The sequence below is a fragment of the Gimesia aquarii genome, assembly GCF_007748195.1.
In the GTDB taxonomy this organism is placed as follows: domain Bacteria; phylum Planctomycetota; class Planctomycetia; order Planctomycetales; family Planctomycetaceae; genus Gimesia; species Gimesia aquarii.
On record NZ_CP037920.1, the window covers coordinates 6,387,300 to 6,815,961 of the forward strand.

A 428,662-nucleotide genomic window follows, 5' to 3' on the forward strand; every position below is an offset into this window, starting at 1 on the left:
TGCCGGATATCGGTATAAACGACGCATCATCGATCGCCTCACAAAAAAAGGATATCAAGTTGAAGATCTGGGGACTGATTCCACAGAGTCGGTTGATTATCCAGACTTTATCTTTCCAGCAGCAAAAGCCGTTGCTGAAGGGAAGTTCGAACGAGGGATTGTGCTGGGCGGTTCGGGGAATGGTGAAGCCATGGCCGCAAATCGAATCAAGGGAATTCGCTGTGCCGTCTGCTGGAATGAAAAATCTGCCCGTTTAGCCCGCATGCATAATAATGCGAATATGATTTCGTTAGGCGAGCGCATGATTTCCATTGAGGATGTTTACGAAATCATTGACATCTGGCTGAGCACTCCCTTCGAAGAAGGTCGGCATAACACTCGTATTCAGAAGCTTGACCAATAAGCCAATCAATCACAGAAATACTAAAAAGCAATATAGCGCACTGATGCGACATTCAGGATACGTACTCTCTACAAAATTTTCTGTTTCTAGAACGCCTTCTGTCCCTCACAAAAACAAAACGGCTTTTCTCAGTTCACCTCTACCCGTCAACCTCTCTCGGTTTGTTCAGATCCTAATACACGGAGTGATAACAACGGGACATCAGGCCTCATAATAAACACATTGGTCGAACATTCGTTCGATTTCTAGTAAGCAAAAGATAAACAAGAAAACGGTTTCCATTCAACGTAGTCATCAGAAATCAACCTTGTTTTGTAAACGGCGTTGACAAAATAAAATTGTCGTGTAGACTGAATAGATTCAACAGAAAATCCGTGTTTTTGAATCAACCGAAAGTACACACGATGCATTCGCGATTCGCTTCACTGCTGCTCTTTATGAGTCTGCTCGTTTTATGCCCAGCTACCCTAACAAAAGCCGCTGAGGGACCACCTGATTTTGAAACAAAGATTGCTCCCTTATTGATTAAACGTTGTGTCGAGTGTCACCAGGGGCACAATCCCTCCGGGAACTTGTCCCTCATCTCTCGGTCAGGTTTGCTCAAAGGGGGAGACTCCGGGGCAGTCGTTGATTTTGACACAGCGGAAACGAGTTCCCTGCTCCAAAGAGTTCATGATGGAGAAATGCCTCCCGAAAAACAGGGACGTCCGCAAAAATTGCCGGCAGAGGAAATCAAACTACTCGAAAGCTGGATTGCATCAGGCGCGCCTTGGCCTCAAGGGCGAACATTAGATTTGTTCGAACGAACGACAGAAATACGCGCCGGGCGAGACTGGTGGTCTCTACAACCGGTTGAACGTCCTAAAATTCCAAGATTGAAATCACAACAGCAACCAACGAATCCTATTGATGCCTTCATTCTCGCACGGTTGGAAAAAAGACAGATGTCGCCGGCTCCCCTGGCGGACAAACGAACTCTGATAAGACGCTTGTACTACAATTTGATTGGTCTTCCACCAACGAATGCACAGATCAAGCATTTTGTAAATGATAGCTCACCTCAAGCCTGGGAAAAGGTCATCGACAAATTACTTGATTCTCCACAATACGGAGAACGCTGGGCTCGTTATTGGCTTGATCTCGTCCGCTATGCAGATACGAGTGGTTATGAACGTGATCAGGAAAAACCGTTCGCGTGGAAATACCGTGACTGGGTCGTACAGGCATTCAATTCAGATTTGCCCTACCACCAGTTTATCGTTGAACAACTTGCAGGAGATGAAATTCCCAATCGCAGCAAACGTTCGGTCATCGCAACAGGTTTCCTTCGTTTGGGAACCTGGAATGATGAACCCAACGATCCTCTCGACTATCAATATGATCGGCTGGAAGATCTGGTGCATACTACCTCGTCGGCGTTTCTTGGTATGACTGTCAAATGCGCACGCTGTCACGCACACAAATTTGATCCCATCACTCAGGAAGATTACTATCGAATGGCCTCCGCATTTTGGGCGGGTCCCATTGCACCGCGCGCCCGCAAGCTGCTGGGAGGCCCCAATACAGATGAGCTGGGTTTTTCAGATGTTCTCGGATGGACTGATCTGAATGCAGAAACTCCACCACTTTATGTACTGAAAAATGGAGAACGAGAACATCCTCTACAAGAAGTAATACCGGCTTCGTTGTCGATGATTCCAAAACTGGAACACCCCTTCGCCACTCCCCCAGAGGAAGCAAAAACGACTCACCGACGATTACAACTCGCACACTGGATTACCAACTCAAATCATCCGCTGACTGCGAGAGTCTTAGTGAATCGGTTGTGGCTGCATCATTTTGGAGAAGGCATTGTTCGCTCCCCAAACAACTTTGGTTTTCTGGCAGATCCGCCTACTCACCCAGACCTCCTGGATTGGCTGTCCGCAGAATTCACCAGTGGTGGCTGGACCATAAAACGAATGCATAAATTAATCCTGACATCAAGAACCTGGCGACAATCCTCTTTGCATCCCAGATTCGCAGAGTATCAAGATCAGGATGCGGGAAACCGTCTCTGGTGGCGGGCAGAACGAAGGCGTCTTGACGCGGAAGCCTTACGAGATTCAATGTTAGCAACAACGGGTGAACTTGATTTGCAACTAGGAGGCCCCGGCTTTCACCCCACAATCAGCCCTGAAGCGCTTGAAGGACTTTCAAAAAAGTCAGCCGACTGGCAAGCATCGCCGGCTGAACAACAAAAAAGACGCAGTCTTTATATGTATGCTAAGCGCGGGTTGCTTCCACCGATGATGACCACTTTTGATTTTTGCAACCCAACACAACCTTGTGGGAAACGCGATGTGACAACCGTTCCCACACAATCGTTGGCACTTTTGAATAATCAATTCACTCATCTTCGAAGTGAGGCACTGGCGCAGAAAATTTCGGCTGAGAATATCGAACCCCGGATCCAAGTTCGGCAATTGTGGAGAAAAGTTTACGGGAGAGAGCCATCGCTCGATGAAACAGGCTTAGCAATGCAGCACCTTTCGATTCAACGTCAGCGATTTGAGAAAAATCACCTCCATCCACAATCTCAAAATAACAAAGGACTTGCTCCGCAATTAGAGAAGATGCAAAAAGCGCTGGTTCTACTCCTTCGTGCAGACGAAGGGATTACCGCCGATTCATCTGGTCGAGTTTCCGAATGGCGGGATCAATCGGGGCATCACCATCACGCCTGGCAGACAACAACTCACAGCCAACCACTTTTGGATCTTGAAGGATTTGGCAACAGACATCCGGCCATTCTATTTGACGGAAAACGGCGTTTTCTGCATTTACAAGGTGCATTGCTTAAAAAACAGGAGCATACCATCATCGCTGTTGTCAACGATCAAGGGGCTCCCGGGCATCGGGAAATTCTCTCCAATTGGAATGGCGCAGCAGGTAATGCAGGAACATCTCTGTTCCTGGGGCTGACTGCAAAGCAGACTGTCCGATTCAGCGATTACTTCCCAAACGCAGGAACAATCCAGAACCGGAAGAAGCCGTTTCTCATCACTGCAATCAACGGAGCGGAAAAGTCAGCCGTATATCAAAACGGACATCAGTTAGCATCCCGTGCACACTCTCTTGCTCCTCGAAATCTCTCGACAGACTGGGTGATCGGACAACAGGGAAATATCAACGGTGAATTTTGGAATGGTGGAATCGCAGAGCTTCGCGTTTATTCCCGCGCCCTTTCGGACGTCGAGCGAATGTTAGTCGAATTTGAAATTTGCCGACGTCATGGTATCCCTTTTCAAAAACCCAAAGTCACACCACAGCTGACACCAAAAGTCCTCGCACTGGCTTCGCTCTGTCATGTCTTGTTGAACTCGAATGAATTTCTATACGTAGATTGAGAATTGCCATGCCGAATCATGTTTTATTTCCCTGCCGCCGATCACGACGTGAGTTTGTCTGGGAAATGGGTGCCGGTTTCGCAGGACTTGCACTGACAAGTTTACTCAGCAAAGATGGCTTCTTCGAACGATATGCCTTAGCTGAGAGCCCACAAAGAACATTAAATCCAGCCGCTGCGAAAAGACCACAACTCAAGCCACGGGCCAAAGCATGCATCTTTCTGATGATGAACGGTGCGCCCTCACAAGTCGATACATTTGATTATAAGCCAGAGCTGCAAAAGTTTGCCGGAAAGCAACTCCCAGCAGACAAAAAATTCACTAATTCTGGTGGTCGAAAAGTGGGATACTTGACGCCAGCCTGGAGGAAATTTCAGCCTGGTGGTGAAAGTGGTTTACTGATCTCAGACTATTTCCCCAATGTCCGCAAGCATGCTGATAAACTTTGTGTGCTCAACTCCTGCCATACTGACAGCCATGCTCATGGGTCAGCACTTGTTGCAATGAATACTGGAAAAACTCTCATTGGAAGACCATCACTGGGAAGCTGGTGTGTTTATGGACTGGGAACAGAAAATGAAAGTCTTCCCGGATATGTCGTGATTCTGGACAAGCGAGGTGGTCCCATTAGTGGGCAACCAAACTGGTCGAGTGGATTCATGCCCGCCACTCATACGGGTACGCTGTTTCGACCTCAGGGTGATCCTATTCTCGACTTGAAAGGTCCCGGCCATATTACCCAGGCTGTCCAACGCGAACAGCTTGACCTCCTGGCACAAATCAACCAACGTCATCTCGACGCCAGACCTGGTGGACAGGAACTCGCAGCGCGGATCAATAGCTACGAACTCGCCTATCGCATGCAGACGGCGACACCTGACGCTGTCGACTTATCACAGGAAACCGAAAGTACCCTCAAGATGTATGGTATAGGTAAGCAGCCAACCGACGAATATGGCCGCAATTGTCTCATTGCACGCCGTCTCGTGGAAAAAGGCGTTCGATTCATTCAACTCTATTCCGGTGGAGGGCATCTCGAAGAAACCTGGGACGCACATGAAAGCATCGAAAAGAACCACGGTCGACATGGAGCAGAAGTTGATCAACCGATCGCCGCACTCTTGACCGACCTCGAACAGCGTGGGATGTTAGAAGACACATTGATTGTCTGGGGAGGAGAATTTGGCCGCATGCCATTCAGTGAAGGGAAAGACGCTCCGGGACGAAATCATAATCCCTATGGGTTCAGTATGTGGCTGGCCGGAGGTGGAGTCAAACCTGGAACAACCTATGGCAAAACAGATGAGTTCGGTTTTGAGGCTGCTGAAAATAAGGTCCATCTTCATGATCTCCACGCTACAATTCTACAAATTATGGGGCTAGACCATGAACGACTGACCTATTTTCATCAGGGGAGAGATGAAAGCTTGACGGATGTCGGAGGGAAGGTTATTCATGATATTCTTGCCTGAAACGGTTTGTTATCATCACGGTTGAAAATCGTGAGCCTCTTTGAGTAGTAATAAATCGATTATCCAAATTTGTTTCAATTGGTAACGGTAGTAGTTTTTTTCTCAAGGAATTTTATGACCACTTTCGTATCTTCTCAGCCACAAATACTCAGCCAGATGAATGAGCGTATGGTGTTGCGCATCTTGCGCGATAACGGCCCCAGTTCTCGAGCTGAAGTCAAGCGGCTTTCAGGAGTCACAGCTCCCACAGTTTCCAAAGCAGTCTCTTCACTCTTGAAGTCAGGAATGCTTGAGGAATTTGATACACCGGTGAATATGCGTGGTCGGCCGGCCAAAAGACTTCGTCTGGCAGAAAAAACGGCACAGGTGGTAGGGCTGGTTGTCGATTCTCCACACTGCCGTATTGTTACGACTGGCCTTGATGGTACGATTCGAGATGGATCGCATCAAGAATTTCCTATCCCTGGTACTTACGAAGAGTTATTGGAAACGGTAATCAATCGCATCACGACATTGAAATCGATCGATGGAGTCAAAACATTGGGGGTTGGTATCAGTTTGCCTGGCCTCTTTGATTATCGAGAGGGTCGTTCCATTCTTTCACCCAATGTCCCGATTACAAACACTCAATGCATTGGGAAGGATCTATCGGAACGACTGGGACTAACGTGTGTTGTGCTACAGGAAACCGATGCACTCTGCCTTGCTGAAAGCAATTCTGGCCTGGCGCGAGGAATTGACGACTTCGCGATGCTCGATGTCAGCACAGGTATTGGTTTAGGCGTGTTGATTGAAGGCCGCTTGCTCAAAGGAAGAAGCGGGTTTGCAGGTGAAATCGGTCATTTGCCGATGGTTCCTGACGGAATCTTGTGCGGCTGTGGACGCGTTGGTTGCCTGGAAACGATAGCCAGCGACACCGCACTTGCCAGGCTCGTCTCAAATCGCATCGGTCGACAACTCGACATTGAAGAGATCATCGAACTCGTTCGGGCAGACGAACTCAATGTCGCTACCGAATTAGACCAGGTCGCACAACAGCTCTCCTTTGCACTTGTCACTACAATTAATCTCTTTAACCCTCAGACGCTCTTTATTTACAGCCGTATGTTCGATATTGATCCCTCGCTCTTCGAGCGTCTCATTGAACGTACGGAAACAGCGGCACTGACATCTTCATTTCGTGACTGCCGCATTGAGCGTGCCAAAGGTAGCAAACGGGAAGGTGCCATTGCAGCCATTATTGAACACTTAACCGACTCGCGTATCTCCGAATCGAATCCACACTTCTTGAAAGTATTATAACAAAATCATAAACCATTAAGGTTTGCTTTTCAGGTCAATATTAAATGGAGTGTGATCAACATCTACATTTATTTTGAGGGTGGATTTTTTGTTATACTACTCAGGAATTTTAATCATCCCTCAATGAATGGCATCACAAAGTCGGCGATTATCATTTGATTATAGGCCTTTTAAATCCAAAATTGAGGCGATCTACCAACTATTTATTGTTCAAAACGAGAATTTGTCTGCGACATTAATCGTCTACATCGAACATCCCTAACATAGGGAGTGTAAAAAAATTCACGCAACGCGGGTCGCCATTCACTCTCAAATTCTTGCTGGGCAATCTCATCATCGCTCTCAATTCTCCATGCGGCTATCTGGATGAATATCATTGCAGGCACCCTCTTGCATTCCGAATTTCGATTCGCATTCATATTAAGGTGCGTGTTGGAGTGATAAGGATTCAAGCTGATACAATAACAGAACGATCCCAACCGTCAGACCTTCTCATTCAGAGTTCATCGATGGTATTTGTGGACTAAGATTATAAGCTTTTCGGTACCCCCATTTCGCGAAGCGAAATATTCTCCAAATCAAAGAAAATTTTCACATATTCGCATATCTTTTTCGAACACTACGAACAAAAAATGCCTCTTTAAAAGATAAACAAAAGAGAAAAGGCCCACAGATGTCTTCGGGGTTTAATATATGAAAAGCAGCCGGAAAGAGACTCAATGGGTATTGAGAGCACAATCCGGAGACACTGATGCATTGGATTCGTTGCTTAATGCGATTCAGGAGCCCATTTATCGTTACATCGTCAATTTAGTGAACAATGAGCATTTGGCAGATGACATTCTTCAAGAAGTGTTCCTACTGGTTGTTCGAAAGATTTACTGGATCAAAGATGCACGTGCGTTCCGACCGTGGGTCTACCGTATCGCAAGCCGGGAAACTTTTCGTAGTCTTCGACGGGAACGTCACAAGCCTGAACAGCCCCAAGACCCACACTTATTAGAATCTGTGGAAGAGATGTCCCATTTTGTATTAACTGATCAAGAAATAGCAGAAGCTCTGATGAAATTGTTGGATCAAGTTTCGCCGGCAAGTAGTGCCGTCTTGAACCTGCACTACTTACACGAGATGAGCTTACAGGAAGTAGCCGACATTCTCGAGATTTCGATTGGCACAGCAAAATCTCGTCTTTCGTACGGTCTTTCAACACTGCGCGAAAAACTAGGCCCGAGTTTTCGAGACGGCCAACACAGTACTGAATGAAATCAACATAACTAGATTCTGATTTGGGAGTGAATACATGAATAATTCATCAAAATTTGACAGGATCCGTCGATCAGCCCTAGACAGTGTCGAACAATCGGAACGTCATTTTCGAAAGGCAATCGTTGGATTTGCCTTTATTGAAGGGACGTGTTGGATTGGATATATCACACTGGCAGCGTTTTCCTTTTCGCTGCCCGTATTGATTGGGGTAGCTGCAGTCGCAGTGTATGTCATGGTGACCGGTGCCCTAATGGGGCTGAAACTTCACATGGACGCCTGCACGCAAAGAACACTTACCGCTATTGAACTGCTGGCGGAGGATGAACCGGATGATAACAACAGCGATACTGGTCTAAGCGATAAAAAGACATAAAACGTCTTGAGAGAGTTTTAACCATCCTTCGATGAATGACATTACAAAGCCGGCAATCATTATTTGGTTGCTGGCTTTTTTACTGCGAATTCAGGAAATAGCCCGCTGGATCAGATTATGAGTGATCTGTTGAACGCGTTCATCCGGGCCATGCGGTCGGGACCAGTGCGACCAGGGCAACATATGACCGGGTGGACTGGCAAGGTCCTGACACCAGAAGATTGTAGAAGCATTAAACACAAAGTTCCCTTTGGGTCCCGGGTAGATCGTGGCCGTCCATTGCTGTGGATTCACGCCTCCCTGGAGAGCCGTACCTCGCGCGACGACTTCTAATCCTGGAATATCAGATGGTGGATCGCCATGATATTCCCAACCGATGAGGCCAGGAATGGAATCACCTTTTTTCATCCCGGTGTTTTTAAACATCCAATGGTCGGGTAATTCACATACCCAGTCTCCGCCCCCGTTCACAGGATCCACATTCCGGGAGCCCATTAAGTAACCTTCATCCGGGCCACGATGGGGAAACGGTCCATTATCTCGTTCACGTGCTTCGGCATACTTATACTTTCCGCCGTAAGGACCACCGCGAAACATAATCCGCTGTGGCCGTCCATCGGTACTCTCTAATAGTGGCGTTACCCAACATACCGAGTTACCGGAAAAGAAGAGCAGGTTCACACCGGAATCACGCATCTTGACGACAGATTCGTACTGCTTAATGTCCCAGTACTCATCGTGCCCCACTGACAAAAACGACTTGCACTTTAAGCCATGATCTGGGGTGACCATATCACTATTCGAGCAGTAGGTCACATCATAACCGTGCTTTTCCAGCCAGTAGGCAAACGGGAATTCAAAACAGAGCCACTCACCCGAACCGAGAGATTGCGGGTTATCATAAATCTGTGCGTACTTGGCATAGGGACGATCAAAACTGACATCAGCCCAGGGACCTTGATTTCCTTTGGGATGCGTATAAACAGAATAGTTACTTGGCCATTTGTTATAAGCCTGCCAGGTGTTGTCAGAACATTGAAAGAGAATGTCGGCAGGACGATCATCTTTGACAATAAAGACGACATAATTTTGCCAATAGCCATATCCTGTTTTATCTTTAAGTGTTGAAAGCCGACCCAGATAAACACCGCTTGGCCAGTCGTCAGGAATGGTTAAAGAAACAGCGGCGTCCCAATGACACTCATGTAAATTCTTTTTGCCCGGTTTTGGTACAGGCTGAGGTTTACCTTGAAAGGGACCCAAATTTTGCATCAATCTTGCGCCACGTCCACCATAATAACCGGTACGAAAAATTTCGATTTTGAATTCCTGGGCTGGACGTGTCGAAACCATAATCTCAATTTCGTCCCCGGCAGCAACGCTTTGCTTCGAACAATACCCTTCGATCTTAGATGAGCGGAATCCCCCCCGTTTATCGAGCTGAACCCGTGTGAGTTGCCAATCCGAGGCCCCTGCTTTCAAGTTTTCACGATGGATCAAATCGGGATCAGCACCTGCTGACTGAGATGCGTTCAAAGAAACAGTCCCCGCCAGCGACGCCAATGAAGTTGCTACGGCTCCTTTGAGGAGATTGCGGCGATCTGGGTTCACATCTTTCATCTATCGAATTCCTTATGCTCAAAGCGGTCAATCATTACAAAGCAATTCAGTCTACTAACCCACTTATTATTTTTTTTAGAATTTCATAGTTTTTCAATTCTGACTTTATGATAACCGCAACATGACTAAAATAAGAGCATAATCAAATTTATTTTAAAGTCAGTTTGAGATTAATAGACCTTATCGATGATAGCCGCTATTGATCGTGACTCACACATTGGGAGCTGTCAGTGGCATCATTTTCTCTGGATCAAGCCGAAATCAGAGCCTTCTATCAAGCGTTTTCCAAACAGCTTGAAATAGAACTGAAAGAACTGGAACCGACACTCGTCGATATTCGACGCACACTTCACAAATTTCCCGAAGTCAGTGGTGAAGAGAAAAGAACATCCCAGTTGATCTCGGAAAAATTAAACGCAATTGGGCTGCAACCTCAAATTATGCGCAAAGACGTAGGCGTCACCGCAGACTTGACTCTGGGTACAATTGCTCCCAATGCGCCTCTGATTGCCATTCGTGCCGACATTGATGCCTTACGAATTACAGATCAGAAAGAAGTTGATTATTGCTCTCATAACCCGGGTATCGGGCATCTCTGTGGACATGACGCCCATACAGCGATCACTTTAGGAGTGGCACTTGGAGTCAATCGACTCGCCGAATATTTCAAAAACCAATGGAAGGGATTCGGACTCCGCTTGCGGTTTATTTTTCAGCCTGCTGAAGAAATTTGCTTAGGCGCACGCTGGCTGGTCAAACAAGGGGTCATGGAAGACGTCGATGCCATTATTGGCCTGCATATGGACCCGGAAATTGAAGCGGGCGCTGCCAATATTCGCTATGGTGTCATGACAGCTTTCTGCGATGAAGTCCAATTTAAAATCCACGGAACGGGAGGTCATGCAGCGCGACCGCATCATGTTGATGATCCAATTACCACAGCCGCTCAACTCATCTCGAGTCTCTATCAGAATCTCCCCCGATCCATCGATTCGCGCACGCCAGCTGTATTTACGATTGGGCAAATCGCTGCTGGACAGGCCCCGAATGTCGTTCCTGAAACTGCAGAATTGAGAGGGTCCTTGCGTTCCACCAATGAGCATGCTCGTTCCGTTTTACACAAGACGATCGAAGACATCGCTCAGGGGATTGCACTCAGCACCGGCACAAGAATTGATGTTCTCTTTAAATCCCCCCTGCCGGCAGTCGTCAATGATTCGATTATAACCGCTGCTTTTGAACAATCGGCAAAAGATGTGCTGGGACATCAGCAAGTAGGCCAGATCGACATGCCCAGTATGGGGGGGGAAGATTTTTCGATTTATCTGGATTCGGCTCCTGGTTCGATGTTACGGCTGGGCTGTGCACGACCAGATCAGGAAGCGGTGTTTCTACATTCTCCTTATTTCGACATTGATGAACGCGTACTAGCCATCGGCAGCCGCATCATGCTGCAGACGGCACTTCTGCTTTCACTCAATCCACAAATTCTTCAAAAAGGTGGCTAATCACATGGGACCAATTTCTTTTGCAAGAAATGATTACCCGACTCTGGGAGTAGAACTCGAACTCCAGATGGTGGATGCGGAAACATTTGCCCTTTCAAGTTCAATTACAGAGCTATTGGCGCAGCTTCCCGAAGAAACAGCTCAATCTGTCAAACCGGAACTAATGCAAAGTTACCTCGAAATCAACACGGGAATCTGCCGTACGGTTTCGGATGTCCGTGACGATCTGACAGGAAAACTAAAAGATGTCACTCAAGCCGCAGACAAACTGGGGCTCAAACTGTTTTGGGCTGCCACGCATCCCTTTTCTTCCTGGCGGGATCAGGAAATTACTGTCAATGAACGCTACTACGAGCTGGTCGACCTGATGCAGGATGTGGCCCGCAGGCTGGTCACCTTTGGTTTGCATATTCATGTGGGAGTCGATTCAGGCGATAAGGCCGTCATGGTCTGCGACCGTATGATGAGGCACTTGCCTTTACTGCTCTCGCTCTCTTCCAATTCTCCCTTCTGGGAAAATCGGGATACGGGCCTGCATTCGAATCGTTCCAAAATCATGGAAGGCTTACCCACAGCCGGACTACCTCCCGCCATGCGTAACTGGAGTGAATATACGTGGCTGATCAACCACTTGATCAGTACTGGTTTCATCAATACGATTCGCGAAATCTGGTGGGATATCCGTCCGCATCATAACTTCGGTACTGTGGAAATTCGCGTTTGTGATATGCCCGCTAATCTGGAACAGGTTTTATCTCTGACCGCTTTAGTGCAATGTCTCGTCAAATCCATCTCCAATGAAATTGATGAAGGCGCTTATCAACTACAGCATCACCCCATGATGGTCCAGCAAAATAAATGGCGCGCCACGCGCTATGGGATTGACGCCAGCCTGGTAAATAGCGACAGTTATCGGCTCTATTCCGTACTGGATTCGACCACCCATTTGGTTGATCTTCTTTCCGATTCTTCAAAACAGCTGGAGTGTACAACTGAGTTACAAGGGATCTATGACTTGATCCAAAATTCTGGAGCCAAGCGACAATTGGAGATTATGAAAGAAACGGGGGATCGACGAGAAGTCGTCAAACAGATGATCGAAGAAAATAACACCTTCTGATTTCGTGTCGAATCTTCTATAATTCAGAAGCCCTTGCGAAATCAAAGAATACGTTTGACGTTTTTCAGGAATCTGATTCGGTGTCTGATACCGACAATCTCCCTAGCAATGAATCTCCAGCACCTGAGTCTGCAGACCAGAGTGCGCAGACACCTCAGGAAAAAGTGCGATCTTTCCCCACAACGGCCGGTATTTATCTGATGAAAGATGCGCAGGGGCGCGTGATTTATATCGGCAAAGCGGTCAACTTGAAAAGCCGCGCTTCAAGTTATTTTACGCAAGCTGCCGCCGTTGACCGCCGTACCGCAGAACTGGTGACAGAAATCGCTGACATTGATTTCCTGGAAACGGAAACGGAAGTCGATGCGCTGCTACTAGAAGCCCGACTGATCAAAGATATTAGGCCACGTTTCAATTCCGAACTCAAGGACGATAAAACGTTTCCGTATCTCGAAATTACGACGCGTGAAGATTTCCCGCGAGTCGAGTTCACACGCAAGCCACATACTAAGGGAACGAAGCTGTATGGCCCCTTTACCAACGCCAAACAACTCAGAGGCACAATCACCGTCTTACAGAAAATTTTCCGCTTCCGAAACTGCTCACTGGATATTGAAGAGGGAGACGAAAAATGGCGCTGGTTCCGCCCTTGCCTGCTGCACAGCATCAACCAATGCACGGCTCCCTGTAATTTGCGAATCAGTAAAGAAGATTATCGTAAAGACATCAACAAGCTAAAGCTGTTTCTGGATGGCAAAAAAGACCGTCTCTTGAATGAGATGAAAAAAGAGATGCAGGCTGCCTCAGAAAAAAAACTCTATGAGAAGGCGGCCCGCTTGCGGGATGAAATTCAATTGCTGGACAGCTTAAACCTGCGTGGTAATTTAGAAGATCATGCCCAGCCGGAAGTATTTTATATTGACCCGAAAAAAGGGATGCAGGGTTTAAAGAAAGTCTTCCAACTCCCTGAATTGCCTCGCCGTATCGAAGGCGTGGACATTGCCCACCTGCAGGGAGGTGAAACAGTCGCGAGCCTGGTACAGTTCATCGACGGGTTACCTTTCAAACACGGTTATAAGCGTTTTAAAATTCGCACCGTCAAAGGCATTGACGATTTCGCCTCGATTCGCGAAGTCGTCAGCCGTCGCATCAGTCGTCTGCATCAGGAAGGCGAAAGCTTTCCCGATATTCTGCTCATCGACGGCGGGAAAGGCCAACTGAGCGCGGCGATGTCCGCAATGCACGAACTGGGTGTGGAGCCCCCGTTTACGATTTCCCTCGCCAAACGCGAAGAAGAAGTCTTCGTCCCCGGCGAATCCGAACCCCGCCGCCTCAGCCGCCACTCGTACGGCTTAAGACTCCTGCAATACGTGCGCGACGAATCCCACCGCTTTGCCCAGCACTATCATCATCTGCTGCGGAAGAAATCGCACTTTGACGAGTGATTGTAAGAAGTTAGAGCCCTCCATATTATTTGAGATGGTCGATGACTTCCCGAATCCACCATGTGGTTACCCATTCCAAATCATTAAATGGCATCACACGTGAGTTTGTCCAGCCGGCATCATTGAGTACCATTTCCATTCCAGGTGCGGCAATTGAATTTGTCGTGTGGATGATAACATGGCAAACGGGAGACTGTGTCGCAATAAAATCAGCAACATCGCGCCCCGTTCCAGGGTCGGGTTCTGCTTCGGATTGTGGGAACAGATCATGATCAAGGCTGATGAGAGCAGCAGACGATATGCTATCTTGTAACCAGGCAATGATATCAGGCGCATTTTTAAACATCGCAATCTTGTATTGCGAGAGTTCTTCAGACAGGACAGCGTTCATTGCTTCCAGTCGATCAAGCTCGTCATCAAGAATCACAATTGTTGATGTCATAATGAAACTACCCAGGCGTCTCACTTAGTTAACCACTTTTTTCCATATTTACATCTTAATAGATGGGAAAGTCTCGTGTTAACATTAATCTAACTGTTTCAATACTGGATATGAGCCAATGATTGTAGCGACCATAATTTCCTGGCTATTTTAAATACCAATACTCATAATTAGAACAAGACATTCTTCGCGTTGATCAAGAGCTGTATTAAATGCTTAACTGACACCACTCTCATAAGGAAGGGGTGAATGGCTATAAATTCTGTACCCGAATTCAATCGAATATTCCTAGATCAATTGCCTGCTGAGACAATAAATGAAGCAGCAGAGCTCTTCGCCTGTGTTCTTCCCAACCGTAAAAAAACAACTGACAAGTTAACAAAACAAGGGCCGCACTTGTTAAATTTCATTCTCTATGAATTTGATATTCCTGCGAGCAACTTGAAAAAAGCAGCAAAGGCCTTGAGTATTGATGTTTCAGGTTTCACAAAAGACGAAATCATAGCTCACCTAAGGAAAATCTTACCTGAAATGGAAGAAGCCGTCAGGAAAGGTCGCTCACTTTCAAATGTCAACACGACTTCTGCTGAATCGCAAGATTCTTCAGCGGGGATGAGCCTGGATGGCCTTTGGGAGGAGGCAGAACGAGTCGCAAAATCAGTGTTGCTATTGAAAGCAAGAAAAAGTGGGAAAACGTCAAAAAAACCGATTGCCGTTTGGAATCCAAAACTGCCCTCGAAGATGGAAAACGGCCTATGGTTCAGAATCGATATGCGCAAACATCCTGATCCAAAGCTTTGTGCCGATGGCGTGCTGGACGTGGATGTAGCCCCTTATGGTCCTGAAAGTACAGCGACGTTGAATAAAGGTCAATCATTGAAAATTAACAAGGGTGAACGACCATTATATGCTGAAGAAGCATGGGACTTTCCTTGCCAGGAAATTCTCGAAACGAAGGCGAAAAAATCGATTCGGGAAGCACTGGCTAATGATAGTGAGCTTTTGTCTGAGTATGATTCTGCATGGTGGGTCGAAGCGAACCCACGTGATATATTTACCCACACCGCTGTTTATGCACAATTAGGTGGCTGGAATATTGGATGGCCCGATGAATCAATCGATGAACAACAAAATAAACGACTCATCGTAAGGACTTATCAGAACGCGGAACCATGGATCGAAGTGTTTCGTGTAGGACGGAAATACGAAGTGAGCGTTAGAATCACATAAAAACCTGAGCCGCGAGCCACATTGCGCATATACAAATCATTTCGCCCAATACTTATGACGAATCGCCAACTAAGTACTCCACCTGAGAAACGAAGCCGTACCACCTGGATTCTGACGACACTTGTTACAGGTTTTTCTCTACTACTGTTGCTATTCCAGACACTTTGTTATACACAACAATACGATGCGTGTGCTGCCGTCACAGTTTATCCGAGTTGGGTCTGGTTTTTATGTGGTTTGTGCTTCGCTCTCATTCTGATCAGAAACAAAAATAAGCGAACTGTGGTCGCTACACTCTGCTTGTGGCTTTTGTTTCTGGTTTTCTTTGCTGATACGCCTTTAAGTCTCTGGCGAGGCATTGGGAGTCCATCAGATCGCGAATGGATTGACGCCCGAGAGCAACAGCGCACCATGCGAGTGATTTCGCTAAACTGTAGCGGCAGGAAAACATCGGTTCTCGCCTTAAAGCAATGGGAACCGGAACTGATTCTACTACAGGAGACGCCAAACAAAAATCAACTGACAGAAATCACCAATGAACTCATGGGTGCTAACGGAGTCTTTCTGTCCGGCGTGGATACGTCCCTGATCACGCGAGGAGAGATTGAACTGATAGCCGCGACAGGGAATTATATCGCAGGTAAGATCACTCTCCCCTCGGGCCAGGAATTGGTGGTCGCTTCTCTGCGACTCTCTCCCCCTCCGTTCCGCTTTGATTTATGGAATCCGGAGTGCTGGCGCGCGTTTCGAGATCACCGCATGAAACAGCGGGCTGAAGTTAAAGACCTTTCCCAAGTATTAGCGGCCCTTCCTACAGGGCTTCCCGTCATTGTGGGAGGAGATTTCAACGCCAATCCTCGCGATCCGATTTTTGCGGAATTACCAGCGTCTCTACAAGATGCTTTTGTGAGTGCAGGCAGTGGATGGGGAAATACCATTATCAACGACATCCCGTTTTTACGAATCGACCAAATCTGGATCAACGATTCATTTCAGCCAGTACGAGTTATAGCAAACACCTCAGTCGACACTGACCATCGGACAGTGATCGCCGATCTGATTTTTAAATAAATATCACTCTTAAACTGAGCGGTACGGCGCTAGCCGCCGGTATTGCACAAGTAGTCATAAAAACTAATGTCTGAAAGGAGTTTAATTTGATAGATGAAATTATTAAAGAACTACCGAGGGCTAGCGCCCTTTCGCTCAGGTTCATATTCAAACTATAAAATAACGTCCGTTGATTGTTGTTTTATTTTGCCAATGGCAGGCGAAAAGAGGCGGCCTGTTCTGCATTGCGGACGAATAACTGGTCGCCACGCAAAACGGGATGATTCCAGGTTTTGCCGTCGATCGACTGAAACCTTGCCAGTTCTGTATGTGTTTTGGGATCGGCTTTCAGTAACACGACTTCACCTTGCTCGCTGATCACTAACAACTGCCCGGAATCATCAAGTAACAAAACCTGACCTTTTCCGTAACGGCCCCGCTTCCATTTGCGTTTCCCGTCTTTGAGATCGAAGCACAAGAAAATGCTGCCGTCAAATCCATAAGCGTAACCTTCATGGATCACAAAGTCACTAAAGTCTGGTTTCAAACCGAGGGCAATCCAGACTTGTTCCGCCTCCCATTTACCATCTGTGTTTGTGACGCGAACTCGTTGAACCCCCTTGCCCATTCCGGTCGCAATCAGGATGGAATCGTCTTCAATCACCTGAGGTTGTAATGCGCGAAAGCCATCAACGGCACATTCGTAATTGAGCAGCACAGTACCATCGGCTGGATTGAACAAGTTGAGTTCTTTGTTCGTCAACATCGCAATAACACTTTGTCCGGCAATAGTGAGCAACACAGGAGAGCTATAGGAGTGATCGCCAGACGGAGCCGACCACTTTAAATCACCGGTTTCGGTATCGAATGCCAGAACGCCTTTATCACCATTACCCCCCGCATGAACAATGACCAGTGAATCAACGACAAGAGGCGAAGAGCAGAACCCCCACATCGGTGGTTCTCGACCAGCAACTTCACGAACGTCTTGTTGCCAGACAATTTTCCCCGTTTTGGGATCGAGCCTTATTAAGTGCCCTTTTGCTCCCATGACGTAAAGTTGCCCATCGGCAAGTGTGGGAGTGGCACGAGGACCAGCGCCCCCCATCGGTTCATAAAATCGAGATTGAATCTGTTGCTTCCAGATTTCGTTTCCAGAACGAGCGTCATAACAAACGATCGCTTCGTAATCGCCGCGTTGCTCCTGAGTGAAAAGCAGGTTACCGGCAATGGCAAAGGAGGACCAACCAGGACCGATGGCGATCTTCCAGAGTGGGGTCGAAACTTCATTCGTCCATTTGTCAGCCAGAGTCACACCGCTGAGTACGCCATCTCGCTGATTGCCGCGGAATGCAGGCCACGCGGGATCAGTAAGTTGCTGGTCGAGTTCGGTGACTGTCAGTTGACTCAAATCACTCGGGGACTGTCCGTTATCTTTTGCCAGAAAACTGTCTTCCGCATTCGGGGTCCAGCGCCACGCTAAATCCATTTCGTAATGCCCCCACATTCCATCACTGCGCACCAGAGTAGAGAAGCCAAACCCAATGACAGAGCAGGCAGTGATAATCACTGTTCTCTTAAATGAGAGCATTTTCGAAACCAGAACCGCGGCAAGTCCAAACAGCCCCAGCCCCATGGGCACGGTGATTGACATCACAGCCGGTCCTTTCATCGAAGGGTCAATCAGGAACATCGTCGCGATCGCGGCCAAAACGACTACTGCGGTTCCCACGATTTTCTCTTTCACCGTGGCACGACTGGCAAACAGCCACCACAATAAAATCAAACCACCAAACACCATGGGACCAAAGATGACCACCATTAACATAAGAGTCGAGTTGACTTCGATCGCGCGGGTTAAAAACCGTGTCACCAGTATGCCGATCAGAAACAAAATCGGAGGCCAGCTGCGTAACGGTTGTAATTTAGTATCAGATGACACTGCATCATCTTCTTGTGGTTCGACTGGTTGACTTGTTTCTGATTTTTGATTTTCTGTCATGCTGAATTCCCGATTGAGCTGGTTCTCATGTCTGATCTGAATGCGGTCATTTTAGATTGCAGAACTGATCTTTCAACCGGTGATTTATCCCGCTCTACCAGACCATATGAAAGGCAGACTTTCAGAAGAATATGGATTAATACCCGACGATTCAGACACCTTTCATTCACTAGCTTTTCTCGATATCTAGCAACTCGGCCTGCTGACCGACTGCTGCATTTTAAGGCATAACCTGCCATAAACAGCAGCAACCATCACAAACATATAGTATCTTTGATCACACTTTAAGTTCCGGCATGGAAACAGCGACTCAAACTTCGCATACAAACAGTTTGATTGAGATACAGCGTTAATGATGGCTCAAACTCTGACAGATCCTGGAACAACAATGCTCAAACTCTCACAATTCATACTCTCTGTTGCTGGAGTCATCACTCTGTTCTGAGTAAAACGGGTAACAACAATCTGTTTGGCACACATTCTGCTTTGCTTAGTCTTATGGTTCATTTTTCAATGTGATCTCGTCAGTTTCGATACGTTCTGACAGACAAATGACCATGATCCCCAACCTGTTATTCAAACCGCTTGTAAAAATACCAATCGGATTTCACAGAAAAAAGTATGGCTCGTGTGAACCATACGACTGTGGTCCCTCCAATAATAATCGTAAGTTGTTCTTTCGCTCAAAGAAAAGGTAAAAAAGTGAACACGCAAATTCAAAGCTCAGACTCACCTACCACTTACCCTGGTGCCAACAATGGGAGTCAGAGCAAGCCCAGTTCCCCACGCTCTGCTGCTATCGCTGCAGTGACAGGTTACTCATCCAACCGGTCACCAATGAATTTTCGGGAAACCCCAACAGGTGATCTCTTTAACAACAACGTGTTTTCTAAAAAGGTAATGAAAAAACGTTTGCCAAAAGAAATCTACAAAAAACTGGTCCGGACGATTGAAGACGGCGAGAAGCTGGACTGCTCAACAGCCGATGTAGTGGCATCTGCCATTAAAGATTGGGCCATCGAAAAGGGGGCCACTCATTACGCCCACGTATTTTATCCCTTGACCGGATCAACGGCTGAAAAACACGACAGTTTCCTTTCACCTGATGGTGAAGGTAGCGCGATCGCGGAATTCAGCGGTTCTCAGCTCATTCAGGGTGAACCCGATGGTTCGAGCTTTCCCACTGGTGGAATTCGAGCCACGTTTGAAGCGCGGGGTTATACCATCTGGGATGTTACCAGTTCAGCTTATATTCTGGAAAATTCCAATGGAACGACACTCTGTATTCCTACGGCCTTTGTTTCATGGACGGGAGAAGCATTAGATAAAAAGACACCCGTGCTGCGTTCCATGCAGGCCTTGAATACTCAGGCTCAACGAATTTTGAAACTGTTTGGGCATGAGGATGGTGATCTGGTTTCATCGACCGCAGGTCCCGAACAGGAGTATTTTCTGATTGATCGTAACTTTTATTATGCAAGACCTGACCTGCTCACTGCAGGCCGCACTTTATTCGGAGCCAAACCACCGAAAGGTCAAGAGTTTGACGATCATTATTTTGGTGCGATTCCTGACCGCGTGCTGGCGTTTATGTTTGAAGCGGAACGAGAACTCTTCAAACTGGGAATTCCCGTTAAAACGCGACATAACGAAGTGGCACCAGGCCAATACGAAATCGCACCTCAATTTGAATCTGCGAATATCGCGACCGACCATCAACAATTGCTTATGACCACTTTGCGACGCACCGCAGAGAAACATGGCATGGTCTGTCTGACTCATGAAAAACCGTTCGCCGGTGTGAATGGTTCAGGAAAACATGTCAACTGGTCACTGGGGAGTGCCTCACAAGGTAACTTGCTTGATCCGGGAGATACTCCCCATGAAAACGCACAATTTCTGCTCTTCTGTGCCGCCGTGATCCGTGCCGTGCATAAATACCAGGGCTTGCTGCGTGCTGTCGTTGCTTCTGCCAGTAATGACCACCGTCTAGGCGCCAATGAAGCTCCTCCGGCGATCATTTCCATCTTCCTCGGTGATCAGCTTACGGATGTCTTTGAACAAATCAAAGCGGGTGGCGCGAACTCATCGATTCCCAAGGGAACCCTGACTGTGGGAGCGGACGTCTTGCCACCGCTGCCTAAAGATGCGGGAGACCGTAACCGTACCAGTCCCTTCGCGTTCACCGGAAACCGGTTTGAATTCCGTGCCGTTGGTGCAAACCAGTCGATTGCCGGCCCACTAGTAGCGATGAATACGATTGTCGCAGATTCACTTGAGTTTTGTGCCACCCGACTCGAAGAAGCAACCGGCGGTGATCCCGACAAACTCCATTCTGAGTTGCAAAAACTGTTGACAGAAATCATGAATGAACATGGTTCTATTGTCTTCAATGGAGATGGTTATAGCGAAGAATGGCATGCGGAAGCGGCCCGACGCGGTTTGCTCAATCTTAAAACCACCGTTGATGCTCTACCAATCTTAGAATCGGAAGATGTCAAAACGCTGTTTACCAAGCATAAAGTTCTTTCAGAACGAGAACTGGCTAGCCGTCTTGAAACATACCTGGAACAGTATTGCATGACGATTAGTGTAGAAGTCAATCTGACGATTAAGATGGCAAAAACTTTCATCTTCCCGGCCGTGATTCGCTACCAGAGCGAACTGGTTTCCAATTGTGCCAACTTGAAAATGCTGGGTTATGATTTTGATACTGTCACCCTGGATCATGTCACAGACCTGGTAAAAATTCTCCAAGATACAATCGGCGAACTGGAACTGGCTGTTTCAGAGTGTGAATCAGATGATATGCTTGCTGAAGCAAATCATAGTTGCAATGTTCTCTTGCCAATTATGAACAAGGTTCGGGCGATCGCAGATGAACTGGAAGGGATCGTTGCCGACGACCTTTGGCCTCTACCGACTTATCAGGAAATGCTGTTTATCAAATAACAGCCCCTAGTTAAGATTCGATTCTTCAAACGAAAAGCCGACCAGTAGTATTTATACTGGTCGGCTTTTTCTGCATTGTTCTCTGACCAAAGCAACAATCGGCCTATTTCTTTTTTTCCTTTGGTTCTAAATTGAACTGCAGTACGTTTGCTGTACCACTTTGAATCTCTGCAGTCAGGCCGGAAGTACTGGGGTTGTTGTATTTTTCCAGAATGAGAGAATTTCCCCCTCCCATGTAGTTGGGATCGAAGTCGGTGGTTTCTCCGGGATTCGCAACGACGGCACTTTTAGCTGTTTCCGTAGCAGTAATGGAAACTTGATGAGTACCTACAGGAGCACCGTCATTGGGTTCGTAAGTCATTACATTCAGAATTTCCCCATCTTTGATCACTCCCGAAGCAGGACGGCTACCGGTTGTTTCAAACGTAATTGTGCCCGAAGCAAGAGGCGCGCCATCGAGTGTCACCGTTCCGGAAACTGGTGCCGTTGATGAGCGATCAGGACCCCCACCGCAACCGATCACGGTGAGCAAGAACATACAAAAAAATAAACGTTTCACCTTGAACTCCACTAATATTCCGAAAGAAAAAGACAATGAGATAACTACCCGGTTCATTGCTTGTTGAACGGGCCAAGGAATAAAGCAACAATCAAACAGGAGCAGACAGACTCGGAACCGAACCTGTCTGTTTGCAAAGTATCTTTCTGTCAGACTTAGTATTCTCCGAGAACTTCTCCGCCTGCACGGGAAGCGAGTCCGCGATAAGTGGCACCATCGATATTCTCACTGACGAAACGCACTGCACCATCACCCATCAGAAAATGAGTGCCTCCGACGTGGAAGCTTCGAAATCCAATGGATTCATCCCAACGGGCATTGGATTGGCTTGGTAAATTACTCCTCAAATCTTCGTTCATAAAGTTAATCGGATGAGCCGTGGTTCCGAAACTCTGCACTCCCCAGTTTTGGGTAATACACATCGCACCAATACATTCACCGATTGCAAATGTATTGGAAAGGCCATCAGTGACATCTCTGATGCGCGCACTCCATGCCCAGCGACCGATCATGCCACGCACTGGTTGAAGACAGCCTACGTTTCCATAGGCGGGAGTCGCGCCGACGCCTGTACTGTTTACATAATCGCCGATCACAGCCGCATAGTCAGTCTGCGCAACAACCCAGGTTGGTGCTGCAAAAAACTCTTCATCACGGATTTCGTTTGCAAGCGGGTCTGAGGGACAAAGAAATGCGGGGTAAGGCTTCTGAAGATGCTGAAAATTGTTCCCTTGCCAGGAAGCCCGATCAAAATCAAAGGCATTATAAATATTGGCCTGATCCATATAGGGCAAAATCATTGGAATCCATCCGTACCGTTTGCTACCCACAGGTGCTCCCACATTGGGACAGCGCGGATTGGAAATTGGCAGCATAGAGAACGTACCATGATAATTATGAAGTGCTAAACCAATTTGTTTTAGATTATTTTTGCACTGAGAACGGCGTGCAGCTTCTCTCGCCTGCTGCACTGCCGGCAACAGTAACGCGATCAAGATGGCAATGATCGCAATCACGACTAATAACTCGATGAGCGTGAAACCTCGACGCAGCTTAAATGATGACATCGCAAAGCCCCTTTTCTTCGAAAATGAAATATATAAAATATCTACACAACTACTTCGCATATAAATCAGCGTGCGCGACGATACTCAAATGTGCCTGCCGAGTATCGATCTACGAACGTTTGATCAATTTTTATCGGGAAGTTCTCAGGATCAGATAACCACTGCGGTTGATCTGGTCTGACCTCGCCCAAGCCTCGCTCAAACCGGCTCGTACCGACAAACGAAATCAGGCCGCCGCCATCGTCGCGCGACTTCAAGTGCCGACGAGAGCCACTCACTCCATCATTTCCGTTTGGCTCTTTCTCTCCATAACCATATGCCACAATCGAGTAAGCCCCGGGTTCGAGTCGCAACGGAGATTTCAAAGGCTGAAATCGATTCGAGTCAATCAGTTCTGCATCATCACCGGGAGCAAAGGCCACCACTGCCAGCCGCTTGGTCCCTTTATCGTCTTTAAAATCATCAGGTGTTCCCAAATCGTCGCGCTGCCAAAGCTCACACACCAGCTGTTGTTTCAACCCATCGGAGCCGCTGTCAAATACACCCAAGCGTGTCACTTCGATCGGCTCGTTTACCACAAAATCGTGGCCCAGTTTACCGTGATATGCCTGTGTGCCTTTTGTATTCTTTCGAGTTCGGTAGGCAATCTTGAGTGAATCTTGATTCTGATCTGGCTCATCTCGCAAATCGACCGGTTCGATCTCGATGTAGCCCTCTTTTAAAGGATCAACACGAACAGCCTCTTTTGTTTTGAGCATTCGCCGCTCAGTAGCTCCCATCTCATCAGAGCGTTTCACTTCGACGAGTCCCTGGTGAACCTGAATATCGACAACTTCCGCATCGTAGACACGAACTGTAAACTCGGTTCCAAAGTCAACCACCTCCGCGGCGGTTGTTGACACTTTAAATCCGATTGCCTGCCGGGGTACTTTTAAGGACGCTGTCCCGGAAAACAAGCGCACGACATCCGGGGAAACGATTTTGATTGTAGTATCCCCTCTCAATGTCAACTCAACACCATTCATAAAACGCAGTACTGCTTTACCATCTTCTAAATGCAGCCAGCGATCAACCTGAATGGTTTCACCCAGCTCTGCTCCGAGACCTGGATGCTCCCACCAACCATCCTGTGATTTCAAGGTCGCCACGCCTTTGTTAGCTGAACTATTCTCAAGCGACTGATAAATAATGACGCCCATCAGAAGCATTGCTGCGACAACAGAAACACCAGTGACCTTTTGCCAGAATCGCGGTGTCTGGTTTTCGTCCCAGCGTTTGGTTTCAAACAACGAAGTTGGACCCTCAAAGAGTTCGGAACGCTTTGCGGTGACAGCTAAATGCCCCAGTAATCCCATGTGTTCAAGGTAAAATTTACGGGCATCCGCGTTTTCTTCGAGAAGCTTCGAAAGCAACTCCACTTGTTCGTTCGAAACAGTTCCGTCATCAATGGCAGCAAGCCATTCCTGCAGATTCGATTCCCAGTCATTCTGAATGCTCATGCTGACGGCCCCATTTCAAAACGACGCTGAATACAACTTTCAAGCCGCTTGAGAATTCTTCGAATCCATAGCCTGACAGTAACCTCGGATCGGCCCACCTGACGTGCCGTCTCCTTGAGCGTTCCCTTGGATCGAAACCGTAACAGGATCAATTCTCGATCCGACTTTGTCAGACTCGCGATGCATTCATCCAATGCCTGGGAACGATATTCCAATTCATACCATAAATTACCAGTATCCGTAACAAGTTGTTCAACAACTTGTTCGTTTAAACACCGCGAACGCCTGTTTTTCGTTCGCCGATATTCGAGCACTTTGAAATGCGCAATGCGACAGGCCCAGGCAGAGAAGTTCGTTCCCTTCTCAAATTCGTCTAACTTCTCCCACATCAACGTGACGACTTCCTGGACGATATCTTCCACGTCTTCGCAGCCGGGCAACAGCGCGCGCACGAGCCCAAACAAACGCCCTTCATTGGCCATAATCAGCCGGACGAATTCATCAGGTTGGAGCTGAGATGAGTTTTTAGACAACAGTAGAATCTACTTATTACTGAAATGTTTCCGATAAATTCTTTACTACTTAATAAATGACCTTAGACTGAAAAACCGAAAGAAAGTTTTTCGGACCTATCTTCAAAATGCTACGTATCCTTTTTTCATAGAAAGAGTTACGAATTTACTTATTTAGAGATTATTTTTGTGTGAGGAGAAGAATCAGTCGCTTATCAAAATCATTAAAGATTAGGGGGAGACTGTTATGGAGGGCTTAAGAGACCTGACATCCCATTACTATTTAATGAGGTGAATCAGTCTCTAATAACACTATTAATTGTTCTTGACTTCTCTAGATTGAGCTACTGCATTTTATGTTGTATTCAGAGGTAATTCACGGCTTTCAATTTCCAATAGTCGCTTCTTTCGCCAGAGCCCGCCGCCGTAACCTGTCAGCTTTCCGTCCGCACCGATCACACGGTGACAAGGAATCAGAATTGAAATGCGGTTATCGCCGTTGGCGCGGGCGACGGCACGTACTGCCGCTGGTTGGCCAATATTTTTAGCCTGCTCTGCATAGGAACGGGTTGTTCCGAACGGAATGGTTTGCAAAGCGGCCCAGACTTTTTGTTGAAACTCGGTTCCGGGCGTAATCAACGGGATATCAAAGTCAGTTCGCTTACCTGCAAAATAGGCCTGTAACTCCGCATCGAGTTGCGCAAAGAACGGACTATCTCCTGGCAGCGTTTTTGCATTCATGCGTTTGTGCAAACGATTGAGTTGGGTTTCCAGCATCGGACGGTCGGCGAATTCGAGCAAGCAGATCCCCTGCTCCGTCGCACCCGCTAACATCGGGCCAAGTGGCGTCAGTATCCTGGTGATGGCAATCACCTCTTGCCCGTTGGTCTTTGCTGGCGCGCTGCCGATGGTTTTCTTGAAGCCATCACCGAAGCCACTCAGCGATTCATAACCACTCTGAAAGGCGGCATCTGTGACTGATGTTTTGTGGCGAATTTGGCCAAAGGCCTGGTTGATCCGTCGCATTCTTAAGTAGGATGTGAAAGTCATGCCATGTAATTTCTGGAACCAACGACGAACACGTACGGGATCAAGTCCCCGTTGCCTCAAATCTTCAGCCTGCAAGCGAATAGTGGCATCCTGTTCGACTTCTTCCAGTAAAGGTTGCAGCCATTCGGGTGTGGCGCCTAAATCGATCATAGGATGACAGATCTTGCAGGCACGATAGCCGCTGGCGATTGCCGACTTCGCATCGGGAAAGTACTCGACGTTCTCCGGTTTGGGTTTGCGGGCCGTACAAGAGGGTCGACAAAAAATTCCCGTTGTACGAATCGCTGCAACGAAAACACCTTCGAAGCTGGTATCTCTGCGACTGAGCGCATCGTACATCGTTTCCCGGTCGGGAAGTGTGGCTGTGTCATTCATGTTTGTGTCTGTATTATCCATTTTATAGAACCCGAGTTTTTGAAGCCAAAATACCATCTCCAAAAATAATACCAGTTCCACAACCAGCGGCAACCGCGAAATGGACAAGGAATTTTCCGAGCACCCATTACCTGGAAAATTAGATTCCGGAGCCCTAAAATGAGCTACTAGAAATATCATACTAAAATGAGGAACTGAAATGGATACCACAGGCCAATTTATGTCATCGATACTCAACGTATTCGAAACCCACAAACGAATGACGGAGCGAGCCGTTGAACAAGTTCCCGATGAGAAACTCCATACCGCCCTCGATGAGAACACGAACTCTATTGCCGTGATCATGAAGCACGTTGCAGGAAACCTGATCTCACGCTGGACCGATTTTCTGACAACCGATGGCGAGAAGTCGTGGAGGAATCGAGACGATGAGTTTGTAGACTCGTTTAAGAGCCGCGCGGAACTCATGGCATACTGGGACCGTGGCTGGTCGTGTGTTTTGGAAGCCCTCAAGAGTTTGACGGCAGAAGATCTTGAAAAATCAGTCTCAATCCGCGGAGAAGCACACACCGTACCGCTGGCAATTGAGCGCTCACTCGGACACACCTGTTACCACGTAGGTCAAATCGTGCAAGTCGCCCGCATCCAGGCGGGGGATAAATGGAACACACTGACCATTCCAAGAGGTGAATCTGAACAATTCAATAAAGCGAACTGGGGAGAGATTGGGAAGTCGCATTCGTAAGTTATAGATTCTATAGTAATTGACTAGAAACATACGCGATTTTTAGCGGCACTCCTTTTGAAAAGAGCTAGAAATTAAAATCTATTCAGATCTGTTAATTGGGAATGATAATTGTAAAATTTAATTGGCTCCAGTCTGATCTTCATCAATTATATTAATCACATTGTCCAAAGGTCGACCAATTCAAGAAAAACTGTATACTAAAACATACATCTGTTAATTTCAGTTTCCAACTTCTAATCTCATTCTAATCTCAAAAACAGTATATGACTGTCAATCAATCAAATCACGTTGAATCGTTTCTTCGTTGGGCTGGCAGCAAACGGCAGTTAATCCCTCACTTAGCACAAGCTGCCCCTCCCCATTTCGAAAGATATGTCGAACCTTTCGCTGGTTCTGCTTGTTTCTTTTTCTATTTACGTCCTAAGAAAGCAGTACTCAGTGATTTCAATGAGCATTTGATTCAATCGTATTTAGCAGTCAAGAAGCATCCGATAAAGTTGGCCCGATCTCTTACATTGTTTGGCACTCAAGTAGAAGATTATTATGAAATTCGTAGAATCTTTGGAGATTCTTCTGTGATGTTAGAACGAGCAGCACAATTCATATATTTGAATTCATACTGCTTTAATGGTGTCTACAGAACAAATCTTCGCGGGAAGTTCAATGTACCGCGTGGCTCAAAGACCAGAGGAGTGCCAAATGAAACCAATCTTCGGCGCTGTTCGATAGTATTGAGAAATGCCAACGTCTATTGCCAAGATTACAAGAAGACCTTGCGTAGTTGCACAGACACTGATTTTATTTATCTTGATCCGCCATATACTAAGCTAGGAGCAAGGTACCGAGGGGAATACGGTGTAGGTAGCTTTACATCACAAGATGAGCAAGATCTAGTATCTGAACTACGAAAACTTGATCAAATCGGATCGCATTTCTTATTATCATATCGCGCCTCAGCTGCCTTTATTCGATTACTTGATCCAAACTGGCACATTCAACGTATTAGAGTTAGGCGAAATGTTGCAGGATTTTCAGATGCACGTCGAACTGCAATAGAGATCCTCGTGCGTAACTATGATAGTTGCGAATCGTTGAAGAGGACGAACTTGTGATTCGAATTGCAATAGTAAGTGATCTTCATGCATATGATTCAAAAAGCTGGACCAAAGATGGTGCTCCTAGTCATTTCGACATTACAGAGGGAAGAGCCGAACAACAATGCCCGATGAAGTCAATGTAGACGTTGATTTCAAACGAAAACCTAGCAGCAGACTTCCTAATGTGCCCCGGTGATCTCTGCAACAATGCCTGTAAAGTGTCACTCCCGGTAGCTTGGAAAGCAGTAAACCAAGTTGGAAACGCGTTGGGTGTACAACAAATTCTCGCAACAGTTGGAAATCACGATGTAGACTCAAGGAGGCAACATAATACTTATGATCCTATCGAAGAGTTGAAAAAACTTTCTCCTGAATTTCCTGTAGTTGATCGTCAGTTGAGAAATCAATTTTGGAGCGAACACTTTTTAGTTTATACAGATGAAATATTTAGGTGTTTGGTAATCAATAGCAGCGCATATCATTCGAGCACGGAAGAGATCCAACATGGTCGAATTGCTGAAAGCACTCTAAAATTAGTGAAAGAGTCGCTTGATCAAGATGATTTTCTTCTGAATATCATGCTTTGTCACCATAATCCACACAAACACAGTGAGATCCAGTTAGGTGAACATGACGAGATCAAGGGCGGACAACTACTATTGGATTTAATTGGAGAACCACAGCGACAGGATTGGCTTGTGATTCATGGACACAAACATCATCCCAAAATTACATATGCCTCAGGTGGAAACTCATCCCCTATCGTGTTTTCAGCAGGAAGTAGTGCTTCAACATTATATCCAGAATTGATAAATGCGACAGGTAACCAGTTTTACATTTTGGAGTTTGATGAAGAGTTAATCAAAAATCATGGCTTAATAGGCCGGTTTCGGTCTTGGGATTGGCATCCTGGATTTGGTTGGCAGGCAGCAGATAACATGAAGGGCTTACCTGCATTCGGAGGATTTGGTCATCGAGAAAACGCTGTACTATTAGCTCGTCGCATAGAAGAGAACTTGTCAAATTCGAATAACAAGCATCTCATGAGTGAGAAGGTTTACGATTCTTTTCCGGAACTCTACTATCTCACACCAAATGATCTTCTCTCACTAGAACGAGCCTTGGAAAGTCTATCGGTCGTTGTCGCGTTCTCTGATGAAGGCTTAATACATGAGGTTTGTAAAGTATGAGTCAGCAATTGGACAAATATTTATTGTATAGTTCATTCAATGCACGGGCATTGAACCCAGTCGAAGTCGCCAAAACGTTCATTCCACCGGAAGAGTTCCTTCGACTAGCGAATAATTCTCACACATTCGTCGTAGGACCACGTGGTAGCGGCAAAACAACTTTATTAAAGATGCTTCAACAACCTGCTCTTGAATCATGGAACCATGAAGATGCTGAAACTACTCGAAAAAATATTGGTTTCACAGGGGTATTTGTACCAACTGACGTCACTCTTACCAGTCAACTAGAGTCTGCAGTTCAAGGATTGGCAGAAGGACCAAGTATTATTCGGGCTGCGTATTCCATACATGTATTGCGTGCCGTCATGTCTGCGATTGAATATCGATGTGGTCGTTTTAATACTGAAATTATCCAACCATTCAATCGTATAGAGATGACTCAGAAAATGGAGCATGAGTTGATAGAAGAGGTTTCTTATGGATTGAAACGAAAACCTAGAACACCTTCATTTGCTTCATTAAAAACTGATCTAACTGCTTGGCTTTCAGAAGTATTTGAGTTTGCAGGACAGCAAAGACTCTTAGGACTTGAAAAACAAAGAGAGTCACTAGCGAATAGTGGACTCCTTCGATTGGACTTTACGAGATCTGCTTGCATAGCTATTGATGCATTTGAAAGCGTGACAGGCATTCAAGGGGAAAGATGGGCATTGTTGTGTGATGAACTAGAGTTAGCTCCTTCTATTATTGTAAATGACTTACTTAGGCTTGTGCGAAGCACAGATCAACGACTGTTATTTAAACTCTCATTAAGCCCCTATGTTGCAGGGGAATCGGAGTTAAGCAACGTGTTTGGCAGTGTCAAAAACACAAATCAACTCCACACTAATAAAGTAACTATTGAAAAATCAGCGCCACCCCAAGAACATGAAGATTATGATACAATTCGGCTATGGTATCCGAACAAACAAGATGGCAGCAGATTTGCACGACGTCTTGCAGAATCCGTTATTGCCAACAATGGTATTCAAGATCAGAGTGTAGATGATATTCTAGGACGATCAGTATTCGATCCACCTGAAACTTCCCATCGTAGATCGGCATCTGCGTATGCACCTGGATCACCCCGCAATAAACGTATGAAACGATTGGCTGAAATCGACGAGAGCTTCAGAGAATATTTGCTAAGAAAATCGATTAATCTGGATTCCCCAATCATAGATGACGATATGCGTGCGAAAACACTTCGAAAAATAAATGCGATTGTCATTGTTCGAGAGGCCTTTCGAAAGCAGGATAGTGCAAGAAGCCGAAAGAATCCAACAGTATATGCAGGAGCTTCAGCATTTTTTGCGATTTGCGAGTCAAATCCAAGGTTTCTTATTGGAATGTTGAATCAACTACTGGGAAGCAAAGTAAAAACTGGTTCTCTAGTACGAGTCGAGGCTAGCGAACAGGCTGCAGTATATTCATCTGCAACAGCCAGATTTCGAGCTTATCTACGAACGATTCCCTCTCCTTCCATAGGAACTAGGCCTTCCAGAGGATTGTTATCACTTATTGAACAGATCGGTAAATACTTTCATCAAGAAATTGTCGTTGGTGAATTCGACGATGATGCTGATGGAAGTTTTAAAGTAGACTCCAATGCTGATGCCGAACTGTGTAATGCTTTGCAGCGAGCTATTAATACTGGTGCAATCATCTGGGTTCCAGAGAAATCCGACGAAACTCTTTTGACTACAGTTCGTGGCAAAAGATTTAGAATGTCATATCTTCTCGCTCCATATTTTCAGTTACCACTTCACTTAGGACGGTCTGTCTCACTCGGTCGGATTCTTGGACTTACAAAATTGAACGAAACTCAAAGCGAACCTACTCTCTTTGATTCACTCGATGAGGAATCAATATGAAAGTTATCTCCTCAGTTACTTCATGGAACAAGGACATAAATCATCAGTATGATGTAATGTTATGTGCCCTTGGTTATGAAAGCCGTTCGACTAATGTGGCTGCGATGCTTGTCAATCAAACTAAACATCGACTAGCGATTGGTTTTGATTATCACCATACAGGATCTCTATCAGCGAATGCTGAGTGGTTCAGTAATAATGGTTTTTTTTCGTTCAATAATGAAGAACCATACTTTGCAACGGACCAAGAATTTAGCGACAAGCTAATTTCAATGATTGAGTCGAGAGTTAAAAAAGATGGAGAATCACGATTTGCTGTGGATATTTCTAGCTTCTCCACAATTCGGCTCGCATCGGTTTTGGACGTATTCTGGTCTTTGGCATCACGTGAAAATAATATAGTAGTTGATTTCTTATATTCTCCCGGCAAAGAGTACAAGGTTGAAAAAAATGTAGAACAGATTGAGTTCGCTGGGCCTGTCAATCGGAAATACGCTGGATGGTCATCCCAACCCGAAACCCCTGTTGTTGCTATTTTTGGACTAGGACTTGAATACGATTGTTCGATTGGTGCGTTTGAATACTTGAATCCTGGTCTTACATATACTTTCTCGACTCACGGTGCAAAAAGCAAATTGGATGAGAAGATTACATTTGTGAATTCTAAGAATGACTTTGATGTCAACACTGACAATGAGTTTGAGATGCAATTAATCGAAGCGAATAAGCAACTACTTCCATTAGTGCCACCAGAAATGAGATTCGATTTTGACGTCGCTCGCCCCCTTGACTGCTACACGAAAGTGCGATCAGTTGCTATCGGTGCAATGCGGTATGGCAGAACTGTTTTCGTACCTCTAGGACCGAAGATATTCGCACTCACTACACTTCTAGTCGCCAACGAATTTTGTCCTGAAATCGCAGTGTGGCGAATTAGTACTGGACGATCAGCAAAACCAACTGACGTTTTAGCCAGGGGTGATGTGGTAGGTCTTCGGGTTAAATGGAGATCAGTCTAAATTCGCTTACAAGCTTCTCTCGCAAGATCTTAAACCTTTCCTTGAAATGCTCTAGTTCTTCCTAGTTTGGAATATGATATTATTATTTCAATCTCCTAGGATTTTGCTTTAATTCATTTTCTGACTTTTTATAGGCGACAATCGACATGTTTCTCAAATTAGTGTTTCAAAATCGTTCACTTAGTTATACATAACATCCTATCCAAACACCGCACAAAAAAAAGAGAGAACGACGTTCGTTCTCCCTTTCCGCATTGAGCCGATCTAACCGAAGCTCTGTATTGTAATCAATCTCCAAAGGCGCCGTCGAAGGCGATGTCGGAGGGTGAAAAGTCGACGTTTTTAACGAACTGGCACGCTTCGCGGGCACCCTGATCGCGGTTCATGCCCATGTCTTCCCATTCGATGGAAAGCGGGCCGTTGTATTTGATGTCGTTTAACGCGCGGATAATTTCTTCGAAGCGAACGCCGCCACGTCCGACGCTACGGAAATCCCAGCCGCGGCGTTGATCGCCGAACGACAGGTGACTGGTCAGGATACCGGTGCGACCGTTGAGTGTCACCGAAGCATCTTTCATGTGTGCGTGATAAATACGATCGGGAAAGTAGCGAATGAATTCGACAGGGTCCACGCCTTGCCAGATCAAATGGCTGGGGTCGAAGTTGAAACCGAACTCTTCGCGGTTGTCGATGGCCTTCAGCGCCGTTTCTGCAGAATATATATCGAAGGCGATTTCCGTGGGATGCACTTCTAATGCAAACTTGACGCCGCACTCCTGGAAGACGTCCAGAATCGGATTCCAGCGATCCGCGAACAATTGAAATCCACCGTCGATCATTTCTCGCGGCGTGGGAGGGAAATCATACAGCAGATGCCAGATGCTGGATCCGGTGAAACCATTGACCACACTCACGCCCAGTTTTTGCGCGGCGCGAGCCGTGTTCTTCATTTCCTCAATCGCACGGTCATTCACACCAGAGGGATCGCCATCGCCCCAGACATATTCAGGCAGGATCGCTTTGTGGCGTTCGTCGATGTTGTCGAGTACGGCCTGTCCCACCAGGTGATTGGAAATGGAGAAGAGTTGCAAATCGTATTTTTCGAGCAACTCGCGTTTGCGATTACAATAAGTATCGTCGGACAGTGCTTTGTCGACTTCGAAATGGTCTCCCCAGCAGGCTAATTCCAAGCCATCATACCCGAAGTCTTGTGCTTTTTTACACATCTCTTCCAGTGGGAGGTCGGCCCATTGTCCGGTGAATAATGTTACAGGGCGTGCCATGAGAAGATCCTTTCATATTGTCACATCTGGGAATGAATAAATCGTCTCTAACACTAGACCAGAGTGCACAGAATGTCAAACGAACCCGCACTTGTCCTGGGCAGCCTGCAAAAAAAGGGGATCGCAGACTCCAATCAGGTAAAGAAATTGATTATTATGCACAGCCAAGTCCAACCGGAGTATCATAATTTTGCTTAGAAATTAGCGACTTTCGCTGATTTCATTCGTCTCAAAACATGAAAGTTCCATTATGTCAGAAAAGAGTCCCCCCCTGGTGGGTGTGATCATGGGTAGTCAATCCGATTGGGATACGATGAAAGAGGCGGCTGCCCTGCTGGAACAGTTCAATGTAGCTCATGAATGCCGCGTGGTCTCGGCACACCGGACTCCCGATTGGATGAACGAATACGCCAAGACTGCGGAAGAACGGGGGCTGGAAGTCATCATCGCAGGGGCCGGAGGTGCCGCCCATCTGCCGGGAATGGTCGCCGCACAAACAGTGTTGCCGGTTCTCGGCGTGCCTGTCAAAAGTCGGGCTTTAAAAGGGCTTGATTCGCTGCTCTCAATTGTACAGATGCCGGGTGGTGTGCCTGTCGGAACGTTGGCCATTGGAGAGTCGGGGGCAAAGAATGCGGCGCTATTGGCGATACGTATTCTGAGCAACTCCCGCCCCGAACTACGCCAACAGATGCACGAGTTCTGTAAAAATCAAACCGACAACGTACTGGATAATTCTGAACTATGAGTGATTTGATTCCTCCCGGTTCAACGCTGGGCATGCTGGGAAGCGGCCAACTAGGCCGTATGTTTACCATCGAAGCCCGCCGCCTGGGATATGGTGTGCATGTATTTTCCCCCGAAAGTCAGACGCCCACGGGTCAAGTGGCTGATGTCGAAATCTGCGCGGAGTATGACGATCTGGAAGCGGTCGCCAATTTCGCCAAGAACGTCGATGTGATCTCGTTCGAGTTTGAAAATGTGCTTTCGGAAACCACAGAGACCGCGTCAAAATACGCACCGGTAAGACCCGGCGCAAATGTGTTGCATATGGCACAAAATCGGATTCGTGAAAAGTCGCAACTGCGCGATGCGGGCATTCCGGTCACACCGTTTGCTGTTGTACGTTCGGTTGAGGAATTGAACGGCGCGTTGAATGAGTTGGGCTGTCCGGCTGTCCTGAAGTCGGCCACGTCCGGCTATGATGGCAAAGGACAGGTCAAAATTGATACTCCTGATGAGGCAGCTGCGGCCTGGAAAGAAGTTGGCGCGGATGAAACCGTTCTCGAAGCCTTCATCGATTACATGTGTGAGCTCTCGGTCGTGGGTGTGCGGGGGGTCGATGGAGACTTTGCCGTCTATGGTCCGATGAAAAATGACCATGTAAATCACATCCTCGATATTTCCGTTTTTCCGTCGGGCATCGGAGACACCATTGCAAAAGAGGCGATCGAAATCACGCGGGCCGTGTTTGAGCACCTGGACGTAGTCGGGGTGATGTGCGTCGAATTCTTTCTGACCGGAGACCAACGGTTGATGATCAACGAAATCGCACCGCGGCCGCACAATTCCGGGCACCTCACCATCGATGGCCATGTAACGTGTCAATTCGAACAACAGGTGCGAGCGATTTGTGGACTGCCTTTAGGCAGCACAGACTCTCTCGGACCAACGGCGATGGCGAATTTACTCGGCGATCATTTGGAAGCGGGACCGCCGAACTGGAATGTGCTGAAACAATTCAGCGATGTCAAACTGCATCTCTACGGCAAGCATGAATCAAGAATTGGTCGCAAAATGGGACACCTGACGGCGCTGGCGGAAACTCCTGAAGCGGCGGTCGAACGAGTCCAACAGGCACGCACAGCGATTTTTAACGGCTGAGTTATTTGCCGCGCACATTACCCCAGAGTTCGATGTGCATCCGCCGCGAGACCTGACAACCGGCTTGCTTTGCCGCTTCCTGCAACCATTCCATCCGTTCGTCGAGCATCTTTGCTGTTGTCCCTTGCGGCATCAAATAAACATGTGCCCGGTCAATTTCGGGATAGCGTTCCAGATACGCTTCGATTTCGTGCAGGTCTTCCCGTTGATCGACAACAAATTTGATCTGATAGGGATACTGCTTGATGAGCTCATGTATCACGTTCGGCTGATCGCGTCGCGCGTCATGTCGGTGTGCCCAAGCAGGGTCTTTGACGGGCGTGGAGTTTGATAGTTTGGGACTGATTGACATCAGGTCCACCTGCACTTCCTGCAAGATGGTCCCTGCCGTCTCGATGGTGATCACCTTACCTGCCGCACGCAGACGTTGTGTCAACGTTTCAACTTCGTGGGTCACCATGGGTTCTCCACCAGTCACCACCGCATGCTCACAATCGTATTGTGCGATGTGTTCCATGATGGCGTCGACCGACATTTTCTCTCCCTCGGGCTCCCACGACGTATAAGGAGTATCACAGAACCAGCACCGCAAATTGCAGCCACTGGTGCGAATGAAAATCGAGGGGACTCCGATCCACTTACCTTCACCCTGGGGTGAGTGAAAAATTTCTGAGATCAACAAAAGAAACGCATCCTGAAACGAGAGGAAAAAAGAATGATCCTCATCTTAATAGAAAGCGTTCCTTCTTGCATTGAAATGCGCGGTCAAAGCGTGGTAACTTTAGCGAAAAAACAATTCAACGTGGATAACTATTTGACTCTTCAGAATTTAGGACAATACCATGCGCCATGACTCTCGCCAGCCTGATCAACTTCGCCCCATCAAAGTCGAACGTGGATACACCAAAGCCACCCCCGGCAGTATTCTGATTTCGGCTGGTGATACCGTCGTGCTTTGCACAGCCAGTCTGGATGATAGTGTTCCCCCCTGGAAAAAGCATGAAGAAAATCCCGGTGGCTGGGTCACGGCAGAATACAATATGCTCCCTGGCAGTACATCGCCAAGGAAAAGAAGAAAAGCAGATGGACGCTCAAGCGAAATTCAACGGCTCATTGGTCGCAGTCTGCGGGCGGTTGTCGACTTTGATGCGTTAGGACCACGGACGATTACCGTTGACTGTGATGTCCTGCAGGCCGATGGCGGTACTCGTACGCTGAGTATTACCGGTGGCTTTCTGGCGCTATTGGATACGGTACTTTCAATTCCCGATACGTGCGAACTGGCCGAAGGGGAAATCTTCGATCCGAAAAAAGTATTCTCAAACAGCGTTGCCGCAGTAAGTGTGGGCGTGGTGAATAATCAACCTGTGCTCGACCTGGATTATATTGAAGACAGCACGGCAGGCGTGGATATGAATGTGGTAATGACCGGTAGCGGGGATTTCGTTGAGGTTCAGGGAACCGCCGAAGGACAAATTTTTGACCGCGGATTACTCGATGCACAACTCGAGCTGGCTACGTCTGGAATTCAGCAACTATCTGCAATTCAGAAAGAGTGTATTGGAGAGGCGTGGCCGATTTAAGGAAGAAAGGAAATACGATTCTGGTTTACTTGCCTCTGTTAAATTTCATTTCGACCAAACAAAAAAATCACTATGAGCAATCTCAATTTTCGAGGGTCATTTCGACCAGAGGATATTTCTCAATGGTTCTGGTCGATTATCGATTTGGCAAATAGTAGTCGAGATCGGCTTGAAACGCGATTGCGTGAAATGTCAAAAGATGAACTCATTCGTTTCCACAACGAATTTGATGAGGCAGCTACTCAATTAGTGGATGAACCGTTCTCGAAGTATCTACCAATTGATACTTCAGAAGACCATTTGCGAGATATTGCTGAGTGGATCGTTTCACAAGGACAATCATATTTTACTGAAGTCTGGAATAACCCACAAAAAATTAGCGAAGTAACCGATGTAACGGAAGGTGTTACCTATTCCAGCATCTCGGACAATGTTTACTGGGATCGATTCAACGATATCGTCCCAGATGCTGGTTTTTAGTATTTGGCTTTGGCAGGTTATATCGCTAAAAGCACAGTGATTGAAGGTTTAACCGGCAAAAAGAGATCAGAGTTCTCGATGTATTTTTGTTTGCGAAAAAACTGCAACTGGAGGAATGTCAATGCTCTTTACGCTTGGTAAGCTCATTGTGAAGGGTTATGGACTTTTGTTGGCGATGGCCGTCGGTGGTCTGGTTTTTGCCAACCTGTTTGGGTTGATTGCTTTTTTTGTGCTTGCACAGGAATGGGTCTCTGATCGTCTACAAGCCTCTGGTGGTACTGAATCAGTACTCTGGTGGATGCATTGCGGCTGGTTTGTGGGTGCGGGACTGGCTCTCTTCGGAACTGTGACACAAAATCAAAAAATAAAAAAACGATCTTTCCAGGTATCGGTAGATCATGAAGATGAGCCAGAGACGCCTGCCCCAAAGAAATGGAAGAAAAAACGACGTACCAAGCCGAGTGGTATTCTTTCCTCGATCGGAGTCTTCAGCCTCTTCGGCGGATTCCTGGGTCTGATGCTGGGTGGCTCGCTGTTGCTATTCTGGTTCTCGCTTACCTATAGTCCTTTTGCTCCCGCAGGCTGGGCGTCATCTGTCTCCGTTGAGCAACGACAAGAACCCGGTTCTGGTCAAACAAAAAGTATGATGACGACAAACCATCCCGTGGCCTTTTACCTCTTTGGCACTCCGATTGTCCTGGGCATCACAGCCGGAGCACTAGCGGGTGGCATTGGTGCTGCCATGGGGAAGGTGGAAGACATCGAATGAAAAGAAAACCTGATACAAAAGCGATCCATCAATATCGCTTGACCATATAGCTAATCACATATCCGAGAATGGTGCGCCAGGTATTTTCAACAGCTTCGCTCCACTCCTCATCAAACTCATGCACCGTTTCGATGACTGACTCCAACCAGACATCGTAATGTTGTGATTCAATATTGAGATGGTTTCGATCGTGCGTTCTGGCGCGTTCCCGTAATTCACGAAGGGACTCAGGATCGCCGGCTGTGGCACCGGCGGCTAATCTGAGTGATCGAAGCAACATCTTATTCTGCTGTTCGAAATCGGTATTGCGGAATTTATCGCGGATTTCATCGGACGTTGACAGAAAGCGATCATAAAAGGCTGGAATAAAGCCTTCATGTTCCATACAGCGGTCAAGGCTTTGTAGAAACTGATCTTTGGGCGTCAACGCTTCCATAGGTAATCCAATCCAGAGAGGATGTTTCTCTGCCAGCGAACTTGTAACTGTATTAGCACTTGTGTGGTTAGAAATCAATATGCAATCTGATTTGAGTGATCTGTCTGTGAAATAATCTCGCTCGCAAATCCTGTGCAAGGCATTCAGTAAACTGATTTGAAATCCTTCTGCGATTCAACCACATGGCAAAATACCAGGCCTGAATATTGTCATCCAAAGTATTAATTCGACTTAGTTTTGGCTTTTGTTTTCCCTGACAAAACTCGGATCACCGGCGTCAACAGGCATTGATTGATTCCACTTGAGTACTGCTGCGATGAGTCGACTGGTCAATTGGGGATGCTGATCAGCAAGATTTGTTGATTCGGAGGGGTCGCTTTCCAGATTGTATAATCGAGGTCGTTTACCTCCGTAGTCACAGAGCAACTTCCATTTGCCCTCACGGACCGCGAGGTCGGGCAGATTTTTAAAACTACGAAAATCTTTACGATCAGGAGGACGACGGAAAAAAAGTGGCGCCGACCGGGAGTTGTTAGATGTTCCGATGAGCGTCTCGGCAAGATTCTCGCCATCGAAGATCACCTTTTCGGGTGCTGAGACTCCGGCTAAATACAGCAATGAGGGAACCAGATCGATGGCGGCAAAGACAGATGATTTATTGAGCGTGCCCTGTTGTTCTTTTGGAATTAAACCCGGTCCCCAGACAATAAGAGGCGAACGGATACCCCCTTCAAACAGAGTCGCTTTCAGCCCGGAAAAGGGGGCGGCGGACCCCGCGTTTTCTTCAGGTCCATTGTCTGAACAGATTAGAATGAGCGTGTTCTCGCGCAAGATGGCGTCGTTTTGAATGCGTTGAAACAGGCGTGCGAACTGTTGATCCATTTCTTCCAACACCGACAGATAGAGGCCGCGTTGAGAATCAGCCCAACCTTCTAAAGAGGGGAAGAGCGGCGTATGAACATCATCCGGCCAGACATTAATGTAAAACGGTTGACCTTTTTTCTGTGCCTGATCAACAAATCCGATCGCGCTATCTGCAAAACCACCGGTGATTCTTGAACGTAGAATCCATTTGACGGGTTCCCCCAGGCGAGTCGCATCCTGCCAGATGCGTCCCAATTTCACACCACCATTCTTTGTGGGTGTCTCTGTGAGCGGCAAGAGCTTCGGCCCCATACCTTCAAAGTTCGTCAGGGAGGTATCGAAGCCATAAGACGTAATAGCTGGTGCCTGATCGACATCCCGTTGTCCACCCATGTGCCATTTGCCGAAATGCCCCGTCGCATAGCCAGACTGTTGCAGAAAGCGTGCCAGCATGGGAGCCGCGGGATCGAGCCAATCTGCGATTCCTCTTTTCCGGTTCGCTTTTCGGCTGGCGAGATAGGAGGTGATCCGGTGACGATGCGGATACTGGCCGGTGGAGATGGCCACACGGGAGGGCGAGCAGATCGGAGAATTGACATAGAACTGCTGAAAGCGAATGCCTTCTTTGGCAAGCGCGTCAATATTGGCTGTGGTCGCATCGGTATTGCCAAAGCACGAAAAATCACCCAACCCATATCGTCAATGAACACGAGAATGATGTTAGGACGTTCGGCAGCAGAGACGGGCTGCACCAGAAAGATTAAGCAGAGAAAAAGAACTGTTTTCATCGGTCTCATTCTCATCAGGTAGTCCTGTGACATTAGCAAAATATCGAATTTATTTTAGTCTCTCAAAAGACATTTGAAAGAAATGTATTAAGAAGTGATTATAGTCTTCGCTCTACTCGATTCCAATGCGCATTGAATCCAGAGATCCTGCCAGGTCGATACGTAGATATCAAACCGGGAAGTCTTGATTTCTGGCTGTATTCTTTAGAACATAGACGGACCACTTCAATCTTCGCTGAAAAACGACTCTGAAAAGGAACCCCGATCATGAAAGCCGTCGGCCTGACCCGTTATCTGCCCATTGAGGATCCTGAGTCTCTGATGGATGTCGAACTGGATCAACCGGAAGCGAACGGGAGGGACTTGCTCGTTTCGGTGAAAGCGATTGCCGTCAATCCGGTTGATACGAAGGTTCGCGCCCCCAAAGCTAATGTGGAGACCTCTCCCAAGGTTCTGGGTTGGGATGCGGCAGGCATTGTAGAAGCGGTGGGTCCTGATGTCGAGCTGTTCCAGCCTGGGGATGAAGTATTTTACGCCGGTGACATTACGAGGCCCGGATGTAATGCGGAATACCAACTGATCGACGAACGGATTGTTGGTGCGAAACCAAAATCACTCGGTTTTTCGGAAGCGGCCGCCATTCCGCTCACGGCAATCACAGCCTATGAAGCCTTTTTTGATCGACTGAACCTGGACGTGGAAGGTGCGAACTCAGGTGAGACGCTGTTGATTGTCGGAGGTGCCGGCGGTGTCGGTTCGATCGGAATTCAGTTGGCGAAACTTGCGGGACTGACCGTCATCGCAACAGCATCACGCCCCGAATCGACAGCGTGGGTGCAGAAGCAGGGTGCCGATCACGTCGTGAATCATTTCCAACCGTTGCGGCCTCAGATTGAGGCACTGGGTTTGAAGTACATTGATCAGATTGCGCTGTTCAACAACACCGACCAGCACTGGGAAACCGCTGTTGACCTGATTCGTCCGCAAGGGAAAATTGTCTCGATCGTGGAAAACCAGGAACCACTCGCACAATCCATGATGAAAACGAAATCAGCCACGTTTGTGTGGGAATTCATGTATACGCGTTCGATGTTCACAACACCGGACATGATCGAACAACATCATCTGCTGAACCGCGTGGCAAACTGGATCGACGCCGGCAAACTCAACTGTACTATCAACGAAATCCTTTCGCCCATTAACGCGGAGAATCTGCGAGCTGCTCATAAAACACTGGAATCAGGTCGTTCGATTGGCAAGATTGTGCTTCAAGGGTGGAAATAATTTTCTGGATTTCCAGATCCATACTCCTGCTAAACCAAATCGGACAATTAAAGACTGTTTCAATCGTTATTTTCTCATTGGAGTTTACGGTTCGGCGATGAAGCTCATATGCAATTCTGCATGTCGTCGATGCAGGCGATCCCACTCATCGCGCGTCATCTCACCAAAAATGGGGCTGGCATAACGCTGCTCTTCAGTTTGCATGCGTTGGACCGATTTTTGTAAATGCTCCAGCCCTACCTGATCATCAATTGGCTCCGGCTCTAAAGCGCGTTTGAACGGTCCCTTCAGTTTAAAACCAGGAGACATCCCATTCTTAAAAATGTGAGATTTATAATAATACGTCCCTACCATGCGAAAGAGCCAAGGCGCTTTAAACGGGAATCCATCCAACGACAAATCCATGGTCCGAGCCAGATGGTCGAAAATTTGGCCTTTCGTCCAACCCCCTGTTGTGGATGCGCCTGCGGCTGTCAGCCGGTTGGCGTCATCGACAATCTCCTGTAGAGAACCATAAGAGAGTGTTCTTCGATTGGCAGTTTGTGTAGACATGGAATACTCCCCAATTCAATGTTTGTCTGAGAAACGACAGTGACAGGATCAATAGTTTATTTTTGGAATTCGAACAAAGAATAACAAGCCCCTAATTTTGAGATTCAGCTCTGCTTAGTCCAGTTGCTCCCATTTTTTTTGAGATGAGTCACATCTCCCTGAAAATAGTATGCCTGAACGATTTGGTCGTCGAATGAACTGATTAATTCGATTGTGTCTCGAGAAAACCAGTTTTCGGCAACGCCTTCGACTTCATCGAGCAGTTGTACTCCCGATTCATCGACACTCCATAATTCTCCCTGAATGCCAATGCCTTCTGCCACATCGACAACGAGACCTGGATATTCACCGCAATCATACATGGTGTAGTGAGGGGCTGTCGTCGCCTTTGTGAGAAATATTTGATTTTCCAAAAATTGAGAACGGCAAAAACCACGCTTTAACGTTCCATAGACAAAAATCAGAGTTCTGGATTCCTGATTCATCTTCCTCATCTTTATTCATTCTGGACAGCAGTCCGCAGCCGTTGTTTCGTCTTTTCAGACAGCTTGTTCCAAGGCACACCAGTCAGCGCCCCCTCGAGGGCGTACAATAAATTCAGGCTGCATTGGGGCTCTTTGCGTTTCGCCATCAGATATGCGGCCACGGCACCTGTCTGTTTGAGATCGCCAAGGGTTCGAATTCCGACCTGTTCCAGCCAGCGAGCACTTTTCGGACCCAGATTTAATAATTCTTCACTGGGAACTGCATCATGTAAAGGATCAACCGACATTACATTTTCTCATTTGAAAGATTTGCAGGTGCAACCACACTTCGCAATCGCAGATGTTTCACTTAAAATCTGACGAGACGTTTTTCGTTTGTCTATATAGATAAATTATACACACTCCCTTCCCTGAAAGCCCGCCATGGAATGGTTTGCCTTTCTCATTTATTTTCTGATCGCTTTTTTCTGCACACTCGTTCTATGGTTCACAATCAAAGTCGGCTTCCGTGGTTCCGCATCTTCTGAGCCAATGTTACCCGAACCAAAAGAGATCGACACCTTTCCCCTGGTCGCCAAAGAACGGCTGTACTGGAATTTTAGCAGCGTGCTCATTGTGATTCTGACTTTACTGCTAGTACTGGGGATCAGTGTGCGTGACTTGCCGCTCTCTCATCCAGTGGTATTAACATTGGGAGGCGCGCTGATTTTGATCTGGATGATCAGCCTCTGGTCAAAAATGTTGTCGTTTTGGCCTCCTGTGATGGCACTCTTTTCAGATGCTCGTGAATTAGAAGAGTTAATACCGCAGTCTTTATTAGAAACGACAGACAAAAGCGAGAACGCATAATGGTTTCGATTTTGGTGTTTCTGGTTCTCTTACCGCTCTCACTGATTCTTACAGGGCTTCAGCACCCGTCTTCACAACATGGAATCGGCGACCATTTTCTTAATGCGTTGCACAATATATCGCGTGTGCAGAACCAGATCGAAAAATTTTCCGAACGATGTCTGCTCTTTCTTTCACTGCTCTGTTGTCTGGTTGCGATGATTCTACTTCCCCATTTTATCGAAAGTCTGACAGCACAATCCTACTCCATCATCCCGATGCCCCAACTGATCAAAGATGATGGATCATCGATCATTTTGCTGGGGCTACTATTGATTCTACACGCCACAGGTGAAATCTGCCTGGCGAAAGGGGAACGAGGTTACCAAAACCGATATGCAGTACTCTGTCTCAACAGTTTCTTCTGGTTACCCCTGCTCTTCGCGTGGAGCTCACTCGCGTATTATCTTCGACTTGGCGACAATCACAGCACATCGGCTGCGGTTTCTACAGTGTGGCTGGTGTTGCTGCAACCACTGGGAAGCCTGGCACTGATTCTGGCATTGCTCGGCCCCTATTTTATGGTCAACACGACACTTACCAGTAATAAAAAACAGGTATACTACTGGATTCGTGAATTGCGCATGCTGATCAGCCTGTTAATCATTACAATGACCGTCGTTGGCAGTCGCACCTGTTTTTCACCCGCGGAAATACAAAATACCCCCGGTGAAATAATACAGTTTCTCACTTTACCCGTGGTGTTTCTTATTTTGTTACTACTGGTGAAACGATTCCATGTCCATTTTGAAAAGTGGGGATGGTTATTTATGCCATCATTTTGGAAATCAACACTGTGGCTGGCATTGATCGCATTGACGGCCTCATTTCTGGCATTCCACGTTTTGGGGATGTCGGACCCCTGGATGCATGTGTTACTTAATTTTAGTTTGCTGGCGATCTGGAGTGGACTGATCGCTCCCAAATTTCACATTCCACCAGCGACATCACTCAGGAAGCACTCATAGAACTCCCTTCAGGAATCGATGTGAAATGGACGAACTTTTATTTTACCTGCCAGGTTCGGCAGACAATTTACCGTTTTTGACGCTGGCCGTACTCGTGCTGCTGATAATAACAGGCATTTACGGATACGTGAGTACGCAAACAAGTTCTGCTACGAAGCTCCGTTGGGGATGGCCTGCACTATCTATGCTTGCATTAGCGATTTTATTTTTCTGGTTCGGACAACCACTCTCAGAGGAACAAAGCACTCGCCCCAGCGAAATTGTCATTTTGGTCAGCCAGTTTTTAACGGGAATGATCGTGTTGGGTTCGGCTGCTGCTGCTGTGCTCTCTTCTGATTTGAAATGGTCGATGACAGCGGCGACGATTTCCTTTATGACAAGTGGACTCTTATTTCTCCAAACCGCTGTCTTACCTGTCGTGTTATTGTGCTGGTTGATTTCAGGTGGAAGTGTGATCCTGTTTTTGTGGCACGGTGTGACACATCAAGATATAGATTCTGAGAGTACAGAGCACCAGACCCCGTTTCGCGAACCGTTTCTGTCCTGTCTGGTCTGTGGATTGTTACTTTGCAGTTGTCTGTGGGTTGTTCATCGAGAATGGGGCTCCACATCAACACATTCCATCGAGGCAGCGGAAACAACAACTGTTCTTTCAACTGTTTTAATTCAACGATTCTTAACAGAACATTGGCCGACCTTCATCCTGATACTGATTTTTATCGCAGCTTCCTTTGTGGGAGTCTCCCATCTGCTGGCGCTTCAAACCGAAAGCACTCGCTCAAATCAGAATCACAACAGGGAGGCTCACTAAGATGGTCTTACTGCATGCGTTACCCATGCTGCATAATCACCTCTTCATCGCCATCACGCTGATTGTACTCGGCTTTCTGGGGATGCTGCTGCAGCGAAATGCACTTGCAACCGTGTTCTCACTCTTAATCTGGTTGCAGGGAGCGGGCCTGATTTTTACGAGCTATAGTCAGTACCAAAACTCACGAGAAGGAAATCTTTATTTTCTCATCATCCTGTTTCTCGTTTTGACGTTGCTCAGTACACTCGCCGCACTCATATTTCGACTACGCGAATCCGAGGAACAGGACAACCTGGTAAGAGGAACCGACGAACCACAGAGTGTTTCCCAGAGTCAGGAAGGAACGCGCGATCGTGGCTAAAACCATCACGTTGTTACTTCAACTGAGTTTGATTATCCCCTTTGTGATGGTGATTGTCTCAGCGCTGATTGGTCTTCGCGTGCTAAAAGGCAATCCGCGCTGGCCCGCCCTGATTGGCGTCTCACTCACAACCATAGTGGCGTTGACATCAACACTTTTTTTCCGATCCACAATTCACAGTCAATCATATTCTCAGACTTTATTACATTGGCTCACACTTTCAGATCACCCGGAAGTGGCTCTGCAGATTGGTGTCCTGTTTGACCCCCTCAGCCTTTCCTTTTTTATGCTGATCTCGTTAGTTTCACTCTTTTATCTAGTATTGAATAGTACATGGTCTGTTCCTTTCGCTTCAACTTCCCACTCCAGCAGTCGTTTTACTTCGCTCCTGTTTTTAATGTGCTTCTTCGCCACGAGTGGCATCGTGCTCTCGACGAATTTCCTCCAATTACTGTTTTTCTGGTTCTGTTTATCAATGAGCATGAACCTGCTGCATGAAGTCACTCTCAACTTTGACACTCTCTCAGAACAACCACGTCGACAATGGTGGGGCTGGAATGCGTTTTCGGACGGCATGTTGCTTCTGGCTGTGTTTTTGATTGCAGACAATTTCAAAACAGTGAGTTACCTGCAATGCCTGCATCCGAGTGCCATCCAGGCCGTCCACATCAAAAACTCTGCCGCACTGCCAGGAATCGGAGTCGTGCTCTTCTTTGCCGCCCTGCCTCGACTGGGATTGTTTCCCGCTTCCACACTTGTCCTCAGCAATGAACGTCCCTGGAGTTCTTCGTCTCTAGCTGTGTTAAACCTGTTGGCGCTACCAGCGGGCCTGTTTTTACTACTTCGCTGCTCACCAATATTGCAGGCAGACGAAGCTAATCAACGGCTGTTGATTCAGGTAGGAAGTGCCTCCGCATTTCTGACGATGTTTTCCGCGATGAGTCTCTCTCCCCGTCAATACGGAGATCGCTTCCTGTGCTGGATTTCTACTACTCTGGGGGGAATGGGGGTTGCGATTCTAGGAATAAATGCCCCTCATTCGCTATCTCTGGTCCTGACAATGATCTTACTTGACGGCTGTGTTTTCTCAGTCTTGATTCCGATGATCTGCCTGTTGCGAGCCAATGCCCTTTCTGCACATTCTTTGACTGCGTTTAAAATTTGTTATTTACTGCTCATGGTGGCTGAGCTCATTGGCCTTGGTTCACTGCTCGATCCATTAATTTTAGCTAGAAGCATGGCAAGTGACACGCGTGCCGAATTGATGGTCTGGTTGATGATCCTGAATATCGCTGGAACTACATTCGGATTCGCCCGGTTTTATTTTTCACTCAATTTCAAATGGACGTCTTCTACTTCTTCATGGAAGATGTCCCTGCTCCCACTCTGGGGAATCTCGCTTCTGATCAGCCTGACCGGTATATTCCTCTTATTGTCAGTCCCATTCTTCCAGCAAGTCTGGCCTGGGTTGACAAGGCAGGGAATGGAAAATCCGTTTGAACGTGACTGGTTCTTGTGCAGCGTGTTCTGTATGGCAATCATATTATCAATGGTTCTGGCCTGGATGTGCGCGCCAAAAACAGATGTCAGCACATCAACGGAAAAACCAAAGTCCGCGTTCATTAATCTGGGACAGTCCCATTTCTATTCTCTTCGAATTCTGAACCAGACATTGATCAATCCCCTGCATGTCATCGCAAAAATGATGTTCCTACTTGATGGCTGGATTCTCAATCGATTCAGTCGGGCTTCTCTCGAAAAGACTCCTCGTTACTGGGGACACATTTTACATCAGATGCAGAATGGCCAATTTGCATTCCAGACTCTGGTTTTGCTGTTTACCCTTTCCATTTTGATGATCGTGATACTGATATTGTAGATCTAAGCACCGTCGTTCGTTTCAAAATTCTTACTGCTTACGAAATCAAATTCGCTTCGAGCCATACATGAACTCATTCCTGAATCCCATCATTTCGCTGGCACCCGTTTTACTGGTCGCGATGCCAGTTGCCGGCGCCTGTTTTGGATGGGGGATTTCAAAATTAGGACTTGAATTCAATCGCTGGACTTCATTTTCTAATACGATTGTCACTGTTCTGATCCTGGGAACTGTGATATTTGCTCCCTTCAGAAAAGGCACGCAAGAGCAAATAGACTCACAACCGACGCGCCAAATCTCTGTTACTCTGAAACTTCCTGAAGTGACATCTGCTCAATCTGATGCTGTCTCTCCACGTACCTTCAAATGGTCTCTCGATTCCACGAGCGTCTGGTTTTTATTGCTGCCAACCTGCCTGTGGCCGATTCTGGTTCTCTTTTCGCACCAGATAATTGATGCTTCACGATTGCATTATTTTCTCCTGCTGCTTTTACAGTCAGTGCTCACAGGCGTCTTGGTCTCATATGATCTCATCAGTTTTCTTTCTTTTTTACTGCTCACCACGTTTTGTATGCTCTGCCTGATCCGTCTCTGGAGCGGTTCTCGTTTCCGTGATGAATTTGAAAGCACAATGTACTTGCAGTTTCTTGGTGATGGGCTCATTCTCGGCGGGCTGTTATTGGCGGCCGTTGGCTATCAGTGGATGCAGGGAGTCCTACTCGAAGCACCACAGCCGGTCACATTTCAAATGACTCAGCTTTTGCAGGGCACCGCCAGCGACTTGTCACTCTACCCACTGGCCAAGGCTTATTGGAGTACGATTTCGCCCTGGATATTCTTACTTCTGCTGACGGGCTTTACGATCAAAGGTATGTTCTTTCCCGTACATTACGGTGTGACACAGTGGTTGCATGTTGTCTCAGCGCAGCCCCTCTCTAAACCACTTCCGGTCGGCTGGTATCTGGTGCTGTTGGCACTGATAACAAAAATCTGCATTTACGGCATGATCCGCTTTATGATTCCCTTGAATTCTACAGTTGGTTCCCAGCTCTCTTCTGTTCTGGCGTTCTGGGGCGCTTGTGGTTTTCTACTGGCGGCACTCATTGCGTTTGTCCGCCGCGACCTGTTGCAAATCGTTGTCTGGTTTTTAATCGGACAGACTGCTTTAACATTGACTGTTTTATTTACAGCTGGATCAGCGTCCGTCTCGAACTTCATCTTGTTGAACGTGATTCAAGGCCTCGCCTGCTGTCTCCTCTTACTGACAACTCCGCTGATCTCCGATCAGAAATTCAGTCGAACCAACAAACTGCTCCTTATGGTTTCAGCACTCTCAGTCATGACACTCATCGGTGCACCTGGACTGGGAGGCTTCACTGCACTGATCGCTTTTCTCTGGAGTCTTGTCAATCAAAGTCTCGTTATTGGCTTTTGCTACCTGCTGGGCACGCTGTTGTTCAATCTCACTTTGATACGCGCGTTCTGGCAACTTGTAAAGCAGGAACACCAGGAGACATATGCTCTGAATGACGACAAAAAGACTGCTCTCAACGAAAAACTCGGACTTGCCTGTCTCGCGTTCAGTCCTGCGATGGCACTGATTCTCTTCATGGGAATTTCACCCACCACTCTGACAGAAACGAGTTCCTTCGCGCTGCACGAAAGTCACGTTCATTCTTCCGAAAGTCCCACCACCGAAAACTGATCAGTTATCGGCTGCTTCGTAGAGCACCACTTTCTGGGCATCACCCTCTGATTGAAATTCGTAATGTGAACCGGCCGATAACGTGTAAACTTCCCTGCGATTGTTGACCGAGCGCCGGTACGTGAGCGGCGTCGCTGTGTCGAACGCATGGGACTCCCCTGGTTTCAATTTATAAGGTCCACCCCAATCGCTGTAAGGACTTTTGAGTTCGTACTCGATTTCCTTTTTAGTCAGATTGGTAATCTTGAGTTCCGGTACTGAGAATGTCGCCAATAATTGTGGGGCAGCCCAGTTGACCTGATTCACTCGATATCTGCCAAAGCCTAATTCAATATCAGGAATGACGGTGGTGGAGGCGGGGCCTTGTTTGGTCCAGCCATCCCAGGCGGCTTGTACAAGTTCTTGCATTTTTTTCTGATTGATTTTTGCGTCCTGTGGTTGATACTTCGGAGCAAAGCGCGCATTCCCGCCGATTTGAGAGTCTCCTTCCCAATCCAGACGTAGTGTCCGCTTGGAATAAGTGGGTTCCTGAATATCCGGTTCGACATCCTGACTCACCGCCAGGGAATATTCGGCAAAGGGAATCCACTCTTTATCCGATGCTGACTTCTTGATCGCCAGGGAAATCGCAGCTTGAGGTACGACAAACCGGAACTGATTTCGGCCATCTTTTTTGGCTTTCCCTCCATCTTCTACCTGAATCGGTTTCGTTAAAATCAGCTCTGACCAGATTTGCACATTGTCACCGTATCGTTTTAAGTCAGGAAACACTTGTTGCAGCGTTTTCGGATCGGCCAGGGGATCAAAAGAATGACCGGGGATGTCCAAGACTGGAATCCGCGCGATATCTGCCTCGACCAGCATGTCTGTTAACGGTTTGAGCATGCTGGGGGCCACTCCGATTTGCAAATCGGACACTTTGGGAATGTCGCTTACGGGCCTGCCTAGCGATGTCAGTCGTTTGACTTTTGCCTGGGGTTTGGTGGAATCCAGGGCAGCGATTGTTAGTCCAAAGCTCAATGAAATCCCTTTTTTATCGGTGGAAACTTCACTGGGTGAGAGTCTCATGCGGGGATGATAGACGGGTAAAGGCCAAATGGCATCGACGATGTCACTCGCTTCGTCGAAGTTCAACTGCTTTTCCAACTCATCAACCAACCCCGGTACGATGGCTTTCACTTCTTGTTCAATTCGTCCTTTACTGCCATAAATCCCACTGACTAAACCACTAGAAACTCTGTCTGATGTCATGCCGATGCCCCGTGTGGAAACACCATAGGGTCCGGAAACATTCCAGTTATCCTGTGGAATATTAAAGCGGGTGCGCAATAGTCGAAGCCGAATCTGGTTGTTCTGAATATAAGGTCTCACATCAAAGCTCAACCAGACGGGGCGCTGATAGCCGATACTTACGGAAATCGGGCCGGCGACGGCAGAGTGACGGTTACCGGAAACATAAGTCGTATTGATCGAAAGGTTCACTTTCTGGATACCCAGTTGAATGTTGAGGGTGCCTGCCGCATAGGCTTCAATGGCCGCTCTGGCTAATTCACCTTGATACGAGATTCCGGAAAACTGGACAGAGAAGCTGCGCCCCTGGGCGACAGTCGAATCGTAAATGTCATTGATACGTCCGACCAACATATCTTTGGGAACCATACTGGGAACGGCGTCGGCTAACGACTTCAGAAACTGATTTCCCAGGCGTACCGAGACGGCATCGTCGATAATTAATGCTGGTGTGAAAGGACTCTTCGGGTCGACGTCCGCCGGTTGTTTTCGATCTGGCTTGACCAGCAATGGTGCATTGGAATCGGGAACGAGAGAAGGGTTTTGCATCCAGTCGAAGAGCGGCTTTGTGTAGGCCACTTTCCAGACATCATGTCCCACCTTCGGTTCGGTAAAACGTGGAGTGCCACCCGCCTCTTTGATCGCTTTAATCATCCGTTCTGACTCGACGGGAAGTACAACGCGATCGTCGGCACCGTGAAAGGCCCAAATCGGAACCTCTTTCAATTTTGAAGCCCATTCGGTTTTTCCACCACCTGACATGGGTACAACGGCTGACCAGCGTTTAGGAAATGCTGCCGCCATACTGAAGGCACCATAGCCTCCCATCGACCAGCCTGTTAAAATTTGTTGACGGGCGTCAATAGAATAGTCCTGCATTACCGCATCCAGAATTTTGAGCGCCCGTTTACCATCACTGGTCTCCGCTAACCAACCTCCCAATAAACGTTCTTTCATGTTCTCTGCTTGGGGAAACACAACGACGAACGGAAAATCATCCGCTTGCTGTTTCACGATCGGACCGAGCCCGACCTGTGTTTGCTTGAGACCATCGTTTCCACGTTCACCAGCGCCATGCAGAAACAGAATCACCGGATATTTTTTCTCCGGTGAGTAAGCCTTGGGAATAAACACGACATATCGGTGTTCACTTGCTTGGTCTTGATAGGTTGCGTTGACGAATCCCGTTTTGACCGGTTTTGTTTGGGCTTGAAGAACTGCCGAAGAATTCAGCAATAATATCAAAAGCAGCATTAATAAGCTTGGGAATGCAAACGTCCGATGTGTTGGTTTTGACAGCATGGGTCCAATCCGTTTCCAGATTCAGTAGAATCGGTTTGAGGGGTCGTTCAATCCTTGATTGAGAGAATTTAGCACCAGGCATTTATCAGGTGACTCATTACCTGATGTCTCGATTTTTGTTCCTCGAATGGTAACTGTCAACAGAACGCCCGTCTCGAGTCAGTATAATAGTACATTCCCGAAGTCGACACCTGGACCGCCCAAAAGCTTATCATAAGAAAACCCTAAAAAGGCAGTGGATTTTAGTCTCATTGGCCCGTTATTTCATAAGATAAAGAACTTATGATTTTCACAGCATGTATGATTCCCATGAAGAGGACAGCTAAATGATCCGATTGCTCGTATTCTGGTCCGCCATCGGTTTGCTTAACTCAGTGCCACTGTTTGGATTTCCGCCTCCCGGTTTTCTCCCTGATTTTGGAGGGAATCGAGCTACAAATCAGGTGAAGATCGTCACTAAAGGAAATTACCGCTATATCTATTCCAATGGGATACCTGATCACGAAACGGGGCGTTTTCCGAATCGCAACAATCCGAATACGATACGTCCACAACGTCAGGAATTGAGAATTCCTGCCAAGCCACAAGTGGCACGAAATATGACTCCTGCCGGGCATTCCGCATTTGGAGTTGCTCTCAATGGTGTTCTGTTCGACCCGGGCACTGCCGAGTATTGGAATCGAAATCGGCGATCTGGTTGGAATTATGAAGCATTGTCCGGAAAAATCAATCTGGGACTCGATCAGAGTAATGCACATGTTCAACCCACGGGTAGCTACCACTATCATGGTTTACCTCATGCTCTGATTTCAAAATTAGGCAAGCCGGGACAGGTTGTTGCTATTGGATACGCAGCAGATGGGTTCCCAATTTATTCCCAATATGGGTATACCGACGCGAATGATCCCGAGAGCAAAATCAAGAAAATGAAATCAAGCTATCAGATCAAACAGGGAAGAAGACCTAACGGTCCCCGCGGTCAATACGATGGAACATTTGTCGCAGATTATGTCTTTGTCGCCGACTCAGGAGATTTGGACGAATGTAATGGTCGCGTAGGAGTGACTCCCGAATACCCTGAGGGGATTTACCATTATTATTTAACGGAAGATTTTCCATTCATTCCCCGTCATTACCGGGGAACGCCAGATCCCAGCTTTCAAAAGCGTGGACCTGGTCCAGGGGGAAGGCCACCAGGGCCGCCGCCCGGCAGAAGACCTTTTTAGTAAAATTCCAAATCCTGGAATACGTATTAGATTATCACCTAGACAATGAAACCTGATAGAAAACACACTGAACCAGAATCGTCTGCTTTTTTAGAGCGTACGTGTCTTTGGTTTGGTGTCTCGCATCTGGCTCCGTGCGCGCGAGAGCGTAGGTCCAATCGAATTTTCAGGAATGTCCAGATCCGTGCTGATCTGGCGGTAGGACTTTCCCTGCAAATGGTATTGCTCCACGATCTGCGCATCTGCAGCAGGTAGTTGCTTGATCATGTTCTGAATTTCTTCCTGATCTTCCTGCAATTGTTGCTGACGAGATTGTTCATCAGGAATGCTCTCTAACTTCGATTGTGTGGCAACATGCCCCAAGGCTTCAGCCATGCGACGTTCCACCATTTTTTTCACAACCACACGACGAGAAACCACGGTCAGGTAGGTCGCCAGTGAACTGTTCCCGCGAAAGTTGCTCAGCACCCGATAGTCGTTTGCCAACAGAACTAGAAAGACTTCAGAAAGGAGGTCATCTACGTCGCTGTCAGTAACCCGAACACTGCGGGCGTGGGCGGTGTGATGAATCACATGCGTAAACAGACCAATGAACCGGTCTACAAAATCCTTCCATGCACCCGGCTCTTCCGCCAGACAGCGTTTGAGCAAATTCTTATCAATGTCAGTGAGTGCCACGAGTCGCCTCAATTCAGTTAAATTGCTACCATCTGGCAGCGAGCTGGTTTAGCCTGCACCCTATTATACGCGGGAACCGATCATTCGTGTTGCAAAAAAACAACCGAATTTTAGACGCATGAATTCAGTCAGATTGTTGAATCAATCTGATAATTTTGCCCGAGAACTTTACAATGATCTACGATTTAAGGCAATACGACCCCAAAGCATAAACATATAAACACATTCCAGCACCCAGACAAGTACTGAATGCCTGTTAAACTAGACGTTTGAGGCGGAGGGATCTAACTGCCAGACTTTTACCAACCCTCAAATCACAAGACATCATTTGCAACAAATCGAAGTCAGTTCCTGAAACTTCTTCCATTTCACTCTCTTATCTTCGGGTCAATCCAGGACAAAAACTCAACAGTTGTCGCCTCCTGGTGTTAGAGATAGACTGAATTGCATAAAAAGGATCCTGCTTATACAGCGACACATCGAACAGCAGGCAGGCTCAGGAAGAAATTAATCCGTTTCAATGGTTTATGAAGAGTTGAAGCGGATTGGTGCATCAGAACATAAGCATTAACGAATCAAGAAGGAAGATAGATGTATCAAGGTCGATTAAGCAAGATAGGCTGGACTTTGTTGGCAGGAGTGCTTCTTTCTAGTTATCCCGCTTCATTGAAGGCCTTTTCCGACCGTCCCCCCAATATCGTCTTTCTCTTGATTGATGATCAAGGCTACTACGATCTGGGTTGCTATGGAGCGACTGAGGTGAAGACACCACGGATCGATGCAATGGCAAAGGAGGGAACGCGCTTTACAGACTACTATGCGGCGGCTCCCATTTGCAGTCCGTCTCGCGCAGGATTGTTGACCGGCTGTTACTCACGTCGGGTTGGTAACGAAATCTGGGTGCATCGGGCAGATTCACGCTCCGGTATCCACCCCAACGAATTAACGCTTGCTGAACTGTTTAAGGGTAACGGCTACGCTACCGCCTGCATTGGTAAGTGGCACCTCGGTTTTCATGAATCGTTCCTGCCACGTAATCAGGGGTTTGACCACTACTTCGGACTACTTCACAATCTGGACCCGGTTGAGATCGTCTATTTCAAGGACAAAGGAGGGGTACCTCTGATACGCAACGGCAAGGTTGTCAAACGTCCGGCCGATCCGACAGAACTGACAAAGCTCTATACCGATGAAGCGATTCGCTTTATCGAACAGAACAAAAAGACTCCGTTCTTTCTCTATCTCCCACATACAATGCTCCACAATCCACTCGGAGTGAGCAAAAAATTCAAGGGCAGCTCAAACTGGGGAGTATATGGCGATGCCATTCAGGAACTCGACCACAATGTCGGCCGAATTTTTGACTCGCTGAAACAGTCAGGCATCGATGACAACACGATCGTGATTTACGCCTCTGACAACGGCCGCGGGCCGGGACGCACACCCGAACAAAAAATTCGCGGACGTAAGCTTTCGACTTATGAAGGTGGTATTCGCGTGCCGGCAATCGCCTGGGGACCCGGACTGGGGTTACAATCGAATGCAGAATCTTCCGAAGTCGTCCGCGCGATGGACTGGTATCCAACGCTTGCAACATTTGCGGGAATTACCATCCCCAAAGATCGTGTCATAGATGGACGCGATATCAGCCCGTTGTTGAAAGGTAAGACCAGGATCGTTCCCCCTCCGGGAATGAAAAAATCACTTAACGCGTCGGTCCCGCTTCGGCGTCGTTGGAATCCACCCCTCGAATGGGCATCCTTGATCCGCCGCAACGAATATAACAACGCGTTTTTTTATCATGGTAGTCAGGGCACGCTGTCCGCTGTGCGCTGGCATCAATGGAAACTCTATTTGAATCCGAGTCTTGAGCTGTATGATCTGGAAAAAGACCCGGGAGAATCCAGGCTGGTCCGCAATCGTGAGATCACTCGCAAACTACGCGGTATGGCAGTTCTATTCCAGGAGGAAATGCGGCTTGACGCTCGTCCGGCAGGAGAGGCGCCACCGCAAACTCACGCCGATAGCCGAACCAGAATTTCACAGGCAACGCTCAACAGCCTGAATGTGAAACGGGGTGTAACTTATGCACGCTATGGTAATCGCACATTGGAAATGGATGTGTATCGGCCCAAAAAAGCCTGGGGGAAGTTACCCGCAGTTGTGTGTATTCACGGTGGAGGTTGGGCTAAAGGTAATCGAGTCAATCACGAAAAGGTTGCGCAAGCGATCGCCGCACGCGGATATGTTGCCGCCACGATTTCGTATCGTTTAAGTGGTGAAGCACCTTTTCCGGCCGCAATTCACGACTGCAAGGCGGCAGTCCGTTTTCTGCGGGCGAATGCAAAAGAATATGGCATCGACACCGCGAACATCGGTGCGATCGGGCTTTCCGCTGGTGGCCATTTAACGGCGTTGCTTGCAACGTCGGCTGGGGTAGATGAGCTTGAGGGGGAAGGAGGAAATCCGAACTTCAGCAGTACAATTCAGGCAGCCGTGCCGATGGGTGCCCAAACGGATCTGCAGTCCCAACGAACGCGGGAAATTTCGAAGGCAAAAGATCGTGGCAAGATTTGGAGGCAGTTTCTCAACGGAGCACAAGAGGATAAACTAGAGACTTATCGTCTCGCCTCACCTCTGCACCACCTCGATCAAGGCGACCCGCCCTGCTTGTTCATTTCGGGCGAACGAGACGACCCCAGCACACATGCAGACACATTTCGACAACAAATGGATCAGTTAGGTATCCGTTCCGATCTCACTATCATTAAAGACGCTCCTCATCCGTTCCTTGGTAAACAAATCTGGTTTGATAAGATGCTTGATGTGTCTGATGACTTCTTCACCAGACATCTGAAGAATCAGAAGCCTGCCTCCTCGGCCAAGCGTTAGATGACCACACAATATCGACTACTAATACATACGCAAAGACATTCTTCTCTGATCAATTACCATTCGATTTGTTGCGTAGATGGCAGGTCGCAATCACAGGCAAGCCACATCTGCTTCGCATCACAAAAATCTTTTAATTCGTTGCAGTCACGGTAAAAGACAAGACTTAGTGGTTGAGTCTACCAGTAAAAACTCCTGCATCGTTGTTTTGTGAATCATGTCCCAAGAGATCAGGGGAATTCCATAATTTGTGAAAATTTAAAAGTAATTATTGACAATGACTACAAATGTAGCCACAATGACTACATTGTTAGTTTAAAGGAAAGCGCATGTCAGAATTAGATCACAAGTCGAGTCCCGTTCCACTCTCGAAGGGACAGCGAGAAATCATGGAGATCGTGTGGGACAAAGGCGAGGTGTCAGTCTTTGAGATCCGTCAAATATTAAGTGAAGTGCGTGATGTAGCGCGGAATACTGTGCGGACAATGGTAGAACGCATGGAGGACAAAGGCTGGTTGACGCATCGGGTCATCGGCCGTACCTATTTTTATTCTGCTCTCGTACCGCGAGAAGTCAGTTTGGGTGCGCGTGTGGTCGAGATGGTTGATAAAGCCTGCGGCGGACACCCCGAACGATTGATGACAGCCTTAATGGATTATCGCGGTTTGACCAGCGAAGAAGTACAGCGTATTCGCGAAATATTGGATCAGTCACAGGACAAAAAAACAGGAAAACGAAAGGCACAGTCATGACTGACCTGTGGAATGAAATTGCTGGCGTTGATGCATTGGTTCTCCTGATCAATGTGCTTGTGCAGAGTACGGTGTTGGTGACTCTGGCATTACTCGCTGCTCGTTTCTTGCGACAAAGGGCCTCGGTTCAGCATTGCGTACTGATATCTGCACTCCTGGGTTTGATCATGATCCCTGTATTGACCGTCATATTCGCAAATCAAGGGATCGGAGTAATCTCAGTCCCATTCGCATCGAATTCAGCAACGAGTCTGCAGCCCAATACAAACAGGCAACCAGTTGAACTACCCAAAGTCACTGCAGCCCCATCCGCTCAAAAAGTCGTTGGTATGAATGAAGTCAACAACGAAGGAAACATCGAATCCAGTTTCATTAAGCCCCCCAGCATGACAACCACAGCTGATCCCCTTGTCCTTGATAACGACAATCAGGCCTGGACTCACCATAGTCTGACCCATTTTGTAGCCAACGTATTTATTTTGATCTGGTTAATGGGTTTGTGTCTTACCTTATTGGGAATCATTCGAAGTATCGGGAAGATACAACATATCATCCGCCGTGCACATCCCTTAATGCTGGAAGACCAGAGCAAGATTGTGGCACAGGTGCGTCGAGTCCTGAATATTAAGTCGATGCCCCCCCTCGTTTGCTCTCCCGATGTCGCGGGGCCAATGATGACAGGAATCATTCGACCACAAATTATTCTGCCCACAAAAATCGTTGCCATTCTAAGCGAAAATGAATTGCGAAACATTTTACTTCACGAAATGGCACATTTACTGCGCAGAGATCAATTCGTAGTTTTACTTCAGGAACTGGTCGCCGCGTTGTACTGGCTGAACCCACTCGTAAGGATACTCAACCGCCAATTAGCCCGTGCGCGAGAAGAGATCTGCGACAATTATGTACTGTCCACTGTCGATCCTGTTGAATATTCAAAAACTCTGTTTCGCCTGGGACAAATGTTGCCTCGGCCCCGTTTATTGTCTACCTCGGTGGGCATTTTCAATACTGATTGGAAGCTGGAAGACCGCATTACCGATCTTCTTGATGAGAGGAGAATCACCATGATTCGCATGCAACCGAACTACGCTGCCGCCATTGTTGTTTCAGTATTTGTGCTCTCGATTGTCATTGCCGGCAGCAGCATCGGCTTGGCTCAAGGTAGTACAGACCCCATCGCAACTGAGAAGAAAGAGTCAAATGAACGCAAAGTAACGCATTCTGTCCAACGCACGATCAAGTTGCTCAGCAAGCACCCAGCAACACCAACGGTCCAACAGGAACAGCTTTCCTTGTTTGCGATCGAGGTCGCTACAGGAAAAGTGACGTTGGTGGCTGACGAACCGCACGGAAACTTAACCTATATCGGCTCGCCCTGCTGGTCCGCTCAAGGCCGGCAGATTTTGTTTGATGCAACACCTGGCAAAGACTGGCTCAAAACTCGGTTAATTAAGATTGACATCACCAAGTCATCCACAGAGACCTCGGATCTCGGCGCGGGTAGTTGCCCTGTCTTCTCACCCGATGGCAAACAGATTGCGTTCCTTCTGAACAGTAATAAAGTAACGGGAGCCAAAGCAGGCATATGGCTGATGGACAGCGACGGTGCTAATCGTCGTAGACTGGGTGGTTATGGGATTCCTAAATGGTCGCCCGATGGCCGCCAACTGCTAATTACCAGTTTCTCAAGCCCGGCGCGAGTGACGTTGCTGGATGTTGAAACCGGTAAACAAAGTTTTATTCAAATTGCCAATCACAAGATTTTCTCAACTCCGAATTGGGCAGGCGACGGGCAGACAATTGTGGCTTTGTTGTCTACGAAAAATGGTCATGGCATCGCGTTGATCGATGTCTCTCAACCTGAACAGGCCAAAGTCAAACAAATTCTCTGGCGGATTGGCGATCGGCTCGACGTAGGGGTTGCTTCTCCGATTTTTTCACCGGCTACGGGCCGTTGCATCTTTGTAGGAAAAACGAAAGCGGGAATGGCACTCTACTCGGTTCAGCCTGGATCGTTTGATCCACCGCAGCGATTGGAATCTGACAGTCTTGGTCTCGATAAAAAAATCGCCAGCCTCACATTTTCGCCTGACGGCCGTTATGTATTGTTTTGCAGCGACCGAAATACTCAGACAGCCCAAAAAGTTCCGATCAAATTAAAGGACAAAGCTGAAAATAAAAAACAACCTGACAACATCTCGAAGATAGAGCTTCCAAAAGAAGTCCTCACGTTCGACTTCAACTTAAGCACTCGAACAGTAGACTTTATCGACAATCGTGGTGAAGATGATGCAGGACAAAAATGAACTTGTTCGCAGCAGAGTTGAGTCGAAAAATGAAACTTTCAAGATCGATGGTTAACCCAACTCAATACGCTTGATGTCAGCGTGTATTTTTTGGCCAAATCGCGGCTTTTTTCTTCGAGGCCAAATCGGTTTGCTTGTGGAAGCAGTGCTGCGGCAAGCATCGCTTCACTTAATACCCGGTCGGACTCTTCTTTCGATATGACGAGGGTCAGATCATCCGGACTCAATACCTTCCGACGAAATAAATGATAAATGGCCAGACGACGGATCTGTTCGTCATCATCACTGAGCGCGTCTCTCAACACATCCGAGGCGCCTTCGATTTCGACAGCGATCTTATCATCACCGTGTCTCGTGTCCGGACCGTTTCCGAAGGCAATCACACTCAAAGCGATGCGTCGGACGGAAACCGATTCGTCCGACGTCAGCTTCAATAGTTCCGGAATAATCCGGTCATCGAGTCCGCGACTCAACCAATTGCCTAAGGTCGTCACAATGGCAGACCGTTCCACTGTTGAAGCATCCGCACTCAGCAATGAAAACAGGTACTGCAAATGCTCCCGCGTTACCGGATTGAAACCGTTCATGAGCCGAATCAGCTTGGCTTTCAGCAACGGAAATTCTTCTCTAACAATGGTCGTGCGCAGTATTTCTTCCTGTTTTGTAAGATCAGCACCGAACTGCTCCATCGCTTCGATCACAGCCCAGCGTCTTTCTTTTTCAAGGTCCTGGTAATTAGAAAAGAACCACTCCTGGTAATCGTTTGACTTTGCAAAATTGTAACGGGCTCCAATAGAGGGGCCGAGATTGTTCGACATACAGTCGGTTGCTTGGATATCATAAACACGTGGGTCGTGTTCATCGAGTAGGCCGCGTTCGATCAGTGCCAGACGAGCCCAAGTGCGATCGGCGGACGGAATGTGATTAAACAATTTCCAGAGTTGTTCGTCCGTGCCTTGTTTGCAGACAATTTCACGATACGTTTCCTGGTTCTTGCCAAAGCCTGACTCAAAGCGACCCGACACTAACCGGTCGCACATGCCCTCGCATTGTTGTTCTGAGAGTGAACATTCCTTGAGAACGTTGGCCAGACGTGTGTCACCGTCGTACAAGCGGTCAATCAGGGAATTGATGATTGTATCCGACAAAGGCGTCGCATGCTGTACCAAACTCTGTGCCGCTGTGCTGACAAATCGGTCGTCGCTGTCGAGCAGTTTCAGAACTTCGTCCCAGACCAGATCGAGATACGGTTTGAACGGCTCGAATTCATCAAGGACGTCCTGTGGTAGCTTATCACGCTTGACATCCAGCCAGGCGTGCAGCCTGCGAACGGCTGCCAACACATTATCACGGTCAAAGGCATTTGGTTGGACTTTGTAAATTGATGGATCTAACCACTTTCGTTTCCGAAGTGACATTTCACGCTGTCTGCGTGCTTTCAAAGCTGCCGATTTTTTTCTTGTGACCTTTTCGAGACGTAAAAGCAAATCTCCCCAGGGAAATGCCTCGTCCGGGTTATAGAGCTGTTGAGAGTATCCTACTAAATCATCGGCATCAAATTGGGCAGGCTTCGGATACACACCATCATCCGGCAATAGTATATCGTTTTGCAACGCTTGTTCGGCCACTTGCATTGCCAGGGCTCGTTGAGATTCATCCTTCGGCCGTTCATGCTTTCGTAAAGCACAATACGCGGCAGTAGCGACAAGTAAGGATACCGGGGTGTCCAATTCGACAGAGCCATTTTTGAGCAGATCTGACAGGAGGTCGAAATACTGTTCTGCAACTGAACCGCCATTCAAATAGCTGCACGCAATCAGTGCCGAGCTGCGAACGAAATCGGATTGTGTTTCATCAGAGGAAATCGCCAATAGTCTGGGACAACTCTCGAATGCGTGAGCCGGAAAAAATGCCATTAGGTAGCATGCTGAAATTACAGTGCGGGGATGATCATCGTCCAGCAGGGCTTCGTACAACGGCATACCTGCGGCTACACCCAAATAGCATTCTCGCCCATACTCATCATTGGCGTGTGAATATTCACGCTTACTATGTCCTACAAATTCATTGAGCTTGACGTAATCCAAATCTTCAGGATATCCAAGTGCAAAGTTTGCCAGGAGTTCGAGGATCAACGGTTTTTCGGCAACCGACTGATACCGCAAAAGTTGCTGAAAGAGCGGAATTGCAGCGACCGTCGCCGAGTACACGCTTCCCTGGTGAAAGAGATTCGAGGTAAACCCCCAAAGCAGACCGCCGCGTTCGTCTTTGTCGGCAGTCATCAGCGCACGAATCTGCTCAGGCACATCGATGGCTGCGCCGTATGCGTGTGATAATTCGATCCACGGAATCTGATCCAGCATTGACAGATCGAGATCTCCCGACAGATTCACGGCTTCCACAGTCTGAGCCTTTCTGAAATGTGAGTCACATTTATATCTGGATTAGTGAATTGAAACTGTCCAACGAATTACTTTTGCGACAAATAAAAAAAGGTTCAGGGACAGAATAATCGAGCCTCGAGACAAGAGGAAAACGGAACGCGGACACTGGCCCGTTCCATTTGCCTTCCTTAACGCCATGCCGATTAATCCATGACTCCTGCTGGTCTCAAATCTCTACCCCCTCTACAATGAATCAGAAGCCTGTTCCAAAGTTTGCCATACCCAAAACAACCATCGCGCCGAACACTTTGGGACCTGCCTGCTTTATCGCCTTCAATAAGAACATAGACCGCTGTTTTGAGTATGATCTTTGTTGAATTGAACTATCATCATTATTGTTTGAACTACTATAGTAGGAATGAAGATGAAATTGCAAAGACATTCCAGACTGATCTTAGTTATGCTAGGCTGCACGCTGTTTGGGGCTGCGATGGTTTTATTGTTTCAGCTCATATGGCAAGCTGCCGAGGAGCATGAACGCAACCCTAACAGAGTAAATCTGAGAAATCAAATCATGCGTAGAAAAACAAAAACAATGCATGACATCCTGGATGGAATGATTTATGGAGACTTAGGCCGCGTTGAAACTGCTGCAAACAGAATGCAAGAATATAGTGAGACCATTAATGAATTTCTATTGGATCCCAGATACGAAAAACTCAGTCTCGAATTCGATCTCTCTATCAGTGAACTGAGTGATTCGGCCATTCAAAAAAACATGGACGCTGCTAAAGAGGCGACTCTCCGATTGGAGAGAAATTGCATCGAGTGCCATTCACATATCAATCAGAAAAATCGCAACTTAAAACCAAAAGCGACAAATGAATCATCCTTCAATGAGAATTGAGCAGAGATTAATAGCGCATCAGTTCAAGAACGTATTAACTCATTCTCGGAAGAAGACGATTCCTCCTCGATCCTCAGGTTAATCACTTGGAACTGTCTGATTGACTCGCTTCTGCTTTTGCCATCTGGAAGTCTTCTAAGCCCTGTGCTGCTAACACGTCTGCGGGAGTGAGTCGAAAATGATCAAGGGCAAAGGAAATATGAGCACGATTCGACCCAGAGTTGAGAGGTACAGAAAAACCAACCACTTCCATCGATAACCCCTCAAGATTCTGGAATAGCTCCGCGTCTTTTAGTGTTTCTTCGTCCTTTGGATCTTCACACTGACTAATCATCCTCTGCAAAACGTCATTGAGTTTAGATTCAATTTCAGTAAGCTCCCTTTCCTGCTTCCCGTTATTACCAGCAGAGCATCCACTCTCAGCGACCATCCATACCAGGCTCAGCAGACAGATCAAAGCTTTTACCGGTTTTCGAATCGGTCTCATGGATAACATATGAGTCACTTACCCCTGTTGCCACCTAATATCACAGTGCCATTTACTTCAGATCATACAACCTGTTAAAAATTATATCTGGCTAATAGACAGACTCAATCAATAAGTTTGTCGTCATTATTCTTCCGAGAAATATTGATTAATTTTTTACAAACAAGATCAAAGAATTCCATTCTTTACCAAGTTTGATTCTATTTTAGCATTGAGTCCAAGAAAATACGTCACCATCCAGGAAAACTGTTGCCGTTATTCTCGATTGTGATAGTTCGTTTTTCTTGTTGACAGAAGGTATCAGTTTGATACGATTTTTCGTGTCTTAAATCCTATAAGAAAAGCTTTCTTTGTAATTACAAATCATTCGACTAGCAGGATTTCTCAACATGCATGACCTTCAATGGACTCCAGACCTTGAATCCTGGACAATGATGCTGAACAACGACGTCTTTGATGAACTTGAGATTGAAGTGAAAACCGATGGAGAAGCGGACCCACCCACACCTAAACAGATTGCTGCGGTCGACATGATTTGCAGCCTGACAAGAGCTGACCTTAAAACCATCGCAACGCTTGTGAAAACGTGGGCTGAAGAGAACATGGAAGAAGAAGATCTGGAAGAAATGGAGGCTGAAGACTTCGAGCTTGAGATTGGCGGTGTGGTTGTCCCGAAGTTACGTGATTCTGAAGCGTTATATTTTATCTTTACTGGCGATTCCGAAGTTGATATCGAACATGGTCTCGGATGCGTCTGTAAAAACGGTTCGCAGTTCGCTATCTGCGACACGGATTATGCATATATGGATTACGACTGGGATGCAATCAAAGAGTTAGAAGCCCTGTTCGCCTGAATTTCCAGCGATTGTGCCGTAAAGGGATGAACGTGATGGCGACAAATGATATCACACGACTTTGGACGTTTTCTGACGGCTCACAAGCCCCTGACGCACCACCACCAGTGACCGATGCACAGCTTGACGAATTTGAAATACGGTATGGCATCAAGTTGCCGCCGGAAATGATCAAACTTTATCAACAACAGAATGGTGGATTTTCGGAACGTCACCTTTTCTCATTCTGGTCAATTCAACTTGGGAAAAACTCTGACATCACAACGCTTTCGAGTTTGATAGACGATCACGACGAGGATGGGCTTGAATCCATCTGGAAAAAACAACTTGGTGATCTCAATCGTGTGTTTATCATCCTGGGTGATGGTCATTTTTACTTCGTACTGAACTATAACGAAATTCGTGATGGTCAGCCAATCGTTTGGTATGTCTCGGACGAAGTGGTGCGATCAACGTCTTTGAATTTCGCTGATTGGTTATTCAGTGATGGAGGTGCTGCATAATAAGGTTGTTAACTTCTTATTCTCTGTGACGTTAATTGAACCAATTATTTTTGCAGCTGTTCGATGAATCGTACAGTTGGTGTGAAATGCTTGCCTTCATCCTCTGCATGCCGATCAGGGCTTTTTTGCTTTAGATTCACTGTCAGCTGGCGTGGCAGGCTTTCGATAAAATAAGAGTAAAATCCCCACGATCACAAGCGGAATGCTGAGCATTTGCCCTACACTCAACGGCAGGTTTTGAGCAAATTCCGCTTGTCGCATTTTGAAGAATTCCAGAATGAATCGCGCGGAAAAGACCATGATGAAAAAGAGACCGATGAGCAAACCACGCGGGGTCTCGGAGCGATACTTACGGTAAAGCAGATACAGAATCAGAAAAATGCAGCCATAGCAAAAAGATTCATAGAGCATGACGGGATGTCGTGGCGACAACCGTGCCTCCCGCGTCTCAAGCCCCAGACCATTCACAAACACCACCGCCCAGGGCACATCGGAAACACGTCCCAGAATCTCCGAATTGAAAAAGTTGCCGATTCGAATAAAGAAACCCGCAAGTGCAACGGGGATCGCTAAACGATCCAATAACCACAATAAAGGTTGGTCCGGATGCTTGCGTGAATAGAGCCAGGCCGAAAGCGTAATTCCGACAGCAGCACCATGACTGGCCAGTCCCCCATTCCAGATCTCAAGAAAACGAATCGGGTTCTCAAAAAAATAGGCCGGATGATAAAACAAACAGTGCCCCAGTCGCGCACCGACAATCGTTCCAATTACCATATAAATGAGTAGAGAATCGACATCATCGACATTCCGGTTTTCCGTTTTAAACATCCAGCGTAGCAGAAGGTAGCCACAGATGAAACCGGCTGTGAAAAAGAGACCGTAATAACGAATCTTGAGCGGGCCCAGTTCAAACAGAACTCGGTTGATATCCCAATTCAGGTGGGCGATGACTGGATTCACGTTCTTGATTACTCCCGAATTCTGAAATGTTGGTTTTGATCAATTCTGTGATTTCAGAATGGTACCAATGTGCTATGATTATCAGACCGAAAGATAGACCATTCAGCAAGTTAAGCCTAGTCCGAATTCGGAGATTGGCGTGATTCAGAACCATTTGAGCCTGTCCGCAACAGAAAGTACGATTTCCTGATGAACGATCGACTGCCAAGATTGATTTCCGGTGCACTCGTTGTGCTGTCAGGCTTTGCATTGTGGGAAATCATCCAAATCAAAGGGGCCTCTTTAATTCAGCAGCCTTCACTGGCATCGGCGGCAGCGGTTTGTTGCCTGATTGCTGTTTTTCTCGGAATTACGGGATTCCTGGCCCCCCATCGCTATTGGGAAAACGTACTTCGCCAATGGAGCGACTTGTATACAAATTTTTCTCAGCCAGCACAGCCGACACATCACTGGTTGGGAAGTGTGTTACTCTCTTTTTCCATGATCATTTACTTTGTTGTGATGATGAAAATGATTCCTCTTCAGCCTTCACCTGAAAACAACGATCAGGGGGCCTTCCTCGCTCAGGCACAAGCGGTACAAACATCTGGCGGGCCAACGGTATTAATTCGACAACTCGTTTCCGGAACCTATCAAGAAGCGAATCAGCATCCGCTGTATGTGGCATTGCTCTCCTACTTCCCCGATTATGAAAGTGGCAAACGCCTCTCGGCAATCTTTGGCTTATCTGCGTTACTCCTCTTCTCAATGGGAATCACCCGACAGTACGGAACACTCGTTGGCGGCTTGACCGGTTTTTTCATCAGTGTCAACGCAGCATACTGCCAATTGACAGGCCGCGTCGTTTGCGAAGGCTTGCTCTTATTTTTTCTGGCTGGTTTATGGTTGATTGTGTTACGACTGCCCGATCTTAGAAGCGGTCGTCTTCCTTATCTGCATTTAATGGGAATCGGAATTTTACTCGGTCTGGCATGGCTGACTAAAGGTACGGCTCTATTACTGATATTGGGGCTTGGGCTCTGGTTTTGTTCGTATGCTGTGAACTGGCGTCAGTTATGCGCCCGGTTCATCAGAAAAACCACTACTGTTGATAACGAAGTGAACGTAAAGCAGGCCAACACAACTGCAGTGCCTCTGAAAACGATTTTCGTCGCCCTGACGCTGGTCATCGTAAGCTTTGCTGTCATTGCCGCGCCGTTACTTGTCCGTAATACGCGCGTGTATGGCAGCCCCACGTTCAATGCCAATTCATACTTGATGTTTCAAGATGAATTCACCGAACCGCATGCGCTGGCGAAACAGGGTAGTTTGAGAGAAGCCGCTCAGGCGTATTTCAAGACGCACTCGGTCTCAGAGATCGTAAAGCGGGAAGTGAAAGGCTTGCTCTGGCAGGTTTTTATTTTCCTGCGGAGTCTGGGACCATTGCCGTTTGAAGAGGGACGGTTATTCTTTGGTGTATTGGCCCTTCCCTTTCTGGTCATTGGTCTCATTGCGGAAACGCATCCGGCACGACGCTTGTATCTGATCTGGATGGTCTTGTTCTGGGTCGCGTTTGCCTGGTATCTGCCGATTGCCGCCGGAGAACGTTTTTTGATGCCATTGTTACTGCCTGCGCTCGCGTTTATCAGCCTGGGAATCGTGCGGGTGGGTCAGTTATTTGTGCAACGTCGCACTGCCTGACTCTCATATAACTCTAGTGCGCGATGTTTATCTCACTACTCAGAAGCCGATCGGGTACGATTTCCCAATACAAACCGAGCGCAGACGATGCGCGGCTGGTAAATCTCATCTAGAGATTCGGTTTCTATTTTAAACAATTCATCCTTCAGAAGCATTTGGCGTGATATTTTTGTCTTTCATTCGTTTGACTCGTCTTTATTTTCTACGCCTGCAGGCAATTTTCGCAAACGGCGCAAAACAGGCAAGCAAAACTTTTGCGCATTATTGTCTCGATTATGGGCAAAACGGACAAAAACGAATCGTAAAAATTGAAAAATGGTATCTGATACAGGGAAATCGGAGCCCTGAAAGTGGTGAAGAACAGAAACCGGTGCTGCCTGTTTATAGTTCGACAATAAAAAACGCCTTGTTTTTGATAGTGACCGAGTCAGCAAGTACGCAGGTATTCACTTACCAGAATTTTTCCCTCGCGCGCGCGACGCAGATGAGTGAGTTTCGGAATCCGCACAGGCGTGTCAAGCTGCAGAAGTCTTCACTGATTACAAAACAGAACTGAATAAATTGAGGCGATGAGAAATAAACACTAGTTGGCACTCTGCCATTTTTTTCTGAGCAGCGGCATGAATACAGGAACCAGCCAAAGAGCGATGCAGAAAATTCCCAACCCCGCAGAAATGGGACGATTGAAAAATGACAACAGGCTATCATCCTTGGTTAAATTTTGCACAAAGGTTTGTTCCAACTGTCCGCCGAGAATAATTCCCAATACAACCGGGCCGAGGGGAATCGCAAAGACTTCGAGTACAAATCCAATGATCCCCATCCCCAGCATGACCCAGACATCAAAGTAACTTCCATTGATTGAATACGAGCCAACCACACAAAACATCAAAATCAAAGGCATCAAGATACGGCGTGGCACGCGTACCAGTTGTGAGCCACTACGAATGGCCAGGAAGCCGAGCGGAATCAACAATAAATTAGCAATGATAAACGTGAGATAAATTCCATGTACGAGTACCAGCTGATCGGCGTTATTAAAAATCTCAGGGCCGGGAGTGATGTTTTTCATTAATAACACACCGATTACAATCGCAGTCACCGAGTCACCCGGAATACCTAAGACGAGCGCGGGAATCCAGGCTCCCGCCAGCGCGGAATTATTCGCACTCGTGGCATCACCCACGGCATCGAGCGATCCTTTGCCGTATTCTTCAGGAGTCTTAGATGACTTTTTGGAAACGGCATATGAAATCCAGGCCGCAATGTCGGCACCGGCTCCGGGAATCATGCCAATGGTTGATCCAATACAACTGGAACGAAACCAACTCAATTTTCGTTTCCAGAGATGCGGTAATACGCCGCCAAATACAGGCTTCAAATGTTTGAACCAGGACTTGTCATCTTCAGAAATCGCCGCTGATGCCAGGCGTTTGGATTCTTCATCGGTCTTCGATGTCAAACAATTTCTGAAGACTTCAGAAAGACCAAACAGGCCGATCATCGCGGGAATGAAATTGATACCGGTAAATAATTCATCAAAGCCAAACGTAAAACGGGGGATGCTGTGGACTTCACTCAAGCCAACCGTTGAGAACATCAAACCGATCATGAGTGCCAGCGCACCTTTGAGACGCGATCCTGTCGAAACAATGGCGGCACAACTCAAGCCGAGTACGTACAACCAGAAATATTCGTAGGTCGTAAAGTGGAATGCGATTTTCGCTAACTGAGGGGCCGCCAAGATCAAAACCAGCGCGCCGAATAATCCACCGGCGACACTGAAAACCAAAGAGACTCCCAATGAAGTCTCGTGTAAGCCGCGTTGTGTGAGTGAGTAGGCATCGTCGGTATATGCTGCTGAGGAAGGGGTTCCCGGTATGCGGACGAGCGTGGTGGGAATGTCTCCCGCAAAGATGCTGCAGGCTTCCAAAGTTACAATCGCAGCGATCGCAGATAAGTTATCGAGATAAAATGTCAATGGAATCAGTAGAGCAACCGCCATTGTCGCCGTAAGACCGGGAATCGATCCCACAAACAGACCATATACGGCGGACAGAAAGATAACCAGTAACACTTCCGGTGAAACAATATTCTGTAATGCAGTAACGAATGTTGGATCCATGTTGTTTCTTCAATGAGCTTTACGATTCGCAGAACAAAAACGAAGACACTTTACAACGACCTACCAACCTAAAACGCCCTGCGGTAAAGGGACGCGCAAGAGCTGGGCAAACAATGTATAAATTCCCGGAATAAACAGGAGTGTGATCAATGCGCTCATCCACCAGCGCGTTCCCAATTTCCATAACAATAGAAAGAGAATCGCTCCGGCAGTGAGAATAAAGCCAAGCTCTTCTGCAAACAGCAAATAAGCTACGATTCCCAACAGAATCAACACGGTATTCACCACTCCCTGCTTCGTCACCGTATCCTTTGACACATCGGGGGCAAGGGCATGAACTTTTTTCTGAACTCCCAGGCAACCTAAAATCACACAGATGGCCACTGCCAATAATCCGGGAAAGACGAGTGGACCAGTTCCCCGAGATGACATCTGAGAAAACGCATCGCTGGTTAACAGTTTCCCCAGCGTTTTATCGTTGGTCTCCAGGAACTGTGCGTACTCATCATTGGCCCGATACTTTGTACTCAAGCCAGCAGCTTGCATCAGTTCAGGAAATGTTTTCCCCTGCAAGGTTGTTTCACCGCTGGTGATTTTTTTGACGACCTTCGAGATTTTATCAACAATGGACGGAGGGGTTCCCACAGGCAGCGCCAGTCCATTCCAACCTGAGATCGACCAATCCATACCCTGCGAACGAAATGTAGGAACGTCCTGAAACTCGGCCAGCGATTCTTCAGCCATCACACCCAGGCAGCGCACCTGACCAGACTCGTACAAGGTCTTCGCTTCCGGCAGACTGCAACACACTAAATCCACTCCGCCACTGGCCAGTTCCTGCAAAGAGGGACCAGCTCCATTCATGGGAATCCATTTAATGTCGTCTGCGTTCAAACCACTGAAATCAAGCCAGCCTGCTAATGCAAGATGCCAGATTCCACCGCTGGCTGTTCCCGTTGCCGTTAATTTTCCGGGATTCTCCTTTACAAAATCTTGCAGTTCCTGCATGCTCTGAAAGGGAGAATCTTTTTTCACAAAAACCGCAGCCGCACCGTCCACAAGGGACATAATCGGAATCGCATCTTGATGCGTCAGCGACGTCAGATCCTGCCAATGCAACATATTTAATTCGCCGGTGATGATGGCCAGGGTATATCCATCAGGACGGGCCTTTAAGCCACGACTATGACCGGTGACTCCACGTCCTCCCGTCGCGTTGATTACATTAACGGGAACTCCCAGTTCCTGCTCCAGAAACACAGCCAACTGACGTGAGGTGCGATCTGTCGCTCCGCCGACTGACCAGGGGCAGATAATGGAAATCGGCCGATCTGGATAATTTTCAATTGAACTGGAAGAACAGCCTCCCCAAAGGAGAGAAAGCAGTAGCAAGGGCTTTAATCCAACTGTCACGTAGCGCATCGTACGTTGATTCATCAGTCCAGTACCATCATGTATTCAAATGATCGATTGCAGAGAGAACTCGAAAGGAACATTGTGTTATGAGTAAAGGATGCAGAGAGAAAAAGACCCTGTCAACGACCAGCAACCTGATAGCCTGTAGTTTCAACAAGTTCACTTCTTTAAATTGTTAATAATCTAAAATATTGAAACTCTTTTCGAGTCTATTGAGTAGAATAAGAGTAGGAAGGATTTTGTATCTTATAATTAGCCCCACAAAAGAGATCGCATGCTGAATGATCTTGCAAAATGGCCTCTGTGGAGGTTAGGCTATATGTATTAGATCCTGCCAATTAGTACCTACCTCAGTCTGACCGTGTGCCAAAACCTCGCCCACTGCTTTCGATTTTTAATAACTCGAAAGAAATCATCCTGAGTACCCACCATAAAGTCTGACTACCATGCGAATGATCGAAACCATTTTCCGATTATCTCAACCTAAGCATTTGGTGCATATGCTCTGCGTCTTTGGTTCTTTGTTATTCGTGATGAACGCAGTTTCGGCAAACGCATCTGATATCCGTGTTGAAAAATCCAAAAAACAGTTTGAATCACAAATCAAACCGCTTCTCACGAAATACTGCCTGGATTGCCATACCGGTGAAGAGGCGGAAGCAGGTCTATCCCTCGAAAAATACACAACCCGTTCCAGCATTCTGAAACATCGGGAAGCCTGGGAAAAGATTGTTCAGCGCATTCAGATTCAATCGATGCCTCCCAAAGATGCAGGCGCTCTACCAACTGATTCAGAACGTGAAGCCATTCTTGAATGGTTTGACGAAGCTTTATACGGAATTGACTGCTCTAGTGATGTCAATCCTGGTCGTGTGACGATCAGACGGCTGAATCGAAACGAATACAATAATACGATTCGCGACCTGCTGGGTGTTGACTTCAAACCTGCCCAAAACTTTCCCTCAGATGATGTTGGATATGGATTTGACAATATTGGCGATGTACTGTCCTTGCCACCACTGTTGATGGAAAAATACTTAGACGCCGCAGAACAGATTTCAGAGAAAGCCATTTACGCAAACACAGCAGACAGTTTTCCCTGGACGGAAATCCCCGAGAAAAACTTTTCGAAAAAAGGGGCTGTCACTCTGAGAAAACGCAGTGCGGGATTTCATTCACGTGGCACACTGACTGGGATCATCAATCTGAAAGAGCCTGGCAAATACGAACTCCAAATTGAAGCTGCCCAAACCCCGTCTGGAACGGAAGCAGCCAAGATGGAAGTGAAGCTGAACGGTAAATTGCTAAAAACATTTCAGGTTAAAGCGAGTAGAGATGATCCCGATAAATATACACTACCCAAACCCCTTTCGCTTCCCAAAGGAAAACATACTCTCGCGATTTCATTTTTGAATGACTTTTATGATCCAAAAGGACCACCCAGGAAACGCGATCGGAATCTGTATGTGTATAATGTCAAATATCGTGGCCCCCTCGGAAAACTGCCGACCAATTTACCTGCCTTTCATACAAAAATCATCACTTGTACTCCGGGAGCCGGACGATCCGTCAGATATTGTGCAGAACGAGTCATGCGACGTTTTTCAGAGCGTGCGTTTCGTCGTCCTGTCTCGCGCGAGGAAATCAGGCCAATTGTAGAACTCGTCGAAGCCACCGTGAAATCAGGCAATACCTTTGAGCAGGGTATTCAGGTAGGCATTCAGGCAGTTCTGGTTTCACCCCACTTTCTGTTCCGTATCGAAGGTATTCGAGATCTCGCTCGTTCCCGCTCGAATCAAATTCAGAATATCTCACATTACGAAATTGCAACTCGGCTTTCCTATTTTCTGTGGAGCAGTATGCCAGATGACAAATTGTTTGAACTGGCAAAGCAAGGCCGACTGAACCAACCCCGTACATTACAGGTTCAAGTCAAGCGCATGCTGAAAGACCCCAAATCGGAAGCGTTCATCAAAAACTTTGCGGGCCAGTGGTTGAATCTGCGAAACTTGGAAGATCTCTCTCCCGATCCCAGAAAATTCCGCGTCTTCAACGGTAAGTTGAAAAACGATATGCGTCGGGAAACAGAAGAATTCTTTGCTTACATCATGCGAGAAGATCGGAGCGTGATTGAATTCATCAACGCCGACTATACTTTCATGAATGAACGACTGGCGAAGTTTTATGGTAATGACCGAGTGAAAGGCGAAGCATTTCAGAAAGTCACACTCGATAAGACAAAACGAGCAGGTTTAATCACGCAGGCGAGTATCTTGACGCTGACCTCAAACCCCGGACGGACTTCTCCTGTGAAACGGGGAAAGTGGATTATGGAGACCATTCTGGGAACGCCTCCCCCTGCTCCCCCCCCAAACGTTCCTGAACTTGAAGAATCAGCGGGTGCTAAAAAGAATGCCACATTACGGGAACAGTTGGCGTTACACCGGAAAATCCCCGGATGTGCTGCCTGCCATGACCAGATGGATCCTTTAGGACTTGGTTTTGAAAACTTTGATGCTATCGGACGGTGGCGAACCAAAGAAGGCAGAAGAAAAATCGATTCTTCCGGTCAGTTGCCAAATGGTCAGTCTTTTAAGAGTCCCATCGAATTAATTGCAATTCTGGAACAGCAGAAGCAGGGATTCTGCCGATCTTTAACGGAAAAGATGCTTACCTACGCCATAGGTCGTGGTTTAGAATACTACGACAAATGTGCCATTGATGAAATCACAACGAACTTTACCGCCAAAGGTTATCGCTTTTCGGCGCTCGTCACTGAAATTGCCCTGAGCGATCCCTTCCTGAAACGTCAAAGAGGTTCTCACGATGACTAATCTTCTGAAACGTCGCACATTTCTTAAAGGCATTGGAACCACGATGGCTCTGCCATTGCTGGAGATCATGCAACCCGAGCAAGGTCTTGTCTCGGCAGCAGCGGGCGCTGGGAAACCACCCGTACGAACTGCCTTCGTCTTTTTCCCCAACGGTGTGATCGGCCCGTCCTGGATGCCGCAAGCTGCCGGAAAAGGATATGAATTACCCAAGAGCTTAAAGCCACTGGCGAACATGAAATCAGACATTAATGTGATTTCAGGATTGGCACAAATTAACGCTCGTGCCCTGGGTGATGGCGCGGGGGACCATGCCCGTTGTGCTTCCGTCTATTTGACAAGCGAGCACCCCACCAAAACCAGTGGTGCTGATATTAAAGCCGGCATCTCTGTTGATCAGGTTGCTGCGCAACAGGTGGGACATCAGACGCGACTTCCTTCTTTAGAACTCGGACTAGTGAGAGGACGTAATGCGGGGCAATGTGATTCGGGTTACAGTTGTGCTTACTCGTCTAACATATCCTGGCGGACTCCTTCCACTCCGACATCCAAAGAGATTGTTCCCAAACTGGCTTTTGAACGATTGTTTGGGGGAGGCGCTGAAGCTGAAAAACAGCGCGCTCGTCATCTGAAAAATCGTAAAAGTATTTTAGACCTGGTCAAGAATGATGCCGATCAACTGAAAAAACAACTCGGTAAGAATGACCAGAGAAAAATTGACGAATACTTTTCCAGTGTACGTGAAATCGAATTACGGATTGAACGCAGCGCTGATCAGGAAAAAATCAAACCGCCGGAAATGAAACTACCTGATGGCATTCCCAGTGAGCTACAGGAACATATTCGCCTGATGTATGACTTGCTTGTGCTGGCCTTCCAAACGGACACCACACGTATCGCGACCTTCATGGTCGGTAATGCGGGCAGCAACCGAACCTATCCCATGGTAGGCGTGAATTCAGGACATCACGAGCTTTCTCACCATCGGAATGATGAAAAGAAAATCGCAGATATTCAGAAGATTGATGAATACCTTGTGTCACAGTTTGGGTATTTCCTGAACCGACTCAAGTCCACCCCCGATGGAACGAGCAACCTGCTGGATAATTCCATGATCTGTTATGGAAGTGCCATTGGTGACGGGAATCGTCATAGTCATCACGACTTGCCGATCATCCTCGCCGGTAAAGGTGGTGGTACGATCAAAACCGGTTTCCACCATAAAGTAGCCACGGAAACCCCGTTGAGTAATCTGTTTGTCTCCATGCTTGATCGTATGGGAGCCCCTGTAGATTCGTTTGGAGACAGCACCGGTCGGCTGACAGTCATTGATACTTAATCAGACTCGTATAGACTCAATGATCTATCTGCCCTACCATTTATCCTAATGGGTAGTTTAGATCAATTAACTCGTCTCGAATGAATCAAGGCATGCATCTGGTATGGAAACCTCCCTGCATCGTCAATTGAAATCGTATTATGCACCAAATGCCGATTGCGAAGAGATTACTCTCGGTGCATATCGCATTGATGCTGTAGACGGTGATCGACTCATTGAAATCCAACATGGCTCACTCGGCGCTATTCGAGACAAAGTGAAATGCCTGCTGGAAGAATATGATGTGCACGTTGTAAAGCCGATCGCGGTCCGCAAATATTTGATTAAACGTCAGAAAAAAGATGGCAAAACGCTTTCAGCCCGCTTTAGTCCCCGACGCGGATCGGTGTTTGATCTGTTTGATGATCTAGTTCATTTTACCAATGTGTTTCCGCACCCTCGTTTGACTCTGGAAGTCGCACTGACAATTCAGGAAGAGCACCGTACTGCTCGCAAGCCACGACGCTGGAAAGGAAAAGACTATCGGGTTCAAGACCGTGTTTTACGTTCCGTCGAAGAACAGATCGAATTCAAAACAGCTGCTGACCTGCTAGACTTAATTCCGGGGAAACTTCCTTCGCCTTTTCACACAAAAGATTTAGCAACTGCCGCGGGAGTTCAGCGCTGGCTGGCGCAGAAAATGGCTTACTGCTTGAGAAACACGGGAGCCATTGAACTGGTTGGCAAAGAAAAGAACGCGTTGCTCTACGAAATCGCCGATGAAAATCAGGCTGCTGCTTAAAGAAAAAGGAAACTCCCGAAAATAATAATTGTGAGCTTCAATCACAATAGATTTGACTACCAACCAACTTTCTCAAAATCCGTACAGAGCCATGAAGTCCTGGGCTGCCGCTGACACTGTTTAGGTCATATTTATTCGGCAGTCAAAATAACCCAAGTTGCCATCCGTATTGGCACAAGTGGTTTTCTCGGGAGTTTCCCTTACTGCTGATTTACAATTCCAATCCAAAACTGTATTCCATTTCAAACCATCACTTATCAACACAGCCGCAAAAATGAATAGAACCTGACCGCAAAATAGATGACCGCAAGGTCAAATACAAACGGAATCGATCAATCAAATCACGGAGAATGGTTGAAACACCCCTGTCTATTCTGAAGTTGTTCCCAAAAGATCAAATTCGTCAGACCAAGATGCCTATTTAGGTTTTGACTGGAAACAGTCCAAGTCGGAATGGCAATAATTAAAGTTTCAATTAGTGTGGATTGTTTAAGAGATTGTCACAAACTTTAAAACGAAAACTGCTTCAATCACTTCGACAAACCAAAGTTAATTCTCAGGTTAACTTTTCTTCACAAAGTGTCAATAAAGATCAGAGGAAAAAGCGCACGAAAAAAAAATTCGTTTTTTTCTATCAGGAGAAGCTACCGAACATTGACACTCATAAGAGACATCAAAATGAGAAATATAAAAATAGCAATGCTGTTTTTTATCTCAATTCACACCGCGTTTCTGATCTCAGTTTCTTACAGAACACCCTTAGAAGATGGGATACCCTGTTGGCGAGGATCAACTGCCACTGCCTGTCGTAATGCACGCGCAGTTCCTTTGAAAAGTCCCTCGGCAATGTGGTGGCTGTTCGCGCCATGATGCAATACCTGGTGTAGGTTGAGTAAACCATTAGAAGAAAATGCCTGCCAGAATTCGCGAACCAATTCCGTATCAAACAATCCAATTTTTTCGGTAGGAAAATCGACTTGATAGACAAACCATGAGCGACCACTTAGATCAAGGGCAGTCGTTACCAGTGTTTCTTCCATTGGTAGAGTCAATGAACCGTAGCGGGTAATTCCCTGCTTGTCACCCAACGCCTCAACCAAAGTTTTACCCAGACAGATGCCGACATCCTCTACTGTATGATGGTAATCGACATCCAAGTCGCCTTCAGCCTTAATGGTTAAATCAAAGAGTGCATGCCGGGCCAACAAAGTCAGCATGTGATCAAAGAAACCGACGCCTGTTTGTATGTCTGACTTTCCACTACCATCTAACTCCAAAGTCAATTCAATCTGGGTTTCGGCGGTTTCGCGTTTGATAGATGCTTTGCGACTCATCTCAGGGAACTCTTATCTAAAAGGTCAAAATATTTTGTTTCTCTAATCTTACAGCCCGGTTGTTGATTCACAAAAACGCATCGAGGTCCCGAGTAGACTTGCGAACAATTCGAACGGTGCTTAACGGTGTGAATTGCATAACCGATTTAATCGTAACTGAGCAGATGTGAGAATAAGCTTGCTTTAACAATTATTCAGCCGATTTTCCGCAAGGCGTCTATCACCTGCTGTAACTCATCATTGGTGCCCACAGTAATTCTCAGCCCGTCCCGAGTCCCTTCTTGTAGTGGAAACTTCATATAACGCACCAATATTTTGCGCTGCTTTAATTCCTGATAGCGACGCTCATGTTCTCCGTCTGGATGAGTACACCAGACAAAGTTGGTTTGGCTTTCTACGGTTTCAAAACCGAGGCTTCTGAGTTCAGTTACAAAGTGATTGCGTGAGGAACGAATTTGATCCGTGTTGGCCTGCATCCACTTCTGATCTTTGAGGGCAGCCGTCGCGGCAGCCAGGGAAAGTGTATTACAGTTATAACTGTCTTTCACTTTTCTCATGCCTTTAATCAGATCGGGATGGGCCACAGCAAACCCAAATCGTATCCCCGCCAGACTATAAGATTTACTTAAAGTGCGGGTGACAACGATTTTGTCTCCCAAATTTGAGTTCAATAACTCACACTGATGTGGCATGTCACAAAAATCACCGTAGGCTTCATCCAGTACAAGAACTCCCTGCGGAGGGATTAAATCTAGAATCTCAGAATCTTGCCAGCGATTTCCGGATGGAGCATTAGGATTAGGCACAAATAGAATTTTACTCTTTGCTGCCTTTTCACTTGCATTGGCAGGCCAGCTCCAATTCGAATTGAGTTGAATGTTTTGAAACTGGGCTCCTTGAATCTCGGCCAACGTTTCATAAAGGGTGTAGCTGGGATAAGGTGCCGACACGATTTCATTGGGATCGACAAAAGTTCGCATCAGGATGGTTAAAATTTCATCACTGCCGTTGCCGGGAAGAATCCAGTCGGGATCGACGTGAAACAGTTCAGAGGCAACTTCTCGAAATTCCGTTGCAAGTGGATCGGGATACACATTCAAACGACCAGTGAGAACCTGTTGTACTGCTTCCAGGACAAGTGGTGAAGGCGGGTAGGCATTTTCGTTTGTGTTGAGTTTGACCCAACCTGGCTCCTGAGGCTGCTCTCCCGGAGTGTAACCTGCCATCTGTTGAACTTGGGAACGAAACAGACTCATAATCTTGATCTCAAAAAAATCTGAAAGTAATAATCCAAAAAAAGCTGTACTGGATTTCGAGAACCGAACCTGATTTAAGACAATTCAATTCAGAAACAAGTTCTCGAAAAAATGCTGCAAGTTCCTGTTTAGCACAATTTATCGAAAATACTGTCTCTGAATTAAACGTTAAACAAGAAATGACAGATATCACCATCCTGCATTACATACTCTTTTCCTTCCACCCTGAGTTTACCGGCTTCTCGGATCGCTTTCTCAGACTCATACTCTTCGAGATCAGCTACGGAGAAGATTTCTGCACGAATAAACCCTCGTTCGAAATCGGAATGAATCACTCCCGCGGCTTGAGGGCCGGTTGCACCAATGGGAATCGTCCAGGCGCGAATCTCTTTGACACCCGCGGTAAAATAACTTTGCAATCCTAGTGTGTGGTAAGCAGCTCGAGCTACAACGGCCAATGCTGGTTCCTGCAACCCCACGCTTTCGAGCATCTCCTTTCGATCTGCTTCATCCAGTTCTGCGATTTCCGATTCCAGACGACCACAGACGGGAACGACATCGCCTCCCTCTTTCGCAGCTCGTTCGCGAACCTGTTGTACCAATGCTCCTTCGCCATTGACATCATCTTCATCGACATTTGCTAGATACAAGACCGGCTTGGCCGTTAAAAATTGATACCCTTTTAAGATTTTCTGTTGTTCCGGATCATCGAATTCCAGGCCACGAATCGGCTGATCGTTCTCTAGCCGAGCGGAGCATTCTTCCAAAACAACCAACCGCGACTTCGCTTCTGCATTCCCCGAACGCGCTGTTTTTGTTGCTTTTTCTTTGGCAGATTCGACTGTCTGTAGATCTGCCAACATCAATTCCATATCGATGGTTTCAATATCACTGATCGGATCGACTTTGCCTTCTACATGAATGACGTCACTATCCTCAAAACAGCGAACGACGTGCAAAATCGCATCGACATTTCGAATATGTGAGAGGAATTTATTCCCCAGACCCTCTCCTTCCGAAGCACCACGTACAATACCAGCAATATCTACCAGCCTTAAAATCGCGGGAATGACTTTATCGGTGGAAATAAAGCCATGGATAATGTCCAGGCGGGGATCTGGTACGTTGACAATCCCCACATTGGGTTCAATCGTACAGAAGGGATAATTTTCGCTTGCGATTCCCGCAGCAGTTAACGCATTAAATAAAGTCGATTTACCTACATTTGGCAGGCCAACAATACCAGCTTCCATAGCTCTTTTCAGTAATTATTATTGATTCTCATGTAAACAGAGCCCAGTCGATCATTCTATGATGCTCAGGGCCACTTTCATTGTGGCTCATCATAGCGTAGTCAGGAATTAAAGGGAAATGATCGACTCAACTCTCATTTCTTTTCGAATTTATCTGAGAATAGAAACAAAGAACCCCAACAAAACTCCAGTAAGAGTGGTATAAATCTAAGGCATATTAAAATATTGCTACCCTTCCCCCAATCAGATAGTTAAACTTAATGGATCATTTTTCTTTCGGAAATCGATTTATATCTGAAATACAGCCCAGGCGAACACACTATGATGAGTAGGTTATGCGATCAATTCTGTACCTTTTGACTTTCATCTCGACCCTATTGGTCTCATTGACCAACTGCCTCGCAGAAGATCCAGCAATTGTAAAACCCAATATTGTTCTGGTCATCACTGACGATCAGGGATACGGGGATATTGCCGCGCATGGCAATGCGAAGATCAAAACTCCTCATCTGGATCAGCTCTATCAAAAGAGCCTGCGATTAACGAATTTCCATGTGGACCCGACTTGTGCACCCACACGATCAGCGCTGATGACCGGCCGCTATTCAACGCGTACCGGAGTCTGGCATACCATCATGGGGCGTTCTCTGATGGACACCAATGAAGTCACGCTGGCAGAAGTGCTGAAGAGTAATGGTTATCAAACTGGCTTATTTGGAAAATGGCATCTGGGTGATAATTATCCATTGCGACCACAGGATCAAGGGTTTGATACGGTTGTACAACATGGAGGCGGCGGTGTCGGACAGACTCCCGACCATTGGCAAAACGATTATTTCGACGATACCTATCTCCGCAAAGGCAACCCGGAAAAATTCCAGGGCTATTGTACTGACATCTGGTTTGATGAAGCCTTGAAGTTTATCGACGCAAATAAATCGAAGCCATTTTTTGCTTACATTTCTACGAATGCACCTCATAGCCCATATCTGGTCGATGAAAAATACAGTGCCCCTTATAACGGGCAAGGTATACCGGGTAATATGGCTCCCTTTTATGGAATGATTACGAATATCGACGATAACATCGGTCGTTTACTCAATCGACTGAAAGAATGGGGCCTCGAAGAGAATACCATCTTGATCTTTATGACGGATAATGGAACAGCGGCTGGAGTCCATCGTCCGAAACCCAAAGATCTTTCCAAAAAACAACAACGTCGACTCTCCAGAGGCAAACCAATTGTTCTCGACACCTGGCTCGGTTACAACGCAGGTATGCGCGGTACAAAAGGCTCTGAATATGATGGTGGCCACCGGGTTCCCTGTTATTTCTATTGGCCTAAGGGAAAGCTTTCTGGTGGACGTGATATTAACCAACTCACTGCGCACATTGATATCCTCCCCACACTGGCGGAACTTTGTAATCTGACCATATCCAGTGAATTGAAACTGGACGGTACCAGCCTGGTCCCTATTCTAAATGGTAGTAAAGACGAGTTGCGAAAACGCACATTGCTCGTTCACTCTCAACGAATTGAATCTCCCGAAAAATGGAGAAAAAGTTCTGTCATGAGTGAACGTTGGAGATTGGTCAATGAAAAAGAACTCTACGATATTCAGGCTGATCCTGGACAAAGCAAAAACGTCGCCGCTGATTATCCAGGTGTTGTAAAATATCTTACCGCTGAATATGAAAAATGGTGGAGTAGTTTGGCTCCCACGTTTGATCGTTATGTCGCAATTGGTATTGGATCAAAATTTGAAAACCCCTCACATCTGACTTGTCATGATTGGCACGCTCCCATTAATCAAGTCCCCTGGAACCATCGATTGATTGCCAAGAATCCTGTAGCCAATGGGTTCTGGATTGTTGATGTAAACGAACCAGGCACCTATGAAATCACACTCCGCTGTCGTCCTGAATCGGCATATCACCCGTTGAAAAAAGGTATTGCCCGTATTCGATTGGGAGACCAGAAACAGGAACAAAAAGTGTCGGAAGGAGATCTTTCGACGACTTTTATATTGAAACTTTCACGAGGGCAAAAAAAACTACAAACCTGGCTGGATGAAGGCAATGGTGTTTCACGCGGCGCCTTCTTCGTAGAAATTTTCCGCAAAGAATGATTACTGAAATCGCTTTGAATACATTTTTTGTTTAGTCAGGCAGACGAAGCCTGTTCAATACCAACCCGGGCCTGGATGCGATCTGTCTCAATCAATTGCTGTAAACGCCTTTGATTCTCTTCTAACTGATCACGAGAGTTTTCAGAATGCCATAAGTGGAAGACCGACGCAGCGAAACGTGCATCTTTGTGATAGATCCCATTTCTAATGAGTCGTAATACCAAATCAGAGTCTTCCATTCCCCAACCTGTGTAATCTTCATCAAAACCATTGATCGCCAGCAGATCTTCCTTCCAGACCGAAAGATTACAGGTTTTTGCCCCTTCCCACTGTCGGGCCAAACGTCGCCGATACCAACGCCCAAGTGGAACTCGAAATAACGGTGAGACACGATTGATCTGTTTGCGTTGGCGCGCACGAAACCATTGCTTCAGACTCCACGTGGAGACTGGAGTTTTTTGCTGAAGAATTTCTTTTGAGAAATTCTGTGAGAGCAAGATTCGATTTCCTGATAAAAACCATCCTTGCTCTGCCAGACTGTAATGCTGCTGTAAAAATGAGGGAGTAGGGATACAATCCCCGTCTGTGAATACAATGTAGTCCGCTTGAGAACTTTGAATTGCTCTGTTTCGAATGGCACCTGCTCGAAATCCCTGGTCTGCATGCCAGACATGTTTTACTGGGAAAGAGGCTTGTTCACGAAACACATCTATAATTGCCTTGGTTTCATCCGTTGATCCATCATCGGCAATGATCAATTCATCGGGAGGTCGCTGTTGAGCGAGATATCCTGTTAAGACTGCGTCCAATGCTTTGGGCCAATTATAAGTCGTAATAATTACAGCTAACTCAGCCATCGCTTTAACGGATTTCTTCCTGATTTTCGCGGTTGATGACCATCAATTTCAAATAACGATAATAGGTCCCTTCTGCATTCGAGATAGCCAGCATAAATCCCTCTTTTCCATCAAGAAAACCAGCACGTAAAAAATACGTTCGGATAAACGTCCACAGACCATGTAGAATTGCTTTTGTGAGCCCTGATTTCTGTTTTTCTTCAGCCAGCATTTTCGCTCCGGCAGTTGAGTACGAATTCATCGTATTCAATATCTGTTCCACAGTCAGCAATGACTCATGAATGATCGGCTCTTTCAGTTTTCCGGTTTTTCCATCCACGATGATCCGCTCATGAACCAAATCATCGCTGAAACGTGCTTTTCCCCTGCGAAAGAGCCGCACGACACGATCCGGCCACCAACCACTATGTTTCATATAGCGACCACAATAATTAGAGCGGCGAGGCATTGTATAGGCATCATAGCGACCTGAGATCTGAATAATGCGTTTAATCTCTGTTTGTAAGTCGTAAGAAATGCGCTCATCTGCATCGATTGAGAGTACCCAATCCTTAGTGGCGTATTGTAATGCGCGATTTTTTTGTGGGCCAAAACCGGGCCAGTCTGTTTCATAGACTTTATCTGTAAATTCCTTGCAAATCGTCAGCGTCTGATCTGTGCTTCCAGAATCCAACACTATGATTTCATCCGCCCAGATAACCGAAGTCAAACACTCCCGAATTGAAGACTCTTCGTTTTTTACAATGACAATAATCGATAACGACATAAAGCTGACTTTTTCTTCTCACTATCCTATTAAACAACGGTCCACAAAATATTCGAACATTTTTCGAGATTGTCAACCATGTATGATCCTGTTAAAAAAGGATACTTGATTGATTTTAAACGATTATTATCCAACACACTAATTCCAATAAAGATTGCCAAGAGTTTGGCAGGATTCTGCCGCCCCGAAAAGAGCAATCACCAAAATCATGAAAAGCCCCGGTGAAATTGTCTGATTTCCATTCCGAAGAGAGTTCCTACTTCAAATTATTCGATGACGGTGCCACTTATACGAAAATTCGCTGTCTTAAAGAAGAAGACTTACGTTCCGTATGGTTAATTGATATTCCCGGACGCGGTTTGACGACAATTAAGCGCTGGCCTATTAACTGGAAGCTACGCTGGAAATCGTTTTTCAAACAATCTCAACCCCAACGACAAATTTCAGGTGCCTGGAAATTATTAGCCGTGGGTGTGAATACACCACAACCGGTGACTCCTGTTTATCGTTCGAATCACTATTTCCAATTGGAAATGCCTTTTATCGAGGGCTCAACTGCATTTGAAGCACTAAAACGAAATCCCGGTTCCTCAGACGCTGAACTGTATCATATTGCGAGAGAACTAGGCTCAATTGTTCGCCGTCTCGCGATGTCCCATCTACGTCATCGAGATCTTAAGCTGGAAAATGTGGTCGTTAAATCAGCCAATGCGTCTCAGACACAGCCCACTTTATGGCTCATAGATCCTGTGGGGATTCGCTTTTGTGTTTCTCCTCTGCAGGCAATCGTCTGCATGCTTGATCGCTTGGCAATTCAACCCATTAATGAGAGCATCCCCTTGCCTCTCTCGCTCTGTATCATTTGTATACGTTCAGCGACTCAATTCTATTCTTCCAAGAAACGCAGACTCTTTTTTCGGATGTTACGTAAGCAGCTCAACAAATCTCTGCATCCGATGGGTACAAAATGATTGATCTTGCCCCGATCAGCTAAAAGAAATAAAAGCTCTTTTTGTATTTATTCTGCTGAAAGAACCACTTGTCTTTCCCCGTAAGGCAACCATTCCCCAGGTCTGGTATGAATCCATTCTCGCAAAATCCATTGTATTCTCAATCTCCTCTTGTCGAAGAAATGTCAGGAGCCATCTGGCTTAAAAGGGCATTGATTTTGTGGGGAATCCTCTGGATTGCTGTCAGCGTGAAATTTATCATTCAACCAGAGAAAAAATCTGTTTATCCCTGCTTTGCAGATTCTTCCCTCAACTGGTGGGCCGATCGCAGTCTCTACGATAATGAACATCAACAAACGGGCTTTCGATATAGTCCGACATTTGCACTCGCCTTTACACCTTTCGCCGTACTGCCTGCAACTATCGGCGGCATCCTTTGGTCTGCACTGAATATCGCCTTACTTGTATATGCACTGCGGTTATTGGTGAAAGAAGTCTTTCCAGGTAGCTGGCCGAAATGGCAGGAAGCCTGTTTTCTGACTCTGAGTTTAGCTGGATGCACGCGCGCCATCTGGTCTGCTCAAAGCAATTCACTTGTGTTTGCATTGGCGGTCTTCGCTGTGGTGTCCATTAAGAAAGAGCGCTGGTGGGTCGCTGCCATTATTCTAGCGACAGCAGTACATATTAAACTCTGGCCAGCCGCACTCGCGTTATTATTAATGGCTCGGTTTCCCAAGCAATTGATGGGACGATTTGCAACAGCTTGTGTGCTCTTGATCTTCCCCCCTTTCTTAACGCGTCCTCTTCCAGTTGTCATTCAACAATATCAGGACTGGTACACTCTGTTAACAGGCCCCTACCGTACACTCAGGCAAGCAGGATTGCGCGACGCTTATACAATTGCCGAACAGTTTGGTACGTACGTAGATGATCGTGTCTATACTCTCTTACAATTGGGAATGGCGGGACTAGCATTATTTTGGTGCCTCAGACTTGCCAAGGTAGCAAATTCCAATCAAACCTATTTCACAGGTGTTCTCACTACCTGGGTTTGCTGGCAATTACTGGTCGGCCCCGGAACGGAAAGGCTGACCTTTTTACTGGCTGCTCCCATTGCAAGCTGGGCGTTGATTGTAAGCGTAAAAGAGCATTGCCATCCCGTGCTGGCAGCTACCGCCTGGCTCATGCTGATTCCACTGGGAACCGGTGGTATAGAACGCCTGCTTCTACCACTCGCCTCCTGGTCCCCTGCGATCTTACCGTTAGGGATCATACCTCTCATGGCGTGGCAGTTTATTTACATCGAAAGTCGGGCTCATAAAGACCTGACCAACCAAATTGACGAACAAGATGATTTTCAGAAGCAACAAACTTCGTTCGCAGCCTGAACTTATTTCAGGCCGCGTTTGTGCTCGATTGATTTAACAAAGAAACGACCGCCTGAAAAACCTGATTGGCTCCAAGATCTTTCATACAACGATGGTGACCTAAAGGACAAACCCGTTGCTGACAGGGACCGCAGTCTAAATCGAGCTGTAAATGCTTACCATGTTCATAAAATGTTTCGCTCCATAAAATATGGGTCGGTCCAAATAGTGTGACTACTGGTACCTGAAAAGGAGCTGCGAAATGGCGTGGACCTGAATCTGTCGACACTAACAAAGCGGCTTGTCGAATGGCGGCTTTAGTCAGTCCCAGATGGGGTGGCTCAGCTGCCAGGGAAACCACCATTGGGTGTTTAGCCTGCTTCACGATCTCGAGGGCCTCTGCTTTTTCGGCAGGTCCACAGACAACTAATACAGACCGTTTCAATTCCATAGCTATCCGCCGCGCTAACTCTGCAAAATGAGCAGTCGGCCAATGCTTAGCTGCACCAAAAGCGCCTCCTGGATTAAGGCAAATCATAGGAAGACTTTTGAATTCGGGAGATTGTTTATCCAGAAACAACTGCCAGCGTTTTTGTTCGGCAGTCGTCACTGAAAGTGACATCGATCGGGATAAAGGCAATGGTACTTTCGCCTCTTGCTGACTTCTTTCAATTAAGTAAGTAGCAATACGTAAATATTCATCAATAGCAGGATGTGGTTCTGATCTATTTTTCATTGGAATTGGATCTGTCAATAACCAATGACGACTATCACGACTAATACCAATCCGCCGCGGAATGCCTGCTAAAAATGACATCCAGGCACTTCGAAAAGAATTAGGGAAAAGAACCGCTACATCAAACCGTTCACGCCGTAACTGATTGAGAAAGCGGACTTGAGGAACGAGCTTTTGCTTGGTCTCCCAAGCGATCTTACGATCAACAAAGTCAAGACCTTCCAATACATCGGCAACATAGGGTTTCTGAATCGTAACGATTTCTGAACCAGTAAATTGCTGACGAATTGCTTGCAAAGCCGGTGTTGCCATTACGGCATCACCGATCCAGTTCGGTAAAAAAATAGCTATTTTCATCCGGCTTTTCGTTTCGGAGGTTCAATAGGTCGTATTAATGCAGACTCAACAGTATCACTTTCTTGATTCCTACGGATCGTTCCCAAGATCTGTGTAGTCGAAATGCCAGGAGTCATTCCAAGAGCCCTGACTTCGCCTCCATAAGACTCTACGATCTCCCAACCAACGATTTCTTCTTTCTCGTAGGTCCCCCCTTTGACCAACAAATCCGGTTTGAGTTGCCGAAGTAATTCACAAGGTGTCGTCTCTTCAAAAATCACGACATAGTCGATTCCCTCTAAGGCTGCCAACATAGAAGCACGGTGCGACTCTCCAAAAATGGGACGGTCTGGACCTTTCTCTAAAGACCGTACACTATCGTCACTATTCACAGCAACGATCAGACAATCTCCTTCAGCGGCTGCCTGCTCCAGATAAGTCACATGCCCTACATGCATCACATCAAAACAGCCGTTAGTCAAAACCACTTTCTGTCCCAACTTTTGACGCGCCATGACATGCCGTTTAAGCTCTTCTAATGACAAAACTTTTTCACTAGTGACACGCGCTCCCATCAGCAGGTCGGCCAGCATCTCTTCACGGCTGATCGTGACCACACCAATCTGTTCTACCTCCAGACCTCCGGCTACATTAGCGAGACGTGCCAGGTCAATGGGATTGATTCCGGCAGCACTTCCGACACCGATCGTTGCCAGTACCATGTCACCAGCGCCGGTGATATCATAGACCTCTCGTTTGCGTGTCGGCAGGAGTTCTGTTACACCATCGGCTTGGGTTAAAGCGATGCCATCACTGTCGAGTGTGACAAATGCATAATCCAGGTTCAACTCACGGCAAAGTTGTTTTCCCGCCCGGAATGCATCATCACATGAGTTTACATCAAAACCAACTGCCCGTGATGATTCCAATCGATTGGGAGTAATCGCTGTTGCACCGGAGTAGATCTGGTAATCGCGTCCAGGACAAGGATCAACGATCACAGGCACTTCAAGCCTTCTTGCTTCTTCTAACACACAAGCTAATACTTCGGGAGTACAGACCCCCTTTGCATAATCACTCACCAAAATTGCCTGATGATCCGATATCATCGGCAGTACTAAGTTGAGTAATGATTCTGACGTTGGTTGATCAAGTGGAGTCGTCTCTTCGCGATCCACACGAAGGATTTGATGAGGATGCCTCTGCTGAGCACGACCCATAAAACGCTGTTTCACAGTAGTCGGTCGACTGGCATCTAGAATCATGGGCGAGCAATTGACGCCTTTTTCACTGAGAGCCTCCCTGACAGCCATACCATCGAAATCATTACCGACGACTCCTGCCATGGTCACTTGAGATTCGAGGCCGATCAGCATATTAGCAACGTTCGCCGCGCCACCCAGCCGAACCTCCTGAGTATCTTCCCGTAACAGGATGACAGGCGCTTCCTGACTGATACGTTCAGCATTACCCCAAATGTACCGATCCAGAATTAAATCTCCCAAGACGAGTATCTTAGGATTCCCTAATTTTTGAATTGTATTGATTAAATGGTAAGACATAAATCTGGCATTTCGATGTTGTTGTAAATCCAATTCAGACAATGTGATTTGAGGTCATCACAGGCTGCGGAATCATCATCAGAATTCACTTTTGAGTCAATGCCGATTCTGTAAAATTAGGTAACCTACTAATAATGGGGTTAAACATTTCTTAACTACTCAAAGAACCCCTTACCTGCGCAATTAAGTCTACCCATGTCGTTTTACCTACTTGAGATCTTGCAAGTTCGTATGAGAAGATGAAGATAGTATATCGGATAAGAAAAGCTCGGCGTTTTGTGAGTGAATTAATTCCCAAACTGTAATTCGAGTAACATATCCTTGACTGCCATCATAGGAATCTCATCTCGTTCTATCGATTGTGAAGAGCAGATAAAAACAGGAGATTCGGCCTCTTCTCTTCCGGGTGAAGGTAATCGTCCATGACTCCCTTTGACGAGGCTCGCATCTAAACTTGTTAGATCCATGTAGTAACGAAAGCCTAACTTTTTTTTGGCTAAACGATTTGCGATTCGTAATTTTGGAAACCTTATTTGGGGATCAACAAATAGTTCGACCGGGTCATATCCCGGCTTACGATGGATATCGACAGTTCGTGCATAATCAGGGGCAACTCGATCATCCAGCCAGAAATAGTAGGTAAACCAAGCCCCTGGAGCAGCGACCGCGACTAATTCACCAGATCGTTCATGGTCGATTCCGAATTCCGCTTGTTGACCTTGATCAAGGACCATTTCAATACCGTCCACTTTTTCGAGCGCGGATTTGACCTCAGTAATCTGAGCGGAATTTTGAATGTAAACATGAGCAATTTGATGATCGGCTACAGCAAATGCAGTCGAAGCTCCGCAGTCGAGTGTTTCCCAACCTAAAGCCTCTTTGCGAACCTGTAACCATCCATGTTCTCGCAAAATGCGATTGATGTGTAATGGCTTTGAAACATTCGTGATCGCGTATTCCGAAAGTACAACGACATCTGCACCTGTATTCTGAGCGACTTCAATCAGTCTACCCGCTTCCCGATCAATGTCTCTTATATCTTGATCAATGGCAGGATCTCTCACCCCGAGACGTTGCAGGTTATAATCAAGATGTGGCAGATATACTAAAGTAAGGCTGGGTTTCTTCTCCTGAAAGACTTTGATTGAAGCATCAACGATCCAGCTTGAACTGGAGAGATCAGCACCAGGCCCCCAAAATCGTAATAAGGGAAAGACTCCCAGTTCTGATTGCAATTCGTCTTTCAGACTTTCAGGTTGGCTATAAGAATCGAACACTTTTCTTCCATCAGCCGGATAACTGGGACGAGGTGTGACTGACCAATCTACAGGAGCATACATGTTATACCACCAAAATAGTTTCGCAGTGGTATAAGCGGGATCTCTTTGTTTGGCTGCTTCATAAACTGTCTGACCATGAACCAGCTTATTTGACTGTTTCCAGAACATGACTTCAGCCAATTCACGGAAATACCAGCCATTGGCCACAATTCCATGCTCACGAGGCATTAGTCCAGTCAATAGCGTGGACTGAGCGGAACAAGTCACAGCAGGCAGTACAGTACCCATTGGCCTGGAAAACCCTTGATTTGCAAGACGCATTAAGTTTGGGGTTTTATCTCCTAACATTTCATGTGTTAAGCCAACAACATTAATGACAACCAGAGGTTTAAGCATAGGGATTTCAATAACCGAAAGTACTAAAATTAAAAGACTTATGTAACTATTTAGCATCTCAATCTTAATAAAGATTGAAGAGGAATGGAAGCAGATTACGGGTCATCAACCGATCAGAAATTCGGCGGGTAGATCAAGAGTCTTGAAATAGACAGTTAGATTTTGAAAAACAACACGTCTAAGCTCGAAAATGAAGGTATGTCAATTTTTAAAGTAGACAAACAAAAATACTAAGTCATTTGGAGTACTTATGTTGGTACTTTATTGAGTTATCATAAATGAGTGATGGTGACTCATGTTATTACTATATAAAACTTTAAGACAGAAGACCAATATTAAATTTCTGTAACGTTTCTGAGATACAACGTAAACTGACAATTGTTTTTAAAGAGATAACTCTTTATCTCAGTAGATTCATGTTGACTACTCATGCTATCCATTTTAGCTTATTTAACATTAATGAAGTAATTCGGACATTTCATATTATCAAAAAAGATTAAGTATCTGCATTTGTAATAAATTGTAAGAACATTGATAATATTTGCGGCCAATCTTTAACGTCTGGAATCCAATCCTTCGATTCGATTCGTGTATTTATTTGCTAGAGAGACTGAAACCATGGTTGTGGGCCATTTACCCTTCGTGTCATCATTTCGTCGTCCAATTTCACTATTGAATTGCCTTCGTAAGGGACAAAAAAAACGCCAGTATCGACAGAAACTGGAACGTATCAAAAGTTCCTATTCTACTGCTGAACAGTTGGAGGACAGGACTCTTCTAGCTGGTGCTTCTTTGGTTAATATCGAACCCAACATCGATATTGCTCTGACTGAAGGAGAGGTTTACAACGAAGCCCCCAAAGAATTGACATTCCAATTTACTCCCGGGCAACAAATTGACCCTGCTTCTTTAGGAGGCATTCAGATTGTCCGTAGTGGACTGGATGGGACCTACAATGATGGCAATGAAGTAATCATCCAACCTGGGTTCATTGGCATCGGAGACGATCCTAACGAAGTGATTGTTCGCTTTGCTGAATCACTGCCTGATGACAATTACCAGATCACAATCTTTGGAACAGGCGCCACACCACTACTCAACCAGGATGGCGAAGCGTTCCAGGATGGCATCGATCAAGTCATTAACTTTGAACTCGATCTCGGTGCAAAAGTTGTTGCCGTGGTTCCTCAACCAGTTTCAGGCGGTGGTACTGGTAGCTTGAGTCAGGCCCTGAATCAGATTGATGTTTACTTCAACGACGATCCTCTCGACCAGGCATCAGCTGAAAATACATTCTTTTATCAACTGATTGATACTTCCAGTAATGTGATCGTGAACCCCGCATCGGTATCCTATGACTCTGCCGAAAATAAAGCCACACTTACTTTTGCTTCAGACATCGCAGATGGTACTTATCACTTGAGAATAGGTGAATCAGCAACTCCTAATTTCGCAGCTTCCAACGTTGTTAGTGTTGCAGATGATGACAATTCCAGCTTCGATACTGCCTTTGATCTGGGAATTCTCACCACGCAGACGATTCAGATCAATGAACGAATCGAACCTCAGGCTGTTGCACAACCCCCTCTTCCTGGCGGTAACGATGAACCTGGTCATCGTGAAATCACAATCGAACAGCATATTGACATTAACTCAACAGGTACAACTCCCTCTAACCCGGGTGCAATCGGTACGGTTACATTCTCTTTTCCGGAAACTTACGGAACTGATCTCTTTGGGAATACTCTCTTTAACGAGATCACAGAAAACCAGAAACAGCGCACTCGTGAGATTTTTGAAATCTATAGTTACCTGACCGGAATCGAAGTCCAGGAAGTTGCCAATGGTGGTTCCAGACGAATCGTTACGGGAGATATTCGCGTTCTCGAAGCCTCGCTTCCTCCCACAGCGGCCGCTGGTATTGCAGGGGGTGGCTTGGCGATCATGAACGGTGCCTTGGATTGGGGTGACAGCCCTTATGGTGGTGGCTGGTTTGTAACTGCATTTCACGAAATTGGCCATACACTTGGCTTAGAACACTCTTACGACCTACCTTCAATCATGGGCTCCAGTGGTGGCGATGTGGGAGGGACCGTTGCTGGCGAACCCATTTTCCCTTCAAATCACGATATCGTGCATCTTAACCGAATTCTTCCCGCGCTCAGCAACGACATCGACCTGCAAAAATTTGAGTTAACAACATCAGGTCGATTTACCGCCGAGATTACCGCAGATCGATTACCCACAAAAAGTTTTCTGGACAGTGTGCTCACTCTCTATCGAGAGTCTCCGGGTGGAGTACGTGAAATCATCGCCCGCAATGATGACTACTTTGGCGAAGATGCTTTCCTGGACCTGGAACTTGAAGCGGGAACTTATTATCTGGCAGTCACAAGTGTGGGAAATACTGACTTTGACCCCACAGTTTCTGACTCTGGATATGGCGGTCGGACCGATGGTGACTACACTCTAGACATCAACTTCACACCAGACCCACTCGCCAATACCTTTATGGTTGATGCGACAGGTGTTGCTCTAGACGGAGATGCTGACGGGCAACCAGGTGGAGTCTTTGATTTCTGGTTCCAATCTGGAGAGACGATCTTTGTCGACAAAGCAATGCAGTCAAGTGGTCCTGCTGATGGTAGTCTGACGAACCCTTATTCCAATATCGATGATGCACTTACGGCAGCAGCCACCAGTGGAACAACGAAAATTGTAAGAATTGTTGGGAATGGTTTTGATGATGACGTTGCCGGCGACCCCAGCACTTTTGACAATAATGAAGCCTATCTGATCGGTCTCACTGATACCTTCCAGCCACTGGAAGACGGTGCCACATTTGATATACCACAGAATGTGACAGTGATGATCGACGAGGGTGCCATCATCAAACTGCAAAATGCAAATATTGATGTGGGCTCAAATAACCTGCTTGTTGATCGAAGTCAGGGTGCGTTACAAATTTTGGGTACGCCCGACAATCAGGTCCATTTGACCGCCTTTGGAAATGATGCCATCGGTGGAGATGATGATGGTCTTAGTGATGGTGCTAATCCAGGAGACTGGGGAGGCATTGTCTTCCGTGCCGATTCCGACCTTGAAGAGTCCGGCGTCTTCCTGAATTCTGTCAATAACGCCAGCATCAGTTATGGTGGGGGAAGTGTCTTCGTGAACTCTGTTCTTCAGACATTCTCTCCCATACATGCTGAATCGGCACGGCCAACAATCTGGCAGAACACCATCTTTAATAATGCTGACTCTGCCATTTCAGCAGACCCCCGCAGTTTCGAAGACAGCCGCTTTGAAAATGGATCATTCATTATGGACCGTTATGGGCTGGAGATTTTCGACAACCAAATTTTTGATAACAGCGTTAACGGATTATTTGTGCGGATTAATACTCCCTTTGGCAGTGAAATAAACAAACTGGATGTGCCTGGTATCTTCAACGATGACATTACCCATGTCATTACAGAAAATTTACAAATCTACGGTGCTCCTGGAGGACAACTCGTAGATGGTACTCCCAGCATTAATGGTCGCTTGAAAATCAATCCAGGAACTGTGGTCAAACTCTCTGGATCTCGCATTGAAGCAGAGCGTGGTAGTGCCCAATTAATTGCCGAAGGAACAGAAGAAAACCCCATCATCTTTACTTCCTTAAGTGATGACCGTTATGGTGCGGGAACCACTTTTGATACATCTAACGATGGTGTAACAGATTTTGGTCCCGGGAACTGGGGGGGAATTATCCTGAATGCTGCCTCTTCTGGTAGCATTGATCATGCTTTAATCACGAATGCAGGCGGACTAATTCCTATCGAAGGTGGCTTTGCTAACTTTAATGCGATCGAAGTCCATCAGGCTGAATTTAGGATTACGAACAGTACCCTGGAACATAATGCCAGTGGTCAGACAGGCTCGAATCGCAATGGTCGTGGATCCAATGACAGTGCCACCATTTTTGTGCGTGGTGCCCAACCGATTATCGTCGACAATATCTTCCAGCATAACGACGGAACGGTTGTCAGTATCGACGCCAACTCACTCAACTACAAATTCAAAACCGACTACGGTCGTTCAACCGGATTTTCTCAAGCTTACACTCAGTACCCTGACAATCATGGTGCCCTGGTTCGTCTGAACCGTATGGAGGATAATGGCCTGAATGGCATGGAAGTGCGAGCCGCTCTACTTGATACAGAAACTATCTGGGACGACACCGACATCGTACACATCCTGCGCGGAGAAATTCTGGTCAACCAGCATCATACATTTAGTGGCATCCGATTGCAGAGTAATCTTAATGAAGGTCTCGTTGTCAAACTGGATGGACCTACCGCAGGCTTTACCGCAGATGGAGTTCCACTTGATATTGACGACCGCATTGGTGGTACGGTTCAAATTATCGGACAACCTGGTTTTCCTGTGGTGCTCACATCACTGGCAGATGATAGTGTGGGAGCCAGCTTTACTCCTGCAGGTTTTCCACAAACTGACACAAATAATGATGGCAACGGTTCCACGCCTTCAGCGGGTGACTGGCGCAGCATTCGACTGGACCGATACAGCAACGACCGCAACGTCGTGGTACGTTTCGAAACAGAAGGCAACAACACCAGTGGTGTTGATGTCAATAACACCCCGGGTTTTGCACAAAATCTCGGAGTTTTGGCACCAGATGAAATCAGCGGTGATGAAAACAGAGCGCTGGGCTTCGAAGTGCATGGTAATATCAGTGCCGATGCCCCCGATGATGTTGACGTCTACAGCTTTAACGCAACGGCAGGAACCAGGATCTGGATCGACATTGATCGTACTTCATCCTCTCTAAATACGATGGTCGAACTGGTGGATATTTTTGGAAACGTCATTGCATCCTCACTAGATTCGTTCGCAGGTACCTTTACTGGCATAGCGGATCCACTTTTGCAAACAGACCATCTCCTGGGTGATTTTTATTCTCAAAACATTAATGATGCTGGCTTCAGCGTTGAACTTCCAGGTGCCGTGGGAGTTACAGGTACTTACTTTGTGCGGGTCAGTAGCGAAGGCAGTTTGACATCAGGCCAATACCAGATGCAAATTCGTCTCCGTCAGGTTGATGAAAAACCGGGTTCCACAGTACGCTACGCGGATATTCGTTATCCCACCAATGGTATTGAAGTATTAGGTCAGCCTGCACACTCGCCTCTGCTGGGAGAATCATCAGAAAAACAGGACGAACCTGACGATCCTTCCACCCCCGAGGATGAAATCAACAATGACACCATCGAAAATGCTCAGGGGCTGGGCAATCTGCTCACCAGCGACCGGAATACACTCTCTGTTTCCGGCACACTTCGCGATGGTTCAGACGTAGACTGGTACACTTTTGAACTGGGCTATGATCTGGTTCAGGTAATTACTGGTCGGAGTGATGCCTCAAAAACCTTCTCAGCCATTTTCGACATCGATTATGCCGATGGTTTAACCCGTGCTGATACGACGATCTCAGTCTTTAATAATGACGGCGAATTGATTTTGGTCAGCCGCGATTCAGATATCGATGATGATCAGGCCAATGGTGACACTGAAGATTTATCTCGTGGGAGCTTTGGAAAACTGGACCCCTACATCGGCACGGCACAGCTCCCTGCGTCCAACCCACCAGATCCAAACGATCCCTCAGATATGATCTTCCGCTATCATGTCGCCATTTCCTCCAATGCCCGTCTACCTCAGGCACTCAACGCGACTTTTGTTTCGTCTGCACTCAATTCTCAGATACGCCTGGAACCGGTCAGCTCGGTACAGCGAATTGTGGAAGATCACATCGGCTTCAGCGGTTATACGTCCGGGCATAACTTAACGGGCACGGTACTTGTGGAACCAACTGTTAATACAGGTATTTTTGACATCATTGATACAGATACTGATGCAAACGGTGATGGAAAACAGCTTTCTACGCATGTTACAGCCTTTACATTAGAAGACGTGAATCTTTACGTTTCGCAAGGAAACCGACTCCGAGTCGTCGATGCCTACGATGGCTATATAGTCGATTCAATTGATGGCATTGATATTGACACCATTCCACCTGGCCTTTTAGCGAGTCTCTTACCACCAGGAGTTACTGCCAATGACCTGAGATCGATCAATATTGGTCCACTTTCAAATGCGGGCAACGATAACACCTCAGACATTACCATCCGATCTGACGGACGACTTTTCAGCTATGAAAGCCTCACCGGAAACCGAAATGGAACCGCAGGTCGCTTTAGAGAACTTGATCCGGGTAGTGGTGCAGTAGTTAACAGCATAAACAATAATGATGGTATTCCAGACATTCCTTTAAATGGAAGAATCGATCCTGTAGACATCACGACCAGCAGTGTCGGAGCACTCGCCTTCCAGAGAACGAATGTCGCTACCTACAATCTATTTTACGCAGTGAATGACCCGGGTGGATTCACGACGCTTTACCAAGCCAATCCAAACACTGGGGCTTCTGGCCAAGACAGGGAAGACAACAATGGTAACGACACAGGAAACATTTTCACAGTACTGGGAGATATACGAGAAACAATAGACCCAACAAGGGATATTGGCCAAATCACTGGTATGTCATTCCGAGGAATCAATTCTATTGGTGCCCCAGGAGGTCAAAATACTCTTTATGCTGTGACTGACGCAGGGCTCTTCTTAACCATTACTCAAAGTGGTGCCACAAGGCGTACAGTTACTAATGTTGAAGTAACCAGTGATTTATCCGGTGCAATTAGTGGACTGGGAACATTTTCCGGCTTAACAGCGGCACCACAAAACCTTAACAATGGTGCGTTTCAAGATTACCTCTTTGCAATCACAAATGAAGGGAATCTCTTCGCCATTGACCCTGCCACAGGAACAATTCTGACACATGTTACTGACACTGGCTTACCTGGGGGGCCAAATAACGTAGAGATCTTTAAGGGTGGTGCAAACCATATAAATGTAGGTGTAGGATCAGTCACGGGACTGGCCTTCTCTCCCTTGGACTTTAACCTCTGGCATCCCACGTTCCAACGAAACAACGATTCCGGTCATGGTATTAATAACACTTTTGATGATACCAGAACTGATGTCACTGGAAATTCACAACGCAGACTAGATGAATTTGATAATCCAATAAATGCTTTACCGAATGGTTTGCAGCATAACGAATCGCAAGGGGGAGCCAGTTTCTATTTTGGCTTTGAAGACTGGCGAGATAATAACTCTGATACAAATTCATACATCGGTTATGTAGAAGATGCGCAATACGGCGTGTTATCTTCTAACTTCCAAAGAGATCTAGCCACGAATCCGAATATTGGTGATAACTATAATATTGCTGGCGGCGCGCACGGCTCACTCGTCTCAGGCGAGTTCAGTTTGGATGGTTACAAAGCCACAGACCTGCCAACTCTCTACTTCAATTACTTCCTGGAAACTCAGAGCGCAGACTCAATAACTGGAGGTATGCGAGATGCCGTTCGTGTATTTATATTTGACAGTACCTCTGGCCCGAGTGGAGACTGGATTCAATTAGCAACCAATAACTCCACTCCCGCCCCCACGACTTCCCCTAATTCAGGAGAATTATCCACTTATATCACGGCTTCTGAGCGAGAAGGAGTCGGAAACGACAACCAGCGAGTTCAGGAGCTCTTTGACAACACTGGAGTTTGGCGTCAGGCGCGCGTGGATCTTGGAGAATTTGTTGGCCGGTCTGATCTCCGGCTAAGATTTGATTTTAGTACGTCGGGTACTATCAGTTCGCATTTATCATCCGATAACACACCAAATGGTAATGTATTAGAAATGCCCGGTGATCACACAGGTAATATCACCAGTAACCAACAGGCACAGAATAATAACTTCGAAGGATTTTATCTCGATGACATCATCATCGGATTTGCAGAGCGAGGTGAAATGGTCACTGGCGCGCAGGCCGGACAAACTGACTTCTTTGATTTAGATCAAGACCCAGCCTTCGGAGCACCCTCACAATTACTGCAAGGTGCCTATCAATTAGAAATCAGAGCAGGTACGGAATATGCATCGCCTAATAGTGGATTACGATCCGATTTGGTCATCGGCAGTCAATTTGACACGAACGATCGCTTGGTGCCGGAGATCATTGAAGCTGGTGACACACTAAATGGTCAGCGGGGTGACCGTAACCTGGAACGACAGCAGGGGCATATCCTGATCGAATCGAATACCATCAGAAGTGCGTCTGAATTTGGAATCAATATTGACGCGGGCCAACGTGAAATGGTGGGTGCGGGTCAGACAGGATTCAGTCTTCGTTCGCAAGCAGGTGGTGTCATCAATGGTCCCGAATTAAATAACTTCTTTGACAATAATGGCGTGTTTGACAGTGACTTTGGCTTCGCTCCCGGCGTGACTGTGCAGAATAATGTACTTGTCGATTATACGTCGGGAGATGGTGGCATTCGTGTTAGTGGGGATGAAAATAGTAACCCTGCTGATAATCCCGCCGCTGTTTCTTATACCAAGATCGTGAACAACACCCTCTCAGGTGGTGCAATTACAGACTCAGGGCCAGCGCCGTTGTCTGAATACTCGATTGATGTGGTCTTTACGGACTCAAGTTTAACCCCCAGTCAACAGGCGATTTTCCAGCTGGCGGCTGACCGCTGGAGTGAAATCATCCTTGGTGATGTTCCCGATGTGATCGTGACTGGCTTTGGTCTTGTCGACGACCTCGTGATTGAAGCGTCTGCACCCTTTATTGATGGTGTTGGTGGCATTCTCGGACAAGCCGGTCCAAGAACGGTTCGAACAGGATCATTTATCCCTGCATCAGGTATTATGCAGTTTGATAGCGCCGATTTAGCAGCACTGGAAGCCAGCGGCCAACTGATTGATGTGATTCTGCATGAAATGGGTCATGTAATTGGTATTGGTACAATCTGGGAAAGCCTGGGGTTAGTCATTGACCTTGGCACAGCAGACCCAAGATTCATCGGGGCGGAAGCAATTGCTCAATATAACGCATTACTGGGCCGTAATGTGGTTGATGTCCCTGTTGCCAATACAGGTGGACCTGGTACATTTGGTTCTCACTGGCGGGAATCGGATCTGAACAATGAATTGATGACCGGCTTCTTAAATTCAGGTGTGGCTAATCCAATCAGTACCATTACGATTGGGAGTCTGGCAGACCTGGGTTATGTTGTCAATCTGAACGCCGCCGATTCGTTTCCTCTCCAGGCACCAAATGTTGAATTACTTGACCCTGTGCCTGTCGGCGAAATGATAGAAACTGGCCTCTTCACAATCTTAGACGCAAGTGCCTTTGTTTCTGCAGAAGCAGTAACCGCGAATGCGATCGTTCCTGCGGGACAGGGTATTCTGGTTGAGAATTATGCAACCACAACCATTTTGAATAATGTGATTGCCAACACTGGAACTGCGATCGATCTACAGACACCTGCAGGCATCCCAAATGTGGTTGGCGCCACCGTTTTCAAGGGTAATAATAGTTTCGGGACACTCGGTACAAATCCGATTGATCTTGCCCCTGAAGATCCGCTGTTTGTGAACCCAGAGCAAGGAAACTTTTATCTCGCAGATAACAGCGAAGCAATCGATAGTTCCTTAAACAGCCTTGCTGATCGTCCCGATTTTGTTGATGTAAAAGATCCTTTGGGAATGCCCAATTCAGACATCTTTGCTCCTGACCACGATGCCTTCGGGCAGCTGCGTGTTGATGATCCGACTCAAACTCCGCCTCCCGGACTAGGATCAAATATCTTCAAAGATCGTGGTGCCATTGAGCGGGCGGACTTTGTTGGCCCCACAGCCAGAATTACTTTGCCTGAAGATAACGATGCCAACGGAGTTGATCTAAACCCGAATGCCACCGAGATCTATATTTCCAATCCTGAATTATTCACGACCATGATTGTTGAATTACGTGACACCGGCATCGGCGTCGATGATTCGCTGGTAAATTCATCGCAATTTACCCTCACCGCTCAAACCAGTACCACACTCAGTACGCTAGTAGAAGGCACTGATTATCTCTTCAGCTACAATTCCAATACGAACGAAGCGATCTTCACTTCGATTACCGGAGTTTTCAGCCTCGACACACTTTATACCATCGATGTCCGCAATACCGACTTCATCGATGTCAATGATCCATCGATGAATATCCTTGGTATTAAAGACCTAGCCGGCAACGCTCTTCAACCGAACCGACTAGATCTGACGACAGCATTTACAATCGTTGTTACCGATGGTACGAATGATCCACCAGTCCATAACTTTAATGGCACTCCCATGCCCGATGCTCCCAATGTGAGTACGACGACCGATTCCGAAGTCCCGATCGTCTTTTCACTCGCTAATGGCAATCGTCTCTCTGTTACAGATATTGATGCGTTCCTGGGAACTGGCGAAGTCGAAGTAACCTTGTCAACAGTCAACGGAACACTAACACTCGGTTCGACAAACAACCTGACATTTTTAGGAGGAACGACAGGCCTGGGCAATGAAACTACTATTACTTTCACAGGTCTGCTGGATGATGTAAACGCCGCTCTTGAGGGAACAATCTGGACTCCAGATGCAGGCTATTACTCCTCTCTCAATGTATTAAACCCAGCGACGATTACCTTGACCACAAGTGACTTAGCTAACTTTGATGGTTCAATTCCAACCGGCGATGGAGCTGGCCCGCAAACAGACGTTGATGTCATTGACATCACAGTCAATGATCCACCAACGGTTGAGTTCAGTTCTGCCACTTATTCAGTTAGTGAAGATGGCACTAGTCTGAATGTTACCTTGACCAGGAATGCAACAGTAGCTCCTTCAACTGTTCAAGTCACGCTAGCTGATAACACAGCAACTTCTCCAGATGACTATGATAACACTCCATTCACGATTACGTTTGCTGCAAATGAAACAACGGCTGTTGTGCAAATCCCCATCATCGATGATAACCTCGTTGAAGCTGATGAAACGATCGACCTCACAATTATTCCCGTTGATAACGCACTCGTTGGTACTCAGAACACAGCGCAAGTCACAATTATTGACAATGACCAGGCTGTTCTCACTGTGAGCAACGTCATTGACGACGAAGCAAACGGCCCGTTTACATTTACAGTCACGATGTCGAACGCTGTTGATAGAGATGTTAGTGTAGATTTTGCAACTGCAGATGGCACAGCAACGGCTGCTGATAATGACTTTAACCAGGTGAACCTGGGAGACCAGCCATCGCTCATTTTTGCAGTCAATGGCCCATTAACTCAGACATTTACGATTGATGTTAACGATGACATCAAAGTCGAACTAGATGAGTTTTTCAACGTATTCCTGGGCAATCTTATCGTCAATAATATCAACGGCCACGACGTCATCCTCGGCCCACTGGGATCAAATAATGAACACGCAACCGGAACGATCGTAAATGACGATCAAGCTGTTCTTTCAATAGATGATGTATCGGCATTAGAATCGACGGGGCAACTGGTCTTTACCATAACACTTTCTAATGAAGTTGCGAGCGATATCAGTGTCCTTGCTTCGACGCAAGACGGTACCGCTACTACTGGCGACAATGATTACGTATCAAGCAATCAGACTATTACGTTCCTTCAGGGTGGTTCATTAACACAGAACTTTACAGTGACTGTCAACGACGATGACACTGTTGAACTCGACGAGACTATTTCTGCGATTCTCAATAATCTGAACGCCAATGGATTCAACGTTGTTATTGACACTCTCGGTGGTGATACCGGCACAGGTACAATCGAGAATGATGACTCAGCAACGTTCACTATTAGCGATGTCACCGCAAATGAAACAAACGGCCCCTTTGTATTCGTAGTAACGATGTCGAACGCCGTCGACGTTGATGTGACTGTCGATGTCGAAACAGTTGATGGAACAGCTCTCGTTTCAGACAATGATTACACTGAGGTCAATGTCGGCGATCAAACATTGACTTTTGTCAGTGGTGGCTCACAATCACAAGTCTTTACCGTCGATATCACAAATGACAATAAAGTGGAACTCGATGAAATTTTCACGACGATTCTTAATAATTTAAATGCAGGTGGTCGTGATGTGAGTATTGCAGGAGCGGAAGGTACTGGAACGATTCTTAATGACGATCAAGCGGTCCTGAGTATTGGTAATGTTTCTCAATTTGAAGATACAGATGCAGGCGCTGGTGCGGGAGTCTTTACTTTTACGGTTTCCATGTCGAACCCTGTTGATGTCGATATTGATGTCGATGTTGCGACACAAGATGGAACAGCCACAACTGCCAATAATGATTACACCCCTATCGTCTTGGGTGATCAAACCATAACATTCACCTCAGGTGGACCATTACTCCAAGCATTTGAAGTACAAGTCACTGTTGACAATATTGTCGAGTTAGACGAAACATTTAATGCCATCCTGGGCAACCTGGTAAACCAGGGTCGAGATGTAATTCTCGGCGCAAACGGCACAGGTGTCATTCGCAACGATGACTCAGCACAAATCAATATCAATAGTGTGTCTGGCGAAGAAGCAAATGGCCCCTTCACTTTCACAGCGACTCTTTCTAATCCCGTTGACAGCGATATTAGCTTTGATATTTCGACACAAGATGGGACAGCGACTACTGCTGATAATGACTTTACGCCAATCATCAACCAGCTTCTTAACTTCACAACTGGTGGATCACTTACCCAATCATTTACAGTAGATATCAATGATGATAGCAAAGTTGAACTCGATGAAATCTTCAACATTGTCATGGACAATCTCGTTAGTACCGGTCGTAATGTCACATTAGGTAACCCTGGAATAGGAACGATAGAAAATGATGACTCGGCAACGTTGACGATCAATAATATTTCTGACCTGGAGTCAAATGGTCCCTTTACATTTACTGTGACACTTTCTAATGAAGTTGATACTGATATTTCTGTAGGAGCAATAACTCAGGACGATACTGCAATTGCAGCCGATGGTGACTACACTGCTCTGGACTCTGGTGACAGGGTGATCACGTTTGTTAGTGGTGATCAATTAACCCAAACCTTTACTGTAGATGTAGCTGATGAAAATCTTGTAGAAGCAGACGAAATTTTCTCCGCAATACTAGAACTCGCCAGCCTACAAAATGGTGGCCGCGAGGTAACCATTGTAAATGGAGGAGGACAGGCTACGATTCAAAATGATGATTCTGCGACACTGTCAATTACACCAGTCATTGATACCGAAGATAACAGTCCATTCCAGTTCCTGGTTGAGCTTTCTAATCCCGTAGATGTGGCGATTACTGTTGACGCTTCTACCGTTGACGGGACTGCTATTTCACCAGATGATTTTCTGGAAATCATCGGTCAAACCTTAACTTTCAACGCCGGAGAAACAGCTCAATTTGTTAACGTTACTGTAAACCAGGATATTGAAACAGAAATCCCAGAAACATTTGAAGTTGTACTGGATAATTTGAATTCAAATAATAGAGCGGTCTTCCTTACAAGCATTGCTATTCGTAGCAGTTCTGCAACGACCGATGCCGCTGTTGCTGTCGATGTTGCTGGTGACTTCGCTTACATTGCTGACCGTGATGGTGGTTTACAAATCTTTAACATTTCTGATCCCTCTAATCCATTCCATGTGGGATCATTCGACTTTAATCAGCAAGGAATTGCTCAGGGAATTGATGTTGTTGGAAATTTGGCATTTCTGGCCGTAGGCGAAGCAGGCTTACAAATCCTGGATATCTCAGATCCTACTACCCCAACTTTCGTTGGTAGTATTGCCACACCCGCGCGTGCACGAGGCGTACAAGTGATTGGTAATATAGCTTACGTTGCCGACGATAGTGGTAATGGTGGTGGTCTCCAAATCATCGACGTCACGACTCCATCTACTCCTGCTTTATTAGGAAGTTTTGGAGTAGCCACTCCTGGTGGATTAGCCGGTGGGGTGCAAGTGATTGGAAACATTGCTTACGTTACAGATGGAAATAATGGTCTTCAAATCGTCGATGTTTCCATTCCGACGGCACCTACTCAAATCCATAATGTAGCGACACCAGGTGGAGCTGCCATTGGTTTGGATGTGATCGGCAACTTTGCTTATGTCGCAAATCGAGAAGGTGGGCTTCAGATTATTGATATTAGCACTCCTGCGACGGCTTCCGTCGTCGGTAGCTTCGATACAACCGGCATCGCTACGGGTGTCCGCGTTGTGGGTAACTTCGCATATGTTACGGACGGCGCTGAAGGTTTACAGATAATCGACATCACTAATCCCACAACACCAACGTTTGTTAATACACAAGATACTCCGGGAAGTGCTCGTAGTTTGCATGTTTCAGGGACGCTCGCATTTGTTGCTGATACATTTAGTGGATTACAAATTCTAGAATTCTTCCCCTCTGTTACTGCTACAGGGACTATTCTTGATCCTTCTGGCCCTCCACTGACCGGTACTGCGTCAGCAAATACGACTATCGGTACTTCTCTCGTCACAACTCCTAGTTCGACCGATGCCAATGGGGAAACAAGCGCCGTTCCTGAAAGTGAACAGTGGATTGATGAATGGGACAGCTTCTGGATCGAAGTCTGGGGAAATACGAGTGAGGGATCAGGTATTAGTGGTGGTAGTTTCGACCTGGAATACAATACCGATTACTTTACTGCGACTACAGTCGAGTATGGTGCTGCTTTCGGTAATTCAACATCTTCTACAATCGATGATCAGACAGGAATCGTTTCGGGGATCACTGGTCAAAATAACCTTGGTAATCTTGGTTCTACGGATCAGGTCTTACTGGCGCGTATCAAGTTTGAATCATTAAGCCATGATGGAGTCTCAATTGATAAAGCAACCGGTTTCTTAGGACCTCATAGCCTGGGAATTCGTGTAACAAATGCTCAACTTGACATTTCAGGCCTGGGTGGCGTCACTGCTTCAGTTACCGAGTCACCTGCAACTGACCTATGGGCTGTTCCTTTTGACCTTGATGATAATGGAGCTATCAACTTCAAAGACCTCATGACATTTGCATCCTACTATGGAACGTCAGTAGTCAATGCGACTTCTGGACTTGCCTGGTCTTTGGACTTTGATAAGAGTGGTACGATCAATTTTAAAGATCTCACTTATCTTGCTACGAACTATAATCTTTCCAAAACCAGTGGCCAACAAGTCAGTTTCCCTCCCAACTTCCCCCAAGAATGGTATGGTCCACAACTATCAACCGATGGTGAAGACTCCTTAAATGACTTGATCGACGCTGCTGTTGACGAATGGAAAACAGCCACTGGTAATGAAGATTTATCAGTACAGGTCGTCGTCACCGATCTCGGTGGCCAGCAGCTTGGTGAAGGTCATATTTTGGAACTCGACGAAAATGGCGTTCCTGTTAAAGGTCGCGTCTACATTGATGATGATGCTGCGGGTTTAGGCTGGTATTCATCAGTTGAAGGTCTTGCCTTTGACAGTAATGGTCAAGCCATCGCTGGTTCGGCAGCAGAAGGGCACTACGACCTTTATACAGTGCTCTTACACGAAATCGGCCATGCTGCCGGATTTACGACAGGTTACTCTGCCTTTTCAGATCATTTAGTCACGGATGGTTCTGGGCAAGTCCAGTTTGTAAGTTGGGATTTTGTTGCTCCTCTGACTGATGATGGTTTGCATATAGACAACACCTTCTACCCAGATGATGTTATGGGAGCCACGCTTGATCCCTCTACACGAAAAATGATCTCGACTTTAGATATTCAGATTTTGCAAGCTGCCTATGATAATGCTGAGGGAGCAGTGATCACTCCTCTCTCTGCTCCTCTGCTGGCTAATGTTCCTCTTCCACAGGTTGAAAATAAAATTCAATCTACAGAAGAGGCATTTTCTTCAACAAAAATTGTTCCTGTGAAGGTTCAATCTTCAGATACAATAACTACACGGTCTAATGCCTCTGATAATTTGGTACAACAGTCTGATTGGGATGTTGCCTCAGCGTTGATGTTCAGTAACTCTGTGATGCCCTTTGAAAAGTCAGACACTCTGGAACAACTGGCGGGATCTCTGATTGAAGTTTCTTATGAAACAGATCCATTCCTGTCTGAAGAATCTGGGAAAATCAAAACAGAAGACGCACTCTCTCGATTTGACTTTGCCCATGATTTCGAACTTGATGGTGTGTCCGAAATTGAAATCATTGATGAAGAAGTTGACAGCCTCTTTACTGACTGGGCTGGACCATTGGTTTAAAAAGGACTAACGCCTACTCGGGCGGCTAATCTGCGATTCAAAGAGGTGAGAACTTAATTCTCACCTCTTTTTTATGAAGCAAGAAGTTCGCTAAATTCAAAACCGAACGTTTCTGCGACTGGACCATTAGTAACCTGGCCTCGATGAATATTCACGGCAGTATATAACCCGTGATCCTGGGCACATGCTGCTTCTAATCCCAAATTCGCCAGCTTCAAAGCATAAGGCAATGTCACATTACACAATGCATAAGTGCTGGTACGCCCCACGGCTCCCGGCATATTGGCAACGCAGTAATGTACAACACCATCAACCACAAACGTGGGATCTGAGTGCGTCGTAGGGCGTGATGTTTCGACACATCCCCCCTGGTCAACGGCGACATCTATCAATACGGCTCCTGGTTTCATCATTTTCAGAGCAGACTCGGGTACTAACAAGGGAGCCCGCGCTCCGGGAATCAAAACGGCGCCAATCACCAAATCAGCCAATGCCAATTCAGATCGGATATTATGTTGATCACTGTATAAAGTGTTGACATTTGCAGGCATAATATCTTCGAGATATCTAAGACGATCCACATTGATATCTAGAATCACAACATCCGCTTGAAAACCGGCTGCAATTTGTGCCGCGTTTTTTCCCACCACGCCACCACCGAGAATCACAATATGCGCGGGTGATACACCAGGAACGCCTCCCAATAAAATCCCACGCCCCAATTGAGGCCGTTCGAGATATTTGGCACCTTCCTGTATACTCATTCTGCCTGCGACTTCGCTCATCGGAGTTAATAACGGTAATTGCCCGCCACGACCTTCCAGTGTTTCGTAGGCGATGGCTGTTGCTCCCGTTTCCAGAACGCCGCGTGTTAAGTCTTCATCTGCAGCAAAGTGGAAATAGGTAAATAACATTTGCCCAGGCTTCAACAATGCCCATTCAACGGGCTGGGGTTCTTTAACCTTGATCACCATATCAGAGCGTGCAAACACCTCTTCCGCAGATGCTACAATTTCTGCTCCATTCTCTGCGTAGAGCTCATCAGGAATTCCACTTCCTAAACCAGCTCCACGTTCGATGAGAACAGTATGACCGGCATTCGTTAACTCTTCTGCTCCGACCGGAATCAAGGCAACCCGATACTCATCCTGCTTGATTTCACGTGGTACCCCAACAATCATTGTCTTCTCCCGATTTCATGTAGTTCAACAGACTGCTATAATACGACAGAGAGTATAATTATACGCATCAAGTTTTATAGTATTCGTCTTAATTCAACAATATGCTTGAGGCTTAACCGAACCATTTCATTGACAGTTAAAATTCACCACAGCAAAATCGAAAAGAATTCAGAGTGACCATTCAATTTACCCAGCCCCAGGAAACCGCAGCAAAAGCTCTGATCAAATTGAGTTTAGAGGAAGATTTAAATCAAATCGGTGATCTGACTTGCCAGGCATTGATCAATGAATCTGATCAGGCTGAGATACAAATTGTCGCCAGACAAGCGGGAATTCTGGCGGGCGCTCCGATCGCTTCGCTTGTTTTTTCTGAGTTGGACTCTCCCGTACATTGTTCCCATCACCTGTCTGATGGTGATACATTACAACCAGGTTCGATCATCGCCACTTATTCCGGACCGTTGAATTCGATTCTGATTGGCGAACGAACAATTCTCAATTTCATGACACATTTGAGTGGTATCGCCTCACTGACCGCAAAATACGTTGAGGCAATTCAAGGAACCAATGCTACGATCCTGGATACGCGCAAAACGCTGCCTGGCTGGCGGGTTCTCGAAAAATATGCTGTGACTGCCGGTGGCGGCACAAATCATCGTATGGGGCTCTACGATGGTGTCTTAATCAAAGATAATCACCTGGCTGCCTGGGCCAGTCGTTATTCAGAACCATCCATCGCAGCCGCAATCAGACACGCTCGTGAATCAGCTCCAGACGGAAAAAATATTGAAGTCGAAGTCGACAGACTTGATCAATTAGCCGATGCCTTACAGGCAACTCCTGAAATCGTTTTGCTGGACAACATGCCTCCTGAACTTCTAAGACAGGCTATTCAGATACGAAATCAACAATCACCGAGCACACTCCTTGAAGCCTCGGGAGGGATCACATTGGAAAGTATCCGCAGTATTGCCGATACAGGAGTCGAACGAATTAGTATTGGGGCGATTACTCATTCTGCTGTCTCACTAGACCTGGGGTTTGATTGGAAACGACGGACTTAAAATGCCTTATTGTAAATATAGCCCATCTCTTCACATATTATTAGACCATTCCTTATGAAAGACCCGGCTCGTCCGCAGCATATAACATCTATAGAAGATAACCCGATCTTCGTGCGTGGTGCCCTGATCTGGTTACTACTGTTTTTTATTACCTTTATCAGCTTTACGTTGCCCAATAATCCTTCCATCAGTCGCTGGGATATTGTGACTAATATCCCTTATCTTCTTCTGGATCTGGTCGATCCTCTGCCTGAAGAAAATCCACACCCTGCAGGTTGGAGTTATTTTCCACAACGATTTCCTCTAATTGGTATTGCACTTGTGATCCTCACAGGCGCATGGGGTTTAGGACAAATCGTAACCAGGTTGATTCGAATTCCATTGGCTCCTTTCACAATAGAACGAACCGTATTCGCATATGGAGTCGGTATCTCCGGTGTTTCGTTGCTCACTTTAGGAGGAGGTTTACTAGGAATTCTTTCCCAGACACTCTGTTATCTGGTACTTGGCTTGAGTGCATTACTGGGGGGAATCTCAGCATATACTGAATCCAAAAGGAACATTAGTCCTACCCCACCTTTAAAACAGTCCCCATCAGATACAGTCTCTCAAGAGACGATATTTCGTGGGGCCTGCTGTCTATTGATTTTCCCTTTTGTACTCAGCATGTTTTTAGGTTCTATGTTACCTTCCACTGATTTTGATGTGCTGGAATATCATTTTGGTGGTCCCAAAGAATTCTATCAGCAAGGTTGTATTAGCTTCCTGCCGCATAATGTTTATACCAGTTTTCCCTTTTTGACTGAGATGCTCACACTGCTGGCAATGTCGCTCAAAGCAGACTGGTACTTTGGTGCACAAGCGGGCAAGCTGGTTCTGATGAGCTTTTCCCTATTCACGGCACTTGGGATTTTTGCTGCTGCCCGCCGCTGGTTTGGTTCAGAGACAGGATGGCTTGCGGCTACGATTTATCTTACCACTCCTTGGACCTATCGTATTTCCATAATTGCTTTAACCGAAGGAGCACTCTCCTTTTATTTGATGTCCAGTTTATTGGCTCTTATGCTGACCATACAAATATTAAAATCTTTTAGTATTTGCATAGCTGATCGTCCCCCCACACTCGATTCAAATCAAGAAGTTGCGCCAAACAAGAAGCTTTGCTACTTGTACGGTTATACCTGTCTGACTGGCTTATTATCTGGTTCTGCCATGGCATGTAAATATCCGGGAGTGCTATCAGTCGTCATTCCCATTGGCTTAGCACTATTAGGTTTTAGCTGGGCTTTATTGAAACATGATAAACAACAACGAATGTCTGTCACGCTCAAGCTCGCCGGAATTTTTTCTCTGGGCACACTACTCACTATCGGCCCCTGGCTATTAAAAAATTTATGGGAGACAGGCAATCCAGTATACCCGTTGCTCTATTCTGTATTTGGTGGTATTGACTTGAATGATCATCTCAACACGAAATGGAAAGGTGGCCATAGCCCCAAATCACATAATCCAGTTAATTTAGGAAAAAACTTGATTGATGTCACCATGAAAAGTGATTGGCTGAGCCCACTACTGTTTAGTCTGGCACCACTCGCATTTTTGAAGCAACAACATCGCCGGTTAATTTATTGGCTATGGATTTATGTGGGATTCCTGTTCCTTTCCTGGTGGGTATTCACACATCGCATTGACCGCTTCTGGGTTCCCATGATTCCCGTGGCTTCTGTACTAGCAGGTATCGGAGCGACCTGGAGTTCAAAACGAACCTGGAAAACAGGAGCTTTCATCGCGATTTTAGCTGCAGGTCTGTTTAACCTGTGTGTCGTAACAAGTGGACTTGGTGGAAATAACGCCTACTTAGACGACTTGAACTATGCTCGGAAGTTTACTGCAAATTTAACTGGTCCCGAAATCATGCAACTGAACCAGATGCAGCTTGGCCCGAATCAAGTGGTACTCTCTGTCGGCGATGCAGAACTGTTTAATGCCGAGTTTCCCGTGATCTATAGCACGGTATTTGACCACGAAGTTTTCAAGCAATGGACGGCAGAACCAGAACCGGGTGTTCCAGATAAATTACTCTCAATGAAATCAGCCAACAAAATCAAAGAAAAGTTAAAAGCAGAGCGTATCGCTTATATTTACGTTAACTGGGCAGAAATACTTCGCTACCGGAAACCAAGCTCGTACGGCTATACCCACTATGTTTCACCGGGTAGATTCAAAAAAATGGTGAAGGAAAAAGTCTTGCTGCCTGCTTTACCAAACCGTTTCAGTTATCGTAAACTTGATACACTTGACAATGAAGAGCTAGAAGAACTTTTGAACTGGGCACCAGAACTCATAATAGAAAGAGAAGGCGAGCGCTACTTCATCACAGCTCAGATCTTTCCCGTTGCTCCATAAATTCCTGTCTTTCGAACGTAGAATCAGCTTACGGGAGACTCAAAATCATTCAATTCACGACGCGCAGAGCGGAGTGCAGAACCAAAGTTGGGAATAATGATGTCACTATCATCCAGATTCTGATACCCGCGTGGTTTGCTTTCCAAGAGGCAATACCGCTCAAGTTCATCAATGTGAATGGATTCACAATTGATGGCTTCTGCCAGTTTTTTGTCTGTCGTACTCATTATAGACTCCCCTTTAAGTCTCTTTAGTGAAACAATTCGCTTCACTATTCGCATCACGCATTTTATCAAGTTTTTAGTGAAATCCTACATAATTCTAGCTAGACATCTTGTTTTTTATGCCTAAAACAACTCAAAGCCAAGATACTAAAGTACATATGGCAACGGTTTATTTCTATCAAACCATAGAACCCCATACCGAACCTTACCTGATTCTCAAGCGTCCAATTGCCGGGCATTGACCAGTGGCATTGGGAATTCAATAATGGTCAAAGCGAATCTTTTTGAATTACGTTTACTATATCTGAGTGAATTATGACCACGATTTTATCTGATGTCCCAGACGCTTCAGGACGTTTTGGAGAGTTTGGACGACGATTTGTTCCTGAAACTTTGATGCACGCTCTCGAAGAACTGACTCAGGAATATGAAAAAGCAAAACAAGATGAGTCCTTCCAGTCCGAATTGAATGATCTGTTAAAGCATTATGTTGGCCGGCCCAACCCTCTTTATTTTGCGGAACGCCTCACAAAACATTGTGGAGGTGGCAAAATATACTTTAAACGTGAGGACCTGAACCACACTGGCGCACACAAAATTAACAATACGATCGGCCAGGCGTTACTCACAGTGCGAATGGGCAAAAAGCGGGTCATTGCCGAAACAGGAGCAGGCCAACACGGAGTCGCGAGTGCCGTTGCATGTGCACGGTTTGGACTTGAATGTATTGTGTATATGGGTGAAGAAGACATACGTCGCCAAAAGCTGAATGTCTTCAATATGAAGATGATGGGTGCGGAAGTACGAGCTGTCACCAGTGGTTCCAAAACATTGCGTGATGCCGTCAACGATGCCATGCGCGACTGGATGTCAAGCGTGGAATCAACTCACTACATCATCGGCTCGGTCATTGGGCCGCATCCCTTCCCAATGATGGTACGTGACTTTCAATCTGTCATTGGAAAAGAAACCCGTGCTCAGTGCTTGGAACAAACTGGGAAACTTCCAGATCAGGTCATTGCCTGTGTTGGTGGTGGCTCGAATTCCGCTGGAATGTTTTATCCGTTTATCGACGATGAGTCCGTAAAATTAATCGGAGTCGAAGCAGGCGGTCGTGGACCTGAACCAGGAGAACACGCCAGCACATTGAGCTATGGCGCCAAGGGAGTGCTGCATGGTAGCTTTGGATACGTTCTACAAGATAGTGACGGACAAACACAGGACGTACACTCGATTTCTGCTGGTCTCGATTATCCGGGAGTCGGTCCCGAACATAGCTACTGGAAAGACTCTGGCCGAGTAAACTATACTGCGATCACTGACAACGAAGCACTTGAAGGATTTCAAACGATGGCGAAACAGGAAGGAATCATTCCCGCCATTGAATCTTCCCATGCGATTGCCCACGCGATGAAAGTGGCGCGGGAAGCTCATTCCAATGAAACGATTGTCGTCTGTTTATCCGGCCGCGGAGATAAAGATGTGAATGAAGTGGCCCGCTTGCTAGGACAAGAAATTTAGTTAGACTAAAAAGACTGTTCGCTTAATCGTCTCCTCTCTTCAGATAAAAAAGTACAAAAACGAACCGTGACTAGACCTATTGCTGAAAAATTTTCGCAGGTGAGCTCAGAAGGCCGGATGGCGTTTATGCCATTTATTACTGCCGGTGATCCTGATCTTGATACAACAGTTGCCGTTTTAAAAGAATTAGCAAACTGCGGCGTTGATCTCATTGAAATCGGTTTTCCTTATAGTGATCCTATCGCCGACGGCCCCGTGATTCAGGAGTCCTATACACGCGCCTTGAATAATCATTTCCAAGTACATGAACTATTTGATGTATTAAAGTCGCTATCCTCAGATCAGACCACAACACTACCACCTCTGGTTGGCATGGTCTCCTACGCAATCATCTTTCGCTATGGTGCTGAGAAATTTTTAAACGAAGCAAGTGCCGCTGGATTCTCTGGGCTGATTGTCCCCGATTTGCCTGGTGATGAAGCATTAGAGTTTTCACAAAAAACACAATTGGCGAACTTAGATCTGGTACAACTCGTTTCCCCATTGACCCCGGAAGATCGTACGAAACGTATCGTTCAATCTGCCAGTGGATTCATCTATTGTATCTCAGTCGCAGGAACGACGGGAGTGCGCGATGAATTGCCTGCGGAGTTAACCGTACACCTGGAATCACTTCGTCAATTGACAGATCTTCCCCTGGCTGTTGGTTTTGGAATTAGCAAACCAGAACATGTCGATACGTTACGTGGTAAGGCCGATGGATTCATTATTGGCTCTGCAATTGTGAAACAGTTTGCAGCCTTTTCTGATTCCAATCAAACCCGTGAGGAAGTGATTTCGTCAATAGGCAATTATGCCACTGAAATGATGAGTGCAACCAGAGGTTGAATCCGCTTATCTAAAACGATCTCTACTACTTCCGAGTATCAGTGTATTTCCGCAAAAAAGGATAAAACCAGACACCATAAGGTAAATAATCGGGAACTAATAAAGTTCTCATACGCCGAGGATTTGCCAGTTCCCAGCCATATTTCCCCTTCAAAAGTGTCGCTGGTATTCCTGATGCAGCACTATGTTTTGCACTGGCAGGAAATGAGTTGATGATTTCGACGGTTCCGATCAAAACTCCAGTAGGAAGTTTATCGACATTAATTCCTGCTTGTTCAGCGGCAGCTTTCGCGTGAGGTGTTTTTGCGATTGTTTTCGAAGCATAAATATAAATCGGACCACGGATATGAGTCTGACTGGAACGCAGCTCAATCGTTTTAATACCTCGTAGAATCAGCTCTGCCCACGGCTGTCTAAGTCCCAAGGCAGGTAGACTTTTGTCGGGATGTTTGATTACTCTTGTCATTGCAAACTTAAATTTCAAAAGACTGTTGATAGTGTGGGATCACCGGTTCCAGATCACACTGATCACGAATTAATTCTGATAATGCCTTCGAAGAGTTCGGCTCGCCATGTACCAGAAAAACCTGGCCAATGTTTCCCTGTTTTGCCGACTCTTCATACCACCACTTAAAGTCTTCAACATCTGCATGTCCTGATAACCCGCTCAGTTGAACAACTTTGGCCTTTACCTCGTAGTACCGGTCAAATATTTTTACCTTCGGATCGCGATTTATCAACCGCCGTCCTAAAGTGTGAGCAGCCTGATAGCCCATGAGTACGATCGTCGTTTCCAATTGTTCGATTCCATTTTTAAGATGATGCCGCACGCGACCATTCTCGCACATTCCGCTCCCGGCGATGACCACAAAAGCTCCTTTTCTTTTGTTAAGGGCGATACTTTCTTCTCGTGAGGAAACATAATTGAGTAATGAAAATCCGAAGGGATCTTTATCGGATTCGATAACATTTTTGACTTCATCGTCCATATCATGAATATGATGCCGGAATACGGAAACCAATCGAGTTGAAAGCGGGCTATCAACAAAGATCGGAATGTATGGTAGACGCTTTTCGTTATACAAATCATTCAAATAATAAATAATTTGCTGGGTTCGCCCTAAACTGAAGGCGGGGATAATCACACGCCCTTCGACGCGGTAGGCTTCATCCAAAATCTGGAAAAGCTCTTCTTTCATGTCGGACGCTTTTTCATGTACCCGATTACCATATGTGCTTTCAGAAATTAAAACCTCACAACCTTCAATTGGTTCCGGGTCTCTAAGTAATGGTAAATCCCGCCGACCCAGGTCTCCTGTAAATACGATGTGCCGCCATTCCCGTTGATCTTTGATTTTCATTTCAATGATCGCTGAACCCAGAATGTGTCCTGCATCAAGAAAACGAACTTTCAGGTCATCTCCTAATTCGTGCCACTCATGATAATCCAAGCGTTCAAAATGTTTGACCACTCCATTCACATCGTCTTCTGAATAGAGTGGCTCAATCGGCGGATGTTTCTCTGTTAATTTCCTGGCTAAGTAGCGAGCGTCTTCTTCCTGAATACGAGCACTATCCTTGAGCATGATTTCAGCGATGTCAGCTGTTGACGAAGTACAAAAGACTGGACCACGAAATCCCTTGCTGTAAAGCCGTGGTAGGTTTCCACAATGATCCATGTGACCATGCGATAGAAAGACCGCATCCAGAGATTCCGGTGGATAAGCAAACCGACTGTTCTTGATATAAGATTCTTCGCGGTGTCCCTGAAACAAGCCACAATCCAACAATATTTGCCGTGAATCTGTCTCGATTAAATGCTGGCTGCCCGTCACTTCACCGGCGGCTCCGAGGAAAGTAATTTTCATCTCACGTTTCGCTTTCAGACAAAACTACAGATTCAAGAGAAGGGGCGCGGAATCAGAAGTTAATTACTTCTTCTGAAAAGACAGGAACCTAACCAGAAAGTTTTAGACGATTATTTCTTGCTCATTTTGTGCGGTACTCTCTGTTCTCTCCGCGATGCTATAGGAATCTTGATGACGTCCAGTATAGGCAACGATTAATTCCGCCAATAGACCGAGACTGATTGCCTGCCCTCCCAGAATTGTCGCGGCTATAGAATAAGCGAGTAAAGGTCGATTGCCAATCGGCCCTAATCCCAACCCAAACAAATTGGTCAGAATCCAAATCAGTGCTAGATATCCCAGACCTAATCCACCCAACAACAGACAAATGAGGCCCACAGCTCCCAACATATGTTGAGGACGCTGTCCATAACCAGTCAAAAAGCGAACTGTTAACAGGTCCAGAAAGCCTCTCAAAAAACGACGAACACCATATTTGGAATGGCCGTGTTGTCGTTCCCGATGGTGTACTGAAATTTCTGTTACTTTGAAACCTCTTGAATCTGCAAGAACTGGGATGAACCGATGTAATTCCCCATAAATGCGAAGCTCGGCGGCAACCTCTTTACGAAATAATTTAAAGCCACAGTTATGATCGTGAAGCCACAATCCGGTCAGCTTGCCAACCATCCAGTTAAATACTTTACTGGGATATACTTTATGCCACGGATCGAGACGTCTTTCTTTCCAACCATTGACAACATCATATCCTTCATCCAGTTTCTCCAGAAAACGGGGAATCTCTTTAGGGTTGTCTTGCAGGTCGGCATCCATCATCATGATCACAGACCCACGTGCCGCTCGCATGCCTGCAGTCAATGCAGCCGCTTTGGCAAAATTTCTTCGGAATCGAATTCCGGAAACACGACCATCATTGGCGGCAAATTTAGAAATTATTTCCCAAGAGGTGTCTGTGGAACCATCGTCAATAAAGATCATTTCCAGATCAATGTTATGCTCTTGGCTCGTGTCACAGATTTCCTGATATAATTGTGGCAGACTTTCTGATTCATTCAAAGTCGGAATCATGATAGAGAGCATCACTGAGCCCTTTCTCGTAGCAGACAGTAACGATGGCACTTTCATTTTATTTCAGGAGAGGAATCTTCGTGTGTCGATGTTTGATCAACCTTCTCATAACTCCTGAAACTATAGTATAAAACAAAGGCTGACAATATTTCACTAGTAAAAGAAACGATTCGCATTAATAAGGCGGCAACAAAAGCATTAACAGGCCCAATCTCCGGACAACCGGTAAGAATTGCCACAAGAAGTCCTTCTCGAATACCCAACCCCGCCGGTGCAAATAAAACTGCAAAACCTAAAGCGAGCGCGGCAGAAACCGCAGCAGTCCAAAGTGGCCACTGCCGTAGAACAAGTCCCTGATCTCCCAGAGAAGCAATAACCAGCCCTAAACTCAGGCCGTGCAAACTCCAGCTGATCAGAAAGACTAACACTCCCGCATACAATAGACGTATCGAAATCGAAGCCTGCTGCGATTCACTCGATTCTTCTGATTCCAACTTCGACATCTTTTGCGAAATCCGCTTCAAAAGACGGGACAACAAGGGTAAAGAAACAAACAATGTAAAACAAAATAAAAATGGAACTAACAAGGGTCGAGACTGAATCGATTGAATCCAGGCGGGCCATTCAGTCGATTGTTCCGCATTAATGACGTATGGAACCAGTGCCAGAAAGACCACCAGCCCCACTCCCATCACTGCCAATGTCTCATAGGCGGCCGTCAGCATTGCCACAGAAACACGCACACCGAAATCTTTTAAGAGTGTAGCCCGAATCAATAATACAGAAACTTTACCGGGAATGTATTTTCCTAAATGCCCACAATAATATGCACGTGCTGTCGGCCAAAATGTGGTACGCTCGCTTGAAGCAATCATCAATTGTTGCCAGAACCAAACCGAAGGTAACCAGGCAACGAAATAACAGATACCAGACAAAATCAACCATGTAGGCTTAATCTGAATTTTTGTTATAGCCTCACCCTGCTCTTGATAGAGCTGATACCCTTGATTCCCCACATAATAAAAGATGAGCGCCAATAATCCCCACTTTATCAGTTTCCAGACCCGAGGGAGGGTAGAATTGGAAGAGGGCGTGCCTTGTACTTCGGTCATAAACAGTATGAACTTTGTTAGTATAATGAGATGAAGAGCCTGGTTGGAGAAATACCTAACCAACACCACTCTCTACTTGAGGGGTTGCAAACAATGCTTTCACAGAATTGCGTCTTAGAACCCAAATCGTCCAAATACCGATGAATGTCCCTATCGGAAAAATGAAACATTCAGCAGCAGCCACAATAAGACAAAACGTATAATTCTGATGCTGAGCCAGAGACTGACCAGTCAGAATAATACAAAATAAAATCGCAATTCCAATTAAAAGAAGCACAAAACCGAAGCCCAGCAATAAAGCGACTTCCAGTTCGGGCCTCGATTGTTCGAGCATTTTTCGATACTCATGAACCAGAATGAAAAGTGCTTCATAGAAATAATACGATACGAACAGGTTAGCAATCCCATAAACAATCTGTATTTTCGAAAGCAGTTTTAGATGTCGTTCGTCTCGGTTCATGTTCTTAGCCCATTCAATTCTTTCGACTGGAAACATTTTATCCCAGCTTATTCGTATTCACTCAGTTGATTTCCAAAGACATCAAGGAACCGTATCTTTTTCTTTGATGGAAATTGGTTGTGCTTTACCTGATTCACGAAATTTTTCTGTTTCCATAAATCGCAATGTGTGCTCTATGATCACGGGATCATTCATCATAAAGGAATGTAAAACAGGTAGTAAAATAAAGTCCACAGCCCCCGGTAGTCTTGTACTGCTGACACCAACTGTGCCATCATTGTCACCAGGAATCAGCGGATTATAGCCTTTCAATGTGTTCCGACCACCGGCTACGATTCCGAAAGGAAAGGGAGGCGTTGGTAGCGCGGTGATAAAATCGCTATTGGCTTCAGTTACTAATTGTTGACCTGCAGGACCAAAGATCACTTTAAACAGCAGATTAGAACGAAATCGGTCCGCCATGTTAGCCCCTCGGTTGGGAACTCCGAGCATTACCATCCTCTTGATGCGGGGATCAACGGTCGTCTGTTGAGCAATCCAGGATCGAACCACCAGCCCTCCCATACTATGTACAACCAGTTCAATTTCTTCGATTCCTTCTAGCGAATTGATTACCTTTTCTAAGTATTTTGCATTCTCTGGTATTGTGCGTTGTGTACTCGGATAATCGAAGGGAACCACCAGTCTGCCTGTTTTTTGGCAGGCGCGCTTCATTTTTTCAAACGATTTCGAAGAACGAATGATACCATGGATTAGAATCACCGCTTTTCCCTGCATCGGTTTTAGCTGTTGGGCCTGTTTAATTTCTTCTAACTGCTTTTGACATTCCTCCAGCGTTCCACTTTCATAACGCTGATCTGCAGAGTTCAAAAGTCGATAGTGTTTGGTGAGCACATTTTGCTGTATTTTCCAGCCTTGAAAAAACTGCACATCACCCCAAAACTGACGACCACCCATGGTATTAATAGGAAGCACTTTCTTTTGTATCTCCTCTATTTTTTTCTGCACAGATGAATTTCCAGGTTCTTGTGCGCAAATGACTGCCGGAGTAGCTACCACTAGAACCCATCCTGCACAGACAGTAATAAATTGTCTCATTTTGCCTGATCCACTTGATGGAGTACAGCTTATTGACAAGTAAACTTCTAGTAAGCATTGTATCGATTTGTCGAATATATAGAATGCCTTTTAATCAAGTCCTCAACTTTTTTATAATTGCCCTCTGATCACAAAAGCACACTGAGTATTGAATAAAACGCTAATATCGGTCAATAAGTGAGATTTCCTTAGGAAGGATAGTTTTTCGAATGAACCAGCAACCTAATTTTGAAGATAACCCCCTTCTCGTTTCAGACGGCTTTCCCCGCTTTGATCGTATTGAACCATTTCATATTCAACCAGCAATCCAATCTCTTCTAGAACAATCAAAAGCCGATCTAAAAAAGATTGAAGCACAAGCAGAACCAAGCTGGGAAGGCTTGATGCAACCTCTGGAAGAATTAAACCATCCATGGGAACGTTCATGGGGACCAGTAGGGCATTTACTGGGAGTCAAAAATACTCCTGAATTACGTGAAGCTTACGAAAGTGTACTGCCCGAAATCGTTGCCTTCTCATTAAGTGTGAAACAGAGTAAACCAATTTATGAAGCGATGAAATCGCTGCGAACCAGCAGCACCTGGAATGAACTCAACAATGCCCAGCAGAGGATCATTGACAAAAGCCTTCTGTCGGCTGAATTAGCGGGTATTGGCCTCGCAGGAGACCAACTCGTACGTTTTAACGAAATTGCAACGGAATTATCACGCCTGGCAACTCAATTTTCTAATAACGTTTTGGACGCCACAAAAGCGTTTTCCCTGATTATTACCAATGCTAAGGATACTGAAGGTTTCCCAGACAGTCTCAAACAATTAACGGCACAATCCTATAATAGCTGGGATCAAAAAGAGGCGGAAACAGAAGCAACACCGGAAGCGGGTCCCTGGAGAATCAGTCTGGATTTTCCCTGCTTCGGACCTTTCATGCAACATTGTCGGAATCGAGCTTTACGCGAAAACGTTTACCGAGCGTATATCACTCGTGCTTCAGAAGGAGAACTGGATAATACTCCGTTGATCCCTCAGATCCTGAAACTGCGTCAAGAAAAAGCTAAGCTCTTGGGGTATGCAAATTTTGCGGAAGTCAGTTTGGCAGAAAAAATGGCTCCCAGTATCGAAGCTGTCTTAGAAATGGAAGAGCGACTCAGAACGGCCTCATATGAAGCGGGTCAACAGGACTTGAAAGACTTGCAAACCTTTGCAGCCGAACAGGGAGAGACCGAGCCCATCATACAATGGGATTTCGCCTTCTGGTCCGAGCGACTGCGTGAAAAACGATTTAACTACACAGATGAAGAATTACGACCTTATTTTTCTCTGGAAAAGGTACTGGATGGTCTGTTCCAACTGGTCAATCGAATTTTTGGAATCACAGTCTCACCTGTGACGGAAGGGGTTCCTGTCTGGAATGAAGATGTCCGCTATTTTAGCATCGCCAATGAAGAGGGAGAAACCGTTGCCGGATTCTATCTCGATCCCTATGCCCGGCCTGAGGATAAAAGGGGAGGTGCCTGGATGGACGATTGTCTGGGCCGCAAAATCGTATCAGGAAATGTACAAATTCCAGTCGCGCATCTCGTCTGCAACTCGACGCCTCCCGTTGGAACCAGTCCTTCATTGATGACGTTCCGCGAAGTTGAGACATTGTTCCATGAGTTTGGCCATGGATTACAACATATGTTAACCACAATCAACGAAGCAGACGCTGCCGGCATCAATGGCGTGGAATGGGATGCGGTCGAACTCGCCAGCCAGTTTATGGAAAACTGGTGCTATCACAAGCCGACTTTACTGGGTATGGCCAAACACTATCAAACCGGTGAAACATTACCGGATGATCTATTTGAAAAAATCGTAGCTGCACGAAATTACCAAGCAGGAACACAAATGCTGCGGCAAATTCAATTTGGTGTTGTCGACTTAAAGCTCCACAGTGAATTTGATCCTGATGGTCCTCAATCGATATTTGATGTGCAGCGTGAAGTCAGTCAAACCACATCCGTGTTACCAATGCTTCCAGAAGATCGATTTCTGTGCTCCTTCCAACACATCTTTGCTGGAGGGTATTCTGCCGGTTACTTCAGTTACAAATGGGCTGAAGTTCTCAGCGCCGACGCCTTTAGTGCCTTTGAAGAAGCAGGACTCGATGATGAACGGACTGTAGCCGAAACGGGCAGACGCTTTCGAGATACGATTCTGGCCCAGGGAGGCAGCCGCCATCCTATGGAACTCTTCAAAGAATTTCGTGGACGCGAGCCCAGTCCCGAACCGCTCTTGCGCCATACAGGCCTGATTTAAACTTGAGCTAAGCCCACTTTGATAAATAAAGTCTGCGTATCTCATACATACTCGTTGTAAGATTCCAACAGTCGTATATGGCAAATCATCGGTCTCTCCCATTCGAAAACTGCTGGTTCCAGGCTGAACGCTAAAATGCTTGCAGGAAATAACTTCGACTGATATGATCCGGCCAGTTTAGCAGAACTATTTATCTGCATTTAAGACTTACACAAGGATGGCATTTCGATGACAAATCATCTTGAGCAGGCAATCAAAGATAAGACGGCAATCATCGGTATCATTGGTTTGGGATACGTTGGGCTTCCTCTAATCGATGCTTTTGTGAATACCGGTTTTAAAACGATGGGTTTTGACGTTGATCAGAAGAAAGTCGATCAACTGCAAGCCGGTCAAAGTTACATTCAGCACATTCCTTCAAACACAGTAACCAGTTGGTTAGAGAAAAAGCAGTTTGAAGCCACTACTGATTTATCGCGAATGAAAGAAGCGGACGCGCTCCTGATCTGTGTACCCACTCCTCTTACTTCCAGCCGCGACCCCGATCTGACTTATGTAGAGAAGACAACAGAAGCGATTGCTGAGACGTTACGCCCCGGTCAACTAGTCGTGCTGGAAAGTACAACTTACCCCACCACCACCCGAGATGTGATGCTCCCGATTCTGAATTCAAAATCATTGACCGTCGGAGAAGATTATTATCTTGCCTATAGTCCGGAGCGAGAAGATCCCGGCAACCCGGATTTTTCAGCTGCGGGGATTCCTAAAGTTGTTGGTGGTATGGATGAAAATAGCCTGCGAATCGCAGTCGCCCTATATGAACATGCAGTTGTAAATGTGATTTCTGTTACTTCACCAGAAGTCGCTGAAGCTTGTAAAATTCTGGAGAATACTTACCGGGCAGTGAATATCGCCATGGTCAATGAACTCAAAACATTGTTCGACCGCATGGGGATTGATGTTTGGGAAGTGATTGACGCAGCAAAAACCAAACCGTTCGGATTTCAAGCCTTTTACCCTGGTCCTGGATTGGGTGGTCATTGTATCCCGATTGACCCCTTCTATCTGAGCTGGCTAGCCCGCAAAGAAGGTCTTACCACACGCTTCATCGAATTGGCAGGTGAAGTCAATACAAGAATGCCACGGTACGTCATTGATCGGCTGGCAGAGTTTCTCAACCAGCAAGCGAAACCACTCAAGGGAAGTAAAATCTGTATGTTGGGTGTCGCCTATAAGAAAGATGTAGACGATCCGCGTGAAAGCCCTTCTTTTCATCTGATGGACTTACTTCTCGAACGGGGTGTGGACTTCACATATAATGACCCGCATATCCCGAAGCTCCCCAAAATGCGGCATCATAATGTACCCGCGATGGAGAGTCAGGAATTGACCAAAGAATATTTGGGACATCAGGATTGCGTGCTGATCGCAACAGATCATAGTGCCTACGACTACAACTTTATCGTCGAACACTCGAACATGGTCCTTGATACGCGTAACGCAACGAAGGATGTAAAACAAGGTCGGGAAAAAATCTTCAAAGCTTAAGTAGAGTAACCACCAAAATAGCTCGATTCAAAATGAATCGGGCTGTTTTCGTTTCTATTCTGTTAATTGAATCACTCCACAATCGCCTCAAATGTCAATAACTGTTGCTGAAACTGCTCGTCTGTGAGTACAGGTGTCAGATTGCTGGTAGGAAATTCTTGTGTCAACTCAACCCAGGTTCGGCAGCCGCCATATTGTGTTTCGTTTTCCAGTTGAAATGGTTGCGGTAGTTGGTATGCTCGAATTAGTAAAACAAATAACCCGGGAGTTTTATATTCAAATCGGTTGAGGATTGTCTCTTGATTCAAGACTTGAAGGGAATCCAACTGGTGAAGTGTTGAGGCTGCTTTGAGCTCCAGAACTTTTTCTACAACAGCATACAATGCCAACATAATTTTTCCTGAGGCAGGTTCAATGGCAATGGGTGCTTTGAGTAAATCACAATACGCCGGTTGCAATAATTCCGATCCTTGATGAAAGCGCGTTGGAAAAAGCCAGAATTCCCGATGAGCTACCTGGAACCCCTGTCGCCCTTCATGAATTCCCCCTTTTCGAACAATGACGGACTGAATGCCTTGCCCTAATGCAGCACAGATGCCCCCCCACTCCTTAAATGCCATTCGATTTTGTATCAGCATATTTTTACCAAGCGAAATACGATCATAGGATAAAGTAACTTAGTTCACTTTTTCTTCGAATTTGGATTTCTCATCCAATACAAATAACCGTCTTCAGCTCCGACAATCAAATCACGGACACCATCTCGATCCCAATCAACAGTGCAGGGACTACTGGTATGACCGGCCAGTTTTCGTGTGCTGAGAGGCCCATGGTTTTTTAAGATAACCTTGCCATCAACGGTTTTCTCATTGCGATAAAAATCAGCATTCATACTATTCACGAGCAAATCCAGCCGACCATCTCCGTCCCAGTCGACGACATGGAGTTTATAACGACCACTACCACCTGCTCGTTTCGAATTTAATTGAATTGGTTTAAGAGACTCATCGACGAAAATTCTTTGGCCCGGCAATAGTTTTAATTTTCCCCCATCATGAACACGTTTAAAAAACGCAATATATCCTTCATGATCCAGCATCACTAAGTCGGTTAATCCATCTTGGTCATAGTCAATTGCGACAGGCGTCGTTCTCCACTGTGTCACCAATTGCTTGCCACGCGGGTTCCACCAGTTCCATGCTGGTTTAGGAGTGGCACCTTCCCATTCCACATTCACAGTTTGTGCTGAGGCCAACTTTGGTTCTTTTCGAGTACCAATGTTCTGATACCAGAGAATTTCCCCCCAAATCGAATTGACCAATAAATCAGGTAGGCCATCTTGATTCCAGTCCGCAACCGTTTGAGTAGTGTATCCCCATTTCGCTTCGCAGGGACCTTGAATCGAACCATTGGGCCCTGCCTGAATACGAATCGGTCGTCCTCCGGCCTGTAAATAACTCGGTTCAGAAAGTTTGGGAGAACTAGTATTGCCATCCAGATTCTCAATGAACCCAATGTAACCGGCGGTGTTACCACAAATCAGATCTTCATCTCCGTCTCCGTCCCAGTCAAAAGCATAAGGTGTTGCCAGTGCACCAAACTTAACACCAGCTGCTTTTTGTCGGAAATAGCGTGGAGGTAGAAATTGAGGAAGCCCTCCCAGCAGTTCTCCAGTATTCTCCATAAAAGCAACACGTCCATCTTCATCACCAATCACCAGATCCGTGTCTCCATCTTTGTCCCAGTCAATGGCAGAAGGGACAATCATCTGAAGATCCATCTGTAGCGGCTGACCATTGCTGGTTAAACGGCGACCAGCCACATAGCGGGGTTCTGATCGTGTTCCTGTGTTCTCGAAATAGGTCAACTGATCAAGAAATTCGCCACAGATCAAATCGAGATCCCCATCATGATCGAAGTCAGCAAAATTAGGAGAGGGCCAACCAAATACTTCGAGGGGACGATCTCCAATTTTGATTTTTGCTGGTTTCTCATACTTCGGTTTTTTATCACTACCCGAATTTTTCAATACATATACAAAGCCACGGAGCGGGCCATTAGTCCATTGGCCTAGTTCGTTATAGGCATCATCCCATCCATAGTCACTCCAGTCTCCTACTCCTACAATAAGATCGTGGTCTTTGTCTCCATCATAATCAACGTAGAACCATTGGTTGCCCCGAACTTTACTTCCATGAACGTTTCTATCGACGGGTAATGCGGTCAGCTTATCGAAACCCTTCTTTTTAAAATCGATGGCTTCACGCCCTGAAACCAGGACTCTAGGTTTTCCGTCTACATAAGAAAGACAAGTATTATGATACCCTTTCCCCAACCGCACACCGGGTTCGAACACAGGCAGTTTTTCTGCTTTATCTGATCGATTTTCGAAAAAGTAAGTTCCATTAGATGGTTTATCCGGACAGGAAACCAAAAGATCCATGTCGCCATCACCATCATAGTCCATGGGAAGAGGCCAGGCCCACAGGCCGACTCCTAAATCTACTTCAAGCTGTGGATTGTTGTAGGTCAACTGCTCTAACTCTTCTGCATATAACGAAAATGTCCATGAAAGTAGCAAGACCATAAAACAGAAATGAGAAACGGTTCGAAATCTAAAAAAAGCGGGCATTATTGAAATTCCTAAAACGGAATGAGTAGTATCGTTACAAAACAGCAGACGTGCTATAATCTCTCAATTATTTATAGCTACTTCTATTTAACTCGAATGCTCTGGAAGATTCCAGTCGTTAAATTAGTACAGAATCAATAAGTTGAAATATAATGAATTGGTTGCTTCTTTGTCGTTTATTAGGCCTTGTGGGGATGCTTGTTGGTGTCTCTATGGTATTCAGTCTCCCCTGGGCATTTCCTGCTTTTGGTGAAACCAGTGAATTTGAATCAGCCGGTTTTTGGGGAATTTGCGGTGCGATTGGCTGTAGCCTGGCATCAGGTGTAATCCTCTACACTCTCGGCCGCAACGAGCATGGCACAATTTTGCGAAAAGAAGCGTTAGCCGTTGTCGGTCTGAGCTGGATTTATGCCGGAGTTCTTGGTTGCCTGCCTTTCCTGTTTTCAGGAACGATGGTGGATGCTGATCTACCGATGACCATCCCAGATGCGTTATTTGAGTCTATCTCTGGATTCACGACAACGGGGGCTTCCGTGTTGAGAGAATTGGAAGACCCGGCCCTGGTTCCCCGTTCGGTGCTGTTTTGGCGAAGCTTCACCCACTGCCTGGGAGGCATGGGAATCATTGTCTTGTTCGTTGCAATTCTAAGTCATCTGGGGGCTGGTGGAAAAGCTCTCATGCGACGCGAGGTTCCCGGCCCCACAAGTGAAGCTGTCCGACCACGCGTGCGCGAATCGGCCATCGTCATGTGGACAATCTATGTGGCTTTTACTCTTATCCTGGCATTGATTTTGTGGTTGGAAGGGATGAGCGTCTTTGACGCATTTTGTCACAGTTTCGGTTCCATGGCTACTGGTGGCTTTAGCACACACAACGCCAGCATTGGCTATTTCAAGAGCCCGCTTATTGAATTTACGATCGCGCTATTTATGATTGCTGCTGGGACGAACTTTTCACTTTATTTTCTTTCTATGAAAAATATTCGCTCACAGGATAAATCTTGGAAACACTTTATCGCGCCGCTTCGAAATGATATCGAGTTTCGCACTTATCTGATCATTTTAGGAGCCGCAACCCTCTTCCTGACTTACAACTTAATGAAAAATCAGATTTATAGTAATCTGCCTGACGCCATTCGTTACGCCGGCTTTCAAGCGGTTTCCATCATGACTACAACCGGTTATGGAACTGGAAACTACGACACCTGGAATGAGTCTTCTAAAATGTTACTGTTATTGCTGATGTTTGTCGGCGGAAGTGCCGGTTCTACAGCAGGAGGTATTAAAGTCATTCGGTTTGTGCTGTTTGCCAAAATCATTTGGCTCGAAATTGAAAAATCATTCCGACCGAATGTCATTCGCCCAGTGCGCATTGGGACAACCAACATAGAACAAGGAATTCGACACGATGTTACTGTTTATTTCAGTCTGGTATTAGCCATTTTTATATTCAGTTCCCTGCTGCTAACTGCGATCGAGCCTAATACAGAATGGCAAATGAATAAACCTGAGAAATTGATCGATTGCACTAGCGCGGTTGTCGCGACATTAAATAATATTGGCCCGGGAGTCGGAGAATTGGGACCCACGGAAAATTATGCCGACTTTACACTGGCGGGAAAATCCCTTTTAACAGTTCTCATGTTACTGGGCAGACTCGAACTCTTCGCGATTCTGGTATTACTGGTCCCTTCCTTCTGGAAAAACTATTGATGCAGGAACAAAAAAGGAGCACTGTCTAGACACGTGCTCCAAAGATTATTTTCGATTGTTTTTTCTGATTAAATCTTTTCCGGCTTTTGACCTGTTTTATACTTTTTAGGACCGGTACCGGAATTATTCGGATCATATTTCCCTACAACTTCTGTATTCGCACCTTGCTGAGGAATTTTGTCTTCCATTCCCAGCGCCCACAAAATTCCATTGAGCGACAGCTTTCGTACGTTTGGATCCTTAAAATCGAAAGGATGTGCTGTGGTTGTAAAGAATACTCGTCCTTTGGTTCCATCTTTCCCTTCATAGGTCTTCGTCCACGCCACGGGGTTACTCATCGGGAATTTTTTAGTATTTCCTTTCTTCTGATGATTTGATTTTAGCGAGTGGCCCGTCAAAAGCGGTTGGCTATCGCCGGCCAATTTGTGACCATCACTACCGCCGTGAACGTGATAGAGCCATGAATAGGCTTTATACGGTTTCACACCTCGTAAGACGGGATGATCTTTTACCTCTTCATCTATTGTCACTTTGGTCAGATGTTCGTGGCCATCACCGAAGTGACCATGATGAGTAATCCATCTTTGTCCAACCAGATCAGCAATTTTTTTATTATTCCAATCTTTATAAGGACTCTTTGGATCCCGGAACAGAAACGCATGCGTTGCCGTACGAAAGCCGACGATAGGTTTTCCAGATTTCACATAGTTCAAAAAATGTTGAAACTGCTCAGGAGGTAGATCACGAAATCGCGTATACAAAACCATCAAATCAGCATCTTTAAGCGCTTCCAGTCCACTGATCGATTTTTGATTTCCCGGCGCAATATTTCCATCTTGATCAAGTGAATAACATATCGTGACATCAAAGCCATAATCTCGCTTCAATATTTTTGCTAACATGGGCATCGATTCTTCTGACCGATATTCATCATCACCGGTCACAAAAACCACATGGGGTTTCTCACCCGCTTGCGTCTCTGCTATGAATGTTGATCCCAACATGATTGAAGAAAAACAGATCAAGAGAAAAGAAAACGGTTTCATGAATACTCCTGCCAACGCTGAGGGCTACTATCTGTGTGAAGTATAACAATTAACTTCGGTTCAGCTTCTATCGTATCGGATCAGGGGACCTTAAATCAATTGTTGAACGGGAGAACTCTTGACCTTGCCCTTCAGATTCTGCATGCTGGAGAGTATAAAAACTTCCAAAGTCAGTTAGAAATTCCATTTTTACTTCTTTTGATCGAGTTAGTAAGCAGCATGAAAACCAATATTTTCAGGACCATCCTGATTTCCTGTTTCACTCTGACCATCGTGTTTTCCTTCAAGATGAATCTCTATGCAAAAAAACCGAAGAATCTTCCTGACGTCTCTGCGCAGCACATCCACCTGCGAGGGAGTTATCAGAATAGTAAACAGAAATTTGAAGCGAAAAAAACGGGCCACGTCGCTTTTCTAGGTGGTTCTATCACTGAAATGAACGGCTACCGCCCGATGGTTTGCCAATTCCTGGAGAAAACGTTTCCAGAAACAAAATTTCAGTTTACGAACGCAGGTATCTCATCGACCTGTTCGAACACAGGCGCTTTCCGCACTAAGCGTGATGTTTTGAGTGAAGGTCCCGTTGATCTGTTTTTTGTGGAATTCGCTGTGAATGATGATCAGGACGCAGGTCATACAGCAACAGCCGCCGTACGTGGTATGGAAGGTGTGATCGCACAGATTCGCCGCCACAATCCGTATACTGATATTGTAATGGTACACTTCGTCAATCCATCCATGCTGAAAACGATTCAGCAGAAAAAAAAGCCACTCTCCAGTTCCAGCCACGAACGTGTTGCCGAACACTATCGCATTGCGACCATCGATTTGGCGAGTGAAGTTGCCCGGCTCATTGATGACAATCAACTAACCTGGAAACAGTTTGGAGGGACTCATCCCGCACCATTTGGAAATGCAATCTGTGCTACGATGATTGAAAAGTTACTCACTCAAGCTTGGCAGGAAAAGGGACAACGTGCCAAACACACTTCCCCCAAAGCACCACTTGATCAATTCAGTTTCCTAAATGGTCGTTTGATTGATATTAAGAATGCGAAGCCACAATCGGGATGGACCATTGAAGTTCCCAAATGGGATTCTATTCCTGGAAGTAAACGCAGTCGGTTCACAAGTATTCCGATGTTAACAGCTACTAAGCCAGGAGCGGAAATAGAACTCTCTTTTGAAGGGACAGCACTGGGCGTTTATGTTGTTGCCGGACCCGATGCAGGGATACTGGAAGTGAGTATTGATGATAGACCCTTTCAGCCTTTTGATCTTTATCACCATTATAGTAAAGGCCTGCATTACCCGCGCTCTGTTGTATTTGACAGCCAGTTAAAGCCGGGTAAGCATCGGGCGAAGATCAGGCTGAGTGAGAAATCATCTAGTAAAGGACATGCTGCCCGCATCATGTCTTTTGTTGGTAATTGAAAGAACTGATTAATCGGTTGCTGCAAGCCAACATTCTGATGATTCGTATTAAAAGAAATCGAGCCGAACGTCAAACAGCTTTTGCCGGTCACCTCGATTTTGAAAATCGTCTAACATCGCCTCCATATCAGGGCGAAGGAAATCGTTAAACTTTCGCATTCCACCAATACGAACTTCAAGGCGTTCATCATAATCCACAAGCTCTGGAGAAAGCCATAACGTGGTGATTTTTCCTCCAGACCGAACATAAATCACATTGCCTACCTTGATGCTGACATTCAAAGGAACTGGTCTGGCCTGAATACGTTTATTCCCGTTTACAATTTTGGGTCGCATGATTTGTGGAGGAAATTTCTCGGTGCGTACCCAATAAAACCGGTTATCGATTGGACGCAGAATTTTTTTTTCGATCTCTTTCGGATATTTAAATCGCTGTTGCAGATCCATCCAGTTAAACAGATTATGAATTTCTTCATAATAATTCTCGTAACCGCGCCCTTTATACTCAGCATAGATGACATCATAACCGTATCGCATCATGCGATTCACCACGAGAGAATTGTGTGCGAGTGTATCACGATCAAGTTCCCCGCCCACAATATACCACGGTAAATGCTTTGCGTTTTTCCAATAATGCAAATTGAATGCACTGGTTTTGCCTGCGATCGGAATCACACCTGCAAACAGACTGGGATGAGACATACCGATATCAAAGGCAGCATCTGCACCAGTGCCATGTCCTGCAAGAAAAATGCGGTCAGAATCGACACTGAAACGTTTGCGGGCATCGCGTATCGACTGAATCACCGCGTAATGCGCAGTCACATTGTCGTGGTAATCCTGCTGGCCTTTCTGCAGATATTCAGGAGAAATCACGATATAACCCCGGCGTTGTGATTGGCCGGGACCGTTTTTAAACCTTCCCCACCAACTCAACTCTGATTTGGTTGTCCGATGGGACGGACGCAGCGCGACAATCATCGGGTAGGAATGATGAGGGTTATATTCGATTGGTAATAAAACTGAATACGAAACGGGAACCTCTGCATTTGGATCCGTTACTTGAATCGAAAACGCTTGAGCATTGTCTCTGACAGGAGCTTCTAATACCGAGGGAAGAAGCGGAATCATTTGTTTCACAACTGCAGTCGAAATGCCTTCCAGTTTATTGAGCGCCTCCAATATTGCTTCTTGCTGCTTTTCTTCTTCGCTACGCAAGTAGTCGAGAACCTGTGCACGGGCAGTCCAAAAATTTAAAGCGGTATCCAGATCAGTGACCACATTCGCTGCACCAACTATCCACCCCGAATAAGCGATCGCTAATTTTTCCCGGGCAGAGAGAGAATCGTCGCCCTCCAGATTCAGGAAAGCAGAGAGCCTCTCTACAGATTCGAAATTGAGCTGAGTGATCACTTCCCGACGATAAGCTTGCAACAAATTTTTAGTGGTTGGATCTTTGACTTCTGCTTCCAGCTCTCCCAATCGAAATTTGGCTTTTTCGATTTGCTCATGACGTTCACGATAATTTTCTTCTACTTCTCTAATTTGCCTAAGAATCGATTGGCTGACATTATTCGTGGGAAACTTTGTAATCGCCAGTTGTGCCAATTGGTGCTGGCCTGCTTTACGACGCTGCTTGAGTTCATCCAGAAGCTGTTGACTATGCAACGTACGCAAATCTTTCACAAATGTCGTGATTTTCTCTTTGTACTCAGGAAAGTCTCTCTCGATGCCATCAAATGCTTCCGCTGCTTGAAGATATAATCCTGCCTGAATGTAAAACCGGGCAACAGCGATGCGCTCGTTTGGGTTAAGAGGATCAATCGTACGATTGAGCATTGCTTTGAGAATTTCGTCTTTTACAGAAGTCGTTCTAAGCCCTAACTCCCATTGATGCTTCAAACCGATCACTTTGAGATGATGAGGAGTGATCTCCGTGACTCCCTGTAACAAAGGCAGTTGCCCTTTGCTTGTTTTGAGAGTGACGGTACGACGTCCATATTCATCAAAATCAGTGACATCAATATATGATCCCACTTCTTTCAACATATGCTGGCGACCACTGGTTTGTTGACTTAGCTCAAACGTCTCCAGTAAGGAAAGATCCTGATCATTGTTTAAGCGTACGACTGACCTGCGCGGCACAAAGTAGCGAATCATGCCATTATCAACCATCAGAATCGGAGCCGCAGGATCCGGGTCTTCAGGTCCTTTGCCTTGAATTTTCGCAGCCAAAGCATCAGTCAGACCTAGAATAGGCGCCAGCTCGCCACGAATGATGGTTCCGTTTTTCAGTTCCACTTCCCCTGCCCAAACGTTTCCAGCGAGAGATAGACCTTGCCCGAGTAAGAACAAGTATGCCAGAAGAATGACGCTTGCTCTTTTGAAACAAAGATTCGCGCAGTGATAGCGGGAAACAGATTTGGAAAATATTCGTTCAGTCATACTGAATTCATCGTCAAACAGACTGACGGAATGTGAGAAATATATAATACCATAAACTATTTACGTCTATGGAATCTAAAAATTGATAAATTTTCAGGATAAATTCAATTTTACGGCGATCCAACGCCATAATTCCGGAATAAACAGATATCCGAGGTAACAAATTCCGGCTATGACTCCCAGATAAATGATCAGAGTGATCCATCCCCAGGTGCCTTCAGCCAGATTCTTGAAAAATCGCCGTCGATTTCTGCGATCATAATCACGGCTGATTTCTTTAATTTTATCTTCCATATTCATCGCACGCGCGTCTGCTTTATCTTTGATCGTGCGTACCTGCATCACAGAATCAAACTCGGGACACTGTGCCAGTGAAATGAACTTTCCTTCTGCCGTGCGTTTAACCTTGGCTCCTGTGTTGATGACTCCTGCTTTCACTCCCTGTTTAATCTGTGCTACGGTCATTTTACTGACCATGGTCTTTCCAGCAGCATTTTCGTGCTGAATGAACCAAACCCGCTTCTCAACTACATCGTTCTTTTTCTTCGTAGATCGCTCGGCATCTTTGGCTGAGGAAATTTCATGTCCGCTGCTACGTTTAGATGGTGCAGAAGATGATGTCGCGCTTTTGCCTTTGCGACGAACACGCGAGACATTGGCTGTCTCTGCAGAATTGATGAAACTAAGCGCTGGAGATTCGAGTTGCATCTCTTCCAATAAAGCCATAATCTCGGAACAACTCTTAAACCGATGATCTGGATTCTTAGCCATCATCTTTTCGATCAGTAAGTCAAGTTTTTCGGGAACTTCCGGATTGAGCTTGCGCACGGATTCAAATTTTCCTGACTCCTTATTCATAATGAGTTCCAGCGCCGTATCACCACCAAAGGGAAATTTGCCTGTTAGAAAGTTATAAAAAGTCCCCCCCAAGGCATAAATGTCAGTCCGATGATCAACATGTTTGGCATTTCGTGCCTGCTCGGGAGGCATGTAAAGGGGCGTTCCCAATCCCGTACCACTTTGCGTCATCGAGTTATCTTCATCTATGGCTTTGGCTAACCCCAGATCGGCAACTTTCACTACTCCCTTACTCGTTACCAAAATATTATCTGGTTTAATATCACGGTGAATCAGCTTTGATTCATGAGCGTGTGACAGCGCATCCAAGCAGGCAAGAATAATGAACGTCGCATCGCCTACTGAAAGCTGCTTTAGCTCGTTCATCCAATCCTGCATACTTTTGCCGTCAATATACTCAATGGCCACATAGTGGAATCCGTGGTCTTCCCCCACGGCATAACAGCGGACTACATTGGGATGATCCAGTTTTGCCATCGCTTTGGCTTCACGATAAAAACGTTCCACAAATTTTGGATCGTTGGCAATTTTTTTCTTCAATGTTTTGATCGCTACTTTTCGATCCAGGCTCTCTTGTTCCGCCAGATAGACATCACCCATGCCTCCGGCTCCCAGCTTGCGTTTTAGTCTGAATTCACCCAAATGAGTGATCTTGTTTGAGGAGGCCGCTCCTTTTTGAGGTGAAGTTTCTGATGAAGACATCGATCCATTCTCCTAAAAACTCACAGAGAAAAACTATGAAGAAAGATAAAGAATTACTAAAGCGATCTCTGAATCGTACAGGAAAATGATGTGAAGAAATCACGCAAAGAAAATAGTAATATGCTGCCCCTTCCAACCAGACCTGCATCGCCCAGTATAAACAGAAAAAGTGTGAATAGCTATAATTTCCTGCGAAACAGCGCAAGAAACCCAATTGGTTACCAGGTACATTCATTCCCTGTCAGCAGCCGAAATGCGTCAAAGTATTTGTCACGTGTTTTCGAGACGATTTCTTCAGGAAGTTCAGGAGGGGGACTGTTTTTATCCCATGTAGTAGACTCTAGCCAATCACGTACAAACTGTTTGTCTAGAGAAGGCTGAGGTCCTCCGGATTGGTAAAGCTCAGCTGGCCAGAAACGTGAACTGTCCGGTGTTAAAACTTCATCAATCAAAATGAGTTCCCCATTCAACAAACCAAATTCAAACTTTGTATCGGCCAGAATAATTCCCTGTTCACGTGCGTACTCTGAACCTTGTTGATAAATCTGAATGCTGAGATCTCGTAACTGTTCCGCCAACTCCTGGCCAACTCCCGTGCACATCGTCTCGAATGAAACATTCTCGTCATGGCCTGTTTCCGCTTTTGTGGCTGGTGTAAACAATGGCTCTGGAAGCTGAGCACTCTGTGATAGTCCTTGAGGAAGCTCAAGACCACAAACAGCTCCCGTCTCGAGATAATCCTTCCATCCGGAACCAGATAGATAACCGCGAACAACGCACTCAAAAGGAACTACTTCTGTTTTTTTCACTACCATACATCGTCCCTTGAGAACCTCCAGATCGGCATTATCTGGGAGCGGTAAATCAGCAGGATTCATGCTTATTAAATGATTGGGAATCTCCGCAAAACGTTCAAACCAGAAACGACTGATTTGAGTTAACACCCTCCCTTTATCTGGAATTCCAGGACACAACACCCAGTCAAACGCACTGATTCGATCAGTCGCCACAAATAAGAGTCGATCCTCAAAATCGTATACATCACGTACTTTTCCCCGCTTGACGGGAATGCCTGAAAGTGAACTTTCAATAAGAGCAGTTGATGCCATAAACCCTAGCCGCCATGATTAAAATCCAATGAATTTACACACAGGAAGTGTAGCGAGAACAAGCATGCTAAACAATTGATGATAAATCATAACCCTTAAATCCCGTATAAAATGAGTGATCGTCAGTTTCCTGAGTACTTAATCTCCCCTTCAAGTTCAATGTACATACATACGAGTCTACACTTGCCTGTAGCCCCTCAAACGTGATAATGAACTATGTGGCCAGAAGTTAACATCACCCTTGAAAAATCAGATAATGATTGCGACCCGTTTTATGGGCAACTTGCGTTTTTTAATTGCACCTTCTCAAGTACCTGAAGACTGGTCTGATCTTCATCGCGCGTATCTGAACGCTGTTGACGGAAGGGTGTTTCCCACTCGGGTTGAAGTAGATGGAAATCTTCTGACTTTTCGCCGTCAAACATCACAAAGCTGCAAACTCAACATCGTCTGGCAGATTAACAACTTCGGACGACCCGTGATTAGAACCGCTTCACTACCAGAGCGGGAAGAACCATATGTACTGCTGCTGGAATTAGCCCGCGGTAAAATCTCTACATTAAAAGACCAGCTCAGTGCATGGCAAGTTGCTGGCTTGAATATCCCCGATGCGCTCTGGACTTTACATAATGAAGCATTCTCAGCCTTCGCGCAGGCAGCTGTAGCCCAGGATCATTTAGAAGAATGTTCAAAACTGGCAAGTGTCGCATTACAGAAAGCGCACGCTGCAGCTGAAATGCTAACTCAACTTTATGCGCGACAGCGATTGGCCATTCTCCATCAGCGCTCTCAGGCAATGAAACTCCCTGTTTCACTTGGCTGTAATCTAGGTGAGTTTATCCCCAACAAACAAGAAAGTCAGCTGATCTGCCAGGCATTTGATGCCGCCAACACCGATTTGATTAACTGGAAACTCATCGAGCCGATTGAGGGAGATCAGAACTGGGAATTATGTGATCAACAGGTCGACTGGTGCGAAAAAAATCATCTACTCATTCGCGGAGGATGTTTGCTGGATTTTGCCCCGCATGGTTTACCAGACTGGCTTGAATCCTGGAAGCTGGACATGGTTAATTTCCAGAGCATTATTTCGCATTTCATTGAAACTGCCATCACTCGATATTCCGGAAGCATTCGAATCTGGACAATGGTTTCTTCCATGAATACGGGAGGAGTCTTTGGATTAAACGAAGAAACCCGTCTGACGTTGACCGCGCGGGCTATTGAAGTTGCCAAAAAAACCGATGATTCGATTCAGTGCTTCATCAGAGTAGAACAACCCTGGGGAGATTATCTCTCGAAAGGGCAACATCAGTTATCACCGATGCAATTTGTGGATGCCATTGATCGGCTGGGTGTCGGTCTTTCTGGAATCGATCTGGAACTTAGTATTGGCTACCATCCCAATGGCTCTCATCATCATGATTTACTGGATATTTCCAAGCTGATTGATAAATGGAGCGTACTAAATCTGCCTTTACACATTACCCTCGCTTTTCCCAGTAGTGACGCAGCTGAGGAAGAAGCCCATCCTGGCATGTCAACCGTACAGACAAATCAATGGAAAACAGACTGGTCAGAAGCAGCACAAGCAGAATGGATTGACTTATACCTGCCTTTGCTCCTGGCTAAGCCTGCGGTTACGGGTGTGTATTGGTCCCGATTTAGAGATCAAGATGCACGACGATTCCCACACTCTGGCCTCATCAACAGCGAGGGACAAGCCAAGCCGGCTTTGCAAACGATTAGCAAATATCATAAACAATATTGGCGATCCTGAATTCATACTTTTTCGCAAATATGCGATTCTGCTCTCAGTCGAAAATTCTCGACCTACTTGTTATCATGCTAACACATGCGAATTTGATTTCACAAATTCACATCTATTTTAGGACATTTTAATTCTGTAAATAATAACGGATTTTTCTGATTCGTTATTCTCCTCTTCTTGAAGGACCCCCCAATGGTTACTGAAAGCAATGTGCCAGAAGTTGGCAAGCGAGCCCCTGCTTTTAATCTTCCTGCTTACCCTGAAGGAAAAGTTCGTTTAAGCCAGTACAAAGGCGAAAAGAATGTACTGCTTTACTTTTACCCCAAAGACAATACACCTGGATGTACTACCGAGTCCTGCGATTTCCGAGATCAGTCTTCCACATTCGAACGAAATGATACTGTCATTCTGGGAATCAGCCCGGACTCTGTTGCTTCGCACGAAAAATTTGCGACAAAGTTTGAGTTGCCATTTATTCTTTTAGCAGACGAAAACCATGAAATTGCTGAGAAGTACGGTGTCTGGGTTGAAAAAATGAATTACGGCAAAAAATACATGGGAATCCAGCGTTCCACGTTCTTAATTAATAAGGAAGGCAAGATCGCCGCTGTTTGGCCCAAAGTGAAAGTCAAGGGACACGTTGCTGAAGTCGCAGAAGCTCTCAAGGAGTTAGATTAAACGCATCTCTCTTCATGTCTGGAAAAAAGGCGAACATCTCGCATGGTTGGTTTAACCAGCCATGCGGCGTTCCTCTGCAGAAAACTGGATAAACGGACCTATGGCTCCCTGTTGACTTCCCTCCCACTCATGGCGGTTGACAGCTTCTAACACCTGTTCCGCAACCTGCATCGCCTCGATTGCCTGTGCACCGCCTACTAAAGGTTCTGAGTTGGACCGAATGGCGTCCACAAAACTAGTCAATTCTGCAGTTAATGCGTCTGCCGATGAAACTTTTGGGGAATCCACCTTCAGAAAAGTGCCAAACACATCCTGTTTCAAAGCTTCGAGATTTGCCCCTGTTTTTCGCGCGCGTTCTAGGGGCGGCGTTCCATACAAAAGCGTTTCTGAAGGTTGATATGAGGTCACCTCCCGACTGGTAAAATCAACATTAACACAACCAGTGGTACCCCAAATTTGCATTGTCCGTTTAGCGGAAGGACAGATTCTGCTCGCAGTCAAATCTGCGATGCAACCATTCTGGAAACGCAAGCGAGCCTGAACCGCATCTTCGTTTTCGCCCATCACAGAAACACCAAAGGCTTCGACATTACGAACTTGAGAATTTACCACAGAAAGCACCAGATCAATGTCGTGAATCAGTAAATCATGAATCACACCAATATCCGTTGACCGAAACGTATAAGGGCTGACACGCTCGCTACGAATAAAACGTGGATTTGAACAACGTTCAAATGCAGCCTGTGTTGCTGGATTAAACCGTTCTACATGGCCAATTTGAAGTAGTGTATCATGTGCCTCGGCAATCCGCACCAGTTCTTCAGCTTCCTGCAGATTGCATGCGATTGGTTTTTCCACAAGAACGGGAATCTCCCGAGATAAAAACTCACTTGCCACAGCCAAATGAGCCTGTGTGGGAACTGCCAGTGAAACGGCCTCAGCTTCCTCAAATAATTCGCGATAATCTGAAACCCATCGACAACCATTCTGCTCGGCAATCGCCTGCCCCTGATCCGGGTTTGTGTCTGCGACAGCAAATAGACTCACGCCCTCAATTCCAGCCAAAATTCTGGCGTGATGGCGACCTAATGCTCCTACTCCGACTACGGCGACTTTTAATAAGCTCATGCTGCTCTCCGTGTTGAATTCTGATCGTTCTCATCTGGTGTAAATTTGGCGTTCCGAGCTGCTTCTTCACGACCTCGACCGGCCTTACTACCCTTAATGCTTTCAAGATGTTCAAATAATGCATTCAGTGCGAAGGGAATCACTCCTTCTAATTCCTGACTGAAAATTTCTCGCACCTCATCTAACTTTTTGTTTTTTCGATAAATCAATCGGTGAGCTCTGCGAACTGCGGCAACAGAACTTTCTGAAATACCCGCGCGCTGCATACCAACCATGTTGACTGTACGGACTCGGAATTCATCCGAACCGGTGCATATCATGTATGGTGGCACATCGATCGTCGCTCGTGCTGCCCCTGTAATAAAGGCGAGCGTTCCGATCGTACAAAACTGATGCACGACCGTATTTCCCGATATAATCGCCCGGTCATGTACATGTACATGACCGCCAATCAGGACTCCATTCACCAGAGTCACATTATCAAAAATATGACAATTATGAGCCACATGGGAGTTACAGAGAAACGTATTTCTGTTTCCAATCCGCGTGCAGTGGTCTTCTTTCTCTGCACCTCGATGAACGGTGCAACCTTCCCGAAAAAGATTATCATCTCCGATCTCAAGTCTGGTTGGTGCCCCGGAATATCCTGCATCTTGTGGTTCTGCACCAATCACAGAAGTTGGGAAAAAACGATTTCTCTCACCAATGCTTGTATGGCCTGTAATGGAAACATGGCTGTCTAAAACAGATCCCTTTCCAATTCTCACATTTGGACCAACGTGGCAAAACGGCCCGATCGAAACATCTTCACCTATTTCTGCTTTAGGATCGACGTAGGAGAGATTTGAAATTTTTGTCGACATGTCTGACATCCTAAAAAATTTATAGTCAATGAGCTGCCTGAATGTGAATGAAATAGTGCCAAAATTCAACCAGTATTTGTAACTTCAGGCAATCTTCCATGCTGCTTCCGATGAAATTAATTGATGAGTCGATTTTATTTTTTTGATCAACTCACGATTCAGAGCATGTCCCGACTGATTCGCACTGAAATAACCATACAAGTCACAACCAATCAAAGCAAAATCACCCAGACAATCTAATATTTTGTGTCGAACACATTCATCTAATGTTCTTAATTCATTATCAACGACACCCTGTTCTCCCAGTACCAGCAAATCTCCCGCTGAAAGGCGTAATCCATACCCCAGACTTCGCATCGTTTTGACTTCGTCTTCCAACACAAAAGTCCGCGAGAATGCCAACTGTTTCATCCAGGTTTCCGGATTGATTTCCAGAGTCAGGCACTGGGGAGGGATGGGCGAATCTTCGCCATAATTCAAATAGTAACCAATGGCCAACACTGAACGATTTAACGGCTTCGCCTGGATAAAACTTCCTGTATCATCTTCAACCGAGACAGGTTTCCCAATGCAAATTAAATTTCGTTTAAAAGGTTGTTCGACTATACCTGCTTCCAGAAATTCTATTGAGAGTTCCTGTGAAGATCCATCAAAGCAAGGCGCCTCGGGAGCATTAATTTCAATACGGCAGTTATCAATACGTAATCCCGCCAATGCCGCCATGACATGTTCGATCATCTCGACCGATGCCCCTTGATATTCAATCGCCGTTCGCCTCTGCTTGAACACTGCATTTTGGATCAATGCCGGAATTGGCTTTGAATCCACCAGGTCTGTTCGAATAAATTGAATACCATGATTTTCCGGGGCCGGACAAAAACGAATTTTTACATCAGCATTAGTAAAAATTCCGACGCCACTACATTCTATTGATCTGGCTAGCGTTCTCTGATTCCGAGTCTGCATTGCCTACTCCTTCGATGGCGCAAATGAACCTGTCGCCAAGAAAAAATCGCAAAAAGGATGCAGGCAGGACTGATTCCTGCGCTACATCCAATGGGAGTGGTCAGATACGAATCGCTTAGCGATTTGTACTTGTCTTTGGTCGACTTGTTGAACGAGTCGGTGTCCCTGAACCTGATGACTTGGGCTTGTAACTTCGGTTGAGGTAGTCCAAAACAGACAGCGTAATATCATCATCTGCACGGTGAAAAACAACCTGACGATTCATGCCTTGAATCAGTTTCTTAGGATCATCGGTGTCGAGGTTTTCCCGGTTAAACCGCATAATCAAAGTATAATTATAGATTTTGGCATACTTCTTGACTGTGTCTGTCACTTCCATATAAATGGTGTGATAGATACGAGATTCTTTACGCAGGAAGTCACGTTGAGCAACCTTGCGAAACGCTTCAAAGTCAGAAGCAGCCTGTGCCAATTGCTTCTCGCGTGCTAAGTATTCAGGGCTTCCTTGTTTGAAATCCTGCATTTCTTTTTGCACAGCTTGAATTTGCTCGGCCATTGCTTTTGCTTTGGCATCACTTTGCTGAATCTCTGTTTTTAATTCTTCACGTAATGCGGTAAATTTTTCATAATGCTTGAACACATGAGCCATATCAATCAGGCCAACTTTGTGCTCGACTGTTTTTGCATTGCCTGTAGTGCCTTGTGCAGACGCTGTTTCAGTGAAACAGGCTAAACAAGCGACAATAGCAATCACTGAAACTGATACTACTAATTTTTTCACGACCGAAGCACTCCTTTGCAGAATGGACCACTCTCCGTAGTGGTAATCAAACGAACTAAAATATTTTCTTGACTTGGATAACGAAAATGCCCCAGCCTCTGGATAACAGTTTCGAAATCAATCTCAGGGAAATGGTGTCTTAATCATAATAGGTATTGCTGAATTCTGTCATAGAACCGAGCTGACCATACCTAGGAGGACGATAATTTTGCATAGTTTGGATTTTACGTCAATACGAAAAAGTCTGCTTTCTCATTCCTTTTGTACAACACCATTTATAATCTTGCATAAAAATTGATTTGAGCGAGTTTCCGGTATATTCTGCTGATGATAAAAGAGGTTTTTTACGATCTATCCATTTTTTGGTCTTGCCATACTATCAAAATTGCGTTATCAATCGCTCCTCTTTCATTATCTCAAACTCTACCTATCTCACACTTGAATCCATTTCCAAACGTGATTCAAAAGCAATTCTATTTACTCAATCACTCTCAACCACATCATTAAAATTTTTCAAATGGGCTGTTTAAAAGTCAGCACGGAGGCTTATTCCATGTGTCCGTTAGACCGCTGGATCCTTACACCTTTATTAATAACAGGGGTATTATTATGCCTCGCTGACGAAACGTATGCGAAAAAACGTAAATTTCCTTACGAAGCAACAATTAACGCCGATGAAGCATTAGTAAGAAGTGGTAATGGTCGCCGTTATTACCCAACACTAAAACTCAAAAGAGGGAGCCGCGTTACCGTCCACCGGCATGACCCAGGTGGCTGGTTCATGATCACCCCCCCTCAGGGGAGTTTCAGTTGGATTCGAGCTGAATATGTTGAAAAAATTGGCCCCCGCCGAGGTCGCGTCACTGAAAATGGGGTTGTTGTGCGTGTGGGAAGTGCTTTTAATGAATCGCGCGATGTAGAACAGATTCGTCTCTCGAAAAATGATGAAGTCACAATTCTGGGTAGCAAAAACATTCAAACAGAATTCGGCCGAGTGTTGATGCTTCAGATCAAACCACCGGTCGGTGAGTGGCGATGGATGGAAGGTCACTTGTTAGTTCCTGCAAACCAATATCAACCCAGTAAAGGTGCTCCTGGCCCTGTGGATTCACCCATCGCAGGTACAAAGAATGACCCTTTTAGTCAAAATGTCACTCAGAATGGCTCAGCTCCTCCTAAACAGGAGATGATTAAAACTCCTACAGATGGCTCGGCACGACGCAGTCTACCTGAAGAAGATCAGATTGCCGCTGCCAAACAAGCGATTAAAACGATCGACATTCAGTTTCGCGCTATGATTGAGGCAGAACCAACTGCCTGGGATCTGGATGCGCTGGAAAAAGACTACAAAACATTACAACAAGAAATCACACATCCTGCCGTCGCCAGTAAAATTGATTTACGACTGGATGCAGTCGAACGCTATCGTAAAGTGCAGGCTGAATATGAAGATTTTCTCAAGCTTGCTGAAGAAACCAGCAAACGTGATGCAGAACTGGTTTCAATGGCTCCCGATCAAAATAAGACCAGCCGTTATCCTGATCCCAATACTGCTTCAGGTTCGGATTCTTTGATTCCTCCCACTCCTGAGCCAGCGAGTGAGCCAACCTTACCCGGTACACCACTTCCGCAGCCCAGCGCGCCAGCACCTGTACCTCCACAACAAAATACAACTCCCCTCTCACCAAAACCCCCCGTTCAAAAACCTCGGTTTTCAGGGGCAGGTATCGTACGACGTGTCAACAACGGTCGAAATGGAATGCCCACACATGCCCTGGTAACCCCAAGTGGACAGTTCCTCGCATTTTTACAACCGATTTCCCCCCAGATCAATCTGGACGCCGTCCAGGGGCGTCCGATGGGAGTCACTGGCAAACGCTGGTTCCGCTCGGATTTGCGGGGTGACTTCATTCTTGTAGAATCAATGACACAAGTGCGACTGCAGGCAGCTCCTGTTGTAAGACCCGGTCGATAATCGAAATCACGGTTCCCTCAGTTAACACAAAAAGCACCTTGTTCAATAATGAACAAGGTGCTTTTTAAACTTCATCAGAACAACAGAGAATTACACCATTTCTTCAGTGCTGGCGGCTTTGGCCACATCCTCTTCGCTGACATTCGAGGCTCCCTTCGGATCATCCTTAAACAGAATCATAAAGATGACCATAATTACAAAGGCTGCGACTGTCGGATAGATCCAGAAATCTTTCCAAGTCTCTAGTTTTGCAGCCCCTTCGCCTGTGACAATTGCATTGATTAAATTACCACTGATTAGAGCGCCGACAAGCATACCCACCCCTTGCGTCGCCAATACTAAAAATCCTTGTGCTTGTGCACGAATAGCGGGGCCTGCTTTCTGATCAACATATATTTGCCCTGTGACAAAGAAAAAGTCATAACAAATACCGTGTAGCAGAATCCCGGCAATAATCATCCAGGCAACGCCGTCAGAAGCACCTGCAGCAAACAAAGCATATCGAACAACCCAGGCGAACATGCCAAATAACAGCATCCGTTTCACACCGAGAGATTTGAAAAACAGTGGCATCAGGACCATGAATAGAACTTCGGACATCTGACCAAAAGACATTTTAAATGCAGGATTTGCGATCCCCGCATCAGCAACAAAAACAGGTGCATAGGCATAATATGCAGCCAACGGGATACAGATTAATAATGAACTCACTATAAATACTAGAAACGAACGATCCTTCAGAAGCGCAAGTGAGTCTAACCCTAAAATGTCGCGAACTGTGATTTTTTTTCCCTTAGCGGCTGGCGGTGTGTGAGGTAATGTCAAGCTGTAAATTCCCATGATAACGCCAGCCCCGCCTGCAACAAGCAATGGAGTCGCTGTCTTATCTGCTCCCAGGACTTTACTGACAATAATGTTCGCTACAATCCATCCTAATGTTCCAAAAACACGCACTAAAGGAAACCAGACTTCCTGATTCTTCAAATGAGAAAACGCGATGGAATTTGTTAGCCCCAAAGTTGGCATATAGCATAACATGTGTAACAAAAGTAGAAGAATGAAAGTGCCGCTTCCCGCACCGTTCTCTCCAACAACATTAGGGGCATAGTAAAGTGCAGCCCCGCCTAAAATCATCAGTACTGCAAGCACCCTTTCTGATGCAAAAAAACGATCTGCAATCATACCTAATATGAATGGGGAAATAATCGCGGCAATCGGACCAACAGTATATGCCCAGTAAATTGCGTTTCCCATTCCGTTGGCATCCATATAGTTTCCAACGGTTACGTACCAAGCCCCCCAGACGAAGAACTCAAGGAACATCATAATTGAAAGTCGAATACCAATGGCTAAAGGTGATTGCTGTGATGACATACTGGGCTAACCCTTCTCCTGATTCTGTTGCTAAATTCTAAGGTTACTGGATCTTTGATCGATACGATCATGTCCAGAAACCCCAATTCAGGCAAGGATAAAGGGATTCACTCCCAGTAATTTCTTTTGAATGGTCTGCCATTGCCATTGTCTGTTTGCCGGTTTTCTCAGGTTACTATGCTGCCATTGCTCGATCTCCTAACTCTGATCAGGTCTTCAGAAGAGACTGGAGCATGTAATTCAAGCATCTTAACTCATTAGACACTTTATGAAACAAATATGACATAAACCATTACTATAATACATCTTGTAACTCCAAACTCACACAAAACAAAAACATCTCAATTTTCTCATTTTATCTATATTTACATTTCTAAAATAATCGATACAATCAGTTTAATCCGAATAATTGATACAATCGGAACAGGCGGAACTCACTCTCACCTTACTCTCGAATAAAAATTGTCACCGCTTTCTGAGAGATCTTAATCATGCATCTATTAAACAAATTTTGGAGTGAAGAACTCGGTTTGGTCGTATCAGCCGAGTTAGTCATGTTAGGCACCGTTGGAGTCCTTGGAGCCACCGTTGGCTTAAGTACCGCCTCAACAGCCATTAATGATGAACTGCTGGAGTTCAGCCATGCGATCCGCAGCCTGGATCAAAGTTATCATGTAGAAGGCCATCAAAGCTGCCGTGCCTGGACAGCATCTTCTTCTTACCGGCAGCAAGATGTTGAAATTTCTCGTGCGGACCTGTGTGGCCAAATTGAGAGCATGCAGAACGCAGAAAAATCTTCTGAGAAACAGTCCACAATCAAAAAACGCAAAGCCCCTCCTAAAGCGAAAGAGTTGCGAAAGAAGTTGGAACAAAAAAAGAAGAATGAAAATAAGAAGAAGTCAAAACAGAAAAAAAAGAATCAGAACGCTTAATTGCCATTAAGTCGTAATGCATCTAAAACAATCAGCCCTCTATTAGTGAGCTACTAAAAGAGGGCTGATTGTTTTAGATGCGTCTATTTATTTCGATTCCACTCATCAACCTGTTGTAAAACCTGAATGACAGCTTTCAAGGGATCAAGCGCTTCTGCTTCAAAGCGTCTGGAAATCCTTGGGTTCTGAGGCGGAGAATAAGAACAACTAAATAAGAATTCATTAGGGCGCCCCCCTGGCTCAAGTCGATAATCTCTGATCCCCAATTCATTCAACTTTTCAACGGCGGCACCCCATGTGACAGGATCTCGTCGCAACATTTTCTCTGCTCGTAATCGAAACTGTTCATCAACTGGTTTGACGGCAGCCGGACGTGAGGGAGGCACCTTTTCGAATGGATTCGCTTCGTTTTCAACCTGTAGAATCTCTTGATTAAAGGTCCCAGCCGATTCGAGCGAAGCCTGTTCCGTTTCGAAAGACGCCTGTTGAATCGATTTGTTTTCTAAATTCTGTTCGGACATTCGGCCCGAGTTTGCAGAAGAAAGGCCGATCCCTTTCTGATCTACTTCAAGCTTGGAGGGAACTGTCTCCAACTCCCAACCTTCGAGCGCGCCAGCAGGTGGCAACCATTCCTCTTCGTTAAAGGAACCCTTTTGAGTCGATGCCATTTTTTCGAAGGGACTTTTCGTTTCTCCCCTGTTTTGATTCGGCCCCGACCGTTGAGAAAAATCACCTTCGCTTCCCAAATCAATTTCATCTGCTGAAGCATCAAATGAAATATCTTCGAATTGAGAGCCCGAAAACCCTTCGCTGTTGGCTTGCTCATTTTCATTGAAAGGTGACTTTTTAACGGGAGCGATTTCCGGAATGCCAAATATGGCCAACATCGGAACTGCGACCAAAGGTATCAGCATTAGTATGGTAGAAAAAAAGTCATTCGATTTGGAGCGCATTTGCGTTTCTCCTCCATGTTCGCAACACGCTGTCGGAAATTATCCGACTTGAACAATGGGAACACTCCTTGTTCTCAATGTTGGGGTTACCAGGAACCATATTGGTTAACCACAGTCTTATTCGATCAATGTTTGTATTTCTTGATGTATTTGAATTAACAAATCACGGATCATTTTCCTGAGAAAACCATACTGAGCTTATAAAAACTCAACATTTTCAACTCAAGGGAGCGGATCATACAGAAACTCCAGAGAATCAACAATTGGAGTTTTCAAGAATCTCTTAATTTCAGAAATTCTCAACAACTTCAACTTGTACTCCATGAGGCATATCATGTTAGAATAGGCAAAAAACAGCCTATAAACAGAATGTAAAAATCACGACACAGATGTTAGATGAGATAATCTAAAGATTCTGTCTTGACAATTTACAAAAAAACAAAGAGAACATGTAATCAAATTTATTACGGTTTGCCAATTAGTTCGATTAGTAGTCTACAAGGTCGAGCCAAAACACGGATGGTATCTATTCTCGACACTAAATTACAAGACCGTAATACCTCACAAAAAGAGGGCTTCATTTCAGAAGTTCTTGTTTAGCAAAGTGGTCTATTTTCTTACTAGTTTTGTGGCAGTTTTTCCGACAACAGTGATCCGTTGGAAATGAGCCCAAAACAAGTGGATTTCGACAAAGGGAGTCACGAAATTCAATGGTAAAACAACACACTTACCAATCAAACTTCGTTCTGGTCCGCCAGACTAAAAAAGTGGCTATCATGGCAGGGCTTATGGTCCTATCAGCGATCACTACTCTGACTCAAACCAATTTGCTTTCGGCAGCAGATGCAGAGCATCCACTTGATCCTGCAATCAGGCTCGCAATGAAGAGCTATGATACAACCGCTCAAGTGAAAGACTTCGAAGGCACCTTCATCAAACGGGAAAAAGTAGGACGCCGCATGCAACCTACTCAGACAATGAAGATTAAATTCCGTGAGAAGCCTTTAAGTGTCTATCTACACTTTCAGAAACCACATACAGGAAGAGAAGTTATTTATTTCCAAGGTAGAAATGGAAATCAGATCCTCGCTCATGAAACAGGGATCAAAGGACTTGTAGGAACGATTTCTCTTCAACCTAACAGTCCTCAAGCAATGGATGAAAGCCGTTACCCCATTACAACGATCGGCATCCGAAAAATGTTGTTTCAAATTCTGAAGCAATGGAAAGAAGAACGACAAGTCAATGCAGGGGTGAACGTGAAATATTTCCCTGATGCAAAGCTTGGTAACATGCAATGTAAAGTCCTGGAAACAAGTTACCCACAACAAAAACCAGGACTCCGCTTTCAAATGACTCGTTTATACATCGATAAAGCAACCAATCTACCAGTTCGCGTCGAACAATATGACTGGCCAACTAGAAGAAACAGCAAGCCTGAATTGGTAGAAGAGTACACGTATACGAACATCCGCACGAACGCAGGACTGAACGATGCTGACTTTGACCCCAAAAATCCCGCTTACAACTTCTAAGCAAAAGCTCATAAATTAACATATCTCACAAATCAAACCCCGAAGGCTGAGCTTCAGTCTCCGGGGTTTTTTATTGATTTTGAATCGGGCTTCTTCGTTTGCTCTTCTTACCACAACTGCAATCCACGCTTACAAGTTGCAAGTGGTTCTCTCACATTGATATAATCAGATATTATTATATGTATTTATCTGATAGATCTTCGACTACATAATTAATCGTCGCCCAGCATCCCGATTTCAATCGGTTGATCAGATAAAATCAACATCCCACTTTGATCCTCAAATAATTCAATGAACCACAAAGGAGTCCAACATGAGTGAAGCGCCTAAAGATACCTCATCACGCCGCGAGTTTTTGAAAAATTCGAGTCGACTCGCTGCCGGGGCTTCTGTTTTAGCGGGCACTGCAATTCCACACGTCTATGCCGCCGACCAAAATACAATCAAAATCGCGTTAGTGGGATGCGGAGGACGCGGGACAGGTGCGGCAGCCAATGCACTTTCAACTACCAGCGGCCCTATCAAGTTGGTCGCAATGGCAGATGTCTTTGACAACCGCTTGAACACAAGTTATCAAAGCCTCAAAAAGGCGTTTGGGGACAAAGTCGACGTTCCTGACGACCAGAAATTTATCGGCTTTGATGGATATGAAAAGGCAATCAGTTGTCTTGGACCAGGCGATGTTGTCTTACTGGTTACACCTCCCGCATTTCGATGGGTTCACTTCGGTTATGCCATCGAAAAAGGGATTAACGTTTTCATGGAAAAACCTCTGACCGTTGATGGTCCCAGTACACGCAAGATGCTTGAACTGGCTAAGAAATCAGAAGAAAAAAATCTCAAAGTCGGCGTCGGTCTGATGTGCCGTCACTGTAAAGCCCGTCAGGAACTTTACGACCGCATCAAGCAGGGACAGATTGGAGATATTCTGGAACTTAGAGCCTATCGTATGGCAGGTCCAACGGGATCTGCAGCCACAGGTCCTAAACCAGAAAAAATGAGCGAACTACTCTATCAAATTAAAAACTTCCACGGCTTTCTTTGGGCCAGTGGTGGAGGATTCAGTGACTTCCTCATCCATAACATCGATGAAAGTTGCTGGATGAAAGATGCCTGGCCTGTTCAAGCCGATGGCTCAGGTGGCCGACACTATCGAGGGGATAATGTCGATCAGAATTTCGACAGTTACAGTGTTGAATACACCTTCGCTGACGGAACTAAGATGTTTCTGAGAGGCCGGACCATGCCTGGCTGTCGTCAAAAATTTGCCAGCTTTGCCCATGGAACCAAAGGTTTGGCAGTGATTTCCACGTCCGCTCATCATCCAGCCAAAGCACGCATCTATAAAGGCTATAATGAAGCGAAAGAGAATCTGGCATGGGCATATCCTCAACCAGAGCCAAACCCATATCAGTTGGAATGGGATGACTTGATCAATGCAATTCGACAAGACAAACGTTACAATGAAGTCAAACGTGGTGCGGAAGCCAGTCTGGTAACTTCAATGGGAAGAATGGCCGCTCATACAGGGCAAGTCGTGACCTACGATGAAATGCTTAACTGTAAACAAGAATTTGCACCTGATGTCGATAAATTAACATTGGACTCCCCTGCTCCGGTACTGGCACGAGCCGATGGCTCTTATCCTGTACCACTGCCTGGTATCTTGAAACGTCGTGAATATTAAAATTCATTGACAATTCTTAAGTTGCAACCAAACACTTCTATTGCCTGGCGAGTTTCGAATGAACTTCGGAGTTCTCGCCAGGCAAACGGAAGTAATCGTTGAACAGTCCCCTTCCTGATTCACATTTACATTTCCTTTCAATCGCATTCAAGCACTCGTGACAAATGCAAGTCTTTCAAATCAGCCTATTCTCCACTGAGATTCTGTATCATTTTTTATAGATTGACATGACCGTGTCTCCCTCCAAAATGCGCAATCTGCGTCGCGCGTGAGTAAATGATTCTTACTCATGAATACTTCTACCTCTGATGATATTATCACTATAAAACTGACTGTTTTTTGCTGTTAAGAATGTGAAACTTCAGCATCAGTTTTCGATGATCACCTTCTTATCAGCTGATTTCAAACAGTATCAAATATGAATCAAGTGCCATCATCAGATACTACTACAGTTTCAATCACATATCACATGAATCACATCGCTAAACCCACACAGGTCAATTTCAATGATCTTCAAAGTCACGAGAAAAGCTTTCAGATCAAATAAAAAATCAGAGTGATGGAATTGGCAATCTCAACTCATCAATCATTTTCAGTTGAACCGAGAGGGCCGATAGGATGGCCTCCCTCAAACAACTAGCATGTGCCTGTAAACATTCTATCTATTATGTCCCTGATTACTGATGCTAAAAATTTATGCTGATCAGCTACATAAGCGACATATAGAACTAGAACGTACTGAAAACATGATCCCAGAGAACGGGGCTATCAACTTCTTCTGCTACTTTTCTTTTTAATTTCACTATGTGAAAAATTGTCGCAAAAAGAAAAATTGACAAAATCGAGAGAATTCGACAATCAATGATTGCCTTTTTGGTAATCGAGCTGTAAATTCTTATCTATGTGGGTTTCTTACCCAATTGATCTTTGAAAACTTATTGATTGTGGGTTATCCGCCCAGTATAATATTGAACTCTTTCACAATCACTGAAAGACGATAGACAAACACCCTTTTTTGAAGGCTGGCAATGAGCGGTGAAGCATTTATTACGGGGGAAGTGAAGCGAACGGTTGATGACCGATTTCGTATCTCGTTGCCTGTAGAAATGGCTCAAGCCATCGCCGACGAATCAGGGGAAACAATGTTAACCAAAGAACGAGCTGGCTGCCTCAGCCTCTGGAAGGCCTCAGACTGGCAAGCCAGACAACAACAGGGCGTGGATCTGATCAAGCAAAAGATTCAGGCACATCGCTTAGAAAACCGCTGGGACGAGGTACAACGCCTGGGGCGTTTACTGTCTACCAGAAATCGAACCATTCAATTGGCCAATCGATCTCGCTGTACAATTCCCGAAGGATTTCGAGAGTTTCTGGGAGTCCAACCAAACCAGGATGTCATGATTATCGGTGCCGTCATTTGTGTCGAAATCTGGAATCCTCAAGCATGGCAGAATCTACTGGAACAAGATATGCCTGAATTCGGAACACTCTTCAAAGAACTATCCGGCTAACCCACCAATCTGATCGCAATACACATTGTTCTTCAGCGTCTTTGACTACAGGAGAAGGAGGCGACTCATTCAGAATCCCCATCTCATCCGAATACCCTAAAGGCTTAAATTCCATGGAAGGCTTTTTTGGCACGGATGCCGCTTTCTTCTCTTAAGTCAAATACGTTTTCCCCATTCTCAATCTCAGGCAATTTTGAGAATGGGGATTTTTTTGCGCAGTTGGACTAGTCAAATGAAGGTATTTCTTGAGCTAAAAGTTTAGCGAACTTTCTTCCAGTCACTGAAAGCGGATACGCTTCTAACTCACTGACAGTGACCCATCGATAGAGTGCTTGCTCCTCACCCTGCAAACGCGAAGAAGAAACCTGGCTCGCATCAGCAGACTCAATGATTGCAACAAAACAAAGCAAACGAATTTTATAGCGAGTCACACTATGTCGAATCTCGGCAACAAACTGATGAAGCGATGCCTTGACCCCGGCATGCTCTCGCAAATATTCCTCCAAGCGAGGAACGACGTCCACTGATAATCCCGTTGGAAAATCATCTTTACCCGACCGTTCGTCGTTGTGTTCTGCAAACAACATCTTCTGACCATTTGATTTTTGCTTTTTCAGAGCAGGATGAGCAAGTCCGTTCATGTCCTCCAACGTAAAACGGGGAAAGTCCCATAACCCTGCCCAACGTTCTCCCGACATTCGTTGCCGAATCATCACTTTGTGCCCTTCAAACACGGCAATACTGACATCAGTAAGGGGAGTGATTTCAGGTCGCACCTTGGGAATCGGAATCTTATGCTGCCTGTCTTTGAGAAATGCTTCACACGCCGAGCTGACGGGACATTGATTGCATGCTGGATTTTGAGGCGTACAAACCAGACTCCCCAAGTCCATTAATGCCTGGTTAAAAATCCCAGGTGACTTACGTGGTAAAATGAGTTCTGCAAAGTCCCATAGTTGATTTTGCCCTGATTTGGATCTCGGATCTTCCTCAAGTCCAATCAATCGAGAGTAGAGCCGCAATGTATTGGCTTCTACAATCGGAGCCGATTGGTCGTAGGCAAAAGAACAAATGGCTCCCGCAGTATAACGGCCTATTCCAGGCAGTTTTTGGAGCGATTCGAGACTCGTAGGAAATTTGCCTTGATACTCCTGCACGATGATCTTAGCAGACTTATGAATATTGCGCGCCCGGCTGTAGTATCCAAGACCTTCCCAATTCTGTAGCACTTCGCTTTCCTCGGCATTCGCTAATGTCTGCACATCTGGAAAACGGGTCATGAATTTTTCAAAATAAGGAATCACGGCTGCAACAACAGTTTGCTGCAGCATGATTTCACTGATCCAGACGGTGTAAGGATCGTTAATCTCTCGCCAGGGCAGATCACGCTGATGAGTGTTGTACCAGGACAACAGTTGTCGGCGAAATCTCTGCCGAAGCTTCGGATCAAATATAGGACTCAGCTCAGACATTAGACTCAAGTTAAATCACAAATGAATCATGATTGATGAAAACAGATGGCAATCGCGAACATCACTGAGGTGACGCATAGCGGTGTGTTGGCACGGGTCTACCCGGACGAAAGCTTTGAGTCTGACGAAACTCTAAATTTGCGTTTAATGTTTTTGCACAATGCTGCAAAACATGCGTCACCTGCTCTGTTAACGCTTCTGGATCACAGGCAACGCGTGCATTCACAATCAGATCCAGTTCGTTTACTGTGCAGTCTGAGGGTAGAGATAATTTTGGTGCGCTGTCATTGCTAATCAGATTAGCAACACCATAAAATCCTTCCCATAAACCGATCACTTTAAGGTGCGCTGTCTCAACTTCCTTTTCCTTAAATGAAATTTGCAACTGAGAAATGACGTCCAGCAATAACTGATCGAGAGAAAACGCATTTTCAGATGTGACGCGCACGCTACTATTCAACCAGCCAAGTTCAGCTTCACCCTCTGCATAAATGTCATAGTCAATGTCAAGGATCTTACTCCCAAAATCACCATCCTGTTTTAAGAACTCAACCAGTGCTTCAAAACCTTCTCCTGTGAGGGCGGATGTTCTTAAGACAGGAGTCCCGGGAAAGTGTTCATCAACTAAAGCAGTAAGTTCATCAACATCTTCAGCTGCAAGCTCATCAATGCGATTGACCAAAATCACGTCTGCTTCTTCCAGTTGTTTTTTCAGTATGTAAGCAGCTTTTGGGGAAAAGCCGGACCCTTTTTCATTTTTCAAAATCTTTTTACCATGACTGGGCTTCATGAGAACGGCATAGGGATGGATAGAAAACTCCGCATCAAACAAGCGTTTAATAGGCTGAATCACAGTTGCTACAAGATCAGTACAGCTGCCAACCGGTTCTGCCAGAATCACATCGGGCTTCGATTTTGATCCCAACTCTTCGATCGTCTCCATCAGAGCATCAAAATGACAGCAGAAGCAGGCCCCCGCGACTTCGCCCACATGCAGACCTTGTGACCTCAAGGTATTTGTATCGACTAAATCAGAAGCCTGGTCGTTGGTAACGACTCCCACATTCAACCCCTGATCGGAATAATATTTTGCCAATCGCCCTAAGGTTGTCGTTTTTCCAGCCCCTAAAAAACCACCCACCATTATGAATTTGATTTGATGTGTCATATTTGACTCACTCACTAATGAAATTGATTTTGAATTACTAGAATTAATGTGCTCTAAACTCGCCGGTTGTAGTCTGCAATCGCACGATATACATAGTTTAGTTAAACATTCTTCAGTACAATACTATGGGGATCACGAATTCCGACTTCCGATCTAAAATCCAAAACCAGCCACCAATGCTTATGAACAGTTCATCACAAGAAAAACCTGCTATTTTAGGTGGAACACCATTGTTTCCCCAAGGTCCTCCAGAGTGGCCTCTACCAAATCGCGAGGTCAATCAAATTCTACAAGAGGCACAAAAATCGGGTGTGTGGGGCAAGTATCATGGCCCTTATTCAGAACAATTACAGCGAGAACTTGCCGCACTTCATCAGACTGAAGAAGTGGTTCTTTGCTCGAGTGGCACTGTTGCCATCGAACTTGCACTGCGTGGGCTTGGAATCGGAACAGGTGATGAAGTCATTCTCGCAGCCTATGACTTTGAAGGAAATTTCAAAAATATTTTGACAGTTGGCGCCACGCCGATGCTTGTTGATGTCAATCGCAGGAATAGTAACCTGGATATCAGCCTCCTAGAGCAAGCCGTGAGCAGCTCTACAAAATGCATTCTGGTATCTCACCTTCATGGAGGGCTGGTCCCGATGCAAGCTGTGAAGAAGCTCGCAAAAAAATGGGGAATCCCTGTCATTGAAGATGCCTGCCAATTACCTGGTGCGAACATTGAAGGACAAATTGCCGGAAGCTGGGGAGACATCGGAGTACTTAGCTTTGGTGGTAGTAAATTATTAACGGCAGGCCGTGGGGGTGCACTATTTACGTCTTCACCCCAAATTGCACAACGAGTCAGACTTTACTCATACCGTGGAAACGAAGCTTACCCATTGACAGAATTACAGGCAGGAATATTACTACCACAAATTAAATCGCTTCAGGAAGATAATCTAAAACGACATAAAAATGTGTTACATTTGCAGCAAAAACTGGAAGAAACATCGGGACTGGTCAGCTTTCAAAACGACGAAAGTACAAATGGAACCACTTCCTGCCCTGGCTACTACAAATTGGGTTTCCAATATCAACCGGAGCAGTTCGCAGGTATGTCCAGAGCTCAATTTTGCCAATCGATGCAGGCCGAAGGAATCGCCCTACACCCCGGATTCAGGGCATTACACACGATTCATAGCCAAAAACGATTTAAACAGTTTAATGAGTTACCAAGTGCCTCAGCATGCGATCGCAATCTCGTACTGTTGCATCATCCAATTTTATTAACGGATGAAAAAAATATGGAAATCATCGTAAGAGCAACGTCGAGAATTCAGAACCACGCAGATGAGATTGTTCGAAGCGAAACACTTCAAGATGAACACAAAAAAAGCAACGACTATTCAATTGAATAATCGTTGCTTTTACTTAAACTGACCCCAAGGGGATTTGAACCCCTGTTTTCGGGATGAAAACCCGATGTCCTGGGCCTAACTAGACGATGGGGCCGGTGAGATTAGTAATCTAAGGTTTCCATCGGATAAGTCAAGCGGATCGCATTAACAGAATCCACGTTCTCTGAAAAAACTTTTGAATACTTTACCCAAACTCGCTTGATGTTCAGAAATCAATGAAATAAAAAAAGCCGCCCTCAGGCGGCTTTAGTGGTATTCAAAGATGCACAAAGCAAAGTTATTGCACGACTTCAGAAGTCCCATTCTCTTTGGTAGAAACTTGATTCTGCTCGTTCTGAATTGCGTCATAGACTTCGCTACGATGAATGGGAACATCGCGAGGGGCTTCAATTCCCAAGCGGACCTTGTCACCGCGTATCTCAACAATCGTAATGACGATATTCTCATCAATCACGATTTTCTCATTTTTCTTGCGCGATAAAACTAACATGCCATTTTCTCTCTGAGGATGCATAATGCACCCTGCGTAAATCTAAATGTAGTGTTCTTTGGTAGGGAAAACACTACTGCAATTAATCGGTATTATCACCAATCAATCATATACGGCTAGATTTTACATGCCCACATTTATACCGTCAAGAGGCTGGCGCAGCACAACACTGCATACACACTCTCTTCCAGTGTAGGGAGAAGCAGCATATTTTAATATTCTAATTTCGATGAAATGCGTAAAGCATATTCTTAAAAGCACTTACAATAATATCTTCCAGCAAAAAACCAACAGTGCCATTCTTCACAAAAAACACTTAAATTTCGAATAAAATTTGAATTTAAGTGTTTTAAGTTATCAAGACCCCTACAAAATCGAGAGTCAGGACGACTTTCTGACAAGTGAGCAAGCGAACCTCAGGTCTTTGATTTATGACATCGTTACAAACAAACGAAGGTAAGATGCAGTTTCCCTCAGTGGAAACTGCATCTATACAATCTTGTTTTTGCTGAGTAAGATAAAGGGCTGATAGAAAGGTGATTAGACCATTTCTTTCAGTGCTTTAAGAGGCCGTACTTTAACGACATTTCGGGCAGGCTTTGCAGCAACCTGCATCATCTCGCCAGGCTTGAATGGATTGGGGCGTGTTGTCGCCTTGGTTGCTGGCTTTCGCTGAACTTGGATTTTCAGAAGACCTGGCATATTGAAGACACCTGGACCCCGTTTCCCAATATTCTTGGAAATCAAATCACTTAAGCTATCAAGAACACTTGTTACTTCTTTCTTGGTGAGTCCAGAACTTTCAGCTAGTGCATTGAGGATCTCTGTTTTGGTAAGTGGCTTATCTTTAGTAGCCTTTGCTGCCATTGTGAACTCCTGATACTGGAATTTGAAAATGAAAGAAGTGGGGAGCCACCTCGTCATAGTGAGTTGTAATCCTGTTTTCAGCCTGAGAAATCACTAAAACTCTCTCATGGCCAAGCGTAAGTAAAGTGATCTTAATTCTAAAAGTCAATGTGTTTGTCCCTATTTTTTAGGACTTTTTGCTATTTCCACCGAAATTATTTTTTTTGCCGTGTCATTTAATTGTTCCTCTGAGATAATAAAACTCTGGCTTTTATTGATGGAATATTCAAAATTCGACTGTTGATGAATCCCATTTTTTATAGGCACACTCTTCCGACAGAGTGAAAATGAACGAAATATTTTTCAGCGAAAGTGAAAGATAAAAACAAAAAGCCCGACGGAACCGGGGACACTGAAACAGGGAGTCTCCCTAATGGCTACGAATGAAACTCGCTTTGATATGACATCTTCGATCGTCAATCACATTCTTGTTGTGGACGACGAACAGGATACCGCCTTATTTCTCAAAAAACTTCTAGAGGAACATGGCTACCATGTAACAATAGCGAAAGACGGCGGACAAGCCCACTCATCATTCAGTATGCACAAACCTGATTTTGTGATTCTAGATTTAATCATTCCTCACGAAAGTGGTTTTGAAATCTGTGAACGGATGAAACAAAAAGAAAGTGATGTTCCCATCCTCATTTTGACTGCAATTGACTCTCCAGAATCACGTCAGTTAGCAAAACGAGTTGGTGCGGATGGTTATCTGTTGAAACCGTTTGACCCGGATGAATTACTGGAAATGATCAAAGAGATTTCAAATGATGTCTGGGAACATGATCACCTCGATTCTTCCAAGGAAGATCTGGACGAACGAATTCATTTCTACTGTCCCTGTGGTAAAAAGCTAAAAGTTCGCGTTAGACATAGAGGACGCACAATGACCTGTCCCTCATGTCAAGAAGCACTTGTGGTTCCTCTGTATGATTAAGTCGATTCATCTTACTTCGTTTCAATAATTTTTTAATTAAATAAATATGAAACTAAAGTTCTCAATACCTTATCATCAAAGGAAATGGGTCAACTTCAGTTTTAATTTTGAGGGCTAGTATGCCAAAATTCATTATCAAAACAGGTAAGCATCAGGGGAAAACGTTAAAGCTTCCTGAAAGAGACATCACCATTGGTCGCGAGCTGGAATGCGATATTCGTATCACTGACTCTGATGTCAGTCGCAGACATTGCCAATTAATTGTCCTCGACGAAAAAATCTCTGTGATTGATTTAAAAAGCCGTAATGGAACTTACGTTAATGATGTCGCAATTCAAAAAGAAACACCTCTTCAGCCAGGTGCCTTGCTTCGCGTAGGCCCAATGGTATTTGAGTTAGTAGGGGCGAAAAAAGCTGTCAAAAAGCCAAGCAATTATACCCCTGATCCAGCGGATCCACCGCTCTCAGATGACGATATTTCAAGCTGGCTCTCGGAGGATACAAACAATTCAGCCGCTTCACCAGGTGACACGACGATTATCCCTACGACAAATTTCCCCCCCACGGATTCTGATTCAAATACACCCAAACCTAAACCCAAGGAGAAAAAAGAATTCCACTCTGTAGCTGAGGAAGCGGCAGACATCATCAAAAAACATTGGGAACGCATGGCACAAAAGAGGGAAAATGAGTAACACTTCTCATCGCAATCAAGTCTTTATATAATATGGATTTAAATTAATTTTCCATCAGTGTGACTACTGAATTTCCCACCAGTTTTATTGAAACGACAGAGCAGTGCGTATTATAGCAGGTAAATATCGTCGGCGTAAATTACATACCAACCCAGGCCAGACAACACGCCCGATTACCGACTTTGTAAAAGAAGTGCTCTTTGAATGGTTAGGAGAGACCGTCAAAGAAAAGCGTGTTGCTGACATTTACGCGGGAACGGGATCACTGGGTCTGGAAGCACTCAGCAGAGGGGCCAGGAGTGTTGTTTTCATCGAACAAGATCGTAAAGCACACGAGCTTCTCAAACGCAATGTTGAAAATATCGGCGCGGAAAAAGAAACTCTCTGCTGGAAGACCAATGCCCAACTTTCCTCCTTCCGACCAAAAAACGTTCCGGATTTTGTCCCTTTCGACATGATCTTCTTCGACCCTCCCTACAAGATGATCGATGATCTCAAACCCGGTTCGCGCTTATATGAATCGCTAGAAAGGCTGGCCAGAGATACTGTCTCTTCTGAAAACTGTATCTTAATACTGAGAACGCCACGCGATGCTGAATTCGAATGTCCCACTCTCTGGGAACAATTCGATTTATTGCAAAAATCGAGTATGGATATTTACTTCATGAAAAAACGAACATCCAGCTAAAAGCAGGAACCGATCGTCCATTCCGGTCAAAAAAAACGAGGTCAGAATCAATGATAGATAAATCTTTTTTCAATACTCGATCTTGGATGATTTGTGTGTTGTCAATCATATATCTGACATTATTCAACGCGATGACATTTTCTGAACAGCAGCCTGTACCCCAGAAATTCAAAACCATTCGGAACATTCCCTATGACACAACAATTAAACTAGGAAAACATTTTAAGAGTCTAGATTTATATATACCAGCATCTGGAAAAAATCATCCCATTGTAATCTGGGTACATGGTGGTGGCTGGAAAATTGGTGACAAACGAGGCGTAAACAACAAACCGCAATTCTTTACCGAACATGGTTTCATTTTAGCTAGTATTAATTACCGACTTTATCCACAAGCCACATACGATCAACAGGCACAGGATGTTGCAGAAGCAATTCATTGGGTCCGAGAACACGCTAAAAAATATGGAGGTAATCCGGACCAAATTTTCCTCATGGGACATTCAGCGGGAGCACATCTGGTCGCCTTGGTTTCCACGAATCCCGCTTATCTCAAAAGAGAGTCGCTTTCGCTGAAATCAATTAAAGGAACCATTTTACTGGATGGTGCCGGTTATGATATTTCGGAACGAATCAGGACTGCTGGCCCGACTGCAAAAAGGCTCTATACAACAATATTCGGAACTGATGAGAAAACGTGGAAAACGGCGTCGCCCATCACTTATATACACGAAAAGCAATCCATTCCCCCTTTTTTAATCGTGCATGTTGCTGAAAGAGCAGAATCCAGGCGTCAGTCTGAAAGTCTGGAGAAACAGTTGAGATCAAAGGGAATTTCCTCGAAAGTGGTCTCTGCGCAAGGAAAAACTCATCTAACAATCAACCGAGAAATTGGGCTATCAGATGATGTTCCCACTCAGAAGATCTTAGAATTTTTGAAAAACGTACGAAAGCCTTCGCAAGACAAATAGGCTAACCGCAATCACTGTGTTTCAAAACTTTATAGCACGCCAAATCGTTTGAGAAAACCAATCATTTATCGATTTCGGACTAAGTCTCGAATGTTTTCTCAGACTGTGCACGCTTGATAGCATGCTGTAAATGTGGCATCGTTGCTTTACCTTCCTGTAACAGCGGAACATCTGCAGCCGCCTCTTTTTTCAATGATGTTTCAATCAAGGAACCCAGAGGGCCAGCCAGAAGTGCAGGCAAAAAGATAATATCAGCCACCAGGGCTGCAGTGACCAGAGCACACATCAAGATCCCAAAACGGCTAACCAACAGAAGATCAGCTGGATACAACATTGCCAAACTGATCGCGACAGCAGCGCTGGTTTGCCACATGGCCGGTCCGCAGTGCCCGAGTGCAGCAGCCACTGCTTCTTGCTTGGTCTTTCCCTCCTCGATACCAATTTTGAACCATGTCAGTAGGTGCAATGTTCCATCAACGGCAATACCAAGCGCGACTGATGCGGTAATCATCGTACCGATATCGATCGAAATATTCATCCAGCAAAGCAATCCAAAAACCACGCCGATGGGCATCAGATTGGGTAACATGGTAATCAGTCCGGCAAGAGGACTACGCAATAGAATCATCATCACGACAGCAATCACAGCAAAAGCCAAACCAAAACTTTTGATCAAGCTTTCAAGAACTGCTTCCTGAGTGCGGAGAAACAGGGGAATCGTGCCTGTCACAATATGCGTGGTCCCTGCATGATCTCGTAAAACAGACTGGGTGACCTGATTTAAATCTCGCGTAAGATCTCCATAATTCAAATCCGTCATAATGGCGACCTGAGATGTAATGCGCCAAAGCTCGTCTCCTTCGTTCACAGGCACAGACCTCGCACCATTTGCGGTTTCCTGCTCTAGTACTACTTCCCGATCAGCGAGATATAGAAACGATTTGGCAGTTCCTGACTCGAGGCTTTCGCGGACACGTCTTTCGGTTTCATTCACACGTTTTGCATGTCGTAATTTTTGAAATGTGCTCGCTCCTTCAGGCAACGCCTCTGAAACGGGCCGAAAATCAGCCAGGGAAATAGAGCCACTGATTTCGGGATGCTCTTCAATACGACCTTGAATTTTTCGAACCAGTTCAACGCGTTCAAGAAAATTCAAATTATCCTGTGCTTTTTTATCAAAACGAATGACGGTATCAACGGGCGTAATCCCTGAAAGATTTTCTTCCAGGAATAAATAGTCCTGAATCACGCGAGATGAATCGGGAAAATACTTAATCACCTTTGTTTCCGTTCGGAACCACCTGAAGCCATAACAGGAAACGGCAAAAAGCACCAGGCAACTCAATGAAACGATCATTTGATGTCTGGACAGCACGTTCCCTAACTTTTGCCAGTTCCGAGTGTCAATCTCAGACGCCTTTGGAGGCTTCGCTGGCCATAGTTGTAACAAGGACGGCAAACCAAATAACACCATTAATAAAGAGATGAGGCAACCAATCGCGGAATAGAGGCCGAAGTCACGAACTGGCGATAACGGGCTGGTTATCAAGGATGCCAAACCGATGGCTGTCGTTAAACTGGCCATCATACAGGGAGCACGAGCCATTTCGACAGCTTCCACTACTGCTGTTTTCATATTTACATGCGCTGCGTGTTTCCAGTAGTTTGCAACATGAATCGAACCGGAAAGTGTCAATACTGTCAACAACGTCGGCATGACAACCAGAACCATATTCATGGTTCCTCCAGTCAGAGGCACAATGGAAACAGCCACAAAAGTAGTAAAGTAAGAAACTAACAATACGATACAGGAGAGTCTGAGACTCCGTAACATAAAAAAGGCGAGGGCGATTCCAATTAATCCTGAAAACAAAGTCACAGACCGTTTGTGAAATTGCCAGGCAGGGTAGTCTGAATCCCAAGAAGACTTTTTAACCATATGATTCAAAGCAGCTCCTGCAACGGGTCTGCCGCCGAGATGAAGACTTTCTGCTGGGATACCTGCTTTGAATGCTGCCGCTTTAACAGCATCGACAGCAGCACCATGATCCGCATCGCCGGGATTCGACAATGCAATCGAAATCGAGATCGGAGTACCAGTTGCAAAAAAACAATCTTCAATTAAAGTCGGTTGAACCACAGGAGTAGAATCTGTTTTCTCTTCTGTACTCGCTCCCAACGGCTCGGGTAGAATCGTGGGACGTGTTAAAGAAAGTGCCAACTGTTTTAATTGGTTCGTCAGTTTTGCATCAGGTTGCATACGTGTCCAATAGACCTGGAAATCGTGGGCAGGAATCGAAGCCACCAATGCCTTAAAATCGACTTGCTCTTCACCCTCATCAACAGGCTCTTTAATGGTTTCTTCTTCCTCAGATTCATCAACCATTTCCACCCACTCTTTAAAAGCGGGCTTAACAGACAATACCAAACCTAATTCGCTTTTCGCTTTTTCGATGAGTTCCTGAGTGGTCTGCTCCTGCCGCTTCTTACCAGCTTCGGTTAAGCGGATTTTTAGCATCCCCGTACCAAGTAACACTCCTTTCAAACGCTCTTGCGCCTCCTCAGGCTCAATACGGTATTCAACCATCCTCTGAATGGCGTCCTGTGGCGTCACCACTTCCTCGATATAAGGGGAGCCACCATGTCGCAATCCTTTTTCGTCGGCGGTCCCCATCAGCAGCGTTTTCAGACGCTCTGCCCGCGTATCTGTGAGTGAGCTTCCTTCCCAGGAAACAAGAATACGGTCTTCTATACCAAAACTCTTACGATGCCAGGACAGAACTTTCGACTGTGGGTCATCAGGTGGAAGCCAGTTCTCCACATTGTTTTCTTGGCGAATCTCTCGCAAAACTCCTGCCAGCACAGGGGTTATGAAGATCATTAAGACTACGACCCATAATGAGAGATTATGTCCCCAGGGATCGCGTTTTTCGAAAAACGAAGCCATTAAGTAATCCAATAGCCTGAAATAGGCTTTATCAAATTAACGAATTTCAGCTCTCAAACTGTAAGATCGAAATTCAAGTTGAAAGTTGTTTGATTCAAAAACTGCTTAACAGACCTGACTTGAGATTTCTTCCAGAGAATTCCAGAACTCACTCAAATCGGAATCACCAAATTGTCACACTTTTACAGGATGAATCAATCGAGAATGTACCAAAAATATGAAAAGCCCGATTCCAGTTAACAGCCAATATGACTTTTTACGATCGACACATATCGGTATTTTTCGTCGTCGCATCGGGTTAAACTTGTCGCAACACAAGCAACATTTGTGTTTGTGATGAAGATCCTGATAATGATAGCAATTTTGCGGATTATAGCATCAGGAATATGGCCATAGAGAACTGAAACTCCCATAAAAAAGATAAAATAGGGAGTTCAGTAATTGTTTAAAATTAAGCTTTCAGACGACCTGAGCTGAGCCAGCAGCTTCACAAACAGATAAAAAGTGAACGTAAAGTCACATTTTCAGAGAACTTATTGCGCGGTATCAGGATCAAATCCCTTTACGAGCTCGTCGTCCCACTCGTCCTGCAGTGGCCAATCGATGGCGCAGGTCCCGAAATCTGCCATATGCAAATAAGTATTCAAACGATCAATAGTCGCTTGCAAGAGTTCCTTTTTGTTCCGAAAGATTGGACCGTGACTGGGGAGTAGCCATTTTGCATCACAGTCCCGAATACGCTCTAACGAATTAATAAAGTCCGGAATATCAGAACCATGGTGGGCATCAATGTGCCCAACACAACCATCCCGATAGATGTTGTCACCTGAGAAAAGTAGCTCTCCAAAACGAAACGCCAATTGCCCATCTGTGTGTCCCGGTGTGTGCCAGACTTCCAGATTGATCTCTTCACCCAAGTGAATAATGTCCCCTTCTTTTACTTCAATATCAACTTTACACGGAGGCATATCAATCGAAATACCTTGTGCACTAATTTCTGCGTAAGTACTGATTCGATCGCCTACTTCGAGTAGTCGGGCGGCACTCGGATGTGCAATGACCTCGGCCGAGGGTAACAATTCTTTGGCACGGCTGAGCCCCTGAATATGATCGACGTCAGCGTGAGTTGCAATCAGATATTTGCAATTTGCCAGCGGAAAATCCATCTGTCGAATCATTTCAATGATTTCTGACACGGTGTCTTCATACCCAATGTCGATTAACAACCATTCATTCTGATCATTGAACACAAGGTAAACACAACACCCTAAACGCTGTCTGGCTTGATAATTGATTTCGATGACGTGTGGAAATACTTCGCGTCGGGGCAACATCCCGTAAGCTCCTAGTAGTATTAAGCTTAATAGTTGATAATCGTGATTTCAGATAAGCTGGAAACGAAATTGTATATGGGAGCAATTTTATTATCCCACCCTGCTCAAACAGAGAGAATCACCCCATGATTACAACTCAATGATTGAGTCATTCTATGCATCACTATTCGCTGAAACAACCAATATCAAAGCAGATGTGAGTGTATAAACCCGATTTTCAGAAGAAAGCTCGAACACTCGCTTCACTTCTAATACTGTAGTACGGTCATCACCGAACGGCGAGGGTTAAAGTTTCCAATAATCAGGCAGACCGGATTTTGTTTCGATCAGAATTTCCAGAATGGCTCGGCGGTCATGTGCGCTCAAGTGAGCGTACTTTTTGGTTTGATCCTTACCAGACAGAATTTCCCACAATCGTCGATAGACTTTATCCAGAATGGGACGTGGCAGTGCATCAAATGATTCTGAATAGATCAGATAACTGCAGGGGTATTTAAACAACCGCTGTTCCAGGTCGAAGTCGCGCAATGAACGTCCCCGACGATCTCGTGGGCCTGACAATGGAAATTCGGTTTGATAACTGGAAACCCCTTGAATTCGATCTTGCAGCACCAATTCGTCAGTAAACAACATGTAATCGAGCAAGCGATTGGCCGAACTTTCAAAACGTCTTTTCGTACTGTCACTCTGAAATGATGTTTCTCTCTCCAGCATCTTGTTCATGACTGCCGCATCTCGCAAAGTGATACGTCCTTCAAACTGTGCGCGGGTAATCAAGTTATGCATCTTGGCCTGATGCTCCAAAACCATCAATGACACAATATCGCTATGCGGCCTCAAGTAAGCACTTGTATCGAACCATTTCTCCAGATCAATGGCATTCGCGCCACTCTCGCGATTCAAATTATTGGAACTGTCCCCTTTTCGAAAAAGCAGATTTCCCATGTGGCGCATTTTTCCATGAGTTCCCGAGACATACCAGCCTCCCCAGCGCTCATGAAACGGACTGGATTGATCGCTGCGGTAGGTACCCTCACGAAAGACAGGCATACCATCAGGACCAGGGTAAACAGATCTCATGATGTGACCTGGAACCCCCTGAGTCATTGATGAAGCATGACACTGAGTACATTCAAACGTTTTTCGCACGAACGTCGGTCGAGATGTTTTTGTTTGAGAGAGTGTATAAAAAACAGTTCCCAGTTTCGCATCACTGGCAGAAACTTCCAGTACTGAGCCGCCTTGCACAAAACCGACATACAAGTCGTCATTAAAATAAAGCGCGCGAGGTGATTGGGGATCGATGTGCTTTACCTGCAAACTCGTTTTTGAAAAAACAAGTACTTGAGAAGAAACCGGAATCTCCAAAGACTTCAATACGTCAGCTAAATAGCCGGTTCCCTTTTTCCGGTCGAATGTCAGCTTGATCTGATCCTGCTCTAGCTTTTTTTGTAAACGAGTGATTCGATTTTCTGGTTTCGCCTTGTTGTAATTGATGGGCGTTTCTTCAAAGCTGACTTGGGCAAACAGTAACACCGGCACCTGCAAAAAACAGCAGAAACCAATCAAACGAAGACCATTCATAAGCACATTCAAAATATTGGCATACATGGGTGAGTCATTCGAAGTTAAAGGCAGGAAACAAACGCACTACAAATATACTGCAATCTGCTTTTTGGGGCAGGCCAGAACCCATATCGGACATTAATATCCATTTTAGCCATCTTTTTTCTTCTGTCAACCTACTTTTAAATACAATCTTATCGACCTAAACTGAGGAATCACAAGAATGATCAAAGATTGAAGCCAATTTCTTAATTGACAATGAGAACCATCCTATGAAAACTGCTCCCCATCAAATTCTGATCTCATTGATCATGCCTTTCTTATGCCTGTTCTGTTCTCCAGTCACGGCAGTTGCAAAAGAGCCACAAATTCAGGTGATGCTCATTGGTGATTCCACGGTCGCCACTTATTCCAAACGACCTGAAGATCGTCCTGATCTCACGGGCTGGGGTCAGGTGTTCGGTGAATTTTTCAACGACAACGTAACAATCCTCAATCGGGCCGCCTCCGGTCGGAGTTCAAAAAGTTTTATCAAGGAAGGTCGCTGGAAGAAATCAGTCGCTGAAAAAGCAAACTACCTTTTCATTCAGTTTGGTCACAATGACTGCCCCGGCAAAGGAGATCGCTCCACGGATCCCGCAACCGATTACCAACAGTATTTAAGACAATATATTGATGAAGCCCGAGCAGCGAATATCAAACCTATACTCGTCACTCCCGTAACTCGCAGACGATTTAAAAATGGTATGATCTGGACCACCCTGCGTCCCTATGCGGATGCCATGCTTAAAGTCGGTCGCGAGAAAAACGTACCGGTCATCGATCTACACCAGAAAAGCGTAGCACTGTTCAATCAATTGGGAGATAAAAAAAGTGCTTACTTCAGTCCCAAGCCAGAGGATCGAAGCCACTTCACCAGTAAAGGGGCACGCAAGATTGCAGGACTTGTAGCAGATGAAATTCCCACTGCAGTTCCGGAATTGAAACCGTATCTGAAACAACCGGTACTCAAAACCAATTAAAGTACTGCAACTCAAAATTTCATTACATGAAAGTGCATTTATTGCAGGGTTCAACACTCAATCGAGAAACTGTTGCCTCTCGAAGCTTACGATATTCAGGTGAGTTATAAATTTCGAGAACATGCTGCTCGTTTGCGTTTCCAATAGGATAATCTGCCTGGCCATCAGCGCAACAATGGGCCACTTCTCCTGTTGCCGTAATCGAAAGTTCAAACCAACGTTCACAGCCCATGTTTGGAACTGGGTTCACATTCAAACCTTCTACCTGCCCCATCCATTCCATACGAGGAAAAATACTGGATTTGAATAATGGGTAGTTAATGCTCACCCAATCTCCAAACTCATAATCGACTCGGGATCCATCGCCTACACGCGACAACACTACCGGAAAATAGACATCTCCCTCGGTAAAGGCATCGTGAATCATATCCAGTCGCTCGCGAGTGCGTTGATAGGGCAGGGCCATGACGCGCTCGTACTCTTCCTCACGATGGTCATTAAAGGAAATCCAGAGATAGCCGATATTTTTAATTTCTTGAAGCGCTTCTAATTTGTCTTCTGTAATTGGTGTCGCGTTGGAAGTCAGTGTGATCTTGGCTTGGGGTATCAACGAATTGATCTTTCTCAGCGTTTGAAATAAACGTGTATCCAGAAATGGCTCACTTACTTTAAATGGCGAAATCTGGAAATTCATTTCAGGAGGCAACTCGGTAAGCTCATTCAGCACTTTATCGATGAGTTCATCACTCATTTTTGTGTGCTTGCGATTCAGATTCGGATACGGACAAAAATTGCAGCTTGCATTACAGCGGGCGAGCGTTTCTAGATGCACATGTCGGGGGTAATCCATATATTGTGAATGACGCATCCGCGCCACACCCATATCATACTCTGCTCTCTGTTCGCTATATTCATAAGGACTAATAATTTCAAGCATAATGGCGACTCTTCCATGAATCAGACCAAAGGGACTTTTTTTGCGGGGCGAGCATCGCAGACATGCCTTTTTTTGTCAATGAGAATTCCACTTCTTATACATTTGCACCCAACCCTGGGGGATCAACCTCCACACAAACATTACGTCCTTCGAGCCACAAATCGCTTGAGGACTAACAGGAACCCGGGTACTGTCAGCAGGTAACCTATAAGCAGAAAGCCCCAGCCCGCTCCCACAGGCCCATAGGTTTTACCGAGGTACCAGACCAGCAGGCCCGTTGCCAGTTGAGATACGGTATTCAGGAGTAGAAATGGTTCCTGCTTGAACGGGCGAATATAGGCCATCACACACAAGGCAATATGAATCGGAAAAATCGCCAGTGTCAGCAAAATGGTCGGATACAAGGGTAATATTCTCTGCTGTAACTTTTGAGCTAATTTCCAGATCGGTTCCAGAGCGACCAACGCAGTTGGCACGTCAATATCCCGAATGGTTTGCAGCAAGAAGACGATCAGGCAAAACAGAATGCCCCCGATCAAGAGCACCGTTGTCGAAACCTGAAACAGACGACGAAAGACACGATTCAATTCGGCGATGTCGTTTTTGGCAACCAATGTGCCAAACAAGGGAGCACGTGTGAGCATCCAGGAATAGGCGGCCATTTGCAGTGTCATTAACGCAGTCCAGGTCAGCCCCAACTGACCGGCGACTGCTGCTCCCTGATACTCAAACATCAGAGGAATGACGAAGGAACTGGTGAAGTAGGCAGCCATCGCCTGAATCGCCAGCTTCCAATGGAGGGGCCAGACTTCCTCCGACCAACTCACTTGTGGCCCGGGTTGAGGCTTTAACAGTGTCGCAAAAAAACGTCGATAGCGAACGGCGATCAACCACAATTCCCAAAACAGACGCACTGCTGAAACCGCCACACAAGTCCATAAACCAGCTCCATTGGAGATGGCTCCCCAGACAACCAGCGTCCCCATAATCCCCTGCATCGCGCGATACCGGTTCGTCACCGATACCTGATTACATCCTTCCAGTAATGCGATACAGGGAGCCGCCATCAAACTGAGTGCCGTCAATCCCACCACACAAAACCAGGGACCGCGCCAAGTCACATCTGTTTCCGGTTGAGACAAAAAGAAATAATAGCCAGCGATTCCAATGGCCGTCACAAAGAGCGTTCCCGCGACTGCATACCATTTCAAGACTAGCGCAGCCAGACTTCTTAAACGTGATAAGGCCGATGCGTCTCCTGTCAAGTACCCCCGTTCATTCAACTCCAAATTATGCCATTCATGACTGGCCAGATACAGTGTCACGACCTGCATGCCCATTTCGACAAAGGTCTGTAAGGCGATCAACGCACCAAAAGTAACATAGTAGCCTTGTTCCTCGCTGGAAAAAAACGCGACGATCAAAAGCATCGTCACCGGGCCAGAAAGAAATTGCCAGCCACGATTCACCAGCGCATAAAAAACCGCACGATTGATTTCTATGCGGTTCAGCAATCGACGGGGCCAACTGCGCTGCTGTGGTTGAGATTCCCGCTGTTCGGTCATGCTACCGTGGTCTATTCTGTTTTAAGATTCAATGTCAACCTCAACAACCGGTCTCTGAAAGGTCAGAAACAGCACGCAACAGATGATTTTCTGTCCGCTTCAATTGCTCGACGGAATCGGCAATTACCAACACACTAACTAGCGGCAACATCATTCCATCGATTTGATCTGGTGCTGTCGCAATCAATCGTGTTTCCGACTCTTCCTGTTCCGAGACACATCTTAACCAGTTTGAAAACTTGACACCATACGACTCTTTCCAGGTAAAGTGCAACCAGCTCGCTGCCTGATTCGACTCTAAAAACCGAGAAAACCCCAACGCCAGCCGCCCCATAGTATGGCGTGCATTCACATCCTGTATTGGTCTCCACTGCCGTTTTCCCTTTTCGTCCCAATAACACATGGCATCAATGCCCAGCGGGCCAAAATAGCCTGCCTGTTGCGCACGTCGGGCAACTCGTTGTCCCACTTCGATCGCAGGCTGCCACTCTTCTAATGTTTGCTCATCTACTGTGATCTGGCTACCACGATATTGTCCGTGTGTATCACTGCGCAATAAAGCAACTCCCACAAATTGTGGAGCCCCTTGGCTTGGAATCTCGAACTGCAAACCTGCTTCTGCCTTGCGATTTACCCAGGGTTCCAGAAACAGCGTCTGGCCTTGCGCAAAACGTTTCCTGGCCCAGCCTCTCATCTGATCGGTAAGCTGCCCCCCCTGCCCTTGAATCCGTTCGCGTGCGGACATGCTGAAATTCGCTTTCACCACCCACGACGCTTCCTGGCTAGCTTGATGATTCTGCAACGCGCACACCGCAGACTCCAGTTCTTCAAGATTCTCAAGCTGTTGACTCCCGGCCAACAATAGGTCCCACTCCTGCTCACACTGAAAAGAAAACGTACGCGCATTCACAGTTTGCACGGCAGCAGTGGGAGGAGCATTCGCCTGCAGACCCTTTGATTTCGCGATCTGAAGCATTTCGCTTGACCAACCCCAAGGTACTAATTGCAATGAGGCTGCGTCTGCCTGACTTGGCCATTGATTCGTGAACTCGACGCGAGGTAAACCCGCGTATTCCAACTGAGTAGTGAACTCAGCAGAAATTTTTCCGGGAATAGAAATAAGATCACCGTCTTCGGCCAGACTAACCCAGCAACTCGCCAGACTTGCATTCAGAACCGGCGCCGCTCCTCCTGAAGTTCCATAGACTTCATTTGCTAATTGATGCTCGAAATCAAAATTACCCAGAAAAAACTGACGCATCACAAACTAGCCCAAATTTTTTCATCTAGAATGTCATTTCCTGTTTCAAATTTATAAAAACAGCTTGAATTGATAAATAAGGAATCTGTTATACTATGTAACTCCAGCCAGAACTATCCTCATTATTAATTTCCCACGAAAGTCCGACTGATGCCTTTACTCAGAAGATATATTACTTTTATTCTCAGCCTGACCGTATTATGTACTCTGTTTGTCTGTCAAAGTAAATTCGGTCAGGCAGAAGAGAACTCAAAGGCAAATCTGTTACGAATTGCCACATTTGAATGTGATATTACGCCACCTCTGGGAAGTCCGCTCTGTTATGGACACGTAGCACCAGCAAAAAAAATTGTGGATCCGTTGAGTGCACGGGGTATGATTCTATTGGGTTCAGGCCAACCCATTGTCATCCTGGCACTCGACTGGGTGGGAGCGAACAATGGGACACAAGATGTCTGGAAAAACAAACTGGCCGATGCGCTCAACACATCAACCGACCGTTGTGCCATTCACTGTCTGCACCAGCACGATACACCGGGTGTAGATCTCTCAACGAGTGAGCTTCTCAAAGAGAATAACATAAGTGGAACCATGTTTGATGAAGCATATGTAGAAAACGTCATGAATCGCTCGGTAGAAGCAGCGCGCAATAGCCTGAAACAATCACAACCTGTGACACACATCGGCACGGGAAAAGGTAAAGTGAAACAATTTGCTTCTAACCGTCGTATTCTCGGTCCCAATGGTAAAGTCAAAATTGTGCGTTACAGTTCATCACGCAACCCTGCTGCTATCGAAGCACCTGAAGGTACGATTGATCCCTATGTCCGTGTCCTCAGTTTCTGGAATCAAGACCAGCCTTTAGCGGCCCTCAGTTATTATGCAACCCACCCTCAAAGCTATTACGGTCGAGGAGGCGTAAGTTGCGACACGGTAGGAATTGCGCGAGGACTAAGACAAAAGAGTCTGCCGAATGTGTTTCCCATTCACTTTAATGGCGCAGGCGGAAATATCGGCGCAGGAAAATACAACAATGGCGATCCTGAAAATCGTCCATTGCTGGCACAACGACTGGCGACAGGAATGAAACAGGCTTGGGAGTCAACGAAAAAAACGCCTGTCTCTGCGAAGGAGGTGAGCTGGAAATCGAAACCCGTGTTACTACCACTCAGAGATACTCTGAACTCTCAAAAGCTGACAAGCATCCTGGAGAACCCCAAAGCACGGCTGACAGACCGAATTCGAGCCTCGCGTGATCTGGTCTATTTACAAAGAACCCAGGCTGGCAAAACAATTGATATCACCTGCCTGCAGATTGGTCCGGCATATGTGATTCACATGCCGGGAGAATTGTTCGTCGAATACCAACTCGCGGCACAGAAAATGGCGCCTCAGAATTTTGTCTGCATGGCCGCGTATGGCGATCAGGGACCGGGTTATATTGGGACGAAAGTTTCCTATGCCGAAGGAGGCTATGAAACGGGCCGTGTCTCCCGAACCGCCCCAGAAGTCGAAGCGGTCTTAATGCAGACACTGCGAGAGTTAGTCGGAAAACAGGACTAATGCAGTCCTACTCTGGTTTCGAGGGATGAGACCACTTAATGCGCGCGGTGTAAACCCGATTATTACTACCATACTTTTCGATCCCCACAGGTTGCATCCACTCGGTAACTGTCACCCAGGATTCGAGCGGACTGATTTTCACAACCGCAAAGTTTCCCATGCGGGCTCCTTTTTCGGGCACGATGATTCGTTCGGTCTTCCGAATGACGCGTAAGGTTTTAGGATCGACTTCTGCCATGAACAGTGGTGCCCGATGACGAAATACATGATCGTTATTCGCACCACGTCGGGTATAAACCAGAAACAGGCCATCGCTATGTGTCACCCAGTGCTGTTGCGTGTTGTAGTTCCCGAGTTCCCGCCCATCATCAAATTTCCAGATAACAGGTTTTGAGTACTTCAAACCATCGTCACTGACCGAGACATATCCTTTCTCGTCATTCCGCATGGTTAGGTAAAACTTATCTTGAAACTTTGTCACCGAGGGTTCATACAGGCCTCGTTTAACGGGTACTGTGTGCTCGCTACCATGTTTTTTGTAGGTCAGTTTTTTTCCATCAAAGTCACACAATACAACCGCAGTGCTATATTGCCGTTCTGTTTTTTTCTTAAAGTAAATCGGTAACAAAATCGTACCATCCTTCAGATCCACGCGCTGGCCAGAACCAGAGCCACAGTTTTCGAATTTGAGTTCATCTGGCATTTTCATCGTGGTCCATTCCGACCAGCTATGATCTTTCGCATCGTAAACGGAATAAGCAACATGCCTTTTGCGGACATGCATCACTTTATTGTTTTCATAGCGCACTGAATGACCGGTTCCCAATAATGTCTTTGTGTTAGCATGCCATCCAGGCGTGAAATCGCAGATGGCAATTTCTTTCGTTTTCGATAATCGGCGTCTCCCCAACGAAGCATGCTCAATCGGTCCGATCCATTTCTCACCATCGGCAGTTCTCATCTCATTTAGCGCGTAAAACACGTCAGAACCACTGAGCAATAATTTTTGCATGGTCATCACGACTAATGGTCTATCATTATTTCGTTGCAGAATCACGCCTGCGCGAGCATGCACCCAGCAGGTCTTACCATCAAAGCCTTCAGAGGCAGTCCGCAAATCGACCTCATAAGTAAGTGGTTTCTGTTCTTCACCGGCTGTTACTTGAGTCTGGCCGATATACATAAAAATGAGTGCGAGACAGAGCGATAATAAGAATTTCATAAGGGCCTCTTTTTAAAAAACAGTCGGGTATCTATTTACCATAAGCGGAGTTCCTGTATTGCTCAATCCCAAAGGAACATTCTTTCTTAAGACATCAGAGATCACGGGATTGCAATCTACTCTATGATCATTCAGAATCAATATAAGTCAAATCATATCCGTGATCGACAATCATTCTTTTACACTTCTTTTTGAGGAACAGGCTGATGCGGATTTTTCTCTTGATCGCACTAATGTTTTTCGTGTCAGTAAAGCCTCTTGTTGCCGCCGAGTTAGATTGGATTCAGATCAGCCCGGATGGTAAATCATTCATCACTGTAGAAGAGCAAAAAAAGTTTGTCCCCTGGGGATTTAACTACGACCATGATCGAGACGGACGACTTTTAGAAGACTACTGGAGCACGGAATGGAAAGCGGTCGAACAGGACTTCGCTGAGATGAAACAACTGGGCGCAAATGTAGTGAGGATTCATCTTCAATTCGGCAAATTCATGTCAGCCCCCGATCAGCCTCGCAATGCAGCACTCAAAAAACTAGATGAGTTACTGAAACTGGCCGAGCGGACGGGCTTGTATCTCGATCTAACCGGACTGGGATGTTATCACAAACAGGATGTTCCCGCGTGGTATGATCGCTTAACCGACAAAGAACGCTGGCAAGCACAAGCGAATTTCTGGGAAGCAATCGCCAGACAATGTGCAAACAGTCCGGCGATATTTTGTTACGACTTGATGAATGAACCGGTCGTCCATGCAGGGAAGAAAAAAGGAACTGACTGGCTTGGTCCCGGGTTTGCAGGCAAGCATTTTGTGCAACGAATCACACTCAGCCCTTCAGAACAACCGCGTCCCGAAATCGCAGCCGCCTGGATTAAAACTTTAGTAGACACCATCCGAAAACAGGATCAACGGCACTTAATTACCGTAGGTATGGTTCCTTGGAGCCTGAAACGCCCCGGACTGCAGTCGGGCTTTGTTCCCGAACAGGTGAGCCAGCATCTTGATTTCCTCAGTGTGCATATTTATCCGGAAAAAGGCAAAGTCGATGAAGCCCTGGAAACGCTCAAGGGATTTGATATTGGGAAACCCATTGTCATTGAAGAAACCTTCCCTCTGAAAAGCTCACCCCAGGAATTCGAAGAGTTTATCCAGAAATCGAAGCAATACGCGGATGGCTGGATTGGTTTTTACTGGGGCAAAACACTTGATGAATATAAACAGGGAAAAACGATCCGCGATGCCATCATGGCCAGCTGGCTGAAATTCTTCCAAAAAAATGGCCCGCAATTTAAATCAGAACCATAATGTTGGCACATTTAAATCAGGTCAGGGTTTGAAAACGATATCGGTCACCGTCCCAAATTTCGCGGGCAGTGGCATGTTGGCAAATTGGGAATTATTGCCCCTCCGGTACTGCCAGCGACCTGCCAGCGACAAATTGCCTGTTGCCGAAACGAGTTGAGGCACGGAACGGAAATCTGCGTTTTTAGTTTGGCCTGTGACTTGTAAAACAATCAGGTTTGCGTCGTTGGGGGTCACTGCTTTTGGGACGATCTGAAAACCAGCGTCTGTTTTCTTTAAAGCAGTTCCATTCAACCAGGCATTGACCTGAGTTCCCTCGGCCTCGCCGACTTTCAATGTCAGTGGTTGGTTTGACATCCACTTTTCGGGAACTCGAACCACACATCGATACCAGCGACTTTGGTTCGTATCGTTTGACTTCTCTGAATTGGGAATCTGTACCACTGACCAATGCGGTGCTTCATGAAGTGTTACCTTTTCCGAAACCGATACATCAGCTGGATTCAGACCGGCGGCCCAGTAGACACCATTCGCCAGTAACCGCACAAATTCAGGATTTTTAAAATCGCCCGGGTGTCCAAGTGAAGTATAAAATGATTTGCCTCCATCCTTCCGCTTGAACGTCCAGGCAACTGGCTCGACTGGAAAGCCTTTAGCTTTTCCCGTCATTAAAACGGTTGTGTTTTTCGCCAGAGGAGAGACTTCATACAGCGAATAGGCTTGCTGGAATGGTTTATCAGGGATTCCGGTGAGAATCGGATTCTGTTTCTGAGACTCATTGATCGAAATGATCGACTTCAAATCGTTAGCGAGGTGGCCATGATAATTTCCGCCGAAGACTTCCGCATCAAATTCAGGCCAATCGTATAATCCTGCCGGTGGCTTTTTGCCTCTAAGTGAAAAGGCATGACTGGCGGTGCGAATACCGACAACGGGCTTCCCGGCTTTCACGTACTTGCGAATCGCCTGCATCGCTTTTTCAGGTAACACACGGCGACGAACACTGAAGAGTACCACGTCGGCTTCGTTAATCACTTCGATACCAGGTATCGAATTTCGATCCTTGTCATCCGCAAAAACATAACTAACCCGAAAGTGCTTACCCAGATGTTTACCAGCAAACTCGGGTAACGTTTTTTTCGTATCATATTCGGCTTCCGCCATCACGATGACTAGGTGTGGTCGATGATCTTTTTTAAATACAAAAGATTTGCCACCTAAAAATTGGTCACTGGTAATTGTAGGGCAGATAAATTTCTCAATATGTGAAATAATCAAATCGTTGCCCGTAAAATGACTGACGTAAGGCCAGCTTTTAGGATTATACATGGTGTCAGTCATGTCACGGACAAGCACTACGTTCTTCCCATTTTTGGCCATCTGACGTAAACCAAAGGGACGCCCCAGCACGCACATGTTGGTGTGCACCCCGGTGAGAATGACGTTGTTGATCCCGCGGCTGTTAAGGATATTCCAAACTTCATCGCCTTTGTCACTGATAAAATCTTTATTGCCGTCAATCGTGATCAGAGCGGACTGACTTTTCCAGGGTCCTGCTGGATTACGCCCCAGTGACGCCAGTTTCTTCGCCCAGGCCGCATGCTCTTCGGGGTCATCATCTTCTCCACCGTCAGATTGATCAACGGGGTAGACGGCACGTTCTTCACTGGGAATCCGCGAGCACCAGTTTTTGATACCCTCTGGATGAACTTTAGACTTGGGAGCCTGCATCGCGCGCATGCGTGCCGGATGCCCTTTATAAGCGTCCATACAATCGCTGGGAGCATGAATAATGGTGACGCCCTGATCGCGAGCCGTTTTCAATAAATTGTCAAGGCGTGGTGCAAACTCTTCCAGCCGTTTGACTGCGTTAAAACAATGATGATAGTCCCAGACATCGCAGACAATAATTGCAGTTTCTTGAGGCTTCCAGCTTTCCGAACGGTGCAAACGATGATAGCGTCCCGAATCTTTGCTCGTTTCCTGCTGATAACGCAGTTGTAATTTCAAATCCTCAGCCGACAGCGAGGTGGTTGAGACCAAAACCAGACTTAGGCAAATCGCCAGTTTCTGCAAAACGTTCACGTGGAATCTCCTGGTGGCAGGCAATGGGAAGGAATCGAAGAAAACAATCTGCTGATGGCATCAGCAGACAGTTCATTCTAAAGGTTCTCGATAGCACAACAAAAGCCTGAAAGCAGAAAACCAAATAATCCAGCCTAAAAAGAAGTATTCTTCCCAGGCTGGATTATCGTTGTGAATAATGAACCAGAAGCAACTTATACTGAGAAATTAGCGTCGAGACTGAGCAGAACGGCGGTAACGCTGAATCTGATTTTCGACCTGCTGAATTTTTTCTCTGCGCTGCTGATTTGTAATCGTGGTCTTGTTTGCAGTTTGAGTGAACGATGAAGGATGACGAAAATCAAGCTCTTCTGACTGAGCATGATTCATACTTTTAGCACGTGGTAGATTGCGGACCATGCGTTTATTTCGCATTTGTGGCTCACGGGAAATTAATTCGCTGGGCTTAAAACGTGCTGATGTCGGCTGTGGTTGATTGCTCACTTCACCCGACAGATAAGAAACAAATTTGGAACTGGCTTTGTTAATGATGACCACACGGCTCGCCGACTTTGGTTTGTTTAAGGGGCGAATGATACAGACGACTTCTGATTCCCCCGCTTGCTCTAAAGCCGCCTGCAATTGAGAAAGATCATGATTTCCTGTAGTCGGAGAGTCCACCGGTTGAGTTGGCATCGCACGCTCTAAAAACTCGGCAAGTAATTCTTGATTAGGTTCTTCTGCCGCCATTTTGGTTTCAGTAGGAGTCTGTTGGAATTCTGTTTCTTTGTAAAGTGCTGTCAGTTTCGAATCATCCAACAGTTTGTGAATCACAGGCAAACCTGCATAAAGTCCACGTTGATCTTCTTTATCAACAGCAAAACAAATACCCACTAACTGACCTGATCGATCAAACAATCCACCACCAGAGCGTCCTTGAACGGGCATCCCCGTGCATTCGATATTGTCCGGTCCTAAAAAGCGGTTCAGGGCCGTGACCTGAATTTTCTCCAATGTCGGAAGTTCTCCACCATTACAACCTATACTGGCAACGGTATCACCCTCCTTAACCTGATGCTCAATTCCAGCAACTTTTGCCGAAGAAAAAACATCTGAAGTAGGAATTGAAATTAATCCAACGTCTGCTTCCAGATCATAGCGAATTAAAGTACCTACATAGGTTTCGTGCTTGTCGCCTTGAAAGACATCGACTTCGATGACCGAATCATCGCGTAATTCACTGAAAATATGACTGCAGGTTGCAATCAAGGTACGTCCGACCGCGCTGTGAATGATCGTACCTGATCCGAGGTCCAGACCTTTTTTATCTTTCACTCGAATACGAACGGCGCTCTCACGCCAATTGTTGACAACATTTCGTTGTGGTGTTTCAGACTTCCGATCATTGGTAGAATCACCAAACTGAGCACGAATCACAGGTTCTTGCTCTTCTACTGCCACCGATTCTTCTTTTTTCGACTTGCCAAAGAAGGGAATATTGAAACCACGAGACTTCTTTTTTGGCTTGGTTTTATGTTGTGCCAACTGGATTGAAGCCTGCTTGGATCCGTTTCCTTTTTGGTCGTTGGAAACAAAAATGACCTCGTCGTTTTTATTGGGAACGGGAGGTCGCTGTGGTTCCGCCGCAGGAATACGTGCCAACATCCGTCTCAAGTTGCTCTCAGTGGTTGAACCAACAGACCGGGCGACTTCCTGTCCTCCGACAACTAAAACAAATGCAGGAATACTGGAAACATTAAAACGACGTGCTAATTCTGGTTCCTGATCAACGTCGACTTTCCTGATAGGATAACCTTCGCGTTTGAGACGCGAAATCAACGGACTCATTTTCTGACATGGACCGCACCACGTCGCGGTAAAGTCTAAGAGCACTCCCTTGGGAGTTTCCGCAAGAACTGAGCTGGAAAATAACAAAAATGATAAAACTACTGTCGTCGCAAACTTCATCTACCAACTCCTCAAAAAGGTTGGTTTAAACGCATTACACGTTACTGAATCAGATAAAGGGGTATTCACTCTTTGCTTCCGTTGAGAAACAGATCGGTTTCCCGCTGGTGAGCATACAACCTGACTGGTTGCTGTTTGCAGAGAAGCAGAGCAAGGAGATTGGATTTCAATCCCCACATGAGCGACAAACTGCTTAGACGTTCTCTTAATCTGAAGAGCTTCGACAGTTCGAAAATTCACAGCCCAATTGAGCGCGTCAACAGGCGATGTCTGTGAAAATAGCTTCACTATGCGGCTTCCATGCCTAAAAGGTTGTTTTGCCAACAAGCTGTTGGATTTTTTGGATACTTAAAACGGGATCAAGCGTCGGTCTTCCTGACCATTTGCATTGATTGATGTGATTTGTCGGTTCCGTACCTAGAAGTAACTATTTGAAAGAAACAGGATCGAAATCCCATTGAGGACAGGTTATTTCAAAAATAAGCACCTTGCGTACCACAAAAACAAATTATTTTGCGAATTATTCGCGAGAATGCGTAAATACATTAAAGAGAATTCTTTGTAAATAGGATTTTCTCTGGAACCTTTTACAATCGGCCCTACTCGAAACCAATTTCGTAACTTTTTTGCAAGGCATTGTAATTTTTACCCTATTTTTAATCATTTTCGGTAATGGCCGGATATTGTCGATTGCGGTATCGAATCACCACGAAAGAGAAAGATTTTACGAGAGGGAGACAAACTGGTTGTGTACTTTTTCTGTCTGAAACAACTATAATAAAATAACGGTGCTTTTTGAACAAAATCAGGAAGAATCGACTCAACCAAGACTTACGTATCTACTTTTTATATAATGACTTACAACCTTGCAGAGAGACCTCGTCTTTCTCAACACCTTCCTACCTTATCGTACTGTTACGGAACCACTGTCTGTTTTTCTATACACATACACATATCAGTGATGCAGCCAATCACGATATTGTTGAGAGAAACGCTGGTTCGACAAAATCACTTGAATCAATTGATTAGACCTTTTAGGTCGACGGAATCTTATGAAACAAACATGCTCGCTTATTGTGATGTTCCTGCTGCTTTTCTCTGTCGGTTGCTCCAAACAGGAAGAGATCACCTCTTACACTGTGCCAAAGAGTGAGAATGATACAAGCTCAACCGTGTCGGAACGTACTACAGCACCTGCCAAAGAAGTGCGTATGCTGGCTGCGATCCTGCCCGGCGGTTCACAGAACTGGTTTTTCAAAATGACAGGTGCTCCCGATCAGGTGAGTGCCGAGTTTGATACGTTTATTACCTTTCTCAAATCGATCAAACTGGAAGCGGGTAAACCTGCATGGACACTGCCGGAAAACTGGGAACAGGAGCCAGGACGCTCAATCCGTTTCGCTACACTCAAAATTAAAGATAGTGATCCCCAATTGGAACTGACTGTCACACCACTCTCTGCAGGGAAGTCACTCCCGGAAGATATACTTTCCAATATCAACCGATGGCGTGATCAGGTAGGACTTTCAGAAATCACGACGAAAGACATTGAAGCCGCCTCCGATACCAAACCGGCATTAGACGCTGAACTGTTTACACTGAAAGATCAAGGCGACAAAACCATTACCGTCGTCAGTTTAAAAGGCATGATGGCCGGGAATCCGATGGGTGGTGCACCTTTTGCATCAGGTATGCGGGGTGGCATGAGACAGCCGTCTCCAGGACCAGCTAACCCTCCGACTGCATCTATGAAATTAAAATATGAAGCTCCTGAAGACTGGAAGCCTGGACGAAGCGGTGGAATGCGAAAAGCAGCCTTTAATATTAACGCAGGAGATGAAACGGGTGAGGTTACGATTATTGACTTATCCAAAGAACACTCTCCTCTGTTGCCTAATATCAACCGTTGGCGTGGGCAGGTCGGCTTGAAAGACATTTCCGAATCGGACCTTCCTAAAGAATCTGAAGAGTTGAAAGCAGGAGATCTTAAAGCGACCTATGTGAAACTGATTGGCCCCGAAAATTCGAAACCACGCAAAGCGATTCTGGGAGCCATAATTTATCGCGATAATCTGGCCTGGTTTGTCAAGTTCACAGGTCCCGCAAAACTAGCGGAACAGGAAGCAGATCGTTTCAAACAGTTTGTGCAATCGATTCGCTTTGAATGATTACAAACAAAGCTGATTTAGAGACGTAATTTTTTGAGCTTATATTTCAGGAATTTAGTATGTCAACGAACACCATTTCCGACAAATCCAGCGAATTTGCCGCACCAGATTTCGATTCGGGTTCGACAAATCTCAATGAGCAGTTCCTGAGTTTCTTAAAGCCTTTTGCCTCGTTGCGACTGACGGTCGTCTTGTTTGCGATGGCCATCTTCATCATCCTGGCGGGAACGCTGGCGCAAGTGAATAAAGACATTTGGGTTGTCATCGATGAATACTTCCGCACCGGCTTTGCCCGTATCGAATTTAAAATCTTCTTCCCCCCTTCTTTCTTTCCGAACCTCAACCAGGAAAACATCCCCGGTTTCTTCTACTTTCCCGGTGGCTGGCTCATTGGTTTTCTCATGGGCATCAATCTGCTGGCAGCGCATTTCATTCGATTTAAAGTGCAGGCGAAGGGAAATCAAAAAGCGATTGGCTGGGCCGTGATTGCTGCGGGTCTGCTATTGACCTGGGTCGTGATCGCCAGCGGTTCCAATAAAGACGGGTTTCAGGAAACTCCCCTACTCAGTTGGTCTGCTTTATGGACTCTGATTGAAGTCGGGCTGGGAGCATTAGTGCTGGGGGGAATCTGGCTCTTTTTTAAAATCGAGTCGTTCAGAAAAATAGAACGCTGGTTGACCATGGGAGGCGCTGTTCTGTTTGCCTGCCTGTTGGCCTGGTTTCTCTCTCAGGGTGATGCCGCACGTTTCAGTGATTCCTCGATGCGCATTCTCTGGCAGTTGATTAAAGCGACTTTTGCAGGCGTTGTACTTCTGGCTGGATGTATCATCCTGTTTAAAAAGCGAGCCGGAATCGTGCTTTTGCATGGTGGCATCGGTCTGATGATGCTGAGTGAATTGATGGTCGGTACGATGGCTGTCGAAACACAGATGACGATTTCGGAAGGGGAAACGGCAAACTTTGTACACGACATCCGCGAAATTGAATTGGCGGTCATTGATGAAACCGATCCCGAACAGGACCAGGTCACCGTCATCCCCAAATCGATCTTACTCGCCAAACAAGAAGAAGTCGTTTCCGACACCAAACTCCCCTTCGATTATGAACTGGTGAAATTTTACCCGAATGCTTCCTTACGACGCATTTCTTCTTTAGGTCCTGAGGAAAAAAAGCAGGCTGAGAATCCAGCCACCACGGGTATTGGCAAAGAATGGATTGCCTTACCCACGCGAAGTTCGGCTGGTACTGATAGCGACGGCGCTGTCGACACTCCTGCTGCCTACATCAAAATCATTGATAAAAAAACAAATGAGTCGCTCGGCATTTATCTCATCAGTCTGGAGATGGCATTACAGGACATTGGCGAACAAGTCATTGTCGACGAGAAACCATATCAACTCTATCTCCGCTTCAAACGCATCTATAAACCATATCGTGTGAAACTCATCGATGTACGAAAAGATGATTATGCCGGCACCAGTACTGTGATGAACTATTCCTCGGACATTGAACTGGTAGACCCCACAACCAACGTTGATCGAGAGATCAAAATCTGGATGAACAATCCACTCCGTTACAGCGGCGAAACATTCTATCAAAGCGGCTACCATGCCGACCCCCGCACCGGAAAAGAAATGACCACCCTGTCCGTCGTCACAAATATGGGTTGGATGATTCCCTATGTTTCCTGCATGATCGTCGCCGTCGGCATGTTATACCATTTTATGATTACACTGTTACGCTTTCTCGGACGCCGCGAACGGACTACAGAAGCAACTGCCGTCGCTGAGTTTTTACCACCTGAAGAGAAAGACGAAGCGAAATGGATCAAGAAAAAACGATCAAAGGCAAAGCTGAAAAGCTGTCTGATTCCCGCATTGATTCTAATCATCTTTGGCGGTTATCTGATGAGCAAAGCCCGCGTCCCTAAGACACCGTCAGATGAAATGAACGTCTACAAATTCGGAGAGCTCCCTATTTTATACCAGGGGCGATTCAAGCCCATTGATACGCTGGCGCGCAACAGCCTGCGGGTCATTTCCGGTCGGCAGGATTACAAAGACGAAAACGGAAAAACTCAACCTGCCATCAAGTGGCTGCTGGATACGATTGCCAAACCGCGCGAGGCCTTTGCACTCAATGTCGTTCGAATCGAAAATCTGGAATTACTACACACATTGGGGCTGGAGAAACGGAAAGGCTTCCGTTACTCCTTCGATGAATTCGCAGAAAAGATTCCTGAACTCTCCAAACAGGCTGACCTGGCTCGCAAAGCAGGCCGTGGAAAGGCCAGCCTGTATCAATCTCAGGTCCTTGATCTGGAACGAAAGATTGGCATTGTTGATTTGATTATCCAATCATTCACCCCCCCGAATATCCGTCCCGAATCGGCGCGTGATGATTTGATTGAAGCAATCAGACGTCATCGGATGCTTGACCGCCGCAATCCTCCACGCGCGATTCCACCAGAAGAATCAGAGAGAAATGAAGTCGAAGGGGAAGATGATCAATGGCAAACCTATACCTACGCCTGGACTCGTGATCTGGTCAAAGCCAGTTTCTCGAAAGACAAAGAAAGCGAAGCGACTCAGGCCTGGACGAAAATGTTGGTTGCCTATGCGAAAAATGATGTCGGAGAATTTAATAAAGAAGTTCGTAACTATCAAAAATGGCTGGAGAAACATCAGGCCGAGATGCCAGACACCAGCTTATCGAAAATTGATTACGAAGCCTTCTTCAATCACTTTGAACCCTTTTATTACTCCTCGGTGTTATATCTAGTCGCGTTTGTACTGGTTTGTTTCTCATTTTTGTTCTGGAACCGCCCGTTAGGCGATGCCGCATTCTGGCTGATTGTGCTTACGTTTGTCGTACATACGTTTGCCCTGATTTCTCGTATTTATATCTCGGGACGTCCACCTGTCACGAACCTGTATTCCTCGGCCGTATTTATTGGCTGGGGGGCTGTACTGGGGGGAATTGTGATCGAACGCATGAATCGGCTGGGCATTGGAAATCTGCTGGCCTCGGTCTCCGGATTTTCCACACTTCTGATCGCCCACATGTTGGCCGGGGATGGTGATACGATGACCGTGCTACAAGCTGTTCTTGATACTCAGTTCTGGCTTGCCACACATGTGGTTTGTATTACACTTGGCTATGCCGCAACGTTCGTGGCTGGTCTCCTTGGTCTGTTTTATATTTTATGGGGAACTTGTACACCCCGCATGACCGCAGATGCAGGTAAAGAAGTAATTCGCATGCTCTATGGCGTGCTCTGCTTTGCCATCTTCCTCAGTTTTGTGGGAACGGTGCTCGGTGGTCTCTGGGCCGATGATTCCTGGGGCCGTTTCTGGGGTTGGGACCCGAAAGAAAACGGGGCCTTAATCATTGTGCTCTGGAACGCACTCGTGCTGCATGCCCGCTGGGGAGGTCTGGTCAAAGATCGTGGTCTGGCAATGCTTTCCATTGGCGGTAACATCGTCACCAGTTGGTCCTGGTTTGGCGTCAATGAACTGGGCGTCGGATTGCATTCCTATGGTTTCACGGAAGGCGTTCTCAAAGCCTTGGCGCTATTTATGCTGTCACAACTGGCAATCATGGCCATCGCCTTGATTCCGCAAAAACGCTGGTGGAGTTTTAAGAATCGTGAAGCATAACGAGTACCTTAACGGATGAGCTAGTGATTCCGTTAAGGTTTCGGAGCTACTTGAGGGCGATGCCGTTCAATTTGGGAACGAAAATCACCCAGACTCTGCCAATAGAGGGGATGGTTCAAGTCGACCTCGGTGATGGCAATCGTTCCCCACTCCTTAGCTTGGGCCAGTGGTTTGCCATCATGTCCGTAAATGGCGGAAATCATCCAGTTGGAAGATGTGTCTGTGTAAGTGCTGCTGATCACGTAAACGTGATTCTCACAGGCGCGTGCGGCACCGAGCATCGGATTACAGCCCCAGACAGGCCAGGCTATCACTTCGGCTCCGTTTTTACTCAATTCGCGCGCCACTTCGGGAAAGAATCCATCGTAGCAAACCATCATACCAACTTTTCCGAAACGGGTTTGAAACACCGGATATTCGCTTCCGGGTGTGACTCCTTTTTCAATCTCACCTCGCGGTAGTGTGACTTTTCGATACTTACCAACGATTTTCCCATCGGGACCAATCAACACAGCCACATTATAAACCAGATGCTTTGCCCGTTCGTAAAGCCCGACGACGATGTAAAGGTCATGTTTTTTGGCAAGCTCACCAAAATAGTCTGTGGATGGTCCGGGAATCGGTTCTGCACACTCAGCGTAAGGCAGCTTTGTACCATAGACCGTTATGGATTCAGGAAGCACCACCAAATCTGCTTTCTTCTGTGCCGCATGTTCAATCAACTTCGCAAACTGTGCCGGTTTATCAGTGGGCTTGTTCCCTGCCTGGGGCCGATGATGTATTGTTGCGAGCCGTACTTTGCGTGGCTTAATTTCATTTGCCTGTTTGAAGTTGATATCACTCCACTGGATTTGTGAATGTGGTGGGCCCCAGCGAAAATGTAACTCGATTTGCACCTGAGCCGCTTCTGAAGGAGCACGATAAATTCCAGCCACTTTTGTCCAGCCATCCGTTGATTCCTGATCACTGGGAAATTCCGGTTCTGCCTGAGGACGCTCGCCAGGTCGATAGGAAGCATAGGATTTCTCATCACGCTTCACACGTCTTCCGTTCTTGTCGAGCCATCGCAGGCGAGCCGCACCGGCTCGACGTACCAGATCAATGCCATCTGTTTTGCGAAACGCTGTGAATTCATAAGTCTTTCCCCCCTGAACAGGAAACGACTTCTGAATGTGTCCCATCAGACCTTCACGGCCATCGGCCTGAATGATAAAGGCGCCTTTCCTTTTCAGCCCCGCCTTTGCATCCCAGGAAACTTGTGGACGCAATTCCTCGCGAGGCGTCATCGCCTGCCATCCCTCGTGCAATGCCGGTTCGCCTGCGTGCCCGACATAAGGAAAAAGCAAGATCGTCACAAAGAATAAAATGCCTGGTGACTGTTTCATGAAAGTGTCTCCGAAAGCTGATCATGGATATTGAGGATGGATCGCCCTCTCAGGCGGGAGCATGACTGTGGACCTGAATTGTAACACAGCAGATCGCAGAAGACATCAGAAATCAGATTTTTGTGGTAGAATTGCTATTTACTGGTATGAACAGCCTGGAGTACCTCCGGTCTCAGGTTGAAATAAAAATTCGCTATGGAAATCGTAATTCCAGTAAGTACAATCTCTGAAAATTGAGAACCGTTCCAAAACGTCCACTTCAATTAATGCAAAGGAAAAGATTGACATGAGTGAAAATGTAGCAGTTACGCTGGAGCTAAAACAAAGCCAGATTGATTATCTCGACCAGATGGTACAGAAACACAGTCTCCCCGATCGCTCTAAAGTGCTTCGCTGTTTGATCAATTTTGCCATCGATGAATCACAAAATGAAGAGTCGATCTATTCCAAAACGCGTTGTAATCACTGCTGACGGAAATCATTAATGAATACTAACGGGAGTCAGACTGCAATCACAGAACATGAATCGTATATACGGCAGTACGTTGCGCTGATATAGATTACACTGCTCCCGAAAAATACACTCTGAGGTAGCATTAGCTTCCTTGAGGGAAACCTCATTGGCTATAGCCTGGAAGACTCACCTGAGTTAAGCAGGGCCACAACACCCCATCCTGAACGACCCTCTTTTCCACTTCTCATTTTTCAGTTCTTCGATTGAGGCGGTATCTGTTAAAATGAAGTCTGAAGATTGATTTTCCATCAAATTTATTGCAGCGGTAATAGAATCCATTCAATCAAGCTGATGTTGCCAGTTTATACTCATCAACTAAATCTTTGTATGAGCCTAATATCAAACGAAGAAGACTGAAGTGGTCAAGTCGAAAGAAAATAGGAATTTGTCGTCAACAACAAGTGAGAGCGTGCTGATACAATCTGTTGTTTCACTGACGTCACCTGAGAGACAGCCGATACGAATCGATAACAGGAGGACTTATGAGCATGGTCTGTTCAAATTGTTTTCAAACCAGTGGGTTTCATAGTGAAAAATTCAAGTTGTGAAGAGACCTTCAGTATGTAAAACCATTCTCACGCGCGCGACGCAATTCGCGCAATTTAGTCAATGACATCAGCAAGTCAAGATACAAATCATGCAGTACCGTTTAGGACTTTAACTCAATTTCAAAATTCCTGAAAATGTCAATTTGATTTTTCAGTTAACCTGTTTTGAGACTGCTAGATATTGATTTAGTAAATTAGAAATAGAGGACGTTTTTCTCATGTGTTCTGAGGAAAAATGAAGGCGGAAAACAAACGACATTCTACACCTAGAATTCCTAACCGGACCAACCCTGACCAGTGTCAAGATAGTTAATCGTTTCCTAACTAAAATGGATCTAGTAACTGGATCAAACCTGACGACAGAAGTAGGGGCTCTACACACAAACTGGAATGGATTCCATGAAACAATACTGTCTGGCTGTCATCATCGTTCTGGGTGCAAATTCTTTACTTTTCGCGCAGACTATCGATCAGATACCTGAATTCGATAATGAAAATTATAGTGGCGATGTCTCGGAGCTGTTCGGCGATTCCGCCTGGTTTGGACGCTACCATCCCCATTTCGGTTACAGCTATGAAGCGGGGGATACAATAGGTCGTGTTGGAGGACTTTCCTCCTTCGAAGGATTCCTTCCCTTGTTTGAGGGATATGATAGCGACTGGCTTGCCTTCCTCGATGCCCGGTTACTGCTTGATGATGAGAATCATAATCTGGGTTCCAATATCGGGATTGGTGCCCGACAATATTTACCCGAGTATCAGCGAACCATTGGCGGCTACATTTATTATGACACCCGTGACACAGGCTATGCCAACTTTGGCCAGGTTTCAGGGGGTATCGAAACACTTGGCGATCTTTGGGATGCACGACTCAACTGGTACATCCCCACCGGAACAAGACGTAAATTGTTAAGAACCACTCATGACCCTACTGGCACGTACACATTTATCGGCCATCATCTCTTCGGCGGAACATTTACCAGATTCTACCAAGCCGCGATGACGGGAGTTGATATGGAAGCTGGTCGGAAAATTTATTCCGGCCCCAATACCGACGTCCGCGCTTTTGCTGGCTGGTATCATTTTCAGGCCAATGGAACTCCTCAAGCCTGGGGCTGGAAGTCGCGTGTTGAAGGTCGCATATCAGATGTCGTCGCCTTGAATCTCAGTATTCAAAATGATCGTGTGTTCGACACAACAGTTAACTTCGCTGTATCTTTTCAGTGGCCTAGTATCACAGGCTTGAGAAATGGACCACGATCCAACCTGCCGGCTCGTGATCGACTGGGAGAAGCTCCCGAACGCCTCCGTAATATCGTGGTCACCAACCAGGAAATCCAGGATCCCAATGGTGGTTTGCTTATTGATCCTTCAACGGGACTGCCTTACTTCTTCATGCATGTCGAAACAGGAGGCAGTGGTGATGGAACATTTGAGGATCCATTTGGAACTTTGGCAGCCGCCTTTGCAGACACAAGGACACAACAGGGGAATGTTGTCGTGTACGACCATCGGAATGCCGCGGAAGCGGGTAACTTTACACTTGCAACGAATACTCAAGTGCTCTCATCCGGGCCAGCACAATTCATTACCACTCAAGTGGGACAGGTACAGCTGCCTGATTCGAATACCGGCCTGACTCCACAGATTACCGGTAGCTTCACGCTGAATAACCGCAGTGTGCTTTCCGGATTTGATATCACAACAACGGGTGCCGGTTCTTCGATTATCGCAAATGGAGTGGGTAACCTGATGGTCTCTAACAATACCATTAATCATACCGGAGCTGGTACGGCAATCAGCTTGTCAAATTTAACCGGCCCCGCTACGTTCAACCAAACACCTCTCACCAAATCGGGTGGTCTGGGTGTGCTGATTTCCGGGGGTAATGGGGATGTGACCTTTACCAATAGTTCGATTACAAATACCAACGGCGATGGTATCGATATCCAGAACGCAGGCGGAACGATACAGTTCGGACAGGTCACCACAACCAATGGCACAACGTCTGTCAACGTTAACAACGGCACGGCAAATATTACAGTTGACAACTTAAGCAGCACAAATGCGGGCGCTGACTCAGTCCTGATTAACAATCTGACGGGTAGCTTTACACTTAATGGTGGAACTCTCACGAATAGTGGAGCAACCGGCGTTACTGCTACCAATTCACAAAATATTACCATTCAAAACACGACTATTGACACCCCCACGACTGAAGGTATCTTCGCACAAAATGTCACGAACTTTAACTTTTCATCCAATACCATAGACGATGCAAGCATTGATGGAATTGCAGTACTGAATGGTTCTGGAAACGGCACCATCAGTGGAAACACGATCCGAAGTATTCTGACTGCATTTGATGATGCGATTGATGTGGAAATTGGCGGTGATGCAACCGTCGACATTGATAATAACATCATTACCAGTGTGCTTGCTTTAGCTGGTACTGGAATCGAAGTATCCACCACCGCGGGTAATGTGACAACACGGATTAGAGGCAACCAGATTACCAGTATCCTGAATGCGTTTGGAGACGGGATTAATTACACAGGTAATTCAACCGGTACTATGACAACTACCATTACGGGTAACACAATCCAGAATACCGCAGGCGTATTCGGAGATGGTATTAGTGTGATTTACAATGCAGGATCAGCCACAACAACGATCTCTCAAAATACGATCGACTCGGATGATCTGGTGAATCTCTTTGGTACGGGTATTTATCTTGGTCTGAACACGACAGGCACAACAGACACTACTATTAACCAAAACACAATTTCGGATGATGTCCTGGCAGCGCTGTTTGATGATGGTATCTCGTTGGACATTGATCGTGGTACAGACCACGACGTCTTCGTCACCAATAACTTGATCGCACAAACGGGTGGTCTTTTTAATGACAGTATCGAGGTACTCCTGGATAGTGGCACGGCAAGTGCGGCCCGCATTCAGGTCAATAGTAACATACTCTTTGGAGCTGGTGGAGGTGGTACCGGACTCGATGTGTTTGTCGGCTCGCCTCATCTGCTTTGTGTAGAGGCGACAGGAAATACGACCAACACGTCTCTCGATTTCTTTGCTGCCGTGGGTGGTACCATCAATGTGGAAGACCTGCCGAATCTCTCCACGAACAACAATGGTGCGACAGTCAATACGGCTGGTGGAGGCACGATTCAGAACATTGCCGATTGCTTCCCATAAACCATATATAAAACGTTTAGATATCGTAATACATGGCAAATTCGTAAGGATGCGGGCGCTCGCGAAGGGCAGCCACTTCCTGACTGGACTTGTACCAGATCCATGTATCGATCACATCTTCTGTAAAGACATCACCCACAAGCAGAAACTGATGATCATCGCGTAACGCTTGAAGTGCCTGTTCCAGTGATTCAGGTACAGCGGGTAACTCTGCCAGTTCATCAGGTTTCAGGTCATAGATATCTTTTTCCAGAGGGTGACCGGGATCGATCTTGTTTTGAATGCCGTCCAGCATCGCCATCAACACAGCTGACATTGCTAAGTAAGGATTCGAAGAAGAATCGGGGCAGCGGAATTCAAAACGTTTGTTTTCAGGATGAGGACTGTGCACGGGAATCCGAATCGCCGCTGATCGATTTCGATAGCTGTACGTCAAATTGATGGGTGCTTCATAGCCGGCAATCAAACGTTTGTAGCTATTGGTCGTGGGACAACAAAATGCAAATAGAGCAGGCGCGTGTTTGAGAATCCCCCCCATCGCATACATTCCCATCTCGCTGAGACCTCCATAGCGGGAACCCGCAAACAGCGGTTTACCCTCCTTCCAAAGCGACATATGCAAATGCAAGCCGGAACCATTATCGTTCCAGAGTGGCTTTGGCATAAAGGTCGCTGTTTTACCATGTTTGGCAGCCACGTTCTTAACAATGTATTTGTAGCGCAACAGGTTGTCAGCGGTCTTTAACAACGGTGCATATTTCATATCGATTTCACACTGGCCGCCCGTTGCTACTTCATGATGCTGCGCTTCGACTTCGACGCCACAATCCATTAACGCCAGCATCATCTCAGTACGTGCTTCCTGTAAGGTGTCAGCCGGTGGAACGGGGAAATAACCTTCCTTATGCCGGATTTTGTAACCCGCGTTTGGGGTGCTGCCTGCTTTTCCTCGGTTCCACTGGCCTTCAATACTGTCCACATGGTAATAGCATTCGTGCTCATTTTGGTCGAATTGCACGTCATCAAATATAAAGAACTCTGCTTCGGGCCCGAAATTGGCTACATCAGCGATTTTAGTGGACCGCATATAGCTTTCTGCTTTGCGGGCAACATTGCGCGGATCTTTGGCATAGTCCTCGCGAGTGATCGGATCCTGAATGTTACAGGTCATCACGAGAGTGTTTGTCATAAAGGGATCAACAAACGCCGTTTCAGGTTGAGGAACGACTAACATATCACTTTCGTTAATCGCCTTCCAGCCGCGCATTGAAGAGCCATCAAAGCCGAAGCCATCTTCGAAACTCTTCTCTACCAATATCTTAGCAGGAATAGTGAAATGTTTTTGGGTGCCAGGAAAATCCATAAATCGAAGGTCTATGGCCTGAATTTCCCGTTCACGGCAGAGGGCGAGCACTTCCCGAGGAGTCATTGTTGTTCCCTGATTTGAGTTTGTCATTCATCAATTATTCTAAGGTAAAACAGAATATCTTAATAATGCAAACCATATACCATTCCCAAAATTTGCTCAAAAAACAGGCAGAGTTACTCATAGATTTAAGTTACTTCACCCATTAATAAGGCGATAGCTGTAATCATCGCCTCTCTCAGTAAGATCCAACTCAAAAGTAGAATTTTATTAACAAAGCATACGAATTTACAAAATTATTTATTGTTGTTTGCGCTAATTGACAGAAGCCTCTGAACAACTATAGACTTAGGATTAATATTTTTGTATATTAATGAACCAATGTATTAATATATTAAATATTATGTTGCCTTAAACATGTCATAAATGAATTCGCAGCATGACACAAGAGAATTCAACGTCTTCCGCTGAAATCAGCAATCAAACTGAGTTAATCGAAGCTGGATCGAAGCTGGTATATCATCATCCAGGATGAAAGTTTTTATCTCTAATGTTGTTTTCTTATTCTTTCTTTTTCAAAGGGAAAAACATGAAACTGACTCATTCAAAGAAACGCGCTTTTACACTGATTGAGTTGCTGGTCGTGATCGCCATCATAGCCATTTTGATCGCCTTACTGTTGCCAGCAGTTCAACAGGCACGAGAAGCTGCCAGGAGATCAACTTGCAAAAACAACCTTAAGCAAATCGGCCTGGCACATCATAATTATCATGATGTCTTCAAATGCTTTCCTCTCGGTGCACGTCGGGACCATGCAGGAGGCTGGGGACAATCTTGGTGGGTCGGAATTCTGCCATATATGGATCAGGCTGCTCTATTCAACCAACTGAATCATGAAGTTAATCACTCCGGCTACGTTGGAAATGGAGCGGTTGCGGACAAGGTAATCATTCCATTGATGCTCTGTCCATCCAGTCCCATGAAAGCGATTACTCATAACACGGGGGGAGGATCGACTGTCAGGCCACACTATGTGGGGATTTCAGGAGCCACTAACGGAAACGGCTTCACGAATGCATCAATCCATAATCAATACGCTTACACAGGGTGTTGTACTTCAGTCACCCCCGGAGGAATTAAAGCCCGTGGTGGTGTCATGCTCCAGAATCTATGTATCAAAATCAAAGATATTTCAGATGGAACTACTAATATCATAGTTGTAAGTGAATGTTCAAACTATTTTCGAGACGCAGCTGACAATCCAGTTCAGGTTAACAGCAATCACGGTTGGATGATGGGTACAGCTGATGCTGGCGAAACAGGTCAAAACCGTACATTCAATCTCACAACCATTCGGTATCCACCTAATACTGTAGATAACAGTTTACCGGGCACCGGAACAAACGATGGCCCCAACAATGGGATCTACTCTCCACATACGGGAGGAGTTCATGCTTTATTGGGAGATGGTTCAGTCCGGTTTCTCAGTGAAAATATAGATATGCAAACTTTACGGCGTTTAGCAACGCGCGATGATGGAAAGCCACTCGGCGAATTCTGATCTCAACCCTGTAGGCGGGCAATCCTGTCCGCCTACAATTCTCTTCGAGGCACAATGTCTCATCTGTTTAAATTTCTTTTTCAGACCTCTTTGAATCACATCGAAAACAAGGGAAGAAATGCACGAATTATTCATTAGGGATCAACGAAGGCACGTTACTATAATCGTAAGCTCGCTCATTTTTGCGATCTTGAGTTTTGCTGGCTGCACCGGTGGAAGCAGGTTACCCGAGGGAGACACAGGCACTGTAAAAGGAAAAGTTACTTCCAATGGAAAGTCTGTACCCGATGGTACCTCTATTGTCTTTCTCCACAAAGACAAGGGAATTACTGCATCGAGTGCCATTGCCGCTGATGGAACATATTCACTCCGTATGAGACGTGGTGATGCGATCTTAGTAGGTGACTATCAAATTGGTGTTACGCCGCCAACAACTGAAATGACTGCTGCCGAGGCCGATGCAGCAATCACAGGAGAAGCCCCCGCTGCAAAAGAGTGGCCCGAAATTCCTAAGAAATACCAGAACCCCGAAACGAGCGAAGTGACTTTCACTATCAAGGCTGGCGAGAACACTTTCGACCTGGACATGAAATAGCCAAAGCTATATCGATAATGAATCGTCAATATGGGAACAGGCTAAATAAAAAACTATCTCCAACGATAGTAGCATCATGGAAAACTTACTCTTAGGTTCTCGCTACAAAGAATTGATCGTACTTCAAACTGGTATGTGTCCAACCCTTGATGCAGTATACCTGGCAAAAGATCGCCAAACGCATTGAGTTCGAGAATGGCCTGCTGACGAAATCCGGGGGTCAACAATACATCAACGCCAATATGAAAGTTTCCCGGATAGAGACTGGCAGCCTGCTCGCAGGTTTTACGAACTTCCTCCCACCCTGATGTACCAAGCGCATTAATGAGCTGTTTCCCATCACCACGACGATTCCCCAAATGAAGATTACTGAGAGGCCTACGGCTTTCTCTGACAACAAAGTGACGCACCTGACCATCAATCACGATCACTCGCAAATCAAATGTTGTCCCATGTTTCAGTGAAGCTTTAGGCAGCCACTTCTCGAGATGAATCTGCTCAAGACACAATTCGTCGATGAGGATCTTGAATCAGTTGAGTGTAGGAAACAATGTCTGCCTGTGATTGTCCAAAATCCTGTAAAGCCTTTTGAAAAAATTGAATCCGCTGATTTCCAGGGTTCCCGATGATAACAAAATGATTGGGAGAAACATGTGGTAATAGATCAGCCATAAGACTACTTTAAAGATCATTCAGAAACGGCACAGTATCAACTTTCTTCACCACCATACGTACCCGGCTCCTGTTTATCATCAATATCAACTTCGATCTCTAAATTCTCAAGCTGCTCACACATTGCTTTGTTAATATAGTGAGGATGAAGATCCAATTTTTTCAAGTGGCTCAATCGACCCTTTATTTCAACTTAATACTCAATACCATTCGAGTTTGGGGTGTAGCTGCCGTTGTGGTTCTAGCGTTATCTCAGTTGATGGTGAGGGCACCATATATCGATGTCATTTTATCAAGGAGCCGATCGGAAATATCTATTGGTCCGATTTTGAATTGAAATTACGAGACCTTCCTTGCACGAATGAAACCTGTGGCTGCCACATCGGTTACGTGCATATGGATGAGTTGAGTCTTTATCCTGTATTTAAGGGGGGTATTCTGGAACGTATTCTACAGGAATACTAGTACGATACCGAACCAAGCTTAGAACCAAAAGCTGATGAAACCCGGCAAATACCATTCTGCAAAGACAATTGCTTCATAACAAATACTTTGCTGATGTTTGAGGAAGTGAAGCCTAATAACAACCAGTATAGGCTTTTAGTACTTTGTATCTAGAAGTTTATCTTTGATTCTTTAAACGCCACTCAAAAGCTGTACTTAATTAACAAAGTATACATAATCACAAAGCATGCGGTTTACTAATGGAACTGATTGACAGAATAGATCTTCAATTGTAGACTCGAAATTAATACCTATGTATATTAATGAACCAATGTATTAATAACACGTTCTCTAACTACTTCATACTCGAATTCGGAGAACACCACAAGTGAACTCAAAGCCCTTCATTTTAAGCTTTTAGCTCCAAATTCTGCCTGTAAATCAAGCAATTTTACATTTCTAAATGAAATTTTTGTCACTTCTATTCTTTATTCTATTTTTTGAAGGAGAAACAACGTGCAAATGAATCATTCACCAAGGCGCGCTTTTACGCTGATTGAGTTGCTGGTCGTCATAGCCATAATTGCGATCCTCATAGCACTGCTACTCCCGGCCGTACAACAAGCGCGTGAGGCAGCCAGAAGAAGTACATGTAAAAATAACATGAAGCAGATTGGTTTGGGGCTTCATAACTATCATGAAACACACAGTGTGTTTCCCATGAGCTACAAGCATACTCTCGATGGTGGCTATAACAACACGCAACGAGGAATGAGCTGGATAGCGTACCTTTTACCCTTTGTTGATCAGGCGAATGTGTACAACAGAATTAATCATGGATTACCTCTCTCTGATCCTAACAACACCGAAGTTTCAAGAACGGTTTTAAAAGTGTTTTTGTGCCCTACTGATACTGGTGTGGAAAGTGGAATTTTACCCGGACGTTCCAATGTAGGAGATGAAAGGGCTGTTACCAGTTATAAAGCTGTGTCAGGAAACAACTGGGCCTGGGGTGGGTTTGTGCATTCTGACCCTACAGGGCGCAATGCTGGAAATACCAATGGACTCGATTGGGGTAACGGTTTTATGTGCCGGAATGGTAGTTCCAAAGTCAACATCACAAGAGTACGTGATGTCACCGATGGAATGAGTGGCACTTTTTTCGTAGGAGAAGCCCTTCCCAGAGAATGTTCTCACAACTGGTGGTGGTGGTTCAATGCCTCCACGGCAAACTGTGCTGTCCCTTTAAATCACTATATTAATAATACTTTTACAGCGGGAGACTGGGGACGAAATTATTCATTCGCCAGTCGCCATGAAGGGGGAGCACACTTTTTAATGGGAGATGGAGCTGTCCGTTTCATAAGTGAAAACATTGATACCGGGACTTATCGCGCCCTGGCTTCTATTCAAAGTGGTGAAACAATTGGAGATTTTTAGCTTTCCATATTCCTAAGGTTTGATATTAATTCCGATTCAATGCAATTTAATGCAACCTGTTTAGATCAATTTAACAGGTTGCATTTTTTAAAGGGGCTGAAATGCAAAATCACGTCTTATTTCTTTTCTCTGCGATCATTTTATTAGGTACCAGTTGTAATGGAGCACCAGATGATACTCCCAAAACAGTCGAAGTCACCGGAATTATCACTATGAAAGATAAGCCTGTATCGGGAGCTTCTGTCGTGTTTATGCCTGAATCAGGTCCTTCTGCTATTGGCATAACAGATGCATCAGGATCCTATGCACTCAAAACGGGAAAAGCAATCGGAGCAACTCCTGGTCAACATGTGGTCACAATTACTTCTGGTGGAGAAACTCCCATGCCTGGAACAGAAGAAGCGAAAAGCGATAAAACGAAACCCGAGGTTCCTGTCGATTATGGAGACCCAAAGAAGTCTGGACTCACCGCCAATGTAAAAGCCAGTGGAAATAATAAGTTCGATTTCAAATTGAATTAAAGCTACACTTGAGGTTTTGAGATGCGAGTCATTGCTGATTGAAATTAGCTTTCAATCAGTACTTTCAATCCGTCTAGATACATCGATTATTGGTATGGCGCTGCAACTCTTCGAGTCAACTCAGTTGGATTGAACTCTTCTCGACCGATTGGATCTGCCTTCAAGTTACTGGTTTTGAAGCCCCACCTTAATCTTCAAATCTTAACGCAGGCTTCATGTCTGGGCTATTTACAAAGCCCGACCAACTTAGGCTATAATAGTATTCTACTTTCTTCTATCCCTCCCGTTTTTACTTCTCACTATATTTACAGAGGATTAAATGAAGCTCGCTGTTTCTTCCAGCCTGTCAGGGCTGATCTTATTGGCATTTGTTACATCGAGTGCAGCAGAAGACTCGGACAAGGATCATATCAGGCAAATCCAGACGTCTGCGATTCAAAACAAGAAAAGTCCCGTCGCGCATTGGGGCTTTGAACCTGAAAACTACACACAATGGTCCAACCATTCATTACGCCTGATTCCAGTTTATACTTTTGGTACAAGAGGAAATGTCAAAGGACTCAATCTAAGTTCCTATACCGGGCAGAATAGCCCTTATCGTAATGAAAAATCGTTAGCACAAATCTATGGTTTCCTGCCAACAAATACCGTGAATCCAAAGGCAGACTATCTGGATCAGACAAATCTCTATGAAATGCAATTAGCGGCTCTCAAAGCTGGTAAGAAGAACATCATCCTCTTCATCTTTGACGGGATGGACTGGCAGACCACAAAAGCGGCTGCCCTTTTTTATTCGGGTGAAGACAACTATCACTGTGGGCGTGGTACCGGTTTTCACTTTCAAGACTATCCTGCAGCAGGTACATCACAATTTGGTTATATGGTCACAGCCCCCCATAATGCCAATACGGATGTTGACGTGGATCAGCAAACAGTTTTGAATCCGGGAGGAAAAAACAGGGGTGGTTACAATGCAGCTAAAGGAGGCCCTACTCCCTGGACGCCCGGTAATGACAAAAAGTATCTGATTGGAAATTTGAAAAACAATTACGGCGAACACGCTTATCCAGACTCTGCTAATACCGCCATGTCGATGACAACCGGCCTGAAATCATATAACAACGCCATAAACGTCGACCCCACTGGTGCTCGCGTTCCAACAATTGCCCACATGGCTCAGCAAAAAGGATACTCTGTCGGCATTGTTACGAGTGTCCCTATCACTCATGCGACTCCAGCAGCCGCCTATGCCCATAATGTCAGTCGCAATGACTATCAGGATCTGGCCAGAGACTTAGTTGGTCTGCCTTCTATTTCGCACCCTGATCATCCTCTGCCTGGAATGGATGTTGTTCTGGGAGGTGGTTTTGGCACCATTGCAAAAACTTCTGATGAGAAAGCGCAAGGAAAGAATTTTGAGCCTGGTTGGAAATACATTACCGAAGAAACATTGAAAAAATCCGATATCGAAAATGGGGGACAGTATACAGTCGCCGTACGTACTTCTGATAAAAAAGGAAGTTGTGGACTGAAAGAAGCGACAAAATACGCCATCCAAAATAAGACACGACTGTTGGGCGTGTACGGGGTAGGTCAATACTCGGCCCACTTACCCTACCAGACAGCAAATGGGAATTTTCAACCTGCTCCAGGAAAGCAGAAAGCCGAAGTTTATTCTGAATCTGATCTGAAAGAAAATCCCAATTTGGCAGAGATGACTGAATCAGCACTCCAGGTTTTGAGTCAAAATAAAAAAGGGTTTTGGTTAATGGTCGAAGCTGGCGACGTTGACTGGGCAAATCACGATAATAATCTTGATAACGCAATTGGAGCCGTCAAGAGTGGTGATGCTGCATTCAAAGTGATCACTGAATGGGTAGAAAAAAATAGTAACTGGGACGAGTCTGTTGTTATTCTCACTGCAGATCACGGCCACTATTTACATATCGACCAACCCCAGGCATTAATACCGCCAAAAGAAACAACAAAGTAATCCTAGTGGAGTCAGTTCGCTTGTAGCTTCACTTGCGTTGAAGTCAATAAGCCAGCCTGGAGTAACGATTGAATCAGTGTTTTGGCAACTGGTCCAGCAACTTTGCTTCCTGAACCACCATGCTCAATCACAACCGCAAATGCGTACTTCGGTCGCTCTGCTGGTACAAAACCAGCAAACCATGCGTGATCATTTTTTCCACCTCCGGTCTCTGCGGTCCCCGTTTTGCCAGCAATAGTAATCTCTTTCATCCGCACGGTTTTATAACCAGTTCCTCGAGGATGCGCAACAACATTGATCAGGCCTTCACGCACACGCTGTAACGTTCCGGGATGAATACCACTCACATAACGTCTTGGATAAGAGATCATCTTGCGTGTTGTAGTAGAAGATTCAGCGGAAGGAACGATACTTTGTGCTAAATGCGGTACGATCAGTTCACCATTATTGGCGACAACGGCCATTAGACGTGCAATCTGTAAAGGGGTGGCCGTCAAACGGGACTGACCGATGGCAATTCCTAACGTATCTCCAGGGTACCAGGGAGATTTCTTTTTCTCATTTGATGGTTTGGGGTCAGGTAAATGCCCACCACGTTCACCAGGAATATCAATCCCCGTAGGTTTGCCAAATCCCAATTGGTCTGCCCAATGGTAAATGGTTTGTGGTCCTATTTTTCGTGCCGCTTGAAAGAAGTAAACATTGCAGGACTGACTTAGAGCTTGAGTCAAATTAATGTCATGGTGCCCCACTCCAAAATGACGATAGATATAATCTCGATGTCGATCAGGTCGATCCAAATATCCTCGGCAGCTAAAAAATTCATCGGGGTCAACTTTACCACTCTCCAGTAGCGCAATCGAGGTTAACGTTTTAAATGTCGATCCGGGAGGGAGCATCATCTGAGTCGCCCGCGGAAAAAGAGGGCGTTTTGGATCATTAAGCACCGCCTGCCACTCGTCTGGGGAAGGATTCAATAACAAATTCAGATCGTAGCGCGGTGCGGAAGCCATAGTAATAATCGCCCCCGTTCGGACATCTAATACCACAACACAACCACCGGCAGAGACATGATGTGGACTTCCTGTTTGATCCACATTCTGTTGTAATCTCTGTAAGGCTTGATCAAGCAGATGCTGCACCTGTCCCTGTATTTGAGTGCTTAACGTAAGGACAACATCATCACCCGATTTTGGCTCGCGAATAATTTCAATACGAACAATTTCACCCTGACGATCTTTAACAACGCGTTTTAAACCACGTAATCCGCGCAAATAACGATCATAAGACCGTTCGATTCCTGTTTTACCAATACGATCTCCTTCGCGATAATCAAGCGGATCGCCTTCAGGGAATCGCTGTTTACGTGCTGCCAAGATCTTATCGTCAATGCGATGGCGAATTCCAATCTCATGAGGGGCAATCGTCTTCTGTGGATACTCTCTCAGTGTTGCGATTTCAATATTGATTCCAGGAAACCGCTCTGGATGTGCCGAGATAGCCAACGCAATTTCTCGTGGAATGTCTGATTTGAGCGTGTGATAGTCAAGCTCTTCACGTACTACAATCCGTTCTTTTTGAGGACGTCGTGGAGGTTTGGTTAACGTTTCGTTCAAGAGCTCCCAGATCGCTGACAAGTGATTTTGACTGCTTTGCTCTTTTGAATCAGAAAACGATTCTTCTATTTGAATTTCAGATGGCACTTTCGTAGCTCTCTGGTTCACATTCTCAATAATCGTCTCGACCCGTTGTTGCGTTTTTCGACATAGCTCTTTCAATTCGTCAGGATTCATTCGCACAACGACTGCTAAATCTTCCCAGAGTTGCCGACGACGGGCTAAAACCTGCTGTTTCGCCGCCTCTACTTTTTCCTGATTTCGACGATCTATTGGTTCCAGCGACTTTAACGCCTGCTTCTTTAACCAACGTGAATTCGGTGGTTCTTCAAGCCAACGATAATGTGCCTGTAAGTCAAAGCGTTCCACATCAATCGCCAGTATTTGACCATCGACAGAGATAATACGTCCATCCCGACTCGGAATCGGTTCAATTGATTCTGTCGTCCGACCAAACTGAGAATAAAAGTACTCTGCATTCATATATTGAATAAAGAGTAAGCGTCCGCTGACCGCTAGCAAAGGGATGATCAACATAAATCCCAACAGGAAAACACGAACACCAGGCATACGATCCACCTGAAACGAATGCCCCAAAGCATCAGTTTCTGAATCCAGGTGATCATTACCAGGCCGGTTTCGCATGATGACTGTACTTCGTTTATCTTAAGAGTGGTAAATGACGATCCAGAAGTTGATTCAATGTGTAAATCGGGAATTATAAACCGTTTTGTTTCCCAAATTCTGCTGTAGGCCAACAGGGATGAATCTCCAAATCGTGTTAAACGCCATCAGCAAACTAGCGCCCACCACAGCCGTATACAAGGCATTGCCGGCTGATTGTTGCGCCAATGTACTCAAGTCAGATAGCACTTTAGCATCCCATTGATTCAGGACTCGAAAGAAACCATCGAAGAGGAAGGCTGTTACTGCTATCAAGATAAAGCGGCTCAACAGCGAACGAATTTCAAAATGAGTTTGAATTCGATACGCGATCCAGCTCAAGCAGGTCAAAAGTAGAATCCCCATGCCAGGAATTGAAGAATCGAAGGTTTCACAGATGAGTCCTACAATGATCGCCCAAAGGAAAATTTTTGTATCACGATGCCAAAACAATCCGAAACATAATATAAGCAGAATAAGGTTAGGTCGGCTACCTGCCATAATTGCATCAGGGACAAAACTAATCTGGACAATCAATAAGAAATAGCAAAGCAATAATAAACAGAAAAATTTCACAACACTCTTCCTCACTCAATTCGTCAGCATTCGCCGAGGATTAATAATTTGTCTCAGTACATTAACTTGCTTGATCTCAGAAAGTTCGACAACAGGCTTGACGATGATCTTCCAATAAGGGGCGCCTCTGGGAAGTTCAGCTTCAATCACGCGACCGTAATACATGGGCTGTCTTAAAGCCGATTGCATGCTCAGTGGGAGTTCACGGTCAACTTCCCCCGTGTAAACTTCTTGTCCCACCTGAATTGATTCCGTGGGAGGTATCTGTAACAACTGACACTTCCCTTCACCGATTCCCACTAAAATCCCATCTGTTCCCAACTGTAAACCGTCTTTTGTCTTTCGAGCGATTCGCGCCGACCCTCGATATTTAACTGAAGAAATGGGAATAAAGCTGCTAATCCAGTGCCCTACCTCACTAATTTTTCCGATCACAGCCTGCCCGGCATATAGTGAATAACCAATTTTGATTCCCTGCTTCTCTCCCAGATCAATCAACGGTAAATCAGACTGCAACACAAAAGACGATTCAGTGACCCCCTGCTCCCGTCCCTGATTGAGTAATCGACCTTCTTTCAATAATGCGATAGCTGACTCACCAAGTAATTGTGCTTCAACTAGATCAGGTATGAGTAGATCTTCTTCAGACTGTGCCTGATAAGAGGGAACGCCCGTTTGTTTTAATGTTTGTAGCTGGTCAGATAACTGCAGCGCATGTAATTCGAGACGTCTGATTTCGAAAGCTTTTTCAGATAATTCTGCTTCAAGTTTTTTTACGAGCGACTGCTGTTGAAGTTTCTGGTCTGATTGATGCTGCCATCCTTTGAACTGTTGGGCCAGCACTAATCCTGGTTTGGCGGCATCGCGAATTAAATTGAATACACGATCTGAATAGTCAGTCGGAATTACGTAAAGACACACACTTGTCAAAATCGCAAACAAAACGAGTTTAATCTCCGATGAGCGCGTCTCACGTTTCATTGCACTTAAGCCCGTCCCTTAAAAATCGCCTTCACCATTGTCGAAAGCATGCCTCCATTGCCCCAGATGCTCCAGACAAATTGCAGTTCCCCGTGCCACCGTACGAAGCGGATCTTCATCTATGCGTACCGGAATTCCCAGTTGTTCGCTCATATAATATTCGAGCCCTCGCAACAATGCGCCACCTCCCGTTAAAACCATCCCGTTGTCTGCGAGATCCGCTACAAGCTCTGGCTTGCACTGTTCGATCGTTTGCTTGCAACAGTTTAAAATTGCTTCGAGAGGTCCATGCAATGCATCGCGGAGTTCTTCGCTGGTCACTATGGCTTTGCGGGGAATACTGCTAATCGTATCCAGGCCTTTGACTTCTCCTGTCAATTCCTGTTCCAAAGGATATGCACTGCCTAATTCCATTTTGAGATCTTCTGCCGTCTGAACTCCAATACGCAGTGAAAAGTGCTGCTTCATATATTCCACTATCGCTTCATCGCATCTATCACCACCAATGCGTACAGAATTACTGACTACCGTATCCCCCAAACTCATAATAGCGACTTCACTGGTCCCTCCCCCAATGTCGCAAACCATACTCGCCATCGGTTCTGAAATCGGTAACCCCGCACCAATCCCAGCCGCCTTTGATTCTTCGATCAGATACACACGGCCTGCTCCAGCGCGCTCTGCACTGTTAAATACAGCTCGTTTCTCGACTGGTGTGATGCTCCCGGGTACAGCAATCACAACCCGTGGTCGCAGTCCGCGCGAATGGTGACGGGCCTTGTGGATGAAATAGCGCAACATCGACTCACAGAGTTCAAAGTCTGTGATCACTCCTTCTTTGAGAGGACGGACTGCAATAATACTATCTGGCGTGCGGCCCAGCATTTGTTTGGCCAATTTGCCAACAGCTGTTCCTTTTCCCAGAATTTTACGGCTTCCCTTATGCAGCGCGACAACCGAAGGTTCATCAAGCGCAATCCCCTCACCCTGGATAGCCACAATGGTATTTGCGGTTCCCAGATCTATCGCCAGATCAGGACAGAGCCATTGACGTAAACGGTGCAGCATCCTTGCACTACCGCTTCTTCAAAAAAAGAATAAAACGATCGGAAAATAGCAAACAATTGGCACTCTCTCTCGTCAGTAAAAGAGAAGCCTACTATTCATAGAACATCCTGTTAAGATTGGGAAAATGTATTCGAGATGGTGATTTTCTGCAAGATGCAGTTAGGATCGAGTAAAAAAACAATAAAACAGGAAGACCGAGTAACTTAGGATGCAAGTTATTGGTTTGGCTCCAGAGATCGCCTTGATATAATCAGTCATATTTCAGGAATAGAGAGTGAACAAACTTCCCATGTTTAATTCGGATGACGAAGAAGAATTAGAAGAAACCTTTGTGCAAGAACAACAATTCTTCATCCTGGGAGGTTCTCTCTTTTCCATTGGATTTATCCTGATTGCATTCGCATTAGGCTGGTTGCTAGGCGTGAGTCCCATTCAGTATCTTAACTGGAGTTGGTCCGACCTAATAATTGGCGTCCTGGGAGCCTTGCCTCTGTTTCTGTTTTTTCTCTTTGCTTGTCGTGTTCAGATTAAAGCGTTTCAACAAATCAAGCAATTCCTGCTTGCCGAGTTGGGGCCCCGCATAGAAAAAGGCTCGATTTTAGAGTTGTTCATTCTCTCAATCTTCATCGGCCTGGGAGAAGAGATGTTGTTTCGTGGAGTCTTACAAGCATGGGCGACTCAATATGGAGTCGTAGTCGCGATCATTTTTACGAATGTGCTATTTGGTATCGTGCATTCCGTCACGCGGCTGTATGTCATTATCGCAACTTTGATGGGTGTTTATTTAAGTCTGCTGCTCGTCACTTTTTCTCCACAAAATCTACTGATCCCAATTGTGACACACACGATTTATGATTTCCTGTGTTTCTTATACATCATCCGTATTTACCGTCAGCAAGTCACGACCGATCAGTCGGGAGCCTAGTTCTTTTTAGAGTGAGCTACTATTTTTCCTTAATCAGTTGCCTCAGTTTGTCGCGATCATTTTTTACTCTCAGACTGAATTTTCCCACAATGTTGCCTTTTCGATCGATCACAATCGTACTCGGGAAGCTATTGATACCGTAGTCAACACTCATCTTCGAATTTGCTATCGGCTCTCCACCAGGAGAGTATTGCAATTTTCGAAAACGTGTGAGTGCAACTGGAAAACCGAGGTCCTTGCCATTCCACACATTCTTTCGGACTTGGGTTAGTTTTGCATTCAATTCTTTGATCGATGTCACTTCGTCACTTTCACCATAGGGTGTATGGATGCCAATAATCGCCAGTTCTTCACTTGAAAACTCGTCTCTGATCTTGAAGAGTTCCGGAATGCCATAATAAATACAAGGACCACACCACCATCCCCAGAATTCCAAAATGACGACTTTGCCGCGTAACTGGGATATTTTGACAGGAGACCCGTTTTTCCATTCTCGTACATCGGTAATCTCTGGTGCGGGCTTACCTTCCAGAATAATCCATTTCTTGGCATTGGCATCCGTTATCCCCGCATCGAATTCTTCTTGTCCCTTATTGATGACAATCGTTTTTTCAACTGGGCTAATATTTTCTCCCGCTCCGACCAATGTGAACCTGCCCGGAGGCAAGAAGAAATGAAGTGTCGAACCTGTCTCGTAACACCATTGGCAAATCATGTCTTCAGAAGCGCTAAGCCCTCGAACCTGACCGATCTTTTTGCCAACCTGATTTAGTTGATTACTTTTTATTCGCCAAGTAACATGGCATTCGGGATACATTGTTAAAACAAGTGGCAGTTCTTTTGTCTTTAAGAGATCCGTGCGTTTCACAGCAACAAGACATCTTTCGGCGTGTCGGGCGTATATCATTCCGCGATATTTGTCGGGATCTCGGAATTGAATGATGCCATCAGAATCTGACTTGAGCTCAAATTTTCCAAAATTCCAATCAACGCCATTCTCACTATCATAACCTTTAATGATGGCGGACATCCCCGTCTGTGCACCAGCGACAGGCTTACCACGCTCATCGACCAGTTGTATCGTAAGAAATGGTTTGCTTTCTGGTGACTTCTTTATATTTACATCGTCCGCATGAACCACATTTAACAAAAGCAATGTTATTGCCACTATTTTCGTTTGAATTACTAATCGCATACTTTTTTCCAGTTATTGTCAGGTTGTTGATAGAAACCTCCCTGTAGAAAGGCTCCATACCAAACCTTTGTTTATCAAACAAAAATATTTCATAAAAATCGCCAAAAAACATGTATAAAACTAAAACATCATATAAAATCACTCCACTAAAGAGTTTTCCAAGACATTTCAAATGATGATGAAATCTGACGGCAGTTGTCCAAGCTTTCCGAACGGTAATGGTACCTTTTATCAAGACAAAACGATCTCTTGTCAGTATAGTATGAAATGACTCTTACAGTTCTACAAGATAGAGCAAATTATGCTAGAAACTGGAAAGCTTGAAAGATGACCTCACCGCAAAGTTTTCTATCTCTTCTTGTTGTCAGCTTCTTTGGCCTGATTCTCCAACCACAATTTGCACAATCACAAGAAAACGCTAAGTTTCAAAAAATAGAAACACCAGCGATTGGTGCTATCAACCCCCGACTTGCCCCTGATGGACAATCAATGGTTTTTTCCTGGAAGGGATCTCTCTGGATTAATCCTCTGCCAGATGGCCCATTGCAACAATTAACATTCGATGCCGCTTATGACATCGAGCCAACCTGGTCCATTGATGGGAAACAGATCGCGTATATCCATAGTCCTCCGTTTACGACAGGCTTATTAAAGATCATCAATGTGGATACCAAAACGGCCGTTCGCTTACCTAAAATAGTTATCGCGCGCGGAAAACTTTACTTTCATCCAGATGGTTCCCAGATTCTGGGAAATTTTTACTTACCTTCGAAAAAGATGGGATTGAGTTGGTTTCATTTAAAAACTGGCGAATTAAGTCCTCTGCATTCTCCGCCACAATTGATCAGATGGCTTTCACTTTCCGGAGATGGGACAACAATTGCTTATGCAACTACTAAGGATGTCTTTGGCCAACAAACGGGTAATAACGGCCCACAGGCAGACCTCTGGCAAATTCCGGCAATGGGTGGCCAACCTCAAAAAATCATCGAATTTCCCAGTCGCATTTATGACCTCGCCTGGATTGGGAAGAAGCGAGAACTACTTGTAGTGTCAGAGCTAGGTGGCGTACACAACGATCTCTGGCGAGTCCCTCTCGACGATCCTCACCGGCTCATGAAAAAATTGACTTTCGGTCAAGCAGACGAAGATGCTCCATCGACCGATCTAAAGGGACATCGTGTTCTCTATACCGATAATCATAAAGGACTCACTCAACTTGTCTTGCGAGACCTGGAATCCGACAATCAAAAAGTTGTACGTTATATCAGACCAACGGTTAAAAAACTTCGACTTTCTACCATCGATGAGCTCACGAAAAAGCCCATCACCACGCGTGTAGTCATCAAATCAGACAAAGGACAATACTTTACCCCCCTTGATGCACTCTACCGCGTTTCGATACGTGGTTTTGATTGCTTTTTCTATTGTCGTGGAGAATGTGAGGTCGATTTACCTTCGGGAACTTATCACGTAACGGTGCAACGAGGATTTGAATATCGTCCGGTTCATCAAAAAATCACAATCGATGCTGATGAGACTCACAAATCAATTACTTTAAAACGATGGATCAATCAACCTGCAAAAGGCTGGTATAGCGGTGAAAACCATATTCACGCCAATTATGGGTACGGACACTGGTATAACCAGCCGAAAAATGTTCTGGCACAGTGTGCGGGAGAAGATCTGAATATCTGCAATTTAGTTGTCGCCAACTCTGATACTGATGCAGTCTTCGATCGAGAGTTCTTCCGCGGACGTCCTGACCGTCTCTCGACACAAGAAACGATTTTGTATTGGAATCAGGAATTCCGCAGCACATTCTGGGGACATATGACACTCGTTAATTTGAAACAACTGGTTGAACCCATCTTCACCGGTTTTAAGGATACGACAAACCCCTGGGATGTACCCACCAATAGTGATATCGCTTTGGAAACCCACCGCCATCACGGACATTCGAACTATACACATCCCTTTCGGCATCTTGAAGATCCATACAAAGGCCCCTATTCAGCGAAAGGAATTCCCGTTGATGTTGCATTGGGTCATATCGATTCACTTGATATTAACTCTGGTTATCCGACTCCCCTGAGCACCTGGTATCAATTTCTAAACTGCGGATTTCAACTACCGGCTTCTGCAGGAACGGACTGTTTTTTGAATCGGATCCGCAGTCGCTATCCTGGACAGGACCGTGTTTATGTCAACATTGATGGCCCACTTGAATATCAAAAATGGATCTCTGGATTGCGTGCTGGCCGCTCTTTTGTCACCAATGGCCCCATGATTGAATTCAAAGTCAACAATAAGCTGGCCGGGGCAGTGATTAAATTGACGCAGGCAGACACGATTCAAGTTAACGCATTAGGCACTTCCCAGTTTCCTCTAGAACAGGGGGAATTGATTCTAAATGGAAAGGTTATTTCAAAGACGAAGCCAAACGCCAAAGGACAACTCGTATTCGATGAACCGATCAAAGTTGACCAAAGTGGCTGGATTGCATTTCGAGTATCAGGACCTAAACATGAAGACCATCACGCCCATAAGCTCTATGCGCATTCTAATCCCGTCTATTTGCAGGTCGCAAATCAATCCTTTGATGCAGCAGTCGATGCAGAGTTTTTTCTCGCCTGGATTGATCGCCTGGAAATGGAGTTACATCAACGGAACCGTATACCGACTCACGAGCAACATGAACATGTTCACAAGCAACTCAATGCAGCTCGTGCCGTTTATCAAAAAATGATCTCAAACTAGATGAATCAGCACTTGAAAAGAAACAGGCTGGCTCGAGTGCCAGCCTGTTTTATCTTGTCATTTCCCTAATCGGAATTACTTTTTCTTCTGGTTTGGAATTTTTGGATCTCGTTTCAGTGGCAGGGAAACCTGCTTACCAGTCCATGAAGATTGATAGATGGCCAGAATGATTTCCACACTCTTACGACCATCGTTACCATCAACCAATGGTTTTTTTCCAGTCTTGATCGATTTGATAAAGTCCTTCAACTGTTCCATATGGCCCGCATAGGAAATAGCAGAAGGGTCACTTGCGCCGCCTGTATTTCCACTTTTTTTAGCGAGTTCCGTACGAATTTTTTGATCACGGGCATTCTTTTTGGCAAATTCCCAATGCAGGACATCGTCCTGTTCAATAATCACAGTTCCCTCTGTACCGGAGATTTCTGTTTTCTTGAGCAGGCCCGGATAAACACTGGTCGTTGCTTCGATGACACCCAGAGCCCCGTTTTTGAACCGGATTGTGGCGACTCCCGTATCTTCCACTTCGATCCGTTTATGGGCCAGTGTTCCCGTCATTCCATTCACGTCGGCAACTTCCCCCATGAACCAATACAAGAGGTCAACATTATGGATCGCCTGATTCATATAGGCACCGCCCCCATCCAATTGCCAGGTACCACGCCATCCGCCGCTGTCATAGTATTCCTGAGTGCGCCACCATTTCACATAAGTATCGCCTAATGTTAGTTTTCCAAAGCGTCCCTTCTCAATCGCTTTTTTTAGTTCCTGATTAGCGGCTCCGAAGCGAGATGGCATAATGGTTGCAAGCTGAACCTTATTCTTCTTGCAGGCATTGATAATGGCATCACAGCGTTTCAAAGTAATTTCCAGTGGTTTTTCGACCACAACATGTTTACCAGCATTTGCAGCAGCCACCGCCGGATCCATATGCGCACCACTGGGAGTGCAAATCGTGACAACATCCACTTTCGGATCTGCCAGCATTTCGTCCAAATCATGATAGGCCGTGCAACCATTCGCTTCTGCAAACTTATCAGCCGATCCCGCAAACCGATCAAAGCAGGCGACTAGTTTAGCTCCCCGAATTTCTGCGAGAGCCATTGCATGAAAGTTCGAAATCATGCCACAGCCGACAATTCCAAAACCTGTTGCCATAACTGTTGTTTCCTGTAGTTCATTCAAAAGATGGAGTTTTCGCCAGAAGAAACTCTGAAGCTGGCGGACAGTACTGCCGTTTCAAGCGGCTAAGACCACGTTTTACGAAGTATTAACGATGATTGCAATGAGCGCGGAATTTTTTCTTTTGATTGTTAAAAAACCAAGCCCGTTCCACATCCATTGCTTTTACTCGACTAATTCAATCTGACAGAATCGCTTTTTGCCCACCCAGAGCAACAAACCCGATTCCACACGAATCGCCTGATCATGGGTTTCGATTTTCGACTTCTCTTCCCCCATTTTGGCCCCACCCTGTTGAATCGACCGCCGGGCATCACTGGTAGAGGCACATAATCCAACCTGCTTCAGTAAATTCGCTGCAGGTAAAGTGGCATCTTCATTGAGTTCCGATTTTGATACTTTCACAACAGGAATTTCAGATGGTAAACCTCCCGAACCGATTTCACGTTGCCAACGTTCGGCTGCTTCGTCAGCTGTAGAAGCACTGTGGTATTCTGCGATAATCGTTTTCGCCAATTGTACTTTGGCTTCTTTGGGGTGTCCTTGTAAGATCGAGGTCACTTCATCCAAAGGAAAATCGGTCAGCAATTCAAAAAACATCTGCATACTGTCATCAGAAAGTTGCATGAACTTTTTCATCATGTCGTAGGGAGATTCACTAATCCCAATATAGTTCCCCAGACTTTTTCCCATTCGACGAACGCCATCCGTGCCAACCAGAATCGGCGACATCACACTGACCTGCTGGTGCAATCCCTGATCTTTTTGCAAATCACGGGCTAACATAAAAGAGTAAAGCTGTTCGGTTCCGCCTAATTCAATGTCTGCTTTGATCTCAACGGAATCCCAAGCCTGCATAATAGGATAAAGGCATTCATGCAGATAAATCGCTGCCTCTTCACGATACCGCTTCGAAAAATCATCTCGGGTCAGTAACTGGGCAACTGTGACTTTACTGCAGAGTTCCAAAATTTCCGCAAAGCTCATTTTACTGAACCAGTCGCCATTCCGAACGACTTCTGCATGTTCCAGATCAATTACTTTGCCCACCTGATTCAGGTAATCAATCGCATTCGCTTCTACCTGTTCGGTTGTGAGACGTGCCCGTGTTTCGTCCCTGCCGCTGGGGTCGCCTACCAGAGCAGTATAATTACCGATAATTATGACGGCTTGATGTCCCAATTCCTGAAATTGTCGCATCTTCCGCATCGGAACGGTGTGCCCCAAATGTAGATCAATGCCTGTGGGATCAATCCCATATTTGACGCGTAACGGAGTACCTGTTTCTCGACTCCATTTCAGTTTTTCCGCCAGTTCCTGCTCAGGGACAATCTTTTCGACACCGCGACGGATTACAGCCATTTGCTCTTCAACAGGCAAAAATTGCATGGAACGTACCAAACTCTCATCTCAAAAAAGTAAATCTGACAAATAAGGTCTCGCCCATTTTGTCGACTCACACTACTAGCGTCAATCGAACTCGCTAATTGATAGCCTGTAATTTTGATACGATTTAACCAATCGATGTCTGCTGAGATAATATTTGGTTTCATTCGTGTTAGTGAGTCTCGAAATCTCATTAATAAACATCGATTTTAGTCTATTTGCGCTCACTCGCTCTGCGCGTGAGTTAATCAAACTACAGGAATTCATGATTGATTCGAGCTTATTTGACTTGCAAAAAACTCGAAGTTTTCACCTGTACAGAGAATTTAATCGCTTCTTGCTCTTTTGCAAAACTCGATTCAAAAATAGAATACGTGCAATCCCTCTATCTCCATTTTACATAACGACCAGTATAAGATCTCTCCAAAACAAAGCCTGCCCTTAATGGACACTTCCGATTTATTTGAATTCAAGCAGGATCAAGAATTTTCAAAGCTCCTGCACCACGATAATTATATCGACCTCACAACTGCGGCTCTCGAAATAGCCCGTGATGACCAACCTGACTTGGTGTTTGATTCGGTTCATGCTTGGGTTCGACAACGCGCCAGCGAGCTTTCCAGCCGAGTTGCACTGGCTGAGGACGATCGATCTCTCATCCAAGCTGTTGTGGAATGCCTCGCCAAAGAACACGGGTTAATGGGAAATAACATCTGCTATCATCGAGCAGAAGGAAGTTACCTAAATCATGTTATTGAAAAAAAACAAGGGCTCCCAATTTCTCTGTCTTTAATCTATATGGCTGTCGGCAAAGAACTGGGTATTGAGATCCAGGGAGTCGCCGCCCCAATGCAATTCATTCTGCGATATGAAACACAGGCGGGACCACTCTTCATTGACCCTTATTTGAAAGGTGCCGTTTATAATGAGGAGGAATGCCTGATCCGGCTGGCAGAATTAACAGATCTTTCCAACAAGGAACTAAGCAGACTTTTAAAACCAGCCACCCACCGAGAGATTATCATTCGCATGCTCATGAACCTCAAACGAATTCATGAAGAACAGCAGGATTATCAGAAAGCATGGAATGTACAACGCAGGCTATTTGCGCTAAGCCCTCTTTCAAATGCACATAAAAAAGACCTGGCAGCTTACAGCTTTAAAATAAAACAACTAAGCCTATCAATCGAGTTACTCGAAAGCTGTCTCAAAAGCTGTCCTGAATCTGAGTGGAATTCTATCAAATTGATGCTGCAAAAAGCACACTCTGAACTCGCACAATGGAACTGACACCTGTCGTTCAAAGTTCGAAATGAGACTTATCGACTTCAATCTGTCGAATAAATTTACCACCACTCTGGAATAATTGCGCTTCCGAAAAACGGCTCCATGCCAAACGTGTGATGAGAAATTCCAACGTTGGCTTTTCTAAGTCGAGTACAATCGCAACTTCGCGCGAATAAATCGGCTCAGAATGTGCAAATGAAATACCCTCGATAGATAGATTTCTGCCCTCAACCGTCTGCAGTTCACTTTCCAGTTGCTTTGTTTTCTCATCAACAAATGCCAGTCCAATTGGCCGCTCGAATGAAATCCGATGCCAAGCACGGCTACTGGTCAATGTCGGTTCAAGGTACCAACTGGCGACAACTGCTTCAGCAAGCTTGCATAATTCAGGAATTTGACGCAAACACGGAAACTGTTTTGTTTCGCGCAGAAAAATGTCTTTTTTGTCGAACTTAAAATCTGGAGTTTTGAGATTCAACGCACCGTCTAAGCGAGGCCCTCTCTCGTACTCTTCCACTATTTGACCCATATTTTAGCTCTTATTAAAGTAACACAACTGACAACAGACACATTGATTAATAATTCACGGAGTCAGATTTCAGTATCTTTGCCGGAAAGCACTTGCTCGGGAAATGCCGTCGAAGGGAGAGTTCAGGGAGAGAGATATTGGTAATCTAGTTCGAAAGGTCTTCGGCGTCAAATTTTTCTGAATTCGGAAACGAATTCAAAATCAGACAATCCAGAAATAATCACTTTAGACTGTATAGTCGGTAAAACTGCGACAATAGAAAAGAAGGTTCATGTTCATTAAAAGCAATAGCTTGTCGCCATGAGAATACATTTTGAAAACAAAGAGAGGCTTTCCCCTCATTTAAGCATTCTGAGAGAAAAATTGAGTCAAACCTACTGGAATTGCCGTTCCAGCTCTGATTTCATTTCGTTAATGACTGGTTCCCATTCTCCCAGGTGAATTTGTCGAAACAAACGGGCTGTCGGATACCAGGGGCTGTCAGTTCGGTTCAAAAACCAGCGCCATTCAGGAAGTGGTGAAATCAAGATCCAAACGGGAACTCCGAGAGATCCTGCAAGATGAGCCAAAGCTGTATCACTGGTTATCACCAAATCCAGATTCTGAATCAAGGCCGCCGCTTCCATGAAAGATCCCGTCTCCGCCTGATATTCGGCTCCCGGTTGCCACAAATTTTCTGACGATTTTAAGACCTGGATCTGTTCCAATCCATTTACCTGCTGCAGGCTAACGAGTTTCACACCCGCTACTTCACCTAGAGGCATTAATGTCTCTAAGGCAACAGACCGAAATTCATTCTTGGGAAAATTAGTATTGCCACTCCAGTTTAAGCCAACTTTCTTTCCATCTATACCTGACAGCATATTTCGCCAGTGTTCTTTCCTTTCCAGTGTGGGCACAAAAAACGGTATCTCAGTAGGTATCGTTTCAAAACTGGTTGCCAGATAGCGAGGTACGCTCAATAAAGAACTTTGATAGTTGTATTGGGGTATCTCATCGCCTTCAATTAAAACCTGATCAATCTCTGGAATAGTTTTTATCAATTCGGCTAATTCTGTCTGGCAAAGTAACAAAACTTTAACTGCGCCTTGTTTCTTTAATTCTATGGCAAAACGGATAAACAACAGTGTGTCACCAAACCCTTGTTCGCACCACAAAAAGATGGTTTTCCCATCTAAAGGTTCTCCCTGCCAACGCGAACCAGCATGATTCTGCTGAGCTGCCGGATCAATATCTGTGCGTCGTTCGTAACCTCGCCAGCCTGAGACTAAATCTCCATTCAACATACGCGTTGTTGCGAGATTGAATTCGGCCATTGGAAATTCAGGACGCAAACTCAACGCTTTTTGGAAATTTTCACAAGCTCCTTCGATATCATGTTTGAGCTTTAAGGCATTACCCAAATTGTTATAGCCTTCGGGTTGATCGGGTGCCGCCTGAATTGAACGTTGCGCTGTTTCAATCGCTGCAGTCGTATCGCCCATTTGCTCATACACATAACTCAAACTTACCAAAATCTGATAATGCTCGGGATTCGATTGCAAAATTGTTTCATACAGCTGAATGGCTTCAGGGTACTGTCGTTGTAAGACAAGTACGTAGGCCAGTTTCATTGCGACATTAAAATTGGCTGGTGTTTTTTCCAGCAGTTCCCGATAAATACTCTCAGCCTGTTTTTGCTCTCCCGTCAACTTCAAAACATCGGCCAACTTCTCGTAGGTTTCCGAATTTTCTTTGTTCAATTCATATGATTTTCTATAACACTTGGCTGCCTCTTCCAACAACCCACGACTTTCCAGTAATGAACCCAGGTTGAAATAAGCACGTTCATAATGAGGATGAATACGAATTGCTTGCTCAAACGATTGACCCGCTTCATCCCATTTGCCGGCTGCATGGTATGCAACCCCGAGGTTATTATGCACATCTGGCATCTCGGGCTGTAATTGAACCACCTTAAGAAAATTTTCAATACTCTGGTCCAAATCACCTCGCTGCAGTTGTAGTGTTCCCAGATAATACAGCGCCTCCCACTGCCGGGCGTCCGATTCCAGAATACTCTTGTAGATTCGTTCTGCTTGATCCAAATTCCCTGCTTGATGGAGCGATAACGCCGATTTTAGCTGTTCCTGTGTCTCAACCATGTATCACACTCTTCCATTTTCCTAATGAGGAAGCTTAGATCAAAAGCTTTCGCCAGTTGGCTTTGAATTTGTCGCTGGCTCAAAGTAACATCCTGTTAGCAGTACTGCAATAACGGTTCGTGGATCCTTGACATAGAAAGTAAAATGGATGGCCGCTCTTGTCTCTTGCCTGACAAACTCATATGGTCGTTTTGGCCCTATCGCCGCGATGGAACATATTCGTGATGCCGGTCTCGAACACCTGGAACTCAATATCAAAAATCATGGTGTCCCTTCGTTCTTTAAAGAAACACCGATCTTAACGAATGGCTCAGTACAGAGTGATATAGACCAAGTCAAAGACCTCCTGAAACAACATCGGGTACAGCTTTCCAGTTGTAATATTACGAGTGGAAACCCGCTTGACCCTGAAATTGTTGTGATCACAAAACAAAAGCTTGATCTCGTACATCGATTAGAAGTAAGTCTGGTTGTGGGGGGAGCAGGTGAAATCGAAGACGAATCACAAAGAAAGACCCTCTATCAACACTTGCAGGACATCGGAGACTACGCAGCGGAAAGAGGAATTACCTATTGTTTTGAAACACATCCTGGTATTTGCGTCAATGCGGCCGGAATGTTGCGTACGATGACTGATCTAAATCACCCACAACTAAGACTCAACTTCGACACAGGTAATATTAATTATTACAACGAGCATGCTAACGTTGTAGAAGAATTACGCGAGGTCGTTCCATTCGTAAAGCACGTTCATCTGAAAGACTCTTACTGTAAGTATAAGGATTGGCATTTTACCACCCTTGGCGAAGCTGGCGGCGTGGACTTTCTTAAAATCCGTTTTCTCTTGGAAGATCAGAACTTCGGAGGCCCTTACAGCCTGGAAATCGAAGGAATCGGAGGCGAAGATGATCCCACACTGGAAGAACACCATAAGCGTGTAAAACAAAGCGTACAATATTTGAAAGAGTGCGGATTCTTTGATTGAAAGGTTATGGCAACATGATTGAATATTTAAAGAAAATCATCTCAGATCAATTTGAAGCATCACTCTGTATGCTGGGGGATTGTATTCAAAACTGCCCACAAAATCATTGGCACGAAAAAAATGTTAATATGGATTTTGGATATGTTGCCTATCATACATTGTGTTTCGTCGATCTTTATCTTTCACCAGACGAAGCTTCTTTTCAACTCCGTGATTTTCACAATGAACAAGATGAAGATCCATTCAAGCCAAAATTGGATTATCCTTTAACACAAGAGATCGTTTCTGACTACCTGAAGACATGTCGAAAGAAAGCACTTGATACGGTTGCAGAAGAAACGGAGAACTCACTCAAAAAAGAATCTGGGTTTGATTGGTTACCAATCACGCGTGGTGAATTACACATCTATAATATTCGGCACATTCAACATCATACCGGACAACTCAGTGCCTACTTACGCCGAATTGATATAAATGCAAAATGGGTGTCCACAGGCTGGAATCCCGGTGTGATTTGAGGCATGCGGGAACACAATCGTTTAATCGGCAACAGGCCCCAAGCGCAATTCGAGATCTTTAAAGCGCACTTCCATTGGCCCACCAGAGTGAATCTGAAAGGCAATGATTCCTGATTTTGCTCCTTTGGTATCATTTAAATCTGTGCATAGATTTCCGTTGATATAGGTCTGAACTTGCGAACCAACGGCCACGATTCGATACTCGTTCCATTCATTCTCACGAACAAATTCCTCGCCCGACTCTTTAAACAAGAGGCCACGACCATGTTCTTCATATAGTTTACCCCACCAACCTTTACCGATATCTGCCTGATATCCTTTCACATGACCATTAGGCTGAAGAGAACTACGAAATTGAATTCCACTGTTGCCTGTATCAGGCGATAGTTTGACTTTGGCTTTCAGCTCAAAGTCACCCACGAGTAAATCACTCACCAGGAACTCATTCCGCTTGATCCCCGGTGAACGTCCCACAATTTCACCATTCTCAACAGACCAGAGTTGGCTGTTACCAGTCCAACCTGTCAGATCCTGCCCATTGAAAAACAATTTCAAATTGTCATTCGTCGCTTTCATGGGAACCTGTTTTGAACTGGCCAGATAAGCGACCAATGATCGAATTTCATGGCTATTCAATTGCTTCCATAAGTTGTCAGGCATCATCGATTTATCACTCAGTCCCATCTCATCAATTTCATCGCGAGGGATGATGACTGTTTCATTGGCTGTTGCCACAGTCACTGCATTCTTATTTTCTTTCTTAATGATCCCGGTCACGATTCGTCCGGACTCAGTTACAATCACGACAGGCTGGTAGTCCTTCGCCATGACAGCACTGGGATCGATAACATTTGACAACAGGTAATCCAAATTTGCACGGTTGGAACCTGTTAACTCTGGACCAATGATTGCTCCTGTTCCAAATAGCTTATGACATTGCTGACAGGTCTTCGCAAACACTGCCCTTCCCAAATGTAAGTCCGTTTTAGGTCGACTTCGAGAAAGCATATTTTTATAACTGGCGATCAATTTCTTCTTATCAGCCGCCGTCTCACGAACAATTCCCCAGACCTTGCCGATTCTTTCATTGAGACTTTTATCTTTCAAGTTACCCAGCTGACGTACAATTTCAGCTGAAAGGTCTTTGGAAGAAATCTGTTTTACTTCAACCGCAGCCATCAATTGATGAGCAGAATCAGCTCGACTCGCCAGCGTGTTGAGTGCGTCTCGTTTTTCATTCGGATCAAACTGCGAATAACGCTTCAAAATCGCTGGAGCGATTTCTCCGTCGGCATATTCTGCTAAACCTCGTAACGCTTCGCGGCGTAAGTTTTTTTCGTCGAGTAACGTGATCAAAATCGGAACCAATTTAAGATCCTGTACGCCCAACAAGGAAGACATCGCAGATTTTCTACCCGACATTTCATGTTTCCGGTCAACGAGAATCTCGCGCAGCGTTTGCATTGCCTGAGGGTCACCAAAAGTGACTGCCAGAGCCAATGTATATGATTTTACCATCGGATCCTTGCTGGTAATTAACTTCTTCCCCACGAAAGTCCAAGGCTCGGGCATCGGAAATTTACGACGCCCACGCAGTGCTTTATTGATTGAATCCAAGAAAACTTTTTGACGTTCTGCTGTCTTTGCCTGCCCCAGTTGTTGCACTAAAAAGGCAACCGCTTCCTCACTACCGATGTCAGCAATGCGACGTAATGTATACGATTCGATCAACGGAATTTTAGATTTTTTCGCCAGTTCAAACGAGCGGTGCATGTTATGTGTGGCCAATGGTTCGACCGCATACCAGTAAAGTAACGGAAGGTTATGATCGCTTTGATCTTCTGCATGGCTGACGAGGCCAGTAAGAATCTCCCAGCGTTGACCCAAGAGTAACCGATTCGCGGCTGACCCCAGATACAATCGAACTACAGGCGAAGGATCTTGAACCGCTAATTCAGCCAACTTTGACAATAGTTTCGCAGAAGGGATTCCTGTTTCAAGTGCCAGCTGTATTGCCCAACCCCTCATAAATTCACTCGGATCATTCAGAGCTTGCATGATTTTTGATTCCGAGAGACCTCCTGTGACATGCAACGCCCACAACCCACGTAAACGTCGAGTCACGTCTTCATGTTTATACGCGATCTCCGCCAGTTGGGCGTGAACTTCTGGGTCTGGACCTCGCTCTTGTAGAATTCTACGAGATTGTCTGACATACCAGTCATTTTTGTGCAATTGCAGTTTAACCAATTCGTCGCTGGATAATTTTTGCAGATCAACCTTGACTGGTTTGGCATTCTGATACGCAACACGAAAGATTCGTCCGTTGGAACGATCATGCTTCTGAAATTCGCGATGGTGACATTGGTTTGTATCATACCAGTCAATAAAATAAACCTGCCCGTCTGGCCCATATCGCAGGTAGAGAATCTGTGAGGAGCGATCATTGGCGAGCAAAAAATCAGGGGCATAATTTCCGGTATAGCCCGACCCAGACCGAGTCAGCACATCCTGGTTGAGTCGGGCACCGTGAATGTTATTCATAAACAATTGGTTACGGTACTTTTTCGGCCAACTTCCACCTAAGTAAATCATCGCTCCTGCATGAGCATGTCCCCCCCCTACTAAATCCGATGCAACTCGATCAGACTGATTCCATTGGCCGCCGGTCCAGTGCCGGTGTTTAGCGATAGTTTTAATATCATTGTAGGTATAATTATTAAAATGTCGTCCGGCCTGCCTGCGATAGCGTGCATTTTGTACGATATGAAACAGGTGAGGAATCACGCAGCAAGTCAAAAAACATTGTCCATGATCATTAAAGTCAACCCCCCAGGGATTGCTGGTACCGTGTGCAAAGACTTCAAATTCGTGCCGTGTCGGATGATAGCGCCAGATGCCAGCGTTGATCGGTTGACGATCTTTGTCAGGTGTTCCTGGCTTGCCAACGCGAGAGTGTGTAAACACACCATGACAACCATAGAGCCAGCCATCGGGTCCCCAGATAAATGAATTTAATGTTTCATGTGTATCTTCATAGTGCCAACCATCCAGTAAAACCTGAGGTTCGGCGTCTGGTACATCATCACCGTTTTTATCGGGAATGAATAAGAGATACGGAGCCTGCCCTACCCACACACCTCCAAAACCGACTTCCATCCCACTGACCAGATTCAATTTATCCTTGAAAATTTTGCGAGATTCAAATTTTCCATCTGCGTCTTTATCTTCAAAAATTAAAATCCGATCTTTCCCTTTACCCTCAGGTTGTTTGCTGGGATAAGCATAGGATTCCGCGACCCATAAACGTCCACGATCATCGATGGTCATCGCGATCGGTTGTTGCACATCAGGCTCGGCGGCAATCAATGAAACCGAAAACCCTTCTGGTACTGTCATTACTTCTGCTGCCTTGGCCCCGGGCAAGCCATCGTATTTTTGTGCATGTTTTTTAGGGGGAGCACTACTATTGATCGCAGTTAACGCTGCTGGCTTCTTATCATGAAAACGAAAGTGGTCGAAGTTTATATGCCCCCAGCCACCACGGTGTTGATCGACAAGGCGAATCAAAATTTCTTTGCCTTGATATTTGGAAAGATCGACAAGTTGCTGATGCATTCGCTCATGGTTGCGTCCGCTGGCTTTAGCGATCACTTTATTCGTTGCTTGATCCACAATTTCCACACGCGTAGATTCATGCGCGCCACCACCCACGTAAAACGAAGCGAAAGGTTGAGTTACTTTAATTGATGCCGACGTTAACGTTCCGACAGGCTTGTCTCCCAGAAACTCATATGTTCCCACCCAGAACTGCCCCTGATGATTACTCCGCATGTCATTACGACGAGAATAGACTGTGTCTCCCTTTGCAGGTTGCCGTCGAAAAGCTTCACCCTCGGAAGTCCAGTCTTTCAGATTCCCTGATTCAAAGTCGACATTGACACGTTTGCCTTTAGCATTCGTCGCAAAAAACTCACCTGGCTTCAGTTCATTTTTCAAGGAAACTTTTTTGGGGACATACGGTTTCGGCTGTGCCTTGTTCCAGGCTTCCTTTCCCACCTTCACCTTTTTGTGAACGAGAAGGTATATTCCAGACTTATTACCAACCACCACATCAGGTAGCTTATCCCCTGTTACATCACCAACCACAACCTGTGTCCCTACCCCCGATTGATCGTTGATTTGATAAGGCAGAAAATCAACACCTTTTTTTGTGCGTACGGTTTTGAACCAGTAATTCACAGACGGTTGTCTGGCACCGGGGTCATGCCCCTGATGCGCCCAATAGCGTTTACCTGTGATGATATCTTTAATGCCATCGCCATCCATATCTTCCAGTGCAACAGCGTGTAACTGAGAGAAGACCACACCATATTTATTCTCTTCGGGTCTGCTGCCCATGATTTGATGTTCAACAAATGTGATTTCCCCGTTCTGTTTCACATTCTCAAACCAGGATAAGCCATAAGCGTGTGCAGCTTTACTGGTAATGACATCCTGATCCCCGTCCCCGTCTACATCGTAGACATACATCTGGGCGCCTCCCGGACCTGTAAATCTGAAAGAATGACGTGTCCAAAATCCAGGTTTACTGACATCAGCCGGTTGTTCCCACCAACCATTTTTTTCAAGGATGTCCAGCTTTCCATCACTGTTGACATCTCCCACACCCAAACCGTGAGTAAATCGACCGTATTTCAAGTTGGGAGAGATGGCATGAAATTGCCAGGGTTGTGTCGGATCTTTACCTGGCCCCGCAAAACCTAGCTGCCCTCCTGTATGAAAGACCAACTCTGGTTCGCCATCACCGGTGATGTCAATATAGGTCGGTGATTCATTATCGACGGCTGGATGTGCTAAATATTTTTTCCAGTGTCCAGGTTTGTTCTGTGGATTGGCATACCAGAACGCTTCCTTACCAGGAAAACCGATAATCACAATATCCAGCCAGTTGTCTTTATTGACGTCGTGTACAAAAGCAAAAAAATTGTCCGAATACCCTTTGATATTCCATTCTTTTACCGGGTAATATTCGTGCTTCGTTTTGAAATCAGGGCCTTGATACCAATACGGCCCCGAAATCAGATCCTGATGGCCATCACCATTGATATCACCGAAAGTGGCACCCTCTGCATAGAAATCTTTCCCCAATTGTAAACGCTCAAACTGATGAATCGTGAAATCTTCAGCAGCCAGGAGTGGAGATGCCAACATCACAAGTATCAAAAGCAGGGAGTTTCGAGCCATAATCTTTTCCCTCGGAAATCGGTTTTATTTCGACGATATAATATTGATTAAAAAATCGTAATTCAGTTACTGGTTTATTCTAAAGTGAAGGCAGGCAGTTTTTTGATTTCACCTCCCGCCAACGCTGATTCATGCGCTAAAATACCAACACTGGTCCAGTTTGCAGACAGCGGTGCATTCGGCCAGGGTTCACAATCTTCAACCAGGGATTTGAGAAACGCATTTACCAGATGTGGATGCGAACCACCATGACCTGCTCCCTGTAAGAATGAAAGATGCTCCTCATCATGAATCGCACGGGTAAATACTTGAATTTCCTCCGGTAACAGATGCGCGTAATCGGGCACTTCTACACGCTCGGGAATTTCTGGTTCTGGCTGCTTCGCCGTATGTAAAACCGGATTTTCTCCCTCAATTAAAGGCCATTCAAATGATTTTTTTGTACCATACACGTCAACAGATTCTCGATATTGACGTGCCGTATCAAACAAGAATCGCCAGATATGGGCTGCGATGTCGGAATCTTTGATTTTAATATGACACGTCTCAACGGCAAATCGGTTACCCGACTTCTCAGCAATTTCATCATTCACAGTTCCCGAACCGAAACAGCTTACATACTCGGCGCGACCATTGACCATTCCTAACACAGGACTCACCACATGTGTGGCATAATGCATGGGAATCATCCGTTCCCAATATTCGGGCCACCCCTCCATATCTTGCGGATGACTGGCCTGCATGTACTGAATCTTGCCCAACTCACCTTTGTCATACATCTCCTTGATGAATAGAAACTCTCTGCTGTAAACCACCGTTTCCATCATCATATATTTTAGGCCTGTTTCATTCACTGTGTTGACAATTTGCTCGCACTCAGCAACTGTGGTCGCCATAGGCACTGTGCATGCAACATGCTTACCAGCTTTCAACGCTTTGATTGACTGTGGCGCATGGTCGGGAATTGGTGTGTTGATATGAACGGCATCTACATCTGGGTCAGCCAGCAATTCATCATAAGAGGTATAACGCTTCTCAATCTCAAAGCGATCACCAATCTCGTTCAAATGTTCTTCTGACCGTTGACAAATAGCATACATATTTGCGTTAGGATGTGCCTGGTAGATTGGGATAAATTCCGCGCCAAAACCAAGGCCTACAATTGCGATATTGATTTTCTTCTGACTCATGACATTCCTTCTACGCTGCTAGTTTCCCCAATGTTTGCTGCTATCTCATGGCCCAACACAATGAATATGTAACAATTTATTTTAAAAGGTAGCCAACCAGGCACCATGTGATCTTGCGCATAATAAATTGTGATATTTCACCAGACAAAAACTCACGATATTCTATATTTACAGTATGATTAAGCGATTCTACTTGAGTGAGCTGCTTAAACACCTTAATAATATTACATTTACGTAAACAAACCTTTGATGCTGATCGAAAATGAAACAACGCCCCTCAATTGCCTTACTGATTGAATCTTCGAATTCTTATGCTCGGGGGTTATTACGTGGGATTATGTCTTACATCCATGAACATCATCCCTGGTCGATTTACCTTCCTGAGCATGGAAGAGGTAACGTTCCCGCTAACTGGCTCAACAGTTGGCACGGTGATGGGATTATTGCCAGGATTGAAAATAGTAAAATTGCTGATGCAGTTGTCAAAAGTAGCGTGCCCGCTGTCGATGTGAGCGCTGCCCGTTTGGCACCTTCACTTCCCTGGGTTGAAACTGATGATCATGCGATTGCGACTCTGGCTGCACAACATTTGATCGAACGGGGCTTTCAACACTATGCCTTTTGTGGCGATCATCGTTTCAACTGGTCTTGCTGGCGGGAAGAACATTTTCACCAATCGATCAATAATGCAGGTTTTGACTGCCACGTCTATCCTCAGTCAACAAGGCGCCAAAAAGCGATTCCCTGGGAACGAGAACAGCAGCGGCTCTCTGAATGGATTCTTCAACTCCCCAAACCAGTGGGGGTGATGGCATGTTACGATATCAAAGCGCAACAGCTACTCGATGTGTGTCGCACGATCAATGTTTCTGTCCCGGAAGAAGTTGCCATTCTCGGCGTGGATAATGATGAGATTCTCTGTAACCTTTCAGAGCCTCCGCTTTCCAGTATCATTCCGAATACACATCAAACTGGCTATGAAGCTGCGGCTTTGCTAGATCAGATGATTTCCGGTCATATCGTTTCTTCAGAAGCACATTTGATTAAACCATTGGGTATTGCGACACGACAATCCACGGATATTCAAGCCATTGACGATAAGTTCATTTCCGATGCCGTTCGGTTCATTCGTCATCATGCCTGTGATGGTATCAATGTGCAAGATGTTCTTAAATCAATTCCTCTTTCCCGCCGTGTACTGGAAAGCCGCTTTCAAAAAATGATTGGCCGATCGCCTCACGAAGAAATCATGCGTATTAGACTCGACCGAGTCAAGCAACTTTTAGAAGAGACCGATTTGTCATTGATCAAAATCGCAGAAAGAACCGGATTTCAACATCCCGAGTATCTGAATGTGGCATTCAAAAAACAGACTGACATTACCCCAGGAATGTATCGTCGTAATCAGAAAGCACAAGAAAAGTAACTTTGAAACACCAAATCAGGCCACAAGTTCATCACTCGATTGATTATAAACATTGAAGCTCGCTCAGTTGCTCTTTGAAATACGTTGAATATCTAACAGAATTCACGCAGTCACGTTTCATTTCCAGCATCAACTCGTATATTAATTAACAGAGACTAACAATATCTCCTTCACTTTTTCCTTTAACTCTTCTGAAAAAGTTCAAACAGTATGGCGAACACAGCCACTACCCAAACGACGTCTTCTAGTTCAAACAAGCGTATCATTTCATTGGATCAATTTCGCGGCTACACAATTGCTGGTATGTTCCTGGTGAACTATATGGGATTTTTTGTTGTTTGTCCGGTAGTATTGAAACACCACAATACGTACTGCAGCTATGCTGACACTATTATGCCTCACTTCCTGTTTGCAGTCGGCTTTGCGTTTCGACTGACATTCGGGAGACGAGTGAGAACAGAAGGAGCATTCTCTGCATATATGCGGGTTGTAAGGCGATTACTCGGGCTGGTATTGGTATCACTGATTATTTACCGAGTCTCTCCCATTGCCAAAACTTGGACCGAGCTGCAATCAATCGGAATCTGGGGCGCAATCGCAGGCCCTTTGAAGCGAACCTGGTTTCAAACGCTGATGCATATCGCAGTAACCTCACTCTGGATCGTGCCTGTCATTCGAGCGCGGGCATCCGTCAGAATCGCATACATGATCTTCTCTGCCGCGGCACATCTCGTCCTTTCCTATTACTTCTACTTCACGTGGGTTAATTCTCCACCAAACGGAATCGATGGGGGACCACTAGGTTTTCTAACCTGGACCATCCCAGCAATCATTGGTACATTAGCGTGCGACTGGGTTGTTGAAGCCAAAGATTTGCCGCGCGTGAAACCAATTTTGTTCTGGTCAATCGTGTTAATGCTATTGGGCTGGATCATCTCGTGCGGTACCCGTTTCTATGATGTTCCCCTGGCAGAACAAGCAAACCCTGTTTTTCAAAAGCAGAAGCTGGCAACACACCCAGTAGTTCCAGACAAAGCGCAATTCAAAGCCAAACAAGGAAATCCAATCACTGCTTATCTGGCTGAGCCTCCCTTCGTCAAACCACCCGGACAGGAGCAGAGAAAGTGGAACTACTGGATGATGAGTCAGCGCGCGGGTACGCTCTCATATCTGTTCTTTGCAGCGGGTTTGTCATTGTTTGTGTATCTGCTGTTCCATCTGGCCTGTGATCGGCGAGGCTGGGAATTGTCTCTATTCAGAACACTAGGCACCAATGCATTAGTCGCTTACATTCTGCATGATCTTGTAATGGAAGCGGTCAAACCATTTGCTACGAAAGACTCTCCTGCCTGGTACGCCTGGGGCAGTTTTGTTCTGTTCTTCTGGATCACCTGGCTTATCGTTCGTCATCTGGAGAAAAACGAAATCCATTTGAAACTATGAAAGTTTCTCTCAGTTAGAACGAATGGTGGCCAGAAATTGATTGACTGCGCTGTTTAAGCTTTCGGACTGTTGTGAAATATCGTTGGCCGCACACAATAGATCTCGAGTCGAATGGCTTGTTTCGTCTGCAGTTGCTGAAACATTCTGGATACTATCAGTTGTTTGAGCCGTCTTCTCTGCAGCATTTTCTACGTTTTGATGAATTGTAGAAATGACTTGACTTTGCTCTGAAATCGAAGTGGAAATTGAGTCACTGATTTCATCTACTTTTCGAATTGTGCTACTGACCGTCGAAATATTCGAAACCGCGTCATCAACAATTCCCTGAATATGACGAATCTGATCTGTGATATGATCGGTTGCTTTTGCAGTATCTTGAGCAAGGACTTTGACCTCCGATGCTACAACAGCAAAACCAGCGCCTGCTTCGCCTGCACGTGCTGCTTCGATGGTGGCATTCAACGCCAATAAGTTGGTTTGTTTGGCAATATCAGCAATCATTTTTGCTGCTGAACCAATGCCACCAGTTGCTTCCACCAAACCCGACATGAACTCTTTCGCATGCTCACTTTCGTTGACCGCTTGTTGCACTACTTCTGTCGATTCTTTGACTCTGGAATCAATCTCCTGAATCGAGTGATTCAACTGGACGGTAGATTCTGCGACGACATTTACATTTTGGCTGGTTTGATTTACAGATTCTACTGCATCTGTTGTTTCCTGGCTCGCTCTTTCCGTGACCTCTTTCAATGATTGAACGGTCGCATGTAATTGTGTTGCTGCGGCTGAAACGATCGTCGATATCCCTTGAACTTCCTTCTCAAAAGCGTCTGCCATCTCCAGTCGCCTGACACCAGCCTGTTCGATCTCTTCTGCCTGATGCTTCATTTTATCACCGGCAGAGTTAATCACCTCAGAAGCCTGTTTGAAACTTCCCCGCATACCTCTCAAAAGGACCTTTCGGAAAAATTTACCATTTGCAGATGCTGTGAGAGATGCTTTTGATTCTCTTACAAATGCATCGGTATAATCGAGCAGCCCATTAATCGAACGGATTGCGCGTTCCAAATCACCATCAACATCAACATGCAGCAAACGTGCTTCCAAATTTCCCTGCGAAGCAGATTCACAAACATCCGCTAAATTTTTAATCCAGTGTCTGTATTGTTCCAGTTCTGCTCTCTCATCTCCCGAGACGGATAGTGCCATATTACCGGCATCGGAATTCAGTTCTGGAGTATCCAGTTTTAACATCTGTCACCTCTGTTAAATCAAACAGAATTGGTCTGTTTTGTTCATCACAATAGCAATTCGGTTCATCGGTTCAACTACCTCACTTGAACTGATTAAAATAACATATTCTCAAAGTGCGAAGACATATTCATCGTATTCAATTCCTGCCTCTTCTAACTGAGCAAGCAAAGAGTCCGTTGCATGCTGCATGCCAACACGCCAATTCGATGCGGAATCTTCAATGTGTTTGAGAGATTGATAAAGAGTTTTGACTTTTGAAATGGCCGCAGGCTCAGGAACGCGACGGCTGGAATGGTAACCAATGATATTTCCCAAGTCGTCAAAGCTGGGTGTCACATGCGCGAGTACCCAATAGTGATCTCCGTTTTTACAAAGATTAATGACGTAGGCAAAGATTTCATTTCCTGCTTCAAGTGTGTCCCAAAGTAACTTAAACACACAGCGGGGCATATCGGGATGCCGAATCAGGTTGTGAGGTTTTCCCAGTAACTCAGCTTCTGTATAACCCGAGACCTCCATAAAAGTGTGATTCGCGTAGGTTATGAGACCTTTCAGATCCGTTTTGCTGACAATGATATCGTCGTCTGCAAATGTCCTCTCAAAACCTGTAGGGGCAGGGCGTTCCATTAATCTCGATTCCTGATTGAAATTCAGAATTGACTGAGTCAGAAGAACATAACATCAACCAAAGATTGGTCCAAATGTCCACATATCGGACACCGGAGTCATTATTCATTTTCGAACCAGAACAAGGTTTTAGAACAATAAAAAAGAATATATTCTACGTGATTTATATTTAAAAAACCTACTTTTAAGGTTTAGGCTGATTTAAAGATCAGAATATCTGAAAAGAAGACCAGTTTAGCAAATAAAACAGAGAATCGAGAACCACGATCAAATCCAGATTAATCTGCACGAATGATGACTTAAGCGATGTTACCCATTTGAAAGCAAATTATGAATTCAGAGGTCTGGCCTGTTCTGTGCTCAGATAATTGAACAAAAGATGCGAAGTTGAGCTTATCGCACCGCACATCAGTAAGTGCTTTAAAAACATGGAGAGCGCGAGCCTAAATTGTAACTCTACAAACAAGCTGAGATCAGTCGAGTGTCACTACTTTTTCGCCTTCAGTCACTTTACCTAGCACGTGTACTGGGAATTGACTGGCCTGCAACTTTTCCTGAACAGCGCTGGCATGTTCTGCACGCACGATGGCGACCATACCAATACCCATATTGAAAACCCGGAACATTTCTTCTTCATCAATGCCGCCTAAAGATTGCAGCCACTTGAAAGAATCTGGTACTTCCCAAGCCGACTTTTTCATCTCGACTCGTCGATTTGCTGGTAAAATGCGTTCGACATTTTCTACCAACCCTCCACCAGTAATGTGTGCTAAACCACTGAAGACAATCTGATCCGGATAATCTTGAGCGACCGAATCAATGGCGGAGACATAAATGCGTGTCGGTTCCAACAACAAGTTAGCGACAGTGCGTTGATTCAGCTCTTCAATTGGATCATTGATCCCCATACCTGCTATCTCAAATACGACTTTGCGAATCAGGCTATAACCATTTGAGTGAAAACCACTCGATTCCAGACCAAGCACTACGTCTCCTGCTTGAATCGCATGGCCATCCAGTATCAGGTTGCGTTCAACCACTCCCACACAAAAACCGGCCATATCAAAATCGCCATCATCATACAAATCAGGCATGATCGCAGTTTCCCCGCCTAACAGGGCTGCTTTGGAAAGGACGCATCCTTTAGTGACGCCATCCATCAGTTCGACCAGTCTTTCAGGATCATCTTTACCTAGTGCAATATAATCCAGGAAAAACAAAGGCTCTGCCCCCAGACAGAGACAATCATTCACACACATCGCAACCAGATCGATTCCAATGGTGTTATAAATTTCCGCTTCAAGTGCAACTTTGATTTTCGTTCCGACACCATCGGTTCCAGACACTAAGACAGGATCTTGATAATTGCGTCCCGCCTTTCCTGATTCCGGATTATTCAGACGAAACAAGCCTGCAAATCCACCGGGCAAATCCATCACACGTGATTTTTGTGCAAGATGTGTCTTGGCAAGCATTGGATGAATGGAAGACATTGCTTTCTGATAGAGATCCAGGTCAACGCCAGCATCTTTATAAGTCGCTTTAGTCATGATGTCATCCAGAAATGAACCAGGAAATGTTTTTAAACTTCGCCTCTTTCCAGCAGAGGCATTTGATTTCCTCCAGCATAGCAATCCATAGATCAGATGAAAATCTTACCTATCAGTTATTTGACAGCCAGACAGGGAAAACCTTTTCTGATGCAGATTCTTCTAAAACTCTTTGATATGATCCTGACGTTCACTACTTGGATTGAGGTTCTCAGAATAAGATTTCTGCAATCCAACCGAGTCTAATTGTGTTTCACGCATATGATTGATATGAGGAGAAAGCCTGTATGAAGTTGGCAACTCTACAAACGGAACAAGGGGTAACTGTCGTTTCGGTAATGGACCGAGCCAACGAACTGACATTCTTTGATATTCGTGCCATTGATGAAAGTCTCCCGCGTTCTCTTAAAGGAATACTTTCATTAGAAGATGGATTGGATCGTGCCAGACAAGCGGCGTTACAGGCTGAACAGGCCCGAAAACAGATCTCAGGGACCCTACTGGCACCAATTCCGAGTCCAGGAAAAGTACTTTGCATTGGTTTAAACTACCGGGACCATGCAGAAGAAACCGGAATGCCATTTCCTGACGAACCAGTTTGTTTCAGCAAATTTTCCAGTTCAGTGATCGGACCTCACCAGCCAATTCGTATTCCAGAAATTGCCAAAGAGGTCGATTATGAAGCGGAACTCGTAGTTGTGATAGGTAAAACGTGCCGTAATGTGAGTAAGACGGATGCGTCACAATACATCGCCGGCTATATGAACGGCCATGATGTTTCAGCGCGCGACTGGCAAATAGGACGACCGGGCGGACAGTGGCTGTTGGGGAAAACAGCAGACACATTTGCCCCGACTGGCCCTTACCTCGTAACGGCAGATGAAATCCAAAATGCAAACAGTCTCTCCATTAAATTGACACTTAATGGAGAGGTAATGCAAAACTCCAATACCGATAAATTTATCTTTACCGTGGAAGAGGTAATCCAATTCGTGTCTCAGTTCCTGACACTCGAACCGGGCGATATTATCTTCACCGGTACGCCTCCTGGAGTTGGAATGGCCCGTAAGCCCCCTGTATACCTTCAGCCTGGAGACCAAGCCGTTATTGAAATACCGGGGCTAGGAATATTACACAATCCCGTTGAGACGTGGAATTGAAATGTAATGCCTACTCGGAAGTAGATACTCGAACTGCACGCAAACCGCGATCGCTCTTTTCAGTTTCAAACTCAACAGTTTGACCTTCTACAAGCTGATCGAATGTGACACCATCCAGTGATGAAAGATGAAAAAAGATGTCCTGCTGGCCATCGTTAATGAAACCAAACCCTTTTTCAGTAATTTTTTTGATTGTTCCTGTGGCCATGTGAAGCCCATCCTCTAATCTTAAAAGTCTCTCGACAATAAAACGGAGTTTATTGTCACTCTGTAACTGATCATCACTTGAAGTCAGTTAGAAATTCAAATGATGACACACTAAAAAATACGCATAGCGTATTAGAACACAAGAATAATGAAAATGATTGGGATAACGAACTGGCTCAACAAAAAGAATATTTTGAAAAAGCTAAATTCCTCAATCTGAAATTAGTGTGACAAACCCGAATCGAATTAGCAAACTGTTATATGGAAGTTTCTCATAAAAATTTTGAGAATTCTAAATATCCCATCTACACTAATTCTTCCATAAATCCCTTGTTTTTAGAGATTTATGCTTGACCTTTACTATACTTTTTGGCACTCCACAATCAACTATTTTTTTAGCCAATTTAAACACCTTAAACCACTTATTTTCCATAATCATAAGAAAAGATGTAGTGAAATCACTCATGTTAAAGTGAAAAAGCCCATTCGTTTACTATTTTCAAAATGAATTCTGACTTTAAATACTTTATGACTCTTGAAATCTGGTGAGTCTCATTTTTTAATGCTTCTAGACCTTTGCCTGTTTTTAAAAGCAGGAAACGCTTGACTTAGTTTTTTAACAACAATTCAGAAGGGACAATACAATGTCTTTCACAAAATGGGGTCGGCTTTGCGCTGTGCTCGTTACTGTAAGTATTTCAGCATGGACCGTCGGATGCGGCAAACCTGCTTCTAACTCAGCTGACAAACCTGCAGCTGATACGCCCGCCGCAGATGCCCCTGCAGAAGCTGGCTCGACAACCGGTGGTGCTGGAGCTGAAGTACCAGAAGGTGGTGAAGAGCCCAAAAAAGAAGAATCTGGTAGCTAAGCTTCCAATCACCAGCGATCTGGTGACGAAGAGAATTCACTAAAAAACGCCCGTTTCGGAAAACGGGCGTTTTTTGTTAGATTAATAATCCAAGCGATAGTGCTTCCCATCGAATTCCAGAAAGTTCACTCACAAAACCGTGCTATTTCCCAGGCTACGGATTATAATGAGCATGAGACCCCCTGTGAGCATTACGATGTTCTTCCCTTTCTGTGAAATTATCTTTCACCCCTGAAATCCATCTTTGATGTTAAAGGAAACCATTCGTGAAATCATTATCCTTTCTTATATTTTGTTGGTGTTTATGTTTGAGCACTTGCCTTCCGACAACCATACCAGCAGAAGAAACGAAGACACAGGAAGAATGGATTCCGTTATTCAATGGGAAAAACCTTGATGGCTGGAATGTGAAGATTCGCGGCTATGATTTGAATGAAAACTTCGGGAATACGTTTCGTGTGGAAGATGGCTTACTGAAAGTCTCCTATGATCAATATGATGAGTTCGCAGAAAAATTTGGCCATCTTTTTTACAAAGATCCATTTTCTCATTATATCATCCGTGTTGAATATCGTTTCACAGGAGAGCAATCCAAAGGTGGACCTGGCTGGGCATTTCGTAATAGCGGGATCATGGTTCATGGACAGACACCAGAAACCATGACCAAAGACCAGCGTTTCCCCGTTTCCATTGAAGTTCAATTACTCGGAGGCAAAGGGACTGGGAAACGCCCGACGGCTAATCTGTGCACTCCAGGTACGCACGTTGTAATGAACGACAAGTTGTTTAAGCCACATTGTACGAGCTCTCATTCTCAAACCTACCACGGGGATCAATGGGTCACAGTGGAAGTCGAAGTGCGCGGAAATGAAATCATCAATCATCGGGTGAATGGCAAAACTGTGCTTTCATACACAAAGCCTCAGTTAGACAAAAAAGATGCAGATGCCCAAAAGCTCATTCAGAATGGGGCACCAATCATGCTGGAAAAAGGAACGATTTCGCTTCAGTCCGAAAGCCACCCAATTGAATTTCGCAAAGTAGAACTTTTAAAGCTCAAGCCATAACCATTCTGCCTGCGATTGAGAATCGGTATCAGTTAAGACCTGCCTGATTGGTGAATAGAGTGGAGATCTCGTTTCAATACTCAGAAATAGCTGATTTTGATCAACTTCAGTCTGGAAGAAGCATGCTGATTTACGAATACTATTTCAGGTCAGCAAAACGAATCAACTCTGCTCGAACCTTTGAAATATAAATACCAGCATTACAAAAAAACGAAAGAAAGTAGTACCAATGAAGGGTAGCCAGAAAATCATCGATGCCTTAAACAGTGGATTAACAATCGAATTGACGGCAATCAATTTGTATTTTATCTCATCAAAGATGTGTAAAGACTGGGGCTTCGACAAGTTGGCCAAGCATTTCTATGATGAATCAATTGAAGAAATGAAACATGCCGATCAAGTCATTGACAGAATTCTTTATTTGGATGGCGTTCCTGAAATAGCACGTTACGATGTGATCCGCGTTGGGCAAAATGTGGAAGAACAAATTCAAAACAGCCTGGAACTGGAAACAAAAGGCGTTGCCACCTATAACGAAGCTATCGAGCTTTGCCACCAGGAAAAAGATGCTGGCAGCCGTGAATTGATGGACCAGATGGTTGTTGAATCTGAAGAAAGCATTGACTGGTGTGAGTCACAGCTTGAATTGATCAAGCAGGTCGGGCTTCAGAACTACCTGGCAGAGCAGATCAGAGAATAAGTGAGATTCAACCAGCCTGAACGGTGCAGAGGCAGCGTCGTTTAGATTGGCCGCAATCATCGCATGAACCAGCAAGCAAATCTTTAATCCGGCAATGACAGGCAGTGCAGCCTTTTCCTGCACCACAGCCACGCATCACCTCATGCACAGATTCCGCACTGGTATCAGTGATACACTGACGGACAACTTCATGTGTAACTTTGAGGCAATGACAGAGTAATCGCTGACGTGGTACAGATTCCTTGATCTGTTTTACTGAAGATTGTTTGAACTTGCTCTCTGTAACGATTGACATATCACTTAATACCCAGGCGTTTGTGGCACTTTGTGTAACAAACGCTTTTTTGATTTTAGGTTTATCTCTTGGTTACCAAAGGGTTATGTAGGCAGGCGACTCTATAACCCTGTTTTTAGGTTTGACCTTGTGGCAAGTAGAGTATGAGACTCAGTCTCAACTAGGATTAGTATATCGGTTTTTGCAAAGCTGTCAACTACATTGAAAAAAGATTTTTTGTCTTCGGAGGGTTTTACCATCTGAAACAGCGCACAAAAAGTACCTATCGAAAGAAAAGGCAGACATCGCAAATACGGAATAATCACGTAAACCGCTTAGGTACACACAGAGTAGAGCCCACAGCGAATCCAGTCGGTCCATAAAGCATGCCGAAGCTTGAATGAGAGGTTTATGTTGTCTGCTTTTTGAAAGCCGTATCGGGGTCTCGGAATCGGTAGCCTACACCACGGACGGTCTCGATGAGTTCGGAATGTTTATCTAATTTTTGACGCAATGCACGGATATGAACATCGATTGTCCGTTCCAAAACCAACGCATCATCACCTAAGGCTGCGTCAATTAACTCAGCTCGTGAGAAAACACGCCCTGGTTGCCTGACGAGTGCTTCCAGTAATTCAAATTCACTCCGCGTCAGAGAAATCGGTACGTCGTCAATCATGACTCGATGCCGCCGCCGATCAATCATGACACCTTGGCTCACAATCGTATCAGATGCTTCTCCATTGCTTTCGCGACGCCTGAGCAAAGCTTTAATTCGCTCCAGCAGAATCTTTACGCTGAATGGCTTGGGAACATAGTCATCTGCCCCCAGTGTAAAACCAACAACCTGATCTGTTTCTTCTGACTTTGCAGTTAGCATGAGAATCAACACATTACTGGTTACTGGGTCGGAACGTAATCTACGGCAAACCTCCAAGCCATCCATTTGCGGAAGCATCAAGTCCAAGATAATCAAATCCGGCGTTTTGAGTTGTGCCTGTCGAAGCCCATCCATTCCATCCAAGGCAACAACAGCATCATATTTCTCCTGTCGCAGGTTATATGCGAGAACTTCAGAGAGAGAACGATCATCTTCAATTACAAGAATGCGTTTCTTTGACATATCTTTTTGTTTCACCACTTATAAGTTAAAACGAATCAGGTAGAAAATGTTTCTTTGTGACGATGGCGAATAATTTCGCCTTCCGTTAAATAAATCACATCTTCGGCAATATTAGTAGTATGGTCGGCAATACGTTCGATGTGGCGAGCTGAAGAGAAAAAATGTAATGCCGGCTTGATGATTTCAGAATCGGATTGCATCAACACATAAATCTCATTGATAATTTCCCGATTATACTCATCAACGATATCATCTCGTTTACAAACATCGCGTGCTTTATCTGTATCAAAATCGATAAACGCATCAATTGCATCACGAAGCATGGAAACGGTCACTTTTGTCATTGGCTCAAGTGCAGGAGGAATGCGAAAATTTGGATAATGCGAGAGCCCGATAGTACGTTCTGCAATATTCACAGCTAAGTCTGCGATCCGCTCCAGATCATTGTTGATTTTAAGCACAGTAGCTGTTTCGCGCAAATCGACAGCCACAGGTTGATGAAGCGCCAATATTTTCAAGCAGTCTTCTTCAATTTTGACTTCACTTTCGTTGATGGCATGCTCTTTTTCAATGACTTCATTCGCCAGATCAACTTGTACCTCAAATAGTGCGCGGCTTGCCTTAGAGATCATTTCTTCCACAAGCGAAGATTGGGTGATGATCTCCCTTTCAAGCGATTCCATGTCACGCTGTAAGTGTTTCGTCATGGTTTATCCAAACCTGCCAGTAATATAGTCTTCGGTTTGCTGCTTTTTGGGGTTTGTAAAAAGCTCTTCCGTCGCTCCAGATTCCACCAACAAACCTTGATAGAAAAACGCAGCCTGATCTGAAACCCGTGCTGCCTGTTGCATATTATGCGTCACAATTACAATCGTATATTGTTCTTTTAGTTCAAAAATCAAATCTTCAATGCGAGCTGTGGAGGCAGGATCTAAAGCAGATGCCGGCTCATCCATTAACAAGATGTCTGGATCATTCGCTAAAGCACGAGCAATACATAATCGCTGCTGTTGTCCACCAGATAAATTCAGAGCTGATTCACTTAAACGGTCTTTCACTTCGTCCCAGAGGGCCGACCGCTGTAATGACCGTTCTACAATTTCGTATAAATCTTTCTTCTTCTTGATACCTGCAATTTTAGGCCCGAAGGAAACATTATCAAAGATCGACTTGGGAAAAGGCGTTGACTTCTGAAACACCATTCCAATTCGCTTTCGCAAAGTAACAATATCAGTTTTGGATGAGTAAATATCCTGTCCTTCCAACAGTATTTTTCCCTCGACCCGCGTTCCTTCAATCATATCATTCATACGATTGAGACACCGCAAAAATGTTGACTTACCGCAACCAGAAGGACCAATAAATGCGGTGACACAACGTTCGGGAATGGAAAGCGAAATGTCTGTTAAAGCACGGTTGTCCGAATAATAAAATGACAAATCGCGCACACTGATTTTTTCAGTGGCCTGCGCTAATTCATCGGCAGTCCGCATACTCTTTCCTTCTGGTATTGAAGGACGGACCATTGGAGCCGAGGAATAACCAGATGTCGCCTTTTCGGATGGTTGCATAATTTTTTTAACCGAAGGTGTAGAAGCCATGGATTGAAAATCCTTGCTGAGTCCAATTATAGATGTTTGCCATCAAATATATGTCGAACATTTTTCGAATTTATTACTACTATTAAAAACTCAAAGCATTACCAGCGAATCTTTTTCCCATATTTGTGGCGGACAAAAATTGCCACAGCATTCATGCTGACTAAAACTATGAGAAGCACCAGGATCCCTGCAGCAGCAAGGTGATGAAAATCTTCTTGTGGCCTGGCTGACCAATTGAATATTTGTATCGGTAGCGCTGTAAATTCATCTGAAAGTTTTTCAGGTACGAATGGCACGTAAGCCGCCGCTCCTACTATAAGTAAAGGTGCTGCCTCGCCTAAGGCACGAGAAAGTGACAAAATGACGCCGGTCATAATTCCCGGTAGAGAAGCCGGTAAAACCTGATACCAGACTGTTTGCCAACGTGTGGCCCCTAAAGCGTAAGCAGAGCGACGAATTGAATCTGGTACTGCCCTTAATGCTTCCTGAGAAGCCATAATGATAATCGGTAGAACAACCAGTGTCAGAGTCAACGCTCCAGAGAGAATACTCCGTTCAAAAGCCAGGGCCCGTACAAACAAACCCAGTCCGAGAATTCCATAGACAATAGAAGGCACACCTGCCAGATTAGAAATATTCAATTGAATTAATTTTCGCCAGCGACTTTTGGAAGCATATTCTTCAAGATAAACTGCTGCCCCCACTCCCAGAGGAACAGAAAACAAAGCAATCAGACTGATCAGCCAGATACTTCCATATAAAGCAGTCTTAATCCCCGCTTTCTGAGGAAAACGAGAGGGAAGCCGTTCGATAAAGTCCCAGCTCAACCAACCCTTCCCCTGGATAATGATATTCCATATCAATACCAACAACATGAGCACACAGGTAATCGTTGCCAGAAAGCAGATCGAAGTGAATAAAAAGTTAACGATCCGGCCACGACGTTTGGTTGTGTAGATATCCAGTTTTGTACTCATTCGTATTTTTCCCCTACACGGGAGAGAATGTATTGAGCCATAATATTCATCGTCATTGTGGTGATAAACAACATTAACCCCACGGCAAAAATGGTCCGATATTCAACCGTTCCCGTAGGGGTATCTCCCAGACTGACTTGTACGATATAAGCAGTCATCGTCTGGATACTTTCCAAAGGGTTTAACGTCAGTTTAGGAGTTGCTCCGGCAGCCAAAGTCACAGCCATTGTTTCTCCAATCGCACGTGAAATTGCTAATAGAAAACTGGCAATGATTCCAGACAAAGCAGCAGGGACAACCACACGCACAGTCACTTCAAACTTGTTAGCCCCCAAAGCAAATGCAGCACCTCGCAGCGATAAGGGAACAGACTGCAAAATGTCTTCACTTAGAGAAATGATCATAGGCAAAATCATTATACCTACAACAATACAGGCGCTAGCAGCATTAAAGACCCCGGCACTGGGAAACAAGTAGCGTATGATTGGTGAAACAAAGACAATCGCCAAATATCCGTAAACAACAGAAGGAATACCTGCGAGAACTTCTAAAAGTGGCTTGACGATATCACGAAAACGGGGAGACGCATATTCACTGAGATAGATGGCGGTTCCCAAGCCAATCGGTACAGCAACAATTGCTGCTCCACCGGCAACCAACATCGTCCCACACAATAAAGGTAAAATTCCAAAATGTTGGGGCTTTAAGAGAGGCGTCCATTTCGTTCCAGTCAAAAATTCAATAATCGACACATCAAAGAAAAATTGAACCGATTCATATAATAAGACAACTACAATACCTACGGTCACCAGCACAGAGACACTGGCGCAAACAAATAGGCTGAAATGAATGAAACCTTCATAGAAAGGACGCAGGCGACCCCATAAACCGCCAGCGCTTTCTAAAGAAGTAGAGCGAGGTAGCTTGATTGCAGCGACCTCGCTGAGTTCCATCTCTATTGGTTGTTCTTCGTTGGAACGTTTTTCTGTCACTTAGACAATGCTCCCTTAAGGGCATCTTGGTTTGCCTTGGCAACTTCATCTGATACAGGCACATACCCTACTTCTTTGGCAAGTTGCGCTGCGTTTTCAAGATAAAATTTCACGAATGCTACAACTTCAGGTCGTTCTAAAGCAGACTTTCGAACATAGATAAACAAAGGGCGAGAAAGAGGAGCGTAAGAGTTATCACGCACCGTTTCCAAAGAGGGCTTTGTGCAACCTTTACCACCATCCACGGCTAATAATTTCAGTTTGTCTTTGTTCTCTTCGTAATAAGCGTATCCAAAATAACCTAGAGCATTTTCATCTGACTGAACTCCAGTCACCAGGACGTTATCATCTTCGCTAGCGGTATAATCTGCACGACTCGCTTTTTCTTCGCCTACGATTGCTTCAGTAAAGTAATCAAAAGTACCGGAATCAGTACCTGGCCCATATAGCTTAATATCTTTTGCAGGCCATTTGGGATCAAGGTCTTTCCACTGCTTGACTCCGCTTTCAGGTCGCCATAATTCCTTAAGTTGGCCAACTGTCAAGCAGTCACACCAGGTATTCTTAGGATTTGCAATCACAGCCAAACCATCGAATGCGACAGAGAGTTCTATAAATTCAATCCCTTTTTCTTTACAGGCGGCAGCTTCTTTTTCTTTCATTCCACGTGAGGCATCACAGATGTCGATTTCGCCGGCGATAAACTTTTTCATCCCGCCACCGGTACCCGAAATACCAACAATCGGACGCACTTTGGGATGCACATTACGGAACTCTTCAGCGACCGCTTCACTAATGGGGTACACAGTACTGGAACCGTCAATTTTTACACTACCAGAGAGTGCTTCACCTGTACCACCGGCAGGATCAGTTTCAGTACCGGCTTTTTTTGCAGCGGGTTCTGTTCCAGTCTCACTTTTCCCATTACAGCCAGCCCCAACCAGGGAAACACTAACCGCCAAGCAGAGCAGTCCCAATACTTTCCCTATATTTGTTGTGATCATTTCGCGTGTCTCTCCCAATTTGGTACGTTAATAAACAAGTTTGAAATTTGAGTTGATTGAGGGCTTTTAAGAAACCAGATCAGAGCGACCCAATGCCAAAACACCTTTTTCAGATGCTGGCTACCATACCCATTAATTGTTAAGACAATATTAAGAAACGATGAAGTGCTTAATCTTTTTGGAACATTGAACCAGAGACCAAAAATATCGCAAGTCTTTTATAAATAACAACTTAAAACACAACGCACTACTTTTAGCCTCTGGGAAGCCGAACGGTAAAGGTGGTTCCTTCACCGACTTTACTGGTCACGCCAATAGTACCATTGAAGGACTGAACCAGATGCTTAACAATGGAAAGCCCGAGCCCGGTTCCACCAAGTTCACGCGAACGGGCTTTATCAACCCGGAAAAACCGTTCGAACAGGCGCGCCTGGTGTTTTTCCTCAATCCCGATTCCTGTGTCTTCCACTTCCAGAAGTACCATATTGGGATCATCCCATTCCCAGCGAATCGTAATCCGCCCCTGGTCGGGAGTGTATTTAATCGCATTATTAATCAAGTTGCCAAGAATTTGATGCAAGCCTTCTTCATCCGCTTTCACTTTAATGCCAGGCTCTTTTGCTTCGACTATCAATTCGATGTTTTTAGCTTCGGCAACTTTCTGCTGGTCAACGAGACATATTTCAACAAAGGGCCCTAATTCGATGTCAATAATGTCAAAGACCTGATTTCCTGATTCAATACTCGCTAAGCTAATCAGGTCCATAATTAATTCATGTAGACGCTCAGCCTGTTCTTCAATTCTCATTAAAAATGTCTGACTGATTTCCGGATCGTCCTTCGCCCCTCGAATAAGCGTTTCCGTATAGGCTTTGATTGAGCTTAAGGGAGTTTTCAGTTCATGCGATACATTGGCCACAAACTCCTGTCTTAATGACTCCAACCTCCGAAGCTCCGTCATATCAAACAAAACAATTACTAATCCAGGACAAGGTTCTCCGGGCAAAGGTGTCGTTGTTACCCCTAAAATCCGATCACTGGTGCTCTCCAGTTCGACTTCCATACGTTGAGGCTCTAAGGTATTCAGTACTTCCGTCACCGCTCTTTGTAGCTGATGATTGCGAACTGACTCAAAAAGTGGCTTTCCCTCAGCCTCTTCGGGTGAGAAAAAAAGAAGTCGACCGGCAGATTCGTTTGCAAACAGTACATGCTGGCGTTCATTGATCGCGATCACTCCTTCTACCATACCTTCCAGCACAGTCCCCAAACGATCTCCGCTTGCCTGCAACTGTCTCACGCGTTCTGCCATCTCATGGCTCATGTGATTGAAAGATTGAGCCAGAATCCCCAATTCATCATGTTGTGGAAAATAGAGCTTCTGATCATATTCTCCCCCGGCAATCGATTCGGCAGCGTTTGTCAAAATGGTCAAAGGTCGAATCATTCGCGCTACAACCCAGTAAGTCAGTAGCATCACCGTAAAACTGACAACTAAAGCAATACCCCAAATCAGCTTTTCAACAGCAGAAACTTCTTCCTGGATTTTCGCCATCGTAATCGCAACGCGCACCACACCTTCGGGCTGCTCCTCTTCTTTAAATAAAACAGCATAATACAGCATCGGCTCACTCAAAGTCGGACTCATTCGTTTAGAACTACCAGAGCCGGTAGAAATCGCCTGAATAATTTCAACGCGGTTTTTGTGATTTTCCATGTCTTGAACCAACTTCAAGGTATCCTGGTCAGAGTCGGCAATGACAACACCATCCATATCAATCAAAGTCAGCCGCGTCCCTGTCTTCTTCCCAAGTTTTTTGACTTTTTTTTGCAGACTTTCCGTAGGCCCCTGTTGGAAAACACCCTCCAAGCTGCTCCCCATAATGACAGCTGAATCATGCAGGCGTTGTCGAACCTGCTCATCAACCTGAGTTTGCTGACGCCCGGAAACAATCAAAGCAAACACGATCGCAGACGCAATATTTAAACCGGCATAAACCAGAAACAGCTTCCAGAACAATCGCGAAGACCACATCGTTACATCCACCCTGATGAAAAGAAAAAAGAATTCGCCTATTTTGAACCTGGCCCTGGTTAATCTGCAAGGGCTGCCCCTCATTTTCATGAAGAGTTCATGAGAACAGAAAAGAAATCGAATGCCTCCCAGACTGCTTACACCTTATTTACAAATAACATTTACCTCACAACTTCAATATTTGATTGAATAAACCATGTCGCAACTCCTGCTGAACAAAATCCTCTAGACAAATACAAGAACTTTGTAAATTCATTTTTCTCCATGAATTCAAGGTTTTTTATTCTGCTTGACACAGAACTGCCCTCTCTTAAACTGCGCAATCTGCGTCGCGCGCGCGAAAGATGTTTTCCTCCAGTGAATCGATTTCTCCCTCTACTTCTTATTCAGTACGAAAAACGAGCCCTTTTTTATGATTTTACAAAAAATGCCACTCTGGTAGTTCTCGATGTTTACGCTCATTTCACGCCTGTCAAACAAGTTCGCGACATGTTCATTCCGTCATCAAAACAGATCGCTTTACTATCAAAGCATTTCACGCTATCACCGCTTGACACTCTCACGCCGATCAACAAAATCATAAGTCTCAGGAGATGTGCTTATAGAGCACTCAAGATCTTAATTGAAATTGATATGTGTCTCACTCAATCTGCAGAAAAACACCTGTCACAAACCCAAGTGGAACTAAAGTAAGATCCGACCCTGGTACTGCTAAAGGAAAGCCGCGCAATGTAAAACTCGTTTATTTTACCGGATGTTGTATAAAGCAGCGTAGCTGAATATTCAGCAGCAGTCTGCAAGTTTGATCAACGGTAAACAACCATTGTGGGACAGGAGTTAAGCATTATAGGACGAACTAAAAATGTCAGGCTGGTAACATTAAATAGCACTCCATCCGACGTACATTTCAGCCAGTCTCTATTTCTTGCTCTTAAGGTCGAACTTGAACTCGCCCCCCTCTTGAGGTACGACGGCTGTCAATTTTGTTTTGGTTACGTCACTATAACGGCGTGAAAGTGTTTCTGTTGCAATTCCCCCTGCCCCCGCACCTTCCTTAGGAAGTGGTGTTCCATCCCCCCGTAATAGACGGCTGACGACTACTTTGTAATTCCCGGGAGGCGCTCCCTCTGTCCCATGCTGTTGTTTGAGTGTGTACTGCCCTGATTCGTCGGTCGTCCCCTGACACTCAATCCCCTTTGTCTGTCCATGGGGAATAAATGTTACTGTGGCAGATGCTAGAGGTTGTCCATTCAAAGTCACGACACCAGAAACAGGAACTGTTTTTGGCAATGGCTTTGCTTCGACGCCTCCACCACAACCAGTGGTCATTACAACAAGAATTGTACCTAAAATGGAACGTAACATACTTCGGGGCTCCCATCAGAGTTGAACCGTTGATGAGGAAAGGGAATACAACAGATAACCCTCACCTCATCAACTCAGTATCGCTGAACACATCTCAATAAATTAGAATTCACCTAAGACTTGACCGTCAGCCATTCTTGATAAATTAATCCTGGTCGTTGTATCGATGTTCTCACTAAGGAAACGGACTGCACCATCTCCCATCAGAATATGGATCCCTCCTGTGTGAAGGCTTCCTGCATATCCCCAGCTGTCCAATTTTCCTGTACTAGCTTCACCAGCAGCAAAGATGTTTATGCCACGATGTTGGAGGCTGATTCCCAGCATCACGTGCCCTCGATAACCCCAGGCAGTCGAATTACCATTTCGTACAGACCGAGTTGTTTCAGCCATGGCAATCGTGTTGCTGGTGCCGTCTACAACATCTCGCACACTGCAAAAACTGTTGTCACCAAACATAGCACGTGTAGAAAGTCCGATTGAATTCCACTCAGCGCAATTTTGCCAATTCGTAATATTGGAAATGAAATCATAGTTAGTTCTACCCGCACCACTGTGGGTGGTATCGAGGGATGTGGGAGCATAACAACCTTGCCCAGGTGGAATTCGAGTAGGATTCGGGTCCGTGGGACACAGAAACGCCGGCAATACTTCTTGTACTGGAGCCAGATTGCCGTTTGTTGAGGGGTCATCGGCATGCGTACCGATTAAACCACTATTACATCCAGAGACTTCCCATGTATACATCGTTCCGTTGAAATTGAACTGGTTGTAAAGTGGCGCCTGATCAATAAAAGGCAGTAACATCACCAACCCCGAGCTGTTCAAATCTGGTGTGGTACAACGACCAATGTTACCGGGAGGAAAGACTCGATGTGTGTCAAGGTAGTTGTGTAGTGCCAATCCCAACTGTTTCAGATTATTTTTACACGTAGAACGCCGCGCCGCTTCCCGCGCCTGCTGAACTGCGGGAAGCAATAATGCAATCAAAATTGCGATAATTGCAATGACTACTAATAATTCGATGAGTGTAAATCCGCGCCTCCGCATATGGCCCCAATTCATGTTTCTTCTCCTTCATAAAAAAATGTATGAAAAATACGAGTTGCAACAAAAGCTCATCCCAGAGAAGAGACGCAAGTCGATCCCATCAACTCACAGCGTTCGTTGACCGAAATTCAAATCGAAGAAGCACCTGCAATAAGAAATAGCAAGCGCTGTTTATCGAAATTTTTTATGACAATATGGCGAACTAACGTTGCCAAGATTCGAAAGAAAATCGATAGAATGATGATACGCCCATAGATTACGGTCGTTTCGATTTCTGATCTTTATTTAGTTATGTTACAAACTAAATGAAACGCAACAGATTCCAATTCGGACCGAAATATATCACTATCAGACATCATCTGAGTTGTGAGAAATTCTGCCTCAGTTCGCTGAAATCTCGCGCAACAATCTATTTGATTCCGTAGTGCGCACAACAATGGAATAGAGGGAGTAGGAAGGGTTGTCTAATCGGCTAAGGAGGATGAGTGGGTGCGTGTCAGAGAACACTGGAGCAGTCTAAGCTGAGTAAGATGATCACAACTCATTCTTCAGAAATTTAGTTAAGGCAGACCGATACGAGAACCAGTTCTCTCGAATAAAACTGATCCACTATTTTTGCCGTGGTAGTGGCAGGTCAATTCGTTTTTTTCCCCGAAGAACAGTGACGTCAAATTTTTGTCCCGGCTTTAATTCATTCACTCCATACGCGAGAATGTCGGTTTCACGGTATAAATCATTTTTCCCATTGAACGAAATGATAATATCGCCTTTTTGGAAGCCTGCCCGCTTTGCAGTCGCATGCAATCCATACTGACCAAGATGGCGTATCCTAAGTGCCATCGACTTTCCATCTGGAGGAAGTCCAACCTCTTTACGTTCATCTGGAGTTAATTCTTCTAAAACGGCTCCCCCCAGAACCATTCTACGAAGAGGCCAACTGCTGACCCGCCAGGAAAGATCATCTTTTCGTTTCCAGCCTGTGGGGAGTGAGAGTGTAAGGTCGCGTTTTTGTCCCTTTCGATCAATTTCAGCTGTGAGACGATCTTGAGGTTGCGCATGATGGAGTACCCATTGAACGTCTGCAATCGAGAGCATCGGTTGTCCCTCCAGCGTTAAAATTTGATCCCCTTTCTGAAAACCGGATTGAGTGGCGATCGAATCAGCAATAATCTCTTTTACCACCGCTTTTTCTTTTGGGTCTAATATCAGCCCCAAAATTTTCGGATGTGGATACTGAAACAAGATTCGCTCAGGAATAGATTTTTGATTTCTCAGAAAAAAGTCGCGCTGTGCATCTCCAATCTGGTGGCAGTGAATACAACTCTTGACAACATTCTTTTTCTTATTAATCGTTGATCGATACTTTCCGGCAAGTAAGGGATATTGCTCAGGAGAAGCCACATCAGGCTGTTTTCCTTGTTTTCCTTTGAGTGATGCTTTAATCGCAGTGTAATCCGCATGCAAATTCAAAGCACCTTGCATCGCTTTATTCAGGGCTTCAATCGAAACATCTTCGGCCCAAAGGGTATGATGCGAGCGGGTACCAAATCGTCCGTAAACGGTTCGATCTGCATTCAGCATGAATACGGCAAACGACTGGTCGTAATCGTATTGAAAAAGAGACAGGTCTAAGCCATTTGTCGAAATGAGTCGCACTCGAACGAACTGATCCATCAGTGGCTTGAGATGCTCATCTTTCTCCATCAAATCCTCATCCAGTTTCACACACTCTTCGCAAGGAATGCAACGCAAAACGATCAACATCGGTTTCTTCGTCTGTCGTGCTTGCTCAAAACCTTTCTGGAGATCGTTGTAAATCCAATATCCACTTGACTCCACCTTTTCTCGATCCTGTCGAACTTTTTCTTCACGAGTTTGTGCGAAAGAAAAAGATGTCGACGTCATCAAGAGTAAAGTAAATATGAAAACAGTTCTCAGCATGATTCTGATTCCTTGTACGGTCGAGTAATCGGAGGTGACAACTCCTCATTCTACCGCTTTATGGAATTCGAGTGCAAATAAAAAGAGATGCAATCACACCAAAGATCACATTACTTCTCGCCGACTCATCCCAGCAAATCACCTGGATATCTACAGATAAAAACACCCCCGGTCTGAAGATACAGACCGGGGGTGGTGCAGGTATCAGGTAATCACTTTTGTAATTACACCTGAACCAACAGTCTTACCACCTTCACGCACGGCAAATCGGTCGCCATCCATCAAAGCAACAGGGTGTTTGAGTGAAATACTCAGTTTTACCCCATCACCTGGCAGCGCCATGTCAACATTGCCGAGTACCGTTGCTGTTCCAGTGACATCCGTTGTACGGAAAAAGAATTGTGGCGTATATCCGTTAAAAAACGGCGTATGACGTCCACCTTCCTCCTTCTTCAATACATAAACTTCCGCTTCAAAATTCTGATGTGAAGTGATTGAACCTGTGGCTGCCAAGACCTGACCACGCGACACTTCGTCGTAACGGGTCTTGCGTAACAGACAACCAACATTGTTGCCTGCGTAACCTGTTTCTAACACTTCGCTGAAAGATTCGACTTGAGTGACGATATCGACTCGCGCCTGATTGGTCAGACCAATGATCTCAACCGAATCACCTGTTCGAATCATTCCCTTCTCAATTCTACCCGTTACAACCGTTCCACGACCTTCAATCATAAATACGTTCTCGATCGGCATCAAAAAAGGCTTGTCGATCATCCGATCAGGATCGGGGATATAAGTATCTAAAGCACTGAGTAACTGATTGATACACTTAGAAGCTTCTTTGTCTGCCGGATTGTCATGGGCAAGCTTTGCGGACCCACGAATAAATGGAATCTCATCACCTGGGAAACCGTATCTAGACAGCAATTCCCGCAGTTCCATTTCCACAAGTTCGATCAACTCCGGATCGTCAACCAGATCGCATTTGTTAAGAAATACAACCAGATATGGCACACCCACCTGACGAGCCAAGAGAATATGCTCACGCGTTTGTGGCATCGGACCATCCGCAGCAGAAACAAGCAACACTGCACCATCCATCTGAGCCGCACCGGTAATCATATTTTTGATGTAGTCGGCATGGCCCGGACAGTCAATGTGAGCATAAGTTCGGACCTCAGTTTCATACCTCACATGCGAAGCGATAATCGTTACGGTTTTACTTTTGTCACGTACGATGCCGCCTTTGGCAATGTCATGGTAAGATTTGACTTTTGCGAGGCCTTTCTCTGCCTGGACTCGCAACATCGCAGCCGTAAGTGTTGTTTTTCCGTGGTCGATGTGACCAATGGTTCCAACGTTGACATGAATTTTCTGAATCATTGCTCATTGCCTCCTTTCTAAAGAGGAGTTTGTCGTATTCACTGACCAGCCCCTAAGGTGAGCAAGCCTCAGCGACCTTTTTGTGCCCGTGCAGCTCCAGAGCAGCAAATGCGACGAAAAAGTAGTTTCTGGGAAATTTGAATCCTTCATTCCATAAAAAAAGCCCGCCAGATTTTAAAACCAGGCGGGCTTGGTGATTCATGACTTACTTCTTACAACAACTCACACACCGATCCCGCCTCGTCCTTTAATGGCGAGTCAAATTTAGATGCCTGTTTGAAGAAAAAGTTGAACATGACGATTTCCTATGAAGAACTTGTTGGAAAGCAGACACGCACGATAGAAACAGGTTCAGAAATTTTTCTGAAATGAATGTGTTTCCACAGAACAAAGCCAGGGGTAGGAAAGATTCTAGAATCCTTCCTACCCCTGGCCCAAATCGTGAATTTTCAAGGGTAACTACAAAGAAGTGATTAGTCAGGAATCGAAGTCACCAACTCTTCTGCCACTGCTTCAAGTACATCTGAAGAAATCAGAGGTAATTCATCTGCATAGCCGACCAGCAGTGCTAAATCACAAAGACGATTGATTTTGCGTGGATTCCCTTGCGTCAGTTCGAACAGAGTCTGAAAGCCATCGTCTTCAAAAATGGGTTCATTTCGACCGGCTACTTCCAGTCGATGCTCGACATAGCCACGCGTATCTTCAATGGAAAATGGTTTTAGAAGGCAGCGAACAGCGATCCGATCATCAAGTTGTGCTGATCGTTGTAGATGGCTTAAGAGGAGTTGGTCGCCTACCAGCAGCAAAGTAAAGTCGATTTCAGAAGTCTGTTGAAAATTCAAGAGCTGATGTAGTGTCTCAAAAATTCGCTGATCGACAATCAAATGTGCTTCATCAATGACGATCACAGGCTTGCGGCCCTGTTCACAAAGTAACAGAAGCTGTCTGTGTAATGCCCGGATAATTCGATCTTTCCCGGGAGCACTTGGCTCAATATTGGCTTCTTCTGCGCCTAACTCGACAGCGAGATACGAAATCAATTCAATGGGCGATAGTTGCGGAAAAACCAGATGCACAAAAGGCTGATTGACATCAGCCAATTGGCTTTTCAACACATGACACAGATAAGACTTACCAATCCCGGAACCACCGACAAGAAGACCTGCGCCTTTGCTGTTCTCAATGAGGTATTGAAGCTTCAACAACCCTGCCTGATGTGGATGACTTTCGTAAAAAAAAGTGGCTTCCATTTTTTCTTCGAAAGGACCACTCTGTAAATTCCAGTAACTCTGATACATAAACTCTCATTCCCGGGAATTGTTAAACGGACGGCATCCTAACTAACACGTATTATCTTTAATTCCTAAAACGACGATATGAGCCATCCACGGGCAGGTCGTGCACCTCTTCGATTTCTCCAGTCAACCAGACCGCGGCCTGTTTGTCTTTGGTCCTGATTTGATGATTCTGTTGCCCCGATTTCGAAACATAAACGGGACTTTCACCTGCGATGTGTTGAACCCGACCTTGATTTCTCTGCTGACCAATCTCGAGGCCGACAGCGTGATAGACACCCCCATCATTCCGATCAGTGCCTGTAGTCTGTTCCACAGAAACGGTTCTAATGACAGCTTTTGCGTTTGTGGAATCCTGGTTTGGAACATCCGTCGTCTGAAATTCAGATTCGTGGATCGGCAACGAGGCATCCAGACCAAATTCCTTGAACAAGTCATCGCTGGCGCCTAATTGAGGTTCCAGATTTTCTGCTTTGGATGGCGACTGATCGACAGACGATTCTTCTAATGACTCAAAAAAAGAAATGAGAATCACCATGGAAACAACGCTTGCTACAACCCCCACCAAAATCTTCTGGGTCTGATTCCAGCGAAAAACTAACAAAAAGCCATTTTTAGTTAGAGTAAAATCTGGTTTGACTCGTTTCGAAAAGCGTTTGTAAATGAAAGTCTTGAGCCAACTCATCTCTCGTTCCTTCGAGGAGTGAATATTTTTTGACACCAAAATACGAGTTCAATCCCTGAATTGTTCGTAGCAGAAAACACCACTGCCTTCCAAAGAGAAACCCACTTTGTCGATAGACAACAAGCGCTTTTCAATTATCGGTTTCAGGGTGTATGAATCTTGACTATTTCACAGGCTTGGTAAAACAGAGAAACCTGCAAGAATACGTCGTCTAATTTAAGCCCAAAACGTCGGCCATAGAATACAGCCCGGGGCGTTGTGCAGCCAAATATTTAGCAGCAGCCAGAGCACCGTAGACATAACTATCCCTGGTATGGCCGCGAACCGTTAAGTCAATGGTTTCCCCCATCATACCGAACACGATTGTATGTTCCCCGACATTATCACCAGTTCGCAATGCGTGATAGCCAATCTCACTGATCGATCTGGCTCCCGGTCGACCTTGCCGACCGTGAACATGATCGGTCTGTCCCATTTCTTCAGCAATGATTTCGCCAAAATGCAGCGCCGTTCCACTGGGAGCATCTTCCTTAAAACGGTGATGGCGTTCGATCACTTCTACATCCACACCACTGGGAGAATTTTTCAATGAATGAGCTGCTTCACGTACCAGCTTCATCATCAAATTAACGGCCAAACTCATATTTGGTGCCAGAATTAATGGCGTAGTTTGTGAAGCAGAGAGCACTTCGTCACGTTGTTCCGGTGTTAAACCGGTCGTCGCCGCCACTAAACCAATCTGTCGCTCTGCACAGACCTTGGCAACGCTCAATAGCCCCGATGGCATGGAGAAATCAATCATGACATCAACACGGTCCGTCAATTCCGATTGAATCTCCACTCCTACAGAACCAGTACCAGCCACTTCTCCAGCGTCTTTACCCAGCGCAGGAGAATTCTCTGAATCGAGTGCCGAGCCCAGCTTCAAATCCGGATCTTGACACACCAGAACAACCACGCGCTGTCCCATACGACCAGCGGCGCCATTCACCCCAACGAGAAGTTGATCACCCATCTCTCACTCCCACTTGCTGAATCTTATTGCATTCATTCGATTGAATTGTCGCGGATCCACCGCTCTCTTTGATCGTAATACACTCACTTCTACTTTTCCATAAGTGCCTGCGACAATCTAGCTGCATTTTTGACATTATTCGCTTCGGTTTTTGATTTCTGTCATTGCCTGCTTTAATTCCTGAATTACATCAGACTCCACTTCGACGGCAAGTCGCTGATTGAGTAACGCAAAGACTGCTTCATCTCCCAGATTGCCGAGTGCCCAGGCTGCGGCTCCACGAATCATGGCTTCAGAATCATGTAAAGCCTTTAATAAAGCAGGAACTGCTGAGGAATCTCCCAAATTTCCTAAGACAATTGCCGCATTCCGTAATAACCCGGCTCGTCGTGGTCTCGACATGGGTGTGCTCCGAAATCGTTCTTCGAAGGCTGTTTTATCCAAAGACAACAACTCGACTGCGTCCAAGGGGGTAAACCGTTCATCAGGTCGAAAGGCGGGTTCGTGACTGAAGGGGGCTTTATGGTTCCAGGGGCAAACATCCTGACACACATCGCAACCAAACATCCATTCCTGCATACCTGCCCGTAACTCACCTGGGATCGGCTGATCACGGAGTTCTATCGTCAAATAGGAAATACACTTCCGCGCATCTAAAATCCCCGCTTCAATGAACGCATCCGTGGGACAGGCATCCAGACAACGTGTGCAAGTCCCACAGTGTGACGTTTGATGAGGGGTATCGTATTCCAGTTCGTAACTCAGTAACATCCCCGCCAGAAAAAACCAGCTTCCTTCTGTTTTGCTCAGGAGCAAAGTATTTTTGCCAATCCAACCCAGACCTGCGAGTTGCGCAAAATCTCGTTCTAATAATGGAGCAGTGTCTACAACACCTCGAGTTTCGCAGTCTGGTAAATGCTCACGTATTCGCTTTGAAAGTTCTTTCAATTTTTTGCGAATGACATTGTGATAATCGTCATTGCCCCAGGCATAACGCGAAATTCGGGCCTGCGTACCAGAAAGCGATGGTGGCTCGTCAGTCCGATAGTTGAGTGCCAGCATCAAGACACTCCTCACGGAACCCATAACAGTTTGGGGATGTTCATAGACATCTTTACGACGTTCCAGATAGCTCATCTCGCCCGCATAACCTTGATCGAGCCAATCCAGGAATCGATGATAGCCTTCCGGAGACACAGCCGGCGCAATGCCCGCCAGATCGAAACCCACTTCATAAGCCATTTGCTTGATTAGTGTGCTCTGTTGGCTCTGATCCCGTTCCAGGGGGGCTGATTCTTCGGCCATAATTCCCTAATACAGATGATTCAAATCATATCGATGGATGCGACTGCATCTGTTCCCATTGAGCATGACCGACTTTTAAAACATCCGCATCATTGCGTTTCACTAAAGGTGTATAACGGGGATGTCGCGATTCCTTGTAAGGATCATTGTGCCGTGTATTATAACAGCATATAAAACCCCAGCGTGGCAGCTCGCTTTTGTTTTGATCAGAACGATGTAAAAGGTTGGAATGAAAAAAGATGGCTGACCCTGGTTCCAAAGTACAATAGACTAATTCAAATCGTTCCAGAGCTGCTTCTACCCGTTCTGGATCAGCGCCTGTCTGATCACCTACCGGTCCATGCTCGATACGTCCCATCAAGTGACTTCCCTTCAGCACCTGCAGACAACCATTTTCGACCGTGGCACGATCAACGGCAATCATACAGCTTGCCATATCGGGTAACAGGCAACCATTGTTGTACCAGTAGCCATAATCCTGATGCCAGGCCCAGGCCCCCCCTACCTTTGCTTCCTTTTGAATCATTTTATGATGGTAATGATAGACCTCGTCATCCAGTAACTCTTCCATTCGGTTTACGACGCGCTCACTACTGGCGATGGCACCATAAATATCATCATGAACTTCATTCTCAATATTCAGCTTAACCGCACCCCCTTCGCCGTCAGCCCGACTGTATGTCGATTGCTGAATTGCTAAATCGGCGCGTCCAATCTGACCTAATAAAGTGACCTCTTCCTCACTGAAGAGTCCTTCAACAACCAGAAAACCATTCTGCTGAAACTGAGTGATTTGCTCTGCGGTGAATAATGCGGTGGTCATGATCTAATTCCCATCTCAATTTAATAATGAGTTGAAACCTGTTACCTAGCTTAACGTATTTGAGGATTTGTTTCGAGTATCACCACGATTCAAAACAAAAACACAGCCGACTTGTGAGGGGCTGTGTTTTTGATTTCGTTTCTATATTATCAGTCCGAACAGACTTTATGCCTCATCCAGACGATTGACAGCCGCGAATTCCTGGCCTTCCAGCATTGCCAGACTAGCCCCCCCACCGGTACTGACGTGAGAAACCTGATCGGCAAACCCGAGTTGCTGTACCGCAGCGGCACTATCACCGCCACCAATAATACTAATCGAATTGCTATCGGCAATTGCCTGCGCGACTGCTTTTGTACCTTCATCGAATGGTGCCATCTCGAAGACTCCCATGGGGCCATTCCAGACAACGGTCTTGGCAGATTTGACGGTTTCTGCATACAGCTTTGCAGTCTCCGGTCCGATATCTAGTCCTTCAAAACCGTCAGAAATCGCACCTGCTTTTACAACCTGTTTATTACAGTCGCCGCTGAAGTCGTCGCCACAGTGGGTATCAACGGGCAGCATTAATTTATCGCCACCCTTCTGAATTAATTCGCTGGCCAAATCGACTTTGTCTTTTTCGACCAGACTGTCACCGACCTGCCCCCCCTCTGCAAGCGCAAAGGTATAAGCCATGGCTCCACCGATCAGCACTTTGTCACAAATTCCCAGCAAATTATCGATGACTTTGATTTTATCAGAAACTTTAGCCCCACCCAATATGGCGACAAAGGGACGTTCTGGATTGGCAATCACATCCGTCAGATACTGAATCTCTTTGGCAACCAGAAAACCAACGACTTTCGGTTTACCTGCCATCGCTTCCGGCACCGCAACCATCGAAGCATCTGTGCGGTGGCAAGTACCGAAGGCGTCGTTGCAATAAATATCAGCAAAGGCCGCTAACTCGCTTGCGAATGCGGCATCGCCTTTTTTCTCACCGGGATTGAAACGCAGATTTTCCAGAATCAGCACCTGCCCTGATTCCAAACCTGCCACTTTGACTTTCGCATCATCACCAATCGTATCAGTAGCAAATGCCACATCCTGACCCAATAACTCGCCCAGGCAGGAGGCAGTCGGTTTCAAACTGAACTTCGCATCTCCACCATCACCTTTCGGACGACCAAGATGACTCATTAATATCACACGTCCCCCACGATCAACGACCGATTTGATAGAAGGGAGTGCCATCCGGACACGACGATCATCCGTAATTTTCAGATTGTCATCCAGTGGAACATTAAAGTCCACTCGCATTAATACAGCCTTACCTGCAACGTCTACATTTTCAATTGTCTTCTTTGCCATGGAAACTTGAACCAGTCTCTTTCAATACAGAGTTAGAGAGATAATGATCTTGTTCTGAATACTTTTGTTCTAAAAGCATTCCTGATGATGTTTTTTTACGAACGCCAGAATCAGGCCATTTCTACGACGACTCACAAAAAACCGTTAAGAGACTAGTCGTCCATAACGTCTTTTTCTTTTGCACCTGCGATGCTGTTGACCTTGCCCTCGTATTTTTTGGTCAGGTCCTGCACATCGGACTTCGTATTATCGCGTTCGTCTTCACCCATCAACTTATCTTTTTCTGCCTGGTCAGCATGCTTATTCGCATCGCGACGGATGTTTCTGATCGAAACACGGGCCTCTTCTGCTAATTCTTTCACACGCGAAACAAGCTGACGGCGACGTTCAGTAGAAAGTGGGGGAATATTCAATCGAACCACACGCCCGTCACTATTTGGTGCCAATCCGATATTGCTGGCTTGAATGGCTTTGGAAATCTCTCCCACCATTTGCGCGTCGAAAGGACGAATCAGAATCTGTTGAGGCTCTGGAACACTGACGTTCGCCATTTGCTTTAATGGAGTCGGTGAACCGTAGTAATCTACACGAATCGAATCCACAAGCCCTGGTGTCGCACGACCTGTTCGAATGCCTTGCAACTGACCTTGCAAAACGTGAACCGCTTTGTCCATTCTCTCTTCAGCATCGAGTAAAATTTCGTCTTGGTCCATGCCACAAGTCCTTCGTAGAGCCAGCATTTCTGAGTTAAGTTTTCAGGTGATGTTTTATCTTAGCCTTAAGAAATAACGGTATTTCCCAATTCAAGATATAATTAAACACCACGTTTGATTCAAAAAGGGTCCTGAGTTCTCCGTAGGAGAACAGATACCGGCCCGATTTTAGTTAAACAAGAGATAAAATCAAACCGTAAGGAACGAGAAAAACCAGCCGAAACGGGTCCGACTGGTTTTTAAGAGTATTTTGCTCAATTCTTACTGGAAAATCACCATCTCCATGAATGTGACATCAGGAAATAGGAGACTCGGCCCGCTCAATAATTCCACTTAGGTAAAGCAGATTAATTTCAGCGGATTCATTAGATTCAAATCGTAAATTTTTGTTTTCAGCCTGTAACAGATCACGACGACTGATTTGGCCTACCAGATAGCGATCATCGCGTACCACAGGCAGCCTGCGCGCTGAGGTGCTGAGAAAAATCTGAGCGATTGTCAATAAATCAGTGTCTTCTGTAATGACTCTTGCTTCGGTATCCACGAAAGGAAAAATCTGCGAAGAGGGAAGCTGTTCATAACTCGCTTTAATCAAAACTTCCATACAACAACGTTCAGAGAAGACTCCCAACACTCTGTTTTCTGCATCAACTACGGGAGCTCCTGAAATACGATGGCTCAATAACAACCCGATTGCTTCAAGAACATCCATGTCCGGAGTTAAAGTGACTAACTTCGTTACCATAATGTCTTTTGCAAGCATTGGTTTGTTCATCGCGACACTCCCTGTAAAAATGATTTTAATCACACATGAAAATGAGGCACACTACTAAAGAAATGAATTCCAAACGATTGAGAACGTGTGATCTCACTTTAGAAATGAAATAACGCAAATTGCGTTATTGAAAAATCGAATGTGGGAAACCTGTGTATTCTAACAGGAATTTCATGTAATCTCAAAAAGAATTCTGAAAACCAAGCATTAAGACACTGATTTTCAAACACACTATCTTCTTCTAAAACAACAACTTAATGAATTCATAAAAAAACGGCACGAACGACGTTTTTTATCAGTTTTCTGAATCATACAGCAAGAGATAGAATGTCAGATCTATGAGAAGTCAGCTCAGGTGCCTATAATCTGAGCTGATGATGATTAAGAGAAACTTCTTCAGAAATTCTCCAGCTACAACGGAAATGCCGCCAGCTGACCAAATAATAGAAAATAGATTCAATGTCAAATAGAGTGGAAATAGATGGGGTTGGTTTACACCTGGGCCGTGCTGACCAGACAAGCAGTGAATGGATCGGTCAACATGAAGCATTGAAACAGCTGCTTGCCTGCTGGCTCGTGATTGATGAGAAAGACATGCCGCTCACACCGCGTCTGGTTGGAACACCGGGAATTGGCAAAACTTCACTCGCCATCGCAGGTGCGCGAACCAGAGATCAAGAGCTCTTCATTTATCAATGTACGGCTGACACACGACCGGAAGACCTGTTAGTCACCCCTGTTCTCGCCGAGAGTGGCAAGATTGCCTACCATGCTTCCCCACTGGTAACTGCAATGATTCGTGGTGGTATTTGTGTACTTGATGAAGGCAACCGGATGAATGAAAAGTCATGGGCCAGCCTCGCACCACTTCTTGACCACCGCCGTTATATTGAATCAATTGTTGCCGGTCTGACAATTCCGGCTCATCCCGAATTTCGCTGTGCCGTGACCATGAATGAAGATGAATCCACGTTTGAAATTCCCGATTATATCCTTAGCCGTCTGCAACCCAGCATTACTCTGGAACACCCTAATCGGGAAGATGAAAAGATGATTTTGCATTATCATATCCCCTTTGCAGACGAGCACATGCTCGACTTGACGGTCGATTTTTTACAACAGTCTCATAGTTTAAAGCTCGATTTTTCAACCCGCGATGGAATTAATGTTTTAAGACTGGCATTGAAGCGGGCTGCTCAAGATAAAGATCACCCTCTCAGCAAAGATGTAATCTGGCTGGAATCACTCAAAAGCTGTCTGGGTGAGGATGCTTTAGATTTGGAGTCATTATCCGAAAAACGAACACAAAGTTTGGGTGGAAATATGATGCCAATGGGATTGGGAGATTTCTTTTTCTCACCCGACAACCCGTTACACCCTGACCGCGATGAAGAAGACGATGATGAATTGGACTTTGATGATGAGCCGGAAAAGTATTAGCCGATTACATACCCGTATTTAGTCATCCCCAACTCTAATATATCAGAACGCCGGCAATACCCACTACGGTTTCTGCGCAGCAACAGGCGGCTCTTCAAAGCTGAGCCTGATCTGGAATGGTTCTATTAAAATGTTTTTTCGGTCTACATCGGGCACAACCCAAATACGAGACCGATTGCTACGAGTTGTTTTATCCAAAATTATTTTTCCACTTCGTAAATCAACCAATTTTAAATCAATCTGCGGCCCCTCTCTTGAGGGACGACCATTATTTGTTTGTATTCCAAAGACTATCACTGGAAGATCGAGAAACAGTGAGAGATTCACTCCTTGAGATTCCAATGGGCGCGACCACATTAATTCCCCAGTCTTGCGGTCGATAGAATAGACTCTCCCATTAAAGCCGACTGAGGTCGCACTTAATGAATGGTAAGAGACACCTTTTTTCCTACGAAACGGCTGACTGGCAAACAGCAAATACTGCCGTGAATTTTGCAGCATAAAAACACCTTTATGCTGAGCAGAAACTTTTTCTTTGACATCAAACTGCTTTTCGCCCGTTCTCAAATCCAGAAATGAAATGGTTCTCTCATCATCGATCAGTACGACTTCATAATGTTGCCCGAGGGTATAAATCGTTGACTCATTTAACTCACGACTCCAGAGTGCCTTGCCAGTTATTAAATCTCGTAATTGTAACCGACGGGGCGCTGTTGTTTCAGAAAGTAGGAAACGTTGAAAAGCAAATTTGGGAGACTCTCCTTTGTCAAGTTTGAATAAACGTAATACCTCGTCATTCTGACCACTTAAACCATTCTGACCACTTAATACGACATAGCGTGAATGAGAAGAAAACGATTCAGTCGGCACCAGGATGACATGGTCTGCATCGCCAAAATGCATGCTACCATTCACGATTCCCTGACGCTTCCATAATATTTTTCCTGTCAGTAACTCCGCGGCAATCAATTCATTGCCGACCTGATATGTGATAAATTCTTCATTAATTGCACCAATTTTTCCTAATAACTCACGGTCCATATTCCGCACTGAAAATTTGCGTAACACGGGAGTACCCCCATTGCGTTCAATGGAAATATAGTCACGCACACCCGGTGGGCCTGCAATCAGCCTTTGCTTCCATAACAAGTCAGGTGGATGTGTGGGGCTCGCATTCAAAGTATCCAGTACGAAAAAATGAGCGCCAAAATTAACAATCAGATATTGCTGATAGACTCGCGCAGAGAAATAAGGTTGACCTGGAACTTCAATTTCTGCCTCAACTAACGAGAACGCCCACTGTTGTTTTCCCTGACCGTCAAACGCGTAAAGAAACTCTTTTGCGGGACCGACTTCAATTCGATAGTTAGTAAAGAGTGAATTCGAGAGACCAATCAACTCAACCGGCAAAGATAAATTCTGACCCTTTGGGTGTTCACCCTGATAAACCTGAGCCGCATATTCAGGCCAGCCAGAATGAGCCTGCTCCCATTTCTGAAAATCTGATTCAGATCGCCATTCACGCGTTAACTGTGCCGCAGTTTTTCCATCCAAACAAATCAGATCTGGCCAACGCGTCTCCAGCTCCTTCAATAACTCGACAGCCTGCGAATAACGATTCGACTGAAGATAAATTTCCGCTAGTTTTGCAGTGGCAAACGCAGTTATGACTGGTTGCTTTGAAGTTCTCAGATGCTCGAGATGTAGCATCAATTTTCGACGAAGCTGGGGTTGTTGCGCTTCTGAACTATCATTGATGGATTGCTCAAATAACCGAATCAGCGCCACTCGTGCCTGCTGCGTCTCTGGTAGATTACCACAACAATAAATAAAACGTTCCAGATCAGATCGTTCTGCGTTCGCAAGATACTTCGCATAATATTCGGAAAAGAGAGACTTGATCAAAGCGCGTTCCCTTGCAGATGCATGAGCTGCGATAAATTCGATTTGAGCTCGAATCCAACGATCCATGCGGACAAAAGAACCGCCGTTCGTTTTTTCTGCATGAAATACAGTATTGAGTTCTGAAAGTCGGAAATAACTTTGAAACGCGCCTTCAATATTACCTTGCTTTTGGTAATTGATCGCCAGAATTTTAAAGAATTGTTGCTTTTGCTCATCGTTAACCAACAACTTCTCTATTTTCACTTTTTGATTTTGATGCTGATTGAAGTTGTGCTCCAACTTACTCAGTAACATTTCAGCATAAAGCCGCTTTGCTCGTAAAGTAGGCTTAATCTGAATCGATTTCTCTATTTTCTGCATCGCCCGATCAACATCACCAGCAAATAATTCAAGCTCGCCTCGCCAAAGCTGGGCCAATGCTAAATCATCTGGCTGAGTGGATTGACTGGCAAGATGAATTTGTTGCCGTATTGATTCCACAGACTGAAAGCCAACAACTTCTGTCTCATTCTGAGAGACAATCATTCCCTTTGCGGCAACGAGATTTCCAATTGCCGGCGCTGTTTTGATTTGTGATCGTACAAGTACAAAACCGTCAGAGAGACGTATGCACAAGATCTCGCCAGTTTCAACCGGTTGATAATACGTATCTTTGACAACAACTCCTCGCCCACTGGGTGGGGCAATCAGAGTCGATTTTGGCCAGGCAGGTGAACCGTCACTGACTTTAATTGCTTCAATTTGATCATTACCAACTAATAATATTTTCCCTTCGTGGACAGCAGCCACGAACAGGTTGTCCTTACGAAGACGTGACCATAATAATCTTCCATCGAAAAGATTCAGACATTGTATACTTTGATCTTTGCGGGAATGAATCAAAACTCGATCCCCCACAATGATTGGAGCAAATTCTGCCCAACCTTCTACATTTTTGTAGGTCATAGTTGAATAAATCGCTAGCCGCGGGTTTATTTCGCCGTCAAGTTTTCTCCACAGCAATCTACGACTGACGGCATCGATGCCGATAGTACAACCGCTACCAGTCTGACAGACAATCACACCATGTGCATAAGAGGGGCTCAAGCCCAGCCTGCGTCGAACGTGATCTACGGACCTTCGATCTGTGGTATGGTCATTCGCAATCGAGTTATTACTACGGTACAACGATTGTGTCCAGAGTGTTTTCCCTGTTTGAGAATCCAAAACCAAAAGTCGAAATTCCCGCCCTTCTTCCGCAAGACAGTATAGTTTTCCGTCTAACGGTAATGGGGGGCCTAAGAAATAGTGACCTGAATAATCAATCGGATTTTGTAAACGGGGACCACCGACCTCCCACATAAATTTTCCGGAATCAACTTCAAAAGCAATGAGGCGATTGAAAGATTTTGGGACTCGAATGTTTTCCTTATCCCGCATTGAAAAGTGATAAAATCCTCCAATAAATCCTACATTTTCGACGCTAAAGACCAGCTTACCATCCGAACTCAAATGCCCGGCGGTATAATCCTGCCAGGCGCGTTGCGCTAGATATCTTTCTAATGGGGTCTGAGGGATTCCAGAAAATTCCTGATCTGAATTGTCCGCATCTTTTAGCAGTTCATAATAGAGTGCATCGGTTAATGTGGTTTCCCAACTTAATTCGCCCGTCGAGAGAGAAACCGCTTTCAAGTTGCGATGTGTTCTGAAAATCACCTTGTCATTCACAATTAATGGGCTCGCCGCGGGAAGTACTCCTTTAAAATGCTTACGCCGATATTGCCTTAATTTCTGAACCAACTCTTCCAACGGAGGTGCTGCTTGTGGATCATGACGACTCGAATGATCGATTGTAGAAAAGCGCCACAACGGTTTTGTCGAAGGCACAGCAAATCGTGCCGATGCCTGACGAGAAGGACCACCACGATACATGACCCAACTTTTTTGTTCCTGTGCTGCCTTCAAGTCGGGATTACCAACCAGACGGGACAACCATTCCACAGGATTCTCATCAGCTGTAAACAACGGCACTCTTTTTCCATTCGGAAATTGATATGCTTCTCCCTGATTCAAGCGTGCCAACCGCATCAATGACTGACGGGATTTACCCAAATTACCGATATGATACCAGCAGACGGCAAGCTTGAAGGTGAGATGTGGTTCTTTCGTTCTCGCTAAATTATGAAGATTACGCAAAGCATCCCACTGTTGGATCGCTGCCCAGAAATCTCCCCGCTCAAAATAATAGGCCCCCAGAGTGTAAGCGGCATTCGCACCTGCTTTCGTACAGAAATAACGTCGAACAACATCCTGTAACAGATTCACATCATGTTGTTCCATTGCCTGATTCAATAGTTGTTCTGCTGTAGCGCCATATTGCTGCGAATAAATTCGTTTTCCTTCAGGTGGCAGTTCAGCCATCGACTGTTGTGCCAAATGCTTCAAGCTGACGAACCCGGAATCTTTTTTATCGGAAATGTAATCTTCCGGTGCTTCCAATACCTTCTGCAACTCAGGAATCCCGATCGAATACTTTTTCTCTCCAATTAACTTCAAAGCTTCTTGATAACTTTTTGAATACGTACGGCTCTTCGGAAAGGAATTTTGCAGTTCTGTCTGATCCAGATTACGTAACGGTTGGGCACTACAAGGAACGGAAAATGTAGCCAAATGAAACAGGAGAATCACTACGAAACAAACGTGGTGATAACTCAGTCTGCTAGACCTGTCTTGCTGAACTGGAGAAACCATAGGCGAATGAAGAACTTCAACTTCCTGCTAAAAGAAACACAACAATAAACCGGGATCGAGCGAGCATCGAAACCCTTGACATTATCTGAACTGGTAGGATTGAGAATTAATTGATGATCAATTCGGTGTCGGCAATAACTTCCTCTATTCCTTGATCATTTAACTGCCCCTTTTGGAACGCACGATTTGCTTTTACATCACCCTGCCACATCATCACGTTCACTTCAGCACCTCTTGCGACATTATACCCCACAGGGCCATCGGTCCCCAGATATACCGTCAAGGGAACGTTTTTAATCTCATTTTCTGTGGCGATCTTTTCCAGATCGGACTTCGCTGACTCCGGCTCATCGGTTAGTACAACAACAAAAGCCGCCATCTTTTTATCTTGATGTAACTTCACTTCCTGATCTATTTTCTTAATCAGTGTTTTCGTATTGTCATCAAAATCACGTACAAAAATACCAACGACAGGTCGGTCGCCATACAAACAGCGGTAGCAAAGATGCTTCCCTCTATGAGGTCCAGTCACATCAACCACATGAAAGGCAGGAGGTACTTCGCCAATTTCCATACCAGATCTAAAAGCCACTTCCTGCGTTTCATTCATTTCCGGCTCTTCAATGTTTGCTTCTATCTCTGGAATTTCAGCAGCTACTCCCAGTTCAGAATCTGGTTTAGCGGGTTCAGAAACTTCAGTTTGCCCACAACCTGAGAAAAGAGTGACTACAATCAAAGGAGCTACAACCGAGGTTGCCAGAATCTTGTTAAGTCTAATTCCCTGCATGGTATTTCCCCGCCATCATCAAACACAAACTGAAATCTCACCCGCAAAATCAATTGTATGCCGTCAACGCATTGACTGTCGAGTACGAAAGAGGAATTTTGCGGGTGAGTTGGCAGCCTGATACTGATAAGTTTCTTATAAACAAACCAGACATTCGGACATCACTATTTCAAGTTGTTGACGAGCTTCAGAATCGCTTTACTGTCGTCTGCTGCTTTCACTTTGGTATTTTTCATGACGACTTTACCGTTCTTGTCAATCACAAAAGTCCAACGGGCAGCCGTCACACCTCGGGTCAATGATTCTTCTTTGCCATCAATTGTTCGCTTAATAGTGCCACCAGGTCTTAAGGGAACACCAAACTTCTTAGCCACCTTTCCATCCTCATCAGCCAGCAGAGTGAAATTGAGGTCATGCTCCTTTTTAAAGAGTCGGTGATTTCTTGCAGAGTCGCCACTGACTCCAACCACCTCTACATCTTTACCTTGAAGCTTTTTCATATCATCTCGAAATCCACATGCCTGCTTTGTGCAGCCACCAGTTAAGTCTGCAGGATAGAAATAAACAACCAGTACTTTTTTGCCAACATAGTCTGTCGATTTCCAGCCTTTGCCTTGATCATCTGTCGCAGTGAAAGCAGGCGCAGAATCGCCGACATCCACTTTTCCAGGAGGACCTGAAACCTGACCAAACCCATTCGCTAACAAACCACATAAACACAAAACACCGCACAACGAAGAGAAAGTTTTACGATACAAACCTGTCATTTCATTTACCTTATTTCAAAAGTTACAGATCATTGATTCTAAACTGACAATAAATCAGTTACCTGATTGTCCAAACAAACACATCTTATTTCACTATTTTATCAATCCTGTAGGAACGCTCCGTGAATCATCAGCTTGTATCCTACCATAATTATCAAACGCAGTTAATTTGCCAGGTTGCGCAATTAATAATCGTCCACCAACCATAACCAGATTGCCACCTGATTCACCATGCATTGATCCCAAGGCAATTTTTTGGGCTAGAAATCCTTGTTCTGCATCAACCACAAGAATCTCTTCCCTTAAAGGCCAATATACATATTTTCCTGCCAATATTCCTCGCCCATATCCAAACCCTTCAGGGTCTTGATAACCGACTTTCCAGCTAACAGTTCCCGTTCTTTTGTTTAAACCGAATAACTGATTGCCGCTCACACACAAGGTTGATTGATTCACGCCCAGTAAATCGCGGATTGGTTCAGGAAATTCTCGCTCCCAAAGTAACAAACCAGAATCAGCATCAAAGGCCATCAACAGAGAGGAATCTTGAGGTGCCGCGTATAAAATTCCTCGATCATATAAACAAGGAACCATTCCGGTTTTCATGTGATCGCTTAATTCAGTATGCGTAGATTCTTCTTGTGTCGGATAGGTTACAACCCAGTTGATCTTGCCATCATCTGAATCCAGTGAAGCAATCGCTCCCATATCTGTTGAAAGGTAAAGTTGACCTTCCGCGAGTGTCAGCAGCAAGTGGCTGATATAATTCACTCCCTCTTCAATGTTTCTTAACGCCATACAAACTTTTTGATTCCAGATTAACTCCCCTGTTTCAGTCGAAAAACAGGCTACGTTCGTTTGTACTTGAGGAAATCCGCGATGCAACACGACAAACAACTTGCTGCCTGAAATGACAGGTGTCCCTTCGAAAGACCAGATAAAATTCTGTTCGCGCAATTGCGAAGAGGAAATTTTCCAAAGCAATTTACCTTGCCCCTGGTCAAGATCGAGGCAGACTAAATCTGAAAAGAGACCTAATCGTTCATCTTTTGCAACAGAAGTCACCGGAGGTCCCATCCGTGCATAGAGTCGGCCTTCGGAAATTGTCATAGTGAAACGAGGCACCCCCACTACGGGACGAAATGGCTTCCTGAAAAAGCCTCGTAACACAGAGGGATAAATAACAGGACTGGCATTTTGATCGGTAGACCAGGCGGGTAGGCCACTCTTCCAGTTCAATGCATAAATCCGCTCGGCATCATTAAAAAAAACATGATCGCGGTGCACAACCGGAAAGATCCCGGGAGCAACTGCCTGTTTAAATGCTGGTTTACGAGTAAACTCTTGATTTCCAGTTCTCGGAATTCGGAAAGACCACGCGACAGCACCAACATCTACTTTTTTTTCTGCGCGGTAATTTCGAGTCTGGTGACCGGCAAACGTCTGCATTGCTGTCGTAGAATCCGGTAGAGAAACCAATGCCCTGTTTGACAGAATGTCAGAGAGCAACGCAACAAAATTCCCCCGTTTCCCGGCAAGAGATCCAGCAGCCTGTGGGTAACGTTTACGAAACACATTCAACTCAAATTCCGCGCGTTTGAAATTGCCCTCAAAAAAACTGACCAGAATTAATCGAGCCAAAATTTCAGGCACAGATAAATCAGTGTCGGGATACAGAAACACACCTGGATTTGAACTCTGTTTTCCGGCATTAGAAACCGGAATTAACTTTCTCCAATAGGCGCGTGCCTGCGAAAGAGCCCCTTGTTCCCAGGAGATATTACCCAGGCGATATAAGGCATCATCTCCATAGCTGCTCATTAACGCCTGTTCGACAATATTCAGCAGCGGCTGTTGGGACGATTCTGCAATTGCCTCTTCCCACCAGCGTTTCGCACGAGGATCTACTTTTTCACGATAGATGGCAATCGCCTCAGGCGGGAACTGAGAAAGAAAAATCTGACAATATTCTGAGACCCGCACATAACGACCCGTCGATTCCGGGTAAAGCGAGTTACCATATTCATCAGATATCTGACGTAAAGTATTGACAGCATCTTCCCACTGTTGCGAAGCTAAATAATCACGAACAGAACCCATTTTTTTGAGAACTGCATTATTCACGTCTAATGAGACAGACTCGCGAAATTTTGGTGGATTGGTTACCCGTTCCTGTTGAGCAAAACTAATCTCAGTTGAGAGACTCAGGGTTCCCAACATGATCAGAGCGATGGAACCGCGTAGCCTATGCATGGTTTTGGCAACCTCAACATTATCAGCAGATTAACACTAAAAAGGACACGCCTTAGCAGACGTGTCCCTAATTTGAAATCTCGTAGACAAATAAGATCCGTTATTTAAACTTAGCAGGACTGATTTTGATCTGTCCTAAATCAATCGTTTCTCCCGGTTTGATATCAACCGTAAATTTTCGTTCAACATAACCAACTTTTTCATGCCAGATACGAAAATCATTTTTCCCTTCGGGAAGATTTTCAATCGTAAATTTTCCATCTTTGTCAGACACAACCGCATAAGGGTGATCAACAACAAACCAGTAAGCGGTCATCCAGGGATGAATGTCACACTTGACCTGCATTGGTAGAATTTCAGGAATGACATTGGCAACATCTTTTCCTTCACGATCATTGGGGGCCAGAATAAAATTCACGGCTTGATTTTTGATTGGATAGGTATGCGTATTATGTGCGACGCCATCAGCTGATTTCACATTCACTTTTTGATCGGTCCGCACAATCAAGGCATGTGGGGTAAAGGTACACCCCTTTTGATCGAAGACGACCGTTTTTTCCTTTGAAGATTTCAGATCGGGATGAACTTTCTTTGCCCGTCTCATATACATGAAGACATTTTGAATCCCTTTGTTCTCTGGATTCACTACCAGATCGTTATTTAAATGCTCCATACTCGCACAGACCGCTGCGTCTTTCACAGCAGGATCTCCCTTTTTGCGTTGAACTGTTGGTTTCGGCACGGGACCATCAAATACGAATTGCCCTGTTACCGATCCCCACCCAGCTGCAGAAACGTTTGCTGGTGCAAGAAAGCTTGTAATCGAAACCAAAAGAGCGCCAATAATTATTTGGCTAAAATTCATTTTTTGCATAATCTAAATACCTCGTTTATTTAAATATTGGTTGGATTGACTATTGTGGAGGTAGGTGCACGGAATCTGCATTCTTAAATAATCCGTACTGTAGGTGGGTTATAAGTTGGGTATGATCTGTATGCTCTACAAACCACCTGCACTCTGTGAGATATTCTCAACCTTCAGGATGACAGAATAAAGACCCAAAATCAAGCATTTATGAAATGGGATTACTGCAATTTCCCGGATCTTTGGAGGAACTAAAGACTATATAAGCTGGTATTTATGTTTGAATTAGCCCATTTTCAATGAATCATGCACGTGTTGTAATATCAACAGGAGGACACTTGATTTGCAAGATTCTGCAGGATCTCTTGATAATCTTCGCGACCTGCCGTGATTTCGACTCCTATTTCGACGGCCCAGACTGGCACTCCAGCCAACTTGTGTTCACTCATTTTTACAAGGTCTTTGCATGTCGTCAGGATCAGATCTGCTGAAGCAGCCGTAGCGTGAGTTCCGATTGTATTTAGCTCTGCTTGGGAATAGTGGTGATGATCGGGGAATACCTCCATTCCGGCAACCTGAAAACCAGCGCGTTTCAAAGTCTGCTTAAAGCCCTCAGGGTTTCCGATCGCACAGAATGAGACTACTGTTTTGCCCGCTACAGATTCCAGTAATTGTGTTTCCCCATGCGCATTCACTAAATACTGCGGCCGAAACTCAGCATGCACAATCAAATTGCGAGGAACCTGTTTCTCAACTTCACTTGTCAAGTTCTCCAGTTCTGCTTGCGAACATTGATCAGTACGCGTGAGAATCACTAAATCCGCCCGCTTTAATGCCGACTTTGGTTCGCGCAACAAACCACGTGGTAATAAATAACCATATCCCCACGGACAAAGGGAATCGATCAAAACAATATTCAGATTTCTCGCAATTTTACGGTGCTGAAATCCATCATCTAAAATCAGTAGTTGCGCGCCTGCTTCAACGGCCTTCACAGCGGAAGCACATCGATTCGGGTTTTGATAATGAGGAACTCCGGGACAAAGACGATCTAGTAATAATTTTTCATCGTTTACCTCGCCAGGCAAAGAACGATACCCGCGGCTCAATAGAGCCACATTGATATCCTGTTTTTGAAACCATTGAGTCAGATACGCAACTAACGGCGTCTTACCTGTACCTCCCGTTGTAAGATTCCCTAAGCTGATCACGGGAACGGCCGCGTTCTTTACCGAACGCCAATGTCTATCGAACATCCAATTTCGAATCAAAACGATAATGTAGTAAGGTAGACTTAAAAGCCAGAGGCAGGGTTTGAGAAATTGGGCTCTCAAGTCCGTTTTTTGGCCTGAGATGATTCTCAAATATTCCACTTCGTTCACGAATCGGCCTGCTTCAATTCTCGACAGGGTGAAATGATGCGGGCAGCGTTAACATAAAAAACACGCCCTGTTCAGAACATGATAGCTGAGTGCAATCATTCTGGCTAATCAATAGCCAGTATTCACATCTCAAAAAACTAGCACGATCAAAACAGGGCGTGGGTGCTGTGGAACGAATCGAAACCAGTGAGAGCATTCGCAGCCTGTATTCGGGCAGTACAGGATCGAAAAGCTCTAAAATGCTACAAGCAAGTGTGATCAGCACTATTTATAATTCTTCTTATATTTCTTGTAACTCAGTTCAACGATTCGTCCCATAATCAAACGGACTCGTCGAGTTTGCGGAACGTCTCCGGTCTCAGGAAAAATCGCGTAAACCTGATAAACATGTTGAACTCCGGGAATTAAAGGTCGTTTTGTAACAAACTCCCAGATATCATCGTTTTCAGGATCACGGTAACCAATCATCTCGTCGCGTTGAACATTCAACGCAACAACTCGAATATCCGTCGCACCAGGTGCATAGATATCCAAACCCGCTTGACGGGGATGGCTATCTGGTCCCTCTACAGGCATCATGCGGGTTGGACGAGAATACGCGGTCCCCATCGTCCCGGGATAATGCAAAATAGTGGGATGGATCGGGATTCCTCGTCTCGCTAATGGCGGCGGTATGACACCACCGGCTGGCATCCCATAAGGACCAGCAATACCACTTCCAGCCTGGCACGACTGGCAACTACTGTGCGAATTGTATCCCATTCCACCATAGATGGCTCCTTGATAATAGTAATCTGCTATTGCCCCGCCACCATAGACGGAATCCAGGCATCCAGATTTACATTTGTGTTTATGTTTATGGCCGAGTTTCCAGGGACTACAACATTTCCCTGAACCAAAAAGTTTCATGCCTCCATGTTTACAATGGCCTGAATTACATTTATGCCCCGCTTCTAACGGGCTTGCCATTGACATCCAGGCCATTCCCAGAACCAACAGTCCGGTAAGACCTGCCTTGGCAGTTTTTATTTTTATCATCTTAACCTAATGCTCCCTGTTTCAATGAGACCGAACTGAAGTTCTTAATGCTCACTGTAAGCACAGTGATGTTTCTCATAATCATTAACGCAAAATCAAAACTCTTTAGATATTGTATGAAACGCACCAGTTGACTCATGCAATAAAAATCAGACTGGCTTGATATCGAGAGACATCCCATCTCCCTAATCATTCAATTGCTGTATTTGCCAGAGTGGCTTGATACGAAGCACACTCTATTTCCAAGCGTATCACTTCGGGAAAATGGTGCGGGAATGAAATTGAAGAAAGTCGATTCTTTTTGATTTGAGATGCATTGCTTTAAGAGTCCTTCCGAACTGGTAAAAGATCCACTTCAATCAATTTAGATAAACCTGTCAAAATATGTCATTTCAAACTGAAAAGACACGACGATTGAATCAATCTTCACTAGTTTTAATGGTAAATCCATATGCAAGCACTATTCACCCAAAACCAGTTATGGAAACTATTTGTGACATTCCTAACATACCCCTGAAAGGACCTGAACCGAGTCGGATTAGTCCGCTTAATCCGGTGAGCACTAGCAGTTTGGAAGAGAAACAGACAACATTGACAATTCACCGTATGGCAACTAAATTGCCATCTCCAAAGTGTCGATGCCGACTGATGTATTTGTCACACACTCTGATATCTTCGTGATCTGAAGATCAAATTTGATATCGGACACATAAATTTACTATAATGAAGCTTTGATAAACTCCTAGTGATTCTGATTTTCAGAAAATACCCAAAAAGTTTGGATAAGCCCGATTATATAAGTAGTGTGAAACGTCTCTGTGAATGGATTCTGCACTATTGATGAAAGAGTGAAGTGCTGAAAGTCGGTTAATTTTTCCTACCCTAAAAGAGCTCTCAGCATCTCAACTTTATTCATACATCAAAGTTAATTCTTTTTTTGCAGAAATGAGATTCAACCATGTTTGTAAAGAGTAGTTTCCGATTTGGTATTCTGGGTTTGATTTTATTTGTGTTGAGCGGCTCGGCTTCCTATGGTCAAGAATGGGCTCAAAAATTATTCAACAAGGACAAAATCGACTTCGGTGTCATTGCCCGTGGCTCTGATGCGGAATACCGTCTGAAAATTAAAAATAACCTCGAAAACACTGTCCATATTTCGAATGTACGTACGACATGCGGTTGCTCTGCCGCAGAACCTTCTAAAAGCACTCTGGCAAGTGGAGAAGAAGGTTATATCGCAGTCAAAATGAATACGACACGCTTTCAAAGGCGTAAAGATTCAAACGTCATCATCACCCTTGATGCTCCGCAGTACGCAGAGGTTCGAATTCCTATTACTGCCTACATCCGTACCGATGTCGTATTTACTCCCGGTGCTGCTAACTTTGGATCAGTGGAAGTCGGAAAAGGAGCAGAGACAACAGTTGGTTTAGCATATGCTGGCCGTGATGACTGGGCGATTACCGGCATCGAATCTAAAAACCCTTCTGTCACAGCCAAAGCTGTCGAGACCGCCCGTGGCGGTGGACGCGTCAATTATAACGTGATGCTGACACTTGCTCCGGGAACGCCACTCGGACCAATCCGAGAGCAGCTCATTCTGAAAACGAATGATGTGAATTTCAAAACAGTCCCTTTGCTGGTTGAAGCAAAAGTGGAACCAGATATTACCATCACTCCCCAGGTTGTTTCACTGGGTATGATGGTTCCCGGTCAGGAAAAAACTGTGAATGTTGTGATCAGGGGTAAAAAGCCTTTCGAAATCAATAAAATTGAATGTGAATCAGATGATGAAGCATTCAAAATTCGCATGCCCAAAGCAGCCCAGCCGGTTCACGTTTTACCATTGACAATTACTCCGCCGAATAAACCCGGAAATTATTCAGAAGAGTTTACTGTCACAATCGCTGGACGAAATACACCGATTACATTTAAAGCGTATGGTAAAATTTCGGATACGAAAACGAACTGATTTCTACATCAGTTCTTCATTGCGAGAAAAAAGGGTACTCAATAGAGTACCCTTTTTTATTTAATCATTCTCATTCAGGACGATCGCTTTCGGGCTCATTCAACCGGTCCACCACAATTTCCAGCATCAATGGATGTAAGCCCAAATGGGAACAGAGCCGAAATTTGATGCCTGGATATTTAGCAGCAAACTCCTCTCGATACTGCTCTAAATCGTTCTGTACATGCACTCCTGCCGACAAAAAATAAGGTAACATCAGAACCTCATCTACTCCAGCCGCCACACACTGTGCCGCACCATCCGGGATCGTTGGTGTCGTTAACTCAAGATAGGCAATCTCAATCACCGGAAATTGTTCCCGTTCGCGCAACATTTCAGCCAGTTTCACGAGATCCTGATTGGCGGCAGCGCGACGACTGCCATGTGCAATCAAGAGAACTGCCTTCGTTCTTGCATCAGACATAGATTCAACCATAATAGAGATAACAATAATACAATTACTGAATGATCGATGAGATTATAGACTTCTCACTCTTCTTGGACACTGTACAACTTAAATTCTGTAAATCCATGAGCAACGACATCATTCAACGGTCTCAAATTCATCTCAATATCGAGTAGCAACCTTGAACAAGCATGAAAACGAAGTGACTCCCGAAAGGCTGGGAGAATATTTGATCGGAAAAAAAATTGGCGCCGGCGGAATGGGGTCAGTTTATCTGGCCACGAATATTCACACTGATCAACAAGTAGCCATTAAAGTACTCCCGAGTGCACTAGCCCGCGAACCTGGTTTCGTCGAACGATTTCATCGTGAAATTGAAGCGCTGAAAAAAATGCACAACCCGTATGTGATTGAATTTTATGACAGTGGTGTTGACAATGAGACCTACTACTATGTCATGGAATATGTCGAAGGAGAAACATTAACCAAACGACTCCATAGAGAAAAACGGATCGACTGGAAAACCGCGGTTAATATTTCCATTCAGATTTGCTCAGCACTGAAAGCCGCCCATGATGCCGGTATCATTCACCGCGACCTGAAACCTTCTAACTTAATCCTCAAAGAAGATGACAGTATTAAGCTTGCTGATTTTGGTGTGGCCCAGTTGTTTGCAACAGAAAAGCTCACTGTCACCGGCGGGATTATTGGCACAGCGGAATATATGTCACCCGAACAGGCCGAGGGGAAGCGCGTTACTAAACAGAGTGACTTATACTCTTTGGGTGCGGTCATGTATGTCATGCTGACCGGAAAGCCTCCGTTTAGCGGAAAAACGATGCTGGCCATTATTCAAAAACAAAAATATGGACAGTTTGATCTCCCCGGAAGATATGTCGATGACTTGCCCACCTGGCTCGAAGAGATCGTTTGCCAGCTACTGGAAAAAGATCCCCAGAAACGATTCCCGGATGCTTATGTTCTTTCTCGCCGATTGCAGGAGGTGTTGAACAAATTCGAGATGTCGACCTCTGAAGATACCTACGCCTTCTCGAAAACAAATAACTCTTCAGAGACACCCACCGTGGTTCAATCGGGTTCTGAACCGGAGGCGGGTACTGGAACCTTGATGCAAGGATTAATGCGGGCACAACTGGAATCGGAAAGTACTGGCTCGCGCCTAAGCCAACTATTTGACAACACTTTTTTCTTACTTGGTCTACTGATATTAGTAATGGTGGGAGGCTATTTCTGGTTCCAGGAACGCGCACTCTCTCCTCAGGAAATGTTCGAACAATCCGAGTTAATCTTGCAACAGCCAGAAAATCCGGAATGGTATACTGCTCGCGATAAATATCTGCTGCCACTTCTGGAATCACATCCCGATGAATGGGGGACACGGGTTGAAGACAGACTTGAACGGATCAAAACCTATGAGCTCAGCACAAAAGCTGGTATCACAGCCAAACGTAGATCACGCACCGCCCCCCAGAATGAACCACAGCGATTTATGATGCTCGCACAACATTATCTGGAAATCGGCAATAATTCTGAAGCAGAACACATTCTTGCTGCTTTAGTTGATGTACTCAATGAAAATCCTGATCAAAAAGAAATGCGAGATCTTGCCTTACAGATGCTGAACCAACTACGGCAAGACTCTCGTAAAAATGCTGAACGATTTGTCATGTTAACGCAAGCGATGGCAAATGCAGATGCACTTGCTGAAGAAAAAAAGTACAAAGAAGCAGCCGCCCTCTGGAATGCTTTGATTGTTTTATATGAAGAAGACAAAGCAAAGGCAGCACAGGAATTCATAAGACGCGCCAAAGAGAATCTCGCTAATTTACCAGAACTCAATCAGACTGAACAACCTCAATCAGAAGCTCAGAAAGCTAACACACCTAATGAATAATCAAATCAATCTAAAAGAATATATCCGTGAAATTCCCGACTTCCCCAAACCAGGAATTCTCTTTAGAGATATTACGCCCCTACTTGCTGAACCGACTGCATTTCAAGAAGTCATTGATCGCCTGACAGACTACTATCGCGATAAAAAAATTACAGCAGTCCTTGCCGCCGAAGCACGGGGATTCATCTTTGCGGCACCACTCGCATTGGCTTTAGGAGCACGCTTTATTCCCATTCGAAAACCAGGGAAACTTCCCTTTGAAACCAGAGCCTTTCACTATGAACTGGAATACGGTTCGGATTCGTTGGAGATGCACACCGATTCGATTCATACAGATGATCGTGTGCTGATTGTAGACGATCTTCTGGCAACAGGTGGTACGATCTCAGCTTGTATTGAACTTGCGAAACACACCGACGCGGAAGTCGTAGGTTGTGCCTTTCTCATCGAACTCTTATTCTTACAGGCACGTCATAAAATGAATGGTTGCGACGTTTTTTCTCTCATTCAGTATGATTCTGAATAAGCGTCGTTCTACTCAGGAACCCAGATCGCAGTAGAGTTTTGAGGATTCGCCTGACTCTCCAGACGTCGCGCCTTGATTCGCACATAAGGCGCGACAAATCGACCGCGATGGCGAAAATGACCAACCGGCGCACTTGGATCTGCTCGACATGGCTCACGTAAATCTTCAATCACAAAACCCTGTCTGCACAACCCCCCTACTAGCTGATCCCAGCGGTGTAAGTATTCGGTTGCCCCTTCTTCACGATAGGAACGGTCATCTCCTTTCGGCAACGGGCCTTGCTGGTAATACTCCAACCCGATCACATAAGAATTCTGCTGGTCCCGATTGGTAATCTGCAAACTGGTGGGAGTCTTATGCTGGCTGATATACAGTCCCCCGGGCCGCATTACACGTGCCACTTCTTGATAAACAGCTTCGAGATCAGGCACATAACAAGTACTCACAGGTTGATGTACTATATCAAACCGGGCATCGTGAAGCTCAGATAAATCATCCATTGATGTTTCCAGAATACGCACGTTAAGCCCTCGCCGTCTCGCTTCCTGTTCATCCAGTTGCAACATCCTGTTGCTTAAATCGACAACAGTCACGTGCGCGCCCGCGGATGCATAAAGAATAGACTGCCAGCCACCTCCCGATGCCAGACAGAGCACCTGTTTTCCCTCTACAGATGCAGGCAACCAGCCACGTGAGTCTAAGGTCTTTAAGGGCGCGCGACATTCTTCATCGGTAGCCACCTTGGTAAACTGGCTGCGATTTTCTGCCAACCGATTCCAGGCAGCACGGTTGGTAGGCAGGTGTGACATACGAAAGGCCTCGATTCCATGTAGATCGCGTTTAAGATTTCGAAATTATTCCTTACCTTGTGCATCCAGTAAAGAACCTGCGAAGGTCACTAAATCACCTTTTCCACGTGCCACTTTCTGTAAGATATCAAGGCGCTGCGTTTCTCGACATAAGTCGGTAAAAGAAAATGTATTCGGATCTTCAAACTGACTCAAATGTGTTTCAGCCAGTTCAATTGCCTGATCATTCTGCCCCAGGCGTGTGAGCAAATCGATCAACACATAGGCAATCATCTGCTTATCATCAGCATCTGGTTCGAGCTCCAGCTTCTTTTCAAAATAAGCAATCCCGAGATTACGATCATTCTCGTCACCGATTAACGCTTTGAAAAAATGCAGATGAGCGGGATAAAAATCCTCGAAAGGAGTTTCCCCTGGATACTGAAACTGCTCATCCAAGCGAGAACCATATTCGCAGAGTTCAATGACTTTGGGTAAATTGGAATCATCGTCAGACAAAAGTCTGGCGAAGCGTACAACTGAGTTTAAATGCGATACATCAATATGATAACTGCCCCCTTCAAACATCCAGTCCCGTCCAGCCATCAGTTCCCGCAGGTTATCTGTCGGCTGTGCCATCGGAACTTTTTGCTGGACCTGATACTGCAAAGACTGTACAAGGTCTCCATAAAGATGGTCGACCAGCAGGCGTGCGACTTGCTGTCGACTTTCCGGTTTGAGCTGAGCATTCATTTGATCAAAGACGGTGATTGTGTTACAGATCCCATTAACATTCAGCATGATCTCAAACCCCTTCTCCGGGTTTGCCCCTTCATACACACAAACCTGAATCAATTCTTCAACTTTATCTTCGGGTACCGTTCGCGGATTAATCTTATTCAAGGCCGCGGCAACCAACTCCGGCTCCTGAATCGTCTGATAATACAACCAGGCATCGGAATACTGTTTTTCTTCAAGGAATAAAGCACCTATCTCACGCGCTGCGTCAATGTAAGCCTGCTCAAATTCTTTTTTGTGCTCTTCGGGAACAGTATCAAATGAAGTTGGTTGTAAGAGTTCAATTCCCAGCGTCTGCTTCTTTTTCATCAATAAGGCATCAAACAGGCGATGATAATTTTTTTGCTCAGTTAACGTTTCGATCAACCGTTCGAGCACAGCTTCGGGAGATTGCTGCTGTAATTCTTCCAGGACTGTAAATACATCTTCAGACATGATTCTTCTCTTATTTTTTAAATCGTTTCAGTTTTATGGAATTCAGCAAACTCTGTTCTGGACGCTTATTATACTGCACAAAACCAGTGCAGCTTGCAAACGAGAGTAGGAAATCTTTCGTACACTCCATTGTAAGAATTCTCGATAGTTCTGAGTACCCTGCCAATCGAGAAAGAGAAGATTCACCGTATTTCGCTTGAGTCGTAGAGCGTCCAATTTAAGCATGGCGACTTCAAAGCGATGATATGAGGTCCAAACAGTCCTGGAGACGCTACAATAAAGCTGGATACAGGCTATTCGACAAATAACAGTGGGGATACGTCACCATTCTTATCAAACCGACCGATCACTGATTCGTAATTGGTGTTATGACCTAATACGGCGCGTGAACTTTCGCCTTTCTTCAGGCTGCGATAAACTAACAACTGATGTGCCCCAATACGTAATCGATGTCCCGAAGCTTCATCCCGAGCCGAAATTTTGCCCCCTTCACTCACAGTCAGACTAGCCCAGTCTGCAGGTTTCCGTTTCAACCCCGGCTCCCAATCAATGATTAACGGCGCATACAGGGCATTTCCGAGAGACGCCTGATGTAATACGAGCTGATTTTGGTCGTCCAGGGTCAGGCTGCCAGGCTGAAAGAAGTCACGTTCTTGTGGCAAACCAATCGGAAAGACACGGGCAGACAGGCCTTTGGTTTTGAATTGTAATTCATGAGTCCCTTCCTTCAAAGAACCTTTAATGCCGGGAGAAATGGGAATCACAGAACGGTACTCAAGATTTGCTGTTTCTGTTCCTGTGACAATATCGGAAAGAAAGACAAAATGTTGATTACGCGGTAATAAAATTTGTCGCTCCAACTTGTATCCAGACTCCAGATCCATTTGCAGTTCCAGATAATCTGCATCCTCATCAGAATGCCAGCAGATACAACTCCACTCACCATCTCCCGAGATTGCCCGTTCATCAGCGGTGAGTGAAAAATTCCAGTCACCCTCGATTAATAGCTTACCTGTTGTTGATAAACTCAATTCAGGTAAGTCGCCATTCCAGGTCGTGACCAGCAAGTTTGACGCGTCAGACCAGTAATTGCGCATGGTAGCAATAGCAGACCAGTCAGACTGATTGGAAGGCTCTTCATCTGTCTGAAAGAAAAACTTTTGACGCTTTTTTCCGGAAGTCAGCGCCTTTAAATATCGACGCTCTACTCCTCTGGCAGGTAAATCCGCGTAATGAGCCGCGAGTGTAAGCAAGAAATAATGCTCGACAGCATGCACAGGACAAAGTGCGATTTTTCCTGAACCGTCACAAAGCATAATCAAATTTTCAACCGACCATTGAAATCGTTCATGAGCTTCTTGATCCCACACTGTCTTTCCCCAGACATGGCCGATATATGACGCTCGTGTTAAGGCAGCCAACCAGTAATCCAGGCGAGCATGGAAGTCCGCATGTGGTGTCCCATCTGTATCAGTTCGATCAAAAAAGCAATCTCGCAGATTCTGCTGTCCTAACTGTCGAAAGTTTTTTGCCCCTGAAATCTCCTGGAAGAGAAACCCTAATCGCCAGGGCAACTCACCGGAAATGAGAATCACTTGATCTTCTGTCGTATCTGAAAAATCAGTCTCTTCAAGATTGAAACAAAGTGAAGCAGCTGCGAACAGACAATGGCGCCAAACCGTAACCAAAGTAGAGGGAGCTAAACAATACCCAACATTCTCCACGACTTCTGTTAAAAGTAATAACTCATATGGCAACAATGGTTCTGAAATGCAAACCTGATCTAACCAGCCCACTAATAAACGGCTGACTTCATCCCAGCTCAATTCAGGTGTTTTTTTACGTTTTGCTTTCTTTGATCCCTTTGTGTTCTTTTCAGATACGTCTCGAATCGACTTGACAAGATTGATTAAATCCGATGTGCGACATGTGTTCTCAGTCTCATCCTCAGACCAGAGAGCAGCCCAGAGCATCCCTTCAGATTGTTTACCCCGTCTCTTTTGCTTCGAAATTTCTTTGAGTTGTGAACCTAAGCCCCTGGAAAATCGATCCAGATCTCCCACTTGCGCGGCTTTCTTCAAATCCCTGGCTGATTTTGACTTCCATTTCACCGTCAGCAGGAATTCTTCATCAGTCAGCGAAAACAGCTGTTGAGGTACCGATTGACCAAATACGATTGACATTGTTTCTTCCATTGATTGTTCCCCAACAATACTTTTGATTTTCACTCGGAGCACTGATTCAAGACTGGATTGGTGAAGCCGACGCTGAGCATGTATCTCAGCAGGTACCGGGATGGAAACCCCAGCACTTAGACTGCGACAATTAGAAGATATAGGGTAACCAGATTTCCCGTGAAATCAATTGACCCAGCCCCCATTCAACATGACACGCGCAACATGTGACTGTGCATTTAACAAAAGATCACTGCCAGTAGAGGATTTTGAACCGTCGGGCAATTGAACCAAAGCCAAATCAGCCCTTTTTCCAATTGTTATTGAACCGACATCTTGAGACAGACCTAAAGCACGTGCCCCAGCCAGGGTGCCACATTCCAAGATTAAATCGGGAGAAATCTCTGAAAAGTTCTCACGTAGAAATTGTAGCTCATTCCAAAGGCTCAAATCCGGGTTGGACGCTCGGCTATCAGTCCCAATTGCCACATTGATGCCTCGCTCGATCATTCTCAGCCAGGGATGAGGGGTGTGACCGAAGTAATGGTGTGTTCTTGGACAATAGACAACCGAAATCTGTGGTGCCTGTCTCAGAAATTCGATTTCAATTTCACCAAAATAGTTGCCATGAACGGCTAAGGCAGACGTCAATTCTGCCAAAGGGGCCAGATAGTCAAACATCCGCACATCCTCTCTCAAGATGTTTGGATCCCATAGCCCCAGTTCTGTTAACAATTTGACAAAGGGCCCTTGTTTCCGCTCCAGGAAATCCAGTTCTGCTTGTGTCTCTGCCAGATGGACGGCAACAGGTGCCACCTGATTTCGAGCCTCGTTGACAAGACTCAGATATAAATCGGGATGAACGCTATAAGGCGCATGTGGGCTCAATCCTAACTGTATCAAATGAGACTCAGCCTGATCTGGAATCTCCTCAAAAAACTGATCTGCGATACGTTCCTGTTCTGAAATACGATCAGCAGAAAAACCCAGGCACTCTCGAAAGACCACTGCATGGGGTACCTGTCGATTCTGTGCGAACAGATGCAGACTCGCGACACTCGTCGCAATTTCCCCAATACACGTCGTTCCCGATTCCAAACACTCCTGGATGCCTTTTCGAATTTTCGGCTCTACGGAAGTAGAACTTTCAAAGCGCGACTTCATGACCGACCGAATCCAGTCAGTAAAAGGAGCGACCGGGCCTAATGGATTTTCAAGATCGCTGAATTCCAAATGTGTATGAGCATTTATCAATCCCGGAATGATGGCAGTATTTCCCAAATCAACAGCCTGGGGATGATCACCCGCATAAACGGCGGTAATATGAGAACCTTCCACTTCTACCACCGCATGTTCAAGTGGTGGTCTTTCCACGGGGAAGACCCAACGTGCTTTTAAGATCTGACGTTCCAAAGTTCTACTTTTGATAAGATGGAATTTGAGTACAGATAGGGAAAAGAATCACGGCATTGTATCAGACCGGTCATGATTTGGAATCAGTTAAACGGCGGTCCAATGTCAAAGGCTGGGTTGTATCAAGGTTTGCAGGAGTCACTGACTGATTTTGAATCCAACGTAACAAAACAATCGCAATCAGACCGCAAATCAAGAGTAAAGGCCAGGAATACCGCAAACCCTCCGGTTCCATCCGCACAAAATGCTGTAACCCATTTGTGGGAACCCAATTTTCAGGAATTCGTTCTCTGAATACGGAAAGACCGTTGTAAATAAAGTGAAAGACAACTCCTGGTAACAGACTGCGACTGTGAACGGCCATTAATCCCAGGACTAACCCCAACAACGTAGCGTTGAACACCTGCTGTGGAATCATATGCATCGCACCGAAGGTCACGCTCGACAAAATAATTGCCAGCCAGGCCCGACCACGGCGGCCAAACCCACTTAAAATAAAACCCCGGAACGCCAATTCTTCACAAACGGCAGGAGCCAAAGCAAACGCCATCAACACTAACCAGATCGGTTGGGTCGGATCTGACATTCCCTTGAGAACTGCCACCGTGCCTTCAGGAAGTGCGGGGAAAAACCAATCCAAGCTCACCGCCAACTCGAGCGACAAAGGGTGTAAGATGAAAGGCAAAATAATGCCAACCGCTAAAAATCCAAGACTAGGCAAATAGAGTCGGAATGTTTTTCTGACACTGGTGGTCAACATGATCCCCATGATCAAAGCGGGAGTCGCAATGATCGCCAATTGTTGAATCATCAAAAGCTGCATCATACGCAGGGGGCGTTCTGCTTCGGTTGCAGACTGAATTGCAGCACTCATGCTGTTCATCACCCCGAACTGTAACAACATGATGATCACAAAACAGAATCCAGCTTCGGCAAAACTGGGTAATGAGTCCTTGGTTTTCAACAGGTGCCGTAGCCACAAACCGAGTTCAAACCGTTCCGCTTCTCGGAATAGAACATCTTCACGTTGAAATTGATCGATGGCCCACCAGAGTGCCAACAGACTGTAACCGATACTTGTGACTAAAACAGGAATCGCATACACATAAAGAATTCCGGCATTGACAGAGGAGAGGAGCATACCTTTCAAGAGCAATGCGACACCGACAACAGGCATCAAGCTGTAAAACGCATTGATTTCGACGGCCGGTGATAAGCAGAAAACCGTCAGCCCCAGTGTGACCATCAATAATGGTGTTAGATAATATTGTCCTTCTTTGCTACTGCGGGCGAAGGTGGCAAACGCGAGACATAGTGCGCTAAACAATGCCGACAGGGGAATCAACAACAGTACGATCCAGAATAAAGCTGAGAAAGATGGGAACGAGAGATCTCCGATCTTGGAAAGCGCCCCCGAACCTGCGAGATTGACCATATGTTTCCCGGTAAACCCCATACTGGCCAGATTCAGCAGAGCTGTGGAAACACTGAAAATCAGAACGGTTAAAAACTTTCCTAACACAATTTCAGTACGTTTTGCAGGAGAAATCAGTAACGTTTCCATCGTACCACGCTCTTTTTCTCCGGCTCCCAAATCAATCGCCGGATAAAACGCACCTGTGGCTGCCATAATTATTAATAGAGCCGGAAAAAGTTTACTCCAGAGATTCGCCGCCAATTGTTCATCCTGAGCCAAATCGATGACATCCGGGTTGATGGGTGTTGGTAATGACTCGGGAAGATTAGCCCGATGCAATCGCGCTCTTAGTATCTCCTTCTCCCAGGCCTCTATTGCTTCATCCACACGACGATAGGCAATCATCGATTTTTCGTCTGCGTTGTTCTCTAAAATTAAAGGCCGCAGAGAATCAGCGGGATCAAAGTCAATCGGTTCATGCCGCTCCAGTTTCTCACTAACTCGTTCGATTTCCTGAGAAAGTCCCTTGGGAATCAAAATCAAAACTTGAATCTGACTTTCCGCAAACAATGCACTCAGTCTGGCATTGGTCTCTTCCAACTCCACGATCAGCCGCGCAGCTTTCTGTTTTTCAGTTTTACTGTCGATTTCCTCTAATTCGTCGAGTAATTTCTGATGAGTCTTCAGCACCACTTCCAGTGCATAGGCTTGTTTCAAGATTTCCTGTTGTTGTTCATTTTCAAGAATATTTTCGGATTCCTCAGATTGTTTACTGTCTGTAAAGACGCGTAACTTATCTGCATCAGCGGGAATTCGAAACCAATTCGAAACAAAACGGTCACCGTCTAATAACTGCGGGTGCTTTGGCAGATCATCGGCTCCGAGGATGACTACATTACGTGGCTGCTCGGAAAACAGAACGGTCATCTGGACCATTCCGATGCCCATCGCCGGATAGAGTAACAGCGGGAGAATAGCCACCATGAATAGCGTGCGCCGATCTCTCATCTGGTCCCGCAATTCACGCAGCAAAATAAGCTTAATATTCTTCCAGTGTATCATCTGAATTATTGAGCCTTCATCGCCAGTTGGTCTTCATGCTCTTGAATTAAACTGAAGAACAGTTCTTCCATATCCGACTCATGGTACTGTTCCTCGAGCTCCGGAATACTACCGATTGCCAGAATCTTTCCTTTATAGATAACTGCCACACGATCGCATAATTTTTCGACCTCCCGCATGATGTGAGTCGAAAAGATGATGCACTTACCTTCCTCACGCAATGCTTCGATGGTCTTCAGAACCGCGCGTGCTACCAATACATCGAGTCCCGAAGTTGGTTCATCAAAAATCAGAACCGGCGGATCATGAATGATCGTACGGGCTATAGAAACTTTTTGTTTCATCCCGGTCGACATTTTCGAACCGAGTAGATCCTTGATGTCCTGCATTTGCAGCGTTGTAAAAATACGATCAAGTCGCTCTTGAAGTTCATTCTCTTCAATGTCATACAGACGACCAAAGTACTCGACCATCTCCCAGGCAGTCATTCGATCATAGATGCCAGTATTACAGGACATAAAACCGATATGAGTCCTTACATCCTGTGCCTGGGTCACCACATCATAGCCGGCAACAGTCGCAGAACCTGCGGATGGCTGCAAAACCGTACTCAACATACGAAGACAGGTCGTTTTACCGGCACCATTTGGTCCCAGTAAACCAAAGATTTCACCAGCTTGGACATCAAAACTCACAGAATCGAGCGCAACAATACTTCCACGACGCAAATCATCGAAACTCTTGCTCAACTGTTCGACATGAATCATAGCCGTCCGTTATCCCTGATGCCTACGAAATGAGCGATTGGCTTTTCACCAATACATTGACTTAAGAGGCTTACTTATACGATATTCTTAATAGCAAGCATACCCTATGGGCGCGAATCGGCTGGTTAGAGGCCTGAGTCTGAATGAATTTCTCTTAGTTGAGCACTGGCAGAGGAACGTGACCTGAACCTTTGGCAGGACCATTCGAATCAGGATCATCGATATATTCATAAAAGACATTGCGTTGTCGAGGAATGTATCCCGATTCCATAATACAGTGTCGAATTGTATCCACGGTCAGATGATGTGTCGTTCCTGCCTGGGAAACGACGTTTTCTTCAATCATCAAACTTCCCATATCATTGGCACCGAAAAACAAAGCCATCTGTCCTGTCTTTTCACCCTGAGTTACCCAGGATGACTGAATATTAGCAAAGTTGTTCAGATAAAGTCGACTAACGGCCTGTGTTTTCAGATACTCAAAGGCTCCCGCGGGAGGCACATACTCCATATCAGTATGATCAGGCTGTAAGGTCCAGCAAATAAATGCAGAGAAACCACCAGTCTCATCTTGTAGTTCGCGTAGACGATCCAGGTGCTCAATTCGCTCAGCCAATGTTTCGACATGACCGAACATCATGGTTGCGCTCGAAATCCCTCCCAGTTCATGCCAGACCCGATTCACTTCCAACCAGCCATCAGTCAACACTTTTCCTCGCGTGATTTTTTTACGCACACGATCAACGAGAATTTCTCCACCACCGCCGGGAAGACTTCCCAAACCGACAGCCTTCAATCGTTCAAGCACCTGCTGTAAAGAGAGTTTATTGACTTTGGTAAAGTGATATATCTCGGGTGGACTAAAACCATGAATATTCACTGAAGGGAATTTTTCACGTAAATCACGCAAGAGATCCTCATACCATTCCAGCTTTAAGGTCGGATGCAGACCTCCCTGTAGCAGAATCTGGTCGCCTCCTAAAGCAATCGTCTCTTCGATTTTCTGATAGAGCTGCTCGGGCTTGAGAACATAGACTTCGGGATCATTGGGAGTTCGATAAAAGGCACAAAAATCACAGACCGCCGAACAGGAATTCGAATAGTTAATATTACGATCGATGTTATAAGTACGATAAGGCTCCGGGTGCAAACGTTTCGTCACTTCATTGGCAGCACGTCCCAGCGCAATCAGATCATGAGATTCCAATAACTGGAGTCCCTCTTCACGGTTCAAACGCTCGCCGGCAACTGCTTTATCCAGCAGAGATGCAATTTCGGAAGACAAGAGGAACCCCCTCGGGAGCAAGTCCCGTTTTAATAGCTAATTCTTGAAATAAACGTAACCCACAACATTCTGCAGGTCCCAGATAAAAACTCAGATTATTTTTCAGATAACTCTGCGCCACAGAAACATCGATTCCTAACTTAGGTGCCTCACGACACGCAATTTCATCTAACAGAGTCACTCCTTTATCACGTGACTGGCATAACGATGTCTCTAGTGAACCTGTCTCCTGGTCTCTGCGAACGGCCCACATGGCAAACACAAAAGGTAAGCCAGTCCAGCGTAACCATTCTTCTCCTAAATCCCAGGTCGATACAAAATTTGTTGACGGTGTATGAATGGCACGATCACCAATCAATAAAATCGCATCCGCGGTTGTTGCTTCGATTGTCTGTTCAATGGGTAGTGGCTCGACTTCAGGAATCACGCCATATTGCTCTGCTAACATTATTCGGACAAGAGTTGCACTCGTCCTTGAGCCCATATCCAATGCCAGTCGCCTGATCTTTCCCAGAGGCACACGACTATACATTTTCACACTCAACACCGGTCCTTGTGTCGCCACGCATGCATTCGAAATCACTTCGTAGTTCGAACTACGAAAAACCTCAATCGAAGGAACTAATCCTACATCAATCCGCCCTGCTGCCAGATCATCAGCCAGCAGGCTGGGATAATCTAACATTAGTTCAGCATTTTCAGCGAGACCTTCCAGATCTTCAATTAAAGGTTTCGAGTTGAGATAGGAGACCGCCCCCACACGTATCGGGGGTGGAACCAAGTTAGACATTATCGTTTGGCTTTCATTTCCAGTTGCATTGTCCAACTTATTATAGCCAGCAATCTTCATCTCGCAATCAGCTCTACTATGGTTGACCAGAGGTAGAACGTACTCTGATGCACATCCCGACCGATGGTGTTACAATTCGTTATTAAACTTGACCTTCGTTATTATATTCTAGCAGTTTGTGCCCTCTCAATCAGGGACTATACCCTTGAAAATTTAAGGACAAGCGAAATTCAGCGGGATGTTTCATACCGCATGATCATATATTTTCATAAGAAAGCACCTAAGGTATGTCAGAAAATAGATGCGTAAATGTTGGATTCATCGGGGCGGGTCGTATGGCGACAGCTCTGGCAGGAGGGTTAATTTCATCTGGGTTCACAACAGCTGAACATGTCTGGGCCAGTGATAAGTTTGAAACCGCTCTCACCGGATTTGCCCAAGAGACCGGTGCGCAAGCCGTCGAATCAAATTTGACCGTAATCCAACAGGCTGAAGTCATTATTCTGGCAGTGAAACCACAACAAATGATTGACGTAGTCCAGGAAATTGAAGGCGCTCTCAATGCCCACCACCTGATTGTCTCCATCGCTGCGGGCTGTCCACTGTCGTTCTTTCTGGATGAACTTGGAAAGGGCGTACGAATGATTCGAGTTATGCCTAATACCCCCTGCATGGTTCAGCAGGGAGCCTCTGCCTTCTCACGAGGAGGTCAGGCAACTGATGAAGATGCGTGCCTGGTTGAGTCATTGCTTTCGACTGTTGGCACTGCAGCTGAAGTTCCGGAGTCCCAACTGGATGCCGTGACTGGATTATCTGGAAGTGGTCCTGCTTACGTTTATCAAGTGATTGAAGCGCTCAGTGATGGAGGCGTAAGGATGGGGCTACCCCGGCACATCGCTACACAACTGGCTGCTCAAACGGTTAAAGGTGCCGCGGAGATGGTTCTTGAAACGGGTGAACATCCTGGTACCCTAAAAGATGCGGTCACCAGTCCCGGCGGCACTACCATTGCCGGCATCCACGAATTAGAAGCCGGTGGTTTAAGACACACTTTGATGAACGCGGTTAGCGCTGCTACAAACCGATCGATTGAACTCGGTAAAAGCTCTGAATAATCCAAAGCTCAATAAGCCACTGTTGAGCTTGTGGAGAAACCTCTCTTTCACTGTGGAATTATTTGTCATACCCATTTCATTAATTTTATTAACGAACTTGCGTTACCTGACTGGTTTTCTCAGAATAAAATAGAACTTCCATTAATTCCCCACCTGAAAACATCGGGAGACACAACAATGCTTAACCAATGCGCTTGCCGTTTGTTCGTTTTTTGTTGCCTGCTGATTCCTGCCTCCCACTACCTCAATGCCGCAGAGCAAAATCTGAAAACGTGGCTCGCAAAACCAATTATTGAAAAAGAACTTCCGTGGAAGGAAGTCCAAAAATATGTCGCACCTAGAGTCCCTGGAATGCCTGAAATTGACAGTGTAAATGCATGGGAAAAATATATCTCCAAGGTACGTAGTAATGTTTTAAATAAAGTCGTATTCCGAGGAGAAGCAGCAAAATGGCGTGATTCAAAACTGAATGTTGTCTGGCTCGAAACCATTTCAGGTGGTCCCGAATACAAAATTCAGAAACTGAGATTCGAAGCGGTACCTGGCCTTTGGGTTCCCGCTCTACTTTATGTTCCGAAACAGCTTAGTGGAAAAGTTCCCGTCGTCATGAATGTCAATGGGCATGATCGGAATGGCAAAGCAGCCGACTACAAACAGGTACGCTGTATCAATCAGGCCAAACGCGGCATGATCGCATTGAACATTGAATGGTTGGGAATGGGACAATTAAATGTGCCCGGCCTGATGCATTATCGCATGAATCAATTGGACCTGTGTGGTACGAGTGGACTCGCGCCATTTTATCTTTCTATGGAACGTGGGCTTGACGTCCTGCTTTCCCACCCCAATGCAGACCCTGAGCGAGTTGCTGTCGCCGGCCTTTCAGGCGGTGGCTGGCAGACGATCTTCATCAGTTCGCTGGATAAACGCGTGACACTTTCCAATCCGGTTGCCGGCTATTCCAGCTTTTTGACTCGTAACTATCATACAAAAGATCTGGGAGATTCCGAACAGACTCCCAACGATCTGGCGGTGTATGCAGACTACACCCATCTCACAGCCATGCGTGCCCCGCGGCCTACTTTGTTGACCAATAACTCGAAAGACAACTGCTGTTTTGAATCCGGTTATGCACAGCCCCCACTTCTGAAGGCAGCCTTCCCCGTTTACAAACTATATGACAAAGAAAACTATTTACAGTCGCACGTCAACGACGATCCCGGTGATCACAATTTTTTACAGGATAATCGCGAAGCGCTGTACCGGATGTTCTCAGCCCACTTTTCCGAACCAGGAAAGCCACTACCCACTAAGGAAATCGAATGTACCTCAGAAATAAAATCAGCAGACGAACTTAAAATTGAACTTCCCAAAAATAATGAGACATTTCATTCACTGGCGTTAAGGCTATGCAAAGATCTCCCTCGAAAAGCGGCTTTTTCTTCTATAAAGAATCCCAGGAAATTGCTCAAAAAGATTGTGCATTACAAAAAAACACTGGCGACGGGAGAAAAAAGCAGTCAAGCGGCGATAGACAATACAACCATTAAATTCTGGAAGTTAAGGATCAATGACGACTGGACGGTTCCAGCTACAGAGTTTTCGAAAGGCCCCTCTAAATCAACAACAATCGTTGTCGCCGATGAAGGTCGCAAAAGTCTGGCATCAACGGTTGAAAAACTGCTTGCGCAAGGTGAAACGGTTCTGGCCATCGATCCCTTTTATTTTGGGGAGTCAAAAATCAGTCAACGCGATTTCCTGTATGGCCTGTTAGTCGCTTCAGTTGGAGAACGTCCGCTGGGAATCCAGGCGAGTCAGTTAACGGCAATTGCCCGCTGGTTACAAAAGAAACAAAACCAAAATTCCGTTAAAGTTCAAGCAGAAGGACCTCGCAGCAGCTTGTATACTCTTGCCGCGGCTGCCATTGAACCAAAGACCTTTTCTAGCATCAGATTAAAAGATTCGATGGGCTCACTGAAACAAATCATTGAAGAAAATAAGTCCGTCAATCAGGCACCTGAATTATTCTGTTTCGGATTACTCAAGGCATTCGACATCAAACAACTTGTGGAACTAGCGGGATCAGAAAAAGTCCAATTCATTGAACCAAGCGATCGCGTCAAACAGGAATTGCCTCAAATTCGCGTTAACAAAGATGTCAGCTATCTGGGTAAAGAACGCACTGAAAAACTCGACCTGTATTTACCAGACCCCAAGTTTCAGAAAGGGCCTTACCCCGCAATCATCGTCATCCACGGAGGTGGCTGGCACGGCGGTGATAAGGCAGCTCGACGAGAACAAAACATTGGCAACTCACTCGCCAAAGCGGGTTACGTTTGTGCCAGTATCAATTATCAACTGGCCAAGAAACGATCAAAATTTACAGACAACCTGAAACAAGTTTGGCCTGGGCATCTACAGGATTGTAAAACGGCTGTTCGTTTTTTGCGAAAACATGCAAGCCAGTATCAGATTGACGCCGATCACATCGGAGCCATCGGTGGCTCTGCAGGCGGTCATCTGGTCGCCATGCTGGCTGTCACCGGTAATGATCCCAAACTAGACCCTCAAGAACCCTATGCCGGTTTTTCTTCTCGCATTCAAGCCGTTATTCCCATGTATGGTGCGCATGATCTGATTGCATTGGCCCAATCACGGGACTTACTGTCTTCATTTTCTGAAGAAGAAAAGCTGCTCAGTCAACAGGCCTCGGCAGTCACTCACGTTACGAATGATGATCCTCCATTCCTGATCCTGCATGGTACCAAAGATACTCTGGTTCCTGTTGAGCAATCAGAACTTTTAGCGGCTGCTCTGAAAAAAGGAAATATCCCCGTAGAATTGCTCATCATCGAGGGAGCACCTCATAGTTTCCATCTCCAGCCAAAACAAAAAGACTTACGGCCACTCGTCATCGGATTCTTTGATCGCCACCTGAAACCCTGATTTACCCCGTCCCGCTGGAGTTGACAGCAACCCAACCTCTGATAGAATAGAGAAAAATGTAGCCATGGCTACATTTTAGTTTTGTCGATAGCAACGCTCTAACGGGAGTTTATGTATGAGAAGGCTTTTCGCTTTCGTTTTGTTACTGAGTTTTCTGGTTGGATGTAATACAGGAGAAAATCCCTCAACTAGTAATGCATCAGAATCACAAGATTCAGGAAAAGAACTAACCTATCCGATTCAGGCGGCAGCAACCGTTGGCATGGTTGCAGACCTAATCAAGAACGTTGGTGGTGATCATGTAAATGTGACTCAAATCATGGGTTCGGGTGTTGATCCTCATATGCATAAGGCAACCCGGGATGACGTGCAAACCATAATGAACGCCGATATCGTCTTTTACTCAGGCTTAATGCTGGAAGGTAAAATGGCGGATACATTGATTAAAGTTTCGCGAAACAAACCTGTTTACGCGGTCACAGAATTGATCGATGAAAAAACATTACTCGAACCAGACGACTTCGATGGTCACTACGATCCGCATGTCTGGATGGACGTCGCTGCCTGGTCAGAATGTGTTGATGCGGTGCAAACGGCCTTGAGTAATTTCGACCCGACTCATGCAAAAGACTATCAAGAAAACGCGAAAGTATACAAACAACAATTGGAAAACCTGCACCAATATGGTTTAAAAATCGTAAAGTCAATTCCTGAGGAGAGTCGCATTCTGATTACTTCACATGACGCTTTCAATTATTTTGGTCGCGCTTATGACTTGAATGTGCAAGGCGTTCAGGGAATTTCGACGGAATCAGAAGCGGGGCTCAAGCGAATTAACGAACTCGTCAATATGCTGGTTAACAAAAATATCAAAGCGGTATTTGTAGAAAGCAGTGTCTCGAAAAAGAATATCACCGCACTCATCGATGGGGCGAAAGCACAAGGACATGACATCATCATCGGTGGTGAATTATTTTCGGACGCCATGGGTGAACCGGACACCTATGAGGGTACTTATATTGGAATGCTGGATCATAATTTCACAACCGTCACGCGTGCCTTAGGTGGAACGGCTCCGGAAAGAGGTATGCAAGACAAACTCTCGCACTGATGAAATCAAGCGCAGCACAGCTCATCACCTATAAATTGATTTCCATGAGAGATAAAATCACATTTAGAACCTCAGATATTTGATGAATCGATTTCTACCTTATGAATATTAGAGAGAGTTCCACTACGACTACACAACCTGAACTTCCGCCCGAAGAAACTCCGCTCTCGGTCTATGACCTGACAGTTGCCTATCATCGAAAGCCCGTAATCTGGGATGTGAGTTTTGAAATTCCGCCGGGCAAATTAGTCGGGATAGTCGGTCCCAACGGTGCCGGCAAAAGTACATTGATCAAAGCCATCATGGAACTCATCCCCAAAGCTTCCGGACGAGTGCAAATATTTGGTAAACCCTATCAAAAAAATCGACAACGCGTTGGGTATGTCCCGCAAAGAGAAAGCGTTGACTGGGATTTTCCCGTGGATGCCCTGGATGTCGTGACAATGGGGCTTTACAAAGAAATCGGCTGGTGTCTCCCCGTTCGTAAAAAGCACCGCGTCCTGGCGATGGATGCGTTAGAACGGGTTGGTATCGCCGATTATGCACGGCGGCAAATCAGTCAGCTTTCTGGTGGTCAACAACAGCGGACATTTTTAGCAAGAGCCCTGGTTCAGAATGCCGATTTGTATCTGATGGACGAGCCATTCGCGGCCGTTGATGCCGCTACAGAAAAAGCGATTGTCCAGATCCTGCAGGAAATGAAAGAGGCAGGAAAAACGGCGCTGGTCATTCACCATGATCTGCAAACCGTACCCGAGTATTTTGACTATGTGATCTTACTCAATATGAGAGTCATCGATCACGGTTTAACCGCTGACGTGTTCACCCCAGAGAATCTTCAAAAGACCTATGGCGGACGCTTGACGTTATTGGAAGAAGCGACAGAAACCATGCGACGCCGGGAGCAGTCTTTATGAGGCCGTACTTTCTGGTGTTTCTACTTGCCAGTTTTGTTCCGCAATCGTTAGTCATTGCCGAAGATAATGCAAGAGAAATTCAGTCACAACAGTCCATCACGGACCGGAGCATCACAATGCCCACATGGTCGGATTGGAAACGCGTTTTATTTTTACAGGATTATAACACAAGGATCGTAATCCTGGGCACTACACTCTTGGGAATGTCAGCCGGTATGGTTGGCAGCTTTGCCTTATTACGCAAACGAGCACTGATGGGAGACGCATTAAGTCACGCCACTCTTCCCGGTATTGCGATTGCCTTTATTGTCGCTACAACATTGGGGCTGGATGGAAAATCACTGCCAGTTTTACTCGTGGGAGCCGCTTTAAGTGGCTTAATGGGGATCGCCACCATTCTCCTCATCCGAAACCTGACACGTTTAAAAGAAGATGCCGCATTAGGAATTGTGCTGAGCGTATTTTTTGGCGCTGGAATCGCGCTCCTGGGAATCGTACAACAAATGGAAACCGGTCATGCTGCTGGCCTGGAATCATTCATTTATGGGAAGACCGCCTCGATGGTCGCCAGCGATGCCTGGCTTATCGGGAGTGCTGGTATGACTTGTATGCTGATTTCCATTCTGTTGTTTAAAGAATTGACACTCCTTTGTTTTGATGAAGGTTTTGCCGACTCACGTGGCTTCCCCGTCGTTTTTCTGGACATGATGCTGATGGGGCTGGTGGTTGTGGTTACCATCATTGGACTGCAAGCGGTGGGATTGATTCTGATGATTTCTCTATTGGTCATTCCTCCTGCTGCAGCACGTTTCTGGACCGAAAAAATGGTCAACATGACAATCGTGGCCATCGTGCTCGGAGCCCTTAGTAGTATGATCGGCTCAGCCATGAGTGCCATCTTTCCCAATCTTCCCTCGGGTGCAATGATTGTGCTGGTCTCGACGGCGATGTTCTTGTTCAGCATGGTCTTTGGTGTTCCACGCGGCATCTTGATCCGTAAACTACGACGATACGAATTGAACACAAAAATCAATCGACAACACCTGCTACGTGGCATTTATGAATACCTTGAAGCGCGTGGACTTCTCAATGAAAAACAGAGATTGGAATCCATACAGGTCCCCATTGACGCAGTCTTTCAAATGCGAAGCTGGTCTCGACCGAAACTCAAAAAAATCATAAAACGCGCCCAACAAGAACAACTTGTCGAACTAGTTCATGAAAATCAGATGCAACTCACGGAAGCAGGGCTCAAAGAAGCAATTCGACTCGTACACGAACATCGTTTGTGGGAACTGTATTTGATCACATATGCCGATGTTGCTCCGAGTAAAGTCGATCAGGATGCCGATGCGATCGAACATGTCCTGGAACCAGAAGTGATCTCAGAATTAGAATCGTTGCTGGTTCAACAAACATCTGAAGGGGTACTTCAAAGTCCACACACGATAGAGATTGATCGAAACAAAACCAATTCACAAAATCCTCATGCTCGAAGGTTACGCTAATGAGTGGGTTGGAACAGTGGAACTGGTCTCTTGATGGGTGGATCATCGCCGCTGGCATTTTGTGTGCTGTCTCGTCGGCTCTATTGGGAAATTTTCTCGTCCTGCGGAAAATGAGTATGCTCGGCGATGCTATTACGCATGCCATTTTACCCGGTCTGGCAGCAGCGTTCTTTATCAGCGACAGTCGTAGTAGTATTCCGATGTTTGCTGGTGCAGTTTTAGCAGGTATCCTAACGGCGTTATTTACAGAATGGATTCGGAGCTTTGGGAAAGTAGACGAAGGGGCCTCGATGGGTGTAGTCTTCACCTCTCTATTTGCTTTAGGTCTGGTGATGATCGTGCAAGCAGCAGATCATGTTGATCTGGACCCGGGGTGTGTTCTATATGGAGCGATCGAACTGACCCCCCTTGATACAATCCTCATTTCCGGTTGGGAAATACCGCGTGTTGTCGTGGTGCTGTCTGTTGTGTTACTGATCAATCTTTTATTTGTGGTCCTGTTTCTCAAAGAATTGAAACTCAGTTCATTTGACCCGGCCCTGGCAACCACGACAGGTTTTAATGCCACACTCATTCATTATACTTTGATGACACTCGTTGCCGTTACCGCAGTCGCCAGTTTTGAAACGGTAGGAAATATCCTCGTGGTGGCGATGTTTGTCGTACCGCCGGCTGCCGCTTATATGTTAACAGATCGCCTGGTACGCATGATTATTCTCAGTGCCATTCTGGCAATCATCGCAGCAGTCCTCGGTCATATCAGCGCGATGACGGTTCCTCGCTGGTTTGGGTTTCAGAGCACATCCACAGCGGGAATGATGGCAGTCGCCGCAGGATTGCTGTTTATCATCGCAGCGTTATTTGCACCACGACATGGAATCATTGTTGTCTTTGTGCGAAGGCAGATCCTTGCCTGGAAAATTCTTGCTGAAGACATCATCGCTTTGATGTACCGGATCGAAGAACGTGATCCTCAACTAAAACCTGATGCGACTTACCTGAGAGAAATTCTTTTTTCGAGTCCGCTGCCTACCGATTGGAGTCTCCACTTCCTGGCTAGACATGGTCAAGTTATCGATTCAAATGGAACCTACGAGTTAACGGAAACTGGTCGTGATCGCGCGCGACAATTAGTACGCTCTCATCGACTATGGGAACATTACTTAGTTGAACACGCAGGTATGTCTGCTGAAAACATTCACAAACAGGCCGAACAACTGGAACACTTCACCGATCGACAGTTGCGCGAAAAATTGAATAAAGACACGTTAGACACTGACCAAGATCCACACGGGCGCCCCATTCCACCGGAGGATGAGAGGGGTTAAACAAGTTCTGAACGCTATCTATCAATGGTTTCAAAATGCTAGTCGCAAAAGTTTGGAGTCTGCCTTTCCTTTTGCAGCGATTTCATCTGGCAATTTATTAATCCACAACATATAATCAACCACTGATATGTAATCAGTCTTGAAAGCGTACCCTACGAATACGGAATGGGAAGAAACCGTATGGCAGGTAAGGTTTGTAACGGACCAGTAAATCGACGCGAGTTTATGCGAATTGGTTCTCTCAGTTTGGGAGGACTCACGCTTTCGCAGTTGATGTCTCTACGTAGCGAAGCCGGACAACCCAAGCAGGATACTTCTGTGATTTTGCTGTTTCTGCATGGGGGCCCTTCACAGCTGGAAACATACGACCTCAAACCTGATGCTCCTTCCTCCTATCGTTCTGTATTTCAGCCCATTTCCACTAACGTTCCGGGAATGGATATCTGCGAGTTATTTCCGAAGCAGGCCAAAATTGCCGACAAATTCTCTTTAGTCCGCTCACTGCATCACGATGTAGGAATACACAGTGACGGGGGTATCATTGTTCTTACCGGAAAACGGCCTTCCAAGCTGGATCCCTCGTCCCGATCGAAAAGCGAACATCCTGATTTCGGATCGATCACGAGTAAGATCCGTGGTCTATCGGAAGCTGGCACACCTCCTTATGTCTCGATTCCTTCGAAGTTCTACATGGTACAACCAACTTACCTCGGCATGCAGCATGGCCCCTTTGAATCGAGTGAACCTTCCTCGAAAAATTATCGTCCTCCTTCACTGAAACTGAATGCGGGCATGGACGGGAAACACTTATTGGAACGCCGACAACTGCTTGAGCAGTTTGATCGTCTACGAAATGATCTCGATCTTTCCGGTGATCTGGAAGGCAACGAAAAGTTTCGCAACCTCGCATTCCAAATGTTAACGAGCCCGGAAGCAGCGAAGTCGTTTGATATCGCCCTTGAAGATGATCAACTCCGTGAGCGGTACGGACGCAATATGTGGGGACAAGGCTGTCTCCTGGCCCGTCGTTTGGCGCAAGCTGGTTGTGGTGTTGTTTCGCTCTACTTTAATACACCTAAAACCGGTCAGGAATTTACGAACTGGGACGACCATATTTCCAACGCTGGTCGACCCGGACACTTTGCAAAATATATGAGCATTCGGCTGTCTTACATGGACCAGGCACTGACAACACTCATCGAAGACATTCATGAACGTAATCTTGATAAGAAGATTATGGTCGTCGCCGTAGGTGAATTCGGACGGACTCCTCGTCTCTCATCAAATAACACGGGAACGGGCCGTAATCACTGGCCAGAGGCATACACGGCGTTATTTTCTGGTGGTAACCTGAAAATGGGTCAAGTCGTGGGAGCCACAAATTCGAAAGCAGAGTATCCGACACATAGCCCCTACACTCCTCAAGATATGCTGGCCACGATCTACCAACATCTGGGCATCGATTACGACAAGTCGATCGTTGATTTCCAGGGTCGCCCTATTCCAATTCTGCCGCACGGTAAACCGATTAAAGAATTAATTTAATCTGCTTTAGAATGAATCTCATATCATTTTGCAGGCTGAGATTCAAAGACAGTCTGAATGCTCTTCATCAGTAAGCCATCCACTTGGGGATCGCTAAAGGCAACGCTGACTTCATAGCCTCCTTGAAAATAGGCTTCAGCTGTCGGAATGTACCAGGGACCTCCGTCTCCATAACCGGCAGTCGCTACAAAACGTGTTGGTTGTAAGGTCTGTGAACGTAACTGATATTCCACAAAGGGCTCAGCCGGAAGATGAACTAGTGAAACTTGATTCATGTGTAAAGCACTGAGTGTAATGGGAATTTTCTGTCTGCAACGTCGGATCCAGGCTAAAGTAAAAGCTGGGCGATTACGAAGAACGACATTTTGAGAACGGTCATTGATTTGTTTCTCAATCAATTCAGCAGAAAAAGATTTATGGACCGGAGGCAGAAAATCAGTGGTCGCCCAATTCATAATTTGGATCGGTTCAGGGCACAATTTTTGAGAAGCCTGTTGCATGGCATCAAATAATCGCTGTGTCAGCACTTGACGATTTTCTTTATGGGAGCTGTTGTTATATTTACCTGTATTCAGGTTCCCTGCACAACCAGTAAAATAAATATGTGTGCAATCTGGTGTATCATGTTGTTCCTTTAACCTTCGAGCCTGGCCAACAAATTCACTAGTCACATGCCCTTCCTGACAACAGTAACTTATCGGATGCACGGCGTAGTAATAACAGGCTGCGACCTTCTCTCGTCCATCATAAAAGGCAACCGTTTTCAACCACGGATCAATCACTCCCGCTGGTAAATCGCGTACGTCATCACTACTGGCGGCAACGCTACGATTCTTCAATATCTTGCCGGCATCATCCAGGATACGTCGATTTGATGCGACCTGCTCTACTTTAGACTGCGCTGCAGCGACATGCGTTAATCGTCGAGGCACCTTTAAACTCTCTCGAATAGCAGAATCAGCTCGCTTTAAACAGGTCTGAAAAAATTCCGGATCTACATTCGGCGGTAAATCACCTTGAGCACGCACAATACGGTCTGTCTCCAGACAGACGAACGGTGCATCATGTTGATGCACACATTGGACGGCCACTCGTTCTATTGTTGTTCCCGCTGCTTCTGCCAGCACTTTTCTCCACTGCTGATGCGCGGCGTTGCACAGTCCAGTCCAATCGACTGCGCAAACAATAATCGGACGCTGATCACTCAAGATTACAAAGCCGATCGCTTCTAGCGAATCGACGATTCGTGAAGCGGGTGGTATCCAACCTCCACACAAGGAATGGCCAAGGGGAGGCGTCACATCAAAACGAAAAGTGGCGATTTTTAATTTCATCGTTATTCCAAGTAAACCTAGGAGCGCTAGCACTTTTCAGCATACGAGAAACATTACAAAATATCGATCCCCTTGACAAATTTCCGTTCTTCATGGCTCTAAAGAAACAGGAACCTCTTCTTCAGGCTTGGCCTCCGGTGCCTTTGGTGGTTCTGAACTCGAGTCTCGATCAACGATTAAACGTGCCCCCCGCCTGAAACTGAGATAGGACCAGGCCCATTGCATAACGACCAGCACCCGATTCTTAAATCCGGTCAGATAGAAAATATGAACGACCAACCAGGCTAACCAAGCAATAAATCCAGAAATTTTAAATCGTCCCAGCTCCACAATCGCTCGACTGCGACCGATAGTCGCCATCTGCCCTTTATCATGAAAGCGGAATTTACTTCGTGGCTTTCCCGTAAGTTCCTCGCGAATTGTTTTCCCGATAAACGTTCCCTGTTGAAGTGCCACTGGTGCTGTTCCCGGTAAAGTGTTTCCTGTCTGATGTGTGAAGCTGGATTGATCACCGGCAACAAAGACATTGGGATGATCCTGTATACTCAAATCGGGTTCCACAACCACACGTCCGCGGTTATCAACTGGCATGCCCCCCGACTTACCCAATTCAGAAGCTTCCACGCCAGCTGCCCAGAGAACAGTGGCGGCATTGATTCGTTCTTCACCCAGTTCAACACCTTCTTCATTGATATTTGTCACAACGGACGAAGTCCAGATTTGGACTCCCAGATTCTCCAGATCGCGAGCCGCCCGGTTTGACTGCTGCTCGGAAAACATCGGCAAAATGCGAGGACCGGCTTCGACCAAAATGACTCGTGTATGGCTGGGATTGATCCGACGAAAATCTCTGGAAAGTGTAAAGCGGCTCATCTCTCCGATTGCACCAGCCAATTCCACTCCGGTAGGACCTCCGCCAACAATGACATAGGTAAGATACTTCTTTTGCTCATCAGGATCTGTAATCCGTTCTGCATGCTCAAATGCAGAAAGTACGCGCTTACGAATTTCTGTTGCATGCGCTACGGTTTTCAATCCTGGTGCATACTTTTCCCACTCATTATGGCCAAAGTAACTGTGCGTCGCACCGCAAGCAAGAACCAGATAATCAAAGTTCAGCTCTCCAAAATCAAACTGGACTTTTTGCCCGGCAAGATCCACGGATTGTGCCTCTCCCAGTAAGACACTTATATTTTGATAAGCCGAAAGCAAACTTCGAATTGGCGCTGCGATATCAGCAGGACTCAAGCCTGCCATCGCCACCTGATACAAAAGCGGCTGAAATAAATGGTAGTTGTGACGATCAACGAGAGTGACTTCCACTCCCGTGACATTTCCCAATTGCAATGCCGCATTTAAGCCGGCAAAACCACCGCCAACAATCAATGCCTGCTTAGGCCTGGTTTCCTTACCAGGACTCTGTAATTCATTCATTTGACTAACGATTGCAAGATAATGTTAAATCCAACCAGACTGAAGAAATTACATCTCCAATAAGCTGATCGTGAACGCTCACTGTCGCTATTTTAGACAATTGGACTTAATGCGGAAATTGGGTTCTGCGAAAAATCCAAACGTTATTTTGACATTTAATTTTGAAGGGTCAAAATATTAGTCGGAAATACAACAAATGATCTTTCCATTGATATTGATTTCAGCCATTTTGATCTGAATCTAACAGCTTTCTAGGCAACTCATTGAAAGTAGCAAAATCAGTATATTCGGCACCATAGCTTCCATAGTGATTATTGCTGATCATATGAAGAACATTTCAAATGATTTAATAGTTATTTTCGTCAGCAACTCCAGTAGTCCCCTGCATTGCATCCGTTTGACATCCTGCGTCCGCGACCTACCTTTAAGCATAGTCCCTCTGCATTGATGCATGCATTGTGTTCGAATCTCAACACGAGAACGCATTAACGTATAGAAAATACTCCAAATTACATTGTCTTTTGTTTTGACACTAAGATTATTAATACACAAGTTCGATTGCTCACTGCGGTGTACTAAAACAGAACAGTTTTCAGACAAAGACATTGCGATAAATAAGATGATTTTAGGGATACAAAATAGATATCTAGTCAGTTTGAAATACATCTCAACAGGACTCAGATCGCTTTTTATTCCCACATTAAGGTCGCAAGATGAATAGTCCTCTCATAGCAAATAGTAACACTGTGCAGCAGCAGAATTCTGTGCATGGTAGCTATAATATGGACTCTTCTCAGATTCTGAAGCAACTCCTTGCACTTTCAGAGGAATATGAAGAATTTTCACTGGAAGGCAACGAATCAGATGATGTCGATCAGGTCATTTCTCGAAAACACCTGAGAAAATTATTGACGGCTCTGCAGGCGCGCGATGCTGCCACATTATGTCACTCCCGCCGTGTTGCTTTTCTGGCAAAAGGAATTGCAACGAATTTAGGCTGGGAAGGAATTCATCTGAAACGGCTGGAAATCGCAGCGCTGGTACACGACATCGGAAAAATTGGTGTCCCCGATCACATTCTCTTTAAGCCTGGTAAACTGACATCAGATGAAATTGAACTAATGTCACATTACCACAACATCGGCCTGGACGTCCTACAAGCCTGCCGTACTGACCATGAAGTTTTGACGATCTTATCGCAAACTCGCTATCACTTCAGCGGCGCAACAAATGGCTATCAATATATTGGTAGCGATGTCCATCAGGGAGCACGTATTCTGGCGATTGCCGATGCCTACGATTCTCTGGCAACAGATCAGGTTTATCGATCTGGCAAAAAACATAATGAAATTATGTCGATTTTAATGGAATCGGCGGGAACACAATTTGACGGCAACATTGTTTGTGCGCTGTCGCGCTGGGAACAGAACGAGAAAGAAGTTTTCCACGATGCATTGCTGGAAGTCAATCGACTCTATCAACCCAAGCCATTCAGCGAGAAGGAAGCTCAGGAAGCAAATCTGATTAGTAATATCTTCTCATATTTGTTTCAGATTGAGAGTCTGTATGATGGGGTTTATATCGTCAATTCTGATCTTCAGTTTGTGATATTCAGCCCGGGACTGGAAAAACTGGCTGACATCCATGCAACAGATGTTTTAGGTGAGACTTGGACCAGTAATAGCCTGCCATTAACAAATAAAGAAGGTACGAGCCTGACAACAGCTGAATGTTCAATGAATCGAGTCATCGCCAATGGAAAACCGATGACCACAGAATATATGCTGGAACGTCCTGGTGGGCGTTTAATTAATATTGAAGTTCAATCGGTCCCCATGTTCAATGATGAGGGACATCTGGTTGGTGTTGCGGAAATCTATAGAGATCTATCTCGCGGTTTAAAGCGACCACAAGAATTCAGCGATTTAAAATTAGCAGCCAGCATGGACGCGTTGACTTCGGTTGCCAATCGAGGTGAATTGGAAACTCAACTGGCAATTATGCTGGCCAGAATTAACAAAGAGCAAAATTCACCCCCTTTAAGTATCATGTTCATTGATGCTGATCACTTCAAAAATATCAATGATACTTACGGGCATTCTATTGGCGATGATGTTCTGATCGAACTGGCACGTTTATTTCAGCATGAAACTTATTCGGGGGAACTGGTAGGCCGTTACGGTGGAGAAGAATTTGTCATTCTTTGTCCTGAAACCGATCTGGAACATGCCGTCAAAAAAGCAGAACGATTAAGGCTGGCTATTAGCAATTTAAAAATCGAAAACATCATTAAAACTCGTTTGTCAGCTTCATTTGGTGTCGCGCAAGCTGAGTCAGGAGATACGGTTGAAAGTCTCTTCCGTAGAGCAGACAAAGCCTTGTATAACGCAAAAGAAACGGGCCGAAATCGAGTTTGCTCCTTAACGAGCCATCAATTACTTACAGGAGAAGAACCTGCTCAGGTTACAAGTGAGTCAACATCTGACGAAATGCTCTTTGAAAATACGTTCAACGCGTTCATCTCATCAGATATCGTTGTTTATAAGTTGGGCGGATTTGTTAACGATAACGACGCTAAACTGACAGAAGTCAATACAAGTCACGCTATATTGCGCCTTGGCCAAACAGGTTTGCTCCCTTTTTGGGGGAAAACTGACGACCGCAGACCAGTTGAAGTCGAAGTCGAATTCGGCAACTTTGTCAAAAAAACAGACGGTAATAAACGGTCTTCCACTTCGCAAGTTGAAATTAAGGTCAGGATTTCTCCTTTGGGATGGGTGAAACAGACCACTCAGTTTCAACAACGTGCCAATCGTGTTTTCCGACTTTTAAAGAACTATTTCGCTGCAGATTAGTTCGTTTACGCCAATCTCCGGCAGATTCTGCCACCCAAGTCCTCTAGATGCACCCACCGAGTCAAAACAGGCAAACCAACTGAACCTTACGCATTGTAGTAATCATACCGAATCTGGTAGTTCAAACGATTCTATCTTTCTTACGCCCCCCTATAATCAGTAAGACGCGAAAAACCATGCACAACGGAATAATACGAGTCCGATAAATCATCCGTATCGATTAACAATCAATCTGCGCATGGTGGTTTTATAGTGCACTTCAAAATACGAAACAACGTGAAGTATTTCATTTCGTTGATACCTGAATCTCTATTGCTGTCCGGTGCGTTCCTTTTATCAGTTCTAGTTGGTTTTCCAGGTTGTGCTAATACCGACAACTGTTCCGATGGAACTTGCTCAACAACCATCGGCCGGGTCAAAAAATGTTTCCTGTTTCATCACGATAAATGTTCTCCTCACCCTTACTATTCATTGGACGGTTATCAAACCGATCTTGATAAGTTTGTTGTAAAACATGCTGCTAAAAAATGCGCACATCAATCACTGAAAAACATGGCATGCCATTGTAAAGACAAACCATCGAAAGCGTTCCGAAAAGGTTATCGACAGGCTTATATTGATATTGCATTAGGAGATTCTGGTGAAATCCCTCCCGTTCCTCCTGAAGAATACTGGGCAGCCCATTATCGCACACCAGCAGGTTATGTGGAAATTCAGGAATGGTTCACAGGTTACAAACTCGGCGCCGAACATGCTTTAGCCGATGGACGATACGAATATAACAAAGTCGCGACTCCCTATTCCTTAACAGGTTGGGATCAACCAGAGTTTGAACAGTGGGACGAAAATATAAACTATCCTCAGCACGCAGTAGAGCCTGGACCAAGTTCAAATTACGCACCACCTGCGCCGATGAGCGGCCCTCAACGACCAACGATAAAGATACCAAATCAACAACCAGCGCCTGCACCTCAACCGGAAATTCCCGCGCAGCCAATTCCACAACGGCAACACACGCTTCCACCTCCGCCGATAACACCAAGACCTCAAATTCAACAACCCGTATTGCCCAAACCAAAAGTCCACAACCAGCCGCCAATTGTAGCACCTAAGCCTCCGTTGAGGTCTCAAGCTCCCCCTTCGAAAAAAAGCCATCACCCTGCAATCGGTAAACCTGCAAGACCTGCATATATCAATGATGATCCGCCGCCAAATCCATATTCACTACAGTCGTATCCTTATACTCCGTTACCCCAGAACATGTTGCCCTCAAATCAGTATAGGCAGTTAGATTACCGAAGAAATCCGCATGCTCTACCCTACTCTGGCTCTGGTCAATCATTCAGAAACAGGTATTAATTTTGGATGACATAAAACAGGTTCAGAACGTATTTAACGACGAAAAAAAGCCAAAGGGAATTTACGACAGGATGTCGCAACAATTCAACCACGCCATCATCGAATTAAAAGGTTCGGTCAGGATGCTGAAACTTAATGAATTAATGCTTTCAATCAAATGGCAAATACTTTGCGCACCGATGTTAATTACGATTCTGAATGGATGCGCTGCGATCCACCCGATCAAAGGGGTTCCCGCTCAATACCTGCCAACCGAATACAAGGCAGAAAAGAAATCCGGCAAGGAAACCATTGACCTCTCTTTACTCCGACAACCGACGCCAAAACATTACCTGCTCGATTCAGGAGACGTTTTAGGCGTTTACATTGAAGGCGTGCTTGGTCAATTTAAAGATGTGCCGCCGGTTCATTTCCCCCAAACTCAGGAGGTTGCCCCCTCACTTGGTTATCCCATCCCCATTCGTGAAGATGGCACCATCTCACTTCCATTGATCGGAACTGTCTTTGCCAGAGGGTTGACACTCACGCAACTCGAAGAAACGATTCGTCGCAAATACACAAGTGAAAAAAATATTCTGAGAGAAGGACGTGACCGAATTCTCATTAGTCTCCAGAAACCACGATCGTACCGCGTACTGGTCATTCGACAAGAAAATTCCAATGACGTTGTAGGCAGCGATGGGAATACTTTGAATATTGGAAGATCGAAACGGGGTACAGGTCGCGTGGTCAACCTGCCAGCATACAATAACGACGTTCTGCATGCATTGGCCGAAACAGGCGGACTTCCCGGGTTGGACGCAGAAAATACGATATATATCATTAGAGGTGGTGCACACAAATTAAATAATTCGATCTGTCCACAGCCCATTCATACGGGTTCCAGCAAGCCCCACCACCTGACATCCAACCAGAACATTCAACAGGTCTCTGATACTTATACGCCGATTCCACAATCACCGACACCGATGGACTCCGGGTTTCAAGTAGGACAGCCGCTTTACAATATAGACGGTGGAATAGACTACGATGGTTACATGACACCATCAATCATTAACGAATCGACAATGCAACGCTCTGGAATTATCAAAGTTCCCATTCGCTTGAGTCCTGGCGAGCAGATTCATTTGACGCGCGATGATATCATTCTCCATGATGGCGATGTTGTCTTCATCGAATCAAGAGACACAGAAATATTTTATACAGGAGGTTTACTGGGTGGAGGCCAATACACGCTTCCACGTGATTATGACCTGGATATTCTCGGCGCTATCTCAATTGCACAAGCATCACAAAATGGAGGTAACACCAGATCCAACGGTGGGCCTTCTGGATTAAATCAGGATGTTACAATCAGTGCCAGTAATGCCATTATATTGCGGCAGCTTCCTAATGGGACACAACTGCCAATTAAAGTCGATTTATATCAGGCAGTGCGACACCCCAGTCAACGCGTTCTGATTCAGCCCGGGGATTTTGTGATCCTGCAATATACCAAGTCTGAAGCAATTGCGGCATTTATTGAACGCCATCTCCTGGAAGGTGCGTTATTCGGGCTCGCCGCTTCTAATTTGCAGAATAATCGCTAACCGTTTAGATTCTGTTACTTGACGACCAAACACGGAATACAACTACTTTCGAATCACAAAGCCCTGTTTCTTATTGGGATCGGCCAGAAGGACTTTACCCGTATGCATCTTTTTAGCGTCCTTCGCTCCTCGACCGATTAAAAGCAGCTTGTCAGTGACGCGTTCTATTCCGAGGCTACAATCTATGTTGTATTTTTCAGTGAAATTAAAGGCGGCATCTGCTTTCAAAAGTTTTGTCCCGTAGCAACCAAACCACCACTGATTATCTGCAAAAGTAGCAGTTTGAATTCCCAATAGCGTATAGCCGCTTTTGAGAACGTGTTTTTTGACGAATTTAAAGTTCTCGTTATATTCATAGAGATAGTTCTCATTCACTCCCTTTGGAAGGCCACCAACGACAATGAACTTTCCATTGTGGGATGCAATTCCCCCCGCTCCGTAAATCACTTCTGGTGTCTGATGCTTGGCAATCAGTAACAGCTTTTCTGCATCATACACATAAACCCAGGAATCTGCTTTTCCTTGAGGATTATTGAAATCACCAAAATTGACAGCAACAAAAATTTTGCCATCACGAAAACAGAGATCACCATGATGATTCCCGACGGGAATTTTAGTCAAAATTTTGCCGGACGCATTGGTTTTAACGAGTTCTGTTGTAAAGCTCCAGAAGATATTCCCGAGGCCATCAATGCAAATTCCCTGCAAGTGGTGCGGATATTTTCCCTCGCACTGAGTATTAACATATTCGGTTTTCTTCTGGTTTGATTGCTTTTTTGTATCAGCGATTACATCTGAATGAAGGCTAAAAGCGATAACGAATGTCAAAAAGAAGTATAATAACTGTAAATTCATACCTCAGAAATCTCCCTCAGCAGACAGAACTCTTAGATAACAGTAGACCAAAATTCCAAATCAATGATGATATTTCAAGCTATAAAATAGTTCTGAATTACATACAATCTAATCAGAGGAAATGAGATCCGGACCATCCCCGGCCCTTTTTTCGTAAGTTCCTTTTGACGACTTTACATATTTCGTGAAGCCCAAGTCTCCCAAACGTTTGTCATCATTTAATGTTCGCTTCGCCTCAGAGTCAGACCATTTTCCGGAAATAAAAGCAGCTGAAATCACTCTGCGAACGGACTCACCAGTTTTGGGATGTTCGGTTAATACAGGGTCGCTCATTCTCTGAATGACTTCAAATCGTTCGCCCGGAGTTCCATCCGGGTTAATTACCTCATAAACATAAGTAGGCATTGCTACTTTTTTACCTCTCAACTCAATTTTAATTTGTTCCGGCCAATAATCAGAATCCAGATTCTGAACCGGTTCCTTATCTAAAGTGTCTTTAGCTTACACATAATATGACGGACGTAAAACAAGTTAATCCAAGTATTCGTAGGAATACTGACTCTTTTCTAAGTGAGAAAAGCCTACTGAAAATAAAGATACCGGAAGTCCTTGAACAACAGGAACTTTTTCTTATGGTTTCTATCAGAAAGTCTGTATAATCTTTCAGACAGGGTAATTTCGGCAATCGAAACTAAAGTAGCACAAAATTGTTTACTCCATAGATTTACGTGAAATAAAATACGAAATCTCTTATAAAATGGGTACCCAAAGCCTGATTCTGCCTGATTTCAATCATATCCAAACCATTTAGGCAAGAAAAGGTTCTGATGTTTGAACCTCAAGGTTAACAATTAGTGGCTGGTATTGCTGGACCTGGCCAGCTAGAATCTGTTAGCATCAGCGTCTATTGCTGGACCTAAACAAACTCACATAAGTACACATCCAATAGATGGTATTATTAAATAGGAGAACAGTCAGTGCAAGTTGCGATTACTTGTCGTCATGGTAGCGTTTCAGATGGTCTCCGTGATTATATTACTGAAAAGTCTGAGAAGTTACTGACGTACTTTGAGAGGGTAACTGCAATCCAAGTCACGATCGACCAGGGACAAAACCAGAATCGGGTCGAAATTCTCGTAGACGCAGAACATAAACACAACTTTGTTGCTCATGCGGAAGGTGATGAAATCAAACCAAATTTCCATTCCGCGTTGAGTAAAATGGAGCAACAAATCAAAAGATATAAGGAAAAAATTCAGGATCACCGTCGCGACCGTCCCATGAATGAAGTCGTAGAAAATGAGATTTCGGAAGCAGAATCTGAATAATTCCTGGTCGTCAGAGGAGACATTTCTCAACTGACGAATAAAAGTATGAGATCATCATTGTGTTATCAGCTTGGGAACACTTGCTGCTTTTTGTGTTCTTGAAAGCTGTAACAGTTTACAACAACGTCTCGCATCTTTAGATCGCAGACACTGAGTTTTTTTACAGATGTAGTTAGAAGGAAAAAATACATGAAGTTAACAGACTTCGTGGTTTCGGATGCCATCATTCCGGAATTGAATGTAACCACTAAAGAAGAAGCAATCCGCACGATGGTTGCCGGGCTTAAAAATGCAGGCAGTATTTCAGTCGAGGACGAGGAAGGCATTGTCTCCGCAATCCTAAAACGGGAAGAGCTGGGCTCTACCGGAATAGGAAATGGTGTTGCTGTACCTCACACCAAACATTCTTCCGTTGAAAATCTGACCGCTGCTGTTGCCCTGTCTTCGGAAGGTGTCGACTTTGCCAGCCTGGATGGTGAAGATGTTTATATTTTGTTTTTATTGATTTCACCTCTGGATCGTCCGGGAGATCACTTACGCGGATTAGAAAATATTTCCCGCCACCTGAGAAATCAAAACTTCTGTAAGTTCCTGAGACAGTCCAAGAACATTAAGGATATTGTTGAATTACTCAACGAAGCGGACAGTAACCAGCTGGACTAAGTAACGAGGTATTTCTGTCAGAGAGAACTCTGGCGAATACAGTTTTATCTGACATTAAAGTCAAACGTGCATCCTCAAATGCAGAAAGTGTGTTCTACTTTGGCTCATTGCTGGTCAAACTAAGAGGAAAGGGGTAATTACCAAATCTTACTGAACTGATCATGATTTCTGATTGAAACATGTTTGCTTTTCAGGTTGCTTGAGTAGTTATCAATTGTGCCATGCAAGAATCTGTTTGCCGTCAGAATGTCACTGTCAAAATGAAGCAAGGATTACATCTACGTCCTATTTCAGAGATTGTCCGAATTTCCCGAAACTACGCTTGTGATTTTAAGATCTCTAATGGAAGCCGGTCAGGGAATGCCAAAGAGATCTATGACCTCTTGGAGTTAAAGGCAATGCCTGAAACTGAGCTCGTTTTAGAGGCAAATGGAGATGATGCCAACAAACTCATAGAGGAGATTGTTTCGTTTTTTGAATCAGGATATAAAAAGTTTGAAGAAACGATTGACCCATCTGATTAACCCCCATGCACACCAATCGGGTGGTTTTCCACTCGTTCCCTGTCTGTTAGAAAGTGCCGTATTAGGCTCTGATTAAATGCTTGTTAAACGTGGAATTGCAGTTTCTCAGGGAGTGAACTTTGGCCCCGCGCTTATTCTGGGGTCAGAGGACTTTCGTATTCCGCGACAATTTGTGAGTGTGAATGTGATTGATACGGAAATCGCACGCCTCACATCAGCCTTGGATGCCGTCTGCGAAGAAATTGCCGAAAACGAACGGCTCGCATCAGATAAACTTGGAAAACAGTACGGAGCCATTTTTGCTGCACACCTGCAAATGGTTAGTTCACCTCGATTACGGGAAGAGATCGAAACGTTAATACGTGAGAAGTGCTACTCCCCAGAACATGCCTCCAGTCGCGTCTTCCGCAGATATACGAAGCTGGTCCAACATCTCGGTGATAACTATCTGGCAGAACGAGCCAGCGATATTATCGATCTGGAAAAACGGCTTCTCAAACAGTTACTGGGTGAAAAACGAGAAGAGCTCTCTAATCTGACTGAACCGATTATTGTGCTCGCGAATAATTTGACCCCCAGTGAAACCGCAAGCCTCACTAAAGAATACGTATTGGGATTCGCGACAGAGGTTGGTGGTCGAACCAGTCATACTGCGATTCTGGCAGGCGCACTCGAAATCCCTGCTGTGGTTGGCTTAGGTGAGTTCCTCTCAGATATTTCGGGCGGTGACATGGTCATCGTTGATGGGAATAACGGCGAAATCATTATTGACCCGGATGAAGAGACTCTTGCAAAATATAAAGATACGGGTGAACGGCAACGCTCAATGGCAGCGCGGCTGGCGTCCCGTCGAAAAATTCGTTCGGAAACAAAAGATGGAACTCGCGTTCATGTCATGGGTAATATTGAGTTCCCCAACGAAGTTGAACATTGTACTGAGCGTGGTGCTGATGGAATTGGCCTCTATCGAACAGAGTTTCTTTATCTGCAATCCAATTCAGAGCCTACTGAACAAGTCCACTATGACGCCTATTGTCGAGTGATTCAAGCGGCTAAAAATCGTCCCATTGTCATCCGGACTCTTGATCTGGGGGCTGACAAGATACCGCGAGGCTATCGACATTTGTCTAAAGAGGGAATGAATCCAGCGCTGGGACTAAGAAGTTTAAGACTGAGTTTACGCGACTTACCTCTATTTAAAACTCAGCTTCGTGCCATCTTCCGTGCGGCTGTACACGGTGATGTACGCATCATGTTCCCTCTCATTTCAACACTGTTGGAATGGCGGCAGGCAAAAATGATTGTGGGTGACGTCTTTGAAGACCTTGAAGAACGGGGGATGGAGTTCAACTCAAATATCCCCATCGGGATGATGGTAGAAGTTCCTGCTGCTGCGCTTCTGGCTGAAGAGTTTGCTGATGAAGTTGACTTTTTCTCCATTGGGACAAACGACTTAATTCAGTATACTCTTGCAGTAGACCGCTCTGACCCAGCTGTCTCATCTCTCTACAACTCATCGGATCCTTCGATTCTAAGGCTCATTAAAATGGTTGTAGACGCGGCAAATAAAAAAAACATTCCTGTTACTGTTTGTGGTCAAATGAGTTCTGATCTGAAATCGATTCCTTTATTGACAGGCATGGGAATTCGACAGATCAGTGCAACACCACTTGCAATCCCGGAAGTAAAAGAAGTCATTCGACATCTGACAATCGAGCGGGCAGAAGAAATTGCAGCACATGCGATGACTATCGATGTTGCCCGTGAGGTAGAAAGTTATTTAAGAGGAGAACTATATAAAATATGTCCTGATCTGTTTGATGAAGAACTACCTCTGTAATCAAAATTGATAAACCAGAACGTATCATCTAACGACAGATAGCACATATGACACAATTGGCTAATGCTGACCATTAAGGTCAATATTAATCATCACAATTTAACGTTTACATTTTGTGGTTGGTGGAATCCATTTTGAAATTAAATTAACCAACCGCTATCCATATCACCTCGGTGGTGAGTGGATTAAGTAAGAACTAATTCAATTAAGACGAAATGTATTGTAAATCATTTCCTGACCTTGAAATTGACAGCGTGTGAACAGAATAAGGAAAGTAATTAGAATTCTGCAAACGAATCTGACAATTCGTATCCAGCCAGATTGATCTTCCTGCTTCCTGTCTCTTCACATCAGTAGCAGCATGCATAAACGAACCAGTACTTTACAACAAGTAGTTCAAAAAGCGGTAAAATCCGACTTAGTGTGGTATGCTACGGCTAGTGCTTCTCATTTTCAGAGTCAACGAGGGGCTCTTATGCCTATTGGGACAGCCTGTTCTGCATACCAGCTATCCAGTGATGACGTGCGACACTTCGAGTTGCGATCCGTGACTGGTAACCCTGATGAGAAAGTAAGCAGAAAAGAACCTGTCCAGGCTAGATCAATACTCCCTCAAGACATCACACAGGAAGTGATTCGGCTCATTTGTCGTATCAAGAACACTCTCATTGATTTGATTTGTCCGGTTTCCTATCAGACAGAGACAATTCATCCCGAGAGACCTGCCCATTCCTGGACTCTCCGCGAATACTACAGGTTACAGACAGACAACGCTAGCGTATCGCTACAGTTAGCGCACAAAATGTCTGTCTCTTCAACGACTGATGGAGCATACATGATTCGTCGTGTCAAACGACAGAGGGTACTCCATGAAAAAGGAAATGCTGATTAATGTCCTCCAGCCGGAGGAAAGTCGAATCGCCATCGTTGAAGATGGAATTCTCGAAGAACTATATGTAGAACGCAACAGCGTCGAAAATCTGGTCGGTAATATCTACAAAGGAAAAGTAGTCAATATCGAACCAAGTATTCAGGCTGCATTCGTTGACTTTGGTGTAGGCCGCAATGGTTTTTTGCACGTCAGCGACGTCGAACACCAATACTATAAGCACCTTACCGAAGCAGCCGAAGAGAATGGGAAACCATCACGGGGAAGAAATCCAAAAGGCCGTCGGGGCAACGAAAGAAGCGTTGCCAATAAACCTCCGATCCAGGAAATTCTCAAGCGAGGTAGCGAAGTTCTGGTACAGGTCATTAAGGAAGGGATCGGAAATAAAGGCCCAACTCTGTCAACTTACATCAGTATTCCCGGACGCTATCTGGTTATTATGCCCGGTCTACAACGGGTAGGAATCAGCCGTAAAATTACTGATGAAGATATCAGACGACAACTAAGGACAATTCTTACAAAGCTTGCCCCCCCGCCCGGTCTTGGATTTATTGTTCGGACCGCTGGTATTGATCGAACAGCCGAAGATCTCAGACGCGATTTAAACTACCTCCTTCGCCTCTGGGGGACGATTGTAGGACGCATCAAAAAGCTGCCTGCTCCGGTGGAGATTTACTCCGAAAGCGACATGATGATCCGTACGATTCGCGACATCTACAATAAAGAAATTGACGCACTTTATATTGATGAACCTACAGCCTATCAACGCGCCAGAGATTTTATGAAAGTCGTGCTCCCCAAGCACGTTGATAGGGTAAAACAATACAGCGGCAATGATCCCATTTTCTATGACAGCGATCTTGATGATGAAATATGCAGCATTCAAAACCGACACGTCCCCATGAAAGGGGGAGGGTCGATTGTCATTGATCAGACAGAAGCTCTGGTCGCGATCGATGTCAACAGCGGTAATTACCGCGCAGATGACAACGCTGAAAAAACTGCGTTCAAAGTGAATATGAAAGCGGCAGAAGAAATCAGTCGTCAAATCAGACTCCGCGATTTGGGCGGCGTGATTGTGATTGACTTTATTGACATGCGAGAGGAGAAACATCGTCGTCAGGTAGAACGCAGATTAAACGAACTCGTTAAACGAGATCGAGCCCGCACCAAAGTCTTGCGAATTAGCCCCTTCGGTCTCATCGAAATGACGCGCCAGCGAATACGCCCCTCATTAAGGAGAAGCATGTATGAAGACTGTCCATCATGTCGAGGGACAGGCCAGGTGAAAACAGCCGAAAGCATGGCGATCGAAGTGATGCGGACCCTGATGAAAACGATCAACAAGAAAAAGATTTCCCGGATTGTTTTAAATGTACATGAAACAGTGGCCAATTATTTGAATAATAAACGCCGTAAAGACATCACGAATCTAGAAGAATCAGCTTCGACCTCAATAATAATAAACGCACGTACAGATGTCGAGCCGGAGCATTTGATTGCACGTTGTTATGACGATATTGGAAATGAAGTGAATTTCTAGTGGTTTCTGACTCGAAATTTCAAAAGTGAAGCTTTACAATGCCCTGCTCGCTACGAGAACGATTGGCGCATTTCTTGCGCATTGAATCATTCCCTCCTTAGCAGAGCACCAAGAAGACGGTTTTAAGTATCTACTATCAATAGCATTACGCAATTGATTCTGAATATAACTCGGACTGACTTTGAGTCACGCATCCGACTTCAGCAAATTATTGATTCAAGAGTAAGAAGAAAAGAAGGTTTGAGGATGTTTGCAGTAATCGAAGATGGCAGTCATCAATATACGATTCAGGAAGGGGACACCCTGACAATCGACTACCGTGCTACAGCGAATGAAGGTGATGCGATTACATTTGAGAGCGTTCTACTTGCCAATGGTGGTGGAGCCAGTTCAATTGGTGCCCCCACAATTGAAGGGGCCTCTGTGGAAGCAGAAGTCGTTCAACCCGAAGTAAAAGGGGAAAAGCTCGAAATTCAAAAGTTGCGACGTCGAAAAAATTCACGACGACACACTGGTCACCGCCAGAAATACACAACCGTTCGCATCAAATCAATTACTGTCCCTGGCTTAGAAGTCGTTGAGACTGCTGCTGTTGAGACAGCCACCGAAGAATAATCAATCTATTGATTATCGTCTGAGTGAGTTGAACAGACCAATAATACAAGCACATATAATATCGCTTGATAAGAAGCTCCCCGAAAATGTTTTCAGGGAGTTTTTTCGTGGATCTTACTTTTTTCCAAGGTCGTACATCTGATTCTTGCTCTCTAAAACGGGGTTGACCAAAAACCGTTATTCCGCATAGATTTACGCTGCTTTTGTAAATAATTCAGCAGCGATATACCCTTTGCTCTTTCGCATATCGTGTAAAAAGCAATTTCATAAAATGTCGAAATTCATTCTTCATTTGAGAATCGATTCATTAAATAGGACATTCTGATGCACCTGTTTTTTTCTGTGGGCGAGCCCAGCGGTGACCAACACACGGCACACCTCATTCAGGAAATTCGTAATCGAGTTCCACAAGCACACTTCTCTGCTTTTGGTGGACCAGAAATGCAGGCCGCTGGATGCCGTCTGGAAGTACGTCTCACCGATTATGCAGTAATGGGCATCTTTAATGTCCTGCCATTAATTTTTAAATTCATTGGTTTGATCAGACAAGTCGGCGCATATCTTGAATCAGAACGTCCGGACGCCGTGATTCTTGTTGATTTTCCTGGCTTTAACTGGTGGGTCGCTAAAAAAGCAAAATCACTGGGTATCCCTGTATTCTACTATTTGCCTCCACAACTCTGGGCTTGGGCTCCCTGGAGAATTCGTCGCGTTCGCAAAAACGTTGACTACATTCTCTCCGGTCTGAAATTCGAAAAACAATGGTATGAGGCACGTGGAGTAAACGTCGACTACATCGGTCATCCCTTTTTTGATGAAGTTATATCCAAGCCTTTAGATCAGGAATTATTAGAGGAACTCTCTGACTCGGAGAAGAAAATAGTTGGTATTCTACCAGGCTCGCGCACAAGCGAAGTTACGAAGAACTTTCCGGTCATGCTCCGCATTGTGCGGCAACTTTCACAAAAGTTTCCGAATGCAGTATTTCCTGTCGCCTGCTATAAAGCAACTCATCTAGAACTCTGCAAAAAAATTATAGAACAACAAGAAGCGACTGGACTTCCTATAAAACTCTATTTGAAAAAGACCTCAGAAATCATCGAGTCAGCACAATGCTGTCTGATGGTTTCCGGTTCCGTGAGCCTGGAGTTACTAGCGAGAAAAACACCTGCTGTCGTCATTTACCGAAGCCACTGGGGAATGTACTTTCTGGCTCACTTATTAATTACCTGCAAATATATGTCTTTACCAAATCTGATTGCTGACCGAGAATTAATGCCCGAGTTTCCTTCGGTCGGTTCTCCGAAAAAAGATATCGCAAAAATTGATACCATTATGAGCGACTGGCTCTGCACTCCACTTTCTCTTGAACGAGCCCGTAATAAGCTCAGCTCACTGTACGATGAAACTGTGATTTCTGGTGCCTCCGCGCAAGCTGCGGAAACCATTCTGAATCACATCCAGTCTGAACCTCAACAAAAAGCGGCCGCCTAGTAAACATGTGAACCTCACCACCTGCCGTTTATTCTGTAAAATAAGACACAAAACAGCACATTTCCAATGAGAATTGAGGGAACATCTAATTGTTTGTTTTGTGTGAATGGTCCTCCAGAAATCTGCTCGTTAGAATCTTGGATTACGACAAAACTGGCAAGTCATCAGGAATAGTCTACTTTTGACAGGCCATGATTTTTTAATCTGAATAGCATCTTGGACGATCGGGACTACATACTCTAATGGGAAAAAAAACGATTCAAATCGGAATTGTTGGCGCGGGAGCAAACACAAAAAGTCGCCACATTCCGGGATTTCAAGCAATCGAAGATGTCGAAATTATAGGTGTTGTCAACTCAACACCCGCTTCAACAGAGAAAGTGGCGCGAAAGTATGCAATTCCACAGACCTATACTTGTTGGCAGGAGTTAATTGAAGATCCTGAAATCGATGCCGTCATGATCGGGACATGGCCTAATCTACACTGCGAAATCACATGCATGGCGCTCGAGGCAGGCAAACATGTCCTGACCGAAGCAAGAATGGCTCGCAATCTGGCTGAAGCACAAAAGATGCTCAAAGTCTCTCAAGCCCGTCCAGATTTGATCGCCCAGATCGTCCCCAGCCCTTTTGGTCTCAAATACAATCAAGAAGTGATTAAACTGATTTCGCAACAGTATCTTGGAAAGCTACGTGAAGTCGTTGTACTAGGCGCCGATAACTCCTTCTGGGACTACAGCAAAAAACTACATTGGAGACAGGATAAAGAAATCAGCGGGAATAATGTTCTCACGATGGGCATTTTACACGAGACACTCAGCCGCTGGGTCCCTCCCACAGAAAGAGTCTTTGCTCAAAGCTCGATCTTTGAACCACAGCGTCCCGCGGATCATAGCCAGGGTTTAGTCGATGTCACGCTCCCTGAAAGCCTGCAAGTGGTAACCAGAATAGCGGGAGGTGCTAATGCGATTTACCACTTAAGTGGTTCCATTCTGTTTGGCCCTGGGTTACAGATCCACTTATACGGAAGTTACGGGACAATTAAGGTTCATTTCACGCCAGAAGAAAAACTGTATGTTGGGCATATGGGCGAAGAAGAAATGAAAGAAATTCAAATCCCCAAAGAAGAACAAGGACACTGGCGAGTAGAAGAAGAGTTCATTGGGGCAATTCGAGGAGAAGAAATCGTGCACCACACTGATTTCGCCACCGGAGTACAATACATGGAGTTTACAGAAGCGGTCACACGAAGTTATGAAAACAACGAACCTGTGACACTTCCCTTATAACCCATCTTTCTAATATTGCTTCAGATGGTCTGGTTTTGAATGAATCATGACTTGGTATGATGGCGGAAAGAGAATGTTTCGAATCCTTCAGATTTCCTTAAAACTGACCTAACATCGCTCTTAGATCGACACAGAATTATGACAATACCATTGCAACGGGAATTAGAGGTTGCTCTCTCAGCCGTAAAGCAGGCTTCGCTGATTTGTCGCTCAGTACAAGCCACGATTTCAGATGATGTACTGGAAAAAAAAGACAAGAGCCCTGTAACCATTGCGGATTACAGTAGTCAGGCAGTCATTTGCAGGGCTCTCAACGCCGCATTTTCAGAAGACCCTATCATTGGGGAAGAGGACGCCGGAGAGTTAATGCAGGCAGAAAACCGTGACTTTCTGGAGAAGATTGTTACAGAACTTCTTTCAGCCGGTATTTCAGAGGCAACACCCGAGAAGGCGTGCCACTGGATCGATCAGGGGGGAGCGAAAGAATATAGCCATCGATTCTGGACTCTTGATCCGATTGATGGAACGAAAGGATTTTTGCGGAAAGAACAATATGCCGTCTCACTTTCACTCATAATGGACGGGAAAATTGTGGTCGGTGTTCTGGGCTGTCCCAACTTGCCGTTCCCGACCGATGAATCGATGAAAGGAACGCTTTATTATGCAGTAGCGGGTCAGGGTGCTTTTGCCATTCCACTCGATCAAGAGCAGCCAGCAATTCCGATTCACGTCACAAAAACGAGTGACTATTCGCAATCGCGATTTTGTGAGTCCGTAGAATCAGGTCATAGTTCACATAGCCATTCACAACAAACAGCCGACAAACTAGGTATTCAAAAAGAGCCTCGGCGGCTTGATAGTCAGGCAAAATATGCTGTTGTTGCACAAGGGGAAGCAGATATCTACATGAGGCTGCCAACACGCGCTGGTTATCGGGAAAAAATCTGGGACCATGCTGCGGGAGTCCTGTTAGTAGAAGAAGCAGGCGGTAAAGTAACGGATATCCATGGAAAACCTCTCGAATTTAACCAGGGTTATGAACTCATCAATAATCAGGGTGTCATAGTTACTAACGGTCCATTGCACCCTGCCCTGATCGGAATTCTAGATGAACTCACAATCAGCCCGGAATAGGACTTTCAAACAATAAATTTACCTTCGTACTGAATTTTATTTAGCTTATGAATTTTTGACCGACATGGACTGGCAAATTGTAGTAACATTCCTGGTATTGGGAGGAGTTATTGGCTCCCTCATGTTTCTGCGTGCCGGCGCTGATACAGTTTTAATGGCAGGTCTCACGATACTGGTCATTACTGGTGTAGTTGACGCAAAGGAGGCAATCGCCGGGTTTGCCAATGAAGGTTTGATTACCGTTGCGTTTCTCTTTGTTGTGAGTGAGGGAATTCGGCAAACGGGTGGAGTGGCTTTTACCGGGCAACAGCTACTAGGTCGCCCCAAATCACTCACTGACGCCCAATCACGGGTAATGCTCCCCTCTGCCGTTCTTAGTGCGTTTCTAAATAATACCCCGGTTGTCGCGATGATGATGCCCGTCATCTCGGACTGGGCAAAAAAAATGCGATTCTCTGTTTCACATCTGATGCTTCCCTTAAGCTATTCCGCCATCCTGGGTGGTTTGTGTACTTTGGTTGGCACTAGTACCACGCTAGTCGTCGATGGGCTATTGCAAAGCAAAACGACTCACCCCGGCTTATCCATGTTTGAAATCGCGTGGGTGGGAATTCCCGTTATGATCGTCGGTTTGATCTACTTACTTGTGTTTTCGCGCTGGCTGCTACCAGAAAGAAAACCTGCAATTACACCCATGGATGATCCACGCGAGTATACTGTGGAAATGATTGTAGAGCCCGGCTGCCCGCTCATAGGCAAGACAATTGAGCAAGCTGGTCTGCGTCATCTACCTGGCATGTATCTAATGGAAATCGACCGTGATGGTGATGTAATTGCTGCGGTTTCTTCTAATGAAAGATTAGCCGCCAATGATCAACTCGTGTTTGTGGGTATAGTGGAATCTGTTATTGATCTGCAAAAAATTCCTGGACTCAAGCCTGCCACCGATCAACTCTTTAAACTCTCTGGCCCCCGATCAGAACGCTGTCTGATAGAAGCCGTCGTTTCTGATAGTTTTCGTTTTCTTAATATGTCAATTCGCATGGCAAAGTTCCGCTCCAACTATAATGCCGCCGTCATTGCTGTGGCCCGCAATGGTCAGCGAATCAATAAAAAAATTGGGGATATCGAACTACAACGTGGTGACACCCTACTCATTGAAGCGCACCCTTCATTTATTGATCAGCAAAGAAATTCACGAGAATTCTTTCTGGTCAGTCAAGTAGAAGATTCGTCACCCCCACGCCATGAACGAGCCTGGATCGCACGCTTAATCTTATTAGCAATGATTTTGATGGTGGCTGTTGGTGATGTCAAAATGATGGTAGCCGCAATGGTGGCCGCCGCACTGATGACTGCCACACGTTGCTGCAGTGCCATTGAAGCGAAACGTTCTATCGACTGGGGTGTGCTCATCACAATCGCAGCTGGTCTGGGCATTGGTAATGCGATCGATGTCTCTGGCACTGATGACGCTATTGCTTCCACGTTTAGCGGAGTGGCCGGGAATAGTCCTCTGATTATGCTGGCAATTCTTTCGTTGACAACTCTGGTCTTTACAAACTTGATTACCGCAAAAGCAACGGCGACTTTGATTTTCCCAATCGCCATCGCTGCCGCCTATTCCTTAAAAGTCGACATCATGCCGTTTGTGATTACAGTCATGATTTCCTCAGCAGCTTGCTTTGCCACACCTATCGGATACCAGACCAATCTGATGGTCTTTGGCCCTGGTGGATACAAGTATGTTGACTATATTCGCATTGGAGGACCACTGACTTTAATCGTCTGGTTACTGACCGTGATCATTGTACCTCTTGCCTGGCCTTTCCATCCCTGATAATGTTAGTAAAGCGGTGAAATACCACTTTATTCGGATAGAAAGTCACTCATCTTATCAAGGTTCTGCTATGATTCGTCTCGTTTATCTGTCCATTCTCCTCATGCCTGTTTTTTCAGTATCGATTTTTTCCAATATTTCAAAGTTGGAAGCACAAAAGCCCTCTCCTCAAGACCGCACGAAACTAGAGAACCAACTCAACGAACTTCAGCAACAGATCGAAAAGCTAAAACAGAATAAAGAGCTCAAACAGTCACTTTTGGCTGATGTTGAAGTCTATGCCAAAGCGGCAGAATGGATCTTGCGACATAACGAGTTTTACAAACCTCAATATGTGAAAGATACTTCTAATGTTCTCGAAACAGGATTAACGCGAGCCCGGCAACTCAAGTCAGGCAAACCCGACTGGATGCAGCAAACAGGAACAGTCATCTTCGGTTATTACTCAAAAATTGATGGCTCGGTTCAACCTTATGCATTAACATTTCCGAAAGATTTCAAATCGAGATCTCGTCACCGTTGGCCATTACATGTGGAATTGCATGGTCGCGGCAGCAGACTCAATGAAGTTTCATTCATAACCCGTAGCGGTCGACCTCCCCGTGAAGGCCATAACTGGATGCACCTTGCACCCTTTGGTCGCATTAATAATGGCTGGCGCTGGAGCGGCGAAGTAGACGTGCATGAAGCCATTGCTGATGTCACAAAACGCCATTTGATCGATAAAAAACGTATTACGCTTCGCGGTTTTTCAATGGGAGGTGCGGGCGCCTGGCACCTGGGTCTGCATTACCCTTCTCTCTGGAGTGGAGTCGGTCCCGGTGCGGGATTTGTCGACTTTTACCAATATCAAAATTACAAGGAACAACTTCCGCACTACCAACATAAAACTTTGCGAATCTATGATTCAATTGATTACGCTCTGAATGCGGCCAATGTACCTGTCGTGACCTATGGTGGAGGCAAGGACAAACAATTGGTTTCGAGTACAAGAATGGTTGAAAAATCCAAAGAGCAAAATATCGAGATTCCGATTTTTATCAGTCCTGAAGCTGCCCATCAGGCACGTATGCCTGCTTATCAGGATTATTTGCGTGAATTATTAAAACACTCCGAACAGGGCCGTCCAGCCTGGCCAGGCAAAAAACAGATCCGCTTTATTACTTACACTCCAAAATTCAACCAATGTGAATGGTTGACGATCGAAGAACTCGATGAGATGTATGAACCTACGATCGTGGAAGGAGGCGTGAATCCACAATCGGGTAATCTCGAACTATCGACGGAAAATGTAGCCGCTTTGTCAATTGCAAGAGACATCGCATTTAAAGTCGAACTCGATGGCACTCTACTTCCGCTTGAATCAGCTGCAGAGGGGCTGCTACCAGAAGTCTATTACGTAAAAAGTAATGGGGGCTGGGATGTGCTGAAATATGAAGATTCTAGAACATTCAACGATAATCCGAATCAAAGAAAACGACACAATCTGCAAGGACCAATTGATGATGCGTTTACACTCCCCTTCGTCTGTGTCAAAGGAACGGGAAAACCCTGGAATACCGAACTGAATGAGTGGTCTCAATCTGTACTGGCATTGTTTGAAAAAGAATATGATAAATGGCTGAGAGCGAAAGCACCTGTGATCAACGACCAGGAAGTTGGCGAGCAGACGATCGCTAACAAAAATTTGATCCTGTTCGGAGATCCGGGTTCCAATGCCTTAATTGCGAAAGTCATTGAAGACCTCCCCATTCAATGGACCAAAGACCAAATTACGATTCATGGAAAAAACTATGATACACAAACTCATGGGGTTGTCCTGATCTATCCCAACCCATTAAACCAGAATCGTTACGTGGTCATTAACTCCGGACACACAATACATGAAAAAGATTTTCGCGCTTCTAATTCATGGCTCTTCCCCAAACTGGGCGACATTGCCATTATTCAGTTCAAGAAAAATTCAGCAGGAACATTCGAAAACAAAACGGTCTGGGCAGAACTTTTTAACAGTAACTGGGAATTACCCTAAAGAAGATTTATACGACTCTTAATTCTCCATCAAACCAGGAATGTTTGGATTACTTACATGGAAGATCAGAAACCCTGTTTCGGTTCCGAAGGGGAATGGAAGCTCCAAGAACGTTATGGAACGCAAAAACGAGCCCAAAATTTCTATGCGCGGCAGATGATCGACTATCTGAACTCTGAGATGCAGGAGTTTATACAAAAGCAGGAACTTCTGTTTATTGCAACTTCTGATTCCAAAGGAGAATGTGATAGTTCATTTCGCGCTGGTCTTCCCGGTTTTGTTCGAATTTTGAACGAAAAAACACTCGCCTATCCTGAGTACCGTGGAAACGGAGTACTAGCCTCGCTCGGTAATATTTCAGAAAATCCTCATATTGGCTTGATGTTTCTCGATTTCTTCAAAGCAACAATAGGTCTGCATGTGAACGGAAAAGCGCGTATTGTAGAGAATGTTGAGTTCCTGGAGTCAACTGAAATACCAGAAGAAATCAAGGATGACATCTCAACAGAAGATGGTAAAAAACCAGAGCGCTGGGTACTAGTCGAAGTTGAAGAAGCCTATATCCACTGTTCGAAACATATACCCCTACTCACAAAACAAGATAAAACCATTGCCTGGGGTACGGATGACATGAAGTTGAAAGGCGGTAACTTTTTTAAAGTAGATCAAAAAAAAGAGAATCAGAAATAGTAACATCCACTTTAACCATAAACATTTTTATAAAAACAACTTACATCACAGAAAATATCGAACCATCCTCTTATTTAAGCTACCAATCAGCATGAATCGGCGGCCCTCCCGGTTTTTAGAGCTAAGATCTTGAATCGATCTTGCTTCAATTTCATTTTTTTCATAAAAACCCCATTCCTATCACATCATTTTTTAATGCGTGGACCAGTCTCAAGCTGTTCTATTCATCCCCACTTTTAATTTCGATCACCATCATATTCTTAGATTTTCCTAGTAATTAAGCCCCTTACCCAATGATTCGGGCAACGTAATGAAACAATTTCAGCTCAGTAAGGTACTCCCTACTGTTCTCATTTTATTTTTGATGAGTGGATGTGCTTCATCACCAGGCAAGCAAACGATGGCCTGGAAAGCTCCTACTGCGCCTTGGAAGTGGGGAATATTGTCTGCCTCAAAAAAGAAACCGACTGACACAAAAGTAGAAATTGCGAGTATTGAAAAGGCAGCTGAGAGTGATTCGGATACTAAGAAGAGTAAAGATAGAAAATCAAAAGGGGAACTAAAAAAAGTTACTTCACATAATGCCGAGCTCTTGGCACATATCAACGAGGAACTAAAAGACGCTTCTCCTCAAGAGCGTGCTCATTTTTTAAATAGTTTCAAAGGCGTTGATCCGGACATGATCCGGAATATTCTCCGTACACGGAGGATGGTCAATACCATGGAGCAACTGGCAGAACAAAAACCCCAGATCTCATCTCCTCCGATTACCTTACCCGGCCTGGGACATACACAACCGGGAGATGAACAATCACAAGTAATACAAACCGGTGCACAAGGAGTACAACCTCCCGGGCAATTGCCCTCAGATAATTCTCAGATGTATGCTGCCTCTAATCCTGTAAGACTGGGAAACCTTGAAGCAGTCGACACAAATAACGATCCCAATCTGCCAGACATCGTACCCACACAAACGCAACCTTATTCCAGATCCCAGACGATCAGCCAAGGGCTCGACAACATTCCCGTCGTAGGTACATTAAAAACGAAGCTCTCTTCAGCATTGCAACAAGGCACTTCGGCATTACAGAATGGAATTTCACGCACGAGTACTGCAATCATCGGACAACAGGAAACTAGTACTACGGAGACTGTGGCAGCCTCAAATTCTCAAGTATCACCAGTAGAACAACAATCAGCCGACTTAAACGTAAGACCTGCAGTTAACTTGACTGAGTTAGCAGCTGGTTCTTCACAAGATCAACTCGCACAGCTTATCGCTGTCGCTGAATCAGAAATTGCTCAACTTCAAATAGGAAGCACTCCTGAAGAAAAACATCATTTTATTGAACGGCATGTTTACCTCCGCATGTTGTATTTGATGTCGGGACAACATGAACGTGCCCTGGAAGCGATTCCTGGAATTGATCCGGCTGACCAGGAATTCTGGCAGCAGACCTTTTGGTCTGTCGCCAATTATTTCGATCAGGAAGCAATTCCGAACGAAGCAGATCGTGCCACTCAAACCGTAGCACAAATGAGACAGGCAACTGCCCGCTTACAGGAAAAAGCCAATCTCAAACTGAAGAACGTTGCTTTCTGCCATAAAATTAACAGCTTTGGTAGTTATGAGCGTTTCGAACGCGATGAATATACCCCCGGCCGTCCAGTGCTGGTCTATTCCGAGATCGACAACTTCACCAGCGAATTAACCGCTGAAGGAAGTTATCGAACGCTCTTGAAATCGAAAATTCAAATTTTTAAGGCAGGTTCTAACGGCGATCTCGTCGCGGAAATTCCCTTCGAAACCACAGAAGACCTCTGCCGAAATATTCGCAAGGATTACTTTCACAGCTACAAATTTGAAATACCGCGCAATATCTCGTTGGGACCTCATGTCATGAAATTAACTGTGGAAGACGAAATCAGCAAAAAAGTTGCTACGTACACACAAAACTTTACTGTTCGGTAAACGACGAATGTTTTCCACTCGCTCTCTTTCTGACAGTTATCCGCAACCCAATATAGTTGCAGAAAACTCTCTCAACCATCTTCACCACCACAACTCCTTAGCGACTTCATTTCGCTGGAACTGGTTGGTACGTCAGCTGCAGGAAGCATCTTTAGAGTACGCCTCTGATCATGCCGTTGATACCAAACGCAGTCTGAAAATGGCAAAAGTAGAAGCGGTCTTGTTTGTTGCAGACAATGCACTCTCGACAAGAAAAATTTCTCAATTAGCAACACTGGCAAATGCTTCAGAAGCAAAAGAAATCATTGAAAAACTCAACACTGCATTCAGCGCAACCAACTCAGCATTTCATATCAAGCGTGTTGCAACTGGCTATCAATTGATGACGCAACCACAGTTTTCATTCTGGCTCAATAAACTCCATCAACGGCAAGCGGCCCTCAAACTCTCCTCGCCAGCAATGGAAACGCTGGCAATAGTTGTTTATAGACAACCGATCACTCGTGCCGACATTGAATCGATTCGCGGTGTTCAAAGTGCTGAAATGTTGAAACAGCTCATGGACCGCGGCTTAGTTAGGATTGGTGGTAAAGACGATTCACTGGGACGACCCTTTTTATATGAATCCACTCGGAAATTTTTAGAAATCTTTGGACTAAAAAATTTAGACGACTTACCAATGGGAGAGACTCTCCGCATCAAGCCTGATCGGAAACCACAAAACATAGAAGTACCTGCCGATGCCGTCGCAGATGTGGAATCGAACTCAAGTACGGAGCTCCAAACAGAAACTCTTGACCAGAAAAATGAAGATCTGGACGCGGCCTGACTCTATAATGGCTACATTATGCCAAATTCTTACTACTACTCTTTTCGTTTATCATGTTCAGAGTAGAGCTTTTTGATGTGTACTTCCGGATCACCGGTAATTAAACGCGAACGCCTGGTTCGAAACATATAATTCCACAACCAGTCCATCATGACTTTAAATCGGTTTCGAAAACCAATCAGAAACATCACATGTAATAAGTTCCAGGAAACCCAGCCTAAAAAACCTCCGTAATGGATTTTGCCAATGGCCGCGATGGCGTTACCACGGCCGATCATGGCCATTGATCCTTTATCATAATAACTGAACTCTGGACGTTGGGAAGGTGCATTGCCTTCGATTTCCGCTTTGATGATTTGAGCAACAAAGCGACCTGTCTGGATTGCTCCTTGGGCGAGTCCGGGCACGGGCTTCCCCGTTTTCGCATCAGTCGCGTGGGCAGCATCTCCGACCACAAATACTTCGGGATGCCCTGGAATTGAAAGATCCGGCCCAACAATGATATGACTTCCTCGATCAATTTCCGCATCTATCGTTTTCGCCAGATCCTGTCCCTGGACACCAGCGGCCCAGAAGACATTTTCTGCCTTGATTGTTTCGTCTCCAACGACAACTCCATCTTCATTTACATCATTCACATGCACATTGAGTTGAATCTCCACTCCCATTTTTTCGAGTACATCTTTTGCGCGTTTACTAAGATCTTCAGGCATGGGGCCGACCAGTCGGGGGCCCCCATCGACTAGAATCACACGTGACGAATTCTTGTCAATATTACGAAACTCTTTGGGCAACGTTTCCGAAGCGACTTCTTTAATGGCCCCTGCCAACTCTACTCCCGTAGGCCCACCGCCGACGATCACGAACGTCAATATTTTACGACGTGCCTCCTCGTCTGCTTCCCACTCCGCTTCTTCAAATGCCAGAAAGAGTCGCCGGCGTATTTCCTGTGCATCATCGATGGATTTCAAACCGGGAGCAAAAGACTGGAATTCGTCATGACCGAAATAAGATTGCTGTGCACCTGTCGCAATCACGAGGTAATCGTAGTCCAGTTCACCCCCATCAAACTGGACCAGTTTTTTATCGAAATCAATATTAGTAACTTCTCCTAATGCGACACGGGCGTTTTTTTGTTTCCATAATATTTTTCGTATCGGAACCGCAATATTGGTTGCATCCAACTCGCCTGTTGCCACCTGATACAGAAGAGGCTGAAAGAGGTGGTAATTCCGTTTATCGACTAAATCCACTTCAACTGCTGTATTCTTCAAGGCTTTGACGACATTGATACCAGCAAAACCTCCTCCGATGACGACAATCCTTGGCAGCTCCGAAGAAGAATGATTCATAGTGTTTTAAGTTCCTGATTTGTGTAGAGGAGATCTGTTTTAATCGCTCATCCGGTTTAATCAATCACAGGTGCCTTAATCAAAAACATGACCATGTTCATAGCGTTCATCTTTACCTGCAGCTTCGGTCAACGCGGCGACATTTGATTTCGTGAAAAAGCCTTCATATCCATGACAGCGTTCGACATATTCAGTAATTAAAATGGAATATTTCGAATGCTTCGAGAAGATTTGTTTCAAATTCGGATCGTCCAGGCATTCACCCACAACATGTGCCAGGAAGGGAATACTTTTCTCCATTAATGTATTCACCACATAATCCACATTCTTCTCACCCGCGCGATGATTTCCATCGACGACTTCATAAGCCATATGGTGCAAACGTCGTCCATAGTTGCGGACAAAATCCTCCGTGGGCATCGGCAGATTTTCAAAAGAATTGACAAATGATGGAGTATTATTGGCAGTAAAAACTTTGGCGGGTGATTTTTTATCATCATCAACGTTGCCGTTGCGAGTCACATTCGTTGAAGAATTCATATCAGCAATGTTGTAAGCACCCCAGAAATAATGATTCGACATCGTCAGGAATTCCAGAATCGCATCTTCGCGTTCACCAGCAAGAATCCGTGTCGCCAGATGATCAATCCCCAATATGAGTGAATCCAGTTTTTGTTCTTCAACAAATTGGACAACCTGATTGAGCGAGTCGACGACGGAAGCGTCCAGATCAAAGTGTGTTCCCAATTGCAAAGCGTCATAATTCCCAATCTCTTCCTGACAGTACCCTACTCGATTAAAGGTAAAGTCAGATGGAAACGTAAAGGCAAAATGAGATTCGGTAAAAAATGGGTTTTTGGTCTCGTGATGATAATTAAAACGAATGTTATGAGATTCAAGCGTTTTACGAGTCTCAGCAGTATCTTTTGTGCTAAATATTTCGCCAATATATCTCGCATTAGGCTTTTCACTGGAAAGTGGGTAGAGCCGATTGAACATGGTAATTTCATCAGCATAGTCTTTTGAAAGTGGCTCCAGAACGATGAGTCGGGGAAACTCTGGTTGTGAAATGAGCACATATACATTGTGTGTCTCGTTTTTAAAACCAGCTGAAAAACGATAAGGCCCCATTAGATAGAGTTCATGTAGATACGGTATCGCCTCCTCCTGCTCAACCTGAACCACTACCGCACACATTTTCTCCAGTAAATCTTCAACACCACTTTTTTGGCGGCGCTCATATATTTTCATCCGATATTCATCGAAGAATTCGGAATTTTTTTTGTCACCACCCGGTTGATATTCTAATGGATTGATGCTCATGGGTATCTTCACTCCGTTTACTTTATTGAGTTGATCGACCTTGCCTAGAACTGTACGAAAGGAAAAGCAGGTTTTAAATCAAAATGACTCAGATCTCGGGACTCGCATATGTGTTATGTTACCGACCAATTCCGATTTTGTAACGTTCATAACCCGTACTTTTAATTTTTTTCAAGTGCTGGTTCGAATCGTCAACGTTCCTGGAATTCAATAATTAGCTCAGAAAGAAGAATTCTCGAGATCTTGTTTTGATCTAAGAGTGCAAATCAAGACCAGTATCTTCAGGAAAAGCTGAATTGGATGACGCAATTTCAGAATGACAAGCATCGTTTCACAAGTTATGCTGAAAAATAGTCCGCCCTGCAACTTCTCAATGTGAGAACTGACTCGATTCTCTAATCAGGAAAATATCCAAATCATGAAATACTTTTTTATTTCTCATGATCTGACCGAAATCAAACAGAGCTCCCGTTGCACGTGGATCAGTTTTGGTCTCATAATTTGTAGCTTATCTGCAACTTCTATTTCTTACGCCGCGCAGCCATCAACTCCCAATATCGTAATGATTATCTCGGATGATCAAACCTATCGGGATTTCGGCTTTATGGGAAACAAAGAAATAAAAACTCCTCATATCGACCGTTTAGCAAAGCAATCAGCACGTTACATTAATGGTTATTTACCAACGAGCGTCTGTAGCCCGTCTCTTGCCACGTTGCTCACCGGCCTGTATCCACACCAAAGTGGCATTCACTACAATCATCCACCACCGGGCAATAGCCGATTTAATCAGATGACTTCGCGAAAAGAATATGAAACAAAACGCGGTCAGGCGTTTCGATTGATTCAAAATGTTGACACGTTACCACGTCTGTTAGCTGCACGCGGATATCGTTGCTTACAAACGGGGAAATTCTGGGAAGGCCACTATCGCAATGCTGGTTTTACAGAAGGAATGACTATTTTTAAACCTGTTCCTGATCAGACATTTGGTGGGAATCGAAAACTGGCTCATGGTGAATTGGTCGCGCATGGAAATGGTGACTGGGGATTAAAAATTGGCCGCGAGACAATGCAACCCATTTATGATTTCGTTCGCGATTGTGACCAGAAACAGACTCCCTGGTTTGTCTGGTACGCTCCCTATCTACCACATCAGCCCCACGATTCCCCTCAAAAGTATTTTGATCTGTACCGAAAAAACCAACGTGTCTCCCAACAGGAAATCGCTTATTACGCAAGCTGTTCCCAATTTGATGAGACTGTTGGAAAACTGATACAGTTCATAGAACAGGAATCCAATCCCAAAAGCACGCTGTTTTTATTTGTCATTGATAATGGCTGGACACCAGGACAAAAACCGATGAAATATCGGGAGAATTACCATCATACCAAAACGAGTAAACGCTCTCCATTTGAAGATGGATTGCGTTCGCCAATTCTCATTCGCTGGGATGGCGTTATCAAACCGGCAACTCATACTGCACTGGTTAGCAGCATTGATGTCGTGCCTACACTCTTACATGCGACAGGACAAGAAGAAAGAACTCAAGCACTCCCCGGAGTGAATCTACTGCCTTCTGCTCAAGGAACAGAAACGTTACCAACGAATCGAGCAGTATTTGGTGCCATTTATCCAGGAGATGCTTCATCGCTGGATCATCCCGAACGCGATGTCGCGTACCGCTGGATTCGTAAGGGGAATCTGAAGTTAATAACAACTCACAACACGAATGCACAAGGAATCGCATGGAATGATTATCACCGTGGCGACGTTTTATTCAACCTGGACCACGATCCGCCCGAAACAACAAATCTCATTAATGAAGAGAGTTATCGTCCATCTCGCGTTGAACTCAAAAGCCTGTTAGATGCATGGTGGAATCCGGAAAAAGTGAATTCAAAAAAGTAAGCTCTCTATAAAATTCCATACTTCGCAAACGCCTCCGTGGCAGACATCCCATTTTTGATGCTGTCGCGAAATATATTTTCTTCGTGCACTTTCTTCCACGCCAGTTGAATCACTTCTTGTTCCACTTCTTGAGGTACGACAGCGATTCCATCAATGTCAGCAAACACCAAATCCCCGGGCGAGAAAATAACACCACCGATTTCTACTGGTACATCGATGTCTACTATTCTTTGTCGGTCTTTGCTGTCATAAGGTGATGTCCCCACTGCCCAAACCGGAAACTGCATTTCCCGCATCTGACGTACATCGCGAACGGCTCCATCAATGATCGCTCCACGGCAACCTCGATGATGAACCGCCGTCGAAAGTAACTCCCCCCAGATTCCGGAACGCATCGAACCACTGGCAGCCGCGATGAAGATCTCATCAGGCTTAACCGAATCCACGGCCTTAAGTTCCAGTTCATAGGGGCTGGGATCTACGTGATACATATCCACCCATAAACTGGTTTTGCAGCGTCCGACGACAACAGATTCTACCGTCATGGGTAGTAGTTCTTCACGAGGTGATTGAAGAGTGTACCCAATGGAATCGAGGGCATCACAAATAATTGCAGAATGCATTGATTGACGCATCATTTCCAGAGTGATCGTTTCCGGTAAGGGCTCGTTCATTTTTAACTCACACTTTGTTGTTGAATTTGTTTTGTGATTCGCCGGGATGTTCGGACAACTGCTTTGATAAATTGTTGTAACGTCTTTTGATTAGCGCGGGCGCTGGGCACACTCAGACTGATTGCAGCAATGACATTTTCGTCTTCATAAACAGGAGCACCAATGCAAGTCACACCAACATCGTTCTGGTCCTGTTCAACCGCATAACCATCCTGCTGTACTCGTTGATGAATCCTTCGTAACTGGTTGACGTTAACGACGGTTTGCGTTGTCCGCGCAATGAGTCTGGTACGTTCGATGAGTGCATCCCACGATTCATCATTCATTTGAATGGTAATCGCGCGACCTAATGCAGTAGAGTAAAATGGATCGGTAGCATTTGGTTCAACAATCCGTCTTAAGGGATGCTTGCTCTCTAAGACACGTAGGTAACGGACTTTGGTTCCTCGCAAGACACCCAGATTGACGGTTTCCGCTGTTTCATCATGTAGAGCACGTAAAAAGGGATCGGCAAGTTCTGTCAGTCGATCGTCCATTTTTCCCAAAGCTAAGCGACGTAATTTGGAAGTAATCTCATAGACGCCTTTTTCCACGCGACTGACATAACCCAATTCAACTAATTCTTGGAGAATGCGGTGTACGGTCGGTTTGTGAAACCCTAACTCTTGAACAATCTCCATCAATGAAAGCGCGCCCTCAGATGAAGCTAACACTTCCAGCACATGAAATGCTTTGCCCAATGATGTCGCTTCCATAATTGAAGACATTTTGTAACTGATCCGCAAAAAGGAGACTTCTTCACGATGATTCGCAAATGCTTGCAATTCAGATTTTATTTCATTATAGTGAATTCATCATTCCAATATAAGATATAACACTTTATTTTTCAGATTGACTTAGAAACACAGAAAAGCTGTCCTCTACACAGGGAGTCCCCGATGCGTGTCGGAATTATTTCGATTCAACACGAATCAAATACGTTTATTCAAACCGCAACGACTCTTAATGATTTTAAATATGATGTATTGGCTACCGGAGAGAAAATCTACCCGATTTTCGAAAACGCAGCGCACGAACTCGGCGGTTTCTTTGCCGGCCTGGCAGAAACAGAGATAGAAGCTGTTCCTATTTTTGTGGCACGCGCTCTACCAGGAGGAACGATCACAAAAGAGACCGTTAGTACTCTGATTCATCTGTTAGACAATGAACTAAGCCAGGCAGGAAAGCTGGATGGTTTATTAGTAGCACCGCATGGAGCTGGTGTGAGTGAACAAGAACGCGATCTGGATGGCTATTGGCTGGAACTTCTACGTGAACGGGTGGGACCAGAGATTCCCATTGTTTGCACTTTGGATGCCCATGCCAATTTATCGCAAAAAATGCTTGATGCCTGCGACTCAACAATTGTTTATCGTTCAAATCCACACATCGATCAACGTGATCGTGGAATCGAAGCAGCTCGTTTGATGTATCGCATCTTACAAGATGAGATAAAACCAACTCAAGCAGCCTGCTTTGTTCCCGTTGCGATTAATATCGAACGTCAGCATACATCTTCAGAGCCGTGCGCATCATTGTATCAGCTTGCTGACGAAATGCTGAAAGACGCCAATGTTTTGACCAATAGTATCGTACTTGGATTTCCCTATGCTGATGTGCATGAAATGGGTTCGAGTTTTATCGTCGTTACTGACAATGATCAAATACGCGCCCAAAAATTAGCCGACCAACTGGGCCAAACATTGATCACTCGTCGAGAAGAATTTCAGGCACATTTGACCGGAATTGAAAAAGCCCTGGATCAAGCAGAGAAAATGGAAGGTCCCGTCTGTTTCCTGGATATGGGCGATAATATCGGCGGTGGCTCTCCCGCAGATGGCACAGCCATTTTACATGCGATTCATCAACGTCGAGGGCCCACATCATTTGCCTGTCTTTATGATCCTGCAGCAGCAAAACAAGCCATTGATACGGGCGTTGGCAATACACTTCAAGCACTGGCGATGGGAGGAAAAACAGATGATCAACATGGAGCCCCTTTGATCGCCGACGTCACTGTATTGAGCATCCATGATGGTCATTTTACTGAATCACAAGTGCGTCATGGAGGTAAAACAGAATATGACATGGGGCCAACCGCCGTTGTGCAAACGAAATTCGGATTGACGGTGATGCTAAACAGTCACCGCACACCGCCATTCAGTCTGGGACAATTGACATCGTGTGGAATAAAACCCGCAGATTATCAAATTCTCATTGCAAAAGGCGTACAAGCGCCTCTAGCCGCCTACAGACCGGTCTGCCCTAATTTAATTCGCGTGAACACACCGGGGGTCACTTCAGCCGACATAGAACAATTTCAATACAAGAATCGACGGCAGCCGCTGTTTCCGTTCGAACAAATTGAACAGGAACTTACGTCATAGTTAGAATAAATTCTAATTGTTAACAGTAAGTGTTGTCTGATAAGAGTCAACATCACAACAAAGGATTTAAAATGCAGATCACCAAAATAGAAACTTCGATTGCCGAGTCAATCATGCCGGGTCTGCTATTGGTACGAGTTCATACAAGCGAAGGAATTGTAGGTTGTGGCGAAACGTACTACGCCCCGCATGCTGTTGCCGCATTAATACATGACTGGATGTCTCATTATCTGATGGGGAAGAATCCACTTAACATCGAGTCCCACTGGCGATTTCTTTATGAACGCTCCACTAATTTTGGCTCACGCGGTGCAGAACTACGCGCGATTTCCGCCATTGATCTGGCTTTATGGGATATCTTCGGGCAAGTGACATCTCAGCCGATCTGGCAGCTGCTGGGAGGCTGCGTGCAGGAATCCATTCGCACATACAATAGCTGCGGTGGCCCTTCTTATGGCGGTACAACCGATAAGGAGAAATCTCACTGCTGGCCCGGTTATGGTCCGATAGGCAATCAAGGACCATTAAATGATTACTGGTCTGCTGTGAATGAACCAGTCGAATTGGCAGAGTCATTGATCTCCGAAGGTTATCAGGCACTTAAAGTCTGGACACTCGATTTTGCCGCACACAAAACCAATGGTCCGTTACACATCACACATCAAGACATCACGCGTGCGTTGAAACCGTTTCAGAAAATTCGAGAAGCCCTGGGAAACAATATTGAATTGATCATAGACGGTCACGGATTCTTCCAGCTCGCCCCTGCATTACGAATCGCAAAACGCTTACAGGAATACGACATTCTCTGGGCTGAAGATCTGCTACGTGTGGACTGTGTTGACACATTGAGTGATTTTAGAGAGAAAACCCAGATCCCGGTAGCTGTGAGTGAAATGTTCAACGGCCCCGATGACTATCGGCTGGCTCTGGAAAAGCGAGCCGCTGACTTTGTGATGATTGATCCAACCTGGGTTGGCGGAATCTCGCAAACGAGAAATATCACACGACTGGCGCAATTTTATAACATTCCTGTCGTCATGCATGATTGTACCGGTCCATTAACTCTACTAACGGGAGTGCATGTTGCCGCCAGTTCGAATAATGTGGCATGGCAAGAAAGCCTGAGAGCACATTTGAGAATGCTCTATCCCCAACTTATCGATCAAACAATTGAAGTCAAAGATGGTCGGATTCTGATTCCACAAACGCCAGGAATGGGCGTCACCTGGTTGCCTGAACTATTCGAACCGGGACAGAATCAATATCGAGTAACGCAAATTGTGTAAGCCATATTCTACCAATCTTGAATCAGAACGTTATTGAAATTCGATGACGTTTCCTGATTCGTCGACTTCAATCTGTAATGCGGCAGGCTCTGAAGGTAACGGTTTACCTGGGCACAATTCAAATTAATCAATCCTGAATTTGAATGAAAAAAATTCCCAGTTATCACCGAATCACTTGAACTCTCGCTTTTCTTTGTCTTCGAGAAATCGTATCTGGATTCTCCCAGTCTTCTCCAACAATCCAGCGATAGTTTAAAATTCGTCGACCATTCGTTTGCTCAGCACGAATCCAAAGTTCTTTGCCTTTCAACGCATTAGCATTGGGTATGTGATAAAGTTTACGGTCCTGGCCATTCTTGAGTTCTGTCACAATCCGTCGCATGCGTTTCATCCGTGGAACAAATAGACTGCAACGAAATTGGAGCGTTTCGAGAGGTGAGGTGTTGTTAATGATAATCTGCTCAACTTCCAGCACATTACCTTCAATTTTCTTGTCGACCACCTTGATCACAATATCTCCCAATCCGACACGATAAGGCCTGTGTACGCGGATCGAATAAAGCCGCTCCGCAGAAATTTCGTAATCGATTGATACATCTTTTCGCCCCAGACTGGCATTCGTAGGTAATGTCATAAACGTCTCGAGGCGATAGCCCTCTCCTGCGCCAGCATTAAACACCCACTCTTGAGGCTCTGTTTCCCAGCCTTTCGGAACATTCAAAAACGCCTTAGCGCGGATACTTTGCGAGAACGTGTTTTTGCCAATCACAGCTTCATTATGACCTCCGTACTCACTTTTCGATTTCCCTTTTTCAAATTGAGCGGCCAGCCTCCAATAAGCAACTTCTTTATTACATTTTCGAATAATCATGGGAGAAGAGCCCACGGATAGAACTTGACGCCTCGTCTTTGGATCGCGATCTAATTTAATTCTTCTACCCCAGACATCCGTAGCATAAGTGTGTTCCCCTAAATAAATGACTTCTTCTGTCGGTTCGTCATTCCAAACGAATACAACAGCTTCTTCGTCTCGCACAAAGACATGGTTCGTACTTTTGTTGGGCATATTAAAAGTACCCACATATTTTGTATCCTGAAGTGACAATGCCACCGTTCTCCAAGGCAGAAAGAGAAGCGTGGGTGAACCGTTTTTATTTAATAAACCATGTTGTTCGTCGAAAATCGAGGAAGCAAAAATGCCATCTGCTCCCATATATTTTGCAGTCACCATTCGTTTTGCCAGATCTACTCCCCGCTCTTCTGGAGAGTAGCCATCCCGGGGAAGTGGGGTTAATGTGACCCAGCGAGAGGTGATACTCGACGACAATTTGGAGTTCTGAAGTTCTCGAGCGAGATCGGAAGGCGATAACCGATTCTCATTTTTAATTGACACAAAACTGTTCACCAGACCTTTTTCAGGTAAAGGCGTTTTCCAGTCCCAGTGAATGCCGACATGAGTATCACGTCCAATTAAGTCGAGCTGTGACTTTACTTTTTTCAAAGTAGGATTCAGATTCTGCATACCGATAAAACTTTGGTCATCGTCTCCCCCCAGTTGCCAATAATTCACCAATGATGTAAAACGGGCAAACACTTCTTCGAGCGACGGTGACCAGAAACTCACAGGCATCGTGAAAATACCACTGACACCCTGCCAGTCTTTTGCAAATTGAGATCGTATTGCTTTGGGAGGATGGTTAAGCAATCCGATCGGTGTGATGCCCTTGTTCGACATTGCATCCAGCATCTCTGCGACCTGGTTTGGTTTATAGCCATTTTTCGATGACATTACGTTCCACAACGGAAATTTAATCCAATTGATCCCTGCCTGAGCGGCAATATCAGGCAGCTTATTAAGTGGAAGTTGTGCATTTTCCTCTGAAATAGTCCAACCAAATTCCCCTGTCGCTTTGGGAACCACTAAATCAATGACGGCAAACGTCGATTTCTCCGCCAGTATCGACTTCTGATCATGTAACAGGTTCGATCGGACTTCATAAAAGCCATATTCCATAGGTTTCAGGCGCCAGACTTCCGTATGTTTATTACCATCCAGCAAACGATTATCAGCCGATTTCTTCACTTCTTCCGGGCTCGACATTAATTCGAGTGAAGAGTTGGCAACCCGTCGATTCATACTATCAACGAGTTCTAGATCAAGCAGATATTTTTTTTTCGGATTCAATCCACTGATGCGACTACTGACCCGTATTTCTGCGGAATGATCAATAAAGTGACGATGATAATTATTAAAAATTTCCAACTGTGGTAAACTACCTATCCAGAGATCGTCAAACCAGATGTCTCCTGAAATATCTTTCTGTTTGTTGTGCGCCACATGACAACCAATGACAACAAACCGAACATTGGGCTTGGGCGTCATTGGACCAATTGCGACTTCAGCCCAATCGCTATGAGTTCCGGTAACTGGTCGACTCAAAAATTTCTGAATACGTTGACGTTTATGATCAAGGAATGAAACAGAAACCAAAGCCGCGTCATACTTTAATCGCTGTGTTTTGATGAACCCACGGAATAAATAAGCGTGATCTGCATCAATTTTTACAGGAGGGGAATAAATCGTGGCATGCCCTCCGTTCACTGCAATATGCAGGCTTTGATCTCCTGTGCGTCCCATCTTTCGATCGATGGAAATATCAATATATTGAGGATACCCTGGCCCCTTGCGGCGAGACCAGTCATCCGGATTGTCATCAAAGTCCCGGTCTTGTTTCGTTTCGAACGAATAAGTAACGATTGGCATTGAGTCATTCACCAAGTTACCCTCAAGAGGCAAACCGGCGAGCAACGCTAGGTAGCAGGTGAGATGCGATGACAGTATCATAGAGCTTTCCTGAATATGACAGTTCAATATCTATTGAATCGTCCATTTTTTGATCGAATCTCAATCTGGAACAGGAAGGGAATCCCTGATTTTTCAATCCTTTCCTGTTAACTTCGGGAGATCATTCTTTTTAGGCAGTCGGTTAGATAAAATTTGCCGGTTGATCTAATTGCCGGGATTATTTCGCTCTGTTAAAATGTCTAGAAAAATTATTCTATAAGGAAACGTATGTCTCGACTTAAACTCGCAGTCGCCACTCGCTGCTTTGGAATGCCCATCAAGCAGGCAATCAAAACAGCAGCCCAAATCGGGGCGCGAGGAGTGCAATTGGATGTTCATACTGAAATCATAGCTTCATCGTTTGGGGCCTCTGGTGAACGCCATTTCCGCAAACTTCTAGAAGAATTCAACCTCTCAATCGCATCATTACGGCTGCCAGCACAACGCGCATTAACAGAACCAGAATTCCTGGATCAGAGAATTTCAGCGATTAAATCCGCATTAGAATTCGCCTGGCGATTAAAAGTTCCGTTTTTAATCATTCATCCCGGCGCAATTCACACTGAGGAAGGCGGAAATTTCCAAATTGTGAGTGAAGTTTTGAATGATTTAGGGAAGTATGCTTCACACATTGGTACAGATCTTTGTATTGCCTGCGAAAAGAATTCACCAACAGTGATCCGAGAATTAATTTCCTCAGTCAATACGGGATTTGTTGGGGTCGAATTTGACACCGCGGAAATGGTATTCAATAACCAGAATCCTGAAACATCTGTACGAGAGCTCCATACCTGGATTAAGTCGTATCGGTTACGGGATGCGATTCGGGAAATGGACAGAGAGGGTGCTGAAGTTCCCCTGGGAGAAGGCATGGTTATCTGGGATCAATTCCTGCCCTTGGTTTCAGAAACTGGATATCAAGGCTGGCTTGCCATTGATCGCACACAAGGTAATCAGCGTCTTGAAGATTGTCGTCGTGCCATAACATACTTGCAACCGATGCTCGCTTAGTTAAATCATTTCACTTTCAGTCCAAAGCAATGAGATGTCACTTTTAGAACCAGAAATACTTTCTGTCACTGAGACCACTCGTCAGGTAAAAAATCTGGTCGAAGCCAATTTTCCACAAGCATGGGTGATCGGAGAAATTTCGAATTGTACGGTTGCCAGTTCCGGCCATGTCTATCTGACTTTAAAAGATGATTCCGCTCAACTGAGGGCAGTGATCTGGAAACGAACTGCGTCTCGACTGAAATTTCAAATTGAAGACGGAATGGAAGTCGTGGCTGTCGGTCCGATTGAAGTTTATCAGGCACGGGGTACGTATCAACTCAATATCGAACAATTGATACCACAAGGAGTGGGCGCACTTGAACTGGCATTTCGTCAGATGCAGGAAAAACTGGCAGCGGAAGGCTTGTTCAACCCCGAACACAAACAGCCAATTCCTTTCTTCCCGCGCAAGATCGCATTAGTTACCAGTCCCACAAGTGCCGCCGTCCGCGATATGCTGCAAGTCATCACCAGACGCTGGAACGCCGTCGATCTTGTGATCGTGCCTGTCGCTGTTCAGGGAGAGGGTGCAGCCGGGCAAATCGCGGCTGGTATTGAAGTTGCTTCACAAATTCCGAATGTAGATACAATTATCACTGGTCGTGGTGGTGGTAGTCTCGAAGACCTCTGGGCATTTAATGAAGAAGTCGTCGCGCGTGCCATCTTTGAGTGTCCAATTCCAGTAATCAGCGCTGTGGGACACGAAATCGATATCAGTATTGCCGACCTAGTCGCAGATCGACGCGCCTTAACTCCCAGCGAAGCGGCTGAACTTGCAGTACCACTACAGTCGGACATATTAGCGACATTAACCCATTGGGGAGATCAACTAACTACACACCTAAAACAACGTGCCCAACAAGTCCGTTTACAACTTGATGCACTGGCGGCCCACCCTGCTCTGACACGGCCACTGGATATGATACATAATCGCGTTTCACAACTTGACGAACTGGATCGCAGACTGATACGAAGCACACGCGAGTTAATATCTCGATTTGAATCGGAGACGAAACGACTGTCATCTGCACTGGATGCATTGAGCCCTTTAAAAGTGTTGAACCGTGGTTATAGCATCACACGCGTTGAGACAGAGAGCCAAACGACAGAGACAGACATCGTCAAATCAATCAAACAACTGAACGTGGGAGACACACTGCAAACACATGTCACTGATGGAGTCATTTTTAGTCAGGTTCAAAAAGTTGTTGAAGAAACATCATAAGCAGCACGAACAAAGTGAATATATTTCGTGAAATAGAAATTTTACTCGTAAAGAACTAAGCTCATGGCAAAGAAAAAAGCAGCAAAATCAAATTCGAAAGCACCTCTGTTTGAAGACTCACTGGCAGAACTGCAGGAAATTGTCAGTACCCTCGAAGAAGGAACAGCCGGACTTGAAGAATCAATGGAAAATTTCGAACGGGGCGTGAAGCTATTACGATCCTGCTATCAGTCGCTTGAATCCGCCGAGCAGAAAATTGAAATTTTGACTCGTGTCGACGATGATGGGAATCCAGTTTTAGAAGATTTCGATGCGACTGCATCGATTGATACTAAAGGCCCAGCAAAAACAGGAAGACGAAAAAGCAGTGCAAAAAAGACTAACAAAGACGATACTGAGAGCCAGAACGACCGAACTCTGTTCTAAAAACAGGTATCAAGTCCAGTACTCTTCGCCTGATAGAGCCATTCATGTCACAACCACTTCAACAATTAGTCATTGATGTCGGTAACAGCCGAATCAAATTTGTTTCACTGATAACAAACTTCAAAGCAGGAGAGACTCAACAGCTTCCGCTTGTCAAAAATGCCTGCTCAACATTGATAGAAGAACCCATCCCCTGGGAAGTGATTCAAAGCTGGTTTGATGGGCAACAAAACAACCAATGTCAGACTGTTGTTGCTGGTTCTAACCCTGGAGGTATCGAACGAGTCATTCAAAATTGGCCACAAGGTACGCTACAGCCCCCTATAGAGGTTCTTAATACGGCCGATTTTCCACTTGAAATCTGTGTCGAAGAGCCTAGGAAAGTGGGCATTGACCGTTTACTCAACGCAGTTGCCGCAAATCAGCTTCGAGATTCAGCACAAGGAGCGATCATTATCGATACCGGTACCGCTACAACAATTGATGTCGTCACTCCCCAAGGCAGTTTTGCAGGGGGCGCGATTTTACCAGGTTTTGAATTGTCTGCCAAAGCACTGCATAACTATACTGCCCTACTTCCTCTGATCCCTGTTAACGACTTGCGGCAGGAAGAACCTGTCGTGTTAGGTAAGAATACCACCGACGCAATTCGCAGTGGACTCTTCTGGGGACAACTGGGAGCCATTCGAGAACTTGTCTGTCAACAACGGGATCAATTATTACCCAATGCAAAACAAGTCGTACCTCTCATTTTATTATCTGGTGGTGGCTCCGCTCTATTGGCTTCACATCTCAAAGGATATGTACGATTTGAACCGTTACTCACATTGCAGGGGCTCGCAATAGTAGCTCAAAAAATCTGTGGTTCTAAATAATATGTCAGATCGTTCCGAAACTAACTCTCATTCTGCCTGCTCTGCCGCACTCCTCACCCCCCGCGGCAGAGGGGCTGTCGCGACCATTCGTGTCCACGGTGAACCGCACCGGCTGACAGACATGATCAATGCTTATTTTCAGGCGGCGAACCAGAAATCGTTCGATCAACACCCACTCAATCGCATTGTGTACGGACTCTGGGGCCAATCCAATAACGAAGATCTTGTGATATGTCGCCTTGATCCGGAAACCGTTGATATTCACTGTCATGGTGGACTGGCAGCCATTGAACGGATTCTGAATAACCTGGAGTCCCAAAGTTGCGAAATTCAAACGTGGCAGGAATTAATGAAAAAATCGCAGCCAGCACTGAATGTGGAGCTTCAGGAAACACTGATTGCTGCCACAACATTTCGAACTGCTGAGATTTTGCTGCGACAATCACAGGGATTATTATCTGCTGCATTCAAAGCGTTATTACCCGATAGTAAAACTGCCTTTGATTCCGATCAACTTCAATCACAAATCCGGGGGCTGCTTCGCTGGAAAAACTTGGGGTTGCATCTAAGCACTCCCTGGCGTGTTGTGTTAGCTGGTCGTCCGAATGTGGGTAAATCAAGTTTAATCAATGCGCTCCTGGGTTATGATCGATCCATTGTTTTTGATGAGGCAGGCACCACACGTGATGTATTGACGGCAACGACAGCAATTGAAGGCTGGCCGTTTCAGTTTTCTGATACAGCAGGAATCCGTGAACAGGCCGCTCCACTGGAAGCAGCTGGTATTCAACGTGCTGAACAGATTCTGGCTGAAGCCGACTGCCAGGTAATCCTGCTAGATACCAGTCAACCCGCTCATGCAGACGACCACCGTTTGCTTTCACAATGGCCAGATTCAATTGTGGTCGCTCATAAAGCCGATCTCCCCCAACAATGGGATGCTGCTCTCCCCAAACAGGCTATTGCTGTTTCATCTAAAACCAATTCAGGTCTTGATACACTGATGAAACAACTGGTAAAACGGCTTATACCAGAAATCCCTGATGAGAACACGGCGATTCCAGTCACAGTAAGGCAGACCAGACTGTTAGAAGAAGCAAGTCTGGCACTCGAAGACTCTGAGCATCAAATGTGCTGCAAACTGATTCAACAATTAATCTCAGTAGACTGATGCATCATAGAGAACCTTGGGTCATCGTTGCGCAACTGTCTGCTTCCATTGATGGAGCGCCATCATCAAATTGGCCTGAGTCCACAACAACGGAGTGATGTCATTGGGAACATACTTCCCTTTTTCCAGATAATAGGATTCAGGACAGCGATAAGGACCGAAAGTTGATTCGTGCGTCGTGAGCTGATTGAGTGAGCGATCCAGATGGAAACGTTGTTTTTGAGCATCTTCAGAATGTTCTGATTTCAGAAATCGTTGTCCATAGATCACAGATAAAATGGAATCGAAAATACACCACTGAGCTTCCTGATTTGGCTTCAATAGTCGATCCCGCTTTGCCTGGTTTTCACTGAAATCACTTGTTCTGTCGTCTTCGCTAAACATTTCCTTATAGTCTGCGCACCAGTATGAATCTCCCTGATAACGACGAATTCCATATTCCCCCATCAAATGTGTTCTGACATCTTCCATAATGGATTCTGCCATCTCATCTCGAACGAGTCCGAGAGGGTAAATTAAAAACAACAGGGCGCCATCATATTTTCGGGCCAGCAGTGGGTCGGCCTGGACGCATTCAGCAGGAAGAATTTGTGATAGAGTTGATTGTCCCTGCTCAATTAATTCATTCATCAATTCAGGCATAACGCGTTTTTTGCCAAATGTAAAATGGTTCCAGTTTTCACTTTGATCCAGATAACATTTCAACATCATCAATGCAGAGACGACTGTACCAATGCTGGAAGCTTCGATCTTACGGGCCTCTTCCCAGTGACCACTGTCTGCATCTTCCCAGAATTGAATCTTCTCAAAATAACGTACAAACGCTGCCAGCAGTTCTACTGATTCTTTATCAGGCGTCAACTTCGCTTGCTTTAACAAAAGACTATATAACCAAACGTAATAGCCCAATGCATCATTTTGAGCGTGAGCCCACTTTTCATCGATTTCTGCAAGCGTGTTCCCATCAAATCGAATATGGGGACGTTTCATGATTTCCGCTGCTTGATATTTTCCAGAAATGATATCATCAAAACGATCTCTGTGTTTGATAAAGTAATCGGTTAAAGTCGCCATTGCTTTACAAGCCGGCTTCTCTTTGCCGACTGCAAATAATGCATGAGCAATATGAATATTATCTCGTACCCAGATACTCTGATATCCTGTCGATTCATGAGCGATCGCCGCAGGAAAGAGGCCATTCTTCAAAGCGGGGAAAGAAAATGTCTCTTTCGAATCCAGGAATGAGATTAGTTGTTCTGTTTCTTTAACCGTCTCCAGAGATTGTTTTAAAGAGTGAAACGTGCTGCCATCCATATTAAAAACCTGATTTTTCGTTTGCTGAATTCAATCTTACATTGTGAAATACACTACGATCGAATTGACTATCGCCATGTTGAGTCGAGCGGCTCGAATTGTGAAACAATTTGCTGAAAAATGCAACGTCTGGTTCGCTACAAACAATTTGAAACCTGTTTCAAAAAATCAACAATGTTGTCTTTCTGCATCATTTTAGGTAACTCAGAAATCGTTGAATAGAGCGTTCTTCTTTAAAACAATACTCTACACTGCCTCTGTAAACCTCTATAACCTGCAGCACCATCCTATCCCGGTCAAGTCCTGAGAGCCGTTCTCAAGTCCCTACTCTGATTCAGCAGGGAGGAATAAAAATTGCTCTTGCTACTATCTCGCCACCGAGGTTCTCATTCTTCGCATTGTCTTTATTAATTCGGTTTACTTATGAAAGGTAACCCCCAATCTCTGTTTCGATCACATAAGATCGGCATCATCGCCTTGCTTCTGATTTTCTCCAGTATAGCTATGGCGCGGTGGAATCAGCTCTATTTTTTCACCCCCGACAGTGCCCGCTATGTGATGATGGCAAAATCGATTGCCAATGGTTCCGGTTATCGAGAAATCGATACTCCCGGCGAACCATTATATGCGCACCGTCCTCCCGGAATGTCGGTGCTCTTGACCCCGGCGGCGTTAATTGCTCCCTACAATGTTTTATTGGCGAAAACGACTGTCTTATTTGCAGCACTGGCTCTGATCACTCTGCTTTATCAATACGTTCGCCAATTACATGCGACTGAGACAGGACTGGCAAATCAAAGCTCAACAGGCCTCTATTGGCCCGCTCTGCTGATTACAGGCCTGTTTGCCATCAATCCTTATACACTGTTTTTCTCCACACTCGTCATGAGCGAAATTCCATTCATGGCCTGTTCTCTGGGTATTTTCTATCTACTGGCAATTCGACAGGATCAACCTGGCAAAAAGGACTTATTATTATTTACCAACCTGCTGATCTTTCTGCCTTTCCTGAGAACAATTGGCGTCGCTTTAGTGCTGGCGATCGGTCTATGGGCTATTGTCCGCCGCAAACGTTGGCCGTGGTTAACAGGCGTTGCTTGCTCTTTACTGGCTTCCGGTATCTGGATGTATCGAAATTCTGCCCTGGAAAAGAGTGGATATTCTTCAATCGCCTTAAAAGAAATCGAATCACAGGGAATTCTGGGAACGTTCATCGGCATTTTTCAAAGGTGTATCACTCACTTTGAAAGCTTCTGCCAGAAACTGTTTCCCGATATGCCAGGAGCTGCACCTCGTTATTCACGAATGATTCTGGATGAAAATCATATCCTTCCCGGACCGGTCTGGTTCTATCTGATTTTTGGGGGGCTCGTTCTTACTCTCTCATTATATGGAATGATCAAACGCCGTGATCAAGGGGGAACTGCTGCTTTAGGATATGTCATTCTCAGCCTCGGAATGCTCTCATTATGGCCCTGGATTCAACAGCGATTTACGCTTCCTCTGCTACCAATCGTTCTCGCATTTGTGCCTGCTGGCTGGAGTGCCTTTGTGCAACACATCGAGATCTCGCGACCCCAAACCCGCAAAGTGATGATTACCGCGTTTTCGGTCCTCTTGCTATTCTTCTGTAGCAAGCTGATTCAAACAGATTATCGATTGGTAAATGCTAATCTGCAGATGGTCACTCATCCAAATCAGTTCTATAGAGATCAGCTTCCACCGAATCAATTCAGCAACTGGACAACAGCCGGTGAGTGGATTAAACAGAATACATCTCCTGACAGCCGCTTGATTACACGGCGTGCCGACGTTGCAACAACCGGACAGCGATATCAGACACTCGATTTTTTTGAAACAACGAATGCGGAGAAACTTCATCAGAAGATTCAAGATTTTTCCGCAAATTATCTTGTTTCCTTCGATCGAAATACTGTATCAGCCTTTCCCTGGCATCTACTCGATCAGGACCTTGTCTATCGGATAACTCCCGTTTATGACAAACAAGGCGTGATGATTCTCAAACTGGAACCCAACCGTAGTGGGACCATTCGCCATAAATACTGGCATGATGGTGATTCACTGGCTATTGCCCGTAACGCCATTGAGCGATTCCCACATCGTCTTTCCTTTCAAGTGGCTTTGACACAACAGCTATTTGCGACCGGACACTATGCCGAATTGATAGAGTATGTGGAAAGTTTGCAACAGCAAGGAATTCAAGACGTCAGACTGACAAATCTGCTGGCCTGGTCATTGATAAAAACCCAACGTTATCAGAAAGCGATTCGTGAATTCGAACGTGCCTTCGCCATGCCCGACCAGAAAATGCTCCGCCGCGATTTGGTACAGGGAATTAATCTGGCACAAAAATCGTTGGAAGCCCAGTACCATGCTACAGACCAGCAACAATCAGTTAGTGACACTAATGATAAGGACCTCAAACGGGCAACAACCTACTTCCGTTTATCACACATCGAACGGGCAGAACAGATCCTTGTTGAAGCAATCAAAAAAAATCCTCCATATCGGGAAGGTCTGGGAAAATTACATACATTACTGGCCAAAGTCTATCTCGCAGAAAACCGTAAAGCCGATGCAGTTCAGGAATTACAGTCGGCTGTTAAGTCAGGTAATACTGATGCACAGGCCCTATTGCAAATGCTGGAACGAGAAGAAAAAGTAGAAAATTTGATAAAAATTCTGGAAAACAAGCATGATGAAAAAACAACACAATCTTTGGAACGTCTTCTGTCAGAAACAATTGTTTTAGCTCAGTCTTATGAACAGAACGGCATTCCAGGAAAAGCGCTGCATTTAATGGAACGGGCGAATACATTAATTCCCAACAATCCACAGTTGTTGAAGTTATTACTCAAGTATCAGCAGTTTTATGCTCTGATACCTAAAGCTGAAGAAACATTATTACAGCTCCAGAAGCTGACTCCCCACGATCCAACTTTGGCGAAAGAAGCCAAAAAGATGGAATCACGAAAACAGATTCCTCGTTTCTAAAAAACAACCATCAACGGTCGTATATGCATCATTCCCGTTAATATCCGACATGCTCTCAAAAAGAGGGTAAAATTATTCATACGAGAATTTGTTGCGGGCCAGTAACGGGGGGACTTCTGATGGAACTCTGGATCGATGGCTGGATTCATTACTTTCTTGGCGTCTGGGATAATGCAACCTTCACTGATTATCTCATCTTGATTGTCTGTGTCGCCATTATCGGTGGTTTTTTCAACTTCCGCCAAAACAGCACCAAGTAATCAACGGCTGAGAGTTACACAACGCGCCACTCTTCGCCAGCATAAGCAACAATGTCGCCCGGCGATAATTGTTTGCGGCGTTTCGTTTCCACAGCCCCGTTGAGTGTGACTTCTCCCGCTTGGATTACAACCTTGGCATGCCCCCCCGTTCCCACTGCGCCCTGCTGTTTCAAAAACTGGTCTAAACGGATCGGTGGACGTTCTTCAGATGTCATTCAGATTTTTCTCACTCAGAATTACTGCTTTTTAGTTTTCTTCTTTTTGTTTTTGGATTTTCGAGGTCGCTTCAACTTTTCGAGCTCTTCAAGTGTAGGAGCTCGAAATGCGGGATCTTGTGGTGAAGCAGATGCAAGCGGGCTCATATCCCCCACTTTTTTCTGCCAGGCTTTCATTTCTGCCAAAAGTCGAGCTGCATGAGGTTGGCAGGCTGTTTGATCGAATAAGTTTCTGGTTTCCTCTGGATCATTCTCCAGGTCAAATAGTTGCGACTGATTAATCTGCGGGTAAGTAATCAACTTCCACTTTTTATCGCGGACAGATCGTTGACCCTCTTTGTAAGAGGTAAATAGGGTATCCCGGACCTTTGACTGCTTACCTGAGATAACAGGCCAGATACTTTCTGCATCCAGTCCTGCAGGAATTTTTGTCCCCACCATTTCACAGACCGTTGGATAAATATCGTAGAGATAAACCAATGCATCACTTCTACCTTGGGGAATTCCCGGACCACTAAAAATTAACGGTGATTTCATACTGTGTTCGTAGAGGCTTTGTTTTCCCATCAACCCATGACTGCCTATCGCCAGTCCATGATCAGAAGAGAAAATGATCACCGTATTATCATACTCTCCACTCTCTTTGAGAGTCTTTAATAAGCGACCAATGTGGGCATCAAGTCCGGTAATGTCAGCATAGTAGTCATGCAGATGTTTTCGAACTTCTGCCTTGCTTCTGGGAAAACCAGCCAGTAATTCATCACGAACTAACTGCTCCCCGTTATTGAACGGATGCAAAGGGAGATAATTTTTGGGGAGTTTGATTTTATCGCGACTGTAGAGATCCATATATTCCTGATCAGCCACACGTGGATCATGAGGACAAGAAAATGCGAGATACATGAAAAAGGGTTTGTCGCGATTCGATTTTAAAAACTGAACAGCATTGTCCACGATTTCTTTTCCAGGCTGCCCGAGCATACGTGCTTGCTGGTCGTTCAAATATTGGGACTTGTCGAATTTTTTATGGATTTCTAAGGCTGTATTACCTTTCTTCCCATGATGGTAGGTGAAGTAACCTGCCTCCTTCATGGACTCTGGAAAATTGGGTTTCTTTGCAGAAGCATAACGCCCAGTCCAGCGGAAATAGGTGCGCCCACTGAGCAGCATATTTCGACTACAGACACAAACCGCTCCTGAATTGCTACCCAGGCAATACGCGTTATTGAATACAAACCCACTACGTGCAAGTTGATCCAGGTTGGGTGTCTGAATGAGATCATTCCCTAACGCATGGATTGTGTCCGCGCGCTGATCGTCCGTGAATAAAAACAGAATATTCGGTTTTTGTTTCTGTTCGGAAGCCGCGTCGACTACTCCACAACCTGAATACATAAAGCAGACTGAAAAAAACAAAGCAAAAAAAACTCTGAGTCGAAAACTCATGCATGCCTCCAAGATTGAGCGCCAGTTTGGTATCCTGATAGTCGATTTACCATGATGTACCACAAAATTTAAATATATCGCAAGGAACAACCAAATGCCAGAAGCAACCTATGATCCTGTCAGCATGATCAAACCCCGTCGTAAGATAACAGGAATTTCAGCTGTTTTGCTCCCCTATCTGGAATCCGGAGAAATTGATCGAGACTCGTTAAGCGCTCATGTTGCCCGCACGTCAGACTTGGGGATCACGCCTGCGGTAAACATGGATACTGGTTACGTGCATCTCATAGATGAACCCACTTTTATTGAAGTACTGAAACTCACACAACACACGCTGAGTGGCGGACCTTTTGTTGCAGGTGCCTTTGTCAGCGATCAACCAGGTGCTGCTTTTGACGCCACCGGCTATCAAAGAAAAATTGATCTCATTCAGGAACATGGTGGAACACCGGTCATTTTTCAGTCATTCGGTTTAGTCGATCAGGCACCAGCTCAGATCATCGAATCTTATCGGACGATTGCTGCCAACACTGATCGCTTTATTGGTTTTGAACTCACTAAGGACCTCGCTCCTTTTGGATCAGTCTATGATTTGGAAACCTATGCGGCCTTGATGGACATTCCGCAGTGTATCGGAGCCAAACAATCGTCCTTCCACCGCGAACCGGAATGGGAACGCCTGCAGCTCCGAGATCAGAAACGTCCTGATTTCAAAGTCTTTACAGGTAATGATTTTGGGATCGATATGATTCAGTACGGCAGTGACTACTTACTGGGGCTCAGTACTTTTGCTCCCGATCTGTTTGCAAAACGAGACGCGTACTGGGCTGCAGGAGACCCTGCGTTTTATGAACTGAACGATCAATTACAATATCTCGGCTATTTCACCTTCCGCGGCCCCTCTCCGGCTTATAAACATTCAGCTGCTCAGTTTCTACATCTGCGTGGCTGGATCAAGACCAATCAAACACATCCCGAAAGCCCCACCAGACCCGATAGCGATATTGAGGTCCTGCGAGAATTGGGACAGCGACTCAATGTCATCGATTAATCAAAAACTCCCCATTACCGATTCAGTAATGGGGAGTTGATTAATTTTCAGAGAATCAAGCCAAAAAGAGCTTCTGAACTCTTTAGCAATCAGCCAAAGGTTCTTTCTTTTCGGTAATCACAGGAAGTTCCTGTGATTTTTCGGCGTTGATCTGAATGTATTCCTGCCATTTTTCCGGAACATTATCTTCATGATAAATGGCTTCAACCGGGCATTCAGGAACGCATGCTTCACAGTCAATGCACTCATCCGGATTGATGTAAACCATTGAATCTGCTTCGTAGAAACACTCTACAGGGCAAACTACGACACAATCTGTATATTTGCAATTGAAGCAAGCCTCTGTAACCACGTGCGTCATGAGTTTTCCTTTCTGGACTTTACTCGTATCAAGTTGGTAACTGTCTGAAAATATTATAGGCTTCAAATTTTTAAAAACTACCTGACCGGCATGATCCAATCAAATTTTGATAATTTAGGGTAGTTATCATTCTGTATATAGTCGATTTCGGAAGGCCGTTTCAACCTTGAATTCGCGATTCCTGCGAGAACTCGCCAAAACAGGTGTTATGACTACAAAACCATACAGAAATACTGGTTATGCTTCTACTATCGGCAATCGTTCAAACAATCATTGGTCGATTGAAAAATCAGGGCCCATGATCAGATCACTAGCCCCACTCCACAACCTTTGAGAGTCCTAATTTTTCGGAACGACACATATTGACAGAATATGGTTCTCGACATAATCTACCGACGAATTTCCAGATCTCTGCTGAAAAATCCAAGATGGAAACAACTCAGTGTGATCGAATTAGATGCATCTTACCTGAAAACAAGGTGTACCAAATCTCTCAAAACTACCAAACTTACCTGTTTTTGAGCACGGAACTCCCTGATTTCACATAGCGAATGGAGTCGCTGAATGACGAAAGACACCCCCACCCCTGTTCCATTTATCAACCTTGTCGCCCAATATCAAAGAATTAAAGACGAAGTTCAGGCAACAGTCCTGAAAGTGTTTGAAGATCAAGCCTTTGTCTTAGGAGACGAAGTCGCTGAATTTGAATGCGATATCGCCGAATATTGTGATTCTCGAAATGCCATCGGTGTTGCATCTGGTACGGACGCACTGCTCTTAGCATTGATGGCTTTGGAAATCGGTCCGGGTGATGAAGTGATTACCAGCCCGTTTACCTTCTTCGCTACTGGCAGTTCGATTGCTCGTGTGGGAGCAACACCAGTTTTTGCGGATATTGATCCTGTGAGCTACAACCTCTGCCCGGAATCGATTGAGAGTAAAATCACAGAGCGCACAAAGGCGATCATGCCAGTTCATATTTTCGGGCAATGTGCCGATATGGAACCAATCTGGAGAAATGCCGTTCGCAATGGAATTCCCGTAATTGAGGACGCCGCTCAAGCCATTGGTGCAGAATATCGTGGACGACGCTCGGGAGTGCTGGGCACACTTGGCTGCTTTAGTTTTTTCCCCACGAAAAATCTGGGAGGCGCCGGCGATGGCGGTCTCGTTACCACCGACGATCCCGACCTGGCCACCCGTGTCAGACGTCTCAGAGTTCATGGAGACCTCGGCGGCTATCAGCATGCAGAAGTCGGAATTAACAGCCGACTCGATGCTCTGCAGGCAGCGGTATTAAGAGTCAAGTTAAAGTATCTTGATCAGTGGACAATGGAACGTCAGGAAAATGCCAGACGCTATAATTCACTCTTGCGTCATTATCAGTTGCTGGACTGTGTCGAACCACCAACAGTGCTGCCTGACCGCCGACATGTTTACAATCAATACACGGTGCGTGTTAAAGGCGGACAACGGGATAAAGTGCTTCAAGACTTACGAGAGAAGCACATCGGTTGTGCCATCTATTATCCCCGCCCATTACATATGCAACAGTGTTTCGAGTATCTGGGCTATCAGGCAGGAGATCTTCCGGAAACAGAACTTGTTACCAGTGAATGTCTCGCGCTGCCGATCTTTTCAGAACTGAGTGAAGTCCAGCAGGAAATTGTGATTCGAGGAATCGCAGAAAGTCTGGGGCGACTTTCTTCTTCGAAATACCCCACACTTTACTCAGAAACACCCCAAAACTCGAAAGCGGCATAAGCAGTTTTACCGCCTACGAATAGATACGATAATCCCACTGATTTCTCCAGGAATCAGTGGGATTTTTTCGTTGCCTTGCTTTGAAGGTCTCTTTTCTTTCGGTTGGTAAGGCAACACACCAAACTTAACCTATTTTACACAACCGGACCTGAAACGAATTAGCGACTCTAAAAATGGCGGAAAAATCCAGGTAATTCCCACACGCGACGAATCCAGCGTGTAGATTTATGATAATGAAATTAATTTCCACGATCGATGTACAAGGCATCCACGCCCCGAAATATGTTCCTGCCAGAATATTGTCACTGATCGGCAGTTAAGGAGATCCCATGCCGACTCGTTTCCGATTTTCAGTAATTCTCATCATGGTGACTGTGAGTCTCATACAGCCATCTATCGTTCTATTACAGGCAGAAGAGAGCAAAAAGAAGGAACCCGATCCAACGGCAGGTAAAACAGCAGTTGCGCTGAACTACTGCCGCGCAGCCTTCTATCGCATGAAAAAATCTGGTTCCAAAGAAGTGATGTTCGAGGAGCGAGAAAAGATTCTGAACAATCTGAACCTGAATGGCATTGGTGATGAGAAAGTCATCAAGCTGTACTCATCCGTTCTAGATGAAATCGGTCAGGTTGAGATTGCCGATAAGGAAAGAGAGTACTTCAAAAATAAGCATAAATATCATTCGCGTCAAAAGATCGCCACCAATGCACTTGCCTTAACGACCGACGTTTTAACATTCCAATTCGGGAATGCGGTTCGAACCGGAGCAAATAGTTGGTGGGATTACCGCAATATAGAGGCCCAAAAAGATCTGGATGTCTGGCGTGTGGATAAGAAACGCATGGAAACGGTGATTTCCAAATCCAATTTATTTCTGGATACCTTCTGGAAACTCGCGCAAGAGAAAAATATTCCCGATTACTGGCTCATTCGTGATGACGACTTAGAAGCACTAGATAAAGCGATGCTGGAACCAAACCCACGCGTTCGCTTGCGAATTTTAAAACGCCTGGAACGCTTTATGAGTCACTACCCTCCGTATTGGTATTATCTAGCCCGTACACAGCAGGCTCAAGGGCAACTCTTTGCTGCCTCACACACCTACACACAACTCGCTGATGTCGGAGATGGTTTCTTCCGACGTGATGACATGCTGGCTGCAGGAACCGCAAACCTGGCCAGCATTCGCGACTATCTGGGTCAACCCGGGTCCGCGAAAATGGCTCAAAAGTCACAACAATATTCGTCTGACGTCTGGGAAGCAAATCTGCTCTGCTCACGAATTTTACAAAAGTATAAACAACATGACGAAGCGGAAGAGGCTATCCTGCGCAATCTTGATGTCGACTTGGAAACCAATCAGAGTTCGATCGCTTTGCTTTCACACTATTATACGACCAATAATAAGCAGAAAATGATTGCCCAGTTGAATGAATCCAAGATCGTCGAGGCCGTTCCGGTTCCGACATTGATTCAGTGTGCCATGTTCCTGGGCGCAGAAAGAACACCTCCCGTTGCAAAAGCACAAATCGCATCCTCATTATATGTTTACCCACAATTGCATTTTGGAGCAGATGATATTGTCATCGCTTCTACGGGAAACTGGCACTTACAAATGGCAAGCTCGGAACTGATCATGGGTAATCAAGTTTATTCTCGCCCACGACTGGTGGCAGGAAAAAAAGAGACACAGGCACGATTTGAACGGGTTGCTGAATTTGGCCATCCGCTTGGAAATTCAAACGTAGCGACGGCACAGCCAAAACTACGATTGAAATATCCGGATGGTTCTTCTCTTGAACTCATGTTGGCCTCCAACCCACAAGAACGAAACCTCTTAGACGGAGGTAATCTGATGACCGCTCTCAAAGCACCAATCGGGGAGCATTATCGGATTGTGGGGGCAGAGATCCAGGGTCAAACGATTGCGTTTAACAGAAACACGATCCACGATGATGGCCGCCGTATCGTACGTCAAAAACCATTGAAATCACCCAACACTCCTCGTTTGTCTAAGGAAAACCAACCTCAGCTCCCATTAAAAGGACAAACGCTGCAGGCACAATCAAATTCTAAACTACCTACGCTGGCCATGCCAAACGACCTTTCAATACCAGAGACACCTCCTGTGATCCCGACCCTCTCATTCGACACAAAGTCTTCTGAAAAGGACAAATCCAGTAAAAAGAAAAAGGGAAAAGTCGTCAGCTTCCCGGAACCGCCTGAAGATGACTAATGTACCGTAACACAGCCTTTCTAATCGGTTGCCACTGCCGGAATCAGAAAAAGAGACGAGAGAAATAGTAGTCTTCTGGTTACTACACGGGTATGATAATCATACATTATTACCATCCATCACATAATTGATGGGCTGATTTCCTTCTATCGGAATATTTGTATTCCCAATTCGCGGCGGTCTGAATCGACTGCGAATTCATCCTTGAGCCAGAAAACAATGCTGTCGTCCGAAAATGATTCCCTGCAATCGATCTCTTCAGATGTTTGCACACTCCCTTTAATTACTGACCTGACTCGTGAGCAACTTGCCCAATGGTGTATTGATCACGATTCCTCTTCCTATCGCGCCGATCAAATTCGGCGTTGGATTTTCACCAAGCGCGTCAATGATTTTGATGCCATGCACGATATTTCAAAAAAATTTCGTGATCTGCTAAAAGAGAACTTTCGCCTGTTTTCAACAACTGTTGTCAAACATCAGACATCAAAAGACCGCACGGAAAAATTGCTGCTGGAACTGCAAGATGGCCATCACGTTGAATGCGTTCTCATGCGTGAACCCAAGCGAAACACAGTCTGTATCAGCACGCAAGTCGGTTGTGCCATGGGTTGTGTTTTTTGTGCCAGCGGTCTCTTGGGATTAACCCGTAACCTCTCGATGGGAGAAATCCTGGAACAGATCCTGCGTCTGGATCGCGTGATCGGCGAAGAAGAGCGGATTTCCAATATTGTCGTCATGGGAATTGGAGAACCATTGGCCAACCTGCCCGCTTTGCTACCTGCTCTGGATACGTTGAATCACAAAGGCGGCATGGGAATTGGTGCGCGAAAAATTACCGTCTCCACGGTAGGGCTTCCCGCCAAAATTCGCGAACTGGCTGATGTCAACAAGTCGTATATTCTCGCTGTTTCTCTACATGCACCCAACGATGCGTTACGCAATCAAATCGTTCCCACGAATGATAAAATCGGCATTCAAAAAATCATGGATGCCACAGACTATTATTATGTCACGACAGGCAGGCGTGTCACCTTTGAATATATTTTATTGGCCGGTGTCAACGACAGTCCGGCTCATGCGCGAGAGCTGTCTAACCTACTCAAGCATCGTAATGCCCATGTCAATTTAATCCCCGCGAATGGTGTGGAAGAAACAGGCTACCAAAGCCCTTCCACAGAAAATGTAGACCGCTTCTTTATGGCACTCGCCAAAGGAGGCGTCAACGTGACTGTTCGAAAACGCAAAGGGGACGATATTGATGCTGCCTGTGGCCAACTGCGATTAAACCGTGAGAAAGAAAAAGACGTCGTCCAGATTCAGTAAATCTAACTGAGAATCACTTGCCTAACTCAAAGTCCTTGGGATCAAAATTCACAAGAACATCATCTCGGAATATCAGATAGACGCTACGCCCATTTTCATCAGGTCCCCACTTATAAGCTTCGTCAGTAGTACGAAACGTTCCACCCGTCGCTTTGAGCCACTTGGATGATTCCTGATACTGACCATCTTCGCCGAATTCTTTCGCGACAGTGGCACGTGACATGCCAGAATACAAACGATTTTTGAGGATCCAATCCAGAGCCTTGGAATCTCGTTTTGTTAAATATCGCGTGCGATAGGCTTCCGCTTTATCGACTTTTTTTTCTGTACGATGTCTACCCGACATCGCTGCGTTAGATTCCCAGTCTGGCATGGTCTCACACCCTGAGCTGAGAGCGAAAACCGCAATGCTACATACCATCCATGTCACCAAACATCGAGAGTTGGCCATGATCATACCCGCCTGATTTTGAAGGTAAAAATAGAAGTGAGAGCACTTGAACTGCACCACATCGTTTGATACAGCAAATGACTTGAGAGAGGAGATTCAGATAACGGAGTTGTCGCCCGAGATGAGAGTGGTTTTTAGCAAATCGTCGCAAATGTGCCAAGAGCAATTTTCACCTGTGAAATACTTACTTAACTCTATAATTACAGAGATTTTAGATCACATATTCTGCATCAAAATGAAAATCCAGGATTTGGCTGGCTTGTCAGATTCTCTGCTCATGTCTATTCTGCAAATGACTGATGACATTCTTCTCGATCAGCAAACTCTATCCACAAGGTTTCCATCAACATGAAAATGTTTTGCGCTGGCCAATGGCAAGATACCACACAAACTATCAACGTGACGAACTCATTTGACCAATCGGTCATTGATACCATCCCCAGGGGGAGCAGTGAAGATGTCACAAACGCTGTGACGGTTCTGGAACAGGGAGCACGAATCATGAAAGCCATGACTCCCTACGACCGCAGCCTGATCTTGCAAAAAGTCTCCGAGTTGATGTTGGAACGCAGCGAGGATCTTGCCCGCACGATCAGTTTGGAAGAAGGAAAAGTGTTGGCGGAAAGCCAGGTTGAAACCATGCGTAGCGCCGAAGTGATTCGGCTTTCCGGCGAAGAAGCCCGCCGCATGACAGGCGAGATGATTCCCTTGGAAGGAAACGCCGGCGGTAAAAACAAACTTGGTTTCACACTCCGAGTACCTTGCGGTATCGTAGCGGCGATCACACCTTTCAACTTTCCTTTGAATCTTGTCTGTCACAAAGTCGGACCGGCTATCGCTGCAGGGAATGCCATTCTGCTGAAACCCGCCAGTGACACACCACTGTCCGCTTTGAAACTGACGGAAATTTTGCTGGAAGCAGGCCTGCCTCCAGAAGCGATTGCCTGCATCACCGGTCCTGGAGGAGAAATCGGACAAGCGATTTGTACGGAACCGCGCATTCGTAAAATCAGTTTCACAGGCAGCTATGAAGTAGGCGCGAAAATCTGTGAAATGGCGGGGATGAAACGGGTCACAATGGAACTGGGTAGCAACAGTCCCGTGGTCATTATGGATGATGCCGATCTCGAAAAGGCGGCGACTGCGATCACGATGGCTGGTTACGCGAACGCAGGTCAGGTTTGTATTTCCGCACAACGCATTCTGACCGCTTCTGCCATCAAAACAGATTTTGTCGATCTGCTCAAATCCAAGGTCGAATCTCTGACGACTGGAAATCAGCTTGACGAATCGACCAAAGTTGGACCGATGGTGCGCGAAACGGATGCCGCCCGCGTTGAAGAGTGGGTGAATGAAGCGATCAGCCAGGGTGCTCGCCTGGTATCCGGCGGTGAACGACAAGGTGCCATCTATACTCCTACGATTCTGGACGAAACCCGTCCTGAAATGCTGGTCGTCAAAGATGAAATTTTTGGCCCTGCTGTTGCGTTGTCTTACTTTGATGACGTCAACGAAGCGATCACCATGGCCAATGATACCACTTACGGGCTCGCTGCTGGTATCTTTACTCAAGACGTTGACCGGGCCATGAAGTTCGCCCGTCAAGTCGACAGCGGAAATATTCATATCAACTGGTCCAGCCAATGGCGGGCCGATGCGATGCCCTATGGCGGTCTGAAACATAGTGGAACCGGCAAAGAAGGCCCCAAGTATGCCATTCACGAAATGAGTGAAGAGAAAATGGTCGTAATGCATCTGGCAGATTAGCACACTCATCATCTGATACGATCCAATGAAAAATTAATCGGAAAAAGAAACATCGGTTGACATTTCCGGGAATCTTCGCAGATCGTTTTCTCCTTATTTCCAGGTGATATTTTCGCACTTGACACCAACGCGCCGTTCTCGAAACTCCCTGATTCTGCGTCGCGCGCGCGAGGCGCTTTTTTCCGAAGGTTGAACACCGCATACCACTTCAGTTTCTTCACTTGAAAACGGGCTGATTTTTCCACATTTTCACCTGAAAAACGGGAACCGGTTCCGAATACCTCGTATCGAATCACTCCGTTTGAGCACACTTTCCGAAACCATAAAAGAAACCAAAACACATTTTTGTACCACATCTCAGACAGAACCGCGCAAATGTGTCTCTTGACCGCGTTGTACCGTTCAACATGATAAGACCATTGCAACAAAACGAGCTCACGTCGAAACAAAGGGGATACGAACATGGCGAACCGGACCTCTCAAATCAAAAAAAGCAGCCTAGAAAAATCAACAGGGAACAAACTCAGAAAGATAGCGTCTAGCAGGTTAATTTGATCTCAAACGACATCAAAACCTGTTTGACCAAGCAAGAGAGGCCACCTACCAGAAACTGACGAAAGAATCTGCCGAGTACAATTACCTGAGATCATAAGCAATAGAGACGTGCAAGCCTAACTGAAAATCAGGAAGTGCAAAAAGAGCATCACAGGACTTTCGTCTAAACAAAAATCCGTACTACCACGAAAGACACGAAAAGCACGAAATTTTTTGAGAAGCTGAAAGCATAATTTCTTATTGTTGAAACATGTAGGGGCAAACCCATGTGTTTGCCCGCCGCTATCCAGCATTCCCAATGCCTAAAAATAAAGCACAGAATATTCGCCAACAAAAGATAAAATTACAACGGATCATAAACAACCGCGGTCGGACACGTAGGTCCGATCCTACTACGATGCGTTCTTTGGTGGGTGAGGATAGGTTTCCGGTCATCTTGATAATTTCAGGCCAGCCTTCTCGGCAATGTCACTCTATTTCGTGCTTTTCGTGTCTTTCGTGGTAGAAATCATCACAAACCGAAACGTTCGCTAAGTGCCAGGCACGATCCACTTAGAGAAGCGGTTACTTCACCAGATACCGTTCCAGCGTTTTACCTGAACTATATTTACCGGACTGCTTGGCCTGAAACATTTCGTTGGTGTGCACGTCAATGGCCGTTAAATAATTTCCGCGATACGCGCAAGTATCCAGACAAACCCAGCCTTCAAATACCAGCGGTTTGCCAGACTTCTGAGCGGTGTGTCCACAAATAATACGTCGTCCTGAAGGGTCGGGCTCTTCATCCCCTTTGAGACGATCCCAACGTAACTCTTGAGTCGTCAGGTCTTCTAGAGGAACTCCGGGAACCGCCTTCGCATGCACAAAAATGTCGGTTTCCGTTTCATAGTAATCGAGGGCGTTCGCTAAAAAGATTCGGTGCTCTTCAGGAACCAGGTCATAACGGCCGCCGTAAGAATCTAAGGCTTCTTTTCCACCATGCTGTAACCAGGTCGATTCCCAATGGCCGCCGTTCAGACCATCGAGCATCATCTCTTCGTGATTCCCTTTGATCATCACGAACCTGCAACTGGCCTTTACATCCAGTAACATCTCGACCACATGCTTTGTGCCAGGACCGCGGTCGACGACATCTCCGAGGCAGATGAAGGTATCATTCCGGGTGAGTTCCAGATGATACAGAATCGTCCCTAATGCCACATCGCAACCATGAATATCACCGATGACAATGGTTCGCCCTGTTTGTGTCGATTGCTCCATCATACGACCAATTTAAATCGAGGAAAAATTGTCTGCATCAGGGCTTGTCTGATTGACTGGGAGGCATGATTCGAGTTGGTTTCGAACTCGGTTCTCCCTTCAATAGCTGTTGACGTGCCTGTGTCTGTTGTGCCAATCCGTGTATTCGAATGAAACCCAGCGCCGTTTCATGTGGGAATTCGTCGCCTTCTTCGTACGTTGCCAGTTCAGGGCTGTAAAGACTGTGATCGCTTTTCAAGCCAGTTACCGTATGGTTGCCTTTATAAAGGGAAACACGCACGGTCCCTGAAACAAAACGCTGGTTCTTTTCTACAAAACCCATCAGATCCTGATGGAACGAACTATACCAGAGACCATCGTAAATAATATCACTACACGTCTGGCTGATAAATGTTTTGAATCGTAGAGCTTGTCGACTCAAGGTCAAAAATTCTAATTCCTTGTGAGCATTATGCAGAATCATGGCTGCAGGTGCTTCATAAATTTCACGACTCTTGATTCCTACCAGACGATTTTCCACATGGTCAATGCGGCCAACTCCATTCTCTCCCCCGATTTTGTTCAAATGCAGAATCAATTCGGCACCATCCATTTCCTTGCCATCAATGGAAATGGGACGCCCCTGATCGAACTCAATGGTGATTTCCAGGGGTTGGTTCGGAGCATCTTCAGGTGAAACGGTCCATTTGTAGGCCTCTTTAGGAGGGGCCACCCAGGGATCTTCCAGAATCCCGGCTTCAACAGAACGTCCCCAGAGATTCTGGTCGATACTGAAAATGCTTTCTTTGGTTGCTTCGACTTCAATGCCGTGGTCTTTGGCATATTGTAACTCTTCGGTACGCGTCCACTTCCATTCACGTACGGGAGCAATGATTTTCAACTGAGGGGCCAGAGTTTGAAACGACACATCAAACCGTACCTGATCGTTTCCTTTACCGGTACAACCATGTGAAACGGCGGTGGCACCATGTTCCTTCGCGACTTCCACCATGCGGTGTGCTATCAATGGTCGCCCCAGTGCAGTCGCCAGCGGATACTTGCCTTCATACATTGTTCCCGCCATCAGCGATGGCCAGACGAAGAAGTCGACAAACATGTTTTTAGTATCTTCAACGACTGCTTCTACAGCGCCTGTTTTGATCGCTTTTTCCTTGATTCCGTCCACATCGCGACCCTGGCCGAGATCACAAGTATAAGTGATCACGTCCATATTGTATTTCTCATTGATCCATTTGACGGCCACCGAAGTATCCAGACCACCACTGTATGCCAAAACTACTTTTTCTCTTGCCACGAAAATCTACCAATCTTATGGAATTGAAGGAATGAATCTATTCAGTTGACGGAATCTCTGAATCATGCAAATGGTACTATTATCAGTGCTTCTCCGCAATACGCACGTTTGAGAGCACGTCCAATTTCATCAGAGCGGCTCTACTACAATGATATTTGATACAAATGGTCCGGAAGGCGCTTTCTTAGACCTACCTGAACAGAGGGGAAATAAAAAGCACCCAACAGAAAACCGTCGGGTGCTTTCAAAATCTATTAGAAAATAGTACGAAACCTGATCTTAGTGCAGGTCATCGCCACCATTATCATCCTTACCCTTTTCAGCAATCAGAGCATCGCTGGTCAAAAGCAGAGTAGAAACACTGGCTGAGTTTTGCAGTGCAGACCGTGTTACGCGTGTCGGATCAATAATCCCGGTTTTGACCAGATCTTCGTATTTCGAAGTGGCTGCATTGTAACCCGTATTTCCTTCCAGCTCAGAAACTTTTTCACAAACCACACTGCCATCATCGCCCGCGTTATTCGCGATGGAAGTCAATGGTGCACGGCAGGCTCGTAAAATAATTTCGTAGCCAATTTTTTCCTCTTCAGAAAGACCTTTAGGCTTGCAGTCTGCTGAACAGCGAAGTAAGGCAACTCCACCACCGGGTAGAATTCCTTCTGCAACAGCAGCCCGAATTGCGTGCAGTGCATCTTCAACACGTGCCTTCTTTTCTTTCATTTCACTTTCAGTAGCGGCACCCACATTGATCTGAGCAACACCACCGGAAAGTTTAGCGATGCGTTCTTCCAGCTTTTCTTTATCGTAATCGCTGGTTGAATTTTCTAATTCACGACGAATCTGTTCGATACGGGCTTTGATTTCCCCGCCTTTACCGCCACCTTCGATAATCGTGGTGTTGTCTTTATCGACAGAAACTTTCTTGGCAGTTCCCAGATCAGAAAGTTGAAGATTTTCCAACTGAATTCCGAGATCTTCAAAGATGGCCTGACCACCGACCATAATGGCAATGTCTTGTAACATTGCTTTACGACGATCACCATATCCGGGTGCTTTCACAGCACAGCAACGGAAGGTGCCACGCAGCTTATTGATCACGAGTGTTGAAAGGGCTTCGCCTTCAATGTCTTCTGCAATAATCAACAATGGTTTGCCTGCACCAACGACTTTTTCCAGTACAGGAACGAGATCCTTAATGTTAGAGATCTTCTTTTCGTGAATCAGAACATAAGCATCTTCCAGGTCGCAAGCCATGCTTTGAGGATCACTCACGAAGTAAGGTGAGAGATAGCCGCGATCAAACTGCATCCCTTCAACGACCTCGAAAGTAGTCTGCAGGCTTTGACCTTCTTCGACGGTAATCACACCATCTTTACCGACCTGCTCCATCGCATCTGCAAGAATTTTTCCAATTTCTTCATCGCCATTGGAGGCAACCTTACCTACCTGAGAAATTGCCTTTTTGTTTTTACATTCGATAGACATGTCCTGAAGCTTATTCACAATATCATCGACGGCTTTGTCCATACCCCGCTTCATGGCAATGGGGCTCACGCCGGCTACAACCGACTTCAAACCTTCATTGTAAATCGCTTCAGCCATGATCGTAGCGGTGGTGGTTCCATCACCGGCAATATCAGATGTTTTACTGGCGACTTCGCGAACCATGCGAGCGCCCATGTCTTCAAATTTGTCAGACAGTTCAATTTCACGGGCAACGGAAACGCCGTCTTTGGTAACGGTGGGTGAGCCAAAGCTCTTTTCAAGAATTACGTTCCGGCCTTTGGGTCCAAGCGTCACACGAACCGCTTTTGCCAGCTTGCTGATGCCGCGTCGCATTGCTTCCTGAGCTTCTTGATCGAAGGCAATCATCTTTGCCATTTCACTATATCTCCATGTACGCAGTTTTAAATATGTTTGAAAGGTAAGAGTAACAATCCCGATTCAACCGAAGCTGTTACTGCTAAATACAAAATGCGAGAGCTTAAAACGTTGCCAGAATGTCGCTTTCGCGAAGCAACAGATACTCTTCTCCGCCAATCTTAATTTCGTCTCCACCATAAGGGCTAAAAATGACTTTGTCCCCTTCTTTGACGGTCAAAGGCAACTTTGTTCCGTCTGATTTCACATGACCGTCTCCCACGGCGACGACTTCGCCTCGTTGTGGCTTGTCTTGCGCACTGTCTGGCAAAACAATTCCCCCTGCGGTGGTTGTTTCTGCGAGTTCTCTTTTCAAAACGACTTTGTCACCAAGAGGGACAATCCGGGCGCCTTTACTTGCTTTTTTGGCAGCCTTCTTCGCCATTAGGATCTCCTAAATTTTCTTTGGTTTCCGACTCAAATGTCTTCACATTGATTTTTTATGATCTGTGGTGGCAAGTTATGCCCCTCCACAACAACGCAATTAACAACTAAGGCTGCTAGTCGAGACCTTAGCGTGACGGTCCCTAATTGCGAACGCCGTGCCCATTTCCAGAATAAGACATAAGTCAAATGAATATAAAGACTTAAAAAACATACACATGATTCGAACTTATGTCGTATCCTGCCGGACACTCTTTTCGGGCATCCATGCTGCTGCCAATATGGCAGCAACTCATGGTCTCAATACAACGTCTCCTCATAACCTGTAAATCAGTAATTGACTCAATTTCCAATGCGATCTTTTAAAAACCGAAGAAATCCTAATTGACACAGATGTTAAAATAGGTAATATCGTTATAAGCAAACTTCAATGATCGTTCTGGCATCTCTCGTCCAGGACAGGGGCTTCTCACCCATTTAATTAGTGATACTCGACACACTCACTCTCTCTTAATTCATTCGTCTTCAGTGACACTTATTTAAGACAAAGAGAGGAGTTTGAAGTGTTCGAGCCCTGTGATTCCACTTCCCCACCACAACCGCAGACAATGTTTCCACAACTCATGAAACGCGCATACAAACTCTATTCAGAGGGGAAAATGCCGGAAGCGCGTGCTTTGTTTCATGATTCAACCTTTGAAACAGCTCACTGGGAGCGCTGCCTGCATTTTGGACAGTTTTTGCTGAAAACAGGACAGGCTTCCGAGGCGATTGAACAACTCTCGGTCGTACTAGACTTCGCACATCAGAACGAAAACAACCCTCTGCGTTCTGTCGTCTGTCACAACCTGGCAGCCGCCTATCGTCAGCTTGGCTATTTTGAATTAGCGGCTCAATTTCAACAATACTCCATCGCATGGGGTGATCTGCGCTCTGCAAATCATCAGACTCTGGAACAAGAGATTGCGCAACTCACCGATGATGCCGCCTGTGATCTCACCGGACGTGCCAATGATGCCATCATTCAAAAAGAATACCAACTTGCCGAACAACTACTGAACATTTCCTTGTCACGAGAAATTCTTTATGGAAGCTTTGATGATCAGGCAGCAGACTGGGGAAATTTAGGAATCATCCAGGGCTTGCAGGGAAACCATGTCAAAGCCATCTCCTATCTTTGGAAAGCTTATCAACTTCATCAAAAGACGATGAATCTGTCTGCTATGGCTCAGGATCTGGCCCATCTCGCAGAACTTTTTTGGAATGTAGGTCGCTCTCATCGCGCGATTCTCTGCCTGACACGTTCAGTGAAATATTATTCCCAGAGTCATCATTCGACTGAAGAACAAAAAGTGTATGCACGTTTGCATGAAATGCAACGCTTACTTTTGGTTCGGGCACAGGATCCCCTCCTGAATTAATCACTTTAACTATGTGGAGATAAAGAGCCGACCATGCAATTTTCATTCACTGTCCACTTGCGAATTGCCCCCCTGTCTGTTGATAATTAGGGCAGAAGTGGAGTTGACTTATTATTCCCCGTCTTGGTCAGAGAGGGGAGATCCCTTCTTGGAACGAGTCGACTCAAATAGATTACGAGCGATATCCCAAGACATTTCAAAGGTCATTCATGCCCATCAAGGTTCGCTGTAAAGAATGTGACACCACTTTTTCTGTCAAAGATGAAGCCGAAGGGAAACGAGTCCGTTGTAAAAGCTGTGGCTCCCCTGTCAAAGTTACAGCGGGACAGAAAAAGAAGAAGCGACCCTCGCGTAGCAAATCTTCTGACACCGATGATTTTCTGGCCAGTTTTGATATCGATAAGATCGAAGATAAAGATTCAAAGATTTGTCCCCGTTGTGGATACGATGTAGATGATGAAGACATCGAGTGCGCCAATTGCGGAGTCGATTTAAGTACAGGTCGCATGTCGGAAGCGACTCGTAAAAAACGCCGACGCAAAGGCCCGACTGTCGAAGAGTTTTACGGGAAATCCTGGGGAGACGCTTACACGTTTCTGGGTAACCATAAAGGGCTGGCGTTCAAAACGTTTCTCTATAGTTTCATCGCCAGTACCTTATTTTTTGGTTCGATCTTTATGATGATGTGGTGCCATCGGACTCCACCGCGTGCCTTCTGGGGCTTTATTGCCTTTGTTTCCATCATGGCGATTCCGGGCTGGATCTGGTTTATCCAGACAGAAGTGGTCCGCTTCGCTCTACAGAAAAAAGCAAAACTGAAACGGATCACCTTTGACTTTTTCCTATGCTCTGCTTTAGGCATTAAATTTATATTCTGGGTCATTCTGTTCAGCCTGCCAATGCAGGCTGTATTTGGAGCCATGGGTTATTATTACATTACCAATGACAATATTCCCGTGGGGGCCATCATGATTGCCGTCGGCTTTATTCCGACCTTCCTCATGTTCCCACTGGCGATGCCACATATGACAATGACAGATTCTTCTCCTGCGTGGATGATGCACAAACTGGGAAAGGTATTTTTAAATCTGGCAAAACCAGCCATTTTCTGGTGCATCGTTTTCCTGATTACCAACCTGCCTGCCATTGGCTGTCTGGTGGGAATTGGTGTCATGTATGGGAATGATCTGGACCAGTTTTTCTCAAATGTACGTTACAATTCGTTGATCGCGGCAGATGAGCAGGCAAAGACCGACGCTGAAGAAAACAAAATTAAAGACTTCGAACCCGGTGAATTTGTGGGCAAAGAACCGCGTACACTAGAGCCCAAAGTCCTCATCGTACCGTCGATCCTGTGGTTTTTCGCTTGTCTATTTTATGCACCTGCGATGATCTTTAATGCCCGCGTTAACGGATTAATGGCACTCCACAGCAAACCTGACCTGCAATTGATCACAAAAATTCAAGAGACCAAGTACGTCTCCAAAGCTGTGCAGAAAGAGACCGGCCCACCCACGGCCCGCTGGAAATTGGCATTGGCTGGAATTGGTGTTGGTCTGGTTATTGGAACCGGGTTTTTCTTCCTGATACCAATCTTGCCTATGATGCTTTTATACGTCTTGCTTTTCATTGTCGCCTTTACACAAATTGGCTGTTTCTTCGCTACTCTGGCCAAAATCAACAGCGAAGAGGGACTCGGTCTGGCAATTCTAGGTTTTTTCATCTCACTTTATGCCTATATCATGGGTTGGGTTTACGCAAAATCTGACAAAGATATGGGTGGTACGATGATGATTTGGACATTGTGCATCATTGTCAGTACGATGATGCAATTTGGGGTCGCGTTTCATGCCGTTGCGAAAGCCATAGAGGAATTACCAGCGGTCGAAGCCCCCGTCGACCCGGCTGATATGCCCGCAGATCAGGCTGCCCCCTAATTCTGTTCGAACCAATAGCCTCTGGTTGACAGCCCTGTCTGGTTGTTTACAATAGAGGAAGTTTCCACCGCTCTTCCCTCCTGCTCATCCAGCGGGCAAATGGAGTGGGTACTCCTGATTCACTCTGCTGAAATGACGTGATATCATCGGGAGCCAATGATAATTTCCATTTGTTCTGAACAGTACCCACTCTTCCAACTGATGCAACTTGCAATTCACTCCGTGAAGTGTAAACAGTGGTGATTCTGTTCGGTATTGGTCTCTCCAGAATGATATTTCCATGAAACCACAGTCTCACGATCTATTTGATGAATCCACCATGAGTTTCGGGGATCACCTCGAAACCCTTCGCGTTCATTTATGGAAAGCATTAATTGGCCTGGCGATTTGTGTGGTGGGCGCATTATTCATTGGCCATAAAATTGTCGCCGTAGTGCGTGCTCCCATTGACTCTGCTTTAAAGGAATACAACCTCGATAAGCTCCCTCATCCGGATGATCCTGTTCTCGATCCGGAACAAAAAACGGCAGACCAGAAAGCAACCATCGAAGAAATGATTGCCAGCCTCAGCAGTGAGAAAGAACAAACCCCCGAGACAAAAACACTGCAGAAAATTTTAACAGACTATCAATACCGCTTAAACAATATCGAAGAAACGATGGCAGAACCCGTGACACTGGCGGTTCAAGAAGCGTTTACCACGATCTATTTGAAAGTTTCATTCGTTGCAGGATTGGTCTTTGCCAGCCCCTGGGTGATTTATCAAATCTGGCTGTTTGTGGCAGCCGGTCTTTATCCACACGAACGAAAGTACGTCTATATTTATCTTCCGATCAGTATCTTTCTGTTTCTGGGAGGTGCCCTGTTTTGTTTTTACGCCGTGTTCCCCTTCGTCCTCAACTTTCTGCTGGGCTTTAACAAGCTACTCGGTGTGAATCCTCAAATTCGACTCTCAGAATGGATCAGCTTCGCGATCACCCTGCCTGTGATGTTTGGACTTAGTTTCCAACTGCCTCTGATCATGTTGTTCCTGGAACGCATCTCCATCTTCACTGTGAAAGACTATCATGAAAAGCGACGCATGGCGATTTTGATCATTGCGATTATTTCCATGTTGATGACCCCTGCAGACCCGATGAGTATGCTGTTGATGATGCTGCCTTTGATCTTTCTGTATGAATTAGGGATTCTCATGTGTAAATTTTTCCCCAGTGCCACTGCCAGCCCTTTTGAAACGACTTGATTCCAGCTTGTTACAAGGGATTATTTTCCTCTGTTCATGGTTTGATCACTTTCATTACAATGCCCAACTCCGTGAGCCTATTACTCGTGGAGATAATTGCATCTGTTTTAAAACCATAGAGGACGAATATGAACACCCCTGACAGGGAAACCGTTATTGATCCAGCTGCCGAACAAACAAAAAAGAAAAACTTCCTCAAACGTTTCTTGGTCGTCTGTGTGATCATTGGTGTGAGTGTGTTAATCTGGGAAGAATTTCTGGAAGACCGGCTGGTTGCCAAACGCTGGGGTGTCGTTGAGCCGGGTAAAATCTATCGTAGCGGCCAAATCTCCAGTCATTTAATCGAACCCATGCTGATCGAAAACAAGATCGAAAAAGTCATCGCTTTGAATGGGAGCGACTTAAAAAAGCCCTACCTCAAAACTGAGGTAGAAACTGCTCAAAAGCTGAACATTGATCATCAGGTTTTGCACTTAATCGGTGATGGCACCGGTGATGTGGAAGACTATGCCGAAGCAGTCGCAGAAATAATGCGCTGTGAAAAAGCGGGAAAACCGGTGCTCGTTCATTGTGCCGCTGGCGCCCAAAGAACGGGTGGTGTTGTAGCCGCTTATCGCATGCTGGTTCAGAAAAAAACACCCGATGAAGCCTATCAGGAATTATTACAATACGATTGGAAACCACATAAAGATCAGGCGCTTCTCGATTACCTCAATCAAAACCTGGCCACGCTCTCCAAACTATTGGAGCAGAAAATAGAGTGGTACGAACCGCCGGCAAAGATCCCCGTCATCGGCAAATAAAGATCGCCTGTCTTACGGTCATTTTCGTAAACCAGCAACTTGATTTCTCAGATATTCCTGAATCGTGATCGATTTGACATCTTTGTTCTTGCGTAGTGTTTCCCAGTGATGAATCAGCCCACGGTCTTTATGATCTAATTTCCAGCGGATTTTATGTTCCGCGCGTAAGTGCAGCTTTTCTTCGAATCGCGTCTGTAACTCGACTTCAGTCGGAATTAATTCCCGCTTTCTGAGCTCCTCGTTTAAAATAATTCGCGAACCGGGGGGCAATGTGTAAGGATGCAACACATAATTGAAACGCGCCATCCAATCTGCAAACCGTAAATATGTTTCAGCGGCCGATTTCTGGTCGGAAGCAGCACACTGCACACGGTAGTTAATCAACTGACTGTCCAAAGAGAGTTGGTTTTTGCTCTCATCAAACTGGACGTCAAATGTCGGATCGAGTTGAAACTTCAACTGCTCGGCGATGGCTTTACCCGTCGATTCCTGTCGCTTGATTTGATCGTGAATATATTCCTGTGTCTGATGCCGCGCCACGACCAACAAGTTCTTGATTTCATCAAAATCGATAATTGCTTTAATCATCCGCGATTCACTCAGGATAATCAGCCGATTCTGAGCGGGGTCGAAGATGGTCACCTCTCCTAAACCATCCACATGATCGTAAACTTTTTCTGCGTGAAAGATCGAAACACTACGAGAAACAATTTTAGCGTCCACATTTTTTTGATGCTGATATACGGTCGTACGAATCCGGAATTCCTGTGCCGCGCTTGTATTGAAACTCATTACATACGCAATACAAAAAATGCCAATGGCGAACAAAGATCTCCACATAACGGCTTTACTTTCCTGAGATAAATTTTGCGAACCACCGTCGCATTCATAAGTAGTTTGTGAATGGAGCCAGTCGCTGTTGAGAAGTAGTCACGAAAGAAAATGAGGTAAGAAACGAGAGATGAGAGGCAGAGCCTAAAAAAAAGGTGATTTTGCTGCAAGAGGAACTTTTCAACAACCCGGAAGAAGACAAGGTGTGAATTCCAACTCTGATTCACTCTCATTAAACTCAACAAAACTATTAAACCTTTACTATAATACATCTTATAGCTTTTATAGATTTTGTAATTTCTATAATTCTCTCGCTTGATGAATGATCAGGTTTCTATTTCCTCATCAGAACTTCATAATAAAGTTCCTCTCTCAACATTTCCAAAACCGATTTTCCTTCACAAATAGAGCAATTTAGGGTGACACATGGATTCAAAATCCGGAAAAAAAGCAAACCCCCAAGAAGACACAACTCTGCTGCCCATCACCCATCAGTTAGAAATCCCGCACGATCTGGTTCCCGAAGAAATTCAAGAGAAAGTCAAATCTGCCTCAAAGCAGGACATCCTCTGTAAATCTTATCCTTATCGCAGCAAAATGAAGCGAAAAAAATATGCAGAGGATTTAAAACTGTTGCAGATTGAGCTATTGAAACTGCAAAGGTGGGTCCAGCAGAAAGGAGAGCGAATCGTACTCTTATTCGAGGGACGCGATGCTGCCGGTAAAGGGGGCACCATCAAACGCTTCAGGGAACACCTCAATCCTCGCGGTGCTCGAATTGTCGCTTTGCCAAAACCGACTGAAACCGAGCAAGGCCAGTGGTACTTTCAACGTTACATCGAACACTTACCAACGAGAGGCGAAATCGTCTTGTTCGATCGCTCCTGGTATAACCGGGGAGTCGTCGAACCTGTGATGGGTTTTTGTCGCCCGAGTGAACACCATACCTTCCTCCGCGAAGCACCACAGGTGGAAAATATGCTGGTGAATTCCGGAGTGCGGCTGTTTAAGCTTTGGTTCTCCGTAAGTCGTGAAGAGCAATTTCGCCGCTTCAAAGCGCGTGAGACGGACAAACTGAGGCAATGGAAATTGAGTCCCATTGACATAAAAAGTCTGGGTCTCTGGGATGAATACACTGAAGCGCAAAATGCCATGCTAATGGCCACAGATACGAAAGCCAGCCCTTGGATTGTGATTCATTCTGATGATAAAAAACGTGCTCGTTTGAGCTGTTTAAGTTATATTCTGAGTCATATTGATTACCCCAACAAAGACGAAAACATCGTCGGGACTTTTGATCCTAAAATCATCGGCTCTAAAGAAATGATGTACGACACCAGCAAGTGGTGAGCGCTCATTGCGATGGCTACACCGGATCAATATAACAAATACTTCGCCCGCCGGACGGCGAATTCAGCAAGATCATCCTGATACAAAGCTTGAATCTGCGGCACAGTTTTGCCTGCCACGACAGCATCAAATACTCGTTGGTTTCCTAACAAGCGGTTAAAGTGCTTCGTCTCCCATTGATCGGGAAACAGCAAACGTAGCTGATGTGCCACTTCCAGCCCGGTCCTCACTGATTGAAACGCGCGCCGATCTGTGATGATGAAATTCACACCACCACACAACTCACCCGAAAATTTACTGGAACTTGGAGTGAATTGAACGGGAACAAAACGAACTCCAGGTAGCCCCGCTTGATTTAGCCGCCGCGCCAGTTTCATGCCATCCAGCCAGGACGCACCGATCCATTCAAAGGGAGAATCGGTCCCGCGCCCTACCGACAGATTGGTTGTTTCTAACAAACCGATGCCGGGATAAAAAACGGCTTCGTTCAGATTTCGCATATTGGGAGAGGGATTGACCCAGGTCAGGCCGGTCTCATCAAAGTACATCTCCCGTTTCCAGTTTTGTAATTGAATGACCTGCAAGTCAACGTTGATCTTCATTTCGCTGTTAAACATCCGCGCCAATTCGCCGACAGTCATTCCATGACGAACCGGAATCCGGTGGTAACCCACAAACGATTGTGCTCCTTCATCCAGAACCGGGCCCGCAAAGTCGACGCCGTTAATCGGGTTGGGACGATCCAGGACAATAAATTTGAGCCCCTGTTTTTGTGCGGCCTGCATCGCATTTCCCATTGTGGAAATATAGGTATAAAATCGCGCACCGATATCCTGAATGTCGAACACAATCGCATCCAGTCCTTGCAAGCTCTCGGGGGTGGGAGTTCTTGTTTTTCCATAAAGACTGAATATTTTCAATCCGGTTTTCTGATCTGTCGAATCGCCGATTTTCGAAACATCTAACTTACCGGCAAAACCATGCTCGGGGCTGAATAAGGTCTTAAGCTGGACATTAGGGGCTTCATGCAGAATTTCCACCGTACTCTTACCATCACGGCTTAAACCCGTGTGGTTGGTAATCAAACCAATCTTCAATCCTTTCAGTGATTTGAACCGGTTCTCTCGTAACACATCAATGCCAGTCAGCACTGATAAAGCATCACTGGCAGCGACCGCCGGCGTTGATTGCTGAATGGATTGCTGGTCTATTGCTGCGGCAGCGATAGTTCCGATACGCCCTGCTAACGAATTAACCGAGCCTTTCCCGTCGGGGTGCACCCGATTGCTGAGAAAGATTACAAATAAATCCTGAGCGGGATCAATCCAAAGCGAGGTTCCTGTAAACCCGCCATGCCCAAACGCCTGCTTTGAAAGGAAATCACCTCGATTCGAAGAATAACGCGAAAGCACATCCCAGCCGAGACCACGTTTAACATCATCAACGGGATAACCGCGCGTCATCATTTTTACGATCTCTGGTTTTAAAATTTGAGCTCCCGCATAGGAACCCTGGTTGAGCATCGCCTGAGCATAAACAGCTAAATCTTCCGCCGTTGAAAATAATCCTGCATGCCCGGCAACCCCTCCCAGTCGGTATGCCCTTGGGTCGTGCACCTCACCTTGCATCCAACGATCTTCGCGTTGCTGTGTTGTAGCGGCACGTTTTTTTAATTTTGGTCCGGGCAGGTAACCTGTTTCATTCATCCCCAACGGCTGAAATACGTTTTTACTGGAATACTCATGAACTGATTGACCTGTGACGCGTTTTATAATATCGGCTAATAAGATGAAACCGACATCGGTATAGACAAATCGCGTCCCTGGCTTGTAATAAAGTTTTAAAGCATAAATTCGCTCCATCGCTTTTTTGGCACCATCCCGGTAGTCTTTAATGGAGTTATCGGGTATCAATCCCCCTTGATGAGTCAATAGTTGATACACAGTAATGTCCTGTTTTCCATTCACGGCAAATTCGGGAATGTATTTGGAAACAGGATCGGTCAGCTTGATCTTCCCCTGCTCTACCAACTGCATCACACTCGTGGCAGTGGGAATCGGTTTGGTCAGTGATGCCATATCAAATACGGTATCGGTCGTCATCGGCACTCTTTCTGGTTTCAACTGACGATCACCGTACGCTTTCAAAAACACAACCTTTCCCTGATACCCAACCAGCACGACCGCACCAGGCATTGATTTCCTATCCAGCCCACGCTGAACTACAAAATCAATCATCGCTAACCGCCTGGCATCCATGCCAACCGCTTTCGGTTTTACCTGTGGTAGCCGAGGTGGTTCCGCGGTAAAAGCACTCGGTAAACCGGAAAAGAAAAAGAGACAACAGATAGCCAAAAAGGAATGACACTTCATTGAATGATCCCACTATTAAATTGATTTGGGTTGAATCATGCTGCTGGTGGAACTGATTACTCTGCTTCCCATTGAAAACGTGCTGCCATCGGCATACGACGACCTGAACCAAAAGCACGCCCGGAGAGTTTGATTCCCGGAGGCATTTGTCGACGTTTGAATTCATTCTGATCCAGTTTCCTGGCAACCCAGCGAACGGTTTCGATAGGATATTGTTTCGACAGGCTCTGAACGGAAAGCTCGTCTTCAATCAAACCTTTGAGAATAGCATCCAATAAATCATAAGGTGGTAAGGAATCCTGGTCGACCTGATTCGGAGCCAATTCTGCACTTGGTGGCTTTTCCAGAATATGTTCAGGTATGATTGTCCGTCCCGCTCTTTGATTTACATGACGGGAGACCAGATAGACATCGCATTTGAACACGTCGCTTAGAACGGCAAATCCTCCCGCCATATCACCATAGAGTGTGCAATATCCCACCGCCAGTTCACTCTTGTTTCCCGTTGCCAATGCCAGCCAGCCATGCCGATTACTTCGCACCATCACATTCGCACCGCGAATACGCGCCTGTAGATTCTGATCTGCCAGTCCTGCAGGCTGCCCTTTCAAATCGTCTCCGATCACAGGCAGATTTTCGAATGCGCGATGCACTTCATCGATGGGAATGATTTCATAGTCAAGTCCCAGATTTTTTACCAGTTCCAAAGAATCAGAAATGCTGTGCTCGCTGCTGTAACGGCTGGGTAGTAACAAAGCATGTACGTGCTCAGCCCCGATGGCTTCAGCGGCAATGGTACACGCCAGCGCACTATCAATCCCCCCCGATAAACCTAGTACACAATCGGTGAATCCGCACTTCTGCATGTAATCCCGCAGCCCCAGTACCAGGGCCTCAAAAAGTTGCTCTTCACGAGAACTCGCTTCGACTTTGTTTGCTTCCACATCCAAAGGGTGTTCTGTATCGAAGTAGCTCAGATCCTCTTTAAACCCGGGCATCTGGAGTGCAATTCGATTATGCTGATCTGTTACAAAACTATGCCCATCGAAAACCAAATCATCGTTACCGCCCACTTGATTCACAAACAGGTAGGGAATGGAAAAACGATCCACATGTGAACTGACAATCTGATGCCGACGTTCGCGTTTTTCAATTTCAAAAGGACTCGCAGATATATTGATCAGCAAATCGGAACCGGCTTCTGCCAGGATCTGCACCGGATCGGGTAACTCCTCAGGCTGATTATGGTAAAACGTATCCGGCTGCCCCCACCAGGCATCTTCACAAATATGGAGCCCCAGTTTGAACCCCTGAAATTTAATGGGTTGAATACCGCTCAACTCCGCAGAACGAAAATAGCGATGCTCATCGAACACATCGTAAGTCGGAAGAAGTAATTTATGGACACACGCTGATACTTTGCCCTCATGCAACAGGCTGGCGGCATTGGCCATGCGCTCCGGTGGAAGATCTCGCCCGGTAGGATGCCCCACGATCACACCAATCCCTGACGAAATTTGGCCTGCCAGATGCTCAATCGCTTGATCACAGGCTTCGACAAATCCTTCCCGCAACAGAATATCTTTAGGAGGGTATCCACACACTGCCAGCTCTGAAAAAAGAATCAGGTCTGCACCCGCTTGTTCTCCCCGCCGTACTGTGTCTAGAATTCGCTGACAATTTCCACGCAGGTCGCCTACCGTCGGATTGAGTTGTGCCAAGGCAATTTTCACAGACGCTCTTTACTCCTGAAACTGACGCCGTTGATTCATCTTTATTTAACAATTGCTCGCAATGATGTCTTCACACGCCAAAACTCGGATTGAATATTTACATGATTTCACGCAAATGAAAACCATCATAATCCTAGTAGTTGTATTAATTTTACCGGCCAATCTATCTGTAATATCAAAATTCGCTAAAAATAAGTGCAGATTTTACTGTACTTATAAAAAACGTTACGAAAAGTGGCCTTTTTTTTTGACCGACCAAAAGTCTCAAACTAGATTTACGATGAGCAGATCCCTGTCTCTCAAGCGAACCGGGCCATCGTTAAAGCCCGTTTTCTATCGATTTCCCATCTCGAATTTTCCAGGGCTGAGACCTCCTTATGACACATTCTAGAAAAAGATCATCAACAGAAACAGGCAAAGGGCCTTTATTAAGTCATACATCGATCCTGATTATCAGTATCTTTGTGCTGGGTATGGCAACCGGAAACATATCATCGTTGCCCACTAACAGCATGTATCTGATGATGGGGGTCTTCGGCTTGATCTCGTATTTTGGACTCGGCGCACTGGCAACACGAAGAGAACGCAAAAAACGAGAAAAACTTCTGGAGAAAAAAGGAGTTGCTCTGGAAGGGCGTCTTGAACGTCACCTCGTCTCCCAGGGTCCTAAAATCAGCTTGTCTCAACATTTGATATCAAATGGCCCCGATCAGAACAGTCAATACCAGACAGTCAATAAGCAACCCTTAGCTTCTCGCAACAGATTCTAAAAAAAGAGTGAGCTCGAAAGAATCTGAGCCTGGAATTGACAGAGGAAAGGGTGAGGTACACTCGCCAAAAGCATTCTTCGCTGGAATCGATTCTATTCAGCCCAAATAGCATTTCTCGAAATACTATTTGGGCTTGAATTCAGGTTAATTTGCCGAAGGTGGACTGACTCGTCGCACACGACTCAGAGCATTCTTTGCAGCCACTCTGACTTCGGAGTTTGAATCAAAACGTGCTTTTAGTAATTCAGGAATCGACTTGTGTGCATACGGGCCGATTTCGCCCAGTGCATAAGCGGCTCCCGCTCGAACCTGGCTGGCTTTGTCTTGCAAGGCAATAGAGAGAGCAGCAACGACTCGATCATCCTGAGATTTCAGATCTGCCAGACTGTAGGTCGCTAGCCAGCGGATGTTGACATCTTTGGATACAACACAATCGGCCAGAGTTTTATTTGCCTGAGATTGCCACTCTGGATTACGAGCCAGTAACTCGGCAGTATGTAAGCGGACGTACTCATTCGTATCTGACAACGAACGAACCAGAATGGGTGTTAACTCCTGAGATTGCGTACCCATCTGAGACAACACGGCTGCGGCAAAGGAACGATCACTCTCAACAAATGAGTTCATGGCGTCAATCAAAGTGGGAATCGAATCATCGGTGTTTCCTTCAATTTTCCACAATGAAAACGCACACTGAATACGAACTCCCATATTTTCATGTAGCGTTAACGATCGGAGAGCGGGTGTCGCTGCTGTTGCCTCGGATTCCATCGCCCCCAGGCGTTGAACAGCCTGTTTCAACGTTGGTACATCATGTGCATCAAGTTGCTTGACTAACTTCAATACTTCTCCGGTCGCAGCAGGGCACATATCGGCTGCCGTCATCGGCTGAGCTGTTTCTGGCTTGGGTCGGCTTACAATCGCGTTTTGCACAAAAGTTTTTTTGCTCTTTAGGACAGGTTGGACCTCAACTTGACGTGAGACAGTACTCACCTGAGTTTTTTCTGGAGCTTTCATTCCAGGTTCAACAGGCTTCCATTTTCCAAGCTTAATCGTGCGTCCTTCAAAGGGAGATTGAACCGTCACCTGACGGGTCTGATTCACAAAAGGATTCTCCACTTCTCTTTGTGGTACAGACGCAACCTGGGGTTCAGTCTGCTCAACCAGTTGGAATTCAGGTTTGTCTTCTATGATCAACTCCTCTTCAGGAGGCGTGAAGTCTGCAATCAGCTCATACTGCAATTCACGCATTAATTCATAGGCAGAGCGTTTCTGTTTTATATTTTTCTGAACTGGTTTCGTGTCAACGCGAGCCACCTGTACGTCTCTGGTCACTTGCGCTGTCTGTTTTTCTGCTTTAATAGATCGTTCTACTTTTTGCACGTCTTCATCAGTCAGTTTTCTGAACGTAATTTCTTCTTTTACCTCAGGACGCGATTTTGTTCGAGCCAGAAGCTGATCCAGCTCATCAATCTGTTGTTTGGCTTTTGATTGAGTCTCTTGTTTCTTCTCGGCAACTTCCATTTTTGGTTTTTCAAAAGCAGATTCCGCTAACTTGGGATCTGCCAGAAACGGATTCTCTACTTTCTGTTTCGCTCCCGGATTTACAATACGTTCTCGAATGACGCGGAATGGAGAGTCTTTCGTTTCAGCAACTTCGATTTCTGGTGTCTTCTTTATACTTTTCCTGATTGTTTTCTTAGACGTTTTTTCGACTGGTTTGCGAAAGAGGTCTTTTTCTGCGACAGATGCAGTCAACTCACGTTTCTTCTGCTGAGAATGGTTGACCATTTGCATTTTTGATTGCGCGGATTTCAGACTGGGATCGCTCGAAAGGTGGGCAACATTCTGTTCGACGCGCTTCAATAATTCCTGATTCAGCTCGTATGCTTTGGAACCCTTTTTCAAATCTCCCCTGCCACTGGCTTCTCTTTTGCTGATCGCCAGCGATTTCTGGTAATGGCTTAAGGCCAATTGTTTCTCTCCACGTTGGGAGTGCAGGTGTGCAACAATTTCATGTGCCTCTGCAGGGGAACTGATTTTGCGGAGTTCGGTGTAACTCTCTTTCATTTTCCCCTGGATACCATACACGGTTGCCAGTCGAGTAATCGCGCGCTCACTTTGTGAATCAAGCTTTACTGATTTTTTCAGAATCCCTTCTGCCTGCTTGTACTGTTTCATCTTATACAGCGCGTAACCATAGTCACTCAGAAGCTCTGGGTTTTCAGGTGTAAGTTCATGTCCTTGCTTAAAGTACTCCAGTGCTTTCTCGCGTTCACCTAATCGATAACTGACGATGGCCAGTCGATGACAGGCACGCGCGTGCTTGGGATCTGCCTTATGAATCGATTCGTAGGCTTTTTTGGCCTTTTCAAATTCTTTTTTGTTTTCTAAATCCTGAGCAACGACCATTTTGCTATCCAGAACTTTTTCCTTCGCAGATGAAGGAAGCATGGCTGTGGGCATATGAGAACAACCTGCGAACGGAACAGCGACAGACGCTGAAAGAACTGCGGCCCAAATACTGCAGCGCTTCATTATGAAATCCTCTAAAAAGATGGAGTCGAGAGGGATTAGTCTTTATAGCCGTTATGTAGAATTGATCTCGTGAGTACTTCGAAGCATCAATTCCACCCTGATTCCGGCGAGAACACTCTACCGGAGGTCATTCCATTTACATGGGTCATGCCAAATAGAATGTATTAAACGAACACTTGTGGCTTAGTGAATAATTCGGTTATTCATGTTGTGCTGATGCAAAGGGAAAGACAGAATATCACTTTCGCAACGAAGATCGTGCCGGAAGAGCGGGTTGCAACACGTGGAAAAACGAAGCAAACGTTTCCAGACAGATAAAGTTTGACGATTATTCGGAATATACTGCCCTAAACGGTAGCAGGTACCTCAAACTCATTCATGATGCTGCCATAATGCTCGGAGTACAACGGGTTAGCGTTCTAAAGCAGCTGAAATCAGCTTCAGCATTTGACGGGCGGCAGCAAGCTGTCTCTGTTGCCTCAGTGAGAGTTCCGGTGTCGAATCGGCTTCGAATCGAAACTCTGAAAGTAAAGAATCTGTTTGGAAGGATTCGACTCTCTTTATTTCTGGTGGGTTACTGAGATCCATTGAACTTCGATGAGCTACGCCAATACAAATCAGTCCATCTTGATCTTGGGGGGCATTTGGCCCCAGGTGACCTGTAATTGATGCAGCCCATGTTGCTTCGGGAGTTTGCTTTAAGACTCCAAGTGCCAACTCTCTGGCTGTTTCACGACTCACATCCGTATATTTTTCCAGAGTCTCCGGCTGCACGCCCAACCATTTCATTTTGGTATCCCAGCGGTAAACGACGGCGGAACCACAAAAATAATCAGAAATTCCCGGCAGGCTGGTCATTAAAGTCGCCACCAGACCACCGGTGCAGCTTTCAGCCAGCACCAGCTTTTCATCATGCGTTCTCAAAGTCGCCTGAACTTCTTTCGCAGCTTGCAGCAAAAAATCGGGTAACATAGGGGATCTCCAAAAAACAACCTGCGGTTCTCTCTTGATAATTTACACGCCACGCTCTCTATTCTACAGTGTGTGCGTCGTAATAATTATTTTCTCTTCTAATCTAAGAAATATCGTTTTTTCAAATCATGTCGCGTTCCAAGCCTACAACAGACCTCAAACCCTACTTTCAAACCCTCGAGGATCTGGAAGGCCCTTTCAACTGGAGCGACTTTTTCGGGAATGACAACCCCGTTGTATTAGATGTAGGAACAGGTCGCGGTTTATTCCTGTTTAATTCCAGCGGAGCAAATCCGGACAAAAATTATCTCGGTCTGGAAATCGACTATCGTGAAGGGCGGCGGGCAGCGACACGACTCTTCAAAGCGGACCGGCCCAATGCCCGTGTTTTGGGCGGGGATGCGCGAATGGCCTTTGACAACTTTATCCCGAAATCATCCATTTCCGAAGTGCATGTCTACTTTCCTGATCCCTGGTGGAAAAAACGACATCATAAACGTCGAATTTTCACGGATGTGTTTGTCAGACAGGTCACAACGGTGCTCAAGCAGGGAGGTGAACTTCACTTCTGGACTGACGTCGAAGAGTATTTCGAACGGGTTAAAAATTTGATGGATCACGCCAGTCAATTTGCACATCGGGACGCTCCCGAAGAAAAGCTACCCGAGCATGAAATGGATTATCAAACCAGCTTCGAACGAAAAAAGCGAAACGAGGGCTGGAAAATTCACCGCGGACTCTGGGAACTGCAATCATAAAGTGCCCACATACATAGTCTTTTTATGGTCATGCGACTGCACTATGTATTTACAAATGCTCTAACACAGCCTGTTGTAGATCAATGGGCTGATTGAACTTAACTCGCCGACCGATGTGATACCACCAGATGCCTCGAATCGGATAGAGCGGAACCGACCGAACATGCTCATGCTGCTGACGTATCTGATTCAGATAAGTTTCCTCAAAGTCGGGTACTTGCTCTGGTAACTCCAAATGCTTGACTTTGATTAAATCCACCAGCGTTAACTGGTGTTTTTCAACTAAGAGATCTAAAGCCTCGATCCCAAATGACTGGACGAATTGCTTGGGAGGCGAAGGGAACACAAGTGATTCTCGATCATTTGCCGTAATCAGAGAATAGTCATCTGAGAAAACCGTCGTGAAACTGTGAAACCGTCCATAAGGTGAAAGTGTGACCTGAAAAAAAGTGGCACTTTCAAGGTGTTCCCAAACCAGGATAAAATTCTGCTGTAAACGATAAATGCCGACTTGATTGAATTGATTTGATTCAGCCCAGTCAGATTCAAGACGACATTTATTTTCATAGTATTCATCCCAATCCGCTTCAGGTAACAAAATTAACCGGGGTGATCGCATATGCTGAATGGCATAGTAAATCAGAATCGGAATCAGGACAAACAGATAACAAACGCCCATTCCCACCACGATCAGAACACAATTAATGAGATTGACGTTAGCCAGCATAATCCGCATCCGGATGAAATTACGTTTTGAAAGCGAGCCGCTTTTTCTGGTAAAAAGAACACTTCAGGATTTATCGATTGTCTCACCCAGACGATCGATTTTCCAGCCTAACAGCTTGGCGTTAATTTTGTCACTCAAGGCATGGCACATTTCCAGAAAAACATCGGTGGCGCGATCTTCATTCAATTCATGTGCTGAAAACTGTTTCAGTGTTTCCTGACGTAAACAAGTCACATCATCAAGTAACTGATGTAACACAACTCCGTCATCGCGATTATTTCCGTCCAGTTGCATCTGCTTGTTTTCGATTTCCACCAATTGTCGAATATAACGGTCCAGTTTATGTTCCTTCGCTTTTGAGCGCCGATTCTGAACCCATCGAAACAACAGATACGCGGCAATCAGGATCGACACGATGAACGATCGCATCCCCTCAGTTGCTTCAACAAACTCGGAATTCAGAAAGGGTTTCAATTCAGGATTATATGCATGATCCGCACCAAGATGAACCGGGAATCCCTGATTGTCGCGGGCAAATGTATTGCCTTGTGCAAATAGCTCGTTCAAACGCATCTGTCGTGAAAAATTTTGATGCAGAATGATCAAGGTCACTTCAGCAATGAGATCGGCGGACACGGACTCCCTTGTGAGCAGATGCGCACCGCAAGCCACTGTCTGCAAATTTTGGGGAGGAACTGTCGGCTCTGCCCGGCGATACATGCCTGCCGGAATTTCATATTCATAAAAATGAGATTCCTTGCGCGTCAGTGCGCCGATATAGGGAATTTCCAGAATGCGATAGTGACCGGTTTCCAGCAAATCATGGAGCACTGGAGCTTGAACTCCCACTGTCACGATTGCTGCGTCTAACGTATTGCCTCCGAACTGTTTTTCGATCTCTTCATAGGAAAGATACGCGGGTTCAATTTCGTCCAAAGTCAATTGAAAGTGCTGCAAGAGCGGCACACTGGCGGCCAGGTCTCCAGAGCTTTGTTCGCCAATCGCAATACGGCGGCCTTTCAGGTCATTCACACTCTTAATATCAGAATCAGCGGGCACAATAATATGCACTACTTGTGAATACAGGTTGGCAATGAAACAGATATGGGGTGTTGTGTGTAGCATCGGTTTCGGCTTAGCCGCCTCGACCGGTTTCAATGTCGCCAGCGCAAACTCCGTACCTGGTTGATAAAAACCCAGATCCGCTTTTCCGCTTCTTAATAATTCCAGATTTTCCAAAGATCCTTTCGTCTCTAGAATCTCCACATCAATCGGTAAACGTTGCTCTAACATCGATTTGAGTTGCACGGCCATTCCGTGATAGCGACCTTCTGGATGACCTGCGGCAATCGTGATCTGTCTGGGCAACGCCGTCATCCACTGATAGGTGAAATGCAGGATGACAGGCAATGAAACCAGCAAGCTGACAACCAGAATTTTGAACAGAGTACGCTTCATATCCACCTTCATTGATAAATTCTCAAAAATAATAATCTCCGATGATTCCAGCAGAATGTGCACAGAATATCATAGTCTATTTCGCTGAATTTATCTTCTTTTCAGCCAGAATTCGACTGTTTCCATATGAATAACGAGTCTGAACTCCAGGGGTATCAAACTGTTTTTAGATTTCCCCACTTTGCACAGCTGTTACCCTTGGCGCGATTTTTTGGCGAACTATGCTAAGGGGCGATACCTCTGTATCATAGGAAGCCATTGTAAGCTTTCAGTCACTAATTTCCCCTGTTTTGAAAAGCGAGTGAGTTCCATGTACCGAGTCCTGATCACGGACAATCTTTCGCCAGCCGGCCTTAAAGTTCTCGAAGATAACCCGGAAATCGAAGTCGATGTTCGGTCCGGTCTTTCGCCGGAAGAAGTACGGGAAGCACTCAAGTCAGCAGATGGGATCATCATTCGCAGCGCGACCAAACTCACGGACGAAGTCCTGAAAGGGCAACCCAGATTAAAGGCAATTGTCCGGGCAGGTGTCGGCGTTGATAATATCGATCGTGTGGCCGCCACGCGCGAAGGTATTGTCGTGATGAATACGCCCGCTGGAAATACCACTAGTACGGCTGAGCAAACCATTGCCCTCATGATGGGACTGGCTCGTAATATCGGACCTGCTTACTCAACAATGAAAGAAGGCAAGTGGGAGCGTAAAAAATTAACCGGAACCCAGGTCGCCGGGAAAACACTGGCCGTCGTGGGACTGGGACGTATCGGTCTTTCCGTCGCGCAACGGGCACAAGGCCTGGAAATGAAAGTCATCGGTTATGATCCCTTCCTTTCTGCAGAGAAGGCAGCCGAATATGGTATCGAACTCTATAAGGAAGTGGATGAAATCGTTAAACACTGCGACTTCCTCAGCGTGCACACTCCTCTGACAGATGAAACGCGTGACCTGATTAACGCCGAGCGTATCGCCACGATGCGTCCCGGAGTCAGAATTATCAACTGTGCCCGGGGTGGTATTATCAACGAAGACGATCTGGCAGATGCACTTGAATCGGGTAAAGTCGCGGGAGCCGCTTGTGACGTGTTTACTCAGGAACCACCAGAAAACCGACGATTGATCGATGCGCCTAATATGTTATCGACTCCCCACCTTGGTGCTTCCACAGATGAAGCACAGGAAATGGTCGCTTTGGAAGCCGCAGAGATTATTACCGATTATCTCACCCGCAACGAAATTCGCCACGCCATCAATATGATTCCCGTTTCGGGAGCAGAAATGGCAGACCTGAAACCACATGTTGAGTTGGGGCATCGTCTGGGTTTGTTCCTGTCTCACCAGACAGAAGGCAGTCTCAAAAACGTCCAAATTCAGTATCGAGGTGAAGTGGCAGAGAAACAAACGAAACTGATCACATCCAGTTTTGCGGCGGGGTTACTCTCCAATGCTTTTGAGGCAGATATCAATATCGTAAACGCCACGGTATTCGCAAAAGAGCGTGGAATTGGGATTTCTGAATCGAAATCCAGCGAAGCCGGCACACTTTCTACGATGATCTCAGCGACGATCGAAACAGACGAAGGCCAGTACTCGGCAGCCGGTACTATTTTCGGGCAGGACTTCTTACGACTTACCAAGTTGGATGAGTTTTATCTCGATGGTTACCTCGATGGCAATCTGTTGATCTACCGCCATCATGACGTTCCCGGACTCATCGGTTATATCGGCACGGTTTTGGGCAATCACAAAGTCAACATTGCTCACATGGCTCTAGGTCGACTTCAAAACCAACCTGGTGGTGAAGCGATTGCTGTTCTGAATGTCGATGGAGAAGTTCCGGAAGCAGCTTTGGCAGAAGTCTCCGGCCACAAAGACGTTTCCTGTGTGAAACTAGTAAAAATGCCGCCCGCGACTGCCCCGCTTCCCTGGTTACAATAGTCTCTTTGCTTAACAGTCGCTTCATTAAATCTTCTTTGATGAAGCGATTGAAGCAGTTTTCAGCACACTTTAGGGCCCGTACCTGCAAAACAGTTGATCAGCCCCCCCTTTCAAAGGTAAAATAAAGACGGTGAGGGTGCGCGCCTCATTAAAGACGGAATCTGAAAAAATGAATTGACAGGTGCACCAGTTACGGTATCATGCCCGGCAATTCCAATGTTTGTTTTTTGGGGTCGTTTTGACTTAAACTGCACCTTGATATTGCCATAACCTTGCTAAGTGATCTGGAGGGTGGGCGGCGTATGATATCTGCAACTACCGGGAAGACACAGTCTAGCGCCATGCAGGCGAGTGTTCTGGCGCTGAATAAGACTTATTCGCCGGTTCACGTGATCTCAGCCAAACGCGCTTTTTGTCTGCTCAGTAAAGACATTGCGGAAGTCATCAGTGTTGAAGATGGCAGCTTTATGAACTATGACTTCAGTTCCTGGATTGAAATCAGTGAGCTGAGGTCCGAATTCAATGAACGAACGGAATTGGAAGACTGGATCTTTTCTGTGAATTTTGAAATCCAGGTTCCCCGTGTTGTTCGCCTGTTGCACTATAATCGCATCCCCAACAATACGATTAAATTCAACCGCCGCAATATCTTTATTCGAGACAGTTATCGTTGCCAATACTGCCACAAAAAATTCGGCGTCAAGCAACTTAGTCTGGATCACGTCGTCCCCCGCTCTCACGGCGGAGGCATGAGTTGGGAAAATATTGTCAGTGCCTGTCGTCGCTGTAATACGAAAAAAGGAGGCCGCACGCCTTCGCAGGCTGGAATGAAGCTGCTGCAAAAACCGGCAAAGCCCAGTCGTAACCCCGTGTTGCTGCAACAGGTCAAGCATGAGAAATACGCATGCTGGCGCAACTTTGTGAGCACGAAGGAATTACTCGCCTGTGAATAACAGCGAGTGGTGAAACTGCGCTTCTTTCATTTCATGGTCTCTCACAGACTCTGCAATCAGCATTTGCTGTTTTCTTCGGAATTGACCGGCAAAATCGACACATCCAACGCGATTCTCATCCTGAAACCAACTGATTTTGACGGCATTGGTTCCACTTGCCTGGGGAACTGTCTATAGTACGATGCGGAAATCAAGTCCCCCTCGCTACCGTTCATCGTATAAAATTCAGGAATCTGGAATGTCGTCTTCTCCTTTAAATGTGGCCATTATCGGTATGGGTACCGTAGGCAGTGGTGTAGCAAAAATTCTGCTTAATCGCGCCGAACAAATGACCACGCGGGCAGGCCGCCCCATACACCTCAAACGGGCCGTCGTAAGAGATCTTTCACGAACACGTGACATCGAGCTTCCTGCTGGAGTGCTGACCGATGATGTCGAATCCGTCATCAATGATTCTACGATTGAGGTGGTACTTCAACTGGTTGGCGGAATCGATCCCGCCTATGACATTATATTGCGCGTCCTGGAAAGCGGCAAAGATGTTATCACCGCCAACAAAGCACTCCTCTGTGAAAAAGGAGAACTCGTATTCCAGCGCGCAAAAGAGTTGGGTCGCTGCATCTGTTTCGAAGCAGCAGTCGCAGGGGGAGTCCCTTTAATCGAAACAGTCACGCAAGCCATGACTGCGAATCAAATTATTTCGATTGAAGCCATCCTGAATGGAACCAGTAATTATATTCTGACCGAAATGTTTTCCCACAATACAAGCTATGCAGACGCCGTGAGGACTGCTCAAGAAATTGGGTATGCAGAAGCTGATCCCGCCATGGACGTAGATGGCACTGATGCCGCACAGAAATTAGGAATCCTTGTGCAACTGGCATTGGGAGTGAAAGTTAATCTCGATCAATTCCTGCGACAGGGAATCGATTCGCTTTCACTGGCTGACTTACAATACGCTGACGAGCTGGGCTATACCGTCAAACTGTTGGCGGTTGCCAAATTACTGAATGGTCAACTCGAGATGCACGCGCAACCGACGTTGATTCGTAATGATAACCCGTTAGCGCACGTAGAAGACGCTTATAACAAGATCGCTTTGGAAGGTGATGCTGTGGGGAAAGTCTGGCTCTCGGGTATGGGAGCCGGGCAAATGGCGACAGCGTCTGCCGTCGTTGCTAACTTGATCGATGTCGCCGTAGGTCGGGCCGCCATTACGTTCCCGAGATTGAATCTCTGGAACTCCAGTCAGGACATTCAAATCCTGCCACGCGAAGACATTTCGCGGCGGTACTTCCTGCGTTTAAACGTAGAAGACCGCCCTCACGTACTGGCAGACATTACGAACGTGCTGGGAAATCACGAAATCAGTATCGCCAGTCTGGTACAGCATGAAGCACCTGAAGTCGATGAGACGGAAAACTACCCCATCGTTCCCCTGGTTATTATGACGCACCGCACAACCGAAGGCCGATTTCAGGCAGCCAGCAGGGAGCTGGATGCATTGGATTGCATCCGGGCTCCCTTTGTGCGCATGCCGGTGAATGATTGATCGAAAGACTATTCGTCTTTCTTAGCAGGCGTTTTTTCAGGCGCTGCTTTTTCTGGCTTCGCTTCTTCTTTTTTCTCAGGCTCTGCTGGCTTCTTGTCTGCTTTTGCATCAGGAGCCGCCGCCTCTGGTTTCGCTCCCTCTTTCGCAGATCCATCAACGATGGTTGCTTTTTTAATGTAGTCCAACATCGGAAACTCTTTTTTCAAATAAGCGTTCCCACCTTCGACCAGTTTTCCCTGGTGGGGGCCGCGTCCACTTGGTGCTCCTTCTCCATAGCCGTTATACAGAGAATCGACGACGTCCATCCCTTCAATGACTTGCGCAAAAGGAGAAAAGCCCATTCCATCCAAGTTGGAGTTATCACCAAAGTTGATAAAAAATTGTGTCGAACGCGAGTTAGGCAAACCTGATTTTGCGAAAGAGACATAGCCCCGTTTATTCGACTCGACCACAGGCTCATCCATAATGTTGTTATCTTTCCATTTGGCGTGTACGGCAGGATCTCCATTAATACCGATTTGTGCCATAAACCCGTCAATCACACGAAAGAATGCAGTATCATTATAGAAGCCCTCTTCCACCAGTTCCTTGAAGCGTGCGGCCCCTTTGGGTGACCATTCAGGATGTACGTCCAATACAATATTTCCCTTTGTCGTTTCCAGTAAAACTTGAAAGTCCCCGCCGGCAGGAAGCGTTTCCAACTGTTTTTGGGAAGTCGCTTGAGGAACTTCAGGATCACTGGCTGTGGGGGTTTCTCCGGGACAGCCTGCCAAACAAGAAACAGCCAGACACAGAATCCACGGGGTAAAACGTGACATCATATCCATCCTCACTCTAATGAAAGGTTTAAAATTGAAAGAACTTACAAGATCTTAACGAGTCTGAATTTCCTCGCCAAGCCGCTCAAACTCGGCACGTAACACAGGCATTGCTCCTGCATGGCTGGCAACCATACCTCCCACACGATTGGCAAACAAAGCCGCCTTGTCCCAGGACCAGCCTAATAAACGACGCGAAATCAAAGCCGCCGTAAACGAATCGCCGGCTCCCACCGCATCAACGACCTCAACGGGCATGCCGGGAATATCATATTGTTGATCGTCGGCATAAATCAAACATCCTTCAGCCCCCCGCGTAATACAGACCGCTTCCACAGTATACTCTTTCTGAATATGTTCGATAAACCAACCTGTATCACCGACAGAGATTTCTAGCAGCCCCGCCAGTACCTCTACTTCATCCAGGTTTAATTTGACGATTTTTGCTAAAGATAAAGAACGCTCGATCCAACTCCGATCAAAGTATTCCTGCCGCAAGTTGATGTCGTACACAACCAGACAATCAGCGTTCGTCGCCGCAAGACACTGATAAATTGATTCTCGGGAGGTTTTCTCTCGCTGAGCCAGGGTACCAAAACAGACCGCCTTAGCCTGATTCATCAGTTCGGCCAACGGTTGATTAAACTCTAAATGATCCCAGGCCACTCGTTCGTGAATCGTGTATTGTGGATCATTGGCGTCAGAAAACTCAACCGTCACGGTGCCGGTGGGAAATGTCGTATCAATCTGCACGTACTTTGTAGCAAGATTTTGCTGTTTTAAGAAATCCAGCAATTCTGTTCCCAATGGATCTTGTCCCACGCGTGAGACGACAATTCCCTGACAGGCCAGTTGATTTGCCTGAAAAGCGACATTCGCCGGCGCGCCTCCGGGCCGCCTTTCATCACCAAAACAGTCCCACAGTAATTCACCTAAACCGATTACCACTGGAAGAGACGTTACATTATTCATAGAACTCTAATTCAATTACAATTTCATTTAGGAACACTATTTCAAAACAGATGATTGTATTGTGAAATTCAACACCGCACACAATCATCTCGCGTGATACCATAACATAATCCAGGATAGAAATTCCATGCATCGCATTTATGAATACCGCCATTTAGTCACCGAGGAGGAAATTGACGGACTCGGACACGTCAACAATGTGGTTTACCTAAAATGGCTACAGGACGCTGCGGTGGCACATTCCACCGCCAATGGCTGGTCAGCCCGTCGCTACCGCGAACTGAAAATCGGCTGGGTCGCGCGGAGTCACTATATTGAGTATTTACAACCGGCGTTTGTGGGTCAGGAAATTATCGTACAAACCTGGATCTCCACGCTTCAAAAGGTTAAATCTCTGCGGAAATATCAAATCGTACGCCCCCTTGATTCTGAGCTACTGGTAAAAGCCGAAACAAACTGGGCATTCGTGAATTATGAAAATCTGACTCCACGGCGCATACCGCAAGAAGTACTCTCGTGTTTCGCGGTGATTCCCGAACAGGAAGAACCCCGCTAATGGTTCGCAGCAATTGATTCTGGATTCAAAAATATGAGCGAAGATTTTGGTTCAAAACGTGAAATGCACTGTCTATCATGGTAGTCTATCTCTAACACGATGATTGACAATTCTTCTTTCGAAATCATCCCAAAACACATCTGTTTAAGTTTTGATTCTGATCAAAGGCCAATTTCATTTTCTGGCAATGATTTCATACATTTCATGGTGAGCAATGACTGATCAACCCTATGAAAAGCTGGGCGCATTTTATCTAGGTCGAGAACATGATCTGGAAAACGATACAACCAAAAACGATTTGGTATTGTACGACAGCAAAGATCTGACCACACATGCGGTTTGTGTCGGCATGACCGGCAGCGGCAAGACCGGACTCTGTTTATCGTTACTGGAAGAAGCCGCCATCGATGATATTCCCGTCATCGCCATCGACCCCAAAGGAGATCTGGGAAACCTGTTGCTTACCTTTCCCGATTTGAAACCAGCTGACTTTCGCCCCTGGGTTGAAGAAAGTGAAGCGATCCGCAAAGGAAAAACTCCCGACGAATTCGCGCGTTGGACTGCCGAACTCTGGAAACAAGGCCTGGCCGACTGGCAGCAGGATGCCTCCCGCATCGAGCGCCTGCGGTCTGCCGTTGATATGGCTATCTATACGCCCGGTAGCAACGCCGGTTTGCCAATCTCTGTCTTAAAATCATTTGATGCACCGAGTGAGGCTGTGTTGAATGATAGCGACGCGTTTCGAGACCGCATCATGTCGGCGGTCTCTGGTTTGTTGGCGTTATTGAAAATCGACGCCGACCCCATTAATAGCCGTGAACACATTCTACTCTCGAATATTCTCAGCAATGCCTGGAAAGAAAAACGTAACGTCTCCGTTGCCAGTCTGATTCAGGAAATTCAGGCCCCCCCTTTCGAAAAGATTGGCTTTCTGGACCTGGATACGTTTTATCCTTCCAAAGATCGAATGAAACTCTCGATGCAATTGAACAATCTACTCGCCTCTCCGGGATTTGAAGCCTGGATGCAGGGAGACGCATTGAACATAGAGCGTCTGTTAATGACGAAACAAGGCAAGCCACGCATCTCCGTGCTCTCGATCGCACATCTTTCCGAATCAGAACGCATGTTTTTTGTGACGGTTCTCCTCAATGAAGTACTCGCCTGGGTGCGCAGTCAATCGGGCACGTCGAGTTTGCGTGCCATCCTGTATATGGACGAGGTCTTTGGTTACTTTCCTCCCACCGCCAACCCACCTTCTAAAACGCCGATGTTGACTTTGTTAAAACAGGCTCGTGCCTTTGGGCTAGGAGTGGTCCTTTCCACACAAAATCCGGTCGATCTGGATTACAAAGGCCTCTCGAACACAGGCACCTGGTTTATCGGCCGTCTGCAAACCGAACGCGACAAAGCACGAGTTCTGGATGGTCTGGAAAGTGCTTCAGGCACGGCGGGCAGTCAATTTGATCGGCAGCAAATGGAATCGATTTTGTCTGACTTGGGAAGCCGAGTCTTCCTGTTGCACAACGTGCATGAGGATGCCCCCGTCATATTCCACACGAGATGGGCACTCTCCTATCTGCGCGGCCCGTTGACACGCAACCAGATTAAAACGCTGATGGAACCCCGCAAGATCGCAGTCGCTGAAACAAAAGCCAATACAACTGCGGCAGCACCAACCATTGCTGCCGCGCCCGAAAGCGATCCGAGCCAGCCTCCACCGATTCCTGCTGAAATCAAACAACGCATCTTTACCCCGTCGACCATGTTGACCAAAGGAAGTCGCCTCGTTTATCGACCGGGAATTATTGGTGTGGCAAAGCTACGCTATGCCGACGCCAAGTCGAAAGTCGATCTCTGGCAAGATGTCGCGATGCTGGCTGCGATCACGGGCGACCTGCCGGAATCACTTTGGGATGAGGCGACTCTGATTCCTCCCGGCAATCTGGAATACGACGATGAAACTGCAAAACAGGCCCAGTTTGCGGAAGTAGCCAGCGAGATGACAAAACCCGCACAGTATCGTACATGGAGCAAGAAACTGAAGACCTGGCTCTATCAGGAGCATCCACTCAAGCTGTGGTTTAGCGCCAGCCCGAAACTGTATTCCGAACCAAACGAAGATGAAGCGTCATTTCGTGCACGACTCAAACAACTGATGCGTGAAAAACGCGATTTACAAATTGAGAAATTGCGCACTAAGTATGCATCCAAATTTGAAACCATCAAAAACCGAATCCGAACGGCTGAGGAACGTGTGGCGCGAGAAGAAGCACAATATAGTGACAAAAAAATGAGTACGTTTCTTTCAATTGGAACCACCATTTTCGGAGCCCTCATGGGTAGAAAGATCGCCAGTGCCACGAATGTGCGGAAAGCCTCCACAGCCGCCCGCAACATGGGAAAAGCGGCTAAAGAGCATGGCGACATCGGACGCGCCAAAGAAGCATTGGAAGTACAACAACAAAAATACGCCGACCTCGAAGAAACATTTCAACAGGAATTAGATGAGCTGGAAGAACCCATTCATCCTGAAGATTTCGAGATCGAAGAATATCCCGTCCGCCCACGCAAGTCCGACTTAATGGTGAACGAAGTCTCGTTTATCTGGCTTCCCTGGTCTGTCGACTCAACTGGCATCAGCCAGCCCCTCTATCGATTGGACGAAGAGTAGTATCTGAGGGAAAATTTCTCTTTCGCATCATCATGCAAACACGACGCTGCCATTGTTTTCAAGTCAACATGGTTAGTTTCTTGCAACAAAACCCCAATGTTGATTGTTAACGCAAGTTGAGGCATGAGTGATCCCAGGTAGGGGCGAACCCATGTGTTCGCCCGCTGTGATCCAGCATTCAAAACTTAAAAACAAAGCACAAATAGACTCCCATTCATTGATCAATTTACAACAACTCATCAACAAGCGCGGTCGGACACATGGGTCCGACCCTACGAGAATCGTGCTTCTTTAAATGTTTTTGGTTCCGGATACCTTTTTGAGTAGGGTTTTATTTAACAACGAAATTCACCATTCTACCCGGCACGACGATGGTTTTGACAACCGTTTTCCCTTCCAGGAACCGTACGACGGTTTCGTCTTGTTCGGCCGCTTGTTGCATGGTTGCTTGATCCGCATCAACGGCAATTGAAATCTTGGCGCGTAATTTTCCGTTGACCTGAACCGGAATTTCGACAACCGATTCCTGCAATAACGATTCATCATAGTTCGGCCACGGTTGATAAGCCAATGAATCAGTATGACCGAGAACACTCCAGAGTTCTTCCGCGATATGCGGGGCAAACGGCGAAAGAATTAACACGAAGTCAGACAAGACAGCTTTGGAGCGCACCTTTTCCTGTCCCATCGCATTCGTGAATTCCATCATGCGACTGATGGCCGTGTTGAACGACAATTTCTGAATGTCTTCCGTGACCGCTTTGATCGTTTTATGCAAAATACGAAGCTGGTCTTCGGAAGGTTTATCATCGGAAACGACATCACTTAAAGTGACAGCTTCCGCGCGTTCTTCAACCATCAATCGCCAGACACGACCGAGAAAACGGGAGACGCCATCCACGCCACTCATACTCCAGGGCTTTGTCGCTTCCAACGGCCCCATAAACATTTCATACATACGTAATGCATCGGCACCATACTGCTCGACAACAAAATCAGGGTTGATCACATTCCCGCGTGACTTCGACATCTTATAAGCGCGGCTGCTCACATAAATCGTAGGGTCTTCGACCAGTGTGAAATCCTCTCCTTGCTTTTGCACCTGATCGGACTGTAACTTCACAGCAATAATCGGATCTTTTGTTGTTTTCTCAATCCACTTGGTTTCAGATTCGTCCGACTCTTCAACGGCTTTGGAAGAAACCCAGTCACCATCGGCTGTCTGAAAACCAGTCAATTCGACATCGCCTAAAATCATGCCCTGGTTGACCAACTTTTGGAATGGTTCCGCGCAGGTCACGTGACCACGATCGAATAAAACCTGATGCCAGAACCGCGCGTAAAGTAAATGTAAAACGGCGTGCTCGCCACCACCGATATAAAGATCGACGGGTAACCAGTTCTTTTCATTCTCCGGATCGACAAAGTGCTCATTGTTTTTGGGATCGGCAAACCGCAAATAATACCAGCAAGAGCCCGCCCATTGAGGCATGCTGTTCACCTCACGGTATAAACGGGTCCCATCGGAGTCGGTTTTAAATAACCACTCATCCGGTGCCGCAGAAAGTGGAGGATCCGGAGTTCCTGCTGGCTTATATTCTTTCAATTCGGGTAACTCGACAGGCAAGCTCTCTTCTGGATCGGGGCGCATCAAACCGGTGATCTTTCCCTCGGCGTCGAGTTCGTGCCAGATGGGAAATGGTTCGCCCCAGAAATGCTGTCGACTGAAGAGCCAATCGCGCAAACGGTAGTTTACAGCTCCTTTTCCAAGTCCCTGATCAACGAGATTGGCCGTAATTTTCTTTTTGAATTCGGCGGTCTTCATTCCATCAAATTCTCCAGAATGAATGGCCGTTCCCAAACCGGAAAAGGGAGTCCGTTTCGCTCCCTCGATGTCTGCTTCTAAAGCCGACTCTTCTTTCGAAGGTTCATATCCAGCAGGGGGTTCCACTACAGGAATAATAGGTAAATTAAACTCGACGGCAAATTCCCAGTCACGCAAATCGTGTGCAGGGACCGCCATGATGGCACCTGTGCCGTAGCTGATTAAAACGTAATCGGCGATCCAAATCGGAATTTGTGCACCATTCACCGGATTCACCGCATAGCTTCCCGTAAAAACACCCGTCTTTTCCTTGGCCAAATCTGTTCGATCAAGGTCGCTTTTGAGTGCTGCCTGATGGCGATAGGTTTCCACCGCTTGTTTCTGATCAGCCGTCGTCAAGCGGTCAACAAATGGATGTTCCGGCGCCAAAACCATATAAGTGGCACCATATAATGTGTCGGGACGCGTTGTATAAATCCGTAAGACATCCGCATCAGGCTCTTCTGGAAATCCTGATGCTCCGCGCGACGCGTTCCAGATTTTGAAAGCTTGGTCCAAAGAATCACTTTCGTGTTCGGCACCGACAAAGAAATCGACTTCAGCACCTTCACTGCGACCGATCCAGTTTTTTTGCAACGACTTGATCGATTCAGACCAGTCGAGTCCTTCTAAACCGTCGATCAACCGATCTCCATATCTGGTGATCCGCAACATCCACTGACGTAAAGGAATTCGTTCGACGGGATGCCCCCCTCGTTCACTTTTGCCATCGATGATTTCTTCATTCGCCAAAACCGTTCCTAAAGCAGGACACCAGTTGACTGGCGCTTCATGCTGATAAGCCAATCGCTGACGGTTCTGATAATGGCGGACCGCCTCCTCACCCTCTGATTTCACTTTGTCAGGGATCGGCAACTCGCTAATCGGTCGGGCACGACCGACGCGTTTTTTACCATCCGGACCTGTCCACTCACACTCACCATCAAACCAGGACTCGAACAATTGGAGAAAGATCCACTGGGTCCAGCGGAAGTAGTCAGGATCGGTCGTGGAAAATTCGCGGCTCCAGTCATAACTAAAACCTAACATTTTCAACTGACGACGAAACGTATCGATGTTCTTTTGAGTGGTGACACGGGGATTCGTGCCTGTTTTAATAGCATGCTGTTCGGCGGGTAAACCAAAGGCATCCCAGCCCATGGGATGCAAAACCTGCTTGCCTTGCATGCGGGCATGACGGCAGACAATATCCGTTGCCGTATATCCCTCCGGATGCCCTACGTGTAAACCATCGCCAGACGGGTAGGGAAACATATCAAGCACATAGAGCTTGTCTTTGCCTTCAACAAAATCTCCTGCCTTGAAAGTTTCCTTTTGATCCCAATATTCCTGCCATTTGGTTTCGATCCGCTTGGCGTCATAACGAGGCATTGTGTCCGGTCTTCCTAATTCGTGATGGGCATCATGGCCCGGTCTAAGTTTGGTTTAAAACGTGACAGGGCGATTTCCCTGGTCGCATATCGTAGCAAACAAACAGGTACACTGTCAGTGATATCTACAGTAATAGAGTAAGTTTAGCCATCCTTGGAAACTTTGCAATTCTGCCTGTTTTTGGGATCGAGGGTTTCTTTACGATCCGACTTTTGTCAAAATGAACGAGCTGTTCTTCTAGACATAGTTACTACTTAAAAAGTCCACACATTTTATTAGCCCCACTCCTGGAGTAAACATAATGGCAGTTGATTTCCATTCTCAGATCGAGCAAGAAACCAGTAGACGCGACTTTCTGAAAACCTCTTCCCTTTTGGGATTCGGAGCGCTGACCGCAGGCTCCCTGATTTCAGACACACAATTGTCAGCGGGAGTTCAGAAGAAAGCCGCTCCAGAAAAAAACAAACTGAGTCTGGCCGCCTATTCATTTCATCGTTATATGAAACAAAGCTGGCCCAAGCCGCGACCGAAGAAAACCCCAGTGACGATGAACATCATGGATTTTGTTCGCTACTGCGGCGAACTGAAACTCGATGGTTGCGAATTGACCAGCTATTATTTTCCAAATCCTGTCAGCAATGATTATCTCAGGCAGACAAAAGACCTGGCCGGTTCACTGGGGCTGGAAGTCTCTGGCACTGCAATCGGCAACGATTTCTGTCTTCCCAAAGGTGCAGCCCGTGATGCCCAACTCAAAATGACACGTCAGTGGATCGACTATTCGGCCGCCCTCGGGGCTCCCGTCATCCGAATTTTTGCAGGCCGCGTTCCCAAAGGGGGAAATGAAACCGAGGCGATCAAAATGTGTCAGAAAGGCATTAATGAATCCCTCAAATATGCCGAGCAAAAAGGAGTGAGTCTGGCACTCGAAAATCATGGAGGGATTACTTCTACGCCTGAGCAGATGATGAGAATCATTGATGGTGTTAACAAGGCACCTAATTTTGGAATTAATTTTGATAGTGGAAATTTCCGAACAGAAGATCCTTACGCTGATCTCAAAAAAATCGCTCCCCTGGCAATTAATGCTCAGATCAAAGTGGAAATGGGAATGCGCGGCAAAGAGGTTCCCGCCGATATTCCACGTATTATTAAAATTTTGAAAGATGCGCACTATAAGAATTTTATTGTGCTAGAATACGAAGCAAAAGAAGAACCCAAAGAAGCGATCCCTGGTTACATCAACGAATTACGTAAACTGGTTTAATTGTAAATTAACGTTACTTTTTTTTGTTCTAGTGAGCTTTGATCATGGAAGAAACTCATTCTGAACCTCCCGAAGAAAAAAAGAAGGGGCCTATCTGGACTCATCAGCTACCGTTGGAGCGTGAAACCTGCATCTTCATCCTGGTGAATGCGCTCGATGTCTTCATGACTTATATCCTGTTGGTGACAGGTAATTTCAGAGAGTCAAACCAGATCGCGAATTTCTTTCTCGCCAGTTGGGGAATCAAAGGAATGGTCTATTTTAAATTTGGACTGGTTGCGGTCGTGACGATAATTGCACAAATCGTTGCCAGGAAAAAGTTCAACACAGGACGCAACTTATTGAACTTCGGCTCGTTGGTTGTAGCAGGAGTTGTGATTTATAGTGTCGCACTCTTTATTCGGTCGGGGTACCTGTTTGGCTAATGAGACCGGCCCTTCCCCGCCGCTCACCCCGGCTGGTCGGTAGTCAGGCGAATCAACCCGGCAAATAAAATCGCCGCCGTTTCAATTCGTAATATCCCCTTGCTCAACTTGATCGGCTTTGCGCCTTGTTCCAATGCCGATTCGAGCTCTTCAGGAGAAAAACCTCCTTCTGGCCCAATCAGTAATACCAAAGAGCCGGACGAAGCGTTTGTTGAATTCATGTTCAAAACATCGAGCCTTGTTCCCTCTGGATCCGCAACTAACATCTGAGACTCGGAGCGAGAGGCTTCTTCTAAAAAATCATCCCACTTCTGCAGAGCCCCTAATTCCATCATGCGGGTTTGACCTGACTGCTTCGCTGCCGCGACGATCGTCTGTTGTAATTTTTTCAAACGGTTCTCGCCCGGATCAACACTACTACGTTCGGTAATCAGGGGCACCAACTTATTGACACCTAACTCCGCTGCCTTCTCAACCAACCAGCGAAAGCGATCTCCTTTCGGGACTGCAGTGGCTAAAATCAAGGGAACCTGTGTCTCAACAGGGGTTTCGCGTCGCTCGCTCACCTTAATTTCGATGGTTTTGCGTGAGGTTTTTATAATGACACCCTCTGCTTCAGCTCCCGTTCCGTTAAATACCAGCACAGAATCACCGACCTGCAGGCGTAAGACGTGTAGCCCGTGATGTGCTTCGCCGCCTTCCAAAAGCAACTGATCGGGGTCTAAAGAACCTTCAAAATAAAATCGGTGTGGCATAAATGCTTTCGGAATGAGTTAAACCAGACTGAATCCAGGTTGATTACAGTATCTGCAAGTCTATTTGCACCAAGAAAAAATCGTGTTGAAACCGCTCTAGTTAAATGGGACGCCCTTTAGAAAAACTTTAAGCTCTTTAAAATGCGTAAGTTGGACAAACATAGAATAGCCGGGTGGTGCTCAGTCATGCCGATGGTATCGAATGACCGATTTTAACAATCAGGGAAACTTCACACTCAGAGCAGGCTATTCATCTAGCCCTCTGAACATGGCGTCTCTTTCATTGGATGGTATCTCGATCCCTGTACGTTCTGCAAGGAAAAGAGAATCTGGACAGATCGATTCTCACCCAAAATTCAACAGGTCAAAAAGAATTATGTATTGCGATTTCTGGAATTTCACACAAGCTCCCTTCAATCAACGACTGGATCTGGAATATTTTTTCGAAAGCGAGCTCCACGAAGAGGCGCTCGCACGGCTTTTATTTGTCGCTGAAGAACAAAAAAAAGGCGCTGTCTTTACAGGTCCTTCGGGCACAGGTAAAACACTCACCCTGAAAGTACTTCAGTATTTATTGAAACGCAGCCCGCATCGCTGTGAATACATTGATCTCCTTGGCTTAACAGAAGAGGAATTTCTGTGGCAGGTCTGTGCCCAGTTACGTCTGGGGCCAGCTCACACGACCGCACTGCCTCAACTTTGGCGATCCCTGGCCGATTATCTCACTGGTCTCCAATTGACTCAAAGCCGCGTCATCTTGCTCCTGGATCATGTGGATAAAAGTCATGCTGAGTGTCTCAAGTCGATTGAACGGTTACTGCATTCCGGAAACCAGGAATACCCTTCGTTATCTATTGTGACGACCTTTGAAAATTTGAACTCCGGACAGGCAGCCAACGTATCTCATTTATCAGATCTCGCCATCGAACTCGCGCCATTCGACCTGGAAACGACCCAAAACTATATCGTTCATCGTCTGAGTCAATCAGGTTGTTCAAAGTCTGTGTTTACTGATGACGCATTCGAAGAAATTCAGAAAACGGCAGAAGGAACGCCACAAAAAATCAATCAGATTTGTGATCTAGCACTCCTGGCAGGATATGAGCAAAGTCTGGAAGAAATAGACTCGAGCGTGATCAAAAGTGCAAACCTTGAAATAAAAGGCGCTCCTACATCCACAAACCGCATTTCCGAAGTCATGCAAGGTGTATAGAATAGAGTGTTACTCACAGACACTCCCCTTACCTTAGAAGACGATACGAAATGCACATCTGCTTGTTTGATATTGATGGAACATTGATCGATACCGGTGGAGCCGGCCAACGCTCGATCTTGCATATGCTGGAAGAAGAGTTTCAGGTCTCCGCTCCCGTTGAAGGGATTCCCACCGCAGGGAGAACCGATCATGCCATCATGACGGATCTGTTCAAGTATTTTAATATTCCCAATACCAGCGAGAATCGAAAACGATTTGAAACAGGGTATCTGAATCTGCTTGCAGAAAAACTAAAAGAGAAACGAGGGCGCGTGCTGCCAGGAATCAAATCCATTCTGGAAGCGCTCTCCCAACACGCGCATGTCGACCTGGGTCTGCTGACTGGCAATTTTGAACATGGAGCTCGTCAAAAGCTGGAACACTACGATCTGGACCACTTTTTTGAGTTTGGTGCCTATGGTGATCATCATTCAGACCGAAACGACGTCGCTCATGTAGCATTGAACCAGATTCAAGAACGTCATGCTCCAGAATTACTCGAAGCTGCTTCGATTTGGGTCATCGGAGATACTCCCAGCGATATTCACTGTGCTCGCGCAATTGGGGCTAATGTCATCGCTGTCGCCACGGGCGTTTATTCACTGGAGGAACTCAGAGATTGCGAGCCTGACTACCTGTTTGCACATCTTGAAGAGATCGAACCCGTTCTTTCGCTCTTCCCTCCACCAGAAAACAAAAACTAAAACAACGTTTTCTGTTCCTGGATCGGTGCAATACATTCAGGAGAATCATGGGCCACTTTATTCACATAGGAACTGACTGGAAACGCCTCCATTTCCTCTGCTGGAAAAGTCTGCAGCAAACTCTCCAACTGCGGAATGGGCGTGCGTTCTGAACCCAGCCAACGATTAAATTGATTTGGCTCCAGAATCACGGGCATGCGGGGATGAATTGATTCTAACAATGTATTCGCCGCAGTCGTTAACACAGAGCAGGTCCCTAATTCAGTACCATCGGGCCCCTGCCATTGCTCCCATAATCCAGCCATCGCAAACAAAGGCGACTCTTTCAAACGTACACACATCGCCTGTTTCGAACGATTTCCCGCACTCTTCCATTCGTAAAAGCCATTCGCGGGAATGAGACATCTGCGATAGCGAAACGCGCCTTTGAAACTCGGTTTTGTTGCAGCGGTTTCCGAACGCGCATTGATCATCGCCTGTCCTGAGGCGGGATCTTTTGACCAGCCGGGGATCAAACCCCACTGAAAATGGTTTACTTGAAAACCATTCCGGCTGTTGGTGATTGCTAAAACCGGCTGTGAAGGAGCAATATTAAAACGAGGAGAGATCCGTGGAAATCGTACCATCTGGAATAATTTCATGATCTCTTCATCAGGCGAAAATAAGAAAAATCGTGCACACATAATCTCAATTTGCCTTCTTTTGTTTTCTGTAAACTCTATGATATTCATTGAAATCAATTCAATACAGTTTAATTGATTTCAGGCTGAATCACCATCCCGCGGTCATCAGACACAAATCTCACGTTTGAACTTTTACAGGAATGAATGGAATGCCCCCCTTGCGAAATATTGGAAAGACGGAGATTCAAATTACCCCCATCGCGATGGGGTGCTGGCCGATTTCCGGAGTCACAAGCGTTGATGTCACCGAACAGGCAAGTCTGGCGACGTTAAATGCGGCCCTTGATTCCGGCATCAATTTTTTTGATACCGCTTATTGCTACGGCTATGATGGAGAAAGTGAGCAATTGATAGCAAAAGCACTAGGAGATAAACGAGACCAGATTGTAATCGCTACTAAAGGTGGCATCCATTGGGCTGACAGAAAGCAAATACGAGATGCATCACCAGCACGAATCAAACAGGAATGTGATGAAAGTCTGAAGCGACTGCAGACAGACCGAGTGGAACTTTACTACTTACATGGTCCCGATCCTGAAATTCCAGTAAGTGAATCAGCGGGTGCGTTCAAAGAATTACTGGAGGCCGGAAAAATTCTGTCTGTTGGGGTTTCAAATTTTACGCTGGAACAGCTTCAGGAATTTGCTGCTGTCTGTCCGATCTCTGCCTATCAACCGCGCTACAACATGTTACAGCGCGATATTGAACAAGACCGTTTGCCCTGGTGCATCGAGAACGATGTTTCTGTCATGGTTTATTGGCCTCTCATGAAAGGACTACTCGCTGGCAAACTCCCACGCGATTATCAGTTCGCTCCCGAAGATGGCAGACGAAAATATCCTATGTTTCATGGAGAAGAATGGGAAAAGAATCAGGACTTTCTCGACCAATTGAAAATATTAGCAGAAGAGTATCAACGCACAATCGCTCAAATTGTAATCAGTTGGACGATTCAGCAGACGGGCATCACGTGTGCGTTATGTGGCGCAAAGCGACCTGAGCAAATCGAAGAAAATGCACAAGCAATGAATTTTGAGCTAACATCTTCACAACTCGAATCAATTGACCACCTCATTCAACAACGTGGCACGATTCATTCCTGAGACGAATCGTGCGTTCGCTGGGTTACGGTAGTGTCAAACCTTCTCGAATCGAATACCGGGCCAATTCAACTCGATCATGTATTCCCAGTTTATGCATGATACGATATTTGTGACTATCAATGGATTTCTCAGAGAGATGCATGGAGCGAGCGACTTCTTTGACACTCTTCCCTCGCGCCAAATGTCTGAGTACTTCGATTTGACGGGATGTCAGAGATGTAAGCATGCTCTCTGATTGAATTGAGTAGCAATTCTTTTTGTGATCAAAGATCAGCCGTTCCTGTACGGGCTGCGAAAAGCAATATTCGCCGCGAGCAGCTTTCTTGATTGCATGAATCAAAGACTCAATTGGTTCACCTTTTAATAGATAGCCTACCGCGTTGACCCTTAAAGCCAAGTCAATGAAAATATCAGAAAGATAGCCTGTGAGGAAAATCATTTTTGTGTTTTTTAATCTTGTCGAAATTTCTTCGGCAATATCAAAAGAGCCACGACCTGGTAACTCAACATCCAAGATGACAACATCTGGCTGAGTTTCCAGAACCAGAGCTAGTCCCTCATCAGCATTCGCTGCCGATCCTACGACTTCAATTCCTGAGTCGTTCTGAAAGCGTGAAACCAACGAATCTACAAGCATTAAATGGTCATCTACCAAAACAACACGTATTAGGTCAGTCGAAGTAAGCATTATGGCCCCCGATAAAAATTGTGAAGAGAATTTATAGACATCAATTAACTAATGGTTCAATCTACATTCCGCTTTTATTGTTTCTGAGTTCCTTCTAATAGAGTGTTACATTTCGTAGAGAGTTCACGAATTTGACTTGCTGCCGATTCCACTAAAGGATCTAGATCTTTTAATACACTAACCAGTTCCGCTTTGATTTCTGCTGAGGGTAATACCCCCAGGTAATCATGCTGACACCGCAATACTGTCAAAAAATTATTTAACTGATGACAAGTTTTTCTAACCTCTTGTGCAAACTCAAAATCATCCGCTTGATGTGTTTGCGTCATAGGTTTTCAACTCATTTTTTTTGATAAGGTGAAACTACTAATTATATCAGCATGAATTACTATCAAACTGAACGTAATCCTCTGACTTCACGATGAGAAATGTTGAATCGTTCAGCATGAAAGGGCTAATGTGTTTTCGGATCGATCAAAAGCAGAGGTGCAAAGCTGTAAAAATGAATCATTACCTATAACTCACGTATACCAATAGTAAACCATCTGGAATCAATTACTCAACAGCAAGTTCTGATTATTGTCAAATTCGATTTTCTCTAACACTATAGCGCCATTGGTTCAAAAGAGTAATTAAAATGAAAACGCTTATCTCGATATTCAGAGCTGTTTATCTCATTTAAAATACTCTCAACAAAGAAACAGATAACTCTTTGATTCCACTACAAAATGGAGGTTTATCACGCATTCCTTTCGGCTGACAGTCATTCACTTCTCCTTAATAGTTATTGTCATGTCGGAGGCATTTCTTACTATCCCTGAAGAGTAATACCTCCACTACATTCCTCAAATTCGGAATACATGGCAATCTTCCAGCAAGGGAGCAATTTTTCTTAGCAGTATCGTGTTGATATTTTGTCACATCCAATTTTTCGTGATCTATGTTCTAAATGCACAACAATTTGAAAACGCATATTCGGCTTTTCAAAAAAGGTGTTGATTTCAGTCATCAACATCAGAATTCAAAAAGTAACATAATTTTCTCGAATTACCCGACAAGAATCGATTTATAGAACTTGAACGATTCTCAGGAAACAGGAACGCGATAATGACATCAACTGCTACAGGTAAATCGGAACTGACAGCTGAGTTTGTGAACCCGATCATCAGCTCAACAGTATCTGTTTTTGAAATGATGCTGGAATGCACACCAAAGCGGACAGGATTGAGTTTAAAAGCAGATCACATCCCTCAACACGAGCTAAGCGCAGTGATTGGAATTTCGGGAAAAGCAGCCGGAACTCTCGTTCTGAGTTTATCTAAAAGTGTTGGCATTGGAGTATTAGATCGACTCGTTGGAATTTCAACAGACGAAATTAACGATGAGGTCTGCGATGCAGTTTGCGAATTAGCGAACATGATTGCAGGGTCAGCAAAAGCTCAACTTGAGCATCTGGAAGCATCAATCAGTATCCCCAATATTATCACCGGAATTGGACACACGGTACATTACCCTTCTAATGTAATCCCCATTTGTATTGCATTCGATTCCGAGATTGGAACATTCACTATTGAAGCAGGGTTTTCAGATAAATAAAACGCTGATTCCACACTAACTTGTTTTGAAAGACTAACCGACTTAAAAAATAAAGGCCATTCCAATGAAAGTTTTACTTGTTGATGACTCTGGAACAATGAGAACGATTCAAAAGCGTTGCTTGTTGAAATTGAACATTGAAGATGTGACAGAAGCAGAAGATGGAGTTCAAGCATTAGAATGCTTTGAAGCTTCCACATTCGATATCGTACTCAGCGACTGGAACATGCCAAATATGGATGGACTTCAACTTCTGAAAGAAATCCGCCAGCGTAATAAAGACATTCCTGTGATCATGATTACAACCGAAGCAGAACGTGCACGCGTTGTCACCGCGATTCAGGCTGGTGTCTCTGACTATCTTGTCAAACCGTTTACACCAGACAGTTTGAAAAGCAAGTTGGAACGTTGGGTTACATCAAACGCATAATGTCATTCAGGGATGCAGTGATTGATCAGAAGTAGCATCACTTCTAATCTGCTCTCAGAAATCCAGAGCCAGCTAGAATGATTCTTGTTCTGAAAACGACCACATTTTTCATTGAATTGCATTGCCAAAAAGGTTTTAGATAATGATTTCTCCTGAAAAAATTTGGTCTTCAGATCAATTACCGACACTACCTGCGGTCGCTGTAAAATTATTGGAACTTTCGAAAGATTCTGATACCGATATCAAAGATGTGATTGAGACAATCAAAGCGGATCCTGCAATCACTGCAAAAATTTTGAAAGCCAGTAATTCTTCATTTTTTAGCTTAAGATCTGAGTGCAAAGGTATTGAGCGCGCAGTTCCTCTCTTGGGAACAATGGTCGTCACCTCGCTCGCATTGAGCTTTTCTCTCTCTGAATCCGCGATCACTGAAGGTCCGCTCAAACCGCGGTTCGATTCCTACTGGAAGCAGTCTATTATCCAATCGGCGGCAGCAGAATTATTAGCTGCGAAACTGGGAAATGAATTGCAACATGATAGTTTCCTGATCGGTTTGCTCCAGGACATCGGCCATCTCGCCATGTTGAGATCCATTCCTGATGAGCTTGTAAATGTATTGGAACAGGCCGAAGAACAACAAAGAGACACCGCAGAACTTGAAACAGAGATCCTGGGCATCAATCATGCTGAAGTCGGCGTAAAAATGATGGAACGTTGGCAGATGTCAGAACAGTTCAAAACTGCCATTCAACATCACCATGATACTTTTGAAGAACTGCAGGAGCTCAAATCGCATCCTGAATTTAATGCGATCATTACCATCGCCACCTCAGCTGCCATCGGCGACTATTTCTGTTCTCCCAACAGTGGACTCGCCTTGCAGCGTCTTCAAGATCTTACTACTGAATTCTTTGAGATGCCCCACAATGATCTGCACGGTTTCCTTGAAAGTGTCCAGGCACGTTTTGAAGAAGCCGCTCAAGTGTTCCAGGTCAATATGGACGATATCGGATCACCCTACGAAATTATGGCTACCGCTAACGAACAATTAGTCCGATTGACTATGAAGGCTCAGGTTGATTCTACCCAGGCCTCTGCGCGTCAGGCAGTTATCGAAGAACAAAAAGTACAACTGGAAACAGAAAATAAGCAGTTACAGAGTAAAGCAGTCCATGATCCGCTGACAAAAGTATATAATCGAAGCTTTTTCAATGAAGCTTTCGAAAAGGAAATTTATAATTGTGCACGTACTGCAACTCCAATCGGAATTGTCTTTGCGGACATCGATCATTTTAAACAATTAAATGACACATATGGCCACCAGTTTGGTGACCTGGTATTGCAGCGCGTTGCTAAAATTGCCAATGAGTCAACACGCCGTTCTGATGTCTTTTGCCGTTATGGTGGTGAAGAATTTGTGGTGATGGTCAGTAGTCCTACTGAAACTGGTATTCAGGAATTGGCAGAGAGACTGCGTGCTCTCATCGAAAACGAGGTGATCGAATTTGAAGGAAAACGAGTACCGGTCACTGCCAGTTTGGGTGCCGTTGTCGGAATCCCGAGCCGTAACACAGCAGGCTTGGAAGAACGACTGATCGCCGAAGCAGACGAAGCAATGTACGAATCCAAAGCCAATGGAAGAAACCAGGTACATATCCGTTCTATCATCCGAAAAGCAGATCGGGAACTTCAGCAATTGGTCAAGCGTTCCCGGTTTAGTCGCTGGCTGGTCACTAAGAAAATTTTCGATATTCCCACAATTTCCAAAGCGCTCCTGAAATGCCCTAAACAAGGACCGCTCGTTAAGCTTGGTGAACTTGCTATTGCAGAAAAGTTACTAACGGCTGAAGAAGTAGCCCAAATTCTTGAGACACAAAAAGAAAATGGCCAACGATTTGGTGAAATTACAATTCAGCAAAAATTACTGACTCAAGAGCAGGTTGCTTATCTCCTTGCTTTACAGATCGAACCACCAATCGCTCTGGGGAAAACCTTAATCACACTGGAGCTTCTGGAGAGTACTCATACTGCCGAATTGGTTAAACAGTATCTCGCAGAGACGAAGGACAGCTCGGCCCCGTTAGAAGAACGTCGCCAGGAACCTGTAAAATCATAAACACAATCTAAAATCACGCTGATCTGGAGATTGTACACTGTCACTGATCATGCCATAATCCACGATTTTATAAAACAACTACGAATAAGGCTCAGTCTTATTCACACAATATAAACCGGAAACGGATTCCGGATTTTAAACTGATAACAATAATCCCCTTAAAATACGGAGGGCGATTGAGATGAACTTAATCGCTGGTAAACACGCGCAACTGGAAGCAACCTACTTAGCATCAACAACAGAAGCGCCTCACGACGATCATCATGCAACTGCTGAACCACCTGCTTTTTACAGCGTGATTCCCTTTGCTGCTCTGCTGTTATGTATTGCCTTTCTACCATTAATTCATAAGACAGAAGAATGGTGGGAGCATAATAAAAACCGCTTGCTGGTTGCCGTCAGCCTGGGGTTAGTTACCTTACTCTACTATACCTTCCTATACGGTCATGGAGTGGTTGACCACGGGACACACGAATTATCAGAGCCTGGTATTCCAGCAGCCATCGTGGTTCTTAAAAATGCCCTACTCGTCGAATACGTCCCGTTTATTGCACTATTGTTTAGTCTGTATGTGATCAGTGGAGGTATTGCCTTTAATGGTCATCTTGTAGGCCGCCCTGCCTTGAATACAGGTATCATTGCTATCGGCGGCGCCATTGCCAGTTTTATTGGAACCACGGGCGCTGCCATGTTACTCATCCGCCCACTGTTAAAAGCGAATGAAAAACGCGATTACGTTGCGCATACAGTCATCTTCTTTATTTTTGTCGTTTGTAATACGGGCGGTTGCTTGCTACCCATTGGCGACCCGCCATTATTCCTGGGTTTTCTCAGAGGAGTGCCTTTTACCTGGACGCTTTCACTCTGGCCTATGTGGCTAGCGATGAACCTTGCTCTACTGGTGATTTATTTTCTGTTCGATACAGTCCGCTACAAAAAAGAGAATAAGGAAAAAGTCGAAGCAGTACCTGAGACAGTTGAACCATTTTCGCTGAGAGGAAGTATTAACTTCCTCTGGTTGCTCCTGGTGATCTTCTGTGTCGCGCTGTTTGATCCCTCCAAGCCTGTCCCCGGCACAGAGTGGCACGCTCCGCATTTCTTTCGCGAAGTCTGCATGTTTGTGCTTGCAGGAGTTTCACTCGTAACGACTTCAAAAAGTATACGCGAACAAAACTCCTTCAATTACGATGCGATTTTGGAAGTCGCAGCCCTGTTTGTCGGCATCTTTATTTGTATGCAGGCTCCGGTGCAAATTCTGAATGTCAATGGTGCTTCATTAGGAATTGATTCTCCCTGGAAATTTTATTGGGCGACTGGTATTCTCTCCAGCTTTCTCGATAATGCCCCCACTTATGTCGTCTTCTTTGAAACGGCGAAAGCCGCTGGCACAAACGGAGCAGCTGTCGCGGGAGTCAATGAAGTCTCACTGGTTGCCATCAGTTTGGGAGCGGTGTTTATGGGAGCGATGACTTATATCGGCAATGGGCCCAACTTCATGGTCAAAGCCATTGCCGAAAAGAATAACATTCGCATGCCCAGCTTTTTTGGATTTATGGCCTATAGCTGTGCGGTTTTGCTGCCACTCTCAGTGGTATTGACCTTCGTATTCTTACTCTGATCTCACTGGTCAGAAAGCAAACGCCCAAAGTCGCACTGTTGCCGTGTGCAAGAGGTCAGCTCTAATAAAAAACAGCCTGAAGTGCATCGACTTCAGGCTGTGATCGTTTTCTTAAAGTATCTGTAGCTTGGTCCTCATCAGAATCATTTTTTCTTCTTTTGAGCGACTACTTTTTTCAAAACATACTTGCGAGCGACCGGCTGATTGGCCTTGAAGATTTTATCCTCTAATGCCCGGCTGGCAGCCTCGCTTTCTTGAATCGTTTTTTCCTGACTTTTAAGCTGCATTTCCAGTTTTTTCAGTCGAGCTGATTTCTGCTCATCCTTCTTACCGGTCTGAGTATCCAGTTCTCGCTTGATACGTGCATACGCCTGAAACGCGCGCCAACTGTTGCGTTTGTTCTTAACAGGGCCATCGTTTCGTTCTTTATTCAACAACGCCACTTCCATTGCCTGTTGGTACTGCGGAGTTTTCGAGTTACTTTGCAACTCGATATGACGTGCTAATGCGATGTTCGAGTACTGCCCCACTACTTGACCATCAATCGAAAGCTCATAACGGCCCGCAGGGAGATTATGAATCGATAATGATTCCTGGCTCATCCGATGGCCGAGCTTCGTTAACTCGGCCCCCAGTTGCGCCTCTGCTGGAACAACCCAGGGCAGGCTCTTCGACAGCCAGGTGAAGGCGACACCATCTTTGTTAAACTTCAGATCGGTGAGTTTGCCACCTCTGGCAGTGGCTGTTGGCTCACCATTGGCTTTTTTACTGATGTTAATTCGAGACACTTGTCGTTGTACGTTCATGTCTGACAGCAGAGCATAAGCCATCACAACCTGCCCTGGTGGATCAGGATGCACTGAGTCTTTTATGATTGTAAAAGTGGGGTCCTTCTGGCGCGCTATCAGCGTGATGTTATTCAGCGGGCTATACATGTCAACAAAACCAAAGCCCGATTCGGCTGCCACCTCTCGCAACCAGGTACCATAGTAGGCTAATACTGAGTTATATAATTCGACACTTGCCGGATTCCGCTTTCTTTTCCCCAGTCGCGCGGCCCGTGCATCAAACATGGTTGGAGTCATCAAAATCGGTCTCGCACCAATCGATTCGATTTTTGTGATCAGCTCCTTCATATCTTTGTAATAGGTCTGGAAAATGGCCTCATTGAAGGGTTGATACTGACCGTCATTCATTCCCAGTAAAATAGTCACATACTTTGGTTTGTAGGCAGCAACATCACGATCGAACCGAGCTAGCGCATCCCAGGCTTTGGCTCCTCCCACTCCGGCGTTATGAAACTTCAAACGCATCTGGGGATATCGTGTATAGAAAAAGTCTTCCACATACTGGGTATAGAGACATTGATGTGTGATACTGTCTCCCAGAAAGACAATGGAATCTCCAGACTTCAGATCTAACTTTGCAAGCGGGGTCTTGTGTGTTTGTTGTTGTGCTTCCTGTGCCTGTGCCACATTGAATGCTTGTGAAAGCAAAATCAATGCCATCACACAGATCAGTTTTTTTCTGATCAGAGAATAACTCATGGTGTTTCCCTTCGTTCGAATATAGAAAAAAATTGTCTGCCACAATCAGCAACAGACAGAGGAACTCAAATCGAGTTTCTCTACTGTCCACTGCAGGTTACGATTTTGCAAGTGAAAGCTCTCTGTAGAGTCCTAATTTAGACTGATTTGGGAACCAGCAAACGGACAATAGAAAAACTCATTGACGGATTTGCATGCCAGGTGGCTGAAATAGAGGTGTGGGATCGGCCTCCGGTAACTGCAGACGATCCGCAGTTTTATTATCAAGAAACACAGCGGCAGCCTGATCCGCAAACACCAGACGCCATCCAGGATTCGCGCCCATGCCTCGAATTTCGTTTCGTGAATAACGACTATCCAGAATGACGATGGGAAGTTGTCCTTTTTCATCCATCAGTAAATACGCCCAGTCAGCCTTTCCCGCAGACATCAGTTGCTTGATTTCTTCATACAATTGAAAGGTCTCTTTGGTATTCACTTCCAGACGTCCATCGAAAAAGACTTTCTTCTCCGGACCATTATGAAAAATATAGACGGCCGCTTGTCCCATATTCGAAATAAAAGCACGATGGGGCATCCCAGGTTGTCCTGCAAATTTTGAAGCGGCATGCGCATACCATGCTGCCTGCTCACCTAAACCCAGAACTCTCCCCTCACCTGCCCAACGATTCCAGTAACCCAAACATAAACTTCCGATCAGGAAGAGAAACATGCAGGCTGATACGATCTGCCAACGCGCTTTGCCTGGGGAAAGCCCCCCCTTATTTGCAGCAGCATGACTGGCAGTTTCGGACTTCGTCACAGAAGATTGAGCAATTGACAAACGGATCCAATCAGAGATGTTGTCGGCTAGAATAATACCGGAAATAAATGAAAACACACCTGTATTTCGCGACGCCTTCCATGCCAGATGTGTAAACGCGATGAATAACAGAATGCGGAAGAGATTCACTCGCTTTTTTACCAACAACGGAAAAAAACTGGCCAATGTCAACACAGCTAAAACGACTTGTGAAATCAGATACAGATTTCGCAAACCATTTTTCCTGATGAAATCGAACGGTGGCTGAAATTCCCCAATGCGAATGGAATAAAATGCCTGATCGGTGGAAAACTTTTCATACAGCGTTAAGGGAAATAAAACCCCCTGTTCCAGATAGGGATTCAGGAAACAGGCGAGAATCGTAAATACACCAACTCTGATAAAAGTCTTACCTGAAATCGCAGTACTCGGCAGATCCAACCCCCAACGCCCCTGCGCCCAAGTACGAACCAAATGATCGAAGACAAACAAGACGCTAATTACCAATCCCAATACAAAGAGCGCGTGACTGTTGACCCAGAATAAAGTGATCAGGGGTATCAGCCAGATTAGTTTCGGTTGAGCAGCAGCGCGACTGAGGACATACATCCAAAAGGAGAGATAGACTAACGACAACATCTCCGGACGAACCAGCGAGCGGCCGGAAATACAAATCACAGGTAAGATCCACAGCAGGGATTTCAACCAGGAGGGAACGAATCTACCTGAAGCGAACCAGGCGATACCAATCGTCAAAGCTAAACAGAAGGCCTTAGTCAAAATTAATAAATCAACGCCTCCCCAGCGATAGAGCCAGGTCACTAAAAGCTGAAAACCCCAATGCAGATCAATCCAGGGTCGATCAAAATCAACAAAAGTAAACCAATCATAATACGGGACTGTTCCACGCTCTAAAATCAATTCACCGGTCCGCAAATGCCACCAGATGTCCATATTTCTCAGTGGGAAACAGGAAACCAAAAAAGACCACAGAACTAAAACGGTTAAAAAAAAGATTTCGGAAGTTGAAATGCGCTTGCTACCCAAGTCGGACGTATCTGAGACTGACTGAGTAGAACTCGCAGCGAACTGCGTCTTTACTTCCTTCTGTGAAGTAGAGGCCCCTCTGTTAGATTTTTTATCAGACCTCCTGGCCTTGCGGGACATGTCACTAACACCTCTGGTCTAATGTCTTCTATCAACAGCAGTACGTCTACATATTTCGCCAGCCTGTCTCCAGGAGCCAATGGTTGAGACGAGTATAATAGGTAGAAGCCACTCCAGTAAAGGTGGACGCGTTCTAGATGGGAACACCTTCCCGGAGTGAATCAGGCGACCAGTCGAACTGATACTCTGTCCCTTTTTGCAGTCGTGTTAAGAAGATAATCTGATGCGTGTGCCCAACGAAATGAGGAACTGTGTGTGAAATCGCCCCCATCACCGTCACAGAAAATCCCTGAATGATGCGACGCTCCAGCAAAGCAGTAGAAGAGAGAGACTGCATGGCCTCACAAGTCTGGGCTACAGTTTGATCCAGCTTCGCACTGATCTCCTCCAGCGAGAGTTTGGCATCCGCACTGAATTCCTGCTCGCGCTGACGCTCATCTTTTGACTTGGTGATTCCACATACGGCCCATTGATTTAAGTTTCCACATAAGTGAAGCATCAAATTGCCAATACTGTTGAGTTCCGGCTCAGGACGCCACCAGAGCTGATCGAAATTAAGCTGGTCCAAACAATGATGAATTTTGTGGAGTGACTGTTCAAGTAAATGAATTGATTCTTGAACGAATTCACGAGCAATCTCATCTGCAGAAGGTGGCATGTTTCTGCTTTCTTATCTGAGCTAAGTCAGGCGCGGCCCCAATCCATTCGCCAGATGATTAATAATTCCAGCCACGGCTCCCAGATATTTGTTGCCTTTGGAACGCTCAATTTCGCAAGAATTCGATGAAGGTTTCAATGCCCGATTTTTGGCTTTCTTAATCAACGTGTTGAATGCATCTTTTTGAAGATCAAACAATCTGGATGTCACAAAGATATTTGTAGGGTTAAAGATGTTAATTGCCGCGGCGACACCAATCGCCAGAAAATCAATCGTCCGATTCAGTTCTTCGGTGATATCGAGTTCTCCCTGCTTCGCCAGTTTTAAAATCGTATCAAAATCAAGATCCTTACCAACTCGTTTTGAAACATAATACGTCAAAGCCAAATCGGTTGCGACAGTCTCCAGGCAACCCACATTTCCACAACCACAGAGGCGCCCACCCACAGGTTCGACTGTGATATGCGCAATTTCACCTGCCAGACCCTGTTGACCTGCCAGTAACTGTCCTCCAGTGAAGACACCCATCCCGAAACCGGAGGTCACATCCAGGTTGATAAAATCTTCCACATCCTGACCTGAGCCGTATGTTTTTTCGGAAAGACTTAGAGACGTCGATTTCTGAACGAGAACACATTCCATTTTAGTACGACTGGCGATATCAGCAGCAGGCGCCTGCCCGTCCACAATGTGCAGGTTTGATGCCAGAAAGATCCGACCATCATTACTGTTGACCAGACCAGGAACAGTGATTCCCACTCCCAAAGCTGGGATCTCTTGCTTTTCGACCAGATTGAGGATTTTGTTCGAAATCGTTTCGATCAATTCCTCATAAGTTTTCGGGGTCTTGAAACGATCTAGTTTCTCCTCATGCAAATGGCCGTCCAAGCCGGAAGCAACCACCGAACAGTAATCCCACTCCAACACTACACCAATGACCTGGGCACTAAAACGAGGAAGCTGCAGTAGTTTTCCAGGACGACCAACAGAAAACTCTGCCGTCTCCCGTTCCTCCAGTAGGCCGGCATCAAGAAGTGCGCTGACGGCTTTAGAAACCGTGGGAGCACTGATTCCAGAACATCGCATTACATCGGCACGTGTTAATGTTCCCTGACTTTGGATAACTTCCAAAACCTTACGAACATTCATTTTTCTCAATAGGCTTGGTCTGTGTGGGGATTGCATGGTCGCTCTACGTATTTGAAAGAAAGGAAATGAACAACGGCAGATCGCTATATAAGTCCAAAAAGCAATGGAACTTCATCTCGAAAGCGAATTCAGGCCCGTACCAGTCTGTCATTGTTATTTCATATAATACGCATTTTTCGTGTAATTACAAACGCTCTGGCAGTCTATGGTATTCATTTTTTCATCTTTGATAAAATTACCTATGTGTCTCATATATGAAACTCGAAGGGAAAATATGCCTATGCTCCCAATGAATAGACCCGGTTGACCAAATAGAAGACAACTCGGGCCTGCTTGAGTTGGCAACTACCTTAATTGATCAACCGGGTATATGTCGCACAAATTAAAACTTTAGAGGATAACTACTTAAGACGAAAATAATTAAAAAAACAATGTATCTTGAATTGAGTTCCTTTTAACTATAGGTCACACCTAGAGAACATGCGTGGAGGTATATAATTCAAAATCGAGTCATTTTAAACCGGAAACTCGGGTTCCTAAACTTGGCTTCTCTATGGCAAATTCAGATTGAATATGAATTATCACTATGAAACGGATTTTCTGTCGCAGATCAACTAAAACTTAGAAAAACCGAGCCCCCTTAATACGAATCAGACTCCAGATGAGGGAGGTGATATTAGATATTAATGGGTGCAAAGCAAAAGATGAAGTAGAACAGAACAGTGAACAGTTTATGAAGTTTATAATGATTAGGACTCATCAGAACCTGCTGTAGTTGCTCGAAAGTCGATACCTGACAGATTTTAAGACACATTTTTTTAAAACGACAATCAGTGATAAAGCCCACTTGATTCTGTCAGTTGACTATGAAATCAAACTGGTAACATCATGTAAAAAAACCTCGAAACTCCCGTCCCGAGGTTTTTACCTGTTTTAATTGTTAGAGCTTCAAAATTAGGAACTCGCAGCTGATGCTTCGTTGTAAACATGGAGATCGCGTGTTGGATAAGGAATATTAAATCCACGTTCGTCAAAGCCCAGTTTGATTGCCTCAATCAAATCCCAGCGGGTATCCCAGTAGTCCGCATTCTTAACCCAGGGACGCACCACAAAATTGACGCTGCTGTCCCCTAATTCATTCACGGCAACAACGGGTTCCGGATCAGATAAAATACGACCTTCATTACGAATGACTTCCTCTAAAAATGATTTCACCGCTCTCAAGTCATCGTCATATCCACAACCAATGACCAGATCAATGCGTCGGGTTTCCTTTTTAGAATAGTTCTTGATGATACCCTTAGTAATTTCGGCATTCGGAACCACAATCGCAATATTATCAACAGTCCGCAAATGCGTCGAAAAAATTTGAATTTCTTCCACAACCCCAGAAGTGCCACCCGCTTCGATGAAATCGCCAAATTTAAATGGTTTGAAGAGAATCAACATCACCCCGGAGGCAAAGCTACCTAGCGTTCCCTGCAATGCCATCCCCACAGCAAAGCCTGCTGCAGCAAGTATCGCCGCCAATGACGTCGTGTTGATACCTAACTGAGAAAGTGCTGCCAGAATCACCACAACGAGCAAAATGGCATTAATGATATTCGACAGAAATCGTGCTAACGTTTCGTCCACTTTTGCCTGCCGCATCAACCGACTGCAAAAACGGGTCAACAGACCGGCGATCCATTTCCCCACGAAAAAGATCAGCAATGCCACAAAAATATTGAGAGCTAGATTTAAACCTTGGGTAGTCAGAAATTCGTTAACTTGTTTCCAGACATTATTTACTCTCGTCATGGTATCTACTGGAGCAATAACGTCCTTCTCTTGTGCAAATAATATTGACCACATTGATTGGTCCCCTTCATAGAACTCGAAAATGAGAAAATGGAAATAGTAAAATGCTGATTTCGATCACTTCGTAGATGTTCTGGTACTCGAATGGCACGATTCTAAAGAATTCCCTGTGTAAGACCAACTTTGAAATTCATTATTTTCCAAGGCTGATTCACACTGACAGTATGGGAAGGAAATGCCATAATAGCTCCACATCGTAATCTCGACAAATTACAATGAACGTCTTCTACCCAAAAAACTACTCGATTTGATCCTTTGTTTCATTCTTAATTGCAGGAAGCAATCACAATGCCAATTCGTCTTCGCATCATACTGAATATCAGCATTATTGCTATGTGGTTCACATCTCTCACTAGCATCTCGCTGTTTGCAGACGAGAAGAAAAAACAGACAAACGGTTCCCAGAAAGTGCTCGTCACGGTTAATGGCCATGCGATTACTCAGGCCGATCTGGATTTTGCTTATCTTTCCCGAGGCATCTCCGGTGGCACTCGATCTGCAAAAAAACAAGTTTTAGAAAGTCTGGTCGATCAACGTTTGATTCAAGACTTTCTCGCTCAACAAAAAATCACGGTCCCACCAAAGCAGCTTGATGAAAGTGTTTTAAAGGTACAAAAATTGATCCGTAAAAAAGGGGATAATCCCGAACAGGTTCTCACCAAGATGGGGTTCACACCTGAAAAACTGCGCACCGCGATTGCCCTTCCTCTGTCATGGAATATTTACGCAAAACGTGAAATCACACCTGCCAAAATTCAGGAATACTTCGACCAACATCGGGCAGAACTGGATGGAACACGCGTTGAAGCCAGCCATATCCTGTTAAAGTTACCTCCAAATGCGAAGCCGGAAACGATCCAACAGGCCAAACAAAAACTGTCAGACGTTCGTGAACAAATCCTGGCTGAAAAAATCACGTTTGCGGAAGCAGCCGCTCAACACTCTGAGGCACCAAGTAAAAACGACGGTGGAAAATTGGTAACTTCTGCTTATCGTGGTAAAATGCCACTGGCTTTAACACAGCAGGTATTCGCATTGAAAGAAGGTGACGTAAGCGTTCCCTTCCAGAGCCCTTTCGGTGTTCACATCGTGACGCTTAATAAAAAACACCCTGGCCAATTCAGTCTGGAAGATGTACGAGGCGAAATATTCCAACTTCTCTCCCGAGCACTCTGGAACAAAACGATTCAGAAATTACGCAGTTCCGCCAAAATCGAATGGAACGCAAATTCCCCGGAATAGAGAACGTTTTCAAAACTAAACTCGTCAATCACCATTGAGGAATCAACTTGAATGTTGAATCAGAAACTGATTGAGTCGTTCACCATTGAAGGAAGTCAACCAGGAAAACATGTCCTGATTCTCGGAGGCATTCACGGTGACGAATATGAGCCAATGGCTGCAGCCAGACAACTGCGAACACAAATTTTACCTGAAAAACTCTCGGGCCTTGTGACACTGGTTCCGGTCGTCAACCAACCCGCCTATGAGCGCATCAATCGACGTGGCCCGGACGATCTCGACCTGGCAAGAACGTTTCCCGGTTCGCCCGAAGGATCGATCACTCAACAAATCGCTCACAAAGTCACTCAGTTGATTCAAGCCGCGGACTATATGATTGATCTGCATACAGGAGGCCTGTTTTCAAATTTAGCACCGTTTTCCGGGTACACGCTACACCCTGATCCGGCTATCCTGGAAACGCAGCGTCAGATGGCGCGCGCATTTAATCTGCCAGTCGTGTGGGGTACTTCAGCGCATCTGGATGGTCGCTCTCTGTCTGCTGCCCGCGATCATGCTGTTCCTGCCATCTACGCTGAGTGGGGAGGGGGCAGTGGCTGTAATCCTGAAGCAGTCGAAGGTTATGCCACAGGCTGCCTCTCTGTCTTGTCAGAGCTGGGAATGTTAGATATTTCTATTGAACAAAAACCTATTCTGTATCACATCGAAGATGACCGCGTAGAAAGTGGTCACCTGCAGCTTCAAAATCATGCACCGGTCGCAGGCTTCTTTGAACCTGGGGTGGAATTGATGGATCAAGTTCAAGTCGGCGATGTGCTGGGATCAATTTGTTCTGTCATGGGTGAGGAAGAAACAAGCGTCATTGCAAGTCAAACAGGAGTCATTCTCGGGCTTCGCACGCTGCCTTATGTCGAAAAAGACGAATGGCTGGCGGTTATTCTTGAGACGGAACAAGCGAGGACAAACTATGAATGAACGACCGGTTGCCATGATTACGGGTGCAGCAGGAGGAATCGGTGGAGAAACAGCGGTCTGCTTTGCCGAGCGAGGCTACGATTGTGTGTTACTGGCACTGCCCACAGATGAATTAGAACCGATCACCAATCGGATTCAGAAAACGGGAGGAGAGTTCCTATCTTGTCTCGGTGATCTATCGGATCTTGAATATGCACAGTCTGCTGTTGATCAGTGTATTAGTACCTGGGGCCGCATCGATGTGCTCGTTAATAATGCTGCCTGGCGCGAAATCACGACACTCAGAAACATTGAACTGGCCAGTTGGGAAAAAACATTGAGAGTCTGTCTGACTGCCCCTGCGTTCCTGGCAAAGTGGTGCGCCGCTCATATGGAACCGGCAGGACGGGGAGTCATCATTAACGTATCGAGCATTCAATCACAAATGGCAGCTGGCATCAGCCCTGCATATGTCGCCGCTAAAGGAGCCCTCGATTCTCTCACTTATGAACTCGCTACATTATATGGTCCCTCAGGTATTCGCGCACTCAGTGTCAATCCGGGAGCCATTGATACCGCGATGGGAAAAGACATTGCCACCAATGATCAACAAACAACAGGCGCTAAAATTCGCCAGGTCTCAGAAGATATGATCCCGTTAAGGCGCTGGGCACAACCTCGTGAAATAGCGCAAACCATTACCATGTTGGCCGGCGAAGATGCCAGCTATCTGACAGGAACTTCAATCACCGTCGATGGCGGCTGGAAACAGCAATGCTCGCCTTACTCAATCAAACACCTGCAATTCCCCCACGAATTCCCGGCAGAATAATTTCTGATGCGATGCTCACGTTGAGCCATTTAACAACTCGGCAGCAATTCGAATAGCACCCAGGCTGGGATCGTCTACACATTCCACAGACATAGGCTCAACATTTAATTGAGCCAATCGCTCCAATAATGAATCGCGATAACTCTCCTGATGGAGCAAAGTGCCTCCGGTCAGCGCCAGTGTATAACCACCGCCTGAAAAATTGAGACGAAAGACCACAGCGCTTACGAGTTGCGCCAGATCATCGACCGCTTGATCCAAAATCGCACGCGCAACAGGATCTCCTGCTTTTGATGCCTCAAAGACCAGTTTTGAGAGTGCGGCGATTTCGCTGCGATTGTTTTCAGATCGATACACAAATCCGATCAAAGATTGCGGATTAGACAATCCCAGTGTTTGCAGGAATGAACCCTGTAACGCGGTTTCTGATCCACGCCCATCAACGGCTTTTAAAATCGCGTTAATCGCCGTCATGGCAATTCGATATCCACCACCTTCATCTCCCAGAAGATACCCCCAGCCTCCTGAACGGGCAATATCTTTAGTTTGACTTTTCCCATAAGCCAGAGAACCGGTTCCCGCAATCAGACTGATGCCAACTCCCCCTGGTGTGCCTGCCGCTAATACCGTTTCTGCATCAGTTACAATCTTGATCCGGTCACCGATTCTGTTTTCCTGATTCCAACTTGTCCAGGCTTCCTTTTCTTCGATTCGCCCTGCTCCCGACATTCCCATACACAAGTATGAAACACATCGAGGTGGAACTTTAGCAGATTCAAACGCGCGCTCAATTGCCAGTTCCAGTTCAGTCGTCGCTACTTTGAGACCCACTGCATTCAGATTGGAAGCACCGGCTCTTCCCTGTCCCACAACCTGAAATTCATTCCTGGAAGAAAAAACTGCCAGAGAAGCCAGCGTCTTGGAACCACCTCCATCAATCCCCAGAATCAGTCGTTTCGATTGCAAAGTCATGACTTGTTGCTTTCTACTGAGAAAGAGGAACCTGCTAAGCTCCGTATCAATTAAGCCGTTTCTTCCAGCACTTGCCGCAGATGACCTTGGGTCTGCTTGAGCAACTCCCTCGCGGTTTCTGGTGAAACCCCACGCATCACATGCACAATCGCCGTTTTTAACTCTCCCTTACAGGATGCAAGCACCGGCTCCGCTTCTTCACGTGACAAATTGGTAAATGCCATCAGTATGCGGATCGACCGATCTACGAGTTTTTCATTCGTCGCACGCAAATCAACCATCAAATTCCCATACGTTTTACCGATACGAACCATCGCACCCGTCGTTAACATGTTTAACACCATCTTAGTGGCTGTCCCGGCTTTCAAGCGTGTTGAACCTGTAATCACTTCCGGCCCCACTATCGGGCAGATGGTTAAGTTCGCAATCTCTGCCAGTTGATTTTCCTGATTGCACGTTATTGCAATTGTTTGGACTCCCTGTTCCTGTGCGTATTTTAAACCCGCGATCACATAAGGGGTCCGCCCACTGGTCGCAATCCCTACCAAGACATCATTCTGATGGAGATCGATTTCATCCAGGTCTGCGATCGCAAATTCGGGATGATCTTCGGCACCTTCAATCGCACTCGTCAAAGCCGGTTTACCACCGGCGATCAGCCCCACCACGAGTTCAGGAGGACTGTTAAATGTAGGTGGGCACTCACTAGCGTCCAGCACGCCAAGCCTCCCGGAAGTGCCCGCTCCCATATAAATCAGACGGCCCCCTTTGAGAAAGGCATTTGCAATCAGATCAATGGCAGCTGCAATCGTCTTTGCTTCTTTCTCAACAGCTGCTGTGATTTTCGCATCTTCTGAATTCATCAACTGAACAATTTCCAGACTGTTCATAGAATCAATCTGATCCGAATGCGGGTTACTTTGTTCCGTTGTTAATCGATCTAACATATTCAATAGCCTGTCAAAAATTCTATCTGCCAGCTAGTATAATATCCAAGATTTTGTTTCACGATAAGCATCTGTAACACGAATCTTGCATTGATTTTTAGATATCTCCTCTAAGCCTACTTCTCACTGAATTTGAACAGATAAGGCCACTGTGAATATTGCCATCGGAACCACCGACCTGATTATCTTAGGCCTGTACCTGGTCGGTGTGGTCCTGTTCGGTTCCTGGGTCGGAGGCAAACAAAAAAATCTGTCTGATTATTTGCTTGGTGGGAAAACACTTCCCTGGTGGGCCATCCTCGGATCCATTGTTGCTACCGAAACCAGCACAGTCACATTCCTCAGTGTTCCGGGAATCACTTATGAACCGGGTGGAAATCTACAATTCCTGCAACTCGCACTCGGTTTTATTGTAGGAAGATTTCTGGTGATCGTGTTTTTGCTCCCACTTTATTTTCGCGGAGAAATCTATTCTGCCTATGAAGTCTTAAAGAAACGATTCGGCGGAACGACCGAACGTGTAAGCTCCCTTGCCTTTATCGTAATGCGTACACTCGCCGATGGTTTACGACTTTACCTGACCGCGCTGGTACTGGAAAAAGTCGTTGGCATTCCTTTATCAACCTGTATTGTCATCATTGGAATTGGCACGATCATTTATACTTGCCTGGGTGGGATGAAATCCGTTGTCTGGAACGACTGCCTGCAATTCGTGATCTATATCGCCGGTGCGATTTTTGCATTTGCCGTGATTATTGAATCATTGCCAAATGGCTGGAGCGATTATCGGCAATTCGCAATCACACATCATAAATTGACGATGTTCGATTTCAGTTGGGATCTGGCCAACAAGTACACTTTCTGGGCCGGGCTGGTCGGCGGTCTCTTTCTTTCGATGGCCACCCATGGCGCTGACCAGTTGATGATTCAACGCTATCTGGGATCGCGCAGTCAGCGCGACGCCGCTAAAGCGCTGGGAATCAGTGGTTTTGTCGTCTTCGCGCAATTTGCCCTGTTTCTCTTATTGGGGATCGCGTTGGCCGCCTTTTATACAAACTTTCCACCACAAACACCGTTCGGAAAATCGGATGAAGTCTTCGCTTCGTTCATCATTGATCATCTTCCAATAGGAATTAAGGGGCTCACATTGGCGGCAGTGTTCGCGGCCGCAATGTCGACACTCTCCAGTTCTCTGAGTTCCACTACGAGTGCGCTGGTCAATGACTTTTATTTGCCCTTAACCTCAAGCCAAAAACAACCTGAAGAATTAGTTCAAACCAGCCGTCTTTTCACTGCCCTGTTTGGAGTTGCACAAATCACCGTTGGCATAGCAAGCCAATCGATCTCAGATAGCGTGGTCGGGAATGTATTCTCGATCGCAGCAATCTCGACCGGATTAATCCTAGGAATTTTCTTTCTCGCTACATTCAGCAAACAAGCTTCGCAGGTTTCAGCACTGCTCGGTTTTTTGGTCGGTCTGATCGTTGTTTTGTATGTCGCTTTCGAGATGAAAACACAAGTTGCCTGGCCCTGGTACACGCTAATCGGCGCAACAACAGTTTTTATTGTCGGGATCGGAGCCAGCCGATTTCTACCTGAGATACAAACAGCCGTCGAAGAATAAACTAGCAATGGTCTCATTTTTCAGCAATTTTTACTGTCCGCGCCAAAGGATTTGATCGGAGATCTCAAGGCGCTCTTGTGCATCCGCAATCTCGCTTTTAAAGCGACGGGCATCAACGGGATAGCCCTTAGTTGGCTTTAAATCTGGAACATGCTGCAACCAGAATTGGTTAAACAATTCCATCATCACTTCGCGCGTATATTTGCAAACCATCGAAGAGACAGCCACAGGAAAATGCGCTTCTGCTTTTGTTTGAAAACGAACTTCGGTATTCCCAATCTTGTAGACACTCTTCGCCGTTGATTCCTCGACTCGAAAAATCATCTCGCCATCGAGAATTTCATCCAGATACTCATCATACCGATTCCGACCGCCATGCTTGTCACCGATAATCAAGGTTGGTTCGGCTGATTCCCTGTCCCAAACGCGCGTCAGCAAATGCATGCACAATCGCGTGAGCAATACACCTTTACTACCATATTCCCGACAGCAACGATTAAAACGTTCAGGAAGTACGATCTCGGAACAAAATGCCTGTAACTCAATTCCCGCAGCATCGAATGCCTGTTTCAAATTTTGATGAGATTGCTGAATCGTTTCCAAATCAACACTTGTTGGAACTGAAAAATCGCTATTGTGATTCCAAGGTTGATTTTGAATTTCATCGAGATGAGTTGCGGAATCAACCAATAACCGCCACAGACCATCCAGCGAAGTAATTCTTTCTTCCCCACTAAGCAGTTGCAAAAAAGGAAAGATCGACTTTTCCAACGGAGCGAGTCCGGCTGATGAAGAATGCACCTCTTTCGAATCAGCAACATGTAACAACTCGGAGTTTTTAGCTGGTTTTGTTTGAGAAACGAACGACTGCAAAGCTTGCCAGAAATCAAACTCGCGCGGATCTCCCGGCACTTTCCATAAACTAACTGTAATCACAAGCGGACCCAAATTGGGTCCATAACCTGCTTCGTCCATGCCGATTATAAAACCCATAATTTGCCTGTAAAACTTTCGACCGTTTTCGCTCTAAAAAAATTGACCCCGTCTGATTCCAAGCCACGCTTAATGTATTCAAGTCGCGTAGACAATCAGAAGCTGTGATGCAGCCATGATAAGAGAACTAATCAATCAGGGAAATGATTATGGCCTCTGAAATCAAGAAAGCCGTTGGAATGGAGCCAGATCAACGATCATTCAAAGCGCATCAATCCAAACGTGTCGGGGCGAGGCTCTGATGAAAGCGGATGACTCCACCCCTGCAAGCCCACCGCGGGTAGAATGCGCACGACAGAAAATCCCCAGGTTTTCCGTTTCAACTTTGCAGAGGGAACCAACTCCTGTAAAGGAATCGCGATTTCGGTCCTCCAGTACTGTTTGTCTTTTTCACGATACACAAACCAACGCGGATTCCAGCTTCGATCGATCCAGCAACGATCGCTGGTCCAGCCCCGATGATCAACTTCCAGCTGATAATAGGTTGTGTAATCTCGGTCGATGTCAAACGCGAATGAGAGACGATCTTGTAATTTCAAATCAGCATCATAGGTCCGCCCCGAGTCGGGAGGTTCCGGGTAATCCAAACCTGCTTTGAGTGGAATGCTGGCGGCAATATAAAGATTCTCCTTATCGTAAGACAATAACACAAAAGGCTGGCTCAGACGATCACGATCTGATACGGCCTGATTCTCTTGATTCGACAACGGCTTGGCTGAAAGACGAATTTCATCTGCTTCCTGCCAGCATTCATCAGAGAGGAGTCCATCCAAGACTGGACGCGACTTCGTAAAGCGACACAGGTAAACCGGACGGGGTGGGCTGCTTGCCGGATGCAGCAACCAGTTTTCTGCCCTCGCGATATTTTTCCATGTCGCATTGGTGGCAGGATTATGGAAAGCACGAAAGATATCATCGGCCTTACCATGCGAGCCGATTAAGCGATAGAGGGACGCCAAGGGAACCTGAACTTCCGGTGATTCGTAAAATTCCGGTGCCTGTTTTTTAAACCAACGCTCGGCTGCGAGTGCCTGCTTCTTCCAATTCTCTGCGGTTTGAGTACGCCAATTCTGAGGCGCCCCTGTATTGAGTTGTCCTATCTGTTTCACAGTACTCAATAAAGGGGAAGGTAATTTCTCCGAAAACCGAGCCGCATTCGTAACCTGATTGGATTTCTGGTTAGGAGAGCTCGTTGATCGGGAACGTTCCACAGGCACCTGGCGGCTTCTCTGCCAGGCGACTTCTTCGCTCGACCAAAGCTGAAACAACCATAACATGGCACGTACTGCTTCTGGCTCTTTCGGGTATTGTTCCACCAGTTCCTGATACGTCGATTCCGCTTTCTGTAAATCATGATTGGCGATATATTGTTGGGCCAACTGCTCTAACTGCAACGCAGCCTGTCGCCGGGAAAGACCTTGTGTGATAGTCTTTAAATGCGACATCAGCTGTGCAGAAAAGATCGGATCGCTGATTAACTTCACAGCGAACGCCTTGATATTCCGTTGTCGTTCGGCCAGCTTTCGATTTCGTTCCTCATCGGCACCATTAATCGGGAGCAGTTGCCTGCGTGCATCGGAACCAGGGGCGATCCCGATTCCTGCAAACAGAGTTCCTCCGGTAATCGCCATTTTTTTAGTTTTGTCATCAGCCGATTCCACATCGACCAAACGGTAGACACTGCGTTCTTCCTCAGAGACGATCCCTTTGCCGAGGATTTGTTTGCCAGAGGAAGCAGCCGTGGAAACGGTCACCCCGAGTCGAGCGAGATATTCATTCGCTTCGACGGAAGTCTGACCGGAACTTCCCGGTGGTAATCGCAGGTAAACTTTTTTGACCTTCCAGGGTGCAAGACCCGCTTGCTCGCGGTGCTCGATATACCGGGTCGAATCAGCGGCATAGCGCACGGCTTGCAACACGGCATCTTTCACCAGAGTCGATGCTGCATCTTTTCCCCGAGGCTGATCAATGATTAAAACATCGGGCCTCCAGGTTCGTAGTTGTGCGACAAACCGACTTAAGGTAACAGAGGCCAAACGGCCTTCCGTATGTCGGTTCCATTCTTCAATCAAGCGATCGGCGTTCTGTTCGAGTTCGGGAATCTGAACGGGAAACCGCCAGTCCTGCTTTCCCATCGAACCGCCAACACTGGTGACGGATTCATTCAGGCGCAAATCCAGATCCTGATGTGGTTGACCATCGGGCCCCAAATCCCGGCGAACGGGCAGTACGACCAAACTACGATACCCCTGATCCCCCGCGTATTTGCTGAGCATGTTAAAAGAAATTTGCTGGGGCTGGGCGTGCACACACATCAGAGCCACACGGCGCGGGCTGGCATGATTAGAACGCCATGTAAGACCACCATCGTTTGTTGATAAAATTGTTCCGAGCGTCCCAACGGCACAGCCGTTTTGATCATCCACAAAATGAATCGCTGTCAGTGGCGCACTCTGGTTCGTCCATTGTTGCTGCCATGTTTTTCCTTTGTCAGCAGAATGCCAGATCACCGTCCCCGGATCGCCGACCACCCAGACCTGATTTCCCCGGACCTCGACAGCGCGAAAATCAACAAAATCTTTGAGCTGATCAGGCAAAGCGGTCTCGGGCATTTCCCAGACCAAACCCCGATTCTCACTTTTTCGCAGCAGCGCCCCATCACCGACCATCCAGCCGGCTGCCGTCATCGGGAGCTTCACATCATGAATGCCTCTTAAACCTTGAGGCGGAAACCGAGGTGGCAAAACCGCACCACCACCCACTAACGTCAATCGTCCCTGAGTTCCTGCGACGACTCCTGTATTCACATCAAAAAATGCTGCGGTACGATAACCGACCGATTCGTAACCAGTGACATCTTCCCAACTCTTACCGCCGTCCGTGGTCTTAAAGACCCCACTTGCATGTTGAATAGAAGTGTCGCCAACGACGACTCCTTCATTCATCCCGAAAAAACGAACATAGTGCAATCGCGGTAAGCGTTTCTGAACCAGTTCCTTCCAGGTTTTGCCACCATCCTTAGTAAATAGCAACACCCCCTGATTCAAATGTCCATAGGCGGCAGTGCCACCACCGGCGATCCAGCCAATCTGATTTGTGAGAAAACAGATATGCGTGAGAGGACATTGCACGGGACTGGTAACGAATTGCCAGGTTCGTCCACCATCTTCGGTTTTGCGAATGACTCCTCGATCGCCGACCGCCCAACCCGTTTTCGTTCCCAGAAACTGTACGGCATTCAAGTTGGCATCATCAAGCAGAGGCGAACCTGTGGACGGCGATCCTGTGTCAGCCAATAAGGACTGTGAACAGAAGAAAAGACTCGCAACGAACACAACTCCAATGAGAGTCGAGCGCATCTGAGTTTTGTTGTTCAATCGGGTAGAAAACGGCATCGGACATCCTTGTTCGAATAGATTCAACGCGATACAGATGACCCATCCTCAGTCCCAGACTGAGATTTGCTGGAATCAGCTATAAAAAGCGGTCGGTAGTTTACAAAAATGCAGATTTTACGGGAGGGGAAGTTTAAACCCATTGCAGGTCCATTTTCACAAAATCCCGGGTTTTTAACCCTCAGATTGCCATCCCCTTCCCTTGATGGGCATTCTGGGATTGTTATACTGGGAAATCCTCAACTTTGAGACCATTTTCGGCCATCTGTATAGGCCATCTGCTCTCACTTAAAACCAGGCCCAAGTGGCGGAATTGGCAGACGCGCTAGCTTGAGGGGCTAGTGGGGGTAATCCCCGTGGAGGTTCGAGTCCTCTCTTGGGCACTTGAAGTAGTAACGATTTACGGTAATTGAAATGATCTGGTTCTGAAAAACTCAGGCTAGTCATTTCTGAACACGGATTTTTATTGTAGTTCTAGGTAGAGATACCTGTCTTTTCAGGAGCCCGTTTTTCCGTAATTCGTAACAAAAATATTTTAGCTTTCGAGTTATGATGGTTGTGGGTCGCGGTAACGCCCCAAAAAATTTCGATGTAGTAAATTTTGGACCAACCATCGTAATGAGACTGGCGAGCAGCCCTGGTCTTTCGACTCAGGGCTGTTCGTTTTTTAGTCAGTGCCTGCCTACTCTTTTCTATCGGCTCCCTCTGTTTACTTCTGTAACAAACTACCACCTTCACAAAAGCGAACTGAAAAAATTGGTGATCGTGTTGACAAACTTTTTTGAGCCGTTATTATCGTCCCCGTCCATTTATTACTACATCACCACGCAAGTCTTGTTGGCTTGCTGACCACTGAAATGTGATTCGTCTCGCATTTTTGCCGTGGGTGGTGATCGAGAAACTTTTCGACCAACCGCCCAGCTCCTAATGATGTAGAGGAGTTTGGACCGGCAGAAGATGCGGGGTTTTTTATGCGCTGCTTCCCACTGATGCGCGTATATATCTGGCTGCCCTTGGTGAGACTCCACCTCTCACCAAGGGCAGTTTTGCGCGCCTCTCTTTTCTGCTTGCCCGATCATTTGAGCCCGGTTGGTTACAGCGATGACTAGCGACGGAGTGTGGCTAAGCGTTGGAGACTGATTCATCGCTGCAATTGCTTTTCGAAGAGGAGAAGCCGTGCAGCATTTTCAAGACGAAGAACTTTTCTGGTCTGTTTATCGGGACATGTATTTGCAGACATTGGAAACTCGAAACAGTTCCGATGTGCATTTTCACAATACACGACGCACACTGGACCGATTTACCAGATACTGTCACTGCGCCACAAAAAGATTAAGTGAGATCACTGACTACGACCTCGAAGAATATTTGCGGTTACGCAAAAAAGATACCTGGCGCGGGAAACCAATCAAAAACGTTTCTCTCAATAATGAAATTAAAATGCTCAACACCTGTTTTGCTAAAGCAGGCCCCAAAGAAGCACGCGGACCAGGTCGAGCGAATTATGGTTTCGTGGAACATCCCCCGTTTATCAACAAGCTGACGGAGGAAGAACCGGAACCACATGTCGTTACAAAAGAGCAGATTGAAAAATTCAGCATCGCTGCTTCGTTTGCCAAAACACCGAACATACCAGATTGTTCTCCCGCGCAATTCTGGAGGGCAGCATTACTTTTGGCAATCGTGACTGGTTTGAGGCGAAGCAGCTTGCTCAAAATCGAACGGCCTTCAGACGAAGTACTGATTGAGCAGCGAGAACTTTTGCTTCCTGCCTCAATTCATAAAACAAAAAATTATTTGCGGATCCCTCTAGGATCGTCCGAAGTGGTCGAATTTCTCTTACAACTTCCTACGGTTGAGGGAGAGCCCATTTTGCCCTGGAAAAATAGCCGTACCGGCGAGCCCCTGTCTTTGGGACATTTTTCCAATACGATGGCGCGTATCCAACGTGAGGCAGGGATTTCTGATGAAGATCGCATCGTAACCAAACATCTGCGTTCCACGGCGGGAACGATTATCTGTGAAGAGTTCAATGACGATACGGCCCGTAAACGTCTCGGCCATTCACCCACATCAAAAACGTTTGTCAAACATTACAAAGCCAAACGGATCTCTCAAAAAGACCGTGAAGCGAGTGAGGTACTCGGCAACTATGTTCTCCCACATGTTACCAAACCAAACTTATCTCTTTTTGGAGCATGAAATGAGATATCACGACGCGAAAGCCGTTCTGCTTTTTGTCACATGTATTAACCAGGTTAGCTCATCAATTTCCTGCATGTGGCCGCGTCGTGTTTCAACCAACGTAGGCACGTTGTCCCTAACTAACAGTCCGTCGATCGAGGATTCGGTCGGCGGGCGTGTTGCGTTTGTATGTTTCTTTTTCAAAGGAGAAGTCATGAAAACATTCAACGTTTTGCTCTGTCGGAAAACAGATCTTGAAAACGAAAAAATGTTTACAGAACTTGAAGATCTGAAAACAGTCGAAATCAAAGCCGTGAATCATGAAGCCGCTGTCATCATCGTTCATCAGGAACACAGTCCTGATGGCTGGGCGATTCTGACTTGTGAAGAACAGCATTTTGTCGAGGGCGCTCAAAAATTTGTGGTTACTGAATGAGGTCATGCGATGGCTGATTTACTCGCAATCGAATTTTACAGAAAAAAACGGGCAAAAGCTCTGAAAGCCGTTCAGGAATTCAACTCGCATCATCCCCCTGGTACGGAAGTCTTTTATTGGTCCGAGGGACGCGATCTCAACGCGGATCCGGACGGACTGAGTAACACGACATGGAAAGCGATCGCGTTTCTCGAAGTGGCGGCCGTCTTTGTTGAAGGCGAAAAATGGCCGGTCCCGCTCTCACGAATCGAAGTTGTTTGAAAATGATTTTTATCAACCATTTGAAAGGAGTCTCTCATGTTAGTTTTAAGTCGCAAACTGCAAGAAAAAATCAAAATTGGTGACGACATTTACATCCAAATATTAAAAACCGGACCGGGAGCCGTGCGGGTGGGAATCGAAGCGCCGGAAGATGTTCCCATCGTACGCGATGAACTGAATCATGAATCGACGGAAGAGGAACCGAAACCACAAGTCGCGTAATGTGAACAGGACGTTCAAAAATGACGGATCAAAAAGAACAAGGTTGCCTCAATTTTACACGAGGTAACAAGATTCATATTTTGAGAGAGATCGCGCCCTTGTTGCCCCATTATCGCATGACGCGCGTTCTCCGAGCCGTTGATGCATGGCAATGGAAAAACGCTCGCAACGAAAATTACTTCACATTCTCGTATCGCCAGATCGCCGAGTTTGAAGGAATGAGTGTCCCGACGGTCCGACGCGGTGTTGCCGATCTGATCAAATACGATCTCTTAATCAAACGCGAAGCCGTCACCAGTTACGGCCAGCAGCCCAATGCGTATAAGATCGCCTGGTCAATTCTTGATGCCGTTGTAAACGATGGTGAGCCGTTATTGCTCGATCCGGACGAAATCGCTGGCGACGAATCCGAAAATCCAGCTCCTGATCTGGACCAAAAATCGTCGCAAGTCCTTAAAGTAGGGGGTGATCAATTTGATCACCCCCCTGATCACGACGCCCCCCCAGAATCGACGCAAGTCGTTAAAGTAGGGGGTGATCATTCTGATCACCCCCCTGATCAAATTGATCAGGCCTCCTTATACCCATTAATTAATATTAATCCACCACCCTCCCATAAAGCGCTCGTCGCGATTTCGTCGGCGCGGGTGGCGGTGGAAAAAGAATTACGTTTGATGGGTGTGGGACTCGCGTCCAAAGCCATTGAAACGGCCCTGGGCCGTGGCTGTTCACTCGATGATGTGCTGCTGCTGATTGAATACGCGCGATCGAAGCCAGACGCGTATGGTCCCGGCGCGATCAAAAACCGGGTTTGTGAGGCCTTGCCCGGTGAAGATCCCTCACAAGGCTGGCCTCGGGAATCGGATGAATTTTTCAAACAGCAACGGCAGGCCGAAGCACAAAAGCAAGGCAGCCAGGCTTCACAGAAAACGGCAGAACGCGAGGCAAAACGAAAAGCGAATCAACACGCCCAGCAAGAATTGGAGCGTGAATACGGCCCCCAGCTGGACCGATTGAATCGAGACGAGCTCCTCGACTTTGTGAGAACTCATTGTAAACCGGTCATCGTCCGGGCACTGGCCCACAATCCGGACGTGTATCGCTCACCCGGTTTCTATCGCGTCGCATTGCTCGAGGCGCTTCGAGACCAGGCAACCGGAATGCCTGGTGAAGTTTAATCCGCGATCACTGACGGAATGGCGATCGCGGAATCCTTTTTCAACCGATACGAATTGGATTTTTTAATTTAGGAGAGTTCATGGCCACGTTAAACATCAAAAAGGAATATCCGGGAGAAATCAAAACCATTACATCTTCCGAAGGTGAAGTCTTTATCCAAGTCAAAGATCTCATTGCATTTTCCCGACATCTGGAAATCGAAAGTCAAAAGATGACTGAGGGATTTCAAAACGTTGAGTACAAACGGCAAGCCTACGTCTACCAACAGGTTCATTGCAAGTACGCATTAACGTTGGAAAAGATCGAAAGCGTTCAAAAACGTAAGTGGTCACAAAATAAAAAGAAACACGACCTAAATAATAGTTCCGGGTCTGTGTATAGGCCAACGCCATTCAAAGAAATGTTAATTCCAATTCTGGTACTTCTCTTTCTCTTGATCGCACTTGGAACTCTCGCTGATCTCATGTTTTCTTAGGACGCGAATCTCATGTCACAAGTTCAACTCGACTTTTTTAATACCCCAGACGAGCCTGCTTTGAATTCTGTTTATGTGGATCCGATGTTAGGCTGTGCCAGAAATCCAAACTGGAGATACAACGAGGCGTGCCACATGTTTGTGGATCCGGAAACGTCTCTCGATGTACTACATGATTTCGCAACTCGCATCGGATTGATGAGAGACTGGTTTCAAAATCAATCAACGATTCCTCACTACGATTTGACGAAGTCAAAACGTCAATTGGCGATTAAAAAGGGAGCCGTGAGTGTCGATCACCGATTTACGAATGCGAAACTCAAAGCCTGGCGTTTACCTGGGATTTCGTTTTCGATCACAACCGTTCAGACCCGGATGAAACGCAAAGACGTAACCCGTCGCCTCGGTTGGCACGATTTACAGCCAGACACGTTGCTGAAGGCCTGCGTGAAATGCATGGGACTGAAACGTGGGGAAAAACGGGAAGTCATTTGTGTGATCCGTGTTGTTTCTGTCTACAAGGAACCATTGAGCAAACTGGTTTTTGATCGTGATTATGGAAATCGGGAAGCGATGCGTGAAGGCTTTCCGGAAATGACCGGTGAAGAGTTTGTCGCCATGTTTTGTAAAAAGATGCGTGTCGTTCCCTCGACCAAAGTCACACGCATTGAATTTTCTTATGTTTGAATAAAAGGAGTAGTGATTCAATGTTTTTTAGTTCTAAAAAAATGGATGCTCCGGTTCCATTTGGGGTTCTAGACATCTCTCTAGTTTCAGAAGTTGATCGTCTGACGCTGGATGAAGGACTCGCCATTCTGGTGACTCCTAAAACTATGTCTCCCGATTCAATTGAAGATTTCAGTGAGTGGTTATTCGTCTATATGGAACGCAAAGAACGACAGAATCGTCGTGACTGTCGTCTGGTGATGAGGCAACGACGACGTCGAACAGTCAGACACGAAGGACTTGGAGATAAATTCTATATTCTCAATTATCCCATGTTTGATGGTCAGTCCATTCAGGAAAAGTTGGAAGAAAAACTTCGAATTCTTAAAGAGCAACGAACTTGTTTTGATGAAGCGATTGCGTTGACTGAAAAATTGATTCATGAAAAGGAGATCGCTGACAAAGTGAATTCTTCTCCTTTCATTTACAAATAATGTCTTGGAAAAGACTGTTTACCAGACAACATTTTAAACTCAGTTTAGAAAGGTTAAAGAGATGCAATTACTCCCACCAAAGGAAGGCACCTGCCCTGTATGTGCTGTCGATNAA

At 45.6% G+C, this 428,662-nt stretch carries 325 protein-coding genes, 2 tRNA genes and 1 pseudogene (1 of these 328 running past the window's edge); 168 read left to right on the forward strand and 160 right to left on the reverse strand.

Annotated elements, in window-relative coordinates:
- The 6 genes from rpiB to V144x_RS24430 form a co-directional block, all read left to right on the forward strand.
- Positions 1-403, forward strand: partial view of a ribose 5-phosphate isomerase B gene (gene rpiB, locus V144x_RS24405; RefSeq protein ID WP_144989153.1) — the 3' portion only. The gene continues 56 nt to the left of window position 1, outside the view; only the last 403 of its 459 coding nucleotides appear in the window; its start codon lies off the left edge, out of view; the stop codon is at positions 401-403.
- Between the two features lie 404 nt (positions 404-807).
- Complete coding sequence (locus tag V144x_RS24410; RefSeq protein WP_144989155.1) at positions 808-3,792, forward strand: DUF1553 domain-containing protein; 2,985 nt, start codon at positions 808-810, stop codon at positions 3,790-3,792.
- A gap of 8 nt (positions 3,793-3,800) precedes the next feature.
- Positions 3,801-5,264, forward strand: coding sequence for a DUF1501 domain-containing protein (locus V144x_RS24415; RefSeq protein WP_144989157.1), 1,464 nt, complete (start codon positions 3,801-3,803; stop codon positions 5,262-5,264).
- A gap of 114 nt (positions 5,265-5,378) precedes the next feature.
- Entirely contained in the window at positions 5,379-6,566 is a 1,188-nt protein-coding gene (locus V144x_RS24420) for an ROK family transcriptional regulator (RefSeq protein WP_144989159.1), read from the forward strand.
- A gap of 693 nt (positions 6,567-7,259) precedes the next feature.
- Entirely contained in the window at positions 7,260-7,829 is a 570-nt protein-coding gene (locus tag V144x_RS24425) for an RNA polymerase sigma factor (protein WP_144989161.1), read from the forward strand.
- Positions 7,830-7,866: 37 nt separating this feature from the next.
- Positions 7,867-8,205 carry a hypothetical protein gene (locus V144x_RS24430; RefSeq protein ID WP_144989163.1) on the forward strand — a complete coding sequence of 113 codons (339 nt, stop codon included), beginning with the start codon at positions 7,867-7,869 and terminating at the stop codon, positions 8,203-8,205.
- 90 nt (positions 8,206-8,295) lie between these two features.
- Here the strand turns inward: V144x_RS24430 and V144x_RS24435 are convergent, their stop codons facing one another.
- The gene (locus V144x_RS24435) at positions 8,296-9,825 is read right to left on the reverse strand and encodes a N,N-dimethylformamidase beta subunit family domain-containing protein (protein WP_144989165.1); all 1,530 of its coding nucleotides are present in this window, start codon (positions 9,823-9,825) and stop codon (positions 8,296-8,298) included.
- 230 nt (positions 9,826-10,055) lie between these two features.
- Between V144x_RS24435 and V144x_RS24440 the strand changes: the two genes are divergently transcribed.
- The 3 genes from V144x_RS24440 (at position 10,056) to V144x_RS24450 (ending at position 13,898) form a co-directional block, all read left to right on the forward strand.
- Entirely contained in the window at positions 10,056-11,333 is a 1,278-nt protein-coding gene (locus V144x_RS24440) for a M20 metallopeptidase family protein (RefSeq protein WP_197998622.1), read from the forward strand.
- A 4-nt stretch (positions 11,334-11,337) separates the two neighbouring features.
- On the forward strand, positions 11,338-12,453 hold the full coding sequence (locus V144x_RS24445) for a carboxylate-amine ligase (RefSeq protein ID WP_144989170.1): 1,116 nt from the start codon (positions 11,338-11,340) through the stop codon (positions 12,451-12,453).
- Positions 12,454-12,533: 80 nt separating this feature from the next.
- Positions 12,534-13,898, forward strand: a complete 1,365-nt coding sequence (locus tag V144x_RS24450) for an excinuclease ABC subunit UvrC (protein ID WP_197998623.1) — start codon at positions 12,534-12,536, stop codon at positions 13,896-13,898.
- Positions 13,899-13,923: 25 nt separating this feature from the next.
- Here the strand turns inward: V144x_RS24450 and V144x_RS24455 are convergent, their stop codons facing one another.
- Positions 13,924-14,340, reverse strand: a complete 417-nt coding sequence (locus V144x_RS24455) for a cyclic-phosphate processing receiver domain-containing protein (RefSeq protein ID WP_144989172.1) — start codon at positions 14,338-14,340, stop codon at positions 13,924-13,926.
- 249 nt (positions 14,341-14,589) lie between these two features.
- Here V144x_RS24455 and V144x_RS24460 point away from each other — a divergent pair, with 249 nt between their 5' ends.
- Positions 14,590-15,570 (forward strand): hypothetical protein, encoded by a 981-nt coding sequence (locus V144x_RS24460; RefSeq protein WP_144989174.1) that lies wholly within the window; start codon positions 14,590-14,592, stop codon positions 15,568-15,570.
- A 54-nt stretch (positions 15,571-15,624) separates the two neighbouring features.
- Positions 15,625-16,641 carry an endonuclease/exonuclease/phosphatase family protein gene (locus V144x_RS24465; RefSeq protein ID WP_144989176.1) on the forward strand — a complete coding sequence of 339 codons (1,017 nt, stop codon included), beginning with the start codon at positions 15,625-15,627 and terminating at the stop codon, positions 16,639-16,641.
- 181 nt (positions 16,642-16,822) lie between these two features.
- On the opposite strand, the gene V144x_RS24470 is transcribed toward V144x_RS24465, so the two are convergent.
- Positions 16,823-18,622, reverse strand: coding sequence for an outer membrane protein assembly factor BamB family protein (locus tag V144x_RS24470; protein ID WP_144989178.1), 1,800 nt, complete (start codon positions 18,620-18,622; stop codon positions 16,823-16,825).
- Between the two features lie 702 nt (positions 18,623-19,324).
- Between V144x_RS24470 and V144x_RS24475 the strand changes: the two genes are divergently transcribed.
- Positions 19,325-21,574 carry a glutamine synthetase III family protein gene (locus tag V144x_RS24475; protein ID WP_232102630.1) on the forward strand — a complete coding sequence of 750 codons (2,250 nt, stop codon included), beginning with the start codon at positions 19,325-19,327 and terminating at the stop codon, positions 21,572-21,574.
- A gap of 103 nt (positions 21,575-21,677) precedes the next feature.
- On the opposite strand, the gene V144x_RS24480 is transcribed toward V144x_RS24475, so the two are convergent.
- The 5 genes from V144x_RS24480 to V144x_RS28950 form a co-directional block, all read right to left on the reverse strand.
- Positions 21,678-22,133, reverse strand: coding sequence for a hypothetical protein (locus V144x_RS24480; protein ID WP_144989182.1), 456 nt, complete (start codon positions 22,131-22,133; stop codon positions 21,678-21,680).
- A gap of 155 nt (positions 22,134-22,288) precedes the next feature.
- Positions 22,289-23,200 (reverse strand): DUF1559 domain-containing protein, encoded by a 912-nt coding sequence (locus V144x_RS24485; protein WP_144989184.1) that lies wholly within the window; start codon positions 23,198-23,200, stop codon positions 22,289-22,291.
- A 65-nt stretch (positions 23,201-23,265) separates the two neighbouring features.
- The gene (locus V144x_RS24490; protein WP_144989186.1) at positions 23,266-24,699 is read right to left on the reverse strand and encodes a FecR domain-containing protein; all 1,434 of its coding nucleotides are present in this window, start codon (positions 24,697-24,699) and stop codon (positions 23,266-23,268) included.
- Complete coding sequence (locus V144x_RS24495; protein WP_144989188.1) at positions 24,696-25,232, reverse strand: sigma-70 family RNA polymerase sigma factor; 537 nt, start codon at positions 25,230-25,232, stop codon at positions 24,696-24,698. The genes V144x_RS24490 and V144x_RS24495 overlap by 4 nt, the downstream gene beginning before the upstream one ends.
- Positions 25,233-25,565: 333 nt before the next feature.
- Positions 25,566-26,657: a bifunctional transcriptional activator/DNA repair enzyme AdaA gene (locus tag V144x_RS28950; RefSeq protein ID WP_144989190.1), complete on the reverse strand. Its 1,092-nt coding sequence runs from the start codon at positions 26,655-26,657 to the stop codon at positions 25,566-25,568.
- 178 nt (positions 26,658-26,835) lie between these two features.
- Here V144x_RS28950 and V144x_RS24505 point away from each other — a divergent pair, with 178 nt between their 5' ends.
- The 5 genes from V144x_RS24505 to V144x_RS24525 all read left to right on the forward strand — a co-directional run bounded on the left by V144x_RS24505 (position 26,836) and on the right by V144x_RS24525 (position 32,603).
- Positions 26,836-27,381, forward strand: a complete 546-nt coding sequence (locus V144x_RS24505; protein ID WP_144989192.1) for a DinB family protein — start codon at positions 26,836-26,838, stop codon at positions 27,379-27,381.
- A gap of 266 nt (positions 27,382-27,647) precedes the next feature.
- Positions 27,648-28,496: a DNA adenine methylase gene (locus V144x_RS24510; RefSeq protein ID WP_144989194.1), complete on the forward strand. Its 849-nt coding sequence runs from the start codon at positions 27,648-27,650 to the stop codon at positions 28,494-28,496.
- A gap of 440 nt (positions 28,497-28,936) precedes the next feature.
- Positions 28,937-29,671: a hypothetical protein gene (locus V144x_RS24515; protein ID WP_232102631.1), complete on the forward strand. Its 735-nt coding sequence runs from the start codon at positions 28,937-28,939 to the stop codon at positions 29,669-29,671.
- Entirely contained in the window at positions 29,668-31,584 is a 1,917-nt protein-coding gene (locus tag V144x_RS24520; RefSeq protein ID WP_449267338.1) for an ORC-CDC6 family AAA ATPase, read from the forward strand. Before V144x_RS24515 ends, V144x_RS24520 begins: the two co-directional genes overlap by 4 nt.
- Entirely contained in the window at positions 31,581-32,603 is a 1,023-nt protein-coding gene (locus V144x_RS24525) for a hypothetical protein (RefSeq protein WP_144989201.1), read from the forward strand. The genes V144x_RS24520 and V144x_RS24525 overlap by 4 nt, the downstream gene beginning before the upstream one ends.
- 287 nt (positions 32,604-32,890) lie before the next feature.
- Here the strand turns inward: V144x_RS24525 and V144x_RS24530 are convergent, their stop codons facing one another.
- Positions 32,891-33,886 (reverse strand): sugar phosphate isomerase/epimerase family protein, encoded by a 996-nt coding sequence (locus V144x_RS24530; RefSeq protein WP_144989203.1) that lies wholly within the window; start codon positions 33,884-33,886, stop codon positions 32,891-32,893.
- Between the two features lie 72 nt (positions 33,887-33,958).
- Between V144x_RS24530 and V144x_RS28925 the strand changes: the two genes are divergently transcribed.
- Genes V144x_RS28925 through V144x_RS24540 form a run of 3 tightly spaced genes read left to right on the forward strand, consistent with a single transcriptional unit; the run spans position 33,959 to position 35,767 of the window.
- Positions 33,959-34,084 carry a hypothetical protein gene (locus tag V144x_RS28925; RefSeq protein ID WP_261343633.1) on the forward strand — a complete coding sequence of 42 codons (126 nt, stop codon included), beginning with the start codon at positions 33,959-33,961 and terminating at the stop codon, positions 34,082-34,084.
- A 52-nt stretch (positions 34,085-34,136) separates the two neighbouring features.
- Positions 34,137-34,631 (forward strand): 5-(carboxyamino)imidazole ribonucleotide mutase, encoded by a 495-nt coding sequence (purE, locus tag V144x_RS24535; RefSeq protein ID WP_144989205.1) that lies wholly within the window; start codon positions 34,137-34,139, stop codon positions 34,629-34,631.
- Positions 34,628-35,767, forward strand: coding sequence for a 5-(carboxyamino)imidazole ribonucleotide synthase (locus V144x_RS24540; RefSeq protein ID WP_144989207.1), 1,140 nt, complete (start codon positions 34,628-34,630; stop codon positions 35,765-35,767). The genes purE and V144x_RS24540 overlap by 4 nt, the downstream gene beginning before the upstream one ends.
- 1 nt (position 35,768) lies before the next feature.
- Here V144x_RS24540 and V144x_RS24545 read toward each other — a convergent pair whose 3' ends face one another.
- A complete protein-coding gene (locus tag V144x_RS24545; protein WP_144989209.1) occupies positions 35,769-36,449 on the reverse strand; it encodes a 7-carboxy-7-deazaguanine synthase QueE in 681 nt (226 codons plus the stop codon).
- Between the two features lie 160 nt (positions 36,450-36,609).
- On the opposite strand from V144x_RS24545, the gene rph reads away from it, so the two are divergent.
- The 3 genes from rph (at position 36,610) to V144x_RS24560 (ending at position 38,599) form a co-directional block, all read left to right on the forward strand.
- Entirely contained in the window at positions 36,610-37,350 is a 741-nt protein-coding gene (rph, locus tag V144x_RS24550) for a ribonuclease PH (RefSeq protein ID WP_144989211.1), read from the forward strand.
- Between the two features lie 72 nt (positions 37,351-37,422).
- Entirely contained in the window at positions 37,423-37,830 is a 408-nt protein-coding gene (locus tag V144x_RS24555) for a DUF4240 domain-containing protein (RefSeq protein WP_144989213.1), read from the forward strand.
- Positions 37,831-37,951: 121 nt separating this feature from the next.
- Entirely contained in the window at positions 37,952-38,599 is a 648-nt protein-coding gene (locus tag V144x_RS24560; protein ID WP_144989215.1) for a hypothetical protein, read from the forward strand.
- Between the two features lie 28 nt (positions 38,600-38,627).
- Here V144x_RS24560 and V144x_RS24565 read toward each other — a convergent pair whose 3' ends face one another.
- Positions 38,628-39,035 (reverse strand): globin, encoded by a 408-nt coding sequence (locus tag V144x_RS24565; protein WP_144989217.1) that lies wholly within the window; start codon positions 39,033-39,035, stop codon positions 38,628-38,630.
- Positions 39,036-39,266: 231 nt separating this feature from the next.
- A complete protein-coding gene (locus V144x_RS24570; protein ID WP_232102632.1) occupies positions 39,267-40,589 on the reverse strand; it encodes a sulfatase-like hydrolase/transferase in 1,323 nt (440 codons plus the stop codon).
- A gap of 365 nt (positions 40,590-40,954) precedes the next feature.
- Between V144x_RS24570 and V144x_RS24575 the strand changes: the two genes are divergently transcribed.
- Positions 40,955-41,971, forward strand: a complete 1,017-nt coding sequence (locus V144x_RS24575; RefSeq protein WP_144989219.1) for a zinc-binding alcohol dehydrogenase family protein — start codon at positions 40,955-40,957, stop codon at positions 41,969-41,971.
- Positions 41,972-42,055: 84 nt separating this feature from the next.
- On the opposite strand, the gene V144x_RS24580 is transcribed toward V144x_RS24575, so the two are convergent.
- The 3 genes from V144x_RS24580 to V144x_RS24590 form a co-directional block, all read right to left on the reverse strand.
- The gene (locus tag V144x_RS24580) at positions 42,056-42,523 is read right to left on the reverse strand and encodes a DUF1569 domain-containing protein (protein ID WP_144989221.1); all 468 of its coding nucleotides are present in this window, start codon (positions 42,521-42,523) and stop codon (positions 42,056-42,058) included.
- Positions 42,524-42,627: 104 nt separating this feature from the next.
- Entirely contained in the window at positions 42,628-43,008 is a 381-nt protein-coding gene (locus V144x_RS24585; RefSeq protein WP_197998624.1) for a gamma-glutamylcyclotransferase family protein, read from the reverse strand.
- Positions 43,009-43,019: 11 nt separating this feature from the next.
- On the reverse strand, positions 43,020-43,295 hold the full coding sequence (locus V144x_RS24590; RefSeq protein ID WP_144989225.1) for a TfoX/Sxy family protein: 276 nt from the start codon (positions 43,293-43,295) through the stop codon (positions 43,020-43,022).
- Between the two features lie 136 nt (positions 43,296-43,431).
- Here V144x_RS24590 and V144x_RS24595 point away from each other — a divergent pair, with 136 nt between their 5' ends.
- The 6 genes from V144x_RS24595 (at position 43,432) to V144x_RS24620 (ending at position 49,620) form a co-directional block, all read left to right on the forward strand.
- Positions 43,432-43,857 (forward strand): hypothetical protein, encoded by a 426-nt coding sequence (locus V144x_RS24595; RefSeq protein WP_144989227.1) that lies wholly within the window; start codon positions 43,432-43,434, stop codon positions 43,855-43,857.
- Positions 43,857-44,864, forward strand: coding sequence for a hypothetical protein (locus tag V144x_RS24600; protein ID WP_144989229.1), 1,008 nt, complete (start codon positions 43,857-43,859; stop codon positions 44,862-44,864). The genes V144x_RS24595 and V144x_RS24600 overlap by 1 nt, the downstream gene beginning before the upstream one ends.
- A gap of 25 nt (positions 44,865-44,889) precedes the next feature.
- Entirely contained in the window at positions 44,890-45,675 is a 786-nt protein-coding gene (locus V144x_RS24605) for a hypothetical protein (protein ID WP_144989231.1), read from the forward strand.
- A gap of 1 nt (position 45,676) precedes the next feature.
- A complete protein-coding gene (locus tag V144x_RS24610) occupies positions 45,677-46,036 on the forward strand; it encodes an NADH-quinone oxidoreductase subunit K (RefSeq protein WP_144989233.1) in 360 nt (119 codons plus the stop codon).
- Positions 46,029-47,915 (forward strand): hypothetical protein, encoded by a 1,887-nt coding sequence (locus tag V144x_RS24615; protein ID WP_144989235.1) that lies wholly within the window; start codon positions 46,029-46,031, stop codon positions 47,913-47,915. Before V144x_RS24610 ends, V144x_RS24615 begins: the two co-directional genes overlap by 8 nt.
- Before the next feature lie 67 nt (positions 47,916-47,982).
- Positions 47,983-49,620: a proton-conducting transporter transmembrane domain-containing protein gene (locus V144x_RS24620; protein WP_144989237.1), complete on the forward strand. Its 1,638-nt coding sequence runs from the start codon at positions 47,983-47,985 to the stop codon at positions 49,618-49,620.
- Here the strand turns inward: V144x_RS24620 and V144x_RS24625 are convergent, their stop codons facing one another.
- On the reverse strand, positions 49,621-52,212 hold the full coding sequence (locus tag V144x_RS24625) for a carboxylesterase family protein (protein ID WP_144989239.1): 2,592 nt from the start codon (positions 52,210-52,212) through the stop codon (positions 49,621-49,623).
- 326 nt (positions 52,213-52,538) lie between these two features.
- On the opposite strand from V144x_RS24625, the gene V144x_RS24630 reads away from it, so the two are divergent.
- A complete protein-coding gene (locus V144x_RS24630) occupies positions 52,539-53,438 on the forward strand; it encodes a YHYH protein (protein ID WP_144989241.1) in 900 nt (299 codons plus the stop codon).
- 90 nt (positions 53,439-53,528) lie between these two features.
- On the opposite strand, the gene V144x_RS24635 is transcribed toward V144x_RS24630, so the two are convergent.
- On the reverse strand, positions 53,529-54,116 hold the full coding sequence (locus V144x_RS24635) for an RNA polymerase sigma factor (RefSeq protein ID WP_232102633.1): 588 nt from the start codon (positions 54,114-54,116) through the stop codon (positions 53,529-53,531).
- A gap of 591 nt (positions 54,117-54,707) precedes the next feature.
- Between V144x_RS24635 and V144x_RS24640 the strand changes: the two genes are divergently transcribed.
- The 3 genes from V144x_RS24640 to V144x_RS24650 all read left to right on the forward strand — a co-directional run bounded on the left by V144x_RS24640 (position 54,708) and on the right by V144x_RS24650 (position 60,069).
- A complete protein-coding gene (locus V144x_RS24640; RefSeq protein WP_144989243.1) occupies positions 54,708-57,008 on the forward strand; it encodes a sulfatase-like hydrolase/transferase in 2,301 nt (766 codons plus the stop codon).
- Between the two features lie 329 nt (positions 57,009-57,337).
- Positions 57,338-57,760 carry a BlaI/MecI/CopY family transcriptional regulator gene (locus V144x_RS24645; protein WP_144989245.1) on the forward strand — a complete coding sequence of 141 codons (423 nt, stop codon included), beginning with the start codon at positions 57,338-57,340 and terminating at the stop codon, positions 57,758-57,760.
- On the forward strand, positions 57,757-60,069 hold the full coding sequence (locus tag V144x_RS24650) for a M56 family metallopeptidase (protein WP_144989247.1): 2,313 nt from the start codon (positions 57,757-57,759) through the stop codon (positions 60,067-60,069). The genes V144x_RS24645 and V144x_RS24650 overlap by 4 nt, the downstream gene beginning before the upstream one ends.
- A gap of 38 nt (positions 60,070-60,107) precedes the next feature.
- Here V144x_RS24650 and V144x_RS24655 read toward each other — a convergent pair whose 3' ends face one another.
- Positions 60,108-62,471 (reverse strand): HEAT repeat domain-containing protein, encoded by a 2,364-nt coding sequence (locus V144x_RS24655; protein ID WP_144989249.1) that lies wholly within the window; start codon positions 62,469-62,471, stop codon positions 60,108-60,110.
- 556 nt (positions 62,472-63,027) lie between these two features.
- On the opposite strand from V144x_RS24655, the gene V144x_RS24660 reads away from it, so the two are divergent.
- Positions 63,028-63,360, forward strand: coding sequence for a hypothetical protein (locus tag V144x_RS24660; RefSeq protein ID WP_144989251.1), 333 nt, complete (start codon positions 63,028-63,030; stop codon positions 63,358-63,360).
- A gap of 82 nt (positions 63,361-63,442) precedes the next feature.
- Here the strand turns inward: V144x_RS24660 and V144x_RS24665 are convergent, their stop codons facing one another.
- A complete protein-coding gene (locus V144x_RS24665; protein WP_232102634.1) occupies positions 63,443-63,856 on the reverse strand; it encodes a hypothetical protein in 414 nt (137 codons plus the stop codon).
- 380 nt (positions 63,857-64,236) lie between these two features.
- On the opposite strand from V144x_RS24665, the gene V144x_RS24670 reads away from it, so the two are divergent.
- Together V144x_RS24670 and V144x_RS24675 are read left to right on the forward strand one after the other, a co-directional pair.
- On the forward strand, positions 64,237-64,701 hold the full coding sequence (locus V144x_RS24670; RefSeq protein ID WP_144989255.1) for a hypothetical protein: 465 nt from the start codon (positions 64,237-64,239) through the stop codon (positions 64,699-64,701).
- Positions 64,702-64,736: 35 nt separating this feature from the next.
- On the forward strand, positions 64,737-65,204 hold the full coding sequence (locus tag V144x_RS24675; protein ID WP_197998625.1) for an SMI1/KNR4 family protein: 468 nt from the start codon (positions 64,737-64,739) through the stop codon (positions 65,202-65,204).
- A 114-nt stretch (positions 65,205-65,318) separates the two neighbouring features.
- Here the strand turns inward: V144x_RS24675 and lgt are convergent, their stop codons facing one another.
- Entirely contained in the window at positions 65,319-66,167 is an 849-nt protein-coding gene (gene lgt, locus V144x_RS24680) for a prolipoprotein diacylglyceryl transferase (protein WP_144989259.1), read from the reverse strand.
- Between the two features lie 189 nt (positions 66,168-66,356).
- Between lgt and V144x_RS24685 the strand changes: the two genes are divergently transcribed.
- The gene (locus tag V144x_RS24685; protein ID WP_144989261.1) at positions 66,357-67,847 is read left to right on the forward strand and encodes a hypothetical protein; all 1,491 of its coding nucleotides are present in this window, start codon (positions 66,357-66,359) and stop codon (positions 67,845-67,847) included.
- A gap of 160 nt (positions 67,848-68,007) precedes the next feature.
- Positions 68,008-68,403, forward strand: coding sequence for a hypothetical protein (locus tag V144x_RS24690; RefSeq protein WP_144989263.1), 396 nt, complete (start codon positions 68,008-68,010; stop codon positions 68,401-68,403).
- Positions 68,404-68,430: 27 nt separating this feature from the next.
- Here the strand turns inward: V144x_RS24690 and V144x_RS24695 are convergent, their stop codons facing one another.
- Positions 68,431-69,972, reverse strand: coding sequence for a tripartite tricarboxylate transporter permease (locus tag V144x_RS24695; RefSeq protein WP_144989265.1), 1,542 nt, complete (start codon positions 69,970-69,972; stop codon positions 68,431-68,433).
- Positions 69,973-70,032: 60 nt separating this feature from the next.
- Positions 70,033-71,409 (reverse strand): tripartite tricarboxylate transporter substrate-binding protein, encoded by a 1,377-nt coding sequence (locus V144x_RS24700; protein ID WP_144989267.1) that lies wholly within the window; start codon positions 71,407-71,409, stop codon positions 70,033-70,035.
- Between the two features lie 425 nt (positions 71,410-71,834).
- On the opposite strand from V144x_RS24700, the gene V144x_RS24705 reads away from it, so the two are divergent.
- The 3 genes from V144x_RS24705 to V144x_RS24715 all read left to right on the forward strand — a co-directional run bounded on the left by V144x_RS24705 (position 71,835) and on the right by V144x_RS24715 (position 76,339).
- Positions 71,835-74,222, forward strand: a complete 2,388-nt coding sequence (locus V144x_RS24705) for a DUF1592 domain-containing protein (RefSeq protein WP_144989269.1) — start codon at positions 71,835-71,837, stop codon at positions 74,220-74,222.
- On the forward strand, positions 74,215-75,558 hold the full coding sequence (locus tag V144x_RS24710) for a DUF1552 domain-containing protein (RefSeq protein WP_144989271.1): 1,344 nt from the start codon (positions 74,215-74,217) through the stop codon (positions 75,556-75,558). Before V144x_RS24705 ends, V144x_RS24710 begins: the two co-directional genes overlap by 8 nt.
- A gap of 103 nt (positions 75,559-75,661) precedes the next feature.
- A complete protein-coding gene (locus V144x_RS24715; RefSeq protein ID WP_144989273.1) occupies positions 75,662-76,339 on the forward strand; it encodes a hypothetical protein in 678 nt (225 codons plus the stop codon).
- A 746-nt stretch (positions 76,340-77,085) separates the two neighbouring features.
- Here V144x_RS24715 and hisB read toward each other — a convergent pair.
- The 3 genes from hisB to ychF all read right to left on the reverse strand — a co-directional run bounded on the left by hisB (position 77,086) and on the right by ychF (position 80,182).
- Complete coding sequence (gene hisB, locus V144x_RS24720; RefSeq protein ID WP_144989275.1) at positions 77,086-77,673, reverse strand: imidazoleglycerol-phosphate dehydratase HisB; 588 nt, start codon at positions 77,671-77,673, stop codon at positions 77,086-77,088.
- A 194-nt stretch (positions 77,674-77,867) separates the two neighbouring features.
- Positions 77,868-78,929 carry a histidinol-phosphate transaminase gene (hisC, locus tag V144x_RS24725; protein ID WP_144989277.1) on the reverse strand — a complete coding sequence of 354 codons (1,062 nt, stop codon included), beginning with the start codon at positions 78,927-78,929 and terminating at the stop codon, positions 77,868-77,870.
- 161 nt (positions 78,930-79,090) lie between these two features.
- Positions 79,091-80,182, reverse strand: a complete 1,092-nt coding sequence (gene ychF, locus V144x_RS24730; RefSeq protein WP_144989279.1) for a redox-regulated ATPase YchF — start codon at positions 80,180-80,182, stop codon at positions 79,091-79,093.
- A gap of 335 nt (positions 80,183-80,517) precedes the next feature.
- Here ychF and V144x_RS24735 point away from each other — a divergent pair, with 335 nt between their 5' ends.
- Positions 80,518-82,311 (forward strand): arylsulfatase, encoded by a 1,794-nt coding sequence (locus V144x_RS24735; protein WP_144989281.1) that lies wholly within the window; start codon positions 80,518-80,520, stop codon positions 82,309-82,311.
- Positions 82,312-82,346: 35 nt separating this feature from the next.
- Here V144x_RS24735 and V144x_RS24740 read toward each other — a convergent pair whose 3' ends face one another.
- Positions 82,347-83,168 carry a glycosyltransferase family 2 protein gene (locus V144x_RS24740; protein WP_144989283.1) on the reverse strand — a complete coding sequence of 274 codons (822 nt, stop codon included), beginning with the start codon at positions 83,166-83,168 and terminating at the stop codon, positions 82,347-82,349.
- Positions 83,169-83,172: 4 nt separating this feature from the next.
- Positions 83,173-83,934 (reverse strand): glycosyltransferase family 2 protein, encoded by a 762-nt coding sequence (locus V144x_RS24745; protein WP_144989285.1) that lies wholly within the window; start codon positions 83,932-83,934, stop codon positions 83,173-83,175.
- 221 nt (positions 83,935-84,155) lie between these two features.
- Between V144x_RS24745 and V144x_RS24750 the strand changes: the two genes are divergently transcribed.
- A complete protein-coding gene (locus V144x_RS24750; RefSeq protein WP_144989287.1) occupies positions 84,156-84,905 on the forward strand; it encodes a protein kinase family protein in 750 nt (249 codons plus the stop codon).
- A gap of 107 nt (positions 84,906-85,012) precedes the next feature.
- A complete protein-coding gene (locus V144x_RS24755; protein WP_144989288.1) occupies positions 85,013-86,272 on the forward strand; it encodes a glycosyltransferase family 87 protein in 1,260 nt (419 codons plus the stop codon).
- Positions 86,273-86,279: 7 nt separating this feature from the next.
- Here the strand turns inward: V144x_RS24755 and waaF are convergent, their stop codons facing one another.
- The 3 genes from waaF to V144x_RS24770 form a co-directional block, all read right to left on the reverse strand.
- On the reverse strand, positions 86,280-87,344 hold the full coding sequence (gene waaF / locus V144x_RS24760) for a lipopolysaccharide heptosyltransferase II (RefSeq protein ID WP_144989290.1): 1,065 nt from the start codon (positions 87,342-87,344) through the stop codon (positions 86,280-86,282).
- Positions 87,341-88,885, reverse strand: a complete 1,545-nt coding sequence (locus V144x_RS24765) for a PfkB family carbohydrate kinase (protein ID WP_144989292.1) — start codon at positions 88,883-88,885, stop codon at positions 87,341-87,343. Before V144x_RS24765 ends, waaF begins: the two co-directional genes overlap by 4 nt.
- A gap of 287 nt (positions 88,886-89,172) precedes the next feature.
- On the reverse strand, positions 89,173-90,561 hold the full coding sequence (locus V144x_RS24770) for an alkaline phosphatase family protein (protein WP_144989294.1): 1,389 nt from the start codon (positions 90,559-90,561) through the stop codon (positions 89,173-89,175).
- Positions 90,562-91,179: 618 nt separating this feature from the next.
- Here V144x_RS24770 and V144x_RS24775 point away from each other — a divergent pair.
- Positions 91,180-106,842, forward strand: coding sequence for a Calx-beta domain-containing protein (locus V144x_RS24775; RefSeq protein WP_144989296.1), 15,663 nt, complete (start codon positions 91,180-91,182; stop codon positions 106,840-106,842).
- A gap of 71 nt (positions 106,843-106,913) precedes the next feature.
- Here the strand turns inward: V144x_RS24775 and ald are convergent, their stop codons facing one another.
- A complete protein-coding gene (ald, locus tag V144x_RS24780; RefSeq protein ID WP_144989297.1) occupies positions 106,914-108,023 on the reverse strand; it encodes an alanine dehydrogenase in 1,110 nt (369 codons plus the stop codon).
- Positions 108,024-108,196: 173 nt separating this feature from the next.
- Between ald and nadC the strand changes: the two genes are divergently transcribed.
- Together nadC and V144x_RS24790 are read left to right on the forward strand one after the other, a co-directional pair.
- Positions 108,197-109,087 (forward strand): carboxylating nicotinate-nucleotide diphosphorylase, encoded by an 891-nt coding sequence (gene nadC, locus V144x_RS24785; RefSeq protein WP_144989300.1) that lies wholly within the window; start codon positions 108,197-108,199, stop codon positions 109,085-109,087.
- Between the two features lie 54 nt (positions 109,088-109,141).
- Positions 109,142-111,493 carry an ArnT family glycosyltransferase gene (locus V144x_RS24790; RefSeq protein WP_144989302.1) on the forward strand — a complete coding sequence of 784 codons (2,352 nt, stop codon included), beginning with the start codon at positions 109,142-109,144 and terminating at the stop codon, positions 111,491-111,493.
- Between the two features lie 23 nt (positions 111,494-111,516).
- Here V144x_RS24790 and V144x_RS24795 read toward each other — a convergent pair whose 3' ends face one another.
- Positions 111,517-111,720, reverse strand: coding sequence for a hypothetical protein (locus V144x_RS24795; protein ID WP_144989304.1), 204 nt, complete (start codon positions 111,718-111,720; stop codon positions 111,517-111,519).
- Between the two features lie 312 nt (positions 111,721-112,032).
- On the opposite strand from V144x_RS24795, the gene trpB reads away from it, so the two are divergent.
- Positions 112,033-113,238: a tryptophan synthase subunit beta gene (gene trpB, locus V144x_RS24800; RefSeq protein ID WP_144989306.1), complete on the forward strand. Its 1,206-nt coding sequence runs from the start codon at positions 112,033-112,035 to the stop codon at positions 113,236-113,238.
- A 99-nt stretch (positions 113,239-113,337) separates the two neighbouring features.
- Positions 113,338-114,126 carry a tryptophan synthase subunit alpha gene (gene trpA / locus V144x_RS24805; protein WP_261343681.1) on the forward strand — a complete coding sequence of 263 codons (789 nt, stop codon included), beginning with the start codon at positions 113,338-113,340 and terminating at the stop codon, positions 114,124-114,126.
- 25 nt (positions 114,127-114,151) lie between these two features.
- Here trpA and V144x_RS24810 read toward each other — a convergent pair whose 3' ends face one another.
- From V144x_RS24810 to V144x_RS24835, 6 genes are all read right to left on the reverse strand, one after another.
- Positions 114,152-114,592: an ASCH domain-containing protein gene (locus tag V144x_RS24810; RefSeq protein ID WP_144989311.1), complete on the reverse strand. Its 441-nt coding sequence runs from the start codon at positions 114,590-114,592 to the stop codon at positions 114,152-114,154.
- Between the two features lie 7 nt (positions 114,593-114,599).
- Entirely contained in the window at positions 114,600-115,994 is a 1,395-nt protein-coding gene (locus tag V144x_RS24815) for an MBL fold metallo-hydrolase RNA specificity domain-containing protein (RefSeq protein ID WP_144989313.1), read from the reverse strand.
- 102 nt (positions 115,995-116,096) lie between these two features.
- Positions 116,097-117,074, reverse strand: a complete 978-nt coding sequence (locus tag V144x_RS24820; RefSeq protein WP_144989315.1) for a glycosyltransferase family 2 protein — start codon at positions 117,072-117,074, stop codon at positions 116,097-116,099.
- Between the two features lie 41 nt (positions 117,075-117,115).
- A complete protein-coding gene (locus tag V144x_RS24825) occupies positions 117,116-118,174 on the reverse strand; it encodes a lysylphosphatidylglycerol synthase transmembrane domain-containing protein (protein WP_144989317.1) in 1,059 nt (352 codons plus the stop codon).
- A 55-nt stretch (positions 118,175-118,229) separates the two neighbouring features.
- The gene (locus V144x_RS24830; protein ID WP_144989319.1) at positions 118,230-118,634 is read right to left on the reverse strand and encodes a hypothetical protein; all 405 of its coding nucleotides are present in this window, start codon (positions 118,632-118,634) and stop codon (positions 118,230-118,232) included.
- An 81-nt stretch (positions 118,635-118,715) separates the two neighbouring features.
- On the reverse strand, positions 118,716-119,732 hold the full coding sequence (locus V144x_RS24835) for an alpha/beta fold hydrolase (RefSeq protein ID WP_144989321.1): 1,017 nt from the start codon (positions 119,730-119,732) through the stop codon (positions 118,716-118,718).
- A gap of 209 nt (positions 119,733-119,941) precedes the next feature.
- Here V144x_RS24835 and V144x_RS24840 point away from each other — a divergent pair, with 209 nt between their 5' ends.
- Both V144x_RS24840 and V144x_RS24845 read left to right on the forward strand, forming a co-directional pair.
- Positions 119,942-122,032 (forward strand): M3 family metallopeptidase, encoded by a 2,091-nt coding sequence (locus tag V144x_RS24840; RefSeq protein WP_144989323.1) that lies wholly within the window; start codon positions 119,942-119,944, stop codon positions 122,030-122,032.
- Between the two features lie 228 nt (positions 122,033-122,260).
- Positions 122,261-123,580: a nucleotide sugar dehydrogenase gene (locus V144x_RS24845; RefSeq protein WP_144989325.1), complete on the forward strand. Its 1,320-nt coding sequence runs from the start codon at positions 122,261-122,263 to the stop codon at positions 123,578-123,580.
- A 71-nt stretch (positions 123,581-123,651) separates the two neighbouring features.
- Here V144x_RS24845 and V144x_RS24850 read toward each other — a convergent pair whose 3' ends face one another.
- Both V144x_RS24850 and V144x_RS24855 read right to left on the reverse strand, forming a co-directional pair.
- The gene (locus V144x_RS24850) at positions 123,652-124,218 is read right to left on the reverse strand and encodes a DUF1802 family protein (RefSeq protein WP_144989327.1); all 567 of its coding nucleotides are present in this window, start codon (positions 124,216-124,218) and stop codon (positions 123,652-123,654) included.
- A gap of 44 nt (positions 124,219-124,262) precedes the next feature.
- Positions 124,263-126,212, reverse strand: a complete 1,950-nt coding sequence (locus V144x_RS24855) for an FG-GAP repeat domain-containing protein (protein ID WP_232102636.1) — start codon at positions 126,210-126,212, stop codon at positions 124,263-124,265.
- Positions 126,213-126,364: 152 nt separating this feature from the next.
- Between V144x_RS24855 and V144x_RS24860 the strand changes: the two genes are divergently transcribed.
- Positions 126,365-127,924 carry a TrkH family potassium uptake protein gene (locus tag V144x_RS24860; RefSeq protein WP_144989329.1) on the forward strand — a complete coding sequence of 520 codons (1,560 nt, stop codon included), beginning with the start codon at positions 126,365-126,367 and terminating at the stop codon, positions 127,922-127,924.
- Positions 127,925-127,992: 68 nt separating this feature from the next.
- Here the strand turns inward: V144x_RS24860 and V144x_RS24865 are convergent, their stop codons facing one another.
- The gene (locus tag V144x_RS24865) at positions 127,993-128,970 is read right to left on the reverse strand and encodes a ThuA domain-containing protein (RefSeq protein ID WP_144989331.1); all 978 of its coding nucleotides are present in this window, start codon (positions 128,968-128,970) and stop codon (positions 127,993-127,995) included.
- Between the two features lie 219 nt (positions 128,971-129,189).
- Here V144x_RS24865 and V144x_RS24870 point away from each other — a divergent pair, with 219 nt between their 5' ends.
- The gene (locus V144x_RS24870) at positions 129,190-130,404 is read left to right on the forward strand and encodes an SGNH/GDSL hydrolase family protein (RefSeq protein ID WP_144989333.1); all 1,215 of its coding nucleotides are present in this window, start codon (positions 129,190-129,192) and stop codon (positions 130,402-130,404) included.
- A 48-nt stretch (positions 130,405-130,452) separates the two neighbouring features.
- On the opposite strand, the gene V144x_RS24875 is transcribed toward V144x_RS24870, so the two are convergent.
- The 3 genes from V144x_RS24875 to V144x_RS24885 all read right to left on the reverse strand — a co-directional run bounded on the left by V144x_RS24875 (position 130,453) and on the right by V144x_RS24885 (position 135,518).
- The gene (locus tag V144x_RS24875) at positions 130,453-132,849 is read right to left on the reverse strand and encodes a hypothetical protein (protein ID WP_144989335.1); all 2,397 of its coding nucleotides are present in this window, start codon (positions 132,847-132,849) and stop codon (positions 130,453-130,455) included.
- A 93-nt stretch (positions 132,850-132,942) separates the two neighbouring features.
- The gene (locus tag V144x_RS24880; RefSeq protein WP_144989337.1) at positions 132,943-134,409 is read right to left on the reverse strand and encodes a serine/threonine protein kinase; all 1,467 of its coding nucleotides are present in this window, start codon (positions 134,407-134,409) and stop codon (positions 132,943-132,945) included.
- Between the two features lie 218 nt (positions 134,410-134,627).
- A complete protein-coding gene (locus V144x_RS24885) occupies positions 134,628-135,518 on the reverse strand; it encodes a phosphoribosylaminoimidazolesuccinocarboxamide synthase (RefSeq protein WP_144989339.1) in 891 nt (296 codons plus the stop codon).
- 256 nt (positions 135,519-135,774) lie between these two features.
- Between V144x_RS24885 and V144x_RS24890 the strand changes: the two genes are divergently transcribed.
- Both V144x_RS24890 and bcp read left to right on the forward strand, forming a co-directional pair.
- Positions 135,775-137,298 carry an endo-1,4-beta-xylanase gene (locus V144x_RS24890; RefSeq protein WP_144989341.1) on the forward strand — a complete coding sequence of 508 codons (1,524 nt, stop codon included), beginning with the start codon at positions 135,775-135,777 and terminating at the stop codon, positions 137,296-137,298.
- 183 nt (positions 137,299-137,481) lie between these two features.
- Positions 137,482-137,967, forward strand: coding sequence for a thioredoxin-dependent thiol peroxidase (gene bcp, locus V144x_RS24895; protein WP_197998626.1), 486 nt, complete (start codon positions 137,482-137,484; stop codon positions 137,965-137,967).
- A gap of 51 nt (positions 137,968-138,018) precedes the next feature.
- On the opposite strand, the gene V144x_RS24900 is transcribed toward bcp, so the two are convergent.
- The 4 genes from V144x_RS24900 to V144x_RS24915 form a co-directional block, all read right to left on the reverse strand.
- Complete coding sequence (locus V144x_RS24900) at positions 138,019-139,095, reverse strand: Gfo/Idh/MocA family protein (RefSeq protein WP_144989343.1); 1,077 nt, start codon at positions 139,093-139,095, stop codon at positions 138,019-138,021.
- Positions 139,092-139,958, reverse strand: coding sequence for an acyl-ACP--UDP-N-acetylglucosamine O-acyltransferase (gene lpxA / locus V144x_RS24905; protein ID WP_232102637.1), 867 nt, complete (start codon positions 139,956-139,958; stop codon positions 139,092-139,094). Before lpxA ends, V144x_RS24900 begins: the two co-directional genes overlap by 4 nt.
- 84 nt (positions 139,959-140,042) lie before the next feature.
- Complete coding sequence (lpxC, locus tag V144x_RS24910; RefSeq protein WP_144989347.1) at positions 140,043-140,924, reverse strand: UDP-3-O-acyl-N-acetylglucosamine deacetylase; 882 nt, start codon at positions 140,922-140,924, stop codon at positions 140,043-140,045.
- 115 nt (positions 140,925-141,039) lie between these two features.
- Positions 141,040-141,705, reverse strand: coding sequence for an OmpH family outer membrane protein (locus V144x_RS24915; RefSeq protein ID WP_144989349.1), 666 nt, complete (start codon positions 141,703-141,705; stop codon positions 141,040-141,042).
- A 553-nt stretch (positions 141,706-142,258) separates the two neighbouring features.
- On the opposite strand from V144x_RS24915, the gene V144x_RS24920 reads away from it, so the two are divergent.
- Positions 142,259-143,680, forward strand: a complete 1,422-nt coding sequence (locus V144x_RS24920; protein WP_144989351.1) for a hypothetical protein — start codon at positions 142,259-142,261, stop codon at positions 143,678-143,680.
- A 90-nt stretch (positions 143,681-143,770) separates the two neighbouring features.
- On the opposite strand, the gene V144x_RS24925 is transcribed toward V144x_RS24920, so the two are convergent.
- A complete protein-coding gene (locus tag V144x_RS24925) occupies positions 143,771-145,054 on the reverse strand; it encodes a nucleoside permease (protein ID WP_144989353.1) in 1,284 nt (427 codons plus the stop codon).
- 491 nt (positions 145,055-145,545) lie between these two features.
- Between V144x_RS24925 and V144x_RS24930 the strand changes: the two genes are divergently transcribed.
- Positions 145,546-145,986, forward strand: coding sequence for a hypothetical protein (locus V144x_RS24930; RefSeq protein WP_144989355.1), 441 nt, complete (start codon positions 145,546-145,548; stop codon positions 145,984-145,986).
- An 83-nt stretch (positions 145,987-146,069) separates the two neighbouring features.
- On the opposite strand, the gene V144x_RS24935 is transcribed toward V144x_RS24930, so the two are convergent.
- Positions 146,070-146,939, reverse strand: a complete 870-nt coding sequence (locus tag V144x_RS24935) for a hypothetical protein (RefSeq protein ID WP_144989357.1) — start codon at positions 146,937-146,939, stop codon at positions 146,070-146,072.
- A 710-nt stretch (positions 146,940-147,649) separates the two neighbouring features.
- On the opposite strand from V144x_RS24935, the gene V144x_RS24940 reads away from it, so the two are divergent.
- From V144x_RS24940 to V144x_RS24950, 3 genes are all read left to right on the forward strand, one after another.
- Positions 147,650-148,474: a DUF1571 domain-containing protein gene (locus tag V144x_RS24940; RefSeq protein WP_144989359.1), complete on the forward strand. Its 825-nt coding sequence runs from the start codon at positions 147,650-147,652 to the stop codon at positions 148,472-148,474.
- Between the two features lie 313 nt (positions 148,475-148,787).
- Positions 148,788-150,161: a Gfo/Idh/MocA family protein gene (locus V144x_RS24945; protein WP_144989361.1), complete on the forward strand. Its 1,374-nt coding sequence runs from the start codon at positions 148,788-148,790 to the stop codon at positions 150,159-150,161.
- Positions 150,162-151,189: 1,028 nt separating this feature from the next.
- Positions 151,190-151,672, forward strand: a complete 483-nt coding sequence (locus V144x_RS24950) for a division/cell wall cluster transcriptional repressor MraZ (RefSeq protein WP_144989363.1) — start codon at positions 151,190-151,192, stop codon at positions 151,670-151,672.
- Positions 151,673-151,896: 224 nt separating this feature from the next.
- Here the strand turns inward: V144x_RS24950 and mutY are convergent, their stop codons facing one another.
- Together mutY and V144x_RS24960 are read right to left on the reverse strand one after the other, a co-directional pair.
- Entirely contained in the window at positions 151,897-153,144 is a 1,248-nt protein-coding gene (gene mutY / locus V144x_RS24955) for an A/G-specific adenine glycosylase (RefSeq protein WP_144989365.1), read from the reverse strand.
- A gap of 61 nt (positions 153,145-153,205) precedes the next feature.
- Complete coding sequence (locus V144x_RS24960; protein WP_144989367.1) at positions 153,206-154,312, reverse strand: GTP-binding protein; 1,107 nt, start codon at positions 154,310-154,312, stop codon at positions 153,206-153,208.
- A 182-nt stretch (positions 154,313-154,494) separates the two neighbouring features.
- On the opposite strand from V144x_RS24960, the gene V144x_RS24965 reads away from it, so the two are divergent.
- The gene (locus V144x_RS24965) at positions 154,495-155,715 is read left to right on the forward strand and encodes a DegT/DnrJ/EryC1/StrS family aminotransferase (protein WP_197998627.1); all 1,221 of its coding nucleotides are present in this window, start codon (positions 154,495-154,497) and stop codon (positions 155,713-155,715) included.
- Between the two features lie 19 nt (positions 155,716-155,734).
- Here V144x_RS24965 and V144x_RS24970 read toward each other — a convergent pair.
- The 3 genes from V144x_RS24970 to V144x_RS24980 form a co-directional block, all read right to left on the reverse strand.
- Positions 155,735-155,809 (reverse strand) — tRNA-Glu (locus V144x_RS24970).
- A gap of 183 nt (positions 155,810-155,992) precedes the next feature.
- Entirely contained in the window at positions 155,993-156,205 is a 213-nt protein-coding gene (gene csrA / locus V144x_RS24975; RefSeq protein ID WP_144989370.1) for a carbon storage regulator CsrA, read from the reverse strand.
- Positions 156,206-156,745: 540 nt separating this feature from the next.
- The gene (locus V144x_RS24980) at positions 156,746-157,072 is read right to left on the reverse strand and encodes an HU family DNA-binding protein (protein ID WP_232098918.1); all 327 of its coding nucleotides are present in this window, start codon (positions 157,070-157,072) and stop codon (positions 156,746-156,748) included.
- 412 nt (positions 157,073-157,484) lie between these two features.
- Between V144x_RS24980 and V144x_RS24985 the strand changes: the two genes are divergently transcribed.
- The 4 genes from V144x_RS24985 (at position 157,485) to V144x_RS25000 (ending at position 160,402) form a co-directional block, all read left to right on the forward strand.
- Positions 157,485-158,048, forward strand: a complete 564-nt coding sequence (locus V144x_RS24985; protein WP_144989375.1) for a response regulator transcription factor — start codon at positions 157,485-157,487, stop codon at positions 158,046-158,048.
- A gap of 119 nt (positions 158,049-158,167) precedes the next feature.
- Positions 158,168-158,743: an FHA domain-containing protein gene (locus V144x_RS24990; RefSeq protein ID WP_144989377.1), complete on the forward strand. Its 576-nt coding sequence runs from the start codon at positions 158,168-158,170 to the stop codon at positions 158,741-158,743.
- Positions 158,744-158,846: 103 nt separating this feature from the next.
- The gene (rsmD, locus tag V144x_RS24995) at positions 158,847-159,431 is read left to right on the forward strand and encodes a 16S rRNA (guanine(966)-N(2))-methyltransferase RsmD (protein ID WP_144989379.1); all 585 of its coding nucleotides are present in this window, start codon (positions 158,847-158,849) and stop codon (positions 159,429-159,431) included.
- A 95-nt stretch (positions 159,432-159,526) separates the two neighbouring features.
- On the forward strand, positions 159,527-160,402 hold the full coding sequence (locus V144x_RS25000) for an alpha/beta hydrolase (RefSeq protein WP_197998628.1): 876 nt from the start codon (positions 159,527-159,529) through the stop codon (positions 160,400-160,402).
- Between the two features lie 79 nt (positions 160,403-160,481).
- On the opposite strand, the gene V144x_RS25005 is transcribed toward V144x_RS25000, so the two are convergent.
- From V144x_RS25005 to V144x_RS25015, 3 genes are all read right to left on the reverse strand, one after another.
- Entirely contained in the window at positions 160,482-163,349 is a 2,868-nt protein-coding gene (locus tag V144x_RS25005; RefSeq protein WP_144989383.1) for an efflux RND transporter permease subunit, read from the reverse strand.
- A gap of 533 nt (positions 163,350-163,882) precedes the next feature.
- Positions 163,883-164,683 carry an MBL fold metallo-hydrolase gene (locus V144x_RS25010; protein ID WP_144989385.1) on the reverse strand — a complete coding sequence of 267 codons (801 nt, stop codon included), beginning with the start codon at positions 164,681-164,683 and terminating at the stop codon, positions 163,883-163,885.
- Positions 164,684-164,968: 285 nt separating this feature from the next.
- Positions 164,969-166,294 carry a hypothetical protein gene (locus V144x_RS25015; protein WP_197998629.1) on the reverse strand — a complete coding sequence of 442 codons (1,326 nt, stop codon included), beginning with the start codon at positions 166,292-166,294 and terminating at the stop codon, positions 164,969-164,971.
- A gap of 227 nt (positions 166,295-166,521) precedes the next feature.
- On the opposite strand from V144x_RS25015, the gene V144x_RS25020 reads away from it, so the two are divergent.
- Entirely contained in the window at positions 166,522-167,271 is a 750-nt protein-coding gene (locus tag V144x_RS25020; protein ID WP_144989387.1) for a rhamnogalacturonan acetylesterase, read from the forward strand.
- 22 nt (positions 167,272-167,293) lie between these two features.
- On the opposite strand, the gene V144x_RS25025 is transcribed toward V144x_RS25020, so the two are convergent.
- From V144x_RS25025 to V144x_RS25035, 3 genes are all read right to left on the reverse strand, one after another.
- Positions 167,294-168,208 (reverse strand): radical SAM/SPASM domain-containing protein, encoded by a 915-nt coding sequence (locus V144x_RS25025; protein ID WP_144989389.1) that lies wholly within the window; start codon positions 168,206-168,208, stop codon positions 167,294-167,296.
- A 140-nt stretch (positions 168,209-168,348) separates the two neighbouring features.
- On the reverse strand, positions 168,349-169,773 hold the full coding sequence (locus V144x_RS25030; RefSeq protein ID WP_144989391.1) for a hypothetical protein: 1,425 nt from the start codon (positions 169,771-169,773) through the stop codon (positions 168,349-168,351).
- Between the two features lie 40 nt (positions 169,774-169,813).
- Positions 169,814-171,034 (reverse strand): hypothetical protein, encoded by a 1,221-nt coding sequence (locus tag V144x_RS25035; RefSeq protein WP_144989393.1) that lies wholly within the window; start codon positions 171,032-171,034, stop codon positions 169,814-169,816.
- Positions 171,035-171,184: 150 nt separating this feature from the next.
- Between V144x_RS25035 and V144x_RS25040 the strand changes: the two genes are divergently transcribed.
- Positions 171,185-172,597: a hypothetical protein gene (locus V144x_RS25040; RefSeq protein WP_197998630.1), complete on the forward strand. Its 1,413-nt coding sequence runs from the start codon at positions 171,185-171,187 to the stop codon at positions 172,595-172,597.
- Between the two features lie 7 nt (positions 172,598-172,604).
- Here V144x_RS25040 and V144x_RS25045 read toward each other — a convergent pair whose 3' ends face one another.
- Positions 172,605-173,819: a sialidase family protein gene (locus V144x_RS25045; RefSeq protein ID WP_144989395.1), complete on the reverse strand. Its 1,215-nt coding sequence runs from the start codon at positions 173,817-173,819 to the stop codon at positions 172,605-172,607.
- Between the two features lie 206 nt (positions 173,820-174,025).
- Between V144x_RS25045 and V144x_RS25050 the strand changes: the two genes are divergently transcribed.
- Entirely contained in the window at positions 174,026-175,123 is a 1,098-nt protein-coding gene (locus V144x_RS25050) for a cellulase family glycosylhydrolase (protein WP_144989397.1), read from the forward strand.
- A 21-nt stretch (positions 175,124-175,144) separates the two neighbouring features.
- Here V144x_RS25050 and V144x_RS25055 read toward each other — a convergent pair whose 3' ends face one another.
- Together V144x_RS25055 and V144x_RS25060 are read right to left on the reverse strand one after the other, a co-directional pair.
- The gene (locus V144x_RS25055) at positions 175,145-177,205 is read right to left on the reverse strand and encodes an isochorismatase family protein (RefSeq protein ID WP_144989399.1); all 2,061 of its coding nucleotides are present in this window, start codon (positions 177,203-177,205) and stop codon (positions 175,145-175,147) included.
- A gap of 207 nt (positions 177,206-177,412) precedes the next feature.
- Positions 177,413-179,152 carry a trypsin-like peptidase domain-containing protein gene (locus tag V144x_RS25060; protein WP_144989401.1) on the reverse strand — a complete coding sequence of 580 codons (1,740 nt, stop codon included), beginning with the start codon at positions 179,150-179,152 and terminating at the stop codon, positions 177,413-177,415.
- A gap of 1,052 nt (positions 179,153-180,204) precedes the next feature.
- Here V144x_RS25060 and V144x_RS25065 point away from each other — a divergent pair.
- Both V144x_RS25065 and ccsA read left to right on the forward strand, forming a co-directional pair.
- Positions 180,205-181,320: a hypothetical protein gene (locus V144x_RS25065; RefSeq protein WP_144989403.1), complete on the forward strand. Its 1,116-nt coding sequence runs from the start codon at positions 180,205-180,207 to the stop codon at positions 181,318-181,320.
- Between the two features lie 59 nt (positions 181,321-181,379).
- A complete protein-coding gene (gene ccsA, locus V144x_RS25070) occupies positions 181,380-184,979 on the forward strand; it encodes a cytochrome c biogenesis protein (RefSeq protein WP_144989405.1) in 3,600 nt (1,199 codons plus the stop codon).
- Positions 184,980-185,011: 32 nt separating this feature from the next.
- Here the strand turns inward: ccsA and V144x_RS25075 are convergent, their stop codons facing one another.
- Complete coding sequence (locus V144x_RS25075) at positions 185,012-186,364, reverse strand: carbon-nitrogen hydrolase family protein (protein ID WP_144989407.1); 1,353 nt, start codon at positions 186,362-186,364, stop codon at positions 185,012-185,014.
- Positions 186,365-186,650: 286 nt separating this feature from the next.
- Here V144x_RS25075 and V144x_RS25080 point away from each other — a divergent pair, with 286 nt between their 5' ends.
- Positions 186,651-186,836 carry a hypothetical protein gene (locus V144x_RS25080; RefSeq protein WP_144989409.1) on the forward strand — a complete coding sequence of 62 codons (186 nt, stop codon included), beginning with the start codon at positions 186,651-186,653 and terminating at the stop codon, positions 186,834-186,836.
- Between the two features lie 989 nt (positions 186,837-187,825).
- Positions 187,826-190,636, forward strand: a complete 2,811-nt coding sequence (locus tag V144x_RS25085; RefSeq protein WP_197998631.1) for a beta strand repeat-containing protein — start codon at positions 187,826-187,828, stop codon at positions 190,634-190,636.
- Positions 190,637-190,652: 16 nt separating this feature from the next.
- Here the strand turns inward: V144x_RS25085 and glnA are convergent, their stop codons facing one another.
- Entirely contained in the window at positions 190,653-192,065 is a 1,413-nt protein-coding gene (glnA, locus tag V144x_RS25090) for a type I glutamate--ammonia ligase (protein WP_144991143.1), read from the reverse strand.
- Positions 192,066-192,591: 526 nt separating this feature from the next.
- Here glnA and V144x_RS25095 point away from each other — a divergent pair.
- Together V144x_RS25095 and V144x_RS25100 are read left to right on the forward strand one after the other, a co-directional pair.
- On the forward strand, positions 192,592-193,563 hold the full coding sequence (locus tag V144x_RS25095; protein WP_197998632.1) for a DUF1559 domain-containing protein: 972 nt from the start codon (positions 192,592-192,594) through the stop codon (positions 193,561-193,563).
- A gap of 118 nt (positions 193,564-193,681) precedes the next feature.
- Entirely contained in the window at positions 193,682-194,158 is a 477-nt protein-coding gene (locus V144x_RS25100) for a hypothetical protein (protein ID WP_144989415.1), read from the forward strand.
- A gap of 74 nt (positions 194,159-194,232) precedes the next feature.
- On the opposite strand, the gene V144x_RS25105 is transcribed toward V144x_RS25100, so the two are convergent.
- Positions 194,233-194,667 (reverse strand): hypothetical protein, encoded by a 435-nt coding sequence (locus tag V144x_RS25105; RefSeq protein ID WP_144989417.1) that lies wholly within the window; start codon positions 194,665-194,667, stop codon positions 194,233-194,235.
- A gap of 337 nt (positions 194,668-195,004) precedes the next feature.
- Here V144x_RS25105 and V144x_RS29080 point away from each other — a divergent pair.
- From V144x_RS29080 to V144x_RS25120, 4 genes and pseudogenes are all read left to right on the forward strand, one after another.
- Positions 195,005-195,295, forward strand: a pseudogene (locus V144x_RS29080) (STM4011 family radical SAM protein); the annotation flags it as partial.
- Between the two features lie 501 nt (positions 195,296-195,796).
- A complete protein-coding gene (locus V144x_RS25110) occupies positions 195,797-196,714 on the forward strand; it encodes a DUF1559 domain-containing protein (RefSeq protein WP_144991145.1) in 918 nt (305 codons plus the stop codon).
- Between the two features lie 101 nt (positions 196,715-196,815).
- Positions 196,816-197,235, forward strand: coding sequence for a hypothetical protein (locus tag V144x_RS25115; RefSeq protein ID WP_144989419.1), 420 nt, complete (start codon positions 196,816-196,818; stop codon positions 197,233-197,235).
- Between the two features lie 319 nt (positions 197,236-197,554).
- Positions 197,555-199,228, forward strand: a complete 1,674-nt coding sequence (locus V144x_RS25120) for an alkaline phosphatase (protein ID WP_144989422.1) — start codon at positions 197,555-197,557, stop codon at positions 199,226-199,228.
- Between the two features lie 11 nt (positions 199,229-199,239).
- On the opposite strand, the gene V144x_RS25125 is transcribed toward V144x_RS25120, so the two are convergent.
- The 4 genes from V144x_RS25125 to V144x_RS25140 are packed head-to-tail and all read right to left on the reverse strand — an operon-like array spanning position 199,240 to position 204,132.
- Complete coding sequence (locus tag V144x_RS25125) at positions 199,240-201,489, reverse strand: peptidoglycan D,D-transpeptidase FtsI family protein (protein ID WP_144989424.1); 2,250 nt, start codon at positions 201,487-201,489, stop codon at positions 199,240-199,242.
- Positions 201,490-201,543: 54 nt separating this feature from the next.
- Positions 201,544-202,083, reverse strand: coding sequence for a rod shape-determining protein MreD (mreD, locus tag V144x_RS25130; protein WP_197998634.1), 540 nt, complete (start codon positions 202,081-202,083; stop codon positions 201,544-201,546).
- Between the two features lie 15 nt (positions 202,084-202,098).
- Positions 202,099-203,064, reverse strand: a complete 966-nt coding sequence (locus V144x_RS25135) for a rod shape-determining protein MreC (protein WP_144989428.1) — start codon at positions 203,062-203,064, stop codon at positions 202,099-202,101.
- An 18-nt stretch (positions 203,065-203,082) separates the two neighbouring features.
- Positions 203,083-204,132 carry a rod shape-determining protein gene (locus V144x_RS25140; protein ID WP_144989430.1) on the reverse strand — a complete coding sequence of 350 codons (1,050 nt, stop codon included), beginning with the start codon at positions 204,130-204,132 and terminating at the stop codon, positions 203,083-203,085.
- A 274-nt stretch (positions 204,133-204,406) separates the two neighbouring features.
- Here V144x_RS25140 and V144x_RS25145 point away from each other — a divergent pair, with 274 nt between their 5' ends.
- The gene (locus tag V144x_RS25145) at positions 204,407-205,057 is read left to right on the forward strand and encodes a CPBP family intramembrane glutamic endopeptidase (protein ID WP_144989432.1); all 651 of its coding nucleotides are present in this window, start codon (positions 204,407-204,409) and stop codon (positions 205,055-205,057) included.
- Between the two features lie 19 nt (positions 205,058-205,076).
- Here the strand turns inward: V144x_RS25145 and V144x_RS25150 are convergent, their stop codons facing one another.
- On the reverse strand, positions 205,077-206,252 hold the full coding sequence (locus tag V144x_RS25150) for a TlpA family protein disulfide reductase (RefSeq protein ID WP_144989434.1): 1,176 nt from the start codon (positions 206,250-206,252) through the stop codon (positions 205,077-205,079).
- Between the two features lie 327 nt (positions 206,253-206,579).
- On the opposite strand from V144x_RS25150, the gene V144x_RS25155 reads away from it, so the two are divergent.
- Complete coding sequence (locus V144x_RS25155; RefSeq protein ID WP_144989436.1) at positions 206,580-209,012, forward strand: CehA/McbA family metallohydrolase; 2,433 nt, start codon at positions 206,580-206,582, stop codon at positions 209,010-209,012.
- Between the two features lie 75 nt (positions 209,013-209,087).
- Here V144x_RS25155 and V144x_RS25160 read toward each other — a convergent pair whose 3' ends face one another.
- Both V144x_RS25160 and tyrS read right to left on the reverse strand, forming a co-directional pair.
- Positions 209,088-210,170, reverse strand: a complete 1,083-nt coding sequence (locus V144x_RS25160; RefSeq protein ID WP_144989438.1) for a Gfo/Idh/MocA family protein — start codon at positions 210,168-210,170, stop codon at positions 209,088-209,090.
- Positions 210,171-210,359: 189 nt separating this feature from the next.
- Positions 210,360-211,583 (reverse strand): tyrosine--tRNA ligase, encoded by a 1,224-nt coding sequence (gene tyrS / locus V144x_RS25165; RefSeq protein WP_144989440.1) that lies wholly within the window; start codon positions 211,581-211,583, stop codon positions 210,360-210,362.
- Between the two features lie 441 nt (positions 211,584-212,024).
- Here tyrS and V144x_RS25170 point away from each other — a divergent pair, with 441 nt between their 5' ends.
- Positions 212,025-212,870 carry a SirB1 family protein gene (locus V144x_RS25170; protein ID WP_144989443.1) on the forward strand — a complete coding sequence of 282 codons (846 nt, stop codon included), beginning with the start codon at positions 212,025-212,027 and terminating at the stop codon, positions 212,868-212,870.
- Between the two features lie 10 nt (positions 212,871-212,880).
- On the opposite strand, the gene V144x_RS25175 is transcribed toward V144x_RS25170, so the two are convergent.
- Together V144x_RS25175 and V144x_RS25180 are read right to left on the reverse strand one after the other, a co-directional pair.
- Positions 212,881-213,396 carry a hypothetical protein gene (locus tag V144x_RS25175; protein WP_144989445.1) on the reverse strand — a complete coding sequence of 172 codons (516 nt, stop codon included), beginning with the start codon at positions 213,394-213,396 and terminating at the stop codon, positions 212,881-212,883.
- 374 nt (positions 213,397-213,770) lie between these two features.
- A complete protein-coding gene (locus V144x_RS25180) occupies positions 213,771-215,540 on the reverse strand; it encodes a tetratricopeptide repeat protein (RefSeq protein WP_144989447.1) in 1,770 nt (589 codons plus the stop codon).
- A 148-nt stretch (positions 215,541-215,688) separates the two neighbouring features.
- Between V144x_RS25180 and V144x_RS25185 the strand changes: the two genes are divergently transcribed.
- Positions 215,689-216,525, forward strand: coding sequence for a sugar phosphate isomerase/epimerase family protein (locus tag V144x_RS25185; RefSeq protein ID WP_144989449.1), 837 nt, complete (start codon positions 215,689-215,691; stop codon positions 216,523-216,525).
- Positions 216,526-216,539: 14 nt separating this feature from the next.
- Complete coding sequence (locus V144x_RS25190) at positions 216,540-217,043, forward strand: DinB family protein (protein ID WP_144989451.1); 504 nt, start codon at positions 216,540-216,542, stop codon at positions 217,041-217,043.
- 21 nt (positions 217,044-217,064) lie between these two features.
- Here V144x_RS25190 and V144x_RS25195 read toward each other — a convergent pair whose 3' ends face one another.
- Together V144x_RS25195 and V144x_RS25200 are read right to left on the reverse strand one after the other, a co-directional pair.
- The gene (locus tag V144x_RS25195; protein WP_144989453.1) at positions 217,065-222,290 is read right to left on the reverse strand and encodes a PVC-type heme-binding CxxCH protein; all 5,226 of its coding nucleotides are present in this window, start codon (positions 222,288-222,290) and stop codon (positions 217,065-217,067) included.
- A 74-nt stretch (positions 222,291-222,364) separates the two neighbouring features.
- Complete coding sequence (locus V144x_RS25200) at positions 222,365-223,480, reverse strand: Gfo/Idh/MocA family protein (protein ID WP_144989455.1); 1,116 nt, start codon at positions 223,478-223,480, stop codon at positions 222,365-222,367.
- 262 nt (positions 223,481-223,742) lie between these two features.
- Here V144x_RS25200 and V144x_RS25205 point away from each other — a divergent pair, with 262 nt between their 5' ends.
- Together V144x_RS25205 and V144x_RS25210 are read left to right on the forward strand one after the other, a co-directional pair.
- Positions 223,743-224,906: a XylR family transcriptional regulator gene (locus V144x_RS25205; RefSeq protein WP_144989457.1), complete on the forward strand. Its 1,164-nt coding sequence runs from the start codon at positions 223,743-223,745 to the stop codon at positions 224,904-224,906.
- Positions 224,907-225,116: 210 nt separating this feature from the next.
- Positions 225,117-226,349, forward strand: coding sequence for an acyltransferase family protein (locus tag V144x_RS25210; RefSeq protein WP_144989459.1), 1,233 nt, complete (start codon positions 225,117-225,119; stop codon positions 226,347-226,349).
- A gap of 9 nt (positions 226,350-226,358) precedes the next feature.
- Here V144x_RS25210 and V144x_RS28955 read toward each other — a convergent pair whose 3' ends face one another.
- The 3 genes from V144x_RS28955 to purM form a co-directional block, all read right to left on the reverse strand.
- Complete coding sequence (locus V144x_RS28955) at positions 226,359-227,603, reverse strand: methyl-accepting chemotaxis protein (RefSeq protein ID WP_144989461.1); 1,245 nt, start codon at positions 227,601-227,603, stop codon at positions 226,359-226,361.
- 108 nt (positions 227,604-227,711) lie between these two features.
- Positions 227,712-228,230 (reverse strand): PAS domain-containing protein, encoded by a 519-nt coding sequence (locus V144x_RS25220; RefSeq protein ID WP_144989463.1) that lies wholly within the window; start codon positions 228,228-228,230, stop codon positions 227,712-227,714.
- A gap of 473 nt (positions 228,231-228,703) precedes the next feature.
- Entirely contained in the window at positions 228,704-229,780 is a 1,077-nt protein-coding gene (gene purM / locus V144x_RS25225; RefSeq protein ID WP_144989465.1) for a phosphoribosylformylglycinamidine cyclo-ligase, read from the reverse strand.
- A 287-nt stretch (positions 229,781-230,067) separates the two neighbouring features.
- On the opposite strand from purM, the gene V144x_RS25230 reads away from it, so the two are divergent.
- Positions 230,068-230,940, forward strand: a complete 873-nt coding sequence (locus V144x_RS25230; protein WP_144989467.1) for a fumarylacetoacetate hydrolase family protein — start codon at positions 230,068-230,070, stop codon at positions 230,938-230,940.
- 10 nt (positions 230,941-230,950) lie between these two features.
- Here V144x_RS25230 and V144x_RS25235 read toward each other — a convergent pair whose 3' ends face one another.
- Entirely contained in the window at positions 230,951-231,148 is a 198-nt protein-coding gene (locus V144x_RS25235) for a cold-shock protein (protein ID WP_144989469.1), read from the reverse strand.
- 643 nt (positions 231,149-231,791) lie between these two features.
- Here V144x_RS25235 and V144x_RS25240 point away from each other — a divergent pair.
- The 3 genes from V144x_RS25240 to bfr all read left to right on the forward strand — a co-directional run bounded on the left by V144x_RS25240 (position 231,792) and on the right by bfr (position 233,783).
- Positions 231,792-232,016 carry a hypothetical protein gene (locus V144x_RS25240; RefSeq protein ID WP_144989471.1) on the forward strand — a complete coding sequence of 75 codons (225 nt, stop codon included), beginning with the start codon at positions 231,792-231,794 and terminating at the stop codon, positions 232,014-232,016.
- A gap of 308 nt (positions 232,017-232,324) precedes the next feature.
- Complete coding sequence (locus V144x_RS25245; protein WP_232102638.1) at positions 232,325-233,083, forward strand: 3-keto-disaccharide hydrolase; 759 nt, start codon at positions 232,325-232,327, stop codon at positions 233,081-233,083.
- Between the two features lie 229 nt (positions 233,084-233,312).
- Positions 233,313-233,783 carry a bacterioferritin gene (bfr, locus tag V144x_RS25250; protein ID WP_144989473.1) on the forward strand — a complete coding sequence of 157 codons (471 nt, stop codon included), beginning with the start codon at positions 233,313-233,315 and terminating at the stop codon, positions 233,781-233,783.
- Positions 233,784-233,790: 7 nt separating this feature from the next.
- Here bfr and V144x_RS25255 read toward each other — a convergent pair whose 3' ends face one another.
- The 20 genes from V144x_RS25255 to V144x_RS25350 form a co-directional block, all read right to left on the reverse strand.
- On the reverse strand, positions 233,791-234,078 hold the full coding sequence (locus V144x_RS25255) for a (2Fe-2S)-binding protein (RefSeq protein WP_144989475.1): 288 nt from the start codon (positions 234,076-234,078) through the stop codon (positions 233,791-233,793).
- A 388-nt stretch (positions 234,079-234,466) separates the two neighbouring features.
- Complete coding sequence (locus tag V144x_RS25260; protein ID WP_144989477.1) at positions 234,467-235,180, reverse strand: response regulator; 714 nt, start codon at positions 235,178-235,180, stop codon at positions 234,467-234,469.
- A gap of 35 nt (positions 235,181-235,215) precedes the next feature.
- Complete coding sequence (gene phoU, locus V144x_RS25265; protein WP_144989479.1) at positions 235,216-235,887, reverse strand: phosphate signaling complex protein PhoU; 672 nt, start codon at positions 235,885-235,887, stop codon at positions 235,216-235,218.
- Positions 235,888-235,890: 3 nt separating this feature from the next.
- The gene (gene pstB, locus V144x_RS25270) at positions 235,891-236,673 is read right to left on the reverse strand and encodes a phosphate ABC transporter ATP-binding protein PstB (protein ID WP_144991149.1); all 783 of its coding nucleotides are present in this window, start codon (positions 236,671-236,673) and stop codon (positions 235,891-235,893) included.
- 206 nt (positions 236,674-236,879) lie between these two features.
- A complete protein-coding gene (gene pstA / locus V144x_RS25275; protein WP_144989481.1) occupies positions 236,880-237,758 on the reverse strand; it encodes a phosphate ABC transporter permease PstA in 879 nt (292 codons plus the stop codon).
- The gene (gene pstC, locus V144x_RS25280) at positions 237,755-238,750 is read right to left on the reverse strand and encodes a phosphate ABC transporter permease subunit PstC (protein ID WP_232098920.1); all 996 of its coding nucleotides are present in this window, start codon (positions 238,748-238,750) and stop codon (positions 237,755-237,757) included. Before pstC ends, pstA begins: the two co-directional genes overlap by 4 nt.
- On the reverse strand, positions 238,747-239,754 hold the full coding sequence (locus tag V144x_RS25285; RefSeq protein WP_144989483.1) for a PstS family phosphate ABC transporter substrate-binding protein: 1,008 nt from the start codon (positions 239,752-239,754) through the stop codon (positions 238,747-238,749). Before V144x_RS25285 ends, pstC begins: the two co-directional genes overlap by 4 nt.
- Before the next feature lie 253 nt (positions 239,755-240,007).
- Positions 240,008-241,786, reverse strand: coding sequence for a HAMP domain-containing sensor histidine kinase (locus V144x_RS25290; RefSeq protein WP_197998635.1), 1,779 nt, complete (start codon positions 241,784-241,786; stop codon positions 240,008-240,010).
- Positions 241,787-242,704: 918 nt separating this feature from the next.
- Positions 242,705-243,151: a carboxypeptidase-like regulatory domain-containing protein gene (locus V144x_RS25295; protein ID WP_144989487.1), complete on the reverse strand. Its 447-nt coding sequence runs from the start codon at positions 243,149-243,151 to the stop codon at positions 242,705-242,707.
- 102 nt (positions 243,152-243,253) lie between these two features.
- Positions 243,254-244,216: a DUF1559 domain-containing protein gene (locus tag V144x_RS25300; RefSeq protein ID WP_144989489.1), complete on the reverse strand. Its 963-nt coding sequence runs from the start codon at positions 244,214-244,216 to the stop codon at positions 243,254-243,256.
- 594 nt (positions 244,217-244,810) lie between these two features.
- A complete protein-coding gene (locus V144x_RS25305) occupies positions 244,811-246,142 on the reverse strand; it encodes a Trx7/PDZ domain-containing (seleno)protein (RefSeq protein ID WP_144989491.1) in 1,332 nt (443 codons plus the stop codon).
- 204 nt (positions 246,143-246,346) lie between these two features.
- The gene (gene tuf / locus V144x_RS25310) at positions 246,347-247,528 is read right to left on the reverse strand and encodes an elongation factor Tu (RefSeq protein WP_144989493.1); all 1,182 of its coding nucleotides are present in this window, start codon (positions 247,526-247,528) and stop codon (positions 246,347-246,349) included.
- Positions 247,529-248,001: 473 nt separating this feature from the next.
- On the reverse strand, positions 248,002-248,829 hold the full coding sequence (locus V144x_RS25315; protein WP_144989495.1) for an ExeA family protein: 828 nt from the start codon (positions 248,827-248,829) through the stop codon (positions 248,002-248,004).
- Between the two features lie 58 nt (positions 248,830-248,887).
- On the reverse strand, positions 248,888-249,511 hold the full coding sequence (locus tag V144x_RS25320) for a hypothetical protein (RefSeq protein ID WP_144989497.1): 624 nt from the start codon (positions 249,509-249,511) through the stop codon (positions 248,888-248,890).
- Between the two features lie 211 nt (positions 249,512-249,722).
- Positions 249,723-250,526 carry a 4-hydroxy-tetrahydrodipicolinate reductase gene (gene dapB, locus V144x_RS25325; protein ID WP_144989498.1) on the reverse strand — a complete coding sequence of 268 codons (804 nt, stop codon included), beginning with the start codon at positions 250,524-250,526 and terminating at the stop codon, positions 249,723-249,725.
- A 135-nt stretch (positions 250,527-250,661) separates the two neighbouring features.
- On the reverse strand, positions 250,662-251,831 hold the full coding sequence (queG, locus tag V144x_RS25330) for a tRNA epoxyqueuosine(34) reductase QueG (protein WP_144989501.1): 1,170 nt from the start codon (positions 251,829-251,831) through the stop codon (positions 250,662-250,664).
- A gap of 25 nt (positions 251,832-251,856) precedes the next feature.
- Entirely contained in the window at positions 251,857-252,654 is a 798-nt protein-coding gene (locus V144x_RS25335) for a phytanoyl-CoA dioxygenase family protein (protein WP_144989504.1), read from the reverse strand.
- Positions 252,655-252,819: 165 nt separating this feature from the next.
- Positions 252,820-254,007, reverse strand: a complete 1,188-nt coding sequence (locus V144x_RS25340) for a phosphoglycerate kinase (protein WP_144989506.1) — start codon at positions 254,005-254,007, stop codon at positions 252,820-252,822.
- A 152-nt stretch (positions 254,008-254,159) separates the two neighbouring features.
- A complete protein-coding gene (frr, locus tag V144x_RS25345) occupies positions 254,160-254,720 on the reverse strand; it encodes a ribosome recycling factor (protein WP_144989508.1) in 561 nt (186 codons plus the stop codon).
- Positions 254,721-255,015: 295 nt separating this feature from the next.
- Positions 255,016-255,495: a CBS domain-containing protein gene (locus V144x_RS25350; protein WP_144989510.1), complete on the reverse strand. Its 480-nt coding sequence runs from the start codon at positions 255,493-255,495 to the stop codon at positions 255,016-255,018.
- Positions 255,496-255,954: 459 nt separating this feature from the next.
- Here V144x_RS25350 and V144x_RS25355 point away from each other — a divergent pair, with 459 nt between their 5' ends.
- Complete coding sequence (locus V144x_RS25355) at positions 255,955-256,935, forward strand: AAA family ATPase (protein WP_144989512.1); 981 nt, start codon at positions 255,955-255,957, stop codon at positions 256,933-256,935.
- A 63-nt stretch (positions 256,936-256,998) separates the two neighbouring features.
- Here the strand turns inward: V144x_RS25355 and V144x_RS25360 are convergent, their stop codons facing one another.
- The 7 genes from V144x_RS25360 to V144x_RS25390 form a co-directional block, all read right to left on the reverse strand.
- Positions 256,999-261,489, reverse strand: coding sequence for an outer membrane protein assembly factor BamB family protein (locus tag V144x_RS25360; RefSeq protein ID WP_197998636.1), 4,491 nt, complete (start codon positions 261,487-261,489; stop codon positions 256,999-257,001).
- Between the two features lie 187 nt (positions 261,490-261,676).
- A complete protein-coding gene (locus V144x_RS25365; protein WP_144989515.1) occupies positions 261,677-262,357 on the reverse strand; it encodes a hypothetical protein in 681 nt (226 codons plus the stop codon).
- Positions 262,358-262,521: 164 nt separating this feature from the next.
- Positions 262,522-263,124, reverse strand: a complete 603-nt coding sequence (locus V144x_RS25370) for a peroxiredoxin (protein ID WP_144989517.1) — start codon at positions 263,122-263,124, stop codon at positions 262,522-262,524.
- A gap of 93 nt (positions 263,125-263,217) precedes the next feature.
- Positions 263,218-265,377 carry an outer membrane protein assembly factor BamB family protein gene (locus V144x_RS25375; protein WP_144989519.1) on the reverse strand — a complete coding sequence of 720 codons (2,160 nt, stop codon included), beginning with the start codon at positions 265,375-265,377 and terminating at the stop codon, positions 263,218-263,220.
- Between the two features lie 100 nt (positions 265,378-265,477).
- On the reverse strand, positions 265,478-266,251 hold the full coding sequence (locus V144x_RS25380) for a hypothetical protein (RefSeq protein WP_144989521.1): 774 nt from the start codon (positions 266,249-266,251) through the stop codon (positions 265,478-265,480).
- Between the two features lie 314 nt (positions 266,252-266,565).
- The gene (lpxK, locus tag V144x_RS25385) at positions 266,566-267,624 is read right to left on the reverse strand and encodes a tetraacyldisaccharide 4'-kinase (protein WP_197998637.1); all 1,059 of its coding nucleotides are present in this window, start codon (positions 267,622-267,624) and stop codon (positions 266,566-266,568) included.
- 264 nt (positions 267,625-267,888) lie between these two features.
- A complete protein-coding gene (locus V144x_RS25390) occupies positions 267,889-268,662 on the reverse strand; it encodes a hypothetical protein (RefSeq protein ID WP_144989525.1) in 774 nt (257 codons plus the stop codon).
- Positions 268,663-269,620: 958 nt separating this feature from the next.
- On the opposite strand from V144x_RS25390, the gene V144x_RS25395 reads away from it, so the two are divergent.
- Positions 269,621-270,634 carry a DUF1573 domain-containing protein gene (locus tag V144x_RS25395; RefSeq protein ID WP_144989527.1) on the forward strand — a complete coding sequence of 338 codons (1,014 nt, stop codon included), beginning with the start codon at positions 269,621-269,623 and terminating at the stop codon, positions 270,632-270,634.
- Between the two features lie 70 nt (positions 270,635-270,704).
- Here V144x_RS25395 and V144x_RS25400 read toward each other — a convergent pair whose 3' ends face one another.
- Positions 270,705-271,109 carry a sirohydrochlorin chelatase gene (locus tag V144x_RS25400; RefSeq protein WP_144989528.1) on the reverse strand — a complete coding sequence of 135 codons (405 nt, stop codon included), beginning with the start codon at positions 271,107-271,109 and terminating at the stop codon, positions 270,705-270,707.
- 151 nt (positions 271,110-271,260) lie between these two features.
- Between V144x_RS25400 and V144x_RS25405 the strand changes: the two genes are divergently transcribed.
- Both V144x_RS25405 and V144x_RS25410 read left to right on the forward strand, forming a co-directional pair.
- Complete coding sequence (locus tag V144x_RS25405) at positions 271,261-272,994, forward strand: serine/threonine protein kinase (protein ID WP_144989530.1); 1,734 nt, start codon at positions 271,261-271,263, stop codon at positions 272,992-272,994.
- Positions 272,987-273,520 (forward strand): adenine phosphoribosyltransferase, encoded by a 534-nt coding sequence (locus V144x_RS25410; protein WP_144989532.1) that lies wholly within the window; start codon positions 272,987-272,989, stop codon positions 273,518-273,520. The genes V144x_RS25405 and V144x_RS25410 overlap by 8 nt, the downstream gene beginning before the upstream one ends.
- Positions 273,521-273,528: 8 nt before the next feature.
- Here V144x_RS25410 and V144x_RS25415 read toward each other — a convergent pair whose 3' ends face one another.
- The 8 genes from V144x_RS25415 to V144x_RS25450 form a co-directional block, all read right to left on the reverse strand.
- Complete coding sequence (locus V144x_RS25415) at positions 273,529-274,329, reverse strand: class I SAM-dependent methyltransferase (protein WP_144989534.1); 801 nt, start codon at positions 274,327-274,329, stop codon at positions 273,529-273,531.
- Positions 274,330-274,374: 45 nt separating this feature from the next.
- On the reverse strand, positions 274,375-275,541 hold the full coding sequence (locus tag V144x_RS25420; RefSeq protein ID WP_144989536.1) for a hypothetical protein: 1,167 nt from the start codon (positions 275,539-275,541) through the stop codon (positions 274,375-274,377).
- Between the two features lie 293 nt (positions 275,542-275,834).
- Positions 275,835-277,736, reverse strand: a complete 1,902-nt coding sequence (locus tag V144x_RS25425; RefSeq protein WP_232102640.1) for a hypothetical protein — start codon at positions 277,734-277,736, stop codon at positions 275,835-275,837.
- Positions 277,737-277,901: 165 nt separating this feature from the next.
- On the reverse strand, positions 277,902-279,128 hold the full coding sequence (locus tag V144x_RS25430; RefSeq protein WP_197998638.1) for an amidohydrolase family protein: 1,227 nt from the start codon (positions 279,126-279,128) through the stop codon (positions 277,902-277,904).
- 70 nt (positions 279,129-279,198) lie between these two features.
- The gene (locus V144x_RS25435) at positions 279,199-281,553 is read right to left on the reverse strand and encodes an ABC transporter permease subunit/CPBP intramembrane protease (protein ID WP_232102641.1); all 2,355 of its coding nucleotides are present in this window, start codon (positions 281,551-281,553) and stop codon (positions 279,199-279,201) included.
- A gap of 59 nt (positions 281,554-281,612) precedes the next feature.
- Entirely contained in the window at positions 281,613-282,374 is a 762-nt protein-coding gene (locus V144x_RS25440; RefSeq protein WP_144989544.1) for an ATP-binding cassette domain-containing protein, read from the reverse strand.
- 154 nt (positions 282,375-282,528) lie between these two features.
- Positions 282,529-283,659, reverse strand: a complete 1,131-nt coding sequence (gene mqnC / locus V144x_RS25445) for a cyclic dehypoxanthinyl futalosine synthase (RefSeq protein ID WP_144989546.1) — start codon at positions 283,657-283,659, stop codon at positions 282,529-282,531.
- Complete coding sequence (locus tag V144x_RS25450) at positions 283,628-284,449, reverse strand: menaquinone biosynthetic enzyme MqnA/MqnD family protein (RefSeq protein ID WP_232102642.1); 822 nt, start codon at positions 284,447-284,449, stop codon at positions 283,628-283,630. Before V144x_RS25450 ends, mqnC begins: the two co-directional genes overlap by 32 nt.
- Positions 284,450-284,736: 287 nt before the next feature.
- On the opposite strand from V144x_RS25450, the gene proC reads away from it, so the two are divergent.
- From proC to V144x_RS25485, 7 genes are all read left to right on the forward strand, one after another.
- On the forward strand, positions 284,737-285,564 hold the full coding sequence (gene proC / locus V144x_RS25455; RefSeq protein WP_144989550.1) for a pyrroline-5-carboxylate reductase: 828 nt from the start codon (positions 284,737-284,739) through the stop codon (positions 285,562-285,564).
- Positions 285,565-285,741: 177 nt separating this feature from the next.
- Positions 285,742-288,510 carry a prolyl oligopeptidase family serine peptidase gene (locus V144x_RS25460; protein ID WP_144989551.1) on the forward strand — a complete coding sequence of 923 codons (2,769 nt, stop codon included), beginning with the start codon at positions 285,742-285,744 and terminating at the stop codon, positions 288,508-288,510.
- 115 nt (positions 288,511-288,625) lie between these two features.
- On the forward strand, positions 288,626-289,621 hold the full coding sequence (locus tag V144x_RS25465) for a metal ABC transporter solute-binding protein, Zn/Mn family (protein WP_144989553.1): 996 nt from the start codon (positions 288,626-288,628) through the stop codon (positions 289,619-289,621).
- A gap of 101 nt (positions 289,622-289,722) precedes the next feature.
- Positions 289,723-290,538, forward strand: coding sequence for a metal ABC transporter ATP-binding protein (locus V144x_RS25470; protein ID WP_197998639.1), 816 nt, complete (start codon positions 289,723-289,725; stop codon positions 290,536-290,538).
- The gene (locus tag V144x_RS25475) at positions 290,535-292,046 is read left to right on the forward strand and encodes a metal ABC transporter permease (RefSeq protein ID WP_144989555.1); all 1,512 of its coding nucleotides are present in this window, start codon (positions 290,535-290,537) and stop codon (positions 292,044-292,046) included. Before V144x_RS25470 ends, V144x_RS25475 begins: the two co-directional genes overlap by 4 nt.
- On the forward strand, positions 292,046-293,374 hold the full coding sequence (locus tag V144x_RS25480) for a metal ABC transporter permease (RefSeq protein WP_144989557.1): 1,329 nt from the start codon (positions 292,046-292,048) through the stop codon (positions 293,372-293,374). Before V144x_RS25475 ends, V144x_RS25480 begins: the two co-directional genes overlap by 1 nt.
- Before the next feature lie 165 nt (positions 293,375-293,539).
- Complete coding sequence (locus V144x_RS25485; RefSeq protein WP_232102643.1) at positions 293,540-294,919, forward strand: DUF1501 domain-containing protein; 1,380 nt, start codon at positions 293,540-293,542, stop codon at positions 294,917-294,919.
- A 23-nt stretch (positions 294,920-294,942) separates the two neighbouring features.
- Here V144x_RS25485 and V144x_RS25490 read toward each other — a convergent pair whose 3' ends face one another.
- A complete protein-coding gene (locus tag V144x_RS25490) occupies positions 294,943-296,253 on the reverse strand; it encodes a hypothetical protein (RefSeq protein ID WP_144989559.1) in 1,311 nt (436 codons plus the stop codon).
- Positions 296,254-296,343: 90 nt separating this feature from the next.
- A complete protein-coding gene (locus V144x_RS25495) occupies positions 296,344-297,687 on the reverse strand; it encodes an NAD(P)/FAD-dependent oxidoreductase (protein ID WP_144989561.1) in 1,344 nt (447 codons plus the stop codon).
- A 782-nt stretch (positions 297,688-298,469) separates the two neighbouring features.
- Here V144x_RS25495 and V144x_RS25500 point away from each other — a divergent pair.
- The 3 genes from V144x_RS25500 (at position 298,470) to V144x_RS25510 (ending at position 303,490) form a co-directional block, all read left to right on the forward strand.
- Positions 298,470-300,542 (forward strand): diguanylate cyclase, encoded by a 2,073-nt coding sequence (locus V144x_RS25500; protein WP_232102644.1) that lies wholly within the window; start codon positions 298,470-298,472, stop codon positions 300,540-300,542.
- 276 nt (positions 300,543-300,818) lie between these two features.
- A complete protein-coding gene (locus V144x_RS25505; protein ID WP_144989565.1) occupies positions 300,819-301,901 on the forward strand; it encodes a hypothetical protein in 1,083 nt (360 codons plus the stop codon).
- A 71-nt stretch (positions 301,902-301,972) separates the two neighbouring features.
- Positions 301,973-303,490: a polysaccharide biosynthesis/export family protein gene (locus V144x_RS25510; protein WP_144989567.1), complete on the forward strand. Its 1,518-nt coding sequence runs from the start codon at positions 301,973-301,975 to the stop codon at positions 303,488-303,490.
- A gap of 42 nt (positions 303,491-303,532) precedes the next feature.
- Here V144x_RS25510 and V144x_RS25515 read toward each other — a convergent pair whose 3' ends face one another.
- Both V144x_RS25515 and V144x_RS25520 read right to left on the reverse strand, forming a co-directional pair.
- Positions 303,533-304,345: a hypothetical protein gene (locus tag V144x_RS25515; protein ID WP_144989569.1), complete on the reverse strand. Its 813-nt coding sequence runs from the start codon at positions 304,343-304,345 to the stop codon at positions 303,533-303,535.
- 108 nt (positions 304,346-304,453) lie between these two features.
- Entirely contained in the window at positions 304,454-304,750 is a 297-nt protein-coding gene (locus V144x_RS25520) for an FmdB family zinc ribbon protein (RefSeq protein ID WP_144989571.1), read from the reverse strand.
- 572 nt (positions 304,751-305,322) lie between these two features.
- Here V144x_RS25520 and hpf point away from each other — a divergent pair.
- The 15 genes from hpf to scpB all read left to right on the forward strand — a co-directional run bounded on the left by hpf (position 305,323) and on the right by scpB (position 323,027).
- Positions 305,323-305,673, forward strand: a complete 351-nt coding sequence (gene hpf, locus V144x_RS25525; RefSeq protein ID WP_144989573.1) for a ribosome hibernation-promoting factor, HPF/YfiA family — start codon at positions 305,323-305,325, stop codon at positions 305,671-305,673.
- Positions 305,674-305,862: 189 nt separating this feature from the next.
- Positions 305,863-306,336, forward strand: coding sequence for a PTS sugar transporter subunit IIA (locus tag V144x_RS25530; protein ID WP_144989575.1), 474 nt, complete (start codon positions 305,863-305,865; stop codon positions 306,334-306,336).
- Positions 306,337-306,557: 221 nt separating this feature from the next.
- Positions 306,558-306,860 (forward strand): HPr family phosphocarrier protein, encoded by a 303-nt coding sequence (locus V144x_RS25535; RefSeq protein ID WP_144989577.1) that lies wholly within the window; start codon positions 306,558-306,560, stop codon positions 306,858-306,860.
- A 76-nt stretch (positions 306,861-306,936) separates the two neighbouring features.
- The gene (gene ptsP, locus V144x_RS25540; RefSeq protein ID WP_144989579.1) at positions 306,937-308,700 is read left to right on the forward strand and encodes a phosphoenolpyruvate--protein phosphotransferase; all 1,764 of its coding nucleotides are present in this window, start codon (positions 306,937-306,939) and stop codon (positions 308,698-308,700) included.
- A gap of 475 nt (positions 308,701-309,175) precedes the next feature.
- Positions 309,176-309,592 (forward strand): hypothetical protein, encoded by a 417-nt coding sequence (locus V144x_RS25545; protein WP_144989581.1) that lies wholly within the window; start codon positions 309,176-309,178, stop codon positions 309,590-309,592.
- A complete protein-coding gene (locus tag V144x_RS25550) occupies positions 309,570-311,132 on the forward strand; it encodes an Rne/Rng family ribonuclease (protein WP_144989583.1) in 1,563 nt (520 codons plus the stop codon). Before V144x_RS25545 ends, V144x_RS25550 begins: the two co-directional genes overlap by 23 nt.
- 246 nt (positions 311,133-311,378) lie before the next feature.
- Complete coding sequence (gene rplU, locus V144x_RS25555) at positions 311,379-311,747, forward strand: 50S ribosomal protein L21 (RefSeq protein WP_144989585.1); 369 nt, start codon at positions 311,379-311,381, stop codon at positions 311,745-311,747.
- 324 nt (positions 311,748-312,071) lie between these two features.
- Positions 312,072-313,241, forward strand: a complete 1,170-nt coding sequence (lpxB, locus tag V144x_RS25560; RefSeq protein ID WP_144989586.1) for a lipid-A-disaccharide synthase — start codon at positions 312,072-312,074, stop codon at positions 313,239-313,241.
- A 242-nt stretch (positions 313,242-313,483) separates the two neighbouring features.
- The gene (locus tag V144x_RS25565; RefSeq protein WP_144989588.1) at positions 313,484-314,530 is read left to right on the forward strand and encodes a Gfo/Idh/MocA family protein; all 1,047 of its coding nucleotides are present in this window, start codon (positions 313,484-313,486) and stop codon (positions 314,528-314,530) included.
- Between the two features lie 138 nt (positions 314,531-314,668).
- Positions 314,669-315,664 (forward strand): 3'(2'),5'-bisphosphate nucleotidase, encoded by a 996-nt coding sequence (locus V144x_RS25570; protein ID WP_144989590.1) that lies wholly within the window; start codon positions 314,669-314,671, stop codon positions 315,662-315,664.
- Positions 315,665-315,728: 64 nt separating this feature from the next.
- Entirely contained in the window at positions 315,729-317,504 is a 1,776-nt protein-coding gene (locus tag V144x_RS25575) for an SLC13 family permease (protein WP_144989592.1), read from the forward strand.
- A 70-nt stretch (positions 317,505-317,574) separates the two neighbouring features.
- Positions 317,575-319,536 carry a prolyl oligopeptidase family serine peptidase gene (locus V144x_RS25580; protein ID WP_144989594.1) on the forward strand — a complete coding sequence of 654 codons (1,962 nt, stop codon included), beginning with the start codon at positions 317,575-317,577 and terminating at the stop codon, positions 319,534-319,536.
- A gap of 57 nt (positions 319,537-319,593) precedes the next feature.
- A complete protein-coding gene (locus V144x_RS25585; protein ID WP_144989596.1) occupies positions 319,594-320,226 on the forward strand; it encodes a pyridoxamine 5'-phosphate oxidase family protein in 633 nt (210 codons plus the stop codon).
- A gap of 310 nt (positions 320,227-320,536) precedes the next feature.
- On the forward strand, positions 320,537-322,198 hold the full coding sequence (locus V144x_RS25590; RefSeq protein WP_144989598.1) for a hypothetical protein: 1,662 nt from the start codon (positions 320,537-320,539) through the stop codon (positions 322,196-322,198).
- Between the two features lie 7 nt (positions 322,199-322,205).
- Positions 322,206-323,027 carry an SMC-Scp complex subunit ScpB gene (gene scpB, locus V144x_RS25595; protein WP_144989600.1) on the forward strand — a complete coding sequence of 274 codons (822 nt, stop codon included), beginning with the start codon at positions 322,206-322,208 and terminating at the stop codon, positions 323,025-323,027.
- A gap of 35 nt (positions 323,028-323,062) precedes the next feature.
- Here scpB and V144x_RS25600 read toward each other — a convergent pair whose 3' ends face one another.
- Both V144x_RS25600 and V144x_RS25605 read right to left on the reverse strand, forming a co-directional pair.
- Positions 323,063-324,379 (reverse strand): NAD(P)/FAD-dependent oxidoreductase, encoded by a 1,317-nt coding sequence (locus tag V144x_RS25600; RefSeq protein ID WP_144989602.1) that lies wholly within the window; start codon positions 324,377-324,379, stop codon positions 323,063-323,065.
- 75 nt (positions 324,380-324,454) lie between these two features.
- The gene (locus V144x_RS25605) at positions 324,455-325,702 is read right to left on the reverse strand and encodes a hypothetical protein (RefSeq protein ID WP_144989604.1); all 1,248 of its coding nucleotides are present in this window, start codon (positions 325,700-325,702) and stop codon (positions 324,455-324,457) included.
- Between the two features lie 418 nt (positions 325,703-326,120).
- Between V144x_RS25605 and V144x_RS25610 the strand changes: the two genes are divergently transcribed.
- Positions 326,121-327,614: a sulfatase-like hydrolase/transferase gene (locus V144x_RS25610; RefSeq protein WP_144989606.1), complete on the forward strand. Its 1,494-nt coding sequence runs from the start codon at positions 326,121-326,123 to the stop codon at positions 327,612-327,614.
- 5 nt (positions 327,615-327,619) lie between these two features.
- Here V144x_RS25610 and V144x_RS25615 read toward each other — a convergent pair whose 3' ends face one another.
- A complete protein-coding gene (locus V144x_RS25615) occupies positions 327,620-328,288 on the reverse strand; it encodes an RraA family protein (RefSeq protein ID WP_144989608.1) in 669 nt (222 codons plus the stop codon).
- 2 nt (positions 328,289-328,290) lie between these two features.
- Entirely contained in the window at positions 328,291-329,055 is a 765-nt protein-coding gene (locus tag V144x_RS25620; protein WP_197998640.1) for an IclR family transcriptional regulator, read from the reverse strand.
- A gap of 171 nt (positions 329,056-329,226) precedes the next feature.
- Between V144x_RS25620 and V144x_RS25625 the strand changes: the two genes are divergently transcribed.
- Together V144x_RS25625 and V144x_RS25630 are read left to right on the forward strand one after the other, a co-directional pair.
- Positions 329,227-330,714 carry a M81 family metallopeptidase gene (locus tag V144x_RS25625; RefSeq protein WP_144989610.1) on the forward strand — a complete coding sequence of 496 codons (1,488 nt, stop codon included), beginning with the start codon at positions 329,227-329,229 and terminating at the stop codon, positions 330,712-330,714.
- A gap of 71 nt (positions 330,715-330,785) precedes the next feature.
- Positions 330,786-332,003 (forward strand): mandelate racemase/muconate lactonizing enzyme family protein, encoded by a 1,218-nt coding sequence (locus V144x_RS25630; RefSeq protein WP_144989612.1) that lies wholly within the window; start codon positions 330,786-330,788, stop codon positions 332,001-332,003.
- Positions 332,004-332,166: 163 nt separating this feature from the next.
- Here V144x_RS25630 and V144x_RS25635 read toward each other — a convergent pair whose 3' ends face one another.
- Positions 332,167-334,848, reverse strand: a complete 2,682-nt coding sequence (locus tag V144x_RS25635; RefSeq protein ID WP_144989614.1) for a hypothetical protein — start codon at positions 334,846-334,848, stop codon at positions 332,167-332,169.
- Between the two features lie 228 nt (positions 334,849-335,076).
- Here V144x_RS25635 and V144x_RS25640 point away from each other — a divergent pair, with 228 nt between their 5' ends.
- The 5 genes from V144x_RS25640 (at position 335,077) to V144x_RS25660 (ending at position 339,598) form a co-directional block, all read left to right on the forward strand.
- On the forward strand, positions 335,077-335,859 hold the full coding sequence (locus V144x_RS25640; RefSeq protein ID WP_144989616.1) for a sugar phosphate isomerase/epimerase family protein: 783 nt from the start codon (positions 335,077-335,079) through the stop codon (positions 335,857-335,859).
- Between the two features lie 34 nt (positions 335,860-335,893).
- The gene (xseA, locus tag V144x_RS25645) at positions 335,894-337,126 is read left to right on the forward strand and encodes an exodeoxyribonuclease VII large subunit (protein WP_144989618.1); all 1,233 of its coding nucleotides are present in this window, start codon (positions 335,894-335,896) and stop codon (positions 337,124-337,126) included.
- 63 nt (positions 337,127-337,189) lie between these two features.
- Positions 337,190-337,552 carry an exodeoxyribonuclease VII small subunit gene (locus V144x_RS25650; protein WP_144989620.1) on the forward strand — a complete coding sequence of 121 codons (363 nt, stop codon included), beginning with the start codon at positions 337,190-337,192 and terminating at the stop codon, positions 337,550-337,552.
- A gap of 44 nt (positions 337,553-337,596) precedes the next feature.
- A complete protein-coding gene (locus V144x_RS25655; RefSeq protein ID WP_144989622.1) occupies positions 337,597-338,427 on the forward strand; it encodes a type III pantothenate kinase in 831 nt (276 codons plus the stop codon).
- A gap of 1 nt (position 338,428) precedes the next feature.
- On the forward strand, positions 338,429-339,598 hold the full coding sequence (locus V144x_RS25660) for a GTPase (protein WP_144989625.1): 1,170 nt from the start codon (positions 338,429-338,431) through the stop codon (positions 339,596-339,598).
- A 21-nt stretch (positions 339,599-339,619) separates the two neighbouring features.
- Here the strand turns inward: V144x_RS25660 and V144x_RS25665 are convergent, their stop codons facing one another.
- On the reverse strand, positions 339,620-340,912 hold the full coding sequence (locus tag V144x_RS25665) for a glycoside hydrolase family 15 protein (protein WP_144989627.1): 1,293 nt from the start codon (positions 340,910-340,912) through the stop codon (positions 339,620-339,622).
- 423 nt (positions 340,913-341,335) lie between these two features.
- On the opposite strand from V144x_RS25665, the gene V144x_RS25670 reads away from it, so the two are divergent.
- Complete coding sequence (locus tag V144x_RS25670) at positions 341,336-343,927, forward strand: hypothetical protein (RefSeq protein WP_144989629.1); 2,592 nt, start codon at positions 341,336-341,338, stop codon at positions 343,925-343,927.
- A 119-nt stretch (positions 343,928-344,046) separates the two neighbouring features.
- The gene (locus tag V144x_RS28545; protein ID WP_197993310.1) at positions 344,047-344,187 is read left to right on the forward strand and encodes a hypothetical protein; all 141 of its coding nucleotides are present in this window, start codon (positions 344,047-344,049) and stop codon (positions 344,185-344,187) included.
- A 14-nt stretch (positions 344,188-344,201) separates the two neighbouring features.
- Here V144x_RS28545 and V144x_RS25675 read toward each other — a convergent pair whose 3' ends face one another.
- Positions 344,202-344,402, reverse strand: coding sequence for an RNA-binding S4 domain-containing protein (locus tag V144x_RS25675; protein WP_144989631.1), 201 nt, complete (start codon positions 344,400-344,402; stop codon positions 344,202-344,204).
- A 21-nt stretch (positions 344,403-344,423) separates the two neighbouring features.
- Complete coding sequence (locus tag V144x_RS25680) at positions 344,424-345,848, reverse strand: sulfatase-like hydrolase/transferase (RefSeq protein WP_144989633.1); 1,425 nt, start codon at positions 345,846-345,848, stop codon at positions 344,424-344,426.
- A 94-nt stretch (positions 345,849-345,942) separates the two neighbouring features.
- Between V144x_RS25680 and V144x_RS25685 the strand changes: the two genes are divergently transcribed.
- The gene (locus V144x_RS25685; protein WP_144989635.1) at positions 345,943-346,899 is read left to right on the forward strand and encodes a dihydrodipicolinate synthase family protein; all 957 of its coding nucleotides are present in this window, start codon (positions 345,943-345,945) and stop codon (positions 346,897-346,899) included.
- An 82-nt stretch (positions 346,900-346,981) separates the two neighbouring features.
- Here V144x_RS25685 and V144x_RS25690 read toward each other — a convergent pair whose 3' ends face one another.
- On the reverse strand, positions 346,982-347,260 hold the full coding sequence (locus V144x_RS25690; RefSeq protein WP_144989637.1) for a ferredoxin family protein: 279 nt from the start codon (positions 347,258-347,260) through the stop codon (positions 346,982-346,984).
- Between the two features lie 564 nt (positions 347,261-347,824).
- Between V144x_RS25690 and V144x_RS25695 the strand changes: the two genes are divergently transcribed.
- The 3 genes from V144x_RS25695 to rlmN all read left to right on the forward strand — a co-directional run bounded on the left by V144x_RS25695 (position 347,825) and on the right by rlmN (position 352,587).
- The gene (locus tag V144x_RS25695; protein ID WP_144989639.1) at positions 347,825-349,024 is read left to right on the forward strand and encodes a DegT/DnrJ/EryC1/StrS family aminotransferase; all 1,200 of its coding nucleotides are present in this window, start codon (positions 347,825-347,827) and stop codon (positions 349,022-349,024) included.
- Between the two features lie 329 nt (positions 349,025-349,353).
- On the forward strand, positions 349,354-351,261 hold the full coding sequence (locus V144x_RS25700) for a hypothetical protein (RefSeq protein WP_144989641.1): 1,908 nt from the start codon (positions 349,354-349,356) through the stop codon (positions 351,259-351,261).
- Between the two features lie 219 nt (positions 351,262-351,480).
- Positions 351,481-352,587 (forward strand): 23S rRNA (adenine(2503)-C(2))-methyltransferase RlmN, encoded by a 1,107-nt coding sequence (rlmN, locus tag V144x_RS25705; protein ID WP_144989643.1) that lies wholly within the window; start codon positions 351,481-351,483, stop codon positions 352,585-352,587.
- A gap of 13 nt (positions 352,588-352,600) precedes the next feature.
- On the opposite strand, the gene V144x_RS25710 is transcribed toward rlmN, so the two are convergent.
- Together V144x_RS25710 and V144x_RS25715 are read right to left on the reverse strand one after the other, a co-directional pair.
- Entirely contained in the window at positions 352,601-352,960 is a 360-nt protein-coding gene (locus V144x_RS25710) for a hypothetical protein (RefSeq protein WP_144989645.1), read from the reverse strand.
- Positions 352,961-352,997: 37 nt separating this feature from the next.
- Positions 352,998-353,198 carry a hypothetical protein gene (locus tag V144x_RS25715; protein ID WP_144989647.1) on the reverse strand — a complete coding sequence of 67 codons (201 nt, stop codon included), beginning with the start codon at positions 353,196-353,198 and terminating at the stop codon, positions 352,998-353,000.
- A 188-nt stretch (positions 353,199-353,386) separates the two neighbouring features.
- On the opposite strand from V144x_RS25715, the gene V144x_RS25720 reads away from it, so the two are divergent.
- On the forward strand, positions 353,387-354,805 hold the full coding sequence (locus V144x_RS25720) for an aldehyde dehydrogenase family protein (protein ID WP_144989649.1): 1,419 nt from the start codon (positions 353,387-353,389) through the stop codon (positions 354,803-354,805).
- 1,119 nt (positions 354,806-355,924) lie between these two features.
- On the opposite strand, the gene V144x_RS25725 is transcribed toward V144x_RS25720, so the two are convergent.
- From V144x_RS25725 to groES, 4 genes are all read right to left on the reverse strand, one after another.
- Positions 355,925-356,623: a metallophosphoesterase family protein gene (locus tag V144x_RS25725; RefSeq protein ID WP_144989651.1), complete on the reverse strand. Its 699-nt coding sequence runs from the start codon at positions 356,621-356,623 to the stop codon at positions 355,925-355,927.
- 34 nt (positions 356,624-356,657) lie between these two features.
- Complete coding sequence (locus V144x_RS25730; RefSeq protein WP_144989653.1) at positions 356,658-357,914, reverse strand: argininosuccinate synthase; 1,257 nt, start codon at positions 357,912-357,914, stop codon at positions 356,658-356,660.
- Between the two features lie 279 nt (positions 357,915-358,193).
- Positions 358,194-359,795 carry a chaperonin GroEL gene (gene groL / locus V144x_RS25735; RefSeq protein WP_144989655.1) on the reverse strand — a complete coding sequence of 534 codons (1,602 nt, stop codon included), beginning with the start codon at positions 359,793-359,795 and terminating at the stop codon, positions 358,194-358,196.
- Positions 359,796-359,898: 103 nt separating this feature from the next.
- Entirely contained in the window at positions 359,899-360,219 is a 321-nt protein-coding gene (gene groES / locus V144x_RS25740; RefSeq protein ID WP_144989657.1) for a co-chaperone GroES, read from the reverse strand.
- Positions 360,220-360,781: 562 nt separating this feature from the next.
- Between groES and V144x_RS25745 the strand changes: the two genes are divergently transcribed.
- The 4 genes from V144x_RS25745 (at position 360,782) to V144x_RS25760 (ending at position 365,622) form a co-directional block, all read left to right on the forward strand.
- Positions 360,782-361,639 carry a hypothetical protein gene (locus tag V144x_RS25745; protein ID WP_144989659.1) on the forward strand — a complete coding sequence of 286 codons (858 nt, stop codon included), beginning with the start codon at positions 360,782-360,784 and terminating at the stop codon, positions 361,637-361,639.
- A gap of 209 nt (positions 361,640-361,848) precedes the next feature.
- Positions 361,849-363,576, forward strand: coding sequence for a zinc ribbon domain-containing protein (locus V144x_RS25750; protein WP_144989661.1), 1,728 nt, complete (start codon positions 361,849-361,851; stop codon positions 363,574-363,576).
- Between the two features lie 280 nt (positions 363,577-363,856).
- A complete protein-coding gene (gene tatC, locus V144x_RS25755; RefSeq protein WP_144989663.1) occupies positions 363,857-364,819 on the forward strand; it encodes a twin-arginine translocase subunit TatC in 963 nt (320 codons plus the stop codon).
- A 128-nt stretch (positions 364,820-364,947) separates the two neighbouring features.
- A complete protein-coding gene (locus tag V144x_RS25760) occupies positions 364,948-365,622 on the forward strand; it encodes a dual specificity protein phosphatase family protein (protein WP_144989665.1) in 675 nt (224 codons plus the stop codon).
- Between the two features lie 18 nt (positions 365,623-365,640).
- On the opposite strand, the gene V144x_RS25765 is transcribed toward V144x_RS25760, so the two are convergent.
- On the reverse strand, positions 365,641-366,462 hold the full coding sequence (locus tag V144x_RS25765) for a hypothetical protein (RefSeq protein ID WP_232102645.1): 822 nt from the start codon (positions 366,460-366,462) through the stop codon (positions 365,641-365,643).
- 417 nt (positions 366,463-366,879) lie between these two features.
- On the opposite strand from V144x_RS25765, the gene ppk2 reads away from it, so the two are divergent.
- Positions 366,880-367,803 carry a polyphosphate kinase 2 gene (ppk2, locus tag V144x_RS25770; protein ID WP_144989669.1) on the forward strand — a complete coding sequence of 308 codons (924 nt, stop codon included), beginning with the start codon at positions 366,880-366,882 and terminating at the stop codon, positions 367,801-367,803.
- A 26-nt stretch (positions 367,804-367,829) separates the two neighbouring features.
- On the opposite strand, the gene V144x_RS25775 is transcribed toward ppk2, so the two are convergent.
- Complete coding sequence (locus tag V144x_RS25775) at positions 367,830-370,175, reverse strand: exo-beta-N-acetylmuramidase NamZ domain-containing protein (protein WP_144989671.1); 2,346 nt, start codon at positions 370,173-370,175, stop codon at positions 367,830-367,832.
- A 56-nt stretch (positions 370,176-370,231) separates the two neighbouring features.
- The gene (locus tag V144x_RS25780; RefSeq protein WP_144989673.1) at positions 370,232-371,908 is read right to left on the reverse strand and encodes an NAD+ synthase; all 1,677 of its coding nucleotides are present in this window, start codon (positions 371,906-371,908) and stop codon (positions 370,232-370,234) included.
- A gap of 377 nt (positions 371,909-372,285) precedes the next feature.
- On the opposite strand from V144x_RS25780, the gene V144x_RS25785 reads away from it, so the two are divergent.
- Complete coding sequence (locus tag V144x_RS25785; RefSeq protein ID WP_144989675.1) at positions 372,286-372,678, forward strand: hypothetical protein; 393 nt, start codon at positions 372,286-372,288, stop codon at positions 372,676-372,678.
- Between the two features lie 144 nt (positions 372,679-372,822).
- Here the strand turns inward: V144x_RS25785 and V144x_RS25790 are convergent, their stop codons facing one another.
- Complete coding sequence (locus tag V144x_RS25790) at positions 372,823-375,216, reverse strand: HEAT repeat domain-containing protein (protein ID WP_144989677.1); 2,394 nt, start codon at positions 375,214-375,216, stop codon at positions 372,823-372,825.
- Between the two features lie 411 nt (positions 375,217-375,627).
- Positions 375,628-376,188 carry a CinA family protein gene (locus tag V144x_RS25795; protein ID WP_144989679.1) on the reverse strand — a complete coding sequence of 187 codons (561 nt, stop codon included), beginning with the start codon at positions 376,186-376,188 and terminating at the stop codon, positions 375,628-375,630.
- Positions 376,189-376,316: 128 nt separating this feature from the next.
- Between V144x_RS25795 and trmB the strand changes: the two genes are divergently transcribed.
- Entirely contained in the window at positions 376,317-376,946 is a 630-nt protein-coding gene (gene trmB / locus V144x_RS25800; protein ID WP_144989681.1) for a tRNA (guanosine(46)-N7)-methyltransferase TrmB, read from the forward strand.
- 49 nt (positions 376,947-376,995) lie between these two features.
- Here trmB and V144x_RS25805 read toward each other — a convergent pair whose 3' ends face one another.
- Both V144x_RS25805 and V144x_RS25810 read right to left on the reverse strand, forming a co-directional pair.
- Positions 376,996-377,673: a hypothetical protein gene (locus tag V144x_RS25805; protein WP_144989683.1), complete on the reverse strand. Its 678-nt coding sequence runs from the start codon at positions 377,671-377,673 to the stop codon at positions 376,996-376,998.
- Between the two features lie 63 nt (positions 377,674-377,736).
- On the reverse strand, positions 377,737-379,131 hold the full coding sequence (locus V144x_RS25810; RefSeq protein WP_197998641.1) for a TAXI family TRAP transporter solute-binding subunit: 1,395 nt from the start codon (positions 379,129-379,131) through the stop codon (positions 377,737-377,739).
- Between the two features lie 310 nt (positions 379,132-379,441).
- On the opposite strand from V144x_RS25810, the gene serA reads away from it, so the two are divergent.
- From serA to V144x_RS25825, 3 genes are all read left to right on the forward strand, one after another.
- A complete protein-coding gene (serA, locus tag V144x_RS25815) occupies positions 379,442-381,067 on the forward strand; it encodes a phosphoglycerate dehydrogenase (protein ID WP_144989687.1) in 1,626 nt (541 codons plus the stop codon).
- 302 nt (positions 381,068-381,369) lie between these two features.
- Entirely contained in the window at positions 381,370-382,020 is a 651-nt protein-coding gene (locus V144x_RS25820; RefSeq protein ID WP_144989689.1) for an HNH endonuclease, read from the forward strand.
- Positions 382,021-382,258: 238 nt separating this feature from the next.
- Complete coding sequence (locus V144x_RS25825; protein ID WP_144989691.1) at positions 382,259-383,572, forward strand: homoserine dehydrogenase; 1,314 nt, start codon at positions 382,259-382,261, stop codon at positions 383,570-383,572.
- A gap of 8 nt (positions 383,573-383,580) precedes the next feature.
- Here the strand turns inward: V144x_RS25825 and V144x_RS25830 are convergent, their stop codons facing one another.
- A complete protein-coding gene (locus V144x_RS25830) occupies positions 383,581-384,390 on the reverse strand; it encodes a peptidylprolyl isomerase (RefSeq protein WP_144991159.1) in 810 nt (269 codons plus the stop codon).
- A gap of 54 nt (positions 384,391-384,444) precedes the next feature.
- Positions 384,445-385,362: a carbohydrate kinase family protein gene (locus V144x_RS25835; RefSeq protein WP_144989693.1), complete on the reverse strand. Its 918-nt coding sequence runs from the start codon at positions 385,360-385,362 to the stop codon at positions 384,445-384,447.
- A gap of 127 nt (positions 385,363-385,489) precedes the next feature.
- Here V144x_RS25835 and V144x_RS25840 point away from each other — a divergent pair, with 127 nt between their 5' ends.
- A complete protein-coding gene (locus tag V144x_RS25840) occupies positions 385,490-385,918 on the forward strand; it encodes an acyl-CoA thioesterase (RefSeq protein WP_144989695.1) in 429 nt (142 codons plus the stop codon).
- 214 nt (positions 385,919-386,132) lie between these two features.
- Complete coding sequence (locus V144x_RS25845; RefSeq protein ID WP_144989697.1) at positions 386,133-388,592, forward strand: helicase HerA domain-containing protein; 2,460 nt, start codon at positions 386,133-386,135, stop codon at positions 388,590-388,592.
- Between the two features lie 331 nt (positions 388,593-388,923).
- Here the strand turns inward: V144x_RS25845 and leuS are convergent, their stop codons facing one another.
- Entirely contained in the window at positions 388,924-391,848 is a 2,925-nt protein-coding gene (gene leuS / locus V144x_RS25850; protein ID WP_144989699.1) for a leucine--tRNA ligase, read from the reverse strand.
- Between the two features lie 301 nt (positions 391,849-392,149).
- Here leuS and V144x_RS25855 point away from each other — a divergent pair, with 301 nt between their 5' ends.
- Positions 392,150-393,115, forward strand: coding sequence for a TIM barrel protein (locus tag V144x_RS25855; protein ID WP_144989701.1), 966 nt, complete (start codon positions 392,150-392,152; stop codon positions 393,113-393,115).
- Positions 393,116-393,159: 44 nt separating this feature from the next.
- Entirely contained in the window at positions 393,160-393,540 is a 381-nt protein-coding gene (locus tag V144x_RS25860; RefSeq protein ID WP_144989703.1) for a DUF5658 family protein, read from the forward strand.
- A 23-nt stretch (positions 393,541-393,563) separates the two neighbouring features.
- Here the strand turns inward: V144x_RS25860 and V144x_RS25865 are convergent, their stop codons facing one another.
- Complete coding sequence (locus tag V144x_RS25865; protein ID WP_144989705.1) at positions 393,564-394,295, reverse strand: RsmE family RNA methyltransferase; 732 nt, start codon at positions 394,293-394,295, stop codon at positions 393,564-393,566.
- A gap of 376 nt (positions 394,296-394,671) precedes the next feature.
- Here V144x_RS25865 and V144x_RS25870 point away from each other — a divergent pair, with 376 nt between their 5' ends.
- Both V144x_RS25870 and V144x_RS25875 read left to right on the forward strand, forming a co-directional pair.
- On the forward strand, positions 394,672-395,508 hold the full coding sequence (locus V144x_RS25870; RefSeq protein WP_197998642.1) for an ExeA family protein: 837 nt from the start codon (positions 394,672-394,674) through the stop codon (positions 395,506-395,508).
- Between the two features lie 50 nt (positions 395,509-395,558).
- A complete protein-coding gene (locus tag V144x_RS25875) occupies positions 395,559-396,254 on the forward strand; it encodes an HAD family hydrolase (RefSeq protein WP_144989709.1) in 696 nt (231 codons plus the stop codon).
- Here the strand turns inward: V144x_RS25875 and V144x_RS25880 are convergent.
- Positions 396,251-396,985, reverse strand: coding sequence for an SOS response-associated peptidase (locus tag V144x_RS25880; protein WP_261343635.1), 735 nt, complete (start codon positions 396,983-396,985; stop codon positions 396,251-396,253). The genes V144x_RS25875 and V144x_RS25880 overlap by 4 nt on opposite strands.
- Positions 396,986-397,086: 101 nt before the next feature.
- On the opposite strand from V144x_RS25880, the gene V144x_RS25885 reads away from it, so the two are divergent.
- Positions 397,087-398,040 carry an aldo/keto reductase gene (locus V144x_RS25885; protein WP_144989712.1) on the forward strand — a complete coding sequence of 318 codons (954 nt, stop codon included), beginning with the start codon at positions 397,087-397,089 and terminating at the stop codon, positions 398,038-398,040.
- Positions 398,041-398,062: 22 nt separating this feature from the next.
- On the opposite strand, the gene V144x_RS25890 is transcribed toward V144x_RS25885, so the two are convergent.
- Together V144x_RS25890 and V144x_RS25895 are read right to left on the reverse strand one after the other, a co-directional pair.
- Positions 398,063-398,728 (reverse strand): response regulator transcription factor, encoded by a 666-nt coding sequence (locus V144x_RS25890; protein ID WP_144989714.1) that lies wholly within the window; start codon positions 398,726-398,728, stop codon positions 398,063-398,065.
- 74 nt (positions 398,729-398,802) lie between these two features.
- Entirely contained in the window at positions 398,803-399,057 is a 255-nt protein-coding gene (locus tag V144x_RS25895) for a hypothetical protein (protein WP_144989716.1), read from the reverse strand.
- A gap of 778 nt (positions 399,058-399,835) precedes the next feature.
- On the opposite strand from V144x_RS25895, the gene V144x_RS25900 reads away from it, so the two are divergent.
- The 4 genes from V144x_RS25900 to V144x_RS25915 all read left to right on the forward strand — a co-directional run bounded on the left by V144x_RS25900 (position 399,836) and on the right by V144x_RS25915 (position 404,488).
- On the forward strand, positions 399,836-400,324 hold the full coding sequence (locus V144x_RS25900) for a chemotaxis protein CheX (RefSeq protein ID WP_144989718.1): 489 nt from the start codon (positions 399,836-399,838) through the stop codon (positions 400,322-400,324).
- Between the two features lie 64 nt (positions 400,325-400,388).
- Positions 400,389-400,754 carry a response regulator gene (locus V144x_RS25905; RefSeq protein WP_144989720.1) on the forward strand — a complete coding sequence of 122 codons (366 nt, stop codon included), beginning with the start codon at positions 400,389-400,391 and terminating at the stop codon, positions 400,752-400,754.
- A 142-nt stretch (positions 400,755-400,896) separates the two neighbouring features.
- Positions 400,897-402,870: a sensor domain-containing diguanylate cyclase gene (locus tag V144x_RS25910; protein WP_144989722.1), complete on the forward strand. Its 1,974-nt coding sequence runs from the start codon at positions 400,897-400,899 to the stop codon at positions 402,868-402,870.
- Between the two features lie 181 nt (positions 402,871-403,051).
- On the forward strand, positions 403,052-404,488 hold the full coding sequence (locus tag V144x_RS25915) for a sodium:proton antiporter (RefSeq protein ID WP_144989724.1): 1,437 nt from the start codon (positions 403,052-403,054) through the stop codon (positions 404,486-404,488).
- Positions 404,489-404,631: 143 nt separating this feature from the next.
- Here V144x_RS25915 and V144x_RS25920 read toward each other — a convergent pair whose 3' ends face one another.
- The 5 genes from V144x_RS25920 to V144x_RS25940 form a co-directional block, all read right to left on the reverse strand.
- Positions 404,632-406,035: an SGNH/GDSL hydrolase family protein gene (locus V144x_RS25920; RefSeq protein WP_144989726.1), complete on the reverse strand. Its 1,404-nt coding sequence runs from the start codon at positions 406,033-406,035 to the stop codon at positions 404,632-404,634.
- Between the two features lie 178 nt (positions 406,036-406,213).
- Entirely contained in the window at positions 406,214-407,791 is a 1,578-nt protein-coding gene (locus tag V144x_RS25925; RefSeq protein ID WP_144989728.1) for a hypothetical protein, read from the reverse strand.
- A gap of 346 nt (positions 407,792-408,137) precedes the next feature.
- Positions 408,138-408,662 (reverse strand): DUF1572 family protein, encoded by a 525-nt coding sequence (locus V144x_RS25930; RefSeq protein WP_144989730.1) that lies wholly within the window; start codon positions 408,660-408,662, stop codon positions 408,138-408,140.
- A gap of 21 nt (positions 408,663-408,683) precedes the next feature.
- Positions 408,684-409,811 carry an ROK family transcriptional regulator gene (locus V144x_RS25935; protein ID WP_197998643.1) on the reverse strand — a complete coding sequence of 376 codons (1,128 nt, stop codon included), beginning with the start codon at positions 409,809-409,811 and terminating at the stop codon, positions 408,684-408,686.
- A gap of 954 nt (positions 409,812-410,765) precedes the next feature.
- Positions 410,766-411,665 carry a mechanosensitive ion channel family protein gene (locus tag V144x_RS25940; protein WP_144989734.1) on the reverse strand — a complete coding sequence of 300 codons (900 nt, stop codon included), beginning with the start codon at positions 411,663-411,665 and terminating at the stop codon, positions 410,766-410,768.
- Positions 411,666-411,959: 294 nt separating this feature from the next.
- Between V144x_RS25940 and V144x_RS25945 the strand changes: the two genes are divergently transcribed.
- Genes V144x_RS25945 through V144x_RS25955 form a run of 3 tightly spaced genes read left to right on the forward strand, consistent with a single transcriptional unit; the run spans position 411,960 to position 414,699 of the window.
- Entirely contained in the window at positions 411,960-412,913 is a 954-nt protein-coding gene (locus tag V144x_RS25945; RefSeq protein ID WP_144989736.1) for a peptidylprolyl isomerase, read from the forward strand.
- A 51-nt stretch (positions 412,914-412,964) separates the two neighbouring features.
- Positions 412,965-413,888 carry a succinylglutamate desuccinylase/aspartoacylase family protein gene (locus V144x_RS25950; RefSeq protein WP_144989738.1) on the forward strand — a complete coding sequence of 308 codons (924 nt, stop codon included), beginning with the start codon at positions 412,965-412,967 and terminating at the stop codon, positions 413,886-413,888.
- Positions 413,881-414,699: an SDR family NAD(P)-dependent oxidoreductase gene (locus tag V144x_RS25955; protein ID WP_232102647.1), complete on the forward strand. Its 819-nt coding sequence runs from the start codon at positions 413,881-413,883 to the stop codon at positions 414,697-414,699. Before V144x_RS25950 ends, V144x_RS25955 begins: the two co-directional genes overlap by 8 nt.
- A gap of 15 nt (positions 414,700-414,714) precedes the next feature.
- On the opposite strand, the gene V144x_RS25960 is transcribed toward V144x_RS25955, so the two are convergent.
- Positions 414,715-415,671, reverse strand: coding sequence for an N-acetylglucosamine kinase (locus V144x_RS25960; protein ID WP_144989742.1), 957 nt, complete (start codon positions 415,669-415,671; stop codon positions 414,715-414,717).
- 50 nt (positions 415,672-415,721) lie between these two features.
- Entirely contained in the window at positions 415,722-416,639 is a 918-nt protein-coding gene (gene murQ, locus V144x_RS25965) for an N-acetylmuramic acid 6-phosphate etherase (protein ID WP_390620822.1), read from the reverse strand.
- Positions 416,640-416,769: 130 nt separating this feature from the next.
- Here murQ and V144x_RS25970 point away from each other — a divergent pair, with 130 nt between their 5' ends.
- Positions 416,770-418,242 (forward strand): sodium:solute symporter, encoded by a 1,473-nt coding sequence (locus V144x_RS25970; RefSeq protein ID WP_197998644.1) that lies wholly within the window; start codon positions 416,770-416,772, stop codon positions 418,240-418,242.
- Between the two features lie 30 nt (positions 418,243-418,272).
- On the opposite strand, the gene V144x_RS25975 is transcribed toward V144x_RS25970, so the two are convergent.
- Complete coding sequence (locus V144x_RS25975) at positions 418,273-419,235, reverse strand: ribonuclease H family protein (protein WP_144989747.1); 963 nt, start codon at positions 419,233-419,235, stop codon at positions 418,273-418,275.
- Between the two features lie 197 nt (positions 419,236-419,432).
- Positions 419,433-422,630, reverse strand: coding sequence for a YCF48-related protein (locus V144x_RS25980; RefSeq protein WP_144989749.1), 3,198 nt, complete (start codon positions 422,628-422,630; stop codon positions 419,433-419,435).
- A gap of 298 nt (positions 422,631-422,928) precedes the next feature.
- On the opposite strand from V144x_RS25980, the gene V144x_RS25985 reads away from it, so the two are divergent.
- The 9 genes from V144x_RS25985 to V144x_RS26025 all read left to right on the forward strand — a co-directional run bounded on the left by V144x_RS25985 (position 422,929) and on the right by V144x_RS26025 (position 428,547).
- A tRNA-Leu gene (locus V144x_RS25985) sits at positions 422,929-423,013 on the forward strand.
- Between the two features lie 793 nt (positions 423,014-423,806).
- Positions 423,807-424,832, forward strand: a complete 1,026-nt coding sequence (locus V144x_RS25990; RefSeq protein WP_144989751.1) for a tyrosine-type recombinase/integrase — start codon at positions 423,807-423,809, stop codon at positions 424,830-424,832.
- Position 424,833: 1 nt separating this feature from the next.
- Complete coding sequence (locus V144x_RS25995; protein WP_144989753.1) at positions 424,834-425,250, forward strand: hypothetical protein; 417 nt, start codon at positions 424,834-424,836, stop codon at positions 425,248-425,250.
- A gap of 9 nt (positions 425,251-425,259) precedes the next feature.
- Positions 425,260-425,511, forward strand: a complete 252-nt coding sequence (locus V144x_RS26000; RefSeq protein WP_144989755.1) for a hypothetical protein — start codon at positions 425,260-425,262, stop codon at positions 425,509-425,511.
- Positions 425,512-425,547: 36 nt separating this feature from the next.
- Positions 425,548-425,733 carry a carbon storage regulator gene (locus V144x_RS26005; protein ID WP_144989757.1) on the forward strand — a complete coding sequence of 62 codons (186 nt, stop codon included), beginning with the start codon at positions 425,548-425,550 and terminating at the stop codon, positions 425,731-425,733.
- 20 nt (positions 425,734-425,753) lie between these two features.
- Entirely contained in the window at positions 425,754-426,911 is a 1,158-nt protein-coding gene (locus V144x_RS26010; RefSeq protein ID WP_144989759.1) for a helix-turn-helix domain-containing protein, read from the forward strand.
- An 80-nt stretch (positions 426,912-426,991) separates the two neighbouring features.
- Positions 426,992-427,387 carry a hypothetical protein gene (locus tag V144x_RS26015; protein ID WP_144989761.1) on the forward strand — a complete coding sequence of 132 codons (396 nt, stop codon included), beginning with the start codon at positions 426,992-426,994 and terminating at the stop codon, positions 427,385-427,387.
- A 12-nt stretch (positions 427,388-427,399) separates the two neighbouring features.
- Positions 427,400-428,074 carry a DUF4031 domain-containing protein gene (locus tag V144x_RS26020; protein ID WP_144989763.1) on the forward strand — a complete coding sequence of 225 codons (675 nt, stop codon included), beginning with the start codon at positions 427,400-427,402 and terminating at the stop codon, positions 428,072-428,074.
- Between the two features lie 20 nt (positions 428,075-428,094).
- Positions 428,095-428,547: a hypothetical protein gene (locus tag V144x_RS26025; RefSeq protein ID WP_144989765.1), complete on the forward strand. Its 453-nt coding sequence runs from the start codon at positions 428,095-428,097 to the stop codon at positions 428,545-428,547.
- The last annotated feature ends 115 nt before the right edge of the window (positions 428,548-428,662 follow it).

What these genes read in the sequence shown, in the direction of transcription:
- V144x_RS24670 (WP_144989255.1), top strand. Translation starts at nt 64,237, where the DNA reads ATGCATGACCTTCAATGGACTCCAGACCTTGAATCCTGGACAATGATG.
- V144x_RS26015 (WP_144989761.1), top strand. Translation starts at nt 426,992, where the DNA reads ATGGCCACGTTAAACATCAAAAAGGAATATCCGGGAGAAATCAAAACC.
- V144x_RS25615 (WP_144989608.1), bottom strand. Translation starts at nt 328,288, where the DNA reads ATGAACGAGCCCTTACCGGAAACGATCACTCTGGAAATGATGCGTCAA.
- V144x_RS24660 (WP_144989251.1), top strand. Translation starts at nt 63,028, where the DNA reads ATGCGTAGAAAAACAAAAACAATGCATGACATCCTGGATGGAATGATT.
- V144x_RS25480 (WP_144989557.1), top strand. Translation starts at nt 292,046, where the DNA reads ATGAGTGGGTTGGAACAGTGGAACTGGTCTCTTGATGGGTGGATCATC.
- V144x_RS25370 (WP_144989517.1), bottom strand. Translation starts at nt 263,124, where the DNA reads ATGACAGGTTTGTATCGTAAAACTTTCTCTTCGTTGTGCGGTGTTTTG.
- V144x_RS24865 (WP_144989331.1), bottom strand. Translation starts at nt 128,970, where the DNA reads ATGAAACCGTTTTCTTTTCTCTTGATCTGTTTTTCTTCAATCATGTTG.
- V144x_RS24885 (WP_144989339.1), bottom strand. Translation starts at nt 135,518, where the DNA reads ATGGCATCAACTGCTCTTATTGAAAGTTCACTTTCAGGCATTCCCGTC.
- V144x_RS25625 (WP_144989610.1), top strand. Translation starts at nt 329,227, where the DNA reads ATGCGTGTCGGAATTATTTCGATTCAACACGAATCAAATACGTTTATT.
- V144x_RS24740 (WP_144989283.1), bottom strand. Translation starts at nt 83,168, where the DNA reads ATGGCTGAGTTAGCTGTAATTATTACGACTTATAATTGGCCCAAAGCA.
- V144x_RS25150 (WP_144989434.1), bottom strand. Translation starts at nt 206,252, where the DNA reads ATGCGATTAGTAATTCAAACGAAAATAGTGGCAATAACATTGCTTTTG.
- bfr (WP_144989473.1), top strand. Translation starts at nt 233,313, where the DNA reads ATGAAGGGTAGCCAGAAAATCATCGATGCCTTAAACAGTGGATTAACA.
- V144x_RS24735 (WP_144989281.1), top strand. Translation starts at nt 80,518, where the DNA reads ATGCGATCAATTCTGTACCTTTTGACTTTCATCTCGACCCTATTGGTC.
- V144x_RS25980 (WP_144989749.1), bottom strand. Translation starts at nt 422,630, where the DNA reads ATGCCGTTTTCTACCCGATTGAACAACAAAACTCAGATGCGCTCGACT.
- V144x_RS25115 (WP_144989419.1), top strand. Translation starts at nt 196,816, where the DNA reads ATGCAAAATCACGTCTTATTTCTTTTCTCTGCGATCATTTTATTAGGT.
- tatC (WP_144989663.1), top strand. Translation starts at nt 363,857, where the DNA reads ATGAAACCACAGTCTCACGATCTATTTGATGAATCCACCATGAGTTTC.
- V144x_RS24455 (WP_144989172.1), bottom strand. Translation starts at nt 14,340, where the DNA reads ATGACATCAACAATTGTGATTCTTGATGACGAGCTTGATCGACTGGAA.
- purE (WP_144989205.1), top strand. Translation starts at nt 34,137, where the DNA reads ATGTCAGAAAAGAGTCCCCCCCTGGTGGGTGTGATCATGGGTAGTCAA.
- V144x_RS25220 (WP_144989463.1), bottom strand. Translation starts at nt 228,230, where the DNA reads ATGGAACGCCCTGCCCCTACAGGTTTTGAGAGGACATTTGCAGACGAC.
- V144x_RS25725 (WP_144989651.1), bottom strand. Translation starts at nt 356,623, where the DNA reads ATGATGGAGCAATCGACACAAACAGGGCGAACCATTGTCATCGGTGAT.
- V144x_RS24765 (WP_144989292.1), bottom strand. Translation starts at nt 88,885, where the DNA reads ATGTCTTACCATTTAATCAATACAATTCAAAAATTAGGGAATCCTAAG.
- V144x_RS25155 (WP_144989436.1), top strand. Translation starts at nt 206,580, where the DNA reads ATGACCTCACCGCAAAGTTTTCTATCTCTTCTTGTTGTCAGCTTCTTT.
- V144x_RS25945 (WP_144989736.1), top strand. Translation starts at nt 411,960, where the DNA reads ATGCCAATTCGTCTTCGCATCATACTGAATATCAGCATTATTGCTATG.
- V144x_RS25805 (WP_144989683.1), bottom strand. Translation starts at nt 377,673, where the DNA reads ATGCTGGCTAACGTCAATCTCATTAATTGTGTTCTGATCGTGGTGGGA.
- V144x_RS25015 (WP_197998629.1), bottom strand. Translation starts at nt 166,294, where the DNA reads ATGTATGCCAATATTTTGAATGTGCTTATGAATGGTCTTCGTTTGATT.
- V144x_RS24425 (WP_144989161.1), top strand. Translation starts at nt 7,260, where the DNA reads ATGAAAAGCAGCCGGAAAGAGACTCAATGGGTATTGAGAGCACAATCC.
- V144x_RS25895 (WP_144989716.1), bottom strand. Translation starts at nt 399,057, where the DNA reads ATGACGCAAACACATCAAGCGGATGATTTTGAGTTTGCACAAGAGGTT.
- V144x_RS24920 (WP_144989351.1), top strand. Translation starts at nt 142,259, where the DNA reads ATGTGTCCGTTAGACCGCTGGATCCTTACACCTTTATTAATAACAGGG.
- V144x_RS24625 (WP_144989239.1), bottom strand. Translation starts at nt 52,212, where the DNA reads ATGCTGTCAAAACCAACACATCGGACGTTTGCATTCCCAAGCTTATTA.
- waaF (WP_144989290.1), bottom strand. Translation starts at nt 87,344, where the DNA reads ATGAAAATAGCTATTTTTTTACCGAACTGGATCGGTGATGCCGTAATG.
- V144x_RS28955 (WP_144989461.1), bottom strand. Translation starts at nt 227,603, where the DNA reads ATGTTAAAACTGGATACTCCAGAACTGAATTCCGATGCCGGTAATATG.
- V144x_RS25860 (WP_144989703.1), top strand. Translation starts at nt 393,160, where the DNA reads ATGGAAGAAACTCATTCTGAACCTCCCGAAGAAAAAAAGAAGGGGCCT.
- V144x_RS24940 (WP_144989359.1), top strand. Translation starts at nt 147,650, where the DNA reads ATGGTAAAACAACACACTTACCAATCAAACTTCGTTCTGGTCCGCCAG.
- V144x_RS24590 (WP_144989225.1), bottom strand. Translation starts at nt 43,295, where the DNA reads ATGTCGGTTGATCCTTTACATGATGCAGTTCCCAGTGAAGAATTATTA.
- V144x_RS24930 (WP_144989355.1), top strand. Translation starts at nt 145,546, where the DNA reads ATGCATCTATTAAACAAATTTTGGAGTGAAGAACTCGGTTTGGTCGTA.
- V144x_RS24775 (WP_144989296.1), top strand. Translation starts at nt 91,180, where the DNA reads ATGGTTGTGGGCCATTTACCCTTCGTGTCATCATTTCGTCGTCCAATT.
- V144x_RS24835 (WP_144989321.1), bottom strand. Translation starts at nt 119,732, where the DNA reads ATGAGACAATTTATTACTGTCTGTGCAGGATGGGTTCTAGTGGTAGCT.
- V144x_RS25515 (WP_144989569.1), bottom strand. Translation starts at nt 304,345, where the DNA reads ATGAATTTACAGTTATTATACTTCTTTTTGACATTCGTTATCGCTTTT.
- scpB (WP_144989600.1), top strand. Translation starts at nt 322,206, where the DNA reads ATGTTTTCCACTCGCTCTCTTTCTGACAGTTATCCGCAACCCAATATA.
- V144x_RS25570 (WP_144989590.1), top strand. Translation starts at nt 314,669, where the DNA reads ATGACAATACCATTGCAACGGGAATTAGAGGTTGCTCTCTCAGCCGTA.
- V144x_RS25820 (WP_144989689.1), top strand. Translation starts at nt 381,370, where the DNA reads ATGATATCTGCAACTACCGGGAAGACACAGTCTAGCGCCATGCAGGCG.
- V144x_RS25940 (WP_144989734.1), bottom strand. Translation starts at nt 411,665, where the DNA reads ATGTGGTCAATATTATTTGCACAAGAGAAGGACGTTATTGCTCCAGTA.
- ptsP (WP_144989579.1), top strand. Translation starts at nt 306,937, where the DNA reads ATGCTTGTTAAACGTGGAATTGCAGTTTCTCAGGGAGTGAACTTTGGC.
- V144x_RS25200 (WP_144989455.1), bottom strand. Translation starts at nt 223,480, where the DNA reads ATGAGTCAGAAGAAAATCAATATCGCAATTGTAGGCCTTGGTTTTGGC.
- V144x_RS24465 (WP_144989176.1), top strand. Translation starts at nt 15,625, where the DNA reads ATGACGAATCGCCAACTAAGTACTCCACCTGAGAAACGAAGCCGTACC.
- proC (WP_144989550.1), top strand. Translation starts at nt 284,737, where the DNA reads ATGTCAGAAAATAGATGCGTAAATGTTGGATTCATCGGGGCGGGTCGT.
- V144x_RS25125 (WP_144989424.1), bottom strand. Translation starts at nt 201,489, where the DNA reads ATGCGAAACCGGCCTGGTAATGATCACCTGGATTCAGAAACTGATGCT.
- V144x_RS25095 (WP_197998632.1), top strand. Translation starts at nt 192,592, where the DNA reads ATGAAACTGACTCATTCAAAGAAACGCGCTTTTACACTGATTGAGTTG.
- V144x_RS25590 (WP_144989598.1), top strand. Translation starts at nt 320,537, where the DNA reads ATGAAACAATTTCAGCTCAGTAAGGTACTCCCTACTGTTCTCATTTTA.
- V144x_RS25955 (WP_232102647.1), top strand. Translation starts at nt 413,881, where the DNA reads ATGAATGAACGACCGGTTGCCATGATTACGGGTGCAGCAGGAGGAATC.
- rlmN (WP_144989643.1), top strand. Translation starts at nt 351,481, where the DNA reads ATGCTGTCGTCCGAAAATGATTCCCTGCAATCGATCTCTTCAGATGTT.
- ppk2 (WP_144989669.1), top strand. Translation starts at nt 366,880, where the DNA reads ATGGATTCAAAATCCGGAAAAAAAGCAAACCCCCAAGAAGACACAACT.
- V144x_RS24410 (WP_144989155.1), top strand. Translation starts at nt 808, where the DNA reads ATGCATTCGCGATTCGCTTCACTGCTGCTCTTTATGAGTCTGCTCGTT.
- V144x_RS25695 (WP_144989639.1), top strand. Translation starts at nt 347,825, where the DNA reads ATGACGAAAGACACCCCCACCCCTGTTCCATTTATCAACCTTGTCGCC.
- V144x_RS24700 (WP_144989267.1), bottom strand. Translation starts at nt 71,409, where the DNA reads ATGAATCAACGTACGATGCGCTACGTGACAGTTGGATTAAAGCCCTTG.
- V144x_RS25140 (WP_144989430.1), bottom strand. Translation starts at nt 204,132, where the DNA reads ATGCTGCACCGTTTACGTCAATGGCTCTGTCCTGATCTGGCGATAGAT.
- V144x_RS25565 (WP_144989588.1), top strand. Translation starts at nt 313,484, where the DNA reads ATGGGAAAAAAAACGATTCAAATCGGAATTGTTGGCGCGGGAGCAAAC.
- V144x_RS25395 (WP_144989527.1), top strand. Translation starts at nt 269,621, where the DNA reads ATGTTTGTAAAGAGTAGTTTCCGATTTGGTATTCTGGGTTTGATTTTA.
- V144x_RS25925 (WP_144989728.1), bottom strand. Translation starts at nt 407,791, where the DNA reads ATGGACATCTGGTGGCATTTGCGGACCGGTGAATTGATTTTAGAGCGT.
- V144x_RS24435 (WP_144989165.1), bottom strand. Translation starts at nt 9,825, where the DNA reads ATGAAAGATGTGAACCCAGATCGCCGCAATCTCCTCAAAGGAGCCGTA.
- V144x_RS25320 (WP_144989497.1), bottom strand. Translation starts at nt 249,511, where the DNA reads ATGAGTTGGCTCAAGACTTTCATTTACAAACGCTTTTCGAAACGAGTC.
- V144x_RS25040 (WP_197998630.1), top strand. Translation starts at nt 171,185, where the DNA reads ATGCCTTTACTCAGAAGATATATTACTTTTATTCTCAGCCTGACCGTA.
- V144x_RS24600 (WP_144989229.1), top strand. Translation starts at nt 43,857, where the DNA reads ATGGTTTCGATTTTGGTGTTTCTGGTTCTCTTACCGCTCTCACTGATT.
- V144x_RS25890 (WP_144989714.1), bottom strand. Translation starts at nt 398,728, where the DNA reads ATGCTTACTTCGACTGACCTAATACGTGTTGTTTTGGTAGATGACCAT.
- V144x_RS24640 (WP_144989243.1), top strand. Translation starts at nt 54,708, where the DNA reads ATGTATCAAGGTCGATTAAGCAAGATAGGCTGGACTTTGTTGGCAGGA.
- V144x_RS25975 (WP_144989747.1), bottom strand. Translation starts at nt 419,235, where the DNA reads ATGGGTTTTATAATCGGCATGGACGAAGCAGGTTATGGACCCAATTTG.
- V144x_RS25495 (WP_144989561.1), bottom strand. Translation starts at nt 297,687, where the DNA reads ATGAATGAATTACAGAGTCCTGGTAAGGAAACCAGGCCTAAGCAGGCA.
- V144x_RS25465 (WP_144989553.1), top strand. Translation starts at nt 288,626, where the DNA reads ATGAGAAGGCTTTTCGCTTTCGTTTTGTTACTGAGTTTTCTGGTTGGA.
- V144x_RS25510 (WP_144989567.1), top strand. Translation starts at nt 301,973, where the DNA reads ATGTCGCAACAATTCAACCACGCCATCATCGAATTAAAAGGTTCGGTC.
- V144x_RS25935 (WP_197998643.1), bottom strand. Translation starts at nt 409,811, where the DNA reads ATGAATGTTCGTAAGGTTTTGGAAGTTATCCAAAGTCAGGGAACATTA.
- V144x_RS24645 (WP_144989245.1), top strand. Translation starts at nt 57,338, where the DNA reads ATGTCAGAATTAGATCACAAGTCGAGTCCCGTTCCACTCTCGAAGGGA.
- V144x_RS25180 (WP_144989447.1), bottom strand. Translation starts at nt 215,540, where the DNA reads ATGGTTGAGACACAGGAACAGCTAAAATCGGCGTTATCGCTCCATCAA.
- mutY (WP_144989365.1), bottom strand. Translation starts at nt 153,144, where the DNA reads ATGTCTGAGCTGAGTCCTATATTTGATCCGAAGCTTCGGCAGAGATTT.
- V144x_RS28545 (WP_197993310.1), top strand. Translation starts at nt 344,047, where the DNA reads ATGGAACTCTGGATCGATGGCTGGATTCATTACTTTCTTGGCGTCTGG.
- V144x_RS25080 (WP_144989409.1), top strand. Translation starts at nt 186,651, where the DNA reads ATGAGTGAAAATGTAGCAGTTACGCTGGAGCTAAAACAAAGCCAGATT.
- tyrS (WP_144989440.1), bottom strand. Translation starts at nt 211,583, where the DNA reads ATGCAATTTTTGCCTGTTGAAGAGCAAATGGCTGTAATCCGTCGCGGT.
- V144x_RS25185 (WP_144989449.1), top strand. Translation starts at nt 215,689, where the DNA reads ATGGCCGCTCTTGTCTCTTGCCTGACAAACTCATATGGTCGTTTTGGC.
- csrA (WP_144989370.1), bottom strand. Translation starts at nt 156,205, where the DNA reads ATGTTAGTTTTATCGCGCAAGAAAAATGAGAAAATCGTGATTGATGAG.
- V144x_RS25640 (WP_144989616.1), top strand. Translation starts at nt 335,077, where the DNA reads ATGTCTCGACTTAAACTCGCAGTCGCCACTCGCTGCTTTGGAATGCCC.
- groL (WP_144989655.1), bottom strand. Translation starts at nt 359,795, where the DNA reads ATGGCAAAGATGATTGCCTTCGATCAAGAAGCTCAGGAAGCAATGCGA.
- rplU (WP_144989585.1), top strand. Translation starts at nt 311,379, where the DNA reads ATGTTTGCAGTAATCGAAGATGGCAGTCATCAATATACGATTCAGGAA.
- lpxA (WP_232102637.1), bottom strand. Translation starts at nt 139,958, where the DNA reads ATGTCGACAAAAATTTCAAATCTCTCCTACGTCGATCCTAAAGCAGAA.
- V144x_RS24560 (WP_144989215.1), top strand. Translation starts at nt 37,952, where the DNA reads ATGCTCTTTACGCTTGGTAAGCTCATTGTGAAGGGTTATGGACTTTTG.
- V144x_RS25760 (WP_144989665.1), top strand. Translation starts at nt 364,948, where the DNA reads ATGAACACCCCTGACAGGGAAACCGTTATTGATCCAGCTGCCGAACAA.
- queG (WP_144989501.1), bottom strand. Translation starts at nt 251,831, where the DNA reads ATGGCCGAAGAATCAGCCCCCCTGGAACGGGATCAGAGCCAACAGAGC.
- V144x_RS25600 (WP_144989602.1), bottom strand. Translation starts at nt 324,379, where the DNA reads ATGAATCATTCTTCTTCGGAGCTGCCAAGGATTGTCGTCATCGGAGGA.
- V144x_RS24505 (WP_144989192.1), top strand. Translation starts at nt 26,836, where the DNA reads ATGGATACCACAGGCCAATTTATGTCATCGATACTCAACGTATTCGAA.
- V144x_RS24880 (WP_144989337.1), bottom strand. Translation starts at nt 134,409, where the DNA reads ATGTCTTCATCAGAAACTTCACCTCAAAAAGGAGCGGCCTCCTCAAAC.
- V144x_RS25550 (WP_144989583.1), top strand. Translation starts at nt 309,570, where the DNA reads ATGAAAAAGGAAATGCTGATTAATGTCCTCCAGCCGGAGGAAAGTCGA.
- V144x_RS25880 (WP_261343635.1), bottom strand. Translation starts at nt 396,985, where the DNA reads ATGAATATCATAGAGTTTACAGAAAACAAAAGAAGGCAAATTGAGATT.
- V144x_RS25235 (WP_144989469.1), bottom strand. Translation starts at nt 231,148, where the DNA reads ATGGCCACAGGAACAATCAAAAAAATTACTGAAAAAGGGTTTGGTTTC.
- V144x_RS24860 (WP_144989329.1), top strand. Translation starts at nt 126,365, where the DNA reads ATGAATTGGTTGCTTCTTTGTCGTTTATTAGGCCTTGTGGGGATGCTT.
- V144x_RS25260 (WP_144989477.1), bottom strand. Translation starts at nt 235,180, where the DNA reads ATGTCAAAGAAACGCATTCTTGTAATTGAAGATGATCGTTCTCTCTCT.
- lpxC (WP_144989347.1), bottom strand. Translation starts at nt 140,924, where the DNA reads ATGCAGACTCGGAATCAGAGAACGCTAGCCAGATCAATAGAATGTAGT.
- V144x_RS24610 (WP_144989233.1), top strand. Translation starts at nt 45,677, where the DNA reads ATGGTCTTACTGCATGCGTTACCCATGCTGCATAATCACCTCTTCATC.
- V144x_RS25700 (WP_144989641.1), top strand. Translation starts at nt 349,354, where the DNA reads ATGCCGACTCGTTTCCGATTTTCAGTAATTCTCATCATGGTGACTGTG.
- V144x_RS25170 (WP_144989443.1), top strand. Translation starts at nt 212,025, where the DNA reads ATGGACACTTCCGATTTATTTGAATTCAAGCAGGATCAAGAATTTTCA.
- V144x_RS24870 (WP_144989333.1), top strand. Translation starts at nt 129,190, where the DNA reads ATGAAAACCAATATTTTCAGGACCATCCTGATTTCCTGTTTCACTCTG.
- V144x_RS24945 (WP_144989361.1), top strand. Translation starts at nt 148,788, where the DNA reads ATGAGTGAAGCGCCTAAAGATACCTCATCACGCCGCGAGTTTTTGAAA.
- V144x_RS25025 (WP_144989389.1), bottom strand. Translation starts at nt 168,208, where the DNA reads ATGCTTGAAATTATTAGTCCTTATGAATATAGCGAACAGAGAGCAGAG.
- V144x_RS24795 (WP_144989304.1), bottom strand. Translation starts at nt 111,720, where the DNA reads ATGAGTACGACAGACAAAAAACTGGCAGAAGCCATCAATTGTGAATCC.
- V144x_RS25190 (WP_144989451.1), top strand. Translation starts at nt 216,540, where the DNA reads ATGATTGAATATTTAAAGAAAATCATCTCAGATCAATTTGAAGCATCA.
- hisB (WP_144989275.1), bottom strand. Translation starts at nt 77,673, where the DNA reads ATGAGTCGCAAAGCATCTATCAAACGCGAAACCGCCGAAACCCAGATT.
- V144x_RS25425 (WP_232102640.1), bottom strand. Translation starts at nt 277,736, where the DNA reads ATGGAAGAAACAATGTCAATCGTATTTGGTCAATCGGTACCTCAACAG.
- V144x_RS25500 (WP_232102644.1), top strand. Translation starts at nt 298,470, where the DNA reads ATGGACTCTTCTCAGATTCTGAAGCAACTCCTTGCACTTTCAGAGGAA.
- V144x_RS25795 (WP_144989679.1), bottom strand. Translation starts at nt 376,188, where the DNA reads ATGTTACCCGATTTTTTGCTGCAAGCTGCGAAAGAAGTTCAGGCGACT.
- V144x_RS25915 (WP_144989724.1), top strand. Translation starts at nt 403,052, where the DNA reads ATGAACTTAATCGCTGGTAAACACGCGCAACTGGAAGCAACCTACTTA.
- V144x_RS24770 (WP_144989294.1), bottom strand. Translation starts at nt 90,561, where the DNA reads ATGCTTAAACCTCTGGTTGTCATTAATGTTGTTGGCTTAACACATGAA.
- V144x_RS25415 (WP_144989534.1), bottom strand. Translation starts at nt 274,329, where the DNA reads ATGTCACACCTGCCTACCAACCGTGCTGCCTGGAATCGGTTGGCAGAA.
- V144x_RS25300 (WP_144989489.1), bottom strand. Translation starts at nt 244,216, where the DNA reads ATGAATTGGGGCCATATGCGGAGGCGCGGATTTACACTCATCGAATTA.
- V144x_RS24470 (WP_144989178.1), bottom strand. Translation starts at nt 18,622, where the DNA reads ATGACAGAAAATCAAAAATCAGAAACAAGTCAACCAGTCGAACCACAA.
- V144x_RS26010 (WP_144989759.1), top strand. Translation starts at nt 425,754, where the DNA reads ATGACGGATCAAAAAGAACAAGGTTGCCTCAATTTTACACGAGGTAAC.
- V144x_RS25870 (WP_197998642.1), top strand. Translation starts at nt 394,672, where the DNA reads ATGTATTGCGATTTCTGGAATTTCACACAAGCTCCCTTCAATCAACGA.
- trpB (WP_144989306.1), top strand. Translation starts at nt 112,033, where the DNA reads ATGACCACGATTTTATCTGATGTCCCAGACGCTTCAGGACGTTTTGGA.
- V144x_RS24540 (WP_144989207.1), top strand. Translation starts at nt 34,628, where the DNA reads ATGAGTGATTTGATTCCTCCCGGTTCAACGCTGGGCATGCTGGGAAGC.
- V144x_RS25930 (WP_144989730.1), bottom strand. Translation starts at nt 408,662, where the DNA reads ATGCCACCTTCTGCAGATGAGATTGCTCGTGAATTCGTTCAAGAATCA.
- V144x_RS25685 (WP_144989635.1), top strand. Translation starts at nt 345,943, where the DNA reads ATGCCAGAAGCAACCTATGATCCTGTCAGCATGATCAAACCCCGTCGT.
- V144x_RS28950 (WP_144989190.1), bottom strand. Translation starts at nt 26,657, where the DNA reads ATGGATAATACAGACACAAACATGAATGACACAGCCACACTTCCCGAC.
- V144x_RS24685 (WP_144989261.1), top strand. Translation starts at nt 66,357, where the DNA reads ATGAACGATCGACTGCCAAGATTGATTTCCGGTGCACTCGTTGTGCTG.
- V144x_RS24595 (WP_144989227.1), top strand. Translation starts at nt 43,432, where the DNA reads ATGGAATGGTTTGCCTTTCTCATTTATTTTCTGATCGCTTTTTTCTGC.
- V144x_RS24990 (WP_144989377.1), top strand. Translation starts at nt 158,168, where the DNA reads ATGCCAAAATTCATTATCAAAACAGGTAAGCATCAGGGGAAAACGTTA.
- V144x_RS26020 (WP_144989763.1), top strand. Translation starts at nt 427,400, where the DNA reads ATGTCACAAGTTCAACTCGACTTTTTTAATACCCCAGACGAGCCTGCT.
- hisC (WP_144989277.1), bottom strand. Translation starts at nt 78,929, where the DNA reads ATGAGTCTGTTTCGTTCCCAAGTTCAACAGATGGCAGGTTACACTCCG.
- V144x_RS25410 (WP_144989532.1), top strand. Translation starts at nt 272,987, where the DNA reads ATGAATAATCAAATCAATCTAAAAGAATATATCCGTGAAATTCCCGAC.
- V144x_RS25840 (WP_144989695.1), top strand. Translation starts at nt 385,490, where the DNA reads ATGCATCGCATTTATGAATACCGCCATTTAGTCACCGAGGAGGAAATT.
- V144x_RS24950 (WP_144989363.1), top strand. Translation starts at nt 151,190, where the DNA reads ATGAGCGGTGAAGCATTTATTACGGGGGAAGTGAAGCGAACGGTTGAT.
- V144x_RS24980 (WP_232098918.1), bottom strand. Translation starts at nt 157,072, where the DNA reads ATGGCAGCAAAGGCTACTAAAGATAAGCCACTTACCAAAACAGAGATC.
- V144x_RS25545 (WP_144989581.1), top strand. Translation starts at nt 309,176, where the DNA reads ATGCCTATTGGGACAGCCTGTTCTGCATACCAGCTATCCAGTGATGAC.
- groES (WP_144989657.1), bottom strand. Translation starts at nt 360,219, where the DNA reads ATGGCGAAGAAGGCTGCCAAAAAAGCAAGTAAAGGCGCCCGGATTGTC.
- V144x_RS25450 (WP_232102642.1), bottom strand. Translation starts at nt 284,449, where the DNA reads ATGTCTAACTTGGTTCCACCCCCGATACGTGTGGGGGCGGTCTCCTAT.
- glnA (WP_144991143.1), bottom strand. Translation starts at nt 192,065, where the DNA reads ATGACTCCTCGGGAAGTGCTCGCCCTCTGCCGTGAACGGGAAATTCAG.
- V144x_RS24890 (WP_144989341.1), top strand. Translation starts at nt 135,775, where the DNA reads ATGATTGCGACCCGTTTTATGGGCAACTTGCGTTTTTTAATTGCACCT.
- V144x_RS24530 (WP_144989203.1), bottom strand. Translation starts at nt 33,886, where the DNA reads ATGGCACGCCCTGTAACATTATTCACCGGACAATGGGCCGACCTCCCA.
- V144x_RS24845 (WP_144989325.1), top strand. Translation starts at nt 122,261, where the DNA reads ATGACAAATCATCTTGAGCAGGCAATCAAAGATAAGACGGCAATCATC.
- V144x_RS24415 (WP_144989157.1), top strand. Translation starts at nt 3,801, where the DNA reads ATGCCGAATCATGTTTTATTTCCCTGCCGCCGATCACGACGTGAGTTT.
- frr (WP_144989508.1), bottom strand. Translation starts at nt 254,720, where the DNA reads ATGGACCAAGACGAAATTTTACTCGATGCTGAAGAGAGAATGGACAAA.
- V144x_RS25825 (WP_144989691.1), top strand. Translation starts at nt 382,259, where the DNA reads ATGTCGTCTTCTCCTTTAAATGTGGCCATTATCGGTATGGGTACCGTA.
- V144x_RS25535 (WP_144989577.1), top strand. Translation starts at nt 306,558, where the DNA reads ATGCAAGAATCTGTTTGCCGTCAGAATGTCACTGTCAAAATGAAGCAA.
- V144x_RS24605 (WP_144989231.1), top strand. Translation starts at nt 44,890, where the DNA reads ATGGACGAACTTTTATTTTACCTGCCAGGTTCGGCAGACAATTTACCG.
- V144x_RS25100 (WP_144989415.1), top strand. Translation starts at nt 193,682, where the DNA reads ATGCACGAATTATTCATTAGGGATCAACGAAGGCACGTTACTATAATC.
- V144x_RS25620 (WP_197998640.1), bottom strand. Translation starts at nt 329,055, where the DNA reads ATGTCTTCAATTATGGAAGCGACATCATTGGGCAAAGCATTTCATGTG.
- V144x_RS24840 (WP_144989323.1), top strand. Translation starts at nt 119,942, where the DNA reads ATGAACCAGCAACCTAATTTTGAAGATAACCCCCTTCTCGTTTCAGAC.
- V144x_RS24525 (WP_144989201.1), top strand. Translation starts at nt 31,581, where the DNA reads ATGAAAGTTATCTCCTCAGTTACTTCATGGAACAAGGACATAAATCAT.
- V144x_RS25680 (WP_144989633.1), bottom strand. Translation starts at nt 345,848, where the DNA reads ATGAGTTTTCGACTCAGAGTTTTTTTTGCTTTGTTTTTTTCAGTCTGC.
- V144x_RS25775 (WP_144989671.1), bottom strand. Translation starts at nt 370,175, where the DNA reads ATGAAGTGTCATTCCTTTTTGGCTATCTGTTGTCTCTTTTTCTTTTCC.
- V144x_RS25810 (WP_197998641.1), bottom strand. Translation starts at nt 379,131, where the DNA reads ATGAAGCGTACTCTGTTCAAAATTCTGGTTGTCAGCTTGCTGGTTTCA.
- V144x_RS25875 (WP_144989709.1), top strand. Translation starts at nt 395,559, where the DNA reads ATGCACATCTGCTTGTTTGATATTGATGGAACATTGATCGATACCGGT.
- V144x_RS25135 (WP_144989428.1), bottom strand. Translation starts at nt 203,064, where the DNA reads ATGAAACGTGAGACGCGCTCATCGGAGATTAAACTCGTTTTGTTTGCG.
- V144x_RS24935 (WP_144989357.1), bottom strand. Translation starts at nt 146,939, where the DNA reads ATGCGCTCCAAATCGAATGACTTTTTTTCTACCATACTAATGCTGATA.
- V144x_RS25790 (WP_144989677.1), bottom strand. Translation starts at nt 375,216, where the DNA reads ATGAAGCGCTGCAGTATTTGGGCCGCAGTTCTTTCAGCGTCTGTCGCT.
- V144x_RS25205 (WP_144989457.1), top strand. Translation starts at nt 223,743, where the DNA reads ATGAAACAACGCCCCTCAATTGCCTTACTGATTGAATCTTCGAATTCT.
- tuf (WP_144989493.1), bottom strand. Translation starts at nt 247,528, where the DNA reads ATGATTCAGAAAATTCATGTCAACGTTGGAACCATTGGTCACATCGAC.
- V144x_RS25110 (WP_144991145.1), top strand. Translation starts at nt 195,797, where the DNA reads ATGAATCATTCACCAAGGCGCGCTTTTACGCTGATTGAGTTGCTGGTC.
- V144x_RS24630 (WP_144989241.1), top strand. Translation starts at nt 52,539, where the DNA reads ATGATCCGATTGCTCGTATTCTGGTCCGCCATCGGTTTGCTTAACTCA.
- V144x_RS25610 (WP_144989606.1), top strand. Translation starts at nt 326,121, where the DNA reads ATGAAATACTTTTTTATTTCTCATGATCTGACCGAAATCAAACAGAGC.
- V144x_RS25210 (WP_144989459.1), top strand. Translation starts at nt 225,117, where the DNA reads ATGGCGAACACAGCCACTACCCAAACGACGTCTTCTAGTTCAAACAAG.
- V144x_RS25845 (WP_144989697.1), top strand. Translation starts at nt 386,133, where the DNA reads ATGACTGATCAACCCTATGAAAAGCTGGGCGCATTTTATCTAGGTCGA.
- V144x_RS24855 (WP_232102636.1), bottom strand. Translation starts at nt 126,212, where the DNA reads ATGCCCGCTTTTTTTAGATTTCGAACCGTTTCTCATTTCTGTTTTATG.
- V144x_RS24575 (WP_144989219.1), top strand. Translation starts at nt 40,955, where the DNA reads ATGAAAGCCGTCGGCCTGACCCGTTATCTGCCCATTGAGGATCCTGAG.
- V144x_RS25520 (WP_144989571.1), bottom strand. Translation starts at nt 304,750, where the DNA reads ATGCCTACTTATGTTTATGAGGTAATTAACCCGGATGGAACTCCGGGC.
- V144x_RS25675 (WP_144989631.1), bottom strand. Translation starts at nt 344,402, where the DNA reads ATGACATCTGAAGAACGTCCACCGATCCGTTTAGACCAGTTTTTGAAA.
- ychF (WP_144989279.1), bottom strand. Translation starts at nt 80,182, where the DNA reads ATGGAAGCTGGTATTGTTGGCCTGCCAAATGTAGGTAAATCGACTTTA.
- V144x_RS24850 (WP_144989327.1), bottom strand. Translation starts at nt 124,218, where the DNA reads ATGCTGATACAAAATCGAATGGCATTTAAGGAGTGGGGGGGCATCTGT.
- V144x_RS25350 (WP_144989510.1), bottom strand. Translation starts at nt 255,495, where the DNA reads ATGAACAAACCAATGCTTGCAAAAGACATTATGGTAACGAAGTTAGTC.
- V144x_RS25950 (WP_144989738.1), top strand. Translation starts at nt 412,965, where the DNA reads ATGTTGAATCAGAAACTGATTGAGTCGTTCACCATTGAAGGAAGTCAA.
- pstA (WP_144989481.1), bottom strand. Translation starts at nt 237,758, where the DNA reads ATGAGTACAAAACTGGATATCTACACAACCAAACGTCGTGGCCGGATC.
- V144x_RS24420 (WP_144989159.1), top strand. Translation starts at nt 5,379, where the DNA reads ATGACCACTTTCGTATCTTCTCAGCCACAAATACTCAGCCAGATGAAT.
- V144x_RS24830 (WP_144989319.1), bottom strand. Translation starts at nt 118,634, where the DNA reads ATGAACCGAGACGAACGACATCTAAAACTGCTTTCGAAAATACAGATT.
- V144x_RS25765 (WP_232102645.1), bottom strand. Translation starts at nt 366,462, where the DNA reads ATGTGGAGATCTTTGTTCGCCATTGGCATTTTTTGTATTGCGTATGTA.
- V144x_RS25255 (WP_144989475.1), bottom strand. Translation starts at nt 234,078, where the DNA reads ATGTCAATCGTTACAGAGAGCAAGTTCAAACAATCTTCAGTAAAACAG.
- pstB (WP_144991149.1), bottom strand. Translation starts at nt 236,673, where the DNA reads ATGCGGACTGCCGATGAATTAGCGCAGGCCACTGAAAAAATCAGTGTG.
- ccsA (WP_144989405.1), top strand. Translation starts at nt 181,380, where the DNA reads ATGTCAACGAACACCATTTCCGACAAATCCAGCGAATTTGCCGCACCA.
- V144x_RS25435 (WP_232102641.1), bottom strand. Translation starts at nt 281,553, where the DNA reads ATGAGAGATCGGCGCACGCTATTCATGGTGGCTATTCTCCCGCTGTTA.
- V144x_RS25865 (WP_144989705.1), bottom strand. Translation starts at nt 394,295, where the DNA reads ATGCCACACCGATTTTATTTTGAAGGTTCTTTAGACCCCGATCAGTTG.
- V144x_RS25580 (WP_144989594.1), top strand. Translation starts at nt 317,575, where the DNA reads ATGATTCGTCTCGTTTATCTGTCCATTCTCCTCATGCCTGTTTTTTCA.
- V144x_RS25285 (WP_144989483.1), bottom strand. Translation starts at nt 239,754, where the DNA reads ATGATCACAACAAATATAGGGAAAGTATTGGGACTGCTCTGCTTGGCG.
- xseA (WP_144989618.1), top strand. Translation starts at nt 335,894, where the DNA reads ATGTCACTTTTAGAACCAGAAATACTTTCTGTCACTGAGACCACTCGT.
- V144x_RS24705 (WP_144989269.1), top strand. Translation starts at nt 71,835, where the DNA reads ATGCGAATGATCGAAACCATTTTCCGATTATCTCAACCTAAGCATTTG.
- V144x_RS24430 (WP_144989163.1), top strand. Translation starts at nt 7,867, where the DNA reads ATGAATAATTCATCAAAATTTGACAGGATCCGTCGATCAGCCCTAGAC.
- V144x_RS25660 (WP_144989625.1), top strand. Translation starts at nt 338,429, where the DNA reads ATGTCAGATCGTTCCGAAACTAACTCTCATTCTGCCTGCTCTGCCGCA.
- V144x_RS25375 (WP_144989519.1), bottom strand. Translation starts at nt 265,377, where the DNA reads ATGCATAGGCTACGCGGTTCCATCGCTCTGATCATGTTGGGAACCCTG.
- V144x_RS25785 (WP_144989675.1), top strand. Translation starts at nt 372,286, where the DNA reads ATGACACATTCTAGAAAAAGATCATCAACAGAAACAGGCAAAGGGCCT.
- V144x_RS25045 (WP_144989395.1), bottom strand. Translation starts at nt 173,819, where the DNA reads ATGAAATTCTTATTATCGCTCTGTCTCGCACTCATTTTTATGTATATC.
- V144x_RS26000 (WP_144989755.1), top strand. Translation starts at nt 425,260, where the DNA reads ATGGCTGATTTACTCGCAATCGAATTTTACAGAAAAAAACGGGCAAAA.
- V144x_RS24875 (WP_144989335.1), bottom strand. Translation starts at nt 132,849, where the DNA reads ATGACTGAACGAATATTTTCCAAATCTGTTTCCCGCTATCACTGCGCG.
- bcp (WP_197998626.1), top strand. Translation starts at nt 137,482, where the DNA reads ATGGTTACTGAAAGCAATGTGCCAGAAGTTGGCAAGCGAGCCCCTGCT.
- V144x_RS25240 (WP_144989471.1), top strand. Translation starts at nt 231,792, where the DNA reads ATGTCTTTCACAAAATGGGGTCGGCTTTGCGCTGTGCTCGTTACTGTA.
- V144x_RS25020 (WP_144989387.1), top strand. Translation starts at nt 166,522, where the DNA reads ATGAAAACTGCTCCCCATCAAATTCTGATCTCATTGATCATGCCTTTC.
- V144x_RS24695 (WP_144989265.1), bottom strand. Translation starts at nt 69,972, where the DNA reads ATGGATCCAACATTCGTTACTGCATTACAGAATATTGTTTCACCGGAA.
- V144x_RS25380 (WP_144989521.1), bottom strand. Translation starts at nt 266,251, where the DNA reads ATGCAAAAAATGAATTTTAGCCAAATAATTATTGGCGCTCTTTTGGTT.
- V144x_RS25485 (WP_232102643.1), top strand. Translation starts at nt 293,540, where the DNA reads ATGGGAAGAAACCGTATGGCAGGTAAGGTTTGTAACGGACCAGTAAAT.
- V144x_RS24460 (WP_144989174.1), top strand. Translation starts at nt 14,590, where the DNA reads ATGGCTATAAATTCTGTACCCGAATTCAATCGAATATTCCTAGATCAA.
- V144x_RS25085 (WP_197998631.1), top strand. Translation starts at nt 187,826, where the DNA reads ATGAAACAATACTGTCTGGCTGTCATCATCGTTCTGGGTGCAAATTCT.
- V144x_RS24790 (WP_144989302.1), top strand. Translation starts at nt 109,142, where the DNA reads ATGAAAGACCCGGCTCGTCCGCAGCATATAACATCTATAGAAGATAAC.
- V144x_RS24825 (WP_144989317.1), bottom strand. Translation starts at nt 118,174, where the DNA reads ATGACCGAAGTACAAGGCACGCCCTCTTCCAATTCTACCCTCCCTCGG.
- V144x_RS24490 (WP_144989186.1), bottom strand. Translation starts at nt 24,699, where the DNA reads ATGAGCATTCAGAATGACTGGGAATCGAATCTGCAGGAATGGCTTGCT.
- V144x_RS24585 (WP_197998624.1), bottom strand. Translation starts at nt 43,008, where the DNA reads ATGAATCAGGAATCCAGAACTCTGATTTTTGTCTATGGAACGTTAAAG.
- V144x_RS25420 (WP_144989536.1), bottom strand. Translation starts at nt 275,541, where the DNA reads ATGTCTGAAGATGTATTTACAGTCCTGGAAGAATTACAGCAGCAATCT.
- V144x_RS24815 (WP_144989313.1), bottom strand. Translation starts at nt 115,994, where the DNA reads ATGAAAATTACTTTCCTCGGAGCCGCCGGTGAAGTGACGGGCAGCCAG.
- V144x_RS24925 (WP_144989353.1), bottom strand. Translation starts at nt 145,054, where the DNA reads ATGTCATCACAGCAATCACCTTTAGCCATTGGTATTCGACTTTCAATT.
- V144x_RS25355 (WP_144989512.1), top strand. Translation starts at nt 255,955, where the DNA reads ATGTCAAATAGAGTGGAAATAGATGGGGTTGGTTTACACCTGGGCCGT.
- V144x_RS24510 (WP_144989194.1), top strand. Translation starts at nt 27,648, where the DNA reads ATGACTGTCAATCAATCAAATCACGTTGAATCGTTTCTTCGTTGGGCT.
- V144x_RS25960 (WP_144989742.1), bottom strand. Translation starts at nt 415,671, where the DNA reads ATGACTTTGCAATCGAAACGACTGATTCTGGGGATTGATGGAGGTGGT.
- V144x_RS25720 (WP_144989649.1), top strand. Translation starts at nt 353,387, where the DNA reads ATGAAAATGTTTTGCGCTGGCCAATGGCAAGATACCACACAAACTATC.
- rph (WP_144989211.1), top strand. Translation starts at nt 36,610, where the DNA reads ATGCGCCATGACTCTCGCCAGCCTGATCAACTTCGCCCCATCAAAGTC.
- V144x_RS25920 (WP_144989726.1), bottom strand. Translation starts at nt 406,035, where the DNA reads ATGAGTTATTCTCTGATCAGAAAAAAACTGATCTGTGTGATGGCATTG.
- V144x_RS25690 (WP_144989637.1), bottom strand. Translation starts at nt 347,260, where the DNA reads ATGACGCACGTGGTTACAGAGGCTTGCTTCAATTGCAAATATACAGAT.
- V144x_RS24650 (WP_144989247.1), top strand. Translation starts at nt 57,757, where the DNA reads ATGACTGACCTGTGGAATGAAATTGCTGGCGTTGATGCATTGGTTCTC.
- V144x_RS26005 (WP_144989757.1), top strand. Translation starts at nt 425,548, where the DNA reads ATGTTAGTTTTAAGTCGCAAACTGCAAGAAAAAATCAAAATTGGTGAC.
- V144x_RS25195 (WP_144989453.1), bottom strand. Translation starts at nt 222,290, where the DNA reads ATGGCTCGAAACTCCCTGCTTTTGATACTTGTGATGTTGGCATCTCCA.
- ald (WP_144989297.1), bottom strand. Translation starts at nt 108,023, where the DNA reads ATGATTGTTGGGGTACCACGTGAAATCAAGCAGGATGAGTATCGGGTT.
- V144x_RS24715 (WP_144989273.1), top strand. Translation starts at nt 75,662, where the DNA reads ATGGAAACCTCCCTGCATCGTCAATTGAAATCGTATTATGCACCAAAT.
- V144x_RS28925 (WP_261343633.1), top strand. Translation starts at nt 33,959, where the DNA reads ATGTCAAACGAACCCGCACTTGTCCTGGGCAGCCTGCAAAAAAAGGGG.
- V144x_RS25885 (WP_144989712.1), top strand. Translation starts at nt 397,087, where the DNA reads ATGCCCCCCTTGCGAAATATTGGAAAGACGGAGATTCAAATTACCCCC.
- V144x_RS25050 (WP_144989397.1), top strand. Translation starts at nt 174,026, where the DNA reads ATGCGGATTTTTCTCTTGATCGCACTAATGTTTTTCGTGTCAGTAAAG.
- V144x_RS25335 (WP_144989504.1), bottom strand. Translation starts at nt 252,654, where the DNA reads ATGACCACCGCATTATTCACCGCAGAGCAAATCACTCAGTTTCAGCAG.
- V144x_RS25160 (WP_144989438.1), bottom strand. Translation starts at nt 210,170, where the DNA reads ATGGCAACAGGTTTTGGAATTGTCGGCTGTGGCATGATTTCGAACTTT.
- V144x_RS25340 (WP_144989506.1), bottom strand. Translation starts at nt 254,007, where the DNA reads ATGGCAAAGAAGACAATTGAAAATGTAGACGTTGCAGGTAAGGCTGTA.
- V144x_RS25230 (WP_144989467.1), top strand. Translation starts at nt 230,068, where the DNA reads ATGAAGTTGGCAACTCTACAAACGGAACAAGGGGTAACTGTCGTTTCG.
- V144x_RS25665 (WP_144989627.1), bottom strand. Translation starts at nt 340,912, where the DNA reads ATGGATGGCAGCACGTTTCACTCTTTAAAACAATCTCTGGAGACGGTT.
- phoU (WP_144989479.1), bottom strand. Translation starts at nt 235,887, where the DNA reads ATGACGAAACACTTACAGCGTGACATGGAATCGCTTGAAAGGGAGATC.
- V144x_RS25650 (WP_144989620.1), top strand. Translation starts at nt 337,190, where the DNA reads ATGGCAAAGAAAAAAGCAGCAAAATCAAATTCGAAAGCACCTCTGTTT.
- V144x_RS24900 (WP_144989343.1), bottom strand. Translation starts at nt 139,095, where the DNA reads ATGAGCTTATTAAAAGTCGCCGTAGTCGGAGTAGGAGCATTAGGTCGC.
- V144x_RS25060 (WP_144989401.1), bottom strand. Translation starts at nt 179,152, where the DNA reads ATGAAGTTTGCGACGACAGTAGTTTTATCATTTTTGTTATTTTCCAGC.
- V144x_RS25035 (WP_144989393.1), bottom strand. Translation starts at nt 171,034, where the DNA reads ATGCGTCAGTTTTTTCTGGGTAATTTTGATTTCGAGCATCAATTAGCA.
- V144x_RS24965 (WP_197998627.1), top strand. Translation starts at nt 154,495, where the DNA reads ATGAACAGTTCATCACAAGAAAAACCTGCTATTTTAGGTGGAACACCA.
- V144x_RS26025 (WP_144989765.1), top strand. Translation starts at nt 428,095, where the DNA reads ATGTTTTTTAGTTCTAAAAAAATGGATGCTCCGGTTCCATTTGGGGTT.
- dapB (WP_144989498.1), bottom strand. Translation starts at nt 250,526, where the DNA reads ATGGGTGATCAACTTCTCGTTGGGGTGAATGGCGCCGCTGGTCGTATG.
- leuS (WP_144989699.1), bottom strand. Translation starts at nt 391,848, where the DNA reads ATGCCTCGTTATGACGCCAAGCGGATCGAAACCAAATGGCAGGAATAT.
- V144x_RS25635 (WP_144989614.1), bottom strand. Translation starts at nt 334,848, where the DNA reads ATGATACTGTCATCGCATCTCACCTGCTACCTAGCGTTGCTCGCCGGT.
- V144x_RS25630 (WP_144989612.1), top strand. Translation starts at nt 330,786, where the DNA reads ATGCAGATCACCAAAATAGAAACTTCGATTGCCGAGTCAATCATGCCG.
- V144x_RS25530 (WP_144989575.1), top strand. Translation starts at nt 305,863, where the DNA reads ATGAAGTTAACAGACTTCGTGGTTTCGGATGCCATCATTCCGGAATTG.
- V144x_RS25475 (WP_144989555.1), top strand. Translation starts at nt 290,535, where the DNA reads ATGAGGCCGTACTTTCTGGTGTTTCTACTTGCCAGTTTTGTTCCGCAA.
- lpxB (WP_144989586.1), top strand. Translation starts at nt 312,072, where the DNA reads ATGCACCTGTTTTTTTCTGTGGGCGAGCCCAGCGGTGACCAACACACG.
- V144x_RS25830 (WP_144991159.1), bottom strand. Translation starts at nt 384,390, where the DNA reads ATGTCACGTTTTACCCCGTGGATTCTGTGTCTGGCTGTTTCTTGTTTG.
- V144x_RS25290 (WP_197998635.1), bottom strand. Translation starts at nt 241,786, where the DNA reads ATGTGGTCTTCGCGATTGTTCTGGAAGCTGTTTCTGGTTTATGCCGGT.
- V144x_RS25900 (WP_144989718.1), top strand. Translation starts at nt 399,836, where the DNA reads ATGACATCAACTGCTACAGGTAAATCGGAACTGACAGCTGAGTTTGTG.
- V144x_RS24620 (WP_144989237.1), top strand. Translation starts at nt 47,983, where the DNA reads ATGAACTCATTCCTGAATCCCATCATTTCGCTGGCACCCGTTTTACTG.
- V144x_RS25010 (WP_144989385.1), bottom strand. Translation starts at nt 164,683, where the DNA reads ATGTTGCCCCGACGCGAAGTATTTCCACACGTCATCGAAATCAATTAT.
- V144x_RS25670 (WP_144989629.1), top strand. Translation starts at nt 341,336, where the DNA reads ATGAAAGGTAACCCCCAATCTCTGTTTCGATCACATAAGATCGGCATC.
- V144x_RS25995 (WP_144989753.1), top strand. Translation starts at nt 424,834, where the DNA reads ATGAGATATCACGACGCGAAAGCCGTTCTGCTTTTTGTCACATGTATT.
- V144x_RS24675 (WP_197998625.1), top strand. Translation starts at nt 64,737, where the DNA reads ATGGCGACAAATGATATCACACGACTTTGGACGTTTTCTGACGGCTCA.
- V144x_RS24810 (WP_144989311.1), bottom strand. Translation starts at nt 114,592, where the DNA reads ATGACAAGAGTAATCAAACATCCCGACAAAAGTCTACCTGCCTTGGGA.
- V144x_RS25400 (WP_144989528.1), bottom strand. Translation starts at nt 271,109, where the DNA reads ATGGTTGAATCTATGTCTGATGCAAGAACGAAGGCAGTTCTCTTGATT.
- V144x_RS25120 (WP_144989422.1), top strand. Translation starts at nt 197,555, where the DNA reads ATGAAGCTCGCTGTTTCTTCCAGCCTGTCAGGGCTGATCTTATTGGCA.
- V144x_RS24710 (WP_144989271.1), top strand. Translation starts at nt 74,215, where the DNA reads ATGACTAATCTTCTGAAACGTCGCACATTTCTTAAAGGCATTGGAACC.
- V144x_RS25470 (WP_197998639.1), top strand. Translation starts at nt 289,723, where the DNA reads ATGAATATTAGAGAGAGTTCCACTACGACTACACAACCTGAACTTCCG.
- V144x_RS25835 (WP_144989693.1), bottom strand. Translation starts at nt 385,362, where the DNA reads ATGAATAATGTAACGTCTCTTCCAGTGGTAATCGGTTTAGGTGAATTA.
- V144x_RS24445 (WP_144989170.1), top strand. Translation starts at nt 11,338, where the DNA reads ATGGGACCAATTTCTTTTGCAAGAAATGATTACCCGACTCTGGGAGTA.
- V144x_RS25910 (WP_144989722.1), top strand. Translation starts at nt 400,897, where the DNA reads ATGATTTCTCCTGAAAAAATTTGGTCTTCAGATCAATTACCGACACTA.
- serA (WP_144989687.1), top strand. Translation starts at nt 379,442, where the DNA reads ATGTACCGAGTCCTGATCACGGACAATCTTTCGCCAGCCGGCCTTAAA.
- V144x_RS25460 (WP_144989551.1), top strand. Translation starts at nt 285,742, where the DNA reads ATGCTTAACCAATGCGCTTGCCGTTTGTTCGTTTTTTGTTGCCTGCTG.
- V144x_RS24520 (WP_449267338.1), top strand. Translation starts at nt 29,668, where the DNA reads ATGAGTCAGCAATTGGACAAATATTTATTGTATAGTTCATTCAATGCA.
- V144x_RS24820 (WP_144989315.1), bottom strand. Translation starts at nt 117,074, where the DNA reads ATGCTCTCTATCATGATTCCGACTTTGAATGAATCAGAAAGTCTGCCA.
- V144x_RS24565 (WP_144989217.1), bottom strand. Translation starts at nt 39,035, where the DNA reads ATGGAAGCGTTGACGCCCAAAGATCAGTTTCTACAAAGCCTTGACCGC.
- V144x_RS24755 (WP_144989288.1), top strand. Translation starts at nt 85,013, where the DNA reads ATGAATCCATTCTCGCAAAATCCATTGTATTCTCAATCTCCTCTTGTC.
- V144x_RS24985 (WP_144989375.1), top strand. Translation starts at nt 157,485, where the DNA reads ATGGCTACGAATGAAACTCGCTTTGATATGACATCTTCGATCGTCAAT.
- V144x_RS25305 (WP_144989491.1), bottom strand. Translation starts at nt 246,142, where the DNA reads ATGCTGAGAACTGTTTTCATATTTACTTTACTCTTGATGACGTCGACA.
- V144x_RS25655 (WP_144989622.1), top strand. Translation starts at nt 337,597, where the DNA reads ATGTCACAACCACTTCAACAATTAGTCATTGATGTCGGTAACAGCCGA.
- V144x_RS25315 (WP_144989495.1), bottom strand. Translation starts at nt 248,829, where the DNA reads ATGTATCAGAGTTACTGGAATTTACAGAGTGGTCCTTTCGAAGAAAAA.
- V144x_RS24745 (WP_144989285.1), bottom strand. Translation starts at nt 83,934, where the DNA reads ATGTCGTTATCGATTATTGTCATTGTAAAAAACGAAGAGTCTTCAATT.
- V144x_RS25855 (WP_144989701.1), top strand. Translation starts at nt 392,150, where the DNA reads ATGGCAGTTGATTTCCATTCTCAGATCGAGCAAGAAACCAGTAGACGC.
- V144x_RS25295 (WP_144989487.1), bottom strand. Translation starts at nt 243,151, where the DNA reads ATGTTACGTTCCATTTTAGGTACAATTCTTGTTGTAATGACCACTGGT.
- V144x_RS25605 (WP_144989604.1), bottom strand. Translation starts at nt 325,702, where the DNA reads ATGAGCATCAATCCATTAGAATATCAACCGGGTGGTGACAAAAAAAAT.
- V144x_RS24485 (WP_144989184.1), bottom strand. Translation starts at nt 23,200, where the DNA reads ATGTCATCATTTAAGCTGCGTCGAGGTTTCACGCTCATCGAGTTATTA.
- V144x_RS25905 (WP_144989720.1), top strand. Translation starts at nt 400,389, where the DNA reads ATGAAAGTTTTACTTGTTGATGACTCTGGAACAATGAGAACGATTCAA.
- V144x_RS24960 (WP_144989367.1), bottom strand. Translation starts at nt 154,312, where the DNA reads ATGACACATCAAATCAAATTCATAATGGTGGGTGGTTTTTTAGGGGCT.
- V144x_RS25575 (WP_144989592.1), top strand. Translation starts at nt 315,729, where the DNA reads ATGGACTGGCAAATTGTAGTAACATTCCTGGTATTGGGAGGAGTTATT.
- V144x_RS25175 (WP_144989445.1), bottom strand. Translation starts at nt 213,396, where the DNA reads ATGGGTCAAATAGTGGAAGAGTACGAGAGAGGGCCTCGCTTAGACGGT.
- V144x_RS25005 (WP_144989383.1), bottom strand. Translation starts at nt 163,349, where the DNA reads ATGGCTTCGTTTTTCGAAAAACGCGATCCCTGGGGACATAATCTCTCA.
- V144x_RS24555 (WP_144989213.1), top strand. Translation starts at nt 37,423, where the DNA reads ATGAGCAATCTCAATTTTCGAGGGTCATTTCGACCAGAGGATATTTCT.
- trmB (WP_144989681.1), top strand. Translation starts at nt 376,317, where the DNA reads ATGTCGCGTTCCAAGCCTACAACAGACCTCAAACCCTACTTTCAAACC.
- V144x_RS25390 (WP_144989525.1), bottom strand. Translation starts at nt 268,662, where the DNA reads ATGATAAAAATAAAAACTGCCAAGGCAGGTCTTACCGGACTGTTGGTT.
- purM (WP_144989465.1), bottom strand. Translation starts at nt 229,780, where the DNA reads ATGACTAAAGCGACTTATAAAGATGCTGGCGTTGACCTGGATCTCTAT.
- V144x_RS25065 (WP_144989403.1), top strand. Translation starts at nt 180,205, where the DNA reads ATGAAACAAACATGCTCGCTTATTGTGATGTTCCTGCTGCTTTTCTCT.
- V144x_RS25440 (WP_144989544.1), bottom strand. Translation starts at nt 282,374, where the DNA reads ATGATTCATGTCGAACAGTTGAGCAAGAGTTTCGATGATTTGCGTCGT.
- V144x_RS25710 (WP_144989645.1), bottom strand. Translation starts at nt 352,960, where the DNA reads ATGCCAGACTGGGAATCTAACGCAGCGATGTCGGGTAGACATCGTACA.
- V144x_RS25750 (WP_144989661.1), top strand. Translation starts at nt 361,849, where the DNA reads ATGCCCATCAAGGTTCGCTGTAAAGAATGTGACACCACTTTTTCTGTC.
- V144x_RS25030 (WP_144989391.1), bottom strand. Translation starts at nt 169,773, where the DNA reads ATGACCGAACAGCGGGAATCTCAACCACAGCAGCGCAGTTGGCCCCGT.
- V144x_RS24665 (WP_232102634.1), bottom strand. Translation starts at nt 63,856, where the DNA reads ATGTTATCCATGAGACCGATTCGAAAACCGGTAAAAGCTTTGATCTGT.
- V144x_RS25585 (WP_144989596.1), top strand. Translation starts at nt 319,594, where the DNA reads ATGGAAGATCAGAAACCCTGTTTCGGTTCCGAAGGGGAATGGAAGCTC.
- V144x_RS24580 (WP_144989221.1), bottom strand. Translation starts at nt 42,523, where the DNA reads ATGTCTACACAAACTGCCAATCGAAGAACACTCTCTTATGGTTCTCTA.
- V144x_RS25075 (WP_144989407.1), bottom strand. Translation starts at nt 186,364, where the DNA reads ATGAAACAGTCACCAGGCATTTTATTCTTTGTGACGATCTTGCTTTTT.
- V144x_RS25365 (WP_144989515.1), bottom strand. Translation starts at nt 262,357, where the DNA reads ATGCAGGGAATTAGACTTAACAAGATTCTGGCAACCTCGGTTGTAGCT.
- V144x_RS25490 (WP_144989559.1), bottom strand. Translation starts at nt 296,253, where the DNA reads ATGAAATTAAAAATCGCCACTTTTCGTTTTGATGTGACGCCTCCCCTT.